The 461373-nt window shown below is 48.8% G+C and carries 470 protein-coding genes, 34 tRNA genes, 3 rRNA genes, 13 pseudogenes, 5 riboswitches and 2 other annotated features (2 of these 527 cut by a window edge); of the genes and pseudogenes, 461 read left to right on the top strand and 59 right to left on the bottom strand.

The features are described from left to right. The 48 genes from yqfD to rrf all read left to right on the top strand — a co-directional run. Window positions 1-655, top strand: partial view of a sporulation protein YqfD gene (gene yqfD, locus skT53_RS06190; RefSeq protein WP_200760244.1) — the 3' portion only. The gene continues 518 nt to the left of window position 1, outside the view; 655 of the gene's 1173 nt are visible here — the last part of the coding sequence; its start codon lies off the left edge, out of view; it ends in the stop codon at window positions 653-655. Between the two features lie 46 nt (window positions 656-701). Then, window positions 702-1673, top strand: coding sequence for a PhoH family protein (locus skT53_RS06185; RefSeq protein ID WP_200760243.1), 972 nt, complete (start codon window positions 702-704; stop codon window positions 1671-1673). 38 nt (window positions 1674-1711) lie between these two features. Continuing rightward, window positions 1712-3802, top strand: coding sequence for an HD family phosphohydrolase (locus skT53_RS06180; RefSeq protein WP_200760242.1), 2091 nt, complete (start codon window positions 1712-1714; stop codon window positions 3800-3802). A 60-nt stretch (window positions 3803-3862) separates the two neighbouring features. Then, window positions 3863-4369 carry an rRNA maturation RNase YbeY gene (ybeY, locus tag skT53_RS06175; RefSeq protein ID WP_226375357.1) on the top strand — a complete coding sequence of 169 codons (507 nt, stop codon included), beginning with the start codon at window positions 3863-3865 and terminating at the stop codon, window positions 4367-4369. Beyond that, a complete protein-coding gene (locus skT53_RS06170) occupies window positions 4366-4890 on the top strand; it encodes a diacylglycerol kinase (protein WP_200760241.1) in 525 nt (174 codons plus the stop codon). Before ybeY ends, skT53_RS06170 begins: the two co-directional genes overlap by 4 nt. Beyond that, window positions 4877-5317 carry a cytidine deaminase gene (locus skT53_RS06165; RefSeq protein WP_200760240.1) on the top strand — a complete coding sequence of 147 codons (441 nt, stop codon included), beginning with the start codon at window positions 4877-4879 and terminating at the stop codon, window positions 5315-5317. The genes skT53_RS06170 and skT53_RS06165 overlap by 14 nt, the downstream gene beginning before the upstream one ends. Continuing rightward, a complete protein-coding gene (era, locus tag skT53_RS06160; protein WP_200760239.1) occupies window positions 5298-6203 on the top strand; it encodes a GTPase Era in 906 nt (301 codons plus the stop codon). Before skT53_RS06165 ends, era begins: the two co-directional genes overlap by 20 nt. Before the next feature lie 98 nt (window positions 6204-6301). Then, window positions 6302-6448: a YqzL family protein gene (locus tag skT53_RS06155; RefSeq protein ID WP_200760238.1), complete on the top strand. Its 147-nt coding sequence runs from the start codon at window positions 6302-6304 to the stop codon at window positions 6446-6448. A 72-nt stretch (window positions 6449-6520) separates the two neighbouring features. Then, on the top strand, window positions 6521-7270 hold the full coding sequence (gene recO, locus skT53_RS06150) for a DNA repair protein RecO (protein ID WP_200760237.1): 750 nt from the start codon (window positions 6521-6523) through the stop codon (window positions 7268-7270). Between the two features lie 250 nt (window positions 7271-7520). Next, window positions 7521-8429: a 1,4-dihydroxy-2-naphthoate polyprenyltransferase gene (locus skT53_RS06145; protein WP_200760236.1), complete on the top strand. Its 909-nt coding sequence runs from the start codon at window positions 7521-7523 to the stop codon at window positions 8427-8429. Window positions 8430-8742: 313 nt separating this feature from the next. Further along, window positions 8743-10113: a glycine--tRNA ligase gene (locus skT53_RS06140; RefSeq protein WP_200760894.1), complete on the top strand. Its 1371-nt coding sequence runs from the start codon at window positions 8743-8745 to the stop codon at window positions 10111-10113. Window positions 10114-10340: 227 nt separating this feature from the next. After that, window positions 10341-11678 carry an MFS transporter gene (locus skT53_RS06135; RefSeq protein WP_200760235.1) on the top strand — a complete coding sequence of 446 codons (1338 nt, stop codon included), beginning with the start codon at window positions 10341-10343 and terminating at the stop codon, window positions 11676-11678. A 200-nt stretch (window positions 11679-11878) separates the two neighbouring features. Next, entirely contained in the window at window positions 11879-12517 is a 639-nt protein-coding gene (locus skT53_RS06130) for a transcriptional regulator CcpN (protein ID WP_200760893.1), read from the top strand. A 12-nt stretch (window positions 12518-12529) separates the two neighbouring features. After that, window positions 12530-13354, top strand: coding sequence for a pyruvate, water dikinase regulatory protein (locus skT53_RS06125; protein WP_200760234.1), 825 nt, complete (start codon window positions 12530-12532; stop codon window positions 13352-13354). Then, entirely contained in the window at window positions 13351-15999 is a 2649-nt protein-coding gene (gene ppdK, locus skT53_RS06120) for a pyruvate, phosphate dikinase (protein WP_200760233.1), read from the top strand. The genes skT53_RS06125 and ppdK overlap by 4 nt, the downstream gene beginning before the upstream one ends. 452 nt (window positions 16000-16451) lie before the next feature. Beyond that, a complete protein-coding gene (gene dnaG / locus skT53_RS06115) occupies window positions 16452-18290 on the top strand; it encodes a DNA primase (RefSeq protein ID WP_200760232.1) in 1839 nt (612 codons plus the stop codon). Between the two features lie 2 nt (window positions 18291-18292). Then, the gene (gene rpoD, locus skT53_RS06110) at window positions 18293-19447 is read left to right on the top strand and encodes an RNA polymerase sigma factor RpoD (protein WP_200760231.1); all 1155 of its coding nucleotides are present in this window, start codon (window positions 18293-18295) and stop codon (window positions 19445-19447) included. Window positions 19448-19749: 302 nt separating this feature from the next. After that, on the top strand, window positions 19750-20892 hold the full coding sequence (locus skT53_RS06105) for an acyl-CoA dehydrogenase family protein (RefSeq protein ID WP_200760230.1): 1143 nt from the start codon (window positions 19750-19752) through the stop codon (window positions 20890-20892). A gap of 73 nt (window positions 20893-20965) precedes the next feature. Beyond that, window positions 20966-22438: an SLC13 family permease gene (locus tag skT53_RS06100; RefSeq protein WP_200760229.1), complete on the top strand. Its 1473-nt coding sequence runs from the start codon at window positions 20966-20968 to the stop codon at window positions 22436-22438. 112 nt (window positions 22439-22550) lie between these two features. After that, complete coding sequence (locus skT53_RS06095; protein WP_200760228.1) at window positions 22551-24215, top strand: AMP-binding protein; 1665 nt, start codon at window positions 22551-22553, stop codon at window positions 24213-24215. Between the two features lie 25 nt (window positions 24216-24240). Continuing rightward, a complete protein-coding gene (locus skT53_RS06090) occupies window positions 24241-24933 on the top strand; it encodes a tRNA (adenine(22)-N(1))-methyltransferase (protein ID WP_200760227.1) in 693 nt (230 codons plus the stop codon). Next, window positions 24924-26042: a Nif3-like dinuclear metal center hexameric protein gene (locus skT53_RS06085; protein WP_200760226.1), complete on the top strand. Its 1119-nt coding sequence runs from the start codon at window positions 24924-24926 to the stop codon at window positions 26040-26042. The genes skT53_RS06090 and skT53_RS06085 overlap by 10 nt, the downstream gene beginning before the upstream one ends. Before the next feature lie 76 nt (window positions 26043-26118). Beyond that, window positions 26119-26367 carry a hypothetical protein gene (locus skT53_RS06080; RefSeq protein ID WP_200760225.1) on the top strand — a complete coding sequence of 83 codons (249 nt, stop codon included), beginning with the start codon at window positions 26119-26121 and terminating at the stop codon, window positions 26365-26367. A gap of 100 nt (window positions 26368-26467) precedes the next feature. Then, on the top strand, window positions 26468-27016 hold the full coding sequence (locus skT53_RS06075; RefSeq protein ID WP_200760224.1) for a C40 family peptidase: 549 nt from the start codon (window positions 26468-26470) through the stop codon (window positions 27014-27016). A 315-nt stretch (window positions 27017-27331) separates the two neighbouring features. Next, window positions 27332-27407: transfer RNA gene (locus tag skT53_RS06070), tRNA-Lys, on the top strand. Between the two features lie 4 nt (window positions 27408-27411). Beyond that, a tRNA-Gly gene (locus skT53_RS06065) sits at window positions 27412-27486 on the top strand. A gap of 5 nt (window positions 27487-27491) precedes the next feature. Next, a tRNA-Leu gene (locus skT53_RS06060) sits at window positions 27492-27576 on the top strand. Window positions 27577-27581: 5 nt separating this feature from the next. Next, window positions 27582-27658: transfer RNA gene (locus skT53_RS06055), tRNA-Arg, on the top strand. A gap of 47 nt (window positions 27659-27705) precedes the next feature. Then, window positions 27706-27781, top strand: a tRNA-Ala gene (locus skT53_RS06050). Window positions 27782-27789: 8 nt separating this feature from the next. Then, window positions 27790-27864: transfer RNA gene (locus skT53_RS06045), tRNA-Asn, on the top strand. 3 nt (window positions 27865-27867) lie between these two features. Continuing rightward, window positions 27868-27943 (top strand) — tRNA-Thr (locus tag skT53_RS06040). A 38-nt stretch (window positions 27944-27981) separates the two neighbouring features. Beyond that, window positions 27982-28058: transfer RNA gene (locus skT53_RS06035), tRNA-Glu, on the top strand. A 7-nt stretch (window positions 28059-28065) separates the two neighbouring features. Then, window positions 28066-28141: transfer RNA gene (locus skT53_RS06030), tRNA-Val, on the top strand. 73 nt (window positions 28142-28214) lie between these two features. Beyond that, window positions 28215-28290: transfer RNA gene (locus skT53_RS06025), tRNA-Met, on the top strand. Between the two features lie 5 nt (window positions 28291-28295). Further along, a tRNA-Asp gene (locus skT53_RS06020) sits at window positions 28296-28372 on the top strand. A 22-nt stretch (window positions 28373-28394) separates the two neighbouring features. Continuing rightward, window positions 28395-28470, top strand: a tRNA-Phe gene (locus tag skT53_RS06015). Window positions 28471-28476: 6 nt separating this feature from the next. Further along, window positions 28477-28552, top strand: a tRNA-Thr gene (locus skT53_RS06010). Window positions 28553-28554: 2 nt separating this feature from the next. Next, window positions 28555-28639, top strand: a tRNA-Tyr gene (locus skT53_RS06005). Window positions 28640-28650: 11 nt separating this feature from the next. After that, window positions 28651-28727: transfer RNA gene (locus skT53_RS06000), tRNA-Met, on the top strand. 6 nt (window positions 28728-28733) lie between these two features. Then, window positions 28734-28808, top strand: a tRNA-Gln gene (locus skT53_RS05995). Between the two features lie 3 nt (window positions 28809-28811). Next, a tRNA-Leu gene (locus skT53_RS05990) sits at window positions 28812-28898 on the top strand. A 9-nt stretch (window positions 28899-28907) separates the two neighbouring features. Further along, window positions 28908-28994: transfer RNA gene (locus tag skT53_RS05985), tRNA-Leu, on the top strand. A gap of 7 nt (window positions 28995-29001) precedes the next feature. Next, window positions 29002-29078: transfer RNA gene (locus skT53_RS05980), tRNA-Pro, on the top strand. Between the two features lie 6 nt (window positions 29079-29084). Next, window positions 29085-29175 (top strand) — tRNA-Ser (locus tag skT53_RS05975). Between the two features lie 31 nt (window positions 29176-29206). Continuing rightward, window positions 29207-29280, top strand: a tRNA-Gly gene (locus tag skT53_RS05970). A 658-nt stretch (window positions 29281-29938) separates the two neighbouring features. Next, a 16S ribosomal RNA gene (locus skT53_RS05965) occupies window positions 29939-31487 on the top strand. A gap of 346 nt (window positions 31488-31833) precedes the next feature. After that, window positions 31834-34767 (top strand): 23S ribosomal RNA (locus skT53_RS05960). Between the two features lie 130 nt (window positions 34768-34897). Next, window positions 34898-35012 (top strand): 5S ribosomal RNA (rrf, locus tag skT53_RS05955). The 16S, 23S and 5S rRNA genes sit together here, the layout of an rRNA operon. A gap of 266 nt (window positions 35013-35278) precedes the next feature. Here rrf and skT53_RS05950 read toward each other — a convergent pair. Beyond that, window positions 35279-36304, bottom strand: a complete 1026-nt coding sequence (locus skT53_RS05950) for an SAM-dependent methyltransferase (RefSeq protein ID WP_200760223.1) — start codon at window positions 36302-36304, stop codon at window positions 35279-35281. 221 nt (window positions 36305-36525) lie between these two features. Between skT53_RS05950 and skT53_RS05945 the strand changes: the two genes are divergently transcribed. From skT53_RS05945 to skT53_RS05895, 11 genes are all read left to right on the top strand, one after another. Further along, window positions 36526-36601, top strand: a tRNA-Lys gene (locus skT53_RS05945). Between the two features lie 4 nt (window positions 36602-36605). After that, window positions 36606-36680 (top strand) — tRNA-Gly (locus skT53_RS05940). A gap of 5 nt (window positions 36681-36685) precedes the next feature. Next, a tRNA-Leu gene (locus skT53_RS05935) sits at window positions 36686-36770 on the top strand. A gap of 5 nt (window positions 36771-36775) precedes the next feature. Then, a tRNA-Arg gene (locus skT53_RS05930) sits at window positions 36776-36852 on the top strand. Window positions 36853-36899: 47 nt separating this feature from the next. After that, a tRNA-Ala gene (locus skT53_RS05925) sits at window positions 36900-36975 on the top strand. Window positions 36976-36983: 8 nt separating this feature from the next. Beyond that, window positions 36984-37058, top strand: a tRNA-Asn gene (locus skT53_RS05920). A gap of 3 nt (window positions 37059-37061) precedes the next feature. After that, window positions 37062-37137: transfer RNA gene (locus skT53_RS05915), tRNA-Thr, on the top strand. A 38-nt stretch (window positions 37138-37175) separates the two neighbouring features. Then, window positions 37176-37252, top strand: a tRNA-Glu gene (locus tag skT53_RS05910). 7 nt (window positions 37253-37259) lie between these two features. Further along, window positions 37260-37335 (top strand) — tRNA-Val (locus skT53_RS05905). Between the two features lie 73 nt (window positions 37336-37408). Further along, window positions 37409-37484, top strand: a tRNA-Met gene (locus skT53_RS05900). Between the two features lie 5 nt (window positions 37485-37489). Next, window positions 37490-37566 (top strand) — tRNA-Asp (locus skT53_RS05895). 327 nt (window positions 37567-37893) lie between these two features. Here the strand turns inward: skT53_RS05895 and skT53_RS05890 are convergent. Beyond that, entirely contained in the window at window positions 37894-38256 is a 363-nt protein-coding gene (locus tag skT53_RS05890; RefSeq protein ID WP_264176016.1) for an HD-GYP domain-containing protein, read from the bottom strand. 607 nt (window positions 38257-38863) lie between these two features. On the opposite strand from skT53_RS05890, the gene skT53_RS05885 reads away from it, so the two are divergent. From skT53_RS05885 to skT53_RS18445, 10 genes and pseudogenes are all read left to right on the top strand, one after another. After that, window positions 38864-39445 (top strand): anthranilate synthase component II, encoded by a 582-nt coding sequence (locus skT53_RS05885; RefSeq protein ID WP_200760221.1) that lies wholly within the window; start codon window positions 38864-38866, stop codon window positions 39443-39445. Then, window positions 39442-40890, top strand: coding sequence for an anthranilate synthase component I family protein (locus skT53_RS05880; RefSeq protein ID WP_200760220.1), 1449 nt, complete (start codon window positions 39442-39444; stop codon window positions 40888-40890). Before skT53_RS05885 ends, skT53_RS05880 begins: the two co-directional genes overlap by 4 nt. Before the next feature lie 52 nt (window positions 40891-40942). Then, window positions 40943-41407, top strand: a complete 465-nt coding sequence (locus skT53_RS05875) for a L,D-transpeptidase (RefSeq protein WP_226375355.1) — start codon at window positions 40943-40945, stop codon at window positions 41405-41407. Window positions 41408-41520: 113 nt separating this feature from the next. After that, window positions 41521-42930, top strand: coding sequence for an LCP family protein (locus skT53_RS05870; protein ID WP_226375354.1), 1410 nt, complete (start codon window positions 41521-41523; stop codon window positions 42928-42930). 350 nt (window positions 42931-43280) lie between these two features. Continuing rightward, window positions 43281-44636 carry a MurT ligase domain-containing protein gene (locus skT53_RS05865; protein WP_200760219.1) on the top strand — a complete coding sequence of 452 codons (1356 nt, stop codon included), beginning with the start codon at window positions 43281-43283 and terminating at the stop codon, window positions 44634-44636. After that, window positions 44617-45366 carry a type 1 glutamine amidotransferase gene (locus skT53_RS05860; RefSeq protein WP_200760218.1) on the top strand — a complete coding sequence of 250 codons (750 nt, stop codon included), beginning with the start codon at window positions 44617-44619 and terminating at the stop codon, window positions 45364-45366. Before skT53_RS05865 ends, skT53_RS05860 begins: the two co-directional genes overlap by 20 nt. Before the next feature lie 144 nt (window positions 45367-45510). After that, a tRNA-Met gene (locus tag skT53_RS05855) sits at window positions 45511-45587 on the top strand. A 22-nt stretch (window positions 45588-45609) separates the two neighbouring features. Next, window positions 45610-45703 (top strand) — tRNA-Ser (locus skT53_RS05850). A gap of 132 nt (window positions 45704-45835) precedes the next feature. Then, window positions 45836-46061: pseudogene (locus skT53_RS19305) on the top strand (IS5/IS1182 family transposase); the annotation flags it as partial. Between the two features lie 33 nt (window positions 46062-46094). Further along, a pseudogene (locus tag skT53_RS18445) lies at window positions 46095-46424 on the top strand (transposase); the annotation flags it as partial. 133 nt (window positions 46425-46557) lie between these two features. On the opposite strand, the gene skT53_RS05840 reads toward skT53_RS18445, so the two are convergent. After that, window positions 46558-47748, bottom strand: coding sequence for an aminotransferase-like domain-containing protein (locus skT53_RS05840; RefSeq protein WP_200760217.1), 1191 nt, complete (start codon window positions 47746-47748; stop codon window positions 46558-46560). 105 nt (window positions 47749-47853) lie between these two features. Between skT53_RS05840 and corA the strand changes: the two genes are divergently transcribed. The 3 genes from corA to skT53_RS05825 all read left to right on the top strand — a co-directional run bounded on the left by corA (window position 47854) and on the right by skT53_RS05825 (window position 51139). Further along, the gene (corA, locus tag skT53_RS05835; RefSeq protein ID WP_200760216.1) at window positions 47854-48801 is read left to right on the top strand and encodes a magnesium/cobalt transporter CorA; all 948 of its coding nucleotides are present in this window, start codon (window positions 47854-47856) and stop codon (window positions 48799-48801) included. 179 nt (window positions 48802-48980) lie between these two features. Next, window positions 48981-50258, top strand: a complete 1278-nt coding sequence (locus tag skT53_RS05830) for a BaiN/RdsA family NAD(P)/FAD-dependent oxidoreductase (RefSeq protein WP_226375353.1) — start codon at window positions 48981-48983, stop codon at window positions 50256-50258. After that, complete coding sequence (locus tag skT53_RS05825; RefSeq protein ID WP_200760214.1) at window positions 50255-51139, top strand: DMT family transporter; 885 nt, start codon at window positions 50255-50257, stop codon at window positions 51137-51139. Before skT53_RS05830 ends, skT53_RS05825 begins: the two co-directional genes overlap by 4 nt. A gap of 34 nt (window positions 51140-51173) precedes the next feature. On the opposite strand, the gene skT53_RS05820 is transcribed toward skT53_RS05825, so the two are convergent. Then, window positions 51174-51467, bottom strand: a complete 294-nt coding sequence (locus tag skT53_RS05820) for a DUF1292 domain-containing protein (protein ID WP_226375352.1) — start codon at window positions 51465-51467, stop codon at window positions 51174-51176. 116 nt (window positions 51468-51583) lie between these two features. Further along, window positions 51584-51976: a YlbF/YmcA family competence regulator gene (locus tag skT53_RS05815; protein ID WP_200760212.1), complete on the bottom strand. Its 393-nt coding sequence runs from the start codon at window positions 51974-51976 to the stop codon at window positions 51584-51586. A 353-nt stretch (window positions 51977-52329) separates the two neighbouring features. On the opposite strand from skT53_RS05815, the gene skT53_RS05810 reads away from it, so the two are divergent. Beyond that, window positions 52330-52773, top strand: coding sequence for a hypothetical protein (locus skT53_RS05810; protein ID WP_200760211.1), 444 nt, complete (start codon window positions 52330-52332; stop codon window positions 52771-52773). Window positions 52774-52876: 103 nt separating this feature from the next. Beyond that, the gene (locus tag skT53_RS05805; protein WP_200760210.1) at window positions 52877-53350 is read left to right on the top strand and encodes a cysteine hydrolase family protein; all 474 of its coding nucleotides are present in this window, start codon (window positions 52877-52879) and stop codon (window positions 53348-53350) included. Between the two features lie 311 nt (window positions 53351-53661). Here skT53_RS05805 and skT53_RS05800 read toward each other — a convergent pair whose 3' ends face one another. Further along, entirely contained in the window at window positions 53662-53943 is a 282-nt protein-coding gene (locus skT53_RS05800; protein WP_200760209.1) for a YgaP family membrane protein, read from the bottom strand. Between the two features lie 90 nt (window positions 53944-54033). Between skT53_RS05800 and clpP the strand changes: the two genes are divergently transcribed. The 19 genes and pseudogenes from clpP to fdhD all read left to right on the top strand — a co-directional run bounded on the left by clpP (window position 54034) and on the right by fdhD (window position 69331). Beyond that, entirely contained in the window at window positions 54034-54615 is a 582-nt protein-coding gene (clpP, locus tag skT53_RS05795; protein WP_200760208.1) for an ATP-dependent Clp endopeptidase proteolytic subunit ClpP, read from the top strand. A gap of 7 nt (window positions 54616-54622) precedes the next feature. After that, window positions 54623-55696, top strand: coding sequence for a class I SAM-dependent methyltransferase (locus skT53_RS05790; protein ID WP_200760207.1), 1074 nt, complete (start codon window positions 54623-54625; stop codon window positions 55694-55696). A 233-nt stretch (window positions 55697-55929) separates the two neighbouring features. Continuing rightward, a complete protein-coding gene (locus tag skT53_RS05785; protein WP_200760206.1) occupies window positions 55930-56958 on the top strand; it encodes an ArsJ-associated glyceraldehyde-3-phosphate dehydrogenase in 1029 nt (342 codons plus the stop codon). 134 nt (window positions 56959-57092) lie between these two features. Next, window positions 57093-57233 carry a hypothetical protein gene (locus tag skT53_RS05780; protein WP_200760205.1) on the top strand — a complete coding sequence of 47 codons (141 nt, stop codon included), beginning with the start codon at window positions 57093-57095 and terminating at the stop codon, window positions 57231-57233. A 195-nt stretch (window positions 57234-57428) separates the two neighbouring features. Continuing rightward, window positions 57429-57620 carry an aspartyl-phosphate phosphatase Spo0E family protein gene (locus skT53_RS05775; RefSeq protein ID WP_200760204.1) on the top strand — a complete coding sequence of 64 codons (192 nt, stop codon included), beginning with the start codon at window positions 57429-57431 and terminating at the stop codon, window positions 57618-57620. Continuing rightward, window positions 57608-57961 (top strand): hypothetical protein, encoded by a 354-nt coding sequence (locus skT53_RS05770; protein WP_200760203.1) that lies wholly within the window; start codon window positions 57608-57610, stop codon window positions 57959-57961. Before skT53_RS05775 ends, skT53_RS05770 begins: the two co-directional genes overlap by 13 nt. Window positions 57962-58022: 61 nt before the next feature. Then, window positions 58023-58256 carry a hypothetical protein gene (locus skT53_RS05765; protein ID WP_200760202.1) on the top strand — a complete coding sequence of 78 codons (234 nt, stop codon included), beginning with the start codon at window positions 58023-58025 and terminating at the stop codon, window positions 58254-58256. Window positions 58257-58375: 119 nt separating this feature from the next. After that, window positions 58376-59140, top strand: coding sequence for an HAD family hydrolase (locus tag skT53_RS05760; protein ID WP_200760201.1), 765 nt, complete (start codon window positions 58376-58378; stop codon window positions 59138-59140). Window positions 59141-59154: 14 nt separating this feature from the next. Next, a complete protein-coding gene (locus tag skT53_RS05755; RefSeq protein WP_200760200.1) occupies window positions 59155-59598 on the top strand; it encodes a YaiI/YqxD family protein in 444 nt (147 codons plus the stop codon). Between the two features lie 80 nt (window positions 59599-59678). Continuing rightward, window positions 59679-61505 carry a translational GTPase TypA gene (typA, locus tag skT53_RS05750; RefSeq protein ID WP_200760199.1) on the top strand — a complete coding sequence of 609 codons (1827 nt, stop codon included), beginning with the start codon at window positions 59679-59681 and terminating at the stop codon, window positions 61503-61505. A gap of 147 nt (window positions 61506-61652) precedes the next feature. Then, window positions 61653-62177 (top strand): annotated as a pseudogene (locus skT53_RS05745) (GMC oxidoreductase); the annotation flags it as partial. A gap of 423 nt (window positions 62178-62600) precedes the next feature. After that, window positions 62601-63056, top strand: a complete 456-nt coding sequence (locus skT53_RS05740; RefSeq protein WP_200760198.1) for a pyridoxamine 5'-phosphate oxidase family protein — start codon at window positions 62601-62603, stop codon at window positions 63054-63056. Between the two features lie 59 nt (window positions 63057-63115). Further along, window positions 63116-63577, top strand: coding sequence for a hypothetical protein (locus skT53_RS05735; RefSeq protein WP_226375350.1), 462 nt, complete (start codon window positions 63116-63118; stop codon window positions 63575-63577). 124 nt (window positions 63578-63701) lie between these two features. Then, a complete protein-coding gene (locus skT53_RS05730; protein ID WP_200760196.1) occupies window positions 63702-64565 on the top strand; it encodes a formate/nitrite transporter family protein in 864 nt (287 codons plus the stop codon). A gap of 26 nt (window positions 64566-64591) precedes the next feature. Next, window positions 64592-67567: a formate dehydrogenase subunit alpha gene (gene fdhF, locus skT53_RS05725; protein WP_264176015.1), complete on the top strand. Its 2976-nt coding sequence runs from the start codon at window positions 64592-64594 to the stop codon at window positions 67565-67567. Continuing rightward, complete coding sequence (locus skT53_RS05720) at window positions 67542-68039, top strand: helical membrane plugin domain-containing protein (protein WP_200760195.1); 498 nt, start codon at window positions 67542-67544, stop codon at window positions 68037-68039. The genes fdhF and skT53_RS05720 overlap by 26 nt, the downstream gene beginning before the upstream one ends. 85 nt (window positions 68040-68124) lie before the next feature. After that, window positions 68125-68340 (top strand): heavy-metal-associated domain-containing protein, encoded by a 216-nt coding sequence (locus skT53_RS05715; RefSeq protein WP_200760194.1) that lies wholly within the window; start codon window positions 68125-68127, stop codon window positions 68338-68340. A 33-nt stretch (window positions 68341-68373) separates the two neighbouring features. Then, window positions 68374-68517, top strand: a complete 144-nt coding sequence (locus skT53_RS05710; RefSeq protein WP_200760193.1) for a hypothetical protein — start codon at window positions 68374-68376, stop codon at window positions 68515-68517. Window positions 68518-68521: 4 nt separating this feature from the next. Then, a complete protein-coding gene (gene fdhD, locus skT53_RS05705; RefSeq protein WP_200760192.1) occupies window positions 68522-69331 on the top strand; it encodes a formate dehydrogenase accessory sulfurtransferase FdhD in 810 nt (269 codons plus the stop codon). 599 nt (window positions 69332-69930) lie between these two features. Here the strand turns inward: fdhD and ymfI are convergent. Next, the gene (ymfI, locus tag skT53_RS05700) at window positions 69931-70689 is read right to left on the bottom strand and encodes an elongation factor P 5-aminopentanone reductase (RefSeq protein ID WP_200760191.1); all 759 of its coding nucleotides are present in this window, start codon (window positions 70687-70689) and stop codon (window positions 69931-69933) included. 176 nt (window positions 70690-70865) lie between these two features. On the opposite strand from ymfI, the gene skT53_RS05695 reads away from it, so the two are divergent. The 18 genes from skT53_RS05695 to skT53_RS05610 all read left to right on the top strand — a co-directional run bounded on the left by skT53_RS05695 (window position 70866) and on the right by skT53_RS05610 (window position 88654). Then, on the top strand, window positions 70866-71651 hold the full coding sequence (locus skT53_RS05695) for an amino acid ABC transporter ATP-binding protein (RefSeq protein WP_404828956.1): 786 nt from the start codon (window positions 70866-70868) through the stop codon (window positions 71649-71651). A gap of 32 nt (window positions 71652-71683) precedes the next feature. Further along, entirely contained in the window at window positions 71684-72529 is an 846-nt protein-coding gene (locus skT53_RS05690) for a glutamate ABC transporter substrate-binding protein (RefSeq protein ID WP_200760189.1), read from the top strand. 72 nt (window positions 72530-72601) lie between these two features. Continuing rightward, window positions 72602-73255 (top strand): amino acid ABC transporter permease, encoded by a 654-nt coding sequence (locus tag skT53_RS05685; protein WP_200760188.1) that lies wholly within the window; start codon window positions 72602-72604, stop codon window positions 73253-73255. A 14-nt stretch (window positions 73256-73269) separates the two neighbouring features. Further along, window positions 73270-73923 (top strand): amino acid ABC transporter permease, encoded by a 654-nt coding sequence (locus skT53_RS05680; RefSeq protein ID WP_200760187.1) that lies wholly within the window; start codon window positions 73270-73272, stop codon window positions 73921-73923. A gap of 74 nt (window positions 73924-73997) precedes the next feature. Further along, window positions 73998-75350, top strand: a complete 1353-nt coding sequence (locus skT53_RS05675) for an ATP-binding protein (RefSeq protein WP_226375348.1) — start codon at window positions 73998-74000, stop codon at window positions 75348-75350. Then, on the top strand, window positions 75325-76236 hold the full coding sequence (locus skT53_RS05670; protein WP_200760186.1) for a response regulator: 912 nt from the start codon (window positions 75325-75327) through the stop codon (window positions 76234-76236). Before skT53_RS05675 ends, skT53_RS05670 begins: the two co-directional genes overlap by 26 nt. A gap of 106 nt (window positions 76237-76342) precedes the next feature. Beyond that, complete coding sequence (locus tag skT53_RS05665) at window positions 76343-78277, top strand: sigma 54-interacting transcriptional regulator (protein WP_200760185.1); 1935 nt, start codon at window positions 76343-76345, stop codon at window positions 78275-78277. Between the two features lie 175 nt (window positions 78278-78452). Then, window positions 78453-79724, top strand: a complete 1272-nt coding sequence (locus skT53_RS05660; protein WP_200760184.1) for a 3-isopropylmalate dehydratase large subunit — start codon at window positions 78453-78455, stop codon at window positions 79722-79724. Next, on the top strand, window positions 79721-80230 hold the full coding sequence (locus skT53_RS05655) for a LeuD/DmdB family oxidoreductase small subunit (protein ID WP_200760183.1): 510 nt from the start codon (window positions 79721-79723) through the stop codon (window positions 80228-80230). Before skT53_RS05660 ends, skT53_RS05655 begins: the two co-directional genes overlap by 4 nt. Then, window positions 80227-81090 carry an isocitrate lyase/PEP mutase family protein gene (locus skT53_RS05650; RefSeq protein ID WP_200760182.1) on the top strand — a complete coding sequence of 288 codons (864 nt, stop codon included), beginning with the start codon at window positions 80227-80229 and terminating at the stop codon, window positions 81088-81090. The genes skT53_RS05655 and skT53_RS05650 overlap by 4 nt, the downstream gene beginning before the upstream one ends. 16 nt (window positions 81091-81106) lie before the next feature. Beyond that, a complete protein-coding gene (locus skT53_RS05645) occupies window positions 81107-82162 on the top strand; it encodes an ABC transporter substrate-binding protein (RefSeq protein ID WP_200760181.1) in 1056 nt (351 codons plus the stop codon). Between the two features lie 85 nt (window positions 82163-82247). Beyond that, window positions 82248-83015 (top strand): ABC transporter ATP-binding protein, encoded by a 768-nt coding sequence (locus skT53_RS05640; RefSeq protein WP_200760180.1) that lies wholly within the window; start codon window positions 82248-82250, stop codon window positions 83013-83015. 30 nt (window positions 83016-83045) lie between these two features. Further along, entirely contained in the window at window positions 83046-83816 is a 771-nt protein-coding gene (locus skT53_RS05635) for an ABC transporter permease (RefSeq protein ID WP_200760179.1), read from the top strand. A gap of 16 nt (window positions 83817-83832) precedes the next feature. Beyond that, complete coding sequence (locus tag skT53_RS05630) at window positions 83833-84621, top strand: ABC transporter permease (protein ID WP_200760178.1); 789 nt, start codon at window positions 83833-83835, stop codon at window positions 84619-84621. Between the two features lie 131 nt (window positions 84622-84752). Then, the gene (locus skT53_RS05625; RefSeq protein ID WP_200760177.1) at window positions 84753-86096 is read left to right on the top strand and encodes an acetyl-CoA carboxylase biotin carboxylase subunit; all 1344 of its coding nucleotides are present in this window, start codon (window positions 84753-84755) and stop codon (window positions 86094-86096) included. Window positions 86097-86170: 74 nt separating this feature from the next. Next, the gene (locus skT53_RS05620; RefSeq protein ID WP_200760176.1) at window positions 86171-86383 is read left to right on the top strand and encodes an acetyl-CoA carboxylase biotin carboxyl carrier protein subunit; all 213 of its coding nucleotides are present in this window, start codon (window positions 86171-86173) and stop codon (window positions 86381-86383) included. Window positions 86384-86407: 24 nt separating this feature from the next. Then, complete coding sequence (locus tag skT53_RS05615; RefSeq protein ID WP_200760175.1) at window positions 86408-87082, top strand: enoyl-CoA hydratase-related protein; 675 nt, start codon at window positions 86408-86410, stop codon at window positions 87080-87082. 42 nt (window positions 87083-87124) lie between these two features. Further along, complete coding sequence (locus skT53_RS05610) at window positions 87125-88654, top strand: acyl-CoA carboxylase subunit beta (RefSeq protein WP_200760174.1); 1530 nt, start codon at window positions 87125-87127, stop codon at window positions 88652-88654. An 11-nt stretch (window positions 88655-88665) separates the two neighbouring features. Here the strand turns inward: skT53_RS05610 and skT53_RS05605 are convergent, their stop codons facing one another. Then, complete coding sequence (locus skT53_RS05605; RefSeq protein ID WP_200760173.1) at window positions 88666-89655, bottom strand: BtrH N-terminal domain-containing protein; 990 nt, start codon at window positions 89653-89655, stop codon at window positions 88666-88668. 276 nt (window positions 89656-89931) lie between these two features. On the opposite strand from skT53_RS05605, the gene skT53_RS18985 reads away from it, so the two are divergent. From skT53_RS18985 to skT53_RS19125, 17 genes and pseudogenes are all read left to right on the top strand, one after another. Next, complete coding sequence (locus skT53_RS18985; protein WP_318978597.1) at window positions 89932-90345, top strand: AMP-binding protein; 414 nt, start codon at window positions 89932-89934, stop codon at window positions 90343-90345. Between the two features lie 4 nt (window positions 90346-90349). Next, window positions 90350-90643: an AMP-binding enzyme gene (locus tag skT53_RS18980; protein WP_318978596.1), complete on the top strand. Its 294-nt coding sequence runs from the start codon at window positions 90350-90352 to the stop codon at window positions 90641-90643. A 40-nt stretch (window positions 90644-90683) separates the two neighbouring features. Beyond that, complete coding sequence (locus tag skT53_RS05595; RefSeq protein ID WP_200760172.1) at window positions 90684-92192, top strand: OB-fold domain-containing protein; 1509 nt, start codon at window positions 90684-90686, stop codon at window positions 92190-92192. Beyond that, complete coding sequence (locus tag skT53_RS05590) at window positions 92189-93373, top strand: acetyl-CoA acetyltransferase (protein WP_200760171.1); 1185 nt, start codon at window positions 92189-92191, stop codon at window positions 93371-93373. Before skT53_RS05595 ends, skT53_RS05590 begins: the two co-directional genes overlap by 4 nt. 95 nt (window positions 93374-93468) lie before the next feature. After that, entirely contained in the window at window positions 93469-94614 is a 1146-nt protein-coding gene (locus tag skT53_RS05585) for an acyl-CoA dehydrogenase family protein (protein WP_200760170.1), read from the top strand. Window positions 94615-94631: 17 nt separating this feature from the next. Continuing rightward, window positions 94632-96194, top strand: a complete 1563-nt coding sequence (locus tag skT53_RS05580; RefSeq protein WP_200760169.1) for a fatty acid--CoA ligase — start codon at window positions 94632-94634, stop codon at window positions 96192-96194. A gap of 59 nt (window positions 96195-96253) precedes the next feature. Next, a complete protein-coding gene (locus skT53_RS05575) occupies window positions 96254-97399 on the top strand; it encodes an acyl-CoA dehydrogenase family protein (RefSeq protein ID WP_200760168.1) in 1146 nt (381 codons plus the stop codon). Window positions 97400-97411: 12 nt separating this feature from the next. Further along, window positions 97412-97867, top strand: a complete 456-nt coding sequence (locus tag skT53_RS05570) for a MaoC family dehydratase N-terminal domain-containing protein (RefSeq protein WP_200760167.1) — start codon at window positions 97412-97414, stop codon at window positions 97865-97867. Between the two features lie 18 nt (window positions 97868-97885). Next, entirely contained in the window at window positions 97886-98293 is a 408-nt protein-coding gene (locus tag skT53_RS05565; RefSeq protein WP_200760166.1) for a MaoC/PaaZ C-terminal domain-containing protein, read from the top strand. Window positions 98294-98355: 62 nt separating this feature from the next. Next, window positions 98356-99165 (top strand): SDR family NAD(P)-dependent oxidoreductase, encoded by an 810-nt coding sequence (locus skT53_RS05560; RefSeq protein WP_200760165.1) that lies wholly within the window; start codon window positions 98356-98358, stop codon window positions 99163-99165. Between the two features lie 84 nt (window positions 99166-99249). Then, window positions 99250-100407, top strand: a complete 1158-nt coding sequence (locus skT53_RS05555) for a CaiB/BaiF CoA transferase family protein (protein WP_200760164.1) — start codon at window positions 99250-99252, stop codon at window positions 100405-100407. 231 nt (window positions 100408-100638) lie between these two features. Further along, the gene (locus skT53_RS05550; protein WP_200760163.1) at window positions 100639-102255 is read left to right on the top strand and encodes a long-chain fatty acid--CoA ligase; all 1617 of its coding nucleotides are present in this window, start codon (window positions 100639-100641) and stop codon (window positions 102253-102255) included. 59 nt (window positions 102256-102314) lie between these two features. Continuing rightward, window positions 102315-102842 carry a gamma carbonic anhydrase family protein gene (locus skT53_RS05545; RefSeq protein WP_200760162.1) on the top strand — a complete coding sequence of 176 codons (528 nt, stop codon included), beginning with the start codon at window positions 102315-102317 and terminating at the stop codon, window positions 102840-102842. 80 nt (window positions 102843-102922) lie between these two features. Continuing rightward, window positions 102923-103111, top strand: a pseudogene (locus skT53_RS19130) (hypothetical protein); the annotation flags it as partial. A gap of 160 nt (window positions 103112-103271) precedes the next feature. Next, entirely contained in the window at window positions 103272-103670 is a 399-nt protein-coding gene (locus skT53_RS05535) for an NIPSNAP family protein (RefSeq protein ID WP_200760160.1), read from the top strand. Between the two features lie 88 nt (window positions 103671-103758). Next, window positions 103759-104745 (top strand): MBL fold metallo-hydrolase, encoded by a 987-nt coding sequence (locus skT53_RS05530; RefSeq protein WP_226375347.1) that lies wholly within the window; start codon window positions 103759-103761, stop codon window positions 104743-104745. A gap of 516 nt (window positions 104746-105261) precedes the next feature. Continuing rightward, window positions 105262-105405 (top strand): annotated as a pseudogene (locus skT53_RS19125) (hypothetical protein); the annotation flags it as partial. A 42-nt stretch (window positions 105406-105447) separates the two neighbouring features. On the opposite strand, the gene skT53_RS05525 reads toward skT53_RS19125, so the two are convergent. Then, window positions 105448-107595, bottom strand: a complete 2148-nt coding sequence (locus tag skT53_RS05525) for a sigma 54-interacting transcriptional regulator (RefSeq protein WP_200760159.1) — start codon at window positions 107593-107595, stop codon at window positions 105448-105450. A gap of 116 nt (window positions 107596-107711) precedes the next feature. Here skT53_RS05525 and skT53_RS05520 point away from each other — a divergent pair, with 116 nt between their 5' ends. The 13 genes from skT53_RS05520 to skT53_RS05460 all read left to right on the top strand — a co-directional run bounded on the left by skT53_RS05520 (window position 107712) and on the right by skT53_RS05460 (window position 117609). Next, on the top strand, window positions 107712-108350 hold the full coding sequence (locus skT53_RS05520) for an enoyl-CoA hydratase/isomerase family protein (protein WP_200760158.1): 639 nt from the start codon (window positions 107712-107714) through the stop codon (window positions 108348-108350). Between the two features lie 46 nt (window positions 108351-108396). Then, window positions 108397-109764 carry an acyclic terpene utilization AtuA family protein gene (locus skT53_RS05515; RefSeq protein ID WP_200760157.1) on the top strand — a complete coding sequence of 456 codons (1368 nt, stop codon included), beginning with the start codon at window positions 108397-108399 and terminating at the stop codon, window positions 109762-109764. Beyond that, on the top strand, window positions 109765-110097 hold the full coding sequence (locus skT53_RS05510; protein ID WP_200760156.1) for an AtuA-related protein: 333 nt from the start codon (window positions 109765-109767) through the stop codon (window positions 110095-110097). It begins immediately after the preceding gene. Between the two features lie 21 nt (window positions 110098-110118). Next, window positions 110119-111267, top strand: a complete 1149-nt coding sequence (locus tag skT53_RS05505) for an acyl-CoA dehydrogenase family protein (protein ID WP_200760155.1) — start codon at window positions 110119-110121, stop codon at window positions 111265-111267. 13 nt (window positions 111268-111280) lie between these two features. Further along, a complete protein-coding gene (locus tag skT53_RS05500; RefSeq protein WP_200760154.1) occupies window positions 111281-112429 on the top strand; it encodes an acyl-CoA dehydrogenase family protein in 1149 nt (382 codons plus the stop codon). A gap of 68 nt (window positions 112430-112497) precedes the next feature. After that, window positions 112498-112665 (top strand): hypothetical protein, encoded by a 168-nt coding sequence (locus tag skT53_RS05495; protein WP_200760153.1) that lies wholly within the window; start codon window positions 112498-112500, stop codon window positions 112663-112665. Further along, the gene (locus skT53_RS05490) at window positions 112641-113018 is read left to right on the top strand and encodes a class I adenylate-forming enzyme family protein (protein WP_200760152.1); all 378 of its coding nucleotides are present in this window, start codon (window positions 112641-112643) and stop codon (window positions 113016-113018) included. Before skT53_RS05495 ends, skT53_RS05490 begins: the two co-directional genes overlap by 25 nt. 50 nt (window positions 113019-113068) lie before the next feature. Then, window positions 113069-113509, top strand: a complete 441-nt coding sequence (locus skT53_RS05485; RefSeq protein WP_200760151.1) for a MaoC/PaaZ C-terminal domain-containing protein — start codon at window positions 113069-113071, stop codon at window positions 113507-113509. A 33-nt stretch (window positions 113510-113542) separates the two neighbouring features. Next, entirely contained in the window at window positions 113543-113929 is a 387-nt protein-coding gene (locus skT53_RS05480) for a hypothetical protein (RefSeq protein ID WP_200760150.1), read from the top strand. Window positions 113930-113932: 3 nt separating this feature from the next. Continuing rightward, complete coding sequence (locus tag skT53_RS05475; protein WP_200760149.1) at window positions 113933-115399, top strand: sodium:solute symporter family transporter; 1467 nt, start codon at window positions 113933-113935, stop codon at window positions 115397-115399. Window positions 115400-115449: 50 nt separating this feature from the next. Next, a complete protein-coding gene (locus skT53_RS05470) occupies window positions 115450-117024 on the top strand; it encodes a class I adenylate-forming enzyme family protein (protein ID WP_200760148.1) in 1575 nt (524 codons plus the stop codon). A 19-nt stretch (window positions 117025-117043) separates the two neighbouring features. Next, a complete protein-coding gene (locus skT53_RS05465; protein ID WP_200760147.1) occupies window positions 117044-117256 on the top strand; it encodes an acetyl-CoA carboxylase biotin carboxyl carrier protein subunit in 213 nt (70 codons plus the stop codon). 35 nt (window positions 117257-117291) lie between these two features. After that, on the top strand, window positions 117292-117609 hold the full coding sequence (locus tag skT53_RS05460; protein ID WP_200760146.1) for an SgcJ/EcaC family oxidoreductase: 318 nt from the start codon (window positions 117292-117294) through the stop codon (window positions 117607-117609). Window positions 117610-117701: 92 nt separating this feature from the next. Here skT53_RS05460 and skT53_RS05455 read toward each other — a convergent pair whose 3' ends face one another. From skT53_RS05455 to cobK, 4 genes are all read right to left on the bottom strand, one after another. Then, the gene (locus tag skT53_RS05455; protein WP_200760145.1) at window positions 117702-117926 is read right to left on the bottom strand and encodes a hypothetical protein; all 225 of its coding nucleotides are present in this window, start codon (window positions 117924-117926) and stop codon (window positions 117702-117704) included. A gap of 131 nt (window positions 117927-118057) precedes the next feature. Next, window positions 118058-118273 carry a hypothetical protein gene (locus skT53_RS05450; protein WP_200760144.1) on the bottom strand — a complete coding sequence of 72 codons (216 nt, stop codon included), beginning with the start codon at window positions 118271-118273 and terminating at the stop codon, window positions 118058-118060. Continuing rightward, window positions 118270-118866, bottom strand: coding sequence for a cob(I)yrinic acid a,c-diamide adenosyltransferase (locus skT53_RS05445; RefSeq protein ID WP_200760143.1), 597 nt, complete (start codon window positions 118864-118866; stop codon window positions 118270-118272). The genes skT53_RS05450 and skT53_RS05445 overlap by 4 nt, the downstream gene beginning before the upstream one ends. Beyond that, entirely contained in the window at window positions 118863-119684 is an 822-nt protein-coding gene (gene cobK, locus skT53_RS05440) for a precorrin-6A reductase (protein WP_200760142.1), read from the bottom strand. The genes skT53_RS05445 and cobK overlap by 4 nt, the downstream gene beginning before the upstream one ends. A gap of 149 nt (window positions 119685-119833) precedes the next feature. Further along, window positions 119834-120019: riboswitch (cobalamin riboswitch) on the top strand. 164 nt (window positions 120020-120183) lie between these two features. Between cobK and skT53_RS05435 the strand changes: the two genes are divergently transcribed. The 13 genes from skT53_RS05435 (at window position 120184) to skT53_RS05375 (ending at window position 134329) form a co-directional block, all read left to right on the top strand. Further along, a complete protein-coding gene (locus skT53_RS05435; protein ID WP_200760141.1) occupies window positions 120184-120822 on the top strand; it encodes a precorrin-8X methylmutase in 639 nt (212 codons plus the stop codon). Window positions 120823-120827: 5 nt separating this feature from the next. Then, the gene (locus skT53_RS05430; RefSeq protein ID WP_200760140.1) at window positions 120828-122114 is read left to right on the top strand and encodes a cobalt-precorrin-5B (C(1))-methyltransferase; all 1287 of its coding nucleotides are present in this window, start codon (window positions 120828-120830) and stop codon (window positions 122112-122114) included. Then, on the top strand, window positions 122080-123423 hold the full coding sequence (gene cbiE, locus skT53_RS05425; protein ID WP_200760139.1) for a precorrin-6y C5,15-methyltransferase (decarboxylating) subunit CbiE: 1344 nt from the start codon (window positions 122080-122082) through the stop codon (window positions 123421-123423). Before skT53_RS05430 ends, cbiE begins: the two co-directional genes overlap by 35 nt. Further along, window positions 123420-124127 (top strand): precorrin-2 C(20)-methyltransferase, encoded by a 708-nt coding sequence (gene cobI / locus skT53_RS05420; RefSeq protein ID WP_200760138.1) that lies wholly within the window; start codon window positions 123420-123422, stop codon window positions 124125-124127. The genes cbiE and cobI overlap by 4 nt, the downstream gene beginning before the upstream one ends. Window positions 124128-124132: 5 nt before the next feature. Next, on the top strand, window positions 124133-124951 hold the full coding sequence (cobM, locus tag skT53_RS05415) for a precorrin-4 C(11)-methyltransferase (RefSeq protein ID WP_200760137.1): 819 nt from the start codon (window positions 124133-124135) through the stop codon (window positions 124949-124951). Further along, window positions 124951-126075 carry a cobalt-precorrin 5A hydrolase gene (locus tag skT53_RS05410; RefSeq protein WP_200760136.1) on the top strand — a complete coding sequence of 375 codons (1125 nt, stop codon included), beginning with the start codon at window positions 124951-124953 and terminating at the stop codon, window positions 126073-126075. Before cobM ends, skT53_RS05410 begins: the two co-directional genes overlap by 1 nt. Continuing rightward, entirely contained in the window at window positions 126072-127559 is a 1488-nt protein-coding gene (locus skT53_RS05405) for a cobyrinic acid a,c-diamide synthase CobB (protein WP_200760135.1), read from the top strand. The genes skT53_RS05410 and skT53_RS05405 overlap by 4 nt, the downstream gene beginning before the upstream one ends. A gap of 34 nt (window positions 127560-127593) precedes the next feature. Further along, window positions 127594-128523 carry a sirohydrochlorin chelatase gene (locus tag skT53_RS05400; RefSeq protein ID WP_264176002.1) on the top strand — a complete coding sequence of 310 codons (930 nt, stop codon included), beginning with the start codon at window positions 127594-127596 and terminating at the stop codon, window positions 128521-128523. Between the two features lie 53 nt (window positions 128524-128576). Continuing rightward, window positions 128577-130211, top strand: coding sequence for a precorrin-3B C(17)-methyltransferase (gene cobJ, locus skT53_RS05395; protein ID WP_404828955.1), 1635 nt, complete (start codon window positions 128577-128579; stop codon window positions 130209-130211). Between the two features lie 72 nt (window positions 130212-130283). Continuing rightward, a complete protein-coding gene (cobA, locus tag skT53_RS05390; protein ID WP_200760132.1) occupies window positions 130284-131051 on the top strand; it encodes a uroporphyrinogen-III C-methyltransferase in 768 nt (255 codons plus the stop codon). A 112-nt stretch (window positions 131052-131163) separates the two neighbouring features. After that, window positions 131164-131943: a prepilin peptidase gene (locus skT53_RS05385; RefSeq protein ID WP_200760131.1), complete on the top strand. Its 780-nt coding sequence runs from the start codon at window positions 131164-131166 to the stop codon at window positions 131941-131943. A 221-nt stretch (window positions 131944-132164) separates the two neighbouring features. Beyond that, entirely contained in the window at window positions 132165-132818 is a 654-nt protein-coding gene (locus skT53_RS05380; protein ID WP_200760130.1) for a YjbE family putative metal transport protein, read from the top strand. A gap of 290 nt (window positions 132819-133108) precedes the next feature. Continuing rightward, window positions 133109-134329 (top strand): IS110 family RNA-guided transposase, encoded by a 1221-nt coding sequence (locus skT53_RS05375; protein ID WP_200760129.1) that lies wholly within the window; start codon window positions 133109-133111, stop codon window positions 134327-134329. Window positions 134330-134534: 205 nt separating this feature from the next. On the opposite strand, the gene skT53_RS18425 is transcribed toward skT53_RS05375, so the two are convergent. The 3 genes from skT53_RS18425 to skT53_RS18820 all read right to left on the bottom strand — a co-directional run bounded on the left by skT53_RS18425 (window position 134535) and on the right by skT53_RS18820 (window position 135406). Further along, a complete protein-coding gene (locus tag skT53_RS18425; RefSeq protein ID WP_226375346.1) occupies window positions 134535-134720 on the bottom strand; it encodes a YbaK/EbsC family protein in 186 nt (61 codons plus the stop codon). 97 nt (window positions 134721-134817) lie between these two features. Beyond that, entirely contained in the window at window positions 134818-135216 is a 399-nt protein-coding gene (locus skT53_RS18825) for a nucleotidyl transferase family protein (RefSeq protein WP_264176001.1), read from the bottom strand. Window positions 135217-135220: 4 nt separating this feature from the next. Further along, entirely contained in the window at window positions 135221-135406 is a 186-nt protein-coding gene (locus skT53_RS18820) for a hypothetical protein (RefSeq protein ID WP_264176000.1), read from the bottom strand. 87 nt (window positions 135407-135493) lie between these two features. Next, window positions 135494-135776: a binding site (T-box leader), on the bottom strand. A 289-nt stretch (window positions 135777-136065) separates the two neighbouring features. On the opposite strand from skT53_RS18820, the gene skT53_RS05365 reads away from it, so the two are divergent. From skT53_RS05365 to skT53_RS05190, 37 genes and pseudogenes are all read left to right on the top strand, one after another. Beyond that, complete coding sequence (locus tag skT53_RS05365; protein ID WP_200760128.1) at window positions 136066-136233, top strand: type II toxin-antitoxin system antitoxin; 168 nt, start codon at window positions 136066-136068, stop codon at window positions 136231-136233. Beyond that, entirely contained in the window at window positions 136226-137173 is a 948-nt protein-coding gene (locus tag skT53_RS05360) for a ketopantoate reductase family protein (protein ID WP_200760127.1), read from the top strand. Before skT53_RS05365 ends, skT53_RS05360 begins: the two co-directional genes overlap by 8 nt. A gap of 258 nt (window positions 137174-137431) precedes the next feature. After that, window positions 137432-137704 (top strand): annotated as a pseudogene (locus skT53_RS19120) (hypothetical protein); the annotation flags it as partial. Next, entirely contained in the window at window positions 137610-137909 is a 300-nt protein-coding gene (locus skT53_RS19115) for an RNA polymerase sigma factor (RefSeq protein ID WP_226375419.1), read from the top strand. The pseudogene skT53_RS19120 and the gene skT53_RS19115, both read left to right, overlap by 95 nt. After that, on the top strand, window positions 137860-138030 hold the full coding sequence (locus skT53_RS05350) for an anti-sigma factor family protein (RefSeq protein WP_200760125.1): 171 nt from the start codon (window positions 137860-137862) through the stop codon (window positions 138028-138030). Before skT53_RS19115 ends, skT53_RS05350 begins: the two co-directional genes overlap by 50 nt. 37 nt (window positions 138031-138067) lie before the next feature. Next, the gene (locus skT53_RS05345; RefSeq protein ID WP_200760124.1) at window positions 138068-138532 is read left to right on the top strand and encodes a hypothetical protein; all 465 of its coding nucleotides are present in this window, start codon (window positions 138068-138070) and stop codon (window positions 138530-138532) included. A 341-nt stretch (window positions 138533-138873) separates the two neighbouring features. Continuing rightward, complete coding sequence (mraZ, locus tag skT53_RS05340) at window positions 138874-139305, top strand: division/cell wall cluster transcriptional repressor MraZ (RefSeq protein WP_200760123.1); 432 nt, start codon at window positions 138874-138876, stop codon at window positions 139303-139305. 17 nt (window positions 139306-139322) lie between these two features. After that, entirely contained in the window at window positions 139323-140267 is a 945-nt protein-coding gene (gene rsmH, locus skT53_RS05335; protein ID WP_200760122.1) for a 16S rRNA (cytosine(1402)-N(4))-methyltransferase RsmH, read from the top strand. Window positions 140268-140293: 26 nt separating this feature from the next. Beyond that, window positions 140294-140653: a hypothetical protein gene (locus tag skT53_RS05330; RefSeq protein WP_200760121.1), complete on the top strand. Its 360-nt coding sequence runs from the start codon at window positions 140294-140296 to the stop codon at window positions 140651-140653. 13 nt (window positions 140654-140666) lie between these two features. Beyond that, on the top strand, window positions 140667-142850 hold the full coding sequence (locus tag skT53_RS05325; protein WP_200760120.1) for a PASTA domain-containing penicillin-binding protein: 2184 nt from the start codon (window positions 140667-140669) through the stop codon (window positions 142848-142850). 129 nt (window positions 142851-142979) lie between these two features. After that, window positions 142980-144920 carry a stage V sporulation protein D gene (locus tag skT53_RS05320; RefSeq protein ID WP_200760119.1) on the top strand — a complete coding sequence of 647 codons (1941 nt, stop codon included), beginning with the start codon at window positions 142980-142982 and terminating at the stop codon, window positions 144918-144920. Between the two features lie 110 nt (window positions 144921-145030). Then, entirely contained in the window at window positions 145031-146512 is a 1482-nt protein-coding gene (locus skT53_RS05315; RefSeq protein WP_200760118.1) for a UDP-N-acetylmuramoyl-L-alanyl-D-glutamate--2,6-diaminopimelate ligase, read from the top strand. After that, window positions 146509-147897 (top strand): UDP-N-acetylmuramoyl-tripeptide--D-alanyl-D-alanine ligase, encoded by a 1389-nt coding sequence (locus skT53_RS05310; protein WP_200760117.1) that lies wholly within the window; start codon window positions 146509-146511, stop codon window positions 147895-147897. The genes skT53_RS05315 and skT53_RS05310 overlap by 4 nt, the downstream gene beginning before the upstream one ends. A gap of 12 nt (window positions 147898-147909) precedes the next feature. After that, the gene (gene mraY / locus skT53_RS05305) at window positions 147910-148872 is read left to right on the top strand and encodes a phospho-N-acetylmuramoyl-pentapeptide-transferase (protein WP_200760116.1); all 963 of its coding nucleotides are present in this window, start codon (window positions 147910-147912) and stop codon (window positions 148870-148872) included. 54 nt (window positions 148873-148926) lie between these two features. After that, window positions 148927-150282, top strand: a complete 1356-nt coding sequence (gene murD / locus skT53_RS05300) for a UDP-N-acetylmuramoyl-L-alanine--D-glutamate ligase (protein WP_200760115.1) — start codon at window positions 148927-148929, stop codon at window positions 150280-150282. Window positions 150283-150318: 36 nt separating this feature from the next. After that, a complete protein-coding gene (spoVE, locus tag skT53_RS05295; RefSeq protein WP_200760114.1) occupies window positions 150319-151413 on the top strand; it encodes a stage V sporulation protein E in 1095 nt (364 codons plus the stop codon). Between the two features lie 40 nt (window positions 151414-151453). Continuing rightward, window positions 151454-152569 carry an undecaprenyldiphospho-muramoylpentapeptide beta-N-acetylglucosaminyltransferase gene (gene murG, locus skT53_RS05290; protein ID WP_200760113.1) on the top strand — a complete coding sequence of 372 codons (1116 nt, stop codon included), beginning with the start codon at window positions 151454-151456 and terminating at the stop codon, window positions 152567-152569. Window positions 152570-152772: 203 nt separating this feature from the next. Beyond that, window positions 152773-153684 (top strand): UDP-N-acetylmuramate dehydrogenase, encoded by a 912-nt coding sequence (gene murB, locus skT53_RS05285; protein WP_200760112.1) that lies wholly within the window; start codon window positions 152773-152775, stop codon window positions 153682-153684. A gap of 28 nt (window positions 153685-153712) precedes the next feature. After that, entirely contained in the window at window positions 153713-154969 is a 1257-nt protein-coding gene (gene murA / locus skT53_RS05280; protein WP_200760111.1) for a UDP-N-acetylglucosamine 1-carboxyvinyltransferase, read from the top strand. A gap of 62 nt (window positions 154970-155031) precedes the next feature. Further along, window positions 155032-155784, top strand: coding sequence for a cell division protein FtsQ/DivIB (locus skT53_RS05275; protein ID WP_200760110.1), 753 nt, complete (start codon window positions 155032-155034; stop codon window positions 155782-155784). Between the two features lie 7 nt (window positions 155785-155791). After that, window positions 155792-156487, top strand: coding sequence for a DUF881 domain-containing protein (locus tag skT53_RS05270; RefSeq protein WP_200760109.1), 696 nt, complete (start codon window positions 155792-155794; stop codon window positions 156485-156487). 57 nt (window positions 156488-156544) lie between these two features. After that, entirely contained in the window at window positions 156545-157339 is a 795-nt protein-coding gene (locus skT53_RS05265; protein WP_200760108.1) for a DUF881 domain-containing protein, read from the top strand. Continuing rightward, on the top strand, window positions 157336-157695 hold the full coding sequence (locus tag skT53_RS05260; protein WP_404828938.1) for a small basic family protein: 360 nt from the start codon (window positions 157336-157338) through the stop codon (window positions 157693-157695). The genes skT53_RS05265 and skT53_RS05260 overlap by 4 nt, the downstream gene beginning before the upstream one ends. Window positions 157696-157925: 230 nt before the next feature. After that, on the top strand, window positions 157926-159149 hold the full coding sequence (gene ftsA, locus skT53_RS05255; protein ID WP_200760107.1) for a cell division protein FtsA: 1224 nt from the start codon (window positions 157926-157928) through the stop codon (window positions 159147-159149). Between the two features lie 65 nt (window positions 159150-159214). Further along, window positions 159215-160288 (top strand): cell division protein FtsZ, encoded by a 1074-nt coding sequence (gene ftsZ, locus skT53_RS05250; protein WP_200760106.1) that lies wholly within the window; start codon window positions 159215-159217, stop codon window positions 160286-160288. 229 nt (window positions 160289-160517) lie between these two features. Continuing rightward, window positions 160518-161450 (top strand): sigma-E processing peptidase SpoIIGA, encoded by a 933-nt coding sequence (spoIIGA, locus tag skT53_RS05245; protein WP_200760105.1) that lies wholly within the window; start codon window positions 160518-160520, stop codon window positions 161448-161450. A gap of 51 nt (window positions 161451-161501) precedes the next feature. After that, on the top strand, window positions 161502-162230 hold the full coding sequence (gene sigE / locus skT53_RS05240) for an RNA polymerase sporulation sigma factor SigE (protein ID WP_200760104.1): 729 nt from the start codon (window positions 161502-161504) through the stop codon (window positions 162228-162230). Window positions 162231-162312: 82 nt separating this feature from the next. Then, window positions 162313-163092 (top strand): RNA polymerase sporulation sigma factor SigG, encoded by a 780-nt coding sequence (gene sigG / locus skT53_RS05235; RefSeq protein ID WP_200760103.1) that lies wholly within the window; start codon window positions 162313-162315, stop codon window positions 163090-163092. Between the two features lie 99 nt (window positions 163093-163191). Further along, on the top strand, window positions 163192-163551 hold the full coding sequence (locus tag skT53_RS05230; RefSeq protein WP_200760102.1) for a YlmC/YmxH family sporulation protein: 360 nt from the start codon (window positions 163192-163194) through the stop codon (window positions 163549-163551). Window positions 163552-163687: 136 nt separating this feature from the next. Next, window positions 163688-164509 carry a peptidoglycan editing factor PgeF gene (gene pgeF / locus skT53_RS05225; RefSeq protein ID WP_200760101.1) on the top strand — a complete coding sequence of 274 codons (822 nt, stop codon included), beginning with the start codon at window positions 163688-163690 and terminating at the stop codon, window positions 164507-164509. 73 nt (window positions 164510-164582) lie between these two features. Beyond that, window positions 164583-165254 (top strand): YggS family pyridoxal phosphate-dependent enzyme, encoded by a 672-nt coding sequence (locus skT53_RS05220; protein ID WP_200760100.1) that lies wholly within the window; start codon window positions 164583-164585, stop codon window positions 165252-165254. Window positions 165255-165273: 19 nt separating this feature from the next. Next, window positions 165274-165717, top strand: a complete 444-nt coding sequence (locus skT53_RS05215; RefSeq protein WP_200760099.1) for a cell division protein SepF — start codon at window positions 165274-165276, stop codon at window positions 165715-165717. 4 nt (window positions 165718-165721) lie between these two features. Beyond that, window positions 165722-165985 carry a YggT family protein gene (locus skT53_RS05210; RefSeq protein ID WP_200760098.1) on the top strand — a complete coding sequence of 88 codons (264 nt, stop codon included), beginning with the start codon at window positions 165722-165724 and terminating at the stop codon, window positions 165983-165985. 18 nt (window positions 165986-166003) lie between these two features. After that, window positions 166004-166780: a YlmH family RNA-binding protein gene (locus tag skT53_RS05205; RefSeq protein ID WP_200760097.1), complete on the top strand. Its 777-nt coding sequence runs from the start codon at window positions 166004-166006 to the stop codon at window positions 166778-166780. Between the two features lie 93 nt (window positions 166781-166873). Continuing rightward, a complete protein-coding gene (locus skT53_RS05200; protein ID WP_200760096.1) occupies window positions 166874-167347 on the top strand; it encodes a DivIVA domain-containing protein in 474 nt (157 codons plus the stop codon). A 55-nt stretch (window positions 167348-167402) separates the two neighbouring features. Next, window positions 167403-167678: a binding site (T-box leader), on the top strand. 57 nt (window positions 167679-167735) lie between these two features. After that, window positions 167736-170507 (top strand): isoleucine--tRNA ligase, encoded by a 2772-nt coding sequence (gene ileS / locus skT53_RS05195; protein WP_200760885.1) that lies wholly within the window; start codon window positions 167736-167738, stop codon window positions 170505-170507. A gap of 204 nt (window positions 170508-170711) precedes the next feature. Then, entirely contained in the window at window positions 170712-170987 is a 276-nt protein-coding gene (locus skT53_RS05190; RefSeq protein WP_200760884.1) for a TSUP family transporter, read from the top strand. A 98-nt stretch (window positions 170988-171085) separates the two neighbouring features. Here skT53_RS05190 and skT53_RS05185 read toward each other — a convergent pair whose 3' ends face one another. Continuing rightward, entirely contained in the window at window positions 171086-171262 is a 177-nt protein-coding gene (locus tag skT53_RS05185; protein ID WP_200760095.1) for a hypothetical protein, read from the bottom strand. A 162-nt stretch (window positions 171263-171424) separates the two neighbouring features. Between skT53_RS05185 and skT53_RS05180 the strand changes: the two genes are divergently transcribed. The 4 genes from skT53_RS05180 to skT53_RS05165 all read left to right on the top strand — a co-directional run bounded on the left by skT53_RS05180 (window position 171425) and on the right by skT53_RS05165 (window position 173709). Continuing rightward, the gene (locus skT53_RS05180) at window positions 171425-171733 is read left to right on the top strand and encodes a DUF5665 domain-containing protein (RefSeq protein WP_200760094.1); all 309 of its coding nucleotides are present in this window, start codon (window positions 171425-171427) and stop codon (window positions 171731-171733) included. A 71-nt stretch (window positions 171734-171804) separates the two neighbouring features. Then, window positions 171805-172590 carry a TraR/DksA C4-type zinc finger protein gene (locus tag skT53_RS05175; RefSeq protein WP_200760093.1) on the top strand — a complete coding sequence of 262 codons (786 nt, stop codon included), beginning with the start codon at window positions 171805-171807 and terminating at the stop codon, window positions 172588-172590. Between the two features lie 160 nt (window positions 172591-172750). Next, window positions 172751-173053 (top strand): autorepressor SdpR family transcription factor, encoded by a 303-nt coding sequence (locus skT53_RS05170; protein WP_200760092.1) that lies wholly within the window; start codon window positions 172751-172753, stop codon window positions 173051-173053. Further along, window positions 173050-173709: an SdpI family protein gene (locus tag skT53_RS05165; protein ID WP_200760091.1), complete on the top strand. Its 660-nt coding sequence runs from the start codon at window positions 173050-173052 to the stop codon at window positions 173707-173709. The genes skT53_RS05170 and skT53_RS05165 overlap by 4 nt, the downstream gene beginning before the upstream one ends. Before the next feature lie 100 nt (window positions 173710-173809). Here skT53_RS05165 and skT53_RS05160 read toward each other — a convergent pair whose 3' ends face one another. Next, window positions 173810-175510, bottom strand: a complete 1701-nt coding sequence (locus tag skT53_RS05160; RefSeq protein ID WP_200760090.1) for a phospho-sugar mutase — start codon at window positions 175508-175510, stop codon at window positions 173810-173812. A gap of 224 nt (window positions 175511-175734) precedes the next feature. On the opposite strand from skT53_RS05160, the gene lspA reads away from it, so the two are divergent. The 12 genes from lspA to pyrE all read left to right on the top strand — a co-directional run bounded on the left by lspA (window position 175735) and on the right by pyrE (window position 189160). Then, a complete protein-coding gene (gene lspA, locus skT53_RS05155) occupies window positions 175735-176187 on the top strand; it encodes a signal peptidase II (protein WP_200760089.1) in 453 nt (150 codons plus the stop codon). Continuing rightward, on the top strand, window positions 176184-177140 hold the full coding sequence (locus skT53_RS05150; RefSeq protein ID WP_200760088.1) for an RluA family pseudouridine synthase: 957 nt from the start codon (window positions 176184-176186) through the stop codon (window positions 177138-177140). Before lspA ends, skT53_RS05150 begins: the two co-directional genes overlap by 4 nt. Before the next feature lie 239 nt (window positions 177141-177379). Further along, the gene (gene pyrR, locus skT53_RS05145; protein WP_200760087.1) at window positions 177380-177928 is read left to right on the top strand and encodes a bifunctional pyr operon transcriptional regulator/uracil phosphoribosyltransferase PyrR; all 549 of its coding nucleotides are present in this window, start codon (window positions 177380-177382) and stop codon (window positions 177926-177928) included. 22 nt (window positions 177929-177950) lie between these two features. Next, entirely contained in the window at window positions 177951-179174 is a 1224-nt protein-coding gene (gene uraA / locus skT53_RS05140) for a uracil permease (protein ID WP_200760086.1), read from the top strand. Window positions 179175-179323: 149 nt separating this feature from the next. Beyond that, a complete protein-coding gene (gene pyrB / locus skT53_RS05135) occupies window positions 179324-180289 on the top strand; it encodes an aspartate carbamoyltransferase (protein WP_200760085.1) in 966 nt (321 codons plus the stop codon). Between the two features lie 23 nt (window positions 180290-180312). Next, window positions 180313-181611, top strand: coding sequence for a dihydroorotase (locus skT53_RS05130; protein WP_200760084.1), 1299 nt, complete (start codon window positions 180313-180315; stop codon window positions 181609-181611). A gap of 97 nt (window positions 181612-181708) precedes the next feature. Further along, window positions 181709-182791, top strand: coding sequence for a carbamoyl phosphate synthase small subunit (locus skT53_RS05125; protein WP_200760083.1), 1083 nt, complete (start codon window positions 181709-181711; stop codon window positions 182789-182791). Window position 182792: 1 nt separating this feature from the next. Next, on the top strand, window positions 182793-186074 hold the full coding sequence (carB, locus tag skT53_RS05120) for a carbamoyl-phosphate synthase large subunit (protein WP_200760082.1): 3282 nt from the start codon (window positions 182793-182795) through the stop codon (window positions 186072-186074). Continuing rightward, window positions 186055-186849, top strand: coding sequence for a dihydroorotate dehydrogenase electron transfer subunit (locus skT53_RS05115; RefSeq protein WP_200760081.1), 795 nt, complete (start codon window positions 186055-186057; stop codon window positions 186847-186849). Before carB ends, skT53_RS05115 begins: the two co-directional genes overlap by 20 nt. Further along, a complete protein-coding gene (locus skT53_RS05110) occupies window positions 186842-187786 on the top strand; it encodes a dihydroorotate dehydrogenase (RefSeq protein WP_200760080.1) in 945 nt (314 codons plus the stop codon). Before skT53_RS05115 ends, skT53_RS05110 begins: the two co-directional genes overlap by 8 nt. A 28-nt stretch (window positions 187787-187814) precedes the next feature. After that, window positions 187815-188531, top strand: a complete 717-nt coding sequence (gene pyrF, locus skT53_RS05105) for an orotidine-5'-phosphate decarboxylase (RefSeq protein WP_200760883.1) — start codon at window positions 187815-187817, stop codon at window positions 188529-188531. After that, window positions 188528-189160: an orotate phosphoribosyltransferase gene (gene pyrE, locus skT53_RS05100; RefSeq protein ID WP_318978595.1), complete on the top strand. Its 633-nt coding sequence runs from the start codon at window positions 188528-188530 to the stop codon at window positions 189158-189160. Before pyrF ends, pyrE begins: the two co-directional genes overlap by 4 nt. A gap of 61 nt (window positions 189161-189221) precedes the next feature. On the opposite strand, the gene skT53_RS05095 is transcribed toward pyrE, so the two are convergent. After that, window positions 189222-190982 carry a sigma-54-dependent Fis family transcriptional regulator gene (locus tag skT53_RS05095; protein ID WP_318978594.1) on the bottom strand — a complete coding sequence of 587 codons (1761 nt, stop codon included), beginning with the start codon at window positions 190980-190982 and terminating at the stop codon, window positions 189222-189224. A 238-nt stretch (window positions 190983-191220) separates the two neighbouring features. Here skT53_RS05095 and fdhA point away from each other — a divergent pair, with 238 nt between their 5' ends. Both fdhA and skT53_RS05085 read left to right on the top strand, forming a co-directional pair. Continuing rightward, the gene (fdhA, locus tag skT53_RS05090; RefSeq protein WP_200760079.1) at window positions 191221-192435 is read left to right on the top strand and encodes a formaldehyde dehydrogenase, glutathione-independent; all 1215 of its coding nucleotides are present in this window, start codon (window positions 191221-191223) and stop codon (window positions 192433-192435) included. Window positions 192436-192451: 16 nt separating this feature from the next. Further along, a complete protein-coding gene (locus tag skT53_RS05085; RefSeq protein WP_200760078.1) occupies window positions 192452-193219 on the top strand; it encodes an MIP/aquaporin family protein in 768 nt (255 codons plus the stop codon). Between the two features lie 88 nt (window positions 193220-193307). Here the strand turns inward: skT53_RS05085 and skT53_RS05080 are convergent, their stop codons facing one another. The 4 genes from skT53_RS05080 to skT53_RS18815 all read right to left on the bottom strand — a co-directional run bounded on the left by skT53_RS05080 (window position 193308) and on the right by skT53_RS18815 (window position 194915). Then, window positions 193308-193520: a hypothetical protein gene (locus tag skT53_RS05080; RefSeq protein WP_200760077.1), complete on the bottom strand. Its 213-nt coding sequence runs from the start codon at window positions 193518-193520 to the stop codon at window positions 193308-193310. After that, the gene (locus skT53_RS05075) at window positions 193490-193723 is read right to left on the bottom strand and encodes a hypothetical protein (RefSeq protein ID WP_200760076.1); all 234 of its coding nucleotides are present in this window, start codon (window positions 193721-193723) and stop codon (window positions 193490-193492) included. The genes skT53_RS05080 and skT53_RS05075 overlap by 31 nt, the downstream gene beginning before the upstream one ends. Then, the gene (locus skT53_RS05070) at window positions 193704-194660 is read right to left on the bottom strand and encodes an FAD:protein FMN transferase (RefSeq protein ID WP_200760075.1); all 957 of its coding nucleotides are present in this window, start codon (window positions 194658-194660) and stop codon (window positions 193704-193706) included. The genes skT53_RS05075 and skT53_RS05070 overlap by 20 nt, the downstream gene beginning before the upstream one ends. Before the next feature lie 129 nt (window positions 194661-194789). Next, window positions 194790-194915 carry a hypothetical protein gene (locus skT53_RS18815; protein WP_264175999.1) on the bottom strand — a complete coding sequence of 42 codons (126 nt, stop codon included), beginning with the start codon at window positions 194913-194915 and terminating at the stop codon, window positions 194790-194792. A 329-nt stretch (window positions 194916-195244) separates the two neighbouring features. Here skT53_RS18815 and rplU point away from each other — a divergent pair, with 329 nt between their 5' ends. The 15 genes from rplU (at window position 195245) to skT53_RS04995 (ending at window position 211965) form a co-directional block, all read left to right on the top strand. Further along, entirely contained in the window at window positions 195245-195556 is a 312-nt protein-coding gene (gene rplU, locus skT53_RS05065) for a 50S ribosomal protein L21 (RefSeq protein WP_200760074.1), read from the top strand. Beyond that, on the top strand, window positions 195556-195882 hold the full coding sequence (locus skT53_RS05060) for a ribosomal-processing cysteine protease Prp (RefSeq protein WP_200760073.1): 327 nt from the start codon (window positions 195556-195558) through the stop codon (window positions 195880-195882). Before rplU ends, skT53_RS05060 begins: the two co-directional genes overlap by 1 nt. A gap of 38 nt (window positions 195883-195920) precedes the next feature. Then, window positions 195921-196223, top strand: a complete 303-nt coding sequence (gene rpmA / locus skT53_RS05055) for a 50S ribosomal protein L27 (protein ID WP_200760072.1) — start codon at window positions 195921-195923, stop codon at window positions 196221-196223. A 309-nt stretch (window positions 196224-196532) separates the two neighbouring features. After that, window positions 196533-197801 carry an amino acid ABC transporter substrate-binding protein gene (locus tag skT53_RS05050; protein ID WP_200760071.1) on the top strand — a complete coding sequence of 423 codons (1269 nt, stop codon included), beginning with the start codon at window positions 196533-196535 and terminating at the stop codon, window positions 197799-197801. A 115-nt stretch (window positions 197802-197916) separates the two neighbouring features. Continuing rightward, the gene (locus tag skT53_RS05045) at window positions 197917-198804 is read left to right on the top strand and encodes a branched-chain amino acid ABC transporter permease (protein ID WP_200760070.1); all 888 of its coding nucleotides are present in this window, start codon (window positions 197917-197919) and stop codon (window positions 198802-198804) included. Further along, window positions 198801-199766 (top strand): branched-chain amino acid ABC transporter permease, encoded by a 966-nt coding sequence (locus skT53_RS05040; RefSeq protein WP_200760069.1) that lies wholly within the window; start codon window positions 198801-198803, stop codon window positions 199764-199766. Before skT53_RS05045 ends, skT53_RS05040 begins: the two co-directional genes overlap by 4 nt. 42 nt (window positions 199767-199808) lie before the next feature. Further along, on the top strand, window positions 199809-200543 hold the full coding sequence (locus skT53_RS05035) for an ABC transporter ATP-binding protein (protein ID WP_200760068.1): 735 nt from the start codon (window positions 199809-199811) through the stop codon (window positions 200541-200543). 12 nt (window positions 200544-200555) lie between these two features. Beyond that, window positions 200556-201266, top strand: a complete 711-nt coding sequence (locus skT53_RS05030) for an ABC transporter ATP-binding protein (RefSeq protein ID WP_200760067.1) — start codon at window positions 200556-200558, stop codon at window positions 201264-201266. A gap of 82 nt (window positions 201267-201348) precedes the next feature. Beyond that, complete coding sequence (locus skT53_RS05025) at window positions 201349-202725, top strand: TIGR00366 family protein (protein WP_200760066.1); 1377 nt, start codon at window positions 201349-201351, stop codon at window positions 202723-202725. A gap of 663 nt (window positions 202726-203388) precedes the next feature. Further along, window positions 203389-204105 (top strand): flagellar brake protein, encoded by a 717-nt coding sequence (locus tag skT53_RS05020; RefSeq protein WP_200760065.1) that lies wholly within the window; start codon window positions 203389-203391, stop codon window positions 204103-204105. After that, window positions 204102-204926 (top strand): HD-GYP domain-containing protein, encoded by an 825-nt coding sequence (locus skT53_RS05015; protein WP_200760064.1) that lies wholly within the window; start codon window positions 204102-204104, stop codon window positions 204924-204926. The genes skT53_RS05020 and skT53_RS05015 overlap by 4 nt, the downstream gene beginning before the upstream one ends. A gap of 323 nt (window positions 204927-205249) precedes the next feature. Beyond that, complete coding sequence (locus tag skT53_RS05010) at window positions 205250-207379, top strand: ATP-binding protein (RefSeq protein ID WP_200760063.1); 2130 nt, start codon at window positions 205250-205252, stop codon at window positions 207377-207379. Then, complete coding sequence (locus tag skT53_RS05005; protein ID WP_200760062.1) at window positions 207358-208059, top strand: response regulator transcription factor; 702 nt, start codon at window positions 207358-207360, stop codon at window positions 208057-208059. Before skT53_RS05010 ends, skT53_RS05005 begins: the two co-directional genes overlap by 22 nt. Before the next feature lie 77 nt (window positions 208060-208136). After that, entirely contained in the window at window positions 208137-209279 is a 1143-nt protein-coding gene (locus skT53_RS05000) for a sensor domain-containing diguanylate cyclase (protein WP_200760061.1), read from the top strand. 430 nt (window positions 209280-209709) lie between these two features. Further along, entirely contained in the window at window positions 209710-211965 is a 2256-nt protein-coding gene (locus skT53_RS04995; protein ID WP_200760060.1) for a glycosyltransferase family 2 protein, read from the top strand. 604 nt (window positions 211966-212569) lie between these two features. Here the strand turns inward: skT53_RS04995 and skT53_RS04990 are convergent. The 3 genes from skT53_RS04990 to skT53_RS04980 form a co-directional block, all read right to left on the bottom strand. Then, on the bottom strand, window positions 212570-213787 hold the full coding sequence (locus tag skT53_RS04990) for a CaiB/BaiF CoA transferase family protein (RefSeq protein ID WP_200760059.1): 1218 nt from the start codon (window positions 213785-213787) through the stop codon (window positions 212570-212572). Next, the gene (locus skT53_RS04985; protein WP_200760058.1) at window positions 213765-214595 is read right to left on the bottom strand and encodes an enoyl-CoA hydratase/isomerase family protein; all 831 of its coding nucleotides are present in this window, start codon (window positions 214593-214595) and stop codon (window positions 213765-213767) included. Before skT53_RS04985 ends, skT53_RS04990 begins: the two co-directional genes overlap by 23 nt. Window positions 214596-214722: 127 nt before the next feature. Next, the gene (locus tag skT53_RS04980) at window positions 214723-215385 is read right to left on the bottom strand and encodes a GntR family transcriptional regulator (protein WP_200760057.1); all 663 of its coding nucleotides are present in this window, start codon (window positions 215383-215385) and stop codon (window positions 214723-214725) included. Window positions 215386-215473: 88 nt separating this feature from the next. Between skT53_RS04980 and skT53_RS04975 the strand changes: the two genes are divergently transcribed. Genes skT53_RS04975 through skT53_RS04960 form a run of 4 tightly spaced genes read left to right on the top strand, consistent with a single transcriptional unit; the run spans window position 215474 to window position 218767 of the window. After that, window positions 215474-216271 carry a hypothetical protein gene (locus tag skT53_RS04975; RefSeq protein ID WP_200760056.1) on the top strand — a complete coding sequence of 266 codons (798 nt, stop codon included), beginning with the start codon at window positions 215474-215476 and terminating at the stop codon, window positions 216269-216271. A gap of 40 nt (window positions 216272-216311) precedes the next feature. Next, a complete protein-coding gene (locus skT53_RS04970) occupies window positions 216312-217064 on the top strand; it encodes a Spo0B domain-containing protein (RefSeq protein WP_200760055.1) in 753 nt (250 codons plus the stop codon). 6 nt (window positions 217065-217070) lie between these two features. Continuing rightward, complete coding sequence (gene obgE, locus skT53_RS04965) at window positions 217071-218357, top strand: GTPase ObgE (RefSeq protein WP_200760054.1); 1287 nt, start codon at window positions 217071-217073, stop codon at window positions 218355-218357. 17 nt (window positions 218358-218374) lie between these two features. Beyond that, entirely contained in the window at window positions 218375-218767 is a 393-nt protein-coding gene (locus skT53_RS04960; protein ID WP_200760053.1) for a M67 family metallopeptidase, read from the top strand. Here the strand turns inward: skT53_RS04960 and skT53_RS04955 are convergent. Beyond that, window positions 218757-219563, bottom strand: a complete 807-nt coding sequence (locus tag skT53_RS04955) for a sulfite exporter TauE/SafE family protein (protein ID WP_226375344.1) — start codon at window positions 219561-219563, stop codon at window positions 218757-218759. The two genes, skT53_RS04960 and skT53_RS04955, sit on opposite strands and share 11 nt — an antisense overlap. 216 nt (window positions 219564-219779) lie before the next feature. Here skT53_RS04955 and skT53_RS04950 point away from each other — a divergent pair, with 216 nt between their 5' ends. The 7 genes from skT53_RS04950 to skT53_RS04920 all read left to right on the top strand — a co-directional run bounded on the left by skT53_RS04950 (window position 219780) and on the right by skT53_RS04920 (window position 223976). After that, complete coding sequence (locus skT53_RS04950) at window positions 219780-220916, top strand: GspE/PulE family protein (protein ID WP_200760052.1); 1137 nt, start codon at window positions 219780-219782, stop codon at window positions 220914-220916. Further along, entirely contained in the window at window positions 220805-221851 is a 1047-nt protein-coding gene (locus tag skT53_RS04945; RefSeq protein WP_226375343.1) for a type II secretion system F family protein, read from the top strand. Before skT53_RS04950 ends, skT53_RS04945 begins: the two co-directional genes overlap by 112 nt. Window positions 221852-221925: 74 nt before the next feature. Beyond that, window positions 221926-222267, top strand: a complete 342-nt coding sequence (locus skT53_RS04940) for a competence type IV pilus major pilin ComGC (protein WP_200760050.1) — start codon at window positions 221926-221928, stop codon at window positions 222265-222267. Then, window positions 222194-222706: a GspH/FimT family pseudopilin gene (locus skT53_RS04935; RefSeq protein WP_200760049.1), complete on the top strand. Its 513-nt coding sequence runs from the start codon at window positions 222194-222196 to the stop codon at window positions 222704-222706. Before skT53_RS04940 ends, skT53_RS04935 begins: the two co-directional genes overlap by 74 nt. After that, complete coding sequence (locus skT53_RS04930; protein ID WP_200760048.1) at window positions 222703-223098, top strand: type IV pilus modification PilV family protein; 396 nt, start codon at window positions 222703-222705, stop codon at window positions 223096-223098. Before skT53_RS04935 ends, skT53_RS04930 begins: the two co-directional genes overlap by 4 nt. Beyond that, a complete protein-coding gene (locus skT53_RS04925) occupies window positions 223055-223534 on the top strand; it encodes a PulJ/GspJ family protein (RefSeq protein WP_200760047.1) in 480 nt (159 codons plus the stop codon). The genes skT53_RS04930 and skT53_RS04925 overlap by 44 nt, the downstream gene beginning before the upstream one ends. Before the next feature lies 1 nt (window position 223535). After that, a complete protein-coding gene (locus tag skT53_RS04920; RefSeq protein WP_200760046.1) occupies window positions 223536-223976 on the top strand; it encodes a pilus assembly PilX N-terminal domain-containing protein in 441 nt (146 codons plus the stop codon). A 115-nt stretch (window positions 223977-224091) separates the two neighbouring features. On the opposite strand, the gene skT53_RS04915 is transcribed toward skT53_RS04920, so the two are convergent. Further along, complete coding sequence (locus skT53_RS04915; protein ID WP_200760879.1) at window positions 224092-224685, bottom strand: cytochrome d ubiquinol oxidase subunit II; 594 nt, start codon at window positions 224683-224685, stop codon at window positions 224092-224094. Between the two features lie 296 nt (window positions 224686-224981). On the opposite strand from skT53_RS04915, the gene skT53_RS04910 reads away from it, so the two are divergent. The 7 genes from skT53_RS04910 to skT53_RS04880 all read left to right on the top strand — a co-directional run bounded on the left by skT53_RS04910 (window position 224982) and on the right by skT53_RS04880 (window position 229920). Next, window positions 224982-225917 (top strand): transposase, encoded by a 936-nt coding sequence (locus tag skT53_RS04910; protein WP_200760045.1) that lies wholly within the window; start codon window positions 224982-224984, stop codon window positions 225915-225917. A 131-nt stretch (window positions 225918-226048) separates the two neighbouring features. Next, window positions 226049-226492 (top strand): Fur family transcriptional regulator, encoded by a 444-nt coding sequence (locus tag skT53_RS04905; RefSeq protein WP_200760044.1) that lies wholly within the window; start codon window positions 226049-226051, stop codon window positions 226490-226492. Window positions 226493-226610: 118 nt separating this feature from the next. Then, complete coding sequence (locus skT53_RS04900) at window positions 226611-227567, top strand: metal ABC transporter substrate-binding protein (RefSeq protein WP_226375342.1); 957 nt, start codon at window positions 226611-226613, stop codon at window positions 227565-227567. A gap of 1 nt (window position 227568) precedes the next feature. Next, complete coding sequence (locus tag skT53_RS04895) at window positions 227569-228324, top strand: metal ABC transporter ATP-binding protein (RefSeq protein ID WP_200760043.1); 756 nt, start codon at window positions 227569-227571, stop codon at window positions 228322-228324. Between the two features lie 37 nt (window positions 228325-228361). Continuing rightward, window positions 228362-229150 carry a metal ABC transporter permease gene (locus skT53_RS04890; RefSeq protein ID WP_404828954.1) on the top strand — a complete coding sequence of 263 codons (789 nt, stop codon included), beginning with the start codon at window positions 228362-228364 and terminating at the stop codon, window positions 229148-229150. Between the two features lie 72 nt (window positions 229151-229222). After that, window positions 229223-229384 carry a hypothetical protein gene (locus skT53_RS04885; RefSeq protein ID WP_200760041.1) on the top strand — a complete coding sequence of 54 codons (162 nt, stop codon included), beginning with the start codon at window positions 229223-229225 and terminating at the stop codon, window positions 229382-229384. Next, a complete protein-coding gene (locus skT53_RS04880; RefSeq protein WP_200760040.1) occupies window positions 229384-229920 on the top strand; it encodes a permease in 537 nt (178 codons plus the stop codon). Before skT53_RS04885 ends, skT53_RS04880 begins: the two co-directional genes overlap by 1 nt. Before the next feature lie 17 nt (window positions 229921-229937). Here skT53_RS04880 and skT53_RS04875 read toward each other — a convergent pair whose 3' ends face one another. Continuing rightward, entirely contained in the window at window positions 229938-230378 is a 441-nt protein-coding gene (locus tag skT53_RS04875) for an alkaline phosphatase family protein (RefSeq protein ID WP_404828953.1), read from the bottom strand. Between the two features lie 77 nt (window positions 230379-230455). On the opposite strand from skT53_RS04875, the gene skT53_RS04870 reads away from it, so the two are divergent. The 18 genes and pseudogenes from skT53_RS04870 to tnpA all read left to right on the top strand — a co-directional run bounded on the left by skT53_RS04870 (window position 230456) and on the right by tnpA (window position 243193). Next, the gene (locus skT53_RS04870; RefSeq protein WP_200760039.1) at window positions 230456-231127 is read left to right on the top strand and encodes an MFS transporter; all 672 of its coding nucleotides are present in this window, start codon (window positions 230456-230458) and stop codon (window positions 231125-231127) included. Window positions 231128-231281: 154 nt separating this feature from the next. Further along, window positions 231282-232028 (top strand): type I methionyl aminopeptidase, encoded by a 747-nt coding sequence (map, locus tag skT53_RS04865; RefSeq protein ID WP_200760038.1) that lies wholly within the window; start codon window positions 231282-231284, stop codon window positions 232026-232028. Window positions 232029-232262: 234 nt separating this feature from the next. Continuing rightward, window positions 232263-233018 carry a YheC/YheD family protein gene (locus tag skT53_RS04860; RefSeq protein WP_200760037.1) on the top strand — a complete coding sequence of 252 codons (756 nt, stop codon included), beginning with the start codon at window positions 232263-232265 and terminating at the stop codon, window positions 233016-233018. Window positions 233019-233245: 227 nt separating this feature from the next. Beyond that, the gene (locus skT53_RS18810; protein ID WP_200760036.1) at window positions 233246-233566 is read left to right on the top strand and encodes a PAS domain S-box protein; all 321 of its coding nucleotides are present in this window, start codon (window positions 233246-233248) and stop codon (window positions 233564-233566) included. Next, a pseudogene (locus skT53_RS19110) lies at window positions 233548-233598 on the top strand (hypothetical protein); the annotation flags it as partial. The gene skT53_RS18810 and the pseudogene skT53_RS19110, both read left to right, overlap by 19 nt. Window positions 233599-233661: 63 nt before the next feature. Beyond that, a complete protein-coding gene (locus skT53_RS18805) occupies window positions 233662-233937 on the top strand; it encodes a GGDEF domain-containing protein (RefSeq protein WP_264175998.1) in 276 nt (91 codons plus the stop codon). Window positions 233938-233960: 23 nt separating this feature from the next. Further along, entirely contained in the window at window positions 233961-234044 is an 84-nt protein-coding gene (locus skT53_RS19105; protein WP_404828952.1) for a hypothetical protein, read from the top strand. A gap of 181 nt (window positions 234045-234225) precedes the next feature. Next, the gene (locus skT53_RS04840; RefSeq protein WP_200760033.1) at window positions 234226-236091 is read left to right on the top strand and encodes an S-layer homology domain-containing protein; all 1866 of its coding nucleotides are present in this window, start codon (window positions 234226-234228) and stop codon (window positions 236089-236091) included. A 424-nt stretch (window positions 236092-236515) separates the two neighbouring features. Further along, the gene (locus skT53_RS04835) at window positions 236516-237157 is read left to right on the top strand and encodes a GntR family transcriptional regulator (protein ID WP_200760032.1); all 642 of its coding nucleotides are present in this window, start codon (window positions 236516-236518) and stop codon (window positions 237155-237157) included. 18 nt (window positions 237158-237175) lie between these two features. Continuing rightward, on the top strand, window positions 237176-238066 hold the full coding sequence (locus skT53_RS04830; protein ID WP_200760031.1) for an NAD(P)-dependent oxidoreductase: 891 nt from the start codon (window positions 237176-237178) through the stop codon (window positions 238064-238066). A 15-nt stretch (window positions 238067-238081) separates the two neighbouring features. Continuing rightward, complete coding sequence (locus tag skT53_RS04825) at window positions 238082-239458, top strand: MFS transporter (RefSeq protein WP_200760030.1); 1377 nt, start codon at window positions 238082-238084, stop codon at window positions 239456-239458. Between the two features lie 24 nt (window positions 239459-239482). Continuing rightward, window positions 239483-240235 (top strand): N-acyl homoserine lactonase family protein, encoded by a 753-nt coding sequence (locus skT53_RS04820; RefSeq protein ID WP_200760029.1) that lies wholly within the window; start codon window positions 239483-239485, stop codon window positions 240233-240235. Then, on the top strand, window positions 240228-240614 hold the full coding sequence (locus skT53_RS04815) for a hypothetical protein (protein WP_200760028.1): 387 nt from the start codon (window positions 240228-240230) through the stop codon (window positions 240612-240614). Before skT53_RS04820 ends, skT53_RS04815 begins: the two co-directional genes overlap by 8 nt. Before the next feature lie 16 nt (window positions 240615-240630). Then, entirely contained in the window at window positions 240631-241461 is an 831-nt protein-coding gene (locus skT53_RS04810) for an alpha/beta fold hydrolase (RefSeq protein WP_200760027.1), read from the top strand. A gap of 37 nt (window positions 241462-241498) precedes the next feature. Further along, entirely contained in the window at window positions 241499-241690 is a 192-nt protein-coding gene (locus skT53_RS04805; protein WP_264176013.1) for a putative quinol monooxygenase, read from the top strand. Between the two features lie 12 nt (window positions 241691-241702). Then, a pseudogene (locus skT53_RS04800) lies at window positions 241703-241968 on the top strand (aldehyde dehydrogenase family protein); the annotation flags it as partial. 141 nt (window positions 241969-242109) lie between these two features. Beyond that, window positions 242110-242502 carry a 4-carboxymuconolactone decarboxylase gene (gene pcaC, locus skT53_RS04795; RefSeq protein WP_200760025.1) on the top strand — a complete coding sequence of 131 codons (393 nt, stop codon included), beginning with the start codon at window positions 242110-242112 and terminating at the stop codon, window positions 242500-242502. Window positions 242503-242723: 221 nt separating this feature from the next. Beyond that, a pseudogene (tnpA, locus tag skT53_RS04790) lies at window positions 242724-243193 on the top strand (IS200/IS605 family transposase). Window positions 243194-243581: 388 nt separating this feature from the next. Here the strand turns inward: tnpA and skT53_RS04785 are convergent. Next, the gene (locus skT53_RS04785) at window positions 243582-244016 is read right to left on the bottom strand and encodes a LysR substrate-binding domain-containing protein (protein ID WP_226375417.1); all 435 of its coding nucleotides are present in this window, start codon (window positions 244014-244016) and stop codon (window positions 243582-243584) included. Between the two features lie 319 nt (window positions 244017-244335). Here skT53_RS04785 and skT53_RS04780 point away from each other — a divergent pair, with 319 nt between their 5' ends. The 14 genes from skT53_RS04780 to skT53_RS04715 all read left to right on the top strand — a co-directional run bounded on the left by skT53_RS04780 (window position 244336) and on the right by skT53_RS04715 (window position 261815). Beyond that, entirely contained in the window at window positions 244336-244845 is a 510-nt protein-coding gene (locus tag skT53_RS04780) for a shikimate kinase (protein WP_226375339.1), read from the top strand. Window positions 244846-244910: 65 nt separating this feature from the next. Continuing rightward, a complete protein-coding gene (gene asnB / locus skT53_RS04775; RefSeq protein ID WP_200760023.1) occupies window positions 244911-246839 on the top strand; it encodes an asparagine synthase (glutamine-hydrolyzing) in 1929 nt (642 codons plus the stop codon). Window positions 246840-248024: 1185 nt separating this feature from the next. Then, the gene (locus skT53_RS04770) at window positions 248025-249818 is read left to right on the top strand and encodes a purine-cytosine permease family protein (protein WP_200760876.1); all 1794 of its coding nucleotides are present in this window, start codon (window positions 248025-248027) and stop codon (window positions 249816-249818) included. Between the two features lie 39 nt (window positions 249819-249857). After that, window positions 249858-250937, top strand: a complete 1080-nt coding sequence (locus skT53_RS04765) for an aliphatic amidase (protein WP_200760022.1) — start codon at window positions 249858-249860, stop codon at window positions 250935-250937. A 39-nt stretch (window positions 250938-250976) separates the two neighbouring features. Continuing rightward, the gene (gene fmdA, locus skT53_RS04760) at window positions 250977-252155 is read left to right on the top strand and encodes a formamidase (protein WP_200760021.1); all 1179 of its coding nucleotides are present in this window, start codon (window positions 250977-250979) and stop codon (window positions 252153-252155) included. Between the two features lie 39 nt (window positions 252156-252194). Beyond that, window positions 252195-252476 carry an FmdB family zinc ribbon protein gene (locus skT53_RS04755; RefSeq protein ID WP_200760020.1) on the top strand — a complete coding sequence of 94 codons (282 nt, stop codon included), beginning with the start codon at window positions 252195-252197 and terminating at the stop codon, window positions 252474-252476. Between the two features lie 520 nt (window positions 252477-252996). After that, complete coding sequence (locus skT53_RS04750) at window positions 252997-254463, top strand: 4-hydroxyphenylacetate 3-hydroxylase family protein (RefSeq protein ID WP_200760019.1); 1467 nt, start codon at window positions 252997-252999, stop codon at window positions 254461-254463. Further along, a complete protein-coding gene (locus tag skT53_RS04745; protein WP_200760018.1) occupies window positions 254450-255220 on the top strand; it encodes an SDR family NAD(P)-dependent oxidoreductase in 771 nt (256 codons plus the stop codon). The genes skT53_RS04750 and skT53_RS04745 overlap by 14 nt, the downstream gene beginning before the upstream one ends. Continuing rightward, on the top strand, window positions 255198-255944 hold the full coding sequence (locus tag skT53_RS04740) for a TetR/AcrR family transcriptional regulator (protein ID WP_226375416.1): 747 nt from the start codon (window positions 255198-255200) through the stop codon (window positions 255942-255944). The genes skT53_RS04745 and skT53_RS04740 overlap by 23 nt, the downstream gene beginning before the upstream one ends. Before the next feature lie 75 nt (window positions 255945-256019). Beyond that, window positions 256020-257558 (top strand): class I adenylate-forming enzyme family protein, encoded by a 1539-nt coding sequence (locus tag skT53_RS04735; protein ID WP_200760016.1) that lies wholly within the window; start codon window positions 256020-256022, stop codon window positions 257556-257558. A gap of 13 nt (window positions 257559-257571) precedes the next feature. After that, the gene (locus skT53_RS04730) at window positions 257572-258906 is read left to right on the top strand and encodes an MFS transporter (protein WP_200760015.1); all 1335 of its coding nucleotides are present in this window, start codon (window positions 257572-257574) and stop codon (window positions 258904-258906) included. An 83-nt stretch (window positions 258907-258989) separates the two neighbouring features. After that, window positions 258990-259868, top strand: a complete 879-nt coding sequence (locus skT53_RS04725; protein WP_200760014.1) for an isocitrate lyase/PEP mutase family protein — start codon at window positions 258990-258992, stop codon at window positions 259866-259868. A 46-nt stretch (window positions 259869-259914) separates the two neighbouring features. Further along, window positions 259915-261060 carry a M20 family metallopeptidase gene (locus skT53_RS04720; protein WP_200760013.1) on the top strand — a complete coding sequence of 382 codons (1146 nt, stop codon included), beginning with the start codon at window positions 259915-259917 and terminating at the stop codon, window positions 261058-261060. 92 nt (window positions 261061-261152) lie between these two features. After that, complete coding sequence (locus tag skT53_RS04715) at window positions 261153-261815, top strand: LytTR family DNA-binding domain-containing protein (protein WP_200760012.1); 663 nt, start codon at window positions 261153-261155, stop codon at window positions 261813-261815. Window positions 261816-262235: 420 nt separating this feature from the next. Here skT53_RS04715 and skT53_RS04710 read toward each other — a convergent pair whose 3' ends face one another. Further along, window positions 262236-263138, bottom strand: coding sequence for a class I SAM-dependent methyltransferase (locus skT53_RS04710; protein WP_200760011.1), 903 nt, complete (start codon window positions 263136-263138; stop codon window positions 262236-262238). A 107-nt stretch (window positions 263139-263245) separates the two neighbouring features. Here skT53_RS04710 and skT53_RS04705 point away from each other — a divergent pair, with 107 nt between their 5' ends. Further along, complete coding sequence (locus skT53_RS04705; protein WP_404828937.1) at window positions 263246-264718, top strand: transposase; 1473 nt, start codon at window positions 263246-263248, stop codon at window positions 264716-264718. A gap of 356 nt (window positions 264719-265074) precedes the next feature. Further along, on the top strand, window positions 265075-266583 hold the full coding sequence (locus skT53_RS04700; protein WP_200760010.1) for a succinyl-CoA:acetate CoA-transferase ScpC: 1509 nt from the start codon (window positions 265075-265077) through the stop codon (window positions 266581-266583). Between the two features lie 60 nt (window positions 266584-266643). Here the strand turns inward: skT53_RS04700 and skT53_RS04695 are convergent, their stop codons facing one another. Beyond that, entirely contained in the window at window positions 266644-267357 is a 714-nt protein-coding gene (locus tag skT53_RS04695; protein ID WP_200760009.1) for a 4Fe-4S binding protein, read from the bottom strand. Window positions 267358-267708: 351 nt separating this feature from the next. Between skT53_RS04695 and skT53_RS04690 the strand changes: the two genes are divergently transcribed. The 5 genes from skT53_RS04690 to skT53_RS04670 all read left to right on the top strand — a co-directional run bounded on the left by skT53_RS04690 (window position 267709) and on the right by skT53_RS04670 (window position 271710). Beyond that, the gene (locus tag skT53_RS04690) at window positions 267709-268152 is read left to right on the top strand and encodes an ACT domain-containing protein (RefSeq protein ID WP_226375336.1); all 444 of its coding nucleotides are present in this window, start codon (window positions 267709-267711) and stop codon (window positions 268150-268152) included. Window positions 268153-268176: 24 nt separating this feature from the next. Next, window positions 268177-269226 carry a threonine synthase gene (thrC, locus tag skT53_RS04685; protein ID WP_200760007.1) on the top strand — a complete coding sequence of 350 codons (1050 nt, stop codon included), beginning with the start codon at window positions 268177-268179 and terminating at the stop codon, window positions 269224-269226. Between the two features lie 11 nt (window positions 269227-269237). Then, complete coding sequence (gene thrB / locus skT53_RS04680) at window positions 269238-270161, top strand: homoserine kinase (RefSeq protein ID WP_200760006.1); 924 nt, start codon at window positions 269238-269240, stop codon at window positions 270159-270161. Between the two features lie 58 nt (window positions 270162-270219). Further along, window positions 270220-270690 (top strand): hypothetical protein, encoded by a 471-nt coding sequence (locus tag skT53_RS04675; protein ID WP_200760005.1) that lies wholly within the window; start codon window positions 270220-270222, stop codon window positions 270688-270690. 174 nt (window positions 270691-270864) lie between these two features. Then, complete coding sequence (locus skT53_RS04670) at window positions 270865-271710, top strand: hypothetical protein (RefSeq protein WP_200760004.1); 846 nt, start codon at window positions 270865-270867, stop codon at window positions 271708-271710. On the opposite strand, the gene skT53_RS04665 is transcribed toward skT53_RS04670, so the two are convergent. Beyond that, the gene (locus skT53_RS04665) at window positions 271665-272507 is read right to left on the bottom strand and encodes a YqhG family protein (protein ID WP_200760003.1); all 843 of its coding nucleotides are present in this window, start codon (window positions 272505-272507) and stop codon (window positions 271665-271667) included. The genes skT53_RS04670 and skT53_RS04665 overlap by 46 nt on opposite strands. Before the next feature lie 8 nt (window positions 272508-272515). After that, complete coding sequence (locus skT53_RS04660) at window positions 272516-274243, bottom strand: DEAD/DEAH box helicase (RefSeq protein ID WP_200760002.1); 1728 nt, start codon at window positions 274241-274243, stop codon at window positions 272516-272518. Between the two features lie 70 nt (window positions 274244-274313). Further along, a riboswitch (glycine riboswitch) is annotated at window positions 274314-274423 on the top strand. Between the two features lie 390 nt (window positions 274424-274813). Here skT53_RS04660 and gcvT point away from each other — a divergent pair. Genes gcvT through gcvPB form a run of 3 tightly spaced genes read left to right on the top strand, consistent with a single transcriptional unit; the run spans window position 274814 to window position 278732 of the window. Then, window positions 274814-275911 carry a glycine cleavage system aminomethyltransferase GcvT gene (gcvT, locus tag skT53_RS04655; RefSeq protein WP_200760001.1) on the top strand — a complete coding sequence of 366 codons (1098 nt, stop codon included), beginning with the start codon at window positions 274814-274816 and terminating at the stop codon, window positions 275909-275911. A gap of 17 nt (window positions 275912-275928) precedes the next feature. Next, on the top strand, window positions 275929-277278 hold the full coding sequence (gene gcvPA / locus skT53_RS04650) for an aminomethyl-transferring glycine dehydrogenase subunit GcvPA (protein ID WP_200760000.1): 1350 nt from the start codon (window positions 275929-275931) through the stop codon (window positions 277276-277278). After that, window positions 277275-278732, top strand: a complete 1458-nt coding sequence (gcvPB, locus tag skT53_RS04645) for an aminomethyl-transferring glycine dehydrogenase subunit GcvPB (RefSeq protein WP_200759999.1) — start codon at window positions 277275-277277, stop codon at window positions 278730-278732. Before gcvPA ends, gcvPB begins: the two co-directional genes overlap by 4 nt. A 256-nt stretch (window positions 278733-278988) precedes the next feature. On the opposite strand, the gene skT53_RS04640 is transcribed toward gcvPB, so the two are convergent. The 3 genes from skT53_RS04640 to skT53_RS04630 all read right to left on the bottom strand — a co-directional run bounded on the left by skT53_RS04640 (window position 278989) and on the right by skT53_RS04630 (window position 281098). Further along, window positions 278989-279252 (bottom strand): MFS transporter, encoded by a 264-nt coding sequence (locus tag skT53_RS04640; protein ID WP_200759998.1) that lies wholly within the window; start codon window positions 279250-279252, stop codon window positions 278989-278991. A 579-nt stretch (window positions 279253-279831) separates the two neighbouring features. After that, window positions 279832-280368, bottom strand: a complete 537-nt coding sequence (locus tag skT53_RS04635) for a YhcN/YlaJ family sporulation lipoprotein (RefSeq protein WP_200759997.1) — start codon at window positions 280366-280368, stop codon at window positions 279832-279834. A gap of 133 nt (window positions 280369-280501) precedes the next feature. Beyond that, window positions 280502-281098, bottom strand: coding sequence for a histidine phosphatase family protein (locus skT53_RS04630; RefSeq protein ID WP_200759996.1), 597 nt, complete (start codon window positions 281096-281098; stop codon window positions 280502-280504). A gap of 121 nt (window positions 281099-281219) precedes the next feature. On the opposite strand from skT53_RS04630, the gene aroQ reads away from it, so the two are divergent. The 39 genes and pseudogenes from aroQ (at window position 281220) to skT53_RS04435 (ending at window position 314109) form a co-directional block, all read left to right on the top strand. Continuing rightward, window positions 281220-281672: a type II 3-dehydroquinate dehydratase gene (gene aroQ / locus skT53_RS04625; protein WP_200759995.1), complete on the top strand. Its 453-nt coding sequence runs from the start codon at window positions 281220-281222 to the stop codon at window positions 281670-281672. Window positions 281673-281702: 30 nt separating this feature from the next. Next, window positions 281703-282773: a M24 family metallopeptidase gene (locus skT53_RS04620; protein WP_200759994.1), complete on the top strand. Its 1071-nt coding sequence runs from the start codon at window positions 281703-281705 to the stop codon at window positions 282771-282773. Window positions 282774-282809: 36 nt separating this feature from the next. Then, the gene (gene efp / locus skT53_RS04615; protein WP_200759993.1) at window positions 282810-283367 is read left to right on the top strand and encodes an elongation factor P; all 558 of its coding nucleotides are present in this window, start codon (window positions 282810-282812) and stop codon (window positions 283365-283367) included. Window positions 283368-283658: 291 nt separating this feature from the next. Continuing rightward, window positions 283659-283931: a YqhV family protein gene (locus skT53_RS04610; RefSeq protein WP_200759992.1), complete on the top strand. Its 273-nt coding sequence runs from the start codon at window positions 283659-283661 to the stop codon at window positions 283929-283931. A 98-nt stretch (window positions 283932-284029) separates the two neighbouring features. Continuing rightward, window positions 284030-284473, top strand: a complete 444-nt coding sequence (locus tag skT53_RS04605) for a CD1247 N-terminal domain-containing protein (protein WP_200759991.1) — start codon at window positions 284030-284032, stop codon at window positions 284471-284473. Window positions 284474-284720: 247 nt separating this feature from the next. After that, window positions 284721-285737 (top strand): stage III sporulation protein AA, encoded by a 1017-nt coding sequence (gene spoIIIAA, locus skT53_RS04600; RefSeq protein WP_226375335.1) that lies wholly within the window; start codon window positions 284721-284723, stop codon window positions 285735-285737. Beyond that, on the top strand, window positions 285734-286252 hold the full coding sequence (gene spoIIIAB, locus skT53_RS04595; protein ID WP_200759990.1) for a stage III sporulation protein SpoIIIAB: 519 nt from the start codon (window positions 285734-285736) through the stop codon (window positions 286250-286252). The genes spoIIIAA and spoIIIAB overlap by 4 nt, the downstream gene beginning before the upstream one ends. Window positions 286253-286269: 17 nt before the next feature. Beyond that, the gene (gene spoIIIAC, locus skT53_RS04590) at window positions 286270-286476 is read left to right on the top strand and encodes a stage III sporulation protein AC (RefSeq protein ID WP_404828936.1); all 207 of its coding nucleotides are present in this window, start codon (window positions 286270-286272) and stop codon (window positions 286474-286476) included. Between the two features lie 24 nt (window positions 286477-286500). Continuing rightward, complete coding sequence (spoIIIAD, locus tag skT53_RS04585; RefSeq protein ID WP_200759989.1) at window positions 286501-286902, top strand: stage III sporulation protein AD; 402 nt, start codon at window positions 286501-286503, stop codon at window positions 286900-286902. Continuing rightward, window positions 286899-288158, top strand: a complete 1260-nt coding sequence (spoIIIAE, locus tag skT53_RS04580) for a stage III sporulation protein AE (RefSeq protein WP_226375334.1) — start codon at window positions 286899-286901, stop codon at window positions 288156-288158. The genes spoIIIAD and spoIIIAE overlap by 4 nt, the downstream gene beginning before the upstream one ends. A gap of 5 nt (window positions 288159-288163) precedes the next feature. Beyond that, window positions 288164-288802 (top strand): stage III sporulation protein AF, encoded by a 639-nt coding sequence (gene spoIIIAF, locus skT53_RS04575; RefSeq protein WP_200759988.1) that lies wholly within the window; start codon window positions 288164-288166, stop codon window positions 288800-288802. Beyond that, on the top strand, window positions 288799-289371 hold the full coding sequence (gene spoIIIAG, locus skT53_RS04570) for a stage III sporulation protein AG (protein ID WP_200759987.1): 573 nt from the start codon (window positions 288799-288801) through the stop codon (window positions 289369-289371). Before spoIIIAF ends, spoIIIAG begins: the two co-directional genes overlap by 4 nt. Before the next feature lie 21 nt (window positions 289372-289392). After that, window positions 289393-290055: a SpoIIIAH-like family protein gene (locus tag skT53_RS04565; RefSeq protein ID WP_200759986.1), complete on the top strand. Its 663-nt coding sequence runs from the start codon at window positions 289393-289395 to the stop codon at window positions 290053-290055. Window positions 290056-290475: 420 nt separating this feature from the next. After that, on the top strand, window positions 290476-290973 hold the full coding sequence (gene accB / locus skT53_RS04560) for an acetyl-CoA carboxylase biotin carboxyl carrier protein (RefSeq protein ID WP_200759985.1): 498 nt from the start codon (window positions 290476-290478) through the stop codon (window positions 290971-290973). A 17-nt stretch (window positions 290974-290990) separates the two neighbouring features. Beyond that, window positions 290991-292331, top strand: a complete 1341-nt coding sequence (gene accC, locus skT53_RS04555; RefSeq protein WP_200759984.1) for an acetyl-CoA carboxylase biotin carboxylase subunit — start codon at window positions 290991-290993, stop codon at window positions 292329-292331. Window positions 292332-292406: 75 nt separating this feature from the next. Further along, complete coding sequence (locus skT53_RS04550) at window positions 292407-292820, top strand: Asp23/Gls24 family envelope stress response protein (RefSeq protein WP_200759983.1); 414 nt, start codon at window positions 292407-292409, stop codon at window positions 292818-292820. A 65-nt stretch (window positions 292821-292885) separates the two neighbouring features. Then, window positions 292886-293437, top strand: a complete 552-nt coding sequence (gene amaP / locus skT53_RS04545) for an alkaline shock response membrane anchor protein AmaP (protein ID WP_200759982.1) — start codon at window positions 292886-292888, stop codon at window positions 293435-293437. Next, the gene (locus skT53_RS04540) at window positions 293437-293667 is read left to right on the top strand and encodes a DUF2273 domain-containing protein (RefSeq protein ID WP_200759981.1); all 231 of its coding nucleotides are present in this window, start codon (window positions 293437-293439) and stop codon (window positions 293665-293667) included. The genes amaP and skT53_RS04540 overlap by 1 nt, the downstream gene beginning before the upstream one ends. A gap of 97 nt (window positions 293668-293764) precedes the next feature. Then, window positions 293765-294187: a transcription antitermination factor NusB gene (gene nusB, locus skT53_RS04535; protein ID WP_200759980.1), complete on the top strand. Its 423-nt coding sequence runs from the start codon at window positions 293765-293767 to the stop codon at window positions 294185-294187. Next, a complete protein-coding gene (locus skT53_RS04530; protein ID WP_200760871.1) occupies window positions 294175-295188 on the top strand; it encodes a Kae1-like domain-containing protein in 1014 nt (337 codons plus the stop codon). Before nusB ends, skT53_RS04530 begins: the two co-directional genes overlap by 13 nt. Window positions 295189-295270: 82 nt before the next feature. Next, the gene (locus skT53_RS04525; protein WP_200759979.1) at window positions 295271-296305 is read left to right on the top strand and encodes an NAD(P)/FAD-dependent oxidoreductase; all 1035 of its coding nucleotides are present in this window, start codon (window positions 295271-295273) and stop codon (window positions 296303-296305) included. A 76-nt stretch (window positions 296306-296381) separates the two neighbouring features. Continuing rightward, on the top strand, window positions 296382-297233 hold the full coding sequence (gene folD, locus skT53_RS04520) for a bifunctional methylenetetrahydrofolate dehydrogenase/methenyltetrahydrofolate cyclohydrolase FolD (RefSeq protein ID WP_200759978.1): 852 nt from the start codon (window positions 296382-296384) through the stop codon (window positions 297231-297233). A 24-nt stretch (window positions 297234-297257) separates the two neighbouring features. Then, window positions 297258-298649, top strand: a complete 1392-nt coding sequence (gene xseA, locus skT53_RS04515; RefSeq protein WP_318978592.1) for an exodeoxyribonuclease VII large subunit — start codon at window positions 297258-297260, stop codon at window positions 298647-298649. Next, entirely contained in the window at window positions 298646-298861 is a 216-nt protein-coding gene (gene xseB / locus skT53_RS04510) for an exodeoxyribonuclease VII small subunit (RefSeq protein ID WP_404828935.1), read from the top strand. The genes xseA and xseB overlap by 4 nt, the downstream gene beginning before the upstream one ends. Window positions 298862-298863: 2 nt before the next feature. Then, window positions 298864-299784: a polyprenyl synthetase family protein gene (locus tag skT53_RS04505; RefSeq protein ID WP_200759977.1), complete on the top strand. Its 921-nt coding sequence runs from the start codon at window positions 298864-298866 to the stop codon at window positions 299782-299784. A 59-nt stretch (window positions 299785-299843) separates the two neighbouring features. Further along, complete coding sequence (locus skT53_RS04500; protein ID WP_200759976.1) at window positions 299844-300545, top strand: DUF421 domain-containing protein; 702 nt, start codon at window positions 299844-299846, stop codon at window positions 300543-300545. A 792-nt stretch (window positions 300546-301337) separates the two neighbouring features. Further along, window positions 301338-301964 carry a CNNM metal transporter family protein gene (locus skT53_RS04495; protein WP_200759975.1) on the top strand — a complete coding sequence of 209 codons (627 nt, stop codon included), beginning with the start codon at window positions 301338-301340 and terminating at the stop codon, window positions 301962-301964. After that, entirely contained in the window at window positions 301933-303822 is a 1890-nt protein-coding gene (dxs, locus tag skT53_RS04490; RefSeq protein ID WP_200759974.1) for a 1-deoxy-D-xylulose-5-phosphate synthase, read from the top strand. The genes skT53_RS04495 and dxs overlap by 32 nt, the downstream gene beginning before the upstream one ends. Window positions 303823-303961: 139 nt before the next feature. Next, complete coding sequence (locus skT53_RS04485) at window positions 303962-304804, top strand: TlyA family RNA methyltransferase (protein WP_200759973.1); 843 nt, start codon at window positions 303962-303964, stop codon at window positions 304802-304804. A gap of 107 nt (window positions 304805-304911) precedes the next feature. Then, window positions 304912-305766 carry an NAD(+)/NADH kinase gene (locus skT53_RS04480; protein WP_200759972.1) on the top strand — a complete coding sequence of 285 codons (855 nt, stop codon included), beginning with the start codon at window positions 304912-304914 and terminating at the stop codon, window positions 305764-305766. A gap of 37 nt (window positions 305767-305803) precedes the next feature. Then, entirely contained in the window at window positions 305804-306250 is a 447-nt protein-coding gene (gene ahrC, locus skT53_RS04475) for a transcriptional regulator AhrC/ArgR (protein WP_200759971.1), read from the top strand. A 77-nt stretch (window positions 306251-306327) separates the two neighbouring features. After that, entirely contained in the window at window positions 306328-308061 is a 1734-nt protein-coding gene (recN, locus tag skT53_RS04470; RefSeq protein WP_200759970.1) for a DNA repair protein RecN, read from the top strand. 164 nt (window positions 308062-308225) lie between these two features. After that, complete coding sequence (gene spoIVB / locus skT53_RS04465) at window positions 308226-309569, top strand: SpoIVB peptidase (RefSeq protein ID WP_200759969.1); 1344 nt, start codon at window positions 308226-308228, stop codon at window positions 309567-309569. 284 nt (window positions 309570-309853) lie between these two features. Continuing rightward, entirely contained in the window at window positions 309854-310621 is a 768-nt protein-coding gene (spo0A, locus tag skT53_RS04460) for a sporulation transcription factor Spo0A (protein ID WP_200759968.1), read from the top strand. A gap of 405 nt (window positions 310622-311026) precedes the next feature. Beyond that, window positions 311027-311429: pseudogene (locus skT53_RS19100) on the top strand (CorA family divalent cation transporter). Window positions 311430-311534: 105 nt separating this feature from the next. After that, window positions 311535-311744 (top strand): hypothetical protein, encoded by a 210-nt coding sequence (locus skT53_RS04450; RefSeq protein WP_200759966.1) that lies wholly within the window; start codon window positions 311535-311537, stop codon window positions 311742-311744. Between the two features lie 78 nt (window positions 311745-311822). Continuing rightward, window positions 311823-312161 (top strand): annotated as a pseudogene (rhuM, locus tag skT53_RS04445) (RhuM family protein); the annotation flags it as partial. Window positions 312162-312633: 472 nt separating this feature from the next. Then, the gene (locus tag skT53_RS04440) at window positions 312634-312798 is read left to right on the top strand and encodes a hypothetical protein (protein ID WP_200759965.1); all 165 of its coding nucleotides are present in this window, start codon (window positions 312634-312636) and stop codon (window positions 312796-312798) included. A gap of 768 nt (window positions 312799-313566) precedes the next feature. Continuing rightward, window positions 313567-314109, top strand: coding sequence for a hypothetical protein (locus tag skT53_RS04435; protein ID WP_200759964.1), 543 nt, complete (start codon window positions 313567-313569; stop codon window positions 314107-314109). A 237-nt stretch (window positions 314110-314346) separates the two neighbouring features. Here skT53_RS04435 and skT53_RS04430 read toward each other — a convergent pair. Continuing rightward, window positions 314347-315837: pseudogene (locus skT53_RS04430) on the bottom strand (IS5 family transposase). A 370-nt stretch (window positions 315838-316207) separates the two neighbouring features. On the opposite strand from skT53_RS04430, the gene skT53_RS04425 reads away from it, so the two are divergent. From skT53_RS04425 to skT53_RS04405, 5 genes are all read left to right on the top strand, one after another. After that, a complete protein-coding gene (locus skT53_RS04425; protein WP_200759963.1) occupies window positions 316208-317164 on the top strand; it encodes a thermonuclease family protein in 957 nt (318 codons plus the stop codon). A 136-nt stretch (window positions 317165-317300) separates the two neighbouring features. Beyond that, a complete protein-coding gene (locus skT53_RS04420; protein WP_226375333.1) occupies window positions 317301-317582 on the top strand; it encodes a YkvA family protein in 282 nt (93 codons plus the stop codon). A 66-nt stretch (window positions 317583-317648) separates the two neighbouring features. Then, window positions 317649-319130 carry an FTR1 family iron permease gene (locus tag skT53_RS04415; protein ID WP_226375332.1) on the top strand — a complete coding sequence of 494 codons (1482 nt, stop codon included), beginning with the start codon at window positions 317649-317651 and terminating at the stop codon, window positions 319128-319130. Window positions 319131-319172: 42 nt separating this feature from the next. After that, complete coding sequence (locus tag skT53_RS04410) at window positions 319173-319583, top strand: hypothetical protein (protein WP_200759962.1); 411 nt, start codon at window positions 319173-319175, stop codon at window positions 319581-319583. Between the two features lie 103 nt (window positions 319584-319686). Beyond that, window positions 319687-320793: a pyridoxal-phosphate-dependent aminotransferase family protein gene (locus skT53_RS04405; RefSeq protein ID WP_200759961.1), complete on the top strand. Its 1107-nt coding sequence runs from the start codon at window positions 319687-319689 to the stop codon at window positions 320791-320793. Window positions 320794-320795: 2 nt separating this feature from the next. Here the strand turns inward: skT53_RS04405 and skT53_RS04400 are convergent, their stop codons facing one another. Both skT53_RS04400 and skT53_RS04395 read right to left on the bottom strand, forming a co-directional pair. After that, window positions 320796-321515: a polysaccharide deacetylase family protein gene (locus skT53_RS04400; protein WP_200759960.1), complete on the bottom strand. Its 720-nt coding sequence runs from the start codon at window positions 321513-321515 to the stop codon at window positions 320796-320798. Between the two features lie 190 nt (window positions 321516-321705). Continuing rightward, window positions 321706-322299 (bottom strand): undecaprenyl phosphate transporter UptA, encoded by a 594-nt coding sequence (locus skT53_RS04395; protein WP_200759959.1) that lies wholly within the window; start codon window positions 322297-322299, stop codon window positions 321706-321708. 184 nt (window positions 322300-322483) lie between these two features. On the opposite strand from skT53_RS04395, the gene skT53_RS04390 reads away from it, so the two are divergent. Both skT53_RS04390 and skT53_RS04385 read left to right on the top strand, forming a co-directional pair. After that, window positions 322484-323392: a hypothetical protein gene (locus skT53_RS04390; protein WP_200759958.1), complete on the top strand. Its 909-nt coding sequence runs from the start codon at window positions 322484-322486 to the stop codon at window positions 323390-323392. Between the two features lie 68 nt (window positions 323393-323460). Next, window positions 323461-324144 carry a sporulation protein gene (locus tag skT53_RS04385; RefSeq protein ID WP_200759957.1) on the top strand — a complete coding sequence of 228 codons (684 nt, stop codon included), beginning with the start codon at window positions 323461-323463 and terminating at the stop codon, window positions 324142-324144. 51 nt (window positions 324145-324195) lie between these two features. On the opposite strand, the gene skT53_RS04380 is transcribed toward skT53_RS04385, so the two are convergent. Beyond that, window positions 324196-324582 (bottom strand): c-type cytochrome, encoded by a 387-nt coding sequence (locus tag skT53_RS04380; RefSeq protein ID WP_200759956.1) that lies wholly within the window; start codon window positions 324580-324582, stop codon window positions 324196-324198. A 136-nt stretch (window positions 324583-324718) separates the two neighbouring features. Here skT53_RS04380 and skT53_RS04375 point away from each other — a divergent pair, with 136 nt between their 5' ends. The 8 genes from skT53_RS04375 (at window position 324719) to skT53_RS04340 (ending at window position 329810) form a co-directional block, all read left to right on the top strand. Beyond that, complete coding sequence (locus skT53_RS04375) at window positions 324719-325006, top strand: hypothetical protein (protein ID WP_200759955.1); 288 nt, start codon at window positions 324719-324721, stop codon at window positions 325004-325006. Between the two features lie 23 nt (window positions 325007-325029). Further along, the gene (locus skT53_RS04370; RefSeq protein WP_200759954.1) at window positions 325030-325812 is read left to right on the top strand and encodes an SDR family oxidoreductase; all 783 of its coding nucleotides are present in this window, start codon (window positions 325030-325032) and stop codon (window positions 325810-325812) included. A gap of 101 nt (window positions 325813-325913) precedes the next feature. Next, window positions 325914-326852, top strand: coding sequence for an AAA family ATPase (locus skT53_RS04365; protein WP_200759953.1), 939 nt, complete (start codon window positions 325914-325916; stop codon window positions 326850-326852). Between the two features lie 58 nt (window positions 326853-326910). After that, on the top strand, window positions 326911-327909 hold the full coding sequence (locus skT53_RS04360) for a hypothetical protein (RefSeq protein ID WP_200759952.1): 999 nt from the start codon (window positions 326911-326913) through the stop codon (window positions 327907-327909). A gap of 67 nt (window positions 327910-327976) precedes the next feature. Further along, window positions 327977-328450, top strand: a complete 474-nt coding sequence (gene greA, locus skT53_RS04355; RefSeq protein ID WP_200759951.1) for a transcription elongation factor GreA — start codon at window positions 327977-327979, stop codon at window positions 328448-328450. Between the two features lie 54 nt (window positions 328451-328504). Continuing rightward, complete coding sequence (locus tag skT53_RS04350; protein WP_200759950.1) at window positions 328505-328972, top strand: cupredoxin domain-containing protein; 468 nt, start codon at window positions 328505-328507, stop codon at window positions 328970-328972. A gap of 53 nt (window positions 328973-329025) precedes the next feature. Then, window positions 329026-329202, top strand: coding sequence for a hypothetical protein (locus skT53_RS04345; RefSeq protein ID WP_200759949.1), 177 nt, complete (start codon window positions 329026-329028; stop codon window positions 329200-329202). Between the two features lie 41 nt (window positions 329203-329243). After that, window positions 329244-329810 (top strand): class I SAM-dependent methyltransferase, encoded by a 567-nt coding sequence (locus skT53_RS04340; RefSeq protein WP_200759948.1) that lies wholly within the window; start codon window positions 329244-329246, stop codon window positions 329808-329810. Between the two features lie 143 nt (window positions 329811-329953). Here skT53_RS04340 and skT53_RS04335 read toward each other — a convergent pair whose 3' ends face one another. Continuing rightward, entirely contained in the window at window positions 329954-331024 is a 1071-nt protein-coding gene (locus skT53_RS04335; RefSeq protein WP_200759947.1) for a ribonuclease H-like domain-containing protein, read from the bottom strand. A gap of 93 nt (window positions 331025-331117) precedes the next feature. Beyond that, window positions 331118-331312 carry a hypothetical protein gene (locus skT53_RS04330; protein WP_200759946.1) on the bottom strand — a complete coding sequence of 65 codons (195 nt, stop codon included), beginning with the start codon at window positions 331310-331312 and terminating at the stop codon, window positions 331118-331120. A gap of 106 nt (window positions 331313-331418) precedes the next feature. Next, a riboswitch (ZMP/ZTP riboswitch) is annotated at window positions 331419-331500 on the top strand. Between the two features lie 66 nt (window positions 331501-331566). Here skT53_RS04330 and serA point away from each other — a divergent pair. The 8 genes from serA to skT53_RS04290 all read left to right on the top strand — a co-directional run bounded on the left by serA (window position 331567) and on the right by skT53_RS04290 (window position 340829). Then, window positions 331567-333153, top strand: a complete 1587-nt coding sequence (serA, locus tag skT53_RS04325) for a phosphoglycerate dehydrogenase (RefSeq protein WP_200759945.1) — start codon at window positions 331567-331569, stop codon at window positions 333151-333153. Between the two features lie 349 nt (window positions 333154-333502). Next, window positions 333503-334708 (top strand): MFS transporter, encoded by a 1206-nt coding sequence (locus skT53_RS04320; RefSeq protein ID WP_200759944.1) that lies wholly within the window; start codon window positions 333503-333505, stop codon window positions 334706-334708. Next, window positions 334705-335541 carry a TatD family hydrolase gene (locus skT53_RS04315; protein WP_200759943.1) on the top strand — a complete coding sequence of 279 codons (837 nt, stop codon included), beginning with the start codon at window positions 334705-334707 and terminating at the stop codon, window positions 335539-335541. Before skT53_RS04320 ends, skT53_RS04315 begins: the two co-directional genes overlap by 4 nt. 4 nt (window positions 335542-335545) lie before the next feature. Further along, window positions 335546-336499: a DMT family transporter gene (locus tag skT53_RS04310; protein WP_200759942.1), complete on the top strand. Its 954-nt coding sequence runs from the start codon at window positions 335546-335548 to the stop codon at window positions 336497-336499. 257 nt (window positions 336500-336756) lie between these two features. After that, a complete protein-coding gene (locus tag skT53_RS04305) occupies window positions 336757-338295 on the top strand; it encodes a spore germination protein (protein WP_200760866.1) in 1539 nt (512 codons plus the stop codon). Between the two features lie 6 nt (window positions 338296-338301). Next, a complete protein-coding gene (locus tag skT53_RS04300; protein ID WP_200759941.1) occupies window positions 338302-339504 on the top strand; it encodes a Ger(x)C family spore germination protein in 1203 nt (400 codons plus the stop codon). Next, complete coding sequence (locus skT53_RS04295; RefSeq protein ID WP_200759940.1) at window positions 339501-339719, top strand: hypothetical protein; 219 nt, start codon at window positions 339501-339503, stop codon at window positions 339717-339719. Before skT53_RS04300 ends, skT53_RS04295 begins: the two co-directional genes overlap by 4 nt. Window positions 339720-339734: 15 nt before the next feature. Continuing rightward, a complete protein-coding gene (locus skT53_RS04290; protein WP_200759939.1) occupies window positions 339735-340829 on the top strand; it encodes a GerAB/ArcD/ProY family transporter in 1095 nt (364 codons plus the stop codon). A 10-nt stretch (window positions 340830-340839) separates the two neighbouring features. Here skT53_RS04290 and skT53_RS04285 read toward each other — a convergent pair whose 3' ends face one another. From skT53_RS04285 to moaD, 3 genes are all read right to left on the bottom strand, one after another. Further along, window positions 340840-342444: a methyl-accepting chemotaxis protein gene (locus tag skT53_RS04285; protein WP_200759938.1), complete on the bottom strand. Its 1605-nt coding sequence runs from the start codon at window positions 342442-342444 to the stop codon at window positions 340840-340842. Window positions 342445-342599: 155 nt separating this feature from the next. Continuing rightward, window positions 342600-343625: a ThiF family adenylyltransferase gene (locus skT53_RS04280; protein ID WP_200759936.1), complete on the bottom strand. Its 1026-nt coding sequence runs from the start codon at window positions 343623-343625 to the stop codon at window positions 342600-342602. 28 nt (window positions 343626-343653) lie between these two features. After that, window positions 343654-344358, bottom strand: a complete 705-nt coding sequence (gene moaD / locus skT53_RS18405) for a molybdopterin converting factor subunit 1 (RefSeq protein WP_200759934.1) — start codon at window positions 344356-344358, stop codon at window positions 343654-343656. A 106-nt stretch (window positions 344359-344464) separates the two neighbouring features. Continuing rightward, window positions 344465-344596, top strand: a riboswitch (molybdenum cofactor riboswitch). On the opposite strand from moaD, the gene moaA reads away from it, so the two are divergent. The 7 genes from moaA to skT53_RS04240 all read left to right on the top strand — a co-directional run bounded on the left by moaA (window position 344590) and on the right by skT53_RS04240 (window position 350869). Continuing rightward, window positions 344590-345627 carry a GTP 3',8-cyclase MoaA gene (moaA, locus tag skT53_RS04270; protein WP_226375331.1) on the top strand — a complete coding sequence of 346 codons (1038 nt, stop codon included), beginning with the start codon at window positions 344590-344592 and terminating at the stop codon, window positions 345625-345627. Its footprint overlaps the riboswitch before it by 7 nt. Window positions 345628-345677: 50 nt before the next feature. After that, window positions 345678-346172, top strand: a complete 495-nt coding sequence (moaC, locus tag skT53_RS04265) for a cyclic pyranopterin monophosphate synthase MoaC (protein WP_200759933.1) — start codon at window positions 345678-345680, stop codon at window positions 346170-346172. Then, entirely contained in the window at window positions 346169-346696 is a 528-nt protein-coding gene (locus tag skT53_RS04260) for a hypothetical protein (protein WP_200759931.1), read from the top strand. The genes moaC and skT53_RS04260 overlap by 4 nt, the downstream gene beginning before the upstream one ends. A 395-nt stretch (window positions 346697-347091) precedes the next feature. After that, entirely contained in the window at window positions 347092-348264 is a 1173-nt protein-coding gene (gene steA, locus skT53_RS04255; RefSeq protein ID WP_226375330.1) for a putative cytokinetic ring protein SteA, read from the top strand. A gap of 13 nt (window positions 348265-348277) precedes the next feature. Next, window positions 348278-349147 carry a copper transporter gene (locus tag skT53_RS04250; protein ID WP_200759928.1) on the top strand — a complete coding sequence of 290 codons (870 nt, stop codon included), beginning with the start codon at window positions 348278-348280 and terminating at the stop codon, window positions 349145-349147. A gap of 62 nt (window positions 349148-349209) precedes the next feature. Next, window positions 349210-349929 carry a glycosyltransferase family 2 protein gene (locus tag skT53_RS04245; RefSeq protein ID WP_226375329.1) on the top strand — a complete coding sequence of 240 codons (720 nt, stop codon included), beginning with the start codon at window positions 349210-349212 and terminating at the stop codon, window positions 349927-349929. Beyond that, entirely contained in the window at window positions 349919-350869 is a 951-nt protein-coding gene (locus skT53_RS04240) for an MraY family glycosyltransferase (protein WP_200759924.1), read from the top strand. The genes skT53_RS04245 and skT53_RS04240 overlap by 11 nt, the downstream gene beginning before the upstream one ends. Before the next feature lie 16 nt (window positions 350870-350885). Here the strand turns inward: skT53_RS04240 and skT53_RS04235 are convergent, their stop codons facing one another. Beyond that, the gene (locus skT53_RS04235) at window positions 350886-351167 is read right to left on the bottom strand and encodes a DUF2627 family protein (RefSeq protein ID WP_200759923.1); all 282 of its coding nucleotides are present in this window, start codon (window positions 351165-351167) and stop codon (window positions 350886-350888) included. Window positions 351168-351335: 168 nt separating this feature from the next. On the opposite strand from skT53_RS04235, the gene lipA reads away from it, so the two are divergent. The 14 genes from lipA to skT53_RS04165 all read left to right on the top strand — a co-directional run bounded on the left by lipA (window position 351336) and on the right by skT53_RS04165 (window position 367619). Beyond that, on the top strand, window positions 351336-352244 hold the full coding sequence (gene lipA / locus skT53_RS04230) for a lipoyl synthase (protein WP_200759922.1): 909 nt from the start codon (window positions 351336-351338) through the stop codon (window positions 352242-352244). Window positions 352245-352486: 242 nt separating this feature from the next. After that, a complete protein-coding gene (gene lipB, locus skT53_RS04225; protein WP_226375328.1) occupies window positions 352487-353164 on the top strand; it encodes a lipoyl(octanoyl) transferase LipB in 678 nt (225 codons plus the stop codon). Window positions 353165-354329: 1165 nt separating this feature from the next. Beyond that, window positions 354330-354923, top strand: a complete 594-nt coding sequence (locus skT53_RS04220) for an RNA polymerase sigma factor (protein WP_200759921.1) — start codon at window positions 354330-354332, stop codon at window positions 354921-354923. Beyond that, window positions 354920-356062, top strand: coding sequence for a TolB family protein (locus skT53_RS04215; RefSeq protein WP_200759920.1), 1143 nt, complete (start codon window positions 354920-354922; stop codon window positions 356060-356062). The genes skT53_RS04220 and skT53_RS04215 overlap by 4 nt, the downstream gene beginning before the upstream one ends. A gap of 9 nt (window positions 356063-356071) precedes the next feature. Continuing rightward, complete coding sequence (locus tag skT53_RS04210) at window positions 356072-358474, top strand: DUF4350 domain-containing protein (RefSeq protein WP_200759919.1); 2403 nt, start codon at window positions 356072-356074, stop codon at window positions 358472-358474. Then, entirely contained in the window at window positions 358471-359412 is a 942-nt protein-coding gene (locus skT53_RS04205; protein WP_200759918.1) for an ABC transporter ATP-binding protein, read from the top strand. The genes skT53_RS04210 and skT53_RS04205 overlap by 4 nt, the downstream gene beginning before the upstream one ends. Then, a complete protein-coding gene (locus skT53_RS04200) occupies window positions 359409-360290 on the top strand; it encodes an ABC transporter permease (protein WP_200759917.1) in 882 nt (293 codons plus the stop codon). Before skT53_RS04205 ends, skT53_RS04200 begins: the two co-directional genes overlap by 4 nt. Window positions 360291-360324: 34 nt before the next feature. Continuing rightward, window positions 360325-360900, top strand: coding sequence for an Abi family protein (locus skT53_RS04195; RefSeq protein WP_200760863.1), 576 nt, complete (start codon window positions 360325-360327; stop codon window positions 360898-360900). A 936-nt stretch (window positions 360901-361836) separates the two neighbouring features. Further along, on the top strand, window positions 361837-363495 hold the full coding sequence (locus skT53_RS04190) for an acyl-CoA mutase large subunit family protein (protein ID WP_200759916.1): 1659 nt from the start codon (window positions 361837-361839) through the stop codon (window positions 363493-363495). A gap of 65 nt (window positions 363496-363560) precedes the next feature. Continuing rightward, window positions 363561-363968: a cobalamin B12-binding domain-containing protein gene (locus skT53_RS04185; RefSeq protein ID WP_200759915.1), complete on the top strand. Its 408-nt coding sequence runs from the start codon at window positions 363561-363563 to the stop codon at window positions 363966-363968. After that, the gene (mce, locus tag skT53_RS04180) at window positions 363965-364375 is read left to right on the top strand and encodes a methylmalonyl-CoA epimerase (RefSeq protein WP_200759914.1); all 411 of its coding nucleotides are present in this window, start codon (window positions 363965-363967) and stop codon (window positions 364373-364375) included. The genes skT53_RS04185 and mce overlap by 4 nt, the downstream gene beginning before the upstream one ends. Window positions 364376-364419: 44 nt before the next feature. Continuing rightward, the gene (locus tag skT53_RS04175) at window positions 364420-365940 is read left to right on the top strand and encodes an acyl-CoA carboxylase subunit beta (protein ID WP_200760862.1); all 1521 of its coding nucleotides are present in this window, start codon (window positions 364420-364422) and stop codon (window positions 365938-365940) included. A 294-nt stretch (window positions 365941-366234) separates the two neighbouring features. After that, entirely contained in the window at window positions 366235-366543 is a 309-nt protein-coding gene (locus skT53_RS04170; protein WP_200759913.1) for a hypothetical protein, read from the top strand. Then, complete coding sequence (locus skT53_RS04165) at window positions 366507-367619, top strand: M20/M25/M40 family metallo-hydrolase (RefSeq protein WP_200760861.1); 1113 nt, start codon at window positions 366507-366509, stop codon at window positions 367617-367619. Before skT53_RS04170 ends, skT53_RS04165 begins: the two co-directional genes overlap by 37 nt. 184 nt (window positions 367620-367803) lie before the next feature. Here skT53_RS04165 and skT53_RS04160 read toward each other — a convergent pair whose 3' ends face one another. Next, on the bottom strand, window positions 367804-368283 hold the full coding sequence (locus skT53_RS04160) for a hypothetical protein (protein ID WP_200759912.1): 480 nt from the start codon (window positions 368281-368283) through the stop codon (window positions 367804-367806). 86 nt (window positions 368284-368369) lie between these two features. Further along, entirely contained in the window at window positions 368370-368690 is a 321-nt protein-coding gene (locus tag skT53_RS04155; RefSeq protein WP_200759911.1) for a hypothetical protein, read from the bottom strand. A 70-nt stretch (window positions 368691-368760) separates the two neighbouring features. On the opposite strand from skT53_RS04155, the gene skT53_RS04150 reads away from it, so the two are divergent. The 6 genes from skT53_RS04150 to serC all read left to right on the top strand — a co-directional run bounded on the left by skT53_RS04150 (window position 368761) and on the right by serC (window position 374888). Next, the gene (locus skT53_RS04150) at window positions 368761-369252 is read left to right on the top strand and encodes a hypothetical protein (protein WP_200759910.1); all 492 of its coding nucleotides are present in this window, start codon (window positions 368761-368763) and stop codon (window positions 369250-369252) included. A gap of 115 nt (window positions 369253-369367) precedes the next feature. Continuing rightward, entirely contained in the window at window positions 369368-370552 is a 1185-nt protein-coding gene (locus skT53_RS04145) for a M20/M25/M40 family metallo-hydrolase (protein ID WP_200759909.1), read from the top strand. Further along, on the top strand, window positions 370549-371805 hold the full coding sequence (locus tag skT53_RS04140) for a DUF3866 family protein (RefSeq protein ID WP_200759908.1): 1257 nt from the start codon (window positions 370549-370551) through the stop codon (window positions 371803-371805). Before skT53_RS04145 ends, skT53_RS04140 begins: the two co-directional genes overlap by 4 nt. Window positions 371806-371952: 147 nt before the next feature. Further along, window positions 371953-372513 (top strand): NUDIX domain-containing protein, encoded by a 561-nt coding sequence (locus skT53_RS04135; protein WP_200759907.1) that lies wholly within the window; start codon window positions 371953-371955, stop codon window positions 372511-372513. Further along, complete coding sequence (locus tag skT53_RS04130; RefSeq protein ID WP_200759906.1) at window positions 372510-373688, top strand: endonuclease Q family protein; 1179 nt, start codon at window positions 372510-372512, stop codon at window positions 373686-373688. The genes skT53_RS04135 and skT53_RS04130 overlap by 4 nt, the downstream gene beginning before the upstream one ends. Window positions 373689-373790: 102 nt before the next feature. Further along, the gene (serC, locus tag skT53_RS04125) at window positions 373791-374888 is read left to right on the top strand and encodes a 3-phosphoserine/phosphohydroxythreonine transaminase (RefSeq protein ID WP_200759905.1); all 1098 of its coding nucleotides are present in this window, start codon (window positions 373791-373793) and stop codon (window positions 374886-374888) included. Window positions 374889-375161: 273 nt separating this feature from the next. On the opposite strand, the gene skT53_RS04120 is transcribed toward serC, so the two are convergent. Continuing rightward, the gene (locus skT53_RS04120) at window positions 375162-376052 is read right to left on the bottom strand and encodes an IS1595 family transposase (RefSeq protein WP_200759904.1); all 891 of its coding nucleotides are present in this window, start codon (window positions 376050-376052) and stop codon (window positions 375162-375164) included. Window positions 376053-376539: 487 nt separating this feature from the next. On the opposite strand from skT53_RS04120, the gene skT53_RS04115 reads away from it, so the two are divergent. The 5 genes from skT53_RS04115 (at window position 376540) to ald (ending at window position 380049) form a co-directional block, all read left to right on the top strand. Next, window positions 376540-377097: a copper amine oxidase N-terminal domain-containing protein gene (locus skT53_RS04115; RefSeq protein WP_200759903.1), complete on the top strand. Its 558-nt coding sequence runs from the start codon at window positions 376540-376542 to the stop codon at window positions 377095-377097. Window positions 377098-377205: 108 nt separating this feature from the next. After that, window positions 377206-377835 (top strand): stage II sporulation protein M, encoded by a 630-nt coding sequence (gene spoIIM / locus skT53_RS04110; protein WP_200759902.1) that lies wholly within the window; start codon window positions 377206-377208, stop codon window positions 377833-377835. Between the two features lie 138 nt (window positions 377836-377973). Next, window positions 377974-378315 (top strand): RNHCP domain-containing protein, encoded by a 342-nt coding sequence (locus tag skT53_RS04105; protein ID WP_200759901.1) that lies wholly within the window; start codon window positions 377974-377976, stop codon window positions 378313-378315. Window positions 378316-378401: 86 nt separating this feature from the next. Next, window positions 378402-378842: a ferric iron uptake transcriptional regulator gene (gene fur / locus skT53_RS04100; protein WP_200759900.1), complete on the top strand. Its 441-nt coding sequence runs from the start codon at window positions 378402-378404 to the stop codon at window positions 378840-378842. 88 nt (window positions 378843-378930) lie between these two features. After that, complete coding sequence (gene ald, locus skT53_RS04095; protein WP_200759899.1) at window positions 378931-380049, top strand: alanine dehydrogenase; 1119 nt, start codon at window positions 378931-378933, stop codon at window positions 380047-380049. Window positions 380050-380419: 370 nt separating this feature from the next. Here the strand turns inward: ald and skT53_RS04090 are convergent, their stop codons facing one another. After that, on the bottom strand, window positions 380420-380566 hold the full coding sequence (locus skT53_RS04090) for a hypothetical protein (RefSeq protein ID WP_200759898.1): 147 nt from the start codon (window positions 380564-380566) through the stop codon (window positions 380420-380422). 69 nt (window positions 380567-380635) lie between these two features. Here skT53_RS04090 and skT53_RS04085 point away from each other — a divergent pair, with 69 nt between their 5' ends. From skT53_RS04085 to skT53_RS04050, 8 genes are all read left to right on the top strand, one after another. Beyond that, a complete protein-coding gene (locus skT53_RS04085) occupies window positions 380636-380887 on the top strand; it encodes a DUF4227 family protein (RefSeq protein WP_200759897.1) in 252 nt (83 codons plus the stop codon). Window positions 380888-380963: 76 nt separating this feature from the next. Continuing rightward, window positions 380964-381851 carry a site-specific tyrosine recombinase XerD gene (xerD, locus tag skT53_RS04080; protein WP_200759896.1) on the top strand — a complete coding sequence of 296 codons (888 nt, stop codon included), beginning with the start codon at window positions 380964-380966 and terminating at the stop codon, window positions 381849-381851. A 78-nt stretch (window positions 381852-381929) separates the two neighbouring features. Then, window positions 381930-382079: a hypothetical protein gene (locus skT53_RS04075; protein ID WP_200759895.1), complete on the top strand. Its 150-nt coding sequence runs from the start codon at window positions 381930-381932 to the stop codon at window positions 382077-382079. Window positions 382080-382185: 106 nt separating this feature from the next. Beyond that, window positions 382186-383367: a phosphopentomutase gene (locus tag skT53_RS04070; protein ID WP_200759894.1), complete on the top strand. Its 1182-nt coding sequence runs from the start codon at window positions 382186-382188 to the stop codon at window positions 383365-383367. Next, window positions 383342-384160, top strand: a complete 819-nt coding sequence (locus tag skT53_RS04065; protein WP_200759893.1) for a purine-nucleoside phosphorylase — start codon at window positions 383342-383344, stop codon at window positions 384158-384160. The genes skT53_RS04070 and skT53_RS04065 overlap by 26 nt, the downstream gene beginning before the upstream one ends. Window positions 384161-384180: 20 nt before the next feature. Then, window positions 384181-385509: a pyrimidine-nucleoside phosphorylase gene (locus skT53_RS04060; protein ID WP_200759892.1), complete on the top strand. Its 1329-nt coding sequence runs from the start codon at window positions 384181-384183 to the stop codon at window positions 385507-385509. A gap of 14 nt (window positions 385510-385523) precedes the next feature. Beyond that, a complete protein-coding gene (locus skT53_RS04055; protein ID WP_200759891.1) occupies window positions 385524-386138 on the top strand; it encodes a flavin reductase family protein in 615 nt (204 codons plus the stop codon). Between the two features lie 73 nt (window positions 386139-386211). Further along, complete coding sequence (locus skT53_RS04050; protein ID WP_200759890.1) at window positions 386212-387408, top strand: D-alanyl-D-alanine carboxypeptidase family protein; 1197 nt, start codon at window positions 386212-386214, stop codon at window positions 387406-387408. A 176-nt stretch (window positions 387409-387584) separates the two neighbouring features. Here skT53_RS04050 and skT53_RS04045 read toward each other — a convergent pair whose 3' ends face one another. After that, window positions 387585-388874, bottom strand: coding sequence for a tetratricopeptide repeat protein (locus skT53_RS04045; protein ID WP_200759889.1), 1290 nt, complete (start codon window positions 388872-388874; stop codon window positions 387585-387587). A 121-nt stretch (window positions 388875-388995) separates the two neighbouring features. Between skT53_RS04045 and skT53_RS04040 the strand changes: the two genes are divergently transcribed. From skT53_RS04040 to lysA, 10 genes and pseudogenes are all read left to right on the top strand, one after another. Then, on the top strand, window positions 388996-390339 hold the full coding sequence (locus skT53_RS04040; protein ID WP_200759888.1) for an FAD-dependent oxidoreductase: 1344 nt from the start codon (window positions 388996-388998) through the stop codon (window positions 390337-390339). A gap of 113 nt (window positions 390340-390452) precedes the next feature. Next, window positions 390453-390803: an anti-sigma F factor antagonist gene (gene spoIIAA, locus skT53_RS04035; protein WP_200759887.1), complete on the top strand. Its 351-nt coding sequence runs from the start codon at window positions 390453-390455 to the stop codon at window positions 390801-390803. After that, window positions 390804-391244 carry an anti-sigma F factor gene (spoIIAB, locus tag skT53_RS04030; RefSeq protein WP_200759886.1) on the top strand — a complete coding sequence of 147 codons (441 nt, stop codon included), beginning with the start codon at window positions 390804-390806 and terminating at the stop codon, window positions 391242-391244. Between the two features lie 11 nt (window positions 391245-391255). Continuing rightward, window positions 391256-392005 carry an RNA polymerase sporulation sigma factor SigF gene (gene sigF / locus skT53_RS04025; RefSeq protein WP_200759885.1) on the top strand — a complete coding sequence of 250 codons (750 nt, stop codon included), beginning with the start codon at window positions 391256-391258 and terminating at the stop codon, window positions 392003-392005. A 136-nt stretch (window positions 392006-392141) separates the two neighbouring features. Then, window positions 392142-392600 (top strand): stage V sporulation protein AC, encoded by a 459-nt coding sequence (gene spoVAC / locus skT53_RS04020; RefSeq protein WP_200759884.1) that lies wholly within the window; start codon window positions 392142-392144, stop codon window positions 392598-392600. A gap of 32 nt (window positions 392601-392632) precedes the next feature. Further along, window positions 392633-393416: pseudogene (locus tag skT53_RS04015) on the top strand (stage V sporulation protein AD); the annotation flags it as partial. 4 nt (window positions 393417-393420) lie between these two features. Then, window positions 393421-393771, top strand: a complete 351-nt coding sequence (spoVAE, locus tag skT53_RS04010; RefSeq protein ID WP_200759883.1) for a stage V sporulation protein AE — start codon at window positions 393421-393423, stop codon at window positions 393769-393771. A gap of 16 nt (window positions 393772-393787) precedes the next feature. Continuing rightward, on the top strand, window positions 393788-394426 hold the full coding sequence (locus skT53_RS04005) for a stage V sporulation protein SpoVABEA (RefSeq protein WP_200759882.1): 639 nt from the start codon (window positions 393788-393790) through the stop codon (window positions 394424-394426). After that, window positions 394386-395888, top strand: a complete 1503-nt coding sequence (locus skT53_RS04000) for a spore germination protein (RefSeq protein ID WP_200759881.1) — start codon at window positions 394386-394388, stop codon at window positions 395886-395888. Before skT53_RS04005 ends, skT53_RS04000 begins: the two co-directional genes overlap by 41 nt. A gap of 148 nt (window positions 395889-396036) precedes the next feature. Continuing rightward, window positions 396037-397374, top strand: a complete 1338-nt coding sequence (gene lysA / locus skT53_RS03995; RefSeq protein WP_200759880.1) for a diaminopimelate decarboxylase — start codon at window positions 396037-396039, stop codon at window positions 397372-397374. A 317-nt stretch (window positions 397375-397691) separates the two neighbouring features. Here the strand turns inward: lysA and skT53_RS03990 are convergent, their stop codons facing one another. After that, on the bottom strand, window positions 397692-398945 hold the full coding sequence (locus skT53_RS03990; protein ID WP_200759879.1) for a D-alanyl-D-alanine carboxypeptidase family protein: 1254 nt from the start codon (window positions 398943-398945) through the stop codon (window positions 397692-397694). A 144-nt stretch (window positions 398946-399089) separates the two neighbouring features. Further along, window positions 399090-399262, top strand: a riboswitch (FMN riboswitch). A gap of 159 nt (window positions 399263-399421) precedes the next feature. Here skT53_RS03990 and ribD point away from each other — a divergent pair. The 25 genes from ribD (at window position 399422) to skT53_RS03865 (ending at window position 421866) form a co-directional block, all read left to right on the top strand. Continuing rightward, window positions 399422-400495, top strand: a complete 1074-nt coding sequence (ribD, locus tag skT53_RS03985; protein WP_404828951.1) for a bifunctional diaminohydroxyphosphoribosylaminopyrimidine deaminase/5-amino-6-(5-phosphoribosylamino)uracil reductase RibD — start codon at window positions 399422-399424, stop codon at window positions 400493-400495. Window positions 400496-400502: 7 nt separating this feature from the next. Further along, window positions 400503-401162, top strand: a complete 660-nt coding sequence (locus skT53_RS03980) for a riboflavin synthase (RefSeq protein WP_200759877.1) — start codon at window positions 400503-400505, stop codon at window positions 401160-401162. A gap of 11 nt (window positions 401163-401173) precedes the next feature. Beyond that, the gene (locus skT53_RS03975; RefSeq protein ID WP_200759876.1) at window positions 401174-402367 is read left to right on the top strand and encodes a bifunctional 3,4-dihydroxy-2-butanone-4-phosphate synthase/GTP cyclohydrolase II; all 1194 of its coding nucleotides are present in this window, start codon (window positions 401174-401176) and stop codon (window positions 402365-402367) included. Between the two features lie 36 nt (window positions 402368-402403). Continuing rightward, window positions 402404-402871 carry a 6,7-dimethyl-8-ribityllumazine synthase gene (gene ribH / locus skT53_RS03970; RefSeq protein WP_200759875.1) on the top strand — a complete coding sequence of 156 codons (468 nt, stop codon included), beginning with the start codon at window positions 402404-402406 and terminating at the stop codon, window positions 402869-402871. Between the two features lie 35 nt (window positions 402872-402906). Further along, window positions 402907-403722 carry a spermidine synthase gene (locus skT53_RS03965; protein ID WP_200759874.1) on the top strand — a complete coding sequence of 272 codons (816 nt, stop codon included), beginning with the start codon at window positions 402907-402909 and terminating at the stop codon, window positions 403720-403722. Between the two features lie 78 nt (window positions 403723-403800). After that, on the top strand, window positions 403801-404406 hold the full coding sequence (locus skT53_RS03960; protein WP_200759873.1) for a site-2 protease family protein: 606 nt from the start codon (window positions 403801-403803) through the stop codon (window positions 404404-404406). Continuing rightward, window positions 404403-405149: a segregation and condensation protein A gene (locus tag skT53_RS03955; protein WP_200759872.1), complete on the top strand. Its 747-nt coding sequence runs from the start codon at window positions 404403-404405 to the stop codon at window positions 405147-405149. The genes skT53_RS03960 and skT53_RS03955 overlap by 4 nt, the downstream gene beginning before the upstream one ends. 35 nt (window positions 405150-405184) lie before the next feature. Then, window positions 405185-405799: an SMC-Scp complex subunit ScpB gene (gene scpB, locus skT53_RS03950; RefSeq protein ID WP_200759871.1), complete on the top strand. Its 615-nt coding sequence runs from the start codon at window positions 405185-405187 to the stop codon at window positions 405797-405799. A 535-nt stretch (window positions 405800-406334) separates the two neighbouring features. Continuing rightward, window positions 406335-406583 carry a hypothetical protein gene (locus skT53_RS03945; protein WP_200759870.1) on the top strand — a complete coding sequence of 83 codons (249 nt, stop codon included), beginning with the start codon at window positions 406335-406337 and terminating at the stop codon, window positions 406581-406583. 310 nt (window positions 406584-406893) lie between these two features. Further along, a complete protein-coding gene (locus tag skT53_RS03940; RefSeq protein ID WP_200759869.1) occupies window positions 406894-407658 on the top strand; it encodes a DUF2953 domain-containing protein in 765 nt (254 codons plus the stop codon). Continuing rightward, window positions 407631-408077 carry a GerW family sporulation protein gene (gene ytfJ / locus skT53_RS03935; RefSeq protein ID WP_200759868.1) on the top strand — a complete coding sequence of 149 codons (447 nt, stop codon included), beginning with the start codon at window positions 407631-407633 and terminating at the stop codon, window positions 408075-408077. The genes skT53_RS03940 and ytfJ overlap by 28 nt, the downstream gene beginning before the upstream one ends. Window positions 408078-408372: 295 nt before the next feature. Beyond that, window positions 408373-408618: a hypothetical protein gene (locus skT53_RS03930; RefSeq protein WP_200759867.1), complete on the top strand. Its 246-nt coding sequence runs from the start codon at window positions 408373-408375 to the stop codon at window positions 408616-408618. Continuing rightward, window positions 408618-409115 carry an ABC transporter permease gene (locus skT53_RS03925; RefSeq protein WP_200759866.1) on the top strand — a complete coding sequence of 166 codons (498 nt, stop codon included), beginning with the start codon at window positions 408618-408620 and terminating at the stop codon, window positions 409113-409115. Before skT53_RS03930 ends, skT53_RS03925 begins: the two co-directional genes overlap by 1 nt. Window positions 409116-409337: 222 nt before the next feature. After that, window positions 409338-410345, top strand: coding sequence for an ABC transporter substrate-binding protein (locus skT53_RS03920; protein ID WP_200759865.1), 1008 nt, complete (start codon window positions 409338-409340; stop codon window positions 410343-410345). Window positions 410346-410389: 44 nt separating this feature from the next. Further along, window positions 410390-411433: a carbon-nitrogen hydrolase family protein gene (locus skT53_RS03915; RefSeq protein WP_200759864.1), complete on the top strand. Its 1044-nt coding sequence runs from the start codon at window positions 410390-410392 to the stop codon at window positions 411431-411433. After that, window positions 411433-412812: an amidase gene (locus skT53_RS03910; protein ID WP_226375327.1), complete on the top strand. Its 1380-nt coding sequence runs from the start codon at window positions 411433-411435 to the stop codon at window positions 412810-412812. The genes skT53_RS03915 and skT53_RS03910 overlap by 1 nt, the downstream gene beginning before the upstream one ends. 184 nt (window positions 412813-412996) lie before the next feature. Then, window positions 412997-414154, top strand: coding sequence for a D-alanyl-D-alanine carboxypeptidase family protein (locus tag skT53_RS03905; protein ID WP_200759863.1), 1158 nt, complete (start codon window positions 412997-412999; stop codon window positions 414152-414154). Between the two features lie 12 nt (window positions 414155-414166). Continuing rightward, on the top strand, window positions 414167-414763 hold the full coding sequence (locus tag skT53_RS03900) for a nucleoside recognition domain-containing protein (protein ID WP_200759862.1): 597 nt from the start codon (window positions 414167-414169) through the stop codon (window positions 414761-414763). Beyond that, window positions 414760-415296: a spore maturation protein gene (locus skT53_RS03895; RefSeq protein WP_318978591.1), complete on the top strand. Its 537-nt coding sequence runs from the start codon at window positions 414760-414762 to the stop codon at window positions 415294-415296. Before skT53_RS03900 ends, skT53_RS03895 begins: the two co-directional genes overlap by 4 nt. A 36-nt stretch (window positions 415297-415332) precedes the next feature. After that, entirely contained in the window at window positions 415333-416049 is a 717-nt protein-coding gene (locus skT53_RS03890; RefSeq protein ID WP_200759860.1) for a pseudouridine synthase, read from the top strand. Between the two features lie 171 nt (window positions 416050-416220). Next, the gene (gene resA / locus skT53_RS03885) at window positions 416221-416760 is read left to right on the top strand and encodes a thiol-disulfide oxidoreductase ResA (protein WP_200759859.1); all 540 of its coding nucleotides are present in this window, start codon (window positions 416221-416223) and stop codon (window positions 416758-416760) included. Window positions 416761-416773: 13 nt separating this feature from the next. Further along, window positions 416774-418174 carry a cytochrome c biogenesis protein ResB gene (gene resB, locus skT53_RS03880; RefSeq protein WP_200759858.1) on the top strand — a complete coding sequence of 467 codons (1401 nt, stop codon included), beginning with the start codon at window positions 416774-416776 and terminating at the stop codon, window positions 418172-418174. Next, a complete protein-coding gene (gene ccsB / locus skT53_RS03875; RefSeq protein WP_200759857.1) occupies window positions 418174-419358 on the top strand; it encodes a c-type cytochrome biogenesis protein CcsB in 1185 nt (394 codons plus the stop codon). The genes resB and ccsB overlap by 1 nt, the downstream gene beginning before the upstream one ends. 25 nt (window positions 419359-419383) lie before the next feature. Continuing rightward, entirely contained in the window at window positions 419384-420097 is a 714-nt protein-coding gene (locus tag skT53_RS03870; protein ID WP_200759856.1) for a response regulator transcription factor, read from the top strand. Then, entirely contained in the window at window positions 420094-421866 is a 1773-nt protein-coding gene (locus skT53_RS03865) for an ATP-binding protein (RefSeq protein ID WP_200759855.1), read from the top strand. The genes skT53_RS03870 and skT53_RS03865 overlap by 4 nt, the downstream gene beginning before the upstream one ends. Before the next feature lie 55 nt (window positions 421867-421921). Here skT53_RS03865 and skT53_RS03860 read toward each other — a convergent pair whose 3' ends face one another. Next, the gene (locus skT53_RS03860) at window positions 421922-422509 is read right to left on the bottom strand and encodes a YhcN/YlaJ family sporulation lipoprotein (RefSeq protein ID WP_200759854.1); all 588 of its coding nucleotides are present in this window, start codon (window positions 422507-422509) and stop codon (window positions 421922-421924) included. A gap of 422 nt (window positions 422510-422931) precedes the next feature. Between skT53_RS03860 and skT53_RS03855 the strand changes: the two genes are divergently transcribed. The 9 genes from skT53_RS03855 to skT53_RS03815 all read left to right on the top strand — a co-directional run bounded on the left by skT53_RS03855 (window position 422932) and on the right by skT53_RS03815 (window position 429568). Continuing rightward, a complete protein-coding gene (locus skT53_RS03855; protein ID WP_200759853.1) occupies window positions 422932-423363 on the top strand; it encodes a CoA-binding protein in 432 nt (143 codons plus the stop codon). 25 nt (window positions 423364-423388) lie between these two features. Next, complete coding sequence (locus skT53_RS03850) at window positions 423389-423850, top strand: hypothetical protein (protein ID WP_200759852.1); 462 nt, start codon at window positions 423389-423391, stop codon at window positions 423848-423850. A gap of 231 nt (window positions 423851-424081) precedes the next feature. Beyond that, window positions 424082-424723 (top strand): thiamine phosphate synthase, encoded by a 642-nt coding sequence (thiE, locus tag skT53_RS03845; RefSeq protein WP_200759851.1) that lies wholly within the window; start codon window positions 424082-424084, stop codon window positions 424721-424723. After that, window positions 424714-424914, top strand: a complete 201-nt coding sequence (gene thiS / locus skT53_RS03840) for a sulfur carrier protein ThiS (RefSeq protein WP_200759850.1) — start codon at window positions 424714-424716, stop codon at window positions 424912-424914. The genes thiE and thiS overlap by 10 nt, the downstream gene beginning before the upstream one ends. A gap of 14 nt (window positions 424915-424928) precedes the next feature. Continuing rightward, on the top strand, window positions 424929-425720 hold the full coding sequence (locus tag skT53_RS03835; RefSeq protein WP_200759849.1) for a thiazole synthase: 792 nt from the start codon (window positions 424929-424931) through the stop codon (window positions 425718-425720). A gap of 13 nt (window positions 425721-425733) precedes the next feature. Next, window positions 425734-426366, top strand: coding sequence for an MBL fold metallo-hydrolase (locus skT53_RS03830; RefSeq protein WP_200759848.1), 633 nt, complete (start codon window positions 425734-425736; stop codon window positions 426364-426366). A 157-nt stretch (window positions 426367-426523) separates the two neighbouring features. Continuing rightward, on the top strand, window positions 426524-428578 hold the full coding sequence (locus skT53_RS03825) for a carbon starvation CstA family protein (protein ID WP_200759847.1): 2055 nt from the start codon (window positions 426524-426526) through the stop codon (window positions 428576-428578). Window positions 428579-428596: 18 nt separating this feature from the next. After that, a complete protein-coding gene (locus skT53_RS03820) occupies window positions 428597-428779 on the top strand; it encodes a YbdD/YjiX family protein (protein WP_200760859.1) in 183 nt (60 codons plus the stop codon). A gap of 117 nt (window positions 428780-428896) precedes the next feature. Beyond that, complete coding sequence (locus skT53_RS03815; RefSeq protein WP_200759846.1) at window positions 428897-429568, top strand: SIR2 family NAD-dependent protein deacylase; 672 nt, start codon at window positions 428897-428899, stop codon at window positions 429566-429568. A gap of 57 nt (window positions 429569-429625) precedes the next feature. On the opposite strand, the gene skT53_RS03810 is transcribed toward skT53_RS03815, so the two are convergent. After that, window positions 429626-429790 carry a hypothetical protein gene (locus tag skT53_RS03810; protein ID WP_200759845.1) on the bottom strand — a complete coding sequence of 55 codons (165 nt, stop codon included), beginning with the start codon at window positions 429788-429790 and terminating at the stop codon, window positions 429626-429628. Between the two features lie 109 nt (window positions 429791-429899). Between skT53_RS03810 and skT53_RS03805 the strand changes: the two genes are divergently transcribed. Both skT53_RS03805 and skT53_RS03800 read left to right on the top strand, forming a co-directional pair. Then, window positions 429900-430748, top strand: a complete 849-nt coding sequence (locus skT53_RS03805; RefSeq protein ID WP_200759844.1) for a DUF92 domain-containing protein — start codon at window positions 429900-429902, stop codon at window positions 430746-430748. Between the two features lie 191 nt (window positions 430749-430939). Beyond that, window positions 430940-431299, top strand: a complete 360-nt coding sequence (locus skT53_RS03800; RefSeq protein ID WP_200759843.1) for a hypothetical protein — start codon at window positions 430940-430942, stop codon at window positions 431297-431299. Here the strand turns inward: skT53_RS03800 and skT53_RS03795 are convergent. After that, complete coding sequence (locus tag skT53_RS03795; RefSeq protein ID WP_200759842.1) at window positions 431276-432238, bottom strand: DNA-3-methyladenine glycosylase family protein; 963 nt, start codon at window positions 432236-432238, stop codon at window positions 431276-431278. The two genes, skT53_RS03800 and skT53_RS03795, sit on opposite strands and share 24 nt — an antisense overlap. 83 nt (window positions 432239-432321) lie before the next feature. Here skT53_RS03795 and skT53_RS03790 point away from each other — a divergent pair, with 83 nt between their 5' ends. After that, window positions 432322-433119, top strand: coding sequence for a DUF2797 domain-containing protein (locus skT53_RS03790; protein WP_200759841.1), 798 nt, complete (start codon window positions 432322-432324; stop codon window positions 433117-433119). Between the two features lie 3 nt (window positions 433120-433122). Here skT53_RS03790 and skT53_RS03785 read toward each other — a convergent pair whose 3' ends face one another. Next, window positions 433123-433365, bottom strand: a complete 243-nt coding sequence (locus skT53_RS03785) for a YuzB family protein (RefSeq protein WP_200759840.1) — start codon at window positions 433363-433365, stop codon at window positions 433123-433125. 253 nt (window positions 433366-433618) lie between these two features. Between skT53_RS03785 and skT53_RS03780 the strand changes: the two genes are divergently transcribed. From skT53_RS03780 to skT53_RS03760, 5 genes are all read left to right on the top strand, one after another. Beyond that, window positions 433619-434140 carry a hypothetical protein gene (locus tag skT53_RS03780; protein ID WP_200759839.1) on the top strand — a complete coding sequence of 174 codons (522 nt, stop codon included), beginning with the start codon at window positions 433619-433621 and terminating at the stop codon, window positions 434138-434140. 73 nt (window positions 434141-434213) lie between these two features. Next, entirely contained in the window at window positions 434214-434588 is a 375-nt protein-coding gene (locus tag skT53_RS03775) for a sirohydrochlorin chelatase (RefSeq protein ID WP_200759838.1), read from the top strand. Window positions 434589-434666: 78 nt separating this feature from the next. After that, window positions 434667-434831 carry a hypothetical protein gene (locus skT53_RS03770; protein ID WP_200759837.1) on the top strand — a complete coding sequence of 55 codons (165 nt, stop codon included), beginning with the start codon at window positions 434667-434669 and terminating at the stop codon, window positions 434829-434831. Between the two features lie 272 nt (window positions 434832-435103). After that, window positions 435104-435367, top strand: coding sequence for a DUF1450 domain-containing protein (locus skT53_RS03765; protein WP_200759836.1), 264 nt, complete (start codon window positions 435104-435106; stop codon window positions 435365-435367). 167 nt (window positions 435368-435534) lie between these two features. Beyond that, the gene (locus skT53_RS03760) at window positions 435535-436815 is read left to right on the top strand and encodes a protoporphyrinogen/coproporphyrinogen oxidase (RefSeq protein ID WP_200759835.1); all 1281 of its coding nucleotides are present in this window, start codon (window positions 435535-435537) and stop codon (window positions 436813-436815) included. On the opposite strand, the gene skT53_RS03755 is transcribed toward skT53_RS03760, so the two are convergent. After that, the gene (locus tag skT53_RS03755) at window positions 436797-437519 is read right to left on the bottom strand and encodes a nickel/cobalt transporter (RefSeq protein ID WP_200759834.1); all 723 of its coding nucleotides are present in this window, start codon (window positions 437517-437519) and stop codon (window positions 436797-436799) included. The genes skT53_RS03760 and skT53_RS03755 overlap by 19 nt on opposite strands. A gap of 148 nt (window positions 437520-437667) precedes the next feature. On the opposite strand from skT53_RS03755, the gene skT53_RS03750 reads away from it, so the two are divergent. From skT53_RS03750 to skT53_RS03640, 23 genes are all read left to right on the top strand, one after another. After that, entirely contained in the window at window positions 437668-438390 is a 723-nt protein-coding gene (locus skT53_RS03750) for a S1C family serine protease (RefSeq protein WP_226375325.1), read from the top strand. A gap of 153 nt (window positions 438391-438543) precedes the next feature. Further along, complete coding sequence (locus skT53_RS03745) at window positions 438544-439677, top strand: type 1 periplasmic-binding domain-containing protein (RefSeq protein WP_200759833.1); 1134 nt, start codon at window positions 438544-438546, stop codon at window positions 439675-439677. Window positions 439678-439704: 27 nt separating this feature from the next. After that, entirely contained in the window at window positions 439705-440475 is a 771-nt protein-coding gene (locus tag skT53_RS03740; protein ID WP_200759832.1) for a DUF3388 domain-containing protein, read from the top strand. Window positions 440476-440536: 61 nt separating this feature from the next. Continuing rightward, window positions 440537-441412, top strand: a complete 876-nt coding sequence (locus skT53_RS03735; RefSeq protein WP_200759831.1) for a helix-turn-helix domain-containing protein — start codon at window positions 440537-440539, stop codon at window positions 441410-441412. 44 nt (window positions 441413-441456) lie between these two features. Beyond that, a complete protein-coding gene (locus tag skT53_RS03730) occupies window positions 441457-441951 on the top strand; it encodes a YajQ family cyclic di-GMP-binding protein (protein WP_200759830.1) in 495 nt (164 codons plus the stop codon). A gap of 153 nt (window positions 441952-442104) precedes the next feature. After that, a complete protein-coding gene (gene rimO, locus skT53_RS03725; RefSeq protein ID WP_200759829.1) occupies window positions 442105-443436 on the top strand; it encodes a 30S ribosomal protein S12 methylthiotransferase RimO in 1332 nt (443 codons plus the stop codon). A 1-nt stretch (window position 443437) separates the two neighbouring features. Next, window positions 443438-444019: a CDP-diacylglycerol--glycerol-3-phosphate 3-phosphatidyltransferase gene (gene pgsA, locus skT53_RS03720; protein WP_200759828.1), complete on the top strand. Its 582-nt coding sequence runs from the start codon at window positions 443438-443440 to the stop codon at window positions 444017-444019. 18 nt (window positions 444020-444037) lie between these two features. Continuing rightward, window positions 444038-445273: a competence/damage-inducible protein A gene (locus skT53_RS03715; protein ID WP_200759827.1), complete on the top strand. Its 1236-nt coding sequence runs from the start codon at window positions 444038-444040 to the stop codon at window positions 445271-445273. Window positions 445274-445285: 12 nt separating this feature from the next. Beyond that, a complete protein-coding gene (locus tag skT53_RS03710; protein WP_200759826.1) occupies window positions 445286-446869 on the top strand; it encodes a DEAD/DEAH box helicase in 1584 nt (527 codons plus the stop codon). A 205-nt stretch (window positions 446870-447074) separates the two neighbouring features. Continuing rightward, a complete protein-coding gene (recA, locus tag skT53_RS03705; RefSeq protein ID WP_200759825.1) occupies window positions 447075-448121 on the top strand; it encodes a recombinase RecA in 1047 nt (348 codons plus the stop codon). Further along, window positions 448118-448762: a regulatory protein RecX gene (locus tag skT53_RS03700; protein WP_200759824.1), complete on the top strand. Its 645-nt coding sequence runs from the start codon at window positions 448118-448120 to the stop codon at window positions 448760-448762. Before recA ends, skT53_RS03700 begins: the two co-directional genes overlap by 4 nt. 194 nt (window positions 448763-448956) lie before the next feature. Next, on the top strand, window positions 448957-450495 hold the full coding sequence (gene rny, locus skT53_RS03695) for a ribonuclease Y (protein ID WP_200759823.1): 1539 nt from the start codon (window positions 448957-448959) through the stop codon (window positions 450493-450495). 172 nt (window positions 450496-450667) lie between these two features. Further along, a complete protein-coding gene (locus skT53_RS03690) occupies window positions 450668-451171 on the top strand; it encodes a hypothetical protein (RefSeq protein WP_200759822.1) in 504 nt (167 codons plus the stop codon). A gap of 61 nt (window positions 451172-451232) precedes the next feature. Further along, a complete protein-coding gene (locus skT53_RS03685; protein ID WP_200759821.1) occupies window positions 451233-452003 on the top strand; it encodes a TIGR00282 family metallophosphoesterase in 771 nt (256 codons plus the stop codon). A gap of 130 nt (window positions 452004-452133) precedes the next feature. Beyond that, window positions 452134-452394 (top strand): stage V sporulation protein SpoVS, encoded by a 261-nt coding sequence (gene spoVS / locus skT53_RS03680; RefSeq protein ID WP_018133374.1) that lies wholly within the window; start codon window positions 452134-452136, stop codon window positions 452392-452394. A gap of 96 nt (window positions 452395-452490) precedes the next feature. After that, a complete protein-coding gene (locus skT53_RS03675) occupies window positions 452491-453435 on the top strand; it encodes a dipeptidase (RefSeq protein ID WP_200759820.1) in 945 nt (314 codons plus the stop codon). A 176-nt stretch (window positions 453436-453611) separates the two neighbouring features. Further along, window positions 453612-453830 carry a hypothetical protein gene (locus skT53_RS03670; protein ID WP_200759819.1) on the top strand — a complete coding sequence of 73 codons (219 nt, stop codon included), beginning with the start codon at window positions 453612-453614 and terminating at the stop codon, window positions 453828-453830. Between the two features lie 159 nt (window positions 453831-453989). Continuing rightward, window positions 453990-454727, top strand: coding sequence for an MBL fold metallo-hydrolase (locus tag skT53_RS03665; protein WP_200759818.1), 738 nt, complete (start codon window positions 453990-453992; stop codon window positions 454725-454727). A gap of 585 nt (window positions 454728-455312) precedes the next feature. Further along, window positions 455313-455852 (top strand): outer spore coat protein CotE, encoded by a 540-nt coding sequence (gene cotE, locus skT53_RS03660; protein WP_200759817.1) that lies wholly within the window; start codon window positions 455313-455315, stop codon window positions 455850-455852. A 123-nt stretch (window positions 455853-455975) separates the two neighbouring features. Beyond that, window positions 455976-457322, top strand: coding sequence for a YheC/YheD family protein (locus skT53_RS03655; protein WP_200759816.1), 1347 nt, complete (start codon window positions 455976-455978; stop codon window positions 457320-457322). Window positions 457323-457477: 155 nt separating this feature from the next. Then, window positions 457478-458737: a YheC/YheD family endospore coat-associated protein gene (locus tag skT53_RS03650; RefSeq protein ID WP_200759815.1), complete on the top strand. Its 1260-nt coding sequence runs from the start codon at window positions 457478-457480 to the stop codon at window positions 458735-458737. Between the two features lie 22 nt (window positions 458738-458759). Next, window positions 458760-460178, top strand: a complete 1419-nt coding sequence (locus skT53_RS03645) for a putative amidoligase domain-containing protein (RefSeq protein WP_200759814.1) — start codon at window positions 458760-458762, stop codon at window positions 460176-460178. 41 nt (window positions 460179-460219) lie between these two features. Then, the gene (locus skT53_RS03640; RefSeq protein ID WP_200759813.1) at window positions 460220-461275 is read left to right on the top strand and encodes a YheC/YheD family endospore coat-associated protein; all 1056 of its coding nucleotides are present in this window, start codon (window positions 460220-460222) and stop codon (window positions 461273-461275) included. Here skT53_RS03640 and skT53_RS03635 read toward each other — a convergent pair. Continuing rightward, window positions 461190-461373, bottom strand: the final stretch of a protein-coding gene (locus tag skT53_RS03635; RefSeq protein ID WP_200759812.1) for a C40 family peptidase. 905 nt of this gene lie beyond the right edge of the window; the window shows 184 of its 1089 coding nt (coding positions 906-1089); its start codon lies beyond the right edge, outside the window; it ends in the stop codon at window positions 461190-461192. The two genes, skT53_RS03640 and skT53_RS03635, sit on opposite strands and share 86 nt — an antisense overlap.

Raw genomic sequence — 461373 nt, 5'->3', positions numbered from 1 at the left:
CCGAATTCGAGTGGTGGAGAAAATCCCAGCCGTCAAACCGCTCCCCAGCAACCCGCAGAATATTATTGCCATGAAAAAAGGCATTATTGAGCGGGTGTTGGTGCAAAAAGGAATCCCGACTGTTCAAAAAGGCCAACTGGTCAATCCAGGCGATCTCGTAATTTCTGGCAGTTTGGGTGACGGCAAAACGTCTGTCCACGCGCAGGGTGTGGTGGAAGCCCGCATCTGGTACACAACCCAGCTTACGATCCCCCTCAACCAGGTCCGAAAAAGATACACAGGTGAACAATACGCCAAAGAATATCTCGTATTCGGATCTTTGCCCGTTCAGGTTTGGGGATACCGAACCAATACATTCAGCACGTTCGAAGAACAGGCGGACGATCAGGAACTGCGAATCGGCTCCTATAAGCTGCCTGTTACTTGGCGCCATGTGAATGTGAAAGAGACAGCGGAGGACAGGATTACGCTTACAGCGGATGAAGCGAAAAAAGAGGCGCTTACCCGTTCTTCAGCCGATGTTGCGGCAAAAATTGGTGAAACAGGACGAATCGTTTCCCAAAAAGTTTTACATGAGAGAATCGAGCGTGGTAATCTATATATAAAAGTTTTAACTGAAGCAATTGAGGATATTGGAAAATCGCAGCCATTCTAACCGCATAATACAATTTAAGTATTGAAAAAACGAAGGAGCGAAACGTTTGGATACGGTTATCCGGAAAATTTCCCTGCAATCGAACCAGGAAGCAATTCAGATCTTTGGCCCGAACGACGTAAATCTGAAGCAATTGGAGAACCATTTTGCCTCCAAAATCGTAGCGAGGGGCAGTGAGATTTCCATCACCGGAACGGAAGAAGAGGTGGCGACGCTTGTCCATCTGTTTGATGTTCTGGCACAGCTTGTCAGAAAAGGAACGACGATTGGCGAAAGAGAAATTGTTTATGCAGTCGAAATGGCGAAACAGGGAGCTGCCGAAGAACTGATCGAACTGTTCACGGAGGATATTGCGGCTACAGCAAAAGGTAAACCGATTCGCGTCAAGACACTTGGACAGCGTTTCTACATCCAAGCGATCCGCAAACATGATATCGTTTTTGGAGTGGGCCCGGCTGGTACGGGAAAAACCTACCTGGCTGTTGTCATGGCGGTGAACGCATTGAAAAAAGGTCAGGTGCACAAAATCGTATTGACTCGACCAGCGGTTGAAGCAGGGGAAAATCTTGGCTTTCTGCCGGGCGATTTACAGGAAAAAGTGGATCCCTATCTGCGTCCTCTTTACGATGCATTGTACGATGTGCTGGGGACTGAAAACGTCCAGAAATCAATGGAACGCGGCATCATTGAGGTGGCGCCGTTGGCGTACATGCGGGGACGTACGCTGGAAGATTCGTTTGTGATTTTAGATGAAGCGCAGAATACAACACCGGAACAGATGAAAATGTTTCTGACCCGTCTCGGCTTTAATTCCAAAATGGTGATTACGGGAGATATCACACAAATTGATTTGCCCCGCGGCAAACTTTCCGGGCTGAATGAATCAATCCGAATTTTGCGTGATATCAAAGAGATCTCCTTTGTATTTCTGTCTGAACAGGATGTCGTACGACATCATTTGGTTCAGAAGATCATCGCCGCTTATGCGCAGGATAGTGAGAAAAACCAGGGCAGTTAAAGCGTTAAGTGGGAAAAGGAAATAAGGAGTCGAACTACATGGCATTGAAACTGGAGAAGAATATCCGGCAGATTACGTTGGCACCTGAGCTTAACAGCAGCAAGTCGGTACGTGCCCTAATTTACGCGATGCTTTTCCTGATTCTGTTTTTCTTATTTTACGCAAACGTTACGCCTACCCGTTACAACTACAAGGTAGGGGACATTGCCGTCGAAGATATCAAAGCGCCGACTGATGCGATTAATACAAAGGAAACGCAACGGCGCAAAGATGAAGCGGTCAAGCAAGTGCCTAAAATATATAAAATGGATACATCTGTTGAGGAAAAGGCTTTGTCGCAAGCAAGCGATCTCTTTCAGATGGCAGAGAAACTGATTGCGGACAACAGTCTTACCCGTGAGCAGAAAAGAGCGCAACTGCAGAAAATTCCAATTCCCGTCCGGGAAGAAATTTTGGATAAATTGATCACCATTACACCAAATCAATTATCGATTATTCGCAACACTACCAATCGCTTTTTGAGTTCATTCTTAGGCAAGGAGTTCTCGGAAGACTCGTTGGCCACCGCCAGAACCGGATTGGACAGTCAGTTGGTAAGTATTGATTTGGATACCGACTCGCGGGTAATCGTGCGGGATGTTGTGCTTGCGCTGTTGACTCCGAATATGGTGTATGATGAGAAAAGTACCAAAGAACTGCAGGAACAAGCCAAGCAAAAAGTACCTGATGTTCATATTCAAAAAGGCGAATTGGTTGTTCATAAAGGTGAAATGATCACGCCTGACAAATTAGCCGTTCTGTCCGACCTAAAACTCCTGGAACAGCAGCCTAACTATCGGATTTATATAGGTCTTGCTTCGTTGTTGTTGTTTTCTTTATTTATGCTAGAAGTATATTTGAGAGTTACAAACTCAAAACTTGCGACCAACAACAGTCTTCTTTTGCTGCTTGTTCTGGTCATTCTGTTGACCGCACTTGTCATGTTTATAGTCTCGCTGGTGGCGCCTTTAAACACACAATCAATGGGCTATTTGGCTCCGCTTGCCATGGGCACCATGCTGTTGACCATTTTGTTTGATACGTCGCTGGGGATTGTCGGGTCGATTATCTTTACCATGTTTACCGCCGTGTTGTTTGACTTCCGGTTTGAATATTTGTTTGTAGGTTTGGTTTCCTCAATGACGGGGGTTTTCGCGGTAACGCGCGTGAAACACCGGCTGGTGATTATGCGGGCGGCGTTTGTAATCGCCGCCGTAAATCTGTTGGCGATTTCCACTGTACAAGCGTTATCGTCAGCAAACTTTAGCTGGCATGCGCTTATACAGGCATTGCTGTTCGGTTTGCTTAACGGTTTGTTGTCAGCTATTTTGACGATCGGAGTGCTTCCCTTTTTGGAAAGTCTGTTTGGCATTTTAACGCCAATCAGCCTGCTTGAACTGTCAAATCCAAACCATCCGCTGCTTAAGAAACTGTTGATGGAAGCGCCCGGAACCTACCACCACAGTTTGATCGTCGGCAATTTGGCGGAAACGGCTGCTGAAATGGTCGGCGGAGACCCGTTATTATGCCGAGTCGGCGGGTACTTTCATGATGTGGGAAAATCGAAAAGGCCGATGTTTTTCATTGAAAATCAAAACGGACGGGAGAATCCTCACGACAAAGTGGCTCCCAGTCTGTCCCACCTGATTATTACGTCACATGTTCGGGACGGCGTAGAAATGCAGGAACAGTATCGTCTGCCAAAACCGATTCGCGACATCTGTGAACAGCATCACGGTACCACAGTTTTGTGGTATTTTTACAACAAAGCGCTTGAACTGGATAAAAACAGTTCTTTAAACGTTGACGATTTTCGTTATTCGGGACCAAAACCGCAAACAAAAGAAGCGGCCGTGATCATGCTGTGTGATTCGGTCGAAGCGGCGGTTCGGTCGATGAGCAAACCAACGCCGAATCGGATTGAAGCCGTCATTCGCAAAATCATAAAGGACCGCTTGAACGACGGACAGCTCGATGAATGCAGTTTGACTTTAAAAGATTTGGACAAGATTGCGGAAGCGCTGATGATTACATTAAACGGCATCTATCACGCGCGGATCGAATATCCGGAGCCGCCGAAACCGGCATGAAATCAGTCAGGAATGGGCCATAACAGTTTAAACGTTTGATGTTGAAGGGGGGCAAATAAATTGGCTTCAGAGCCAAGCACAAGAGTGACGGTAGAAGTGATCAATGAAGTGAATGCGAATTTTCCGTTTGATGCAGAAGCGCTTCTTGCTAACGCGGTTATCGCAGCCGCCGAGTATGAATCGATTGTTTCAGGCGAAGTGGTGGTGTCTTTGGTCGATGATGAAAGGATCCGGGAACTCAACCGGGTTTATCGGCAAAAAGACACATCGACGGATGTATTATCCTTTGCGATTCAAGAATCCCTGGACACAGAGCCGGATATTTTCTTTCCGGAGGAAGAAGCGGTCGATGCCCCGCTTGGCGACATTGTGATTTCGGTGGACACGGCCGCCAGACAGGCGGAAGAATATCAGCATAGTCTGCAGCGTGAATTGGCGTTTTTAGCGGTGCACGGGTTTCTGCATCTGATCGGTTACGATCATATGACAGCAGAGCAGGAGAAAGAGATGTTTGGCAGACAAGAAGCGATTTTAACGGGCATCGGGTTGAAAAGGGTGGTTGAATGAACTGGCTGTCCGGCTTTCTCAAAAGTCTCTCCTACGCGCAAGAAGGAATTGTTTATACGCTGGCGACGCAAAGGAATATGCAGATTCATTTTGCGATCGCCTTTCTGGTAATGATCTTCTGCCTGGTGTTAAACGTATCCAGGTTGGAGATCATTCTCGTGTTTTTTGCCATTGTCCTGGTGATAGGGGCAGAATTGGTCAATACGGCAATTGAATCTGTCGTTGATCAGGTATCCGGGGAGTACCACCCGCTTGCCAAAATCGCAAAAGATACGGCGGCCGCTGCCGTATTGTTGACCGCGCTGCATGCGATTATTATTGGCCTGTTGGTGTTCCATGACAAAATTTGGCCGCTGCGGATTCGCTCTATGTCCGCTTTCGGGATCGAGTGGTATCTTGTGGCGCTGGGGCCGGTTGTGCTGCTATATTTTATCTTACAAACGATCATCCGGCGAAAAAGAGGATCCGCGCCCAACCGGGCAATCGAGAAAAGAGGGGTGGCGCCTGATGCGCGAAAATGAACCGATTGAAAGCTCCGAAACGGCCAACAGGGTATTGGAGGCAGCCAAACAAGCCCGCAACCTTGCGTATGTCCCTTATTCCAATTTCGCCGTAGGAGCTGCGCTTTTAACGGATGACGGCGAGCTTGTAAGCGGCTGCAACATTGAAAACGCTTCCTACGGGTTAACCAACTGTGCGGAAAGGACCGCTGTTTTTAAATGGGCATCAGAACAAAAAAGGCCGATTCGGATGGTGGCGGTTGTTGCCGACGTGCCGCGCCCGGTTTCTCCCTGTGGGGCCTGTCGACAAGTATTGGCCGAATTTTGCCAACCTGAGACTCCTGTAATTCTAGCCAATCTCAATGGGCAAATTAAACAGACAACGGTAGGGGAACTGCTGCCTTTCTCATTTTCGAAGGAGGATCTGCATGGCGAACAGTCATTTTAAATCGGGATTTGTCGCCCTTGTCGGACGTCCAAACGTTGGCAAATCCACATTGTTAAATGCAATTCTCGGGCAGAAAGTGGCCATCATGTCAGACAAGCCGCAAACCACACGGAATCGAATTCAAGGGGTCTACACCGTGCCGGAAGGGCAGGCCGTATTTCTTGATACGCCAGGTATACATAAACCGCATCACAAATTGGGTGACTATATGGTTCGGACCGCCACCAACACATTAAAAGAAGTGGATCTCATCTGCATGTTGGTAGATGCGTCAGAAAAACCGGGACCAGGAGATCAATTTGTCGTCGAACAGATCCAAAAAGTGAACACTCCCGCATTTTTGATCATAAATAAAATTGATACGATTTCGCAGGAAAAGTTACTGGAATCTATAGATGCATACAAAAATATGGGCGCTTTCCAGGAAATCATCCCGATATCCGCGTTGAAAAGAGAGAATCTGGACCGTTTCCGGAAATTGATTTTTGACTATCTGGAGGAAGGTCCCAAGTATTATCCGGATGATCAGATTACAGATCACCCGGAGCGGTTTGTTGTGGCAGAACTGATTCGGGAAAAGGTGCTTCATTTGACAAGGGAAGAAATCCCGCATTCGGTGGCGGTGGAAGTGGAACAGATGCAGTATCGGGAAGATAAGGATTTGCTTTCCATTAACGCTGTGATTTACACGGAGCGTTCATCGCAAAAAGCGATCCTGATCGGTAAGAGCGGTTCGATGCTGAAAGAAATCGGCAAACGGGCGCGTATTGATATTGAAAATTTATTGGGTTCCAAAACCTATTTGGAATTATGGATAAAAGTGAAGGAAGATTGGCGAAATCGTGATACCATGTTAAGAAATTTCGGGTTTACCGATCAGGAGTAGGATTTTTAGGATGGTAACTTTTCCATGGTATAGAGGGCGTTCAATCGACAGAATCTAACCTTACAACGGACACTCTGGTCCTAGAAAGGATGAGCAGCATGCGAGATTTTTCATGGCGCTACTTTTGTGCGACCGGTGAGATCGACGCTTATCTCTTGTACAAGGAGCATGAGGCTGTCACGGCGGGATACCAGGAAATCTCAGCCGCGCAAAGTGAGGAAGAAGAAGTGATGGAAGAACAGTAACAGGATTTTTAAAGGTAAATCCCGAATACAACTTCCGAGATGCCATCTTTTGAGAAAAGGGGAACCATTCCTTTGAACAAAACGGAAGCGATTGTACTTCGGGCGATCGATTACGGGGAAACCAACAAAATTGTTACGCTGCTGACAAATAAATACGGCAAACTGGCAGTTCTTGCCAAAGGGGCCAACAAACCACAGTCTCGCCTGGTCTCTGTCACACAGCCTTTTGTTCGCGGCCACTGGCTTCTGTTTGGCGGGAACTCCGGTATGCCGTCCGTTTCGCAGGCGGAACTCCTCGAATCGTTCCGAACTATTCGCGAAGATTTATCACTCTCTACGTTTGCGTCTTGTATGGCGGAATTAACCGATCGGGTATTGGAAGATCGACAGCCATACGGCGCTGTATTTTCACTTTTGTTACATATGCTGCGCTATCTGGAAGAGGGCAAAGATCCGGAAGTGCTGCTGCGTATTTTTGAAGTGAAAATGTTTTATGCGGCAGGCATTCAGCCAAACCTCACGGTATGTGCTCATTGTGGCCGCCGGATTGAGGAGGCGGTCCGGTTTTCCATTCGGCTGTCGGGACCGCTTTGTTACAACTGCCACGATTCCGACCCGCAGGCGATGGAACTGAAACCGGTTGTGTACAAACTGATTCGTCTGTTTCAGTCTGTTGATATTACGCGCTTGGGTTCGCTGCAAGTCGGCAGCGAGGCGAAGCAGCAGCTGCGCAAACTGAATCGGCATTATCTGGAAGAGCAGGGCGGTGTTTTCTTAAAAACCTACCATTTCCTCGACCAAATTGAAAAACTTGGATTGTAATAGGGTTTCTTGGCTCAGACGAAAGATGTCTGGGTTTTTTGTTTATTATCAGCAGTTGACAAGCGTCTATCTGTTTTCCTAACATTGTAGGGTAGGATAACATTGTAGGGTAGGATAACATTGTAGGGTAGGATAACATTGTAGGGTAGGATAACATGGGAGGATAGGATACCATTAACGGGATAGAGTCGGTAAGCTATTATACACGTTCATCCATACGATAGAAGAGTCGGGATAGGAGAGAGAAAAAATGGTTTCAGCTACAACCCACCCGCAGCAAACAGGATGGCGGGTTTGGTGGCACCTGTTTCGCCCGCATACATTAACCGCCGCTGTAATTCCGGTATTGGTCGGCACGGCGTATGCTTGGAAGATCGGGTCTGTGAATGTGTTGCTTTTTTTGGCAATGTTTGTGGCCTCTCTTTTGATTCAAGCGGCAACGAACACATTTAACGAATACTTCGATTTTAAGCGCGGTTTGGATAAACCTGAAAAAGTGGGCATTGGCGGCGCGATTGTGCGGCATGGCATACCGGAAAATACGGTTCTGCGTGCGGCCTATCTGCTGTTTGCTCTGGCTCTCTTGCTCGGGGTTTATATCTGCTGGCAAAGCAGTTGGTGGGTGGCGCTGGCTGGAGTTGTCAGCATGCTGGTGGCCTATTTTTACACGGGAGGTCCCTATCCGCTTGCCTACACGCCGTTTGGAGAACTGGCGTCAGGTGTGTTTATGGGGCCTGTGATCGTTGGTATTGCATTCTTTATCCAGACCGGCCAACTCACGCCAGACATCGTATGGATATCGATTCCTGTTATGATACTGGTAGCCGCTATTTTGACCGGCAACAATATTCGCGACATTGAAGAAGACATTGCGGGCGGTCGGAGAACGTTGGCGATTTTGCTTGGCAAAACAGGGGCTGTCAAGTTTCTCGCCGGTATGTTTACTATCGCCTATTTGTGGACTGTCGGAATGATCTGGTTTGGACTCGGTAACAGCTGGTTGCTATTGACGTTGTTGAGTGTTCCGAAAGCGATGCAAGCGATTCAATTGTTTCAGCGGGGTGTCACACAACCCCAAATGATGCCCGCCATGAAGGCCACATCAGTGCTTCACACGCAGTTTGGCATCCTGTTTGCCATCGGGATTTTGTTGAGTTAGACATCAGCAACTTGTAGAACGTCTGGAAAATGTGTATAGTTATAACAGTCGAATATACAGGCTGTGAAAGACAGGAGTAGTGGACGATTGCCAATACAGCGAGCCGGGGACAGTGCAAGCCCGGTTTGGACGGTTCATGAACGGCGGTCTGGAGTCTGTTTTTGAATGAAGGTGGGCGTTTATAACGCCAATCGGGGTGGAACCGCGGGAACTGACTCTCGTCCCTGGCATCAGATGATGCGGGCCGGGAGTTTTTTATTTTTCAAAAAAGGAGTCGTCTTTCATGAGTCAAACCAATCAATCACGAGTGACAATGGATCAGATTACAGCATTGGCCAAGCACCGCGGATTTGTGTTTCCCGGTTCGGAAATATACGGGGGACTGGCAAATACGTGGGATTATGGACCGCTTGGAGTCGAGCTGAAGAACAACGTAAAAAAAGCGTGGTGGAAAAAATTTGTACAAGAGTCTCCTTATAATGTGGGACTTGACGCCGCCATTCTGATGAATCCGCAGACCTGGGTAGCATCTGGACACGTCGGCAATTTTAATGACCCGATGATTGACTGCAAAAATTGTAAAGCGCGTCACCGCGCCGATAAATTAATCGAAGGGGCGCTCGCCGACAAAGGAATTGAAATGGTGGTGGACGGTCTTTCGTTTGATCAGATGGCGGAACTGATCCGTGAGCATAACATCGCCTGCCCGGACTGCGGGTCAAAGGAGTTTACCGAAATACGGCAGTTCAACCTGATGTTCAAGACATTTCAGGGTGTGACCGAGTCGTCTGCCAACCAGATCTATCTGCGGCCCGAGACGGCACAGGGGATTTTTGTCAATTTCAAAAATGTGCAGCGTACCATGCGGAAAAAGCTGCCGTTTGGCATCGCGCAAATTGGCAAAAGCTTTCGGAATGAAATCACACCGGGCAATTTCACGTTCCGTACACGCGAATTTGAACAGATGGAACTCGAGTTTTTCTGTAAGCCGGGCGAAGATCTGAAATGGTTCGAATATTGGCGTGAATACTGTTACAAGTGGCTGCTGGGGCTAGGTATGGATGAGCGCAACATCCGTCTGCGCGACCATTCGGAAGATGAGTTGTCTCACTACAGCAATGCAACCACCGACATCGAATACCGCTTCCCGTTCGGTTGGGGCGAATTGTGGGGAGTTGCGGACCGGACCGATTTTGATTTGAAAAGCCATATGCAGCATTCAGGGGAAGACTTTCAATACCTGGATCCGGAGACGAACGAACGGTATATTCCTTACTGCATTGAGCCGTCATTGGGAGCGGACCGCGTAACGCTGGCATTCCTGATCGACGCCTATGACGAAGAAGTAGTAGGGGAAGGGGATACACGGACGGTTCTCCGTTTTCACCCGGCGCTGGCGCCGATTAAAGCCGCCATTCTGCCGTTGTCGAAGAAACTGTCAGATGATGCAGTAAAAATTTACGAAGTGCTGTCGAGCGATTTTGCCTGCGATTTCGATGAGACCGGCTCGATCGGCAAACGATACCGCCGTCAGGACGAAATCGGCACGCCGTACTGCATCACGTATGATTTCGATTCGCAAACGGACGGACAAGTAACGGTCCGCGAGCGGGATTCGATGGAACAGGTGCGGATGCCGATTGGCGAATTGAAGGAGTACTTGCTGGAGAAAATCCGGTTTTGACACACATACGAAACCCGTTGCCTCGCGTTATAGAGCCAACGGGTTTTACACTTGCAGAGAAATGTTAAAATCGAATGTGAAAATATTCGAAAAAGGCTCGTCTGCTATATTCCTCTTTGGAAAAGTCAGATGTATAATAATCTTACTATTCAGTATTATTTGACATATCTGTTTTTCTTGCATCCAAACCGTATGTTTCTATCTTTTATTTCTGGAGGTGTGTGATTATGCCAAACCCTATCGAGTTGGTCATCCAGAACGAAAAGGAGTATCGCAGTCAGGTAAGAAAAGCAGCAATTGCAAGTACGGTGGGCACCGCCATTGAATGGTACGACTTTTTTCTTTACGGAACGATGGCAGCACTTATTTTTCCAAAACTTTTCTTCCCTAAATCGGATCCTTATGTGGGTGTTTTAGAAGCGTTTACCACCTTCTTCCTCGGATTTGCCGCCCGCCCTATTGGAGCGGCTATATTTGGACATTTCGGAGACCGCATCGGGCGCAAAGCCACATTGATTATTACATTACTGTTAATGGGAATCAGCAGTACAGTGATCGGGTTGATGCCGACTCATGACAGTATCGGTGTTTGGGCCCCCGTTCTTTTGACCGTTTTGCGCGTTTGTCAAGGATTGGGTGTCGGCGGTGAATGGGGCGGTTCAGTGTTGATGTCGATGGAATGGGGCTCGCAGAAACGGCGGGGATTGATGGCGAGTTGGCCACAAATGGGCGTTCCGTTGGGGCTGTTGCTTTCTTCCCTGATGGTTACCATTTTTATTCACTTGAGCGGCAGCCAGTTTAATGTTTGGGGATGGCGGATTCCCTTCATCCTGAGTATTGTGCTGGTCATTATCGGTCTGTTTATTCGTCTGAGCGTATTGGAAACCCCGTTTTTTGCAAACGCTTTAAAAGAAAAGCGTATAGCCCGTCAGCCGGTTTTGGAAGTTTTCAAACAGAATCCGAAAGAAATCATTTTGTCCGCTTTTGTCCGTCTGTCGGAGCAAGCGCCGTTTTACATTTTCATTACGTTTGTGATCAGCTATGGCACGGGGACTTTGCATATGGACCGTGGTTTTTTGGTGAATGCCACTACGGTGGGGGCACTCCTGTCTCTGTTCAGCGTTCCGCTTTTTGGACACCTGTCTGACCGGATTGGACGCAAAAAAATGTATATCTGGGGTTCGGTATTGACGCTGCTGTTCGCGTTTCCTTATTTCGGCATGTTAAACTCCGGGTCCCCGATTCTGGTGTTCTTGGCGATCGTGATTTCGCTCATCCCGCATGACATGCAGTATGGACCGCAGGCCGCTTTAATCGCGGAGAATTTCCCAACCCACCTGCGGTACAGCGGCGCTTCTATCGGATATCAACTGGCGTCAATCATTGCAGGCGGGCCGGCGCCTTTAATTGCTGCCTACCTGCTGCACACTTTCGGATCATCGACAGCAATCAGCTGGTACATGATCGCGACGTCCGTCATTTCGTTGATCGCGGTCAGCATGCTAAAAGACCGTACCCGAACAGATATTGTCAAAGAGTTTAACGAGAATCATTTTGGCATATAAAGCGATTTCACTTGAATTTTAAAGGCGCGCACTCCGGCGTGTCGATTGTTTTCAATCGGCACGCCGTTTTTCGGGCTATGATTTTTTTTATTTTAGGGCTGGCGAAAACTCATTTGATGATTTAGTATATCTTATATAAGGTTACATAGGTGATTAGCATGACACATTACAAGAATTGATGAACAAGGTGGTGTTCGGCCATCGAACTCACAACCAGACAGCAGCAGATTTTGGAAATCGTTCGGAAGGAAGGGCCCATTACCGGAGAACAGATTGCCGACCGATTGCATTTAACAAGGGCTACCTTGCGGCCGGATATGGCCATTTTGACAATGGCCGGATTTTTGGAAGCGCGCCCTCGCGTCGGCTATTTTTACGCCGGTAAAAAGAACGACGAGATTTTCGGCGAACAGCTTCGCAAAATGCATGTAAAGGATTATAAAGCGGTTCCTGCCGTAATTGCCGAGACGGCTACTGTCTATGATGCGATTGTCACCATGTTTGTGGAAGACTGCGGCACACTGTCAGTGGTCAAAGAGCATGGCATTTTGTCCGGGGTGATTTCGCGCAAAGATTTGTTAAAGGTGGCGATTGGAAAGCAGGAGCTGGACACCGTTCCAGTGTCTCTTGTAATGACCCGGATGCCGAATATTGTAACAGTAACGGGAGAAGAAACGGTCTATGAGGCGGCTCGCAAATTGGTGGAAAATGCGATTGATTCGCTGCCTGTCGTAAAGGTAATCGATGCGCTCACCAAGAAATTTGAGGTGGTCGGCCGATTTACCAAAACAACCGTAACAAAAATCCTTGTCGAACTGGGAAGCAACCGGGATATTTAGGAGGGCAATAAATTGAGTGAACAGTTACCGATCGTTTATGTGGTTTCCGACTCAGTTGGTGAAACGGCCGAATTTGTGGTCAGGGCGGCAGCCAGCCAGTTTGATGGCGGCAAGGTAGAGGTGAGGCGGATTTCCTACGTTGATGACCCGGAACCGATTCGAGAAGTGATTCAGGCTGCTAAGGAAGCCAACGGATTTATCGCGTTTACACTCGTGCAGCCGCATCTCCGGGAGTTCATTATTCAGGAAGCGGGCAACCGGAACGTGTATCTGGTAGACATTATGGGCCCGATGCTGGAAGCGTTCCAAAACGTTCTGCAAATGGAGCCGAAGCGGCGCCCGGGTCTTTTGCATCAACTGGATGACCAATATTTCCGGCGGGTGGAAGCGATCGAGTTTGCCGTAAAATACGATGACGGAAAAGATCCGCGTGGTCTGCTGAGGGCCGATCTTGTGCTGTTGGGAGTATCCCGTACGTCGAAAACGCCGCTCTCCATGTATCTCGCTCACAAGCGGCTGAAATGTGCCAACGTTCCGCTGGTGCCGGAAGTGGAGCCGCCGGAAGAATTGTTCCAGATTTCACCCAAAAAAATTATTGGATTGACCATCTCCCCGACGGAGTTGAATTTGATCCGGCAGGAGCGGCTAAAATCGCTGGGTCTCAAAGCGCAGGCCAACTACGCCAACCTGGACCGGATTTTGCAAGAGTTGGAATACGCCGAAAAGTTGATGCGAAGAATCGGTTGTCCGGTGATCAACGTGTCAAACAAAGCGGTGGAAGAAACAGCGAGCATTGTACTTGATATTTTAAAAAGAGGGGGCACACGCCAGTCATGACGAAAAAATTTGTCTATTTATTTGAGGAAGGCAGCGCCGATATGAAGGAAATTCTGGGCGGTAAGGGGGCCAATCTGGCTGAAATGACAAGAGCCGGACTGCCGGTGCCGCCAGGATTCACGATCTCGACGGAAGCATGTACCGCGTTTTATGAAGCGGGTCAGACCGTATCTGCTGATATTCAGCAGCAAATTGACGCTGCGCTTGCAGAGTTGGAACAAAAAGTCGGCAAAAAACTGGGCGATCCGTCCAATCCTCTGCTTGTGTCTGTAAGATCCGGGTCCGTATTCTCGATGCCCGGTATGATGGATACGATTCTCAATCTGGGACTGAACGACGAGACGGTCAAAGGCTTGGCCGAATTGAGCGCCAATCCGCGTTTCGCATATGACTGCTACCGCCGCTTTATTCAGATGTTCAGCGATGTGGTGATGGGGGTCGATCATTATCATTTTGAACATATATTGGATTCGGTAAAAGAAGCGAGAGGAGTCAAGCATGATCCGGAACTGACGGCCGAAGACTGGCAGCAGGTGATTGCCCAGTATAAAGAGTTGGTGCGCAAAGAAACAAAACAGGATTTCCCGCAGGACCCGATCGAACAATTGAAACGTTCGATTTATGCGGTGTTTCTGTCCTGGAACAACCAACGGGCAATTGTTTACCGCCGCATTAACAAAATTCCCGATCATTTGGGGACGGCCGTCAATGTGCAAATGATGGCGTTCGGCAATCTGGGTGAAGATTCCGGTACAGGCGTGGCTTTTACGCGCAATCCTTCGACCGGCGAGAAGCAACTGTACGGAGAATTCCTGATCAACGCACAGGGCGAGGATGTTGTCGCCGGTATCCGTACGCCGCAGCCAATCTCTGCCCTGCAGACTGTTATGCCTGAAATTTTTGATCAGTTTAAAGACATCTCCACCCGTCTGGAAACGCATTATAAAGATATGCAGGACATCGAATTTACCGTTGAACGCGGCAAATTGTACATGCTGCAAACCCGAAACGGAAAACGTACCGCCCAAGCGGCTGTTAAAATAGCTGTTGATCTAGTGCGCGAAAATCTCATCTCGAAAGAAGAAGCGATACTCCGTGTGGACCCGGACAGCCTTGACCAGTTGCTGCACCGCCGCATTGATCCAAACGCCAAAATAGAACTGATTGCAAAAGGTCTGCCGGCCTCGCCGGGAGCGGCAACCGGGCAAGTGGTATTTGACGCCGATACGGCAGATAAGCTGGCGGGCGAAGGTAAGAAAGTGATTCTGGTTCGACCGGAAACTACACCGGAAGATATTCACGGTATGGTGGCGTCACAAGGGATTGTCACATCGAGAGGCGGCATGACGTCACACGCGGCGGTGGTCGCGCGCGGTATGGGCAAATCCTGTATTTGCGGCTGCGAATCTCTGCGGATCGACCTGCGGGCCAAACAGTTTTCGACTGGCGATTACCTGGTGAAAGAGGGAGACTGGATTTCCATTGACGGCGGAACGGGACGTGTCATGTTGGGGCAAGTGCCGCTGATTGATCCGGAACTGTCTGATGAATTTAAACAATTGCTGGAATGGGCGGACGACATCCGTAAAATCGATGTTCGCGCCAATGCGGACAATCCGGAAGATGCGGCAAAAGCCCGTGAGTTCGGCGCGCAGGGAATTGGTCTTTGCCGTACGGAACACATGTTTATGGCAGTGGATCGGGTGCCTATCGTGCAGGAAATGATTCTGGCGGAAACGGATGAAGAACGTCAACAGGCGCTGGATAAACTTTTGCCAATGCAGCAAGGCGATTTTGAGGGGATTTTGAAAGCGATGGAAGGGCTGCCGGTGACCATCCGGCTGCTTGACCCGCCGCTGCATGAGTTCCTGCCAAATTTGGAAGATCTGTTGGTCGAGATTACGAAACTGCGTATGCAGCCAGACTCTGATCCTGAGTTGCTGCCTGAAAAAGAAAATCTGCTGCGTAAAGTCCGTGCCCTGCACGAATTCAATCCGATGTTGGGCCATCGCGGCTGCCGGTTGGGCATGACATTTCCCGAGATCTATGCGATGCAGGTGATCGCCATATTCCGGGCGACTGCCAAATTGCAGCAACAGGGGGTTGATGTTCGGCCGGAATTGATGATTCCGCTCGTCGGCCATGTCAATGAATTGCGGATCATGCGTGAGTTGGTGGTGGAAAAAGCCGATCAGGTGATGGCGGAAACCGGTCTCCGATTTGATTACACGATTGGCACCATGATTGAGATTCCGCGGGCTGCCTTGACGGCAGATGAAATTGCGCAAGAAGCGGATTTCTTCTCTTTTGGTACGAACGACCTGACGCAAACCACATTCGGTTTCTCTCGCGACGATGCGGAGGGCAAGTTCCTGCATCAATATGTTAACCATAAAGTGCTGCCTGATAATCCGTTTGCTGTACTGGATCAAAACGGGGTTGGCAAACTGATTTCGATGGCGGAAAAACTGGGACGGGCTGTCAAACCGGAGCTGAAGCTCGGCATTTGCGGGGAACATGGCGGCGAGAAAAGTTCCATCGAGTTTTGCTATAAAACGGGATTAAATTATGTATCCTGCTCACCGTTCCGCGTCCCCATCGCGCGTTTGGCGGCTGCTCAAGCGACGATTAAACATGCAAAATAAATGTTTGTGCATAACAACTTAGATTCACCCCCGATATAAAGGGGGGCAGGCCCTGTCAGTGGAAAAAGCTGATGGGGCCTGATTTTTCCTGGATTATGAACTTTGTGTGTCAGGTTTTAATTTATTATAAAACAAGAAGGATTTTTTATAAAATAAAGCGTAAATTATAGTAAGGAAATTTGAGTCGGCGTATTCGGAATATTTAGGAACAATTGGGTCTATACTAGGATAGCTTAGTATTGGCTTGAGGAGTCCGCACGGGTGTCGATTGATGTAAAGAAATCGTAAAAAGCCAGAAGGAAAATGTCGATGCCTGTAGAATATTAACTTCACCGGATCAAATTTTACAAAAGGCTGATCATCACAACACAGAAGGAGATACCTTCGGATTGGCGAATATCAGAATGTAATCCGTGGCTACCCAACTGTAGTAATAGGAAAGGTGATGGCGGATGGGGCGGATTCCGGACGACGTCATTGAACGAATACGTCATCATTTTGATATCGTGGATGTAGTGTCCGAATATGTGGAGCTTAAACGATCGGGGCGTTCTTTTGTTGGACTTTGTCCGTTTCATTCAGAAAAAACCCCGTCGTTTTCTGTGTCTCAGCCCAAACAATTGTACCACTGTTTCGGGTGCGGAGCGGGTGGCAATGTCATTTCGTTTATTATGCACATCGAAAATCTGTCTTTTTTGGAATCGGTGGAACACTTGGCAAAACGTGCAGGAATTGCGCTGCCGAAGCAAGACGATGCGGAGGATGATTCCCCGGCGGCAAGGCGTCGCAAAGAACTGTTCCAATGCCATGACCTTGCTTCTAAGTATTATCATCATATTCTGGTGAATACGGAAGCGGGCGTACCGGCTCTGAAATATCTGCGTGAGCGTGGTTTGACGCTAACGACGATCGAGGAGTTTCAGCTAGGTTATGCGCCTAACCGTTGGGATGTTTTGACCAACTTTTTGAAACGGCGCGGTTTCCAAGAGAAGTTTCTTGAACAGGCTGGGCTGCTTTCGGAAAACGGCAAACAACCCGGTAGATATTATGACCGATTCAGAGGACGCGTGATGTTTCCCATTCATGACGGGCAGGGGCGAGTCATCGGATTTGGGGGTCGGATTTTAGGGAAGGGTGAACCTAAATACCTGAATTCCCCAGAGACGGAACTGTTCCAAAAAGGAAGGCAACTGTTCAATTTGAACCGTGCTCGGCAACACATCCGGCAGAGCGGAAAAGCGATACTGTTGGAAGGTTACATGGATGTGATAACGGCTCATCAATTTGGCATTACAAACGCGGTGGCCGCGCTTGGGACTGCTTTAACACAGGATCAAGCGAAAATTTTGAAACGAAACGCTGATGAAATTTTGATGATGTATGATGGCGATCCGGCAGGGCAAAAAGCTGCATTTCGCAATTCGGAAGTCATTTTGGAAGTGGACGGCAATCCGCGTGTAGCCGTGCTTCCCGATGGGTTGGATCCCGATTTGTTCCTTCATCAATATGGTGCGGATGCGTTTAGGCGCATTGCAGAAGAAGGGTCAATGTCAATCACAGCCTTCAAGCTGCAAGTGTTGCGCAACAGCAGCCAATTGTCATCCCATGAAGGGCTTGTTCACTTTCTGTCGCAGGCGGTGCAACTTATCGGCGAAGTAAAAAGCCCGATTGAGCGAGAGACGTATTTGCGGGATTTGGCAGGCGAGTTTAACGTGTCTCTCGAAAGTTTGGAAAAGGAGATGAAAATGGTCTCGTCTTTTCCAAAATCGGTGGATAAACCTGCCAGTCAGTGGAATACTAATATACAAAATGGCGATCGCATTTCTAAAAAAACGCATAGCCTGCTTCCCGCCTACATTCAGGCGGAACGAAAACTTCTTACCCATATGTTAATCGATCCGGGGGTAGCAAGACAAGTCAAAGAAACGATTGTTGACGAATTTTCCGTTGAAGAACACGCCGCATTGGCTGTTTTCCTCTATTCGTACTACGAGGATCACCCGAATGCAAACCCTGCCCAGTTCATCTCGACACTCAGCGATCAAAATCTGATCCGTTTGGCGTCAGAACTTGCGGTCGAAGCGGACTCGATCGATGAGCGGCCCGGTTTGATTGAAGACTACATCGTTCGAATACAGAATTACGATCTTGAAAAAAGGTTGCAGTTGATTCCAAAAGAGATGGAAGAGGCCGCGAAGAACGGGGATTTCGAGATGCTTCGGACTTTGATGCAGGAACAAATTGAGTTGCGAAAAAAATTAGATAGACACTCCGTGGGGAAGGAGGGGTAGGGATGGTGAAGAAATCAGTGAAAAGCACAGAAACTGCAACAGAAATTACGATTGACCAAGTAAAGGAACAACTGCTGGAAGCAGGAAAAAAACGCGGATATTTGACATACAAAGAGATTATGGACAAACTCTCTGCGTTTGAACAGGACTCTGATCAGATTGACGAATTTTTTGAACTGCTGACCGAACGTGGGGTGGAAGTCAGCAACGAATCGGACGATGAGGAAGAGGATGAGGAACTCCTTCTGGAAGAGGATTCGTCAGAAGATGCGGTGGTTGCCGGTGAAGAAGAGTTTGATTTGGGGGATTTGACTGTCCCGCCGGGAATCAAAATCAACGATCCGGTCCGGATGTATTTGAAAGAGATTGGCCGGGTTCCCCTGTTGTCGGCAGACGCCGAAATCGAATTGGCCAAGCGGATTGAAGATGGCGACGAAGAGGCAAAACGCCGATTGGCAGAAGCAAACCTTCGGCTGGTTGTGAGCATCGCGAAACGGTACGTCGGTCGCGGCATGCTGTTTCTTGATCTGATTCAGGAAGGAAATATGGGACTCATTAAAGCTGTCGAAAAATTTGACTACCGTAAGGGTTACAAGTTCAGCACCTATGCAACATGGTGGATTCGACAAGCGATCACTCGCGCGATTGCGGACCAGGCTCGGACCATACGTATTCCTGTCCACATGGTCGAGACGATTAACAAACTGATTCGTATTTCCCGGCAACTGCTGCAAGAGTTGGGACGCGAACCAACCCCGGAAGAAATTGCTGTCGAGATGGAAATGAGCCCCGAAAAAGTTCGTGAAATCATGAAGATCGCGCAAGAACCGGTTTCTCTGGAAACGCCGATTGGGGAAGAAGATGATTCCCATTTGGGCGATTTCATTGAGGACCATGATGCATTGGCGCCAGCCGATGCGGCTGCTTACGAGCTTTTGAAAGAGCAGCTTGAGGACGTTTTGGATACCCTTACGGAACGGGAAGAAAACGTGCTTCGACTTCGTTTTGGACTTGACGACGGACGTACACGCACCTTGGAAGAAGTGGGCAAAGTGTTCGGTGTGACGCGTGAACGGATTCGTCAAATTGAAGCAAAAGCGTTGCGTAAGCTGCGTCATCCAAGCCGAAGTAAACGTCTGAAAGATTTCCTTGAATAAGAGCAGTCCCGACTATTCAAATAAGTGGTTTGGAAGCATCCGTGAGAAACGGGTGCTTTTTTTTTTACTGCTTGTATGAAACCGCTTACTTTTCTTTTTAGACGCGCTCTCTTGTGTAGTTATTTTACCGCGATCGATCTCCCCTTGCAAATAGCTTTTTCTGATTTCGCGAATTTTTTCGTAATTTTCGAAAGTATGTCTCGACAGCTTCCCGCCACTGTTCATATACTAATGAGTAAGAAAGTCGTTTTTTGTTTTTTTACAAACTGAGCGAGCGTTCGGTCGGTCGGGAGGGGATTGTAATGGATTTTGATCTGACAAAAGAACAAAAAATGTTGCGTGACATGGTGAAGGATTTTACGGATCGGGAGATCGCCCCAAAAGCGGCCGAAGTTGACCGTACAGCGCGGTTCCCATTAGAAACGTTTCAGAAAATGGGGGAACTGGGATTCCTGGGCATCCCTTTTTCGGAAGAGTACGGGGGAATCGGCGGAGATACGGTTTCCTATGCGTTGGCTGTTGAGGAAGTGGGGCGAGCTTGCGGAAGCACGGGATTGAGTTATGCCGCCGCCGTATCGCTTGGGGCCGCTCCCATTTATTATTTTGGCACAGAGGAGCAGAAGAAACGGTTTCTTGTTCCGTTGGCGACAGGCCAGGCGTTGGGTGCTTTTGGTCTAACGGAACCTAGTGCCGGGTCGGATGCGGGAAGCACCCAAACAAAAGCAACTCTGGTTGGCGGCGAATACGTAATCAACGGATCGAAATGTTTCATCACCAACGCCAGTTTTGCAAAAACGGTGATTGTCACAGCGGTGACAGGCAAAGCGGCAAACGGGAAGAACATCATATCGGCGATTATCGTTCCCACCGATACGCCAGGGTTTCAGGTGAGCAAAGAGTATGAAAAATTGGGTCTGCGCGGTTCCAATACAGCGGAACTGATTCTGGAGGATGTACGTGTTCCGGCGGAAAATCTGCTGGGAGATGCGCAGGCTGGGTTTAAGCAGTTTCTCTATACGTTGGACGGTGGGCGAATTTCGATTGGTGCGTTGTCGGTGGGAATTGCGCAGGCAGCTTTTGAAGCAGCGCTGCAGTACGCCAAGGAACGGACACAGTTCGGACACAGCATATCCAAGTTCCAGGCGATTCAATTCAAATTGGCCGATATGGCCATGCATATTGAATTAGCACGTAATATGGTGCTGAAAGCGGCATGGTTAAAAGACAACCAGCGTCCTTTCGGCAAAGAGGCGGCGATGGCCAAACTCTATGCGTCTGAAATTTGCATGCGTGCATGCGATCAATCGATTCAAATTCACGGCGGATATGGGTATATGAAAGATTTCCCGGTGGAACGGTATTTGCGGGATGCGAAGTTAATGGAGATTGGCGAGGGAACGTCAGAAGTTCAAAGATTGGTGATTGCAAGACACCTGGGATGTTGACAGAATTGCTGGACAAAAGAGGGTGAAATAAACTATTCTGAAAACAACAATCTACTTATACAAGGTGCTACTTATGTCTACTGCCAGTCGTATCGAATCTGATTTGGAACAGAGCGTGCTTTCTCCCAAAGCCCGTTTTTGGCTTCTAACCAAGAAGCCGTTTTTTTTGACATTGTCAGGCATTGTATTTCTGGCCGTATTCCTTGGGTTATCAGGAAGCGTGCCGTACGTCCCGCGAGCGGTGCTTTCCATTACGTTGGCAGCGATTGTTTTGTGGGTGTTTGAACCCATCCCTTTCTCAATGACTGCGGTCATTGTTTTATTTGCGCTGCCGGTATCTGGGGCTGCTTCGACCGATTTGGTGCTGTCAGGGTTTTCCTCGCCTGCCGTCTTTTTGATTGTGGCTGGCATGATGATCGCCAGTGCAGTACAGCAGACCGATCTGGGAAAACGATTGACTTATCTGCTGTTATACTGGTTTGGCGAGATCAAGGGTGGAGTCTTGGCAGGTATTTTGTTGATTCCTCAAATTATGGCCATTTTTATCCCGGCAACGGCTGTACGAACTGCCATACTGCTGCCGATTGTGTACTCTGTGGCGGAAATTCTGGGAATCAAAATCGGTGATGTGCGCAGCAAACAACTGATGATGGCTGTTGCCGTTGGATGCACAATCAGCGGAACCGCCATTTTGCCGGCTGCGGTCGGAAATGTGGTAACGGTCGATTTAGCCAATTATTATTTAAAACAGCACATTACCTACCTGGATTGGTTGTTGCTCGCGCTGCCCCTCTGGCTGCTTCTGATCCCTGTGGCTTGGTGGATTCTGTATCGTTGTTTTCCGGTGAAAGAGGAAGCGCAGAAAAATTTAAAGGAAAAAGTGCGCGGACAGATTGCCGAACTGGGGCCGTTAACAGGAAAGGAAAAACGTCTGCTGTTGATTCTGACAGGTGTCTTTGTCTTATGGATACTCGAAGGGGTGCACGGTTGGCCGCCGGTTATCCCTGCGTTTATCGGGGTGGTACTGATTGCCTGGCCGGGTGTTCGGGTGGCAAAATGGGATTCCTTGTTGAACATTAATTTCAGCACACTGCTTTTGCTTGGTGTGACGCTTTCCCTGGGGAGAGTCCTCTCTACAAGTGGTGCGATCGGTTATCTGTCGAAATGGCTGGAACATGATTGGACGCGCTTTCTTTTCTCCAATCCCTATCTCGCTGTCTTGATGGTAATTGTACTTACGCAGCTGATTCATAAGGTCACTTCCAATGTTTCGACATCCGTGATTGCCACGGTTCCGGTGGTAATAGCTCTGGCCTCTCAGGGAGCGCATGTGTCAATTCTTCTGTTGGTGTTCGTTTCCGGGCTAACCAGCCTGTTTGGCTTTCTGTTGGTTGTAGAGACGATTCCCAGTGTAATGGTGCATGGAACGGGATGGGTTACACAAAAAGATTTCTTGCGCTGCGGCATTTGGTTAACCTTAACGACAACAGCGCTTACTTTTCTGATGGCGTTGACCTGGTGGAAGTGGTTGGGGTATATGCAATAAATCAAGGCGAATACGACGGCTGTATGAAATTTTGTTCTTTTGATAGGAATATATGAAGAGTCCCCCGAATCATATGAAAACAAATAAAGTTTAAAAATGAGGGGAGTCTGTTATGGCAGACAGATTACAGGTGACTGTGGGGAAACTGCTGGAGCAAGTCGCTTCTCGGCAACCGGAGCGAGAAGCGTTGGTTTACCCAGACCGGGGACTGCGTTATACATATCGGGAATTTGACCAGATATGCCGTCAGGCAGCAAAAGGGTTTATGCAGTTGGGTGTTCAGAAGGGTGAGCATGTGGCGATTTGGGCCAGCAACCATCCTGAATGGGTAACCACTCAGTTCGCAACCGGCAAAATGGGAGCGGTTCTGGTCACTGTCAACACCAGTTATCGATCGGCCGAACTGCAATACCTGCTTGAACAATCCGACTCTACAACGTTGATTCTGATCGATTTTTTCCGGGGAGCTTCTTACCTGGATATGCTGTATGAGATTGTTCCCGAGCTGAAAACGTCGCAACCGGGACAACTGAAGTCCGGGCGGCTTCCGTTTTTGAAAAATGTGATTGTGCTCGGAGATACCCGTTATCCGGGAATGTTCCTTTGGTCAGACATCGTAAAAATGGGCGATCAGGTCAGCGATCAGGAGCTCGATGAAAGAATGGCATCGCTGGCGCCTGACGATGTGATTAACATGCAATATACTTCGGGTACGACTGGGTTTCCGAAGGGTGTTATGCTGACACACAGCAATATTGTGAATAATGCGGTCAATATTGCCAAAAGCATGAAATTGACGAGTGAAGATCGAATGTGTATTCCTGTGCCGTTTTTTCATTGTTTCGGTTGCGTGCTGGGGACGCTCAGCTGTGTCACAGCAGGCGGGACGATGGTTCCGGTGCAGGAGTTCGATGTGAAGGCGGTGCTGTCTGCCGTCGAGTCTGAAAAATGCACAGCCCTGCACGGTGTTCCGACTATGTTTATTGCGGAACTCAGCCATCCCGATTTTGACAAATATGACCTTTCTTCGCTGCGGACGGGAATCATGGCTGGGTCGCCGTGTCCTATTGAGGTCATGAAAGCGGTCGTTGAAAGGATGGGAGCCAAAGAAATTACAATTGCCTATGGACAAACCGAATCCTCGCCGGTGATCACACAAACGCGCACGGATGATTCGATTGAGCTGCGGGTATCGACCGTTGGCAAGGCCCTGCCGGATGTGGAAGTCAAAATCGTAGATCCGAACACCAATCTGGAAGTGCCGCCCGGTGTGCAGGGGGAACTCTGTACACGAGGCTACCATGTCATGAAAGGGTATTATAAGAATGAAGAGGCCACTCGAAAAGTGATTGATGAAGATGGCTGGCTCCATACCGGCGATTTGGCCACGATGGATGAAAACGGTTACTGTAAAATCACGGGACGACTGAAAGATATGATTATTCGCGGCGGAGAAAATGTGTACCCGCGTGAAATTGAAGAGTTTTTATATACGCATCCGAAAGTATTGGATGTACAGGTTGTTGGTGTTCCTGATAAGAAGTATGGGGAAGAAGTAATGGCCTGGATTCAATTAAAAGAGGGAGAAATGGCGACAGCGGAAGAAATCAGGGAATACTGCGCGGGAAAAATCGCGCGTTTCAAAATCCCCCGCTATATTGAGTTTTGCAAGGAGTTCCCGTTGACAGCATCAGGTAAAATCCAGAAATTCAAGCTGCGTGAACAGGCGATTAAACTGCTTCACCTGGAAGATGCCGATTCGATTGAAACGGCCTGATGGTATAATGGTGAGGGTGATGATAGTGAAACTTTCGGGACGATTGCAAAAAGTGGCCGATTGGGTGCCGGACGGCTCTGTTATGGCAGATATTGGAAGCGACCACGCGTATCTGCCTGTTTTTTTGGTTGAGGCAAATCGGGTCATCCGGGCGGTGGCGGGCGAATTGAACCAGGGACCGTTTGAGTCGGCAAAACGCACTGTCCAGGAATATGGTTTCGCAGAACGAATTGAGGTTCGCAAAGGAAACGGTCTGCAGGTTCTACATAAAAATGAGGTAAATCTGATCACCGTATGCGGCATGGGCGGCGGCACCATCGTCGAGATTTTAAGCGCGGGAGAAGAAAAATTAGCGGGTGTGCAGCGGTTAGTTTTGCAGCCGATGGCAGACAGTGATCGGCTGCGGCACTGGCTGCACCAGCACGGGTGGAAAATTGCAGCGGAAGAACTTGTGGCAGATGATGGGATTTTGTATGAAATCGTGGTGGCCGAACCGGGCGCAGAACAGTATGATGACCCGTTGTGGTACGAAATCGGCAGTTTGCAGCTTTTGCAGAACGATCCGTTATTCGGACAAAAACTGCAGAACGAATTGGACAAAATAGACCGCGCCTTGGAAAATCTGCAGTATGGAAAAGGTGAGACTGCCATTCAGAAGAAAGAAGCGTTTTTGGAAAGAAGAAAGCGAATCGAGGAGGTGATGCGGCAGTGCAAGTAACGGTGGCCGATATCATTCGAATTTTGGAAACATGGGTGTCGCCTGGATTGGCTATGCAGGGAGACCGGATCGGTTTGCAAGTGGGAAGAAGCCAAGCGCCTGTCAGCCGGATTTTGACAACGCTTGATGTGACGGAGGAAGTGGTGGATGAAGCGATTGCTGTGGGCGCGCAAATGATTGTTTCGCACCATGCCCTTATCTATTCTCCGATTAAGAAACTGCTGACCGATTCTTATCAGGGCCGACTGATTGCGAAGTTGTTGACGTATGACATCTCTGTCTATGCGGCCCATACCAATCTGGATATTGCGGAAGGCGGCGTAAACGATGTGCTGGCCCGCCTGTTTGAGTTGCAGGATGTGCAGATTTTGGATCGTCTGCAAAACCAGCGGCTGAAAAAGCTGGTGGTATTTGTGCCGCAAACTCACCATGAGGCCGTGTTGCAAGCCGTTTGTGAAGCCGGGGCCGGATACATCGGAAACTACAGCCATTGTACGTTTAACACACCGGGTATGGGGACTTTTCTGCCGGGTGAATCAACGAACCCTTATACCGGGGAACCAGGACGCCTGGAAAGAGTGGAAGAAGTGCGGTTGGAAACGGTGCTGCCGGAAGATCGGCAGGAATCGGTGATCCGTGCCATGCTGGCAGCCCACCCTTATGAGGAAGTAGCGTATGATCTGTATCCGTTGGAGATTATGGGGAAGCCTTCCGGAATCGGTCGTGTCGGGTTGTTGCCTGTGGATTGTACACTGGAAGAGTTTGCTGTCCTCGTTAAGCAGCGGTTGGATATTGCAGGACTGCGGATTGTCGGGGATCGGAAGCGAACGGTGCGGAAGGTGGCTGTGCTGGGGGGATCTGGAGCAGGATGGATTGACGCGGCATTGGCGCATGGGGCAGATGTGTTGGTAACGGCAGACCTCAAATATCATGAGGCGCAGGATGCGCTTTTTCGAGGGCTGGCTTTACTTGATCCGGGACACAACGGAATGGAGAAGTGGATCGCGCCTGTAGTGGCCGATTTTTTGAACGAGAAGGCAATGGATCTCGGTTTGCCAATTAAAGCGCTTGCATCAAACGTTCGTACGGAACCGTTTGATTTTTTGTAGTCTGCCGTCAGCTCGTTTTTGCTTGGACAGTCTATTTTGCCGGACACCTCCATATATTGTATGGGGGTGTTTCATTGTGATTGAATGGGTCATCGTTGCTGTCTGTGCACTCATCGCTATTTTAAGTGGAACGTACCTGTATCATGTGGCATATTCCATGTTGACAATCTCCAAATGTCCGGATTGCGGGAGGATTATGCAGAAGGTGCTTTATACCTCGGGCGAAGACGGGGGGAGTACCAAAATCGTTTATGAATGCCAATTTTGTCAGTCAAAACGAATTCGTCCGATCTATAAAGGCAGAAAGTATACGATGCATCCGTAGTGGTATCAGGAGCAAAAACTCCCTCTTATACGTATCGACGCAGCAGGGAATTCTGTAATCAAGCAGCAAAAATCGAATATGTCGCATGGGGGGGCGTACGGTGAAACGACCTTGGAAGCTACTTACCTTGTTATTGCTCCTGTTCGTTGTTGTCGGAATTACCCCTGTTGACGCCGAAACGGCTGCAACCGATGAAAGAAAGCAAATCCTCGTTACGGCGGTTCCTAAGGAAGAAATTCTGGTTAAGGATAAACGTGTTTTTCAAGAGAATTTTGTGCGAATTGCAAATCAGCATATCACCGACAAATCAACTTTTTCCTCTATACAGTTTGAACATCCTCACACGTATTATTGCGCCGGGTTCGTTCAAGAAATTTACCGGGAAAACGGCATATGGATACCTGCTCACTCGGTTCAGCAACAGACCGTGTTTGGTCGTCGAATCAACGATATAGGAAAAATTCAGCCGGGTGATCTGGTGTTTTTAGGGCAGTCAGGCAATCGCGGACCCACACACGTTGCGATTGCGTTATCGCCGCAAGTTTTGATTCATGCCAGCGGCAACCATCAAACTGTGTCTATGGTGCGTATGGGTGCGGATGTTCGGCAGCATATTTTATTTGTTACCCGTTTGGTTTCATCCATATGATTCGCAAAATTTCATTTTTCATTCAGTTTTTACCGTCTTGCCCAGTGGGCAAGATTTTTTTTTGTTTCATGGCGGCGAAAAAAAGAGCGTGCGGGAAATTGCGAGCATTGTTTGCAGTTTAAGAAAGGTTTTGTTGGGTTTTGTTGAACTATTATGATTGAATTCGGGAATTGAAGATGATAAGATAACACTTGTCGCCAGCGAGATTGGCTGACCAAAATGATAAAAGAGGAATGCAACGCGGAAAACCAAAAAATACATCTTGAGTTTGCTTTAGTTTTTTGGTATGATAGCACTTGTCGGTTTGTAAATTTTGAGCCATTAGCTCAGTCGGTAGAGCACCTGACTTTTAATCAGGGTGTCGATGGTTCGAGTCCATCATGGCTCACCAAAATGCGGAAGTAGCTCAGCGGTAGAGCATCGCCTTGCCAAGGCGAGGGCCGCGGGTTCGATCCCCGTCTTCCGCTCCATATATGCGACCGTGGCGGAATGGCAGACGCGCACGTTTGAGGGGCGTGTGGGGTAATCCCGTGGTGGTTCAAGTCCACTCGGTCGCACCATAACTGTGCCCTTAGCTCAGCTGGATAGAGCGTTTGACTACGAATCAAAAGGTCGGGAGTTCGAATCTCTCAGGGCACGCCATATAAAAAGCAAATTGAGGTTTAGATTTGTGAAGTAAAGGGAAGTTTGGGGATATAGCTCAGTTGGTAGAGCACCTGCCTTGCAAGCAGGGGGTCAGCGGTTCGAATCCGCTTATCTCCACCAGATGAGATTCCTCGATAGCTCAGTGGTAGAGCATCCGGCTGTTAACCGGAGGGTCGTAGGTTCGAGCCCTACTCGAGGAGCCAAATGCTTCCATAGCTCAGTCGGTAGAGCGCATCCATGGTAAGGATGAGGTCACCAGTTCGATTCTGGTTGGAAGCTCCAGAATTGTCTCATCAAAGGGAAGAGAAGTCAGTGAGGATGGCGCGTTGGAGAAGTGGCTTAACTCACCGCCCTTTCAAGGCGGCATTCACGGGTTCGAATCCCGTACGCGTCACCAGGAGAATGGAGGCTTAGCTCAGCTGGGAGAGCATCTGCCTTACAAGCAGAGGGTCGGCGGTTCGATCCCGTCAGCCTCCACCATAAAGGATTAAGGAAGGCCGGCTAAAAGTTGTGACATCCATGTCACAACGTCGGCACTCCGACATCCTGTTGTCGCGGGGTGGAGCAGTTGGTAGCTCGTCGGGCTCATAACCCGAAGGTCGCAGGTTCAAGTCCTGTCCCCGCAACCAAATAAGGAGCTGTGGTGTAGTGGCCTAACATGCCCGCCTGTCACGCGGGAGACCGCGGGTTCGAATCCCGTCAGCTCCGCCATTTTTTGTCAAACAACAGGCATGGCTCGGTAGCTCAGTTGGTAGAGCAGAGGACTGAAAATCCTCGTGTCGGCGGTTCGATTCCGTCCCGAGCCACCATTTAATGCCACCTTAGCACAGTCGGTAGTGCGCATCACTCGTAATGATGAGGTCGCCGGTTCGATTCCGGCAGGTGGCTCCATCGGAGGGATACCGAAGCGGTCAAACGGGGCGGACTGTAAATCCGTTGGCTACGCCTTCGAAGGTTCGAATCCTTCTCCCTCCACCATGTTTGTTTCTGGCTCGGTAGCTCAGTTGGTGAGAGCGACGGATTCATAACCCGTAGGTCGGGGGTTCGATTCCCTCTCGAGCCACCAGAAAATTGGGGAGTAGCCAAGTGGTAAGGCAACGGACTTTGACTCCGTCATGCGTAGGTTCGATCCCTACCTCCCCAGCCACGTGCGGTCGTGGCGGAATTGGCAGACGCGCAAGATTCAGGTTCTTGTGGGCGTAAGCTCGTGGAGGTTCAAGTCCTCTCGACCGCACCAGTTTTATATGCCGGCGTGGCGGAATTGGCAGACGCGACGGACTCAAAATCCGTTTCCCGCAAGGGAGTGGGGGTTCAAGTCCCTTCGCCGGCACCATATGTTTCGGAATGTAGCGCAGTTTGGTAGCGCGCACGCTTCGGGAGCGTGAGGTCCAGGGTTCGAATCCCTGCATTCCGACCAGGTATTGGAGAGGTGTCCGAGGGGTCGAAGGAGCACGATTGGAAATCGTGTAGGCGTTAACAGCGTCTCGTGGGTTCGAATCCCACTCTCTCCGCCATATATTATTTTCAACAATGTAACTTATTGTTGCGGGTGTAGTTCAATGGTAGAACTCCAGCCTTCCAAGCTGGTAGCGTGGGTTCGATTCCCATCACCCGCTCCATAGATAAAACGGGAGACCTTATACGGATCTCTCGTTTTTTTCTTTTTCAGAATTTCTTCAGGATCTTCTGAGCTGTCGAGTAGGCTTAATTTTGTAGTGACCACAGTACAAAACAGATTTGATCGTTTTATATCGCATTGTGAATGATGTTTTTACAAAAAATAAAGATATGTGAAGAATAGAAGAGATTATTATATTTCATCCTTGAATTGTTTCTTATTTTGTTTAGGTTTGTTTTGCAAACCTGTTTGAGAGAAAATCAAGTACGTGATATTATAATCCATGTCGCCGCGAGAGAGCGGCACGAAAAAAGATAAAAACTTCCACTTGTTTTGGGCGTTTGAATCTGTTAAGATCATGTTTGTCGCTGCTTTTGGGAAGCACAACGAGTCGTTCTTTGTACCCGAGGGGCACAAGCACCCAAAGGTCACAAGCACCGCTAAGCCACCAAAGGTGGCAGTCGTTCTTTGAAAACTGAATCGTGTAGGGAGCCAGATTGATTCTTAAGGGAATCCCGATTCCTATGGAACGGGATCCATTCACAGAGGTGGCTCCGCTAAGAGCGCCAACGTCCTGTTGGCAACGCGGAGTATATCTAATGAAATCCCGATTCCTGTGGAACGGGATCCATTCACAGTAAGTGCTGAAGCACTAACTGTTCATTGAGAGTTTGATCCTGGCTCAGGACGAACGCTGGCGGCGTGCCTAATACATGCAAGTCGCGCGGGCGGAAAGAGAGCTTGCTCTCTGGAAGCCAGCGGCGGACGGGTGAGTAACACGTGGGTAACCTGCCTGACAGACTGGGATAACGCCTGGAAACGGGTGCTAATACCGGATAATCAGCCTTTAGGCATCTAAGGGTTGTAAAAGGTGCTACGGCATCACTGACAGATGGGCCCGCGGCGCATTAGCTAGTTGGTGGGGTAACGGCTCACCAAGGCGACGATGCGTAGCCGACCTGAGAGGGTGAACGGCCACACTGGGACTGAGACACGGCCCAGACTCCTACGGGAGGCAGCAGTAGGGAATCTTCCACAATGGGCGCAAGCCTGATGGAGCAACGCCGCGTGAGTGAAGAAGGCCTTCGGGTTGTAAAACTCTGTCTTTGGGGACGAATGGCTGAGAGAGGGAATGCTCATGGCGTGACGGTACCCAAGGAGGAAGCCACGGCTAACTACGTGCCAGCAGCCGCGGTAATACGTAGGTGGCAAGCGTTGTCCGGAATTACTGGGCGTAAAGCGCGCGCAGGCGGCCATTTAAGTCTGGGGTGAAAGCCCGGGGCTCAACCCCGGGATGGCCCTGGATACTGGATGGCTTGAGGATCGGAGAGGCAAGGGGAATTCCACGTGTAGCGGTGAAATGCGTAGAGATGTGGAGGAACACCAGTGGCGAAGGCGCCTTGCTGGCCGATAACTGACGCTGAGGCGCGAAAGCGTGGGGAGCAAACAGGATTAGATACCCTGGTAGTCCACGCCGTAAACGATGAGTGCTAGGTGTTGGTGGGGTCCACCCATCAGTGCCGAAGTCAACACAGTAAGCACTCCGCCTGGGGAGTACGGTCGCAAGACTGAAACTCAAAGGAATTGACGGGGGCCCGCACAAGCAGTGGAGCATGTGGTTTAATTCGAAGCAACGCGAAGAACCTTACCAGGGCTTGACATCCCGCTGACCGGTTTAGAGATAGACCTTCCCTTCGGGGCAGCGGAGACAGGTGGTGCATGGTTGTCGTCAGCTCGTGTCGTGAGATGTTGGGTTAAGTCCCGCAACGAGCGCAACCCTTGATCTGTGTTGCCAGCATTGAGTTGGGCACTCACAGGTGACTGCCGGTGACAAACCGGAGGAAGGCGGGGATGACGTCAAATCATCATGCCCCTTATGTCCTGGGCTACACACGTGCTACAATGGGCGGAACAACGGGAAGCGAAGGAGTGATCTGGAGCGAAACCCTGAAAACCGTTCGTAGTTCGGATTGCAGGCTGCAACTCGCCTGCATGAAGCCGGAATTGCTAGTAATCGCGGATCAGCATGCCGCGGTGAATACGTTCCCGGGCCTTGTACACACCGCCCGTCACACCACGAGAGTTGGTAACACCCGAAGTCGGTGAGGGAACCTGAAAGGGAGCCAGCCGCCGAAGGTGGGATCGATGATTGGGGTGAAGTCGTAACAAGGTAGCCGTATCGGAAGGTGCGGCTGGATCACCTCCTTTCTAAGGAGCTCGAAAGAGCACAAGCACGAACACACAGGTTTCCCTACACGATTTGGTTTTGAAGGAACGACAGCCTTCGAGAGAAGGAAGAGTTTCTTCAGGTGGAAAGATTTGAGGGTTGCGGTCGCACATGCCACCGTGATATCAACATCTTCCGTTGAATTTTGTTCTTTGAAAACTGGATAGCGAATATGAGAAACGAAAAATTGCGAGGTAACTCATCTACCCACCAAAGTGAAGTGAAGCGTTGGAGCAACACCGAATACTTTGGCGGGGACCCAAAGAGATTGGGGAGCGAGTATACAATTCACAATTAGCTGGGATACCGAGTAAAACCGATGTAGATGATTAAGCTACAAAGGGCACACGGAGGATGCCTAGGCGCCAGGTGCCGAAGAAGGACGGAGCGAACGCCGAAACGCCTCGGGGAGCCGTACGCAGGCTGAGATCCGGGGATATCCGAATGGGGGAACCCACTGGACGTAATGGTCCAGTACCCGCTGCTGAATCCATAGGCAGCGAGGAGGCAGACCAGGGGAACTGAAACATCTAAGTACCCTGAGGAAAAGAAAACAACAGTGATTCCGTCAGTAGCGGCGAGCGAACGCGGAGAAGCCCAAACCAACCTGCTTGCAGGTTGGGGTTGCGGGGCGTCTCATGAGGAGTTACAAAATGGATGTGTAGGAGAAGCGGTTTGGAAAAGCCCACCGCAGAGGGTGAGAGTCCCGTATCTGAAACAGATCCATCTCCGAGACGGACCCCAAGTACCGCGGGACACGAGGAATCCCGTGGGAATCCGGGAGGACCACCTCCTAAGGCTAAATACAACCTGGCGACCGATAGTGAACCAGTACCGTGAGGGAAAGGTGAAAAGCACCCCGGGAGGGGAGTGAAAAAGAACCTGAAACCGTGTGCCTACAATCAGTCGGAGGACGTTAAAGTCTGACGGCGTGCCTTTTGTAGAATGAACCGGCGAGTTGCGATTGCAGGCGAGGTTAAGCAGAGAATGCGGAGCCGCAGCGAAAGCGCGTCTGAAGAGGGCGAAAGTTTGGAGTCGCAGACCCGAAACCGAGTGATCTACCCCTGGACAGGATGAAGGTGAGGTAACACTTACTGGAGGTCCGAACCCACGCACGTTGAAAAGTGCGGGGATGAGCTGGGGGTAGGGGTGAAATTCCAATCGAACTCGGAGATAGCTGGTTCTCCCCGAAATAGCTTTAGGGCTAGCGTCGAAGTAAGAGTCATGGAGGTAGAGCACTGATTGGGCTAGGGGCCTTCGCGGGTTACCGAACTCAGTCAAACTCCGAATGCCGTTGACTTATTTTCGGCAGTCAGACTACGAGTGCTAAGATCCGTGGTCAAGAGGGAAACAGCCCAGACCATCAGCTAAGGTCCCGAAGTACCGGTTAAGTGGGAAACGATGTGGCGGTGCACAGACAACCAGGATGTTGGCTTAGAAGCAGCCACCATTTAAAGAGTGCGTAATAGCTCACTGGTCGAGTGACGCTGCGCGGAAAATGTAACGGGGCTCAAACCGGACACCGAAGCTATGGATGACAATGTCGTGGTAGGGGAGCGTTCTATGCTCGTGGAAGTCAGACCGGAAGGACTGGTGGAGGGCATAGAAGTGAGAATGCCGGTATAAGTAGCGAAAAGACAAGTGAGAATCTTGTCCACCGAAAGCCTAAGGGTTCCTGGGGAAGGCTCGTCCGCCCAGGGTTAGTCGGGACCTAAGCTGAGGCCGAAAGGCGTAGGCGACGGACAACTGGTGGAAATTCCAGTACCACCGCGCTCGCGTTTGAGCGAAGGGGTGACGCAGGAGGATAGGGAGAGCGGCCTGCTGGAGATGGCCGTGTAAGCAGTGAGGAGGAGGAGTAGGCAAATCCGCTCCTCGTGAGACTGAGCTGTGATGCCGAGGGAAACGGAAGTACCGAAGTCCCTGATTTCACACTGCCAAGAAAAGCCTCTAGTGAGTGAGCCGGTGCCCGTACCGCAAACCGACACAGGTAGGCGAGGAGAGAATCCTCAGGTGCGCGGGAGAACTCTCGTTAAGGAACTCGGCAAAATGGCCCCGTAACTTCGGGAGAAGGGGCGCTCCGGTAGGGTGTCAAAGCCTGAGGGAGCCGCAGTGAAAAGGCCCAAGCGACTGTTTAGCAAAAACACAGGTCTCTGCTAAGCCGAAAGGCGACGTATAGGGGCTGACGCCTGCCCGGTGCTGGAAGGTTAAGGGGAAGGGTTAATGCCGAAAGGTGTGAAGCTTTGAACCGAAGCCCCAGTAAACGGCGGCCGTAACTATAACGGTCCTAAGGTAGCGAAATTCCTTGTCAGGTAAGTTCTGACCCGCACGAATGGCGTAACGACTTGGGCGCTGTCTCAACGAGAGACCCGGTGAAATTGTAATACCTGTGAAGATGCAGGTTACCCGCGGCAAGACGGAAAGACCCCGTGGAGCTTGACTGTAGCTTGATATGGGAGATGGGTACATCATGTACAGGATAGGTGGGAGACATCGAAGCTTGGGCGCCAGCCTAGGTGGAGTCGACGTTGGGATACCACCCTTGAGGTATTGATCTTCTAACTCGTCACCTTGAAGCAGGTGAGAGGACAGTGTCAGGTGGGCAGTTTGACTGGGGCGGTCGCCTCCTAAAGAGTAACGGAGGCGCCCAAGGGTTCCCTCAGCGCGGATGGAAATCGCGCTTTGAGTGCAAAGGCAAAAGGGAGCTTGACTGCGAGAGGGACAACTCGAGCAGGGACGAAAGTCGGGCTTAGTGATCCGGCGGTGCCGAGTGGAAGGGCCGTCGCTCAACGGATAAAAGCTACCCCGGGGATAACAGGCTTATCTCCCCCAAGAGTCCACATCGACGGGGAGGTTTGGCACCTCGATGTCGGCTCATCGCATCCTGGGGCTGAAGTAGGTCCCAAGGGTTGGGCTGTTCGCCCATTAAAGCGGTACGCGAGCTGGGTTCAGAACGTCGTGAGACAGTTCGGTCCCTATCTGCCGCGGGCGCAGGAAGTTTGAGAGGAGTTGTCCTTAGTACGAGAGGACCGGGATGAACCGACCGCTGGTGTCTCAGTTGTGGTGCCAACTGCAACGCTGAGTAGCCAAGTCGGGACGGGATAAGCGCTGAAAGCATCTAAGCGCGAAGCCCCCCTCAAGATCAGACTTCCCACATGGAGAACATGGTAAGATCCCCTGAAGAAGACAGGGTAGATAGGCTGGGTGTGGAAGTGCCGTGAGGCATGGAGCTGACCAGTACTAATCGATCGAGGGCTTAATCCATCATGGATTCCCATGCGCCACTCATATTCGCATCTAGTTTTCAGGGAGCAACCCTGAATAAAGAAAGAGGAAGTTCGACCAGGAACTGTGACATCCTGTCACAACGTCGAGCGACTTGCATCCCTGCGAGTCTAGTGACAATAGCGGAGAGGACCCACCCGTACCCATCCCGAACACGGAAGTTAAGCTCTCCAGCGCCGATGGTACTTGGGCATAAGCCCTGGGAGAGTAGGTCGTTGCTAGGCGAAAAAACACCTAAATCTATTGATTTAGGTGTTTTTTCTTGCAACTTAGATTCCATAAATAGCGCAAGAAAATGCACCGTGTCTTTATCCTAAAAGACCCCGTTGAACAGGTCACGCCAGCATACAATGATTCGGGTATCCCACGATAGAGAAGCGAGTTTTGGCTTGGGGAGGAATTTGGCTGAGAGATGAAAGATTGCGTAAACTCATCCCGTTGAAAAAAATGAGATAGATAAAGGAAACGGGGCTTGTACTCGTTTCCTTTTTTATGTTTTCCTTGATTTTAGATAGGCCGTTACTTCATCCCGATTGTGAAAAAGCTGCTTTACCTGCAGCGTTTCGTACGCTGGCTGTAGAAGTTTAAGCACTTCCTGAATGGTTTTTCGTATTTTTTTCTGCAGCAACTTGATGGTCAGAATGACGATGCCGTTTTTTTGCAGTGAGGGTTCCAGCTTAACAAGAATTTTTGCCGTGTTTTGGGGAGACCAACTCATGTCACACGTCAATATATCAAATGAGTTGGCTGGAAAATCGGTATCTGACGCATTTTCACGGACAAAGGTCAAGTGGGGATGGTCCATCAAACTGCTGTCCAACAGACTTGTATCAACCGCTGTTACATGTAATCCTTGATCAAGTAGAAAACTGGTCCAACCTCCTGGTGAAGCCCCAAGATCCAGAGCGTTTTTAAAAGTGTGGATGGGAATGCCAAACGTTAAGCAGGCCTCTTCCAATTTGAAACGGGAACGGGACAGTTGGTTTTCCTGTCTTTGAAAACGAATGGCACCGCCGGGCCAGTCGGACAAATTTTCCTGTGCCTGTGAGATGCCAAAATATGCAATGTGTTCTCCCATAAGAATGGAAATTACAAAATCCGGTTGCTGAATGGAAGGAGAATACCCATTTTCCGTTAAAATAGGATCGAGCGCTTCCTTCATCCCATACTTAGTATACCCGTAATTAACACCAGGATGACGGCGAACTTGCACGGCAACTTTGGATGTTGGGGGAATTCGGTTCATTTGATCCTTTACTGCTTGGATGAGTTTTAAAAAGTCATCTTTGCTCCGATCAATGTCAATCTGCAGGTCGACGGGTTGAATATGCCGAGTAAAAATCGGCTTACTGCGCTGAATCGTTTCACTGAACAATGAAAAAGGGAGGTTACTCTTGATTAGAAAAACTCCAGGTTGCAGCCCGTTTCGTCCGGTCAGCGTGGAATCGATTTTTTTTAATTCATCAAATGCGTATACTTCATAACCGGGGGAACTGGTTGCAATGATTTCCTGCATCGTGAAACAACACCTTTCTTTGTGTATGGATAGTAAGAGCAGGGCATGGACGATTCGCAGAGGAATTCAAATGTATTAAATGTTGATACAGCTTTTTGTTTAGTTTTGATTGTATTTTATCATTGAGCAATCGAGCCAAACGTGATATTATAAGACCTGTTCTGATCATAACGGATTGACATTAGATTCACAACTGTGTTACTTTTAAAAAGTCGTCCTCTGAGCCATTAGCTCAGTCGGTAGAGCACCTGACTTTTAATCAGGGTGTCGATGGTTCGAGTCCATCATGGCTCACCAAAATGCGGAAGTAGCTCAGCGGTAGAGCATCGCCTTGCCAAGGCGAGGGCCGCGGGTTCGATCCCCGTCTTCCGCTCCATATATGCGACCGTGGCGGAATGGCAGACGCGCACGTTTGAGGGGCGTGTGGGGTAATCCCGTGGTGGTTCAAGTCCACTCGGTCGCACCATAACTGTGCCCTTAGCTCAGCTGGATAGAGCGTTTGACTACGAATCAAAAGGTCGGGAGTTCGAATCTCTCAGGGCACGCCATATGAAAAGCAAATTGAGGTTTAGATTTGTGAAGTAAAGGGAAGTTTGGGGATATAGCTCAGTTGGTAGAGCACCTGCCTTGCAAGCAGGGGGTCAGCGGTTCGAATCCGCTTATCTCCACCAGATGAGATTCCTCGATAGCTCAGTGGTAGAGCATCCGGCTGTTAACCGGAGGGTCGTAGGTTCGAGCCCTACTCGAGGAGCCAAGTGCTTCCATAGCTCAGTCGGTAGAGCGCATCCATGGTAAGGATGAGGTCACCAGTTCGATTCTGGTTGGAAGCTCCAGAATTGTCTCATCAAAGGGAAGAGAAGTCAGTGAGGATGGCGCGTTGGAGAAGTGGCTTAACTCACCGCCCTTTCAAGGCGGCATTCACGGGTTCGAATCCCGTACGCGTCACCAGGAGAATGGAGGCTTAGCTCAGCTGGGAGAGCATCTGCCTTACAAGCAGAGGGTCGGCGGTTCGATCCCGTCAGCCTCCACCATAAAGGATTAAGGAAGGCCGGCTAAAAGCTGTGACATCCATGTCACAACGTCGGCACTCCGACATCCTGTTGTCGCGGGGTGGAGCAGTTGGTAGCTCGTCGGGCTCATAACCCGAAGGTCGCAGGTTCAAGTCCTGTCCCCGCAACCAAATAAGGAGCTGTGGTGTAGTGGCCTAACATGCCCGCCTGTCACGCGGGAGACCGCGGGTTCGAATCCCGTCAGCTCCGCCATTACTAAAGAAGCATATCATCGCTGATGGGTGCGTCGGCACCAAACGTCACGTCCTGCGACGGTGCCGACACTAGGCCTTCCATGGCCGTCGGCCCACGATGAGTATGCTTCTTTCTTTGACATCACGGGTTCGTTGGAGCGACGCTCGCACTTGTTTCACACTAACTCTACAATCACTAGATCCTGCTCTTCGCGTAAATTGATGAAGCGGTTACTGACTTGAATTGTAGGGCAATTCGGGGATGCAGGAGAAACCCAGGCTACTGTCCCGGTTGTTCCATCCGATAACTTGACTTCGGTGCCAATTAAAAGACCGGTCATGTTCTTCAGAAGATTTCACTAATGGAGGTATCCAGGGAACCGAATTGCTGTTGAGAAATAATTTCCATTGCTTCAAAAGGGGTTAGATTGTCTCGATAAATCCGATCCGAAACGTCAGCTGTTTTTTGGACCAGCTCATATCCATAGACCGTGTGTTTCCTCATTACGGCCATTTCTTCTGCGGTTAAACGTTCCGGTTTGTTCAAAATGTCTGTTGGCACTTTCGCCTTGCCAATATCATGCAAAAATCCGCTGATAACAAGATCGGTTGTTTCCGCCATCGAAAGTTTCATCCATTTACCGATTAGTCCGGAAATCATTCCGACATGAATCGAATGTTCATATGTATATCGATCTTTCGAACGCAGCTTGGACAGATGTACAGGATGGAGGGGGCATTATATAAATAGCTGACAAGTGGAAAAGCCAGGGACTCCACATTCTGCATCGGGAGGTTGTCTTGTTCAGACACCTGCTCGAATATCGATTTTATCGCGGTTGTCGCATGTTCAAATATTATATTGTATTCTGTACCGGGAGATTGCTCGGGGCGGGAAACGGATACGGCCACGATCGAATTGTTTTCTAAATGGAGAATGTCCGTATCGGTCAACACACACCCTTTTTTTAGCAAAAATATGCCACGATCATTGAATACATCGGAAAGCAGTACATCTCCAGGTTGCAAATCCGACAGGTGAAGCTACATGATAAAATCTCTCCTTTAGTTAAGGCTCATTTACATTACAACTAAAATACATAGAGAAGAAAATCAAAGATGGGTTCGGATTGACAAAACGGTCTGATTTCAGTACTGTAAATAGAGAGCCGAGTGTATTCTTTAGCCCAGTTGAGAACATAAGAGTGGAGCAGAGCCGAGAGAAAGCATGATCTTGTTGATCCAAGACCGGTTTCTTTTGAGGCTGGTCTTTTCTGTTTGTTTTAATTCAGCAGAGATGAGAGGAGTCGAGAAACATGATCGCGATGATTGACAACTATGATTCATTTACGTACAACCTGGTACAGTATGTCAGGGAGTTAGGGCAGGAAGTGAAAACATTCCGCAATGATACGGTGACGTTACAGCAACTTGCTGAACTGCCAATCACTCATTTGATTGTATCCCCAGGACCTTGCACTCCGAATGAAGCAGGAATTTCTATGGAAGCGATCCAATTTTTTGCAGGGAAAGTGCCAGTTTTGGGCGTCTGTTTAGGGCATCAATCGATCGGTCAGGTATTTGGGGGAAAGATTGTAAAAGCAAAACAAATGATGCATGGGAAAACATCGCTCATTCACCATAATGGAGAAGGCGTTTTTGCTGGATTGCCAAATCCGTTTCGGGCCACTCGCTATCATTCGCTGGTGATCCAGCCGGAAAGTATGCCGAATTGTTTGGAAGTGACGGCAAGATCGGAAGACGGCGAGATCATGGGTATCAGGCATCGCGAATACGCGGTGACGGGCGTGCAATTTCACCCGGAGAGTATCCTTACGGAAAGCGGCAAACAACTGATTGCAAACTTTTTGGAACAACGTGAGAGGGTCATCGCATGAAAACGATAAACAGCCAAATCCGTGTTTGTTCATATGAGAAAATTTATCCCCGAACAACAGAAGCATTTGACGTATTCCAGAAGCTGCATGCCAAATACGGTTCCACCTGCGCGTTTCTGCTTGATTCTGTCACCGACCTGAAAAGTCGCTACTGTGCCTCAATGATCGGCCTGTTTCCAGTGATTACCTGTAAATTAAAAGGCCATCACCTTGTGTTGGAAGGGAATTCCGCATTAACGCCCAAAATCACCGAAAATTTGCAGGCAAACGGATATATGCTGCCAGAGTTTGAAGGTCCGTTGCCGCCAGTTTTGGATACGATCCGGAACAGTTTTGAACTGATGAACAGCAATCAGCTAAAGCCGTATTCGTTTGGCTTTATCGGATATTTTGCCTATGACGCGATCCGCTATTTCGAGCAAATTCCTCACACCACGCACGATGACAGGGAACTGCCTGATATCCTGCTGCAGATCCATCAAGTGATTTTACATTTTGAGTCAGGTCAGATTCGTGTGATTATAAACGAAATTGAGGGAGTCGATACGCCGGATTTTGCGGAGATCGAATCGTTTTTGTCAGCAGAAAAACCGCCTGCTTTACAACCGTTTGATCCTGCAAAGCTGGTTGTGGAAGAGGATGTCAATCAACTGGATTATATAGAACGGGTGCGAAAGGCAAAAGAGTACATCCGCGAAGGGGACATCTTCCAGGTCGTCCTGTCCAAACGGGACCGGGTCGTGGGAGAGATTAATCCGCTGTTGGTCTACCAACGATTAAAAGAAGTCAACCCTTCTCCTTATATGTTTTATGTGGATTACAGCGATTTTCGGGTATTTGGCGCGAGTCCGGAATTGCAGATTCTGCTCGAAAACGGCATCGCCCAAATGAGACCGATTGCCGGTACGACAAAGGGAAAAGGAAAAACGGACAGCGAGAACCAAGTGTTGATTGATAATTTATTAAATGATGAGAAAGAGAAGGCGGAGCACTTGATGTTAGTCGATCTCTGCCGGAACGACCTGGGGCGGGTTTGTGAAGCCGGTTCGGTACAGGTTAAAAAGTTTATGTCGGTGGAAGAGTATTCCCATGTATTTCATATCGTTTCTACGGTAGAGGGAAAAGTGGAGCCGGATGTATCTCCGTTTGACGTATTTCTGTCCACCTTTCCGGCGGGTACGCTTTCGGGAGCCCCGAAAGTGCGGGCAATGGAAATCATCGATGAGCTGGAGACTCTCACACGAGGTATATACGGCGGCGTGATTGGGTTTATCGATTTTTTGGGAAATATGAATACGGCGATTGTAATTCGCACGATCATCCATAAGGACGGCGTCTCCTATATGCAGGCCGGTGCTGGTATTGTAGCTGATTCCATACCGGAAAACGAGTGGAACGAATGCAACCATAAGCTAGGCGCTTTACGGACGACCGTTTTTTCCTGATTGTATGCCACTCTATTCATTGTGGGAAGCTAAGCTCGCGAGGTGATTCTTCGTGAAGCGGACAGCTTCCCTTTTTTCTCCTATATTAATCGGGTGTTTGGTGCTAGGGGCAACGACAGGCGTATGGCCGTGGAATTCGCAGATTGTAATCGATAAATCGCAACACCGTTTGACATATTACACGTTTTCCATTCCGGTTCGAACTTTTTCAATAGCCACGGGGAAAACGGGAAGCGAGACACCGGAAGGCATGTTTCCTGTTGTTATGCTTGTCAAACAACCGTGGTATCTGAAAAAAAACATACCTGGAGGGGATCCGAAAAATCCGCTTGGTTCCAGATGGATTGGCCTGCAAGTGGGAGATACGGACGGATCCAAATACGGGATACACGGCACGAATGACCCGACATCGATCGGAAAAGACCGTTCTGAAGGATGCATCCGAATGAAAAATGAGGATGTAAACTGGTTGTATCAACATGTTCAACTTGGTACGTGGGTCATCATTCGTTCATAAAATGTTGAAACTCACGATCATGAAAGTCAACTCACAACCATCCAATATGTTATAATCTAAACTAGAGTAAAATAGACTTAATATGGACTTTTCGATATAAGGATGGTTTACGAATGGAAAAGAGAAAACAAACAAGGACGAAAAAGCGGTCGCGCACAATGCGCGGACTGTTGTATACAGTGCTTTTCTTTATGGTGATGGTGTTGGCAGGAGCCGGTTATTACGCGTACTCGTTCTACAGTTTCGCACGGGATATTTCAACGCCAAGCGACAAATTGGCGGCGACTGACAGTTGGACGGGAACCGAACGGGTAAACATACTTTTGCTTGGTGTGGATGCGCGTGCAGGAGATCTGCACCCCCGTTCCGATACGATGATGCTTGTGAGTATAGATCCGCAAACCAAAAAAGCTTCCTTGTTTTCGATTATGCGGGATACCTATTTTGATATACCGGGCTACGGGCGTCGTAAAATTAACGAAGCCAATGCGTTGGGCGGTCCTGACTTGGCTGTCAAAACAGTTTCGAATTATTTGCAGTTGCCGGTCCATTATTACGTGCAGACCGATTTTAATGGATTTGCGGACATTGTAGATGAATTAGGCGGAGTCGACCTTTATGTGGATGAAGACATGTATTGGTACGATGATGGGATTCATGACATCAATCTGAAAAAAGGGCAACAGCATTTGGACGGCAAAAAAGCGTTAATGTATGTCCGGTTCCGGCACGACGCACAATCGGATTATGGAAGAACGGAACGGCAACGTACACTTTTGAAAGCAGTCGCATCGAAAATGGAAAGCACGAATTCATTGGTAAAATTGCCGGAAATCCTAGATTCGATTAAGGGCGACATCAAAACGAACATGATGTTAAGCGACATGCTAAAACTTGGCAGCTTGGCTTACAGCATCAATGCATCCCAGATTGATTCGATCCAGTTGCCGCCGCTGCATGATTCTACGAATACAAAATTGGCGCTGTTCGAAACGACTCGTGGCGGTGCAGATGTAATTATCCCTGATGTTTATGAAACGCGGTTATTGGTGCATAAAACGTTAAATGACGGCAAACTTGTTGTGCGCAACCCGGCCGATCAGGAGCCGATGGTCGATGAAGCCGCGCCTGTACAGACGGCCACTCCGGCCAGTGACGCCAATAACCAGGATGGAAAGTTGAAAAACACGAAACCGATTGCGGAAGGAAACAAAACAGACCCATCAAAGAACGGCTCTTCGACTGGAACAGGAACCACGAAGCAGCCCTCTACTGGTAACGGATCCACAGATAAAGCACCAGGAACTTCTCCGAATACAGGGGGTAAAACCCCACCCGGCAGCACAGGGGGAACGACGGGCAACGATGGAAGAACCACACCGAACGGGTCTACGCCAGGCAGCGGTACTACGCCAAGTGGAGAGCGCAGAACGCCAGAACCACCGACAGTGTCTCCATCTTCCAATCTGACTGAGAAAGAGCCTGTCTTAACAAGTCCGAATGTGGTGAAACCTACTTCGTAAGAAACAAATGCACATTTTCCAGGAGTCTCTCGTGAGACTCTTTTTTACACTATAGGAAAGTATAACTTTGAAGCGTGCGATATAGAGGAAGGCCGACTAAAAGCGCGACATCCGTGTCGGTCGACGAAAACGCAACGTCCATGTTGCATCGTCGACACTAGACCGTCCATGGTCGTCGCAACGTCGGCATCAGCGCATCCATGCGTTAGACAACTTGGCTTCGCCTGCGCTTAAGCTTGGCGAAGCCAAGTTTTCTTTATTGCGGGAAGCACGCGGACAGGCTATCATAACTTATAGGAATTTTGCGAGATGAGTTCGATTGTGTTTTCTATAAGGAGGCCCTTGTTTAGATGTGGAAAGTTCGGACGGCCATATTGGCAGCAAAGATTACAAAATGGGGATTATCTATCATGGGCCGCAAAGGAACGACACTTCCAGGAGCCATTGCGCTCCGTATTTGTCCCAATTTGCTTGATTTTTACGGGAATCAACTGTCTGGTCGCATTGCGTTTGTAACCGGAACGAATGGAAAGACAACGACCAGCAATCTGTTGACCGCTTTTTTACGGGCAGACGGACGTGATGTGATTTCCAATTCATTAGGGGCCAACCTGATACAGGGAATTGTGGCTGCTTTAATCGAGGGCGTTTCATTGCAAAAAAAACAGTCTGTCGTGTTAGAGGTGGATGAGGCAACGATCGGGAAAGTGGTGGGGCCTTTAAAGCCGACCGTGATTGTGGTAACGAACTTTTTTCGTGATCAGATGGATCGGTATGGGGAAGTGGATACGGTCGTAAATATGGTTGGACAAGCGCTGCAGCTTGCGGCAGGAGACACCACAGTTGTTTTAAACGCGGATGATCCGTTGGTAGCTTCCATCGCACCGGCAGGAAAGAACGTCCGCTATTTTGGCATTCAGTCCATCACCATGCAAATGGATGATCAAGGGGAAGTGCGCGACGGCAAATTTTGCAGAAAATGTGGTTCCTCGCTTCAGTACAGGTACTATCATTATGGACAACTGGGCGTTTACGAGTGTCCAGGTTGCGACTTTCGCCGACCGATTCCCGATCAGGCGGCCGAGCACGTGCAGCTCTGTGATGACCGGATTGAATTCCAGTTGGATGGGGAACGCGGTGTTTTAAATTCGCCGGCGTTTTACAATGTATATAACGCGCTGGCTGCGATAACGGCGGCGAAACTGCTGGGTGTAAAGCCAAACGTGATTCGCCAGGAAATGCAAAATCTGAACACCGGTCTCGGCCGGATGGAAAAAATCGTGGTCAACGGCCATCAGCAGGTGATGTTGGCACTCGTGAAAAATCCGACCGGCTGCAACCAGGTCCTGAAAGTGGTCAGCCAATTCAGTAAACCGCTGGATTTGATTTTGATATTGAATGACCGATATGCAGACGGTACAGATGTGTCGTGGATTTGGGACACTCATCTGGAGCGGCTTTCCGAGCAGAAAAAACTGAGGCGGATTGTAACAGCGGGAACACGCGCCTACGATATGGCAGTACGCTGCAAATATGCCGGACTGGAAGCCCTCACCACGGTCCAGGAAGGCGACTTGGAAGCGGTTGATCGGGCATTGGAGCAGTTGCCGGAAGATCATACGTTGTTCATTATGTCCACCTACACGTCGCTCTACGCGGTGCGGGATCATCTTCTGAGAAAGGGACGTGAGTCGGTTGAAGCTTAAAATCGGTTATTTGTATCCCGACTTGTTAGAGGTTTACAGCGACCGTGGGAATGTCACAGTCCTGCAAAAACGGTCTGAATGGAGAGGAATCGAGTGTCAGGTTGACCGTATAACGATTGGTGATCAGAGGGATCTATCCGACTATGATTTGCTTTTTTCGGGCGGCGGAGAGGACAGGGAGCAGCTGTTGGTGGCGGAAGATCTTCTGCGGAAAAGAGAGTCTCTTTTTCAGGCGGTGGCGTCTGGCACAGTGGTTTTTACAATTTGCGGGAGTTATCAGTTGCTTGGACATTATTTTGAGACGATTGGCGGGAAAAAGATTGAAGGGGTCGGGTTATTGGATCTGTACACGATAGGCGGATCGAAACGTTTGGTTGGCAATTCGGTCTGTGAAACGGAACTGGTCGGCAAAGTGCACACTCTTGTAGGATACGAGAACCATTCAGGCAGAACGTATTTGGGCGATTCTACGCCTGCCTTGGCATCCGTGGTGGCGGGGCAGGGCAATAATGGCGGGGACGGCAAGGAAGGGGCAGCGAAAGGCAGCGTTTTCGGAACCTATCTGCACGGGCCGATTTTATCGAAAAATCCGTTCTTTGCGGATCATCTGTTGCAATTGGCGTTGGCACGCCGCACGGATAAGCCCGTTCTACCGCTTCTGGATGACACTTGGGAGATGGCCGCACACACACATATTGTCCAACAATATAGCGGAGTGAGCCGCAGATAAACTAAGGTTTTGACAAGCCAGAAAGGATTTTGTTTCAAAATTGGCCGGTTTTCAGATTGCGAATCGGTACCGAGCATGATAGACTAACACTTGTCGCTGCTAACGATATGTGTTAGGCGAACAGACAGAGTAGAAGTAAGGCCAGGCTCGGTAGCTCAGTTGGTGAGAGCGACGGATTCATAACCCGTAGGTCGGGGGTTCGATTCCCTCTCGAGCCACCAGATTTTCTTGCTTGTTCATTACGGAGTGATGGCCGAGTAGGTCGAAGGCGCTCGCCTGCTAAGCGAGTATACGGGGATAACCCGTATCGAGGGTTCGAATCCCTCTCACTCCGCCAGTAAAAAAGAGGGTGTCCCGAAAGCCTGGCTTAGGGACACCCTCTTTTTTGGAAAAAATAACAAGAAAACCGTTCTCTTTGGTATAATTTAGTCACCACAACCAACTAACCAAAGAAAGGAACGGTTTTCTTATGTATGTTCAGTATAACATGGATCATCCAATGGATCGTGAAATCCTCATTCCCAACCAACATCTTAGCCGCATTGTCCATACCGCTGTGGAAAAGATGGACCCCAATATCCTGAACCAACTCTTTCCCGGTGGGGGCCGCCTTCTTTTCATCCTAAAATGATGTTACTAAAATGATGTTAAAAGTTATTCTTTACGCCTATGCCAACCGAATCTACTTTTCTCGCTAAATTGCTAAACAACTGGGCGAAAATATTTATTTCATGTCTATCGAGGCCGTTGACAAGGAACAGACGGAGGCATGGAAGGAACAGGTCGGTCGTGTGGAAAACATGACCTATGACGAGGAGCTAGATGAGTGGATTTGTGCCAACCAAAAACGACTCACGTTCCAATATGAAAAATACAAGCAAAGAAAGATAGACGTGGAACCTGTCTTTGACCAAATCAAATACAATCGCGGGTTTGACCGTTTTTCCCTAAGAGGCCTATCCAAAAACACCACGGATTGGGGTCTTATTTGCATTGCCCATAATCTGAAAAAATGGGAAGGACATACCCAAAAGAAACTCAAAAAGTGTAAAGAATAGAGTCAAAAACCTTCATAACATCTACTTAACCCCATTTTTATCCAACGAATTAAGAGAAAAGAAAAAGGCTGCTCCCAAGAAATCCGTTTTTACCGACCTTTTGGGACAGCCTCTTTTTTGTACGGTTTAATTCTCAAGCCCGAAATTTTTCCACGGCCCGCGCCAAGCGGTTCACGCCGGTGCTCAACTGCTCTTCGTTCGAGTGTGTGTAATTCATCCGAAGTTTATTTTTCTTGGGAGAGTTAACGAAGAATTCGGTGCCGGGTACAAAAGCAACGCCTTCCTGTACCGCCAATCGCAGCAGTTCCTCCGTGTTCCAGTTGGCCGGAAACTCCACCCACAGAAACATACCGCCCTCCGGTTGGTTCCAGCGGATGTCATCCCATTGCTGTTCGGCCAACAATTGGGTCATCAATCGCATTCTTTTAAAATAATGCTTCCTGATTTGTTCGATATGTAAATTCAAATCGAAATCCAGCAGCAATTGATAGAGCGCTTGCTGATCAAGCGAACTGGAATGCAAGTCGGCAGCTTGCTTGGCGTAGGTCATTGCTTTAATCACTTCAGGCGCCCCCACCACCCAGCCGGTACGCAGTGCGGGTACAACGGTTTTGGAAAATGTGCTGGTATAAACGACGGTTCCTCTATTGGAGGGATCTTCCAAAGAGTAAATAGACGGATATTTTTTTTCCGGGTGAAATTGAATGTCACCGTACGGATCGTCTTCCAGTATCAAAATATTGCGGCTGCGACAAGCGTCTAACAACTGCTGGCGCCGTTCGACACTCCAAACCTTTCCTTCCGGGTTTGAGAAAGTAGGCGTCACATAGACCATCTTGACAGGATATTGATCCAATTTCGCGAGTAAATCTTGAGGAACCATACCCTCTGCATCGCTTTCCACGGCGACCACTTGAACGTTTTGGTAACGGAATACCTGCAGGGCGGCCAGATAGGTCGGATCTTCGACCAGAAGTACATCTCCCGGCTCCATGTATACACGAGTAAGCAGATCGATTGCCTGTTGGGAACCGGTTGTCAGGAGCATGTCCTCCGGTTTGGCGACGATCCCTTTTGTTTTCATGCGTTCGCATATTTTCTCGCGCAGCGGTGTGTATCCTTCCGTTATGCTGTACTGCAGTGCTTGCGGTCCTTGCCGAAACACTTTTTCAAACGCATTTTGCAAGGCGGATACAGGGAACAGTTCTTCTGCAGGGAGTCCGCCGGCAAATGAGATAACCGATTTGCCTTGTGTCAATTTTAGAATTTCCCGCACAGCGGAAGGTTGCACATGCTTCGCTGTTGCGGTAAGCTGATACTCCATGGGAAACACTCCTTAGAGACTCATATTTCGCAATTGTATTACGAAAATTTTAATATGTAAACATGATATACTATTGCCGTCAGCAAATTCAATGGAGTGGACAGCATGATTCATACCCTATGCGTGTTGAACGATGGAAACGTCTTGTATAACGTGCCGCTGGAGCAAATGGACACTTATTCACCCAAGTGGTTTTGGGTGGAATTTTCACAGCCTACGGAGCAGGAAATTCTGTATTTGTCCAGCTATTTTTCGTTTCACCATCTGGCGATCGAAGACTGCCTGCATTTGCTGCAACGACCAAAGCTGGATGACTATGGGGAGTATCGTTTTCTGGTACTGCATGCTTTCTCCCAGCCCCAAACGCGCCCGGAAGAAGTAAACTTGTTTGTGTCAGACCGGTATATCGTGTCTTTTCACATGCAGGTGAACGAGGATCTTACGCATATTAAGGAATACTATCAGACAAATCCATCACTGGTCGAGAAAGGGATGGAATATTTGTTGTATTCCATCATAGACCGCTTGGTGGACCAGTATTTTCCCCTGCTCCATCAAATTGACGACGAGCTGGATCGATTGGAATCCGCTTATTTTTTGCGGCCGACCGAGAAGATGATCAATCGGGTATTTGAAATACGGAAAGAGCTGCTCGCCTTGCGAAGAACATTCGACCCCTGTCGCGATGTGATCAACCAAATCCTGCATCCGGAAGAGGAGAAGTGGAAGCCGCAGCACCGCCTTTTTTTCCGGGATATTTACGACCATCTTACGAAGTTGTTGGAGATGACTGATACATACAGGCAAATCGGGAATGATTTGATTGAAAGCTATGCGATGCTCAATTCACAGCGGATCAATCGGGTGATGATGACGCTGACCGTGATCACCACCATTTTTATGCCGTTGTCTTTCCTCGCAGCTCTTTATGGGATGAATTTTGTCAATATGCCGGAATTGCACTGGCGATACGGGTATTATGCGGTACTGATACTGATGGGGATTACGGCAACAGGAATGGTGGTCTGGTTTAAACGAAAAGGGTGGTTTTAAAAACTGCGGCGGACCCGTGAACGTACCAAACATGAACAATGCATCTTGTACATTCGAATAGGGCGTGTGCCCTGCGGTTTCTGTTGTATTCCGGCAAAGATCAAGGACACATCCATATAATGTACAAAAGACTATTGAAGTACGTTAATGTGTCCGCCGTAGAAAAAAAGAGGTGTGTTATGTACGATGTGATCGTAATTGGAGGGGGGCCAGCCGGCTTAATGGCCTCCATATCCGCCGCTTCGCAAGGAGCGAACGTATTGCTGCTTGACAAAGGGGACAAGCTGGGCCGCAAATTGGCGATTTCCGGCGGCGGACGTTGCAATGTTACAAATAATAAGGAACTGGATGAGCTGATCGAAAACATCCCCGGTAATGGGCGGTTTTTGTACAGTTCATTTGCTGTTTTTAACAACCGGGACATCATTCGTTTTTTCGAGGGGCTGGGCATTCGTTTAAAAGAGGAAGACCGAGGACGTATGTTTCCCGTATCCAACAAGGCAAAAGATGTTGTGGATGCTCTGGTTTGCAAGGTGAGAGAGACGGGTGTCGAAATTCGTGTTTTGTCTCCTGTCGATTCGCTCCGTTTTGAAAACGGACAAGTAACGGGGGTGCGGCTGCGATCAGGTGAATTGATTGATGCCCGCAACGTGATTGTGGCGGTCGGAGGCAAGGCGGTCCCCCATACCGGTTCAACGGGAGATGGTTATGAATGGGCGAGGCAGGCGGGGCACACCATTACGGAGCTGTATCCGACAGAAGTGCCTATCACCTTACAGGACGAATTTATCAAAAAGCGGCTTTTGCAGGGATTGTCTTTACGAAATATTCATTTAGCTGTTTATAATGAAAAAGGGAAGAAGAAGAGCGAACAGGAAGGAGACATGATTTTTACCCATTTTGGCATCTCAGGTCCGGCTGCGCTGCGCTGCAGCCAGTTTGTGGTGAAAGAGCTGCAGAAGACGGATCGGCCGGTTGTGTTCATGTCGATAGACCTGTTTCCCGGTCAACGTGCGGAGCAGATTTTGAATTCGATATATGCCATGGCAAAACATGAGCCGAGAAAAGCGATCAAAAATGTGCTGAAAGGATACGTGCCTGAACGGCTGGTCCCCATTTTACTGGATATGGCCGAGCTGCAGGCGGATGTGACTTTCGCCCATCTGCCGAAATCGCCTCTGGAAAAATTGGCTCAGCTGCTGAAACGGTTTCCTCTGCAGGCAACCGGCACTTTGCCGATTGAAGAAGCGTTTGTCACTGGCGGCGGTGTGTCTTTAAAGGAAATTGACCCGAAGACCATGCAGTCAAAACGGATGGCGGGGCTGTTTTTCTGCGGCGAAATTTTAGATGTGCACGGCTATACCGGGGGGTATAATATTACGGCCGCTTTCAGCACGGGGTACACGGCGGGGAAAAGTGCGGCCGAACGTGTAAGTAAGGAGAGGGAACCGGTTTGAATGCGAGAGATTTTGCTATGTTGTTATCGTTGGCAGCTTTGTGGGGAGCCTCCTTCCTCTTTATGAGAATTGCAACCCCTGCGGTTGGACCTTTTGTTACTTCAGATCTGCGTGTGTTATTGGCAGGGGCGGTTTTATGGATCTATGCCGCACTCATTAAAAATCAACCGAAACTAGGGCAGTATTGGAAAGAATATTTCATTCTGGGCCTTATAAATGCAGCGATTCCTTTTGCATTCATTTCAGCAGCTGAAATGAACTTAAATGCTTCTTTGGCCGCGATTCTGAATGCAACGACGCCTCTGTTTACGGCACTTGTTGCATGGGGATGGACAAAAGAACCGTTAAACTGGAAAAAGGTTATGGGTTTGCTAATCGGGGTGGCGGGCGTATCTATACTTACCGGATGGAGTCCTGTGCCGATAGGGAATAAAATCGTTTATTCGGTTGGGTTTTCTTTGCTGGCAGCCTTGTCCTACGGGTTTGGCGGCATCTATGCTTCTCGCAAATTTAAAGGTGTAAAACCGCTTGATCTGGCAATTGGACAACAATTGGGCGCAGGCGTGATTCTTCTGCCATTCTCCATTGCAACGATCCCGAACAAAGTACCGCCAGCCGAAGTCCTCTATTCGATCGCAGGGCTATCCATCCTATGTACTTCCATCGCCTATCTATTCTATTTTCGCTTAATCAATAATGTGGGAGCGGTTAAAACATTGAGTGTGACGTTTTTGGTTCCGATCTTTGGGGTGATCTGGGGGAGTATTTTTCTGCATGAATCGATTTATCTGAACACGCTTGTTGGAATGATTGTGATTTTCTTAAGTATCACGCTTGTTACCAATCTATTGCCTCTGAAAACAAAGAACAATTCTGCGTAGAACAAAAACCGCGTCTATCGACGCGGTTCCTTCATTATTCACCGGCAGCGAGCTGTTCGTATGCGGCCACAACCCGTTCCCATTCGGCATCATCTTCAATGTCGATCAGGTATTCTTCGCCTTCTTCATCTGTTTCCACGCGCAGAATAACGGCTTCGCCTTCTTCCTGATCATGCGGAACTAAAATCGCGTAGCTGTTTCCTTCCAGTTCCATTACGTCAGCTACAATAAACTCATGATCAACGCCCTCATCATCTGTCAAAACGATGACAGCCTGTTCATGGTCATGGTCGCAATCGGGACCGTGAACATGGTTCTTATCAGCCACTGGGCAATCCCTCATCTCTTTTCAAATTAATTCTCGGTTCATCATAACATGGCAAATCTTGCTGCGTCAAACAGACGTGAGCTCAAGGACCGACGGCCCTTATTTTGTCAGTTGCTTCAGCCGCCGCCGCTTTTTCTGTCCGGGCCAGGAACCGGAACTCCATTCACTCTGCTTGAAATACAGTTGGACAATAAGGTGGTGACCGATTGCAACAGTTCGTCGACGCTCACACAGGATTCTTTAAACGCAACCACTTCTGGATATTGGTCCAATTCGTCCATTACATCTTGGACAGACTGTTCCAACTGTTTTAAATGGGGCCCTTCGCCATAGGAAGACAGTTTCTCCAATTCTTCCTGCATGCTTCGCAGTTTGTTCAGCAGCGATTTGATTTCCGGATTGGATTCCATCTGTTCTTTCTTTTCTTTATAGGAAGAGACTTCGGGGGATTCGGCAATCAGACTCCCCAGTTCAAACGCGCGTCCCCAAATTTCGTTCGGGTCAACCATTCTCCTTACCTCCTGCGTCTGCTTATCGTAACCATAATACGTGAAGGAACCACGGACATTCTTAAAGAGTATACCAAATCTTCCATGTTGTTACCAGTCAAAGAAAGTTCACTTGACTTGTGAATCGAATTGTTTTTATTCTATATGGGAATAGATAGAGTGGAAGGAGGCGTCAAACATGTGGGGTCTCTTAGCGTTTACAGCCGCACTTTTTTGGTTGTTGGCCATGTGTTCGAACATTACGGCGGAGAAATTTAACAAAGCGATCAAAAAGCAGCACGAGCAGTGGGAGAAGTAATGGAACTGCAGGGAGACTCCCTGCTCTTTTTCTGAAGGGTCGGGGGTGAGCCGTCGTGCAGCCGCTGTTCAAATTTCCAAAAGCGGGCCATTATGCTTTTTTTTATGAAACAGCTCATTTGATGTTGATCAGTTGGGAGCGGGACGACAAAAAGGAGTTGTACCGAATCTCCGGCCAGCAGGGGGAAACCATTTCGCTTGATTTCCCGGGGGAGCTTTACACGGATCGTGTGATGGATATGATCAGCCGTATTTTTTTTATCAACGTGCAGGAAGCTTCGGAAGAGAAAAGATATACGTTGGGCGCCTACTTCACGCGACATTCACACGCATATGCCGTTTATTATGAACGGGATGCGGCGGCTGGCGAATTGATCTTTTTTCGGGTCATCGATGAGGGAACCGGTTACGGATTGGACGTGGTCGAGGATCCGGCAGAGTATCAAGCGGTTGCTGCAGAAATTGAAGAGCGTTACGGCGGGTTTCTACAATTTCATTAAAATCAATTCTTACATAACTTGAATCTGCCTATTGTTGAAACAGATCGAATTCTTGTGTTACCATGGTGTAGAAATTTTGCCGAACGGAAGGTGAGGTCATCACATGAAAAAAGCACTGATTTTGACCGATGTTCAAGAAGATTTTCTTGGAGAATTAGGAAACATCGACTATATTGTCCGCCTCTGCCAGCAGTATATCGATCAAAATGCCGACAGTTATGATTTGATCATTACAACCACATGGAAACATGAAGACAATGAAGGACAAGACACCTTGTTGCTGAAACATCCGAAAGCAAAGCGTGTCGAGAAAAGAACTTACACAGCTTTTAATGAGGAAACGAAAGCACTGCTGGAACAGCATCAAATTGAGCTTGTCCATCTTGGCGGCATGGATGCCGAGCTGGCTGTCCTGGCGACCATGTTCAGCCTGCTTGATAACGGATACAAAGTACAAATTCTGGAGCCGCTGTTGGTTTCCTATCATGCGCGCAACTGGGAAGCCACGATGGTGATCAAAAACGCGATTGGCGAAGAAAATCTGCTGCATGTTGGCGGCGACCGAGTTTGGATGTAAGTCCCAATCATTACACTTATTGACGGGTGTGATGACCTGCCTGCCCGGCCAAAATAAAGTTACCATTTTGGCGCAGGGGGGATTCCAGTGTCTTGGGTGTATTGGGCAGGGCTATATGACAGTAAATTTGAGGCCTACTGCGCTGTGATGTGGGTAGAGGGCGACAAACGCATTTATGGGACGCATCCACCGCGTGAAGTGGAATTATACCGGACACGTAGGGGAAAATATGGCGTTCGGTTCCGATCCGAAAAGATGAAAGTGCACTGAAAGATAAGAGCCACCGCCGGGTGGCTCTGCTTGTGCATAAACTACTGGGCATAATCGGGAATCGGCTTTGTCTGATCAAACTCATCATGTGCTGTATACGTGAGATGTTTCGGCTGTTTCTCCGCTGTGGAGACACCCATCAGATGCATCAGCGGACAGATTCGGGTGACGCCTTCCGCTACTTTCATCGCACTTGCCATTACCATCATCGCAGCGAACGTGTCATTTTTTTCGATTAATCGCCGAATACCGAACGCCAGACCGGTGAAACCGGCTGTAAGACGCAGATAGGCATCCCAGTTGCCCACATTTTGTTTGATCATGTGATGACCTCCCTTCATTTTTGCGCAAGCGGTTTTAGTATGAACAAAAAAAACAGTGTATAATGATAATAGTAAAGGAGGAATACATAGATGAATCTGGTGCCGATGGTAGTCGAACAAACAAGCCGCGGAGAACGCGCATACGACATTTATTCCCGCCTGTTAAAAGACCGGATTATTTTTCTGGGCAGTGAAATTGATGATATGGTGGCCAACTCGGTCATCGCACAGTTGCTGTTTCTGACTGCAGAAGACTCGGAAAAAGACATCAGTCTGTACATCAACAGCCCGGGCGGCTCGATTACAGCCGGCATGGCGATCTTTGATACCATGCAGTTTATCAAGCCGGATGTATCGACGATTTGTGTGGGAATGGCGGCTTCCATGGGAGCATTTCTGTTGACTGCCGGCGCGAAAGGCAAACGATTGGCTTTGCCAAACGCAGAAGTAATGATTCATCAACCGCTTGGCGGAGCACGCGGTCAGGCAACTGACATTAAAATCGCGGCAGAGCGGATTTTGCGGATGCGGGATCAATTAAACCGGATCATTGCGGAGCGTTCGGGACAACCACTGGAAAAAGTCGAACGGGACACCGACCGTGATTATTTCATGAGTGCCGAGGAAGCCAAAGAGTACGGGCTGATCGACAAAGTAATCGAACGTATCTAGACGGAATATGAGACTGATTCCATTACTGCGCGAAAAGGGAGCCATCCCTTTTCGCGATTTTATGCAAGCGGCACTTTATGATCCGGATGACGGGTATTACTCTCGCAAACATGAGATATTCGGAAAAACGGGTGATTTTTATACATCTCCCGGCGTGCATTCGGTGTTCGGGCAAACGGTCGCCCGCGATCTCTTTAAAAAATGGCATCTGCTCGATTGTCCGTCACCTTTTATTCTTGTAGAATTTGGCGCAGGACAAGGCGTCCTGGCCAAAGACATACTCACCGCATGGAAACAAATCGCACCCGAGATACCGATTCATTACCGGATTGTGGAAACATCAGCCGGGCTTCGGGAAATTCAACGCGCCCTGCTGGATCCGGTAATCCGTGCAACAAATGCGGTTGTAGAATGGTTTTCTGATCTTTCGGAAGCAGGTTCTTTTATAGGAATGGTTCTCTCGAATGAATTGCTGGATGCGTTTCCTGTGCACGTTGTCGAGAAAACGGAAACGGGATGGCAAGAGATCTATGTGACTGAACGGGACGGAATGCTGGCAGAATGTACAGGCCCTTTGTCGGACAACCGGATCGCATTTTATATAGATCGATTCTTACCGCCGCTGCCTGTCGGGCGGCGAGCTGAAGTCAATCTGGCAGCACTTGATTGGCTGCAGGAAATCAGTATTTTTTTGAAGAAAGGATTTATTATTACGATTGATTACGGTGAGGAATCGGATCATCTTTATGAGGGCAGAAATAGCGGTACCATTCGGGCGTTCTACAGACACCAACCGGTTTCTGAGCTTTATGTACGAATCGGTCAGCAGGATATCACCAGTGATGTAAACTTTACCGCGATTCGAAAATACGGGGAAGATATCGGATTGGGCACCTTTTTATATGGGACTCAGGCCAATTATTTAGTACAAGCCGGTATTTTGGAGACCATTGCGCCCCCTCAATCAGACGACCCGTTTCAAGATGAGACGTTCAAGCGCAATCTGGCGATCAAACATCTGATTTTGCCGGGGGGTATGGGGGATCGATTCAAAGTACTGATTCAACAGAAATCCGGGTGATCCTATGTTAAAAAAATTGGCAATCGGTTTATTTGTTTGCGGCGGCTTGTTTTTGCTGTTGGGAATTGTTTGGTTTATGAAGAGATAATCAGGGAGCAGGGTATACTAACACACATATTTCTCGATTGTGACATACTTTTAAGTAAAAAAGTGACATTCTATTATGGTGAAATTGGCAGTTTAAGTGTACAATGAGACTGTAACTTGCTTGATTACTGGGAGGTTTCTCGACAATGGCAACTAAATTGGGGATTAATGGAATGGGCAGGATCGGCCGAATGGTCTTTCGGATCGCCATGAACGATCCGGAGGTTCAGATCGTCGCTGTAAATGCGACAACCGACCCGGCTGCTTTGGCCCACCTGTTAAAATACGATTCTGTGCAGGGGCGTTGGGACGTGGATATTGAGACGGAAGACAACGCTTTAATTGTCAATGGACAACGTATATATGTAATGTCCGATCGTGACCCGAACAATTTAAAATGGGGCGAATATGGAGCCGACATAGTAATTGAATCGACCGGAAAGTTTCGTTCGCGTGAAACCGCTGGCGTTCACTTGAAAAACGGAGCGAGAAAAGTAATTATTACGGCTCCCGGCAAAGATGAAGACGCAACAATTGTGATGGGTGTCAATGAGAATCTGTACGATCCGAACCAGCATCATGTAATCTCCAACGCTTCCTGTACGACAAACTGTCTGGCGCCTGTTGTAAAGGTGCTGCAGGATCAGTTCGGAATTGAGCATGGTTTGATGACGACTGTGCACTCCTACACAAACGACCAGCGGAATCTGGACAATCCTCATAAAGATTTACGACGTGCACGGGCTTGCGCCACGTCGATTATTCCTACTTCAACGGGTGCTGCCAAAGCGGTTGCATTGGTACTGCCCGAACTGAAAGGAAAGCTGAACGGGCTGTCTTTGCGGGTGCCAACTCCAAACGTTTCGGTTACGGATCTGGTAGCCACATTAAAGAAAGACGTGACGGCAGAAGAAGTGAACGATGCGTTAAAGAAAGCGGCGCAAGGTTCGCTGAAAGGAATACTGGAATATACGGAAGAACCGCTTGTATCGATCGATTTTGTCGGTCATCCTGCTTCCTCCATTGTAGACGGTTTATCCACAATGGTGGTAGCAGACCGGACGGTGAAAGTGTTGGCCTGGTATGACAATGAATGGGGATACTCCTGCCGCGTTGTCGATCTTGCCCGTTTGGTCGCCAGCAAGTTGCCCCAAAAACAGACAGTTTTAAGCTAAGTATTCTGCAACTTTATACAGTATATCACGAAAACGGATGTCCCGTTGCCGGCGGACATCCGTTTTTCCGTTTGAATAGAAGCGGGGGTTGCGGTAACACTAGTCCTGACAATATTGGGAAAGGGTGGCTAGAAATGATGAAGGTGATTCGGTACTATAAGGCGGCAGCGGTTGTGATGAGCGTACTGTCTTTCCTGTTGGCCTTGCGGGGTCCGCGATTACGCAGACAACGGACGATCAAACTGCTGCGGAAACTACTCAAGAGACTTGCATAAACAAAAGCACCGCAGGCTCGATTGCTGGCACATTATGTTGTCGATCGGATAATCACCGATAATAAAATTTTGACATTTCGAATAGTATGATAGGATAGCTTGTCGAAAGTTCTGGTTTTTTAGAAACTGTGCAACGACAATGTTTGTCGAGTATAATCGTTAAGTATCTACTCTAGCGACAAAGGATGACAAGAGTTGAAAAACCAGTCTGTACTCAAACAGATCGACCAGTTGCGCACGGAGCTGCAGATACTCACCAAGCAAAAAGGGAGTTTTCTTGATCCTTCCGTATTGGAAATGAGCCAGCGACTGGATCGGTTGATCTTATTAATTTACAAACAGAATGGACAAGCCTATAGGGAGACAGGTGTAGTATGGATGCGATAAACGGTTTGCAGGACCTCGCCCTTTTTTTAGAAGAATTTTTCTCCGATTCAGTTGTCAGGGGAAAACTGGAATGGCAGCTTCAGACAGATGGGGATTCCATCATTTTGGCCCAGGTGGAAGGTCCATTTGATTTTTGTGATGTATTGACAGGGAAAAATGAAACGGAGATCGCCCTTGAGTTCATGCTTCATCCGCAACAACCCGGCCATGAAGTTTCTTCCATCGCTATACCTGTAGATCCGGATGATGTGGAAGTCAATATTTTGGATCAGGCAATTGAAATTGAAAGCATGGATTATTATCTGTTGCTGCATATTACGAATCATTTACCAAACGATTGACTCGGATGATGATACACCTGCCGGGAAACAATATTGTTAAACAGCGATAGGGGGTGTTGGCGTGAACGAGAACACCGAGCAGAAAGAAGCAAAGGAACAGGAACGTTTACGAGGCTCATTTACCCCGATTGAAGAGGAGTATCACGCCGCCTATCCGGATGTGAAAGCGCCGTGGACGAGCGCTTTTTTAAGTGGACTATTCGGACGAAACAATGCCGGGTTCATCATGGCTGCGTTGATCGGTGCGGCTATCGCAGTGGCATTCTGGGCCGCTTATACCATCTTTTTTCACTAACCTACGGGGGCGAGAAGCCGCTGCTACGGCAGCGGTTATTTTTTCACAAAAAAGGGATTTGGGGAGCGCTTGTCGAATCGTCGAATACCGGAAACCATGCAAGCGGGGTGAGTCAAGTGTTGTCCCAGCATATACTGTTTGATCTTGATGATACGCTAATCCATTGCAACAAACATTTTACGTTGACGCGGGAACTGTTTTTGGATCTGATGATGAGTCTGTTTCAGGATTTTCCGGTCGAGCGAAGTTTGATCGATAAAACACAGGAAAAAATCGATATGGCAGGCGTTGAAAAATGGGGATTGGGCAAAAACCGTTTCCCTGATTCGCTTGTCCAAACGTACCGGTTAATGTGTCAGAAATACGGGAAAATCCCCGAACAGAAGGAAGAAGCAAGAATTCTGGAACTGGGGCATTCGGTCTATGATTTTGATATTGAGCTGTACCCGTATGCAATGAACACGCTGGAAAAATTGATAAAGCAGGGGCACGATCTGTATCTGTACACCGGCGGTGATTTTCAGATTCAAACGCAAAAAGTGCTGGAAGCTGGGTTGGACGTTATTTTCCCGGAACAGAAACGGTTTATTTACGAACACAAAAACACAAAAGTGTTGCGTCATATCCTCACGCGCTACAATTTTCATCCGCAGAAAACGTGGATGGTGGGCAATTCCGCAAGAAGTGACATTCGTCCCGCCTTGGAAACGGGCATTCATGCGATTCATATTCCGGACGAGTTTGGTTGGAAATACGACCGTGTGGAGTTAGATGTCCCTGCCAAAGGTGAATTTCATGTGCTTCGCTCCATTGCCGACGTACCAGACGTGATCGCAGAAATTGCAGGGCGGGGAGCCAATCAAAGACGTGAACAGATGGGGTAAAAAAGGATAAGAAGGTGTACATCATTACGATTTGGGTTGATGCGGACGGATGTCCGCGCCGGGTTGTGGAGACAGCCAAACGGTTGGCGGCAGAAAATCAGGTCAGGTGCTGGACCGTATCCAATTTTCATCATCAGATTGAAGGGGAATTCCATATCACGGTCGACGATACGTCACAATCGGCCGATCTTTATATCCTGAACCGGTGTCAGCTAGGCGATCTGGTCATTACGCAAGACATTGGATTGGCGGCGCTCGTGTTAGGCAAAAAATGCCGGGCACTGGGAATTTATGGACAGGAATATCGGGAAGATACGATCGATCTGATTTTGGAGATGAGGGAAGGAGCGGCCAAACACAGACGTGCGGGGGGCCGTACGAAAGGGCCAAAGAGGCGGACGGAAGCAGATGATGCCGCATTTGAAACGGCTTTGGATCATATTTTGAAAAATGGGTGAGGGGGTTGCAAATCATGCGATCGCCTTTTTGTCATGTTTGTGGTATGATGATAGTTGTGTGAAAAATGGGAGGCGCTGATATGACGCATCAAGAAAAACTTCGTAATATCGCGATAATTGCCCATGTCGACCACGGTAAAACGACGCTGGTTGATAAACTGCTGCAGCAGTCGGGGATTTTTCGCGAAAACGAGCATATAGAAGAACGAGTCATGGATTCAAATGATTTGGAGCGGGAGCGCGGGATTACCATTTTGGCGAAAAATACAGCGATCCGCTATAACGATTATACGATTAATATTGTGGATACTCCCGGTCATGCCGATTTCGGCGGTGAAGTGGAACGGATCATGAAGATGGTGGATGGTGTTCTGCTGGTCGTGGATGCGTTTGAAGGTTGTATGCCGCAAACGAAGTTTGTTTTGCGCAAAGCGTTGGAACAAAATCTGGTGCCGATTGTGGTGCTGAACAAGATTGACCGGCCGAATGCACGTCCGCAGGAAGTGGTCGATGAAGTGTTGGACCTTTTCATCGAATTGAATGCGACGGAAGAACAGCTTGATTTTCCGGTCATTTATGCGTCCGCTTTGCAGGGATATGCAACAACCAGTCCCGACCAAACAAAAAGCGACATGAAAGATCTGTACGAAGCGATTATCCAGCATATTCCATCGCCTTGGGCGGATCCGGAAGAGCCGCTGCAGTTCCAGGTCACGCTGCTCGATTATAATGAGTATTTGGGGAGAATCGGAGTCGGTCGCATTCAGCGCGGCAGAATCCGGGTAAATGAGCAGGTGGCCGTTATGAAACGGGACGGAACGGTTCAAAAATCGCGCGTCAGCAAACTGTTTGGTTTTATCGGTCTGAATCGGATTGAAGTGGAAAGCGCGCAGGCAGGGGATATTATTGCAGTCGCCGGACTTGGCGATATTAACGTCGGGGAAACGGTTACCGATCCGGAACGGCAGGAAGCATTGCCGTTGCTTCATATTGATGAGCCTACACTGCAGATGACGTTTTCTGTTAATGATTCCCCGTTTGTCGGACGGGAAGGAAAACATGTCACTTCCCGAAAACTGAAGGAGCGGCTGCTGGAAGAGTTGGAAACAGACGTCTCGCTGCGGGTGGATGAAACAGATTCGCCCGATGCGTTTATCGTCTCCGGACGGGGAGAGCTTCATCTGTCGATTCTGATTGAAACCATGCGGCGGGAAGGGTATGAACTGCAGGTCTCGAAACCGGAGGTCATCATCCGAGAGGAAAACGGGATACGGCTGGAACCGTTCGAACATCTGGTGATCGATGTGCCGGAAGAATACATGGGAGCAGTTATGGAACGTCTGGGAGCCCGCAAAGCGGAAATGACCAATATGGTTAACCATGGAACCGGCAACGTACGTCTTGAGTTCCTGATTCCGGCACGCGGGTTGATCGGATTCCGCACCGAATTTTTGACAGAAACACGTGGGTATGGAATTATGAACCACAGTTTTGATTCGTATCAGGAATACCGAGGTGAACTGGAAGGACGTCGTCAAGGTGTTCTGGTTGCCAGTGAATCGGGTACAGCCACTGCATACAGCATTGAGGGATTGGAAGATCGTGGCGTTATGTTTATCACGCCCGGTACGGAAGTATATGAGGGAATGATTGTAGGGGAACACAACCGGGATAACGATCTGACCGTCAATGTGACAAAAGCGAAGGCGATGACCAACGTGCGATCCGCTACAAAAGACGAGACTACCAAGCTAAAAGCGCCGCGCATTTTATCACTGGAACAGTCGCTCGAATATCTGAACGATGATGAACTTTGTGAAATTACGCCCAAATCAGTCCGTCTCCGCAAAAAATATTTGAAGAAAAACGAGCGCGACCGTCACGAAAAACAAAAATCTTATTCTTGATGACCTGACAGGGGGTCATCTTTTTTTGTTTGGGAGCTTGATTTCGCTGTTTTCTCTACGAATCGAATCTCCAAACTTGGCTGTGAGAAACTCGGAATACGTAGCGTTGTGGCGCCGCTTGCCATTAACTCTGCTCCTTTTGACGGAGCCCATGGATCCCGTCCCGTTGCAATGGCAAAAGGAATTGCCAAAAGCGCAACTCTATGGGGAGAATCACTGCGTAAAACGATGCTCGATTATAATTTTTACGGTAGGATCACGTTGGTAGGCGAAGTGCTACCCAACCCGGATAATCGGGTCACGCTCTCAAAGGAAAAAGATGAATACGGCATGCCTTTGGCGGCGGTTTCTTTTTCCTGCGGAGAAAATGACAAAAAATTGATTGCGCATGCGGTTGGGAAAATGCAGGAGATTATTCGTGCAGCAGGCGGAAAACCGGAATTTGTAACAGATGATACCGCCCATTTAATGGGAGGATGTCGAATGGGAAAAGATCCTTCCAGCTCGGTGGCAAACTCGTTTGGGCAAACACACGATATCCTAAACCTGTTTATTTGTAGTGCCAGCCCGTTTGTTACTTCCGGGGGCGGCAACCCGACGGAAACAGTAATGGCACTTGCTGCAAGGACAGCGGATTATCCTGCAGATCAGATGAAACAAAGGCAATGTTAGATGTACATGTTGCTGAATAAGCATTTGGTAGAATTCGTATAAGAAAATGGATAGAGAACAGACGCTTCGGGCCTCTCTATCCATTTTTTTACTCAATCAGATCGAGTTCTGTTTTTCTAGGGCAATTGCTCATCCATGGATACAAGCGGGATCGTATCTTGTATCCCCTCTCTTGCAGCAGGCAGCCAGCTTTCCTCTTCCATTTGGGCTGCCAGAACGGGATCCTCTTCCTCGATCCGTTCATTTGGGTCTAAGGTATGATGGGGTCACGTTGTGATTCCTCCTTTTGGAAGGATGTTTTTGTCGTTAGCATGTCCTGAAGTGGAAGTGTGGATACCCGATGGGATTTGCCGTTGTCCCACCGATTTATGCTATAATTTAGAAAAAATTTCTATGAATAAATTAAAGAAAGGATGAACACGAATGGCTGAAACAGTCCAAACTGAGTTACCACAAGTACTGGTTGATTTCCTGCAAGGGGAAAAACTGGTTCTTTTGCATACGATTGATCACGAAACGGGAGCTCCCAATGTAGCGGCTATTTCCTGGCTGCTGGCGCTCGACCCGAAATCCGTCCGGTTTGCCATCGATCCACGTTCCCGCGTGGTAGCGAATATCAATAAAAATCCGCGCGTATCCATTGCGATCATCGGACCTGATTCCTGTTATTCGATCAGCGGCGTTGCATCTGCCGGGACGGAAAACCTGGAAGGCGTCGCTTTGAAAATGATCGCCGTTGATGTATCGGTTGATGAAGTGCGCGATATCATGTTTTACGGAGCCAAAATGTCGGTGGAACCGAAGTACGAAAAAACGTATGACCCGAAATTGGCAGAAAAATACGATCAGGAAGTTTATAGCGCGTTAAAAAAGAGATAATGGAAAGTAAGACTCTTTGATAGTCGGCCCGTGGTTTGGCCGATAGGAGGGATTACTTGTTGGAAAAACCATTTCTCTTCCCGTTGACGATGAAAAATGGCAAAGTGTTTGACTCAACCGGCAAGGACATCACGGAAGCCTACCAACAGTTCAAGCAGGTCGAGGCTGCAGAAAAGTTGACCCATGCGTTGGAAATTCTGGGCCGTGTAAAATTGGAAGGCCAGGAAACACGCCGCTTGCTGTTTGTCGATACGGTTTACAAGTATGCTGCGGTCGTGGAAACGTTCATCGGGGACGACCTTTCGGAACGCTTAAATCTTGCGTATGCCGGAAAGGTGAAACTTGATGACGAGAATGAATGGAGCCTCACCAAATTGAATCGAATGCTGCTGCCCATCAATAGCTTGCCTGACCTCTATAAGTATGTGTCAAATGGGTACCTAACCATTCAGATGGCCGAACAGGCGTGGGATCATCGAAACTGTTCGTTTTACATGATCAAGTTGGATCATACTTGGTAACGGGCGGCAGACAACAGACAGGCAGACCAGCTTTTTCACGAGATGTGAAAAAGCTGGTCATTTTTTTTGGCTTATGGGCGAATACTATCCAGGACCGAACATCAGAAGACAGGAGGAATCTTACATGGCCTTTCATTCGCCTCAGAGGATCGCCGAACTGTCGGTGGATGCGGGACTGCGTAAAGCATCGCTGCCGCTTTTAACCATGTTGATTTTAGGTTTTTTGGCAGGTGCATTTATTGCGCTCGGTTTTTTATTGGATATTCGGGTAACGGCAAGTTTGCCAAGGGAGTGGGGGACATTTGGATCCTTTTTGGGAGCGGCCGTTTTTCCGGTTGGTCTTATGTTTGTTGTAATTGGTGGCGGTGAACTGCTAACCGGCAATATGATGTCTGTCCCGATGGCGTGGATGTCTCGTAAAATCACGTTTGGAAAATTACTGAACAATTGGTTTTGGGTGTTAATCAGCAATTTTATAGGAGCCGTTTTTGTCGCCTACGTGTTTGGCCATGTAGTCGGTATGACAGAGACAGGCGCCTTTTTAACCAAAACGGTTGCGATCGCCTCAGGCAAACTGAGTGACACGTTTTGGCAGGCGTTTTTCTCCGCAGTGGGCTGTAACTGGCTGGTTTGTTTGGGGGTTTGGCTCGCGTACGGCTCGGATGACGTCGGCGGCAAAATACTTGGCATCTGGTTTCCGATTATGGCGTTTGTGGCAATCGGGTTCCAGCACGTGGTGGCTAACATGTTTGTCATCCCTGCCGCCATCTTTGCCGGGCATTTAACGTGGGCCGATTATTTGAGCAATTTTGTTCCCGTGTTGTTAGGCAATATTGTGGGCGGTGCGATATTCGTCGGTTGGATGTATTGGATGAGTTACATCCGCGGCACCGGGCAGGGCGGTACCACACCCGGTCCGAAAGAGGTACACGGGTTGGAAACGGATACGAAACAGAAATCTTTCGGGTTGCGAGGTGCCAAACATTGAACGAAACCATCACACAACAGTCCGGATTGACAACACACGAAACGATTGAGATCGACGGAAAACCGTTTGCAATGACAGACGGCCAGACGATTTTGCAGGTGGCTCAGGCACAGGATTATTTTGTCCCCAGTATTTGCTATCATCCGAATCTGCGACCGCTTCAGACATGCGACACCTGTTTAGTGGAAGTCGATGGGCAGTTGGCACGGGCATGCGTTACGGAAGCCAAGCCGGGCATGGTCGTAAACACGCAATCGGAGCAGGCAAAAGAAGCCCAATTGGAAGCCATGTCGCGTATTTTAAAAAATCATGAACTGTACTGCACGGTTTGCGATAATAACAACGGCAATTGCACCGTGCATAACACGGCCGAATTTTTGCAGGTTGAACATCAGAAATACGAGTTTACTCCCAAGCCCTATCCGCCTGACAACTCACATCCTTTTTATCGGTACGAACCGGATCAGTGCATACTTTGCGGCAGATGCGTGGAGGCCTGTCAGGATTTGCAGGTGAACGAAACGCTGTCGATCGACTGGAGCCGTGAAGTACCGCGTGTGATTTGGGATCATGACGTGCCGATTGACCATTCATCCTGCGTTTCCTGCGGTCATTGTGTGACTGTGTGTCCTTGCAATGCATTGATGGAAAAATCGATGCTTGGTGAAGCCGGCTACCTCACAGGAATTGAAAACAATATTTTAGGACCGATGATCGACATTACGAAAGAAGTGGAGCCGGGCTACCGGGAAATTTTTATGATTTCAGAAGTCGAGGCGGCCATGCGTCAATCCCGCATCAAACGGACGAAAACGGTATGCACCTATTGCGGTGTGGGATGCAGTTTTGAGATCTGGACAAAAGGGCGGCACATTTTAAAGGTGGAACCGCATGCTGAGGCGCCGGTGAACGGAATTTCCACTTGTGTGAAAGGCAAGTTTGGCTGGGATTTTGTAAACAGCGAAGAGCGCTTGACCAAACCGTTAATCCGTAAAGGGGACAAGTTTGTGGAAGCCACCTGGGACGAAGCCCTGTCCCTCGTTGCCAGAAAACTGACGGAAATGAAAGAACAACACGGCCCCGATTCGATTGGCTACATCTCTTCTTCCAAGTGCAGTAACGAGGAAAACTATCTGATGCAAAAATTGGCCCGTGCCGTAACAGGTACCAACAATGTGGACAATTGCTCCCGCTACTGTCAGTCACCGGCTACATCAGGCCTGATGCGGACTGTTGGTTATGGCGGTGATTCCGGTACAGTTCATGATATTGCGGCGGCCGATCTGGTACTCATTGTGGGGGCCAATGCGGCTGAATCTCATCCGGTGTTGGCAACACGCATCAAACGGGCGCACAAATTGTACGGCCAGAAGCTGGTTGTGGCGGATTTACGGAAGAACGAAATGGCGGAACGGGCTGATCTGTTTTTGCATCCGGAGCAGGGGACCGATCTGATCTGGCTGTCGGCGGTTACCAAGTACATCATCGATCAGGGGTGGGAAGACAAGCAGTTTCTGTGTGATCGTGTAAACGGATTTGACGAATATGCCGAATCGTTATCCAAATTTACACTTGACTATGCGGCAGAAAAGACGGGCATTTCGAAAGACGATTTGATCAAGCTGGCGGAGATGATTCATGTGGCAAACAGTGTGTGTATCCTATGGGCGATGGGAGTTACCCAGCATTTGGGCGGCACGGATACGAGTACGGCCATCTCCAATCTGCTTTTGGTGACAGGAAATTACGGAAGAACCGGTACGGGCGCTTATCCGCTGCGCGGTCACAACAATGTGCAGGGCGCCTGCGATTTTGGCTCAATGCCTGCCTGGATGCCGGGATATGAAGCGGTTCAGGATGAAAAGGTGCGCGCCAAATATGAGCGGGCATGGGGTGTCAAACTGCCGAAAGAACCGGGGTTGAATAACCATCAGATGGTAGAGGCCATCCAGGATGGAAAGCTAAAGGCGCTGTATTTGATGGGGGAAGACATGGCCATTGTGGACTCGAACTCGAATCATGTGCAGGCCGCGTTTGAACAATTGGAGTTTTTTGTCGTTCAGGACATTTTTTTCTCAAAGACGGCCCAATATGCGGACGTGGTGCTGCCGGCATCGCCAAGTCTTGAGAAAGACGGCACATTCACCAATACGGAAAGGCGCATCCAGCGTTTTCACAAAGTGTTTGAACCGCTCGGCGATTCAAAGCCGGACTGGCTGATTCTCCAGGAAGTGGCAAACCGGATGGGAGCTGACTGGAACTACTGTGATCCGGGTGAAATCATGGCAGAAGTGGCTCGTCTGGCGCCGATTTTTGCAGGTGTCAGTTATGAGCGTCTGGAAGGCTGGAACAGTCAGTTGTGGCCAGTAGCGCCGGACGGATCATCCACTCCGTTGTTGTATGTCGACCGGTTCGGGTTCCCTGATGGCAAGGCGAAACTGGTAAAAGTGGACTGGACGCCTCCTTACGACGCCGGGAAAGAATTCGATCTGCACTTGAACAACGGGCGGCTGCTGGAACATTTTCACGAAGGAAACTTGACCTACCGGGTGGACGGAATTACGCACAAAGTGCCGAATCCCTGGCTGGAAGTGTCACCGGAACTGGCTGCAGAACGAGGATTGCAGAGCGGCTCTTTGGTACGGTTGACCTCCCCGTACGGTGAGGTGGAAGTGCGAACCCTTGTTACGGATCGCGTTCAGGGCAACGAACTTTATTTAACGATGAACTCGTTTGAGGACAAGAAAATGGTCAATCGGTTAACCAGCAGTTATCACGACAAAACGACACACACACCGAACTACAAAGAAATGGGCGTTAAAATGGAAATTTTGGAATCGGAAGGAGAATCTCCGCTCCCCCGTGAGAACCACCGATTCGGCAAGCGGGTGCCGCAGATCGGGGTACGAGTTGAGGAAAAATGGAAGCGATCCGATTTTGTACCGATACCGGATTTGATCGAGGGAGGTGCCGAACATGGCGCGAGCGATTACGCACATTGAGAAACAACTGCCCAATCCGGAACAGGAACAGGTGCAGGCCATCGGCCAAATTTTGGAAGCGGTGGCGGAAAGCCGCGACACGTTGCTGATGACACTCGATATTTTAAAGGAACTGCATGCGTCAGGAGTGCTTAACATTTTGCAGGGAATTCTGAAAAATCGGCAGCAAATCGGCGCTATCGCGTTTACCCAATTGAATCAGCCTGGAATTCATCACGGGCTGAAAAATTTGATCGGTCTCGCTCAATTTCTCGGTAAACTGGATCCGGCCCAACTGCAAACGATGCTGAACGGGGTGGCGCGCGGACTGGAACAATCAGGGACGCATGCGGCAGAGACCAAACCGATCGGTTTATGGAACATGGGTAAAATGTTGCGAGATCCTGACGTGAACGCTTCGATCAACATGATGTTGCAGTTTTTACGAGGTATGGGGGAAGGAATCAACGGCAACCGTTCCTCGGTCCATTAATCGGATGTAGTATCAGGCAGAGTCCGAACCGGACAGATGAACGATAACGGAAATGGCAGAACAAATGAAGAACGGGGTGTGGCGGATGGAAACCAGGAAAGTGGCTGTCGAGGGGATGATAGACCAGTCAGATGCGAACAAAGTCAGCCGGGCGCTGCACGAGGTATGGGGCGTTCGCCATGTGGAAGTGAATCTCGCAAGAGGGGAGGCCGTTTTTTCGTATGATGAGCACTCGGCTTCCTTCATAGACTTTCAACAGGCATTAGCGGACAGCGGCTACCGGATGAATGAGATTCAATAGTCGGAAATATACCACAGGATAGGAGGACGTGAAATGGCGCGCGTTTGTGAGGTGTGTGGCGCAGTTGAAGATGTGACGGAAATGGAGTTGGAAGCGGGGAGCCGATATGATATTTTGCATGTCTGTGAAAACTGTATGAAAGACCGCAATCTTGACCATTTTGCCGGGGAGTCATGAACGGATGCGTCCAGACGTTACGGTGACAAGGCCTATCATCCGGTATGAAAACGGACAGTTTTTGCAGGATCGGGATGAGATTGCGAACGAATACGCCCTGACGGTCATGGTCAACTATCAGGAGTTTGCAACGATTGTCTGCACGCCGGACGATTTGCAGGATATGGTGATTGGCTTTCTGGCGGCGGAAGGAGTGATTCGCTCCATAGATCAGATCACTTCTATCTGCATCGAAGAGAAAAACGGATTCGCCTATGTACAAACCGCCACGCCAAGGATGATCGATCCAACATCCTATTCCAAGCGGATCATCGGTTCCTGCTGCGGCAAAAGCAGACAATCGTTTTATTTTCAAAACGATGCCCGAACGGCCAAAAAAGTCAGAAGTCAGGCGGCCATTTCAGCGGAAGATTGCATTCGGCTGATCGGGCTTTTGCAGAGTCAGTCTGCTATTTTCAGAAGGACAGGTGGTGTTCACAATGCGGCCTTATGCGGACCCGACGGGATTCTCATCAGCCGCACCGACATAGGACGGCATAACGCCATCGATAAAATCTATGGGCATATCCTGCAAAATCGGATTCCGTTAGATGACACGATGCTTGCTTTCAGCGGACGCATTTCGTCTGAGGTGCTCCTCAAAATCGCCAAAATCGGGGTCGCCATCCTGCTTTCGAAGGCGGCCCCTACTGAGACCGCTCTCGATCTGGCAGAAGAATTGAACATTACGACGGTCGGGTTTATCCGCGGTGGCCGATTCAATATTTACACACATCCGGAGCGAATCACTTGTTCCGAAGCAGTCCTCCTTTAAAAGCACTGCACTGGGAGACAAGGTTACCGTCTGACGGATACGTTTTTCTTCGACAATAACAGGAACAGTACGACACTGATTGCGCCGATTAAACAGGAAAAGAGAAGGACCGTATTGTACAAACCTACTCGTTCTGCTGCGAAACCGACAGCCAGCACCGGTATCCCGACCCCTATATAAATCACCACATATAAACGGCAAAAATAAATGCGAGCATACCGGAAGAAAACCCTCACATCTGTTTGTACACCCATTCCTATGTAAATTTGTTTTCCCTATGTGGCAGACTCATTGTAAATCGGATAAATTTCAACTATCATCGAAATATGGATGCACAATCGAAATAGGGAATGAACTGGAGTCAAACGGAAGGTGAATGAATTGGCGAGGCATTCAAGCGTATTCAAAATAGCATCTGTCATCAGCGATCCGTCATGCGCGAACCTGTTATGATCATCTGGCGGGTGCGTTAGTCAGCGCCATGGTGGTACGGTTGTTGGAACTTAATTGGATTCAACGTGTGCCTGACACACGCGCCATAAAAGTTACAGCAGTTGGGAAAACCGGATTTCAAGAAACGTTTACTGATTGTACAGAAGCTATGTCAAAAATCCGCCGTTTGGCGAAATGACCTGCCCGGTGATGAAACCGGAAGACGGCAGCGTCAAAAAAGCGACAACCGATGCGATGTCTTGCGGTGTACCAAGCCGCCCGGCAGGAGTTTCCTCTACCAGCGTTTGTTTGTCGCTTTGCGGCAGACCTGCCAGCATGTCCGTTTCAATCACGCCTGGCGCGACGGCGTTGACGGTGATACCGGACGGTCCCATTTCCTTTGCCAATGCTTTTGTAAAGGCAATCAGTCCGCCTTTCGCGGCGGAGTAGGCGGTCTCGCCGGAACCGCCTGTCATTCCCCAGATCGAAGAAATGTTGACAATCCGTCCGTACCGTTTGCGGATCATCTCGGGCATCACCGCTTTCGTACAGAGAAAAGCGGCTTTCAGATTGACCTCCATAACCTGATCCCATTCCGCTTCGCTCGTATCGATCAGCAGACTGTGACTGGCGATTCCCGCATTGTTGATTAAAATATCCGGTTTGCCGAGATATAAAGATGTAGTTTCCAAAAGACGCGCTACATCAGCCCCGTCGGTCACATTGGCTTGTACAGGAATGGCTTCCACTCCATACAATTGGCAAGCATGCGCGACGGCTTCCGCCTGTTCCTTTGAATGCTGATAGTTAATAGCTACAGAAGCTCCCAGCCGGGCCAACGTTTCCGCAATAGCCCGTCCAATGCCGCGTGAAGCACCGGTAACGATGGCGACTTGTTCCCTGAGTGGATGAGCATGGTTATTCAATCGGAATCCTCTTTTCCAAATACAGATATAGGAACATTTTACATTAAAAACGGACAGATGTTAGCACCGTCACAATCGGTGTCACTTATTTTTTTATGGCAATAGAAATGTTCAAGTTGAAAAAATTTTTTCTGTAGGTTCCTGTAGATTTTCGTAGGTTTGTCAGTAAGATTCAAATATTAGACATAAATCAGCCAAACTTTTGGCACTTGCAGGCAATAGGGGGTATCCTCTTGATTGAATTCCATCAGGTTAACAAATATTATGGTTCATTTCATGTGTTGAAAGATGTCAATCTGTTTATCAAGGAAGGCGAAGTAGTGGTCATTATCGGTCCTTCCGGTTCCGGAAAAAGCACGCTGTTGCGCTGCATCAACCGTTTGGAAACCATTTCATCCGGTGAACTGGTTGTGGCCGGAACGAAAGTCAATGACCCAAAAACCGATATTAACAAACTGAGGCAGGAAATTGGCATGGTCTTCCAGCATTTTAATCTGTACCCGCACAAAACGGTGCTGCAAAACATTACCTTGGCGCCGATCAAGGTACGGGGCGTATCCGCTGAAGAAGCTCGTCAAACGGCCATGTCATACTTGGAAAAAGTGGGAATCCCGGAAAAAGCGGACGTGTATCCGTCCAGTCTGTCAGGCGGTCAGCAGCAACGGGTGGCAATTGCCCGGGGGCTTGCCATGAAACCGAAGATTATGCTGTTTGATGAACCTACATCTGCCCTCGACCCGGAAATGATCGGGGAAGTGCTGGATGTTATGAAAACGCTTGCCAAAGAAGGCATGACGATGGTGGTTGTCACACACGAAATGGGATTTGCGCGGGAAGTGGCGGACCGCATCGTGTTTGTCGATCAGGGGCAAATCAAGGAAGATACCACGCCCGAACAGTTTTTCACCAACCCGTCTGATGACAGGGCCCGGCTATTCCTCAGCCGAATCCTGAATCACTAAATAACAAACAAAGAAACAAGGGGGCAAGTCAAATGAAAAAATGGCAAAAAGTACTCAGCATCGGTGTCGCAACCGCGTTCCTGGGTGCTGTCACGGTTGGCTGCGGCGGCGGCCAAAACCAGTCGAACCAGTCGGCGCCTTCCGGCAGCGGTCAAAACGCGGCAAAAGGCACCCTGCAAGCGATTAAGGATCGCGGCAAATTGGTCGCAGGGGTGAAATACGACACCAACCTGTTCGGACTGAAAGATCCGCAGGATAACCAGGTGAAAGGGTTTGACATTGATATTGCGCGGGAAGTTGCGAAAGACATTCTGGGTGACCCGAACAAAATCGAACTGAAAGAGGTTACCTCCAAAACGCGCATTCCGATGTTGAAAAACGGCGATATCGATATGATTGTGGCTACCATGACGATCACCGAAGACCGTAAAAAAGAAGTCGATTTCTCCGATGTGTACTTCAAAGCGGGACAATCTTTGCTGGTCAAAAAAGACTCTCCGATCAAAGGCATTCAGGATCTTGACGGCAAAACGGTGATCGCTGTAAAAGGTTCCACATCAACCAACAACATTCGGGCAAAAGCGCCGAAAGCCAATGTAACCGAATATGAAAACTATGCGGAAGCATTCACCGCGCTGAAATCCGGAAAAGGCGATGCGCTGACCACTGACAACGCGATCCTGCTCGGCATGCAGCAGCAAGACCCGAACTTCAAACTGGTGGGCGGCCTGTTTACCGATGAACCGTACGGAATTGCGGTGCGCAAGGGCGATAAGGAAATGGTCGATGAAGTCAACAAAGTGTTGAAGAAGCTGCATGACAGTGGCGACTATGACAAAATTTACGAAAAATGGTTCAAAGAAAAGCCGCAGCAATAATGTTTTTCGGGGGGATGGGCTGGAGTCTGCCCGTCCCTTCCGCTTTAACAGCACCGGAAAGGATGAGAAAAGTTGCCTGATTTCTCCATTCTTGTCAATCACATAGGAGAGTTTCTGAGCGGATTTTTCACGACGCTGGAAGTCAGTCTGTTGGCGCTGGCAGGCAGTTTCCTGGTTGGAGTGGTGCTTGCCGTCATGCGCATCGCCCCGTTCAAGCCGTTGAATGGGATATCTTATGTGATTGTAGAGTTTGTTCGTAACATTCCCTTTTTGCTTCAAGTGTTTTTCTTTTATTTCGGTCTTTCCGCCATTGGAATTCAACTCAGTGCGTTCGTAAGTGGAACATTAGGATTGACCGTGTATACGGGGGCCTTCATTGCGGAAGCGATCCGGGCCGGCATTCAGTCGGTGTCGCGCGGCCAGATGGAAGCCGGCAGAGCATCGGGCTTGAGTTACTCACAGACCATGCGCCATATCATTTTGCCGCAAGCGATCAAATTGGTGATTCCGCCGATTGGCAACCAATTTCTCAACCTTGTCAAAAACTCGTCCGTTCTCGCCGTGATTTCCGGAATGGATCTGATGTATCAAGGTGACCTGATTTCTGCAAAAACTTACGTAGTGTTTGACGTGTATATTTTTGTAGCATTATTTTACCTGGTGATTACGATACCTGTCAGCTTGTTCGTCAATTCGCTTGAGAAGCGATTGGCGAAAAGTTACTAGAAAGGGGGAGCAACGTGGATTTCGCAGGAGCTTACCAGTTTGACAATCTGCGCTTCCTGTTCAGCGGTTTTTTGGTGACGCTGGAAGTAGCCTTCCTTTCCATTGTTTTCTCGTTTTTGATTGGTACGCTGATCGGTGTTCTGCGGTATATGCGAATTCCAGTCGTATCCAAACTGATGATGATCGTTGTCGAAACGATTCGCAATCTTCCTTTGCTGCTGATTATTTTCTTTGTGTATTTTGCCCTGCCGGAAGTCAAGATTAAATTGGCGGTGACACCAGCGGCCATTCTGGCTTTGACTATTTTTGAATCGGCGTTGATTGCGGAGATTGTCCGCAGCGGGCTAAACTCGATTGAACGGGGACAGATTGAGGCGGCCAGATCGTCTGGTTTGACTGCTTTGCAAACGCTTTGGCACATTATCCTGCCGCAAGCGTTGAAACGGATGATTCCGCCCTTAGTGAGCCAGTTTATCTCACTCATTAAAGACACATCTCTGGCCGTCATTATCGCTTTGCCGGAACTGATGCACAACGGACAAATTATTTACAACAGCAATATCACGTATGTAATTCCAATTTTGCTCCTGGTGGCGCTCACCTACTTTGTGCTGAATTATCTGCTGTCGCTGCTTGCGTTGCGTTTGGAAAAGCGGTTGGCAACCTGACATAATCTTTTGCCGGAAACCCTCCTTCTCATGTACGATAGAAGGAGGGTTTTTGTTTTGGGAGGAGGACGAGCATGACCAAAAAACAGATCGGGATCATCCTGTTGATTAGTCTGGCCACGATCTTTCTCGGCGAATTAAAAATGAATCCGCTTGCTGGCGGATCGTTCCGTTTTTCACTCGGGACAGCCGCTTTTTTCTTCGGTATCATCTGGTTTACCTCTGTTTCTCCGATCATTGTGGGTCTAATCGTCGGCGCGTTTGTCGGCCTGTTTCGTATGGTTTTGACAGGACTGCTGGCGGGCGGTACTTGGCAGGAACTGGTGCAGATGCATTTGCCGGCAGTCGTTTTCTATATTGTGTTTGCCTGCATCCTGCAGCTGCTGAATGTGCGGAAGCGGTTGGATGCTCCTGTTCTGGCAGGATTAATCGGTATTTTTGCCGAATTACTGGGTAACTACAGTGAACTGCTGGTTCGTGTTTTGTTCGGTGAACCATACCGATTCGGGTTTCATACGTTGCTTGTTTTAACATTGTTTGCTGTGCCTCGTTCGTTTTTTGTCGTGGGTCTTTACAATATGCTGATGATCCGGCAGTTGCGAGCGATTGGGGAGGAGCAGCAGAACCGGATGGACGAGCTGCTTCTAATTAATACCAATCTTTATGAAGAAGGAATTTGGCTGCAGAAATCAATGTCTCATATTGAAGACATTACACGCGAGGGATATGAATTGTACCGTCGTTTGATGCAAAGAGAGGCACCCTCGCGTGACGATTCGACTTTACGCGGTGATACAACTTCAAAAGAAGACGGCCGGTTATCCCAGATGGCGTTGGCGGTCGCCCAGAAAGTGCACGAGGTGAAAAAAGATTGTCAACGGATTCTGGCGGGACTCTCCAAAATTATCCAGCAGGAAACGCTGGCGCCCCGCATGCCGTTGCAAACGGTTGTGAATCTGGTGGTCGGCGCCAATCAGCAATATGCGGAAATGCTGGGAAAAAAGATTCATTTTACGGTATATACAGATTTGGACCTGGCCACCAGCAGGATCTATGGGCTGATATCCATTCTGAACAACCTGGTGGCAAATGCGGTGGAGGCTATCGAAGAAACAGGCAATATTTGGCTGCAGACGGGACTTAGGGACGGCAGCGTGGAATTTATTGTGGAGGATGACGGCCCCGGCATTCAGGAAGCCGACCGGGCGTTGATTTTCGCGCCCGGTTTCACTACCAAATACGATACTCAGGGACAATCTTCGACCGGAATCGGGCTTAGTTACGTCAAGCATATGGTCGATTCGTTCGGCGGGTCCATCGATTTGGAGTGCCAGCCAAAAACCGTTTTTCGCGTTCGGATTCCGACATCCCATTTATTGACAAGAGAGAAGGAGATCGTTCATGAAGCTGCGAGTATACATGATTGAAGATGATGCTGCGACTCGCCGTATGTTGGAACGTATTCTGCAGGAAAGCGATTTGGCTGTGGTGATTGGCCAAGCGGCGGATGGCGAACATGTGCAGCTGGAAAACGTGGAGGGAGCCGACCTGATCCTGATCGACTTATTGATGCCGGGCAGAGACGGCATTGAAACGATCCGGGAACTGAAAAAACAGGGGTTTCGCGGACGCTTCGTGATGATTTCGCAAGTGGAAAACAAACAAATGGTGGCGTCCGCCTATCAGGCAGGGGTCGATACGTTTATCTATAAGCCGATCAACCGTTCGGAAGTACTTGCGGTCATACGCCGGGTCAGAGAACATATGGCGCTTGAACAATCGCTTGCCACTATCCGGAAAATGTTGACCCGACTGGATGAGACACCCGAACAGTCTCTGACAGTCAATGAACCGGTTGAACAGGCAATCGGGCCTGTTTTTTCCCAATTGGGTATTGCGGGTGAAGCGGGGGCGAGGGATTTGCTGCTTTTGCTGGTTTATTTGGACGAAACAGCCAGGCAGGGCGATCCGTTTCCCGTCAATCTGTCCATGAAAGAGCTTTATCAGGCAGTTGTACTGCGTACAGAAGGCGATTTGAACGAGGAACGTTTGCAAAAAGAAATTCGGGCTATGGAACAAAGGATACGCCGTGCCATACTGCATGCGTTGGGGCATTTGGCATCGCTTGGTCTGGCTGATTACGGCAATCCGATTTTTGAACATTATGCACCGCGTTTGTTCGACTTTCAGGAAGTTCGGCAACGTATGCTGGAAATCGAGGCGGGCGAAAAAAACAGCAGCTGCCGCATCCAAATCCGCAAGTTTTTGTTTGGGTTGTATGAAGAATTACAGGCGGCAAGGCGAGGGAAATAGCGAGTGTAGCAAAAATTCAAAAATAGGGGTATGATGAGTAGTGGGTTATAAATTCTGAAATTTCAGCATAAATTTTGCGCTATTTGGTCAAATGGGAGGGGACGTGATGAATGTAAAATTGGCGATTATTAGCCATCCGTTGACTGGGCCGATTTTTCGGGAGTTGGTTGAAGAAAAAAAGTTGAATGATTCGGTTTTGTACTTTGAAGCCACGTTTGGTAATTTGTGCCCGATTCTGGCGACCATTCGGGAAGAAAAAAATATCGATGTAATTGTAACTGCTTGGGGCCATGCCGCTTTTCTCGGGGATCTAAACATTCCTGTGGTTTTGATTAAGGTGACGAGCTTTGATTTGTTAAACGCAATGTCAGAAGCGAAGCGGATCGATCGTCAGGTTGTGGTCATGCGTTACGGAACTCCGTTTGAGAATTTAAGCTGCTATTCGGAACTTGTCGATATGAAAATTGTGTCCGATTGCTATATGGATAGACAAGATGCCCGGGAAAAAATTGATCGGTACTTTCGATTCGGGTACCGAACTTTTATCGGTACCAGCTTGATGTGTGATCTTGTCAGTGAAATGGGAGGTAAGGCCATTTACATATACTCAAAAGATTCAATCTCTCAGGCGTTGGATAACGCCTTGCAATTGGCGCACAGCCGAAGGGAGGAAATTGAAAAGCGCGAGCAATTTAGACTGATTGTCGAACATTCGGGAATGGGGATTATTACCACAGACAAGCAAGGGGTTTGTGTACTGGTCAACTCGAAAGCGGAAGAAATGCTCAATATGAAGCGGTCTGAATTGACCGGCAGAAAAATGAAATCGTTTTGGCCAATTTCAAAACTGGCCGAATCTCTTGCGCATGGTGAACCGTATACTCAACAAATCGAAACGATTCACCGTAAGCAGTATTTGGTCGATTATATTCCAACCATTGTGAATAAAAACCCGTCAGGCTGTATGATTGTGTTCCAAGATTTTGCCACTGTCCAAAAAGCGGAGCGTACAATCAGGCAAAATCTCTACGACAGTGGTCATTTTGCACGATATCAGTTTTGCGACATTATTGGTCAATCGCAAGAAATGCGAAAAACGATTCATCTGGCCAAACTATATGCGCAAAACGATTCCACGGTGTTAATCACAGGGGAATCAGGGACAGGAAAGGAATTGTTTGCGCAAAGTATTCATAATGCCAGCGGGAGGAAAGGGAAACCGTTTGTTGCCATAAATTGCGCCGTGTTTACAGAGCATTTACTGGAAAGCGAACTGTTCGGATATGAAGATGGCGCCTTTACAGGCGCAAAAAAAGGAGGAAAACCAGGCCTGTTTGAAATGGCACACGAAGGAACATTATATCTTGATGAAATAGGGGAACTCTCCTTAGAACTGCAGTCAAGATTGCTTCGTGTATTACAAGAAAAACAGGTCCGGCGGGTCGGCGGTCACAATTTAATGCCGGTCGATGTTCGGATTCTAGCTGCGACAAATCGTGATTTAAATACAATGGTTTTGCAGGGCAAATTCAGACAGGACCTGTATTACCGGCTGAATGTTTTACATCTTAAAGTTCCACCGTTGCGTGAACGCCCTGATGATCTTCCGCATTTGATTAAAAGTCTGTGTGCAAAATACGGCGTTGCGGATCAGGCGGATGAGATTGTGTCCGAACTTTTACCCAGAGTCCAACAATACGGTTGGCCTGGGAACGTGAGGGAACTGGAAAATACGGTTCAACGTTTGGTTGTGGTCAAACAGGGAGAATCGTTCTCCGAAGAGCAGTCCTTGTCAGATATCATCTTCTACGATCTGTCTATAGGTCAATTGACTTTCACTTCATCATCAGACAATTCCCAACAAGGTGTGTCCCTCGTCAAAAGCGATAAAACCGAATATCCAAACCTTACAGAATTCAAAAAACAGAACGAACGGGAAATGATTCATCAGGTCTTGGCCAAATGTAACGGAAATAAAACGGAAGCTGCCCGTTATCTCGGTATCAGCCGTGCAACTCTTTGGCGGAAATTGAACTTTTGAAACATAACGTTTAGGCTTTTAAACGAATGTTTCACTTTTGAAACTGACCCTATTTTTATAATGTGTGTCAGAGCGCGAGGAACCGAGCCCGGAGTCGCTTGGCACAGTTCTTGCTTCTCTTAGGTTTCAGTTCGTTTGCAGAAACGAAACTTTAAGAGAAGTGAGGAGTCCAGGTATGGGCATGACCATGATTGAAAAAATTTTGGCCCGGCATGCTGGGGTGGATCGGGTTAAGCCGGGGGATATCGTTGTATGCGAAGTGGATAAAGTGATCCAGTTGGATTTGGCTTTCGCAGTTCAAGGAATGAACATGATGCCGTTTCGGATTGCAGACCCGGATCGTATTGCTGTGGTATTGGATCACACCGTTCCGTCCCCTAGTGTCCTTGACGCAATGGGACACAAAAGAGCCAGGGAGTTTGTTGAAAAATTTGGCATCAAGAAGTTTTTCGACGTGGGCAATCACGGGATTTGCCACCAGGTGATACTGGAAAACGGCCTCGCATTGCCGGGACAGATTTTGGCATGCACCGACTCTCATACCTGTGCGTCAGGAGCGTTTAACTGTGCGGCAAGAGGAGTTGGCCTCGCGGAGATTTTACAAATCATATGCACCGGGAAAACCTGGTACAAAGTGGCGCCCACCATTAAATTTGTTGTGGAGGGCAAGAAGCCTGACAATGTGTTTGGCAAAGACATTTTTCTGCATATCGCAGGTACGTTCGGCAGTGCGGAAGGGTATAGTGTGGAATTTGCCGGTGAAGGGATCAGCAGCCTGACGATTGACGACCGAGCGACATTGGCTACCATGTGTGCCGAAATTAGCGCTGAATTTGCTACATTTCCGGCAGATGACCTGATCATCAATCATTTGAAAACGGTTACCGATGAACCGTTTGAACCGGCTGATAGCGATCCGGATGCAGAATATGCGGCCGTTCACACGATCAATCTTTCAGAACTGAAACCGTATGTGGCATTACCCGATTTTGTGCCAAATAATACGGTCACTGTCGACACGCTTGCCGATAAAGTGAAAATCCAACAGGCGTTTGTAGGCTCCTGTGCGAATGGAAAATTGGAGGATTTGCGGATTGCCGCCAGCATTGTAAAAGGTAAGAAAGTCGCACCAGGCGTCCGGTTAATTGTCACACCCGCTTCGCAAAAAATATACAAAGAGGCAGTTCGATTAGGGTATGTGGAAACTCTTCTGGAGGCGGGAGCTGTAGTGACAAATTCCACCTGCGGCGCTTGTTACGGTGGGCATATGGGGGTATTGGCGCCAGAAGAAACATGTATTACTTCAAGTACACGTAACTTTAAAGGAAGGATGGGAAGTCCGGAAGCGAAAATCTACATCGGCTCATCGGCGACAGTGGCGGCATCTGCGATTGAGGGATATATCACCGATCCCCGTCCGCATCTGGAAGGAGTGGTATCCGCATGAATGAAATCAAGAAGGTTGTTGAGGGCAGAACATGGGTTTTTTCCGAACCCAACATCAATACGGATTTGATTATGCCGCAGACAGCATTTAATAAGACCGTGGAAGAGCAGGTCAAACTGATTTTTTCGGCAAATCGTCCTGGATGGGTGGATCTGGTTGAACCGGGTGATATTTTAGTCGGCGGAAAAAATTTTGGAACCGGTTCCAGTCGTCCAGGCGCTATGCTGTTAAAAAAATTGGGAATCGGCGGACTGATAGCCGATTCGATTAACGGATTGTTCTACCGGAACTGTGTCAATTACGCATTGCCTGTCATGGAGTGTCCCGGCATTTCAGGACTGGTGACCGAGGGAGACAGACTCCGTATCCATTTTCATGAGGGAACGGTTACGAACCTAGACACGCAAAAACTGATTACCGGCCAGAAAGTTCCCCAGTTTCTTTTAGGGATTATTGAGGCGGGCGGCATTATCGAACAACTGAAAAGAGAGGGGTATTTAGCATGAACGGGGCGAAAAAATTGCGTGAATTGTTAAATAAAGAGGGAATGCTGTTGGCGCCGGGTGCTTTTGACTGTATAACCGCCCGACTGATTGAACAGGCCGGTTTTGAGGCCATATATATGACCGGGGCGGGTACCTCGGCAAGCCGTTTGGGTTTTCCCGATTATGGACTTGCAACGATGACAGAAATGGTAGAAAATGCGGGACGAATTGCAGCCGCCGTACAAATTCCTCTGGTGGCAGACGCGGACACCGGTTATGGAAATGAACTGAACGTGATTCGTACAGTACATGAGTATGAAAGCAGAAATGTGGCCGGGATTCATATTGAAGACCAGGAGTTCCCCAAGAAATGTGGTCATCTTGACAATAAAGAAGTAATTCCTATGCCGGAGTTTATTTCCAAAATCCGGGCGGCAGCACATGAGCGCCGCAACCCAGATTTCCTAATTATTGCCCGGACGGACGCCCGTGCAGTGATCGGTTTTGAGGAAGCTGTGCAGCGTGCAAATGCGGCTCTGGAAGCAGGTGCGGACATGGCGTTTGTGGAAGCACCGCAAACTATAGAGGAAATAAAAGAAATCCCCAAACGGGTGAACGGTCCCTGCCTGCTTAACGTGGTACAGGGCGGGAAAACCCCTCAGATCAATCTGAAAGAGGCGGAGCAGTTCGGATATAAGCTGGCGATTCTTCCAGGAGTTTTGCTTGCTGCCACCGTATTAGCCTGCGACGATGCTTTGGAACAGATCAAGACTACGCATGCACACCCGACATTTAGCAAAAATATTACGATCCGCGAGAAGTTCAGACGGTTCGGTTCTGATGAATGGGATGAACTGCGCAGCCGGTATAAAGAAAATTGAGAGGGGTAGTTTGTCAATGATCCGGATTTCTTGGAATAGAAAATTGAGTATGTTGGCATCTTTCATGCTGGTTTCTGCTTTGGTTTTCGGTTGCGGTCAAAGCGAATCAAAGCCAGCTTCGTCTGAAAAATCGGGTGACAAAATTGACAAAATTGAGATTACCGTTACCCATTATCCAACCGGGTTGTACAGTTTGCCTTATGAAGTTGCTGTTGATAAAGGTTTTTTCAAAGAAGAGAAAATTGAAATTGGTGGTATCGTGCCGGGCAGCGGCGGCGGAACAACGGTTCGGAATGTGCTCTCCGGCAAATTGCCATTTGGGGATGTAGCGACTTCAGCTGCCGCCCAGTCGTTTTTATCCGGCGCACCCATTGTGATTGTGGCTGGTTCTGTGCAAACGTTTAGTGATTCATTTTATGTGACTCGAAAGGATGCCCCTTTTCAGAAAGCGGAGGATTTAGTGGGACACAAATGGGCTTTTACCAGTCCTGGGTCAGCGACAGAAGCCGTATCCCGGTTGATCTTTGAGAAAGCGAACATCGATCCGAAATCGCTTGAATTTGTCTCTTCAGGCGGAATAAATGAGGGATTGACACTGCTCGAAAAGGGCGGGGTTGATGCGACCGTAATCGGGGAGCCATTGTATTCAACGAAAAAGAATGATTACAAAACCCTTTTCCGCTTATCCGACTATGTACCGAAATTCGAGCAGTCGGTGATTGTGACGAGTCCCCAACTAATTCAACAAAACCCGAGTCTGGTCAAACGGTTTTTGACCGCTATACAAAAAGCGGATCAATGGATCTATCAAAATCCGGAAGAAGCAGGAAAGATTTTTGCGAAATACGGGAAAATCGATGAAACAGCTTCAATTGAAGCTGTGAAGGGGTTGGTAAAACTCAACCACTGGACTACTAAAGTGGACGTTGATGGTATGAACAACGTTCTGAAAGGGATGCAGTATACGGGAACGCTCAAAACCGGAACGAAAATTGATTGGAAAGAATTGATGAACCAGACATTTCTGCCGCAGGATCAGCAAATTGACACATCTAAATTAATAGGCAACTGATCTAAGCTTTCTGCCAGGAGCCCATCGTGCCGGATGGAATGGTGGGCTGTTTTTTCCACTTTCGAACAGGAGAGGATGGTGTTGGATGATCCTCGATGTCCAAAACCTGACAAAGGTATATACAAGCGGCGACAAGGAAGTAATTGCTTTGCAAGACATCAATTTGCAAGTTGAGAAAGGAGAATTTATCTCAATTGTAGGGCCGAGCGGATGTGGGAAAACGACTCTGTTGGAAATATTCAGTGGGCTTCGTTCCGCCACTGCGGGCAGTGTCAAGGTGAAAGGGAGGGAGGTGAAAGGACCGCTGCAAGAGATCGGTATCGTATTCCAAGAAGAATCTACTTTTTCATGGCGAACCGTTTTGGAGAATGTGGAGTTTGGGCTGCAGATGCAGGGGGTCAAAAAAGCGGAACGCAGGGAAAAATCGCATGAAATGATTAAACTGGTGGGATTGGAGGGGTTTGAAAAATCCTATCCGCATCAACTGTCGGGAGGCATGCGGCAACGTGTGGCGATTGCCAGAACACTGGTAACAGAACCAGAGATCGTAGTAATGGATGAACCGTTCGGAGCGCTTGACGAACAGACGCGGCTCCTGTTGGGCGGGGAACTTTTGAATATTATGGATAAAACGAACGCCACTGTTGTACTTGTCACTCACAGCATACAGGAGGCAGCCTTATTGTCAGATCGAATTGTAGTGCTCACCGCACGGCCTGGTCAGATCAAAACCGTGATCCCAAGCACATTGCCAAAACCCCGTGATGCATCCGCCTTGACGACTGATGAGTTTGCTTTCATTACGCAAAAAATATGGTCCAATCTAGAGGAGAAGTCTTTGCTTTCCAAGTGATTTGAAACAGGTAAAGTTGGGGGGAACCGAATGCGGAATGAAAGGCTGACAAGAATTACGGTTCGGATATTGATCGTCTTGCTTCCGTTGCTTTTATTTGAAGTGTTGGTTCGCATGCGGATTTTGGATCCGTTTACGTTTATTCCGTTCACTGAAATGATCCGCACCATGGGAAAACTGTTGATGACCCAACAGTTTGTTTCCGACAGTATCATCCCTACCGCTGGTGAGGCAATGGCAAGTTTTATTTCCGCCGCGGTTATCGGTATCCTTTTCGGGATTGTGTTGTGGAGATCTGATTCTCTCTATCACACGGTACAGCCTTACTTGATGCTTTTTTATGCCGTACCGGTTTTTGCTATTTACCCGGTGTTCATCAGCCTGTTTGGCACGGGGCCGTTACCGGTCATAATCGTTGGATTTTTATTTGCGGTGGTGACTGTTATCACCAACACGGCTATCGGTTTTCGGGAAACAAAAAATGTTTTTATAAAAGTCGGAAAGTCTTTAAATCTGAACTTCCGCCAGATGTTATTTCATGTTTACATCCCGGCGGCTTGGCCCTACATTTTTACAGGATTGAAACTGGCCCTTGCCTATTCCATTATTGGAGTAGTCGCCACTGAATTTATTCTTTCTACAAGGGGATTGGGCCACAGCATTGCGTTTGCCTACAACAATTTTGATCTAAAGGGAATGTACGGAGGTATTTTACTTGTGATTGCAATCATCCTAGTTGTTAACACGATTTTAGGTTATTTCGAATCAGCACTCTATAATCGAAATATGAAAGGACATTGAGGGAAGGAGATTGGATGTGTCAAACACTTGGCATTCTGTCGGCCGTTATACACTCCCTGTCGGGTTGTTTATTTTGTGGGAAGCCCTGTATTTGCTCGTGAAAGAACCGGCAATGGCTTCTCCTTGGCAAAGTATTGTTGCGCTAGTTAACAATGCCGGGGAATGGCTCACCGATATCGGCATCACTTTGACTGCGCTGCTTGTTTCTTTTGCGATTTGTGCTGTTATGGGAACGATTTTCGGGTTTTTTGTTGGATTGAGTTCTTTTTGGACGCAGACGATTCACCCCATCCTGCTGGCGCTCTATTCAATTCCCAAAGTTACCTTATACCCGGTGTTTCTGTTAGTGTTTGGCCTGACGGTGGAAGGACGAATCGCATTTTCTGTTTTCCACGGAATATTCCCGATTTGTATCATCTGTATGGAAGCAACTCGGATGATTCCCAAAACGTATTTAAAATTGGCTACAGCTTACCAAATGTCTTTTGTCCAGAAGGTTAGATACATTATCATTCCGGCGATACTTCCGCAGTTGGTTGTCGGGTTGCGGATGGGGTTCAGTCTCTGTTTTCTGGGACTGATATTGTCTGAAATGTTTGCTTCCTATAAGGGGTTAGGGTATCGCCTCACGCACTACATGGCACTGAATCAAACGTCAGCCATTCTGGCGTTGTTCTTGATCGTCATTTTTTTGGCTTTCTTCTTCACTTTTATATTTCTGTTATGGCAGGAAAGAATGGAACGAAAGATTGGCAAAACGGAACGAATGATAGAAGCAGATTCACGTGGGCAGGATCGATCGTGATACCTGCCTGTTAAAAAAAAAAAAAAAAAAGCGAACGAGCGCTCGCTCATGAGAGGATTTTTTCTGTATATTGTAGAAATAGGAGAATAAAGTGTACGAGGATGGCATTCAGCGTGGATAGGGGGATACGGATGTTCGACAAAATTTTGATTGCCAATCGCGGAGAAATTGCGGTTCGCGTCATACGCACCTGCAAACGGATGAATGTAAAGACAGTGGCCGTTTACTCGGAAGCAGATGCGGAAGCGCCGCACGTCAAGTTAGCGGATGAGGCTTATTTGATTGGAGGGTCTCGTGTCAACGATAGTTATCTGAACATTGATAAAATTATTGAAATCGCAAAACAGACGGGGGCGGAAGCGGTCCATCCGGGGTATGGGCTGTTATCGGAAAACTCCGCATTTGCCCGCCGCTGTGAAGAAGCGGGGATTGTGTTTATTGGCCCGAGCCCTGACGTAATTGCCCGCATGGGAAGCAAAATTGAATCCCGCAAAGCGATGGAAGAGGTCGGTGTACCAGTGGTTCCCGGCATCACCCATCCACTCGCTGATGAGGAAGAAGCGGCGCAAGTCGCAAGCAAAATGGGCTATCCGGTGATGCTGAAAGCGTCTGCCGGAGGTGGCGGCATCGGCATGCAGATCGTCCGCAGCGAGGAGGAACTTCGCAAGGCGTTTGCGGGGAACCAAAAACGGGCGACCGACTTTTTCGGGGACGGGGCCATGTATATTGAAAAATATATCGAGAATCCCCGCCATATCGAAATACAGATTCTTGCTGACAAAGCGGGAAACACCGTGTACTTGTGGGAGCGGGAATGTTCGATTCAGCGCCGCCACCAAAAGGTGGTGGAAGAGGCGCCCTCGCCTTTTTTGGATGAAACAACCCGCATCGCAATGGGGGAGGCGGCCGTCCGGGCAGCCAAGTCGCTTGGTTACTCCAATGCCGGCACGATTGAGTTTTTGGTCGATACGGACAGAAATTTTTATTTCCTGGAGATGAACACGCGCTTGCAGGTAGAACATCCGGTGACAGAAGAGATTACCGGCCTGGATCTGGTGGAATGGCAGCTGCAAATTGCGGCAGGGCAATTGCTCACTTTTGGACAATCTGACGTAAAACGGCAGGGACATGCGATTGAAGTGCGGATTTATGCGGAAGATCCGAAAACATTTTTCCCGTCGCCTGGTACCATCACAAAGTTTTCAGTTCCGGAAGGCAAGGGAATTCGCCATGAGCTTGCGGTGAACGAACGCTCGGTCGTAACCCCTTTTTACGATCCGATGATTGCAAAACTGATTGTAACGGGCGATACGAGAGAGGAAGCGATTGACCGGTTGCAGTCAGCGCTTGCCGATTATCACGTGGAAGGGATTAAAACAAATATCCCGATGCTGCAGCAGGTGGCCGCACATCCGGCATTTCGGAGCGGGGATACGACAACCGATTTTGTAACGGTTCATCTGCAGAGGAAGTGAAGGATGTGCCGCAACGCCAAGCGGCAGCAGTCACAAACAAATGTTTTTATTTAAATAGGTGTGGAGGGATTCTCATGAATCAGGTATTGGCAAGTATGGCAGGAAACGTCTGGAAAGTGTTGGTGCAGGCAGGTGACCAGATAGAAGCGGGACAGGAAGTTGTCATTCTTGAATCAATGAAAATGGAAATCCCGATTGAGGCGGAGACAGCCGGCACGGTGAAAGCGGTAAAGGTGCAGGAAGGGGATTTTGTGAACGAGGGGGATCTGCTGGTTGAATTCGAGTAGCCGGAGGAGCGGGAGGGGATGCAGATGCAGACAAAATCGGTGTTATTGGAAAAACGGGACAGCGGCATCGCGGTTCTGACACTCAACCGGCCGCAGGCGGCCAATGCTCTTTCGCTGCAGCTCCTTTATGAACTGCACGAGGCGATTTTTGACATCAAATTTGACCGTTCTGTTCGTTGTGTAATTGTAACAGGGGCGGGCGATCGATCATTTTGTGCCGGAGCGGATTTGAAAGAGCGGGCGGCGATGGATCCTACACAGGTTCGCAAAACGCTCTCTTTAATCAGAAACAACATCAACGAACTGGAACTGCTGCCGCAGCCGGTTATTGCGGCGGTGAACGGCGTTGCGTTTGGCGGCGGCACCGAACTCGCCCTGGCGTGTGATATTCGAATCGCGTCCGAACAGGCAAAATTCGGCCTTACCGAAACATCGTTGGCAATCGGTCTTGTTGAATATGTAATGCCCGGTGGAGAACTGATTGCCAAGTCGCTGCAGATTGCAGAACAAATTGCCCGCAATGCGCCCATTGCGGTGGCGCAGGCAAAGTTTGCAGTTGACAGGGGATATGATGTCGACTTGCACAGCGGGTTGGCCATTGAGGGAAGCGCCTATGAACTTACGATTCCTACGAAAGATCGGTTGGAAGGGTTGCAGGCGTTTCGGGAAAAGCGCCCCCCTGTCTATCGAGGAGAGTAAACACGTGACACTTGGCGAGGGCGGAGAAGGAGGGAGAGTCTTTTGTCATTGGAAAAAGAATTAAAGGAACGGATCGAGCGGATCAAGCAAGGCGGAGCTCCCAAATATCACCGGAAGAATGAAGAGGACGGCAAACTGTTTGTCCGGCAGCGGTTAGAGTTGCTGTTTGATCCCGGCTTCCAACTGGAGGATGCTCTGTTTGCCAACTGTCTGGCGGACGACCTGCCGGCAGACGGGGTGGTGACAGCGATCGGCAAAATTAACGGACAGACGGTTTGCGTGATGGCCAATGATTCGACGGTGAAAGCCGGTTCTTGGGGAGCGCGCACGGTGGAGAAAATCGTCCGGATTCAGGAAACGGCTGACAAAATGCGGGTGCCCTTGCTCTATTTGGTCGATTCGGCAGGTGCGAGAATCACCGACCAGATTGAAATGTTCCCAGGCCGACGGGGAGCCGGGCGAATTTTTTACAATCAGGTGAAGCTGTCGGGCAAAATTCCCCAGATCTGTCTACTGTTTGGACCGTCAGCTGCGGGGGGAGCGTATATCCCGGCGTTTTGCGACATTGTCGTCATGGTCGATGGAAACGCCTCCATGTATCTGGGATCGCCACGCATGGCAGAAATGGTAATCGGCGAACAGGTCAGTCTGGAGGAAATGGGCGGTGCCCGCATGCACTGCTCTGTATCCGGCTGCGGCGATGTTCTGGCGGCCAACGAGCAGGAAGCGATCGCGTTTGCGCGCCGGTATTTGTCTTATTTTCCGGCCAATTTTGCAGAGCGGCCGCCCTGTGTGGAAGCAAAACCGGTAAAACCGTTTGAAAAATCGCTGGAAGAGATCATCCCGGTAAATCAGAATGCGCTGTTCAACATGTACGATCTGATTGAACGGATTGTGGATGACGGATCGTTTCTGGAAATCAAGAAGCTGTTTGCAGCGGAACTGATTACCGGACTGGCGCGCATGGAAGGGCGGCCGATTGGGATTATCGCCAATCAGCCGCGCGTCAAAGGCGGTGTGCTGTTTCACGATTCGGCCGATAAGGCGGCCCGGTTCATTACGTTGTGCGATGCGTTTCACATTCCGCTTTTGTTTCTGGCGGATGTGCCCGGTTTCATGATTGGCACCAAAGTGGAGCGGGCCGGTATTATCCGGCATGGCGCAAAAATGATCTCTGCCATGTCGGAAGCGACCGTACCCAAAATCTCTGTGATTGTTCGGAAAGCTTATGGTGCCGGGCTTTATGCGATGGCAGGACCCGCCTTCGAACCGGACTGCTGCCTGGCGCTGCCGACCGCCCAGATTGCAGTGATGGGACCAGAAGCGGCGGTGAATGCGGTATATGCCAACAAAATCGCAGAACTGCCAGATTCAGAGCGGGCCGCGTTTATCGAAGAGAAACGGGAGGAATACCGAAAAGACATCGATCTTTACCGATTGGCGTCTGAAATGGTGATCGATGGCATTATACCGGCGAATTCCCTGCGCGACGAGCTATCCGCCCGGTTTGCCGCTTATGCCTCCAAGCACTTGACGTTCTCGGACCGAAAACATCCGGTGTATCCGGTTTAGTTTTTGGGAAGTCAGGCACGGAAAGCAAGCTCTATGTTTTCAAAAAACAGTTGTTCACTATCCGCGATTTCGCGGGCAATCGAAACGGCCGGTGTAAAATCGGGCTGGTCAGATTCACTGATTTCTTTCAGAACCATTGCCAAATCGGTCCACTTCAGAGAGAGTTGATTCATTTTAACGGATGGCTGCAGTTGACGGAACGATTCGTTTTTCAACAGTTGTTCCGCTTCCTGCAAAAAGGTGGCGTACATCTTACGAAAAGCGCCGCCGCCCGTGCCGCGTTTTTCGATCACCTGATAGCCGAATCGGGCGACCCATTTCCAATCGGGCAGTTGATCCCATTTTTCCATGCGGGAGGCAAACGATCGCAGGGCGGGCAAACCGCTCGTTTGGTCAGGCGGCTGCAGCATCCGTTTCGCATTCATTACAATTGCCTTTTGCATGGAGACAACCAAATCAAAAGCAGGGATCTGTTCGATAGCCATCCAATGATTTGCCAGCGGCACCGAACCTTCCTTGGAGTCCATCGCATGGGCCAGGTTGTCATAAGAAGTTTCCTGCAAACCGTCACGTTCCGTGTCTGCGACGAAAAAGACGCGCCGTTCGTCATCGTACCCGGCGATTACAATGCCGTGCAGCGAAAAATGGGTCTTCGTGTTGTAGTATTCCAGGTAATGCAGATCGGTCAGAGCGAGTACCGGAATGTTTTTGTCCAAATTTTGCTTGATGGCGGCTGCCGGAAACTCATCGCCAGACTGCCAGTGGATGTCCATGCCGATATTTTGAAACAACACCGGTTCCATTGTGTGTGTACGTCCGTTAAAGAAACGGGAAGGAGATGCGGTGTCCGATTCGATATAAAGAAAGTCCAATCCGCAGGCGAGCCCAAAACAGATCGGTTCCGACAAGGAAAATCCGTTGTATCGCATTACGTCGGCAAGCGCCGTAGAACCGCAATGGACTCCCGCCTGATGTATGAAATCGTTAACGATGTGGCGCATCATAAACTCCCCCCATATGTTGGTTTGTAAACATTACTTAGAAATGATAAGCAAAATTCCTTGTGGTCTGTAAAAATCCTTGCTGTTTGAAAAAAACAACTGTACAAAAAATCGGACACTTGTTGTTGAGTGTCCGGATAATCGAACATTTGGTGTAAGAAACGGGACGAATTTGAACATTGTTCCCTGCGGACCGCGTACAAAATCAACAATGAAACCATTGGCACAAAATTTGCAATCTCAGGGAACACAATGGAACACACATGGGGTGAAAACATGGACATCGGCAGTTGTTTGGCGAGAAATGCAAGACGGCACCCGGATAAATGGGCGCTGACCTGTGAAGGGCGCGATTACACGTACGGAGAGTTTAACCGGTTGGTGAACCGATTGTCGCACGGGTTGATAGCGCTCGGGCTGCAAAAAGGTCAAAAAGTGTCCCTGATGATGAAAAACTCGGATTATTTTGCAATCGCTTTCTTTGCGGCCGCCAAAGCGGGGGCGGTGCTGGTTCCGGTCAATTTTCGGCTAACCGCCACAGAAGTCAATTACATTCTCGATCATTCCGATTCCGTGATGGTGGTCTGTGATGCGGAATTTGCAAATTTGATTGAAGAGGCGCGATCAACGGTACCCGCCGACGCCCATGTGATCGTTGTCGGTCAACCGGCAATCGAGGGCCAGCGGTGAAAATGTGTATTCGGTGGAAGTCGAGCAGGTGTTGTACGGGTATCCGTCCGTGCTGGAAGCAGCGGTAATCGGTGTGCCGCACGAAGTTTGGGGTGAAATGGTGGCGGCCGTCATTGTGCCAAAACCGGGCCAGACGATCGATCTGGAGGAATTGCAAGCGTTTTGCCGTCAGTCTCTGGCAGGCTACAAAATCCCTCGCAAACTTTTCCTTGTCGATCAAATTCCCCGCAACGCATCGGGGAAAGTGTTGAAATACAAACTGCGCGAGGAATTGATAGAACAGCCGCAGGTGAAGTAGGAGCAAGCTCTTAGACGAATCACGAAAAGGAGAGGTACACATGGTGGGATTGGTTTCCTATGGCGCCTATATACCCTATAACCGTCTGGAACGAAAAAAAATCGGCCAGGCGTTCGGCGATCGCCCCGGCAAAGGGGAGAAAGCGGTAGCCAACTTTGACGAAGACAGTGTATCGCTGGCTGTCAGCGCCGCGCTTGACAGCCTGCAGGGATTTGAAACCGATTCGGTGGACGCGCTGTATTTTGCCACCACGTCAGCGCCTTATCTGGAAAAACAGTCTTCCGCGACGATTGCGTCTGCGCTTGATCTGCAGCCGGAAGTCCGTGCATCCGATTTTGGCGGATCCTTGCGCGCCGCTTCTTCGGCGATGATTGCCGCTTTTGATACGGTAAAAGCAGGGGCAACCCGCGTACTGGTGGCAGCGGCAGATTGCCGGTTAGGCGCTCCGCAGGGCCAAAATGAGCAGTTGTTCGGGGACGGGGGAGCCGCATTTTTGATCGGGCAAGGCCCGGAAGTGATAGCGGAAGTCAAGTCGATCAGCAGCCGCACACAGGAACAAATCGGAAACTGGCGCAGTCAGGACGATCGGTTCGAAAAAAGCTGGGAAGACCGCTTCGTGCAAAAAGTGTATGCCGAAACTGTCGCACAGACGGTGCAAACGATTCTGGTGGCAAGCGGGCTGCAGCCAGCCGATTTTGCCAAACTGGTGATCACTGGCCCGAATCCGCGCGCTGCTTTGGCAGTGGCGAACGGACTCGGTTTTCAGCCGCAGCAGATTCAGGATGAGTTGGTAGATTGGGTGGGAATGGCCGGTACCGCTCATGCGCCGATGATGTTGGCTGCCGCAATGGAACAGGCGCAACCGGGTGAACGAATCCTGTTTGTGAATTTCGGCGAAGGATGCGATGCCATTCTGTTTGAAGTGACCGACGCGATCCGCAACCTGTCTCCCCGACGCGCGATCAGCGGTCATCTGGAGCCGAAAGACAACCATCTGGAATATAACAACTATCTGAAATGGAAAGGAATTCTGCAGACCGAACCGGCCAGACGACCGGAAACACCGCGTCCATCGGTACCGGCCATGCAGCGCAATTATCGTCAGAATCTGGGGTTTTACGGATCGAAATGTTTGGCCTGCGGGACGCCGCAGTTTCCGAAACAGCGGGTGTGTGTGCAGTGTCAGGCGGTCGACCAGATGGTCGAATACCGTTTTTACGGCAAATCGGCAAAGGTGGCTACGTTTACAATCGATCACCTGGCGGCCACTCCGGCGCCACCGAGCGTTGTTGCGGTAGTTGATTTTGACGGCGGCGGCCGGGTGATTTGCGAAGTGACAGATGTAGATCCTGCCGAAATGAAAATCGGCATGGAATTGGATATGACGTTCCGTCGTTTGTATGCGGCCGGCAGTATTCACAATTACTTCTGGAAGGCGAAACCAAAGCGCGCGGTTGCAGGCGGGCAAGGTGCCAACCAGGCAGCGCAAAATCCGCAATCTGCAGATGAGTCGAACAAAACGAAAGCAACAGAGGGGGTACGGTCATGAGACGCAAAGGAATCAAGGATCAGGTAGCTGTCATCGGCATGGGCTGCACCCGGTTTGCTGAACATTGGGACAAAAGCGTCGAAGATTTGCTGGTAGAGGCCGCATATGAAGCGTTTGCCGATGCGGGCGTCGAACCAACCGACATCGAAGCATGCTGGTTGGGCACATTCACATCCGGGCTTGCCGGATTGACATTGTCAGGTCCCTTGAAAACACAATACTTGCCGGTAACCCGGGTGGAAAACATGTGTGCGACCGGTTCCGAAGCGTTTCGCAACGCGTGCTATGCGGTGGCGGCGGGTGCTTACGATATGGTGTTGGCCATCGGCGTCGAAAAGCTAAAAGATTCCGGCTACAGCGGATTGGCGGTCACGGGCCCCGATTCGGACGGGACAGCACCTGACATTACGGCGCCTGCTGCCTTCTCGTTTTTGGCACCGGCCTATTTTAACAAGTACGGTTTGGATTCGGAGCAGGGCAAAGAGGTGTTGGCCCGTATCGCCTGGAAAAACCACCGGAATGGTTCACTCAATCCGAAAGCGCAGTTCCGCAGCGAGGTGCCGATCGAATCGATCCTGAAATCGCCGACGGTCGCTGCTCCGCTTGGGATTATGGACTGTTCGGGCGTGGCGGATGGTGCAGCGGCAGCGATTATCGTCCGCGCGGAGGATGCTCACAAATTCCGGAAAGACCCGATGTATGTGAAAGCGTTGACGATTGCCGCCGGGCCTGGGGACGGCAGACTGCGGCAGGATTTTGATTTTACTTCGATCCGGGAAAATGTGTGGGCCGCCAAAGATGCTTATCAACAGGCCGGTATTACGGAGCCGCGCAAACAGATCAGCATGGCGGAAGTACACGACTGCTTTACCCCGACCGAACTGGTGATTTATGAAGATCTTGGTTTCAGCGAACGGGGGCAGGCCTGGAGAGATGTGTTAAACGGTGTTTTTGATCTGGAGGGCGAACTGCCTGTCAACCCGGACGGCGGATTAAAATCGTTCGGTCATCCGATAGGTGCCAGCGGGCTTCGGATGCTGTATGAAATGTGGCTGCAATTTCAAGGCAAAGCCGGCAAACGGCAGCTCGACAATCCGAAAATCGGCCTGACGCACAATCTCGGCGGATTTCCCTGGCAGTGCGTATCGTTCATTTCGATCGTCGGCAAGGAAATCGGGTAGCAGAGCAAGGGAGAGGGGAGTCACTCAGACAGGGGAGTCAGTGAAACAGGGAAGTAGTTGTTTCGCAAGGCAAATGCGAAAGGGGGCAGGGTTGGATGAACCGTACGATTTTTAAGGAAGAACACCAACTGTTTCGCAAAACGCTCCGTCAGTTTCTGGACAAAGAAGTGGCGCCGTATTATGACCAGTGGGAGGAAGATCGGCTGATTCCCCGTTCTCTTTGGATCAAAATGGGCCAACAGGGATACCTCTGCCCGACACTTGATGAAGCGTATGGCGGTGCATCCGCAGATTGGCTGTATTCGGTGGTCATCTCGGAGGAAATGTCACGAATCGGCGGCGGCTTGGGAGGATTCGGTCTGCACAATGATATTGTCGTTCCCTACATCGAAGCATACGGAACGGATCAACAGAAACAGCGCTGGCTGCCGAAATGTACAACAGGCGAAATCATCACCGCGATTGCCATGACAGAGCCGGGAACCGGTTCTGATCTGGCCCGCATCAGTACCACCGCCATCCGGGACGGCGACCATTATGTACTGAACGGCCAGAAAACGTTCATTACAAACGGGATTCAGTCCGATCTGGTGATTGTCGCCTGCAAAACAGATCCGAAAGCAGTTCCGGCCTATAAAGGGGTCAGCTTGTTAGTGGTGGAACGCGGCATGCCCGGTTTTACGAGGGGCCGCAAATTGAACAAAATCGGGCTGCACAGCCAGGATACGGCAGAACTGATTTTTGAAGAAGTGCGGGTGCCGACCGACAATCTGATCGGCCGTGAAGGGCAAGGATTCCTATACCTGATGCAAAAACTGCAGCAGGAGCGGCTGGTGGTGGCCATTGGCGCGATGATTGGCGTGGAGGAAATGTTAAACATGACGGTCGATTATGTCAAAACGCGGGAAGCGTTCGGACAGCCGATCCGCAAGTTCCAAAACACACAGTTTAAAATCGTCGAAATGGCTACAGAAATCGAGATTGGGCGCGTGTTTGTCGATCAACTGATTGAAGAACATATGGCAGGCAAAGACATCGTCACCAAAGTGTCAATGGCCAAATGGTGGACCACAGAGCTTGCCAAGCGAGTCGCTTCCCAGTGTTTGCAACTGCATGGCGGTTACGGGTACATGGAAGAGTACAAAATCGCCAGAAGATTTCGCGACACGCCGGTCAGCGCCATTTTTGCCGGCAGCAACGAAATCATGAAAACGATCATCGCCAAAAATATGGGGTTGTAACCGTAGGGGGAAAAAGTATGATCTTGACCACGGGCTTTTGGAATACGGTACGCAACAAACCGAATAAAATCGGCATACTTGACGGTGATGTGCAGTTCACATACGGCGAATTCGGGCATCGTGTGACGCGATTGGCGGGCGCCCTGCAGGAAATGGGAATTCAAAAAGGCGACCGGGTCGGCATGCTGCTCTTGAACAGCTTTCATTATCTTGAGATTCTGTACGCCAGTTTGGTTTGCGGAGCGATCGTGGTTCCGTTAAATGTGCGGTTGGCGCCGCCGGAAGTATCGTTTATGATCAACGATTCGGGCGCCAAAGTATTGTTCTTTCATCGTGAATTTGTACCCGTTATTCAGGCGGTGCGGCAAGAGATGCAAACGGTTAACCACTATGTACTGGCGGCACCGCAAATGACAGAAGGGGTGGATGCCTTATCCTATGAAGATCTGATCGATCGGCTGTCAGTCTGGCAGTCTGTCGAGATCGACGAGCAGGACGTGGCCGGGATTTATTATACAGGCGGCACCACCGGAGCGCCGAAAGGCGTGATGCTGACACACAAAAATCTGACTGTCAACGCATTCCAGGTCGGGATGAACTCCGAATACAATAAAGATACCGTCTATCTGCATGCAGCACCGATGTTCCATCTGGCGGACGGCGGCAGCACATTTGCTTTGACGATGCTTGGCGGCACCCATTCTCATGTTCGCATGTACGACACGCAGAAGGTGCTGGAAACTATTGAGCGAGACAAAGTCACACATACGTTATTGGTACCGACGATGATCAACATGCTGGTCAACGATCCCGATTTGGATCAATACGATTTGTCCTCGCTGAAACGGCTCGCGTACGGGGCGTCGCCGATTCCGCCGGAAGTGTTGCGCAAAGCGATGCAGGTTCTAAACTGCGAATTCGGTCAGGGATACGGTATGACAGAAGCGTCTCCGTTGCTTACCTCCCTGTCTGCGGAACATCACGTGCTGGATGGTGATGAACGGGATGCAAGACGCTTGTCGTCCTGCGGATTGCCCGTTTTTCAGGTGCGGATCAAGGTGGTCGATCCTGACGGAAATCCTGTTCCACCCGGCACAGTTGGCGAAATTGTTGCCAGAGCTCCCAACATCATGAAAGGATACTGGAACAGGCCGGAGGAAACGGCTGCCGTATTGAAGGATGGTTGGTATTATACGGGTGACATGGCAACGATAGATGAAGACGGTTTTCTTTACATTGTCGACCGCAAAAAAGACATGATCATTACCGGCGGGGAGAACGTCTACTCGGTGGAAGTAGAGAACGTCATTTACACCCACCCGGCTGTTTTAGAAGCGGCTGTCATTGGAATTCCGGACGCAAAATGGGGCGAAGCGATTAAAGCGGTCGTCGTCCTGAAACCGGGTCAATCGGCGAGTGAGGCAGAATTGATGGCGCACTGCCGGTTGTCGCTGGCCAATTACAAGGTTCCGAAATCGGTGGATTTTGTTGATGCATTGCCGAAGTCAGGGGCCGGCAAAATTCTCAAGCGGACACTCCGCGACCAATACTGGAGCACGAACGGACGACAGGTGAATTGACGCCTCTCTGACAGATTGCCGAAAATCCATAAACATCATGTGAAGACTGGAGGAGAACTATGAGTCATTTATATTTGAAAGAAGAACATCGTATGTTTAGAAACACGCTGCGCAAGTTTTTGGAGAAGGAAGCGGTTCCCTATTTTGACCAATGGGAGGAAGAGCGGATGATTCCCCGTTCCTTCTGGAAAAAGATGGGGGATCAAGGCTACCTCTGTCCCGATGTCGATGAAAAATACGGCGGTTCCGGAGCGGACTGGGGCTATTCGGTGGTTATTAACGAGGAATTGGAGAGGGTCGGCTCCGGTATGGTGGGAATCGGCCTGCACAACGATATTGTGGTTCCGTATCTCACTTCATACGGAACGGAAGAACAGAAACAGCGCTGGCTGCCCGGCTGCACCCGCGGCGACATCATCACCGCCATTGCAATGACTGAACCGGGTACAGGTTCCGATCTGGCAAACGTCCGCACGACGGCGGCTCGAGACGGCGATCATTATGTGTTAAACGGCCAGAAAACATTTATTACAAACGGCATTCAATCCGATCTGGTGCTTGTCGTGGTTAAAACAGATCCGAATGCGGTTCCCAAACACAAAGGAATTAGTTTGATCTGGGTGGAACGCGATACACCCGGTTTCTCCCGAGGACGCAAACTGAACAAAATCGGGCTGCACAGCCAGGACACGGCAGAATTGATTTTTGAAGATTGCCGTGTGCCTGTTTCGAACCTGTTGGGACAAGAAGGCCAAGGTTTTAAATATCTGATGGATAAGCTGCAGCAGGAACGGCTGATTGTGGCGATCGCGGCGCAGGTGGCGGCGGAAGAAATGATTAAAATGACGGTCGAGTATGTGAAAACGCGGGAAGCGTTTGGTCAACCGATCAGCAAATTCCAGAACACACAGTTCAAAATTGTGGAAATGGCGACCGAAGCAGAAGTCGGTCGCGCCTTCCTCGATCAGTTAATCGCGGATCATATGGCAGGAAAAGAAATCGTGACACGTGTCTCGATGGCAAAATGGTGGATTACTGATATGGCCAAACGGGTGGCCAGCCAATGCGTACAGCTGCACGGCGGCTATGGATATATGGAAGAATATCCGATTGCACGCCGTTTCCGGGACATCCCCGTTTCGGCGATTTATGCCGGAACGAATGAAATCATGAAAACGATCATAGCCAAAAACATGGGGCTGTAAGGAGGAACATGCATGAGCAGAGACTTCAGCGGCATCATCGGCAAACAGTTTGAACCGTTTACGTTTGCCATCGAACGCGGTAAAATCCGCGAGTTCGCCATGGCGATCGGCGACGGGAATCCGATTTATTATGACCGTTTGCGCGCGGAACAGGAGGGATTTGCCGATTCGCCGATCCCGCCCACCTATGCGACGGTGATTGAAATGTGGGGCGGTACCGACTTTTTTGAGATGACCAAGGCGCTTGATATCAATCCGCTGAAGGTGCTGCACGGAGAGCAGGAATATGAATACCTTGGCGATATCTATCCGGGCGATCAGATTACGGGCCGGACAACGGTCAAAAATGCGGTTTCCAAAGCGAGCGGCAGCGGCGGCATGAACCTGTTCACGCTGGAAACGGAATACACCAACCAGGCGGGAGAGAAAGTGTTGGTCGCCCGTTCGGTGATTATCGAAAGACATTAGCCAAAGGGGGCATAAGCGATGCAACAATCGCAAGTAACAGTCGGGCAGGAATTTCCTGTTGTTGAGTCGCCGGAAATCACACACATCCAACTTGTCAAATATGCGGGTGCATCGGGCGATTTCAACCCGATTCACACGGTGGTTCCGATCGCGGAAAAAGCGGGTCTGGGCGGCGTTATTGCACACGGCATGCTGATTATGGGATTGGCCGGCCGGGCGATTACCACCTGGATTCCGCGCAAAAATCTGCGCCGATTCGGTGTTCGTTTCACCGCCATGACAAGACCGGGTGAACAGATTATCGTCACAGGGAAAGTGTTGGAGCAGATCACGGCGGGTTCGGAAAACCGTCTTCGTTGTTCAGTCGAGGCGAAAAATCAGGCGGGTGAAACCAAACTGAAAGGTGAGTTTGAAGTGGCCCTGTAGTATCAGGGCGATGGAAAGCAGGAGAAGCAGCCAATTATTATCGTTAAAGGGGAGGGAAGCAAATGAAAATGTTGGAAGGTAAAGTAGCCATTATTACCGGCTCCGGGCGAGGTGTCGGTCGGGCAACTGCAGAATTGTTTGCCGAACACGGCGCCAAAGTCGTCGTAAATGATCTCGATGCGGGTCCGGCAGAGGAAACGATCGCTGCCATCCGTGCAAAAGGAAGTGAAGGCGTCAGCGTTGTAGGGGATGTAACAGCGGCTGATTTTCCAAAACGGGCGATTGCGGCCGCGATCGACTCGTTCGGCCGACTGGATATATTGGTCAACAATGCGGGTTATACGTGGGACGCTCTGATTCACAAAATGACAGATGAACAGTTCCAGAAAATGCTCGATGTACATCTGATTACACCGTTCCGCATGATCCGGGAAGCATCTCCTTATATGCGGGACGCCGCAAAAACGGAAATCGAGCAAGGCATCACCAACTACCGGAAAATCGTCAATGTAACGTCTGTTGCCGCATTTGGCAACGTGGGGCAGGCCAACTATTCTTCCGCAAAATCGGGCTTGATCGGTCTGACCAAAACGGTTGCCAAAGAGTGGGGACCGTTTAACATCAATACGAATGCGGTGGCATACGGTTTAGTAGATACCCGTTTGACGCAGGAAAAAGAAAAAGGCGAGACCGTTCAAGGCGTGGCGGTCGGGATTCCCAGCAAAGTTCGTAAAATGTTTGAACAAGCCATTCCGCAGCGCCGTGCAGGCACGCCGGAAGAAGCAGCGTCGGTCATTTTGTTTCTGGCGTCCCCGCTTTCGAACTACACGAACGGCCAAGTGGTGCATATGAACGGAGGATCCTACACGTAAGAGCAAGTAAGCTGCGGCAGCCCGTTGGAACCGGGTTGCCGCAGGATTGATACATAAGTGTTTTGAATGAAGGGAGTGACGCCGATGCTAAAGGGGATCGTTGTGGCCGATTTTTCGCGGTACTTGCCAGGACCTTATGCCACTGAGCGGCTTGCGGAAATGGGGGCGCAAATCATTAAGGTGGAACCTCCCAAAAGCGGCGATCCGGCTCGATTGGTAGGTCAGCAGTCGGGGACGGGTCCTGTTTTTCTCGCCAATAACCGCAGCAAGAAAAGTATTACGATCAATCTGAAACACCCGAGCGGTCAGGAATTGGCGTTTCGTTTGGCAAGCCGGGCAGATGTCGTGATCGAAGGATTCCGGCCCGGTGTGGCAGATGTGATGGGAATCGGTTATGAAAAAGTGCGGCAGGCGAAACCGGACATTGTCTACTGTTCGCTCACCGGTTACGGACAGACTGGACCGCTTAAAGATCTTGGCGGTCATGATATCAACTATATGTCGTACAGCGGCGTGCTGTCCCAATTAAGGGATCAGGCAGGGCGTCCTATCCAGCCGGGCATCCAGTTCGCCGATCTGATTGGCGGCATAACCGCATCGGAAGCGATTTGCGCGGCGCTTGTCAAACGGCAGTTGACAGGAGAAGGATCCTTTCTCGACATTTCCATGACAGATGCGATGATCGGACTGATGGCCAACCATGTAATGATTCAGCACCTGACCGGGATAGAGACAGGCGTTCCGCAGTTAGGCGGCAGTATCGTTTCCTACTGCATCTATGAAACAAAAGAAGGACGGTTTATCAGTCTGGGTGCGCTGGAAGTAAAGTTTTGGGAGAACTTTTGCCGCGCCGTCGGGCGTGAAGAGTGGATCGCAGCTCATTTTAGCGCGGCAGCGGACACGAATCCGATTTTTGTGCAGGTGAAAGAAACGTTTCGCAGTAAAACGTTCGCTGAGTGGAGCCGTTTTGCGGAAGAAGTGGATTGCTGTATGGCGCCCATTCTGACAACAAGTGAGATGATGAAACATCGGCAGGCGGCAGAAAAAGGACTTGTCGAACGTCAACAATCGGCTGATGGGATCTCTTTGGCGGTTACCCATACATCGGCAGGCGGCTACCAGCCTGATTTGCGCACTGAACCTGCCGCTTTTCTGGGGCGGGATACAGAGGAAGTGCTTGCCACCGTGCTGAAGCTTTCAGCGGAGGAAATCGGGGAGTTAAGGAATCAGGGGGTCGTATGAGTCTTACAAAAATTGTGTGGGTTTCATGGAAAAGAAGGGAAATTTCCTCTCTGCACAGAATATTTTAACAGCTTGGAAAGTATAAAAATGTGATATTCCATCACCATTTTTATACTTTCGGCTGTTGAAAAAGACTTCCTCTATTCGACGCCGCTTCTTCTTGAATATGCTTCGATAGAAGCGTTATTTATCAGAAAATTTATTATATTCAACCAAGGAGGGGGAACTCCCATGATGAACACGCAGTTGACACTTCGCTTGTTGATCGAACGCGCGGAAAAATACTTTCCGAAAAAAGAAGTGGTCACCCGCAAGGCTTCCGGTATTTTTCGATACATGTACGCCGATTTTGGCAAACGCGCCCGGCGTCTTGCCAGTGCGTTGCAAACGCTTGGGGTGCAGCGCGGTGATCGGGTAGCTACATTTGCCTGGAACCAGCACCGTCATCTGGAAGCGTATTTTGCCATTCCGTGCATTGGATCGGTTTTGCACACGATTAATATTCGCTTGTCGTCCGAACATATCGCCTACATCATCAATCATGCGGAAGATAAGGTGTTGATGATTGATGAAGATCTGATTCCCTTGATCGAGAAAGTAAAAGATCAGATTCCGACGGTAAAGGCGTTTGTCATCATGACAGACAACCCGGAGCTGCCGGAAACCGCGCTGCATCCGGTCTATTCGTATGAACAGCTGCTGGAGGCGGGCGATCCGGGTTTCCAATTCCGCAGCGATATCGATGAGAATGAAGCGGCTGGCATGTGCTACACATCGGCAACTACCGGCAATCCAAAAGGAGTTGTCTATTCTCACCGGGGCATTTATCTGCACACGATGTGCATGGGGTTGGCAGACACAATCGCCTACTCGGAAAACGATACAGTGATGCCTGTTGTCCCGATGTTCCATGCTAACGCATGGGGAATACCGTTTGCAGCTGTCATGTTCGGTTCCAAGCTGGTTCTGCCGGGAGCAGGCCCCACACCGCAAATTCTGCTTGAACTTATCCAGTCAGAAAAAATAACGGCGGCAGCCGGCGTGCCCACGATCTGGACAGGTGTCCTGCAGGTGCTGGAAAAGCAGCCGTATGATGTATCCAGCCTGCGCGCCGTATTGTGCGGCGGTTCAGCAGCGCCGCGCGGCCTAATCAAAGCGTACGAGGAAAAATTCGGCATCCCCTTCATCCACGCATATGGAATGACAGAGACGGCGCCTGTTGCTTCCGTCTCCCGCCTGCGCAGCAATCATCAACACCTGCCGGTCGACCGGTTGCTCGATATCAGGTCTCTGCAGGGCATGTTGGTACCGGGTTTGGAAATGCGGGTGGTCGGTCAAAACGGCGACGTCAACTGGAATGGCCAGGAAATGGGCGAAGTCTGGCTGCGCGGTCCTTGGGTGGCCGACGAATATTATAACGATGAGCGCAGCAAAGAAACGTTTATTGACGGATGGTACCATTCGGGCGATGTGGCAACAATCGATGAAGAAGGATATCTGAAGTTGGTTGACCGCACAAAAGACCTGGTGAAAAGCGGCGGCGAATGGATCTCGTCGGTTGATCTGGAAAATGCCCTGATGGCTCATCCGAAAGTGTTTGAAGCGACCGTGATTGCCGTGCCGCACCCGAAATGGGATGAACGGCCGGTTGCATTTGTTGCGCTAAAACCGGATTTTAAGGATCAAGTGGAAAAACAGGAACTGCTCGACTATTTGGCGGGTCAGTTTGCCAAGTGGTGGGTGCCGGATGATATCGTTTTCCTTGACGAAATCCCCAAAACTTCGGTTGGCAAATTTCTCAAACGTTCATTGCGGGAGCAGTATAAAGATCATCTAATACGTATGTAGCGCAGTCAATTGCTCCTGACCCTTTTTTCGCAACTGATGATTGCCAGGGAGGATTTTCGATGATCTATGAATTTAACGGAAAACGGCCGAAGATTGCAAGCAATGTGTTTCTCGCACCGACAGCCGTTTTGATTGGCGACGTGACGGTGGAAGAAGGAGCCAGTATTTGGTTTGGTGCCGTGCTCAGAGGAGATTTTGGCCCGATCGTGGTGGGAGCCCGTTCCAGCATTCAGGATAACTGTGTCATTCACATCGGAGATACTCCCTGTTATGTAGGGGAAGACGTTACGGTCGGCCACGGCGCCATTTTGCACGGATGCAAAATCGGGCGCAGTTCGGTGATCGGCATGAATTCGGTTGTGCTGGACGGGGCGACCGTCGGGGAGGAAACGGTGATCGCGGCTGGCAGTGTAGTGCCAAACAATGCCGACATTCCCAGCCGTGTTCTGGCAGCCGGTACACCCGCACAAGTGAAAAAAACGCTGGAGGGGAAATCCCTCTGGTGGGTGCAGGAAAGCTCGAAAGCGTATGTCGAATTGAAAGACCGGTATCTGAAACAGGGGATCGGCGATGTAACCGGAATTTGAAACAGGGTATCTGTCTATGACTCTGCCTACCTGTTTCCGAAATTTGCGATTCTGGATCCGCTTCTTACATCAAGCTGCCTCCGGCAATTACAGCGGCGACAGGTATGGACGTGCTGACGCATGCGATCGAATCTTATGTTTCCAAAGCAGCGAATCCGGTCAGTGAGGCTTTCGCTCTGCAAGCAATGAAACTGATTGGGAAGCATTGGGAAAAGATACGTCCGGGCTATCCGTACCGGAAGCGGCGGAAAAGGCAATTGAAGCCGTGATGGATCGGAGTTTCATTAGACGTATTGCCAAAGCTTGTGGAGGATGCCATGCGAAGCGGCAATGTCTTGGTCAATCCGCGACTGACAACGGCCAGTGATATACAAGGTATCATTCAGCGGTCTTATCATGGGTAATCGCGTAAATAACAAGGAGGAAGAAATGATTTACGAAATGAGAACGTACTCGGTCAAAATCGGTAAAATGCAGGAGTACCTGCAGCTTTTTGAGAAGATTGGGCTTCCCATCATTGCAAAATACGCAAAATTGATTGGCTACTGGTATACGGAAATTGGCGAGTTAAATCAAATCATCCATATATGGGAATATGAGAGTCTCGATATTCGGTCTGAAAGAAGGAAAGCGCTGTATAACGATCCCGAATGGTTGGAAAACTTCATTTCAAAGGCGTTGCCATTACTCGAAAAGCAGGAATCCAAGATTCTCTATCCGACCACCTTTTCACCTATTCAATCAGCTGCCATCGGAAACCGGATGAGGGGAAAACCTCATCCGGTTTTGCTGTACGGTTGTCATTTGGCTGAAAAGCCGATAATATAGGAATAAGAAAACAATTCGTTGAACTTCATTTTTTTTACGCCATAAAATGAATGGTTATTCATTTATATAAGTGAAAGGAGGATGCCGTATGGGTAAAGCGCAGTTGATGACGAAGATCGAAAATGTCCATAAATTGGTCATTCCGACTCCTTTTCCTGTTGGTCCTGTGAATGTGTATGTGGTGGAAGGGGATGCGGTGACGCTGGTCGACGCCGGTCCGAAAACGGAGGATGCTTGGCAGGCATTTGAAAGTCAGTTGAAACAGGCCGGATTTTCCCTGGCGGATATTGACCAGGTGGTGTTGACGCATCATCATGTGGATCATTGCGGTCTGTTGGACCGGATTTTGGAACAAAAGGATTTGCCGATTTATGGCCACCCGTTGGCGGTTCCGTGGGTAGCGCAGGAGGAAGAATTTTTCCGGAAACATCGGGAGTACTTTGAAGAATTGTATCGTCGAATGGACGTGGAAGAGCATTTGATCGTTCGATTGGAACACCAGCAGAAGATGATCAATCGTGTTTCTTGCCGTGTTCGGTTGACCGATACATTCCGGGAAGGGGAACTGATCCCAGGTCTGGAGGAATGGCATGTTTACGAGACGCCCGGTCACGCCCAGTCTCATATTGGGCTGTTTCGGGAAAGCGACGGTGTGCTGATCGGCGGCGATCATATTATCAAACATGTTTCATCGAACGCGATTGTTGAACCTCCAGCGAGTCCCGGTGAAGAAAGACCGAAAACGCTTCTGCAGTATCGGGAATCTTTGTTGAAGTGCAAAGCGCTGCCGATCACAACCGTGTTTTCCGGTCATGGGGAAGAGGTATTTGATGTGGCGGATCTTGTCGATATACGGTTGCAACAGCAAGATGAACGTGCGGCTAAAATCAGAAGCTGGCTGCTGGAAGAACCGCTCACTCCGTTTGCGATCTGTAAGCGCCTGTTCCCGCGGGCCTATGAGAAAGAGCTGGGATTGACGATGTCAGAGGTGATCGGCCACCTTGACCTGCTGCTGGAACGCGGTCAAGCGGTGGCGGAGGAGCAAGATGGAGTCATATGGTATCTGGCGCGGTAATAATAAACAGCATCCTTAGGTGTCAGCACAGCCCGGTGTGGCGGGTATCGGAAATCCATATAATGCTGGATAAAACGAAATGGTTCCTCGTACCGCAGGAGCCATTTCGTTTCGTTTTTGCTGAAACCAATTCACTTTTTACTGGCTGGCACCATTATCTTGTTGGGGTAAATATCCATAATTGGGATTGCTGAATCGAGTGATATCTTACGGAATTACGGGAGAGGATCTGCTATGGTTTGGTCGAAATTCTATATAGTTAGGAAATCCAAATAATCTTCTGTATAGTATTTCCATCATTCCAACATATTTATTGGTTATTTTATTTTTGGAAAAATATCACTCTTTAAAATTGCGCTGTAAAATTATTAACGCAATGATTATATGTACTCTTATTAAACTGGTGACGCTTATGATCTATCTCTCATTGACCGATAAAATCGAACTTTTATTTAATAATGTTCTTGTAAAAGAACAGGAGCGGAAAATTCGCCATACCATCAGTGTTGCCGGTTTGTGTACAACCCCTTTCTCGCTCGCCGGAAGGAAGGTATTCTGGAATTTAAGGCAAACCGGACAGGAAATACGGTTGTATTGTTAATTCGCGATACGGGCATTGGTATGACCCCAGAGCAAATCAATCGGCTGGGAACCCCTTATTATTCGACGAAAGAAAAAGGAACTGGACTTGGGACGAGGTTATCATTCCGCCTGAAACAGGCTTTTTTCTGTAATGTGATACATACGCATTTTCTGGTAGAGGGTGGAGCGGCTGATGCCGAGATGCTTGGCCGCATGTGTGCGATTGCCGCCGCATTCCTGCAACACGCGTAAAATCAGGTCTTTTTCTGCGGCTGCTATAATGTCGCGCTTGTTGGCTGCGTTTGCAGGCAACGCACGGAAGCGGTCAAGAGGCAGAAAAGAAGCAGGAGGGTTTCCCGTATTGACAGACAGCAAGTTTTGCGGCAGGTGATGCGCTTCAATCCAGTTTGAACTTTCCAGATTCATCGCACGTTCCAGTACGTTTTCCAGCTCCCGTACGTTGCCGGGCCAGCGATAATTCCGCATAAGTTCTAATGCGGCCGGACGCACGCCGATCACTTCTTTATCCAGTATGCGGTTCAGCTTGCGGACCAGGTGGTCGCATAAGACCGGAAGATCTTCCAACCGCTCGCAAAGCGGCGGAACGGTCAAGTGAATGACATTGATTCGGTAGTAAAGATCTTCGCGGAATTTCCCCTGCTCAATCAGTTCTTCCAGCCGTTTGTTGGTAGCTGCTACAATCCGAACGTTGACATGCCGGGTGTGAACATCGCCTACTCGCTCAAAGGACCGTTCCTGCAGGACTCGCAACAGTTTTGCCTGCAGTGAGAGCGGCATATCACCGATCTCATCGAGGAACAGGGTACCGCCGTCTGCCAGTTCGAATTTTCCCGGCTTGCCCCCTTTCTTCGCTCCGGTAAAAGCCCCGTCCGCATATCCGAAAAACTCCGATTCCAGCAGTTCAGAAGGGATCGCGGCACAGTTCACTTTGACAAACTTGCCGGGACGGCCGGAAATTTCGTGAACCGCTTGTGCGAACAGTTCTTTGCCTGTGCCGCTTTCCCCTGTAATCAATATCGTGGAAAAACTTTGTGCCGCCAGGTAGGTCTGTTTTTTGAGAGATTCCATCACCGGGTTGCGTGTGATGATGTAATCAAGCGCGGTTCCCTGAGTGGAGGCCCGGATATATTCGGAGCGGTAATACGTCAATTCGTTTTCCAAATCTTCCAGCCGCAAAAACAGGTCTTTCAAATGATCAAGTTGGCGGAACATCACTTTCGCAATGGCCCCGACACGCTTGCCGTCACGTATGATCGGGGTGCGTGTGATCAAGCACTTCCGTCCTTTGATTTCCTGAATATCACTCGTCCGTTCCTGGTCGGTCCGCAGCGTTTCAGAAAGCCCCAGTTCCGGCAATTTGTCCTCCGCGACACGGTCCAGCAGGTCATGCCGTTTGATCTGATACAGTTCCAGCAACGCGTCGTTCACCATCGTAATCCGTCCCTCTTCACCGATAATGGCAATCCCGTCATAAGCAATTTCCAATGCGCTTTCCAGCGTTCGTTCCAGTTTTTTGGTTGTTTCCAGCTCTTTGGCCACCTTTTCGTATGCGGTAAGGTCTTTTAACACCGCAATCGCTCCAATCACCTGCTGGCGAAAGGTGACAGGGGCATAGGTAGCGAGCGCAATGGCGGTCGGCAGGAAAATTTTTTTGGCGTCGAGCGGAAACCGGTTCTGCAGGGCAGATGTAATGTCTTCGCCGATTTGCGGGAGCAGCGTTTCGACAGGTCCGCCTAACACATGTTCCGGTCTCTGCTGAAAAAGCCGCTCGGCTGCCGAATTATACGTGATAATCTTGTGCTGGTTGTCGATGGCCACGACAGCATCTTCCAGGTGTTCGATGAGCGCTGTGACCTGATTGTTCAACCGTTCAGACTCCATCAGAAAAGCTTGAATCAGGTCCGCTTTGGCCATAATGCCGACTACCTTTTGCCGTTGGTCGAGGACCACCGCATGCGCAACCTGCGAGGTAATCAGAATATCGCGGGCTTGCTGCATGGGGATATGTTGAGGAACAGTCACGACGTCCCGGATCATGGCCGGGCCTATCGGTTCTTCAAGGGAACACCCGTTTACCAGCATCCGGTACAGATTGTATTTGGTCACAATTCCGTCCAAAAGGTCGTCTGCATGCAGTACACAACCGATATCGAGCCGATACTGTAAAAATTTAGCAAACGCGGAACGAACCGAATCTTCCGGTTGCAATCTTACAAAATTACGGGTCATGAAGTCTGATACGAGCATCCCGATCCCCTCCGGCAAATGTATACTTTTCCGAACAGTTGTCTGAATGTTATTACAATTGTACCGCAAAATGAGCGGGATTTGAATGGGGAAATCGAGGTTTTCTATAAGGGGGAATGGGAGTTTTCTATAAGGGAGCGGGCAGCGCTTTTTCAGCGGGCGGCGACCTGGCCGCCTTTTCACAAAGCGCTTTAATGTCAGCTCCGCAGCATCATCAGGAGGGAAAAGCGAACACGGAGCTGTTCCGGTTGGGGGCCACTGTCAAAAAGCCGCTGATTGCGGCAGTCAACGGCCACGCGTTGGGAGGCGGCTGCGGTTTGGTCGCTATGTGCCACATTGCGATCGCGTCGGAAACAGCCAAGTTTGGTACGACGGAGATTAAAGTGGGGCTGATGCCGTTTGTGATTTTGCCCTGGATTCGGCGGGCGGTAGGGCATCGGAAAGCGCTTGAAATGATGCTGACAGGCGATATTTTAAGCGCTCAGGAAGCGAAGGAAATGGGATTGGTTCATCGCGTTGTCCCAGCTGACAGACTGGCGGAGGAAGCGGCGTCGCTGGCCTGTACAATCGCCGAGTACAGTCCGCTTGCCATCCGCCTCGGATTGGATGCGTTCTATACGACGGAAGATATGGATTTGTTAAAAAGCATGGATTATTTGAACACGCTGCGGGTGGTCAGTTTCTTAAGTGAAGACCTGCAAGAAGGAGCCAGTGCCTTCATCGAGAAGCGCACGCCGCAATTTAAAGGGAGATAGGCAGGCAGCTTGAGCAGGAGTTTTACGCGAGGGGAGGAGGAGTTTCATGCGAAGCATACGGATTGGAGCGGCGGAAGGGTTTTACGGCGATTCGATTTTCCCTGCTGTTGAAACTGCCCAACGGGGCAACGTGCAGTATCTGTGCTTTGACTGTTTGGCGGAGTTGACGATGGCGATTTTGCAAAAAGATCGCCAGAAAGATCCGACGAAAGGGTATACGCGGGATATTACGGCGGCGATGCACGCTCTGCTGCCGTACGTGAAGGAGAAAGGGATCAGGATCCTCACCAACGCAGGCGGTATCAATCCGGTGGGAGCGCAGCAGGAAGTGATCCGCGTCGCTCGCCAATTGGGAATCAAAGGGCTAAAAGTGGCGGTTGTCACGGGGGATGATCTGTTGGATCGGCTTCCGGAACTGCGGCAGCAGGGTATAACGCTTGATCATATGGAAACCGGCCAAAAAATTGACAAGGTGCTGGATCGCATCCAGTTTGCCAATGCGTACCTCGGGGTGCAGCCGATCGTAGAGGCGTTGCGGCAAGGCGCCGATATTGTAGTGACGGGGCGGACCACCGACTCGGCGCAATTTTTGGCACCGTTGGTGCATGAGTTTGGCTGGCGGGAAGATGATTGGGATCGTATGGCGCATGGCATCCTGATGGGGCACTTGATGGAATGTTCCGGTCAGGCGACAGGCGGCAACTTCAGCGGCAATTGGCAGGCGGTTGCCGATCTGGACCGGATCGGCTTTCCGGTGGCGGAAGTGCGTGAAAACGGCGAGTTTTTGATCACCAAAACGGATGGCACGGGTGGACTTGTCTCCGTGGATACGGTTAAAGAGCAAATGTTGTATGAAATTCACGATCCGTCCGCCTACGTGACGCCTGATGTGGTGCTCGACATGACCGATGTGCGGCTGGAAGACACGGGACCTGATCAGGTTCGCGTCACCGGTGCGCGCGGCAAACGCCGGCCTGATCATTTGAAGGTGGTCATGGGTTATCTGGATGGATTTGTCGGGCAGGCAATCGCCGGTTATTCCTGGCCGGACGCATTGGCCAAAGCGGAGGCAGCCGACCGAATCGTTCGCAAGCAGATCGATCGGATGGGATTGAAGTATGATGAAATCCGTACCGATTATATGGGATACAACTCATTGCACGGGCCGACGGTGAATCTGCCGAAGGAAGAGTTAAACGAAGTGTATCTGCGGGTGGCTGTCCGAACACGGACGAAAGAAGAGGCGGCCAAATTAGGCCGTTTGTTTCCGCCGTTGGCACTGAATGGACCGCCGACGATGAGCGGTTTTACCGGCATGATGCAGCCGAGGGAGCTGTTGGGGATGTGGTCGTGCCTGATTCCCCGTGATTTGATAGAAAGTCGTGTACAGGTATCGATTTCGGAGGTGGATTGAATGGCGAACATGCAGCTCCGTTATTTGGCGCAGGCCCGCTCGGGCGACAAAGGCAACACGGTAAATGTGGCTTTATTTGCCCCGAACGACGATCTGTACCATCTATTTGTAGAGCAAGTGACTTGCGAACGGGTGAAAGCCCATTTTGCCGGATTGGTAGAGGGGGAGGTTACCCGTTACCTGCTGCCAAATGTGCGGGCGATCAATTTTATCTGCCGGGAAGCATTGAATGGCGGCGGTTCTGCGTCGATTCGGATGGATAATCTGGGTAAATGTTTCAGCTCGAATCTGCTTCGGATGGAAGTAAAAGTGCCGGATAACAGTTGGTGGTGAAAGAAACGGAGGGAAGAACAGTTGACGAAAAGTCCTTTTTTTAAGAAGGAGCATGATGAGGTCCGGAAAGCGATCCGCCAGTTTGTCGCCAAAGAGGTGACCCCTTTCATCAATGAGTGGGAAGAAAAAGGCGAGTTTCCGCTTGAAGTGATCAGGCAAATGGGGGAACTGGGATTTCTGGGGCTGCGTTATCCGGTGGAAGTGGGCGGACAGGGCGGCGATTATTTTATGTCGATTGTGCTTGCCGAGGAATTGGCGCGATGTGGGGCGGGCGGATTCCCGATGGCCGTATCGGTACAGGTGGAGATGGCGACGCCGCCGATTTTGCAGTTTGGCAATAAAGACCAGCATGAACGATTTCTGCGACCGGCACTGGAAGGCAAAAAACTGGCGGCGATTGGCATTACGGAACCGAATCACGGTTCGGACGTCGCCGCGATTGAAACGAAAGGCGTTCGCGACGGGGACGAATGGGTAATTAACGGCAGCAAGATGTTTATTACAAACGGGCCGCGGGCCGATTTTGTCGTATTGGTGACGCGTACTTCACCCGGTGAGGGATATAAGGGAATCAGTCTGTTTCTGGTTGAGACTGACCGGCCTGGTTTTTCGGTCAGCCGCAAACTGGATAAGGTGGGGATGCGCTCTTCAGATACAGCGGAGTTGATTCTGGAAAACGTGCGGGTACCGCATGCGAATCTGTTGGGGGAAGAAGGCAAAGGATTCTATCAGATTATGTGGGAACTGCAGGGGGAACGGTTGATTGCGGCAGCCGGTTCGGTGGCCATGGCGCAGCACGCTTACGAGCTGGCGCTTGCGTATGCGAAACGCCGTCAGGCATTCGGCAGAAGTATCGGACAGAATCAGGTGATCGGTCACCTTTTGGTTCAGATGGCGACACGGATTGAAGCCGCAAGGCAGTTGACATATGCGACCGCCTACCGGTTTTCGCGGGGAGAAGTGCCGTCAAAAGAAATTTCGATCGCGAAGCTGGAAGCAGCAAGAACCGCTTGCTGGGTGGCAGACCGGGCGCTGCAGATTTTTGGCGGCAACGGGTATATGCAGGAAAACCCGATTGAACGAATCTGGCGTGATGTGCGTTTGTACCGGATCGGGGCAGGGACGGATGAAGTCATGAAAGAAATTATAGCCAAACAGATGGAACTGTAGAGGGGGTGCTTGCATGGCGCATTGGATTTTTAACAGGGAACATGAGATGTTACGGGATGCGGTCCGCAGTTGGGTCAAAAAAGAAATTATTCCTTATGTGGACGATTGGGAAAGGATGGAGGAGTTTCCTGCGCATCTTTTCAAAAGGGCGGGCGAGTTGGGCTATTTGGGCATCAAGTTTCCGGAAGAATATGGGGGCAGTGGCGACGATCTGATCATGGAGACGGTGTTTTTGGAAGAGTTGGCCAAATGCGGTTCCAATGGTGTGGCAGCCGGAATCGGCGGACATATCGGAATCGGTCTGCCGCCCATCTGGCGGTTTGGCAATGAGGAACAGAAGCGGAAATATCTGACACCAGGGATTCGCGGTGAGCAAATAACGGCGTTTGCGATTACGGAAGCATACGCCGGCTCGGATGTGGCAGGAATCCGGACGACGGCTCGCAAAGAAGGGGATTGTTACGTTTTAAATGGCAGCAAAATGTTTGTTACAAACGGCGTACGGGCTGATGTCGCAGTCGTAGCCGCCAAAACGGACCCGGCTGCCGGTCATCGGGGGATCAGCCTGTTTCTTGTGGAAACCAACACGCCCGGATTTTCCGTTGGCCGGAAACTGAAAAGGTTGGGGTGGCGGGCGTCTGATACGGCGGAATTGATTTTTGATGAAGTGAAAGTGCCGACAGCCAACTTGTTGGGGGAAGAAAACAAGGGATTTTATTACATTATGCAAAATTTTCAGTGGGAACGGATTACACTCGCCATCATGTCTGTCGGTACAGCAGAATCTGCATTGGAAGCAGCCATCCAATATGCGGGCGAACGAACCCAGTTTGGCGGACCGATTCGGCGGTTTCAGGTGATCCAACATATGTTGGTGGATATGGCAGTTGAGATTGAACGGGCGCGCCATCTGACCTATCACGCCTTGTATTTGTACGCAAACGGCGAGGATGCGGTGACGGAGACGACGATGGCGAAGGCGCTTGCAGCAGAGATGGCCAGGGAAGTAACCGATATGGCCATCCAGATTCATGGGGGCAATGGGTATATGATGGAATATCCCGTTCAGCGGTACTGGCGGGATGCCCGATTGCAGCCAATTGGCGGCGGAACGACCGAAATTATGAATGAAATTCTGGTAAAGCGAATGGGCCTGGTCTGAACCAGGTTTCGATTGCATAAAAATTATCGGACTATTTCGATTTCTGTTGGCGGAGGGAGGAGTCAAGGGTGGAAGCCACATGGGAACGCATCAGCCGGATCGTCATCGGAGACATCGTTCGCCGTCCCGCGCATCGCTATCCGCAAAAGATGGCGGCGGTTGACGGAGAAAAACGAGAAAATTCGGATGGCACCATACCGGCGATCTTGGCATGTTTGACGCAGACGGACAGTTGATTTTTGTCGACCGCAAAAAGGACATGATCAAGAGCGGCGGCGAGAACGTACCGTCTGTCAAGGTGGAAGGCGTGATTTTAAACGATTCCAGAATTGCCAACTGTGCGGTTGTAGGACTTCCGCACCCGCTCTGGAGCGAAGCGGTCACCGCGTTTGTGACTCCGAAACCGGGCGAAACCGTTACGGCGGAAGAGGTGATTGCGCACTGCAGAAAATCGCTCGGCAATTATGAGGTGCCGAAAGCGGTTGTCATTTTGGAACAGTTTCCGTCCACCGCTACCGGCAAAATCCAGAAAAACGTGCTGCGCCAGATGTATGCGGAATATTTTGCGGATCACTCGGTGCATGGGTAACATTTCCAACAGACGTTGTGGGGGATGAAATCTTATAAGGGGGTAATTCGATGTTTACAAAATATCTGGATCAGTTTGTGATAGGAGAAACTTGGGTGTCAAGGGGAAGAACGATCACCGAGTCGGACCTGGTAATGTTTGCCGCCTTCAGTGGAGACTGGTTTCCGCTGCATACGGACAAAGAGTATGCAGCAAACACAGCGTTCAAACAACGAATTGCACATGGCATGCTGGTTCTGTCGGCCGCATCTGGCCTGTTTCAGTTTGATCCGGATGTCGTGGTGGCATTTTATGGTATGGAAAATGTGCGGTTTGTTAACCCGACATTTATCGGCGACACCATTCATATAGAAACAAAAGTGATCGATATCACGGAAAAAGAAGGCGGTCGTGGCGTAATAACCATTTTGCAGGAAATTAAAAAACAAAATGGGGATATAGCGGCGGTTGCCACGATGAAGCTGATGATCAACAGGAGTCCGCAGAAGTAACGGAAGTGATCCGGACGACCGGGGGGATTGAAAATGTTTTCAGCCGACAAATGGATCTATGCGTTTACGGGCCTTGTCATACTAATTTTGATTGGAATGCTGACAGGGGCGTGGCGAATCATTTTGTATCCGTATCTGTTCATTATCGGAATTGGCGTCCTGTTGGGTCTTTGGCAACAACTGAAAAGAAAACCGCAATTGATATGGGTTCCAGTAAGCATTACAGTTCTGTACCTGATTTTATATGTATGGTTGGACGTCTTGTCGCTTCATTCCCCGACAGGAGGCAGTACACTCGTCTTCGGAATGGTACCGACTACCGCCTTGTTCTTTCTTGGCATCTGGCCGATTGCGATTCTTGTAAGCTTGCTTTATGGGCTGACGTTTTCATCTCACTCTGATTCCATGCAGGGGGAATAGAGAATGCAGACGACCATTGTGATCATTGCGGTTCTTTATTTGTTGGTTTGCGTTTTGATCGGCATATGGGCGACTCGACGGACCAAATCGAGCAGTGATTTTTACATTGCGGGCCGCAACCTTGGCATGTTTGTTATGGCAATTGCCGCTTTTTCCTCTATTCAGAGCGGGTTTGGCATGGTCGGCGGCACCGGTCTCACGTTGAGCGGCGGATTGGGGTTTGCTGCCGGGATTATGGTGGCCGCTCCGCTCGGGTTTGCATTGGCATGGTTTCTGGTTGGCAAACGGATTTGGAAGTTGGGGGCATTGGGCGAAGTGTACACGCTTGGTGACATTATGGAAAAGAGATACAGCAGCAAAGCGGCGCGCGGGTGGATGGGGGTTGCCGTGGTGCTGGGCGTGATTGGATATTTGGGCACTCAGGTGCAGGCGATGGGAGTGATTATGAACACAATCTTTGGGGTATCGCCAAACGTCGGAGCGGTCATCGGGTTGGCGATTTTAGCGTTTTACTGTATCGGAGGCGGTATGGTAGCGGGAGTTTATACCGACCTGTTTCAGGGAGTCTTGATGGCCATCGTATCAATCATTGCGTTCTTTCTGGCGATTGATGCGGGAGGCGGAATTCCCCATATGACGGAAACCCTGTATTCCTCTAAACCGCTGCTCGCTTCGCCTTATGGCTCGTATCCGATACTGAGCATCGTGTGCTGGTTTTTCCTGTTCAGTTTGGGAGCGGCCGGACAGCCGCATTTTATCACCAAGTTTTTGATGATCAAAGACACGAAACACCTGAAATGGGGAGCGTTCACAGCGGGGTTGGCTTACGTAATGACCACGTTTTTGGTGATTGGGATTGGATTGTGTGCATTGGTGTTAAAGATCCAAGGTAAGTTTCCGGCCGTCAAGTCGCCTGATGATACTTTGACCGCATTTTTGACCGAATTTACGCCGCCCGTGATCGCGGGCCTCGTGATTGCCGGTCTGCTGGCAGCCATCATGTCGACCGGTTCCAGTTTTGTTACGTTGGGTGCCGCCAGCCTGATTCGAGATATTCCAAAAGCATTCCATCAGGAAGTAAAACGGGAACTGTTCTGGAGCCGTGTGGCGGTTGCCGCGCTGTTGGTCGTTTCGACCCTGTTTGCCCTTTATATGGATACACTGGTCGCGTTGTTGGGCGTGTTTGGCTGGGGAACGTTCGCATCCGCCATTTTCCCGCCAGTCGTACTGGGGCTTGTTTGGGAAAAAGCGACCAAACAGGGAGCGGTAGCCAGCATTGCGGTCAGCCTGTTGGCGAATTTTGTGCTGGAAGTGGGTGCCAAATATGGATTTAAACCGCTGCCTCCAGGAATCATCAACGGCGCGTTTGCGTTTACTTTGGCGATTCTCGTTTTTGTGGCGGTGTCGCTGTTGACACAGTCATCCGTGAAAAAATTGGATCGTCAGCTGCTTGAGGTTATCGAAGGGTAGAAGACAGACGGGAAACAGGTGCCAACTGACAAGGCGGGGAGGAAGCGAGAATGAATGTAGGGTTTTTGACAAGGCAGATTTTGGGGAATTTGAAAACGGTCGAACCATCAAAGATCGCTTTGAAATTGGAAAGCGATGAGGCCTGGACCTATGAAGAGTTGCACCGCAGGTCGAACGCCTATGGGAACGCGCTGTGCGAAATGGGGATTGCAAAAGGAGACCGAGTGGGCATTCTGCTGTACAACTGTCTTGAATATTGGGCTTTATACTTTGCTTGTGCCAAAATTGGGGCGATCGCAGTGAGACTGAACTTTCGGCTGGCAAGTGAGGAGTTTCAATATGCGCTAAGCGATTCGGGCACGAAAGTGTTATGTTTTCACTCGTCGTTGGCGGAAAAGCTTGATCCAATCCGGGCGATGGTGCCAGTCGAGCGTTATGTCAGTCTCCCTTTTGAAAACAAACCGGTACCGCAGTGGGCAGAACCGTGGGACGTTATGGAGGAAGGCGATTTGTCCGAGATTACGGATGTTCCCGTCGAGCTTGCCGATCCGGTGATGCTGATGTATACATCGGGAACCACCGGAAGGCCAAAAGGAGCGCTTTGGACACATGCCAACACTCTTTGGTTTTGCGCCATTCAAATTATGAAGTGGAATTTGTCGGTGGAGACCATCTGCTTGACTGCCGGGCCGCTTTATCATGTCGGCGGCATGGAAGATTTGGCGCTGCCTACGCTTTTGGCAGGGGGGACGGTGATTATCACCCGCAGCGGCGGTTTCTCGATTGAACGGGTTGTGGAAGTCGTAGAGAAAGAACAGGTCACCGATGTTCTGCTGTTTCCCTTTATGATCTATGAGATGCTCAACGCTCCTCGGTTGGCCGATTTCAAACTGTCATGTCTGAAACGAATCGTGTCAGGCGGGGATCCGGTCATTCCGTGGGCGATCGAACGGATTCACGAACGGTTCCCGCACGTCGGTTTGGTGCAGATCTACGGGCTTACGGAAGGGTCGCCGATCGCCGCGAGCCTAGACCCGCAAGACGCCAAACGAAAAGGACATACAGTTGGAAAACCGATGCCGTTAACCGAAATTAAGGTGGTAGATGAGCAAAATCGGCCCGTTCCCACAGGGGAAGCAGGTGAAATTTGCATTAAAAATCCGGTTGTGTCGCTCGGGTACTGGCAGAAACCGGGGGCGACCGCCGCCACTTTTGTAGATGGATGGTGTCATACGGGAGATCTTGGGAAAATTGACGAGGACGGGTATTTGATGATTGCCGGACGAAAGAAAGATATGATCCGCAGCGGGGGTGAAAACATCTACCCGATTGAAATCGAAGATGTGCTGATCCGTCATCCGGCTGTCAAAGATGTGGCGGTTATTGCGATTCCAGACCCGAAATATGTGGAGACTGTCTGTGCTGTGATTGTTCCCAAACAGCGCTCCGATATTAAGGAAGAACTGATTGTTCAATTCTGCACGGACCATTTGGCCGGTTACAAAAAACCGCGCCGGGTTGTATTTGTCGATGAAATCCCACGTACGCCATCTGGCAAAATTCAGAAATACGTTTTGCGTGAAAGGCTTAAATCGTTAGGCACTCATATCGGGCAACAGACTTAGAACAGAAAGGGGTATACAAATGAGTCAAGTGGTGGCAAGCATGGCAGGTAACGTATGGAAAGTTCTTGTTTCGCAGGGAGACATCGTGAAAGAAGGGCAAGAGGTTGTCATTCTTGAATCGATGAAAATGGAGATTCCGATTGCGGCAGAAACGGATGGTACGATAAAGGAAATCAAAATTCAGGAGGGTGATTTTGTGAATGAAGGAGCTGTTTTGATCGAACTGGAGTAGACCTAGATGCGTGGAACAACCGCAGTGCCCGTAGCATGGCTGAGCTGTTCACAGAAGACGGCGAGAGCATTGGTTTTGATGGGTGCATCACCCCCACCGCACGGTTCGTCAGCAAAGTGAAAAGTGTGCGTTTTCTGGGTTCTGCTGTAGCCATTTTACGTGCTATAGCAGGTATGGTGCCGCCAGGACAATCGGACCTCAATCCGAATGTCAATACACATCACACTCTAGTTGTCATAAATAAGGAAGGAAATTACCGTATCCAACTTTTTCAGAATACCCCAGCTCAGTTTCATGGAAGACCTGAATTAGTGGAACAAATGACGGAAGAGTTAAGACAGCTGCTTAAGTGAAATGAAATGCAAGTGCCACCCCAAGGGGCAAGCAGGGTGGCACTCTGTTTGGAAAGACGGTTTGGGCAAAACCGGGATGGGAGAATTCGCAATTACGAGTTGGCTTTCACGGTCAGATACACGGGACTTCCGGTGGTGTTGCGGATTCTCAGCTTGTTTTGTTCCCAACGGCAATCCACATAACTGTTCGGATCAAACGTTTCCTGTTGATTTTGCTCCAGCGTGACACTCAGGTTGTACGCGTCAGCTGTCCCCAATTCATCGAAAAACTCCACTTCCTCGTACGGTTGCAACAGTCTGGTTTCATTCACTTTCATGGTGGCCTTCTCCTCGTGTAGTGTTAGGGTCTGTCGGACCTTTTGCCATTAGTATTTCTTGGAAAAAGCGGTTTTATTCCGAAAATAGGATGAGGTTCAAAGAAGAGACGAGATTCAGGGAAAAGAAGAGTTCAAAGAAGCAACAAGGAAATTTGGAAACGAAAGCGAAATATTTGAAAATCATCGGGCGGTTTCATCCTGGAAACTGAATTGTCCAAGCAACCTTGTATCTGGAGTGGCACCTCTTCCTCGATGGGGTCCGGCAAAAAAGAACGTATGTCGCGACGTTCATAAATCGCTCTGTAAACAGCGGCTTTTTCTTCGGGTGTAAATGCGTGTTGATTCATGATTCAGCCTCCTCATTCTTCCCCATTGCATGACGGAACACGTTGCGGGAGCGGACGTATTCCCGGTCAGGCCGGTTGCAGCGGGCATTGGCCGCTCGTGCCATGGCAAAGAACAGGTCGGACAGCCGATTCAGGTAGCGTAAACATTCAGGGTTGATCGGTTCTGCATGGGCAAGGGCGACCACCCGGCGTTCCGCCCGCCGCGTTACGGTCCGGCATAGATGCAGCTTACTGGAAATCCGGGAGCCTCCGGGAATGATGAATTTCTTGACCGGAACCGCCTGTGACATGTACAGATCAATCAGCGGCTCAAGACGATCCACCATTTCCGGGCTTACTTTGTAAGGACGCACTTCGCCGACTGTAGCCAGATCGCTGCCTGTATCAAACAGTTCTTGCTGAACGGCATCCAATACTTCAATCATATCGGAGAAATCAAAAGCCGATTCTTCCAATGCGGACAGTGCATCGCCAACAAACGAGTTGGCCTCATCGACCGTGCCGTATGCTTCCACCCGCAGATCGTCCTTGTTTCGTCTGTCGCCAACCAGAGCAGTCTTGCCCTTGTCGCCTGTTCGTGTGTAAATGCTCATTCGGATCGACCTCCTGATGTGGTGAAGTCTGACGGAGCACACCTTTCCGGAGAAATTTGTGTTTCCTGTAAAGCAGACAACAGTGCACCGGCCGATTGGTAAATTTGTCCGTATTCGATGCCGGGACGGCAGATCACAATGATGCGAATTCCTTCATCGAGCGCCGCCTTTACTTTTTCCTGCACAGACCCCTCCGCGCCCGATTCTTTTGTGATCAGGGTTGACACCTTGTAATGCCGATAGAATGCGAGGTTCAATTCTTCCGAAAAGGGGCCCTGCATGGCGACAATATTTTTTTGCGGGATGCCGAGGTCCGCGCATTTGCGCATATTTTCTTCATTCGGAAGCATGCGGGCGATCATCCGGATTCCGTCCACGCCGTTTAGCACGCGGGCAAAAATGTCCAGCGTTTTCGATCCGGTCGTCAAGAAAATGGTCCCTTTCTGCTCAAGCGCAACCTCTGCCGCCTCCTGATAATCCCGTACATACGTGATCAGCGGATGATCGGATAAAATCGTACCGGGCCGTTCGTAGCGAAAATACGGAATCTTCAATTGCTCGGCTGCCTGCATCGCGTTTTGCGAAGCAATTTCCGCAAATGGATGACTGGCATCGACAATGGCGGCAATGTGTTGTTCTTTCAAAAGCTGCACCATCTCATCCGCCGTTTTGCGGCCGACTGTTACTGTCAAACCTGCTTTCCGCAAAGAATCGGCAGCCGATTCGGTGACAACGGAGGTCAACAGTGGGTAACCCGCCGCTTGCAACTGCAGGGCCAATTCACGTGCATCGCTGGTTCCCGCCAAACAGAAAATCATTTCGATCACTCCTATTCTGATCAAAAAAAGAAGGGCGGCAATTCCCCTTCTAGCCTTGAATCTGCGCGTTTGCGAAATAATTCTGGCAATGTTTCCTAAAAACATGTATTCTAATAAAGAATATAAAATTCCTGCTTGTCATAAAAATTACATATCGTTGTCGTATGGGTGCCCCGTTAAGGGGGTAACAGGGAATCGGGTGAAAGACCCGAGCGGTCCCGCCACTGTAATCGGCCAGTTTCTGTTCAAAATGCCACTCGAAATTCGGGGAAGGTGAGCAGAAGCGCAGGAGAAGAGCCGAGAGCCAGGAGACCTACCCAGGCGAACACCATGGTTCCTTCGAGGAAAAGGTACGGTGTGGATTTGTTGATCTTGCGGCCCGCAATGCTTGTTCGACTGATGAACCCCCAGCCTTTGGCTGGGGTTTTTGCTAGGCGGGATTGTTAGGCAGCCAGTTTCGAGTCAGATAGGATGATAGAAAAACAAAGGAGGATGTGTAATGTCTTTCGTGCCTGTAACCACACAACCGCAGGAAATCGAAGCGAAAAGTTTTGAGATTATTAAAGAGGAATTGGGAGAACACCCGTTTACAGATGAACAGTTTCCGGTTGTGCAAAGGGTGATTCATGCCTCTGCCGATTTTGAACTGGGCCGTTCAGTGGTCTTCTCGCCCGATGCGGTACAGGCGGGAATTCAGGCGATCCGCGCAGGACGCGCCGTGATTGCTGACGTGCAGATGATCGAGTCGGGCATTTCCAAGCCCCGTTTGAACAAGTACGGCTGTTCTGTGCACTGTTTTATTTCCGACCCGGACGTTATGGAGGAAGCGAAAAAATTGAACACGACGCGGGCGATCGTCGCTACCAGGAAAGCAGCCCAGCTTTGTGAAGGCGGCATATTTGCGATCGGCAACGCGCCGACCGCACTGCTCGAATTGATCCGGTTGGTCGAGAGCGGAGAAGCGAAACCGGGTTTGATCATCGGAGTTCCGGTCGGATTCGTGTCAGCGGCTGAGTCGAAAGAACTGCTTGCGAAGCTTAAGGGAGTTCCGTTTATTACAAATGTCGGGCGAAAAGGCGGTTCGCCGGTTGCCGTATCGATTGTCAATGCCCTTTCTCTGTTAGCGGATAAGGAGTGACCCGTATGGCAAGCGATGCTGACCAGAATACAAGCAGCAACGTTAACCGGGGGAAGCAGCCGTCCGAATCTGGCCGTGCGGACACGGAAGGGCAGGCTGATAGCGAGAAACCGCTTCGACACGGGTATACAACGGGGTCCTGTGCGACAGCAGCCGCAAAAGCGGCGACGCATGCCCTGTTGACGGGACTGCAGGTATCTGCTGTCACCATTCGGATTCCGGCTGGCGAAGATGTTACGTTTGACATTCACAATCTGGAATTTACGCGCGACATGGCATCCTGCTCGGTGATTAAAGACGGCGGCGACGATCCGGATGCGACGCATGGGGCGCATATTTTTGCGACTGTTACCCTGAACGACAAGGCGGGAATTGAATTGGACGGCGGAACGGGTGTGGGGCGCATCACGAAACCGGGGCTTGATCTGCCGGTAGGGTATGCGGCGATCAATCCGGTGCCGCGTAAAATGATTACCACCACCGTAGCGGAAGAGGTGGACCGGTTTCTTAAGGAGAAGGGGATCACAGCAGGGGACTTCCTGACAGAAGGGTTTCCCGCCGGAGTATTCGCTGAGCTCGGTAGCGCGGTATCTGTCCGTGGACTGCGAGTGGTCATTTCCGTTCCGGAAGGTGAAGAGATTGCCAAAAAAACATTGAACGCCCGCCTGGGAATTATCGGCGGCATTTCGATTCTTGGCACCACCGGAATTGTTAAACCGTTTTCATCGGCCGCCTATATTGCAAGCGTTGTACAGGCGATTGATGTGGCGGTCGCGAACGGATGCGACCATCTGGTGCTGACAACCGGTGGCCGCAGTGAAAAAATCGCCCAGCAAGAGCTCCCTGATCTGCCGGAGGAAGCATTCATCCAGATCGGCGATTTTGCGGGCATCGCCCTCAAACATTGTGCCAAACAATCGGTGAAACAGGTGACGATGTCGGGCATGATGGGCAAATTTTCAAAATTGGCGGCCGGCCAGATGAATCTGCATTCCAAAGGATCACAGGTCGATTTTGAATTTCTGGCGGAAGTGGCCGGGCGCGTTGGGGTTCAGGCTGAGCTGCGGCAGGAAATTTTACAGGCCAACACGGCCAAACAGGTTGGCGATATGCTGGAAGCGGCCGGGTATGACAAGTTTTTTGCCCTGCTATGTTTGATGATCAGTGAAGAATGCAAGAAGCACGCGGGGAGCGTATTTGAAGTGGATACGATTTTGGCGGAATTCGACGGCCGCATTATCGGAAGGGGGTCTACAGATGCATCCAGTCCGAATTATCGGGATTGGCGATGACGGCGCGAACAGTCTTTTGGCGGCTGGGCGGCAGCATGTGGAAGATGCGGACCTGTTGGTCGGCGGCGAGCGGCACCTTTCCTTTTTCGCTGAATCGCGGGCGGACAAATTTGCCCTGCAGGACGGATTGGTAAAAGCGGTGCAGGTGATTGACGAGGCGCAGCGGGAAGGCAAACGTGTGGTGGTGCTGGCGTCAGGCGATCCGAATTTTCATGGGATTGCAGGATTTATCGGCAAAAAACTGGGCAAACAGCGAATTGAAATCCATCCGGGGCTGTCATCCGTACAATTGGCGTTTGCGCGGTTGAAAGAAAGCTGGCATGATGCGTTTTTGGCTTCTGTACACGGGAAAACGAGAGAACATATTGTGCAGTGGGTGAGAGAGCATCCGAAAGTGGCGCTGCTGACCGATCCGGATAACAGTCCGGCCGCGATTGCAGGCGATTTGCTGGCGGCAGGATTTGACCATGTCACGATGTTTGTCGGAGAAAATCTCGGCAGTGAAAACGAGCGGACCGGCAGGTATACGCTTCAGGAGGCGGTATCAGAATCGTTTTCCGATTTGAACGTGGTGATTCTGCTGCGGGGTGAGGATAGCGGGGGAACAGAGGCGATTCCGGCGAATTCCGATGCGGTGTCCGCGTTCCGGCGGACGGCTGCATCCGTTGCGGCTGCCTCTGATACGGCTGCAGTGGTCCCGTTTTTCCCGATGGGGATTCCGGAACATCAGTTTCACCAGCGCAAACCAAAGCGAGGATTGATTACCAAAACGGAAGTGCGGGCTGTGACATTGGCCAAGATGCAGATTCGGCCGCATGACGTGATTTGGGACATCGGGGCGGCAACCGGCTCGGTCGGCATTGAGGCGTCGATGCTGGCGCCGTTCGGGCATGCCTATCTGATTGAAAAAAACGAGGACGATCAGGACATTATCCGAGCCAATGTCGAAAAGTTTGGGCGGACGAACGTGTCGTTCCAAACGGGAAAAGCGCCAGATGGCCTGGAGGAATGGCCGGACGCGGATGCGATTTTTATCGGCGGCACGTCGGGACAGATGCAGCCGCTTTTGGAACTGTGCGTACGCAAGCTGAAACCTGGCGGACGCATTGTGCTAAACGCCGCCACCATTGAAAGTCTGTACGGAGCGGTGGACGGTTTTAAACGTCTTGACATGCATGTGGAAGTGACCATGATGCAGATTGCACGGAGCAAGCCGATTCTCAATCTGACACGGTTTGAATCGTACGATCCGGTCTATATCGTAAAGGCGGTCAGAATGGAAGATCGAGAGGAGATCGACGAAGAATGAATATCGGAAAACTGTATGCGCTGGGTGTTGGACCGGGCGATAAAGAACTGGTTACGTTAAAAGCATATCGGATTTTGTCAAACATTGACGTGGTGGCATATCCCCGCAAATTGAACGGCGACAGCTACGCCCTATCGATTGTGGAAGATTACCTGCCGGAAGGAGTCGACCGCCTGGGCCTGCATTTCCCGATGACGCGCGACCAAGAACTTTTGAAGGCCAAATGGGAAGCGATTGTGCAGGATGTGTGGGAAAAGCTTTCCGATGGGCGCAACGTAGCGTTTGTTACGGAAGGCGACCCGTATCTGTACAGTACGGCGATCCACCTGACACGGCTTTTGAAAGAGCGTCATCCGGAAGTCGAAATTGAGATTGTTTCCGGCATTTCATCGATTAACGGAGCGGCATCGAGGCTGGATATTCCGTTGGCGGACGGCGATCAACAATTGGGCATCATTCCTGCTACCTACGATATGGACGCGATGCGAAAAGCGCTGATCGAACATGATACGGTCGTTTTTATCAAGGTGGCGAAAGTGTTGACCGAAGTGATCGGACTGCTGAAAGAACTGGATCTGGTTGATAAAGCGACCGTTGTGACGAAGGCAGGGTCGCCGGACGAAGTGATTTACCGCGATATGCTGGCGTTGGAAGGACAGGAGCTGGAATATTTGACCCTGATGATTGTCAAAAAAGGGGCGTGAGCCGTATGGCAGGCAAGGTGTACATTATCGGGGCAGGCCCCGGCGATCCCGAACTGATCACGGTAAAAGGCAAACGGCTGATCGGGGAAGCCGATTTGATTTTATACACCGATTCATTGGTCAGCGACGAAGTGGTGGCAGACGTAAAACCGGGGGCTGTGGTTGAGAAAAGCGCCGGCTTGGCACTGGAAGAAATTGTCCAGCGGATGGTGGAAGTGACGAAGGCAGGCGGTACGGTGGCCAGGGTGCATACAGGCGATCCAGCCGTGTACGGAGCGATTATGGAGCAGATTGTTCATTTGAATGAGGCGGGTGTCGAGTGGGAAATCGTGCCGGGCGTATCCTCTGTTTTTGCGGCTGCGGCCGTATTGGGGGCCGAATTGACGATTCCCGAATTGACACAAACGCTGATTTTGACAAGGGCAGAAGGGCGCACGCCTGTTCCGGACGGGGAAAAATTGGCCGATTTGGCTAAGCATGGCGCGACGATTGCGCTGTTTCTATCAGCCACTTTAATGGAAAAAGTAGTTTCTGAACTGCGGGCGGCCGGTTGGAGCGATGATACACCAGTCGCGGTAGTACAGCGGGCGACTTGGCCGGATCAGGTTGTGGTTCGTTCCACGGTGGGGGAAGTGGCTGCCGACATGAAACGGCACGGCATCCGTTCACACGCGATGGTGCTGGCGGGCAAAGCGCTGGATGAGAAACTGCAATGGTCGCATGAACACAAATCGAAACTGTACGATAAGACGTTTGCACACCGCTATCGTCGCGCGGTCAAACAGGATGGGACGGCTGTCGCAAACAGCGGAGGTGACCGCTAATGCGGGTGGCCGAGCAGCCGAAATCGTTTGCCATTGTAGGGATTACCAAACACGGGGCAGAACTGGCGCGCCGCTTGGCTGCATCAATGCCGGACGCTGACTTGTATCTGTCCGAAAAGTTTTTGCAGCCGGGTGAGGAACAGACGGTATACTCTTTTCCGACCAATGTGCGGCTGCTTTTGGAGCAGATGTTTCACCGTTACGAAGGATGGATTTTGTTGATCTCACTTGGTGCGGTGGTGCGGATGATCGCTCCCGTCCTGAAAGATAAAAAAGTCGACCCGGCTGTAGTCGTCGTAGACGACAAAGCGCAGTTTGCCATCTCGGTGTTATCCGGCCATTTGGGCGGTGCGAATGCTCTGACGGAGCGGGTGGCGGCAGCGCTCGGCGCAGCGCCGGTTGTCACAACCGCATCGGACGTATCCAATACGATCGCTGTCGATTTACTGGGCCGTGAATTTGGCTGGCGAATCGACGATGACCGGCAGGTCACGCCTGCCTCCGCCGCCGTGGTCAACGAAGAACCGGTGGCGGTGATTCAAGAGACGGGGGAACCGGATTGGTGGAAGCGAAAAGGCGCGATCCCGAAACAGATCCGGGTAGCGGGCAGCCTGCAGGAAGCCCGTGACAGCCGACCGGAAGGATACCATGCGGTTTTGTGGATTACAGACCGGCTTCTGACAGAAGCAGAATTATCGATTGCTGCGTATCGCGTTGTCTACCGTCCCCAATCGATTGTACTCGGGATCGGTTGCAATCGCGGCACCTCTATGGAAGAAATTGAAAGCGCGGTACTCGAAACGTTGGAGCAGCAGGGGTTGTCGTTTAAAAGCGTGAAATGCGTCGCCACCATTTCACTGAAGAAAGACGAGGCCGGTCTGCTTGCCGTCTGTGAAAAATACGGCTGGCCCTTGCAGGCATACGAACCGGATCAATTGAATCAGGTCGATTTTCCAAATCCGTCCGAGACGGTTTACAAATATACGGGCGCTTACGGAGTCAGCGAACCGGCTGCCATGCTGGCCGCAAACACGGATCAACTGCTGGTCGAAAAAGTGAAAAGCGGGAACCTGACTCTCTCGATTGCACGGGTTAACTTTTCGAAAGCGGAGGTACCGGTATGAGCCGCACGGGGGATAGTCGAATACCTGGAGCGAGCGGTGCCGCAGCGGGGGGCGAGTGGATTGCTGCACCGGGCAGCGGGCGGCCTACCGCCGCACAAAACAGCCGGGTTCCCCGCCTGGTGGTGGCGGGCACCGGCTCGGGCGCTGGCAAAACGACAGTGACGGTAGGCTTAATGGCCGCTTTTCGAAAAAAAGGGGTTGTCGTACAAGGGTTTAAAGTGGGGCCCGATTATATTGATCCTTCCTATCATACCGCTGTGACGGGCAGGCAGTCCCGCAATCTGGATACCTGGATGCTGACGCACGACGTAATGCGGGAATGTTTTCTGCGCGCGGCAGAATCGGCCGATTTGGCGGTTATTGAGGGCGTCATGGGATTTTATGACGGGAAAAATCCGCTCAATGACCAGGGAAGTACGGCGGAAGTCGGCAAACTGTTGGATGCCCCCGTCGTTTTGGTGCTTAACGCCCAGTCGATGGCCCGCTCGGCGGCTGCCATTGTGCTTGGCTTTCAAAAAATGGACCCTGCCTGCCGAATTGTCGGCGTCATTGCAAACAAAGTCGGGTCAAAGGGACATTTTGAGATTGTAAAAGCGGCGATTGAGCAGGAGTGCGGCATACCCTGTCTCGGGTATCTGGAGCGGGACGATGCGATCACGCTGCCGGAACGGCACCTCGGCTTGATTCCGGCCGTCGAGCGTGGAGAATTAAACGGTCTGTTTGATCGCTTGGCGGACAAAGTATCGTCCACGATCGATCTGGAACAGCTGGCGAGATTGGCAGCAGACGTTTCCGAACTGGAGCCGCCTTCCGTTTCGTTGTTTCCTGCCGAGAAACAGGAACCACGGGTGCGAATCGCGGTGGCGCGGGACAGCGCGTTTAATTTTTACTATCCGGAAAATCTGGAACTGCTCGAATCGTTTGGCGCCGAATTGGTCTACTTCTCTCCTTTGACGGATGAACATTTGCCGAATCGGATAGACGGACTTTATATCGGCGGCGGTTTTCCGGAAGAATTTGCGGCGAAATTGTCCGGCAAGACCTGTCTGTTTGAGGAGATTCGGCAGGCGCATGCTGACAACATGCCGATTTACGCGGAATGCGGCGGGTTAATGTTTTTGTGCCGAAAGTTGACGGATCGAGCGGGCCATTCGTTCCCGATGGTCGGTTTGCTGCCAGCCAGCGTCCAAATGCAGGCAAGGCTGGCGGAGCTCGGTTATCGCGAGGCGGCTGCCGCACAAGATCACCTGCTTTTGCAAGCAGGGGAACATGCAAAAGGGCATGAGTTTCACTACTCCCTGTTGACACCGGAAGTCGATCCTTACCCTTGGGCGTGGCGTCTGTCGGGACGCAAAGGCGAAACGCCGGAAGGATATGCGGCCGGGAATTTGTTGGCGAGCTATACACATTTGCATTTTGCGTCCAATCTGAATGTGGTTCAATCGTTCATCAAACGTTGTGAGGCTTATCGGAAAAACTATTGAAAATACTATTAATGAAAGAATTGAGGGGATGTCCATGCAGGAAGCGGTTCTGTTAATCGGGCACGGGAGCCGGGATCCGGAAGGAAACAGTCAGTTTGAACAGTTTGTCGAAAAGGTCCGGGAGCGCAACAGACAGACGAGAATCGAACTTTGCTTTCTCGAATTGGCGGACCCCTCCATTGGAGAAACAATTGATCGTTTGGCAGCCGAAGGGGTAACACACATTACCACCGTGCCTGTGATCCTTTTGGCGGCCGGCCATGTAAAGGTGGAAATCCCACATATTTTAGATCAGGCAAGGCTGCGTCATCCTCATCTGACAATTCAGTACGGACGTCATTTGGGGCTGCATGAGGAAGTTCTGACCATTCTGGAAGAACGACTGCAGGAGGCGGAGGTTTCACTGCAGACTTACAGTGAAGGCGATCTGCAGGAGGATGCCAAAGGTGCATCCTATGACCGCAGCAATGCGACAATTTTGCTTGTCGGCCGGGGGTCGAGTGATCAGGACGCGAACGGGGATTTATATAAACTGGCTCGGATTTTGTGGGAACGGACGGGAGTGGCTAATGTGGAAGTTTGTTTTATTGGCGTTACCTGGCCCGATTTTCCAACGGGTATAAAACGTGCAGTTCGAACGGGAACGTCCCATGTAATTGTACTCCCCTACTTCCTGTTTACAGGCATTCTGATGAAGCGGATGGAAGAAATGCTGGCCGAACTGGCAACTGAAGTTTCTCATGTGCAGTTCACGCTTGCTCAGTATTTCGGATACCACCCCAAACTGATCGACATTATCCACGATCGGGTACAGGAAGTAGCCACAGGCGAAGCACAAATGAATTGCGACCTGTGCAAATATCGGCTGGAAGCGGTACATCACCATCACGATCATGGAACTCATGATCCGCATCGTGACCACCACGAAGCAACGCATCACGTGCATCCGACGGGAAGGAGGTAATCGAAGTGGGGAAAATTTTCGTCGTTGGATTTGGTCCCGGCTCCTATGAGCAAATGACAGAGCGGGCCCGTTATGCCCTCGAACAAAGCGAAATGGTGATCGGCTACAAAACGTATGTCGATATTGTCAGCGGTCTGCTCAACAAGAAACAGATTGTTCGAACGGGCATGACAGAAGAGGTTTCAAGAGCGCAAGAAGCGGTCAAACAGGCAAAATCGGGCCGTATCGTCAGCGTCATCTCGTCTGGTGAATCGGGCATCTACGGCATGGCGGGGCTCGTATACGAAGTGTTAATAGAACAGGGATGGAAGCCGGGTGACAATCCACAGGTCGAAATTGTGCCGGGCGTACCTGCTCTCGCATCCTGCGCCTCGTTGTTGGGCGCTCCGCTGATGCACGATTTTGTCTCGATTTCCCTGTCCGATCTCTTGACTCCCTGGGAGGTCATCGCAAAACGGGTGGAAGCGGCCGGAATGGGGGATTTTGTGGTCGTTTTGTACAATCCGAAAAGCGGCCGCCGGACACGCCAAATCGTGGAGACACAGCGAATATTGCTGAAGTACCGTTCGCCGAAAACGCCGGTCGGACTGGTGAAAAGCGCCTACCGGGAAGCGCAAAATGTTGTGGTCACAACGTTGGAAGATATGTTGAATCATGAGATCGGCATGTTGACAACGGTCATTATAGGCAATTCATCGACGATCAATTACCATGATCTGATTGTCACGCCGCGCGGTTATCAGCGCAAGTATACATTGTCCCGTGAGGGAGGACGGCTGGAAGGGCAACCGCGTGGTCTTTTGCCAAGCCCGTGGTCGCTCGACGCTAACGATTCCCCTGCCGTATCTGTTGAAAAGGCTGACCTTGCCGGTTCGTCTGGTTCCTCTGTTGGCGTGGCCGATGCTTCCCGCCCATCTGGTTCTTCTTTTGGCGTGGCCGATGCTTCCCGCCCCTCGGTCTCTTCTGTTGCAACGGCGGAACGGCAACCGGAAACTGCTTACGCAACTCAAAATCCGACAATGCCGCTCCACCCGGACTATCTGCCGGTTTTGGAAATTGCGGTTTCACCGGGCGTCGCCAATAAGAACTTTACCCCCGCGCAGTTGATTGGCATGGCGGAGCTGGTTGGCGAAGAAGGGAGTATTACCTACACGACCCTCCACGAAATGGTGCTCAAAATTCCGGCTGCCAATCCGGACGAAATCAGCAAAAAACTGACCGACATGGGCTTGTTGATTTCACCTACCGGTTTGACTGCCAAAGTGGTGGCATGCGATTTTTGCGAAGGGGAGAAAACAGAAGCGATCCCTTTTGCGGAAGAACTGCACCGCTTGTTTCAAGGGATTGAAACGCCAAACGAATTGAAAATCGGCGTGAACGGTTGTGCGATGGCCTGCTACGGAGCAGTGATGGAAGATATTGGCGTGGTGTACAGACGTGGATTTTTCGAAATTTATCTTGGCGGCAAAAGAGGCGGCTGCGCCCCTCACCCTGGCCAGAAAGTGGCGGAAAAAGTTCCGCCTGAAGAAGTGGTTGGCATTGTGCAGCAAATTGTCGCGGAATACCTGGAAAATGCGCATCCGAAAGAGCGATTCCATAAATATATGAAGCGTCAGGGAGAAGTGTCCGGCTTCCGCTGGGACGGTTCGGTGCCAGTTCTCAATGTCGAACCGAACTGCGGGGATTGAACAGAGGAGAGTCGCGCTGCTGATGAGCAATTCAGCTGTCTGAAGCCGTAATATAAAAGGGGGGGAAGCGATATGCAAAAAGGAAAAGTCTATTTGACCGGTGCGGGGCCCGGTGATCCAAAACTCATCACGTTAAAAGGGCTGGAAAGTATTCAACAGGCCGATGTGTTGATTTATGACCGGCTTGTTTCCCGTGAACTGTTGAAGTACGCGCCAGAGCATGCCGAATTCGTGTTTGCCGGTAAATTCCCCAACCATCACACGTTACGGCAGGAGGAAATCAACAAGCTGCTGGTCGAAAAAGCGCTTGCGGGAAAAACGGTCACCCGGCTGAAAGGCGGAGATCCATTCGTGTTTGGCCGCGGCGGAGAAGAAGCGGCCGCTCTGGCAGAACATGGCATTGAATTTGAGGTAATTCCCGGAGTTACATCTGCTGTCGCCGTACCGGCCTATGCGGGGATTCCGCTTACCCACCGGGGAATCGCTTCCTCATTCTGCGTCTTAACGGGTTGCGAAAATCCTGAGAAGGAAAACTCAGCGATCGATTGGGCGCGATACGCGAACGATCAGGAGACGCTGGTGATCTTGATGGGAATTGGCAATCTATCTTTGATTGCCGAGAATCTTATCGCAAATGGCCGGTCATCCGCTACGCCCGTCGCTCTCATCCATTGGGGCACCTGCCAAAAACAAACCACGCTGGTGGGCACATTGGCAAATATTGCGGAGGAAGCCGCCCGCTCACATTTTCAGAATCCGGCGGTGATTGTAATCGGCGATGTGGTGCGGTTGCGGGAGCGGATCGCCTGGTTTGAAAAGCAATTGGTAATGGAAGTATAGACAGGCTTGGCGAAAGCCAAGTTTCTTTTATTTTTCTTTATTTCAGTCGGACAAAGAATCGGCTATACTGGAAACAACCCGGAAGAATGGTAGATTGTAAAGGACGAAAAACATGATTCTTTCCCCGCTTGATTTATTCTGTTTCACGCTTGCCGGCCTGCTGGTCGGTTCTTTTCTAAACGTGGTGGCCTGTCGGCTTCCCAAACGTCAATCACTTGTAACTCCTCGCTCTCATTGTCCTCATTGCCAAACGACTCTTCGCCCGTTCGATTTGATTCCCGTTTTCAGCTGGCTGCTTTTGCGCGGCAGATGCCGAACCTGCAGGGCGTCGATCAATTGGAAATACCCGGCGGTTGAACTGCTGACCGCTACTGTTTGGGCTGCCGTCGCGTGGCGGTACGGCATCTCTTGGGAAACAGGTTTTGGTCTTGCTTTTGCCAGTCTGTTAATCCCGCTGGCGCTGATTGACCAAAAGTCAATGATACTGCCAAATGAGTTGTCCTATACGCTGATTTTGCTAGCGGTCCTGTTCCGATCGCTGACAGACACAGAATCTTTTTCTTATTATGCAGCGGGAGGCCTTACGGGAGCAGGCGTGCTGTTCGCTTTACACAGAATCAGTCCTTATCTGTTTGGGATGCAGGGGATGGGGCTTGGCGACGTAAAACTGATGGCAGGAATCGGTATGGCGGTGGGTCTGCAGGAAACGTTTTTGTCGCTTTTCATCAGTTCATTTACGGGAGTCGTGCTCGGCGGTTTACGGATGGCAAGGGGAAAGCTGACGAAACGATCCTACTTTCCGTTTGGTCCCTGTTTGGCATTGGGCGGGATCCTTTCGTATCTGGCAGGGGATATTTTTTGGCGGCACTATCTGTCATTTTTCAGTCGATAGGAAATTATATATTTATCCTATCGGCATAAGCGCATCCATGCGTTAGACAATTTGGTTTCCGCCTGCGCCTTTGGGCTTGGAAAAACGCAAGTTTTGTTTATAGGATTGCTCGGCATACTCGTCCCCTTCTCCCGCATAGGTTAAAAAAGGCTTCTGCGCGGAACATTTTCAAGAAGAAGCGGCGTCTATTAGAGGAAACCATTTGACCGGGGGCGAGCGTGATGGACAAATTTTGGTTGGAGGTCGGTGAACTGGTCGTCGTTAATTTTGTATTGTCGGGGGACAATGCGCTGTTGATCGCCATGGCTACCGCCAATCTGCCGCCCTATCAAAGGCGGCTTGCGATGACGGTCGGTATCATAGGGGCTATGGTGCTTCGCATATTGCTAACTGCGGTCGCGGCTGAATTGATGTCCGTTCCGCTTGTCAAAACTGTTGGCGCACTGTTATTGATTCTGATTGCCGCCACGTTGACCGGAGGCGAAGAATCAGATAAACAAACGGCGTCTGGCACTACGTTTTGGTCGGGCGTAAGCATGGTTCTTTTGGCGGATGTCACAATGAGCCTTGACAACGTGGCTGCGTTAGCCGGTATGACCGATGGGAATTTTACGCTGCTTTTGACAGGGCTGGCGATTAGTATGGTGTTAATGCTTGTGGCAAGCGCGGGTATCAGCACCATATTGGAACAATTCCCGCAATTTATTTGGCTTGGCGCCGGTCTGTTGGCCTTAACGGCCGGTCAGATTTTGGCAAAAGACACCGCTTTGCTAAAATGGACCGGCGGCAGTTCCTACCCGATACTGATCGGCATCGGCCTGCTGATCTGTGCAATCGCTTGGCAAAAATGGAGAAAAGGGCAACCCGATATGTAGAAGCAAAGAAACAAAAACAGCTTAAAACATGAATAAAGTTTTAGACCTCCATGCCGCTAACGCGGCACCATCAGATGATGAAAATGGTACACATGCGATATCATTTACTTACGGCTGGCGAAGGGAGGTCGGCAGTCAATGGTGCTTCGAGCCCGAGTTTTAGACAGACCCCAACGACCAGGTGCACCACAGATTGTTGCTCCATTTTGGAAGCACGCAGGATAGAATAACCATTTGGTGGTTGTTGCACCAGCCCTTCAATCTTGCACGCCGTAAGGAGAATTCTACGAATGGACGTCGTTTATAGCCATGTGTGCGGACTTGACGTTCATAAAAAGAACATTGTGGCCTGCACCATCACACCCGAAGGGAAAGAAATCCAAACGTTTGGTACCATGACCGATGATTTAATCTTGCTCGTTGATTGGATCAAGGTCAAAGGGTGCACTCACGTCGCTATGGAAAGCACAGGACCGTTCTGGAAACCGATCTACAATTTGTTGGAGCTTGAGGATATTGAGGCGCTTGTTGTGAACGCTCAACACATCAAGAATGTTCCTGGTCGCAAGACCGACGTCAAAGATGCGGAATGGATTGCCGGATTACTCCGGCACGGCCTCCTAAAAGGCAGCTATATCCCAAACCGAGAGCAACGCGAACTCAGAGAATTGATCCGGTATCGCCGTAGCCTCATTGAAGAACGTGCTCGAGAGGTCAGCCGCATTCAAAAAGTATTGGAAGGTGCCAACATCAAGCTTGCCTCGGTTGCCAGCAACGTGCTTGGGAAGTCCGGACGCGCCATGATCGAAGCGATGATTGCCGGTGAAACGGATCCGGATACTTTGTCTGAACTGGCAAAGCGGAAGTTGAAAAGTAAGAAAGAGGATTTGAAACGAGCTTTGAACGGCTTAATGGGACCGCATCAGAAACTCATGCTGGGTGCCCAGCTCCGGCACATCGATTATTTGGACGAAGAGATTGGCAGGTTAGATGAAGAAATCAAGGAGCGCATGCTCCCTTTTGAGGAAGACCTGGCACTGCTGGACACGATCCCCGGCGTGGCGATACGGACAGCAGAGACAATATTGGCTGAAATTGGTACGAACATGGATCAGTATCCCTCTGCTGCTCACTTATGCTCTTGGGCAGGGCTGTGTCCGGGTCAGAACGAAAGCGCCGGCAAACGAATTTCAGGAAAAACGCGCAAAGGGAATAAGAAGCTTCGAAGTACGCTCGTCGAAGCCGCAAAGGCTGCGGCTAGAACGAAAGGAACATACTTATCCAGCCAATATCACCGAATTGCGACACGCCGGGGAGCTAATCGAGCGACGGTTGCTGTAGCTCACAGTATATTGTCTATGGCCTACTATATCCTTAAGCGGAAACAACCCTACATCGAACTTGGTCCGACCTATTATGAGGAACAAAAACGCGACGTGATCATTAAGCACTCTATAAAGAAACTCGAGTCATTAGGCATATCGGTTACGATTAATACAGCTGTCTCCTGATTGTTACTGTTTATTTCAAACAATAGGTTGTCATCTGCTCTGGCCATTTTTTGTCGGCTCAAGGGTCACTTTCTTATTGCCTTTTTAAGGTCTTACAATGAGCGATATTTTCAGGATAGACTGTTTTTCCGTTATCGAACGATTGATTCCTTAATCCAAAAAAGCAACTACTTGGTTTAATTGTTCCAAAAAGCTTGGATTAATTTTAAGTGTAGCGCAGTTGTGAAATTTCTTTAAAATTTACACGCCCACGTTCTCCGGAAACGATCATTGAAAAATAACCTTTGTCCGTTTTAAGAACCAATATGGGTGCTGTTTGGCCTATTTCAATTCCGAAATATTCGGCACCTTCCTGTGCTGTACGAATGGGGTTCTCATGAGATGATTTCAAATGGAATCTTTTTTTCCTGTAAACTGGCTTTTAACTGATCTACGATTGGATATCCCCTTTTTGGAGTTTTGTTTAAAACAAATTTCACAAGATGAATTTACCTATTAAAGTAATTGAGCCCCATGGCCTCCCGCACCTCGACCATAGTTTCGCGTGCCAACACACGAGCGCGGACAGTTCCGCTCATCAGGATGTCATCCACTTTTTTCGGTCTGACCTCATAGTAGGATCGGCGTTCCTGCATCAGCTCGAGGAGCTGTTGGATGGCTGCAGTGACAAGTTGCTTGCATCCGGCGCATCCGATTGTTCCCTTCTCGCAACCTTCGCGGATTTCCTCCGATCCTTCCGAACGAAACGTACGGTGGTAGGCGTAAATCGGGCAGATATTCGGATGCCCGGGATCATTCTTGTGAATACGAGCAGGGTCGGTAACCGCCAGACGTATTTTGAATGCAATGTCTTCGGGTGAGGAATCCAGTTCAATCGCGTTGCCCAAGCTCTTACTCATCGATTAAAGGTTGCGGTTCAACTAGTATAGGCTTATACAACTCGTTGTAACGCCGTACTATTTTGCGGGTAAGCTCCAAATGAGGAAGTTGATCGTCACCTGCAGGGACGATGCTTGCTTTACAAAAGGTAATATCAGCTGCCTGACTGACCGGATAACCGAGAAACCCATAATTCATCTCATCTAGTTTCTCCCAATCAAGTCGCCACCGCCAGCCATCCTCCATGGCCATCACCGCCTTTGTCAAATAAAAAAACTTCGCCTGAATAAGGACGAAGTTCTCGTGGTACCATCTTAATTGATCATGATCCTCGCATTGTAAAGCGAGGTTCAGATCCACTCCTGCCGGTACAGAGCTTTGACATCAACGGCTCGATACCGTTCCCTTGATAACGGCGGGAACCCCGGCTTTTCCTACTGCACCCAGGTGGTTCGGTAAAGCAACTCGAAAGGCTATTCAACCATCCGCCAGACACCGATTCGCAGCAACCATCGGCTCTCTGCAATCCGTACACGCATGTTTACTTACCCTTTTTCCTCGTTGTTATGATTTTCCTATATTGTACAATACACTGCATTTACCGGTCAATGCATGCGATTCCGCGATCCTTGCCCCTCGTTCAATCAATTCCGCGAAAAGCATTATAGTCAATCTGATATAAAGTGATATCATATTTATATCAAACGGAATGAGGTGTGACAGAATTGAAGGAGCGCGAGTCGTATGTGGTGAACGGTTTTATAGGTGTTTTGGTCTTGCGCGTCCATAACTTTAACTGCAAAATGTTAAAAGTAAACGATAACAGCGGAACCATTTACTAGGCGGGTCGTGCGGTTATGGTAGGCAAGAAACAATTTCCGCTGCGTCTCGATCCGAAACTGTACGAAGCTCTTGAAAAATGGGCCTCTGACGAACTGCGAAGCGTAAATTCCCACATCGAATTTCTGCTGCGGGAAGCGCTCAAACGGTCGGGCCGATTTAAAGGTGAAAAAACGGATGAATGAGAAACCAGACCTGAAAATTGCCGTGATAGGGGCCGGCGCCATCGGCAAACTGGTGGCCGCCCGTTTGGCGGCAGCCGGATTTTCCATACAGATGCTGGTCCGCCGACGGGAACAGGCGAATCTTTTAAATGAAAAAGGGGTCACGCTTCAACAAATGAACGGGCGGCGGATGACAGTCCCGGTTCAAGCGACAACCGAGGCAACTGATTTGGCTGCCGATCTGGTGATTCTGACAGTCAAAAGTTTCGATACGGCAGTTGGGGCCAGCCAGATTGCCGATATGGCGGGAATTCCCTATGTGCTTTCTCTGCAAAATGGATTGGGCAATGGGGAAGCGCTTGCTTCCGTTTTGGGTGCGGAACGTGTGCTGCTGGGGATTACCACCTATGGCGCGACTTCTCTTTCTGACGGGGAGGTGGCGGCCAGAGGGGAAGGCGAATTGGTGATTGGGGAGTATCAATCAAATTCGGCCATCAAGCAAACGATTTCCGATTTAACGCAAGCAGATTCCATTTTTTCACAAGCAGGTTGGAACGTCAGGCGGGCAGCCGACATGCGGAAGGAAATTTGGCTAAAAGCGCTCATCAATATAGGAATCAATCCGTTAACCGCCATCCACCGTACGGTAAACGGTGAGATTGCAGCACGTCCCGATTTGCGAAAAATGGCCCTCGCGGCCGTATGGGAAGCGGGCAGGATCGCGGTCGCCAATGGGATTCTTGCGATGGAAGACGTACAGGCGGCTGCCGACCGAATGTTGCAGGTCTGCCAGCAAACGGCTGCGAACCGCTCCTCTATGCTGCAGGACATTGAAAACGGCAGACCCACAGAAATCGATTCCTTGAATGGTCAAATTGTTCAAATGGGCAAGGAACTCCAGATCGAAACCCCTGTCAATCTTGTATTGACCCATTATATAAAAGAATTACAGAACCGGTGATCGCCAACGGGCGAGCCGGTTTTTTTTACTGCGGACGAATCTATTGAACCGGTTTGAAAATACTTTTTCTTTTTTGAAGGGGTACGAGAACGTCTAAAGGGATGAGACAGCGAGAGGAGGTGATCACTCCTGGAACCAAGGGATGAAGAAATACTGGCACGAGTGGTAAATGGGGATGCTGATGCTTATCGCATATTGGTGGAACGTCACCAATCATTGATATTCACGCTGTGCCTGAAGATGTGAGGCGATCGGGAAGAAGCGTTGGATGCGGCACAAGAGGCGTTTTTACAAGCGTATCAGTCATTGGGAAGATATCAGAGGGACGCGCAATTCCACTCCTGGCTTTACAAATTGCATGGAATAAATGTCTGGACATTCGGCGCAAAAAAAACGAGACGGCTATCGATTGCATCCATATCCCCTCTTCAGGAGGATCTCGACCCGATCAGAAGAACCGACGCCGGAAGAACACTTTGTTTTATCGGAAGAGAAACGGGAACTTCAGTCGCTGGTCGACTTCTTGCCTGATAAATATCGTGACGTGGTAGTGTTATACCATTACAAAAGATTAAGTTACCGGGAAATTTCAGAGATTTTGGGGATTGAAGTAAAATCTGTCGAAACCCGCATGAGCCGGGCGAAGAAAATGCTTAGAGACTTGATTCGAAAGGAGGACCCTGTGCATGACGAACTGGCACATCGAAGAGCGGTTGAGCGCGTATCTGGCAAATGAAGTAGAACCGGAAGAGAAGGATTTTATCGAATCTCATCTCGAAACATGTGCGAACTGTCGACAGGAATTGGAGTTTCTGCAAGAACTGCAGCTATCATCCAAATGTTTCTGCTATCGGTGAATGCCGTTTGTGCGGTTCGGACGTATGCAGCGAATGCATGACAATTGTTAAAGGCAATGTGATCTGTCCTGAGTGTCTGGGGCAGGTTAGCGCTAAAGCCGGGAATCGGGAAAAGGAGCGTGAGTCCCATCCGGCTGACAAAAAGACCGAATCAGCAGGAAGCCGCGCTGCTGTTCAAACGCCCGTCCACAGTTCCGTACACCAGCAGTCAAAAAGCAAGTTTCTCACGTTTGTGCTGTCATTTCTGCCCGGCTTGGGACATCTTTATTTGGGATTGACCCGGCAAGGAATCGAGCTGATGACCCTCTTTTTTGCATCAACCTGGATGGTTGCGATTCTGGGCCCATTCCCCTTCGGGTTTTTCATTCCGATTCTGTTTTTCTACGGAATCTTTGATGCTCTGCAAAAAAGAGATCGTTTAGCCCGGGGAGAAGATGTCGATATGGAGGCCACCTTTTTTCGGAATATCAATTGTCGTATCGGGCATCTATCACACGGTTAAATCCGTTGCCACTTCCTCCCACCGTCATCGACCGATCTGCTTCAAAAGAGTGCCCGGACGAGGTGAATGGCACTTGGCGCATGTTTGGATTCCCCACTTGGCCTCCACTTTCCCTCCACTATTATTCATTTGGCAAAATTAGGACTTATTGCCTATTGATCCTGTGGATAACCTGTTGACAAATAGGTCTAAACTCCTGAATTTTATCTTAACAGCAAGGTTTTTGAAAAATTTTTTTCTGTGGATAGCAGGAGTTTTTTCCTATGAAACGAAATCTATAAACAGTAAGTGGTGGGAAGTGGGGGAAAGTGGTAGACCCTCCCCTGAGGTGGTGATGTCGGGTGTTCATGGGCGAATATCAGCATAGCGTGGACGAGAAAGGGCGCTTGATCATCCCGGCAAAATTCAGGGAGGATCTAGGGGCTGGTTTTGTTGTTACCCGCGGCCTCGATCACTGCTTATTCGTATACCCCCGCAAAGAGTGGGAGACGCTAGAGGCGAAATTGAAAACCCTTCCATTAACAAGTTCAGATGCCCGCGCCTTTGTCCGTTTCTTCTTTTCCGGGGCAAGTGAATGCGACTTGGACAAGCAGGGGCGCATCTTGATCCCCGGCACACTTCGCGACTATGCAAAATTGGTTCGCGACTGCGTGGTTATCGGAGTTTCCAGCCGAGTCGAAATCTGGGCAAAAGAAACTTGGGAAGCATACAGCACAGATGCTGCTGATTCTTTTGCAGCAATCGCGGAAAAGCTGACCGACCTTAACTTCTAGGTCGCCGCGAACGGGGGATGGTCATGTCGGCGTTTCATCATATTTCTGTATTTGCGGAAGAAGCAGTCGAAGCACTGGATTTAAAACCAAATGGAATCTACGTCGATTGTACGCTCGGCGGCGCTGGACACAGCAAGCGGATCTTAGAGCGAACTTTGCCAAACGGGAAACTGCTGGCGATCGATCAGGACCTGCATGCGATCGAAAATGCGCGCCGTGTGCTGGCCGATTTTTCGGGCCGGTTTGAGTTGATCCACGCCAATTTTAAACGATTGAAGGAAGTTGTGGAACCGTTTGCTCCCGATGGAGTAGATGGAATCCTGTTTGATCTCGGAGTCAGTTCTCCCCAATTGGATGAAGCGGAGCGGGGATTCAGCTATATGCAGGACGCGCCGCTCGACATGCGGATGGATACGACGCAGCCGTTTACCGCTTACGATCTGGTAAACACCTGGAGCGAACAGGAGATGGCGGACGTCATTTATCGATATGGAGAAGAGCGGTGGGGCAAGCGGATTGCCGAATTTATCGCAAAAGCCCGTACAAACGGCCCGATTCAAACTACAGGTCAACTGGTCGATATTATAAAAGCAGCCATCCCTGCAGGGGCGCGGCGGGAAGGACCGCATCCGGCAAAACGTACGTTTCAGGCGTTTCGCATCGCGGTAAATGATGAATTGGGCGTATTTGAAACCGCTGTCCGGGATGCGGTTGATTGTTTAAAAAAAGGCGGCCGGGTGGCGGTCATCACCTTCCACTCGCTGGAAGACAGAATCGCCAAAAACGTTTTCCAGGAAGCAGCAAAAGGGTGCATTTGTCCGCCCGAACTGCCGGTGTGCGTTTGCCAAAACAAACCGAAGGTGAAAGTGATTACAAGAAAACCGATTTTGCCTTCAAGAACCGAATTGGAACAAAACCCGCGAGCGCGATCTGCTAAACTTCGCATCGCAGAACGGATATAAGTGATAACGGAGAGGGGAATTTTTGGATGCTTGCAGCTAGACCATTACACACCAAAGAAGCGCAGTGGGGGAATCAGCCAAGGGTCAATCGTGTGGAGGCTCCGAACGTTGAAGTTAAGAAACGGAGCAAAGAGCGATTAAAGTGGATCGCCACCATTCTGTTTTGCACGTCCGTTTTATGTGCGATGATTTGGCAGTTTTCGAAAATAGCAGAAGCGAACATTAACGTGGAACGAATGAAAATTCAACTGGAAGACCAGAACGAGAAGAACGCGAAACTGCAGGATCAAGTCTCACAGCTGTCTTCGCCTACCCGCATTATTTCGAAAGCGCGGGCGATGGGAATGGTTCCTACAAATACGGGTATTGTCGCAAACGCGAAGTAAGGAGTGATCGGAGATGATCGATCACCAGGCGAGTTCGCGTTCCAAATGGGTCCGACTGTTCATTTTGCTCGGATTGGTTTTGTTGATTGGGCGGCTGGCATATATTCAGATTTTCAAGAGCGCTGCTTGGGCGCAAGCGGCCGAGAGCATATGGAAAGAAAAAGATGTGGTGCCCGCTGTTCGCGGCACCATTTATGACCGAAACGGAAAAAAACTGGCTTACACGACTGTCGCCTATGATGTGCAAGCCGATCTCAGCATTATGGAGGCGGCAAGGAAAGAGGCGGCAGGTGGCAAAACGAAAGACGGCAAACCGGTCGATCCGGAACAGGGCGATCCTGCCGCTTACGCCAGGAAATTGGCCCCCCTCCTGCAAATGACCGAACAGCAGATTTACGAAAAGTTAAAACCGAAACCTAACGTCATTGGCATTCCGCTCAAGCAGGAAGTCGATTCCGAGACAGCCGACAAGATTGACAAGTTGAAACTTAAAGGGATTTTCATGACAAAGACGACCATGCGCCACTATCCGAACGGTGCGTTCGCCTCTCACTTGTTGGGGTTTGTGACACAGGACGGGAAGGGAGGCGCGGGGGTTGAACTGCAGTACAATGACGTACTGAAAGGTACGGATGGAGTCCGCAAGTATTTACGGGATCGAAACGGAAACCCGTTGCCCTATGAACAGGAACTCCTGACTCCCGCCGTCGACGGCAAAGACGTATATCTGACGATCGATCAGACGATTCAGCATTATGTGGAAGACGCTTTAGACCGTTTGGTCAATCAGTATAAACCGCTAAACGCTTCGATTGTGGCGGCAGACCCGAACACGGGGGAAATTCTGGGAATCGCAAACCGTCCGTCGTTCGATCCAAATAAATTTGCGGAAGCGGATCAACGGGTTCTTGACAATAATCGGGCGGTCGACGCCGCGTTTGAACCTGGTTCGACGTTCAAAATCGTAACGTTGACCGCCGCATTGAACGAACATGTGGTCAATTTAAATGACACGTTTCAATCCGGTAAAATTCAGGTGAAAGGTGCCACCCATCCGATTAGTGACTGGAACGGAGGCGTCGGTTGGGGAAGAATCACATTCCGGGAAGGAATGGACCATTCCAGTAACGTGGCCATGGTAACCTTGGCACAGCGATTAGGATGGGACAGACTCTATAAATATATTGATTTGTATGGTTTCAATCAAAAAACGGGAATCGATTTGCCGGGAGAAGGAAGTCCTATTTTATTTACAGATAAGGACAAGAATGATTTGAACCTGGCGGTAACGTCATTCGGCCAAGGGATTTCCGTAACGCCCATGCAGCAGGTAGCAGCCGTGACAGCAGTAGCAAACGGCGGCAGTGTGATGCGTCCGTTTGTAATGAAAGAAATCCGTGATCCAAAGACCGGGGCGACCATTCAGGAACAGAAACCGCATGTGATCAGCCATGTGGCGACTCCGGAAGTGATGGCGGAAATGCGCAGCGTCATGGAAGAAGTGGTCAGCAGCGACACCTCGAAAGCGGGCTATATTGAGGGGTACCGGATTGCCGGGAAGACAGGAACGGCCCAAATCGCGAAACCAACAGGCGGTTATGAAACGGATCGTTTCAATTGTTCGTTCATCGGATTTGCCCCGGTGGACAATCCGAAATTGTTGGTCTATGTGACGGTCGATTCTCCGAACAACGATTTGCAGTTTGGCAATGTGGTGGCTACGCCGTTTGCCCGCGATGTGTTTGCCAATGTATTGCCCTATCTGGGGGTACAACCGGAAGGCAAATCGAAACAGCCGGATGACAGTGCAGCGGCAAAACAGGTGGTTATGACAACCGTTCCCGATTGGCAAGGAATGACGGGAAATCAGGCCTTGCAGTCGGCCGGATCGGGCAAAATCCGTCTGCAGGTGATTGGCAGCGGCGAGAAAGTAACCGCTCAGTGGCCGAAAGCGGGCAGCAAGGTGCCGCAGGGAACATCAGCCATCGTAATGACAAGCGGTGCGCAGGACGCGCAGGGAAATGTGCAAGTTCCCGATTTGACCGGGAGGACATTACGGGAATCGGCAGAAATTTTGTCGATGCTGAATTTGAATTTGGAAACCAGCGGTTCCGGTTTTGTAATCAGTCAGGCGAATCCGCCCGGGACAAAAGTGCCAGCGGGCACTGTCATTAAAGTGCAGCTTGGTGTTAAATAGAGAATCGAATGGGGTCAGTCGGAATGTATCCGGCTGGCCTTTTCTTTTTCTCTGTCACTTCTGATTCTAGTCCAAGGCTGACAAGCGTATAGATGGGTATTGAATACACCTTGGGGAGGGGGACGGGCGATGCGGGCGGGTATCGGAACACTTCGCAAAAGACTGGTGATTGTACTGTTTGCGCTTGCTGCCGTTTTTTTAGCGCTGATCGGCCGTTTGGCTTATATTCAATTGATACAGGCTCCGTGGCTGACAGAAAAGGCGGAAGATCTCTGGCGACGAAACATTCCGGTAGAACCGAAACGAGGAGTCATTACCGACCGCACCGGGGAGGTGCTCGCTTATAACGGCAGCTCACCGACGGTTGTCGCAATTCCTTCGCAGATTAAAGACAAACAGGCTGCCGCCGAAAGTCTGGCTAAAACATTAGGGGTAAAATCGCAGGACATTCTTTCCAAAATCAGCAAACGTACGCTGCTTGTCTACGTGATGCCCGGCGGTCGCAAGATTGACGAAGAAAAAGCGAAGGCGGTTCGCAACTTAAAGCTGCCAGGTATTTATATTACGGAAGAAGGAAAACGGAACTATCCATTGGAAACATTGGCGGCGCATATACTAGGTTTCTCAGGTATCGACAACCAGGGATTAACCGGGTTGGAGGCCTGGTATGACAGCCGTTTGCGCGGCAAGGCGGGAAGCATCTCGTTTTTTGCAAATGCAAAGGGCGAGCGTATGCCAAACGAGAACGATACGTACACACCTCCTGTCAACGGACAGAATCTGAAATTGACCATTGATAAGGAAATTTCCACTTTTGTGCAGCGGGAAGTTCAGAATGTGGTCGCCAATTACAATCCGGATGGTGTCATGGTGATCGTTGCCGACCCGAAAACGGGCGAGATATTGGCAATGGAAAATTACCCGACATTCAATCCAAGCAAGTATAAAGAATATCCGCAGGAAGTATTCAACCGGAATTTGACTATCTGGAAGACGTTCGAGCCTGGTTCGACGTTCAAGATCGTGACGCTGGCGGCTGCGTTGGAAGAGAAGAAGGTAAATCTGAACGAGAAGTTTTTTGATCCGGGTTATTACGAAGTGGCAGGTCGGCGGATCCGTTGTTGGAAAGCGGGCGGCCACGGGTCGGAAACGATTCTGGAAGTGGTCGAAAACTCCTGCAACCCCGGTTTTATGATGATGGGACAGCGGCTTGGCAAAGAAAAGCTGTTTGAGTATATTCGTAAATTCGGGTTTGGGCAGAAAACGGGGATTGATATGCCAGGTGAAGGAAACGGGATTTTGTTCAAACTAAATCGGGTAGGTCCGCTAGAATTGGCGACAACTTCCTTCGGACAGGGCGTTTCCGTTACACCGATCCAACAGGTAATGGCTGTTTCCGCCATTGCGAACGGCGGGCTTCTGATGCAGCCGCACGTCGCGAAAGAATGGACCGATCCGGAAACCGGCAATGTGGTCGAAACGATTCAACCAAAAGTGCAAAGACGGGTGGTGTCGGAAGAAACGGCCAAAACGGTCCGCGAAACGCTGGAAAGCGTGGTGGCCCAAGGAACCGGTAAGAACGCATTCCGGGAAGGGTATCGGATTGGCGGGAAAACCGGTACGGCGCAGGTGGCATCGCCGGGCGGCGGATACAAATCGGGCCACTATATTGTTTCGTTTGTTGGAATGGCACCGGTGGACGATCCGCGCCTGGTCGCCTACATCGCTGTTGACAATCCGAAAGCGGGCGTCGTCTTCGGTGGAACGATCGCCGCTCCCGTGATCGGAAATATTTTAGCCGATTCGCTTCATTATCTGGGTGTTCCGGCAAGGAAAAACGGAATTCCTCGCGAATACAAATATGGAGATATAGTTCCGGTGGAAGTGCCGCAGGTGGCGGGACTGAGTTTGGAAGAGGGACAGCGAGCGATGATTCAAAATGCGGCCAATCTGCGGGTGGAGACGGTTGGCAGCGGCAAGTATATTGTGGCGCAGGCGCCGACAGCCGGTACGAAAGTGCCGCCCGGTTCAACGCTGCGAATCTATCTGAGCGACCAGCCTGTTCCTTGACAGTCCAGGTGTTCTCCCTTACATTTTCACTAGACAAACAAATGATTGCATTGACGAAGGATCGGATGCATCCGGTCCTTTGACCGTGATGTAAAAGGGGGTTGCCAGGAATGCAATTGCGGACATTGCTGGCCCCGATCCTGTTAAAACGGGTGATGGGGCCAGATGCGGTAGACATCGTGAAGATTACGGCCGACTCCCGACAAGTGACGACCGGGTCCCTTTTTATCGCATTGAAAGGGCATACGGTGGATGGTCATGATTTTGTTCGCAAGGCGGTTGAGCAGGGGGCAGTTGCCGTAGTTACGGAAACAGAATTTGCCAATTTGCCAGTTACGCAGGTGGTTGTAAAAAATACGCGGGATGTAATCCCGATCCTTTCTTCCGTGTTTTATCGGCATCCGTCCAAATCGATGAAAGTGATTGGAGTGACCGGTACAAATGGAAAAACGACCGTCACTCATCTGATCGATAAAATCCTGATGGATCAGGGTCATTTGACCGGCCTGATTGGAACGATCAAAAAACGGATCGGCAGAGAGGAGTTCGATGTGCAGAACACAACGCCGGAAGCGTTAGATTTGCAGGAAACATTTCACCGGATGCGGGAAATCGGCACCGTTTACACGGTGATGGAAGTTTCTTCACATGCCCTTGAGCTGAAGCGAGTGGCGGGCACCGAATTCCGAACGGCCGTTTTCACCAATCTTACGCAGGACCATCTCGATTTTCACGGTTCTATGGAGGAGTACCGCAATGCGAAAGGCAAATTTTTCGCGCGGTTAGGCAATACATACGGCGATACGCCGGATGAAAGCCGATTTGCGGTAATCAACGCGGATGATCCGTCCGCCCCGTTTTTTCTTCAGCAGACGACTGCTCAAACCATCACATACGGAATTGATCAGCCAGCCGATGTGCGCGCTACGCAGTTGCGGATCGAAGCGGGGGGCGCTTCCTTTCGTTTAGAAAGTTTTGCTGGCTCTGTTGATATTCGACTGCAAATGACCGGTAAATTTTCAGTTTATAATGCGTTGGCGGCTGCTGCTGCCGCTCTCTGCGAAGGAGTTCCGCTTGCCGCAATCCGTCTGTCGCTGGAATCGGTCAGCGGTGTCGACGGCAGGTTTGAGAGGGTGGATGTCGGCCAGAATTTTACGGTTCTGGTCGATTATGCGCATACGCCCGATTCACTTGAAAACGTGTTAAAGACGATCCGGGAATTCGCGAAAGGCAGCGTGTATACGGTTGTCGGCTGCGGTGGCGACCGGGACCGGACGAAGCGGCCTTTAATGGCCCGTATTGCGGTTGAGTACAGCGATGTTGCCGTTTTGACTTCGGATAACCCGCGCACGGAAGATCCGGAGCTGATTCTGGATGATATGGAAGCGGGCCTCGCGAGTGTCACGTCCCGGCGGTATGTCCGTCTGACCGATCGAACGGACGCGATCCGTTGGGCGATTGCGAGAGCGAAGGCACATGACATTGTGCTGATTGCCGGCAAAGGACATGAAACGTATCAAATTATCGGCAGTACAAAATACCATTATGATGATCGGGAAGTTGCCGCAAAAGCAATCAGGGGTGAATTATGATTGAAGTTACGGTTGAACAGTTGGTAAGCATGGCGGAAGGGAATTTGTTGCAAGGAAGCCCTTCCGTGCAGATTAACGGTGTGGCGACAGACTCGCGGGCCGAATTGGCCGGGCGGTTGTTTGTTCCTTTAATCGGCGAACGATTTGACGCTCATGAGTTTCTTGCCGATGTGGTGTCCAAAGGGGCGGCGGCTGCCCTCTGGCAAAAAGATCGCCCATTGCCGGAAGGGCTGGATCCCGATTTTGCGGTTATCGGTGTGGACGATACGATTGTGGCCCTGCAAAAAACGGCGGCTGCCTACCGGCGCTCCCTGTCTCTCACAGTAGTGGGCGTGACGGGAAGCAACGGCAAAACATCGACAAAAGACATTCTGGCATCCGTTTTATCGCAGCAGTTTCAGGTGCAGAAAACGCAAGGAAACCTGAACAATCATATCGGCCTCCCTTTGATGGTGCTTTCCCTGCGACCGGAAACGGATGTTGCGATCCTTGAAATGGGAATGAGCGGGCCGGGTGAAATCGCTTTGCTGGCCCGCATTGCGGCACCTCAAATCGGGATCATCACATATATCGGCGAAGCGCATATTGAATTTTTCGGGGACCGAAGCGGGATTGCGGCTGCCAAATTTGAACTGGTGGAGGCGCTGCCGCCCGACGGTCTGGCTGTGCTGTTTGGAGACGAGCCGTTGCTTCGCGGACTGGCGGCGAAAAGTCCCTGTCCGATCCGTTGGTTTGGCTTTCAAGAGGGGAATGATGTGCAGGTCACCCATCTGCAGGCGTTGGGACTGAAAGGTTCCCGTTTTCAAGTAAATGGCGATGCGGAGTCCTATCATCTCCCAGTTCCCGGTGCTCACCAGGTCGGCAATGCGTTAGCGGCTGTTGCGGTGGCGAAGTATTTGGGCATGCTGCCTGAATCAATCGAAAGAGGGCTGCAAAATGCGGCTTTGTCGTCCATGCGGTTAGAGGTGAAACCACTTCCCGGCGGCGGATTTGTCGTAAATGATGCGTACAATGCGAGTCCCACGTCGATGCGGGCCGCCCTGAGAATGATTGCCGATACACCGGAAGGGGACTTTAAAGCGGCTGTGTTGGGAGATATGTTGGAGTTGGGCGAACACGCGGTCGATATGCATTATCAGCTTGGGCAAACGGCAGCTGAACAAAAAATTGATTTGCTGGTGGCCATTGGGCAGCATGCAGGGCATATAGCGGCTGGAGCCAAGCAGGGGGGGCTTGCAGCGAATCAAATTTTTGTCGCCGAAACAAAACAGGACGCGGTTGCGTATGTAAAACGGGTAATCAGTCAAAAACAGAATCCCGTTGTGTTGGTAAAAGCCTCGCGGGGAATGAAGCTGGAAGAAGTCGTAACAGGGTTGTTGGCGTAAGGAGGACCAAAAATGGGAATGCAAACATTGTTTTTGACGGCGGGGATTTCGTTTTTGATCGCTGTGGTGATTGGGCCTCTGCTGATTCCGCTGTTGCGAAGATTAAAGTTTGGACAATCGATTCGATCGGAAGGACCGCAATCCCATCAAAAGAAATCGGGAACACCCACGATGGGCGGGTTGATTTTTCTGATCGCGCTGACGATTACGGCCCTTCAGTTTTCGAAGGGAAGCAGCGAATTATGGCTGATGCTGCTGGCCACTCTCGGTTTTGGATTGGTCGGATTTGTCGATGATTATATTAAAGTAGTGATGAAACGCAATCTGGGTCTCCGCGCGCGTCAGAAGTTGATAGGGCAGTTTTTGCTTTCGGTCATTTTTTATCTGGTCCTATACATGCATGGATTCGATTTCTCCATTTCGATACCGTTTACCGATTTGAAGTGGAATTTGGGTATTTTTTATGCGCTGTTTTTATTCCTGGTCATGGTGGGCGCTTCCAACGCAGTGAATTTGACAGACGGATTGGATGGATTGGCAGCCGGCACATCGACGATTGCGTATGCGACATATGCGTTGATTGCGATTCTTTGGACCAGCCAGTATGATACAGCCATCTTCTCCAGTGCGATGGTCGGGGGGTTGCTTGGATTTCTGGTATTTAATGCACACCCGGCAAAAGTATTCATGGGGGATACCGGGTCATTGGCTTTGGGCGGCGGTCTGGCGGCGGCAGCGATTTTAACAAAAACGGAGTTTTTGCTTGTGGTGATCGGATTCGTTTTTGTGGCGGAAACCCTTTCTGTGCTGATTCAGGTTTTTTCGTTTCAGACGTTTGGCAAGCGAGTGTTTAAAATGAGCCCGCTGCATCACCATTTTGAACTGTCCGGGTGGTCCGAGTGGCGGGTGGTGCTGACTTTTTGGGCGGCAGGTCTGGCTAGTTCGGCCGTTGCGTTGTCCACATTTGTGAAATAACGCCAGAAAAACCTGGTTCTTTATTTCGGCGGGAGAGATTTAGGAGGTTCTCAAATGGTTTACCACGGAAAAAATGTGCTTGTACTAGGCCTCGCCCGCAGCGGCGCGGCCGTTGCTCGCTTATTGCAGAAACAGGGTGCCCATGTGACTGTCAATGATCAAAAAGAAAGGGAAGCGTTCGGTGATGTGCCGGATCAACTTGAAAAGCTGAGCATCCAGCTGGTGTTTGGCGGTCACCCGGCAGGAATCGTTTCCGAACGGCTGGATCTGCTTGTCAAGAACCCGGGAATTCCCTATTCCGCCGCACCCGTTCAAAAAGCGATGGAACTTGGCATTCCGGTTGTGACAGAGATTGAAATTGCTTACCAGTTTGCGAAAGCCCCGATTATCGGGATTACCGGTTCCAACGGCAAAACGACGACAACCAGTCTGACAGGCGAAATTCTTCAGGCAGCCGGCCTGCGCCCGGTTGTGGCAGGCAATATTGGAACCGCACTATCTGAAATTGTGGAAACGGTCGAGGCAGATCAATGGCTGGTCGCTGAACTGTCTTCGTTTCAGTTGCAGGGCACCATCCAGTTCAGACCGTGGATTGGGGCTTTGTTGAACATTTACAATGCGCATCTCGATTACCATGGCACGATGGAATCCTATATCGCGGCGAAAAGCCGTCTGTTTCGCAATCAGACAAGTGATGACGTGGCCGTTTTGAATGCGGATCAGCCAGCGGTTATGCGGTTGGCCGATTCGATTAACGGACGGATTTTTCCGTTCAGCCTCTCCAAGAGTCTGGAAGAGGGCGTTTTTGTCAAAGATGAGACTATTATCGTTCGTTCAAACGGTCAGGATGTCCACGTATGCAGGCTGGATGAAATTCCGTTAAAGGGTGTTCATAATCTTGAAAATGTGCTGGCAGCCACGGCGATCACTTTTTCTGCCGGTGCGTCGCCTGCGTCGATCCGGGAAGGGATTCGGCGCTTTAAAGGAGTCGAACACCGCCTTGAATTTGTAGCAGATGTGAAGGGAGTCAGCTACTACAACGATTCGAAAGCAACCAACGCGGAAGCGGCTACCCGCGCGATCACCTCTTTTCAAAATCCGGTTGTGCTGATTGCCGGGGGGCTTGATCGCGGAACCGATTTTGCCGAATTGACGCCGATTTTTCAGAAGCATCTAAAAGCGATTGTCACACTGGGGCAGTCGGCTGACAAGCTGTCTGCCGTAGCGGAGAAAGCGGGCGTCACAGAACGGCGGCAGGCCGGGTCGATTGAAGAAGCGGTAAAAATGGCGGCAAGTCTGGCTCAACCTGGCGATTCGGTGCTTCTCTCGCCTGCATGCGCAAGTTGGGATATGTACAGTTCGTTCGAAGAAAGGGGACGTATTTTTAAAAAAGCTGTGCATACAATGTAGCGATTGGACGAGACCGAGTATCGAGGGGGATCTCAGTTGGAGCACGATCGCAGGAATCCGGATTTGCTTATTATTGTCACAGTCCTTTTGCTGTTGGGGGTTGGCGTTGTCATCGTCTACAGCGCGAGTGCGATTCTTTCGCAGCAGCGGTATGAGGACAGCTTTTATTTCGCAAAGCGGCAATTGCTTTGGGCGGTGGCTGGCGTTTGCATGATGTTTTTCATGATGAACTTCGACTACCTGAAACTAAAACGGTGGGCGAAGCCGATTATGTTGATCTGTTTTCTTTTGCTGGTTGTAGTTTTGACGCCGCTTGGGGTGCAACGAAATGGTTCACAGGCGTGGCTCGGGATCGGCTCTTTCGGAATTCAGCCGTCAGAGGCAGCCAAACTGGGTTTGATTATATTCTTCGCCTGGTACCTGGAAAAGCATCAGAACCGGATTCATGAATTCAAAAGAGGGCTGTTGCCGCCGCTGGCGCTTCTGGTATTGGCGATCGGATTGATTATGCTGGAGCCAGACCTTGGGCAGAGCACCGTCTTGGCGGGCACGATTCTGATTCTGATATTTTCAGCCGGCGCGCGTCTCCAGCATTTATTCGGACTGGCCTCGCTGGCGATTCCCGCGTTTGCCGCGTTGGTGCTGGTGGCGCCTTACCGGTTGCAGCGAATTTTCGCTTTTTTGGATCCCTGGAAATACGAACTGGATGCCGGGTATCAGATTATCCAATCGCTTTATGCCTTGGGGCCGGGTGGTCTGATGGGGCTCGGGCTGGGACGGTCACGCCAGAAATTTCTGTATCTGCCGGAACCGCAAACCGATTTTATATTCTGCATTCTGGCGGAGGAGTTGGGATTTATTGGCGGGGCAACCGTCTTGCTCCTGTTCCTGCTGCTGCTCTGGCGGGGCGTGCGTGTGGCGATCACCGCCAAGGATACGTTTGGAAGCCTTTTGGCAATTGGCATCACAGCAATGATTGCGGTGCAGGTGATTATTAACATCGGTGTAGTCACCGGATCGATGCCGGTTACTGGCATCACGCTGCCGTTTATCAGTTATGGGGGGTCTTCCCTTCTTTTGATGCTGACAGGAATCGGAATTTTATTGAACATCTCCCGCTACTCAAGATAAAATATAAACGGACGACAGAAGCGGGGAGGTTGCAGGTCGCGTGAAAATTGTCGTGACAGGAGGCGGCACCGGAGGACATATTTATCCGGCGCTGGCGATAGCCAAGTTTTTTGCGGAAAAGGAACAAGCGGACATCCTCTACATAGGCACCGAGCGGGGATTGGAATGTGATATTGTCCCCCGCTCGGGTTTTGCTTTTCGAACCATAGTAGTCAGCGGGCTGAAACGCAAACTTTCGTTTGATACGGTAAAAACGTTTGCCCGGTTAACAAAGGGGTTGCTGCAATCACGAAAAATATTAAAAGAATTTCAGCCCGACATTGTGATCGGATGCGGCGGATATGTGGTGGCTCCCGTTGTCAGCATGGCCAAAATGCTGCGGATACCGACTTATATTCATGAGATGGATGTAATGCCGGGACTCACCAACCGTTCGCTGTCCCGGATTGCGGATCGGATCGGCGTTTCGTTTGAAGGCGCCGTTCCCTATTTTCGTCATTGCCAGGGTAAAGTTGTCGTGAGCGGAAACCCGCGTGCGACAGAGGTGGCTCAAGTTACGAAAGAGGAAACAATGGCGGCCAAGCAGGAATTGGGACTTCATCCAACGAAAAAAACGGTCGTAATCGTTTCCGGTTCACGCGGCGCAAAACCGATCAATGATGCGGTGATCGATATGATTGACCGAGTTGCCGCCCAAACCGATTTTCAACTGGTTTATATAACCGGGCAAATTCATTTCGACGAAATTTCCAAGCGGCTCGCGGAAAAAGGCGTAGGTCCTGAAAAGGGGATCGTCGTCCAGCCATTTGTATACAATATGCCGCCGTTGTTGGCCGGGGCTGATATTCTGGTATCGCGTGCCGGTGCTACCACAATTGCGGAGGCGACGGCGCTTGGCATCCCCGGCATCTATATTCCCTCTCCTTATGTGACCAACAATCATCAGGAACATAACGCCAAATGGCTGGCGGATGCGGGGGCGGGAATCATGATTCAGGAACGGAATTTGTCTTCCGAATCCCTGTTTGATGCTATCATTTCCTTGATTCAATCTCCTGATAAACTGCAATCAATGAAAGAGAAAAGCCGTTCGCTCGGCGTTCCAAACGCATTGGAGAACATTCACCAAACGATCCTGCAGCTGGCCGGACGTTGAAGCACAGGGATGTGCTAACGCAGGCGTTGCGCGTATCGCCGACCGACAGGATGTCGCGTCTGTAGCCTGCGAAACCTTACAACTTCGAAGGCCTGCTTCACTTTTGGGGGATTAGGTCTGGGCGGTTGTCACAAATTATATTGCCACGCATAGTATAGGGTACGTAGTCGCTGAAACTACGACGGGATTGACGGAGGTACGACATGAACAGCAAAGAGCTGCAAACGATTTTTCACCGGCTAGATGTAGGATCTGTGTCCTATGATGAACCAATGTCCAAACATACAACATGGAAAATTGGCGGTCCTGCTGATATGTTGGTGATTCCTTCCGAGATTTCGCATCTTCAGTTGTTGGCAAGCACATGTGCAGAGCACCAAATTCCTTGGATGGTGGTTGGCAGGGGTTCGAATCTGTTGGTAAAAGACGGTGGAATTCGCGGTGTTGTCATAAAGCTGTCAGACAACTTTGCAAACGTGTCGGTTGCCGGTAATCAACTTACCGCCCAAGCGGGACGGTCTTTTGTTTCAGCGGCGAATACTGCGATTCGTAACGGCTTACAAGGGCTCGAGTTTGCAACCGGAATTCCGGGCACTGTCGGCGGGGCCGTGATGATGAATGCCGGAGCGCATGGAGGGGAAACGAGAGATGTTCTCATCAGCGCCGATATTGTCGAAGAAGACGGCTCGATCCGAACTCTGCAAAATCGTGATCTGCAGTTTGCGTATCGGTACAGCATACTGAAAGATTGCCCACGGATCGTCGTGCAGGCTACGTTTCAGTTACAACCGGGAAATACGGAAGAAATGCAGAAAAAGGTCCGCGGTTGGACGAAACGCAGGCAAACGACGCAGCCGCTGCAACTGCCGAATTGTGGATCTGTGTTTCGGAATCCGGAAAATACGCACGCCGGATTTTTAATTGAACAGTCAGGTTTAAAAGGAACTGTGATCGGCGGAGCGCAAATATCGGAACTGCACGGAAACTTCATTGTCAATGTGAACCATGCAAAAGCGGCCGATGTGTTGGCGCTTATCGAACTGGTACAAACGACAGTCCACAATCGGCACGGTATTACGCTCATCCCTGAAGTACGAATCGTAGGAGAGGATTGACAACAGGAACACAGCAGGGGGTGGCGAAGTGGGGAAATTTGCCGTTGAGGGAGGGATCCCGCTCACTGGTTCCGTTCGCGTGCATGGTGCCAAAAACGCCGCTCTGCCGATTTTGGCAGCCAGTGTAATGGCAAAAGGCGAAAGCATCATTTATGATGTTCCGGATCTTGAGGACGTCCGTGTGATGCAAGCAATCCTGACCAGTTTGGGAGCCCGCGTCAAACGGGAAGGTTCCACAATTACAGTGGATTCGACCGGAATCTGTTCCACTGAAGTGCCGGATGATCTGATGCGGCAAATGAGATCTTCCATTTTTTTGATGGGGCCGCTTTTGGCCAGATACGGGTCGGTTCGTGTTTCGAAACCGGGTGGATGTACAATCGGATCACGGCCAATTGATTTGCATGTAAAGGGATTGCAGATGTTAGGGGCTGTCATGAAAGAAAGTCACGGGTTCCTCTACTGCGAAGCGAATGGATTAAAAGGGACTTCGTTCTATCTCGATATCCCGAGCGTGGGCGCGACAGAAAACATTTTAATGGCCGCTGTATTGGCTAAAGGGAACACGATTATTGGCAACGCGGCGAGAGAGCCGGAGATTATTGATCTGGCTGATTTTCTGAACAAGATGGGGGCAAAAATCAGAGGGGCAGGGGAAGCCACCATTTTTGTCGAGGGTGTATCGGAACTAAAGCCGGTCGAGCATACCATCATTCCGGATCGTGTTGTAACGGGAACGCTCATGATTGGGGCAGCCATGACCGGCGGTCGAATTCACCTGGAAAATGTAAATCCCTCTCATCTTGGAGTCGTAGCGACCAAACTGATGGAAACCGGTGTTGAAATTGAGTTTGATCATGATATAATGACTGTAACTTCAAACGGTCGATTAAAATCGGTCGATCGGATTCAAACTTCTTACTACCCGGGATTTCCGACAGATCTGCAAGCGCCCTTTATGGCGTTGTTGACAATTGCGGAAGGCACTTCCATCATTTCGGAGACTGTGTTTGAAGAACGCTACAAACATGTCAGCGAACTGCGAAGAATGGGGGCCCGTATCAAGGTGGACCTGCGAACCGCCTTTATCGAAGGGGTTCCGGAACTGACCCCGGCTCAAGTGGAAGCAACCGATTTGCGAGCGGGAGCCGCACTCGTATTGGCTGGTTTAGCTGCCAAAGGCATCACCACAATCGATCAAATTTACTTGATTGATCGCGGATATGAACGATTTGAGGAAATGTTGGGGGCTCTGGGTGCCCGTATTCACCGGATGCAGGACTGAATTTATGATCGGAAGCGGCATATCCCTTGGTTATGCCGCTCTATTTATGGAGGCATTTGACCGTGGCGGAAGAGAAACGTAAGCCCCGTAGAAAAGCATTGATTCTTTTGGTGATCTTCTTTTTGGGAATTGCCGTTTCTGTTTTTTTTAAGTCGCCATTATCGAAAGTGCGGTCCGTGCAGGTGACAGGCAACAGTCAGGTATCGGCCGATGAAATTTTAAAGGCCAGTGCCGTCCAAATCGGCATGAACTGGTGGCAGGTCAAAGCGGACCAGATAGATAAACAGGTGGAAAGCCAGATTCCATTGATACAGAAAGCGGATGTTGCAGTAAAGTTTCCCGGCAATGTGGTGATCGCGGTGGCGGAAAAATCGGTTGCGGCCGTGTTGATTCACCAAGGCGTCTATTACCGGCTGCTTACGGACGGCACAGTGTATGACAAAATGAAAAGTTTGACCGGGACAAGCTTGCCTCTTCTCGTATCGGACCGCTCCTTCCCGGTGGAAATCGGAAAGCAGATTCCAGACGCGGACGTTCAGAAATTTTGCCAACAAGTAGTCAATATTAACCGGACTTTATTGGATCAATTCTCCTATTTTCAGATTCAGAACGGAAACTTGTGGTCTGCTTGGACGGTTGACGATTTTGAAATTCGTTACCCACCCGGCGATCTGTCAACTACTTTATCAATCTACGACAAATTTTGGAAACAACAGTTGGCAAAAGACAACAAACCGCCCGGAATCATTTATATTTACGGGGCTGACGAAGCTTGGTACGAAAAGCGGGCAAGCGCTCCGGCCAAGAAGGAGTGAGTGTTGCGTGAAAACGGATAAGACTCGACTTGCCTTGACCTGGTTAACCATTTCTGCCACGTTGGGATTTATGATCGCGTTGCAGTACAAAAGCACGCAACAAATTAACGACGTAGCCGGCTGGAACTCATCGAACAAGGATGTCCAGCAAGCAACTGACAAACTGACTGCCATTCAGAAAGAAAACAAAGCTTTGGAACAGCAGTTGAATGATTTAAACAAACAGATTGTGTCCTACGAACAAGAGGCTTCCAAATATGATACATCCGATATTAAAAATCAGCTCAGCAATGCGCGGATTTTGGCAGGCACCACGCCAGTGGAAGGACCAGGCATCGTTTTGACGGTGGATGACAATCGGTCTGCCAAATCGTCCAATCCGGTTACACATGATACGGATGTAATGCGGCTCGTCAATGAACTGTTTCTTTCAGGCGCCGAAGTGGTCAGTATTAATGGGGAACGTGTCGGTGTTGCTTCCGGCATCATGTGTGTGGGGCCTACAGTCAGAGTGAACGACCGTCTGCTGACAGCTCCCTACAAAATTGAGGCAATCGGAGATCCTGCCACCTTAATCAAGGGCCTCACATTTCCGGGAGGCATGTTGGACGTTTTGTCAAGCAAGGACCGCGGTCTGCAAATTCAAGGTCCGAAAGAGATGCAGAAGATCAAGATTAGCGGAAATGCCGGAATTCAAAAATAATTTCGGCTGTAAACGTTAGCATAATCAGAGAAACTTTGCCGAGAGAGGGGTGGGAGGATGCAGGGACAACCGAGCCAAAGACTGAAATGGAGTTTGTTTAGTGTCAGCGCATTGTTGGGGCTTATGCTGACGGCACAAATCACCTCAAGCAAAACGGAACCGAAATTTAATGCGGACGTGATTCAGATCAAAAGTGCATTATCCCATGAAATCCAGCAACGATCACAATTGAAGTCGAAGATCTATGAGATGCAGGACAAATTGAATCAATATAAAAGTTTTCCGGAAAATCAACAAGCCGTTCTGGAGCAGATGAAAAAAGAGTTGACCAAGGCCGAGGCGGCCGCCGGATTGAAACCGGTGGAAGGAGACGGCATTCGCATTGAAATTAAAGAAAGTCCCACTTTTTCAATGTGGGAACCAAATGCCCGCCTGCCGCATCCGGCAAAGTATCACATATGGGATTATGAGTTGGACTATCTGATCAACATTCTGCGGGCAAATGGAGCGACCGCCATTTCTTTTAACGGACAGCGGATTGTTTCCTATAGCGGGATTCGTGAAGTAGGAATCAGCCTGGATGAAAAAACGCAAACCGTTTATCCGGGCGTTATGCAGGTGAACTTTTATCCGGTCAGCTATCCGTATGTGATTGATGCGATTGGCGATGTGGAAAAAATGAAGGCGGCCGTCATGACCTATATAGGTGAGGATTATTTTATTCCGAAAGGGAAAGAGTTCGTACTGTCGGATGCGGTCGGTGACAACAAGCTGAAATTGCCGGCGTTTACAGGTACTCTGCATTTTAAATACGCTACGGAAGAAAAAGCGGAAGGAGCAGCCCAACCATGATCTTGATTTCCATATTTGGATTGGCTCTTGGAATTGTACTCGGGCTCGTCTTTAACATAAATATTCCGACGCAGTACAGCAGTTACATGTCGATTGCCATTTTGGCCGCGCTTGATACGGTATTCGGCGGAATACGGGCCGGTCTTGAAAATCATTTCGACAGCCGCGTCTTTATCAGCGGATTCTTTTTCAACACGTTGCTGGCTGCACTTTTGGCGTATATCGGCACACAGTTGGGAGTCGATCTTTATTTGGCTGCTGTCTTTGCGTTTGGCGTTCGCTTGTTTCAGAATATCGCCGTGATTCGCCGGGTGTTGATGAGCAGGGGAAAGAAGCCGTCAATTGAAGAAAGATAATTCCGTCACCATTTTTATACTTTCGGCTGTCGAAAAAGGCTTCCTCTATTAGACGCTGCTTCTTCTTGAATATGCTTCGGTAGAAGCATTTTTTAAGAAAGTTTCTTAGAAAAAAAGGGATTTCGTGCGCTGTGTTGAATCTTATTTAGAGGCGGATGTTTTTTACAACTAAGGTTCGCCAGAGGCTTGGCGAAGCCAGGTTTTCTTTATGCTTAGGGAGGTGCCACTGATTGACTAAGGGCGAGATCATCGTCAGTTTGGATATTGGAACATCCAAAATACGTGCTATCATCGGGGAATACAACGGATCGACCCTAAGCGTAATCGGAGTCGGATCGGCTGAAGGCGAAGGAATTCGAAAAGGTTCTATCGTTGATATAGATAAGACCGTTCAATCCATTCGGGAAGCGATTGAACATGCGGAGCACATGGTAGGCATTCAAATCGATTCGGCGTTTATCGGGATCACCGGCAACCATATTGTTATGCAGCCGAGTCATGGGGTGGTTGCCGTTTCCTCTCCTGATCGGGAAATTGGCGATGAAGATATGGATCGGGTTCTGCAGGCCGCAAAGGTAATTGCCGTACCTCCCGATCGTGAAATCATCGGCATTGTTCCGAAACAGTTTATCGTTGACGGATTGGATGAAATTACAGATCCGCGCGGTATGGTCGGTGTCCGTTTGGAAGTGGAAGGCTCGATTGTAACCGGTTCCCGGACGGTCATTTCCAATTTGTTGCGTTGCGTAGAAAGGGCAGGCATCAAAATTTCCGGGCTGGTGCTTTTGCCTCTCGCAGCCAGTACGATTGCTTTATCGAATGACGAGAAAAAATTGGGCGTAGTGGCTGTCGATATCGGAGCGGGGCAGACAACCGTGTCCGTTTTTGAGAACGGGTCACTGTCTGCAATTTCAGTATTGCCGATCGGCGGCGATCATGTTACGAATGACATTGCGATAGGCTTGCGTACACAAACGGAAATGGCAGAAACAGTCAAGCTCCGTTACGGGTGTGCAATGGTTGCCGCTGCCTCACAAGAAGTCACCTTTAAAGTGTCCCGTATAGGAAGCAACACGGATAAAGAATTCAGCCAGTTTGATCTGGCGAATATTATTGAACCCCGCTTGCAGGAAATTTTCCTAATGGTTCGGCAGGAAGTCGAACGGATGGGATTTGTGAAAGAAATACCGAGCGGATACGTGCTTTATGGTGGCGTGTCCTGCATGCCTTCCGTAGACAAACTGGCAGAATATGAGTTGGATGCACCTGTACGAATTGCGATACCTGACCAGTTGGGGGTTCGCGATGCTTCCTTCATCAATGGTGTCGGAATTCTGCAATATGCGATACGCAATTATATGAAACGTGTGCATACGCATACCGCCGCTCCCTCTGTCCGTAAAACGGGCGGGTTTCTGGACCGGATCAAAAACTGGTTCAGCGAGTTTGTGTAAAAAACAATCGGAGCATCAGTTTGGGCTTGTGAACACTTGGCTGATAAGATTGAGGAGGATAAAGTATGTTGGAATTTGATATGGAGATTGACGCTCTTGCCCAAATCAAAGTCATCGGATGCGGTGGCGGCGGTTGTAATGCGGTCAACCGAATGATTGAGTCCGGCATCAAGGGCGTTGAGTTCATCACGGTAAATACGGATGCGCAGGCCCTCCATTTGTCGAAGGCTCATCACCGTTTGCAAATTGGCGAAAAGCTGACACGCGGTTTGGGAGCGGGAGCGAATCCGGACATCGGCAAAAAAGCGGCAGAGGAAAGCCGGGAACAAATCATGAACGCATTGCGGGGAGCGGACATGGTATTCGTTACAGCCGGCATGGGAGGCGGTACCGGAACGGGCGCTGCACCGGTTGTTGCGGAAATTGCAAAAGAATTGGGCGCCCTGACGGTCGGTGTAGTGACAAAGCCGTTTACATTTGAAGGACGCCGTCGTATGCTTCAGGCCGAGCAGGGGATTGCCAACCTGAAAGAAAAAGTGGATACTCTGATCGTGATTCCGAATGACCGTCTGCTTGAGATCGTCGATAAAAACACACCCATGCTGGAAGCGTTCCGTGAGGCGGATAACGTTCTGCGTCAGGGTGTATCCGGTATTTCTGATCTGATTGCAGTTCCCGGCTTAATCAACGTAGACTTTGCCGATGTGAAAACGATCATGACGGAGCGCGGTTCGGCGTTGATGGGGATTGGAATCGCAAACGGTGAAAACAGGGCGACGGAAGCAGCAAAGAAAGCGATTTGCTCTCCCCTTTTGGAAACTTCAATCGATGGCGCACGCGGTGTTTTGATGCATATTTCAGGCGGATCAAATCTTTCCCTGTTCGAGGTGAATGAGGCGGCAGACATTGTGTCTTCCGCAGCCGATCCGGAAGTGAACATGATCTTCGGTGCTGTAATCAATGAAAATCTGGATGATGAAGTCGTCGTTACAGTGATTGCTACCGGATTTGAACATAAGGAACGTCCCATGGCCGCAAGACCTGTAAACAAACTGGAAGTACGTCCTTTCCAAGGTGCAGGATCTTCCCAGGATAATCTCGATGTTCCCGCGTTCTTGCGACGCAATTCCGATAAATAACCGTATATTATACTCTCCAACACAATACTCTCAACATAGAACGTGAATGTGTGAAGGGAATCGCAAACGGGCAGTTCCAGCGATCTTCATAATTCACGTTTTTTCAATTGCCGCCCCCCACGGCTTTCTTCCGTTCGAAACTTTTCCCTATTCTACTGTCAAGTTGCGACAAAATTTGTAATAGACATTAATTATACTGGGTTTATCGAAAGATGCGGGAGTGAACCGCATGAAAGTTCTCTATGCAGATGAAGTCTGGTTGCTTAATTTTATAATGGATGCGGCCATCTTGCGGATTGCCGTTTGGATGGCAAAAAGCAGGGTTAGTTGGCGGCGGATCTTGGCCGGTGCCTTGTTAGGGGCTTGCTATGCATTACTGCTCTTTGTGCCGGGAGCTACGGAAGAGACGGTCAGTTGGTTTGCCAAACTGTTATTTTCCTGTGTGATAGTGGTCATCACGTTTGCTCCCAAACAGCCGCTTGATTTTATCCGGTGTTTTGGACTTTTTTATCTGGCCTCGTTTGTGGTGGGTGGAACCGCTTATGCAGTGAATGCGTTTTTTGCGCAGAGCGCTGTATTGGGGGGGATGGTGGTCGTTTCAGAGGGAGCCGTATGGTCACTGAACATCCGGTATTTTTTGATACTGCTGTCGCTGCCTCTGGCCTACATAGTCGGCAAGTCCGCTTGGTTCCGCATCCGACGTTTCCAGCAAAGGCAAGCAAATTTGTGGAAAGTAATCATTCACTTGGATGACAAACAGGTAGAACTGATCGGATTGCTCGATACGGGGAACGGATTGACAGATCCTGTATCCGGGTCGCCTGTCGCAGTTGTCGAATGGCAGGCGATCGAAGAGTTCCTCCCCGATTCCCTGCTTGCGGCCTATCGTGAGAAACGGGATATTACTCTCAATCTGGGCCAACAAGCAATCGAAGAGGAATGGCAAGCTCGTCTGCGGATCATCCCCTATCGCGGAGTGGGCGGAAAAGTAGGGATGTTGCTCGCGTTTCGTCCGGCTCGCCTGCTTGTCTCACAAGGGGCGATTCAGGAAGAGGCAAAGAATATATTGGTTGCAGTCAACCCTCTGCCGTTATCAAATGATCACGCATATCAAGCGATTTTGCCGCCCGCTTGTGTGTCGACAACCGTATTGGCATCCTAAACAGTCAGTTGACTAGAATTTTTTCGGATAGGGGAAGGGGATTCGTACTGCATGATCACCATGCATAAGCTTCGATTGCAACTTCGTTTGTTCTATCTGCGTATTTTGTTTAAACTGGGCACGCAACCGGAGGAAATCTACTATGTAGGGGGCAGTGAAGCGCTGCCGCCGCCGCTTTCGCGGGAGGAAGAAGAATTTTTATTAGACAAATTACCCTCCGGTGATGAAGCCGTTCGCGCTGTCTTGATCGAACGAAATCTGCGATTGGTTGTCTATATTGCCCGTAAATTCGAAAACACCGGCATCAACATTGAAGATCTGGTATCGATCGGTACAATCGGTTTGATCAAAGCGGTCAACACGTTTGACCCGCAGAAAAAAATCAAATTGGCCACTTATGCATCACGTTGCATCGAAAATGAAATCCTGATGTTTTTGCGGCGAAACAATAAGATTCGTTCGGAAGTGTCGTTTGATGAACCTCTAAATGTGGATTGGGACGGCAATGAATTGTTGTTGTCTGACGTTTTGGGGACGGAAAACGATACAATTTACCGCAATATAGAGGAACAGGTGGACCGTAAACTGCTTTACAAAGCACTCAATAAACTGTCCGCCCGGGAGCGTCGCATAATGGAACTTCGCTTCGGGTTGCTGGACGGCAAAGAAATGACGCAAAAAGATGTGGCCGATCTGCTGGGCATTTCGCAATCCTATATTTCACGCCTTGAAAAGCGCATTATCAAACGGTTGCAAAAAGAATTCAACAAGATGATTTGATTTCCAGCGCTGCATAATAATTCCCTCTCAGGAAATACTGTTGACGAATCCCGTGGCGGACCTTCAACGGGGAGGGAATCGTATGAAACGTAACAAAGTGGAAATTTGCGGCGTAAACACAGCTGAGCTTCCTGTTCTGAACAACACCGAAATGCGCAAATTGTTTGCCGAGCTGCAGCAAGGGGAATTGTCCGCCCGAGAAAAACTTGTCAATGGAAATCTTCGTTTGGTTCTTTCTGTCATTCAGCGTTTCAACAACCGGGGCGAATATGTGGATGATCTGTTTCAAGTGGGATGCATCGGTTTGATGAAAGCGATCGACAATTTTGATCTGGGGCAGAATGTGAAATTTTCAACCTATGCAGTTCCCATGATCATCGGAGAAATACGCCGCTATCTAAGGGACAACAACCCGATCCGGGTCAGTCGGAGTTTGCGTGACATTGCGTACAAAGCGCTGCAGGTCCGTGATATGTTGACCAACAAAAATTTGCGGGAACCGTCGATCAACGAAATATCAGAAGCGATGGAAGTGCCCAAGGAAGATGTCGTGTTTGCGCTTGACGCGATACAGGATCCGGTCTCTCTGTTTGAACCGATCTACCACGACGGCGGCGATCCGATTTATGTGATGGACCAGATCAGTGACGAAAAAAATCAGGATTCGCAATGGGTGGAAGAGATTGCAATTCTGGAAGCGTTGCAGAAATTAAATGAACGGGAGAAGCGGATTTTATCGATGCGTTTTTTTGAAGGGAAGACGCAAATGGAAGTGGCAGATGAGATTGGCATCTCGCAAGCGCAAGTATCCCGGCTTGAAAAATCGGCCATCAGCCATATGCAAAAATATATTCGCTCCTGAATTACGGCTCGGATTCGCTTTCAAAGTCGCTGCGGCGACTTTTTATTTTTGTCTTGCATATAGTGTAAAAAGACGAATTTTATCCAGTGAGGGGTTGCTATGATCAAAGTATCCGAACTGCAATCGAAAGATGTGGTAGACATCGGAGACGGCAAGCGTTTGGGAACGGTCGGCGATCTCGATATCGATTTGGAGAACGGGGTTGTAACGGCGATTGTGGTTCCTTCAGGGGGCCGATTTTTCGGATTGTTCGGCGGTGGGCAGGACTATGTGATTCCCTGGGACCAAATTATAAAAATCGGTGCCGATGTGGTATTGGTGGAATTGAATCCGGTTCGCACGCATGTGCCGCCAAAATCAGGATCGGCTAAAAGCACCGGATCTGCCAAGAGCGCCACAGGATCTGTCAAAAACACCGGCAGTACGGCGCCCAGTTATGAAGAGTCGGAAGGATATTGAGATGCCGATCGAGAAATGGGTGAAAAAATACGTGACGGCGTAGTTTTCAACAGCCTGGAAAGTAAATTTTTTGGTACAATAAGTTGACCAAAATTTATTGCTTTCCTGCGACAGGGACAAGCAGGTGAAAACGGGAATGACAGCTGGAAAAGGGGAGACCGAAATGAAACCGATTCCATTGATTGAGGCGCCATCGATTAATCAAACCGGGATTGCAAGAGGATGTTTTACGACTCGTTTGGGCGGAGTTTCAACAGGAGTCTGGGATTCATTAAACCTGGGATTGCATGTAGGCGACGAACGGGAGAATGTGGTCGCGAACCGGACGCTTGTCGCAGAGCAATTGGATGTGCCGCTGGAAATGTGGGTGTGCGGCGAACAGGTGCATGGCAACCGTGTAACAGTGGTAGAACAGGACGACAAGGGAAAAGGGGCTTATTTTTATGAGCAGTCCTTGCCGGGAACCGACGCGTTGGTCAGTCATCAACCGGGGCTGATGCTTGCCACGTTTGCTGCCGATTGTGTGCCGATGCTGCTTTTGGACCCTGTCAACACAGTGATTGCCGCCGTTCATGCGGGGTGGAAAGGCACCGTTAAGCAGGTGGCCGGGGAAGCGGTGAAAACGATGGGGGAGCGCTTCGGGTCAAGGCCGCAGGATATTCTGGCAGCGATTGGTCCCAGCATTGACCGTTGCTGTTATGAAGTAGACCAGCAGGTGTTTCTTCCATTCATTGAGGAATTTTCCGGTGGGGAACGGTTTTTTACCGCGAACGAGAGACATCGGTGGCAATTGTCGTTGCCGGAAGCAAACCGGCAGATTTTAATAGACAGTGGATTGCTGCCGGAGCATATTGAACGAGTGGGAGGCTGTACCGCCTGCGATACGGAAACGTATTTTTCGCACCGGGCGGAAAATGGAAAAACGGGCCGCTTGGCAGGTTTGATTGTTCTTCGCTAAATTGTGCAGGAAGCAGGAAATTGAGCGAAGAAGAAGAATATTTATCCATTAGAACGATTGTGGTGATATGCAGATGGATTATCAACAACGGATCTCTTTTGTGCGGGAACGTATCCGTACCGCCTGTGAGCGGGTGAAACGGTCTCCCGATGAAGTAACTTTAATCGCTGTCACAAAATATGTAGACGTGGAAGCAACCCGCGAACTAATTGAAGCGGGACTGACCGATTTGGGCGAAAATCGGCTGCAACAGGCGCTGCCCAAGTTGACCTTATTGGCAGACGCAGCCCGTTGGCATTTTATTGGCAGTTTGCAAACAAACAAAGTCAAGGACGTACTGCCTTATTTCTCTGTGATTCATTCGCTCGACCGTCTGTCTTTGGCGAAGGAGATCCAGAAACAGGCGGAGAAACTGGACATTCAGGCATCCTGTCTGGTACAGGTCAACATTTCCGGCGAATCAACAAAAAGCGGCCTCTCTCCAAACGAGGTTCGCGATTTTCTGGAAGAGACCATCCGGTTGCCGCGAATTCATGTATGCGGCTTGATGACGATGGCACCGGCCGTCCATGATCCGCAGGAGACGAGGCCATTTTTCAGAGGGTTGCGGGAACTGCGAGATACGCTGAAGGCGGATTTTCCCGGTTTAGAGCATCTTTCGATGGGGATGTCCGGTGATTTTGAAGTGGCGGTCGAAGAAGGGGCTACCCTGGTACGTGTCGGGAGCCTATTAGTAAAACCGTAAACGGCTGGAGGATTCAGGAATGTGGACGAAACTGATGCAATTTTTTGGTTTGGCAGATGAAGCACCTGCTGAGAAAACACAAGGTACAGACTATCAGGAACAACCGTCCGATGTCGTTCCGTTGCAGCGGAGAGCGGCGGTAGTAAATTTACATACGCAAAAACAGGTACGGTTGGTGTTGTGCGAACCGGAATCTTTTGAGGAATCTCAACAGATAGCGGATCATTTGCGCGGCCACCGTCCAGTTGTGTTAAACTTGCATAGAGCGCAGTTTGACCATGCCATCCGCATTATGGATTTTATTTCCGGCACAACCTATGCTTTGGGCGGCAAGATGGAAAAGATTGGACACCAGATTTTTATCTGTGTGCCAGATACCATCGAAGTGCATGGAGCGATTACCGATCTGCTGAAACAGCAGCAGGAAATGGGCGCCATTGTGTCGAGAAGCCAAACGAGGTGAATTCATGTATCAGTTAACGCATATTATCAGTTATTTGTTTGAAATATACTCCTTTCTTGTGATTGCCAGGGTTTTAATGTCCTGGGTGCCCGATATGGAGCGGACCGGTTTTGGTCAATGGCTGGTTCGTTTGACGGAGCCGTACCTGGCAATTTTCCGGCGTTTTATTCCTCCATTTGGCATGATCGACATTTCGCCGATTGTAGCCCTCTTGGCGCTGCAATTGATTGAGCGCGGATTGATGACAGTGCTGGGAAGTTTTTTCTAATAGGAGGAGAGGTCATAGATGGATCATCTGTTGATGCATTATCGACCGGAAGAAAAACCGTTTGTACAGCGCATGCACGAGCTGGCAACTCGGGTTGCCGATCGGCATGCTCCTCATTTAACCGGATTTCTGGACCCAAGACAGGTTCAAATTATAACCAACATCGCCCGCACAGTGGGCGATCTTATTGTTTATACAGACGGTGGATGGCCAGGGGCAGAGCGGCAAAGAGCCTTATTAGCCCCTGAGTATTGGCGGCCGGAAGCGGGCGAAATGGAACTGGGATGGCTGCGAATTGAGATTCCGGGCGAATATGTGTCGTTAAAACATGGCGATTATTTGGGGGCCATCGTAGGGCTCGGTTTAAAACGGGAAAAAATCGGAGATCTGTCGGTGCACCCGGATGGCTGTGATATGGTGGCGGAAAAAGAGATGGCCGATTTTTTGCGGATTCATTTGAACAAAGTCGGACGCGCGTCCGTGCTGGTACGGGAAATCAAGGCAGGCGATTTCCGGCCGCCGCAGATTCAATTTTCGGAGCGGGAATTTACGGTAATGTCGTTGCGGGTCGACGCGGTGGCGGCGGAAGGATTTCAGATGTCACGCAATAAAATTGTGGATCCCATTCGCAGCGGGAAACTTCAGTTAAATTGGCAGACGATTCAGGACCCGGGCCTGCAGGTGGCGGAAGGTGATGTGATTTCGCTGCGCGGATCGGGGCGAATCCGGATTTTTTCAATCGGCGGCCAAACCAAAAAAGGGCGGACCGTTGTAAGGATCGGGAAATATCTCTGAAAATCGGCAGGAATCAGGGGGATTTTGTCGAAATAAAGGGATAAGAGCTGTGATTTGGCAGTTTTCTCGATATCTTTTGGAGGTGCCTATTTTATGCCCTTGTCGCCGATGGATATTCACAATAAGGAGTTCAGCCGTTCGTTTCGCGGGTATAACGAAGATGAAGTGAACGAGTTCCTTGATCATGTGATAAAAGATTATGAAGCGGTGCTTCGCGATAAAAAAAACCTGGAAGAAAAAGTGGCCCAATTGAAGGAGTCGCTTGCCCGCTTTGAAAACATTGAGGAAAGTCTGAGCAAATCGATTCTGGTTGCCCAGGAAGCGGCGGAAGAAGTGAAGGCGAACGCCCGTAAAGAAGCGCAGCTGATTGTCAAAGAATCGGAGAAAAACGCAGACCGCATCGTGAATGAAGCGTTGATGCGATCACGCGAAATTCAGATGGAAATTGAAAATATGCAGCGACAGGCGGCCGTTTACCGCTCCCGCTTCCGGTCTTTGCTGCAGGCACAGATCGAATTGTTGGAGTCAAAGCAGTGGGATCTGTTGGAAGAAGAACAAACATCCTAACGATCCCTGTTTGACGAGTTCCGTTCTTTTGCATATAATAAATTTCAAATTTATAGTATGAGCGATGAGCGGGACAAGTACGGATGGAATGCTTTTACAGCGAACCGGGAGGGTGGAAGCCGGCTAAAGCGGAAAATCCGGAATATCACCCGTGAGCAGCTTACCGAAAATCGGAACCATGGTGGGTCAAGCAACAAAGAAATTCGCCGCCAATATTACAACGTTTAGTAGGATAAGCCGGTTTATGACACCGTTACCCGTCATTCCAAGAGATCAGGTTTTGCCTGATAATCAGGGTGGTACCGCGGGAGTTCAACTTCTCGTCCCTTTGGGGCGGGGAGTTTTTTATTTTTCAGGGCGATACAATCAAGGAGGAAATCGTATGTCGATCGATTACAGCAAAACGCTGAATTTGCCGGTGACCGATTTTCCGATGCGGGGCAATTTGCCGCAGCGCGAACCGGAAATTCAAAAACAGTGGGAACAAATGGATCTGTACAAAAAGGTACAGGCGAGCCGTCAGGGGAAACCGAAATTTATTTTGCATGATGGTCCTCCTTACGCAAACGGCGATATTCATCTGGGACACGCCGTCAACAAAATTTTGAAAGATATGATCGTAAAGTCAAAAACGATGGAAGGCTACGACGCTCCCTACGTACCGGGCTGGGATACGCACGGACTGCCGATTGAACAGGCGATCATCAAGAATAAAAAGATCAATCGGCATGAAATTCCGGTCACAGAGTTCCGGGATATGTGCCGTGAGTATGCGCTCGGTTTCATTGACCGGCAAAGAAGCCAGTTTAAACGGCTTGGCGTGCGGGGAGACTGGGAGAATCCGTACATTACGCTGCTTCCCCAGTATGAGGCGGCGCAGATTCGCGTATTTGGCGAGATGGCTGCCAAAGGCTTGATTTACAAAGGGATGAAGCCTGTTTATTGGTGCGCCAGCTGCGAGACCGCTTTGGCGGAAGCGGAGATCGAATATACAGATAAAAAATCGCCTTCCATCTATGTGAAATTTAAAGTGGTAGACGGGAAAGGGAAACTGCCGGAGGGGTCTTCCATCGTCATTTGGACGACGACGCCCTGGACACTGCCAGCCAATGTGGCGATCGCGCTGCATCCGGAAATTGAGTATGTGTTGGTGGAAACAAACGGTGAACAACTGCTGCTTGCCAAAGAATTGATGAGTGAAGTGCTGCAGGCGGCAGGCTATGAGGAGCCTGGCAAAGTGGCAGCAACGTTCAAAGGGGCTGAACTGGAACGGGTTGTTGCGAAACATCCGTTTTTTGACCGGGAATCGTTAGTCGTGCTTGGCGATCATGTGACGCTTGACGCCGGAACGGGCGCCGTTCATACAGCGCCTGGACACGGGATGGAGGACTATCTGGTTGGATTGCAGTATGACCTGCCCATTCTGGTGCCGGTTGATGACCAGGGCAAGTTTACCGGTCAGGCGGGGCCGTTTGCAGGCCAATTTTATGCAAAAGCGAATGGACCGATCCTGGAGACGCTGCAGCAAAACGGGGCGCTCCTGCATCATACGGAAATGGATCATTCCTATCCGCATTGCTGGCGCTGCAAAAATCCGGTGATTTACCGGGCAACAGAGCAATGGTTTGGATCCATCGACAAGATCCGCGACGAACTGTTGAAGCAAATTGAACAGGTGAAGTGGAATCCCTCCTGGGGAGAAGTCCGCCTGCACAACATGGTCGCGGAACGGCAGGATTGGTGCATTTCCCGGCAGCGGGTGTGGGGCGTGCCGATTCCGATTTTTTATTGCACCGATTGCGGCGGTGAATTGATTACGCCCGAAACAATTGATCATGTGGCGAATCTGTTTGCGGAACACGGGTCGCAGGTGTGGTTTGAGCGCGAAGCGGAAGGACTGCTGCCGGAAGGAACGGCATGTTCATGCGGCAATCGCAGATTCCGCAAAGAGACGGATATTATGGACGTATGGTTTGACTCCGGATCGTCGCATATTGCCGTTTGCGACCACAGGGAAGAACTGCAGTGGCCGGCAAATTTGTATTTGGAAGGTTCGGATCAGTACCGCGGCTGGTTTAACTCCTCTCTGACGACGGCCGTGGCGGTGAAAAATCAGGCCCCCTACAGGGAAGTGCTGTCACACGGATTCGTATTGGACGGTGAAGGCCGCAAAATGTCAAAAAGCCTGGGCAACGTGGTGGATCCGTTGAAAGTGATGGAACAGCTTGGCGCGGACATTCTCCGCCTGTGGGTGGCTTCGGTTGATTACCGCGCGGATGTGCGGGTATCCGATGCGATTTTGAAACAGGTGGCGGAAGTCTACCGCAAAATCCGCAATACGTTCCGTTATTTGCTTGGCAACGTATATGACTACGATCCAAATCAGCATGCGGTGCCGTTCGATAAAATGCTGGAAATCGATCGCTGGGCGATGCACAAAGTGGAACAATTGAAACAAAAAACGATCAAGGCGTACCGCAATTATGAGTTTCATGTGGTGTTTCACGATATCAACAATTTCTGTACGGTCGATATGTCCGCGTTTTATTTTGATGTGTTGAAAGACCGTGTGTACACAAGCGCTCCCGATTCGACAGAACGCCGGTCCGCACAGACGGCCATGCACCATATTTTAACTGAATTGGTGAAACTGTCCGCTCCGATTGTCACACATACGGCGGACGAAGTATGGAACTATGTGCCGGGTGCGGCAGAAGAAAGCGTACAATTGACCGAGTGGGGAGAAGTACGATCCGATTATTTGGATGAGCAGCTTGATGCCAAATGGGATGAGATTTTGAAGCTGCGCGATGAGGTGTTGAAAGCGCTCGAAACGGCTCGTCAGGAAAAAGTGATCGGCAAATCTTTGATGGCCGCAGTGGATCTCTATCCGCGAACGGAAGCCGCCCTGCAAATTTTGCAAAATACGCCTCGTTTGCAGGAGGTATTGGGCGTTTCCGAAGTGAAGCTGTACGCGGCAGGCGATGCGGTTCCCGCCGATGCTGCGTCGTACGACGACTTGTCGATCCGGGTGCGGGTGGCAGAAGGGGAAACGTGCGAACGCTGTCGAATGGTAACGCCGGAAGTTGGCAAACGGGAAGACCATCCGTTATTGTGCCCGACCTGTGCGGACACGGTAAAATTTTTTCCGGTTGCGTAATAGGAGAACAGATAACCCTCTCGTGGAAAGCGGATCTGCGCCTGAATGCGGAGGCTTAGAAAAACACCTTGCTTACCTGTTGCTTGTTATCATACGGGCGACAGGTAATTTATTTTACTTATTTTCGGTGGTGGGGGAATCCAGATTTCGAATTTTCCGAAGTTTAACTGTGTTAAAATAGAATAACGAAAACCATTGAAAGTAGTGAGCATTATTGTGGCCTGGATACTACTGATCCTTACTGTATTTGTGGCGTCTTTGTTACAAACAAGCACAGGATTCGGTTTTTCTATTGTGGGTACACCTTTTTTACTTATGATTTATTCAGCTCATACAGCTATCCAAATTAATATGATACTTTCACTTTTTATTTCCATTTTTATGATCTTTAAAATTGGAAAAGAGGTAGATAAGCCTCTGTTATTTCGACTCATCAAAGGTAGTTTAATCGGTATTGACATATTGATAACAAGTTTCTGAATAGTTCTTGATTAATCAGTATCTATCGTGTTCTCTGGTTAACTATGGTCGTCAATCATAAAGATTCAGGAGGCGTTTGATAAATTTTCGCACCTTATTCAAATGCGGGTAACTACCAATAGCGCGATGCCAACCAAGATGCTTGCAAAAAAGTAAGGGCTGTAAGCGGATAGCGTATCGAACTGGAAAAGGATTTTTGTCAAGAAATTGGCTATGATAGCGATGGCGCCAATCCAAATTAAGATGGTGCCGAGCGAACGCACGGTATGTTTCATAAGATCAATCATTCCCTCACATCAATAAGTTTCTTTATTTCCCATCATACCGTAAATTGGCCGAGAGAAAATGGTGAAAGTTAGGCAGTTTTTCGAACATTTTCAAACAAGTGACCGCATATGAGGTAAGGCGGAGGACACACTAGAACTGGAGGCGCGAGTATGAACGAGGAGAAGGAAAATCAGGAATTATCCAGATTGAACACATATATCGAACGGCTTACCGTACAGTTGGAGCGGGCAAATTATGCCGAATATGTGCAATTGCTCAATCGTCCTCGCCGGTTATTAATGTTGAATTTTTTTAGCGGGATTGCGAGAGGCGTTGGCACAGGGTTTGGATTTACCGTAGTTTTAGGGATTATCCTGTTAATTATGCAGAAGATGGTGAATCTCCCAGTAATCGGGAAGTTTTTGGCTGATATTGTCCGGATTGTCCAAGCACAATTACATACACCGACAATCCCTTGACCGCGTTATGAAACGGTGTCAGTCACAAACGTTTCGGAACAGGCAGCCGGAAGTTCAAAGGAGGGTTTTCTGTGGCGCTGAACAGTGAACAGTTACGCGAACTGCGCAGGAGCTTGGAGCAGGAAATGAACGATATCCGTGACCGGTTGGATGCAAATGAACGTTATGGCATACCGGATTCCATGCCTGATCATTCGGGCGAGCTTTCGATGTATGACAACCATCCGGCTGATATTGGGGACGAACTGTTTGAACGGGGGAAGGATTTGGCGCTGCGTGATGCCGATTCCCTTCGCTTGGTGGAAATTGATGAGGCGCTGGAAAGGATGGAAGATGGCACGTATGGGATTTGCACCCATTGCGGACAAGAAATTCCTTATGAACGGCTGGAAGCACAACCGGCGGCTGAATTCTGCATAACTTGTCAAGAGAAGGCGGAAGAGCATCAGATTGAAAGCAACCGACCGGTCGAGGAGAATTTTGAATATCCGGGTTACGGACGCGTGTTTAACGATGACAACAGACATGCACAAGCGGCTTACGACGGAGAAGATGCGTGGCAGGATGTAGCGCGCTACGGAACGTCGAATTCGGCGTCCGATTTTGAAGACGGTCTGGATCCTGAACTGCTCTATATGGACAGCGAAGAACGCCGGGGTTACGTGGAAGATTTGGAGGGGTATCTGACGGCCGATTTGCACGGCAACCCGACCGGCTTTACCCGGAACGAAGCGTACCGGAGAAATGCGCGCGATTATGTGGACCGGCTGAACTGGATGGGGTTGGAGCCGGATGACATGTTAAACGAGAGCGCCGAAAACAACGGGGACCATTTTAACGACGACCGCAGGGAATAGCTGGGGATCACCAATTGAATATAGAAGCAAGGAAACAATGGGTTGGGATGAGAAAGTCCCCAGCCTATTTGTTTTTACACCATAATCTGATTGACAGACACAAAAAATTAACGATATATTTTATTTAGACATTTATCTAAATATCTAAGAAGGGATGCCTATGAACGATACGTTTAAAGCGCTGTCCGACCCGACCAGACGCCAAATTATCCGGTTGCTGCGGGAACGGGATCTGACGGCTGGCGAGATTGCCGATCATTTTAACATGACGAAACCAAGCATTTCCCACCATTTGAATTCTTTGAAACAAGCGAATCTGGTGTTGGATGAACGAAAGGGCCAACATATTGTCTACTCATTAAACACGACTGTGATCCAGGAGATGATCGGCTGGTTTCTGGAAGTGGTGGACAGCAAGGAGCAAGAGAAAAAGGGAAACGACAAGGGAGGAAACGAAGAATGAGCAAATTAAAGGGAATTGGGAACAATAGCGATTTGCTGAATCTGCTTGTGGGCATCATACCGATTGTGATCGCAATGATTTTCTATGATCAGTTGCCGCAGCGAATGGCCACTCATTTTAACGCTGCCGGACATCCCAATGGATATATGGATAAAAACTGGTTTTTGCTGACGACCGCAGTCTTGCTTCTGGGCTTGCCGTTTCTGATGAAGGGGTTTCGTTTTGCCGACCCCATGCGGTCGAATTATACAAAATTTGAAAAAGGTTTTGAGGGCATCCGTCTCGTCGTTACCCTGATATTAAGCGTAGTCATGTCGATCGTGGTATTTGTCAATTTGGGATATTCGGTTAACATGCAGATGACCGTGATGATAGCCGTTGGTTTACTGTTTTTGGTGATCGGCAATTATCTCGGCCAAATGCGTTTCACCTATTTCACAGGCATCCGGACGCCTTGGACGATGGCCAACGAAACGGTTTGGCGCCGGACACACCGAATGGCAGGCCCGCTTTGGATGTTGGCCGGTCTTGTGTTCGTCGTCTGCGGGTTTTTGTCGCCGCAATTCGCTGTGCCGGTGTTCCTGGTTACAGTTGCCAGCGTAACGGTTGTTCCCATCGTCTATTCGTATCTGATCTATCGCCGCCTAGCAAAATAACAGACAAACCAAAGACCGCCTTGTCGAATCCGGATCGAGGCGGTCTTGCGATCTGTAAGCACCTTTTGATGTGTCATCACCCTTTGATATGTAAGCACTTTTATTGTTGATTCACCAAATGGGTCACAAAATCTTTCATCATCTGCAGTTTCTGCTCGCTTTCTGCGAGGGTTTTGCCAACCGCGCTGAAATAAAATTTGATTTTCGGTTCCGTGCCGGAAGGCCGAATGGCGATCCATCCGCCGTCAGCCAACACATATTTTAATACATTGGATTTGGGCAGATCTTCAATTCCCGTCAGATAGTCTTTTGTTTCTTTGACCGGAATGTCCGCCACAGAGGTCAATCGGGTCTGCCGCAGATCGTCCATCATTCGATTGATGGTGTCCACTCCCTGCTTTCCCTTGAATGTGAAGGAAAGCAAATCCTCCCGATAGTAACCGTACGTTTCGTAAATCTGCTGCAGCGCCTCGTAGACAGACAGCCCTTTATTCTTATAAAAAGCGGCCATTTCACAAAACAGCATAGCAGCCTGCACGGCATCCTTGTCCCGCACAAAATCCCCGATCAAGTACCCGTAACTTTCCTCATATCCGAACAAAAATTGGTATTGGCGCGTCTGTTCGTACTCTTCGATTTTTTCGCCGATAAATTTAAATCCAGTGAGCGTGTCGACTGTCTGGATTTGAAAGGATTCGGCAATGGCGCGGCCCAATTCCGATGTTACAATGGTCTTCAACATGACCCCGTTTCCAGGCAGATTGCCTGCTTGTTGACGCTGCGACAAAATATAATGTAACAGCAGGGCGCCTGTCTGGTTCCCGTTCAACACCACATAATCCCCGGCCGGGTCTTTACAGACAAACCCTACACGGTCCGCATCCGGATCGGTTCCCAATACAACATCCGCCTGCACTTGATGAGCCAGTTGAATAGCCAGTTCAAACGCCTGGCGTTCCTCCGGGTTGGGCGAGGATACAGTCGAAAAATTCGGGTCCGGTTGCTCCTGTTCGGCTACGATCTGGATTTGCGAAAAGCCCATTTTTGATAGAACTCGTCTCACCGGTTTATTGCCTGTACCGTGCAGCGGCGTATACACAATCCGAAAATCATCCTTCGCCTGTAAAACAGCATCGGGATGCAGGGAAAGAGACAGCAAGCGGTCCGTATACGCTTTGTCAATCTGTTCTCCGATCATCCGAATCAGGTTGCGTTCGATTCCTTCTTGTTTGGATAAGACAGGAATCTGCAGTTCATCTTCAATCCGCTCAATTTCCTGCAAAATACGGTCTGCCGTCTGAGGTGGAATTTGTCCGCCATCAGCGCCGTATACTTTGTATCCGTTGTATTCCGGCGGATTGTGGCTGGCCGTGATCACGATTCCGGCGGCTGCCTGAAGGTGCCGTACGGCAAATGACAGCATCGGTGTCGGGCGCAGTTCGTCAAACAGATGGGCAACAATCCCGTGATATGCCAAAACACCGGCTGCTTCCGCTGCAAAATCGGCAGAGAAGTGGCGGGAATCATAGGCGATTACGACCCCTTTTTGCGATGCGTCCGGCACATATGTAAGAAGATAGCGGGCCAATCCTTCTGTCGCCCGTCTTACGGTATAGATATTGATTCGATTGATTCCGGCTCCAATTATACCGCGCATACCGCCGGTGCCAAATTCCAGATGGCGGTAAAACCGGTCCTCTATATCGGCTTCATTTGTAAGATGTTCCAGTTCTTTCTTCAGAGCGGGTTCCAGGTTCCCGCTTTCCAGCCAATGAAGATATCGATCTTTATACCCGTTCAACTTGTACACTCCTGTCCCTGATGGTGCTGATTACTATATATTACATCAAATGGGCTGGCTTGCAAAAGCTGAGAGTCTGGATTCGCCAAGTTGTCGCCTCTCCCTTTGTATGCTACAATTGGCACCCAGAGGGCACAAGTCGCGTCAGGTATCAGATACCAGATCGCGCTATGCTCGCTTACTAACATTTGGCTGTGTGAAGGATCGGGCAGAAGGTGAAAACTATGCTGTATGTATGGGCAATATTGGTTGTGATTTTGGACCAGATTACAAAGTATTTGGTAAAAACCCGCATGGTGTTCGGGGAATCGATACCGGTTTTGGGAGACTTCCTGCTGATTACGTCACACCGCAATCAGGGTGCTGCTTGGGGGGTTTTTGCCGGACAGCGCTGGTTGTTCGTGTTGATAGCGATCGCTGTGATTATCGGCGTTGTTTACTATTCCCGCAGGGTGAAGAGCCCCCTGATACGGGCCGCGCTTCCGCTCTTGCTGGGCGGAGCCGTAGGAAATCTGATTGACCGCATCTTGTACGGGGAAGTGGTTGATTTCCTGGATGTGCGGGTCATCAACTATCCGATTTTTAATCTGGCAGATTCGGCGATTGTGATTGCCATCTGTTTGATTTTATTGGATACTTGGCGGGAATATCGACAGGAGCGGGTGAAGGGCGAATGACCGACCACCTGATGGATCGGGAAACGGATGAGCAAGAAGCAGAGGATACGGAATTGTATGATGTCGCAGATGCAGATGCCGGGGAGCGGATTGATCGTTATCTGGCCGAGCGGGCGGCTGATTTGTCGCGTTCGCAGATTCAGAACCTGATTGAAAACGGCAGCGTAAGGGTCCACAACAAGCAGGTAAAATCGAATTATAAATTGCGGCCGGGTGACCGAATTGAAGTCACCCTTCCGGAGCCGGAAGCTACGGAAGTGGAACCGGAAAACATTCCGCTCGATATTGTGTTTGAAGATTCGGACGTGATCGTGGTCAATAAGCCTCGCGGCATGGTTGTACATCCTGCAGCCGGTCATATGCGGGGCACACTGGTCAACGCACTGCTTTATCATTGCAAGGATTTGTCCGGAATTAACGGGGTGTTGCGTCCGGGCATTGTGCACCGGATTGACAAGGATACATCAGGACTTATCATGGCGGCAAAAAATGACCGGGCGCATCAAAGTTTGGCTGCGCAGTTGAAAGCCCATTCTGTGACTCGCAAGTATATCGCGATCGTGCATGGAGTTGTCAGTCATGACGTCGGTACGATCGATGCGCCGATCGGACGTCACCCCGTTCATCGTCTGAAAATGGCCGTTGTGAGAAATGGCGGACGGCACGCGGTCACCCATTTTGCCGTAATGGAACGGTTTAAGGAGTACACGCTGCTCGAATGCAAACTGGAAACGGGCCGTACGCACCAGATTCGGGTGCACATGGAATTTATCAATCATCCGCTGGCAGGCGATCCGGTTTATGGACCGAAACGAACCCTTGATATCGATGGACAAGCCCTGCACGCCAAAATACTCGGATTTAACCATCCGCAAAGCGGGGAATACATGGAGTTTGATAGCGAGATTCCGGATGACATGGCACGTTTGATTGAACAGTTGCGCCATCTGTAACGGTTGAAAAAAACGCTTGACTCTGTTTGGCCAATTTGGTATTATTTTTTGGAAATAATGTTCCTTTAAGCTGATCCTGTGAGGTCGGTAAGGAGAGCGGCATATGACACTCGACGGGTGTGGGTAGACAAGCGGAAAGTTTGCCTGCCGTGTCAACCATTTTCGAGTACTAATGAGCTTCTTACCTGACTCGGGTAAGAAGCTTTTTTTATGCACATTTCACACTCGGGGGTGCAAACATGGAGACGGTTTTCAAGACGCAGCTTCTCGACGAGCAGGCAATTAACCGTGCGTTAACCCGCATTGCGCATGAGATTGTCGAAAAAAACAAAGGAATCGACAACCTGGTACTGATCGGCATCCGGACAAGAGGGATTTATATCGCGAAACGGTTGGAGGAAAGAATCGGCCAGATTGAAGGTATTCAGTTGCCGGTGGGCTCGATCGATATCACGCTGTATCGCGATGATTTACAGGAGAAAGCGGAACAGCCGCAAATTTCCGGACATGAGATACCCGTTTCGATCAAAGGCAAAAAAGTAGTGCTGGTCGACGATGTCCTCTATACGGGCCGGACGGTTCGGGCTGCGCTTGACGCGCTGATTGACCTGGGACGCCCGAGTCTGATTCAACTGGCTGTTCTGGTCGATCGCGGCCACCGCGAGCTGCCGATTCGCCCTGATTATGTCGGCAAAAACGTCCCGACCTCACTAACGGAAGTCGTAGCGGTTCACGTCAAGGAAATTGACGGTGAAGATAAAGTCGTTTTGTTAGAGATAAAATCGTAATCGCCACTAGGGGGACTCAAGCATGCAACAACAACGAGTGATTGACGTACAGGAAAAACTGCCGCTTGCACAGATGCTTCCTCTCTCGCTGCAGCATCTGTTTGCAATGTTTGGCGCTACCGTGCTGGTGCCGATTCTGACCGGACTGAATCCAGCAATCGCACTGCTCACGAGCGGAATTGGCACACTATTGTTCATTTTTATCACAAAAGGGCAAATTCCCAGTTATCTCGGTTCATCTTTCGCATTCATCGCTCCGATCATTGCTGTATCGAAAGCGCAGGGAACAGGCGCCGCCATGTTCGGTGCCTTCCTGTCGGGGATTGTCTATATCGTCATCGCAGCCATCATTGCAAAATTCGGTGTGCGCTGGCTGAATCGCCTGCTGCCGCCGGTGGTGGTCGGTTCAATCATCATCGTAATCGGTTTGGGATTGGCCAACGTGGCCGTGGCAAATGCCAGCAAGAACCTGTTGATCGCCTTCGTCACACTCGTGATTGCGATCATCGCGTCCGCCTTTTTCCGTGGTTTCCTGGGAGTGATTCCGGTGTTGATCGGGGTGGTTGGCGGATATGTGTTCGCGGCTTTGGTAGGGGCAGTTGACTTTACGAAAGTGGCGCAAGCTCCATTTTTCCAGGTGCCTGTCTTTACGACGCCAAAAGTCTCCGCAATGGCTGCCTGGGCGATTGCGCCGGTGGCGTTAGTGACGATTGCGGAACATATTGGGCATCTGCTGGTGACAGAAAAAATCGTAGGCCGCAACCTGATGGAAAAACCGGGCTTGCATCGCTCGCTGCTGGGGGATGGGGTGGCCACCTCTGTAGCCGGGTTGATTGGCGGACCGCCGACCACCACGTATGGCGAGAACATCGGCGTGTTGGCCATCACTCGCGTCTACTCCGTTTGGGTAATTGGCGGTGCCGCTATACTGGCTATCGCATTCGCCTTCCTGGGCAAGCTGAATGCCCTGATTTCCTTGATCCCGGAAGCGGTGATGGGGGGTATCACGATTCTCTTGTTTGGGATTATCGCTTCTGCCGGTTTACGGATGCTGGTCGAATCGGGCATTGATTACAGTCAAAAACGCAACCTGATCATTTCCAGCGTAATCCTTGTAGTGGGAGTGGGCGGTATGGTCATCCATGTCGGACAGTTTTCACTCGAGAGTATGACGCTCGCTACGTTGGCAGGAATTATCCTGAATCTGGTGCTGCCTCAATTTAAAGAAGTAAACGAAAACCTTTAAGCCAGTCCCGTGAGGCAGGCAAGGTTCCGGTTTTGGTGAATCGGCCGTATTGGCGCAAGATTTCACGCCGTCGGGTTCCTTGCTGGCAGGGAACCCATTTTTTTTACGGATTCTGTGGAAAGCTAGAAGGATGACAGGAGGGACTTATTATGGAGCGGCATATATTGGGAGCCAAACAGTTTGACCGCAGTCAGCTGGAAGAACTGTTTGCGGCGGCACAAGGCATGGAAATGGTGACGCGGAGCGGCGGCAGCCATCTGTTAAACGGAAAGGTGATGGCCTCACTTTTTTTTGAACCCAGCACGCGTACCCGGTTCTCGTTTGAATCCGCCATGACACGGTTAGGCGGCCATGTGATCTCGACGGAAAACGCTTCGCAATTTTCCTCCGCGATCAAAGGCGAAACACTGGAAGATTCGATTCGGGTAATTTCCTCCTACGCGGATGTGATTGTCATACGTCACAATGAAATAGGGGCAGCGTCCCGTGCTGCAAAAGTCAGCCGAGTGCCGATTTTGAACGCGGGTGACGGGGCGGGGGAACATCCCACACAAGCGCTGCTTGATCTGTACACCATTCAAAAGGAATTGGGCGGTATTGACGGTATTTCAATCGCCATGGTAGGCGATTTGACCTACGGCCGAACAGTCCATTCGCTCGCGTATGTGCTGGCGAATTTTAAGGATATCACGATTTACTTTACCGCTCCGGAGAACACGCCGATTCCGCAGCAGGTGAAAGACTATCTGACCGCGAAAGAGGTGCGTTTTTACGAAAACGGCAATCTGCCCGAGGTTGCGGCAAAAGTGGATGTTCTCTACCAAACCCGCGTTCAGAAAGAACGGTTTCCCACACAAGCCGAATATGAAAAAGCGGCCGGGCGCTATATTGTAAACGGTCAGCTGCTTGATCGAATGAAGCAATCCGCGATTGTCATGCACCCGCTGCCGCGAGCAGGCGAAATCGTACCGGAAGTGGATGATGACCCGCGCGCCGCTTATTTCCGGCAGGCAGAAAATGGGGTCTATGTTCGGATGGCGCTGCTGGCGCAGGCGGTGGGAGTTCGTCCGCCGCAGGCAGGCAAGCGTCCCGACCCGAACCTTTTGATTGTCTGATCTTCGAAACAGGGGTGGGAAAAATGGGAATCATATTGAAAAACGGAAAACTGCTTGATCTTGACACGGGGTTGCTGCTTTCCCGTGAAATTGAAATCGAAGAGGGCCTGGTTCGTAAAATCAAAGACCATATTGAAATCCCGGAAACCCATAATCTGCAGGTGATCGATCTGCGGGGCGGAGTGATTGTTCCCGGTTTTATCGATATGCATGTGCATTTGCGCGATCCGGGATTGGAATATAAAGAAACGATTGAAACGGGCACGAAGGCGGCAGCCAGAGGTGGCTTCACGACTGTCGCCTGCATGCCGAACACAAAACCGGTTTTGGATACGCCGGAACAGATGCGATATATTTACGAAACAGCGGAGAAAACCGGTTTTGCGCGAGTTTTGCCTTATGCGGCAATTACCCGCAGCGAACGGGGAGAAGAGCTGACCGATATGGAAGCGTTGAAAAAAGCGGGCGCGGTTGGTTTTACGGATGACGGAGTCGGCGTGCAGTCGGGCGGCATGATGCGAAGCGCCATGGAACGGGCCAAATCGTTGGAACTGCCGATTGTCATACATGCGGAAGATGAAACGCTGTCCGGCAAAGGGTGCATGAATGAGGGGGAAGTATCCAAACGGCTGGGACTGCCCGGCATCCCGGGGGTGGCCGAATCGGTTCACGTGGCTCGCGATGTGCTGTTGGCCGAACTGACAGGCGCGCATCTGCATGTGTGCCATATATCGGATGCGAGTGCGGTCGATCTGGTACGATGGGCCAAAAAACGGGGCATTCACGTGACGGCGGAAGTTACGCCGCATCACCTTCTGCTGACCGATGAATCGATCGACGGAACGGATGCCAATTGGAAGGTAAACCCGCCGCTGCGCACGGAAAAAGACCGGCTCGCTTGTCTGGAAGGGCTGTTGGACGGAACGATCGATATGGTGGCCACCGACCATGCCCCACATTCGGAAGAGGAGAAGCAGCGCGCGTTTCAGGTGGCACCCTTCGGGTTTGTCGGTTTGGAAACGGCGTTTCCTTTACTGTATAGCGAACTGGTATTGAAATCGAAATTGATTTCCTTGCCGGATCTGGTGAAAAAAATGGCCACTGCGCCAGCCGATGTTTTCGGGTTATCCGGCGGCCGTCTGCGGTCAGGCGGCGTCGCCGACCTGACGGTGCTCGATTTGCAGCAGGAACGGACAATCGATGCAGGCGAATTTTTGTCAAAAGGTCGCAATACCCCGTTTGTCGGCCGGAAAGTGAAGGGTTGGCCGGTCTTGACTGTCTGCGGAGGGCGGATCACCTATCAGAATTTGCCAACCGCCTGACGGCTCGCACAACAAGTACACAATACAAAGGCATACGGGATGCCCTTCGGGAGTAAGGTTCGGGGGTTTTGTGCCATAACGGAAAGGGAGATGGAACATGCGGGCGAGACTGGTTCTGGAAGACGGAACGATATATGAAGGAACAGGCTTTGGAGCACCCGGCGAATCGTTTGGGGAAGTCGTTTTTAACACCGGCATGACCGGTTATCAGGAGGTATTGACCGATCCGTCCTATTACGGACAGATCGTTACCATGACATATCCGCTGATCGGCAACTACGGAATCAATGTGGACGATGTCGAATCGACCAAGCCGCATGTGTTCGGATTTGTCGTACGGGAAGCGGCCGATTTTCCAAGCAATTGGCGGAGTATCGGAAAAATCAACGACTATTTGGCCAACAACGGGATCACCGGCATATCGGGCATCGATACCCGGTCGTTGGTGAAAAAAATCCGCCAACACGGGACGATGCGGGCGGTGATTACGACTCTTGACACACCGCTTGAAAATATAAAGGAGATGCTGAAGGGCACACTGCCGCCTGATCAGGTGCAGCGGGTGACCACCTCCTCCGTATACCGTTGTCCGGGCGAAGGCCCTCGCGTAGTGGCAATGGATTTCGGGATGAAACAAGGGGTGCTCCGTTCTCTTGTGACGAGAGGGTGTGATGTAACGGTCGTTCCGTCAGACACGACTGCGGAAGAGATTCTGGCTTGGAAACCGCATGGCGTGATGCTGTCAAACGGACCCGGAAACCCGGAAGACTATCCGCATATGGTCAATACCGTACAGGATTTGCTTGGAAGAGTGCCTGTTTTCGGCATTTGCCTCGGCCATCAGCTGTTGGCGCTGGCATGCGGGGCGAAAACGGAGAAACTGAAATTCGGACACCGAGGGGCGAATCACCCGGTGAAAGATCTGCTGAACGGACGTGTGTATATCACTTCACAAAATCACGGGTACACCGTCAAACCGGAGACGCTGGCGGGCACCCAACTGGAACTGACTCATATCAATCAGAACGACGGTACAGTTGAAGGGATTCGCCATACAAAGCATCCGGCTTTTTCGGTACAGTACCATCCGGAAGCGCGGCCCGGCCCGGACGATTCCGATTATCTGTTTGACCGTTTTCTCGATATGATGATGGCATTTAACGGACAGGGGAGGAACTGATATGCCAAAACGGACAGATTTGAAAAAAATATTGGTGATCGGTTCCGGTCCGATTGTAATCGGGCAGGCGGCCGAGTTTGACTATGCGGGAACACAGGCCTGCCAAGCGTTAAAGGAAGAAGGCATCGAAGTGGTGCTGGTAAATTCGAATCCGGCTACCATCATGACCGATCCGGATATTGCCGATCGTGTCTATATCGAGCCGTTGACCGTCGAATTTGTATCGCAAATTATCCGGCAGGAACGGCCGGACGGCATATTGGCAACGCTTGGCGGACAAACGGGATTGAACCTGGCGGTGCAGCTGTCGGAAAGCGGCATTTTGGAACAGGAAGGTGTCGAACTGCTTGGCACCAAACTTTCTTCGATCGAACAGGCGGAAGACCGTGAGAAATTCCGCAACCTGATGAAAGAACTGAACGAACCGATTCCGGAGAGCGCGATTGTCACCAATTGGGAGGAGGCCGAATCGTTTGCGAACGAAATCGGGTTCCCGATCATCATCCGACCGGCCTATACGCTGGGCGGAACCGGGGGAGGCATCGCATCCGATTGGCAGGAATACAAGGACATTGTGACGCTCGGATTGACTTTGTCTCCCATCACGCAGGTGCTTGTCGAAAAATCGATAGCTGGCTACAAAGAGATCGAGTACGAAGTGCTGCGCGACAGCCACGATAATGCAATTATCGTCTGCAACATGGAAAATATCGATCCGGTCGGCATTCATACGGGTGACTCGATTGTGGTGGCGCCGAGCCAGACGCTGTCCGATCATGAATATCAAATGCTTCGTTCCGCCTCGTTAAAAATCGTCCGTGCGTTACAGATCGAAGGCGGCTGCAATGTACAATTGGCGCTTGACCCGGACTCATTCAACTATTATGTGATCGAAGTGAACCCGCGCGTCAGTCGCAGTTCTGCGTTGGCATCGAAAGCAACCGGGTATCCGATTGCAAAAGTAGCGGCTAAAGTGGCGATCGGCTACACGCTCGACGAAATTATCAATCCGGTGACCGGGCAGACATATGCCTCTTTTGAACCGGCGCTCGACTATGTCGTGACAAAAATCCCCCGTTGGCCGTTTGATAAATTCGTTTCTGCCAAACGGGTGCTCGGCACACAGATGAAGGCGACCGGCGAAGTGATGGCGATTGAACGGTCGTTTGAAGCGTCTCTCCTCAAAGCGATCCGATCGCTTGAGATCGGACTGGATTCACTCGATTTGCCGGAAGCGTCCGAATTGGACCAGGCGGAACTGGAAAAACGACTGGTACAGGCAGATGACGAGCGTCTGTTTTTACTGGCCGAATCGTTCAAACGGGGTTATACGATTGAACAACTGCATGAACTGACGCGCATCGACCTGTTTTTCCTGAACAAGATTGAGGGGATCGTGCGGTTTTGTGAGCAGTTGTCAGCAGAAGGAACCAATTTATCGGAAAACACGCTGCATGTGGCAAAACGAATCGGTCTCACCGATAAGACAATCGCCCGTTATACCGGACTTACGGAAGATGCGGTGGTCTCCATGCGTGATTCGATGGGCCTACGTCCCGTCTACAAAATGGTGGACACCTGCGCGGCCGAATTTGAAGCGGCCACTCCTTATTATTACTCCGCTTACGAGCAGGAAGACGAAGTGGCTGACAGCAACCGGAAAAAGGTGCTGGTGCTCGGCTCCGGACCGATCCGCATTGGACAGGGAATCGAATTCGACTACTGCTCTGTGCATGCTGTATGGGCATTGAAAGCGGCCGGGTATGAATCGGTCATCATCAACAACAACCCGGAGACCGTATCGACCGATTTTAACACGTCTGACCGGCTGTATTTTGAACCGCTGTTTGTCGAAGACGTCATGCATGTGATCGAGCGGGAAAAACCGGAAGGCGTGATCGTCCAGTTCGGCGGCCAGACAGCAATCAATCTGGCAGCGCCGCTTGCCAAACGGGGTGTTCGGATTATCGGTACTGCTTTAGAAGACATCGACCGGGCGGAAGACCGGGAAAAATTCGACCAACTGCTGACCGAACTGGATATTCCGCGACCGGCCGGGAAAACGGTGTTCACCGTGGAAGCGGCTGTGTTAGCGGGGCGTGCGCTTGGCTATCCGTGTGTGGTCCGCCCCTCTTATGTACTGGGCGGTCGGGCAATGGAAATCGTCTACAATGAAGAAGAGTTGCTTTATTACATGAAACATGCGGTAAAGGTGAACGAGGAACACCCGGTGCTGATTGACCGGTATCTGATCGGCAAAGAGGTCGAAGTGGACGCCATTTCAGACGGGGAAACGGTAATGATACCAGGCATTATGGAACATATTGAGCGGGCCGGCGTTCATTCCGGCGATTCGATCGCTGTGTATCCGACGCAGTCTGTTTCAAAATCTGTGAAAGACACGATTCTCGACTACACCACCCGGATTGCCCGCGCTTTGCATGTGAAAGGGCTGCTCAATATTCAGTATGTGGTGCAGGGGGAAGCGGTCTATGTGTTGGAAGTGAATCCGCGTTCTTCCCGGACCGTGCCATTCCTTTCCAAAATCACCGGGGTGCCGATGGTCGATGTGGCAACCCGTATCATTCTGGGGGAAAAATTGACCGACATGGGCTACCAAAACGGTCTTTGGCCGGAAGCGAAAGAGGTTTCTGTCAAGGTTCCTGTCTTCTCGTTTGCGAAGCTGCGCCGCGTCGATGTGACGCTCGGTCCGGAAATGAAATCGACAGGTGAAGTCATGGGATCGGAACGATCGTTTGATAAAGCGCTGTATAAAGGGCTCCTGGCGGGAGGAATCCGTATTCCGGAGTCAGGCACAATTATTGCCACGATTGCGGACAAAGATAAACAGGAAGCGCTCGAAATTCTAAGCGGCTACGCGGTATTGGGATTCCACATCGCAGCGACGGGCGGCACCGCCAAATTCCTGAGAGAACAGGGAATTCGCGTCGAAGAGGTAAAAAAACTGTCGGAAGGGTCTCCCAACTTGCTTGATTTGATTCGCTCCGGTCGCGCCAATATGGTGATTAATACGCTGACGAGGGGCAAAGAGCCGCAGCGGGACGGGTTCCGGATTCGCCGGGAAGCGGTCGAAAACGGCATTCCCTGCTTAACTTCGCTGGATACGGCAAAAGCGATGCTGGAAGTGCTGCAGACGATCAAATTCTCCACGCGTCCGCTGGGCCGGATGCATACGGAAGGCATCACGTCCGATCAGATGAAGACGACCCATGCATCAGCCGTGACGAAGGAGGCGACCCCGCATGCCGGATCACGCAGCTAAGGGCCGCTACTCGGTAGTGCAGCACTTTGCCGTGGCGGAAAACATGATGCGGTTGACGATCGAGTCGGAAGGGGAACTGCCGCCTTATCTGCCCGGCCAATTTTTGCACATTCGCGTCACAGACGGCAGCGACCATCTGCTGCGCCGCCCGATCTCCCTTTGTACGGCCAGCCGGATACACAAACAGTTTACCGTTGTCTACCGGATTTCCGGCAAAGGCACCAAACTTCTGGCGGACAAACGGGTCGGGGATACGCTCGACGTATTGGGGCCGCTTGGCAAAGGATTTCCGCTGCATAAAGGAGACCGAAACGTTCTTTTGCTGGGAGGCGGCATAGGCGTTCCGCCGATGGTTGAACTGGCCAAGCAGTTGACCATTCAGGGCGTGAAAGTGACGACGATTGTCGGATTCCAGACGGCAAGTCAGGCCATCCTGATCGATGATCTTTCCCAATATGGGGAAGTATTGGTGGCAACGAACGACGGATCACTCGGTCAGAAAGGGTTTGTCACCCAATACCTGACAGAAGAGCGTCTTGCCGAAACAGACCGTTTTTATGCGTGCGGCCCGTCTCCGATGCTGGCCGCTGTGCAGAAGGCCACAGGGGAAAAAGCGGTCGGGTACCTGTCCTTGGAAGAACGGATGGGCTGCGGCATCGGGCTGTGTGCCGCTTGTGTGCACAAAGCGGTAATGCCGGATGGCAGCGTGGGCTACCGCAAGGTATGTAAAGAGGGTCCCGTATTTGCCGCCGAGGAGGTAGTATTTGATGTCTAAAGAAGTCGATCTGTCCGTTCAAATCGGCGATCTGCAGCTGAAAAATCCGGTCATGCCGGCATCCGGCTGTTTTGCGTTCGGCAAGGAAATGGCCGAATGGTATGATCTTTCAAGGCTTGGAGCCATCATGGTGAAAGCAACTACGCTCGAACCGCGCTTGGGCAATCCGACTCCCCGTGTAGCGGAGACGTCGGGCGGCATGTTAAACGCCATCGGACTGCAAAATCCGGGCGTTGAAAAAGTGATTTCAGAAGAATTGCCGCATCTTCGCCAATATGAAGATTTAAAAATTATCGTGAATGTGGCAGGCACCGCGATTGATGATTATGTGGAAACGGCCAGACGCTTAAGTGAAAGTGGACTGGCTGACGCGCTTGAATTAAACATCTCCTGTCCGAACGTGAAATGCGGCGGCATTCAATTCGGCGTTGACCCGACACTGGCGGCCGATCTGGTGCGTGCGGTGAAACAGGTGACGAGCGTACCGCTGATCGTCAAACTGTCGCCCAACGTCACCGACATTGTGGAGATGGCAAGGGCGGTGGAAGCAGCAGGGGCGGATGCGCTGTCCATGATCAACACGCTGGTCGGCATGCATATCGATCTGGAAAAACGGAAGCCGCTGATTGCCATCGGCACGGGCGGTTTGTCGGGACCGGCTGTCAAACCGGTCGCGATTCGCATGATCTATCAAGCCGCACAGGCGGTACGCATTCCGATCATCGGCATGGGCGGTATTATGAGCGGTGAAGACGCGATTGAATATTTCATGGCAGGCGCTTCTGCCGTTGCGGTGGGAACGGCCAATTTTGTAAATCCATTTGCATGCCCGGAGATTCTTGATGAGATCGTGGCTTGGTGTCAAGGGCATGGCGTCGAGCGGGTTCGCGAACTGACGGGCGCGGCTTGGAAAGAGGGGGAGATGCCCGGTGCCTGATAGCCGCACAGCACATTTGCCTGCGCAAATGGCAGATCGTCTTTATGTAGCGCTCGACTTTGACAATGGGGAAGATGCGTTGCGAATGGTCGACCGATTGGGGGAAACGGTACGCTGCTATAAAGTCGGAATGGAACTGTATTTCAAAACGGGTCCGCAAATTTTGCATCAGCTGCAGGAGGCGGGCAAACAAATTTTTCTCGACCTTAAAATTCATGACATTCCGAATACGGCGGCAGGGGCAGCCCGTTCCTGCACATCGTTTGGCGTATCGATCATCAACGTGCACGCGGCGGGCGGTATCGAGATGATGAAGCAGGCCAAACAGGCGGCCATCGAAACAGCGGCTGCGTTATCGATCGATCGACCGCTGGTGATTGCCGTAACGCAGTTGACGAGTACAGACCGGCAGATGATGAACGAACAGATCGGCATTCAGGGTTCTGTCGAAGACACAGTCGTCCGTTATGCAAAGTTGGCGCAGGAGGCAGGGCTGGACGGGGTCGTGGCATCCGGCCAGGAACTGGCTGCCATCCGACAGGCGTGCGGGGACGGGTTTGTCACCGTAATTCCGGGCATTCGTCCGGCCTGGGCGGCAAGCAACGATCAAAAACGCATTCTGACGCCAGCCGATGCAATCAAAGCAGGCGCCCACAGGTTGGTCGTGGGCCGTCCCATCACGCATGCCGACGACCCGCAAGACGCCGCCAAACGGATACTGGAAGAAATGGAGGTCTCTTTATGAACACGATTGCACACACGATTGCTCATATGCTTTTGCAAATCGGCGCTGTTACACTGCGTCCGCAGCAGCCATTTACATGGACGTCAGGCATAAAATCGCCCATTTATTGCGACAACCGGTTGACAATGGCGTTTCCCCAAGTGCGCGATCTGATTGCGGCTGAATTTTCCAATCGGATCAACTGCGAATGGGGACTGGTTGACGTGATAGCCGGTACCGCAACCGCCGGTATTCCGCACGCCGCATTTGTGGCGCAGAAAATGTGTTTGCCAATGGCCTATATCCGTTCGAGCGCGAAAGGACACGGCAAGGAAAACATGATCGAAGGGTTGATCCGTCCGGGTCAACGGGTTGTCGTCATCGAAGATTTGATATCAACTGGCGGATCGTCAGTCAAAGCGGCTCAGGCGGTCCGCGACGCAGGGGCGGAAGTTGTAGGTGTGGCCGCTATTTTTACATACGGATTTGAAAAAGCGACCCAGACTTTCGCGGATGCCGGTATTCCGCTGCGAACCCTCACTTCATATGATACTCTGCTTGAGATCGCTGTCGAAAAAGGATATATCCGACAAGAGGAACTGAATCTGCTGGCCGCCTGGCGAACAAATCCGGAAAATTGGCCTGCATGATGGTGGTGTGAAGGAGGGTGCTGGTGCCTCCTGCCACAGCTTTTTTCTTTTTAACTTTTTATTATAATTGACTAATGTTGTATTCCTTAATTTTGTTGTATAAAGTATTGCGTCCAATTTGCAACAGTTTAGCTGCTTTGCTTATGTTCCATCCAGTGACTTGCAGTGATTTTTTGATGGCGTTTATTTCCGCCTCTATTAATGACGGAATGGATTCCGCGTTATCATCTTCTGGGCGAACGGAAATATTTTCAAGTTGTATATGTTCTGGACTGATTTCCCCACCTTCGGCTAGAAAAGAAGCCTGAATGAGTACACTGTTAAGTTCACGCACGTTTCCGGGCCAGTTATGGGTTAGTAGTTTTTTTTCAGTTTCCTTTGATAGGACTCTGGTCGGATAATTCATTTTGTCTAACAAATATTCAGCCAATGGAATTATGTCACTTCGTTCACGCAGCGGCGGGAGCGTGATTTGTATACCTTTCAACCGGTAGTAAAGGTCCGCACGAAACCGCCCTGCTTTTACCTCTTCTGACAAATCCTTGTTTGTGGCTGCAATGATTCGTATGTCAACGGACTCGCTTTTAACCCCGCCAACCCGGGTAATTCTTTTCTCTTGTAACACACGGAGTAATGCAGCTTGTGCGCGGAGGGACATATCACTAATCTCGTCAAGGAAAATGGTCCCAAGATGAGCCGCTTCAAATTTCCCTTGCCCTCCTTCACGGTTAGCGCCCGTAAATGCCCCCCGTTCATAACCAAACAATTCGCTTTCCACAAGGCTTTCCGGTATCGCACTGCAGTTTACAGCAATGAAAGGATATTCCGTACGCAAGCTGGCGGAATGGATTGATTGAGCTAACAGCTCCTTTCCGGTTCCACTCTCTCCGTAAAGAAGGATGGGAAAATCGGTGCATGAAGCTTTTTGAGCGAGTTCTTTTACCCGCAAGATGCTTGGGCACGATCCGGCAATGTCGTCAAAGTTATACAGGCGATTTTCTTTCTTTTCTTCATTTTTATAGATGGCCACAGAACACCAGATTTTACGTGTATTATCGGATATTGTTTCCACGATAAATCCCTTTTTCCCTTTAAACTCTTTTCCAATACAATCCATACCCAAAATCCGGTGTGCGGCTTGATTGGCACGAATGATACGATGATCCTTGTCAAGGGATAGGAGGGGAAGCGGGTGATAATTCACTGTATGTTCAAGTTCTTTTAAGGTGAGAAAGTGTTCTCGTTTCGCCTGCTCGAATAAGAGTCGATTTTGCAAGGAATCTGCTATCATACAGGCGAGTGAGAGGGTATAGGGGTTAAACTGTTCTTTTCTGCCGCTAATATTGATAGCCCCTATTAATTCTCCGGTTGAATTATAAATTGGACTCGCAGCGCAGGTAAGAAAGTGATTGGTAATATAAAAATGCTGTTTACCGTGAATCCGGATTGGTTTTCCTTCTATCAGTGCAACTCCCATAGCGTTTGTTCCTTTATATTGCTCCTGCCAACTCGTACCCACCTGTAACTGAATCTTTCGAGCCTGCTCTTCGAAGAACTGATCACCGGCAGTGTGGATAATAATACCATTCTGATCTACAAGTACGGCAACATGTTCCGTGTGTTTCATGAATGGAAACAGTTTTTCAAAGATCGAGGTGGTGTGCTGTATCAGCCCCTCATTTTCCTTCATTATCTCCTGTAATTGTTTTTCCGTGATCATTTGGTCATGAACAGCATCGGTAGGTTTCAGACCAAGTTGGCGACAGCGGTCCCAGGATTGATGAATCATTTCCGTTTCCTCAAATTCGTTTAGAGATGACAATGTAGAGCACCTCCATCAGATTCTATAAAATTCATCGTAAACCAAGTATATCATCTTTATTGTTGAATTATAAAAATTTTCAAATATGTTCTGAAAAAGTACAACAAATTGATCAATAATCGAACACCTAATAAGATCACTAGCAAAAAAACCGTTCCGCTAAAGGGGAATGTTCATTGGCATAAGTTTTGCTTAATGAATGATGTTGTTAGAATTATTTTTAAGGGAGGAATTTGTGATGGCAGGTAACAGAGCACTGGTCTACGTTGGCCCTGGCAAAGTCGAGGTGAGGGACATTGACTTTCCGGATTTGGTTTTGAGAGATGGTCCAGGTGTAAATCCGCTAAACGTTGGCCGTAAATGTGAACATGGTGTCATCCTTAAAGTTGTTACGACGAATATCTGCGGAAGTGACCAGCATATGGTTCGGGGGAGAACAACGGCACCATCAGGACTTGTCCTCGGGCACGAGATAACCGGGGAAGTGATCGAGGTGGGCCGTGATGTAGAATTTATAAAGAAGGGCGACCTCGTATCGGTTCCGTTCAACATCGCCTGCGGTCGTTGCCGCATGTGCAGAGAACGCAAAACCCATATCTGCTTAAATGTCAATCCGGATCGCCCCGGCTCCGCCTATGGATACGTAGACATGGGCGGTTGGGTCGGCGGTCAATCCGAGTATGTCATGGTTCCTTACGCGGATTTCCAACTTCTCAAGTTTCCCGACAAGGATCGGGCGATGGAGAAGATCCGCGATTTGACGATGCTTTCGGATATTTTCCCAACAGGTTACCACGGCGCCCGTAGCGCTGGCGTCACCACAGGTTCAACAGTCTATGTCGCAGGTGCCGGTCCGGTGGGACTTGCTGCCGCTCACTCGGCTCAGATCTTAGGTGCAGCGGTTGTCATCGTTGGTGATCTGAACTCGGAGAGGCTCGCACAGGCGAGAAGCTTCGGATGTGAGACGATTGACCTAAGCCAACACGATAACCTGGGAGAGCAAATCGAACAAATCCTCGGCGTACCAGAGGTCGACTGCGCGATTGATTGCGTGGGCTTCGAAGCGCACGGGCACGGACCCGATCATCAGGAGGCTCCTGCGACGGTGCTCAATTCTATTATGGAGGTCACACAGGCTGGTGGAAGGCTTGGTATCCCGGGATTGTATGTGACAGGGGACCCCGGGGCCATCGATGAGGACGCAAAGGTTGGCTCGCTCAAGATCCGCATCGGTCTCGGCTGGGCAAAAGCCCATACCTTCGTCACAGGTCAAACTCCGGTCATGCAATATAATCGGGAATTGATGATGTCCATCCTTAACGGAAAGGCACAGATCGCTAAAGCGGTTAACGCCACAGTCATTTCATTGGATGATGCTCCAGGAGGTTACGGTGACTTTGACAAAGGGGCAGCCAAGAAGTTCGTAATTGACCCTCACGGCTTGGTCAATTAAAAAAGGCGGTTGCATCATGGATTATCCACCTTCTTTATGGAAGCGAAGCATTGCTGAGTTTATAGGTACCGCTCTTTTAGTTCTGATCGGTCCCGGAACCGCAGCGTTTAAAGCTGTGATCTCTGCTCAAACGAATTACCCTACTACCTTGGCGGATATTGGGGTCATCAGTCTAGCCTTCGCGATTATCGTTGCGGCTATGATTTATACCTTTGGTCACATATCCGGTTGTCACATCAATCCGGCAGTGACGATTGGTTTAGCCGCAGTAAAACAATTTTCGTGGAGTGAAGTACCCGCCTATCTGGTGGCCCAACTGGCGGGAGGAGTATTGGGGGCATTTGGAATTATGGTGGTACTGGGCCTTGACGGGGTAACTATCGGTAACCTTGGTGCCACTGTTCTCGCTCCAACCACCGGTTATATTCAAGGCATCGCCATTGAGGCTGTGGAAACCTTCATTCTTATGATCGTGATTATGGGAACGGCAGTGGATCCTAGGGCCCCAAAAGGGTTTGCAGGACTCACGATCGGCTTAACGGTTGGGGGGATTATTATGATGACGGCAGGACCAACCGGTTCCTCATTCAACCCTGCTCGCACCTTTGGGCCTTATGTGGTGAACAGTTTGTTTGGAGGCAGCATTCATTGGCAGGAGTTCCCGGTCTATGTTGTCGGTCCCCTGATGGGGGCTATTGCAGCCGCTTTTACCTACCATGTGCTTACTCGTTCTAACCTTGCATCCACTCCTTCGAAAATGGAAAAAGGCAAGGCGCTGAATTAAAATTTCAGTGCCTTACCATTTTTTGCTTGAGATCATGAATCGCTATAAAAACCCTTTCCTTGAATATACTAATCGAGCGGTCGGCTTTTCAGCGAATCTCGGCTTCCTGTACGACTTTCGCGTGACAGCCCTTTCGGCTCGCGAATCGGACAATCAATAAAACGGAAGTCAAACAGACAGAACTGACATACATGGATTGGAAATACAACAATTTGCTGTCTGTTCCCATCATAAGGCCATGAATCGTGGCCAGCAGATAGGCAGCAGGTGTCAGCATATGCAGCTTCTTCCATCGCGCCATAAAATCAAACCATGAAAGAGCCCCAGATAAAATCCCCAATACCCCAACGTTTCGTGCAGAGGAAACAGCCAAGCCGCCGTCGGTTTCCCACCCCGTATGATTTGCGCATAAAGACCTGTCACAACGGAAAGAGAAAGCAGCAGATAGGAAACGGTGCCTGCGGAATGGGTCAGATTCCACGCGTTAAGCCAATCCGTATTCATTCCCCCAGACCTGTCCGTTTTCGTCCACGACAATCGCTTGTTGGCCACGTTTTTCAATCCAGGAAAAAGCGGTCTCACGGTCAAGCAATACCATCACTTTGGCCCACACATCCGCTTGGCAGGCAGTAGGGGCTGTGACGGTAGCGGCAGCCGTTTGGGTTTCCATCGGCAGACCGGTTCGCGGATCAATCAGATGGTGCATCCGTTTTCTGCCCTGATTCCAGCTTCGTTTGATTCTGGATGAAGTGGCGACAGCCCCCGAATAAAGCGACAAAACGGTCAAGTCGGAATCGGTGTCGAAAGGATTTTCCACGCCAACCAGCCAAGGACCGCGTCGTTTTCCAAAAATGCGCAGATCACCGCCTGCGTTGACAAAGCCACATCCCCATTTTTCCAAAAAAGAGGCTGCATGATCGACTGTCCAGCCTTTTGCAATTCCGCCTAAATCGATTTTGATGCCTTTCTGTATACGAACCGTCAGATTGTTCGCATCCAGCTCAAAAGGACAATCCCTAGCTGCGGTTTTGCAAGTAGTGTTGGCGGAAGTTTCGGAATGAATGTTGGCAGAATTTATGTTGTCTGTACCGCCTTGTGCGAGAATCAGTTCAAAGGACCGGTCATATCGGGTCAACTCCAATTGATGAAGCAGACCTGGATGATAGAGCCCGTCCGTTTCCTGAAAAGCGTTGGCAGCAGCTTGTAAAACGGCAAACAACAACGATGAAACGGCCATCGTTTGACCGGCATGCCGGTTTAATCGTGATAGCTCACTCTCCGGCCGAAACCGGCTGCAGATGGCTTCCATCTGGTGAAAAAACATGCGTGTCCGACGCAATGCAAACTCGATTTCTTGTTGTGAGCGAATCGGATTTTCGGTTTCCAGCAGCACTTCAATATGAGTATTCATCGCCTGAAAAGAGAGTCTTTGTTCGCTCATGATGCTTGCGTCCTTGTGTGCGAGTGGCCTTTTTTCTGAATCGAATTGGATCACGACGTAGTGTCCGATGAAGAATTTGGCTGATTCGAGTCCGAATTTATTGTACGATTGTCAGTATAAGAACCTCCATCAGAGGGGGGATTGTTCGACATTCGCTGCTTGTGGATTGGGTGCGGACAGATTGCCTGCTATGACTGCCGCCAGAGCGACGCTTCCCAACCGGACAAACCAGGTGATGAACGGTTTCTTTTTCATTAAAAGGGGTGCCTCCTTATTGTGTTTCATGATTGTGCCTGCTCGTGTCCAGTATGGTGCCGGAGGATTAAATTCTGCTTAAGAAGTTGCCCTGGTTAAAGAGTCGATCTGGCAGCCAGACAGAAGGCCATCCCAACAACACCGCTTTTATTGACACGAAACCGGCGGTTGTGCTACTATAGATCGGTGAGTGATAGGCGTGCATCGCTGCGCTCACTGTAACCGCATGGTACGGGTTTCTAAATCCTGCGCTGTTTCAAGGCTGAAAGCTTGGGATACAGGCAGGTGCCTTGTTACGAGCGAGTCTGAGTGATAAGGAGGTGCGTAAGATGTACGCAATCGTTGAAACAGGCGGCAAACAGTACAAAGTGCAAGAGGGCGACGTTCTCTTCATTGAAAAACTGGCTGCAGAAGAAGGCGCAACGGTCAACTTTGACAAGGTTCTGCTGGTCGGCAAAGAAGACGGCGTCGTAGTTGGAACTCCGACAGTGGCAGGTGCAACTGTATCGGCTACCGTTGTAACGCACGGCAAAGCGAAGAAAATTATCGTGTTCAAGTACAAAGCCAAAAAGAACTCGCGTAAAAAGCAAGGCCATCGTCAACCGTATACCAAAGTGCAGATCGAAAAGATCAACGCCTAATGATACAGGTCAACATCCATCGGGATTGGCAGGGACACATTGACTCTTTTCGCGCGGCAGGACATTCGTTGTTTGCTGAGAACGGCAATGATATTGTATGCGCGGCCGTATCCATATTGGTGCAAAACTGTGTAAACAGCATCGAGACTCTCTTGCATGTCACGATTCCTGCTGTCAGTAAGGACGGTTTGGTGGAATGCAAGATTCCGCCATTAGACGATTCGCTTGCAAAGCAAGTTCAATTGTTGCTGGAAAGTATGGCGTACGGCTTGCGTACTCTTGCGGAATCATATCCCAAGCACGTAAGCGTTGTGGATAACGATTGAAAAGCAATTGCAAATAAGCAGAAAGGGAGGTGCATACCATGTTGAAACTGAATTTGCAGCAGTTTGCATCCAAAAAAGGGGTAGGTAGCTCCAAGAACGGTCGTGACTCGATCGCAAAACGGCTTGGCGTGAAGCGTCAGGACGGACAGGTGGTTACAGCGGGAAGCATTTTGGTTCGCCAGCGCGGCACCAAAATTTATCCGGGTGTGAACGTCGGCATTGGCGGGGACGATACACTGTTTGCGAAAGTGGAAGGTCGCGTTGCATTCGAACGGATGGGCCGCGACAAGAAAAAAGTTTCCGTATACCCCGTGCAAGCGGCGGAAGCGGTACAGCCATAACAGATTTCAAAGCGATAACCCAGCCATCTGGCTGGGTTTTTTTACAGCTTAGAAAGCATTCCTTTCATAGAATGGGCACGGCTTCTCCTTGAAACGGCAGAAGCCTTTTTTATTTGCCAAAGAGGTGTGTATTCGTTGGTAGATTCGATAAATTCCGACTTTATAGTTTTGAATGAACCGTGAATGTAGTTGAAATATTTACTACAATTCTATTGACGACTTTCTATTTTACATAGCATAATAGAAGTGTCGACAATCGACATATGCTATGGGTTGGTGATGTACACATGAGACTAAAGGGGGTAAAACATGAAAAACTGGAAAAAAATCGTTTCCGTTGCAGCGACTGCTGCACTGCTTGGTGCATCTCTAACTGGATGCGGCGGTAAAGCGACTTCCGGTCCCAGCGGACAAGCACCAGACAAAATAAAAATCGGTGCGGTTCTGCCCTTGACAGGAAAGGAAAGTAAGGTTGGAGGTTATTTCAAAGCGGCTTATGAATTGGCAGTCAAACAAGTGAACGATCAGGGCGGCATTATGTTGAAAGATTACAACAAAAAAGTGCCGGTAGAACTGACCGTACAGGATGACCAGACGGATCAGACCAAGTCGGTGTCGCTGTTTGAACGTCTTGCGACGGTCGATAAAGTGGACGCGATGTTGGGCGGTTATCCGACTCCGGGCGTAATGGCGCAAACCGTCGTGCCTGAAAAGTATCATATCCCCTATGTGAATGGCGGCGGAGCTTCTTCTTCTATTTACAAACGGGGAATGAAATACGTGTTCGGAACGTTGGCGCCTGTGGAAGAATTGGCTACCACCTCGATGGATGTACTGAAAGAACAAATGGATGCGGGGAAATTGACAAAACCTGCTAGACTGGTCGTACTTTGGGAGAATACCGACCACGGAAAAGAATATTTGGACGGCATCAAACAGTGGGTAGATAAAAACCCAGGGTACGCACAAATTGTAATGACAGAAGGTTTCGAACTTTATGGAAGCGATTACAGCTCTCTTCTCACCAAAGTGAAAAATGCGAACGGCACCATTTTCCTGGTGGACGCTCACTTGCCGGACTACATTCTCATGCATCGTCAATATACCGAAATGGGCCTGAAGCATGAAATGGTCAGCTATGGTGCAAGAGGACCTGATAAAGACGCAAGAGACGCGCTTGGCAAAGCGACCGATTATGTGTTTGCCGGCGTTTGGTGGGATAAGAACCTGCCCTATCCGCAAGTGCAACAGTTTGTGAAAGATTTTGAATCGTTCACCGAGTCTCAAGGAAAGAAAATGACTGCGGAATGGTATGCGGCCATTTCCTATGAAGCGGCTCGGGCTCTGTTAAAAGCGATCGAAAATGCAGGATCTGTGGATAAACAAAAAGTTCGGGACGCTCTGGCGAACCTGACGATGGATAAATCGATTATGCCGGGGCAGGTACTGAAGTTCGGTCCGGAAGGGCAAGCACATTACCCGTATGTGGTGACACAGAACAAAGAAGGCGGTAAAACCGACATTGTTTACCCGAAAGACTCTAAGACGGGTGATATAGTCGCACCGATTCCCCGCTAATGTGACAGATAACCAACCGCAATTCGTAATTGCAGACACATTATGAAATGGCGGGGGAGAGCGAAATCCTCCCCTGCCATTGTTTTTAACAAACTGAAACCTGCGGGGTGTTTCCATGAATACTTTTTTTGATCTGCTGGTGAGTTCCATCCTGCTGGCCGGTCTGTACATGACAATGTCTTTCGGTCTGACTATGATCTACGGCGTTATGAAAATCATCAATCTGGCACATGCCGGTGTTATCATGCTGGGCGCCTATCTGACCTATACGTTGTATCATACGCTCGGGATCGATCCGATCTTGTCGCTCGTTATCAATTTACCTCTCTTTTTCCTGTTTGGGATGTTCATCCACCGTGTTTTTGTCAGTCGGGTGCCATTGGCCGATGTTCCGACATTGCCGTCACTTTTGTTGCTATTTGGAATCTGGCTGATCTTGCAAAATATTGCGTATCTGATTTGGAGCGGGAATGACCGATCCATCATGACGGCGTACACCACCTCGACGTTTCAGATTTTAGGTGCCCATGTCTCGCTGATCCGCGTAATCGTATTTGTCATCAGCATATTGGCTTTGATCTTTCTGCAACTGTTTCTCAGCAGAACGTATATGGGCAAGGCTATTCGGGCGATTACCCAAAATCGGAACTCAGCTCGTTTGGCAGGTATTGATGTGGAACGCATCTCCATGGTGGCGTTCGGAATCGGAATTGCGTTTGCCGCACTGGCCGGTACGCTGATGTCGACCATGTATTCCTTTAACCCTGATTTTGGCCGTACCTTCCTGTTGAAAGCATTTGTCATTATCGTGCTGGGAGGACTGGAAAGTTTTTATGGTGTGGCAATCGGCGCACTGCTTCTGGCGTTATTTGAGTCTTACAGCGCGTTGTTTATTCAAGCCAGCCTGCAGCCAGCCATTTCGTTCACTCTGCTTGTTGTGATCCTGATCTTTTTGCCGGGCGGGATTACCGGACTGCTGCAGCGAAGGAGGAAAGCGGCATGAAGAAGTTGATCTTGCCAGTCGTACTTCTGGTTATCTTGGCTTTGCTGCCGGTATTTCAAGTCAATGAGTACATCCTGCATTTGGGAATCATGACGTTTTTGTATATTGTGCTGAGTTCCTCATGGAATATTTTGGGCGGATTAGCAGGTCAAGTTTCCTTCGGATTTTCCGTGTTTTGGGGAATGGGCGCCTATACGCTTGCGTTGGCATTGAAAGCGGGATATTCCCTGTTTATCAGCATTTTGTTGGCGATCATCCTGGCCGCAGTGTTTTCCGTTATCATCGGGTTCCCTACGTTGCGGCTGCGGGGTCCGTATTTTGCGATCGCCACGATCGGGGTTGGCGAAGCGGTACGGGTCTTCATGCTTGTGTTTGCGCCGGGTGGCGCTTCCGGAGTTACCGTGTTTGATCCGACCGCTTTCGGTAAAGAGTCCCACTACTATTCCGCATTTGTGCTGCTTGTCATCATATTGGCTGTGGTTCGCTGGATTATGAATTCAAAATTCGGACTTGGGTTGAAAGCGATCAAGGAAAATGAAGACGCAGCCATTGCGCTCGGCGTCAACACCATTTGGCTGAAAGTGTCTGCCCATCTGATTGCGGCCGTCTTTATCGCTATTGCCGGCGCTTTGTATGCCCGTTATCAAATGTTTATCGAACCAAACGGTGTGTTCAGCTTTCAGCAGGGGATTTCCATCCTGATGATGCCAGTCATCGGCGGTTTGGGAACATTTTGGGGCCCAATTATTGGAGCGATCGTGTTTATCGTCATTCAGGACCAGTTGATGGCTTCCTATCCAGAGTTAAATATGTTGATGTACGGTGTGTTGCTCGTCTTGATCATCCTGTTTGAAGGCGGCGGGGTGGTCGGTTTTGGCAAACGAATCGTCCGACTGCTGCGCAAAAAGCCAAACTCGTCAGCCGCTTCGAACAGTGTAGCAGCAAATCCGTCAAATCACTAAAACAGACAGCGCAATTATGGAGTTGGGGAAGGAGGCCCGTCCATGTCCATTTTGAAAGTGGAAGGATTGTCGAAATATTTCGGAGGCTTGGCGGCAGTTAAGGATGTCGGTTTTGAAATGCAGGAAGGGATGATCATGGGATTGATCGGTCCAAACGGTGCAGGCAAAACCACTCTTTTTACAATGATTGCCGGATCGCAAAAACCATCTGCTGGCACCATTACCTACCGAGACAGGCAGATTCAGGGAATTTCCGCAGACAGAGCAGTCAAACTGGGGGTTTGCCGTACCAATCAGGTGGTCAAACCGTTCCGGGAACTGTCAGTTGTGGAAAACGTCATGGTGGGTGCGTTTTATGGCCGAAATAAACTGTTTGGCAAAAAAGCGGCTGAAAAGGAAGCGCGGCGTATTTTGGAGTTTATCGGAATGGAGAATTTGGCCGACTTGCCTGCCGGGCAACTGAGTATCGGAAATCTCAAACGATTGGAAATTGCACGTGCGTTGGCGACCAAGCCAGATCTGCTCTTGCTTGATGAAATCTGCGGCGGCTTGACTCCTTCCGAAACGGCCAAGACGATGGAATTGATGAAACAGATTCGCAGTGAGCAAGGAATTTCCATTCTTTATATCGAACATGACATGAAAGCGGTTATGAGCGTGTGTGACCGTATTCTCGTTTTAAATTACGGCCAAAAGATTGCGGAAGGCACCCCGCAGGAAATCGTAACCAACCAGCAAGTGATCGATGCGTATCTCGGTCAGAGCGAAACGGCGTAAGGGAGGATTGCCATGTTATTGCAAGTCGAACATCTCGATGTATTCTATGGAGACGTACAGGCAATCTGGGATATGTCATTCCATGTCAATCAAGGGGAAATTGTCACCCTTGTGGGAGCGAACGGAGCGGGGAAAACCACCCTCCTCAAAACGCTGTCCGGGCTGTTGCAGCCGCGCGGCGGCACAATCACGTTCGATGGTGTCGTAACTTCCAGCAAGAAACCGCATGATATTGTGGCGGAAGGAATCGTTCATATCCCGGAAGGACGGCAATTATGGTCGAATATGTCGGTGATTGAAAACCTGGAGTTGGGTGCTTATGGCAAAGAAGCCCGTAAACATTCCAAAGAGACATTGGATTGGGTCATGCAGCTGTTTCCAAGACTGCAGGAAAGACGCCACCAGAAAGCAGGTACGATGAGCGGCGGGGAACAGCAGATGTGCGCAATTGGAAGGGGCCTCATGTCCCGCCCGAAGCTACTCATGTTGGATGAACCCTCGTTGGGTCTGGCACCGAAATTAGTGGGAGAAGTATTCGAAATCATTCAGCAGATCGCCAAACAGGGAGTCACCATCCTGCTTGTCGAACAGAATATCCACCACGCGCTGCAGATTTCAGATCGAGGTTATGTGCTGGAGACGGGCCGCATAATATTAGATGGAACAGGAAAAGAACTGTTAGCGAACGAACATGTAAAAGAGGCATATTTAGGCATTGCATAAAGAGCGTGGACACCGCCAGATGGTTGGCGAGGTCCTCCTTTGCAAAAAAATGTCAGAATAATCAAAATCATGAGGTGGTTGTATGTTCCAACGGTTAACCCATTTTTTTGTCCGGTATGTTCAGAGATATATGCCGGACCCTTACCTGTTTGCGATCATCTTGACCTTACTGGTGGTAGTCCTCATCTATCTGCTTGTGCCGCAGGCAACCACGTCGGGCATTATTAACGCGTGGTATCAAGGCGTTTGGGGAACACAAAACATCTTTACATTCGCTTTGCAAATGACATTAATTCTTGTCTGCGGTACCACATTGGCACAGGCTCCGCTTATCAAAAAAGGATTGCAAAAGTTGGCGGCTATCCCGCAGAACCAGGTGCAGGCGGCGATCCTTTGCTTTTTTGTCGGTGCCATCGGTTCATTGATCAACTGGGGATTGGGTCTTGTCATCGGCACCATTGTGGCAAAAGAAATCGCCAAACGGCTTGAAAAGATGGATTTCGGATATGTAGTGGCGGCTGCCTACATGGGATTTGTCGTCTGGACGTCCGGAATTTCCAGTTCCATTGTACTGGCATCGGCCGATCCTACCAGCTCACTCAACATCATTTATAAAATCACGAAACAAACGGTCAGCGCGTCAGATACTTTATTAACTTTGTACAACATTGTTCCCGTTGTTGTTACGCTACTCGTAATTCCGTTCATGCTTAAACATATGGCTCCAACGGACATTAAAACGGTCAACCGTGATTTGCTGATGGCGGAAGAAACGGCTGCCACTGCAGAAGCGGCGATAAAGCAACAGCAGGAAAAAACGTTTGCCAGCGTATTGGAGAACGCCTGGATTCTTAACTTGATTATTGTGGTGGTCGGATTTTACGAGTTTTTCACGTTCCTTGGCGGAGCGGTTACCATTAATACGATGATTCTCCTGTTTACTCTGCTAGGCATGCTGTTCCATTGGACTCCTATTCGGTTTGTACGGGCATTTACCGAATCGGCAAAATCGGCCGGTTCCTTACTGCTGCAATATCCTTTATACGGCGGCATTATGGCGCTATTGGCATATGTCCCGGCGAAAGGAATCGATCCGCTGCAGACAGTATTGGCGCAAAGCCTTGTCAAGGCGGCTACTGTCCATACTCTTCCGTTCTTAAATTATATCGGATCTTGCATCATTACAATGTTTGTGCCTTCTGGCGGCGGCCATTGGGGGGTACAGGGACCTGTTTCGGTACAGGCTGCCGTTTCGATGGGGCAGACGTCACCGTATTACCTTGGAAAAATGGCCATGTCAGTCGGCTTCGGTGAAGGGGTATTCAATATGATCCAACCGTTCTGGGCCTTGCCGGTAATTGCGCTGGCGAAACTTTCGATTCGCGATATTATGGGATACTGCGTAATGGCGTTGCTGGTGAGTTTCATCATCTTTGGCGCTGCATTGTTAATTTTCTGATCGGGTGACATTGCCTTTCAGAATGGTATGAGTGGATGGCGGATAAAAGAAGGCTTATCGCATGGGGGAGTTCCATTGTGATATGCCTTTTGCTTTTGTGGGAAATATCAATCTAAAGGAAAGGATTTACCGGAATAACGGCACTGTTAAGCAGTCCTTATCTTGACTAAACGGGCGGGCTAGTTCAAGATCAATTGCGGTAAACCGTATCATCGTTAAGGGTAAAATATTAAGGGCCTCCATAAGCTCCTTCACTTGAATACGGGTATATTTGACATCCGTTTTCTTGAATCTTGCAAGTCTGAAGCAAGTGATACAAGGATTGTCGTCAATTGGTTTTGTTTCCGCCGCGGAGAGGACTAATTCGATCTCTTTTATAGAATAAAATTTTGAACCTATTTGATCAAACCGCCTAATCACGAGAGAAGTATAATTCATTACACTATAAAGGCTGGAATACATCGTATCTTAAAGATCAGTTTGACATTGAAATATGCAGTAGACATCAAATTTTCATCAAATTTTGAACTAGTCTTAAAGTACAAGTTTTAAAATGAAATTCGACAAATATCTCGATGTTTAGACATGTCTGGGAATTAACTTGATTCACGGCGCGGACTGCATAATCGAAATCTGACGAGGAAACGAAAGGGGAAGAAGTCAATGATCGATCTGGATGAATTGACAATGAATAAGGAAAAAAGGATGGCACTGCCTGATATTGGGCAATATCTGTATCTTCACGTTCCTGAAGGACCTTATAAGGGCAAGTATGATTCACGTTTTTTAAATATGAATACAGACAGTCTTGACTTCGAGCTCCCCGTCAGCTTGCAAACACGAACTCCAAGATATTTTAGCCCGGATACCAGTATGATTGTATCCTATACAGATTTTGAGGAGCGGATACCCTATTGTTTTGAAACGAAGGTCCTATCGATTCAACCCGGTCTGATGCATGTGAAAAAACCGAAAATAATTCACAGAATCCAACGGCGTGACTATGTACGTGTACCAGTTACTTTTCCTGTTGAAATACTTACGGCCGGTACCAGTACTCAAAACCAATTCTTGGGAACGGGAACAGCCCAAAATATATCCGGAGAGGGAATCGCTGTTCTCGTAAATGAGAATATCGTCATGGATGCTGGCAAAAGCGTCATTCTTCAATTTCAGATACAAGTTGAAGAACAAGCATTTCAGTTTGCTATACATGCCCAGCTTGTTCAGGTTCGTTCAAATCCGTTGCAGGCAAATACAAAATTATGTGCATTTAAATTCATGAACGTATCTGTAAACGATCAGCGCACTATTGTCAAATTTGTATATCGGCGTCAAATTGAGCTTCGGGATTTAGGTGGAGGGAAGGTGAAAGATTGATAAACGAAGCAACCGAACAAATCAAGGAGATTTTTCTCTCCCTCCACAGCTCGGAACATGTTCCTATAGATCAAATAACGTCAGATATCATCCCTGCAATCAAGCAAGCAACAGAAAATACTGGTGTATTTAAGCTTCTTGCAGAATTGCAATCCAAAGATGACTATACATATCGTCACAATATCGCTGTGGGTGTAATCGCAACGCTGATCGGAAAGTGGTTGAATCTTGACGAACCCGATCTGTCTCATTTAACCCTAGCCGCAACTTTACATGATATAGGAAAGGTAAAGATTCCTCTTGAGATTTTTAACAAACCCGGACGGTTAACCGATATTGAATACAGGTTAATCAAGAAACACGCTCAATATGGTTACAACATTCTTAAAAATAGTAAAGGAATCCCACATAGAGTGGCTCTTGTTGCGTTGCAGCACCACGAACGTGAAGATGGAGGCGGGTATCCGGCTGGATTAACGGGAGAGCATATCGACACGTTTAGCAAAATCGTTGCTGTTGCTGATGTTTTTCATGCAATGACATCAAAACGCACTTATCACGAAGCAAGACCCTTTTATCAGGTAATTTCGGAGATGAGGGAAGGGGGATTTGGACAGCTCGATGGGACAATAACACTCACTTTCATACAGAAAATAATGGAACAAATGGTAGGAGAGTATGTAACACTAACGAATGGAAGACAGGCGAAGGTGATCCTGATTAACCAATATGACCCGGCAAATCCATTGGTTCAAGTAGGAAACCAGTTTATTGACTTATCAAAAGATACTGCTGTTCATATAGGAAGCCCCTTCACTTAGGTGAATCACAACTTTTTTAAATGAGGGTTTTGTCACAAGGGGGCGGAATTCATCCATTATTGACTTGATATAAACAAAGGAACGAGAAAACGTATGGATGGTCGTCAACGTTTATTTTAGAAACAAGTATTCCTTGTTTAAGCACCGACAATTCCGATATCCAGCTATCCAGATATTCTCATACCCGATTTGGGATATCAATTTAATACTAATTTCTGTGTATTAGCGGGCAAATGGACGTATCGATTACATTGCTTTTCATTTAAATCAATGTTTTTAGTCTGTTTCCTAGCGTATACAATATTGTGTATGAGGGTCATCCTATGAGGATCATATCTGGATTGTTCATCTTGATTTGTTTATTTCTCGGCAACGTACAAAGTACAATCGCAATGGGAGAGCCGAAAGCCCCCTATGCTGTCATGGGCAAACTGGATTTATCTCATTGGGATTTTGATCAACAGGGGATCGTGAGACTTAATGGGGAATGGGAATTCTATTGGAACCAGTTATTAGAACCGGATGACTTGCGATCACCGATGGCCCTTTTTTCAAAGCAGTATGCTGATGTACCGAATGAATGGAAAGTTTATTCCACGGGTTATCGGCCGCTGTCCAATCTAGGATATGCAACCTATCGGCTAACCATAGAAATCGGAACACAAGATCTGGGGAAAACTAAGGCGCTATATATCCATAATGTTGCCACCGCATACAAGCTGTGGATCAATGGGGAGCTTATCACGTCGGTAGGAATTGTAGGGAAAAATAGAGAGGAAATGGTGCCAAAGAATTATTCCGAGACTATCTATTTTACCCCGAACACCAATCGAATCGAACTCGTGATGCAAGTTTCCAATTTTGTTCAGAGAAAAGGCGGTTTATGGGATTTCATTGAGTTCGGCAATGAAAACCAAATTACTCGGCAAAGAATCAAAAACATAGCCTCGGAATTGTTTGTAGCAGGCATTTTATTGATCATGAGCATCTATCTTTATTTACTGTCAGTATGGAACAAGGACAAATCGACTTTTTATTTCGGTACGTTTTGTTTGGCTATTGCTGTAAGAACGCTCGTTACAGGTAATACCTACGCCGTTTCGTTATTTCAGGGCTTGAGTTGGGAGATTGCAGTAAAGTTAGAGTATTGCACACCAATTCTTGGGGCGTTGTTCGCGATTTTGTTTTTCCAATCCCAATATCCTTTAGAGTTTCATACAAAGGTCCGAAATCTCTCGCTATACATAGGGGCTTTGATCTGCATGTCGGTTCTTGTGACACCCGCAAGGATCTATACCAATTTCTTGACAACATTCGAAATGTTTGTTGCAGCCAACTTCCTTTATATCATTAACGTTATGGTATGGGCCGTCATTCGCAAAAGAGAAGGTTCACTACTGAGTTGCATAGGCGGATTTATTCTCTTTTTAGCCGTTTTAAACGATATTTTGTATTACGCGCATGTTCTGGCAACAGGACTTTTAGTTTCTTGGGGGTTGTTATGTTATTTGTTGGTACAGTCGTTTCATTTGACGGTAAAGTTCTTAAACGCATTCAAAAACGCAGAGAAACTGTCATATCAATTACAACAAATGAATGAGTTGTTGGAGGAAAAAGTTCAAAAAAGAACTATGGCTCTGGAACAATTGAATGCAGAATTGCAAAAAACAAACCGGCGGCTCATCAAATCAGAGGAATCACGCCGTCAAATGTTATCCAATATTTCGCATGAATTAGGAACTCCTCTCACTTCCATTAAAGGGTATATCAAGGCGATGATAGACGGGATCATACAGGCGGGCGACCGAAAGTATTTGAATCTGATCTATGCAAAAGTCAACTTTCTGGAGCGAATATTTGAGGATTTTCTGGAATTAACAAAGTTGGAAACACGAGAAATTAAGTTTAATCTTCGAGAGATTCGAATCATGAAATTCGTGCAGCACCTTTTCTATAAATATGAATGGGATGTGAAAGAAAAAGGTCTTCATTTTGAATTAAGTATCCCTGATTCCCTGAAGAATTGCAATGCAACAGTTTACATAGACCCGGATCGCATCGAACAGGTATTTGTGAATTTGCTTTTTAACGCCAAAAAATTTACTCCTCCCGGTGGAATGATTCGCATCCAAGTCACGTTTGAACATCGAACGCCGTCCGGCAGTTTTGTCGTTGTTAAAATAGCCGATACGGGAAAAGGAATTCCGGAAGAAGAGCAACCCTACATCTTTGAACGGTTATATAAAGCCGCCGCACACCGAAATGCACAGTATAAAGGTGCTGGGCTAGGGCTCGCCATCTCAAAGGAAATTATTGAATATCATCAAGGTGAAATTGGGGTTGACAGTCAATTAGGACAGGGAAGCACCTTTTACTTCATACTTCCTGTAAGTTCTGTCTCCGAACATGATAACAGTAAGGAGGTACTTAATTGGAAGAAGGAAAAATCTTAATCGTAGACGATGAAAAAGAAATCGGGGAACTGATTCAACTATATTTGGAAAAAAATGGTTACCAGATTTTTTATGCCGATAACGGACATCAAGCTCTTGAAGTGGTTAAACAAGAACGCCCCGATCTGATCATCTTGGATCTATCATTGCCGGACACGAATGGTGTGGAAATATGCCGGGAAATTAGAAAAGGTTCAGATGTCCCGATTATTATATTAAGCGTCAAGAGAGGTTCGGACGATATTATTTTGGGGTTAGATACAGGTGCGGACGATTATATTACAAAACCATTTGATCCGAGAATTGTTGTAGCACGAGTAAAAGCCAATCTTCGCCGTGCGTTAAAACGCCATAATCTTCACAGTAAGGATCATATAGCGAGATACGGCGACTTGGAATTTGATTTACAAAGCTACGATGTAAAGTTTCAGAGTCATTCGGTTCCACTGTCCATCAAAGAGCGTCAATTGCTATTTTTTCTTATTGAACATCCGAATCAGGTGTTTAGTGTAGAACAACTTTACGAAAATATATGGGGATGGGACAGCGATAGTAATCTACGAACTGTCATGGTTCATATCAGTAATCTGCGTAGAAAGATTGAATCAGATCCTGCGAATCCCAAATATATTCAAACAGTCAGGGGGTTCGGCTACAAATTTTTAGTTGAGGATCATTAAACTCTATCGTAGACATCCATTGATTGATTTACTTGGTAAGTTGGTTTGGAAGAATCCCAAGGATAGTGAGTAGGAGTATGGCAAAATTACTTTCGAAGCGGATGGGGGTGACTAAAATAATTAGACAACTCAAACAGAAAGCAAACAGAGATATTGCCGTAATTGCTGTGATATGTTTATCGGTTTTTTTATTCGGTATGAGTTTTGAGCTCATCCAAGCGTGGTTATATTTTTTTATAATTCTATCAATAGGCTTATTTGCCTTTTGTTTACGCAGATGGAAGGACATTGAGATGGTAAAGAAACAACTTTTGGGTTCTGAGGAGGCGTTGCAAGAGACTGAAATTAAATTTCGTGAACTCTTTCACCATGCGAATGATCTCATTTTCTTGTATGAACTGACAGTGGATCGTAAACCCCGATTCCTTGAGGTAAACGACGTAACATGCCAAAAATTGGGTTATACCAGAGAAGAACTGTTATCCATGTCCCCCAGGGACATTACAGATCCGGAATGCCTCGTTGAGATGCCAACAATCAAAAAAGAGTTGATCGAAAAAGATCATGTAACATTCGAGTGGCGCTATGTCGCCCAAAATGGGCACAAACTGCCTGTGGAAAGCAGCGCTCGCGTCTTAACCTTAAACGGGGAAAAAGTGGTCTTCACTATTGCCCGCGACATCACAGAGCGTAAGCGCATCGAAGAAATTGTGAACCATTTGGCCTATCATGATCCTTTGACCGATCTTCCCAACCGGCGACTGTTTGAAGATCGGGCTGCCCTGGCGTTATCTCATGCCAAACGCCATCACCATATGATGGCCGTGCTTTTTCTCGATCTGGATAGCTTCAAGATAATCAATGACTCCCTAGGGCATGACCTGGGAGATCTGTTATTAAAAGCCGTTACTGAGCGCTTAAAAGGCTGTGTCCGTAAGAAGGATACCATAGCGCGGATCGGGGGAGATGAATTCACCTTGTTGTTGCCTGAAATTGCGGAAGTGCAAGACGCAATTAAAGTGGCCCAAAAAATTCTTGAAATACTCGAACAACCCTTCATGATCAAAGGACACACATTTCAAATCACCACGAGCATTGGAATTGCTCTGTATCCGGATAATGGTGCAGATATTGACACCTTACTGAAACGTGCGGACATCTCTATGTACCGGGCGAAAGAGCAGGGAAAAAATAATTATCGGCTTTACAGTTTTCCCTGAAATCATGGATTGAGGGACTTTTCTCATTCTACAGGAACAAGCTGCCCAAATGATTGAAGTCACCCTTTGCAGAGATCCGTAAGATCCTTTGATTCGTTTCGATATCAGTCAGAGATGAGGTATTAGCGGTGAATTATCGGCTTATTGTCATATTCTGTTGAATGTAATAAGATTTGATCGAGTGGGTGGTGGGTTTATGTTCCTAGTCAATGCAACGGAAATGATTGTGCAGGATCTTTTGGAACTATTTCTGAGTAACCATGCTTTAAAGTGCAGCTGTCCTCATTGTAAACAAACCGGAGAAACATATATCAAAACCCTCTATATGAATACCCAGCTGCAGTTGGACGTTATAAAGGAAATTGCGAAATCTGCAACGATTGTTGAAAAAATCCAAATCATAATCAAAGGAAAAATTTGAGAAAATAGTATGATGATTCGTGTACTTCTGCTTCTTTCCTCGTTAATTGCCATGTGGGTGTATATAGGATGGCGAATCCTTTATACTCTCCCGAACGGTTATGCCATTATCTTTGCAATGTTGCTTCTTCTAGTTGAAGTAATTGAAGCGATACAAAGCACTATTTTTTACTTAATCATCTTCGACCCGACCGATAGACAACCACCCTCCCTTCCCGACCAGTTGTGGACAGTGGATGTATTGATAGCCACTTATAATGAGCCGGTGGAAATCCTTAAAAAAACCGCAGCAGCCTGCAAAAACTTGGATTATCCAAGTGAGTTTCTTCATATTTGGATCTGCGACGATGGACGACGCGAAGAGGTACGATTACTTGCTGAAGAGTTAGAAATTGGATATCTCACTCGCCCATCCAACGAACACGCGAAAGCGGGTAATCTAAATCATGCTCTTACACACATCAAAGGGGAACTTTTGGTCACTCTTGATGCCGACATGATTCCAAAACCGGAGTTTTTGAAACGTACCGCAGGATTCTTTAAGTTTCACCGTGTTGCCTTTGTTCAAACCCCCCAGTCTTTTTATAACGAAGACATCTTCCAGTTTAACTTGTTCCAAAACAGGAGCATTCCAAACGAGCAGGATTTGTTCATGAGAGTGATTCAGGCGGGGCGAGACCGATTTAATGCTGTCATTTATGCAGGAAGCAATGCAGTTTTTCGCCGTAGTGCGATTGATTCAATCGGTGGATTTGCAACTGGCACCATCACCGAGGATTTCGCTACCGGTATGCTTTTACAAGCCAAAGGTTACAGGACTGTGTTTCTCAATGAAGTGTTGGCTGAGGGATTGGCAACCGAGTCCTTGCCTGACCTTTTAAAACAGAGAATTCGTTGGGGACGCGGAACCATCCAGACGGTTCGGAAATGGAATCCCCTGTGTATCGAAGGATTATCTTTGATGCAACGAATCTTATACATGACTTCGTTTGTGTATTGGTACTCTGGGATCGGGAAGATGATTTTCATCTCGGCGCCTTTGCTATTTTTAATATTTGGCATTCCAGTTTTGAACACAACTCTGAGTGGATTGTTAGGGTTTTGGTTGCCTCACTTTATTTTATCAGGTATCGTGTTTCGAGTTTGCACCAACAAAGTGAGGGATCGGTTTTGGAGCCATGTCTACGACACAGCTATGGCACCGGCAATTTCTTGGGCTATCCTGGTAGAGACCTTTACACGAAAACCTATACCATTCCGTGTGACTCCAAAAGGTGTTACAGCCGGTCAAACTAAATTTCACAAAGAGCTTGTTATTCCGCATCTTGTCTTTTTAGCAATTTCCGTACTTGGAATCATAATCGGATTATTTATTCTACTACAGGGAACGGATCAACAAGTAAAAGAATCTGTGTTGATTAATCTGTTTTGGTCCGTCTATAACCTCATCGGACTGGTGGTGTCCATTATGTTGGGATGGGAACGTCCGCGAATGAGAAATACAGAACGATTTGAACGATCCTACAAAATAGTTGTGGAAACAGAAGGAGTTGAGATCTCCGGAACCACGATCAATATAAGCGAGGACGGCTGCCGTATATTGTTGAATCATCCAATTCCTTTGTCGAAGAGTCTGAAACTGATTATGTATGGCCAAGAAACTCATGAATTTCAGGGGACAATTGTCCATTTTGATTTGCACCCCGAAGGGTTTCAAGCGGGAATCCAATTTGAACCACTGAACTTAAGAGATTATCAACGGTGGATAAGAGAGCTTTACGGCACCCAACCCGAAAAGACAAGTTTCCAACTCCAACGAGGCAGCAACTCTATTTCTGTATTTTTAGAGTACTTTAAGCACTTTCAATTTCTATACAGACCAAAAAATCGAAAGTCCCAAAGGATCAAAACAAATATTGACTGCCAAGTGCAATTACTGCCCGCCGTTACTTTATTGGCAGTCGAAGAAGCGGCGGCGGCAAATTTCGATTCTTTCAACAGGGACCTGCGTATGACGGCTATGCGGCCTGGAGAGATTCACGATGTCAGTCTACAGGGGTGTCAGTTGCGTGTAGGAAATGTGCGGACATGCAAACCCGGGGACGGAGTGGCGGTGGCTTTACCTCATATTTATCAAATATTGATCGGTCGAGTGGTATATGCTCAGCCATCCGGTAAAGAATTTTTAATTGGAGTAAACTGGATAGATGAGATAACAGGTCGGCGAGTTATGGAAGTTCTGATGAGCAATAATTTACGAAGATAGCAGGTACCTTCACTCAGTGTACAAGAAGAGGACGGCTTCTTTTAAACCGTCCTGGAATCCTACAGCGAAGCTGGTACTCCTTTGACGTAGGAAAAATCAGCTTTTTGCTGGTATATACCAGCGTATTTTTTACCGTTAAAATATTGGAGGATCCCCTATTTACATATCAAATTGACAAAAGAATTATTCCGAGAGCATAATACCCAGGTGGGTATAAAGCGAGAAGGTAGTGGCGGCAAGCAATCTGGAATTGTGTATCCGTAACGAGGTTGAGAAAGGGAATGATCCCGATAAAGTGATTAAAGAACCGGTTGATTTACTGGTGAATAGTCGATAGACAGGGAGGAATTTAGTTGAAGATCAGGAACAACGAAATGATAAGAAAACGTAGTGGATATGGAGGCTGTTTGTAAGTACTGCGATTGGCAATTTCGATGATACGATTTGGCCGGGTACAGAAGTAAGAGGGTTATTTTTTGGCATTTATGTTCTCGGCTCTAACTATACCCTTATCGTGAGTCCCAAATGGTCACTGAATAGCAGACCATTTGAGACTCGCAATTACGACATATAAAGGGGATCGTTGACACGGCTTAGCAACCGTTTAGGCTGTTTGGTTGTCGCTTGACTCTAAAGGTTCCCCAGCGGTCACGCCACTTTTGTACAGTTCCGCAATATCGCTGTCGCTAAATCCCAATTCGCGCAGGATCTCCCGCGAATGTTGACCGAGCAGCGGCGGTGGGGAAACGATTTCGCCAGGTGTGTCCGACATTTTGACCGGGATGCCGACCTGTTTGATCTCACCGATTTTGGGGTGCTGCATCGTCACGAGCATATCGCGTGCCAATACGTGAGGATCCTCGTACAAGTCGGACAACTGGTAAACGGGACCAGCCGGAACGCCCGCGTTGCTTAACAAATCCACCCAATGTTTGAACGGTTTCGTGCGGAATATAGTTTCCAAAAACGGAACCAGTTCGTCGCGATTCTCTACCCGTTTCGGATTTGTCGCATAACGCGGATCGTCTACAATATCCAGTTCCATCACTTTGCAGAATGTTCTCCATAAGGAGTCATTGCCGACCGCAATGTTGAAGTACCCGTCTGCCGCAGGAAACACCTGATAAGGACAGATGTTCGGATGGGCGCCGCCAAGCGGTTGCGGGTTTTTCCCGCTGGCAAAGTAGTTGCCTGCCAAGTAGGTCTGCCAAGAGATCATCGTTTCCAGCAACGAAGAGTCCACCCACTGTCCTTTTCCAGTTTTGTTGCGAGCTTGCAACGCCAGCAAAATTCCAATCACAGCCCACATGCCGGTTCCCACGTCAGCCAACGAGAAACCGCCTTTTACAGGTGGACGCCCCGGTTCTCCCGTGACAGACATCAAACCGCCCATGCCTTGTGCGATCACATCATAACCGGGCAGCATGGCGTAAGGGCCTGTTTGTCCGAACCCGGAGATGGAGGCAAGAATGATCCGTTCGTTCCGCTGTTTTAGCACCTCATAACCGACGCCCAATTTGTCAATCGTCCCGGGGCGGAAGTTTTCCACGACTACATCGGCCGATTTGACAAGATCAAGAAAAATACCTCTGCCTTCGGCAGTTTTAAGATTTAACACGATGCTTCGTTTGTTCCGGTTAATGCTGAGAAAATAGGCGCTCTCACTGCCGACAAACGGGGGGCCCCAAGCGCGTGTGTCGTCGCCTTGCGGCGGTTCGATTTTGATGACTTCCGCTCCCATATCGGCTAGCACCATCGTACAAAAAGGTCCGCTCAAAATCCGGGAAAGATCAAGTACTTTAATGCCTTGTAACGGTTTCATTTTTATACCTCCACGCGGATCGTTCAAATTTGGGCGATCGTTTTTCTACATATGCTTTCACGCCTTCCGGGAAGTCGTGTTCATCGACAAAATAAGGGAAGCCTCGATCGTTCCAGGCCGGCTCCGTCATTTGTACGCAGTAGGAAACAGACTGTTTAATGGCGCGAAGCGACGCGGGAGACTGGTGCTGGATTGTATTGGCCAGTTGCAGGGTGGCGGCACTTAATTCGGCTGACGAGGTATAATAGTTTAACAGACCGAGTCGATAGGCCTCCTCTCCGGCGTATACACGACCCGTATAGACGAGATCTTTGGCTCGGCTGGGCCCCAGCAGATCGACCAGACGCTTGGCAAACTTCGGACTCAATGTAATGCCGAGCCGCCCCACCGGAATCCCCATTTTTGTTTTCTCGCAACCGATTCGTATGTCGCAGGCGAGTGCAAGCTCAAATCCGGCTCCCATCGCAACGCCTGTAATCATGCCGATTGTCGGAATCGGAATTCGTTCTACGGCGGAGATTGCTTTCTCCATCATTTCGAATGCTTCATCGACTTCCGGCAGCGACATGCGGCTAAATTCCGCAATGTCAGACCCGGAAGTAAACGAATCCCCTTGTCCCCGAATAATCAACAATTCGGAACGGCGGGAGTGGTGTACATGGGACACCATTTCATACAATTGCTGCCAAAAATCTCGCGATAAAGCGTTTCGTTTTTGTTCGCGATTGATGGTAATAATGGCCATTTTGCGGCTTTGCTGCAACCGTATCGACCCTTCATCCGGTTTCCGGTATACGAGTACATGCATATCTGTCACCCCTTTGTCGATTGTCGACATAAATAAAAATGCATCAGTTAGGACTAAGACCTATATAAATAGACAAGCTAGTGTCGATTGTCGACAATTTAATCATATAAAAATTCGATCTTGTCTGTCAATTGTTTTCTTTAAATCGGCTTACATATTTTGAAACGCGGGACAAACTGTCCAAATCGTGTTGTTTCAACGCCTCCAGCGCTTTGTCACGCTGCCCGTCGAAGAGAAGAGAGACAATTTGCTGGTGTTCCTGATGCGATTGCACCAAAGTCTGTTCATTGCCGACAGACAATTTTAACAGAAACTGCAAAGGAATTTCCAAATGATCATACAGACTGGCTAGAATTTTGTTGTCCGCCAAGTCGAAGAGAGTCCGGTGAAACTGCATGTTTAAATTTGCATATTCGTGAAAATCTTTGTTTTTGACGGCATTTCCCATCTGGTCTAATATGGTATTGAAAGCTTGTTTTCCGTAATCTGACAATGGCAAAGAAATTTCAGACAGCGCGAATTCTTCTAAATGGCAGCGAACTTGGTATAATTGGGTGAGTTCTTTACTCGTGTAACTTTTGACAACGGCCCCTTTGCGAGGCATCCGTTCCACGAGTCCCTGCAAGGTTAAAATGTAGAGCGCTTCCCGAATCGGGGCTCGACTTGTTCCGAATTCTTCCGCAAGCGACGCTTCTTTCAATCGGGAGCCGAGTTGCAATTCTCCTTCCAATATCCGTTGCGCAATTCGTTCCGCAATTTGTTCTGGCAATGATTGTCCGAAATGTTCCAAACGATGCCACCTCATTTCCTAGGTTCATTATAACAAGTTTGTATTTCCACACAAATGTTTTTTGGTTAGTTTTTGGAGGGATCCAGGTTTGAAAATATATGGATTGTACGGCAAGAGTGGCACGGGAAAGAGCCATCGGGCGAGCGAAGTGGTCGCCCGATACCAGATTGACGCTGTGATCGACGATGGGATTTTGATCGTGAATAAAATGAGAGTGGCGGGTAAATCGGCCAAAAACGAACGCTCGATGTACGCAGCTACGAAGCGGGCGATTTTTTTCTCGGACAGCCATCGGCAGGAAGTGTACGACGCGATCCGGCAGTTGCATATTGAACGGCTGCTGATCATCGGAACCTCGCAAAAGATGATCCGCCGCATTGCCGCCCGGCTTGAGTTGTCCGGCGAGATTGAGTGGATTCCGATCGAGTCTTTTCAGTCAGAGGAGGAACTGGCGCTTGCCAAACAACAGCGTTCCCAGGGATATCATGTAATTCCGATCCGACCGGTTGAAGTGGAAAAAACATATACGGGCGGATGGTTTCGCAAACTGGTGATTCTGATGGGGAGGCGCAAAGAAGAGGTCACGCTGGTGAAACCGATGTATTTGAGCGGGAAAGTAACGATCCACCCGCAGTATATTCGGGAGTTAACGGAGATCGAGGCGGGGCCGGAGATTCAGATTCATTCGGTCAAGGTGGATAACCAGAAAGTAGATGTTTCACTATCTCTGCTGCAGGGGTATACGGTAGAAGACTTGCGGGTATGGAAAAAACGCCTGCAGGATTCTCTTGTATACAGCCTTGAGATGCCTTATGTGGTAAATGTGGAATGGCGTTCTATACTGGACAAACGCGGGGGGACGCAGGCAAGACAGAGAGGATATTGAGCGATAGAATCGATTTTGCTCGCGGATTGGAGAGTAAAGTGTGAAACAGGATGCACCGCCCAATTTACAGATTTGGCGATGGCTAACGCGATTGGCGTTGCTGCAGTTGGCGGCGGCAGCCGGATTGCTGGTGTATGGGATCGCTGTCCCCAACCAGGGGTCGGCCGCATTTGCCGGATTTGGCTTGTTGCTGTTGTCTGCATTAGGCACGGGCGGCTTTCTGCCGCGATTTTTGCATAGCGATTTGCGGCAAATGGAGGCGGACCGAATGCAGGCAGCGCTTTACATGCTGGCAGAAAGTCGGCATAATATGATGAATCATGTCCAGCTGGTAAAGGGGTACCTCCAGCTCGGAAAATACGAGAAATTGCTGGACCCGGTTGAGAAGATGATTGGGGAGGCGCAGCGGCAGTCTGCCTTATCCAACCTGCCGGGGACAGAACTCGGTTATCGGCTGGTGCAGCGTGATTTACAGGGCAATATGCTGAAGTTTGTTGTAGAATTGGAAAATACCGCTGCGTTTTCAGGGGGGGAGGAGCGGAAACTGGCTGATGCCATTCTGCAATTGGCTGACATGGGAGAAGATTTGTGTCAGGAGTTGGGGATTTGTGTGGAATGGGTGGTACGCGCCGCCAAACAAAGGGGAAAGCTTGCAATAACTCTTGATGTTTTAGGAGAAGATGTAACTGATACATATATGGAAGGTCTGACCGAAGAACTGATAGACAGTGGTTGGGTTGTACAAACGGGGAATGAACAGAATGCATACAGATTGTTATTGGAAGTCAGGTGAAGATACGTGTTTGTGGATACAGCGCAGGTATATGTTAAAGGAGGCGACGGCGGCAACGGGATCGTTTCGTTTCGCCGTGAAAAATACGTTCCGGAAGGCGGTCCGGCTGGCGGTGACGGCGGTAAAGGAGGAGACGTTGTACTGGTGGTCGACGAGGGTCTCCGCACGCTGCTCGATTTTAGGTACCAACGCCATTTTAAAGCACCCCGGGGCGAATATGGAAAGACGAAAAATCAGCATGGCGCCAACGCGGAGGATTTGCTGGTAAAAGTACCGCCGGGAACGACCGTGTCAGATGCGGATACGGGTGAATTTCTCGGGGATTTGACGCGGCATGGACAGCGCCTCGTAGTGGCGCGGGGCGGCCGGGGCGGCCGGGGCAACACCCGTTTTGCGACAGCTGCCAACAAAGCGCCGGAAATCGCCGAGAAGGGGGAACCGGGGCAAGAGCGGTGGATTCGCTTGGAGCTGAAAGTGATAGCGGATGTCGGTCTGGTTGGATTTCCGAGCGTCGGTAAATCGACTCTTTTATCCGTTGTTTCCGCAGCCAAACCGAAAATCGGAGCCTATCATTTTACGACGATTTCACCGAATTTGGGCGTGGTGGAGAGCGGCGACGGCCGCAGTTTTGTATTGGCTGATTTGCCGGGATTGATTGAGGGAGCCCATGAGGGACATGGATTGGGAGACCAATTTTTGCGTCATGTGGAACGGACGAAAGTGATCGTTCATGTGGTCGATATGGCGGCTGCGGAAGGGCGTGACCCGTGGGAAGATTATTTGAAGATTAACGAAGAATTGAAACTTTACAACGAAAAATTGGCGGAGCGGCCGATGATTGTCGTTGCCAACAAGATGGATTTGCCCGGTGCGGAGGAACAGCTTGCTGAATTCCGCAAGAAATTGGGCGCGGATACCCCCGTTTATCCAATCTCCGGCGTCACAAAAGAAGGTGTCCAACAGCTCCTTTATGCGATTGCAGATTTGCTCGACAGTCTGCCGGAACGGGATGAAACGCTGATAGACGAACCGGTTGTCGAGGAACGGAAGGTTTACCGGTTGGAAGAAGAGCCGGATGAGTTTACGATCTCGCGGGATAATGAAGTGTTTGTCGTCCATTCGGCAAAAATCGAGAAACTGATCAAGATGACCAACTTCGATCAGTATGATGCGGTGAAACGATTCCAGCGGATTTTGAAACAGATGGGTGTGGACGATGCGCTTCGGAAGCGGGGGGCCGAAGACGGCTCAACAATCCGAATCGGCGAGTTGGAATTCGATTTTGTCGAATAAGAATCGTGACGTGGAACATGCGGATCGGAAGACAGGTTTGGGATGAATTGGTCGCACATTTAAAGAGAGAACTGCCTGGAGAAGGAGTGGGCGCACTGCTGGGGCGCGGACAAGCGGTGCGTTACCATCCGCTCCAAAATATCGCCATGGATCAGACCCATTTTGCCGTATCGCCGACTGAATGGGTTTCTTTGCTGCATGAACTGGAGACAACACAAGAGCGATTGGTGGCAATTGTCCACTCGCATCCTTCCGCACCTCCTGTTCCTTCCCAGGAGGATCGGGAACAGTTCCTGTATCCGGAGTCAAATTTGCTGATCGTTTCCCTGCAGCAACCGGACAAGCCGGTAGCCGCGCTTTATAGGAAAATAGGGAATCGGTTGGAACGGCAGGAGTTTTTCACGATTTAAGAATCAAGCGAAAGGCGATCACAATCAACAGGCAGGCCAAAATCCGCATGATGGTTTTTCCCTTCAACTTCGCCGCTGTCCGGGCTCCCAACTGTCCGCCGATAAACGCGCCGGGCGCCAGAAACAACACCTTCAACCACATGACGTTTTGCAGCGCTGCATGCGACGCTGTACCGATAACAGCAGACAACATGATCGCAAACATGGACGTTGCTGTCGCAATATGAGGCGGAAATCCCAGCAGCAGAACCATGATGGGAACCAGAAACGCTCCCCCGCCGATGCCCAAAAGAGAAGAGATGAATCCGATAAAGAAACTGGCAATCAGGGCAAATCCCCGATGGTAGGAATAGGTGTATGTAATGCCATTCACATCTGTCAGGGAGCGGGTGATGGTTGGCGACAGAAACTTTTTGACGGGTTGGTCGGGTTTCCACAGCAAAAATCCGGCGACACACAGAAGAATAATGCCGTATATCACATAAAACGCCTTGCTGGAAAACGATTCGGCAACGAAGGCGCCGATCACCGAGCCAGGAATCATGGCCATTGCAAACCCGAAGCCGCTTTTGAAATCGATTTTTCGTTGTCGGGAGTATGTGTAGGAACTCGAAATCGAATTAAAGAAGAGGACGGCCATCGAAGTTCCGATGATCAATTGCGGCGGGAAATTGTAAAGAAACACGAGTGTGGGAATGATGATGAACGCGCCACCTAACCCTACGAGTGATCCGCTAAATCCCGCCATAATTCCGATGAGCAACAGTTCCAAATGGTCCATCCAAGCAATATCCACGATGATGCCTCTTTTCAACATGAATTGATTTGCAAAAAAGTCGTCTGCGTTAAAAAGTTCCCACTCAATATAGCATATCAGGTTTGTTTTTTCGACACGTCGTTTGCCAGACGGTTGGTTTCTATGTCGAAAAATTTTTAAAAAATATAGAAGGAAAATATGGTTGTAATAGCTAAATAATTAATTGGAAAATGAATGGGATAGGAGGTGGAAAAAATGGAGAATCCGGTTATCGATTGGGTTCAGCATGTGATTGACAAGGCGATTCGAATAGGGGCCAGCGACATCCATATCGAACCTTCGGGGACAGGCTATGAGACGCGCTTTCGCGGTGAGGGAGATTTGTTTCCGGCGGATGTGCCCCTGTGTGAGGCCGGTTTTGTACAGCGGATCAAAGTGCTTGCCGAAATGGATATTGCCGAGCGAAGGATGCCGCAGGACGGGAGTTTTCAACAGGAAACGTCACAGGGAATGATCGACGTCCGGGTGTCGTCGTTGCCGACCGTATCCGGTGAGAAGCTTGCCTTGCGGCTCTTGCGTCGGCAACCGCTTTTCGACAGCATTCAGCAGCTTTGCCTGAAACCCGATCTGCTGCAAGAACTGCAGGGGGTTCTGGCGCAAATGCATGGCATGCTGATTGTCACAGGACCAACAGGTTGCGGAAAATCCACTACTTTATTTGCGATTTTGCGATCGCTGCAGACGGACCGGTTGAATATTGTAACGCTGGAAGACCCTGTTGAAAGCCGTATCGCAGGAATCAATCAGGTGCAAATCAATGAAAAAGCAGGACTTACGTTCGCAAAAGGGTTGCGTTCCATCCTGCGTCAGGACCCGGATGTGATCATGGTGGGGGAAATCCGTGACGGGGAAACAGCCGAAATCGCAGTTCGTGCGGCATTGACCGGCCATTTGGTGCTTTCCACGCTGCATACTTACAATTGTGAAGGTGCGCTGCTCAGGTTGCTTGATTTGGGCGTGGAACCGTATCTGGTTGCGGCGGCGGTCAAAGCGGTGATCAGCCAACGGTTAGTGAAACGGGTTGCTGGTGGCCGCCGGGCGATTTTTTCGATGTTGACCGTGACAGACGATGTGCAGGCATGGCTGCAAACGGGAGCGATTACAGAAAGACGGCCGTCGCAGGTTGCCGTAAATGATTTGCAGCAGGCGCTCCATAAACTCATTTTGGAAGGAGAGGTGGCAGCAGAGGAATATGAACGGATATTTGGAGTGGATGTGCGATGTTTAGAAAAGCAGGAGTCTGGCGAAAAGGGAGGAAAATCTCCCGATTTTGTGCACGAATGGCCGGATTCTTACAAAGCGGACTCTCCCTCCATACGAGCTTCACGTTGATGTGGGAGCAGTCCAGCGCACGGGAAGCGCGCAGTTTAGAATCTATTGTTGCGGGGATCGAGTCCGGACAGATGCTCTCCAATTTATTGCAGGCCGAACAGTTCCCGCCTCTTGTTACGGCGATGGTGCGGGTTGGAGAAGAAACGGGCGATTTGGCGCAATCCTTCAGAAGGCTGGCCGAACATTTTCAACGGCGGTCCGAATGGACGCAAAAACTGGTGAGTTCCCTCGTGTACCCCCTGATTGTAACGATCCTCATGCTGTTTGCCGCTGTATTTGTCCTGTATCAGGTACTTCCACGATTTCAAGCGATGTATGACAACCTCGGTTTTCAACTTCCTTCAGAGACTCAATTCTTGTTTGCGGCTGCCGCACAAATTCGAACTTTCCTGCCGATTGTCCTTTTGTTGATAAGTGTGATGGTTTGTCTTTCGTTTCTGGTGCGTAAGGCGAAATTTGCGCGCAAGGTCCAGTTTTTCCAGTTTGCGTTTGTCTTTCCTGGCGCGGCCCGCTTTTACAGACTTTGGACGTCCAGCCGATTTGCGGACACAATTGCCGTTCTCTCGGAGTGTGGGGTTCCGCTTTTGCAGGCACTGGAAACAAATGAAAAAATCGCTCTGTTTTCTCTGGAACGGCAAACGGTGCAATCGATCCGGCAACGGTTGCTGCGGGGTGAAACGTTTAGCGGCGCTTTACAGGCGCAGAAGTGGATGGACCCCCTGCTTGTTCGTGCAGTCAGATCGGCAGAAGCAAGCGGTGATTTGAGTGGAGTTTGCCGATTTGTGGCGAGAGAGATTGAAGCGGATCTGAATCGGTTGCTGCAGCTTGTGGTTCAACTGGCAGAGCCAGTGATAATTGTGGTTTTGGGGGTTTTTATCGGTTTCGTTGTATTGGCAGTAGTAGTTCCCATGATGGAGATGGTGCAGGCGATTTGAACCCAAAGGGCACAAGTTTCGCCATGGCGGCAGAGACGCCAGGTCTCACTATGAACCCAAAGGGGGTGGATAGCATGAATCAGGCAGGAGAAAAGGGATTTACACTGGTCGAACTGGTCATTTCTCTGTTCGTAATTTCGGTGATTGTCGCCATCTCGTTGCCGCATTTAAAAGCGGTTGGAGAAAAAGCGCAGGCAACCGCTTGTGAAGGAAATCGAAAATTGATCCGTTCGCAAATGGACAATTATTATTTTACGGAGCGGGGTTGGCCAAACGGACTGGAAGATCTGGTGAGCAAGAAATATTTGCAAACGCTTCCGGTCTGCCCGCAAGGAGGCACGTATGCGATGTCTGTGGCAAATGAAGAAGCGGTTGTTACCTGTTCGAAGCATCCGGACAGCACGACTGCAAAATGATTGGGGGTTTAGCCTGCCCGAATTGCTGATCGTCCTGTTTTGTTTGTCCATTGTGTTTACCGTAGCGGTTCCCGTTTACCAGTCAGTGGTCGCCGATCGACAACTGCGGAGCGCTGCCAACCAACTGGTAGCCGATCTGGCTGAATGCCGTTCGGTCGCCAACCTGACCGGCACCCCTTGTTCCATTGGATTTGTGCATGATAACCGGTATCTTGTGTCAGGACCGGAGAGGCAGAGAGAGGTGATGCTGCCGACAGGGGTGAGATTTTCGGAACGGAAACTGCCTTTCAATCGGCAGGTCATTCAATTTAACGAAAACGGCCATCCGGCTGGAGGAGGATCGGTTACCTTGCAAAATCGGCTGGGAAAACAGAGGGTGATCACGATTTATCTGCACTCCGGGCAGATCAAGCTGGAGGAAGCGAGGGGAAGCAAATGAATCGGGTCGTGGAAGAGGAAAAGTGCGGGGGAGCGAAGCGGTCGCTGCAAGCAGGGTTTTCTCTGGTCGAATCGGTAGTTTCCCTGTTTTTACTGTCGATTGTGTTTATCAGTCTGGTTCCGATTTGGGCTACGTTGCAAAGTGAGCAGCGGATTGCGGTAAAGACAAGGTCGGCTGCCCAACTGGCTTTTGACCAAATGGAACAAGCGTACGCGGGACACATTTTGACAGATGAGCAAACTGTCAGGAAAGGGGCGGAACCGTATGACATCCGGATAACACGCTCACCTGACAGCGGCGGCGATCATTTGCGGGTAAACGTCAGTTTTCGGGAAAGGGGGAAGCTTTATGACGTTTCTTGCGAATCAATCGTCCCGGTCCGGCAATTCTGATCAGCGCGGCATGACGCTCGTCGAGATCCTCATAGGGATGTTCGTGTTGTCTGTAGTTTTGCTTGTTATAACGGGCTGGATGGGAGTTTGGCAGAAAACGGCATCAGCAATCGGCAGTGGAGTGCAAACGAGGTTGCAGGCCGAGACGGCGGTCAGATTGATCGAAGAGGACTTTCGCAGGGCAGAACGGGTGATCGAATCGGGAGACGAATTGGTGTTTGTTGACTTGCGGCAGGATCAGATCCGGTATCGGCTCTCCAACAATGGAAATTTACTGAGATCGGTCAATAACAAAGGCTCCTCCGTGATTGCGGCAGGGGTAAACAAGTGGCGAACGGAACAGATTGGGTCTTTGGCGGTTAAAATTGCAATTGGTCTGCAGGGGTCTGACAGAGAGTCTGAACAAGAGGCCATAATAGCTGCAAGAAGGTGGTAAATTGAACGAGAAAGGCAGTGCGCTTTTTCTGACGGTGATGTTGTTGATGATTGGCATGATGACGGCCGTCGGACTGTTTGGATTGTCGGCTGCGGATTATCGAACTGCTCGGGCGGACATCACCGCACAGCAGACCCGGTATATCGCGGAGGCAGGGATTTTTCGGGCGCTTGCGAAGATAGAGGAAGAACCGATGTGGCAAGATGGATTTCAGTCCGTTTCATTCGGTGAAGGGGTGTATGATGTAACGGTCATCACCATACCGCAGGTAAATCAAACAGTCGAAAGCAGACAACCCACATCTGATAAGAACAAACAGGGAACGCAAGTATCTCGCATCGTCCGTATCCGTTCGGAAGGTCGGATTCCTCCCCGTGCCAGGAAGTCGATCGAGATTCTGTATGACACCCGACAGAAGAAGATTGTGGACTGGAGCGAGTGAGTCAAGAATATTTGCGGGCTATCCCGTTAGGCTTCTTTTTGGGATGTGAACCCAGTCAATACTCTATATGCCCGTCGGGACGCAAACGGTGTCGAAACACCCAGTATGTCCAGGCCTAGTAGAGCAGAACAAATGGTAAGACAGTGATGGTGATAATGGTCATAACGCGCAACGAGTAGGCTCCCGATGCGGCATTATAGATGGTCAGACTCCAATCGGGATTCAGAGAGCTGATCATGACACGCGGAAACATATGGAGAAAAACGGTGACCGACGAAAATACAATCGTCAGTGAGGTCATGAAAAACGCCCATCCATCCCGTTTGGTGTGAATAAAAAAGGGAACGGATAATAATGTCATGGCTGCCAGTACAGGCATTGCGCCCGGATCGATGCTGACTTTGCTGAACAGGTTCGTATTATAATAGCTTAAGACGGCAAACAGGAACATGACCAAACGGATTGCCAGATGGGAGGAAACCGCCTGATTTAACCATATGAATACGCCTCGGATCAGAATCAGCCCAAATAATAACCAGAGCCAGGGCTTGATCTGATTCAATCGGGCATGTTTCAAAAAAACATAATTTACAACTTGTGCCAGATTATAAGATTGTATGATCAATAACACCCCGTTGACAAATCCTACTCCCACGGTGACCGCCAGCATCATTCGAACCGTCTTCATCTGCCGTACAAGCCGTCTCATGTGGGTATGAACGCCCCGCAATTTGTCGAGTTCCCTCCTCTTGCCGCTTAACAAATAAAATGCGGATCATCTATTTGTTTCGTTGGTACATTTTTCCCATGAATCGGATGAACATACCCATTGATTTACAATCTTTTATTGTTCTGCCAATTGTCGCCGCCTCGCGTAGGTTGGGACCGTTTTGTTTGCATTGAGCTTGTTGAATAAATCCTTGTCTTGAAATGAACAACAAAAATCCGCCATTTGTTGGTAAGATGTAAGTGCGACCAAACATCACCAAGAAAGGCGGATCTAGTTTGATTCTAGCACTGAACATCACCAAAGAAAATCCTTTGTTACAGTTATTTTCCCGAATTGATCATTTGCTCGAACAATTTCAGGAGGAAGTCAGCCCCCGAAGGGGTCGTCCCAAGCTTTATTCGGATGTACAAATCCTAAAATGTTTTGTTTATCAAGCGTTTCAGCGAATTCATGGTTTCCGAGAACTTGAATGGCGTTTGCAACATGATCCAATTGCCCAGGCTCTAATTGGATTGACATCTGTGCCTGACTACTCCACGCTGTGTATTCGGGCACAAGAACTGGAAGACACCCTATATGAAGACATTTATCAAGTTGCTCTGATTGTCTTGCAACCAAAAACCCGTATCTGTTTTTGGGACAGTACCTCTTTGCGTGCTTCCCGCTTTGATTCAGAAGCTCGTAAAGGGAAGGGAACCCGATTAGGTTGGTACATTGGCTACAAACTCCATGCCATTATTTCGGAAGACAGGATTCCGTTGGCATGGGATCTAACCACTGCCAATGTCTACGACAATCAACTCCCGCACCTACTTAAAAAAGTTGTGCAACTCGATATCTTCATGATTTTGGCCGATGGAGCATACGACGACAAACGTTTGTTCCAGGCTGCCAATGAAACGGGTGTTCATCTGGCGACAGAGGTGAACCCCCGAAGAGCGAAGTCACTGGAGAATATCAAAGATCCATATCGACAACAAAATATCCGATATGTGAAGACTGGGCTTGGCAAACGGATGTTGCGCAAGAGATCGGCAGCAGAAAGGTTCTTTTCGACCCTAAAGGTACAATATCACCTCGAAAACCCACGACTATTTGGACAAAAGCGGTATCGACGGCATGTCATGTGGGTGCTTTTTGCTTACCTTTGTGATCGGCTGGTAGACAAGTCTACCGGAACAACCAGTGCGAAAGCTCCTTGGAACCGATAATAAACTCGAATCAGGAAAAATATCGAATGAAACGTGCCAATTAATTATTCAACAAGCTCTGCATTGACAAACGACGAAAACTTCATGTTAAATAGGAATGAATCTGATTTGCGAAACATCAGGAGGTGCCTATGGACAGAAGCGAAGAGATTCTGCAGCAATTGAAGCAAGCCGGGTACAAGTTCACTGGAAAGCGGAAGGAAATCATCGACATATTCGTGGAAAATCGCGACAAGTATTTGGCTGCCAAGGATTTGTACGAGCGTGTGAAGCAAAAACATCCCAACGTCAGCTATGACACGATTTACCGCACGTTGTCGCTGCTTTTGGATAAAGAAATCATAGAAAAAATGGAGTTTAACGACGAAGCAAGCAAATTTCGCTTATCTTGCGATCATGACGACCCGCGTCATCACCATCACCACCATTTGGTTTGTTTGGGCTGCGGGTCGACTTCAATTGTGGCGGAATGCCCGATGGAATTTTTGCAAGAAAAACTCGACAACTTTACGGTTACCAACCACCGGTTCGAAATACAGGGCTATTGCTCTTCGTGTGCGGGCACCCCGCAGTAGAAATTCTTCCAATTTCTAAATCGTAATTTTCCGATTTGTATTGACGGACCTCCTTGTGGGAATATATACTTGCCTATGTGGTAAATAAGAACGATTACGATTTGGGGAGAGGGTTAAATTGAACAAGATATCAAAAGGTTTGTTTTCTTCGCTTGCTGTCGGGTCCTTGTTCATGTTGACGGTCGGTTGCTCCACTCCGGCTCAAAAAAACGACTCTGCGCCGCAGGAAAACAAGAAGATTCAGGTGGTTACCAGTTTTTATCCGTTGGCTGATTTTACAAAAAATGTTGGCAAGGACAATATTGAAGTTCACAATTTGATACAACCAGGTGTCGAACCGCACGATTGGGAACCCACTCCGAAGGACATGAAGACAATCTCGCAAGCGGACGTTTTCATATATAACGGAGCCGGTTTCGAACCTTGGATCGAAAAGGTGTTAAACAGCGTCGACAAATCCAAACTGGTCGTGGTAGACGCGAGCAAGGGCATCGAACTGCTCAAGGCTGAAGAAACGGCGCCTGAGCATGGAGACGAACACCAGCAAACGTTATACGATTCGCACATCTGGCTCGATCCGGTAAACGCCGAAAAGGAAGTTCAACAGATCACCGAAGCACTTGTTCAAAAAGATCCCCAGAACAAAGACAAATACGAAGCGAACGCGAAAGAATACACCAGTAAGCTCGAAGCGCTCAACCAGGAGTTTCAAACCGAACTTGGGAAAGTAAAGAATAAAGAGATTATCACCACGCACGCGGCGTTCGGCTATCTCGCAAAGCGTTACGGTCTGCAGCAGATTCCACTGATGGGTCTGGCGCCGGATGCAGAACCAAGCCCGAAGGAGATGGCAAATGTTGTGAAAGAAGCTCGTGCGCATGACGTGAAATACATTTTCTTCGAAACGCTTGTTTCTCCGAAAGTGGCGGATACGGTCGCAAAAGAAATCGGTGCGAAGACGCTCGTCCTGAATCCGATCGAGGGCTTGTCTGAAGACGAATTGAAGCAAGGCGAGGACTACATTTCGAAGATGAGAGAGAATTTGAAGAATCTCACGATAGCATTGGGGAATTGACATGGAATCGAAACCTGTAATTCAATTAAACAGCGTTTCCTACCGATACGGGGAAAGGGATGCTGTACAGAATATAAATCTGACTGTGCGAGAAGGAGAGTTTTTGGGAATCATCGGTCCAAACGGCGGGGGCAAGTCCACTACGTTGAAGCTGATGCTTGGTCTGTTGCGCCCGACGCAAGGGGTTGTCTCGTTGTTCGAGCAACCTCTCGCCCAGTTTAAAGATTGGAACAAAATTGGCTACATTTCGCAGAAAGCCTCGTCCTTCAACGCCCGGTTTCCCGCTACCGTGCGAGAGGTGGTCGAAACGGGACTGGTGGGACAGAAAGGGATTTGGTGGCGAAAAAGAGCGGAAAACCGACAGAAAGCACTGGAAGCGCTCGAACTGGTAGGCATGACGGAATTCAAGGATCGAAGAATCGGAGACTTGTCGGGCGGGCAGCAACAGAGGGTGTTTATCGCTCGTGCGATTGTCAAAAGTCCGCAGCTGCTGATTCTGGACGAACCGGTCGAGGGCGTCGATACCGAAGCGCAAGCCCAGTTTTACGATCTGCTTGATAGATTGAATAAAAAACACGGGTTCACGATGGTGATGGTCTCGCACGACATCGGCACCATCAGCAAAAAGGTGGAAAAGCTTGCATGCATCAACACTACGCTGCATTATCATGGAGAACCGGAGGAATTTATGCAGGTTAGCGACCTGTCGAACGTATACGGCCACGACGTGTCGCTCGTTCACCATCATCACGGTTGAGGAGGAAGTCTTGTTGGAGATTTTTCAGTACGATTTTATGATTCGTGCCGTTCTGGCGGGAATTCTAATCGCCGTTATGTGTCCGTTAATCGGTTCCTTTCTGATCGTGAGGAGATTGTCTCTGGTGGCGGACACACTGGCGCATGTTTCATTGGCGGGTGTGGCTGCCGGGATGTTGATGGGTGTGTACCCGATTTTGACGGCGATGGGTTTCGCATTTATCGGTTCCCTCTTTATCGAACAGCTTCGCAAGGCGTACAAAACGTTTGGCGAGTTGTCAATCGCGATTGTTCTTTCCGCCGGTCTCGCGATCGCAGTTGTCTTGATCGGTTTAGGAAAGGGGTTCAACCTGGACGTTTTCAGCTACCTGTTTGGCAGCATCGTAGCCGTAAGCAAGCAGGATTTGTGGTTTGTTTTTGGAGTGGCGACAGCTACTCTGATTTTCGTAGGGGTATTTTACAAAAAACTGTTCGCCATGTCTTTTGACGAAGAACATGCCCAACTCAGCGGCGTCAGTGTTTACTTGTTGAATCTATTGTTTATGATGATGACCGCTTTAATCGTTTCCGTCTCCATCCGAATCGTAGGCGTCTTGCTCGTATCGTCCCTGATTGTCATACCAGTAGCTGCCTCCATGCAATTGGCAAAAAGTTTTCGAGCTTTGATCCTTACATCTGTAGGCATCGCACTGATTGGGGTACTGGGTGGTTTAACCTCTTCGTTTTATTTGAATCTGGCGCCGGGCGGAACGATCGTGCTGGTGATGTTGCTTTTCCTAATCGGGGCGATCAGTTTAAGAAAAACGGTTTTAAAGGAAGGGTATTAATAAAAACGGTTGCGATTTTTATACATTGATTGGAAGCTATGGGTAAGACGTTGCGTATCGGGAGGACCGAAAATGGACGAACTTCGTATTCACACGGGGCGATTTCTGCAAGGATTGATCCTGCTTGGCTTTACAGTTTTTTTGATGAAGCTGTTCGGGACAGGTGAAACCATAAACTCGTTTCGTCCAACCTGTCGGTATTGCTGGCAATCACTCTCGTCCTTTTGTTCGTAATGACTTTCTATACTTTTATTGCGAGTTATACCAAAGAAACGAATTGTGATCATCACGACCACGACCATGATTGTTACGAACTTCCTATGTTGGAAATCGCGGCGACAGGCGCCAAAACGCCTGGACGAACCGTGTTGCAAGTGTCGGGCGCGGTGATCGAACATGCGGTGATCGAGTTTTTCGAAGTGGGCGGGTTTGTCATAATTAGTGCGGCGGTTGCCAGTCTCTTACAAACGTTTGTGCCGGTATCGGTCATTTCTCCGATTGGACAGCATCCGGTTTGGTCGGTTTTGGCAATGATGGGGCTTGCGTCGTTGCTCTCACTTTGCTCGGAAGCGGATGCGTTTGTCGCCCGTTCTCTTGCGGGATTGACGACGCCTGGCGGCGTGTTGGGGTTCTTGGTGGTCGGGCAAATGATCGATACGCGTAATGTATTCCTGCTTCCGCGAGTATTTCCGCCCTTAGCAGTGAAAATTGCCTTTTGCTTGGCGATTGTCCTCCCACTTTGTGTAGGTGTTTGGCTGAATTACAGATAATGCGTGGCTTCCTCATGTTATTTCCAAACTTCACTGATCGGTGAAAAATTATCGGCCTGTTTGATGGTTCCGTCGTGCATATCGTGGTCAAGATTTGGTATGACGAAAGAAACGGTTGGCAAATGGCTGAAGTCCTTTGGAAAGTTTGTGAAAGGCATGTTCACGTCAGTCGGTACGTTTGTAAAATTAACCCATGGATTGTGTTTTCGAGCGTATGTGGGATGCCTTGTGTTTGGACTGCTGCAACCCGTAAAGCCAACCGTCGGCAAATCCTCTGAATAGCCGCCAAAAGTTAATTTCGCCTGGATCAATTCGGCAGCGAGGTTTGGCGCACTGAACGGGTGTGGGCATGAATCATCAGTGACGCCCTGATTCGAGCCGGAAAATAAATCCAGGTAATTCGGCTGACTCGGATGTTCAATTGCGTGATAATCTACAAAATTTGCACTTTGTTGCAGTAACGAATTGATGTAAGGGGTATCGGGATTTCCGACGACTCAGCGTGAGAATGATTTTCTTCCACGACGATCACAATATGATCCACATGGAATCGAGAATTTATCAGTATTTTTGGTTAAGTAACTTTTTAATTTTCACCACATTTTATGCGTTAATCGCCATACTCCCTGCATTTGTGATCGACGTGTTAAAAGGTGGAAAAGAACAAATTGGACCGGTCATGACGTCGTTTATCCTGGCTTATCGGTCCGCTTTTAGGGCTTACGTTGCCGCTCATACCACGTTTCCTGTGATGTTCAGCGCGTTCTCTATTTTTTCTTTGTTGGCTTTTCTTTTTGGATGTATAACACGAGTTCCCGTTTCTGCTCCAAAGAAAAAAACAAACCAACGTTTACAGTGGAAAAATTTCGTGGAACCTAACGCCATTCCCATATCGATTGTTGGCATGGTTTTGTCTTTTGCCTATAGTGGTCTTCTTACCTTTGTTCCCGTATATGCGAAGGCAATTGGTTTGGATTCGTTCGCAAGCTATTTCTTTATCATTTACGCACTGATTATGATCATTTCAAGGCCATTTACCGGAAAACTATTTGACCGACGTGGCGAACACTACGTGGTGTATCCGAGTATCTTTTTGTATTTTATTGGACTTATTTGCTTAAGCCAGTCGCACTCGGCCGTTTTGTTTCTGGTGTCTGGCGCCATTTATGAGACAGGGATTGCGATTGAAGCACGGTCCTTGGGATGATCGTATCATCTATCAGTTATTCCGTTATGTACCTGATTTCTTCCGGGTTCGTGGCGTTTGCTGCGATCCTGTATTACGGATTGCACCATCGAAGCAGAAACAAGGTGACTGTTCAGGGCCGAAATCAAATTATAGATCTTCGAAGGGGATAGAAATGATTACTTTAAAAACAAGGGAACAGATTAAAAAAATGAAAAAAGCAGGAGAACTTCTGGCTGCTTGTCATAAAGAAATTTTCAATCTGATTCGCCCCGGCATAACTACACTGGAGATTGATCAGTTTGTTGAAAATTACCTCAAAAAGCACGGAGCATATCCTGAACAGAAAGGGTATCATGGTTATCCATTTGCTACATGCGCTTCTGTGAATGATGTAATTTGTCATGGCTTCCCAAGCAAACAGCCCTTGAAAGATGGTGACATTGTGACGATTGATATGGTTGTGAATCTTGATGGGTGGCTGGCTGACTCCGCTTGGTCTTACGCGGTTGGGAATATATCGAAAGAGGCAAAACGTCTTCTGGAAGTAACGAAAGAAGCTCTTTATAAAGGAATTGCACGAGCGGTTGTCGGAAACAGAATCGGGGATATTTCCCATGAGATTCAAACATTCGCAGAGTCACAGGGCTTTTCGGTGGTTCGGGATTTTGTCGGTCACGCTATTGGACAGGTCATGCATGAAGAGCCGCAAGTTCCCCATTTTGGATTGCCTAATCGAGGCCCCAGATTGAAAGAAGGTATGGTTATCACGATTGAACCAATGATCAATATCGGATCCTATCATAGTAAGGTGGATGCGGACGGTTGGACAGCAAGAACTGTTGATGGGAGTTTGTCTGCACAATATGAACATACCATCGCCATCACGCAGGACGGTCCTTTCATACTGACAGAGCAATAATTTTTAAGAGAAGTACAGCTTCGTGTTCAGCAAAAGCCTTTTCTATCACGGTTAACCGAGAGTCGGTTAACCGTCTTTTTTTGTCCCGACTGATACAGCCTGGTTTTCTTTACGCCTGTAAAAAGCGGATTTTGAGTCAGTTACTATTGGTTAGAAGAAGGCTAATATATCTTACGAACCTCTCTCCACCACCATATACTGCTTTAACTAAACCATCATATAGGGGATAGTAGTATGCCACTGCGAAGAGTAAAAGGAAAATTACTAAAAGGAAATGCAATGGGAAAGCATCCGGTTCTCCGACGTCACCTCCCCGAAACCTATCGGTTGAAAACCCACGTTTTTAAGCGAATGATTAAGCGTTACCCCACCGTTTTTATAAAACCGGACAAAGGAAGCCAGGGCAAAGGGATCGTAAGGCTGCAGCACTGCAGCAACCGGGAAATTAAAATTTCCTGGAATCTGCAACATATGAAAGTAAAGGAGCGTTCCGCTTGGCAGGAATTGAAAAAGAGACTTCGGCCGAAAACAACTTATTTGATCCAACAAGGGCTCCCACTCGCCAAATATAAACATCGACGTATCGACGTCCGAGTCTATATGCAGAAACCGAAATCAAAATGGCTCATCTCGGGTAAAGTGGTCCGAGTAGGAGCGCCGGGCAGATTCGTAACCAATTACCACCAAGGCGGACAACCGAAAACAATCGAGAGTGTGATGAACTCCATTGCTAAAAATCAACGTGAAGAAGTGAAACGCGCTATTCGTTATTTAGAGGAAATCAGTCTTATTGCAGCGGAGGTGCTGGATCAGAATTTTCCGGGAATCCGTCAATTGGGAATGGATATAGCGGTGGATAGGAACGGGCGTATTTGGATTATCGAAGCCAATACAAATCCGGGTTTCCTGCTGTTTAAAAAACTGAAGGACAAAACCATGTATCACCGGATCGTGGGAAGACGCCGATACATCTTTTCCAAGTATCGGTAAGGAGCAAGAATGAGTCAAGTCACAAAAATATTGGAATCATGATGATCCGCATGAATAGCGGATTTTTTATACTCTAAAAACGCGATAAATTAGGAAATTGGACAAATATCGGGTATTTTCACGATTATTTTCAGGGAATTCCCTTATGTTCGAAACTTTTTCCAACTATGTATTCTGAACTCGTAATAAGAACAATTTGCATCATCAGATAGATAAGGAGAGTTCGTATGGAAGTTCGGTCAGACAACATCCCCATTAATCTCAGCGCGGAGGAACTGCAACTTGCCAGCCAAGTGTACGAAACTACGCTGCAAGGAATTATCATTCTCGACGCGGCGGGTAACATTCAACATGTGAACCCTGCGTTTACCGCAATTACAGGCTATAGAGCAGAAGAAGTGGTGGGTCAAAAACCTGGTTTTCTGAACTGTGGACGACAGGGCACCCGATTTTATGCCAATCTGTGGGCTGCGATTCGCGATACCGAAAGTGGCAGGGGGAAATTTGGCATCGCCGCAAGAACGGCGAGATTTATCCGAAATGGCTGACTATCAGCGCCGTCGTCGACGAAACAGGAAAAATTACGCACTATGCCGCCACCTTCACAGATGTTACCGACCGAAAACGTTATGAGGAGCGGATCGTGTATCAGGCCCACCATGATGCCCTGACCGGTCTGCCCAACCGGGCTTTGTTTCAGAATCTGTCATTTCAACTGGATAACGCAAAAGAGCGAAAACAAATGCTGGTGGTTCTGCTCGTAGATTTGGATCGTTTCATGAGCATAAACGAAAGTTTGGGCCATTCTGTCGGCGATCAGCTGTTACAGGGGGTTGCCGAACGACTTAAAAGCCGTGTAAACAAAGAGGATATTGTTGCCCGTGTGGGTGGGGTGGTGACGAGTTTGCCCTGCTTTTGACGCAAGTTACTGATGAAAAAGAGGTGGTCAGGAGGGTCCGGCACATTACTGAAGCGTTTCAACAGCCTCTCGTTGTTGGCAGTCACGAATTTTTATTTCCAATTTGATGAATCGAGGGGACACGATCTTTGAAAATTGGATTGATCTCTGGATGGAACAAATGGCTCTGAAAGGTGAGTTTGACAAGCTGAAAAAGAAATGGATTGAGTAAGACTGGTTAATAAAAGGATTTTCCATTCTCTTAGAGAATCTATCTAATTATCAAGCTATCTAAGAGAGGTATCCAGTATGAATTTAAAAAGACCCCTGCGCGTATTCTCACTAAGTGCTGTACTGGCCGTATCGGGCATCCAAGCGTCATTTGTTGGAGCCGTACACGCTGCAGATTCGCAAACGATGGGGAGTTTACCGGCAGGAACACAAGGAGTCATTACGGAAGAGGTGAATTTCCGAACCGGTCCTGGGACCGATTTTCCGGTGATTGACAAACTGCAAGCCGGAACCGTTGTCAAACTGCTTAGCCGAAATGATCAAAATTGGTATCAGGTGCAAGTCGGAAATACCACCGGATGGGTGTCCGGTGATTATATCATACCGAAAACAACAGACAACCCCAACGTGTTTCGAATCAATCAATATCCAACTGGACCTAATTTTTATGAAGTTCGGGATGGCATTTTGTATCATGTTCTGGGGACTCCTTTAGTCCGTACGGCTTCCTTTTATGTAGGGCCGGCACCTGCCAATTTTCAAACCAATACTATTTATGTTCGGGATGTGAACTACCAATTCTATCGCCGGGCGGCTGACGGAGATCAGTTGGTGGGAACCTACACCCCTCCCTATGTTGCATTAGATCTTCGGTTTCCTGCAAAAGTTCAGGCGGCTGACATTGATAATTTTATTCAGACCAATCGGCCCACCAGTCCTTTGATTGGGAAGGGACAACTGTTCATTAACGCTCAAAGTAAATATGGCGTCAATGCGCTATATTTGGCTGCTCACGCGATTTTGGAAAGCGATTATGGGGAATCGCCCATTGCAAAAGACAAGAATAACCTGTTTGGCTACCGTGCGTATGATTCCGATCCATACGGAAGTGCGGCCACCTTTACATCTGTTGAGCATAACATAGATTATCTCGCGTATTTCATAGCAACAAGCTATCTAAATCCGTCCGGAAGATGGTATGGTGGTTCCTCCACGTTAATGGGGATGAACAAGTACTATGCCACCGATCCCTATTGGTCGGAAAAAATAAGTGGTATTATGGCGCGAATCCATACGTATAACCAGGCTGAATACATGGGTGTCTCCGTCATGGCTGTGAGGGCAGCGAAACCGGCTGAGCCGATCGTAGTTCCGGTTTCAACAGAGCTTACACAAACTTTTCCGGCAGGAACCAAAGCAGTGACAAAGGATGAAGTGAATTTCCGTGAACTGCCCTCTACGTCGGCTAATATCCTGGGAAAATTGGTGCTGGGAACTGAACTTACGGCAATTGGCAAAGGAACAGGCAACTGGTACAAGGTACAAAACGGCACCCAGACAGGGTGGGTGTACGGTGACTATATTACGATAAATACCGCCGCTACTCCGGCTACTCCGGCTACTCCGGCTACTCCGGCTACTCCGGTTATCAGTTTCTCCGACGTACCGGCGGGATATTGGGCAAAACCGTCGATTGATACGCTGGTAAGCAAGCATATCATTAGCGGATATCCGGACGGAACGTTTAAACCGACTCAGCAGATCACGAGGGAACAAAGTGCAAGTTTGCTGGTGAGGGCGCTTGGATTGGGTACAAACAATCGTCCGGCTCCGAATGTTTCCGATTTGGATCCGAAAAGCATCTACTACCCGGCGATTGCTGCAGTCATGGACGAAGGGATTTTTGCCGGATATGGCGGCAAGTTTAATCCCGGTTCCACTTTAACTCGTGCAGAAATGGCATCCATCCTGGTCAGGGCATTTAAGCTTCAAGGAACGCCTGTTAACAACTTCAAAGATATTCAGAACCATTGGGGAGCAAAAGCGATAGGGATTTTGGCGGCAAACGGAATAACAAGCGGGTACCCCGACGGCACATTCAAGCCGGATCAGCCGGTTACCCGGGAAGAGTTTGCGGCCTTCCTGGCGAAAACTTTGAAATAATGGGCAATAAAAAAGGCCGAAACAATCGTTATCAGGACCTGAATTGTAAAAAGTTATAAAATAACGGACGACCCATATCAGTCATGTAGAATATGGGTCGTCTTTCTATTTATTATTAAACTGACTATCCTCGAGTCCTATTATGAAGGGCCACACGGAATTATATCGTTTTAGGGTAGGCACATCCCGGGTGCTATTTCAAATTTTTAATTTAAAGATTTTATATTGACAGTATATTTAAAATAGTATAGTATGAAAATCGAAATACAACATTGTCGACTATTTAGTATGTAATTATGTAGGCTGGAAATTTGAAAAGTTACGCAAGAGGGGTGGTAAAATCACTACTATATTGTTTTACACTTCATTGTCGACATTATTGTTATGATATAATGGCGACAATATGAAGTGGGAGTTGAAACTCGTGAAGAAAACAACTGTAGCTATGCAAATAGCGGAAGAAATTGCAACCCGAATTGGGAAAGGAATATTACATCCTGGACAACATTTGGTTGAAGCAACGTTGGCTGAAGAATTTAATACGAGTCGTGCTCCGGTTCGAGAAGCTTTGTTGATGCTAGAGAGTGATGGCCTGGTACAGAGAATCCCGCATCATGGTGTGGTCGTGCGTCATTTTACGCGAACGGAGATTTACGAATTATATGATGTGATATATCGACTTGAAGAAATTGCCATGGAGAAGGCCATTGCCAAAATTACAACAGATGATATCACACGTTTAGAAGAAGTGCTGCGAAGACAAGAACAGGCCGTAAGTGCACAAGATGTTCAAGCTTATTACGATCTCAACGAAGAGTTTCACGCATTACTCTTTACGATTGGCGGGAATCGGATTTTGAGTGACATGTATCGCTCACTTCGCCGCTCGGCTCGACCATTTCGCATGTTGTCCATGGCCCAAGGAGACAACCTTCGTTCTTCCTTAAGCGAACATCAAAAACAAGTGGAAGCTTTGCGTTCTAAGAATGTACAGGAGGGTAAACTGGCCATCCGGGAACAAGAGCTTCGATCTCTTCGTTCGCTCGATTTACTTTTTCCGGTTTAAACTGATTGGAGGTTTAAAATGGTTAACATTGGTTTTATTGGTATTGGACAAATGGGCACATGGATGTCAACCCATTTGTTAGAAGCTGGTTATGAAGTTACGGTTTATGATACCAATCAGGAAGCATCGAATGCTTTAAAAGCAAAAGGGGCTCTCGTGGCGGCATCTGTTGCGGAGCTTGGGAGAAAAAATGAAGTTGTGATTACGATGTTGCCCAACTCGAAAATCGTAGAATCGGTGGTTGCCGGGCCGGGCGGTTTACTTGGAGCGATGAATGCAGGAACGATGATTATCGATATGAGCAGTTCCTACGTATTATCTACGGAACAGCTAGCCAAGCAGGCACAAGCTGCTGGCGTGACTTTTATTGACGCACCTGTATCAGGCGGAGTAAAAGGGGCCAAAGCGGGAACGCTTACCATCATGGTAGGTGCGGAAGAAGATGCATACATGAAAGCGCTTCCGATTTTGCAGCGAATGGGAAAGGCCATTAAACTTGTTGGGAAAACAGGAGCAGGTCATGCTCTGAAAGCCATCAACAACTATCTTTCCGCTGCTTCCATGTACGCTACAACGGAAGCCATGCTATTGGCCAAGAAACTAGGCATTAATTTAGAAGTGGCATTAGAAACGATAAACCAGAGCTCCGGTCAAAGCTTTTCGACCCATTACAAGTTTCCAACCTTTGTTCTGCCAAGAACATTCAACTCCGGGTTCTCTCTCGATTTGCTGCTGAAGGATGTAAAGATGGTAACGGCGATCGCAAAAGATACAAAGGTTCCGATTCTTCTCGCCAGCATCGTAGAGCAAATTTATGAGGCGGCAAGCATAACAGGAGGAAAAAATCAGGATCACACGGAGATTATCAAGTTTTTGGAGAAGTTGTCCGATTTTAGTATAGAAGATTAAGGGAGGAATTCGTGCATGAGCCTCAACTATGAGTACGGGACAAAACTGGAAGCCCAGTCCCAAACGGGGGCTGCAGCTCAATCGGTTGACAGCATTATTGAAAGATTGCCAATAACCAGTACACATATTTTCGTCGTGATCGCGGCTGCTTTAGGTTTTATGTTTGATTCGTTGGATACTTATATTGTTTCTTATGCCATGCCATCCATTATCAAGGAATGGAATATTGATCCGGTTACGAACGGCTTACTTTCTTCCGCAGGGATTTGGGGAATGTTTCTTGGCGCCATTCTGTGGGGGCCGATCACAGATAAGTTTGGAAGAAAGGTCGGTTTCATCGGAACGATTCTTGGTTTTAGTCTTTTGACAGGGCTCACTGCCTTGACGACGAACGTGTTTCAGTTTGGCTTGCTTCGCTTCATAACGGGGATATTTCTTGGCGGGATGATCCCTGTAGATACCGCTTTGACATCAGAGTATATTTCCACGAAGTATAGAGGACGATTTACCTCCATGCTGACCGTTTTGTGGCCGGTGGGGATGCTAGCAGCAGCTCTCGTTTCGCTTAATTTTGTTACCGTGTACGGATGGCGCGTGCTTTTTATCGTTGGTGTGATTCCGGCCCTGTTAAGTTTCTTGGTTCGTTGGAAGGTTCCAGAATCCCCTCGTTGGCTTGCGTCACAGGGAAGAGGAAAAGAGGCCGTACAAGTATTAAAGCAGCTCGGTGCATCAGACAAAGATGTCAGCACGGTACCCACGGTTACGAATCAGGATGAAAAAACGAGCGTATTGGTCCTTCTCCAACCCCAATATTTAAAGAGGTTCATATTAACCGCCGGGTACTATTTCTTTAGTTATTTCGGTTATTATGGGTTCCTTCTATGGTTGCCGTCCATATTATCCACTGTTTATCATTTAAGTTTAGTGAAAACGTTTACATTTACCTTATTTGTAGCCATTTCGGCCATCTTGGGACGGGCTACTGCATTTTGGACCATTGAACGATTTGGCAGAAAACAATTATTCTATGTTGGTTTTGGTCTTGGCGGTGTAGCGGCCCTATTATTTGGTATCATCCAAGACCCAACGTATCTGGTATTCGGTGCATGTATTCTATCGTTCCTTTATGAGCAAGGGGTTGCGGGAACAGTAGTTTATACCGCCGAATTGTATCCGTCCAACGTCCGTGCAACCGCCACATGCTGGTCAACCGGAGCAGGGAGAATCAGTTCGGCCGTAAGCCCGATTGTATTCGGATACTTCATGAATATCCATTTTTATTACGGAATCTATTTGACGATGGCGATTTTCTTCTGGATTGCCGTGGCATTGGTTTATTTCCTCGGTGTGGAGACGAAAGGAAAAAGCTTAGAGAAAATCGGAGCCGCTTAATTTTAATGGATTGAAGGTGGAAATATGGAATATAAAATCTATCCGCTACATTTAGGGACATTTAAAGCAATGGAGATGTCAAACTTGCTTTATCAGATCAATCCCGGTGTAAAGGTTCCCCAGCCGATCCTTGGATGGCTCATTCTGGGGGGAGAGGAACCGATCGTGGTGGATACAGGTGGATCGGGTGAGGAATGGGCCAGAATATACCATCATGGACTGGAACGTCCGGAGGAATTATCCATGGGGGCGCAGCTAGAAAAACATGGAGTGCATCCTGATGATGTAAAGATTGTGGTCAATACACATCTTCACTGGGATCATTGTTTTCAGAATGATGTATTTAAGAATGCCACTTTCTTGGTACAAAAGAAGGAGTTGCAGGCTGCAGTGGCTCCTCTGCCTACCCAACGGGGCTACTATGAAACGGGTATAAAAGGGGTCATCCCTGCGTGGATGAAAACGTTTGACCGGATGCGCGTGCTGGATGGCGATACGCACCTGACAGACGGTATCGAACTGCTGCATTTACCGGGGCATACTCCAGGGATGCAGGGTGTATTGGTACAAACGGCAAAAGGGCCTTATTTAATCCCGAGTGATACCATTGGCGTTTATGAAAATTGGACGGGCAATGATGTCATGGAACACATTCCCCAAGGGATCCATTGGAGTCTGGAAGATTATTTTGCCACCTTTAAAAAGATGGAGAATACCAACGCAACAGTCCTGCCTTCGCATGATTTCCGGGTATTGGAGTGTGAATATTATGGCTAATCAAATATTGTTCTCATCGGAATGGATGGAGCGTTTCCGCGAAGTTATCAATGAGGACAGAGAGCTATCCTGGATTGCTAAATTCATGACCTGCGATTTTGTTTGGCAGATTGGCGCGAGCTCTTATCTATTCCATGTTGTTGAGGGCAAGGTGCGGTCGATTGTTCCCCCTACCTGGAATGACAGCTGGGATTTTGCGCTTGAGGGCACGGAGGAAGCGTGGGGCAAATTTGCCAGGCCGGTTCCTCCACCTATGTACTATGACCTTCTCGGCATGATCACGCGATTGCCGGAGTGCCGCCTGACAGGAAATCGTTTGAAAGCGATGCAGAATATTCGGGCGTTAACGAGATTAATGTCGTTAGTGCGAGAGGTCTAAGGGAGGGAAGCATGCGATGAAAGATCCGGTTACAGGAAGATATGTGGAGATCGAGGTTCAAGGAAAAAACTGCCGGGTATATTACGAAAGCGCAGGTCAGGGTGTTCCGCTGGTCTGTCTGCATACGGCCGGAGCTGATTCCCGACAATATCAGGAACTCCTGCGCAATGAGGAACTGATTTCCCGTTTTCAGGTGATTGCTTTTGACCTTCCGTATCACGGGCGTTCCATGCCGCCGAAGGAGTGGTGGCTCGAGCCGTACCGCCTGACCACCGATCTGTATGTAGAGACGATCATGGCTTTCTTAAAAGCGGCTGAGATCGAACAGCCACTGGTAATGGGGTGTTCCATGGGGGGCAATATCACATTGGAGTTGGCTTACCGTTACCCGGAACAGTTTCGGGGTGTGATCGCCCTAGAAGCTGCTGCCGCTACGGGTGGACGTTTGAATGATTATCTTTTCCACCCTCAAATCAACGGTGGGGAAATGTGCGCCACAAACGTCTATGGTCTCATGGCACCGCAAAGTCCGGAACACCTGCGCCGGGATGTATGGTGGATCTACAGCCAAGGAGCGCCGGGTGTGTACTATGGAGATATTTCCTTTTATAGTGAGGATTGGAATGCCACTGACCGGGTGGACAAAATAGACACAGGGAAATGTCCAGTGTTTATGTTCACTGGGGAATATGATTACTCATGTTCGCCGGAAATGTCCTTAAAAACAGCGAAGCAAATCCCAGGTGCGGAGTTTCAGGTGATGAAAGAGATGGGTCACTTTCCCATGAGTGAGAATCCGAGCCTGTTGATGGATTACCTGCGGCCAGTTTTGCAGCGGTTCTACTAGATTTTAAAAGGATGCGTGTTGGTGTGTATATCGCGTTCTGCAGATGAAGGATGACCCGTCTCAGTTTTTATTGGTAGAGGTCTATCAAACGAAAGAAGATCAGGCGAAACACCGGCTAGCCGACCACTTTCAAAAGTGGCGTGTAGCTGTACAGGATCTCATTGCCGAGCCTTACACAAATTTGACCTACGACAATATTTTTCTTGACGAATCGGTTTTGAAAAAGTAAGAGGTTTTTACGATGAAAAAGAGATTGTTTATCCATGGAGAGTGGGTCGAGGCGAAGGAATATACCTCTCTTCTATCGCCGATTACAACGGCAAAGGGAGAAGTATTACGCACTATTGAAACATACAAATTTGCAGCCGAAGAGGCTAAGCGAATTTATGGGGAAACGATTCCCCTTGATGCCGCGAACGGGGGTGAAAGAAGAATCGCCTACACGACGCGAGAACCGCTGGGTGTCATTGGTGAAATTACTCCTTTTACTTCCCTATGAACCTGTTGATTTCTCCCAATGATGTGAAACGGACCTTACAATGGATTGAGGAAGCCAAACTTGCAGGGGCAACCGTAGCAACGGGCGGAGAAAATGCAGCTTGTCGTTTTTAACCGAAATTAAAACAAATACAAAAGGAGTTGTAAACCATGGATCAGAAGAGATTTAATGAAGGACTAGAAGTTCGCAGAGCGGTTTTAGGTGCTGAGTATGTGGACAAATCCATCAATAACGCAACGGATTTTAACCGTCCTATGCAGGAGTTAGTAACCGAATACTGTTGGGGAGAGATCTGGACCCGACCGGGTCTTTCCAGAAAAACCCGCAGCTTTATCAATCTTGCTATGCTAACCGCATTAAATCGCCCGCATGAGATTAAGCTGCACGTTCGTGGAGCGATTAACAATGGCTTAACGAAAGAAGAAATCCAGGAAGTCTTTCTGCAAACCGCCATCTATTGTGGTGTGCCGGCGGCAATTGACAGCTTTAGAGTGGCCCAGGAAGTCTTCAATGAAATCGAAAAAGAAAATGCAAGCAAGTAATCATTAACTAATATTCAACCCGAATTGCAACCACATTTGATTCTAGTATGTGTATCCTGTAGTAGCAAACACTTGCTACTACAGGATTTTTTGTATAAGAAAACCCCCAGTTCGACTGGGGGTTCAGGAAAGCTTATAGCTATAAGTAGTCATCCCTTGAACCCAATGATAAGATGGGAGCCGGTCTGCCAACCGCTACCATCAATCAAGGAGGACAAGGGATGGACAAAAGCAGTCTAGCACACACCAAATGGAACTGCAAATATCACATCGTGTTTGCGCCAAAGTACCGAAGACAAGTCATATACGGGAAATTAAAAAGAGAGATCGGAAAGATTATACGGGAGCTATGCGAACGAAAAGGAGTGGAGATCGTCGAAGCAGAAGCCTGCCCAGATCATATTCACATGCTGGTGAGTATCCCGCCCAAGCTAAGTGTACCGGAGTTTATGGGCTATTTAAAGGGAAAAAGCTCGCTGATGATTTTTGATAAGTTTGCGAATATGAAGTACCGGTATGGTAACCGTCAATTCTGGTCAGAGGGTACTATGTGGATACGGTGGGGCGAAATAAGAAAGTGATTGAAGAATACATCCGTAACCAGCTAGTGGAGGACAAGAATTATGAACAACTAACGATGAAAGAACTGATCGACCCGTTTACGGGTGAGTCGGTGAAAAAGGGCGTGTAAAGAGGCCCTTTTTCAGGGGCTAGCCTGTGGTAACACGCGGTTGGCAGACTTTCAGTGCGCCTTTGAGGCGCTTGCTTGTAACATGCCCTTATAGGGCTGACGGAAGCCACCGACTAAGCCGGTGGTTATGACTATTTTTTCAGCTTAGGATGGAGGTATCTAATCTCACACATTCACTGTAATAAGTATTGACTTTTCATGTCACGTTCAAACAAGGAGGTCTCCTGTGGATGTTGTTAATGAACAGAGTTCTCCAATAACGTCAATATGCTCGTAACGTGAATATCCGCGGTAAGGTAGACTTCACGCACCCGTGGTATCCGTTTCAGCTGAACTCGACAATTCGTCAGGCGTGAGCGACCGCGCGGGTATCCTGATTCTCTTCATCCTATTCGGACAGTTGCGCAAGTAGGGCCGAAAGGGGGCGCGGCAGATGAGCGGCATGTCTCCAAACGGCATGGGTAGTCACAAGCCCCTTGTTGTCATCCACAGGATGCGCAGCCAACTGATGGCTCCATTTCGACTGTTCTATAATCGCTTTTGGCATCATGGAAATCTCCAAGCCGCCCGCAACAAGCTGCAAAATCGTGTCGATGCTTGCACACTCCATCGTCTTCAGCAACGTGAATCCCCGACCCGTTGCCCATCTCTCCAATACTCGCCGGTACGTGCATCCTTCCCGGAAGGTGATGGCGACCGGGTTTTCTTGCAGGGCGTCGTCTGGCGATCGGCCCGTCGCCGTGATGATTTGCAGTTCCTCCACCACCAATGTTTTAGATGCCAAATTCGGGTGTAGGGCAGGTCGTCGGCCCGATCGTCGCAGGGGTTATCACTGCTGCCACACACAGCTACAACCTGTCCATGCTGCTTTCTGGTCTGATTCTTCTTGCCGCCGTCGTACTTCTCTGGTTGGCAGGAAGTAAGACACGCGAACGGGAGAACAGGATTGATTTTGAGGTTTGAACCCTGATTTGATGACCAACCATATGGTGGGGGTTTTTTATTTTAAAAACGGGTACATGATAGGTTTATTTATAGACAAAGCAGGAATTTGCAAGGTATCTGCGAAGATAGAGAAAGGACAGACACGGCGGGACGGTGCATCGTTTCGCAGGGAGCAGGGGTACCAAGGGGGATGTAAGTTGAATATTTATCTGATTGGGTTTATGGGGACGGGCAAGTCGACGCTTGGCAGAGTATTGTCGCAGCGGATTGGCTGGCCGTGGATCGATACGGACCAGGAAATCGTCAAACGGCAAAATCGCACCATTCCGGAGATTTTTGCGTCGGAGGGGGAAGCGTATTTTCGTGACCGGGAGACGGAATTGTTAAAGGAATTGGCTCTCCGCAAACGTATTCTGGTGACGACCGGTGGAGGCATGGTACTCCGTTCGGAAAACCGCGAGTTAATGAGAAAATCGGGTATTGTGATTTCATTGACGGCAGATCGAAACGTCATTCGGGATCGAGTGGCGCGTCAGGGAAACCGCCCGCTGCTGGCAGGCGATGAACTGGAGCAGCGCATTGACCGGCTTTTGAAGGAACGGGCCGAATTGTACAACGAGGCAGATATCCAAATTGACACGACGTCCGGCGATATTGACGCAGCAGTTCGGGAATTGCTCGCAAATCCTGCATTTCCTTTGCGTTGACGGGGTCTCTTAAACCCGCTACACTTAAAAAATAGCTTGTACTTCAGAAAGTGAGGCAATTCTACATGTGCGGAATTTGTGGCATGGTGACGAAAAACGGGAGTCCTGCCGAGCAAACTGTTTTGGAACGAATGACCGATCAGATTGTCCACCGTGGACCGGACGATACGGGTGTTCATTTTGATGGTCCTGTCGGCTTGGGATTCCGTCGCCTTTCCATTATTGATCTGGAAGGAGGTCACCAACCACTCTCGAACGAGGATGGAACGGTTTGGATCACATTTAACGGAGAAATATATAATTACAAGGAAATCCGCCGTTGGCTGATCGATCGCGGTCATCAGTTCCGGACCGAATCGGACACGGAAGCGATTGTCCACCTGTATGAAGAAAAGGGGCCGGACTGCGTAAAAGATTTGCGCGGCATGTTCGGTTTTGCGATCTGGGATTCACGTCACAACCGGGTGATGGTAGCGCGCGACCATTTTGGCATTAAGCCGTTGTACTATACGGAAACGGATGACATCATCGCATTTGGATCGGAAATCAAATGTCTGCTGCAGGTGCCAGGCGTCAAACGGGAAGTGAGCCTGGAGTCGTTCTGGAACTATTTGACATTTCAGTATGCGCCTGATCCGATGACGATGTTTGCGGATATTTGGAAATTGCCGGCGGCTCACTATATGATTATCCAAGACGGGAAAATCGATATACAGCGCTACTGGCAGGTTGAATTTACGGAAGGCGATCAACCGCTGTCCTACTATATTGAAGGCACACGGGAAGTTTTGCGCAATTCAGTCAAAGCGCATATGAATTCGGATGTGCCGCGCGGCGCATTTTTGTCCAGCGGCGTAGATTCCAGTACCATTGTGGCCCTTCTGAAAGAGTTGGAACAGGTAAAAACGTTCACGGTCGGTTTTGAAGGAGCGGGCGGACAAAGCGAAGTCGAATACGCCAGGGAAACGGCCCGCATTCTTGGGACGGAACACCGCGACACCATCATTAGCGCGAAAGAATATTTGGACGTACTGCCTAAGCTGATGTATTACCAGGACGAACCGGTCGCCGATCCGGCAGCGATTGCCCTTTATTTTGTGGCGGAATTGGCCTCCCGCTATATCACGGTGGTGCTGTCAGGCGAGGGAGCCGATGAGGTATTCGGCGGGTATACGATTTACCGGGAGCCGCTGTCGCTTAAATTGTTTGACCGGATTCCGCCGTCGATGCGGCGTTCGCTGGGTCTTATGGCCGAGTATTTGCCGGAGGGCATGAAAGGCCGCTCATTCCTGATGCGCGGCTCGAAGACGGTGCAGGAACGGTTTGTCGGCAATGCGTTTATTTTTGATGAGCGAATGAAGGAACAGTTCGTGACATACAAACCGGAACAGATTGGCGGCCGCAGACCGTTTGACATCACGGGCGTTTATTACGACAGGGCCCGCAACTATGACGATGTGACAAAAATGCAATATGTCGATTTTCATACATGGTTGACCGGCGATATTCTGATGAAGGCGGACAAGATGACGATGGCCAACTCGCTTGAACTGCGGGTGCCGTTTTTGGATAAGGAAGTTTTTGAATTCGCATCCAAAATCCCCATGCAATACCGGATGATGAACGGAACTACCAAATATGTGCTGCGGGAAGCGGTGAAAGACATCCTGCCGCGTGAAGTGGCAGAGCGACCGAAGCTGGGATTTCCGGTTCCGACGCGTAAATGGCTGAAAGACGAATTTTATCGTTGGGCGCGGGAACTGATCGATGCAAGCGCGGTCGACCACTTGATTAATAAATCGTTTGTCATGCAGTTGTTGGAGGATCACAGGAACAACGTTCGTGACAACTCCCGCAAAGTCTGGACGATTCTGATCTTCATGCTGTGGCATCAGGTCTATGTGGAGCAGTCGGTCAAGATTGGAAGCAGCGTCAGCCCAAATGTACAGCTGCGCAGAACATATGGCAAGCAGTTGGCTGGGGCCAGGGAATAAGGGAAAGCGGTTGGGAGTTGAAAGGACGTTTGAGATAAGCGTACGTTGATCGAGAGTTTTATCACGTAGGGCATTTGAGTGTAAGAAGGGATGCGCCGCCGATTGGCGGTGTTTTTTCTTGTGGGACTAGACCCACGTCAGATTGCTGGTTGCTGTCAGAAATAATCGCTCCGCTTACGGAATATCAAACGGTCTATGCAGGATACGTGTACTTTGAGAAAGTTGTCTGCAACCAACGAATAAAATTAAATGATAAAGTTAAAGGATTCAGTGAAAATGTACTCTAAGCTACTTAAGTTTGTTGAGTCAAAGATCATAGCTATGAATGAAAAAGCTAAGACGGCATTATAAGACATACAGTCCCTCAGAGCTAAAATTATTAGCTATAACTTATGAATCTAGTGACATCATTAACGATCAATTTCCAAAAGTAATTAATTTTTCTTTCGGGAGTCTTTATATGCCGTTTATTTTAATGATATTTACCACTATTTTCTCAATTATTCCCGCTGTTATTGGTCAAGTTAGTGACTTAACAGGCAAAACTCGAAACGCTATCGACTTTATAATAGATTTGCTACAGGGATTGGCCAATAATTTTACAAGTTTTTTCACATTTCTGATCTATGTAATTACTGGTTACGTAGTGTTGGTGTCGATACTAATTTATAGAAAGTATGTATTGCGCAAACGACTCCTCATTATTAAAGAAATTTTGCTCGAACTTGAGAATGAAGCACTCCGTAAGAATAATTAAAATTACAGCTAAAACATAGGCCATTTTGCCCGTTGGCATAGCACTCCTTCCATAGTGCATTGTGGCACCGGGGACGTGAAGTCACAGCATCAAAATTCATTATGAAAATAACATTGCCGGGATTTATTTACATAGCCTTTGAAAAAGTTGTTTCCGTTTTGTCAGGAATCTTGACAAAAGAAATAGCGAATGTTTCGCAGTGCCTGTAGGATGAATGTAGGAAGAATACAGGGACACGATGAAGTGTCAATGGCAAAGAAGCCTCGCCTAATGCGTCTGGCTTCTTTCTGTTTTTCCGAAGAGGAGAAGAAAGGAGGGGGAAACCTGCGGACAGGAGAGGTGGACAATAGGTCTGTTGCCGGGCACTTACCAAAGAATGGATGAGAAGGTGCATGTCTGCACACAGAAAGGGGGAGAAACCAATGAGTATGGGAAGTAACGAAGTGATTTTGGAACATGGAAAAACGGGAGGGCGAACACACAGCGAACCGAAACGCACATTTAACAAATGGGTGAACAATCCGGTTTTGGAAGATTATTCGCTGCGATATGCGCCACGTTCTTTCCGTAAATGGAGCGAGTATGCGGTCTTCAGCTCTGCGATAGGCGGCATTGCCTATCTGGCAGATTTCGCCATAGGCGGTTCGATTGCCGTTTCATACGGTTTCGCCAACTCTTTTTGGGCAATTCTTGTTTCCGCCGTCATTATCTTCTTGACCGGTTTGCCGATTGCGTATTATTCGGCTAAGTACAACATCGATATGGATCTGTTGACGCGCGGAGCAGGGTTTGGATATTTGGGATCTACCTTGACTTCCTTGATTTACGCGTCATTTACGTTTATTTATTTTGCTCTTGAAGGTGCCGTCATGGCGCAGGCATTCGAACTGTACTTTGGATTGCCGTTGGCAATTGGATATCTTGTTTCGTCGATCATTATCATTCCCATGGTGATCTTTGGAATGACATTCCTGGCCCGTTTACAGGTCTGGACACAGCCAATCTGGCTTACCTTGATGGTGCTTCCGTTTGTGGTGATACTGGTGAAAGATCCGGGCGCTTTTTCCAACTGGACCCATTTTGCCGGAAATTCACCGTCAGGTGCATCGTTCAATCCGATGATGTTCGGTTTGGCGGCTGGTGTGGTCCTGTCTTTAATCGCGCAAATCGGGGAACAGGTTGACTATCTGCGGTTTATGCCGGAAAAGACGGCGAAAAACAAATCCAAATGGTGGTGGGCCGTTGTGCTGGCGGGTCCCGGTTGGGTGATCCTCGGTGCATTCAAACAATGGGGCGGCGCTTTTATGGCAGCCTATGTGGCGCCTGCGGTCGGGCTGCAGGCGGCAAATGAACCGATCCATATGTACCAGATGGGATTTCAGACATTTATTCCGGGTGCATTTGCTGCACTTACGATTGCCACGTTTTTTGTGATCCTGTCGCAGATCAAAATCAATGTCACAAACGCCTACTCCGGTTCGCTTTCGTGGTCCAACTTCTTTTCCCGGCTGTTGCATTTCCATCCCGGTCGGGTTGTCTGGCTGTTTCTCAATGTAGGGATCTCGATCACGTTGATGGAGTTCGGACTGTTCGGATTTTTGAACAATGTGCTTGGATTTTATTCCAACGTTGCCCTTGCATGGATCGGAGCGGTTGTTGCCGATTTGGTCATCAACAAAGCGATTCTCAAAATCAGCCCCTCCTACATCGAATTCAAACGGGCACATCTGCATAATTTCAATCCGGTCGGATTCGGTTCGATGATGATCGCATCGATCGTCTCCATCCTGGCGTTCTTTAACGTGTTCGGCCCCGTTCTGCAGGCGTTCTCGCCTTTCTTGTCGCTGCTGCTGGCGTTCGTGTTGTCACCGATACTAGCGCTTGCAACGAAAGGAAAGTATTACATTGCACGTGAGAATCCTTATATTCGTAAAGGTGAAGACGGCAAAATGGTGATTTCACTTTCGGGAGGATCGGAAGCTAAGGCTGTCCATGCAGCGCTTGCGGCAACCGTTGATGCAGGGACTGTAATTGGCAGAAAAACCGGGCAGTCTGGATTCCCGAAGGAAACTCTCGATATGGTGCCGGAAATTCTTTGCACTTGCTGCCATTTCAAATATGAGCCGGAGGATATCACGTATTGTCCGTTCCATCAGGGAACCGTCTGCTCTCTCTGTTGCAGCCTGGAAAAAGACTGCCATGATATGTGCAAGAAACAATAAGAGAATCATTCTATCAATCTGGGAAAGGGGATTTGCCATATGCCAGTAGGAACGATTCATTCCAGCAAAGATACAGTGGGGGTTGCCGTTGTGAACTACCCGGTGCCCGTGTTGGAGACGAAACAACAGGTATTGGAAAACGCTTATCAAATTGCTTCTTACGTGGACGGGGTGAAAACGGGGTATCCCGGTTTGGATTTGATTATTTTCCCGGAATATAGCCTGCAGGGATTTCACCCTGTTAAATGGCGGGATTTGACCACAACCGTGCCAGGGCCGGAAACCGAGGTGCTGTCAGAAGCGTGTAAACGCAATCAGGTATGGGGGGTTTTCTCCATCACCGGCGAGGAAAATCCGGCTGGCGGCAATCCGTTCAACTCACTGGTTCTAATCAACGACTGCGGTGAAATTGTGATGAACTATCACAAAATCAACCCGTGGGTGCCAAAAGAACCGTGGTACCCCGGCGATAAGACAATGGTAGTCGAAGGACCGAAAGGGTTAAAAATTGGTGCCACCATCTGTTATGACGGCAACTATCCGGAGATTGTCCGCGATACGGTCATGAAAGGCGCCGAATTGGTCGTCCGCATCCAGGGGTACATGTATCCTTCAAAGGAACAGCAGCGTATGATTGCACAAGTTCGCGCCTGGGAAAATCTGACCTATTTTGCCGTTGCCAACTTGGCGGGACGGGACATGGTCTATTCCTATTTCGGACATTCAAGCATTGTCAATTTTGACGGGACGATGTTGGCAGAGTGCGGCAGTACGCCGGGAGAGGTACAATTTGCCCTCTTGTCTTTATCCGCGATTCGTGACGCACGGGCGAACTGGACGGCGGAAAATCACCTGTTCAATTTAACCCACCGCGGTTATACGGCAGCAGGACCGCTAGGGATCGCAGCTTGCCCCTACGATTTCTACCGTGAATGGGTGGCAGATGAAAAACAGGCGCGGTTTGCCTGTGAATCTCTTACCCGAACAACCGCGCTGCCGGAACAGGAGGGGGACGGTCAGGATCTGGAGGGTGCCGTGTCGGTCAGAGAGGCGAAAGCGGAAGCATCTGCAACTGATTCCGTGATTGCGCCGGGTTTGGAATTGGAAGAGGCCAAGTAATTGTAAAAATATTTGTTTCAGGGGAAGGGGAATCAGGATATGCCCGAAGTATTGTTTCGAGTTGATTTGACAAAACCGATGGACGAACAGGATGTTCCCGGACACAACCGTTGGCATCCGGATATTCCGGCGGTTGTCTCCGTCAATCCGGGAGCTGTGTTCCGCATCGAATGCAAGGATTGGACGGACGGACAAATTCAAAACAACGATGATCCTTCTGACATCCGCGATGTAAATCTGAAACGGGTTCATGTATTGAGCGGGCCGATTTGGGTAAACGGTGCAGAACCGGGCGATATTCTGGTGGTCGACATTTTGGACATGGGAGCGATGCCAAAATCAGAGTGGGGATTCACCGGAATCTTCGCGAAAGAAAACGGCGGCGGGTTTCTTATGGAACAGTATCCGGAAGCAGCCAAGACGATCTGGGATTTTCAAGGCATTTACGCAATGTCCCGCCATATTCCGGGTGTCAAGTTTGCCGGGATCATGCACCCCGGTCTGATTGGGGTAGCTCCCTCACATGAACTGCTGGACCGATGGAACCGACGGGAAGCGGAACTTGTCGCGACCGATCCTTACCGGATTCCGGGTCTGGCCAACCTGCCGGATCCCGATAGTGCGGTGCTCGGATTGTTGAAAGGCGCCGAATTTGACCGGGTGGCGAAAGAAGCGGCGCGGACGGTGCCGCCTCGGGAGAATGGGGGGAACTGCGATATAAAGAATCTTTCGAAGGGGTCCCGCATTTATTTCCCGGTATTTGTAGAGGGAGCCAAATTGTCGATGGGGGATATCCATTTTTCACAGGGGGATGGTGAAATTACGTTTTGCGGTGCGATCGAAATGGCGGGTTGGATCGACCTGCACGTCGATGTGATCAAAGGAGGAATGGCAAAATACGGATTGACAAATAACCCGATTTTCAAGCCGGGTCCGGTCGAGCCCCGATATTCCGAATATCTTGTGTTTGAAGGGATTTCGGTTGACGAGATGACAGGAACGCAACATTACCTGGACGCTCATATTGCCTATCGGAGGGCCTGTTTAAATGCGATCGATTATTTGCAAACAATCGGATACACTGGACAGCAGGCCTATATGATTCTGGGAGCGGCTCCCGTCGAAGGACGAATTAGCGGAATTGTCGATGTGCCAAACGCCTGCTGTACGCTCGCCATCCCGACGGCGATATTTGACAAAGACATTTTGCCCAAATGATGAATGACTGTTTCGAAATCCGGGATAAGAGGTGAGGAGATGCCGATTTATCGATTCGAATGTCCAGATTGTGGCGCTTTTGAGGAACGATTATCTGTCAACGAGCTTCCATCAACCCTTGCATGCCCCATCTGCAAACAGATGGCAAAACGGATCTACACCGCACCGTTTGTCTGGTCCATGGGAGCCGCCATTCGCAAACGGGTGACGGAAAGCACACAGCCGAAGCGGATGAGCCGGGAAGAACTGACCCATTCGGCACACACGCATCATGGTCATGCGCCGAAGGTGGGCCAAAGGCCATGGCAAGTGGGACATTGACTGCATTGACAGCCATTCGGCTGTCTTTTTTTACGGGCTTTATGGGGGGACAGGATATTGATGAAACAAGAAGCGATTCCATTTTTTTGCCACAACGGAGTTGTCCGGTTTTTCGTATTCTTTGATGCGTCTGTGTCAAACCGAATTGATACAGCATGTGCCTTACGGTTTTGAAGACCGATATTCTAAGTTGTCTAACCTTAGAACGAGGATTTTTTTGTATTTTCACGGGAATAAGAAAAATCTCCCTTTCTCATCCAAAAAATGCGGTGCAATGGATGGGCTAAGATTTATTTCGAAAAGAAGAGCATGTCGCGAAAATTGAGGCGGTCGTTAGTGCGAGAAAAGACGAAAGTTTATCAATCATTGTACAGGCGGATGTGGAAGGCAAATTCAATTTATCTGAATGTTTGAATTATATTGACATTTCACAAACGATAAAACATAATAAACTTGAACAGACAGACTGGTCGGTCTATTAGAACAAACTTATTTACAACCGTTTTTAAGGAGGAGAACTATGGGACTCAGGAAACCTGAAGAATTTTTAACAAGTCTACAGGATGGTCGAGAAGTTTATTATCGTGGGAAATTGGTAGAGGATGTTATTTCGCATCCGGTTTTGAAAGTCGGGGTACAAACGGCGCTAGTGGATTATCAAATTACGGAAAAAGAAGAATACAGTGACTTTGCGGTTGCGGTTGAAAATGGAGAAAAGATCAACCGGTTTTTATATGCCCCCAGAACCAAAGACGATTTATTAAAACGGAAACAACTTATCGAAACAGGAAGTCGACTTTGCTTCGGATTTCCCCCTTTTGCCAAAGAAGGAGGAAGCGATGCTCTGAACGCGGTAAGGGTCGCATCTAAATATGTAGATGAGAAGTATGGAACTGAATATAACCAACGAGTAGAAGCGTTTGCTCGTCATCTCCAACGGGGCGATCTGAGCTTGGCTATCGGAATGACGGATGTGAAAGGAGATCGGAGTTTAAGGCCTTCCCGGCAGGCTGATAAGGATTTATACCTGAGAATTGTGGGAAAACGGAGTGACGGAATCGTTGTGCGGGGTGCCAAAGCCCATATGACAGCGGTCCAATATGCAAACGAAATTATTATTCTGCCAACCCGCGCCATGACAGAAGCTGATAAAGAATATGCCGTTTCATTTGCGATTCCGGTGAATACAAAGGGTTTAAAAATAATATCCCGTGCAGGAGCCTATGAAGATCGCCCCTTAAGAGAGGTACCGGTAAGCGGCATGTTTGATATCATGGATGCTTTGGTTGTTTTCGATAATGTTTTTATTCCGAATGAGCGGGTGTTTTTGGGTGGGGAATGGGAATTTGCGGGTTTTTATACACAAATGTTTGCCAACTTCCATCGTATGACAGCCTCCGCATACAAATATCCATACATCGAGTTGTTAATTGGAGCAGCCAAATTAATGGCCGATTATAACGGAACTTCAAAAATGTCTCACGTAAGAGAAAAAATTTCGGAGATGATTCTGTATGGAGAAACATTAAACGCCTTAACCCGATCTGCGTGTGAAAACCCGGTTGAAGACAAACTAACGGGTATTGTATATCCGAATCCTATGATTAGTAACTCAGCAAAGTATCATTTCGCCAACAACTACCATCGAATTGTCAAATACTTGCAAGATATATCAGGGGGAATTATTGTAACTGTTCCTAGTGAAGATGACTTTGAAAACAATGAACTTCGTCCCTATATTCTCAAATATCTTGCAGGAAATGCTAATGAATCCTCTGAACATCGGTATCGAATGATTCGTTTGGTTCATGATTTGGTTGCTTCCGATATGGGGGGATTTTGGGAGGTCACCACTCTTCATGCCGAAGGATCGCTAATGGCCCAAAAAATTGCGGTCTTCACTGAAGCAGATTTTTCCCGATATGAAACTTTGGCAAAGAGCGCAGCTGGGATTTTGAAGCGAGGTGATGGGGATGGAAATATATAAACAATTTTTTGACTTGACTGATCAGATTGTGCTGATTACGGGAGCCAGCAAAGGACTGGGGAAAGGAATGGCCGAAGCATTCGCAGCAGCGGGAGCGAAAGTCTTTCTGATAAGCCGAAATGAAAAACAGCTTCAAGAGAATGTTTCCGCCATTCTCTCGAGAGGGAGTAGAGCTTCTTTTTTCGCTGGCGATGTAAACAATATTGATTTTGTGCATCAGGTGGTCAATGAGATTAGAGAAAAAGAAACCAGAATCGATGTATTAATAAATAATGCGGGAGTCGTTTTTCCTAAAAAGGCGTTTGACATTTCGGTGGAAGACTGGGACTCAACAATTGAAACCAATCTGAAATCGGTTTTCTTTTTCAGCCAGACTGCTGCACAGGTAATGAAGGAAAGATCAGCAGGCAGAATTATTAATATCTCCTCGATCATGGGGGCTGTCGGAGACATTTCACTTTCCACGTATTGCGCTAGCAAAGGGGGGGTAATGCAACTCACTAAAGCTCTGGCTTTGGAATGGGCTAAATACAATATTCAAGTGAATGCGATCGGTCCCGGATATGTCGAAACAGATATGAATCATGATGCGTTTAAAGATGAACATTTTCGAAATTACATCCTAAATAAGACCCCTTTAAGGAGACTTGGGACAATCGATGAAATTGCCGGAGCGGCATTATTCCTAGCGTCTCCGGTTGCAGCGTATATTACAGGCCAAACTATATTTGTCGATGGCGGTTGGACAGCTCAGTAGTAAGGAATATCACGCAAAATTTAAAATGTTAGAATGGTTGTGTAATCGATCTCAGGTAAAATTAGGGAATAAAAATGGCGGAGGAACAGGACAAGAAATGGCGGAGCTTGAAACAAGGGAACGTATCTTACAGATTGCGATCAACTTATTTGAGAAAAAAGGGTACCATAAAGTTTCTGTTGATGAAATTATCGAAGTGAGTTGCAGTTCAAAGGGGGCGTTCTATCACAACTATAAATCGAAAGAAGAACTTCTTTTTACAATCCATGATCGTTATATTCAGTACACGTTAGAAAGAGGTTATGAATGTTATAACGCATGGAATACATCGATAGAACGTCTTGCTGCAATCATTAAAGATTTATTGATTGGTATCGATAAGTATAAAGCTTCGGTGACAATATTTTTCCAGGAGTACAGATATCTGACAGGTGAGTTTTTCGAAATTGTAGAACAGAAACGTGATGAATATGTAGAGTTAATGCTTAAAATTTTGAACGAAGGTCTGGCAACAGGGGAAATCCGGATGGAGTTGCCGTCAAAAATTTTGGCAATGGCGATTTTTGGCATGGTCGATTGGACTTACATCTGGTATCGCAAGAATGGAGAGTATTCGATTGAGGAGATCGCAGATATTTTTGTCGATCTGATTTTAAATTCTGTTTTAAATCATGACTTACGAAACCATCCGTTGTATGAAAAATTCATGCTGAAAAACAAATAAAGCAACATATTGTGAAATCAAACTGATTAGTTCGTTGGAGGTCGTTTCAATCACCGGAAACGGGGAGGGCTTTTTGTGAACCTGGCATTTTCAGTTGAATTTCAAGCCGTAAAAAGGGGAAAACAAACTGCGGTTATTTTTGATGATGTAAATTATGACTATGATTACATGAATAACTTGTCAAATCAATTTGCACTAACTTTGAGAGACCTGGGAGTGGGAAAAGGAGATCGTGTTTCAATTTGGTTGCCAAATGGATTAAGTTTTATAGGCGCATTTTTCGGAATATTGAAACTTGGCGCTTTAGCTGTGCCCATGAACGTTTTGCTTAAGGAGGCAGAGATTTCACACGTACTTGCAGATGCGGAAGTTAAAGTACTAATTACACACTCCACTCATTTTCCAATCTTAAATCATGTTATTGAAAACCTGCCTAATCTTGAAACAGTAATTTTTACCGATGATCATAAGGAGTCTGTTATAGAAAGTGAAAAGTTTAAGTTTTTCAGTTTTATCAAAAGGGAGTCGGATTCTCCTTTTCTGGCGATTGATTTATCACCGGATGATGCCGCGACTATTTTGTATACTTCCGGAACCACAGGGCTCCCTAAAGGTGTTGTGCTGACTCATTATAATTTACAATCCAATGCCGAATTTTACGCAGATCACATTCAATTAACAGATAAACATTTCGGTTGTATTGTTACTCCTTTATCCCACTTATTGGTATTGATGGCAGGTCTGATACTGATATTTTTGAAAGGGGGCAGGTTTTTGTTATTTGAAAAATTCGAAAAAGAATATGTTGCAAGAAAAATTAAAGAACTCGGAATCAATTTCTTTATCGGAGTGCCAGCCATGTATTACATGTTTTTATCGTTACCGGAAAAAGAAGAGTTTGATTTATCCAGTTTGGAAATATGCATTACGAGCGGAGCACAGATGCCATTGGAAGTAAGAAAACGGTTTGAAGAGAGATTCCGCACATTCACGATTCAAGCCTATGGACAAACGGAAGCTTCTCCGGTTATTTCTGTTGATCGCTTAGACATGCAAAGGAAGTTTGAAAGCGTTGGTTATCCTATGTCCCACCTTGAAGTCAAAATTGTGGATCCAACAGGGAATGAAGTTCCAAGAGGGAGTACAGGGGAAATTATTGCAAAGGGACACTGTGTTATGAAGGAATATTGGAGAAATCCCGAGGCAACCCGATCGACTGTAAAAGACGGTTGGCTTCATACCGGGGATATAGGTTATATGGATGAGGATGGTTATCTCCATCTCAAAGATAGGATCAAAGAAGTAATTATCGTTGGCGGTTATAATGTCTATCCCGCTGAGGTGGAAAATGTGATTTATCAACATCCCGCCGTGTTGGAAGCCGCTGTTATTGGAGTTACCGATCAGCGATTAGGGGAAATACCCAAAGCTTTCATTGTCAAAAAGAGGGGAGTGGATGTATCTAAGGAAGAAATTATTCAGTTCTGTTCTTCAAAATTAGCACGATATAAGGTAATGAGAGAAGTTGAATTTATCGATGAAATTCCAAAAACCGTTACAGGAAAGTTGTTGAAGCGAAAGTTAAAAGAACAATACACCAGTTCTCAATACTAAGGGGGTTCACAAAGTGAAAAAAGTTGCTGGGACAGTTTGGGGATATCGCCATATAGTTTTGCTGATCGTTTGGTTGCTTTACATTATCAATTATTTTGACAGGTTATCTGTTTTAACTTTTCTTCCGTTCATTCAAAAGGATCTTCAACTTACCCCGGTACAGGTGGGGCAACTGGCATCCGTGTTTTTCTTTGCATATGCCATTGCTCAAGTGACGGCTGGGTTTCTCGCTGACAAATACGGATCCAAAAAAATCATGGGCTTCGCAATCACCGTATTTACAGCCGTTACCGCTTTGACAGGTGTAGTCAAGAGCTTTGGGCAATTCATTGTACTTCGAATCGGATTGGGACTTGGGGAAGGACATCATTTCCCGCCTGCTTCCCGGTCGATTAATAACTGGTTCCCAACTGAAGAAAGAGGACGTGCCATGTCGTTCTTTACAACTTCATGGGCTGTCGCACCTGCAATTGTTCCCGTTCTTATAACTACTCTGTCTGTATATTTCTTCGAAGGTCAGTGGAGACCTGTGTTTTATGTTCTGGCACTTCCAGGGCTGTTGGGTATCTGGGCCCTGTGGTACTTTGTAACAGATTCGCCCAAAGAAATGCTCGACAAAGGTCGATTGAAAAAAGAGGAGTATGAGCACATCGTTGCAAACACCCCTGACGACGTAAAAACTCCAGTAGAAAAAAAGAAAAAAAACTATGGGATTTTTCTGAAAGATGGTTACTTTTACGTATATTTGGTGGTATTGTTTTGCCAGTTGGCAGTATATTGGGGGAGTACTACCTGGTTAAGCACTTTTCTGGTCAAACAGCATGGCATGGATCTTAAAGCGATGGGATTTTTCGCCTCGGCTCCATATGTTGTTGCCTTCTTTGCGATGATTCTTGGTGGGTGGTTAATGGATAAAGTGTTTAATCGAATGAAACCGATCGCCCTAATTGCATATTTAGGGTGTATCCCGGTCTTATGGTTGCTTGGCACTGTTGAAAAAGGCAATACAGGGCTTCTGTTGACTCTGTTAATGCTGTCAGGATTCTTTATTAACCTGAATTTCGGTTCTATCTATGCATATTTACAGAAAAGGTACCCAAAAGAAATAATTGGAAGTGCGATCGGAGTGGCTAATGGAGTTGGCCAGTTAGGTTCATTCGTTTCTCCTCTTATTGCCGGATATCTGGTGAAAGTGGGGCCTGACGGGACACAGGATTTCAGAATGGTATTTGTATTTTTCGCTCTCGCTTCAGCCTTAGCGGCATTATGTTCGTTTATCCTGAAAGAACAACAAATTACAACATCGCATCATCCAGCAATCAGGGAAAACGAAACTTCCAATCTTTAATCGGGTAAAGACGGACTAGTCCGCATATTAGGCTTGTCGGTCTTTCACAAGTTATAAGCCAGTCGAGTAAGGAGGCTGAAAAAGTGGACAGGCGAAAGGTTTTGAGAAATCTTTTACAGCAAGAGAGGATCATTGTGGCACCAGGCTGTCATGATGCATTAGGAGCAAAAATCATAGAAAAAGTCGGGTTTGATGTAGCTTATATGACCGGTAATGGTGTTTCAGCAAGTTTGATTGGGAAACCGGATATCGGTTTAGTAACCATGCCGGAAATGGTCAGTAGAGCCCGGGGGATTGTATCGGCTGTTAATTTGCCCGTTATTTGTGATGCGGACACGGGATATGGAAACATCAACAACGTAATTAGAACGGTAGAAGAATATGAAGCCGCAGGGGTATCGGCTATTCATATTGAAGATCAGATTACCCCTAAAAAATGCGGCGCTATGGATGGGCTAAAATATATATCAAAGGATGAGCATGTAGCCAAAATTAGAGCAGCCGTTACTGCTAGACAAGACAAAAATTTTTTAATAATTGCACGTACTGACTCCCGCGTATCAATGGGATTGGAAGAGGCGATCAGCCGAGGGAAAGCGTGTGCGGATGCAGGGGCCGATATCATCTATATTGAGATGCTGGAAACAGTTGATGAACTAAAAGAAGTCGCTCGAAAAATTGATGCTCCACTAATGTATGACATGTTGGAAAATACCCGAGTCCCCTATATGAACGTCAAGGAATTGCAGAACATAGGGTATAAACTTGTTATATTCCCGCTATCCTCTACATTTCTGTATGCCGAAACAACCATGCGGTTGATGTCATCTTTGAAGGAAACCGGTACTACTGCCGAATTCCTCGATAAGATGATGACGATTCATGACTATGAAGAACTGCTTGGTCTGCAGCAAATAAAGCAAAGAGAGAAAACATTGATTAATGAGCAGATGACTGGGTGAAGTTAAGAACTTTAAAAAAATAGGTGAATAAATGGGAGGAATAGAGATGCAGGAAGCCGTTCAATTTCTTAAAGAGATGATTCGTTTAAAAAGCGTCAACCCGCCAGGGGATGAAGAACCTGTTGCACGTCTGATCGAAGCAATGTTAAAAAAGAGTGGAATTGAGTCGGAGGTAAGAATTCTTGGAACCAACCGTGCCAATCTGGTAGCGCGAATCAAAGGAACGGGAGCTAAAAAAAGTCTGGTTTACAGCGGACATATGGATACAGTTCCGCCAGGGGACATTTCATGGAAATTCGATCCTTATGGGGCGGTGGAACATGAAGGACATGTCTACGGACGGGGAGCGTCTGACATGAAAGGCGGATTGGCCGCCATGGTTGTGGCGATGACAGAGATCGCCAGGTCGGGAGTGACTCTGCAGGGAGATTTGGTACTGGCTGCAACAGCCGGAGAAGAAGTGGACTGCTGCGGGGCCCGTGCAATGGTTGAGGAGGGGCTTCTGCAGGAGGTTGGTGCCATGGTTATCGGTGAACCCAGCAACGGAGAGATTTTTACCGCCCATAAAGGAGCTCTCTGGCTGGAGATTACAGCTTACGGCAAGACGGCCCACGGTTCAATGCCTGAACAGGGTGTGAATGCGATCGAGCATATGAACCGTTTCATTAATGCATTGAGAGACCGATTTAAATTCCGGTATGACAGGGACCATTTACTCGGAGAGCCGACTTTAAACCTGAGTGTGATTTCCGGTGGGGTCAAGACAAATGTGGTGCCCGATGTGTGCCGACTTCAAATTGATATTCGGACGGTTCCGGGGCAGGATCATCTTCAGATTGTGGCAGACGTGGAAAGATTATTCAAAGAGATCGAAGCGGATACGTCGGCAAAATTTGAATTGGCTGTTCTTAACGACAAACCGTCTGTCCGGACACCTGTCACTCATGAACTGATAGGTCTTTCTCTTGCAACGGCGAAAGAACTGTTCCAAAAAGATTTCCAACCGGCCGGCGTACGATATTTTACAGACGCTTCTGTTTTTGTGCCGGGAGCTGGCGGCGACCTGCCCGTAATTGTTTACGGACCCGGGGATGAAAAGATGGCGCATCAACCGGATGAATTTGTGGAGACAGCCAAGTATCTGGATGCGATCCAGTTTTATAAAGCATTGGCTCTTCGTTTCCTCGTCTGAAGAATAAGCAGGATGGGGCAAGTTCAAAAATATGTTACAATCGGTCCAAGAGCGTTAAACCAGTTCAAGAAGAAACCAGGGAGGCAATACAGGTGGACCTAACATCAATCCAAACTATTGTAGAGGCGATCCGTGATCCGATTCCGCAAGAAGCTTCCATTGCGATAGCCGATCAGTCCCGGTTTATTTTTTATCAACCAAGCAAAAGTATTGACTTACGAATAAAACCTGGGGATGAAATTCAGGAAGGGACGTTGACACGGCTCGCATTAAGAAAACGAGTTCGTCTGTCAAAGTTTGTGGATTCAAGCCCGTTCGGCATAGATTATTATGCAACAAGCACCCCGATTACAAATGGAGATATGACAATCGGATGCTTTACCTTAATTTATCCGTCATATCCTGAATCGTATCTGCCGCGTTATCAGTTCCTGATTGGGAAAGCAGATGGCCGCTGGGTTCCTGTCCCGTTTTCAGATATTTATTTAATCACTTCGGAAACCGGTAAGACGTTTCTTTATACCACAGGCGGCAAATACTTGAATAAATACAGTCTTGTGGAGTTGGAGCGGATGCTGCCTCCCGAACAGTTTATCCGCTGCCACCGCTCTTTCCTTGTAAATGTAAACGAGATTGCGGAAATTCATCCGGATTTTCATTCCACGTTCGTGCTGGTATTGAAAAAAAATAGAAACCTGCGAGTCTCGGTCAGTCAGAAATATGCCAGTCGTTTCCGTCATTTGATGGGTTTTTAAAAAATACATTCCTCTGTCACTAAACCTGCTTGGGCAGTTTGCACCGAGCAGGTGTTTTTACGCGTAACAACCAGGAGTTTTATTTATAAGGCTATGTTAAATCTCAATGTTAATTTTATGTCAAAAGTAAACCGACTTGCTGATAAGGCAGTCAATTGAACTATTGTATCCGTTAGCACAATAAGCAAACTTATATAAATATTTCTAAAATGTTATTTAGAAAGAACAATGCCACCATTTTAAATGGGGAAAGAATGATATCTCCATTAGAGCTTTAATGTTGATACCATTCTTTCAATGAGAAAACCCACACCATGATCTCAAAAAAATTGTTGTATGCATTTTGGTAAAAATGCGTATAAAAAAAGCCGAACACTCAACCTGGCGTTAATAATCATCTAATATGGAAGAACATATTTTTTACTCGACTACTGCCCACGCAAAGCGCACATGTTTACTCGCATAATAACCGTCCGTTCGACTCTGAAAATAGCGTTCTTGGATAGCGGATGGGCTTAAGTTCTCATGAAGACGAAACCCTAAACTTTCCAGTTCAAAAGCTAGTGTTGACGGGTCAAAGGTCGTTTTAATCGGCTCACCTATCTTTCGTAAATCCTCCCGCATCTCTTTCATATGTGGAGTAGCTTCTTGTGGTACAAAGTAATCGAAAATAATCGCACTGCCCTCGGGGGCAATATCGGCAATGGAACGCAGCGTTGCGAACACTTCGTTTCGGGTTAAGTACATTGTGACGCCTAACCAACTAAAAAAGCTTTTAGTCTGCAAGTCATAAGAAGTTCCCTTGAGTGCATCAGCCAAACTCTCCTTTGTGAAATCCACAGGTACAAAGTGAAGATTTGATGGGATTTCCCATTCTAATTCAGCCAGTCGATTAAGTTTGAAGGCTTGTGTGGCCGGGTGGTCAACCTCAAATACTTGAACCTGACTTAAGAGATCCGGACGACGGAAAGCAAAGGTATCCATCCCCGCCCCGAGTATCACATACTGCTTCACCCCTTGTTTTACAGCCTGCTCAAGGTTGTCTTCCGTATATCTTGAACGGCTAAGGACATTAGGTAATCCCATGGTTTGCAATAAAGACGGCAAGGTATTTGTCGCCTGGGCGGAGCATGCCAAGTTGCTTTCAGGAACATGAATCTGGAGAGCTCTAGAAAATCCTTGTTCAATGAGTGCACGTCTTTCCTCTGGTATCAAACGATAGGCTCGAAAGTCATCAAAAATTTTTGGGGTATCATTCATGGCATGGTAGGCACGTAAGTACGCGGTCATTATTGCAGTAAGACTGACTTGGTTTTCTTTCATTCTAATATCCTCCTTTAGAAGTCCGGTGAAAAAGCCCGCCTTAGCAGGCTTTTACCACGGGTTTGCCGAATTGATACTGTAACAAACCATCGAAAGAGTGATTGAACATGAAAGCTCGTAAGTCATCGGCCATCCAGCCTCAGATGTTCCAATTTATAGACATGGATGAACTGGTGCCCAAAAAGCATATCCTGCGCCAACTGAACGAAGCGCTTGATTTTTCCGTTGTCCATGACTGGGTGGCGCCGCTGTACACGGAACGTACCGGCCGCCCGGCGGCTGACCCGGAGCGGATGGTTCGATTGATGCTGCTTTCCTACCTGTTCAACCACTCCGAACGGGAATTGTATCAATTGCTATCTATGCATGCGGGCTATTTGTGGTTTTGCGGGCTGGATTTCGAATCCGTTCAGCGACCGAGTCCGAACCGCCCCTCCCTTCCGGATCGAACGACCTTGGTTAAGACCCGCAAATTGTGGCGAAAGCATGGGATTTTCGAGCAAATGATGATCCATGTTGTCGATCAGTGCATTGCGGCTGGCTTGGTAAAACCGGACGTCCACGCAGGGGTGGACGGATCGCAGGTACGAGCCAACGCATCCGTTCACAGCCTGCAGGAAATCACATTGGCCCCGGTGCATTCCATTGAGGAGTACTTGTCAGAATTAGCTCGTCAGGATCAAGACGAAATGCCTGTGGACCCGAAAAAGGAGGATTCCGATCCCCCTCCGTCGTCCTCCGTAAGGTCCGCTTCAGAGACGACACGCTTACAAGAAGAGGCTGTCCATGAAGACTTTCACGGTAAGAAGTTTTCCAATGCGACACACCGAAGCGTAACCGATCCGGACGCCCGGTTATACAAGAAGAGCAAAGGGCAGGAAGCCTATTTGCGCTATTTGGTCCATAACGTCGTCGATGTGACTTCCGGCGTCATTTTGTCAACGCAGGCAAGTCTTGCGGCGGGCACGGCGGAACGGGAGATCAGCCTTCGACAACTGGCAGCCCTTCGTTTTCAACATCCGACGATTTGGATTCGCACCGTATCCGCCGACAAAGCATATGGAACCCCGGAATATCTTGGCGCATTATTTGCACAAGGGATGATTCCGCTTGTTTCGCTTCGGAATCTGGAACTGGAACCGATCCCAACCTGGAAGAGACAAACCCATGATCCAGAAAAACAGGGAAAAAGAGAGGTCAAAGTACAAGAAGTTCTGATCAAAAACAAAGCCAAACGAATCCAACTGGAAGGCAAGTATCGACAGATCCAAAAAAGGCGTACTCGTTGCGAACATGCCTTTGCAGAAGCAAAAACGGTGCACGGGCTGGATCGTGCACGGAGTAGGGGTCTGGAGAATATGCAAGAGCAGACACTGCTGACCGCCATCGTCCAAAATCTGAAAAGGTTATGTCGGTTTAAGAAAAAACGACCTCAAACCGGTATTTTGGCATGCCAAAATCCGGAATCCGTGATCAGGGAAGAAACTCTAACCTCTGCCATTTTCAGGTTATGTTCAGCTATTTTTTCGTGCATAAGGCCATTCCACACCGTAAACCGGCATTTTTCACCGGACTTTTAGAGCCTATCTCCTTAAGAACTGAGATAACATCTAAAAAGAAGTATATCAAACATACACTTTGTGTAACGGGATTACAAAAATTCAAGGAGTTCCAGCTTGCTACTGTTGTCTAAAGCGTCAGCTACCTTTTTCAGATCCTCGAGATTTATGGGTAAATCATCTCCGAACGCAATGTTACCTCAATAACGGAACGAATGTTCGTAGATATCAAATATCAAATGTAATTTAACATAGCCATTTATAAAATTTCTGCCTTATCGCCAAAAATGCTGCTTTGTCATGAATTTGCGGCAGAATCCGTTTAAAGCATGATATTTTAAAAAAAACAGAAAAATAGTATTGTTGGGGGACTTTGAATGGATGTGACAAACCGCTTGTTCAATCGGGATTTGATGAACCGCATTGTAAGCGCAGAAGAAGCTGCTTCGTGGATTAAGGATGGGATGACGGTGGCGATGAGCGGGTTTACGCAAGCCGGTGACGCGAAAGTCGTTCCGTATGCTTTAGTAGAACGTGTAAAAAGAGAAAAAAAGCCATTTAAAATTAATGTATATACGGGTGCGTCGATCAATTCCGAAATCGACGGCATTCTGGCGGAAGCCAGTATCGTCAATCTCCGTCTGCCATACCAGTCAGAGAAAAGAATGAGAGACAGCATTAACGAAGGGGAAATACGGTACATCGATCAACATCTTTCCCATACAGCCGAAATGATACGGCAAAACGCACTTCCCCAAATTGATATCGCGATTGTGGAAGCGGTTGCAATTACGGAAGAGGGATATATCGTTCCTACAACATCGGTTGGGAATTCTCATATTTTTGTAGAGAAAGCGAAAGCGATTATTGTTGAACTCAATGAGGCGCAACCCACACAATTGATGGGAATTCATGATTTGTATAACCCGGAGGAACAAGGACGCCGCCGCCCCATTCTACTCACGGCAGTCGATCAGCGGATCGGAGCAAGCGCTTTCATGATTGATCCGGACAAGATTAAAGGAATTGTTCTTACAAATCAGCGTGACGTTACTTCAAAGATCATACAACCTGATGAAGATACTGCGATCATGGCGGATCATCTTGTTCATTTTTTTTGTGAGGAAGTAAAGGCCGGGCGACTTGCGAAAAATCTTGCACCGCTGCAGTCAGGAGTCGGTTCTGTGGCAAATGCAGTATTCCATGGTTTCCTGAAGTCCGAATTTACCGACTTGGAAGTTTATTCTGAAGTGCTGCAGGATGCCGTATTTGATTTAATCGATGCAGGAAAAATCAGATTTGCATCAGGATGTTCGATCACACTTTCCCCGGCAAAAGCGGACAAGGTATTAGGTAATTTTGAAAAATATCGCGATAAACTCCTGCTGCGGCCTCAGGAGATATCCAATCACCCGGAAATCGTACGCCGCCTTGGTTTAATTGCGATGAATACCGCCATCGAAGTCGATATTTACGGGAATGTCAATTCTACGCACATGTTTGGTTCCAGAATCATGAATGGTATTGGCGGTTCAGGCGATTTTGCCAGGAATGCAAGATTGACAATCTTTGTTACCAAATCAACAGCTAAAAACGGAAACGTTTCTTGTATCGTTCCGTTTATCTCGCACGTTGACCATACGGAACACGATGTAGACGTGATCGTAACGGAACAGGGTTTAGCAGATCTGCGCGGTCTTTCTCCGCGTGAGAGGGCCTCTGTGATTATAAACAACTGCGCGCATCCCCAGTATCGTCCGCAGTTACTTGAATATTACCAGGAAGCGGTAAAACGAGGGGGACAGACGCCGCATGTGTTGGAAAAGGCTCTTTCATGGCACGTCCGATATCAAAGAGAAGGAACGATGCTTGGAAAAAGCCTGTAGACAAAGTTCCTTGCACGGAGCACGTCTGCAGGCTGAGACTTTAAATTTATATGCGCGCAATTAGGATTTTTCCATTATCGCTTTTAACATGTATCTCAAACGGCGAATCAGTGACTTTTTTCCGGTGATCACTAACGGAACTCTCTTTACATTTTCCGCTTCTACCAACACTTTTTCCGGCAACAAGATTTTCTGTCCCGGGGAAGTGCCGGTGACGGATAAACTGTAATGGTGGCTTGCGTTTTCCAAATTTTCAATTTCAACGTTTCCCACAAATAAATAAGTCTCCGGATTTTGAATTTTGGTTGTTTGGTTGATCCGAACATGATACCCGGGATGGGACACTACCAGATAAACGAGGAACACACCATTTATAAAAAGCAGCAGCAGGGGCAGCCATGTTCCCGGGCCGCTCCGCTTTTTTTCTTTGGCAGGAGCATCTTTGAACACCATTTGCAAGAATCCGTATGGACAGGCGTTGGAACAGAATCGAAAACGCAATATCCCAACCAATAAGAACAGTACGGCGGTTAACAGCAGGAATAGCCCCAAAACCCCATTTATCTTCAACGCCCACACCGTATGCAGAAGCGTTCTCGGATCGATAAAGTAGGAAATAAGCGAAAAGGAAACTAGCGGCGCAAGAATGGCTGCCAGCAGCCAATCAACACCTTTGTATTTCTGACCCAGCCGGGTCAAAAAACCCGATAGAGTATGGTGTGGACACATATAGGCGCAGAAGAATCGATAAGAAAGTTTGGCGCTTAGTATCACGAAAAATACAAGAAACTAAATGGCCACCAGCAGGACGAGACCGTCATCATAGGCAAACTTTCTGCGAAATACATAAAAATGCAGGGACGGTAGATCAATCTGAAAAATTTTTAAAACAGGGACAAGAAAAAAGGCAACAAAGATGATATGACCATCGGAATGAATTTGCGGAAATTCGGGCATCAGCCAGGCGATGTCTGTTTTTTTGGTGCAAGAAAAAGATTGAGCCTTTTTATGTCGAATGTTATACTGTCTACTATAAAAAGACTGGATTCCTTCTGCAGTGAACATAGTCTGACAACCGCTCTCGGGTATGTGCCACCAGCAGTCTCAACGGAAAGGGAGAGTCAATTGAAGCCGAGCAGACGATTTTATCTGGTTGCCGAAGAAATCATGCCGGACGCGATGGTCAAGACGGTGGAAGTGAAAAATATGCTTTCCCGCGGCGATTTCGAAACCGTGCATGATGCAGTCAACTCTGTCGGTCTATCCCGGTCCGCTTTTTACAAATACCGAGACCTGGTGTTTTTGTATGAGGACGAACGGAGGGAGCGTCTGATCACGTTGTCGATGATTCTCGAACACCGTTCCGGTATCCTGTCAAATGTATTGAACACGGTTGCTCAGTATGGTGGAAACGTGATCACGATCACGCAAGGCATACCGTTAAGCCAGGCAGCTCACTTGACGACGACGCTTGATATCAGTCAGTTAAACATATCGACCGATGAACTGACAAAGAATTTACAGGATTTACAAGGTGTAAAAACGGTTGAAATTGTAGGATACAGCTAATTAGACATAAGGAGAGAACGCAGGATGTGGAGAGGGATTATCGAAGAATACCGCGAGTTTATGCCCGTTTCGGACAAAACGCCCATCGTGACATTGTTTGAAGGGAACACCCCGTTGTACCAAGCGCCCAAAATTTCGGCTGCGGTAGGAGCCGAAGTATGGCTCAAGTTCGAAGGTTTGAACCCAACCGGTTCCTTTAAGGATCGCGGTATGACAATGGCCGTCTCGAAAGCGAAAGAAGACGGAGCGGAAGTGGTTATTTGCGCGTCAACAGGCAATACGTCTGCGGCGGCTGCTGCCTATGCCGCAAGGGCAGGCATGAAAGCGGTGGTTGTAATTCCGCATGGTAAAGTCGCGCTTGGAAAATTGGCCCAGACGATTATGTACGGTGCGGAGATTATCGAGATCCACGGGAACTTTGACAGAGGGCTGGAGATCGTGCGGGAGATTTCTGACACGCATCCGATCACGTTGGTGAACTCGGTGAACCCGTTCCGGATTGACGGTCAGAAAACGGCCGCTTTTGAAGTGTGTGATACGTTGGGCGAAGCGCCCAATTACCTGGCGATTCCGGTTGGCAACGCGGGAAATATCACGGCTTACTGGAAAGGGTTTAACGAATACCGGCAAGCCCGCCATTCGGGCAAATTGCCGAAAATGATCGGTTTCGAAGCGGCCGGTTCTGCCGCCATTGTAAAAGGGCAACCGATCCCAGAGCCGGAAACGATTGCCACAGCGATTCGGATCGGAAACCCGGCCAGCTGGCAGCAGGCAGTTGCAGCGGCGAACGATTCGAAGGGGAAAATCGATATGGTGGAAGACCAGGAGATTTTGGAAGCCTACCGCCTGATTGCGTCAGAAGGCGTATTTTGTGAACCGGCATCGGCCGCTTCGGTGGCAGGTGTGTTGAAATTGTCGAAGCAGGGCACATTTTCGGAGACGGACAAAATCGTATGCGTGCTCACAGGAAATGGATTAAAAGACCCGGATAACGCGATCAAGCACGGTGTCTCGATTGAGCCCAAAGTGGTAGATGCAAAAGCAGAGGCGGTCGTTAAGGCCATCTTCGGATAGGGGGAATCGGAATGGGGGTAAGCGTTCGCATTCCAGCGACCACTGCCAATCTGGGGCCCGGCTTTGACACGTTTGGCATGGCACTTTCCCTTTATAATACGCTTGAAGCAGACTGGTCCGGCAACGGCCAACTACGGATCGAAGTGACCGGCGATGGCGCTCACTTGGTGCCGGTCAACGAAACGAATACCGTCTATAAGGCAATGCAGCAAGTGTTTATGGAAGCGGGCGAAAATGAGCTTCTGACAGAGCGAGGGCTGCACATTCGGATTCATAATAATGTGCCTGTCACGCGAGGAATGGGAAGCTCCGCTACCGCGATTGTAGGCGGCCTGTGGGCGGCAAACGAAATGCTGAATTACCCGTTGTCCGAACAGAAATTGGTGGAACTGGCGGTTCGTTTGGAAGGGCACCCGGATAATGTGACCCCGGCTATTTTTGGCGGAGTGGTTGTTTCCGGCGTCGTGAACGAAAAAGTGTATGTGAAACGTTTCTCCGCACCAATCGGTATGCGTTGTGTGGTGGCGGTTCCCGATTTTCAGTTGGCCACGCGGACAAGCCGCAAGGCGTTGCCGCCTGCGCTCCCTTATGCGGACGCGGTGCACAACGTGAATCGAGCCAGTTTGATGGTGGCCGCTCTGTCCGACGGGAATCTCCAGATGTTTTGCGAACTGATGGAAGACCGGCTGCATGAGCCGTATCGGATGCCGCTGGTTCCGGGCATGCAGAAAGCGATTCAATTCGCCAGGGAGGCAGGCGCGTTAGCGGCCGTTCTATCCGGTTCCGGACCTTCCTTGATCGCATTCTGCCAGGAAGGAGCGGAGCAAATCGGAGAGGCTTTGCAAAAGGGGTTCCGTTCAGAAGGAATCACATCTGCGATTTTGCATCTTACGCCTGCTGCCAAAGGCGTTGCGGGTGTAACTCCAATTTCCTAATAAATCCACCTCCTTTGTGTCATTCTAAATCTATTGAATGACATAAGGGGGTTTTTTCATGAATTGGAAAAAAACAGTCAGTATTTGTCTGACGGCAGTAACGGTCGCTTGCGTATCCCCGGCTGGTGCGGGGGCGGCAGGAACAAATTCGGGAAGTTCCGTGTCGGAAAATCGACAGGAGCTGTCAAAAGACTGGCAAGAGCTGCGGAATTTGCAGAAACAGATCAAAATAATGAAACAGACTCTTAAACAAGAGCATCATGAGCTGGTGTTGCTGAGCAAGCAAAAGAACTTGAAACTGGATACGGGGAAGTACCAATCCTTTTTAGAAGAGATCAACAAGTATCGGGAAGCAGACAAAAAACTGTTTGATGAACTCCGCAAGGCGGAGCGGGAACACGATCAGGCCAAACAGCAAAAGGTATTGTCCGCATTGACCGCCCATAAAAAACAGAAACTGAAACTGTTGGAACAAGCGGAGAAATGGCTGTCCGGCGAAATTGAACGAGTCAAGAAACTGCCTGCCTGAATAAATGGGTCTGAGAAAGCTTTTGCAGAAATCGTCAAAACCCTTGCGTTGCACGCAGGGGTTTTTGTCGGTTTGTCTCTTATATTGTGATGGAATGACGAAACGGTGTTGACACGTTCCGTCAACAATTGCAGAATCCCTCTTTTATAATGACAGAGCATGGAGGGGATCGAGATGAATCGACTTGTGGCAGGTATCATGGCGTTGTGCGTATCATCGGTTTTGCTTGGCGGTGCAAGTGGACAAGCCTCTGCCTCGCCGAATGCAAATGTGGTATCGTCTGCTGAAACAAATACAGGTCCGGATATCGCATTGCAAAATTGGGTCAATTGGATTGCGGCGGCAAACTCTGATTTTGCAACATGGAAAGGGGCGTCTGTCACCTGTGTGCTGTCTGAAGAAGACACTGCGGGAGGAGTGTCGGTTTGGCATGTCGAAAACGAGGGCCGCGATTTGGGATATTTGGTGACGGCTGATCAAAACCGGATTTTGCTGGAGTACAGTTCACAAACACCCCCGCCGATCATGCAAAATCGGGCAGGCGGCGTTTACCGGTACGCAGGTCCGGGCATGCACCTGTACCAAGCGACGGGACAACCCAAATGGGTGAATTTGTCCAATGGGGAAACACTTCCTGACGGAACTCCAGTTGCTTACAGGCTTCCGGCGGGTCTTAAGACGGCAGAAGACTCTGTAAAGACAAAACCGCAGCAGGCTGCAAACGTCAAACAGGAAACGTTTCAGACCGATTTGAATCCAGACCGGGGTGTGGCGGTCATGATTTCGCATGGCACAGGCAACTCGCAGCCGTTTTCCACGCAACAATTGGCAGATCCGCAAGGCGGTTATCTGGTATATACGGCGCTTCCAAAAGATTACTATTCGGTTTGGGCGGTCCAGGCGCGTTATTCATTGGACAGCGGCCTATCGTTTTTGCAAGTGCAGGATGTATTTGCGGCGACGAAAGCACCGATTTATGTACCGGACGAACTGTCTGTCAGTTGGGTCGCATCCAAATAGAGAAGGGCGAAATGAATCGGCTGTACTTCAATACGTGGTTGTGACCGCCATTTCAGTTCTGCGATGCGAAGCTCTTTCTCGGCTGCCAGATTCACCTGCTTCTGCTCGTTTTCCAACAGCAGAGACTGGTAGTAGGTTTCCAGTTGGTCGATTTCAGACTGCAGACGTTCTTTTGCCTGTTCGGCCCATGAATGGTCGTCATTTTGCAGTTGTTCCAAAACAGTGTCTTTTATCTGTTGCCAGCCGGTTTGCAGGGAAGCGGCGAGCAGCGATCGATTGACAGAATCCGACTCTGATTCCGGATAGGAGTTGACGAACGGCAGATCGCGAACCTGTTCGTACAGTTCGGGATATATTTTGCCGCTTTTTAAATTAATCCCGTAGGAACGGATTTCATCCCGTCTCCGGTCGGCCATCCAGGAGATTTTTAAAGTGGTCAGCAAAAACGGCACACGCAGAAGGGAGGGTGTATCGGTTTGCGTAAGCCGGACAAACTGTCCTCTCCGTCTTGCCGATTCAAATATTTTCTCCAGACGAAAACAGCCAAGCGCAATCAGCTCAGTTCGTTGCACGTCTTCAATCTCGACGTCAGGGTCAAACACCAGATTGAGCACCGTATTGGGGACCGGCTCACCGATTGTCTCTACCCACATCCAGTAATAAGGCCGGTCTGTCAACTCTTTATCGATCTCACGCGGCAGTTCCACTTGTAAAAAATTCGGTTCATCCCGTAAAATGGGCGAATTTGTCGCCGCAAAGAATTTTCGGCAGTACTCCTGGATTTGCGTGTTGTTCATTTGTCACCTCAAACATAATCAAGAAATGTGTCTTTCAGGATTTCCTGTTTTGCCTGTTCGACATGCTGTCCCAACTGGTCGAACCGGGCGGCCAATTCCTGCTCGCTGTTGGAACTGACAAACCACTCCATAATGTCGTTTTCCAAATTTTTGCCCATACGGCCGATGATCATATCCAATTCGCCAATGACCATTTCGAACATGCGGATTTTTTCCTGCAGCAAACTGACGATATGTTCTTCAATCGTGCCTCGCGTTGCCATGTTGTATACGCAAACGTCCCGTTCCTGTCCGAGGCGGTGAACGCGTCCGATCCGTTGTTCGATCCGCATCGGATTCCAGGGCAAATCAAAGTTAATCACCTGATTGCAAAATTGCAGGTTGATTCCTTCACCGCCCGCTTCCGTCGCGACCATGACTTGCGCTCTCTTTTCAAAAAGTTCGGTCATCCAGTCTTTTTTGCCTCGTTTGAAACCGCCCCGAAACGGAATCGCTTTTACGCCGTTTTGTTCCAGCATATACAGCAGATAATCCTGACTGGCCCGATACTCGGTAAAGACGATCATTTTATCGTTTGCCTGCGCGACCAGTTCGAGCACCAATTTTCCCTTCGTGTATTCACCAAGCGGGATCGCTTGACACATCTGATTCAACTGCATAATTCTCGACTTCAACGATTCGGATGTTTTCGGATCTTTATACATTCTTTCCAGCGTGGGAAAAGCCGCATAAGGAGACGAACAGATTTCCCGTTGCAATGTAATTAGCGGCAGGACGTTCCCTTTCTCCGCCCGCCGTTTGACATATTCCTCCTTTACAAAAGAGGAGACCGCATCGTACAATTCCCGTTCCTGCGGAGAGAGATCAAGCGGAATCGATTTCACATTCCGCTTCGTAAAAAAAACGCCTCCCTCGCTTCGCTTGTTACGGATCATGACTTCCGAAAGCGCGCTTTTCAGTTCGGCGGCATTTTTGGGTTTCCGTTTTTCCTCAATAAACGTGGACGCAAATTGTTGGGTGCTTCCCAGTTGGCCTGGTTTTAACAGAGTGATGAGGTTGTATAGTTCTTTCAGGTCGTTCTGGATGGGAGTGGCAGTCAAAAGCAGCAAATATTTTTTGCGCAGTTGGTTGATCAGTTCCCAGTTTTTTGTTTTCTTGTTTTTTAATTTATGCGCCTCGTCTACGATCACCAGATCCCAATCCTGCTCCAAAACGGTGCTGCGATGGGGTTCCCGTTTTGTCGTGTCAATTGAGGATACCAAAATATCGTAAGTGGTCCAGGACCATTCGTTTCGTTGGGCGAAAGCGGAGATGTTAAATTTCTCATTCAGTTCGCGGGTCCATTGCAGCACCAAAGAAGCGGGAACGAGAATCAGCGCTTTTTTGACCAATCCGCGCATTACGTATTCTTTCAGGATGAGACCGGCCTCGATTGTTTTTCCGAGCCCCACTTCGTCCGCCAGAATGGCTCGCCCCTGCAGTTCGTTGAGCACCCGTTTGGCAGTGGTAATCTGGTGCGGATACGGAATCACCGCCGGGATATGCTGCAGACAGAGCAGTTCGTCAAAAGAAGGAACGACTTTTGTTTCTTCCGCTTTCCGAATCAATTGGAATAAAGTCCAGTTGTCCCAATTGTCAGTTTCGAGGCGCTCTAGAAACTGCGGAAACAGTGAATCTTCTATAATACAGTCCGGTGCCCCATGCACAAGGGGGTTCGGCAAAGAATCCAGTTTCATGGGTTCACCTCATGTGGTATAATCAGGTTGCTGGTTTAGAATGTGTTAATTTTACAATTTTATACTGCGGATGATTGATACGGGAGAGAACGCGTTATGGCGTCGCCGTAGGAGCAAGTGAAAGGGGTGTCCTGCATTCCGTTCACGAATCTCTCAGGCAAAGGTCACCGTATTCGGGACGCACCTCTGGAGAGAGCTTTCATACATAAGCCACCCAAGGGGCAACACCCACGATTCATAGTTTTATGGATTTGTCATAAAGCATGCTTCGAGAAGACAAATTAGAAACAAGGAGTTCGAGGCGCGGCGGAAATGAGAAGCGGAGCATAGTGGAAACCTATGTGAGGTCGACCATCCCAGTCACGTCCTGTGACATGGTCGACACTCGGACATCGTGTCCAGCGCATCGGAATGACGTCGCAACAAAGAAATCCGCAGTTTCTAATTTGTATTCGTGGTTGGGGACTCTCAGGTAAAAAGACAGAGACAGACACACAGGGATTTTTTCCCATTTGTGTGTCTTTTTCTTTTGGCGCGGGACAAACTACAAAATGGAAAGGGAGGGTACGGATGACAGAATTGAAACGGACACCGTTGTTTGCCCTGTATGAACGGTATGGCGGAAAAACAATCGATTTTGGCGGATGGGAATTGCCTGTGCAGTTTTCCGGCATTCTGGCGGAGCATGACGCGGTTCGCACGCGCGCAGGTCTCTTTGACGTGTCGCATATGGGTGAAATTGAAATGCTGGGGCCTGACGCTTTATCGAATATCCAAAACCTGATCACAAACGATGCGTCCAAAGTCGAAATCGGCCAGGCGCTCTATTCGCCGATGTGCTACCCGAACGGCGGTTGTGTGGATGACCTGCTGGTCTATCGATTGGCGGAAAACCGCTACTGGCTGGTGGTCAATGCGGCCAACACCAACAAAGATTACAACTGGATCAAACAGCATGTCAAAGGGGATGTACAGGTTCAAAACCTGTCGTCACAGATTGCTCAATTGGCTCTGCAGGGGCCTTTGGCGGAAAAAGTGCTCCGCAAACTGACCGACTTTGACCTGTCGCAGATCCGTTATTACTGGTTCGCGCAGAATGTCGATGTGGGCGGCATTTCAGCGCTGGTCTCACGCACCGGATATACGGGAGAAGACGGATTTGAGCTGTATGTGGACGCCGACAAAGCGAGCGAACTGTGGGATAAAATTCTCTCCGCAGGAGAGCCGGATGGAGTTGTTCCAGCAGGGCTTGGCGCTCGCGACACGCTGCGGTTTGAAGCGAAGCTGCCGCTGTACGGACAGGAAATCAGTGAGTGGATTTCGCCGCTGGAAGCGGGATTGGGTATGTTCGTCAAATTCGAAAAAGGCGATTTTATCGGACGGGAGGCCCTGTTAAAACAGAAAGAAGCAGGCCCTTCCCGCAAATTGGTCGGATTTGAAATGATCGAACGAGGAATTCCGCGCACCCATTATGAAGTGCAGGTTAACGGCCGACGGGTTGGGGAAGTTACGACCGGCACCATGGGCCCTACCGTTAAGAAAAACATTGGATTGGCGATTCTGGAAGCGGATTTTGCCAAAATCGGCCAGGAAATCGATGTAATCATTCGCAATAAACCGGTTCGCGGCGTGATCGTCAAAACCCCCTTTTACAAACGGGAGAAGTAGAGTCAGGAGGAGAACCATTGAAAAGCTTCGGATATATCCCAAACACCGCATCAGATCGCGATAAAATGATGCGATCGCTTGGCATTTCAAGCATGGAAGAACTGTTTACCGACATACCGGAATCGGTTCGCCTGAAAAAAGATCTTCAACTTCCGCCCGCTTGGTCGGAAATGGAGCTGACCCGCAATTTTTCAAAAATGGCAGCTCGCAATGTAAATTTGGAAGAGTATATCAGTTTCCTGGGCGCAGGCGCGTACCAGCATTACATTCCGGCTGTCGTGGATGCATTGATCAGCCGGTCCGAATTTTACACGGCGTATACCCCCTATCAGCCTGAAATTTCGCAGGGTGTTTTGCAGGCCATCTTCGAATATCAAACGATGTTCTGTGAACTGACCGGCATGGATGTGGCGAATGCCTCCATGTACGACGGGGCCAGCGCTTTGGCAGAAGCGGGCATTATGGCCTGTGCGGCGACTCGCCGTTCGAAATTGCTGGTTTCTCGCGCCGTTCACCCGGAATATCGGCAGGTGCTCCGAACCTACGCGTACGGTCAACAGATTGAAGTGGAAGAAATCAAAATCGCAAACGGGCTGACCGATTTGGCTGATTTGGAAGCCAAACTGACAGACAATGTGGCAGGCGTTCTGGTGCAGTATCCTAACTTTTTCGGTTCGATTGAGGACATTCGGACGATCAGCGAATTGGCACATCGGCAGAAAGCGTTGTTTGTAACGGCTGTCAATCCGATTGCACTGGGTGTATTGGAAGCACCTGGCCGGTTTGGCGCTGACATTGTGGTGGCGGAAGGTCAGCCGCTTGGCAATCCGGTGGCGTTTGGCGGTCCGTACTTAGGCATGTTGGCGACCACGAAAGAGTTGGTTCGTCGGATTCCGGGCCGAGTGGTCGGACAAACGAAAGATCTCGATGGACGCCGGGCGTTCGTTCTGACATTGCAGGCGCGCGAACAGCATATCCGGCGGGAAAAGGCGAGTTCCAACATCTGTTCCAACCAGGCTTTAAACGCTTTGGCAGCCACAATTTATCTCAGTTATTTAGGCAAAAAGGGGCTCCAGCAGGTGGCCGAACTGAATCTGCAAAAAGCGCACTATGCCCAGTCGAAACTGGTGGGTGTAAAAGGAATCGAGCCGATTTTTAACGTGCCGTTCTTTAATGAATTTGCTGTCAAACTGCCAGGCAATCCGGATGAGACCAACCGCAAACTGCTGGAAGCGGGGATTGTAGGAGGCTATTCACTGGAACGTTCCTATCCGGAATATGAAAACGGAATGTTGTTGGCCGTAACCGAACTTCGTACAAAAGAGGAAATTGATCTGTTGGCCGAGCGATTGGAGGCGATTCTATGAGACAGGAAAACAATCAACCGTTGATTTTTGAACTTTCACGGCCGGACCGCATGGCCTGCGATTTGCCTCTTTGTGATGTGCCGGAACAGAAACTGGAGGCGATGATCCCGGACGGGTATCTGCGTCAACAGGCGGCAGAACTGCCGGAGGTCAGCGAGGTCGATTTGATCCGCCATTTCACCGCTTTGTCGCGCCGCAACTATGGCGTCGATAACGGATTTTACCCGCTCGGTTCCTGTACGATGAAATACAATCCGAAACGGAACGAACGAATGGCCCGCTTGAGCGGGTTTGCCTCGATTCATCCTTACCAGCCGAGCGAGACGGTACAGGGCGCACTGGAACTGTTATACAACCTGCAAACGGAACTGCAGGAGATTACGGGTATGGACCGCGTGTCACTGCAGCCGGCAGCCGGTGCGCAAGGGGAGTGGACCGGTCTGATGCTGATTCGTGCCTACCATGAATCGCGCGGCGAAAAGCGGAATAAAGTGATTGTTCCTGATACGGCGCATGGCACGAACCCGGCATCTGCCACAGTAGCGGGTTACGATACGATTACGATCAAATCGAACGAGCGGGGCGGTGTCGATCTCGATTCGCTGCGCCAGGCGGTCGGTTCCGATACAGCGGCCCTGATGTTGACGAACCCCTCCACGCTGGGGCTGTTTGAGGAAGATATCGTAGAAATTGCCCGGATTGTGCATGAGGCAGGCGGCCTGCTCTATTATGACGGGGCGAATGCGAATGCAATCCTTGGTTACGCACGTCCTGGCGACATGGGATTTGACGTGGTGCACCTGAATTTGCACAAAACGTTTTCGACTCCGCACGGAGGCGGCGGACCGGGGGCGGGACCGGTGGGTGTGAAGAAAGAACTGATCCCATTTTTGCCGGTTCCTGTAATTGAATATCAGGATGGGCAGTATGTACTTGATTACAACCGTCCGCAATCGATCGGAAAAGTGAAAGGGTTTTACGGGAATTTTGGCGTATTGGTACGCGCTTACGCGTATATTCGTACGATGGGGCCGGACGGACTGAAACGGGTAACGGAAGATGCCGTTCTTAACGCCAATTATATGATGCGCCGACTGCAGCCGTATTTTGATTTGCCGTATGATCGGATCTGCAAGCATGAATTCGTTTTGTCGGGCAAACGGCAAAAAGCGCAAGGCATCAAGACGCTCGATATAGCGAAGCGAATTCTCGATTTTGGATTCCATCCGCCGACGATCTACTTCCCGTTAAACGTAGAGGAAGCGATGATGATTGAACCGACCGAGACGGAAAACATCGACACACTGGACCAGTTTATTGAAACGCTGATCCGGATTGCAAAAGAAGCAGAACAAACGCCTGACGTCATTAAACATGCGCCGCATACGACGCTGGTTAACCGGTTGGATGAAACAACTGCTGCCAGAAACCCGGTTTTGCGTTACCAGAAATAAAGAAAACCGGGCTTTCACCAAGCCTCCGGCGCAGGTGGAAGTCCGGTTTCTTTGAATTAATTTCCTATTTCGCCGAATCTGAATAAAAAATCCGGATGCCACAACACAAAGTACACCTGCAAAAATAAAAATAAACGTATATGAGCCCGTCAAGGTGTGTAAAGTTCCACCGCCAAATGCTGCTGCAGCAGCCCCTAACTGATGGGATGCCTAAATCCAGCCAAGCACAATTCCGCTTTGTTTCCCGAAAATATTGTTACACTAATGGCAAGAAAACAAGCTGCCCCGTTGCGGTGCTTGACGTGAGAATTCCCATGACCAACCCTTTCCGTTCTTTAAACCAGCGATTGGTTATAACAACTCCAAGTACGGCAGACGTAAATCCTGTACCGATTCCAATTATCAGTCCCCACAATAGAGAAAACGCCCAGGTAGTCTTCATCCATCCGGAAAGCCCGGCCCCCATTGCCAACAACGTGAGTGCGTATACCATGACACGTTTAATTCCGTACTCCTCCATAATGGCTGCCGCAAAAGGTCAGCAGAGTCCATATAAAGCCAGATTGATAGCTAACGGAAAAGTGGTGCTCATCCGATCCCACCCAAACGCCTTTTCCAAGGGCAGGATAAGCACGCCCGGTGCGGAACGAACACCGGCCGACACTAAGAGTGTTAAAAATACTACAGCGATTGCTATCCACCCGTAATGCAAACGACCGGAATAAAATTTTTTTGTCCAGCGTCAATACCTCCTTGTCGATACAAGTATAAATTATGATGATTGTGGCATTTTTCTCAAGTTTATTCTACGATAAAGCATATGAACCATTTGTAAAATTAAAAGACTGCCAACATGAAAGTTAAACAGCCAAAAGCCGATACTTCTTTACAAAGAAATATCGGCTTTTGATTTTTAGGTTCTTTAACCTCATTTGGAAGAAGAGGCGTTCTGTTTTATACCTGCGGGTTAGGGGACTGCGGATGTGGGGTTTCATCACCGATTTCCGGCATGTCTGTCCGGGTGATTTCATCCGGTTGATCCACCTGCGGAATCCGAGAGACTGATTTGACCATGGGTACCTCCTGCAAATATAATAGACTACCGCTGCTGCGGCATCATGCGGCGGATAACTTCCGTGAAACGGGTATACAGTCCTTGAATCGGCTGCCCGTTTCGAATATCGTTGCTGAATCCTTGGAACTGCTGCATGACCGCTGGATCAGCAGAGACATATACCTGCTGAACGCTCGGGTCTACGCGCCGAACCTCATTTGCTACCGAGTTTTTGATTTGATCGGTCAATTGACCCTGCACCGTATTTGGAATGTCAACGGCCACGTAAGCGGTCTGGTCGGTTACAAATACACTTGCTCTTTGTATGTTGTGCCTGCCAACCAGCGCATTCGCGATATTTTGCGCCTCACGAAACTTTCCGTCTGGCGCATTCTGTGCTGTGGTATTGCCTCGCGCCGGATTTTGTACATTACCGGCATTTGGATTGTTCGCGTTGTAATCCGTAATCGGTGCCGGGGCGGGTGTACGGGTTTGCGTGCGGGGACCCGACTTGCCTGCCGCACAAGCGGACAATGTAACTAACAGAACAGCTGTGAGCGGAATCAGCAACATCTTTTTCATGCGTCTCACTCCTTGATGTAGAATCCGCTCTTACTATTGCCAATAAAGGAAAAAAGCATACTTTTATAATAAGAAAAAAGCCCCTGCGGATGAGGGACTTTGTGGATGCACGTTGTACGCTTCGGCCAAAAATTTACTCCACCGGAGTTTCCGTCAAATGGGAACAATCGTTGACGCAATCCACATACCACTCTTGGTTGTCGAAGCGGACTCTGGTGATAGCGGTATTGCCGATTTTCCCCGCTTTCTGGCCGGTAATCGCATGCAGAAACGCATTGATCGTGCCCCCGTGCGTAAAAATCAGGATTCGTTGACCTGGATGACGGCGGGCAATCGTTTCAATCGTATCTTTTACGCGCTGACTCAACGATTCAAAAGACTCCAAGCCTGCGATTTCGTGATTCGTTTCCCCAGAGAATACACCTGGATACATCTGTTCAATATCGGATCGGATCATCCCTTCCAAAATCCCATAACTGCGTTCCCGAAGTCCCTTCTCCACATAATGGGGAATTTGCAGATGTTCGTTTGCCTCTTCGGCCGTATGCTTGGCACGCGACAAATCACTCGAATAAATCACATCCCACGATTCTTTCGCCAGTTGAGCGGCAGCAATCCGGGCCTGCCGGATGCCAACTTCAGACAAAGGAGTATCCTGTGAACCTTGCATGCGAGCTTCCCGGTTCCAGGCGGTTTCCCCATGTCTTACCAAGCATATCTCTGTCATCATTACGATTCACCTCACCCTTACATACCTTACATTATAACAAATCTAGGCAACAATGGTTCTTACTACTCTTTCCGATCAATTTGTGCTACAATGACAAAGTGATTTTTCAGGAGGGATGTTCGTGGCTCAAATTCTTGTCATTCACGGTCCGAATCTGAACTTGCTGGGGCGGCGCGAGCCGCAGATATACGGTACCGCCACATTGGAAGACATTAACCGGCAGTTGGCGGAGGCGGCACGTCCATTTCCGGTTGAACTTGATTTTTTTCAGTCGAATCACGAAGGGGAAATCATAGATCGGATTCATGCGGCGTTTGGCAAGGCAGCAGGAATTTTGATCAATCCGGGTGCATATACGCATTATAGTATTGCGATTCGCGATGCGATCAGCAGCGTTTCGATTCCGACTGTGGAAGTGCACCTGTCGAACATCCATGCACGGGAGGAGTTTCGCCATCATTCGGTGATTGCGCCTGTTGCTGTCGGGCAAATCAGCGGTTTCGGCGAATACGGATATACGTTGGGATTGTTCGCTTTGGTGGACTTTATACAGCGGAAGGGGACGCTCGCCTGAGCACACTCTTGCATAAAAGGTGGGATCACCATGAGGGATCGGTTGACTAGATTACGGGAAGGAATGGCTTCCCAATCGATTGACGGGATTCTGATTCTCAAACCGGAGAACCGGAGATACATAAGCGGATTTACCGGAACGGCTGCTTATCTGTTGATTTCTGACAAAGAAGCGGTGCTGATAACCGATTTTCGTTACATGGAACAGGCGCAGAAGCAGGCTCCCGATTTTCGGGTGGTTAAACACGGTGCGATGGCAGTAGATACCATTCGGGAAGAGTCGAACCGATTGGGTATCAAGCGGTTGGGGTTTGAAGAAGACCATATGACATACGCCATGTATGCCTCATACAAAGACTCACTGGCTCCTGTCGAGTTGGTTCCGACGAAAGGGTTGACCGATAAGCCGCGCATGAGGAAAGATCAGGTGGAAATTGGGATATTGAAACAGGCGGCAGAAATTGCCGATGCCGCTTTTTCCCATATTTTAGGTTATTTGCGACCGGGAATCAGCGAACGGGACGTGGCGATCGAGCTGGAGTTTTTTATGCGGCGGCAGGGGGCGGCAGGTCCTTCGTTTGATACGATTGTCGCATCCGGAGTCCGGTCCAGTTTGCCGCATGGTGTCGCATCTGACAAGAAACTGGAACAGGGCGATTTTGTTACATTGGATTTTGGCGCCCTGTACAAGGGGTATTGTTCAGACATTACCCGTACCGTGGTGATTGGGGAGCCGTCCGACAAACAGCGAGAAATTTATGAAATTGTACTCGCTGCCCAGCTTCATGCACTGCAAAATATTAAGCCCGGCATGACGGGGAAAGAAGCGGATGCGCTGGCCCGAAGCCTTATTGCATCAAAAGGATATGGCGAGCAGTTTGGTCACAGCCTTGGGCACGGTATCGGTTTAAATATACATGAAGAACCACGTTTGTCGACCGCTTCCGATGTGGAACTGTTGCCCGGTATGGTGGTGACTGTGGAACCAGGAATTTATATCCCCGGATTTGGCGGCGTTCGAATTGAAGACGATGTTGTCATCACAGAAACGGGAATTGAGATTCTGACCAGTTCCACCAAGGACTTGTTGGCTCTTTCATAATCTATTATCTTTCATGGAACACAAGGAGGAAACAACATGATTTCAAGTAACGATTTTCGACCAGGCGTAACGATTGAATATGATGGCGCCATTTGGCGTGTCATCGAATTTATGCATGTGAAGCCTGGTAAAGGCGCAGCTTTCGTCCGTACGAAACTGAAAAACGTTCGAACCGGCGCCGTTAAGGAAATGACGTTTAACGCGGGGGAAAAGGTTCCGCGTGCCCGTATTGAAAACCGTGAAATGCAATATTTGTACAATGATGGCGACTCCTATACGTTTATGGATACCGAAACGTTCGAACAGATACAAATTCCAGCCAGTCAATTGGAGTATGAAATTCAGTTTTTGAAAGAAAACATGAACTGTTTTGTGATGATTTACGAGGGTGCGCCCATCGGCGTGGATTTGCCGAACACGGTAGAACTTGAAGTGGTGGAAACAGATCCGGGTATCCGTGGTAATACAGCAACGGGCGGTTCGAAACCTGCGAAGCTGGAAACCGGATATGTAGTACAGGTTCCGTTCTTCATTGAGGTTGGGGACAAGCTGATCATTGACACCCGCTCCGGTGATTACGTATCACGCGCATAAATAGCAACTCTCTGGACTGCGTTCCTGCTTCGACGGGGATGCAGTTTTTTCTGCTGTTTGCGGCGTTGGTAAGAAACATCTACGTTCTCTCAACCTGCATGTACGGTCCTGCACTGCGAAAGCTAGCCTTGTCTCCCCAGCGCCGTGCTTTTGGAAAGAAGGACAATGCCTGTAGCCGTTTAACACAAACCGTTCGGACGTATCGAACTGCGCTGTAACGTTCTAGCTTGTCTGTAACCCGAATAGAATGGCAAAAGGATACGAACGCCAGTCAAGAATGGGGGAATGGACATGTTTGACGTACAGGACAAACTGGTTTGGGGAATGGCTGGATTGCGAATGTTGTCCGGTGCTATCGAAGTTATGGCCGCCCTGTTGATGCTGTACTACGGCACAATTGAACGGGCAGTCACGGTGAACGCGTTTCTGTCGTTAGTGGGACCGACCGTACTGATTTTGGTTACGACGATTGGTTTGATTGGTCTTGCAGACAAACTCGATTTTTCCAAAATGTTGATTGTGATGATTGGCGTCGGATTTATTCTGTACGGCGTCCGTTTCTGATCCAAAGGACCGATTTTTTGGTAAAATCCACACGTTATGATTGAATCTACCCTGCCGGTGCATACTAGTTATGACGAACGGTTAAAGGGGGATTTTCTGTGCAGGATCTAAAAGAACGTATGGCTTACATAATGGGATTAACGGCCGGTTTAAACGTCGATCAAAATTCAGCAGAAGGCCGGATTTTGATTGAAGTGTTGGATCTGTTGGATGATGTGATTCGATCGCTGGACACGATCCATGTGCAGCAGAATGACCTGGAAGAGTATGTGGCCGCCATCGATGAAGATTTGACCGATCTGGAAAATGATTTTTACGATGAATACAACGAAGAGGAAGACGATGTCCAATTGTATTCGGTGTACGGTTCTACGGAAGCGGAAGACGACGATGTGGAATACCTGGAGATCGAATGTCCGAATTGCAAACAGATGGTATTCGTCGATTCCGATTTGTTTGAAGCCGACGATGTGGCGGAAGTGCTTTGCCCCGAATGCAACGAAACGATTCTGGTTAACGAAGATGTGTCGATGTCCACCTAAAAAATCGGTTTTGTCTGATCAGCCCTCCCTCAAGATGGCGTACACCTGCGTCAAGAGGGAGGGTTTTTGCTTGGCTTTCGCCTGCCGCAGTCTTGGCGAAAGCCAATTTTTTTTACGTCAGGCGTCTGAATCTACGAAAATAGTTTTTATGTTAGCGGAATCTCGTATTTTTTCGAACAAGCTGGTATAAACGTACAGGCCCTCCCATATGTATGGAATATCCGAAGGTGGACGAGGGGGGGATGGGGTGATCCCAACAAATTTGCCAAACGAAATGGAACCGGTTATACAGGAACAGATTTTGCCTGTATTGGCGCCAACCATTCGAAACCTGATCAGTAAAGTGCCGTCCCGGTATCTCAAACTTCTGGAAGAAATTCGCATTCGGCAGGAGAAACCGCTGCAAATGTATACGCACGCAAATGATTTTTTTGTAGATTCGGAAGGGTTGCCCGTACAGGAGTCATCTAAAGCCTACCGTGTGACAGAAGAGGATGTGGCACAGACCATCCAACTGTTAACCCGCTCTTCTCTCTATGCGCTGGAAGAAGAATTAAGACGCGGTTATCTCACGATCGCAGGCGGGCACCGGGTCGGTTTAACCGGTAAAACGGTGCTGTCACCAGACGGATTTGTGCAAACCCTAAAACAATTCAGCGGCCTGAATATACGAATTGCAAGACAGATTCCGGGAGCGGCCGATTCGATCAAACCGTACATCGTGAACCCGCTTACCCAACGATTGTGCAGCAGCCTTATTATATCACCGCCGCAATGCGGAAAAACCACGTTGCTGCGCGATCTCGCCAGACAAATCAGCGACGGCATCCTGCATCCAAAACTGCGGGGGCTAAAAGTCGGCATCGTCGACGAAAGATCCGAATTGGCCGGTTCCGTAAACGGGGTGGCACAGCATGCGATAGGTTGTCGGACCGACGTGTTGGACGGCTGCCCGAAAGCGGAAGGGATGCTGATGATGATCCGGTCCATGTCACCCGATGTGCTGATCACGGATGAAGTGGGCCGGGAGGAAGATCGCGACGCCATTCGCGAAGCGGTCCATGCAGGTGTGACAGTCATTGCATCCGCGCATGGCGTCTCGTTGCAGGAAGTTTGTCAGCGTCCTGCGCTGCAGGCGTTATTTGATACCCGATCGTTTGAGCGATATATCGTTTTATCGCGAAGAGCGGGTCCGATTACGCTGGAAACGGTCCATGACAACCAGGGAAATTGTTTGTACGAGAGAAAGGGTCGACTTGCATGATCAAATTAATCGGGTCTACGCTGGTGATTCTGGCTGCCACCGGTTTTGGTCTGTGGCGAGCAGGGTTCTATCACGAACGGGCGAAGGAACTGCAGCAACTGATTACAGCGTTGCAGATGCTGGAAACGGAAATTTTTTATGGGGCCACCCCTCTGCCGGAGGCGTTTTGCCGGATCGGTGAACGGATCGCAGGCAAAATCGGTCTGTTGCTGACAGAATCCGGGCAGGGACTGATCCACGGGGACGGCCGTTCGGCAGGCCGGATTTTTCAGGAAAACCTCCTGTCATTTGCGTCGAAGCTGCATCTTAAGCCGCAAGACTTTGAAATACTCACCGCATTAGGACATACACTAGGCAATTCGGACCGGACGGACCAGATCAAACATATTCAGCTGGCCTGCACACGCTTGGAGGCGGAAGCGTCAATCGCCAAAGACGAACGGGACCGGTTCGGCAAAATGTGGCGGTATCTGGGTGCGTTAACAGGTTTGGCCGTCGTTATCATCATGTATTGATCCAGGGGGATGGAAAAATGATTTCTGTTGCTGTCAGTACAATTTTGCAGATTGCCGGAATCGGATTTTTGACGGCGGTCTTGCATACAGTTCTGAAGCTGGCCGGTAAAGAAGAGTTTGCCAATTGGACGACCCTTACCGGAGTGGCCGTGGCGCTGTTGTTGGTGCTGTCCAAACTGGATGATCTGCTGACGCAAATCACAAGCGTTTTCCGGTTTCAATAAACTCTGCCAGAGGAAGGATAGACCATGGATATACTGCAACTCGTCGGCCTGGGTTTGATTGCCGCCTTTCTGGTACTGACTGTCAAATTGCAATCCCCCATCGCAGCGCTTTTGATTTCTTTGTTGACTGGCGTCTTTCTGTTTGCGTTTCTGGCGCCGCCGATCCGTTTAATCTTCCAGGAAATTGAACGGTTAGCGCTGCAGGCGAATGTGGATCTGAAATTGCTTGGCACCATCCTGAAAATTATAGCGATCGCGTATATCGCGGAGTTTGGCGCCCAACTGGTGCGTGATACAGGAGAGTCGGGGATTGCATCCAAAATCGAATTTGCCGGCAAGATCTTGATTTTGGTTTTGGCGATTCCGGTTGTTCGTGTGGTGATCGATACGATTATGCAGGTGATGGTCCGGGGGGGAGCCGGATGAGAAGCCGAACGTTTTGCATCGTGTGTATGTTGCTTTTCTTTTGGATCGGCTGGCTTCCCGCATCAGTTGCGACCGCTTCCGGACAGCCGCCGCGCATGTCGGCAGGACAGCTGGCTGCGCCAAGTTCTGACATCTCAAGCCCTGCCGCCGCAAGTCCAGCTGCTCCGTCCCCAGCCGGCCCGGAACCTGCGGCAGACACAACGACTGATACGGGAGATATGGACCGATTTTGGCGGGATTTGGTGGACCAATACAGCAGCTTCCTGCCGAGCACCTCTTCGCCAAACGTCATTACTCTGATGAAAGACGAAGGATTTTCCTTGCAGGGCATACTGCGTGGACTGGTCAAGTTTCTGTTTTACGAAATTGCGCAAAATTCCGTTTTGCTGGGGAGCATTCTGGTACTGGCCGTTCTCTCCGCCCTGCTGGAGAATTTGCAAAATGCGTTTGAACGAAACAATGTCTCGCAAATCGGGTTTGCTGTCATATCGATTGCATTGATTGTCTTGTCGGTCAATTCCTTTATGCAGGCGATCGGATATGCAAAACAGGCGATCGAAACGATGAGCAGCTTTATGATGGGCAGCATTCCGCTTTTGTTGGCATTAATGGCGTCTTCCGGAGCAGTAACGTCGACGACGCTTCTCTATCCAACCATTGTGTTTGTCGTAAATGCATTTGCCGGTATCGTCACGTATGTGGTGTTTCCGCTGATTTTCTTTTCCGCCGTGATGCTGATGATTTCCGAGTTTTCCAGCAGATACAAGCTGTCGCAACTGGGCGGATTTTTGCGGACGGTGGGCAATTGGGTGTTGGGCGCTGCGTTTGTCGTATTTTTGGGCGTAATGGCTGTCAAAGGGTCAATGGGAGGCATCGCTGATGGAATTGCGCTGCGTACGGCCAAATTTGCCACTTCTACCTTGATACCGGTCGTCGGCAAAATGTTCTCCGACTCGATTGATACAGTGGTGGGCGCGTCTATGCTTGTAAAAAACTCGATTGGAGTAGCCGGACTTATCATTTTGGCGTTAATCTGTACATTCCCGGCGTTGAAAATTATCAGCCTGGCGATTGTTTATTCCCTTTCAGGCGCAGTCATGCAGCCGTTGGGCAATTCCCCGGTGACATCCTGTTTATCGACAATCGGAAAGACGCTGTTCATCGTTTTTTCCGCAATGGGGACGGTTGGATTCATGTTTTTTCTCTCCATCACCATGATTTTGATGGCTGGCAATATTCAATTGATGGTGAGGTGATACAGGTGACGTTCGTTTCCAACTGGCTAATGCAAATCGTGCTGGTTCTTCTGTTTGCGGTAGTGGTAGACCTGGTGCTTCCCTCCTCAAGCATGCGGCACTATGTGAAATTGGTGATGGGACTGGTGATTATGGTGACGATGCTAAAACCCGTATCGGTGTTGTTTGACAACCGGTTTGATATCTCCCGGATTAATTGGCCGCAGTCTGTCACCACGTTCACCAGTCTCGACACGATTCAGAAAAAAGCGTCTGATTTCCAGCAGGAACAAATAAAAGAAGCGGAACAAAGCTGGAATCAAAAGCTTACCAAACTGATAAAGGAACAGGTGGAGCAGACGTATCCCGTTAAAGTCTTGCAGGTCGATGCAAAAATAAAACAAGCAGACCTCACTTCCTTGCAAAACTACGAAATTGAACGATTGCGGCTGCAATTGAGGGAAAAACAAACGGCCAGCCCCAACAGCAGTATTCAGCCTGTCAAGCCGGTCGAAATCGAAATCCAGCCGAAAACAAACACCCCTGCCGCCCCTGCCACTTCTGACGGGCAAACCCAGATCGCGAACCAAATCAAACAGAGTCTGGCAAATCGGCTGCAAACCCCGGATTCAATCATTCAGGTCGAGTGGGAGGTGACAAGATGAAGATGGATACCGGTATTTTTTCAAGGGTTCCCAAATGGATGTACCTGCTTGCCATAGCGGGAGTTGTGCTGATTGTATCGGGAAGTTTTCTAACTCCAACGAACAGCCAGCCGAAGCTGCCGGAACCGCCTGCCCAAGCAAAGACGGAAATCAATACGGATAGTTTGTCGATGGCCGAATATGAGCGGCTTTACGAAAAAAGACTGGCGGAAATACTCAATCAGATACAAGGAGTAACCGATGCCACAGTGATGGTCAATCTGGATTCAACAGAGGAGGTGGTGTTAGCAAGCAACAAGCAAAATCAGCGTACCAACACGACAGAACTCGACAAACAGGGCGGCAATCGTACAATCACCACATTTAACGAAAATGAACAGTTGGTCATGACAAACGGTTCGAATGATCATCCGGTTGTCCTTCGTACGATTAAACCTCATGTCAGAGGGGTGCTTGTGGTTGCAAAAGGAGCGGAACAGCCTAGGGTTCAAATGATGATTATGGAATCGATTGAACGAGTGCTGGAAGTTCCTCCACATAGAATTTCCATCCAACCTAAAAAAATGTAAAAAATGGAGGAGGCAAAAACAATGGCAAAGCGTCAAACAGTATGGCTATCGGCAATGATGATTCTCTCCCTGATGGTAATTGGGTACTACACGGTGGATGGCACCTTGGCTCCCGTGCCCACAAGTCTGTCAAGCGATGGCAAATTGATGCAGCCGCAAGCGCAAGGCAGCGGGGCACAAAATAGCAAACCGCAAGATCAAACACAAGGGACGCAAAACAATAAGGCGACAGATGCTAAGCAACCGGACAATGCAAAGGCGCCAGATGCAAAAGCATCAGATGGAAAAACGCAACAGCAGGGGCAATCAGGTGATTCACATCAGACGATGACTGGCGGGGATTGGTTCGCGCAGCGGTTCATTGATCGTGAAACCGCCTATTCACAAAAAGTGGAGCAGCTGCAGCAGGTTATTGCCGACAGCAAAACATCTACAGACGCCAAAATCAAAGCAGAGCAGGATTTGAAATCACTGACAGAGTTTGCCCAAAAGGCGGAGCAGGCGGAAAATCGCGTGATGGAACAAGGGTTTCCGGAAGCGTTGATTACGAAAGATAACGATCGCATCACCGTAACGGTCCAGACCAACGACCTGACAAAAGAACAGGTCGCTAAGATCTACGGCATTGTCAGCAAGGAACTGAATGTACCGGCCAGCCAGATCGTTGTGTCTTACAAACCATAACGAACAGATGTAAAACAGCGGGCGCTTTTACTTAAAAGCGCCGCTGTTGTTTCTGTGGCGGTCTGCTGACGGACATACAGGCACCGCGTCTCGCGGACAGATGCGAAAGGCTGCTTTCCTGTCGGAAAGTCGAAACCGACTTTTCGACGGAGTATCACATACGCCGTGTCTCGCTTGTCTCAAAACGAAGTCGGTTTCTCCTTCCTGCCATCGGAAGGTCGCATGCATGGCTCTCTTACCGTGTAGATCGAAATCGGGCCGTTTCGGGACAAGCGATTCGCGGCGTATGTGGATAGCACTGTAGTTTTTTCGGCAGGCTTCTCTTGCTAGTAAGCAGTGGACAAAATATGGTATACTTTCCATTAGTGCCAAAGGGTATTTCGCGCGTTAAAGCTACATAGCGTAAAGGGAGGCCTGACGATGTTTAAATTGAACGAGATCCGTGAACTGGTGAGACTAATCGACGAAACATCGGTTACGGAGTTAAACGTGGAGGCAAATGGAACCAAATTAATCATTAGAAAAGAATATGGGCAGGCGGCACCTGTAATAATTCCTGCACCTGCGGTACAAACGGCGGCTACTGCTCCGGCTGCGCCTGCACCAGTTGCAAGCGCTCCCGTTTCGACACCGGATGTTCCGGCTGCAAAGGCGGAAACGGCGGCGGAGGATCCGACGCTCCACAAAATCGTTTCCCCGATGGTGGGGACGTTTTACAAGGCTCCGTCACCCGATTCGGAACCGTATGTGCAAGTGGGTTCCAAAGTGACCGAGAAGAGCGTAGTCTGCATAGTGGAAGCGATGAAGCTAATGAACGAAATCGAAGCGGATGTGCGCGGCGAAATCGTTTCCGTACTGGTGGAGAACGGGCAGCTGGTGGAATACGGACAACCATTGTTCCTTGTCAAACTTGACTGACTCGGGAGGCGTTCACATTGTTTAAAAAAATCCTGATCGCGAACCGGGGGGAAATCGCCGTTCGCGTCATTCGTGCCTGCAAAGAGATGGGGATTCAGACCGTTGCCATCTATTCGGAGCCAGACCGTGAAGCACTGCATGTGAAAATGGCGGATGAAGCTTACTGCGTAGGCCCTACCGCCAGCAAACAGAGCTATTTGAATATACCAAACATCATGGCGGTTGCCACATCGGTTGGAGTGGATGCCATCCATCCAGGATACGGTTTTTTGGCCGAAAATGCCAGTTTTGCTGAGATTTGTGAAGCGTGCGGCATTACCTTTATCGGCCCCAGTGTAGAAGCCATCGAAAAAATGGGCGACAAATCAGTCGCAAAGGATACGATGAAACGGGCCCATGTCCCCTGTGTTCCAGGTACGGACGGACTGATTGAAGATATTGAAGAAGCGCTGCAGGTAGCGGAACAGATTGGTTACCCGGTCATCATCAAAGCAACGGCTGGCGGCGGCGGAAAAGGAATGCGGATCGCCAACAATCGTGAGGAACTGGAAAAATCGATTCAGATGGCGCAAATTGAAGCGGAAACCGCTTTTGGCAACGCGGGCGTGTATCTGGAAAAATTTGTGGAAGAACCACGGCATGTGGAAATCCAGTTAATGGCCGACAAACACGGCAACGCCGTATATGTGGGTGAACGCGATTGTTCCATTCAGCGTCGCCATCAAAAACTGATCGAAGAAGCGCCGTCACCCGCGCTGTCACCTGCTCTTCGCAAAAAAATGGGCGAATCGGCAGTGGCGGCTGCACTTGCCGTCAATTATTCCGGTGCCGGAACAGTTGAATTTCTGCTGGATAAGCATGGGAACTACTACTTTATGGAGATGAACACCCGCATTCAGGTCGAACATCCGGTAACCGAACTGATTACAGGGATCGACCTGATTAAGGAGCAAATCCGGGTGGCGTTTGGCGAGAAACTATCCTTTACACAGAAAGATGTCGAACTGAACGGGTGGGCCATTGAGTGCCGGATCAATGCGGAAGATCCGGACAAGAATTTTATGCCGAGTCCGGGCACGATCCACACTTACATGCCGCCCGGCGGATTTGGTGTGCGGATAGATTCGGCTGCGTTCTCCGGTTATACGGTTACGCCGTTTTATGATTCCATGATTGCAAAGCTGATCGTTTGGGCGCCGACACGCCGGGAAGCAATTTCCCGTATGGAAAGGGCATTGCAGGAGTTTCGAATCGAAGGAATCAAAACGACCATTCCGTTTCATCTGAAGGTCCTGCGTCATCCGAAATTTGTGGAAGGCGACGTGAACACCAAGTTTTTAGAGATGTATCCGCTCTAATTGCCTTAAATTGTCATATTTCTCGCCCTCTGATATACTTATGTTAGTAATGCGGACAAACAAGGGGGTTTTTCAATGTCAATCGATAATCTCGAATTTGACGTAACCGAGATGGGGCAAATCCGAATTGCTCCGGAAGTGATAGAGATAATTGCCGGTCTGGCAGCGACAGAAGTACGTGGAATCGCCGGAATGAGCGGTGGAGTCGCTGGCGGGATCGCGGAACTGCTTGGCCGGAAGAATCTGGGCAAAGGAGTCAAAGTGGAAGTCGGAGAAAAACAATGTGCAGTTGACCTGTCAGTTGTAACGGAGTTTGGCACCCGCATCCAAGATGTGGCGGCAGAAGTTCAGTCAAACGTGAAACGGGCGATTGAAAATATGACTGGTCTCGAAGTGGTGGAAGTTAACGTTCATATTTTGGGTGTAACCTTCAAGAACGACGAAAAAGAAGAAGAGGTAGCGGTTTCCCCATCACCTCGCCTTCGCTAAACCTTGTCCCCCTTGAAGCGACCGTTTCATGGGGGATTTTAACAAACCGGAGGAGGGACAAGCTTTTGAACGCATTCGACCGACTATTGCTTTTCTTATACAGCCTGGCAACGGCCATTTTATCCGTGATGCTTGGCGCTCATATTTTTGGATTCGGTTGGTTGAACGGACTGTTGGATTTTTATCCATATGAACTGTTGGTCGGCATAGTTCTTTTGCTTGCCGTGTCTTTGCGGTTTCTGTTTCTGCGCAGTGGAAAAACTAGGGAACAACAGGCAATTTCGCATAAAACAGAATTAGGGGACGTCCGTATTTCATTTCAAACGATTGAAAGTTTGACCGAACGGGCTGTCAGGCTGGTTAAAGGGATTAACGACTTGAAAACAAAGGTGCGTCTCAGCGAGTCAGGTATTCGAATTGCCATTCGCGTCACAGTGGATCCGGATTTGGAAATTCCGCAGTTGACTTCGACTGTCCAGCAAAAAGTAAAAGATTATGTGGAATCCACTACCGGTGTTACCGTTGAAAACGTAGTGGTGTACGTGAGTGATGTTGTAAAATCGCAGGCCGGTAAGAAGATGCCTGTTCGACCGAGGGTAGAATCGAGGGTAGAATAATGAAGTGGTGGAATTCGGTAGTCACATTTTTGCAAACGGCGAATTTGCGAATTGTCGGTATGCTGATCGGCGCACTTTTAGGGCTGTTGTTTCTCCTCGTGGGTTTTTGGAAAACGCTGATTTTTGCCGCTTTCATTGCGGCCGGTTATGGCGTTGGCCGCTGGATCGACACACAGGAAGACTGGCGAGACGTAATTGAACGGATCACACCGAATAAACCGCGTGATTAGGGCAACTCGAATGCCCTATTTCTTTTGTTATTAGGCAACACTACTTTATACAACAAAAGAAATCGCCGGTATGTTTTTAAGATAAGGAGGTTGCGTAATGAGCCGCAGACTGGTGCGGGAAACTGCGCTGCAAAGTTTGTTTCAAATGGATGTCGGACAAATTCCGGTTTCAGAAGCGATTCACAACGTATTGGAAGAAGCCAGCCCTGCCGTGGATCAAACTTATCTAAGAAAAATTGTAACAGGTACATACGACCATCTGTCGGTCATTGACCCGCTGATTAAAAAGTATTCGGTGGGTTGGGAACTGGAACGCATGCCATCGGTCGACCTTGCGGTGCTGCGAATGGCGGTCTATGAATTGTTGTTCGAACCGGATGTGCCGCCAAAAGTAGTGGTCAACGAAGCGGTGGAACTGGCCAAGTCTTTTTCTACGGCCGAATCCGGCAAATTTGTGAACGGTATTCTCGGGAAAGTCCTGAACGATCTGGATCAGTTAAGGAGTTCCTGTATTCCATGATTCTCGGAATCGATACCAGCAATTACACGACTTCACTTTGTTTGGTAAACGCAAACGGCGCAATTGTAAGAGAGGAGCGGCAACTGTTGCAGGTAGATAGGGGAGCTCGGGGACTGCAGCAGTCGGAGGCGTTGTTTCAGCACGTCAAAAATCTGCCCCTGCTCATGGAGAAAATCGGCAATTTGCGAGAGCTTCAGGCCGTTTGTGTTTCTACTCGACCGCGACCGGCAGAAGGGTCGTATATGCCTGTTTTTTTAGCAGGGGAAGGTCTGGCAAAAAGCATCTCCGCTGCGCTGCAAATCCCCTTCTACGAAACGAGCCATCAGGAAGGGCATATAGCGGCCGGTGAAGCAACCGTTTTCGATGGTGCGGCCGGTGAAGCAACCGATTCGAGCGGTTCGGCTCCGCTTGCCGACAGTCCGGAATTTTTGGCGATTCATCTGTCGGGTGGCACCAGCGATTTGTTGCGGGTAAAACGCCACCCGGTCGGATATCAAATTGAGCCGATGGGAAGTTCTGTCGATCTGCATGCGGGCCAGTTCGTTGATCGGATAGGCGTGGCCTTGGGGCTGCCGTTCCCTGCGGGTCCTCATTTGGAAAAATTAGCCTCCTTCGCGCACGAAAACTCTTCCGTCCGTCTCCCGTCTCCTGTTATCGAACGATTTAATTGGTCGTTCGCCGGTCCGGAAACGGCAGCCGACCGGTTGATTGCGGCGGGGGCTGACAAAGCGGCGGTTGCCCGTGCGGTGGAAGCGTGCATCGCAAAAGGATTGGAGAAGGTAATTCGGAATGCGATGGAAGAAACAAACCTGCAAAACGTTTTGATCGTCGGAGGCGTAGCGGCAAATCTATATATTCGCAAGCGGCTGCAGCGCCGTTTGGAACACCCGGCTGTCAAAGCCCGGCTGTTTTTTGCAGAACCTCGTTATTCTACAGATAATGCGTTTGGCGTGGCGCGAATTGGATTGTCGATTCGACAAACTTTGTTGTCGAATAGGTAGAATTTAAATGAACTTATAGTATAATATTACCATAGAGTGAACCAGAGTTTTATAGGGTGAAACGCCTAAGGAGGCCAATTCTATGGGAGAGAACCAAGAACTCAAGCAAACAGAAACACGGAATACAGATGATCGGGTGTATGATATCACGATCATCGGCGGCGGCCCGGTCGGACTGTTCTCCGCCTTTTACGCGGGAATTCGCGACATGAGCACCAAGATTATCGACAGTTTGCCGCAATTGGGCGGCCAATTGGCAGAGCTGTATCCTGATAAGTATATTTACGACGTGGCAGGGTTTCCGAAAATTTACGCGAAAGATTTAATCGCTAATTTGAAGGAGCAGATGGCACCTTATCATCCAACTGTTTGTTTGAATGAACGGGTACTCAAACTGGAAAAGCAGCCTGACGGCATTTTTCGGTTAACCAGTGATACAACGGTACACCTCGCAAAAACTGTCCTGATTGCGGGCGGGATTGGCGCTTTTACGCCCCGCCGGTTACCTGCTGAAAACGCGGCTCAATTTGAAGGAAAAGGAATTCGTTATTTTATTGACGATGTGAGCAAATTCAAGGGAATGAACTGTTTGGTTGTCGGGGGCGGCGACTCGGCAGCCGATTTTGCGTTAATGTTAGAAGAGGTGGCGCAAAAAGTAACCCTGATCCACCGGCGCGATCAATTCCGCGCGCATGAGGACAGTGTTCGCAGACTGTTCGCATCGTCAGTTGAAGTAAAAGTATTTACAGAATTAAAATCGGTTTCCGGTGAGGGCAAACTGCAAAAAGCTGTGCTGGTCAACAGTAAGGACAAAACGGAAGAGGAAATTCCGGTCGACACCATTATCGGCGCATTGGGCTTCTCTGCATCGCTTGGGCCCATATTGGAGTGGGGACTTGAAATACAGGACAATGCAATCGTGGTAAACACCAAGGGAGAAACAAACATTCCAGGCGTCTACGCTGTCGGTGACATCGTGACATACCCCGGAAAAATCAAGTTGATTGCAACCGGTTTCGGGGAAGGCCCTACTGCGGTCAACAACGCCAAGATTTATCTCGATCCGCAGTCGAAACTGCATCCGGGCCATAGTTCTTCCGGCTTCGGAAAACACTAACAATTGCAGCAAAGATCGAATATCGGAGTCTGCGTCTGGGTGGCGTAGACTTTCCGTATTTCCAGGAGGGATTCCAATGACGGCAACCATCATTAGTGGCAAAGAAGTGGCAAGTCAGATTCGCAGCGAGTTGAAACAGGAAGTGGATCAACTGATACAACAGGGAGTTCAACCTGGATTGGCAGTGATTTTGGTGGGGGATGATCCGGCTTCCCACAGTTATGTAAAAGGGAAAGAAAAGGCATCCATCGAATTAAATTTTTATTCGGAGGTACATCGACTGTCAGCCGATGTGAGCGAACAGGAAGTGCTCTCGCTGATTGACCGGTTCAATCGCGATCCGAAAATTCACGGGATTCTGGTGCAGCTCCCGTTGCCTGCCCACATTTCCGAAAAAGCGGTGATTCAAGCGATTGATCCACAAAAAGACGTGGATGGATTCCATCCGGTCAACGTTGGCAACCTGTATACCGGATTGCCCGCTTTTCTCCCCTGTACACCGCACGGCGTGATCCAGATGCTGAAACGTTCAGGTGTGCAAATTGCCGGTAAAAACGCGGTTGTGATCGGACGTTCCAATATTGTTGGAAAGCCGATGGCGCAGCTGCTTTTGGCAGAAAATGCGACCGTTACGATTTGCCACTCCCGCACAAAGGATCTGACCTCGTTTACCAAACAGGCGGATATTTTGGTGGCTGCTGTCGGAAGAGCAGGTACGGTAACGGCTGATATGGTAAAACCGGGTGCTGCGGTGGTCGATGTCGGAGTCAATCGGGTGGATGGCAAACTGGTAGGGGATTGTTTATTTGACGAAGTCAGTCAGGTGGCAGGTTTGATTACGCCAGTTCCGGGCGGCGTGGGTCCGATGACGATTACCATGTTGATGTATAACACCGTTGAATCAGCGAAACGCAGTCTTGTGAGATAACCGGTGATTGCGGGGGAAGACGAGTTGAACGCGTGGGAAACAAGAATACAGTCTCGGCTGCAGGATGAGCAAATTTTATCTGTGTCCGAATTAACCGCGGCCATTAAAATGTTGCTGGAACAGGACCCGGAGTTGTCAGACGTTTGGGTGCGTGGGGAGATCTCAAATTACACGCACCACAGCAGCGGGCACATGTATTTTACATTAAAAGATGCGGGCAGCCGCGTCAAATCGGTGATGTTTGCCTCCAAAAACCGCAACCTCCAATTCCTTCCGAAAGAAGGAATGAAAGTGATTGTCCGGGGCTATTTGTCCGTTTATGAACGCGACGGGCAGTACCAGCTATATGTGGAAGATATGCAGCCGGATGGAATGGGTTCCCTGTTTTTGGCGTTTCAACAACTGAAAGAACGGTTGGAAAAAGAAGGATTGTTTGATTATACTCACAAAAAGCAACTGCCCGAGTTCCCGAAACGGATCGGAGTGGTCACCTCTCCCACGGGGGCGGCAGTCCGGGACATTATCACCACGATTCGAAGACGGTATCCGTTGGCCGATATTCTGCTGCTGCCCGTTCTTGTGCAGGGAGCGGAGGCAGCCCCGATGATTGCCAATGCCATTCATACATTGAATGAATCGGCGGAATGGCAGATTGATGTAATGATTGTCGGGCGAGGCGGCGGATCGCTGGAAGAGTTATGGGCATTCAATGAAGAAGTGGTGGCGAGGGCGATTTTTGCCTCTCGTATCCCGGTGATTTCTGCCGTTGGGCATGAAACGGATTTTACAATCGCTGACTTTGTGGCCGACGTTCGGGCTGCGACGCCGACCGCTGCCGCTGAATTGGCCGTCCCGCACCTGACGGAACTGATTCGCCATATGGACAACCTGCGGGAACGCTTGGCGGTTGCGATGGAAAACAGGATACAGGGCTATCGGAAGCAATTGGAGCGGTTCGAAAGGTCTGCCGTTTTTCGCAGACCGCTCGATCGGGTGCAGCAGTTGCGGCAGCAGGTTGACCACCTGGAAAATGAACTGGAACTGCGGCTTGTCAAATGGGTGTCTGTAAGAAACAAGCGGCTCAACGATTTGAGTGGTCGCCTGATGCAGAAATCGCCTGTGGAACGGGTGATCCGGACGGAAGAAAGGTATGGTTATCTGCTGTCAAAGCTGCAAACCGCGATAAAAAACCGATTGAATGCGGAAAATAACCGTCTCGACCGTATGCTGGACAAGTTAGACGCATACAGCCCTTTGCACATTTTAAAAAGAGGCTACACATTGACATATGAAAGCGAACGGCATGAATTGGTGCGCTCCGTCAGACAGATACAGCCGGGGGACAGAGTGACAGTGAAGTTTTCCGACGGCGCGCTTGACTGCCAAGTCTGGGGAATTGAGGAGGAATCGAATTGACATTTGAAGAAGCGTTGGCCGGTTTGGAAAAAATCGTGCGTGACCTTGAGAACGGGGAAATTCCGTTGGAACAGGCAATTGCCAGCTTTCAGGAGGGCATGAAACTGGCCAAAGTATGCCGGGACAAACTGGATCAGGCGGAGCAAAAAATTGAAATGCTCGTCGAAGATTCTGCCGGGTTGCAGAAAAAGCCTTTCATTCCGGAGGAATAACGATGTCGTTTGTAATTGAGGATTATTTGAAAGAAGCCGCCTGCGAAGTGGAACAGGCAATGGATAAGCTTTTGCCGAGCGGCAAGGAGCGGATGTTTTCGAGGCACGCCGGTTTAGAATCGACCGGTTTGCTGATTGAATCGATGCGGTACAGCCTGTTCGCGGGAGGAAAGCGAATTCGACCGATCTTGGCGCTTGCGACGGTGGAAACATTAGGGGGCAATCGACAGGCAGCCCTGCCGGTTGCCTGTTCCCTGGAATTGATACATACGTATTCGTTAATCCATGACGATCTGCCCGCCATGGATGATGACGACTTCCGGCGGGGCAAGCCCACCAACCACAAAGTTTATGGGGAAGCAGTCGCCGTTTTGGCTGGCGATGCGTTGCTGACTTTGGCGTTTCAGGTTTTGTCACAAGTGGAGATGCCGCAACGGGAAAAAGAGTTGCTGCAATTGATACGCATTTTGTCGGACGCAAGTGGTTATGCGGGCATGATCGGAGGACAGATGGCCGACATACAGGCGGAAGGAAAGCAGCCGGATCCGCAGACGCTGGAGTTTATTCACAGGCATAAAACAGGCGATTTGCTGAGGGCGGCCGTTCAGATGGGGGCCGTTTTTGCAGGGGCAAACGAACAGGAGATCCTCCATTTAACCTTGTATGCGATGAATTTGGGACTTGCTTTCCAGATTCAGGACGATTTGCTGGATGTGGAGGGAAATGCGGATCAACTGGGAAAATCAACAGGTGCGGATGAGGCTCATGGCAAGCTGACCTATCCAAGCCTGTTCGGATTGGAAGAGTCTCATAAAAAACTGAACGAAACTACGCAACAAGCGCTGTCCGCCCTGAACCATCTGCCGCACGACACGACCGTACTGCGGGAGATTGCAAATTATTTGCTCACCAGGGTGAATTGACTACAATGGGGCGCAGACGCAAATACTACCCTTACTGAACCAGTAGGGGTGGTTTGATCGTGAAATATGCTGTTTGGTTTCTCGAAACATTGGCTGTTTTTATTTCCGTTTATTGCTTTATGAGAATTATGGGTAAGCGTGCCGTCGCACAGATGAATACGTTTGACCTGATTGTCGTATTTTTATTGGGATCGATGTTTGCGTCAAACATGTCGGACGGAAGAAACACTTGGGAAGTGATCCTGACGGGCGGTTTTCTGGTCGCGATCTACCTTGTCGCTTCCTTTCTGATGCTGAACAACAAATTTCGTCAACTTGTCCATATAAAACCGACTGTTCTCGTGAACCGCGGAAATATAAACGAACCGGGACTGCGGCAAGTGCGCATGACAGTGCCTGAACTGCTGGGCCATTTACGGTTGAAAGGATACTTGTCGCTGGCCGATGTGGAGTTTGCCATTATGGAGGATGTGGGAGACATATCTGTCATTCCGAAACCGGATCAAACGCCTGTTACACCTAAAGATCTGAATATAGAGGCCACTCCCCAGTCGCTTCCCGTTCCGCTAATTCTGGACGGGCATTGGGTGGATGTCAATCTCATCTATCTGAATAAAAGCAGGCAATGGGTGCTTGCACAGTTGGAAAAACAAAATATCAAACCGCAGGATTTGCGGAAACTTACACTTGTCCAATGGGAATCGGACGGAACTTTAACGGTGGATTGGAACGATGGTACAAATCCGATCAAAAAACAATAAAAACTTGATTTTGGTTAAATGGCGGTTTATTCTGTATCGCCGCTTTCCTTCCGCCTTTCCCTGTGTCAACCGCACGTCATTTGGTTGCCGCCCGCGTTCTATGGTATAATGAGAACAAATCGAGCGGGTGGTGCAGTATTCTAGTCAACCCCCCTCTCCTGAAGGCGGGCCTAAAAATCCGTCAAAGGGCACATCGATGAAGTTCCTTGTGCTGGCTTGAGGCGCCCAGCCTTGGGTTGGTACTGGGAGTTAAGGTTGTAGGGCGATCTGCAATGGCATGCGGGCGATGACCCTACTTCCGCGGAGGCCTATGATTGTGGTCAACCACCAGCGTGTGAATGATTACAACATAGGGTATGAACCTGCATGGCGAGTGAAAATGGAATCTTGGATGACACGACACTTGTGTGCAGCGTAGCCTGCCTTGCGTGGCATGGAGGGATTGCAGGATTCAGACATCCCGTTTTATGGCCAAAAACAGAATGTCGGTGAGGCATGAAATCCATGTTGCAAAAGAGGCTAGGGAGATGTGTGGGCGTTGTTGAGGAAATCTCCTAGACTGTCGTATCGCACGTGACTTTTCGAGGATTGTAGTGTGGACTAAGTGGTAATCGAGTCCGATCTTTGGTGACACGATCGAAACAAACGTAAAGGGAAACCGCCTCCACGGCGACGTGAAGGTGTTTGTTTGGGAAAACCTACTCGACCTAAGCCACAGTGTTTACTCGGAAAGTTGCCACCCTTACATACAGCTTTGACATTCGGTTTGTGAAACGGAGTGCTACTCTATACATGAGCGGTGCGTGGCGTGACACGCTTCGGTGGACGGCGTTAATCACTGTCGTCACCTTTTTTCTATCCGGATTTTTCAACACTTCCACCATCATTCTGGATCAGGCGGAATGGTGGGTGGGGGTTAGTCTTGTTATACTAATTATTTTCATTGGCGTATTTTTTGATATAATGGGACTGGCCGCGGCAGCCGCGAGTGAAACGCCGTTTCATGCACTGGCGGCAGAACGGGTGAATGGCGCAAAACAGGCGATTCAAATCGTACGCAATGCCGAAAAATTTTCCAATTTTTGCAACGATGTGGTGGGCGATATTGCGGGCGTGTTGAGCGGTGCGGCAACAGCAGCCGTAGTCGTGCGGATTCTCGCTAGCGGGGCGGTCCATGTATCGCCAGGGGTTTTCACGGTGTTAGCCACCGCTCTTGTAGCGGCCTTAACGGTAGGCAGCAAGGCAATCGGAAAATCTATCGCGATACGTTATGCGAACCCGATTATCTTACAGGTAGGAAAGTTTTTTTACTGGCTGAACCAGAATCTTCATATTTCGCTTTTCAATGGAAATAATAAGAAAAAATCGCGAAAGCGAGGCGGTAAGCGTGCGGTTGGAAAACGTCAACAGCCCCGCTGATTTGAAGCAGTTGAACGTGGGACAACTTGAGGAACTGGCGGAAGAGATCAGGCGTTTTCTGATCGAAAGTTTATCCGTTACGGGGGGTCATTTCGGCGCCAATTTGGGGGTTGTCGAGTTGACCCTTGCTTTGCATAAAGTGTTTGATTCTCCCATTGACAAATTGATATGGGATGTGGGTCATCAGGCATATGTGCATAAGATTTTGACCGGACGCAAGGATCAGTTTCCCACCCTGCGCAAGTATAAAGGGTTGTCCGGTTTTCCTAAACGATCCGAAAGTGAACATGACATGTTCGATGTCGGACATTCTTCCACATCCATTTCGGCGGCAACTGGATATGCGTTGGCGCGGGATCTGAAGAAAGAAGATCACCACGTGGTGGCGATTATCGGAGACGGGGCCATGACAGGCGGTATGGCGTTTGAAGCGATGAACCACGTCGGCCATATGGGAACCGACCTGATTGTCGTCTTGAATGACAATGAGATGTCGATCGATCCCAATGTCGGCGCTGTGTCCAATTACTTGGCCAAAATCCGTAACGACTCCCATTACAAAAATGCAAAAGCGGAGATTGTAAGCCTGCTGCAGAAGTTGCCTTCGCTTGGCACCAAAGTGGCAAAGGGATTGGAACGGATTAAAGATTCGTTGAAATACCTGATGGTTCCCGGCATGCTGTTTGAGGAACTCGGTTTTACGTATATGGGGCCGATTGACGGCCACAACCTGCCGCTTTTGTTGCAAGGGCTGGAACAGGCCAAACAAACGAAAGGTCCCGTTCTTGTTCATGTTGTAACAAAAAAAGGAAAAGGGTATGCGGCGGCGGAAGGCTCCTATGACAAATGGCACGGTGTTTCCCCGTTCAACATTGAGACAGGGGAATTGCCGAAAGCAGTTTCGTCTGCACCTTCTTACAGTTCCGTGTTTGGCAAAACAATGATCCGGTTGGCGGAGCAAAACGATAAAGTGATTGCGATTACTCCCGCTATGCCGAGCGGTTCTGGTCTTTTGGAGTATGCGGAAAAGTTTCCGGACCGCTTTTTTGATGTGGGGATCGCCGAACAGCACGCGGCCACGATGTCAGCTGGACTGGCCTGTGCGGGCATGCGTCCGGTTCTCTCCATCTATTCCACATTCCTGCAGCGGGCGTATGATCAAACGATTCATGATATCTGTATTCAAAATCTGCCTGTCACGATCGCGGTAGACCGTGCCGGTTTGGTTGGCGCGGACGGCGAAACGCATCAGGGGGCGTTCGATATATCGTTTTTGAGAGCGATTCCGAATCTCTCGATCATGATGCCGAAAGATGAAAACGAGATGCAGCATATGTTGTATACGGCCTTGCAACAACCGGGTCCGGTCGCTGTCCGTTATCCGCGCGGCGAAGGGAAAGGTGTCCAGATGGACGAACAGTTTCATGAGATCCCGTTTGGAAAAGCGGAAATCCTGCGGGAAGGTTCCTCGCAAGTGGCGCTGCTTGCTTTGGGACCTATGGTGGAACTGGCTGAGAAAGCGGCTGATGCGCTTGAAAAGGAAGGCGTCTTTCCAATGGTTGTCAACATGCGGTTTGTCAAACCGCTTGACAGTGAACTGTTGATGGATCTGGCGATTCGCGGCTACCGCTTCATCACCGTGGAAGAAGCGGCTGTAGCGGGCGGCATGGGATCGGCAGTTATGGAATTTTTTGCGGTCAACATGATTTCCGGCGTTGAGGTATTCCCAATCGGGCTGCCCGATCGGTTTATTGAGCACGGCAATGTCAAACAGTTATTGGAGTCGGTTGGGGTGACAACGGAGCGAATCGTCGAACACGTGAAACGTCTGATGCCCAAGAAACGGCAAAGAGCGTAATGTTAAGCATAGATTTGGTTGATGCGGGTAAGCTTGTGACCGGCTGGCAGGTTGCGGGCTTACCCTGTTTTGAGTCGATGGGAGTTTATTTATTTAGCCTGGCGAAGCCGAGTTTTAAATTTTTTGTGAGGAGTTATTTATGAGCGGCAAAGAGAGATTGGATCTCCTGTTAGTCAATCGGGGCCTGTTCCCCACCAGGGAAAAGGCCAAGTCAGCAGTCATGGCCGGACTTGTGATTGTGAATGGAGAACGGATTGACAAAGCGGGCACCAAGGTTCCGATGGAAGCGGAGGTTCAAATCAAGGGCAATTTACATCCGTATGTATCTCGTGGCGGGCTGAAACTGGAAAAAGCCTTGAAGGCGTTTCATTTTTCGCTGCAGGACAAAGTGGTTATCGATATCGGGGCATCTACTGGCGGATTCACCGATTGCGCCTTGCAAAACGGTGCCAAACTGGTGTATGCAGTCGATGTCGGGTACGGTCAGTTGGCTTGGAAATTGCGCCAGGACCCGCGGGTGATTGTGATGGAACGGACCAATTTTCGGCACCTGCAGCCGGAACAGTTAAAGGATGAGAAGCCTGAAGTGGCTGTGATGGATGTGTCGTTTATTTCCACACGGCTTCTATTCCCTGTCATCAGGCAAATCCTGAAGCCGGACGGTTCTTTGTTGACGTTAATCAAACCGCAGTTCGAAGCAGGACGCGACAAGGTCGGCAAAAACGGGATTGTCAGAGAGGCGGGCATACACCGCGAAGTTCTGCAACAGACGCTGGCGGCGGCGATGCAGGAAGGTTTTGCCGTACAATCGATAACCTACTCACCGATTACCGGCGGTGACGGAAATATTGAGTTTTTGGCGCATCTGACTTTGCAGGACATAAAAGAACTGGCCGGTGAACCGTTAGAGAAAACAATTGAACAAACGGTTGAGGAAGCGCACCGCTCACTGCTTCAATTGACTCAGACAGAGCCAGAGTAGGGGTCATATAAACTTCTCACAAAAACAGGAAAAGGAGTTCAACCGGCATGTCGCGAATAGTATTTCTGTGGCGGATGCGGTATTGGTTGAATGGAGGACGCTAGCGGATGAAAAAAATCGGAATCGCAGTCAATCAAACAAAGCATTCTGCCATTGATGTCACAAGGAAATTGGTACAGTTTCTGGAGGCCAAATCGGTCACCGTGTTTGTTGACCGAGCAGCCGCTGAAAAAATTGATCGACCGGACATCGCGCTTGATATTCTTGAATTTCAAGACAAGGTGGATCTCGTGTTTGTGCTTGGCGGGGACGGGACTTTGCTGGGCGTGGCCAGACAGTTGGCAAATACTTCGCTGCCGATTCTGGGAATTAATTTGGGGCATCTTGGGTTCTTATCGGAAGCCGAACCGGAAGATTTGCCTGCTGCGGTAGAACGAGTGCTTAGAGGCGATTACCATTTGGAAAAACGGATGATGCTGGAAGCATCGATCATCCGCAACGGACAGATTTTACATAAAGATATTGCATTAAACGATGTGGGAATCGCCAAAGGCTCTTTTGGGCGGATGATTACGTTATCGGTCTACGTTGATGATATGTATGTAGATAAATATTCAGGGGATGGCCTGATTATCTCGACCCCGACCGGATCGACCGCGTACTCTTTATCCTGCGGGGGGCCGATCGTCAGCCCGCACACGAATGTGATTCTGGTGACGCCGATTTGTCCCCATACTTTAAATTCAAGGCCTTTTATTATACAAAAAGACCAGGAAATCAAAGTGGAGGTGTCGGCTCCTCACAACGATATGGGAGTCACGATTGACGGCCAGGTCGGCTATAAGGTGGAAGCGAATGACCTGATTGTGGTGCGCAAGTCTCTCCATTCCACTACTTTGGTAAAGTGGAAAGAGCGGGGATTTTTTGACGTATTGCGGCAAAAGCTGCACGGTTCCGACTAACCGCATGGAATTCATACGTACGCGGGAGGAATGAGCGATGAAAGGGAAACGATTGTTGAAAATCCGGGAATTAATTCAAAAACAGGAGATCGAAACGCAGGACGAATTGGTGGATGGATTGAAACAACTGGGATTCCAAGTCACGCAGGCGACTGTATCAAGGGACATCAAAGAGCTACAGCTCATTAAAGTTCCAACTCCGGATGGACGCTACAAATATTCATTGCCGCCGGAAACATCCTACAATCCCGGAGTCAAGCTAAAAAGAATATTGGCAGACAGTTTCGTTTCAATCGACCATGCCGAAAACCTGATTGTACTGAAAACGCTGCCAGGCAATGCGAATGCGATTGCTGCCGTGATTGATACGCTGGATTGGGACGGTGTTCTGGGCACAATCAGCGGTGATGATACCATATTGATCATCTGTCGGGTTAAAGAGGAAACTCCCGAAATTGTCAACCAGTTCCTCAGTTATTTGTAGTGAAAAAGAATGGTTGCGAACAAGCGTTCGTTATGGTATGGTAAAACTAAGAAACTGGACTGAAGAATGGTGATCGTATGCTTCAGGAATTGTACATCCGCAATGTGGCGTTAATTGAGGAAATTCGTCTTCATTTTGGACAGGGCCTGAACGTGCTGACGGGGGAAACAGGCACCGGAAAGTCGATCCTGATCGATGCGTTAGGATTGATTCTGGGTGGACGGGCTTCTTCCGATCTGATTCGGCAGGGGTGCGACAAAGCGCTTGTCGAGGCGTTATTCGTTGTTGAAAACGCGCAACCATTCCGCCAACTGTTGCAAGAACTGGGAATTGAGTGGGAAGATCAGTCTCTCGTAATCGTAAGAGAAATCGCCTCTTCCGGAAAAACGGTTTGCCGTGTCAATGGTCGCATTGTCACTGTACAAACGCTGCGCCAGATCGGAGCGCTGCTCGTTGATTTGGCGGGTCAGCACGAACAACAAACCTTGCTCCGGGCAGAAGAACACCTTGCCATACTGGATGCATTCGGAGGACAACCCATTCAGCGGCTGAAACAAAACACGGCAGTTGCATATGCCAAATACCGTTCCGCCAAGAAAGAACTCGAACAGGCGGCGGTAGGGGAACAGGAACGTGTACAGCGTTTGGACATGCTCCGGTTTCAATTGGAAGAAATTCAATCACTCCGTTTGCAGCCAGAAGATGAGGAACAACTGGAACAGGAAAGAAACAGGTTGTCACATGCAGAAAAACTCTCCACTATTGTATCCCATACATACGATGCTCTATTTACAGGTGAAAACAGACAGCAGCCGATACTCGACTCGCTTCATAAATTAAGTCATGATTTGGAACAGACGATCCGTTACGACAAAACGCTTCAATCTTCTTTGGAATTGATTAAATCAGCTGCCTACCAACTGGAAGAAGCAGCGCATGAACTTCGGACATACCGGGATTCCGTCGAATTTAATCCGGTTAAACTGCAGGCGCTGGAGGAACGCTTGGCAGCCTTACAGCGTTTGCGTCGAAAATACGCTCCTACCGTGAATGAAATTCTTCATTATGCCGACCAGGTGGAACAAGAATTAAACCGTTTGGAAAACCATGAGGAAAATATCGAGCGGTTACAGAAAAATCTGGTGAAATACGAACAGGAATTGGTAGCTGAAGTCACAAAACTGTCAGAACGGCGAAAATCGATTGCAGACAAACTATGCAAACAAATTGTAAACGAACTTTCCTCTTTAATGATGCCGCGCACCGCGTTTTCAATCGGTTTTTCCACAATGGCCGATTCGGATGGAATCAACATTGACGGACAGCTCGTTCATGTAAATGAATCGGGTATTGACCGTATCGAATTTCTGTTTTCTTCCAACCCGGGCGAACCGTTACGACCGCTCTCAAAAATTGCATCAGGTGGGGAACTCTCCAGAACACTGCTTGCGGTTAAAACCATTTTGGCCGGAGACGGCGTAGAAACCCTCATATTTGATGAGATTGATACGGGAATTTCCGGTCGGGCTGCACAAGCCGTAGCAGAAAAAATGGCGGTAGTTGCAGCGGTTAACCAGGTGATCTGTGTCACCCACCTGCCGCAGGTCGCATGCATGGCAGATTGCCATTTTATGATTCATAAAATACAGCAATCGGGGCGTTCTCAAACCATGGTGAAACAGCTGACCGATACGGAGCGGGTAGAAGAATTGGCTCGTATGCTGTCTGGCGCAGAGTTAACTGAAACGAGCCGCAAACATGCAGAAGAAATGATGGAACAAGCGCGTTCCTTAAAAAATAAAGCGTCTTAAATAGTCAAACATACCGGGTGTGAACCGGACAGCAGGTAGAGCTGTCTGGATCCTCCCGGTTTTTTCTTTTTTGCAAAAACTCATTTGACGGCATAAAACCGCCGTGGAAAGGCAATTTTATATATACACATTAGGAAACATATCGGCGGAGGAGCGTGACGAATGTGTCTAGAGAATGGACGAAAAAATGGGTCGGATTACTTTTCGCTGCTTGTATCGTCGCGCTTTTTTGTTGGACACCGATACGGGAGTGGGTAAATACCCCTTCTCAAATCCGTGTTTTGGAGGGGAACAGCACGTGGCTGAAACTTGGACTGCCCGTCCATGCTGTCGTCACAACAAGTAATGCTCATGTGGCTGCCATTCACCGTTCTGATTCGCCTTCCAGCTTGGCACTTAATCTGAAACAACCAATCGAAATTGACTCCCTTGCACAGGGGGATGCAGATGTACAGGTCAAGTTATTCGGCTTTTTGCCTGTAAAATCCGTTCATGTCAGCGTGATTCCTGACATAAAAGTGATTCCCGGCGGTCAATCGATCGGTGTCAAAATCAGGTCATCCGGAATTATGGTTGTCGGGTACAACCTTATAAAAAGTGTAGAAAAAACTCTCTCTCCCGCAGAGACAGCCAATATTAAAGTCGGGGATGTAATAACCAAAATCGATGGGAAAACGGTACAAAGCGTCGAACAAGCGGCTATGTTAATCAACAGAGCCGGCAAGGAGAAACGGGACTTGGAATTAACCCTAATGCGTTCCAAATCGGCAACCAAAACACATGTCACACCTGTATGGGATAACGAGACCCAAACGTATCGAATCGGATTATATATCCGCGATTCGGCAGCGGGTGTCGGTACGCTGACATTCTTTGCACCAAAGCAGAAAGTGTTTGGCGCTTTAGGGCATGTAATCTCCGATTTGGACACCGGTCAACCGATTGAAGTGAAAGATGGGCAGGTGGTACACTCCAGCGTTACATCCATCGACAAGGGGGAAAGCGGTCAACCGGGGGAAAAACGGGGTACGATGATCGATGAGAGTAACGTACTAGGAACGATCAAGAGAAATTCTGAATTCGGGGTGTACGGGACAATGTCGCAGATCCCGGATTACGGTAAGGTCAACGAACCGATTCCAATTGCGTTGGCAGAACAGGTAAAGGAAGGACCCGCCAAAATTTTGACTGTCGTAAACGGCCAGGAGGTCGAAGAGTACGATATTGAAATCGTGAACGTGTTGCGGCAGAAATTTCCTGCCACCAAAAGTATGGTCATTAAAGTGACAGATCCCAAACTGATTGAAAAAACGGGCGGTATCATTCAAGGAATGAGCGGCAGCCCGATTTTGCAAGATGGAAAGCTGGTGGGGGCCGTCACACATGTTTTCGTCAATGATCCGACGCAGGGATATGGAGTCTTTATCGAATGGATGTTAAATGAAGCAGGAATCCAAACAAAGGCGAGCGCAGCTGTTCCCGATCATCGGTTAAATAAAGCTTCTTGAAACGTAAACACCCGTACATCGGCATTGAAACCGAAGACGGGTGTTTTTGTAGGTATTTAGAACTGTGTTTATAATAGGACTTTATACCTGTTTTACGACTATTTTTCGACATTTCAAATGACATAAATTTTAGCAATAGTTAATAAATTTCTAGAGACTTGGATTTGTCGAAAAAATTTATCTGGTGCAACCGTGATTATTGGATTTCGGATTTGGAAGGATAAGCCATCAGTTTGTCGAATTTAATTTACTATCCTAACCGTGGTCAAAGGGGGACCCAAAAAGTGAGTCAAATCAAAGTGTTAATTGCAGATGACAATCGGGAGTTTGCCGGTCTGCTTCGTGATTTTATCGGAGAACAACGCGATATGCAAATTGTGGGAATTGCTTTTAATGGCAACGAAGTGTTGGATATGATTGAATCTCACAATCCAGATGTCGTGATTCTTGATATCATTATGCCGGTACTGGATGGAATCGGAGTGTTGGAAAAGATTCAAATGTTGGATTTAAAACAACAACCAAAGGTTATTATGCTGACCGCTTTTGGTCAGGAGACCATCACCAAACGAGCGGTCGAGTTGGGAGCTTCTTATTACATTCTGAAACCGTTTGACATGGATATTCTGATTAACCGCATCCGTCAGGTCGTTCGTGTTCCGAGCGGAAGCAAACAATTGCCGGTGATGACCCGCGGCAAAAACGTGGACGCTTCCATTACCAACATCATCCATGAAATCGGTGTTCCAGCGCATATCAAAGGGTATCAATATTTGCGGGAAGCGATCAACATGGTGTACAAAGATGTCGAAATTCTTGGATCTATTACAAAAGTTCTTTATCCCAAAATTGCCGATAAATACAACACCACGCCGAGCCGCGTCGAGCGGGCGATCCGCCACGCAATTGAAGTCGCGTGGGGACGCGGCAGCCTCGACGCGATTCGCTCCGTATTCGGTTACACGGTCAGCGTCGGCAAAGCAAAACCTACGAATAGCGAATTTATCGCGATGGTAGCCGATAAATTGCGGATTGAGGCTAAGATTAGCTAAGGCGCGTTGTATTGGGCTTTATAGCTGTCAATAGTTAATTTATGAAAGCCAAACTTTTCCCATCTCACCCAATAAATCTTTTGGATTTATTGGGTTTTGGTTTGTGGCGAGAAAGGGGAAAGTGAAAACATGAAGATCACAGAATTGGAGTTTTATCTGGATGATTTTCTGTCCTATTATTAGGAGGAACTCCCTTTCATTACGGAATTAAGAGAGGAGTTTCTCCGTTTTCCTGATAAAATGAAAAATTCGGGAACGATCATTTGTTATCTACTGGATACTTGTGTAGATAAATACTTGGATCTGGCGAACTGGGTAGAAGAGAAAGTCACGGACATGGAGAATGAGATAAACGAGGGCCCGTTTGCGAAATTAGCCCATCAAATATTCCACATGTAACGGAAATTGCATTCTTTACGAAAACTGTTTATAGAAGAAAGAAACGTATTGGGAACCTTAATGCATTCGGATTTTCCTTATACAAAACAGGAAATCAATGTGTATTTAATGGACGTGTTTGATCATATAAGCCGTGTCGTGGACACCGTTGACACATTTCGGGAATCGATGACAGGTCTGCTTGAACTTCAAATGTCATTAAAAGGAGACCGAATGAACGCAATTGAAAACATTAACGATTGTAAGCACCTTTTTTCTACCGTTGACGTTTATAGTGGGATTGTATGGGATGAATGTGAAAGGAGTGCCAGAATATGAGTGGAGCTTTGGCTATGCTTATGTTTGGGGATTAATGATAATCGTTACAATTGCAATGGCTGTGTTCTTTAAGAGGAAAAAATGGTGGTAAAAGAGAAAGCTTTGCCCATCTCTTGGAATAGTCATAAAAACAGGAGGAAAAGAACAAGCTACAGGTTGTGGTTATAATCTAATCTCTACTAGGAGGGAATCGAAAATGGCGCAACAAATTGACACTAACAAACTGAAACAGGCGGAAGCATCCTCAACACTTGCCAAAAATCTTATTACACAAGCGATTGAGCAATCCGCTGCAAATCCGGCGTTATGTCAAGAAGCCTTAAAACAAGCATCGAGTGAGATAGCCCAGGTTCAAACGATGATAAGTCAAGTAGAATCGGCTCTTCAAACACAATCGGCAGAGTAAAACGGACCCAAAGGGAAGTTCAATTTGGAACTTCCCTTTGTCTTTCAGATTCTTGCTTAACATTATACATCCAAAAACTATCTTACAGAGGATGAACTGGCTGTACTAAACCGTATCGTCAATGCTTATATCGAATTTGCCGAGCTTCAGGCAATGCGCAGAAAACCAATGTACATGGCCGACTGGGTAAGTAAATTAGACGAGTTCCTTAAGATGAGCGACAGTGAGATTCTTACGCACGCAGGCAAAATCAGCCACCAACAAGCCACTCAAAAGGCAATAGAAGAGTATGAGAAGTATAGGGAACGGACCAAAAATGAGCTTTCCGAAGTAGAAAAGCACTTTTTAGAAAGCATTGACAAGACCGCAAAGAAGCTGAAAGGGAAGAAGGACAGCACCGGAGGTGATGGGGTGTGAGTTTTAGCGTTAGTGAGTGGAGAGAGGTAAGGCTTGGGGATGAGATAACGGTTGTTCGTCCAGGGAACGGACAAAATTGGTAAACCCAGATTGACTCCCTGATAATACTTGGACTCTTGCATAATTTGAGCGATCGCTTGCTGCTGGTCGATTGATTTGCCAACAAGGCGGACAGCACATTGTCTCGATCATTCAGATAAACAGTCATTTCTGTCTGCAATTGAAATTTTTTTCTTTTTCCAGAACCTGCTCCCAACCGTCCGGTTTAACCCATCCGGTATCAATTTGCGTTAACAAATTTCCGTATTTGTCCAGACTGTACCAACCGAGTGCAAGATCACTGACGACGTATTCCCTTTCTCAACCATCGGATAATTTCTTCCGATAAATGTTTGTCCAACTACTTGTATTCTGGTCTCCGTGAGCGCAGAAACCGATCACTTTCATGGGTTTAGGAGGAGATATGAGAAATATGCTGTTTGTATTGCCATCCCATGTTACCTTGCAGCCCAACGATTCTGTAAAAAAGCGCATCGCCTTTGGCACAGTCGAGTTGTCGAAAGGCAGCTTCCAGCTTTATTTTCTCAAGGAAATCAAAGACAACCTTGCCACCGGCGTAAGAAGTGGCGTTCTTTAGGGTGAATTCAGTTTTGATTTGGGAGGTATTTGTGGTAGACTTCACCTAAAAGATGCTCCTTTCTTTGGGTGATGTTGGTCTCGCAAACACCATTTTACCAAAGATCGTGGCACTTTTTTAGTAATTTAGCATCTTGTTAATGGGGTATTGCTTGGCATGCCATTGCCCAATGTCTGGTTCATAACGCGCGAAGAATTTCTTAGGGGCGGACCGTTCCAAGGTGCCAAAGACGGAGCACAGATTTTGTTCGATTTGCTCTGTTGCCAACACAAAGGAAACGACTTGTCCGTATTAGCGGCATCGTGCGGTAAAGAAGAGTCAGGCAGGTAGATTGCCTGGCCTGATTTTTTCTCGCCGACACGAGGGCACGTGCGCGGCGACAAAGGCAACCGTTATTATCTATCCTCATCGAAGCTTTAGAAGATGTCATGGTGTGGCGACCTGATGATATCTTTCTGTCTAAGCTCCTCTCCATTTGTGGTATAATGGGAATCATATGTTGTTGGCGAAATGGAAAGGACTCAGCCGAATTCTCGCCTATCCGCCGGACGTCAAGGAACCGCCAAACCAATCCTGACAGGCAAATTGAAAGGACAATGGGCAAGGCTGGGGCTGTATCAAGTCATTCTCGTGTTTGAGGTTAACGAAGACAAAGCAATCGTTTGGATAAATGGCATTAAACATAAACGAGAGAATGTGTATTGGAAAAGAAAGAGGACTTAGTCCGGCATAAAGATCATACTGGGATTTTAAAGGAACTTGATGTTCATGGGAAAATTAAACCTTTTTAGGATCACCCCACTTTTTTTAGTTTCTGGAATACTATTGTTCGGATGCAGTACAAAGGAGAAGCCGTCGACCGTCCCGGAAAACAATACGCCTCCGTCACAATCGAACTCGTCTACTACACCGCAACCAAATCAGCCGGAAAATGAAAAGAAGGATAATGCTACTTCTGATATCAGCATTGATTTTATCAAACAAAATTTAAACATTGGAGATTCGGAAGAAAAAGTAAAAACACGTTTTGGTGATCAATTCACTAAAGTTGTAAACGTACACGATGGAAATCCGATTTGGCGTTACGATTTTATTGCTGATAAAACTTATACGTTTAAACATGAATACGTGGATTCGGAAGGTATTAAAAACGGTCGAATGAAAATGCAATTATTTGTTGAATGGCCATATCCAGGGAACGTCGAGACTCAGATTGTTACACGTTACAGTATTTTCTTTAAAGGTCAAGATGGTAAGGTACATCAGTATAGTAAGGATGCAAAGTCGGAAAGAGAAGTGCCGATTGAATAAATTTGGTATAGGTTTCGATACAAAAATAGTATCAAGTTTCTGCTACTCCACAAAACACCGGTTTGGCCTATCCCACAGATACAGATCCCTTGGTAATACATCCCCCTCTCGATCAACGCATCATGAATTGTTACACAGATTGGGAGAAAAAAGAGGCCGTTATATTTGATAATGAAACCGTAATGTTGGAAGTGTCTGAAAAAAACAGTTCCTACATTAGGGTCTGCCGAACGATTCTCAAACGGTGCAGATTGACATGAAATCGGGTGATTTCAATACAAACAGCCGTCTGATCAACAAGGAAAAAAGAACCCGCAGCCTGCGCTCGAGGTTCATGACCAACAGTTGCAGGGCGATCACGGCTTCACTCGTCTCTGCCAGACGAGCTCGAATCAGGCCAAGCCCGTACTTGCGCTTGCCCTCACCAAATTTGCATTCAATGGAGTTTCGGTCGCTTGCATCTTGTTTTGCGATTTGCCGCTATTCTGCCGCCGCTTTCCCTTGCGTCGGTCGACCCAGGGCAGGACCGCTCAAGCGAATGCCATGCGCTTTGCAAAACGTCCGGTTCTCCCGTGTGCGATAGATTTGATCGGCAAGCACCACTTTCGGGTAGCAGCCGAAGCGCTTCTTGTATGCTTCGAGCGATTCGATCAGCGTTACGCCTTCGTTGAAGTTGTCCCACGATTGGCGTTCCAGAAACGCATAGCCGTTGACCATGCTCACCGCAACTTTTGCGCCAAACTCGACGCGCGCTTTCGCCTTGCCCCGCACCATTGGACGAACGTGCGGCTGACTGATGCTCACAATCCGCCCCTCGATCTGATGCGATCTGCGCTCGAACATAGTGCGTTGTTGCCGATACAGTTCCTGGATGACAAGCAAGTCGCAATACTGTTTCCGGCCCAGAAGCGTCAACGGCTGCCGCGAGGATAGTTCGACAATGATCTGAAGATTTCGCGCAACAAACCGCAGTTGCTTGCCGATCGCTCGACGAATCACCTTGCCGCTTGCACGACGTTGTTTGGCAACAGCCAGAAACGCTTTTCGGGCCTTCTCCCGGTACGTTCTCGGTTTGCGGGTGTGGCCGACCGATGGGGCATGCAGCGTATCGATGATGTCTTCCGATTTCTCGCGCGCTTCGTTCAGCAGATTCAAGTCTGTCGGGTATGCCAGATCCGCCGGAGCACACGTAGCATCCAGCAACAACACGCCTTGGTTTGGAGTCCCTTCGGATACTGACAGGTGTTTGGACGTGCGGTTGTCCCTGCTCTTCGTGCCGGATTTGGGGTCATTGTCCTCGTCTTGTGCCGCCTTGGCCGCTTCGATGGCGAGCATCTCGTTCACTTCCTGAAGCACTTCCTTGCCCAGTCGCTTGCGAAAATGAGTCATGAGGGACGGATGGAACGGCGGTTGATCCTGAAACGCCTCAAGACCGATGAAGTATTGCAGGTACGGGTTCTCGACGATCTGTTCAACGGTTTCCCTATCGGACAGTTGAAGACGCTCCTGGATGATGAGCGCACCGAGCGCGACACGAATCGAGACGGCCTTTTGACCGCGAAACGAGTTGCGGAATGATTTGGCGTACTTTTTTTCTGCATACGCCCAAGGCACTAACTGAGTCAGTTTGACCCAACGATTTTCTTTCTTCAAATTCCCGCCTAACGGCAAGCAAAAGTCGTCCGGAAGAAGGAGTTGGTTTTCAAGATGAGAGACATTTTGATACATGTATATCCACTCCCATGTGCAAGGAATTTGAGGTTTATTCGTTGATTTCCTTGCTCATGATTTCAACAAAAACAAGGCAAATCCCTTGTGGATATTGGATTTAAGATTCATTATTTTTGCTCACCTCAAAAGGGTTTTTGAGGGACAACGTGGAATTCTCTAATTCAAAAGGAATTCTTGCCCCTTGGAACGGATTGTTGTGTGGACAACAACAATTTCCATTTTGAGGCATTGAATTCCTTTTTGTTTTGCTTCACAAACCTAGACTTTTTTTCAGGGGGAACTCTAGTTAATGATTATACAGTAGGGGATGTTAATTTTCTGTTGAATTATAATGGCAGAAAAGTTATAGCAGCATGGGGAGGACTTTATGAAAGCCGGACTTCAAAATCAGCTAAGAAGACTATTCCTTGCGTTTTCTGCAGGATTGCTTCTGGCAGGATGCAGCAGTAACACGGAACAACCTGTACAAACAGCCAATCATCTTTCCGCCTCGTCTCAACCGAATGCCAATCTGCCTTCTGTAAAAATAAATGGGCGTTGGGAGACAGTAAAGCATGTTGTGGATGGAGATACAGTTGAATCAGAGAGCGGAGAAAAAATCCGCCTCATTGGTGTAAATACACCTGAAACTGTAAAACCGAATTCATCTGTGCAACCCTACGGGAAAGCAGCCAGTGATTTTACGAAATCCCAACTTCAAGGAAAAAAGGTATTTATTGAACAGGATGTTCAACCAAAAGACAAATACGGACGTACACTGGCTTACCTGTATTTACAAGAGCCTAAAACGGAACAGGAAATCGAACAATACATGTTTAATGCGATCCTTCTTAAAGAGGGATACGCACAATTAATGACGATTCCACCCAATGTAAAATACGCGGATTTATTTGTGAAACTCCAAAGACAAGCGCGAGAGAGTAATAAAGGTCTTTGGTCACTGGGAATTTACAAAGATTCGGTAACATCCACAAATGACGTATTTACCAACGATGCAACAACAAATTCTGCTCAATCAAGTCAACCGTCTACGCCATCAACAGCGTCTACAGATGAAGTAAAAATTGTTTCCCTGACATCACCTGTATCTCCTGGTGATAATACGACGTTAGTGGCGCAAGTACCGCCAAATACGCAAGCAAACATCACTGTGTATTATAAGAGTGGTACGAGTAAAGCGGAGGGATTGGAGCCCAAAATGTCAGATTCGAACGGGCATGTATCCTGGACTTGGAAAGTGGGAACAAGAACAACTCCCGGAAGTTGGAGAGTAGTGGTTTCAGCAGGAGGTCAAAGCGCCACCGCCTATCTTCAGGTGCAATGATTTTTCAAACAATGGCTGGAAAGTGGCAATAGAAAACAATGAACTGATCAGTGCGTTGTTTGGCAACGCAGATAAAATGTTTAAATAAGGGCTATATCCGTGTCTGCGGGTCATATCAGGAATCCGGAGGTACAACATGCCAGACAAGCCGAATAAATATCAGAAAAACGAGGAATTTGTTAAGCAGAATTTTTGGCCCCAATTAAAAAAGACCGCCGCCAAAATCCCTTTTGTGGAAGATGCAGTAGCCATGTATTTTTGTGCGGTCGATCCGCGCACCCCTCTTTGGGCGAAAATGACCGCTTTTGGAGCGCTGGCTTATTTTATTTCACCGATTGTAAAAATCAAGGGATTCGGATTTTTTCTTGTTGACAGAATCAGAAAGGCAAGATATTATAAATTCGTCGATATTAATTGATAATGATTATCAGTATCGAACCCGGTGGGTGGATTGCAATAACTTACATAAAGTGGGGGATTCCATTTGAAACATACGGTGCGCTTTCTGTTGGCAGTGATGTTCTTATCTATCTTCATGGCACCGTTTTCCGCAAGAGCTGCCAGTCAGGGAACAGAGAACATGAAAAAAGTGGAGCCATTTGTGGCAGAAGCGCTTAAAGCAGCCGAACAAGGCAATTTGTCAGAAGCACAGCAATCCTATAAAAAATTTGGCGACCAATGGCTGCAAATTGAATCCACTGTAAAGGACGATTCCAGAAAGGCATACAGCGATATCGAGTCAAACATGGGGCAGGTCCAATACGCTTTTATGCAAAACAAGCAGGAAGAAGTGGTCAAAGCGCTGCAAGGTCTGCAAACTGTTGAGGAAGATTACATCAGCGGAAAGTATCCGAAGGAACAAGCAAGCCAACTGCAAGCCCAAATTACGCTGTCCGATTTTGTTGGCATGTTGCAGCAAGCTAGGGGAAAGGTTCAAAACCATAACCAGCAGGCTGCTCTTTCTGATATCACGAAAGTCCGTGAAGCTTGGCTCAGTGTGGAAGGGAATATTCTGGTTCAGTCAGCCGCCGTTTACAACGACTCGGAACGCGACCTGGTCGCCATAAATGCGCTGATTTCCGCAGGCAATTATGAAGAGGCCGACAAACTGATTGGTCAAATGGTTGGATACTTGACGCCGCTTACCGAGAAGACCGGATATACCATGTGGGATGCGGCAATGATCCCGATTCGGGAAGGACTTGAGGCGCTTCTGGTGGTTGCGGCATTGTTGACCTTTGTGAAAAAGTCAAATAGCGGCAAGGGAAGAGGCTGGATTTGGAGTGGGATCGCAACAGGTTTGGCGGTAAGTGCGGTCTTGGCGTTTATTGTAAAATTCGTATTCTCATCCGGCGCTTTTGGTCAAAACAACTTCCTGATCGCAGGCTGGACGGGTGTCATTGCCGCCGCGATGCTGCTTTATATGAGTTACTGGCTGCACAGCAAATCAAACATTGCCGAATGGAACCAATACATGAAGACCAAAAGCCAGAAAGCTTTGGAAACGGGACGCTTACTTTCACTCGGAGTCCTGTCTTTCCTGGCTGTCTTTCGGGAAGGAACGGAAACTGTACTTTTCATTATCGGGATGGTGAATCAGATTGGCACCCAACAATTGATACTGGGAATTTTGATTGGTTTTGGCATCTTGGCGGTGATTGCCTATTTGATGCTGTATGTGGGCATCAAGCTGCCGATGCGTCCATTTTTCCTCGTGTCCAGTTTGATCGTCTTCTATCTGAGTTTGAAATTTACGGGGCTTGGCATTCACAGTTTACAGCTCGCGGGGGCGCTCCCTTCGACAATTTCTTCAAGCCTGCCAAGCATAGCTTTTCTCGGGTTTTATCCGTCTTGGCAAAGCGCCATACCGCAAATCCTATTGCTGCTGTTCGCACTGCTGATCTTGCTCTGGAAAAAGATCAATACCCGCTTAACTCCGACAGAAGAAACAAGTCAAGCAAAATAAATATTAATTCTTCAAAAAACAATTTTAGGAGGAAATAAAAACATGAAAATCGTAAACATGATGGCAGCCGCAGCTTTGATTGGAACATTTGCCCTGGCGGGATGCAGTTCTTCCGCGCCGTCCACTTCATCTTCGACAAAAAATGAGACAGCAGCACCTACCGTAAAGGAAGGAGTCACGAAACTTCTGGCTGCAGCCAATGATTTGAAAACGCAAATCACGGCGGGCGATGAAGCGAAAGTAAAGGAGTTAGGCCCCAAATTGGAAGATATCTGGAAGACTTTTGAAGACGACGTAAAACCCAAATACCCGGATCTCTATGAGAAAGTAGAAGAATCGCTAAATCCGACAATTGCAGGCAGTAAAGCAAGTCCGTTGGATAAACAGGCACTATCGAAATTGAATGATCAGTTGATACAGGCATTGAACGAACTGGCCGATAAGGTGAAGTAAAGAATGAGAGACAGTGAGTCGTCATATTGCAAGAGACGGCTTGCAGTCTCTCTATTTTAGATTTACACTGAAACCATGAAAATGCGAGAGGGGTTCCATACATATGAAAGAATTGCAATCGAAAGGGAGAATCCTGCTGGGACCAGGCCCCAGCATGGTTCATCCGGATGTTCTGAAAGCGATGGCAACACCGCTTGTCGGACATTTGGATCCCTATTTTTTTGAAGTTATGAACGGGACAAGGGATATGCTCCGATCCGTATTTGGCACAGAGAACGAAGTTACGATTCCTATGTCAGGCACCGGCAGTGCCGGAATGGAAACGGTGTTTGTGAATCTCGTGGAACCGGGGGACAAAGTCGTTATCTGCATCAACGGTGTATTCGGCGAGCGGATGAAAGATGTGGCGGAGAGGTGCGGTGCCTCCGTAGAAGAAGTAACCGCCCCTTGGGGGGAACCGATCGATCCGCAGCAAGTCCAGAAAGTGCTTCAGCAATCGAAAAACGTCAAACTGGTTGCGATCGTGCAGGCGGAAACGTCGACAGGTGTCCGTCAGCCGCTGGAGGAGATCAGCCGCATTGTGCATGAGCACGAGGCGTTGTTTGTTGTTGATTCGGTTACGGCATTGGGCGGTATTCCGGTGGAAGTCGATAAATTGCAAATCGACGCTTGTTACTCCGGCACACAAAAATGTTTAAGCGCTCCGCCCGGATTGTCTCCTGTCACACTCAGTCCGGCTGCGGTCGATATATTGCGAAACAGAAAAAGCAAAGTGCAAAGCTGGTATCTTGATTTGGGAATGATTTCGAATTATTGGGGAGAGGACCGGTTCTATCACCATACTGCCCCCATTTCAATGGTATTTGCGCTCTATGAAGCACTCCGTATCCTGTTGGCAGAAGGATTGGAAAACGTTTATGCCCGGCATGCAGAAAATGGCAAGCTGTTGCAGGACGAACTGCAGAAAGCCGGTTTTGAACTGTTGGCGAAAGAAGGGTACCGGCTGCCGCAAGTTACATCGTTCCGGCTGCCGCAGGGAGTGGACGATGCTGCACTCCGCAAGCAGCTTTTGCAACAATACAACATTGAAGTAGCCGGTGGTTTGGGAGCTTTAAAAGGACAAATTTGGCGCGTAGGTCTGATGGGGTATTCGTCAAATCTTGCCAATGTCCGTTTATTTATGACTGCGCTGCAGGATCTGTTAAGCTGACGCTACATTTGACTGCGTGTATGAAGGTACACCGGCAGGGGGACAATTTGGTAGCCCTCCCGCTTCAGATCATCCAGGATCAAAGGCAATGACTGGATGGTCAGGGTACGGTCCAGCCCCCCGTCGTGTGCCAATAAAACTCCTCCGTGGTTTTGATCGATCAATTTCATTACCCGTTTTTCTACTTCCTTCGGAGTCGTTGTGGTATGATTTTCCACGCATACATTCCACAAAATAATCTGTTTGTTCATTTCGCTGGCTGTTTCCTCAATGTTAGAACTGAGATTTCCTCTTGGCGGTCGAAAATAGACGGGAACTGGTGCTCCAGGACCAAGTATTTGCTGCAGGACATGATCCGTTTCGGAGAGTTGACTGTCCACCTGATCTTTTGTGAGATTTTCCAGGTGGGGATGCGTGTACGAATGGTTCGCGACAATATGGCCGTCTTTCGCAATTTCCTGAACAAGCTCAGGGTGTTCCGACGCGTTTTGCCCTATGATAAAAAATGTAGCCGACAGATTGCGCGCTTTTAATATTTGCAAAACGGCTGGTGTGAATCGCGGATCCGGTCCGTCATCAAACGTGAGTGCCACCATTTTGTCAGGCACACGTGCCATCATGGTCTGAGGTTCACGGAGCCGCATGATCCAGGCGAACACAACACTTGCAAATATAATCAGTAAAATAAGGACAGTTTTCCAGTAAGGTCGCCGATCCACCATATCTGTTTTCACCCCCAGTTTCAGTTTATCCTGTGCATGCTTTTGTTCCTGCTGGTTTTACTCTACGGCGGTGCAGCGTCAACCTGCAACAATCAAGTTTTTCCACATGAAAAAGGCTTCTGGCGAGGCATATTCAGGAAAAAAGCCGACGGGATGTCCGCCGACTGAATGGTTTCGTTGTTTATTTGTTTTACCGTTTCGGTCTTTTCATAAAACTGTAGAGGATAAATACGGCCAAAACAAGGATGGCAGCCACGATGACGGGACGCACATAAGGTTGTGCGATCTCATTGATTTGCTGCCAGTTGCTCCCTAATTGGTGACCCAAGAAAAGGAAAAACAAAGACCAGGGAATCACGGCCAGCGTAGTATACAACGTAAATTTCCATGCTGGCATTTTTACAATCCCCGCCGGTATGGAAATCGCATGCCGAACGACTGGAATAAACCGTGCGGTGAAAATCACGCCAGGTCCATATCGGTTAAACCATTGTTCGGAGAGATCGATCTGTTTTTTTCGGATCAATATATATTTCCCGTATTTCTCCAAAAATGGGCGTCCCCCATAGTAACCAGCCCAGTAGAGGAATAGTTGGGCGATTACCCCGCCGATCGTGCCCGCAATTAAGGCCCCCAGAAATGTAATCTTTCCAAGCGAAATCAGGTATCCGCCATATGCCAATACAATTTCACTGGGAATGACTTCGATCATGAGACCTAACGCAATGCCGAGATAGCCTAGATCCGTTAATGTCATTAAAACAGTATAAGCGAAATCCTTCATGAGATCATGATTCTCCTGTCCTCGAATTCTGTCCTTTATAGCGTATCAGTCTGAATGACTTGTTTCAATCATTTTTATGCAAGCGCACGTCTGATTTTGCCAACGGTTTCCTGGGGTGGAAACGGTTCTCTCGCTTTTTGACCTTTGCGATGCAAATACTAACAAGGGAAAGGAGGGATTTTCTGTGTCACTTTTCATGACGGTTCGGATTGCTTGCAGTGTCCTGATTTTGTGTGCCCTGTTACCCTATATTCAAATGGAAAGGACCTTTGCGGAAGTTCGTGTCACGGAGTTGCCTCCCTCCCGTCCTTTCATGGGAGGCGAGTTAAAACAGCCCCCTCCACAGGAAGAAAAAATCGCTTTGGCTGACTGGCCGTCCATCGAGTTTGGTGAAACCGAACGGGCGATTCGCCCTTCCCGCAGAGCCCTCTTTCATCCACCGAAAATCCCGGGCGACAGCAGCGGGCAGCGGCCCGCTTTCGATCATCCATTGGCGGCGGCAAACGGTTATTTTGATTGTATCCATGATCTAAAGAATCGTAATCCATTACCGACCGTTTATTCCTTTTACGCAAACCATTCTAAGCTGCATTGGCCATATCAGGAGTTTACACGTTCATTTGATAAGCTTCTTTACGTCAATTTGCTGCAGTTGGCATATGCCCCGAACCGATCAACAGAAGAAGAAAATCCAACCTTTTTCTTTGAAATTGAGACCGTACAAAAATCGGATTCGTTTAGCCGTCTGGAGTCTGACTGTTCGTTTGCTTACTACTACGGTTATGTAACAGTAACGGAAGAGCGGCCGAAAGACTGGAAGATTGAGCGCGTCGAATTTTATCCGGAGGATTTTCTTAGGTCTCATCCGGAATCTATCGGAAGGAACAGCATCAAAAAAGGGCAGGTAAAGTGGATAACACCGACCGAAATTACGATTTCCGATGAGCAAATCGAAGTCAAACAAAAAGATCGGACGGGAATCCTGCACCGTTACCTATTCTGTCGACTGACGAATGGTTCCTTGCAGATGATTGGGCGGTTTCGTATGACCACAGATGGCCGCTGGGAAGTTTATGCATTTGATGCAGGATGATGAAAGTGTAAAGTTCGTGTATACTATAGCTAATGGCATGGGGCAAACATTGAAATGGAGGAATCGGGGTGCTGAACAACTCTATGGCTGAGCCTCTGTATGACCAACCGGAAGTCATACTGAAGCTCGACCGCAATCAGATTCCGGCTGGAGAACTTTTAACAGGCAGTTTTTTTATCTGGCCGGATCTAGTAGGGCGCACTGACACTGCCATTACCATTGAATTTGTGATGAAGGCGCAAGTGAAAGATGAGGTTGTAGAACAGAAAATTGAGGAGTTGCAGAGCGAACTGCCAATTGTTTCCGATGACGGGAGCGTACAGTACCATTTTTCGTATCGGCTTCCCAATTGGCTGACCGTTTCCACGCATGCGGTTCGTTACTATTTAAAGCCGCATTTTGAATTAAAAACTCCATGGCTTGATTTTGACGGTCATCTGAACGGGATGGAAGCGATTATTGTCAAACCGAACCGAGTGCAGGCCCATCTAATCGATCTTTTATCGCAACTGGGGTTTCAGGAAAAATTGGATTCTCGCTTTTGGGATGGAAACTACCAGGAATTTGATTTTGTGGCAGGCAAGTCTGCACAAACGGATGTTAAAGAACTGACGATCTGGTTTCAACCTTTGGAACAAACAACGCGTGTTCATTTGTACCGGACCAAACATGATCCTGTCAGTTTCGACCTCCAGTCGCATCAGGAACAGGACGCGGTCGATCTGTTGAGGAAATACTTGCATCTGGAATAAATGAAAAAGCCCACCCCGTTTTCAAATGACTGGGATGGGTTTTGTTCGTTTTTATTTGAGAGATTTCAAATACTTGGCAACCGCTTCTTCTTTACCTGCTGCAAGCCCCTTGGGCATTTGTCCTTTTCCGTCTGTCAGAACCTTGACGATATCTGCTTCGCTCATGTTTTTCGTTACCTCATGCAGATTCGGACCGAATCCGCCTTTCAGATCCGCACCGTGACAGCTGGCGCAAGTCGTACTGACAAATTTCTTTGTGGCTGCGTCCACTGCACCGCCTGCAGCTGCCGGTTTGGCTGCGCTTTCTTCCTTGGGAGCTGCCGCCGTTTCGGCTGCTTTATTGGGATGCAAATCATAAATGATAACTCCGACTCCAAACACAATCCCTAACAAAGCTGGTACTGCAGCAACCAAAAAACCTCTAAATGTCTGTTTCATGACTGGATGTACCCTCCCTTTCTCCTCTCATTATCCTATCACAAATTGAAAGATTGGGAAACGGAAAACCGAAACCGGGTGTTTATTAAAATTTGACGTTTTTGTTACAATGGATATCGAGGGAGGGAATGACCCGATGACGGAGAAACAGTTGGTTGAACAAATACAGCTTATTTTGGAAGAACGGATGGGTGCTGATCAACCTCTTTCCGAACCGGCCGCCGATCTCTTGGCGAAAACCGTATTTTCGCTTCCGCCAATTGAAAAACGGGAGGCGAAACGGTCGTCGCATCAAACGGTTCGCATTTATCGGGAAAAATATGAGTGGGTACCGCTTACGATCGTGTTTGAAACAAATGAGCGCGGGCAAGTTGATATGTTGCGTGTTCATTCCCGCCATTTCACACGAGAGTATTGCAAATAAGAACAAAAAGGAGAAGATGAGGTATGAGATTGCATGGCAAAACAGCTGTCGTTACAGCAGCCAGCAAAGGGTTAGGAAAGGGAATTGCGTTAAAATTTGCACAGGAAGGCGCTCGACTGGTAATTGCCAGCCGCAATGAGGCGAATATTCAGGCAACCGCAGAGGAAATCCGCAATCAGACAAAAGCGGAAGTCATCGCGTTGGCAGTTGACGTTGCCCGAAAAGAAGATATCGATCAGTTGGTACATACTGTCCAAGCCAATTTTGGTGCGCTTGATATACTGGTTAATAATGCGGGGGGACCGCCTGCAGGATCTTTTCTTGATTTTGATGATGAAGCATGGCAGAATGCTTTCAACTTGAATTTAATGAGTGTGGTGCGCGTCACGCGCGGCCTGTTGCCATTGATGATGAAACAAAAGTCGGGACGCATCATCAACATCACGTCAGGTGGGGTAAAACAGCCGATTCCGAATCTGATTTTGTCCAATGCGATTCGGGCAGCTGTCAACGGTGTTAGCAAAACGCTGGCGACAGAACTGGCGCCGTACGGCATTTTAGTGAACAATCTGGCGCCTGGACGAATTGATACTGACCGCGTGCGGGAACTGGATCAGATTACAGCCAGCAAAACGGGTGCTTCTATCGAACAGGTAAAAGGCACCTGGACCCAACAAATTCCGCTTGGCCGTTATGGAGAGGTGGAAGAGTTTGCAAACGTGGCTCTTTTCCTGGCTTCTGACGAATCCAGCTATATTACGGGCCAAATTTATGTGGTTGACGGCGGACTGTTAAAAGCGTATTAATGTACTGCTCCCGTCCGCTTCCTCATAGGATAAGAAATAATCGACCGTGCCAATTGTGCACGTATGGCCGCTTATTCTGTCTGTAATGAGGGGGAGGCAGCATGAGCCAAAACACTTTGACCTTCACGTACGCCAAGCAGGCCCAGAAAACCATTTTGCCAGATCGGCTGTTGCTTCCGGAAATGTCTCGTCAGGAAGGGCTGGAATCGGCCAGTTTTCCACAAACTTGGATGGGTGTGCCGTCACAAAATTATCAGGATGCTCTGCGTGAGCTCGATAAACTGGTCGGTCTCGGACCAGTCAAGGCTATGATCCACGAACTGGCGCATTATACGGCTGTTCAACAGTTTCGAAAGTCGCAGGGATTCAAAACGCCGTCGATGACGCTGCACATGGCCTTTTTGGGGAATCCGGGCACAGGCAAAACGACGGTGGCGAGACTCTTGGCCAAACTTTTTCATCAAATCGGGATTCTTAAGGAAGAGAAGTTTCGGGAAGTGAGCCGTGTGAATCTGGTTGGCAATTATGTCGGACATACGGCAAAAGATACCCTGTCCGTTTTGCAGGAAGCAAAAGGCGGCATTCTGTTCATTGACGAGGCGTATTCATTGGTTCGCGACAATCCGAACGATTTCGGCTTGGAGGCAGTGGAAACACTGCTCAAATATATGGAAGACCACCGTGATCAGATTATCGTTATTTTTGCCGGTTATCAAGAACCCATGTTAAAATTTCTGAACAGCAATCCGGGGTTGATTTCGCGCATCCCATACCAATTGCAATTTCCCGATTATACGATGGAGGAGTTATTGGCGATTACAACTGCTATCGCAGCAGAATACGATTATGAAGTGTCTGCCGGTTACCAGAAAGCGATTATGAACCAATGTTTTCGGGAGAAGCAAAAGTACAATTTTTCCAATGCCCGATTTATCCGGAACTGTGTGGAAAAAAGTATCCGTAAACAAAACAGCCGATTGGCGAGAACACCCAGTTTTCGGGCGGACGAACTGAATCGGCTTGTAGAGGAAGACTTGTAAACCGTGTCATAAATTTCCCTCTTTCTTTTCATCCTAGGATGGAAAGGAGGAGACATTTATGATCGGCAGGATTCTGTTGGTTGGCTTTCTGACAGCTTGTTTGTGGCCGATGCAAGTAACGACGGCGGCGGAAACCGGGCATTCCCAGTTTATGATTCAGAATATCCCGGTGCAACTTCCGTACATGCCGCTTTCTATGGGGGATGATACATCAGTTGATGTATATTCGCTAAAAACGGCGTTGTCCGTTACGGTGGAAACCCGAAAAACGGAATATGTGATCCGCTACCAAAAACATCAACTGGAAGTTGAACCTGGCAGGGCAGGAGCCTTGCTGGACGGAAAATGGCTGCTACTGAAACACCCGCCTGTCAAAACGGAAAGGGGACTCCTGCTGCCGCAGCGCCAGTTGTTTGATTTGCTGACGGTTCCCTATCATGAGGCAAATGGTCATTATGTGATTGATGCGGAGTCAAAATCGATAGCCGATTTGCAGAAGACGGTTGAAAAAACAGAATCAGTCAACCGTTTACGGGTGAAAATCGGGTTTATCGGAGTCATTCAACCTGACCGTTGGCTGGTTGCGGCGACAATTATAACAGGTGGCCAACCGGTTGGCTTTGGAAATCTTTACGAAGCTGCCAGAGAAACAAAAGCGGACGGCACACGTACATGGAAGCTGACAAAATTGCGTACTATATCGGATACTGCCAATAGGGTCTATATGGAGTGGATGAAGAACGGAAGCATATTTGAGAATCTTGCTTCCGATAAACGTCCGGAATTTCTTGTTGTTGAAACGTGCGGCTGTACGGGACAATACCAATACGGTACGATGTTCAGCCTGACTGAAATGGGTTTTGTGCCGGTTTGGCATTCGCAATCCGCCTATGCGGGTGTACAACAGACAAAGAACGGTTGGGATCTGATTACATATCGGCGGGATGCAGTTCCGAACCGGACGATTGCTGCCATGCCGTATTGGGAAATTCATGAAACCTGGGACGGTCAATCTTTCGTAGTCAATAAACAGGAGTACCGTGACCCTTTAAAATGATGCTCTTTGCGTTGGAACAATTTGTTGGTACAATAGGGAGCACAGAAACCGAGGGGGTAAATGTGGAGTGAGTGACAATAAATTTTATGTCACGCAAGAAGGCTTGCGAAAACTGGAAGAAGAGCTGGAATACCTGAAAACAGAAAAGCGGGCGGAAGTGAAAGAACGTCTGAAAATTGCCCGTTCCTACGGAGACCTGAGTGAAAACAGCGAATATGAAGCGGCCAAAGATGAACAAGGCATGGTAGAGTCGCGCATCGCATTACTTGAAAATCGGCTTCGCAATGCGGTTCTAATCCGTGATGAAGATAAGGTAACAGGTGTTGTGACGATTGGTTCTACCGTTACGATTCGGGAAGTGCCAAACGGTGATGAGGAAGTCTATACGATTGTCGGACCGGCCGAATCAGATCCGTTGGAAGGCCGTATTTCCAATGAGTCTCCCATTGGGAAAAGTTTGCTGGGGAAACAACAAGGTGACAAAGTGGTGGTGCCTGCCCCAAACGGCGATATGACATTTGAAATTCTTAAAGTAGAATAATCGGACAAATCCCCCATACATATGGAATGATAAACCGTATGAGGGGGATTTTTTATGGCGGAACGAAAGACAAACAGATTGTGGTTCGCTCTGTTACTGTTGACTCTGCTTTTGGCAGCAGCGCTCTGGGAACTTAGCCAGACGGTTCGTACAAGCGGAGAAAATGTGGCGCAACCGGGCAACGTGGCCATTCGTTCTGTAAAAGTGTCGATTGTTACAAATGAGATAAAATGGACCAGTCCGGATGGAAAACAGGAGATCGAATCGTATCGCTGGGACCCGGGTATGATTGTAGTCCATCAGGGAGAGACTGTCGTTTTTGAGTTTTATGGAGTCAAAGGAGCGAGCCATCCGTTTGTGGTTGACGGGTACAATGTAAAGGGCGAGGTAAAACGGGGCGAGCTGAAAACGGTATCGTTTGTTGCCGACAAGCCAGGGACCTTTCAGATACGCTGTCTGGCGCATCCGGATGTGCAGCATCATGGTCCAATGGTTGCCAATCTGGTCGTATTGCCAAACTAGTGACGCTGCGCTTTCAATGTGCTATACTCAACCCGAGGGGGCCAGGTTGCGGTATGAAACAATATTGGGGAGAACGCCTGCAACAGATGCGTTCTTTCGTTGAAAGTTGCGAACAACGGTTTGGCATGACCAGCGAGGAATTTGTTCACTACTATCAAGAACTGGAGAGTCACGGTACGGAAGAGGAGTACCGGTGGTGGGTGTATCTCGCTTTTTTAGGCAGACGCTGAAAGCAGTTTCTATATATCGTAAAACGGCTGGGGCGGTATTTATGGATTACATTAAACAAACCAAACAACGATATGACGAATTGGCCCGCTCACACGAGTGGCGGCATACCGAATTGACACCAAGTCTGGTAGTTCGGTTTACAGCCATGCTTACAGGGGAGAGAATTCTTGACCTGGGAAGCGGCGCTGGTCGTGATACGTTGACGTTGAAGCGATATGGCGTACATGTGCAAGGGATGGACATTTCGGAAGAAATGTTAGCGGTTGCACAACAAAACGTGGGAGATGTCGAGTTTCAAAAAGGGGATTTCCGCAATTTGCCTTATCCGGATCAAAGTTTTGACGGGATTTGGGCGAATATGTCGCTGCTTCATTTGTCGCGTCACGATCTGCCCGTTGCATTGTCGCAAATTAAACGGGTCTTAAACGATACAGGTGTCCTGTATGCGTCGTTTCTGACCGGTGGCGATGACGGATTTATTGACGGGTTGTATTATGCGTTTTATTCGCCAAATGAACTGCACGAGATATTCGACAAAAGCGGCTTTGCCATTTTTGACGAACTGGTAAGCGGCGACTCGGTTCATCTGTTTTTGCGAAAAAAATAAACTGCGGGCTGTCGAAAAAGGCTTCCTCTTTTAAACGCCGCTTCTTCTGAATATGCTTCGGTAGAAGCCTTTTTTATGGCGGTCTCTTGCGGAGACAGGGTTACGTCTGCACGGCAACCCTGTCTCCTCTGCGGCTAGCTGCACTACGCCTCGTTGTCCCATTGCCGTTTCGGCTTTTGGGCCAAGGTATCCCGGTAAAACTGTTCCAACTCGGCGAACGTTCGGATTGGAGGAGAATTGACCGGCTTTTTTTGAACGGTGCAGGCAGTTTCATCGAGCAGGATATCACCGTAAGGACGCCGCAACAGATGTTCCCCGTATTTTTCTGCCAATTGGCGAATTTCGTGTTCCATCGCCTGTTTTTCTTCCCACATTTTTTCCAATCGCTCCATATGAATCAAGTAGCGGTCCAACAGTCCGGTTTCTTCCTGCGAATAGGCGGACGGTTCTGTCACAACCGTTCCCTGATAGATAAACGGAGCAAGCATCAATAGATACAGCACATCTTCCCGGTTGTGCTGAAGGATTTCATCCCGGATTTCGGGATTTTTTGTTTCGAGCCATTCCTGATAGCGGGCAGGCACATAACGCCCCGGCAGTTGATCCGGGCGAACAATGCCGTAAAAACGTTCCACTACCTGCAGCGCAGCGGAGGGGATAACGCCAGCGATTTTCATTTTGTCGGCGATTTTGTACAGATCAAGACTTGTTAACGGGTTGATTTGGAACGGAATATTCCAATACTGAAAGCGGTCATTCAGGAACGGAATATCAAAGCGGTCGCCGTTCCAGGTTACGATCACTTCCATTTCCCCCAGTTTTTCAGCCAGTTCAGTTAGAATCTGTTTCTCGGCAGGCGGTTCGTTCACAAAGTATTCAAGCGGATCTTCTTTCGAAAGCCCGAGGCAGGCGCTGACCAAATGAGCGTTCGGATCGTCACGCAAGCCGGTCGTTTCAATATCAAATGTACAACCCAAGCCGCTCTGCAGAGTACGGGTCAAATTCCGCTGCGGCGGTATGTCGATCAGGAACCCCTGCGCATCCGACTCCTGAAACAGACGGTCGAGATAGTCGTCCGCCACATGCCAGCATAAATTTTTGCCGTCAAAATAGCATTTCGGATATTGTTTGATTGTCTGCAGGACACGCAGGAAGGGATCCCCTTTATCTGTAAAAACGGCCACTCCGTTCCACCATTTTCGGACAATTTTCAAAAACGGTCACCTGTTTCCTTTTTGTTTAATGATAACATGGAGTTGTCCAATTTTACATCCGGCTATCCCGAATGGCAGAGGCGAAAGGGAGTGCTAGACAGCCAGGTAGCTCCGCAATTCTTCATACAGGGCATATGCGATATCGGACTGCATGAACCAATCATGTTTGACAGGTTTGTCCGTTCGGTACTGGTAAACCGCTGTACCGTAAAATTCCGGCCGGATGGCAACAAACCCGCTTTTTGTGGGAAACCAGTCGGCAAATACGATCGTTTCAAATTCAAACAATTGGCACACTCCTCATGGCAGGAAATCTTGCAGGAAATCGTCTCACAAGTTATGATTGACATTAAGTAAGTATCCTACTACAATTTATTTCATCGTTAAACAAAATAACAGGTTGCATGACTGGCGGAACCGTGGGATACCACAAGGGAGTGCAACTGAAGATACAGCCGACCGCCTGGGCTCCTTTGCTGATACGAGGGGTTCAGACGGTCTTTTTCCGAATATCACAGGGGACAAACATGGAGGGGTTCATGATGATTCGAGTATTGGTCAGTGATCCGATTTCGGAGCAAGGGTTAGGCAAACTTCTGGAAGCGGAAGACATTGTAGTGGAAAAGAAAACCGGTTTGTCAGAAGACGAATTGTGCGCCATCATTGCGGAATATGATGCGCTGCTGGTTCGTTCACAGACGAAGGTGACGGCCAAAATCATGGAACACGGCACTCGCCTGCGGGTTATCGGTCGGGCAGGTGTAGGTGTAGATAACATTGACGTTCCGGCTGCCACACAGCGAGGGATCGTCGTCCTCAACGCGCCGGACGGAAACACGATTTCCACTGCGGAACATACATTTGCCATGATGATTTCGATGGCACGTAAAATTCCGCAGGCGTACGCCTCGATTTTGCGGGGAGAATGGGATCGCAAAACGTTTGTCGGCGTGGAGTTGAACAACAAAGTCCTGGGGATTCTGGGCCTGGGCCGGATCGGTACGGAAGTGGCAAAGCGGGCGCAGGCGTTTGGCATGAAGGTGCTGGCGTACGATCCGTTTTTGACGCCGCAGCGGGCAAACGCTCTGGATGTTCAGCAATGCACCGTTGATGAAATCGTGGTGGCTGCCGATTTTATCACGGTCCATACCCCGTTGATTAAAGAAACGAAATATCTGATTTCGGAACGGGAATTTGGAATGATGAAAGACGGCGTGCGGATTTTAAACTGTGCGCGCGGCGGTATTATCAAGGAGGAAGCGTTAATTGAAGCGTTAAAATCGGGTAAAGTGGCAGGCGCAGCTTTGGACGTGTATGAAGAAGAGCCGCTCGCCAAAGAGCATCCGCTCAAACAGTTTCCAAATGTCGTGTTGACGCCCCACCTTGGTGCGTCAACCGAGGAAGCGCAGATCAACGTAGCGATCGATGTGGCGGAAGAAGTGCTGAAAGTATTGCGCGATGAACCGTTCCGAAACGCAGTAAACTTGCCGTCGTTACCGGCTGATAAAATGAAGCAGGTGGAACCGTACCTGGCGCTTGGTGAGAATATCGGCAAAATGGCTGCCCAACTCGTAGACGATCCGGTTACTAAAATCGAAATCAGCTACAGCGGTGATATCAGCAATCTGGAAACGGCTCCCATTACACGGACGCTGTTGAAGGGATTCTTGTCCTATCACCACGGGGAGGAAGTAAATTTCGTCAATGCGCCGTTGGTGGCTGAACAGGCAGGTATCCAAACGATTGAAACGAAAACTTCGAAACATAGCGTATTTACGAATCTGATCGGTCTTGAAGTTACGACTGCTACCCAGACCAAACGGATTGCAGGTACACTGAATAACGGTTTTGGACCGCGCATCGTCCGGTTGGACGGGTATGCGATTGACGCCGCTCCGGAAGGACGGATGATTGTTACTTCTCATCTTGACCAGCCGGGCATGATTGGACGGATCGGGATGATCCTGGCCGATGCGAACATCAATATTGCAACCATGCAGGTGGGCCGAAAAGAAGTGGGAGGCAAAGCGGTGATGGTGCTCGGAATCGACAATCCGGCTGGCCCGGAAGTCGTCCGGCAACTTGCTGAAATTCCCAACATTTTGGAAGTTCACCATGTTGAACTGTAAATCAAAATCGCTGTAAAATAGAAAATGAGAGAGGCCGTTCTTTGCCGAACGGCTCTTTTACTTTTAGACCGACACGGATGTCGGTCGTTCGACGTTGTGACAGGATGTCACGGTTTTAGTCGAACTTCCGAGTTCTGCGGTCGTTCGACGTTGTGACAGGATGTCACGGTTTTAGTCGAACTTCCGAGTTCTGCGGTCGTTCGACGTTGTGACAGGATGTCACGGTTTTAGTCGAACTTCCGAGTTCTGCGGTCGTTCGACGTTGTGACAGGATGTCACGGTTTTAGTCGAACTTCCGAGTTCTGCGGTCGTTCGACTGTCAGTAGATCCAAATACCGGGGTGTCAAAATTGGAGAGTTGGAAACGCAATTTGTACATGATGTGTTTTGTGCAGTTTGGAGCAGGCATCAGCCTTAGTTTCATGTTTTCCTTCATCCCGCTTTACCTGCCGCATCTGGGGATTACCGAAACGCACCAGGTGGCCAAATGGTCGGGCGTATTGATTGCGGCGGCCCCTTTTTTTGCTGCTTTGATGGGACCCGTTTGGGGGAATCTGGGCGACAAGCATGGTCGCAAACTGATGGTGCAGCGCGTATTGCTGACCAATATTTTCGTAGTGCTGTCAATGGGGCTTGTCACAAACGTCTATCAGCTCTTGCTGTTACGGATTTTGCAAGGGATGCTGGGCGGGTTTCAATCTGCCGCGATCGCGATGGTCACATCGCTTGCTCCAAAAGAAAAGACGGGATATGCGCTCGGTGTTTACCAAACGGCGCAGATTGTCGGCACCTCGTCGGGACCGTTTATCGGCGGACTGTTGGCAGATATTTTTAACTACCGGGTACCGTTTTTTGTAATGGCGTTTGTGACGCTGGCCTCCTTGTTGGTGATGATGACACAGGTAAAAGAGCCTCCCCGGAACATGAATGAACAGCAAAAAAAGATGTCGTTTCTCCAAAGCTTGTCCGCCATTGCCCATATTCCCGGCTTATGGCCGATGGCATTTATTAATTTTTTAATCCAGTTTGGGCTGATGATCGTGACTCCGATCATACCGTTATACATCAAAGCGTTATCCGACTCGAACGATTATGTGGCGACCGCTACCGGTCTGATTCTGGCGCTGTCCGGCGTTACCGCCGCCATTTCATCCATGACGGCAGGCAGATTAGGGGATCGTCTCGGGCACCATACCATCCTGATCTTACTGTCGATTGGGACGGCTGTCATGTTTGGTCTGACCGCGTTGACCACCACGATTCTGGCGTTTGGTCTGACACGTGTGCTGGCCGGTTTTTTTATCGGCGGTTTGATGCCTACCAGCAATGCGCGAATATCAAAATTTGTAACGGATGAACAGCGCGGCATGGCATTCGGCTTTACTACCAGCATGACACTCATGGGTACGGTGGTGGGGCCGATGGCGGGAGGATGGCTGTCAGGGTTGATTGGCATCCCAGCCACCTTTTATGCAACAATGGGGATGTTTCTGGTGTCTGCCCTCTGGGTTTGGTTCAACCATCAGCGGCCACAGGAAAGGAATGCTGCCGCTTGATTGATACACATTACCATCTGGATCAATTGGATGAAGCGATATTGGAAGAAATGTTGGCAAGCGCAAAAGCGGGCGGAGTGACGGCGGTAGTGGCGCCCGCTACAGGCGTCTCCTCTGCGAAACGGCTGCTTTCGATTGCCAAACGATATCCTCAATTTGTCAAAATCGGATTTGGCATGCATCCGGAGCATGTGGCCGAAAGGTGCTTGCAGGCGGCAACGGGATCGCCAGATGCCGCAATAATCCAGGAAATTGAACAGGAATGGCAAGCTTTAAAGCGGTTGGTCCATACCCATCGTCAGGAAATCTGCGCCATCGGCGAGATCGGGTTGCCTTATTATGCATTGCCAGCAGACGGTAGGGCGCCGCAAGACATACCGTCTGTCTGTTTCGAACTGTTCGAATCCCAACTTTTGTTGGCCAAACAGACGGGGCTGCCGGTGATTTTGCATGCAGTACACCAGATGGCGCTTCCCTGTTTGTGGAAGCTCTGTGAACATCAAATTGAAAAAGCGGTTTTTCATTGGTTAAAAGCGCCGCCTGAAACGGTTGCGCAGATTGTGGAAGCCGGATATTTTATATCTTTTACTCCTGAAACGGTCTACCGCGAGCGCAACCAGCGGATTGTCATGCAGGTTCCGCTTGCGCATATGCTGCTGGAAACGGATGGACCTTGGCCATACGACGGACCGTATCAGGGAAACCTGACACACCCGTTATGGATTCGGGAAGTTGCTGCTGTGGTGGCTCGGTTGCATGGCGTATCTACGGATGAAGTGATTTCCATTACGTCCGCAAACGCGGCTCGATTTTTCCAAATAGGAGAGGAATGATCAGATGGGGCTGATCTACTATATGTTATTGATGTCCACCAGTGTGCTGTGGGCGGGAAATTTTGTAGCAGGCAAGTTTTTGGTAGGTCATGCCTCCTCGCTGACGTTGACCGATATGCGATGGGTTTTCGGCGTTTTGCTGCTGGTTCCGATTGTCTGGGGGCGGGAAAAAAAACTGCTGCCTCCCAAACAGGCGTGGTTGCCTTTAGTTTGTATGGGGCTGACAGGGGTTGCACTGTTTAATCTGTTTCTGTTTCTTGCGCTGGAGCGAACATCGGCTGTCAACGTAGGGCTTTTGTCCGCGTTGAATCCGGTTGCAATCGCGATCGCTTCTTTTTTTCTATTACGTGAAAAATTGTCCGGCAGCCAACTGGCAGGTATGGCGGTCTCGCTATTTGGCGTGCTCGTTGTGATTTCGCATGGTGAACCGGAACGCTTGCTGCAACTCCGTTTTAATACGGGAGATCTGTTTATGCTGGCAGCGGTTGGATTATGGGGGCTGTACTCGGCAGCCGGACGAAAAGCGATGCGCTATGTCACTCCTTATATGTCCACCCTTTGGATGGGGATTTTTGGTGTTCTGGCGTTGCTTCCGTTTGATCTGGCCAACTTCCATCTGGAAAATCTCAACACTTCCTTCTGGCTTGCTACTCTCTACGTATCTGTTGGTGGCACTGTGTTGGCCATGGTGTTTTGGAATATTGGCGTACAGCAGGTTGGGGGTACAAAATCCGGTATGTTCCTTAACTTTAATCCGGTATTTACCGTCATATTGTCGTACCTGTTTTTGCGGGAAAGCGTTACGACAGTATTTTTGATCGGCACCGTTTTGGTGATTGCCGGTGTCTATTTGTTCACCGCAGTGAAACGGTCAGCATCGCAAACGGCAGACGGAAACGTGATTCCGGCTGTGCAAGCAGTCGAACAAAACGCGGAACAGAAGAACGTATCCCGTTGATGAGCAGTTGTTGTGAATCAAAGGTGTGAATCAATTGGCGAACATTTCATGACAGAGGGGAAAAAAGGCTCGTACGTTGTGTATATACCCACAATGTAGGAGCCTTTTCAAGTTGTTAGATATCCATCATGTAAGAATCTTTTCAAATGGAATATCTTTTGTCAATCCGGGACATAATTTCCATGATTATGAAAAGGGTGACTTTCATGGAAAAACGGTTACGGTTTTGGCGGAAAAAGTCTAAACAGCAAGAGACGATGGCTCCCTTAAAAGAGGCGATTGAGCCTTCGGAGACGATGGACAACAATTTATCGAAAGAACTGAAAACGAACCAACAGGTTTTGAAAGATACTTTCCGCAATTGTTCTGACATTATTTTTCGCGAGTTGACCCTTGATGACGGTGTGGACGCACTTTTGATTTTTGTGGACGGGATGGTAAAGTCCGCAGAAATACATGAAAACGCACTTCAACCGCTTTTGTTCAAATTGGCAAAAACAGGTGTTTCGGACATAACGCCAGACATTGTAGAAGATAGTGTACTCTCTTTGTCCCAAGTCTCTCACGTAAATTTGTATTCAGAAGTAGTGGAAAATGTTTTAACAGGGAATGCGACTCTATTGATCAATGGCTATTCAGAGGCGCTGGTACTAAATGTAAGAGGCGGTACTCGGCGTTCTGTAGAAGAACCCGAGACCGAAAAAGTGATACGAGGCCCCCGCGAAGGGTTCACTGAAAATCTGCGGACCAATACCGGACTGATTCGGTTCAAAGTGAAGTCTCCTCGTTTAAAGACGGTGGCCATGACAATCGGTGAACACACCCGAACGAACGTGGTTCTTGCTTACATGGAAGGCATTGCGGACTCAAAAGTAATTGACGAAGTCAAAAACCGGTTAGAGTCCATCCATATCGATGGAGTTTTAGAAAGTGCATACATAGAAGAATTGATTGAAGATCAACCGTATTCTCCATTTCCTCAACTGCAAAATACGGAACGTCCTGACACGGTAGCCGCACAATTATTGGAAGGGCGTTTTGCCATTTTTGTGGATGGTACTCCTTTTGTGTTATTGGGTCCGATCACGTTTTGGCAGATGCTTCAGGCTAGCGATGATTATTATGAACGCTACATGATGGTGAGCTTGATACGCCTGTTTAGATATCTGTTTCTGAATCTCGCACTCTTTTTACCCGCTTTGTACATTGCAGTCACCACCTTCCATCAAGATATGCTACCAACCAGTCTTCTCCTCAGCGTCGCCGCTGCCCGGGAAACGATTCCGTTTCCCGCCATTGTGGAAGCATTGATTATGGAAGTTTCATTTGAAGCACTAAGAGAAGCCGGGATCCGTCTGCCCAAGGGCGTGGGCCAAACGGTGAGCATACTGGGCGCAATTGTGATCGGACAAGCGGCGGTACAAGCGGGCATTGTATCAGCCCCGATGGTCATTGTAGTGGCCATGACCGGCATTGCATCCTTCACCATTCCCCGTTACAACCAGGCGATTGCGATTCGGCTGCTTCGCTTTCCGCTGATGTTTTTAGCGGCAACATTTGGACTTTTGGGTATCGTGCTTGGCTTTGTCTGGATCGCGGTTCATCTTTGCAACTTGCGGTCATTCGGTGTTCCTTATCTGTCCGGTGTTGCACCTTTGAAGACGGATGAACTAAAGGATATTTTTGTTCGAGCACCGTGGTGGAAAATGGAACTCCGTCCCACATCTTTCTCTCATCGTGACCGGAAACGGATGGGAAAACAGATGAAACCCTCTCCACCACGATCAGCGAGGTGACGTCAGGTGCAAAAAAAAGCCTTGTTGCTTTGTATGGTACTTCTTGGCTCCGTTTTACTTACGGGGTGTTGGGATCGTAAGGAAATCAATGATGTGGCCTTCCTGGTTGGGACTGCGATTGACAAAGAGCCGCCAGACAAATTTCGCATTTCGGTTCAGATTCCACTCCCAGGCCAAATGGGAGGTGTTGTCGGCGGCGGCGGAGGAGGAGGAGGGGGAACCAGCGGCGACAAACGCTGGTATGTGGACTCCGTTTTGGGCATGAATAGTCGCGATGCAGTTGCGAAACTGCAGAGAGCAGCTTCCCGTCAGTTGTATTTTGGTCATCAACGAGTCGTCGTCGTCGGGCAAGATATGGCCAAAAACGGCGTGGAATCCATCCTGGATGCATTCGCACGGGTCCCCCAAAAACGTCTGACCGCTTTTATGGTGGTGGCAAGAGGCGCCGCGCGAGATGTCTTGAATGCGAAAACTCCCATGGAGCAGTTTCCATCCGAAATGATTCGGGAACTGGCACAAAGTTCGATGAAGAAGCCTCGAACCTTAAAGCATGTCATCGAGACGATGGTGTTGGATGGAATCGATCTGGCTCTTCCTGTGGTGGATGTCTACAAGACACGACCTGGCCCGGAAGGAGAACCCCGGACCAATATCAAAATCGTTGGATTGGCAGTGTTTAATAAACGAAATCAGTTAGCGGGTATTTTGACCGATGAAGACGCTTCCGCCGTCCTTTTGGCAATGGATCAAGCGAAAACTCCGACCCTAACGATTGAAGCACCGAAGAGGCACGGAGAAATTTCAGTCGAGTTTCCCGAAACGAAGTCACAGGTAACTCCGATCTTTTCGAAAAACGGAATCATCATGCGAATACAGATTGTAGCCCGTGGCACGATCACCGAAAATGAGTCGTTATACGATACTTCCCGAGATGCAAATTTATCGATTTTGGAAGAAGAAGTCGCCAAAAAACTAAAACAAAATATTGAAAAAACCGTCAAGGATCTGCAAACCGTCTATCATTCCGATCCGATTGGATTTGGGGATATGATTTATCGCAGAAATCCTGATGAATGGCAGCGACTACGCATTGACTGGGAGAAACAGTATGCACAAATGAAAGTTCGGGTTGAACCAATGGTACACATTTTGCACACGGGAATGGCCACGAAACCGATTGGCCGTCGACAGGGAGAGATGCAGGAATGATTATGCTGGTGCTGCAAGTTGTAGGCGTAACAGGCGTTATTTTACTCGTTGAATGGCCACAATTAAGACAAGCTTCCAAAACAACCCGTTGGATCACGTTCGTTTTACTTGGAATTAGTGGCTTTCTATGGGTGTATGTATTTCGTGTTATTCATTTCCTTCGCCCGGCGGATGTGCTGGAGAGAATGCTTAAGCCTTTTAATCCTTTCAATTAAAGGAGGTAACCTAAGTTGGAGCAAATTTCCGAACGCCAGCTCATGATGGTCGGTGTCAGTTATGTTCTCGTTGTAACATCGTTGAGTTTGCCTGCCCAAATTATTGGGGTTGCCAGGCAAGACGCATGGTTAGCGTATTTTCCCGCCATGATAGTTGCTATAGTTTCCCTATGGCTTCTGTCGATCGTGTTGAAGCGTTTTCCGAAGCAGGATTTGTTCGAGGCGATGATTGGACGCTTTCGGGTATGGGGGCGAGTAGTGGCTTTTCTATACGTCCTGTTTTTCTTTTTCGTCCTGTTGCGCGACATTCGGATATTTGTCGATTTTATCAATACGGTCCTACTGCCGCAAACACCAGTGATTATCATATCGGTTCTGATTTTTTTTACGGTAGCAATAATCGCACGTGGGGGAATCGAAATTGTGGCACGAATGACTGAATTGTTTTTGCCGATTTTGATTGCAGTGATTCTGATCATTCCGATTGTAACTGTAAAAGATTTTGAATACCATTACCTATTGCCGCTGTTCGAAAATGGACTGCTTCCGACGTTAAAGGGGAGCTGGCTAGCGGTTTCGTACTTAGGCAAAATCATGGTTCTCCCTCTAATATTTTCAAACCCAACATTTCGTTTTCGGCAAGGATTCTACGGTTTAGTGCTCGGGGTGCTTCTGCTGGAAATACTGATTGTACTGGACATACTGGCGTTGGGGAATAATCTGTCCGCCCATAGCGTGTACCCCAATTATGAAATGGTTCGCCAAATCCGGCTGACCGACTTTTTGGATCGGTTTGATATCTTGATAATCGGCATTTATATGCCTGCGATGCTTACGAAAATCAGCGTTAGTCTTTACGTCGTGTGTCACGGTTTGAAACGTATACTGCCGGACGTTTCTGTCAAATTGTTAACGACACCGATTGCAGCGTTCGCCATGGTTTGTTCGTTTTGGTTTTTTAAAAATACGATTCAATTGATGGATTTCAATATATCCTGGACTGCACTGGCGTTGGTATTTGAGTTATTCATTCCGATCCTGCTTTTCTTCGTTCTGAAACCGAAGAAAAACAAACAGCCATCATTACGAAAAAAAGCCAATGCAGCCTGAGTTGTTTTCTTTACAATTCGAATCGCTCTGCGATATGGTGGATTTGATCGGATACGTCACGCAGGCGTTGCGTTTGTTCTTGCACTGCCGCTGCTGCCTGGTGCTGTGTTTCACCCGCCGCAGCCACTTCCTGTGCGGAAGAAGCGAAATTGGAGGAGATGTGGCTTACTTGTTCGACTTTTTCTTCCACGCGGTCGATCTCGCGAAGAATTTCCTGCATGATGGATGCGGTGCGCTCGGTCTGGCCGACGGCAACGGACGATTTTTCATTCAGTAGCTGCATCAGGGAACGAAGTTCTTCCAGAATAGACAAGCCTTGCTGGACTTCCTGCTGTTCAGATTTGACGATCTCTGAAGTTTCGTGAGATTTTCGAATAATGGTCCCGGCCATCTCCATCACGTTGGAAGCCACTTCGTCAGAACGGACGGCCAATTTGCGCACTTCATCGGCGACAACGGCGAAGCCTCTGCCTTCCTGACCGGCCCGGGCCGCTTCGATGGCTGCATTTAACGCCAACAGATTCGTTTGTTCCGCAATTTCCCGAATGTCCAAAATCATCCGCTCGATTCCGGTTGCTTGCGTTTCCAGTTCCTGCATGGCAGTTTGGGCTGTCAAGCTGGCTTTTTCGATCTGGTGCATCTGCTTGAACAGTTCCGATGTTTTCTCTGATCCGCGCAGGGCCGATGACTCCGCCTGCTTTGACGACTCGCTTGTCAACTTCAGTTCGCTGCCTGTCTGCCGGATTTTTTGGTTCATTTCTTTCAAAATAGCGACTGTTTCTTCCACCAAACGGGTTTGATCGAACGAGCCGCTGCTGATTTCCTGTAAACTGGCGGACAACTGTTGAGAGGCGGAAACCAGTTGATTGACCATGTCCTGCTGCGCCTGGCTGATCGACTGTGTGGAAAGCGAAGCATCTTGCAGGACTTTAATGATCGAATGCATCCCTATTGCCAGTTTGTTGATTTCAAATGACAATTGACCCAATTCATCACGTCGTTTCGTTTCGGCGCGAACGGTCAGTTTTCCGGCGGAGACCGCTTTCGTTACGGATATCCAGTTTTTCTGGTTTTTCATGAACGTTTTGAATGTAAACAGGCTCATCAGGACGGTCAGAAGAACGATAAGCAGGGTGATCCACAATTCCGCATGAAGCGATTTGCCAAACCAAATGCCAAATACTCCTGCCAGGGCAGGCAAACTAAATGTGCCGAACAGTTTCCAGTAATAGGAGAGGGGAGGGATGACGGTTCCCAAACGGAGACTATAACAGGGCTTGCCCTCAACCATAACCGGATGGGCAGTATCCAATAAAATCTCCCCTGTATTGCGATGATATACCCATGTAAGCGGTTTCGTTGTTTGCGCTGCTTTTAGTTCGGGCGGGGTGTTAAACCACATCCCTTCCCGCAGGCGATTCGTATGTATGACGCCAAGTCCGTCAGGGGTGACAAGGACAAAATATTCATCGTTATCCAACAGTTTGTCATAAATGGCACGGAGCTGAGGCGTCGCCTCCGCCAATGAAAATGTACGCAACAAACGTTCCGTTTCGGCAACCGCTTGTTGGACTTTTTGCAGCGATCTTTTTGCACGTTTGCTATTTGTGTTCATAAAAGGTCACCCTCCCGATGCATAGACACATTAGCCTAATCTATTTTATAGTTCTGCATGCAATGTGTAATATCCTGTATGTTTTTGTATATTTTTTAACTTATCTGACGATGGCGGTAAAGATAAAGAAAACTCCGCTGTATGCGGAGCCGGTGTTACATTCCAATATATTTTGCGTAAAGCGTTTTGGCCAAAGCAGGATCGTCAGTACCTTGCACCAGCACACGCCCGTCGGGGAAAATCACCATCCGCTGTTCGCCCGGTTCGAAACGCAGCAGGAATTTGTTGCGCTCCACTTTTCCCAAAGGCGTCAGCCTGTTCTCCAGTAAGTCAAGATTAAGAGCGAGCCGTTCAGCAGGAACGATCTGAATGGTGTCGCGTCCACACAAACTGGTTGTTTCCGTGCCGGAACGGGGCTCCAGATATTCGAACTGTTTTTTGCCGCAGCAGGGACAATCCGCTCTGCGCGCGTTTGCCACATTGATTTCGGTCAGGTAGTGATCCCAGATCGACAGATTTAACATGGAAGGCCGCAGCGATTCTGTATCTCCCACCAGGATTTTCATCGCTTCCACCGCCTGGAAGGAGGCCACAATATGGATCAACGGGCCAATCACTCCCGCTGTGTCGCAGGTTTGCGTAGTGCCAGGGGCGGGCGCCGATTCAAACAGACAGCGCAGACAGGGCGTTTCTTCCGGGAGTATCGTCACCGTCATGCCGTGTGCGCTGACACCGCCGCCATATACCCAGGGAATATGATGTTTGACACACACATCGTTAATTAAAAAGCGAACTTGAAAATTATCGGTGCCATCCAGTACAAGATCAACGTCAGCCAGCAGCTGTTCCGCGTTTTGCCAGTTTAAATCGGCAATCACAGGCTCAACTGTAACCCCTGAGTTGATCAGGCGAAGTTTGTCGGCTGCCGCTGCGGCTTTTGGCAGTCCCAATTTGGCGTCCTGTTCATCATACAGCATCTGTCGTTGCAGATTGCTCGCTTCGACGAAATCACGGTCAATGATTCTTACGTAACCGACACCGGCCCGCACCATATGGTTGGCGAGCACGGTTCCCAACGCCCCCATACCGACAATGGCCACTTTGCTGTCAAGCAGTTTTTGTTGGCCGGGCTCACCGATGGGAGCAAACAAAATTTGTCTTGAGTAGCGTATACGATCCATTTTCTCCGTCCCCCTCAGAATTTCCGAATCAGGACTCGAGCGGATTTGCCAGTGGATTCCACGGGCCCTGTTGATGGCCCTTCCATTCGGAACCGTCCTCCCATACTTCCTTTTTCCAGATCGGAACGATTTGTTTCAAACGTTCAATAGCGTAGCGGCCGGCTTCAAACGAAGCGGCCCGGTGCGGCGTTGCTACCGCGATGATGACAGATGCTTCCTCAATGTCCAGTTTGCCGATCCGGTGACTGATGGCCACTTGCGTTCCGGGCCATTTTTGTTCGATCTCGGTCGCGATTTCGGCCATTTTGCGAATCGCCATTTCCGGATAGGCTTCGTACTCCAGATGGATGGTTCGTTGGCCCTGTGTAAATTCACGGACGGTGCCGACAAATGTAAGAATCGCTCCCGCGTATGGATTGGACACTTTTTTAATGATGCTGTCTGCCGACAGCGGTTCGGTTGTGATTTCAATTCTGGGATTTTCGCCAGACCCGCCGGAAACAGGAGGAATTACTGCCAATTCATCACCCGCTTTGATGATGACAGAGGGATCGGCGTACTCCTGATTCACCGAAAAAAAACTTTTGCCAAACAGGTCGGCTGCCTGTGGGAATTCCTCTTGCAGTTTCGAAATCAGATCTTTCACAGCAGACCCTTCCGGCAGATCCACCGTGTGTTCGCGCTGTCCGGCAGCTTCCGCCACACCGGCAAAAAAACGGATTTTGCACAACATTTAGTTTCACCCCGAAAAAATAACTTAAAATAGGCAGGAGGAATCAAAGGCGTTATGGTATAATACTTATTACAATAAAGTTTTTGGTTCCGTTTGGCAACACGTTTTGGAACCGCATCTCCGAATCTGCCGTCCTGCCACAGAAGCTTCTGTTTTTGTAACGGATTGCAGATCGATAGGGATACAGGGGAAACGCTGTGTCCTCCCACCTTTGGAAAGGAGATTAAAACAATGGAAATGTTAGAAATGGTGCCAGAAGCGAGCCGGCCTCAAACACTTACGGACAAGTTTGGCAGAAAGCATGATTATTTGCGGATTTCATTGACAGATCGGTGCAATTTGCGCTGTGTCTACTGTATGCCGGCAGAAGGCATGCAGTTTATGGAAAACGACAAACATCTCACGTTTGATGAAATCGAATCGGTCGTTCGTGTGGCGGCAAAATTGGGCGTGCGCCGCCTGCGGTTGACTGGCGGAGAACCGCTCGTCCGGCCGCGTGTGGAAGAGTTGGTGGCACGTTTATCGGCAATCCCTGGCATAGAGGATATTGCGCTGACCACAAATGGCATTTTTCTTGCACCAAAAGCGCGCGCGCTGAAAGAGGCCGGGGTGACGCGAGTCAACATTTCACTTGACTCGATGAAGCAGGAACGGTTTGCCTCGATTACGCGCGGCGGTAATGTAAACAAAGTATTGGCCGGACTGGAAGCCGCTTTTGAAGTCGGTTTTCATCCGATTAAACTGAACGTCGTTTTAATGAAAGGGTTTAACGATGACGAAGTGGATGATTTTCTCCGCCTGTCGATCGAACGGAACGTTCATATTCGCTTTATCGAATATATGCCGATCGGCCATGATGACGATGGGTGGCGCAACCTGTACCTGTCGCTTGACTATGTGAAAGAACGCTGCAAGGCGCTTGGATTGCCTCCGACCCCTGCACAAGCGGTGTTTGGCAACGGACCGGCCGAGTATTTCCGGTTACCAAACGCGAAAGGCACGGTGGGACTGATTCATCCGGTGAGCGACCACTTTTGCGAAAATTGCAACCGGCTTCGTTTAACGGCGGATGGGAACATCAAACCCTGCTTGTTTTGGCAGGACGAATTTAATGTACGCCGCTATATAGGCAACGATCAGGCGTTGGAAGATCTGTTCTTCCGTGCCCTTGACATCAAGCCGGAAAGCCATGAAATGGCAAAGGTTCTGTTTGGCGAAGACCTCAGCCATGAACCGACCGTTCGCCGCATGTCGCAGATTGGCGGCTAACAGAGACAGGGTGGCCGTCTGGCACACATTAAACGAATGGGTGGCTGTGAATGAACGACGAATTGACTCACTTTAATGAACAGGGCCGGGCCCACATGGTGGACGTAACGGATAAGCGGCCGACCGAGCGGACGGCTGTCGCATACGGAAGAATTGTGATGCAGCCGGAAACGTTATCGCGTATCCAGGCGGGCACGATGGCAAAAGGAGACGTTTTGGGGGTCGCACAGGTGGCAGGTATAATGGGCGCCAAGCGGACGTCTGATTTAATTCCGATGTGCCATCCCCTGCCGCTGACAAAGGTCGACATTCGGTTTGAAGCGGTGCCAGAACAAAATGCTATTGATATTTACGGTACCGCGAAAGTGACCGGTGTCACAGGGGTCGAAATGGAAGCGTTGACAGCCGTGTCTGTGGCCGCTCTGACGATTTATGACATGTGTAAAGCGATTGACAAGGGGATGGAAATCCAGACGGTTTGCCTGTTGGAGAAATTGGGCGGCAAAAGCGGGCATTACAAGCGTGACGGAGGGAATCAACTATGAAACTGCGGCTAGGAGTAGCCGTTTTTCTTTTATTTACGGCATTTATTTTATCATCCTGTGCACCGCAGCAAAGCACGGGACAGTTTCCCGACAGAATTTCCAATCTGGAACGGGTGTCGACGGTGTTTAGTGCGAACGTTACTGGATTGTCCGGATCGGACAAACAGTATGAGATTCGTTTGTTCACAGATTCCGGCTCAATGGATCGTTTTTGGCAGGGGGTTCTGGATCCGTTCACACAAACACTGGGGGTATCCACCAAACCCACTGACCTTGATTTTAACACGTATGACTACCTGGTAGTGGTCAGTAAGCCGAAAAGTAAGGCGATCAAATTTCAGATCCAATCGGCGTCACAGGATCCGGACGGCAATCTGCACATTGCGCTGACCGAAACGAGACCAGATATTCATACGGCAGATGCAGTGCGTGAGATTCAAATGTACCGAATACTGAAAACTTTTCATGTGAAAGATGTTGAACTGGCCAAGATTGATACGGTAAACCCAAATGCCACACATTGAGCGGAAATCTGCAAAACAGCGGGGCTTCTAAAGACCCCGCTTTGTTTTGCATGTTGCGTTCCGCCGACAGATGCAAATGCGGAAACGAGTGTCGGAAGGAGAACCCTAGTCCGTTACACCGCCACCTTCGTTAAGCATTCGGTCTGTCCCCTCAAATGTCTTCCAGGAAATCTTCCGAATGGCTTTGTTCTGGCTGCCAATCGCCTGCTGTTTCCGAACCGAGCGGTAAGTTGTTCGGGTTCATGCAGATTCCCCTTTCCGACTTGATTTTCCACCAAAGCTGCAAGTGAGCCTGGCTCAAAAAGTATTCTGTATCGTTTTGTATGAAAAATATTCTGGAAATCCATACTAATTGGGAGAAATCGCCAGAATCCAACAGGAAGGAAATGGAGCGCGTGACGATTCTTCCGAAATGGGCCCCAAAGCAACACATTCGGATTACGGGCCCGGTGCGCAGCGATCTGAAAACGAAACGTTTGATTCCCCGTTTGCAACCGGGGGATATTGCCGTTTTGGCGCATGAAGATATTGACGAAATGGCGGCAAGAGGTTTAATTCAGGCAAAGGTTTCTGCGGTGGTGAACACTCGCTGTTCGATCACTGCTCGGTACCCAAATCGCGGCCCGCTGCTGCTGTTGCAAGCGGGTATCCCGCTGCTGGATATGACCGACCTGGGGGATGATGAACGGCCTGATCTTCTCGACTTTGTACAAGACGGGGATCCGATGACGATTCTGGACCGTTCGCTTTATGTATGTGACCGCTATGTGGGGCAGGCGGAGATTCTGACGAAACGGGAGATCGTCCTCCGAACGGCGATTGCAAAACAGAATGCGGCGAAAGAACTGGAAAATTTTTTGGAAAATACGCTGCAGCATGCCAATAAGGAAAAATCATTTTTCCTGGGGTCATTGCCGACTCTTAAACTGCGAACTGCAATCGAAGGCAAGCATGTACTGGTTGTGGTGCGGGGGAGTACCTACCAAGCGGATTTGCGCACGATTTCGCATTATATAAAAGAACAGAAACCGGTGCTGATCGGTGTGGACGGGGGCGCGGACGCATTGCTGCAAGCCGGTTTCCAACCTGATTTGATCATCGGTGATATGGATTCGATTTCAGATCATGCGTTGAAAAGCGGAGGCGAACTGATTGTCCATGCCTATCTCGACGGACGGGCGCCTGGATGGGCGCGCATTCAGAAATTGGGACTCCATGCGCACAAGTACCCGGCCCCCGGAACGAGCGAGGATATTGCCATGCTGATCGCACATGAAGCGGGAGCCGAGTTGATCGTAGCAGTCGGCACGCACACCCATATGATTGATTTTCTGGAAAAAGGGAGACGAGGAATGGCGAGCACACTGTTGACCCGATTGCGGGTGGGCCCGAAGCTGGTCGATGCAAAAGGGGTGAGCCAACTGTACCAACAGCGGATGTCCTGGACTGCTTTGGTGTGTGTCGTGTTGGCCAGCATGCTGCCAGTGGCCGTTTTGGCAGCTGTCAATCCGATCATACGAAATATCCTTCGAATTATTTACTGGCAGATGAGATTGGCGTTTTCATGAGGGGGGTGCTGCCGTGATTGGCTTTCGCTACCACGTGGTGACGGTGATCTCCGTTTTTATGGCTCTCGGAATTGGAATTTTGCTCGGCGGGGCTGCGCAAGATCTGTTCCCCGCCCAGCAGGCGGTCTTATTTCAACGATTGGAAGAAAAATATTATGCCTCCCAGGCAGAGAACGTGAAATGGAGCCGCAAGACCAGAGATCTGATGAAGCGAAACGAACAGTTGGAAGATGTGCTGAAACAGTTGTCACCCTCTTACATTAGAGGAAAGTTAGCCGGGAAAAAGATTATCATGGTGCAGTTGGAAAAAGGGAATTTTGAAAAAGTTGGCGATTGGCTGGAGATGGCCGGCGCCGAGGTGCAAGCGGTCGTCAAAGTAAAAGGACCGAACGAACTGCTTACTCATGCAACTCTCCCCGTATTGGCGCGAGGCCTCGGCACACCGGATGAAACGAACGGTGGAACGCTATTGGCCCATTCGGCACAAGTGCTGGCCAACAGTATGACAGGGTTGTCATCAGGCGATTGGCCGATTTTTTTGCAGAAGCAAGGGTGGATTGATATGCAGGGGAGATTGGATGAGAAACCGGATGCCGTCTTGATTCTCTGCAGTGAATCGGAGCAGGAATCGACGAGATCGGATTTGTTTGACATTCCGTTTATTAAAGAACTGCAGAAACAAAAGATCCGGATCGTTGGAGCGGAGCGTTCAGACAGCGAATTGTCTGTCATTTCGATATACCGCAGATTGGGTGTTCCGACGGTTGACAATCTGGATCAGATGAGCGGGATGATTTCGATCATTGAACTGTTGAGAGGACAGCAAGGCAGTTACGGTGTCAAGCAAACTGCCGACCAACTCGTTCCCGACTTGCGTATCTAAAGCGCGAGCTCCAATCTAAAAAGCGAGCTTTTGATTCTACAGGTCAGACGGAGGTGGATCGAATGAAAACTGGAGTGGTTGTACCCGCCTATAATGAAGCAGAATCTATTGCAGAGACGATTCGGTATATCCGAATGTTGCCGGAAGTGGATGAAATTTTGGTTGTGGATGACGGCTCGTCTGACAAGACGGCGTCGGAGGCGATTCGGGCAGGAGCCCGGGTCGTTTGGCATCAGCAGAATTTTGGCAAGGGGCAAGCGTTGAAAACGGCATTTCAATCGATACAAAGCGAAATGGTCGTACTGCTTGATGCGGATATAAAAGAAGGGGCGCTGGAGCTCCGCAAACTGATCGATCCGGTGCTGCGCGGGGACGCCGATATGACGATTGCGGCGTTCCCGCCAGCGGTGGGCAAGCAGGGGTTCGGGATTGTCAAAGGGGTGGCAAAATGGGGGATTTATCGGACAACCGGATTTTCGGCGCATGCGCCTTTGTCCGGTCAACGGGCGTTTCGTAAAGAGCTGATTCAACATTTAAACCTCGCAGACGGATACGGGGTGGAAGTGGCGATGACGATTGACGCACTGCGGGCGGGCTATCGGCTGCTTGAGGTTCCGGTCCATATGAAAAATCGGGAATACGGCCGAACGTGGAAAGGATTTTGCCACCGTGGCAGACAGTTTGTTCATATTTTGCGAGCGCTTTTGGAACGCGGGAACGATCCGTATTGGGAAGTTCCGGAGGACTCTTCGACCCGTATGAAGGAAAGCGATGGCATATAATATGGCGGGCTGGATCGGTTGTTTGACAGCGGCTGCCGGATTCACTCTGGGAGCCGGTTTTACGCGTATGCTGCTGCCCCCTTTTTGCCGCATGCTGGAAAAGTCGGGGTGTGTACGGCCCAACTATCGGGGAGAGCGAATTTCCACCGGGTCGGGAGCCGTTTTGATTCTGGCATTTCTGTTAACCGTTTGCTTGCTTGTACTATTCGAAAAATGGAGCGGTTTTCCGGCCCTGGCCGATTCGGAGGACAGCGAGCCGATGCTGGTGCTGGCGTTTGGCATGGGGTTTCTGGGAATCCTGGACGACACGGTGGGGTCGCGGGAAGCAAGCGGATTGAAAGGACATGTAATGAAATGGATCCGGCACGGCGAACTGACAACAGGGCTATTGAAAGCAGTCGGCGGTACGGTACTGTCTTTTCTGATCGTGATGGATGGAGTGGATGAATCGTTTCGATGGTCCATAGGCAATCTGCTTTCGATTGTTGTGGATGGATGTGTGATTGCGTTACTGGCAAATTGGATCAACCTGCTTGACGTTCGACCTGGCCGAGCGTTGAAGGGGGCGATGGGCAAGCTGATTTTGCTGCTGTTTGCCGTGCCGAGTGAATTGACCGTTTTTCTGCTGGCCATTTTCGGTACAATGGTCGCCTATTTACCGGCCGACATACGAGCCCGGACGATGATGGGGGATGCAGGATCCAATTTTTTGGGAGCGATGATCGGATATCTGGTGGTTCGTTCTTTCGATTTGCCAGGCACTGTCACCGTGCTGACCGCATTGCTGGCTGTCCATCTGTATACGGAAAAACATTCTTTGACCCGTGTGATTGAACGGACCGGCTGGCTCAATTGGCTGGATCGGCTGGGACGGAAAGATGTTCGGATGGAACGGGACGACCTGGGTCTGGAAGAGACCTTGCAGGAGCAGGCGCGTTGACGGAACGCGCTTTTCGTTATTTCGATTCCTGCTGCTGCCGCTGTCTTTTCTCCTGCTCTTTTTTGATTTTCCAGACTGGCTTGCGGACGCGGCCCTGTTTTTTATCGCGATAAAAGAGGAATCCGCCCAAAAAAGAGAGGCCACCGACCATCAGGAAGGAACCGATCAAAACGCGCCACCAGATGATGGCAGAAGGATCGGCGATTTTATCCATGACCGCAACCCGGATCAAATTGAGACCGTACCCCGCCAATAAGAATATTCCAATTAATATCAGCCATGAAATCAATCGAAGCATCAGATACCTTCCTTTCCAACGCCTTCACTATACCGCAACTTGCTCCGTTTGTAAAAATGAAATTGGCGCCTGGTCCAAAATGTAAGGCGGCTAACTCGACATATTCTGCGAATAGGATTATGATGGAAGCACGATAGGTTTCTGATTGTCAGTCGGAGGTGATTCGTTATGGAAGAACTGAACATTTTGCCTAATGAAGAAGAGCGGGAAAAACCTTTGCGGCGACCCGAATGGTTAAAGATTCGTTTAAATACAAACCAAAACTTTACCGAGTTGAAACAGTTGATGCGCGGCAATCGGCTGCATACCGTATGTGAAGAAGCGCGCTGCCCGAATATTTTCGAATGTTGGGCGAACCGGACAGCGACCTTTATGATTCTTGGTTCCGTCTGTACGCGGGCATGCCGATTTTGCGCGGTGACAAGCGGCTTGCCGACCGAACTGGATTGGGAAGAACCGAGCCGTGTGGCCGAATCGGTCGAAGTAATGGGATTGCAGCATGTGGTAGTTACTTCTGTGGCGCGCGATGATTTGCTTGACGGGGGAGCGGCTATTTTTGCCGCAACCATCCGGGCAATCCGGGAAAAACGGCCGTTGTGCTCGGTGGAAGTGCTGATCCCCGATTTCCAAGCCAATTGGGACGCTCTGAAGGTGGTAATGGATGCCCGTCCCGATATTTTGAACCATAACGTGGAAACGGTCAGACGTCTGTCAGACAAAGTTCGTTCGAAAGCCAAATATGAACGTTCGTTGGAAATGCTTCGCCGCGCGAAGGAATTGCAGCCGGACATCCCCACCAAGTCGAGCATCATGCTGGGAGTTGGTGAAACGTTTGAGGAAGTCCTGCAGACGATGGACGACTTGCGGGCGGTCGACTGCGATATTATGACAATTGGCCAATATTTGCAACCGACCAAGAAACATCTGAACGTCGTTCGCTTTTGGACGCCCGAGGAGTTTGCATTGTTAAAAGAAGAAGGTATGAAACGCGGTTTTAAACATGTCGAATCGGGACCGCTGGTGCGCAGTTCGTATCATGCACATGAACAGGTGCAGCATGCGGAAGCGAACTCCTGATTGTTGCTCATGCACACGAGTCCCTCGTATCTGCGGGGGGTTCTTTTTTCTGCGCCATTTCCGGAAGCGGCCCCGCTCGTCCGCTTAGCGTCAGAGCCAGTAAACGCCTCCGCGTTCACTTAAACGGCGTGCTCCGTAGAGCTGTTGGCTAAGCAGACAGGGTAGCCTTGTCTTCCCATCCTTCGGAACGGGATTACAGTGATCTTTAAAAAGCTTTTTTACGCGAAAAGGGGGCGTTTAGGTTGACGTTGCAAAATTGTAAAGTGATCGATCTTGGCACTATCGAGTACGGTGCTGCTTTTCAGTTGCAGAAAGAGGCAGTCCAGGAAGTAATGGACGATTCGGGCAAGGCCCGTGTTTACCTGTTGGAGCACCCCCCTGTGTATACCATTGGACGGTCCGGCACAGAGCAAAATGTGCTGATCGGTACGCAGCAAATGGAGGAACTGGGCATTTCCCTGTTTGAAGTAGACCGCGGCGGAGATGTTACGTATCATGGGCCGGGACAGTTGGTCGGATATCCGATCCTGCCGTTGGATCGCTTTGGAAATGATGTTCGCCGGTACATTCGCATGCTGGAGGAAGTGGTGATTCGGATGCTGTCTACGTACGGCATCGAGTCCGGGCGAATTGCTGGAATGTCAGGCGTCTGGGTGGGGAATGAAAAAATTAGCGCCGTTGGTGTAAAAGCGACCCCGGCAAAAGACGGCAACCGGTTTATCAGTTCGCACGGGTTTTCCCTCAACGTGAATCCAAATATGGATCATTTCAGTTACATCATTCCCTGCGGGATTACAGACAAAGGGGTTACGTCGATGGAGAGACTGCTTCATACTGAGGTGTCAATCGATCAGGTAAAACAGCGATGGGTGAAGTCGTTCGAAGAAGTATTTGAAGCAACGTGCAAGTTTGCCGATTGATCTATGAGGGTTAACGATTTTTCCCGCGTTTTAAAAAATAGATTTGTTTCTCGTTTTCGTTTGTTTTTTGCAACAGAAATTGCTTGAGAGTGTCAGATCGTGGACGGCCAGTTTGATTTCAGCGACATCTTCTTTGAGGACAGCGACATCCCTTTGCAACCGGCGAACGTCAGTGGTTAGCCCGTCCAACTTTGCATTAGTAATCTTCTGGTTTTCCAGAACTGCATGTAAAACAACCGCCCATTGAGAGCGGTTAATCCATCGAACCAATATCTAATCGAATGGAATAAATTTTTTCCTGAGACAATCAAAACTCTGTTGTTCGATTCAACTTTTTATCAATATAGCCAATGATATCAAACCCTTGTTCAACTCTCTTGTAAAAATTGTTTCCGTAAGTATGAATGATTTTTTCTTTGAAATCCCCAACTTGAATTCCCTTTGAAGTTGAAAGAGACTGCTTTCATAAACAATAATTCGAATTTTCTTATCGCTGTTTAAGTTTGTCGCGATTTTCGTTTCGTCTTTCCATGTATAGTAATCAAAAAGGGAGTTGTTTCTATCTGCTGTTGGGGCAGGTTTCAGGTCACCAATGCTCTGATTCAGTGACAAATTTCCAGTTCTCTCCTGATCAGGCTGTGTAGTCTTCACGGTCCAAAAATGAGCATTACGAGGACCAAAATTTACATATAGTGTGTATGCAAAGTATGCTCCTATTTTGCAAGGAGCAACACCGCTCATTCGAATTTTTTACAACGAGAAAGATGCTCTACGAAGTTTCAGGTTTGTTTCGCTGACTGTAAGCAAACACGAAGAAACTAACATATTTTTCTTATTCGGCGTTGCGTTCTCACGTTCCTGGCTATCCAAGTAACGGAACCAAGTCAAATAATGTTGCAAATATTTTGTTGCTACGCCGTTGAATCGGTCACTCCTTTCATCTGAAGCTTCTGCAAGTCGTTTCAAGTCCTTTAAATCCATAGGTAAAACACTCCGTATCATAATTTATATCTATTAAATTACAGAACGCATGTTCCTGAACGTTAATTATCAACATTATAATTTAACATAGCCATTTTTTTAAAGACATCGTGTGACCTTTTTCGATGAAAAACGTATTACAAGGTGAAAGCGGGCACAAATCGTGCTACGAGGAGGTGACGGAGTGTTTTCTGGAGTTACAAAACGCGGCTGGGGGATTCGAAAAGCGGAACAAGCGGATACGACTGACAGATCCCGGCAGGAAGCGACGGAACTTTTTGCTTCTTTATATGATGAATATTTTAATAAAGTAAACCGCTATCTTCGTTATAGAATTGGAAACTACTGGGATGCGGATGATGTCACCGCAACGGTATTCAGCAAATCGTTTGAAGCCTGCCGACAGAAGGGGATTCCGGAACATTTCGGACCTTGGATTTTTCGAGTCGCTCACAATGCATATGTGGATTATCTGAGGACAAACGGAAGGTCTGTCAAGGCCGACCAGGAGATGCATGACCAACTATCGGATGGGGTTTGGGAAACAGAAGAAAAAGTGATCGCGAAAGAAAACGTGCAGATGTTGGACCAAATGCTGCGGCAGTTGCCCGATGAATACCGAGATGCGGTGTTAATGAAATATATTGCAGACTTAAAAATTTGTGAAATTGCGGTCGTATTGGAAAAATCGGAAGGAGCCGTCAAAACGCTCCTTTACAGAGCGATGCAAAAACTGCGTCAAAGTTATGCAAGAAACGGAAAGGAGGGAACGGAATGAACAATGAACAACGGGAGCAGGAAGACCACCTGCCTGACCAATTGATGCACGATTTGTCTGTGTTGCGTGAATCGATTCAAACGAATGAACTGCTGCGGGCGAAATTACGGAAAGATTTATTAAAAAATATTTCGGCTTCCTCCGATGAAAAACGCCTTGCCTTTTCACTCAAAAAACCGCTGCCTTTACAGCCGACAGTATGGGCTATATGCGGCGGCGTCTTGTTGACGCTGCTTCTAGTTTTCTACTACGGTCTGCGAGACCCAGCGACACAACTGCCAAAACAGGTCAAAATCACCCAATCACATCTATTGTTTACTGTACCATCTGACAGTCTGACAGGATCTGTTTCATGGGCCGCAAATAACCGCTTTCTCGCTTATGAGAACGGGAATACCATTTGGATTCATTCTGTAAATAGCGGATTTAACCAGGAACTGCTGTCCGCAGGCAGCGGAATCAGTTATCACGACCCTGATTTTTCGCCTGACGGAACGACCCTTGCAGTCAGTATAAAAGAGGCGAAACAGGCAAAAATCGGCCTTGTTTCATTCGGCACACGAGCTGTCCAGACGATCACTTCACCGCCTGACGGGTATGCAGATATTCAACCGTCTTTTTCTCCCGACGGAAAATATCTGGCGTTTATCCGAACCAAGATTGGCGACAATCCACTGGCTTCCCATGCGGATGGTGATTTGTGGATCGTGAAAACGGATGGATCGGATTTTCATAAAGTCACTTCCGACGCACTCGAACCGGTCTGGTCATCGGATGGCAAAACATTGGCGTTTTCCCGTCAACTCAAAGGGAATTCGAACAAAAACCGGGAGATCCGTATCATTTCGCAGGATGGTGCGGGAGAGAAGCGAGTAACCGATGGAAGATCGCCTGCATGGTCAGCCAACGGATCGGTATTGGCATACGTGGATTCCAACCTGCCGACGGAAACCGTTTGGGTGACGGATCGTAAGGGAGAAAACAAGGTTAAAGTGTCAACAGGACAGGATATGCGCCCAATCTGGACGGACATGGGAACGAGTCTGGCGATCGTGCAGCCGAATTCGTCGACCGGCAGCCTAATGTTTCAACAGTTTCAATTCGGTGGTGGAATAATACTTTCTGAAACGAAAGAGTGATGAGTCGAAATGAAGATGATCTACATGATAGTTCGCCTGTCGCTCCTGCTGCTCGTGGTCGGGCTTTGGCCGACACAGTCGTGGGCAGCCAATAATGAGGATTCCCTCATTTTATCAGTGGAGACAGGAATTAACGGGCTTTATAAAGGAGAATCCCTGATACCGGTTAAAGTGACCCTCACGAGCCGATATGACAATTTTTCGGGAACGGTGCAGGTTTCTCACCGGTATGTGGATGCGGCCAATTATGAAAAACCGATTACCGTTGCTGCCGGGAAATCCGCCAATGTGACTTTCCAGCTGTCGGCCGCCATTTTGAACCAAGATGGAAGAGTAATTGTAAAGAGCAACGGCACACCTGTTACAGAACAGCCATTTAAATCAAATCCCTTTAACGGTGTATTGGTGGGAACCGTCGGAGAGAAAGGCTTGTTCTCCTTTCTTGATCGGCAAGATGCGGCAAATCAGATTGGAATTGCGGTGACATCCCTGCAGGCGGAAGATGTTGCCTCTCCCGACTCACTGCGCAATCTCGATTTGTTAGTGCTGAATGATCCGAACTTCACGCTGTCGGAGGAGCAGGCAAAAGCGGTGTCCAACTGGGTGGAACTGGGAGGCACCTTGATCGTCGGATCGGTCTCTAACTCCTTAAAAGACTTGCCCTCTTTCGTTCGTTTGCTCCCTATGCAAATGGACGGCCAGATCACGGCGAACTTGCAATCGTTAAGCCGCTATACAGACGGGAGTCCGATCGACGGCAGTGTGACGGTCGGCAAAGCGGTTACGGTAAATGGCAATAAACTGATTGAAGATAACGGAATCCCCATTATCGCTGACAAAAAGGTAGGAAGCGGCCGGGTGATCCAAACGGCTTTCGATTTGCAGGCCGGCCCATTGGCCAATTGGTCAGGAAATCAAGAGTTGTGGGGTCGAATTTTGTCCCTGCAGGGATTTGATATGCAGTACAGGGAACATAACTTCAACAATATCTGGAACTTGTTGAATGTCAGCCAGTATTTTCCGCAGTTGCAGCTGTTTTCTGTAAAAACGATCAGCATTGCCATGTTGTTCTATATGGTGCTGATCGGTCCCGGTCTTTATCTTTTCCTTCGGCGAAAAGACAAACGGGAATGGGGATGGGGTGCGCTGCCTGCCATCTCTTTGACATTGACAGCCGTCATTCTGGTGTACGGGTTTGCTTCTCATAAATCAAAGGTCTATACGCAAGCTGTCGGTGTGATAAACATTACCGATTCAAATTACGCCAAAGTGGAATCTGTGCAATCTTTTGTCGTGCCAAACGGCGGCGTGTATCGGGTCGAGGCGGTAACTGGATCGTATCTGCAGCCGCAAGTACAGTTGAACCGTCTTGCCGATTTCCGGGTAACGGAAGATCATTTGCATCCGGCGGTTGAATTTCAGGACGTGGAGTATATGACCACTCGTTCGGTCGCGGTCACCGCACCCCTGAGAGACGCCGGTTCGATTGAAGGCAGGCTGGCTCTGAAGGGTGACAGACTGGTCGGCATGATCTCCAACAAAAGCCGGTTTAACCTGAAGGATGTTCGGCTTGTAGTGGGTATGAAAACGGCTGTTCTGCCCGACTTGCCAATCGGTAAAACGCAGGAAGTGAATATCAGTTTGCAGCCGCAATCGTTTACCGAACAATCGTTCCGTCCGGAACCCGTTAATCCGGCTCGTGCGGTTCCCGCGATGCAGGGCGTAGCGATTTCATATCCGGATAAGTTCGGGGGAAATCCTGCAGGAATTCAAAAGCTGAGTGAAGGATTAGTACCTGTTGACGCAGGGCTGAACCTGTTAAAAAATCAACGGTACTCGCAGATTGCCCAGTATGCTGCAATGCGCGAACCTTTCGCGCCGGGAACGTTGAAATTGGCGGGGTGGACGGAAGAGTCGGCGAACGTCGCATCCGTTCCCAACCAGGCCAATGAACCGGGTGCGTTGTTTCTGGTTCTGCAGGATCTGCCAGTAGATTTTCTGCCGAATGAAAAAGTATCGATTCCTTCTGAACTGCTGCCATCTCGCATCGTGACGCATACAGGCATTCGGGATTGGGGATTTCCCTACAGATCGCCTGTTTTGGGGAGAGGCGACGCGGTTAGCGAAGTGGTGTTTCCTGCCGCCAACTCGTTCCGGATTGACCGCGTACAGCTACAGTACTCGCCATTTACGAAGGAAACGCCGAAATCACTGCAATACCAATTGCGAAATTGGCAAACTGGCCGCTGGGACGACTTGAAAACTGACGGTACGACCACATTTAGCGCTGCAGAAATAGCCCCCTATTTAAAAAACGGCAATCTGCTGCAAGTTCGTATCAACAATCAGACGACAACCGATCTCCCTGTTGTGGAACCGGTCATTACCGTGGAAGGGGAGGCGAAATCATGATACGGATCGAGGATTTGACCAAAAAATACGGGAAGTACACTGCTGTATCCCATCTCAACCTGCAAATTCCGAGCGGATCCGTATTCGGATTTGTGGGACCAAACGGGGCTGGGAAGACGACCACCATGTTGATTCTTGCCACGCTGCTGGAGCCGACCGAGGGAAAGGTGTACGTAGGGGATTTTGAGGTGACGGAAAATCCGGCTGCTGTGCGCAGGTTGATTGGCTACATGCCCGACTTTTTTGGAGTGTATGACAATCTGAAAGTAACTGAATATCTCGACTTTTACGCGGGAGCTTATCAAATTCCGCGTGAAAAAAGACCGAGCTTGATCGGAAGTTTACTTGAATTGGTGAATCTGAGCGATAAGGCAGATTCCTATGTGGATCACCTGTCGCGCGGGATGAAACAGCGCCTGGGGCTGGCAAGGAGTCTGGTGCATGATCCGCAGCTGCTGATCCTTGATGAACCGGCATCCGGGCTCGATCCGCGAGCTCGCATCGAAATGAAGGAGATTTTAAAAGAGCTTCGCCGAATGGGAAAAACCATTCTGATCAGTTCTCATATCCTTCCCGAATTGGCGGAGATGTGCACCGACATCGGCGTGATCGAGGCTGGAAAGCTGGTGGCGGTGGGGAGTGTCGACCAGATTGCGGCTAAGGTATATGGAAACCGTCTTTTAAAAATCCGCCTGCTGCCATCTGTCAGTGAATCGGATTTAAAACGGGTGACCGATTTCCTGCAGCCCAAATACCGCATTTTGCAAAACCGTTCCGTACCGAACGAAATACAGATCGCGTTTGACGGAACGGAGGCGGAACAGGCGGAATTTTTGAAAATGCTGATTGACCAGAGGATTCCGGTCGTCAGTCTGTCGGAAGACAGCGGAAACCTGGAAGATATTTTCCTGGCGATTACAAAAGGAGTGGGATCATGAATCCGGTATTATTAAAAGAGTTTCGGCAGCGGTGGCGAACCTTCAAGACGCCTTTGATCATTTTTCTTTATTTGCTTGTTGTGGGCGTGATTGCTTGGTTTGTTATGTTTCAGGAAGTTTCCAGACAAGGCTATTTACCGATCGGGTCGAGCTCCGATTTGTTTCTCGCGCTGTCTTTATTGCAAATGGGGTTGATTGCATTCGTGGCGCCTGGCCTGACGGCTGGGTCTGTAAGCGGGGAAAGGGAGCGCCAAACGTTAAGCGTCCTGTTGACGACCCAGCTTTCGCCTGCATCGATTGTCGTTCATAAATTGCTTTCTTCGATCGTATTTATCGTCTTGCTGATTGTAGCCACACTGCCGGTTTACGCCGTCGTGCTGCTGTATGGCGGAGTATCGCCGTTGCAATTGTTGGGAACGTTTGGCATGATGATTTTGCTTATCCTGTTTTGCGGATCGTTTGGTGTGCTGTGCTCCGTCTGGTCGAAACGAACAAGTGTCAGCACGGTAATCACGTACGGCTGTTTGTTTGTGTTCCTGGCAGGCGCTCCGCTCCTGTCCACTTTGACAGAAGATTGGTTTTTGCACGGCATGCGGTATCCGAATCATCCATTTGTGCAAAACAATCCGTTTGTTCATTCACTGCCCGTTATTTTTGAGGGAATAAGCCCGCCGATGATGCTGATCCATATGTTTCATCCACGCCAATTCCCGACTACAGGCGTGGAAGGATTGGCCATCAACTATTGGATTCAGAATCCCTGGCCCATTTTCCTAATCACTTTGCCCGTATTGATCATTTTGTTCGTACTTCTCAGCATTTATCTGCTGCATCCGGTACGCCCGAAGATCGCATGGAGAAAACGTTCCGCCGTTTGATGAAACATGACCGCCCGGGCGCTGTTTTCACGCAATTCTCGGGGGTCTCATTATTGAAGATGAAGATTTCGCAATCCGAACGTTAAAGAGAATCAATTACTACCGCCTCAACGCATATGGGTTAAGTCTCAAGCAAAATGACCCATACCATCCGGGCATAACATTTAATCAAATATACGCATTGTATGAATTTGACCATCGCTTTCGCTACTTAATTATGGAAATGACCGAACAGGTAGAAATCGCTTTTCGTACTCATATTGCTTACCATATTGCTCATTCATACGGTGCTTTGGGTCATTTGGAATCAGTTCATTTTGAAAATCCAGTATACCACGAGGCTTTTCTTGTTGAGTTAAATAAGGAAGTTAGACGATCCCACGAAATATTCATTAAGCACCATTTCGAAAAATACGAAGGAAAAATACCTATCTGGGTAGCCGTTGAAGTATTGTCATTTGGTGCACTATCAAAACTTTTTTCCAATCTGAAAAACGAAGATAAAAATGATATTGCTAAAAACAATTATCGAGTACCTGCAATTTATCTTGAAAGTTGGCTAAAATGTCTGTCCTATGTGCGTAATATATGTGCACATCTAAAAAACTAAGAATTCAACAAAATAAAATTTTTGCGCACTTATATATACTTAAGGAACTGATTCCTGATCCAGGTAGATGGAGAAACTTTATTACCCGGCTAGAGGCATTATTTTCAGAGTATACGGGTGTATTAGAATTGGATCGAATCGGTTTTCCAGAAGATTGGGAAGCAATTTTAGAAAACACTAAAATACGGGTATACAGGTTAAAGCCTTCTTTCAAGAAAGGGGGGCTTTTTTTGTTGTATAGGTATATCGAAACTCCTGACATGGTGGAAATGTTTTCATATTCGGGACCACGATCAACTAAACAACGGGCAGATTCAATGAGAAATATATTCGAACAGACGATTCCTGAACCTAGGATTGCTTATGATCGTATAAATTTTGTGATCTGAACTGAATTTTCGAGTAAGGTGCAGTAAATATTAATGTTTTGTAAAGTGATAATAGTATGGAGTTATTGGTTGGCTAGAGGGATGAAAATGGCAAGACGGGTTTTTGAGCATACATTAACGAACGGGACATTTGAAGACTCAATCAAGTAAGAAACAGTTGGGTCACCCAGGATAGAGAAGTAGCTGGCTACTGGGTTGCTTCATTGTGGGAAGAGGCAAAGAAAAAGGCAATGCAACGATCAAAAAAATGATTGATGAGGGTTTCAAATGCGTGTCGGTCCGAACTCGAACGACATGTTCAAATGTCTTCTATAACCTTGAAGCCCTCAGAATCTTGCTGCCTGCTCACTTTGTGCGTCTAAAACAACTGCAATCGAACAGGTTGTTCCACTAGGGTTAGTGAACACCGCCACATCTCGTTTGTCATTATTAAGCATTTCAGTCATGTATATTATGCATTGTCCTTTTTCTTTGCATGATCATGTAACCTTTTGGGCGGTGTGCTATAATAATCTAAATATAAGATCTAAGGCTTGGAGGGGACTTTGTGTCGGATTTTAACGAAAAATTGGACGCATGGCAGCGAAAAGTAGAGAAAGCGGTTGCAAAATTTCCGGAACGAAAGCGGCGCTTCACCACGTCCAGCGATCTGGAAGTAGACCGGCTATACATACCCAAAGAGAATGGCGAGCAGCAAACATATTTGGAAAAGCTGGGTTTTCCCGGCGAATACCCGTTCACACGCGGTATTCAACCGACCATGTATCGCGGACGATACTGGACGATGCGGCAGTATGCCGGATTTGGATCAGCGGAAGAGACGAATGAACGGTTCCGTTATCTGCTCAAACAGGGCCAAACCGGTCTGTCCACCGCGTTTGATTTGCCTACCCAGATCGGTTATGATGCTGACCACCCGATGGCACGCGGTGAAGTGGGCAAAGTAGGCGTTTCGATTTCTTCGCTGGTCGATATGGAGACGCTGCTCAAAGGAATCCCGCTCGACAAGGTCAGTACTTCGATGACAATCAACGCACCTGCATCCGTTTTGCTGGCGATGTATATTGCGGTTGGCGAGAAGCAGGGCGTCTCTTCCGACAAGCTCACCGGTACCATTCAAAATGATATTCTGAAAGAGTATGTGGCGCGCGGCACATACATCTATCCACCGGCACCGTCCATGCGATTAATCACCAACATATTTGAGTATTGTGCAGACAAGGTGCCAAACTGGAACACCATATCCATTTCCGGTTATCATATTCGGGAAGCGGGTTCCACTGCCGTACAGGAAGTGGCGTTCACGATTTCGAATGCGATTGCTTATGTACAGGCAGCTGTTGATGCCGGTTTGCCGGTTGACAAATTTGCTCCCCGCTTGTCATTTTTCTTTAATGCGCATAATAATTTCATGGAAGAAATTGCAAAATTCAGAGCAGCGAGACGCATCTGGGCAAAGATTATGAGGCATCGTTTCAAGGCGGAGGATCCGAAATCCTGGCAACTTCGTTTCCACACCCAGACGGGTGGTTCTACATTGACCGCCCAACAGCCTGACAATAATATCGTACGGGTCACAATCCAGGCATTGGCAGCTGTTTTGGGAGGTACGCAGAGCCTGCATACCAACTCACGGGATGAAGCGCTGGCTTTGCCGACGGAAGACTCTGCGCGGATTGCACTGCGCACGCAACAGATTATCGCGTACGAAAGCGGTGTGGCTGACACGATCGACCCGCTTGGCGGCTCCTACTATATTGAATCATTGACGGATGAAATTGAAAAAGAGGTTATGCGGTACATCGAAAAAATCGACGAGATGGGCGGCGCTGTAACAGCTATCGAGCAAGGCTACATGCAGCGGGAAATCCAGCAGGCATCCTATCGGACGCAAATGGCAATAGAGTCGGGTGAAGATGTTGTAGTCGGCATGAACAAATTTACGATTGAAAATGAGCCGCAGCCGGAATTGCTGCGCGTGAATCCGGCGCTTGGCAAAATTCAGGCGGAGCGTTTGGCCAAGCTTCGTTCCGAGCGAAACAATGAGGAAGTTCAAACGAAACTGCAGGCGTTAAAAACGGCGGCGGAAGGGCAGGACAATCTGATGCCGTATATATTGGACGCAGTTCGCGTCTATGCTACAACAGGCGAAATCTGTGATGTAATGCGCTCTGTATTTGGCGAATATCGACCCTCCCTGTTTTAGATTTAGGGTACCGTGGGAGCAGAACGAGTTACACGATTGCCAATCGGGGAAAAGGAGAGAACAAGATGGAGCAGAAAATTCGCGTTTTGGTCGCAAAACCGGGATTGGACGGACATGATCGGGGGGCTTTGGTAATTGCGCAGGGATTGCGGGATGAAGGGATGGAAGTGATTTATACAGGACTTCGGCAGACGCCGGAACAGATCGTGGCGGCAGCCATTCAGGAAGACGTCAGTGTGATCGGCCTGTCTTCCTTGTCGGGCGCTCATCTGGAACTGTTCCCGGAAGTGGTGCGGTTGTTGAAGGAGCAGGGGATCGACGATGTACTGGTGATTGGCGGCGGTGTGATTCCTGACGAAGACATACCGCTCTTGAAGCAGGCAGGGATTGATGAGATTTTCACGCCGGGAACGCCGATTAAGAAGACAGCCGATTTTATCCGGAGTCATCTCAAGAAAGGGGCGGTTTCATGATTCCCCCTTTAAAAATCGATCATCTCGGCATTGCCGTTGCAAGTATTGAAAAGACGCTGCCGCTTTATGAAGGGCCGATCGGTCTGAAAGTGATCCATGAAGAAGTGATTGCCGATCAGAAAGTGCGGGCCGTTTTTCTGCAGGTAGGGGAAAGTACGGTGGAACTGCTGGAACCGACCTCACCGGACAGTCCCATTGCGGTTTTTCTTGAGAAAAAAGGGCCTGGCATCCACCATGTGGCCTATGCGGTTGAGGATATCGCAGCGAAATTGGCGGAAGCGAAAGCGGCCGGAATCCGGTTGATCGACGAGCAGCCGCGTCCCGGCGGACATGGCAAAATGATTGCCTTCCTGCATCCAAAAGATACGTTTGGCGTGTTGACCGAATATTGTCAGCGAATCGAATAAGGATCATCATTGGAGGTATCCAAGTGGAGAGCAAAATCAGAGACATGGAAGAACGCCGCCGCAAGGTAGAATTAGGGGGCGGCGACAAACGAATCGGGCAGCAGCATGATAAGGGAAAGTTGACCGCCCGGGAGCGGATCGACATTCTGCTTGATGAAGGAACATTTCGTGAGTTAAACCCGTTTATTGAGCATCGCGGCTCTCACTTTGGCATGGCGGATGTGGAGGCTCCCGGCGAGGGGGTCGTGACCGGTTGGGGGAAAATCAACGGTCGGATCGTGTATGTTTTCGCACAGGATTTTACGGTGTTTGGCGGCGCGCTTGGGGAAATGCATGCCAAAAAAATTGCGGCCGTCATGGATTTGGCCGCTAAAAACGGCTGTCCGATCATCGGCTTGAACGATTCGGGCGGAGCCCGCATTCAGGAAGGGGTTTCGTCGCTCGATGGGTATGGGCATATTTTTTATCGGAACTCTATCTATTCCGGCTTGATTCCGCAAATTTCCGTGATTATGGGCCCCTGTGCGGGCGGTGCGGTGTACTCACCGGCGATCACAGACTTTATTTTTATGGTGGAAAAAACATCGCAGATGTTTATTACAGGACCGAAAGTGATTGAAACGGTGACCGGCGAGAAAATTTCCGCGGAAGACCTGGGTGGCGCGAAAGCGCAGTCGAGCATATCGGGTGTCGCCCATTTTACCGGTCCGACGGAGGAGGATGTATTAAACGAAGTACGCCGTCTTCTTGCGTTTCTGCCAGAAAACAATATGGAAGAACCGCCGCGCGTACAAGCCCCGGATGATGACGGTTGGCTGGAGGAACTGCTCGATGTGGTGCCGGTTGATGGCACGAAAGTGTACGATGTGCGCGATGTAATTCATTTGTTGGCAGACAATGGAGATTTTATGGAAGTACAGGCCACGTTTGCGAAAAATGCGGTGGTGGGGTTTGCTCGAATTGACGGTCAACCGGTGGGCATTGTCGCCAACCAGCCGAAGTTTCTGGCGGGCGGCCTGGATATCGATTCGTCTGACAAAATTGCCCGTTTTATCCGTTTCTGCGACTCGTTCAATCTGCCGCTGATCACGTTTGAAGACGTGACCGGCTTTATCCCTGGCGTAATGCAGGAACACCGCGGCATTATCCGACATGGCGCGAAAATCCTGTACGCGTATTCGGAAGCGACCGTACCGAAAATAACGATCATCTTGCGGAAGGCGTATGGCGGCGCTTACGTCGCGATGAACTCGAAAGCAATCGGGGCCGATCTGGTATACGCATGGCCGACCGGTGAAGTGGCGGTAATGGGGCCGGAAGGGGCAGCCAACATTATTTTTGCCAGAGAGATTGCGGAGAGCCAAGATCCGGCGGCGACAAGAGCAGCCAAGATCGCCGAATACAAAGAAAAATTTGCCAATCCTTATGTGGCGGCCGCGTCCGGTATGGTGGACGACGTGATCGATCCGCGTGAAACGCGCCGCAAGCTGAAAGAAGCGCTCGAATTGCTGCGCAACAAACGGGAAACCAGACCGCCGAAAAAACACGGCAATATCCCGTTGTAGGACGCACGCCGGTACACATCTCCCGAACGGATGCAAGGTGAAGCGTACGTGCACGTACTCTGAGTTCGTTTACACTGCGCGTCCACTTCGGGCGTTAGTAAGAAACATTCGCGTTTTCGCAACTGAATGACGGTCCCCACTGCGTGAAAGTTAGCCGAAGGAGACAGGGTTGCCGTCTGCACGACACATGCATAAGCGGCTCTCTTACCGTGTGACCGAAACCGGATTCGGAACGGCGTATGACCAAGATGTTTTGTGCGAGCAAGCTGCCGAATTGCGCTAAGGAGGATTGTTATGGCATCGCAGGAAGAAAACAGACAGATAGAAGCCACTCAGGATGAATCGGCGAAACAGGAACGGGTTGTGGAACAAGTGGCGATAGATTCGGATTCATTGCCGGACGATTGGTTTTGGCGTCCGTTAAAACGGCATACAACAAAGTTTTTGACGCACAATGAAAAGGGTAACGCCTGGCGGGAAGCGGGGAGGCGTTTGCCGCCCGCCGATCGATTCGTTTTTCGGCAGGAAAGCAGAGGTGACTCTCAAAAGGAGCGTGGCAGATGGAAATGGTCAATAGGGAACGATTGCTGCAGGAATTTATAGAATTGGTGCAGATTGCCAGTCATTCACGCAACGAACGGCAGATGGCCGACACGCTGATCGCCAAATTGAAGCCATACGGGGTGGAGATACAGGAAGATGATACGGCGGCCAAAGTGAATGGCAACACGGGCAATCTGATTTGCCGACTGGCGGGCGATTCCAGCAAACCGACTCTTCTGTTTACCTGCCATATGGACACTGTGCAGCCGGGTGAAGGGATTCAGCCGCAGGTTGCAGACGGCCGGATCACGTCTGATGGCACCACCATATTGGGAGCGGACGATAAAGCAGGGGTAGCGGGATTGCTCGAAATGGTTCGCGTGTTGCAGGAACAGAAACTGCCGCACGGCAATCTGATTTTGCTGTTTACAGTGTGTGAAGAGGTTGGACTGCTTGGTTCCCGCAATCTAAGCCCTGATTGGATGAAAGACGCAGATTATGGTTTCGCGTTTGACAGTAACGGTTCGATTGGGGAAATTGTTACGCAGGGACCTTCACAAGCCAAATTGGAGGTAGTGATTCACGGTAAAACAGCACACGCCGGCGTCAATCCGGAGGCGGGAATATCGGCTATCAAGCTGGCCAGTCAGGCTATTTCACGAATGAAACTGGGGCGGATTGATGCGGAAACAACCGCCAATATCGGCACAATTAACGGAGGAACCGCTACAAACATTGTGCCGGAACGGGTGGACATTGTGGCGGAAGCGCGCAGTCTGAACGCTGATAAGTTGAATGAACAGACCGCCCAGATGAAAGCCGCTTTTGAACAGGCTGCACAGGAAGCAGGTGGTCGCGCGGAAGTCACCATTACCAACATGTATCCCGCTTTCCGGTTTACCGAGCAAGACCCGGTTGTACAAATCGCTGCCAAAGCGGCAGAACAAATCGGCGTAACAGCCAAAACGCTCGCATCAGGCGGCGGCAGCGATGCAAACGTGTTGAACGGATTGGGTGTACCTACTGTCAATCTGGCGATCGGCTATGAAAATATACATACGGTGAACGAATCGATCCGAATTGACGATCTGGAAAAAGCGGCCCAGTTGATGGTGGCCGTCACCCAATCGGTATAAAAAAGGCTTCTACCGAAGCATCATCAAGAAGAAGCAGCGTCTATTTGAGGAACCCTTTTTCGACAGCCGAAAGTATAAAAATGATGATGTTATATCACATTTTTATACTTTCTAAGCTGTTAAGGATTCCGACACAGCCCGACTTGGAACTTACCCAAGTCGGGTTGTTTCACAACGGCAGGTTTTAGCGTAATAACCGAGAGGTCTTTCTCCGCCACAAGAAAAACAGAATCAACAACAGGACATCTGCCGCCATAAAAATCCAGTTCCGGTAATCGACGATTCCGAAAATCGTTTGGTTGCCAATCGGCCAAAGGTATTTTGGAATATAGGTTTGGTGTGTAAAAAGGTCGAGCCCGATGTGAAAAAACGCTCCGTAGACCAGCCATTCAAGGCCGGACAGGCGGAAACTTTTGGCGATCAAGAGAATCACCGTCCAAATCACAATTGAATGCCAGATGCTATCCAGCATATACATGACAGGTTCCGAAAACAACTGAGGCAGCCAGGGGGCAAACGGATCGAAGCGATGTTGTATCCCTAACACCAAAGCCATGCCCATCATTGCCGAATCAGGTAAAATGGAACCAACCACCGCATACCATCGTTTCGGATGCGGGGCAGTCAACAAATAGGTCCACGCCGCGTGGCTGATTGTATCCATCCTAAATTCCTCCCGCCTAATTCTGTAGTTCTTAAGCCTGTATCTTTCATTTTTTAAAGTGTATATAATAAAAGTAAGGAAATGCTTCACCAACTATTCGGATGTCCGTAATGGAAGGCAGGTGAGGGCAGTTCTTCCTGAAAAGCGTTTTGGTTGTGATAGATCGTAAGTCCCATGCTTTGAATTTCTTGTATGCCCCGGTCTAAAAGTTCGGGAACCAGTTCTTCACTGCACGCATGCAAGAAACGTTCTTTCGATTGCTCATCTGACAAATAGGCGGATCCTTCAACTTTTGCAAGACTTCGGTCATAATAAACGAACAGGTTGCCGATCTGTCCCTGTTCGAGGAAAATTCCGAATTCCTCGAATTGATCATTGCCGGACAATGGTTTCACAAACAAATTCATTTTGAAAGCCTCCTTTCTCACTAGACTCAGTATGACCCGAACCACTCATTCCGATGAAAAGTAGGGATGCATGATGAACATCCTCGCATTGGATCCCGGACATTTAACCGGGTTGATGTACATTTGCTGGGAAGGGAGCGATCAGTCGGTTCGTGTTTTGGAACGAGGTTTTTTTCGGGAAAAGGAACTCCGTTTCGTACTTGGCAAACTGTTTCGTGAAAATCCGCCAGACCGGATTTTGGTGGAACGGACCCAGGCCCATCCGGTAGAAGGCCGAACCATTCGCTGGCTCGAACAGAGAAAATGGCTGCCCTATACGGTGCAGCCGCACTTGGTGCATGCGTTGCTGTTTGGCAGGCTGCTTGGCAACCGGGATGAGGAAGGGCAGCGCATTCGCACACAGATTGCAGAACAATACGGCATTAAAGGCGTGCTGTCGATGCACGAATTGGATGCGTTGCTGTTGGTTCATTTTTACCTGCACGAAGCGGAAAAACGCGGTGCGGATCCGGAAGACCCGATGTGGTTTTATGACGTAATCCGGAAGCAACTGACCATTTGAACACTTCGCGATTGATTGTTTGGAGCTGAATTTGCCGCTAGACTGCGCGCATGATTCAGCTTTTTCTGTTTTGTGCATACTTATGGCAAGTATGTTCGATGGGGGGCCTCTCAACATGGCAGAAGTGAATGAAAAACGGCTGGTCGACCGTTTTTTGAAAATGGTGAGTATCGATTCGCCTTCCTCGCAGGAGCGGGAAATGGCCGATTTTTTGAAAAACGAATTGCAGACACTCGGGTTTGAGGTGGAGGAAGATGATGCAGGCCGCGATTTGCTGCAGATGACAGGCGACATGCAGGGGGCGAAAACAATCCGTTTCACGGGCAATCTGATCGCTCGCAAAAAAGGATCGCTGTCAGACGTTCCTCCCGTGATGTTTGCTGCCCATATGGACACGGTGGTTTCCAATAAAGGTGTGCAGGCGACTGTTCAGGACGGGGTGATCCGGACGGATGGCCGGACTATTTTGGGAGCGGATGACAAGGCGGGTATTGCCGCCCTGCTGGAAGCCGCCCAGTTGATGGAGGAACAAAAATTGCCGCACGGACCGCTTGAATTTGTATTTACGATTGCAGAGGAATCAGGCTTAAATGGCGCCCGTTTGCTGGATAAGCAGAAACTGTCTGCGAAATTCGGATTTGTGATGGATTCGGGTGGACCGCCGCATGTGGTGATTGGCGCTTCGCCTGGCGAAGTGGATTTTTCTGTCAAACTCTACGGCAAAGCGGCGCACGCCGGGGTCAATCCGGAGGATGGCATCAATGTGCTGTCGGCGGCAGGACTGGCGCTGTCGAACTTGACGCTGGGTCGAATTGACGAGGAAACAACCTGCAATATCGGAATCATTAAAGGTGGCGAGCGGACCAACATTGTCTGCGATTATGTGGAGCTGTGGGGAGAAGTCAGGAGCCGCAACAAAGACAAATTGACTTGGCAGTTGGCCAAAATTCAGACGGCGTTTGCCACCGCCTGTGAGAAATTCGGCGCCCGTTTTGAAATGGAAGAACAGCCGATTTACGATGGTTTTCAGTTGACAGAAGGGGACGAAGTGGTGCAGATTGCCTTCGAAGGGGCGAAAAAAGCGGGTATGACGCCGCAGTTGGCAGCCCGTGGCGGCGGCAGTGACACGAATATTTTTAACGCGGCAGGTATTCCATCTGTCAATCTGGGCGTTGGGGCCGCGAATGACCATACGAACGAAGAAACGGTGACCGTACAGGATTTGCGGCTAGCGACTCAATTGGTGTTGGGAATTGTGCAAACCGTTGCCGAACGGACTGGAGCGGGTGTAGCCCGATGATGCGGATCGAACAGGGGACAGTTCTGCAGATTGTGGCCGATCGCCCCGGCGTCAGGGAACTGATTGTCGAACTGAACGGCAGACCGGAAAGGGCGGTGCTGTACACCGATCTGATAGAACCGGTTCACGTCGGGCAGACGGTAGTGTTGAATACGACTGCTGTCCGGTTAGGACTTGGCAGCGGCGGCGTTCATTTTGTGGTGGCGGCGACATGTGCGGAGGGTACGAACGATCCCGGGATAGAGGAACGCCCTGGCCATATCATGAAAATGCGCTATACGCCCTGGCAGTTCCCGGTGCTTAGTTGCGAAGAACCGGATCATCCGGGGCATGAGCAATTGTGGGACAAGGATTCGATTGCGGGAATGCCGGTCATTGCGGCGGAACTGCACTCCATGCTGTCGCCGATTGCGGGGGCGGTTCATTTCAGACTGCGGCAAGCAGCGGAAACGGCTTCGCATTTCTCTTCTTCTGTCAAAGAGACAACTGCGGGCCAGGGGCCGCTGCTTTCCCCGCGTATCGTGTACCTGATGACAGATGGCGGTGCGCTGCCCATCTCATTTTCAAAAACGGTGGCCGAATTAAAAGAGAAAGGGCTGATTTGCGGAACGGTAACCGTTGGCCATTCATTTGGCGGCGACCTGGAGGCGGTGAACCTGTATTCGGGGCTGCTGGCGGCCAAATATTTGCTGCAGGCAGATTTGACGATTGTGGCCATGGGTCCGGGAATCGTCGGGACTGGCACGCAGTTTGGGCATACGGGGATCGAGCAGGGGCAGATTTTGAATGCCGTCGCGAGCCTGGGGGGAACCGCGATTGCCTGCCCACGTCTTTCATTTGCCGATTCGCGTGAGCGACACCAGGGCGTCAGCCACCATACGATCACAGCGCTTGAAAAAGTAGCGTTGGCGCGCATGATTGTCCCGTTTCCGATTTTGCAACCGCCGCAGCAGGCCGTGATTCTGGAGCAATTAAGAGGGTCTGCCATTCCGGACAGACACGACATCCGGTTTCTGGACGGAACCATCGTTAAACAGGCGGCCGACCGATACGGATTGAAGTTACAAACAATGGGCCGCAGCCTCTCGTTAGAGGAGCCCTTTTTTATGGCGGCAGGCGCCGCAGGCCGTTTTGCAGCCGAATGGCTTCTGGCATCGGCAGGTGCCGGTATTGGTCAGCAAATACTCCTGCAACGTGATGCGGCTATCGGCAAACTGGCGCAAAACCGCCCGGATTTGCCATACTTTGCCTGACATGCGTAAGCTGGAATCGGTTAGATACGTGTTCATCGCGAACGCTCCTTGTTATAAAATAGAGAAATCAGATTCCTTATAAAACAGAGGAATGTGATTCTACTTTATGCAGGGATGGGACAAGTATTCCAAAGGGAGGGATTTCGCATGCAGAACGATCATCTGCAAGAACCCACGCTGAAGTCGGAAACGATCTATGCGGGCAAGGTGGTGAAACTGCAGGTGGACACCGTGCAGCTGCCGAACGGTCATCAGGCGATTCGGGAAATCGTGCGTCATCCGGGAGCGGTTGCCATTCTGGCTATTACGGATAACGGGAAGGTGCTCCTGGTACGTCAGTTTCGCAAATCGTGTGGGCGTTCACTGGTCGAGATTCCAGCCGGGAAATTGGAAAAAGGAGAGCAGCCGTTCGACAGCGCCAAACGGGAACTGATGGAAGAAACGGGTTACACGGCGAGTGAATGGAAGCATCTTCATTCGATGTTTACGTCACCCGGTTTCGCGGATGAAGTGATTCATCTGTTTCTTGCGAGAGGGTTGCGGAAAGGAAAACAGTCTCTTGATCAAGACGAATTCCTCGATTTGATGGAAGTCGATTTGGCGGAAGCGGAACGTCTGCTGGCAGCCAATGAAGTGGCCGATGCGAAAACAATCACGGCGCTCTATTGGTGGATGAAAGAACGGGCACAGGCAGGTCCCCGCGCATGAACCGCTATTTTCTTGATTTACATATTCATATCGGCAGAACCCTGGGCGACCAGGCGGTAAAGATTACCGCGTCACGCGACCTGCGTTTTTTTAACATTGTAAGAGAAGCGGCTGACCGAAAAGGGATCGATATCGTTGGGATTATTGATGCGGTTTCGCCGCCGGTGCTTTCAGAAATCCGCGATTTGATCACGGCCGGGGAACTGGTGCCGCTGCCGGGCGGCGGGCTTTCTTATCAGAATAAAACAACGGTGCTGTTGGGAGCGGAAGTGGAAACGACAGGACCGCACGGCGGCGCCGCTCATTTTGGCATATGGATGGCAGATGTTCCTGCCATGCAGGAATTTTCCGATTGGCTGGCAATGCTGATCACCAATCCGGTGCTGTCTTCACAACGCGCCCGCTGCAGCGCTTTGCAATTGCAGGAAAAAGTGTCCGAACTGAATGGGTTGTTTATTGTCAATCATGCGTTTACACCGCATAAAAGCGTGTACGGCAATTGTGTGAACCGACTGAGCGAAATGCTTGATGTATCGAAAATCACCGCACTGGAACTGGGGCTTTCGGCCGATTCGCAGTTAGCTGACCTGTTTTCGGAACATGACAATCTGACTTATGTGTCCAACTCGGACGCCCACTCGCTTGCCAAAATCGGTCGGGAGTACAACCGCATCGAGACAGCAGGATGCAGTTTTACCGATGTGAAGCAGGCGCTTCTGCGACAGGACGGACACCGCGTGATTGCCAACTACGGCCTGGCGCCGAAACTGGGCAAGTACCACCGTACTTATTGTCTGCACTGTGAAGAAGTGGTGCAGGCGGAACCCCCTGTTTTTATATGTCCGATGTGCGGCGGGAAACGGGTGGTGCAAGGGGTGATCGACCGGGTTACGGCAATTGCGGACCGTACGGTTTCAAAATCGCCTGTCCATCGGCCGCCCTATCATTATCAGGTTCCGCTCGAATTTATTCCCGGCATTGGCAAGAAAATGATGGACCGGCTGCTGGCCGTTTTTGGAACCGAAATGAACATTTTGCATCAAGCGACGGAACAACAACTGCGGGAAACAGCGGGGGAACGAATTGCCCGAGACATTGTGCTGGCCCGTACAGGGCAATTGGAACTGTCGGCAGGCGGCGGCGGCAAATACGGCAAGGCGCTGGAATCCGAATAATGCTGGCGGAACCAAATTTGTGCTAGAAGCTAAAATCCAGTTGTGCTAATATAGACCTAAGATTTTTCCGATATTTTACGGATGTTAAAGGGGATATTCACTATGACGAAGCAAGTGTACCGCGCTTACAATTTTAATGCCGGCCCGTCCGCCCTGCCATTGAGTGTTTTGCAGAAGGCGCAGGAGGAACTGGTCGATTTTAAAGGTTCCGGTATGTCTGTGATGGAATTGAGCCATCGCAGCGCGCTGTATGAGGACGTACATAATCAGGCAATCGCCCTCTTGAAAGAACTGTACGGAATGCCGGAAGAGTATGAGGTACTGTTCCTGCAGGGAGGCGCCAGCCTGCAATTTGCGATGGTGCCGTTGAATTTTCTGGCGGAAGGCCAGTCGGCCGGTTATGTGATGACCGGTTCCTGGTCGGAGAAAGCGTATGAAGAAGCAAACAAACTGGGACAGGTCTATCAGGCGGCCAGCACGAAAGAGGAATCGTACCGCCGCATTCCGGCTCCTTCCGAATTGCAGATTCAGCCCGGTTCGGCGTACCTGCATGTAACGTCAAACAACACCATTTTCGGTACGCAATGGTCCGATTTTCCGGAAACGGGAGATGTGCCTCTGGTGGCCGATATGTCGAGCGATATTCTTTCGAAACCGGTCGATGTGAAAAAATTTGCTATGATCTATGCGGGCGCCCAGAAAAACTTGGGTCCGTCCGGCGTTACGGTTGTGATCGTCCGGCCTGATTTTCTGGAGCGGGCAACCCAAAATGTGCCGACCATGCTTCGCTACGACATCCATGTGAAAAACAACTCGCTTTACAACACGCCTCCCACTTTCAGCATTTATATGCTGGGACTTGTGCTGCAATGGGCGAAAGAACAGGGCGGTATCACGGCGATTGCACGCCGCAACCAGGAAAAAGCCGGTCTGATCTACGACGCCATCGATCAAAGCGGCGGATTTTACAAGGGACATGCTGAAAAAGACAGCCGTTCGCTGATGAATATTACGTTCCGTTTGCAGAGCGAAGAATTGGAGAAAAAGTTCCTCGCAGAAGCGAAGTCTGCCGGTTTTGTCGGTTTGAACGGGCACCGTTCGGTCGGCGGCTGCCGTGCGTCTGCATATAATGCGGTACCGGTCGAAGCATGCCAGGCGTTGCGTGATTTTATGCTCGAATTCCAGAAAAATAACGGATAATCCCAGGGTTCTCTTAACAACGGAAGGCGTCTCGCAAATCTGCGAGACGCCTTTTTTACGCTTAGGCGACAGAAAAGCCGTCCGCACAACACATGCATGTAAGCCGTTTGACGGCAACCCTGTCTCCTTCGCTGCTAGTTTAATGTAGTGCGGACTGTATGTGAAGTTTACAGGACAGGAAAGCCCTTTTTGACAGTATACCTTATAAGAAGTGAATTTGATGTATTTTACTATCAAGAAAACGAGAACATACGTTCTGACTATGCACTTGCCTCAGGACATCGGATGAGGATCTGCTAAAACACATGCATTCAAAAGGCGGTCGAAGATTTCGTTCGGATTAAATCGACGGTTAAACCGAAAACAGAACTCATCGAAATACGACTGAATGTATGCCGGCCCCAGTCCGTGATACGTCCCCTGAATGTAGGCTTTCACATTGCCAATGATATTGTGAAGCATCTTGAGAAAATCTTCTTTGTCTTCTTTGTAATAAGCTTTTGACTCATGGATATAGCCGATTTCCGCCAGCGGTTTGTAGGAACTGTGGCCGTCTGAAACAATCGTAGTCCCCGGCTCTATGCAGGATTGAGCAACGCGGCTGATCTCTTCGATGGTGACCTGATCGATCACCTCAATACGCAGATAGGCCGGATGGTTGTTTCCGTCTTTCGAGAGAGCAATGACGGCTTTCGTTTTGCTTGTTCCGCGGCCGTCTTTTCCTTTGCGCGGGGCACCGAAGTAGGCATCGTCCATTTCGACGACGCCGGAAAGCAGGTAACCCGAGTCCCTGTCCTTCATCGCAGCGCGGATCTTTCGCAGCATATGAAGTGCCGTACGGTAATTCAAATCGAGCACGCCGGCCAGCGATAAAGCGGATCTTCCCCGCTTGTCATGCGCCACCAGATAGATGGCCCAAAACCAGACTGTCAAAGGCAGTTTAGTCTTATGCATAAGTGTTCCGGCAGTGATGGATGCCTGGTAATGGCATTTGCTGCACTCGTAGAGTTTGCGTGTTTTGATGTAGTAATAGCTGCTGTGCTCACATTTGGGACAGGAAAATCCATCTTTCCAGCGTTTATGCATCATGTAGGAGGCGCAGTCTTCCTCCGTGCCGAACAGCTTTTGAAATTGAATTAAGGAAATCGCTTCTGCTTTAGCCATCTCTCAATCACTCCGAACATTCGTTTGGTAATTTTAGTATACCACACATATGTTCGTGTTTGAAGGGCAGACTGAGCAGAGTGCATAGTCAGAACATACGTTCTGTTGAATATGATATAATTAAAAAGTCAGAGTGTGGCGCGCTCCGAGAAAGGAGGAGCGATGGATACGCAAACCTATTACCTGGTATCTAGTATTTTTCTGGGGCTATCCATAGTAATCGCGTTAATTAACCTCACCACTAAAGGCAAGTAACGTTTATTGCTTTAAATAAACGAGCGAGCCGTGGTGAGGTCCAGTCACCACGGCTCCAAGAAATATTCACTAGAGACTACGGAGTGCGTTTGCCACACTCTGATTTGCCCCTATTATAGCATATGAAAGATTAATACTCAAATATGCAAGGAAAAGGTTTTATTGGGGGGATTCTCAATCTCCCTCTTTTCCATATATAACCTGTTATAATAATAAAAAGGAGTTGATTTTTATGAAAAACCTCAAAACAGCAGGAGTGGTTGGGGCTATGGGATTGTTCCTGATTCTCAATCCGGGGGTATTTGCGTGGGGGAACAAGGTAGACAGCTCGCACCCAGCGACAGGAACAACGGTAGATGGAGGGTACTTGTTTGACGAAGGAAAACCACCTGAACAAGCAAGTCCCGATCATATTTCAGTAGTGCTTGATAACAATGATGTATACTTCCCAGATGCCAAACCTTACATCGACAGCGATTCCGGACGGACGTTGGTTCCAATTCGATTTGTCGCTCAACAGATGAAAGCACAAGTAAATTGGGACGACGGTACGCAACAAGCCACCATCAATCTCAATGGAAAACAGATTGTCTTGACGGTGAATAGCCAACAGGCAACGGTCAACGGACAGGGAGTTGGACTTGATGCTGCACCTACTTTAAAAGACGGACGAACCTATGTGCCGCTTCGGTTCATTTCGGAAGTCTTGATTGACAAAACTAAATTAGGTGGAAAAAATCCGATTGATTGGGACCCGCAATACCGTGTCATTCGGATTCACACGAAATAGGAATTCTCTCTTTTTCATGGCGCATGGAAATACGCAGTTTCTTCTGGTGCTATCTTCTGCTTGTCCAGCATATAGTCGTAACGATAGCAGGACAAGGAGGGGGCCCCTATGGTTCGCAGCTTGAAAATTGCCGCCGAACGGTATATACAAGAGAATTCCAAATTAATCATCTACACGATCGTCCTTTTCATTGTCGGCGTAATCTTCGGTTCCATTGTCGTCAGCGCGCTGGCGGACGGTCAGAAGACGGATCTGTTCAATTACCTGAAAGGATTTTTCGGTTTGGTGAACGACAACCAACTGCCGGATTCCGCTTATGTGACCTGGCACAAAATTATCACCAACCTGAAAATGCTGGGACTGATCTGGGTTTTGGGGCTTTCCATCATCGGATTGCCGCTGATCGTCGTTTTGATGTTTTTAAAGGGTTTTACGATCGGCTTTACGGTTGGATTTCTGGTTGACAAATTTGCCGGAAAAGGTCTTCTGTTCGCCATTATGGCCGTATTGCCGCAAAATCTGATCTTGGTTCCCGCCTTGGTATTGGCCGGAGTGGCTGGCATTGCGTTCTCGCTGATGCTGGTCAGATCCCGATTTGCGCCGGAAATGTCATTGTACCAGAAATTTTTGAAATACACGATTCTGTTTTTGATTCTCGTTGGCTGTATGATTGTCGCGTCTTTCGTGGAAGGTTACGTGAGCCCTATTCTAATGAAGGTTGTGACCCCTCATTTGTAATCTTTCAAAATGAGTTTGGGGCCGTCTGCGATGTTTTTGGCAAATGAGCCGACTCGCGCTATACTAAGTAACGAAAGTATCCATGCTTGTGGCCAAGCCATGGAGCATACGGGAATCAATAGGCGGGAAGGGATTTGCATGAACGAATCATCGAAATTCACAGTCCGCAACGAATCGTTTGTTTGTATACACTGCGGAACATCCGTCCGTCCGTTGACCGGCGGAGGATGTCGGAATCATTGTCCGGAATGTTTTTACTCCCTGCATCTGGACATTCATCCAGGTGATCGGGCATCCGATTGCAAAGGAATTCTCGAGCCGATCACAGTGGAATCGCACAGCAAAAAGGGATATATGATCGTCCATCGCTGCAAGCGGTGCGGTCTTCAGACAAAAAACAAAATGGCGCTGGAAGATCCTGTCCAGCCCGACAATTTTGCGCATCTGTTGGAACTGATGCAAAGAAATCCCGGTATTTGACACCTGATCGGGCTTTTTCATATAATAGAAACAGAAAGTTAGCCGTGTGCAACTTGCTTGCGACAGAATTCAGGAGGGTTAGTCGAATGCATGAAAGACTCGATCAAATCAAGGAACAGTTGCATTCGAAGTCGTTTAAACTAACTCCTCAACGGGAAGCTACTCTGCTGGTTCTCTTGGAAAATGAAGAAGCGCATTTAAGCGCCGAAGAAATTTTTATGCTGGTCAAACAGAAAGCGCCCGATATTGGGTTAGCCACGGTGTATCGGACGCTTGATCTGTTAAGCGAACTAAAAATCATTGAGAAGCTTAATTTTGGTGACGGAATGGCGCGATACGAATTCCGTTCGGAAGATCATCCCCATCACCACCACCATTTAATCTGCCTGAAATGCAATCGGTTGTTTGAAATCGAGGATCTGCTTGACACGTTGGAAGAAAAGGTCGAGCGCGAACATAAATTTAAGATCGTCGACCATCGTGTCAGTTTTCTCGGATATTGCGAAAACTGCCGCGAGGATCTGTAATACGAAGTCCCGTTCATCCGAATAGGGACTTTTTTCGCTATAATTGGGTCAAAATAACGGATAGCACCATGGAAAGGAGCGGTTCGTTTTGATCATCGGTGTCCCGAAAGAGATTAAAAACAATGAAAATCGGGTGGCGCTTACGCCGGGCGGAGTAGAAACGTTGCAAAACGCCGGTCATCAGGTTTTGGTGGAAAGCTCAGCCGGACTCGGAAGCGGTTTTACAGATGAGGAATATCAACAAAAAGGAGCCCGGATTTTGCAGACGGCGGATGAAGTTTGGGGTCAGGCGGACATGATCCTGAAAGTGAAAGAGCCGATTGCCTCTGAATACGGTTATTTTCGTAAGGGACTCATTTTGTTTGCCTATCTGCACCTGGCGCCGGAACCGGAACTGACAAAAGCGTTGATGGAAAAAGAAGTTGTGGCCATCGCCTATGAAACGATCCAACTGCCGGACCGTTCCTTGCCGCTCCTGATGCCGATGAGTGAAGTGGCGGGGCGAATGTCGGTGCAGATTGGGGCGCAGTTTCTGGAAAGCCAAAACGGCGGCAAAGGGATTTTGCTGGGAGGCGTACCGGGTGTAGCGCCAGCAGAGGTTGTCATCATCGGCGGTGGAATGGTCGGCACGCAGGCGGCGAAAATGGCATTGGGAACGGGCGCACGGGTTACCATTCTGGATGTCAACCCGGATCGAATGAGATATTTGGATGACATATTTGGCGGGCGTGTAACGACTGTCATGTCGAATTCGCACAACATCGAGGAAGCGGTGCGGAAAGCGGATCTGCTGATCGGGGCGGTGTTGATTCCCGGTGCGAAAGCTCCCAAACTGGTCAAGGAATATATGGTCAAGGCCATGTCGAAGGGATCAGTGATCGTCGATGTAGCGATTGACCAAGGCGGTTCCATTGAAACAATTGACAGAGTCACCACTCATTCGAACCCCACCTATGAAAAATTCGGCGTGGTGCATTACGCGGTGGCCAACATGCCGGGAGCGGTACCGCGTACCTCGACCCTGGCTCTAACGAATGCAACACTGCCATACGTGCTGCAGATCGCAAATAAAGGGCACAAAACCGCCATTTCCGAAAATCAGGCGCTTGCGCTGGGAGTCAATGTGATCAACGGGAAAGTGACGTATCAGGCGGTCGCCGACGCATTGGGGCATCCGTATGTTCCTTTGCAGCAGGCAATGGCGTAATTATGCGATTCGGATGATGGCGGTACCTGCACGTTTGCTTAGGCAGGGATGGCAAACACATCTGAATCCGGGCATGCGGTACCTACACGTCTACTTTGCGACAGGGCCGGGCAAACCGTTCCGTGTTCGCATTGATCGCATGTAAGGTGCTGCATCCCGCAAAAGCTAGCAGCGAAGAAGCCAGGGTTGCCGTTAAAGGACTCACATGCATGGCTCTCTTACCGTGTAGATTGATAGCGGGCCGTTTCGGAACAAATGGTTCACTGCGTATGTGATACACCGTTCCGGGCCCGATTTCGGTTACACGGAAAGGGAGCCGTTTATGCATGTTGTCGTACTGACGGTAACCCTGTTTCCACTGCTTTTCCGTTTACTTTTCCGCCTGAAAGGCCATGACAAGGATTGAACTGCCGGCTTTCTGGGTCAATTCCCGCTCCAGATTTTGCAATTCCTTAACTTCTTCTTCCGTCAGTTTGGCCGGAGGATATTTATCCAAGTATGTGTTTACATCAGCCATTTGTCACACCCCCTTCTGTCTATCATTTTTCGGAGAGTGCGAACATATGCATCTGACAGGAGGTGCCTTATGATTGTCTCACTTCGACAGATTGCCAGATGGGTTCAAATGGCAGTTCTCGTTTGCCTTTTCTCATTCGTATTGTTTAAAGCGATGGCATTGTTTCACGCATGGATTCAACCGGTAGACAAATACCGGGAACCGCGCGGAAATTCTTTGAAAGTCAATTCTGTACCGATTTCCTCAGAATCGGATTCGGATTGGGATTGGGCCAATTACATTTTGTCCAGAATGAAGATGTTCTACTTTACGGGAGAATAATGGCAGGAACGACAAGCAGGAAATAGCCCCTTTTCGTAGAAATATGTATTGCTGAAGAAAAAGGGGAGTTTAACCGATGGACAAGCTGATCGAACGATTCATTCATTACCTTGCGGTCGAACGGGGCCTCTCACAAAATACACTGGAATCCTATCAAAGAGATTTGATCGGATACACGGAATTTTTACGACAAAATGGAATCGAGGATATCGATCAAACGCGGCGGGCGAGTATTATTGGGTATCTGGCGGGACTGCAAAAAATGGGCCGCGCGACCACCACGATTTCCCGCAACCTGGCAAGCATCCGTTCGTTTTACGGATTTTTGCTGCGTGACGGACTGATTGAAGGCGATCCAACGGCAAATCTCGAATCACCTAAGGTTGAGAAGAAGCTGCCGCAAGTCCTGTCTGTACAGGATGTCGAACGGCTGCTCGAATCGCCTGATCTGCGAACACATGCAGGCATACGTGACAAAGCGATGTTGGAACTGCTTTACGCATCCGGAATTCGAGTGTCAGAATTGGTCTCGCTCAATATCGAAGATGTAAATATCAACATGGGATTTCTGAAATGTTTCGGGAAAGGGTCGAAGGAACGAATTATCCCGTTAGGGGCTGTCGCTTTAAAGATTCTCGACCAATATATGAACCGTTCCCGGCAAAGTTTAGTGCGGGATGCATCGGAACGTTCCCTGTTTTTGAACCACCACGGACAACGATTGACGCGGCAAGGGTTCTGGAAAATTATCAAGAAATACGCGAAAGCGGCCAATATCAAAAAAGAGATTACACCGCACACATTTCGTCATTCGTTTGCGACGCATCTGTTGGAAAATGGGGCTGATTTGCGTTCCGTTCAAGAAATGCTCGGCCATGCAGACATTTCCACTACGCAAATTTATACGCATATTACCAAGTCTCGCTTAAAGGAAGTATACGCGAAAACGCATCCCAGGGCCTAATTTTTTTCTTCCATCTTTCATGTTTCCGGTTGTCCGCTCGTATATTGAAGTACGGGTAAGGAGACTGGGGGGGAAATCATGTCTGTACTGGCTTTACTGGCCGGATTGGTATTTGTGGTCACGCTTTTGCTGCTGATTACCACGATAAAATACATCGGGAACGACCAGAGCATTTCGAAAGCGCAAGAAGATGCCCGAAACGAAAACTACTCTGGCCCCCTGTTATGAATGATTCGCTTTTTCTCATCTCTTCGGTGTATGCTGCGGAGATGTTTTTTTTTGGAAAGAATGGTATCGTAAATTCGTGAGAATGTTGGATGGGGAGGTTTCTTCGATGAATAGATACGGGCGTGTCATATTGCTCGTGCTGGACAGCTGCGGTATCGGGGAAGCGAACGATGCGGCGGAATACGGGGATGTTGGCACCAATACGATAGCCAACATTGCAAGAGCGGTGGGCGGCCTGCATGTTCCGAATCTGGCCAGGTTGGGGCTTGGCCGAATCCACCCGATTGCGGGTGTAACAACCGACGCAAAGTCTGGGGCATACGGAAAGATGGCCGAGCAGTCAGCGGGCAAAGACACCACAAACGGACATTGGGAGATGATGGGGGTCAAGCTGGAACAGCCGCTCCCGACATATCCGGAAGGATTTCCAAAAGAAATCATGGATGAGTTTGAACAACGGATCGGACGTCAGACATTGGGTAACAAACCGGCATCCGGAACCGAAATCCTAAAGGAGTTAGGCGATCGGCATATGCAGACCGGCTATCCGATCGTCTATACATCGGCTGACAGTGTGTTTCAGATTGCGGCGCACGAAGAAATTGTGCCGCTTGAAGAACTGTACTGCTGGTGCGAAATCGCCCGCGCCATGCTTGTGGGCCCGCATGGTGTCGGCCGCGTGATCGCCAGGCCGTTTGTCGGTGAAAACGGACAGTTTGTGCGAACGGCAAATCGCCGCGACTACTCTCTTTTGTTTGGCCGAACGGTGCTAAACGAACTGCAGGAGGCGGGGCTTGACGTTGTCGGCATTGGCAAAATCGAAGACATCTATGGAGGATCTGGCATTACGCGGGGGATACATACGAATGACAATATGGATGGGGTCGATCAGACGCTGACTGCGATGAGGGACGTGGAGAAAGGTCTGATCTTTACCAACCTGGTCGATTTTGATGCAAAATATGGCCACCGCAACGACCCGTATGGATTTGCCAAAGCGATTGAGCAGTTTGATGCCCGAATGCCGGAACTGATCGGTTCCTTGCGGGCGAACGATTTGTTGATCATCACCGCCGACCACGGGTGTGACCCGACGACAGCCGGGACTGACCATACACGCGAATTCGTGCCGCTGCTGGCTTTTGCAACCGGAATGAAAACGACGGTGAGTCTCGGTGTCCGTGAAACATTTGCCGACTTGGGCGCTACGATTGCGGACAATTTTGGAGTGCCAAATCCGGGAATGGGAAGGAGTTTTTTATATGAACTTACTGAATCAGATCGATGAATCGGCCTCTGTTATCCGAAAACAAATTTCAGGAACGCCAAAAATTGGCCTGGTGCTAGGGTCCGGCCTTGGCATATTAGCGGAAGAAGTAGAGAACGCGGTTACAATTCCGTATGATACAATCCCCCATTTTCCCGTTTCCACGGTGGAAGGGCATGCCGGCCAGTTTGTATTCGGCCGTTTTGCCGGACAAATGGTGGCGATGATGCAGGGCCGCTTTCACTTTTACGAAGGGTATTCAGTCGGACAGGTGACGTTTCCCATCCGTGTCATGAAACGTTTAGGCATCGACACGGCGGTGATTACCAATGCGTCAGGCGGCATTAATAAGGACTTTGCAGCCGGTGATTTGATGCTGATCCGCGACCATATTAATTTAACCGGACAAAACCCGCTGATCGGGCCAAACCATCCGGAACTGGGAGTCCGTTTTCCCGATATGTCGAACGCGTACGACCGGGACCTGCGGGAGCTCGCCCACCGTCTCGCCAATCAACTGTCGATTCCGCTCCAGGAAGGCGTTTACGCGGGGCTGACCGGTCCCAGTTATGAAACACCGGCCGAAATTCGTATGCTGCGGCAGTTGGGAGCCGATGCGGTTGGCATGTCGACCGTGCCGGAAGTGATTGTCGCCAAGCATATGGGAATGCGCGTATTGGGCATTTCCTGTATTTCCAACTTGGCGGCTGGAATCCTGGATCAGCCGTTAAGCCATCAGGAAGTGATGGAAACGGCGGAGCGGGTCAAAGAATCGTTCAGCCGTTTGGTTCGGGAAATTGTCAGGGAACTGTAGGATTTTGAGGTGGGCCCATCATGAGAATGTATGATTTGATCCGGAAAAAACGGGATGGCGGGGAATTATCGAAACCAGAAATCGAATTTATCGTAAACGGTTATACGAACGGTTCCCTGCCCGATTATCAGATGTCCGCTTTTACGATGGCGGTCTTTTTTCGGGGTATGACCGCAAGGGAAACAGCCGATTTGACGCGGGCGATGGCCAATTCGGGCGATACAGTCGACTTATCTGCGATCAAAGGGATCAAAGTAGATAAACATTCCACGGGCGGCGTCGGTGACACTACTACGTTGGTGCTGGCTCCGCTGGTGGCGTCGATCGGTGTGCCGGTTGCCAAAATGTCAGGGCACGGATTGGGTCACACAGGCGGCACAATTGACAAATTGCAATCGATTCCCGGTTTTTCTGTCGAATTAAGTGAACGGCAGTTTGTGCAAAACGTCAACCAGATTGGTCTTGCTCTGACCGGACAGACGGGGGATGTGGCGCCTGCCGACAAAAAGCTGTATGCGCTGCGAGATGTGACGGCGACTGTCGACTCGATTCCCCTGATTGCCAGTTCCGTAATGAGCAAAAAGCTGGCGGCCGGAGCGGACGCGATCGTGTTGGATGTGAAAACGGGCGAGGGAGCTTTTATGAAGACGCTCGACGAGTCGTTTGTTCTGGCGAAAGCGATGGTTGAGATTGGCACGGAACTGGGCCGCCAAACAATCGCGGTTGTTTCAGACATGAATCAACCGCTTGGATTGGCGGTTGGCAACGCCCTGGAAGTGAAAGAGGCAATCGATACGCTGCAGGGGCACGGTCCTGCCGATTTAACCGAATTATGTCTTGAACTGGGAGCTCATATGACGGTGCTGGCAAGGAAAGCGTCAGATCCGGAAACAGCTAAACAACGGCTGCGCGATCAGATTTGTTCGGGGGCGGCTGTTGCCAAGCTGAAACAGTTTATTGCGGCGCAGGGGGGAGACGCATCTGTGGTCGATCGGCCAGAGATGCTTCCACAGGCGGCCAAAACGGTCGTCTTCAAATCAGAAACAGACGGCTTTATCTCCTATATCAATGCCGAAACGATCGGCACCTGCGCGATGCTGCTAGGTGCCGGACGAGAACAGAAAGATTCGGCGATCGATCTGGCGGTAGGCATCGTGCTTCAGAAAAAAATAGGCGATCAGGTGGCAACAGGAGACCCGTTAGCCGTTTTGCATTTGAATGACGACGCCCGTTTGCCAGGAGTAATCTCCCTGCTCAGGGAGTCATTTGAAATCAGCCCGGTACCCGTGCCAAAGCCGCCGCTTATATACGGGGTTGTCACACGCGAGGGTATCGAAAGATTCTATTGATTGGGGGAGAGAAGATGCAAAAGGATGCAAAGGATTTGTCGGCGATTGAAATCTATAAACTGTTGATCGGTCTGGTAACGCCTCGCCCGATTGCGTTTGTCACCACATTGTCGGAAAACGGAATTGTAAATGCGGCGCCTTTCAGTTTTTATAATGTGGTTTGCAGTGATCCGCCGATGCTCGCGGTCTCGGTGGCCCGCAAAGATGACGGAAGCAGCAAGGACACGTCTCGCAATATCCGGCGGACAGGTGAATTTGTCGTTCATACGGCAGAAGAATCACTCATTGAAAAAATCAACCATACGTCCTGTCCGTACCCCTCTTCTATTTCGGAAGTGGAGCGGGCCGGATTGACGACGGTTCCCGGAAAGCTTGTAAAAGTTCCCCGTGTGGCAGAGTGCCGCGTCGCGATGGAGTGCAAACTGGTACAGATTGTCGAACTTGGGAATGGACCGGACAGCGACTTGATTATAGGCGAGGTCGTACATTTTGCAGTCGATGACGAAGTTGTCAACAACGGGCGGGTGGATGTTGAAAAATTAGCGCCTGTCGCCCGATTGGCAGGCTCCAACTATAGCAAACTGGGGTCAGTTTTTGCGATGGAACGGCCAAAATACACACCCGAATAAAAACGCCAGATATTGTAATGAAAACCTTCCCCTGGTGGTACACTACCCGTATCATTGAAGGAGGGACACAGTCATGTGGCGTAACGTTTCCAAAAAGTTGATCCTGACAGTCCTGTCTGTCGGGATTTTTACAGGCAGCTGTCTGCTTCCATCCCATTTTGCATACGCTGCGGAAGTAAAATCGGACAACAAACAGGTGCAGATTGCCAAGCAGGCGGTCTCGGCAGTTGTCATGGATGCGGCAACCGGCCAACTGCTGTTTGAGAAAAACGGACATGAGAAACTTCCGCCAGCCAGCGTTACGAAAATCATGACCATGCTGCTTGTGATGGAAGCGGTGGAATCGGGAAAGGTGAAATTGACCGATAAAATCCGAACCAGCGAATATGCGGCATCCATGGGGGGATCGCAGATTTATCTGGAACCGGGCGAAGAAATGACGCTGGAACAGATGATGAAAGGTATTGCGCTCGGTTCGGCCAACGACGCATCGGTGGCGGTTGCTGAACATTTGGCAGGCTCGGAAGAGGAGTTTGTGCGCTTGATGAACGAGCGGGCACAGGAGTTGGGGATGAAGAATACGCATTTTTCCAACTGTAACGGCCTGCCGGTCCAAAACCATTATACGTCTGCATACGATATTGCCATCATGTCAAGGGAACTGGTCAAGCATGAGACGGTTCTGAAATGGACCTCCCTGTTTCAGGATTACCTCCGGCAGGATTCGGAAAAACCGTTCTGGCTCGTTAACACCAATAAACTGGTGCGCTTTTATGATGGGGTGGACGGTTTAAAAACGGGCTTCACATCCGAATCCAGATATTGTTTAAGCGCAACTGCCAAACGGAACGGATTTCGTGTGATCGCGGTGGTAATGGGGGAACCGACTTCACCCACCCGCAACGCGGAAGTATCGGGAATGCTCGACTGGGCATTTGCCAACTATTACAGCGAAACGCTTTATAAACGAGGCCAGGTTGTGCAGAAAGGCGCTATTGAAAAAGGAACACCGGAAGAAATTCCGCTGGTTGCAGCGGATACCGTCGGCATTCTGATGAAGAAGGGGGAAAAGAAAGACGCGTTCACCCAAACGGTCGAACTGCTGTCCGTCAAAGCGCCGCTCGAAAAAGGGGTGGTCGTGGGACATATTGTCGTCTATAAAAACGGCCAGGAAGTGGGACGCACCAACATCCTTGCAGGGGAAAAGGTGGAGAAAGCCAGTCTTGGCGAAATGTTCAACCGCACCATCCGGCATTGGCTGAAGCCGTAGTAGCTTGAAACCCTAGAAGCTAGAACGAACCCTAAAAGCTTGAAACCGCAGAAGAACGAAATGCACGAAACCATCGGAACCGCTGTCCGATGGTTTTTATTTGATTTGCATGAAACGAAGCGGCCTCTGTCCGGCAGAAAACCGAACCAAGGCCGCCTGGCAAGGATAGCTGTTTCTCACGGCACCAACACTTTCTCACGCAAATTGTATTCCACCGTCTTTTGCATGCGTAAAAATGTTTCTGCAGCAGATATCAGATTACCCTGTTTTTTGTAAATGTCAGACAGGAGAGAGAATGCCTCTGCCAATTCGGTCAGTTCGTTTCGCTGTTCGCACAACGAAATCAATTCTTCACAGCAGGTGATAGCTTCTGAATAATGGCCGTTTTCCAGAGCAATTTTCGTCAATGTCGATTGTGCTTCGATAACAGTGAGTTCATCAGGATCGGCTAGTGCAATCGCTTTCAGGCAGTGAGTTTTGGATTCATCGAAACGACCCAAACGGAACAGGATTTTGGCAGTTAGGGTATGGATGGATGAGATTCGTTCCAACCACGCCTCATCCCCTTCTTCCAAACAGGCTTGCAGCATGTGCAGCGCTTCTGCCGGGTTTCCGTTTTCATCCAGTATTTCGGTTAATTGAATTTTCATTTCGGCTGTTCTGTCAGACAAGCCCAGCGCATCGTAAGCGGTAATCGCTTTCTGGGCAAATTCGACCGCTTTTGGGTAATTATGCAATCCTCTTTGCGTTTGGCACATCAATGCGTAAAAATCAGCCCGCTTCTGAACGTGGTTTGTTCCCTGCAAAAGCTTTTCCGCTTTCAGCAAGGTGTTGTATGCATCCGCAAAATTATACAACTGATTTTGCACCTTACCGTGTAAAAGCAAAGCTTCTAATAGGAGAGCTGTTTCTCTCGGAATGTGTTTGGTGCAAAGGGTTACTGCCTTAGACCAATAAAAATCGGCCAACATCCAGTTATTTCTTTCAAATTCGATCAATCCCAGAGAGCAATACAATTTTACGGCAGACACAAAATCATTCTGTCCACATGCATCGTGGATCAGCTTTTCGTTAAGCTTGATTGCCTCATCAATGCTTCCAATCTTGACAAGACAGGTGGCCAAATCCGATTGAACGGCAAACAATGGCGGCCCGGACGGTGTAGTTTGCACAAGTTCCTGCAACAATTCAGCAGCCGCCTGATAGTTTTTGGCCTCCATCAAAATTCGGGCATACTTCAAACGGTTGCTTTTTTCTTCCTTCGTTTGGATGTCCTCTCGGAAAAAATGCAGCGGGACACCTAACCGTTCAGCTAATCTGGCTAATAACTTGTTGGAAGGATTCGCCTTATCCGCTTCAATTTGGCTGATCATACTGGCCGTCACTAGATTTCGACCAAGTTCGCTTTGTGTCATGTTGCGAGCGAGCCGCAACTCTCTGATTTTTCCTCCTAATGTTTGATTCATGCAAATTTCCCCCTGTTTCCCAAACCCCATTCATAATTTTACTATTTTTGGTGATGCAGGGAAATAGTTAGTTTTTTAATCTTTGTGGCAATGATAGAAACAGAAGGGGGAGATATGACTTATGAAATCATTTGTTGTGGTGGGAGGCGATGCAGCAGGGATGAGCGCTGCGATGCAGATTGTCAGACATATGTCAGAAACGTGTCAAACGATTGTGCTGGAGATGGGGGAGACGCTTTCCTATGCCCAGTGCGGACTTCCCTATTACATTGGCGGCGATGTCGCCGATTCGCACAAATTGATTGCCCGAACGAGGGAAACGTTTCAGAACAAATATGGCATCGATGTGCGAATGGAATGTCAAGCCACGCGTGTTCACCCACACAATCGGTCAGTCGAGTATACAAATTTGCGTTCGGGAGAGACAAGACAGATTTCATATGACAAACTGCTGATTGCCACCGGCGCCAGACCGATCGTTCCAAACTGGGAGGGAACCAGCCTGCAGGGGGTCTTTCTGCTGAAAACGATCCCTGATGCCGAACGGATTCGCCGTTATTTGACGGAACAGGCCCATGTGCAAAGGTGTGTGATTATTGGCGGCGGATATATCGGTTTGGAAATGGCGGAAGCGGTTACAAATCTTGGAAAACAGGTTATCGTGCTGGATCGGAACGATCAGATTGCCACCGCTTGGGATCGGGAGATTTCCGAACAGGCCTGTCTTCATATGGAACAAAAAGGTGTTCGGGTAAAGCTCGGGCAAACCGTAAAGGGGATTGCAGGAAAGCAAGGGGTAGTCCAGTCGGTAGAGACAGAAACCGAATCGTTACCGGCCGATCTGGTTTTGATTGCCATCGGCGTTGTGCCAAACAGTGAACTGGCGAAAGAGGCGGGCATTGGGCTGGGATTTCGCGACGCGATTCAGGTCAACCGGCAGATGGAGACCAATTTTCCAAATATATATGCGGCCGGGGATGCAGCGGTCCATTATCATCGTGTAAAACAAAAAGACGATTATATCCCGCTCGGTACTACCGCAAACAAGCAGGGGCGGATTGCCGGCAAAAATATGGCGGGGCAAACGGCCTCTTTCGCGGGGATAGTCGGTTCAGCTGTTGTTAAAATATTTGATTTGGCCATGGCTCGAACCGGTTTAAACGAAAAAGAAGCGAGCGATTTGGGAGTTGAATTTGAATCGGTGCAGATCGAGACAAAAGATCATGCAGGATATTATCCGAACGCCGAACCGCTTACGATCAAGCTTTTGGCGGAAAAATCCAGCGGAAAACTGTTGGGTGGACAGGCAATTGGGAAAGCGGGTGCGGACAAGCGAATCGATCTGTTGGCTGTTGCTTTGTACCACGATATGACAATCGATCAACTGCTCGAATTGGATTTGTCCTATGCCCCCCCTTTTAACTCTGTATGGGATCCGGTGCAGCAGGCAGCCCGCCGTTTTTGACGCTGTCCTTTGACGCAATCGATCGAATAACATCTAGTTTTGTCGAGGGGCAGGAAAAAATTTGCCGTGACTCGAATACCCTCTGTAGACCAACACCTCAGGGGGAAAAGAACATGAGCTTACATATCGAGATAGAAAAAATGGGCACTACCCTGGCAGTCCGTTTGGCAGGCGAGTTGGATCATCATACGGCGGAAATGGTGAGAACCCGGGTAGATTCGGAATTTGAGCACGGAACCAGCAAAAATCTGATTCTGTCGCTAGAGCGTTTGGATTTTATGGACAGTTCCGGGTTAGGGGTGATTTTGGGCCGATACAAGCAGGTGTCCCAACTGGGAGGCAAGATGGCCATCTGTTCGGTTCAAGGTTCCATTCGCAAGCTGTTCGAACTGTCCGGAATCCACAAGATATTGCCCCTTTACGAGACTGAGAGCGGCGCATTATCGGAAATGGGGGAAGCATAAATGGCACGAAATCACATCAAGATTGAATTTGCAAGCCTTTCCGTCAATGAGTCGTTTGCCCGGGTGGCAGTGGCTGCTTTCATATCGCAGTTAAATCCGGATATGGAAGAACTTACCGAGATCAAAACGGTTGTCTCGGAAGCGGTAACAAATTCGATTATTCATGGGTACGAGGGTCAAGAGGGGATTGTCACCGTGACATGTTATTTGGAGGGTCAAAGAGTCGAATTGATCATTGAGGACCACGGACGGGGAATTGAGGATGTGGAAGAGGCTCGTCAGCCGCTTTACACGTCCAAACCGGAATTGGAGCGCTCCGGTATGGGGTTTACCATCATGGAAAATTTCATGGATGAAATGGAAGTCACATCGGCTCCCGGCAAAGGCACCCGCGTCCGTCTGGTTAAAACTATCAAGAGTGCGCAAGTACTCGAACATTAAGGGGTTTGCCTATGGAACAATATCGAAGTCCTTCAACAGGCAAACTGGCTGATGAACAAGTCAAGGATTTAATTGCCAGGAGTCAATCGGGCGAACAGTCAGCCCGTGAACAATTGGTCGTTGCCAACCAACGTTTGGTCTGGTCGGTGGTGCAACGCTTCCTGAACAGGGGATACGAACCGGACGATCTGTTTCAGATCGGCTGTATCGGGCTGATGAAAGCGATTGATAAATTTGATTTGAATTATGACGTCCGTTTCTCCACCTATGCGGTGCCTATGATTATCGGCGAAATCCAGCGTTTTTTGCGCGATGATTCAACAATTAAAATCTCCCGTTCCCTCAAGGAGACAGCCAGACAAATCCGCCGGGTGAGGGACGAATTTTCCAAAAAAACAGGCCGTCAGCCGCATGTAAACGAAGTGGCGGAAATCATGGGAATGGAACCGGCGGAAATCGTTTTCGCACAAGAGGCGCTGCGGCAGCCGGCTTCCATTCATGAAACGGTCTATGAAAATGACGGAGATCCGATTTATTTGGCAGATCAAATTGCTGACGATACGCAGGAACGCTGGTTTGACAGACTGTCGCTGCACGATGCGCTCACCAAGCTGCCGGAGCGTGAACGATTGATCGTTTTTTTGCGGTTTTTCCGCGACAAAACACAGGCGGAAGTAGCCGAGGTATTAGGCATCTCGCAAGTGCAGGTATCCCGGCTGGAAAAACGGATTTTGCAAACGATTAAGGATCAGCTGGGGTAAGGTCCGAACGTGCTTAGAACATCTCGTTTCACTTTTACAGTGAGGCGGGATGTTTTTTGTTTTCATGGATAGCAGTCAGCAATCCGTGGGATTCTATAGAATCGAAAGAAATTCCAGGCAAGGGGGTGTAGTTCTCATGATTACAAGCGGGTCGCAAAGCAAACAGACGTATAAAGATTTTGCCAGAGCAAGAACGCCGCAGAAGCCCGTTCTGCGAAATACGATACGGGCTTTTTTGGTCGGCGGACTGATCTGTCTGATCGGTCAATTTATACAGATGTTTTACATGAAGGTGTTCGATTTCCCGGAGCGATCCGCCAGCAATCCGACGGTTGCCACTCTCATTTTTATATCTGTGCTGTTAACAGGGTTTGGCGTCTATGACCGAATCGGTCAGTGGGCAGGAGCCGGCTCGGCTGTGCCTGTCACCGGTTTTGCCAATTCAATGGCATCTTGTGCTCTTGAGAGCAAGAGCGAAGGACTTGTCCTCGGGGTGTCCGGAAATATGTTCAAACTGGCGGGACCGGTCATCGTATACGGAACGGTAGCAGCTTTTTTTATCGCTTTGATCCGTTATTTCGTTAACAAGATCTAAGGAGGTGGCGTATGGGCAAAGTAGGTAAACAAGGACAAAACAGTTGGGCGAAGGCGGAAGAAAAGCTGTTGGAACAATCTATCCAACTGGCGATTGAAAAAGCGGGGCCTACATCCGACCAGGTGGATTTGATTTTGAGCGGGGACCTTGTCAATCAGATTACAACTTCCAGTTTTTCTGCGAGAACCGCCGCTCGTCCCTATTTGGGCATATTGGGGGCTTGCTCGACTTCCATGGAAGGACTCGCTTTGGCGGCGCAGCTTGTTGACAGCGGTTATGCAAACTATGCGATTGCTGCTACATCGAGCCATAATTCAACAGCGGAGCGGCAATTTCGCTATCCGACCGAATATGGCGGACAAAAGCCGCCGACCGCCCACTGCACAGTAACCGGAGCGGGCGCGGCGCTGGTCGGGAAAAGCGAGAAAGGGCATCTGATCACACACGCGACAATCGGCAAAGTGATCGATTGGGGAATCAAAAGCCCTTGGGAGATGGGGGCTGCGATGGCGCCAGCAGCGGTCGATACGATCACGGCCCATTTTCAGGATACAGGCCGTACGCCAGCCGATTATGATCTGATTGTTACGGGCGATTTGGCGCGAATCGGTGCGCCAATCGCGCGCGAAATGCTGGAAAACAACGGATATTCAATCGAAGACAGATATGAGGATTGCGGAGTTTTGATCTACCATCCGGATCAACCGGAAGTATTTTCTGGCGGAAGCGGCTGCGCCTGTTGTGCAACGGTTACCTAAGGGGGAAAGTATTCCATGTATTGCCCATGCGGTCGCAATTGAAGCAGGAGGTGCATAAAACCATGACCTTTTTTTGGGCGTTTGTAATTGGCGGCTTGATCTGTGTGGTGGGACAATTGTTGATGGATTTGACCACTTTGACGCCTGCCCACGTGATGGTGATTCTGGTTGTAGCAGGTGCGATACTGGACGGATTCGGCTTATATGAACCGCTTATCAAATTTGCCGGAGCGGGTGCATCGGTTCCCATCACCAGTTTTGGCAACTCGTTGGTGCACGGTGCGATGGCGGAAGCGCAAAAAGAAGGATTGGTCGGCATCATTACCGGAATTTTTGAAGTGACCAGCGCAGGTATTTCGGCAGCCATCATTTTCAGTTTTTTGGCGGCGCTGGTCTTTCGTGCGAGAGGATAGGAGCGGGGGGATTGTGATGGATTCGGAACCGGAATCCCATTCCAATAAACCGGCCGCCAAACGCAAGGTGATCGTGATTACGGATGGCGACCAAATTGCTCGCAAATCGGTCGAGACCGCAGCTCGACAAGTAGGAGCCCGTGTGATTTCCCGTTCGGCGGGAAATCCTTCCCCTCTCTATGCCAAGCAGCTGGTAAAACTGGTGCTGAAGGCGAAGCATGACCCGGTGATTGTAATGTTTGACGATAATGGGGATGAGTGGGAAGGAGTCGGCGAGAAAACGCTGCTCGATTTTATTCGCCATCCCGCTATTGAAGTGATTGGCGCGATTGCGGTTGCAGCCAACACCACTATCGGATTGGGAACAAAAGTGGATTTTTCACTCGACCGTGATGGCAATATGGTCTATGACGGTGTGAATAAAGACGGCTACCCGTTAGGGCTGAAGCGCCCTGTCATCGTGGGCGATACGGTCGACGTGCTGAGGAAACTGAATGTGCCGATTGTGGTAGGAATGGGCGATATCGGAAAGATGCAGGGAAATGACGCCTATTATAAAGGAGCGCCCATTACAACTGCTGCCATCATGGAAATATTGAAACGGAGTGGTTTCGATGCCTCATATTCAAACGAATACGGACATCCCGCCGAGTGATCAGAAGCTCGCTTTGGAGAAAAAGTTAGAGGAGAACCTTCAATTTTTTAGTAAAGCGTTGAGCATTGGCAAAAGTTACGATGTGGTTCTCCGTAAAATGGAGTTTGCCGGCAAAGATTTCGGTATTCTGTATATTAACGGTTTTGTAAAAGACCACATTTTGTCCGATATCCTTCGGTACCTGTCAACGCTTGAACGGGAGCAGTTGGTGTCCGATGTCCTGCAAAACCTACTATCGACTTACATGGCGCATATTCAAGTGAGCGCAGTGAAAACGACAGCGGAAGTGGTTTCGGCCGTTCTTACAGGTCAAACCGCTTTTTTGATCGATACAATTGACCAGGCACTGATCGTGGATGCCAGGCAATACCCTAATCGTACACCGGAAGAACCGGATTTGGAAAAGGTGGTACGTGGCGCCCGTGACGGTTTTGTCGAAACTCTGGTGATAAATACGGTCATGACAAGAAGAAGGATTCGCGATCCGCGGCTGATTTTTGAAAATATGAAAATTGGTGTCCGCTCCAAAACGGATATTGCGGTCGCCTACATACAGGATGTCGCTGATCCCAATTTGGTGAAAGAGATCAAGCAGCGGCTTGAAAAAATTGAAGTGGATGGAATCCCGATGGCGGAAAAATCGGTGGAAGAATTCCTCGTGCAAAAAGGTTGGAATCCGTATCCGGTTGTCCGTTATACGGAACGGCCAGACGTAGCAGCGATCCATTTATTGGAGGGGCACGTTTTGATTTACGTGGACACGTCTCCGTCTGTAATGATAACACCCGCCACGTTTTTCCACCATCTGCAGCATGCGGAGGAATACAGGAACAATCCGGCGGTGGGTGGCTACATTCGAATGGTGCGCCTGTTTGCCGTTTTGGCTTCTGTCTTTTTAGTTCCTCTCTGGCTTTTGTTTGCTGTCTTTCACCGCGATTGGCTGCCGCATGGATTGACGTTTATTGGTCCGGAAAAATCGGCTAAAGTCCCGATTGCACTGCAGTTTATTCTTGCCGATCTTGGGTTAGACATGATGCGGATGGCAGCCATTCATACTCCCACACCGCTGGCTACCGCAATGGGCTTGATTGCGGCCGTTCTGATCGGACAAATTGCGGTCGGGGTGGGGCTCTTTAATAATGAAACGATTCTATACCTGGCGATTGCCGTGCTGGGTATGTATGCCACCCCCAGTTACGAAGTCGGGATGGCGAACCGACTGATTCGGTTAGGTCTGATTGTTGCCGTTTGGGCATTCAAACTGCCTGGATTGATCATCGGCGTGGGGTTGTGGATGCTGCTTCTGTTTACTACCCAATCGGTCGGACGTCCCTATATGTGGCCATTGTTTCCTTTAGAAATTGGCGCCTTTCTGGATCTGTTCATTCGCTCGCCGATCCAGCGGATCAACAAACGTCCCGCTATCGTTCGCCCGCAGGACCCTGATCGGCAGCCGAATTAAATGGTGAATGGGGGTTCCCGCAACTAGGCTTACGCCGCGCCGAAGGGCATGGCGTAAGCCTAGTTGTCTTTATGATTTTCAAAAAGCATGCTATAATGTCAGTCATACTGTTGACTGATTTTTTCTAGTCGGGAGAGGAGCTTGCCACATGTATCTGCATGGAACAAGCCGCATCAATGAAAAAGGACATCTTGAAATTGGCGGCTGTGACACGACCGAATTGGCCGAAAAATACGGGACACCGTTGTATGTATATGATGAACAATTGATTCGCGAAACGTGCCGTGCATATAAGGATGCTTTTGAGAAAAGCAGCTTGCGTTATCAAATCAGCTACGCATCGAAAGCGTTCTGTACGATGGCGATGTGCAAACTGGTGGCAGAAGAAGGACTGTCGCTTGACGTTGTATCGGCAGGCGAATTGCACACCGCGCTGAAATCTGGTTTTCCGGCGGAGCGCATTCATTTTCACGGGAACAACAAAACACCGGATGAGATCGAATATGCGTTGCAGGCAGGAATTGGAGAATTTGTTGTCGACAATTTTTATGAATTGGAATTGTTAGGCGCCATGGCCGTGGAAGCCGGAAAAACAGCCGTCATATTGCTGCGGGTGGCACCGGGTGTTGAAGTTCATACGCATGAGTACATTTCAACTGGGCAACAGGATTCGAAGTTCGGTTTTGATATTGCGAACGGGCAGGCGAAACAGGCGATTCAAACGGCGGTCAACACAAAAGGGGTCCGTCTGGTCGGTTTGCATTCCCACATCGGCTCACAGATTTTTGAAACGGAAGGGTTTGCAACGGCGATTGCCCGTTTGGCCGATTTGTATGAATGGGCACAACAGGAAGCAGGCGCTCGCTTTACAAAATTAAATGTAGGCGGCGGATTTGGCATTCGTTATAAGGAAGGTGACGAACCGCTCGCTCCATTTGAATATGTACAGGCCATCACAGAAGCGATTAAAGCGGAATTTGCGCTGCGCGGACTCGACTTTCCGGAAGTCATGATCGAGCCGGGACGTTCCATCGTGGGGCCGTCCGGGACCACATTGTATACGATCGGTTCCAGCAAGACAATTCCGGGAATCCGCAAGTATGTGGCGGTGAACGGCGGTATGACTGACAACCCGCGTCCCGCTCTTTACCAATCCGAATATGAGGCGATTTTGGCAAACCGGGCAAACGAAAAGCCGACGGAGAAAGTCTCGATTGCAGGAAAATGTTGTGAAAGCGGCGATATGCTGATTTGGGACATCGAACTGCCGGAGGCGAAACCAAACGATGTTCTCGCCGTATTCTGCACAGGCGCGTACAATTATTCGATGGCCAGCAATTACAACCGACTCACGAGGCCTGCCGTTGTGTTTGTCAAAGATGGCAGGGCGGATCTGGTGGTACAACGGGAAACGCTCGATGATTTGCTGCGAAACGATTTACTGCCGGAGCGAATGCATGCGGTCAAGACAGACGCCCGATTTTGACGATTTTGGCAGGGGATAGGCAATTCCCCTGTCATTTTTTTATGGCGTGCGTAGACTGAAAGTAGTTGTCAAAAAAGAAAGCGGGGGGATTAGATGGGCGTATTGTTTTCGGTTATGTCCTCGTTGTTTCGTTGGGGTGGCATGATTCGCGGATTTTGGGGATTCATTGTCCCGTTGTGGGGGTTCTTTAGAGGGAGATTTGGAAGCGGGGCTGCGATTCCGGCCCGATAAGAACCATCCCAACAAAATACGGTGACCCGTAACGCACTAAAAATTGGTAACAAAAAAAGTCCCTGATCGCAGGGACTTTTACATGATCAAAAATAGTTTTGGTTACGATAGTCTTGCAACTGGTTGAGATTCAGTTCTCTTGTGGAACGGAAACGAGTCCGTCTGTAGATAAAGCCGATAAACAAGAACGGTGCTGGCAGCAGAGCGTACCACCAGCGACTGACATGTAACATGGCGATTCGCTGCGTAAAGGTTGGTGAAGGGATGGATTGATCCGCGAGGAGCGGAACAGATCCAATCGGTTTTCCGTCTGCCGTAAATTCCATGCTGCCCACTACGCTGCCTGCCTGCAGCGGCGGTTTGGCTGGAGGATTCAACTTGATTTGCGACTGTATGTTGGGATTGGAACCGGCCGGGTATGTGTAATAGAGATCGGCGCCCGTTTTCACACTTGTCTTTAAATCATCCGTATAATGGATAGCATTGGTACTGACAATTTTGTCTTTGGCAGCTATCTGCCTGGTATTAAAATTGGCGAATCCATAATCAAGCAAAGCCGTTGCATCAAGGCGAATCGCTTGCTTCGTCTGGGCAAACATTAGTGTGCCAATAAGTTCCCGGTCTCCCCGTTTAGCAGAAAATACCATGGTTTGCATCGCCTGATCGGTAAATCCGGTTTTGACCCCGGTAGCACCCTCATAGTTATATAGCATGGGGTTAATGTTGTTGAGTACCGATTCCCATTCTTTTCCGTGCCACGGGCGCGTTTCCGTAGCGACTATTTCGCGGAATTTCGGGTTTTGCATCGCATAGCGGGCGATCAGCGTCATATCATGTGCGGTGGTATAATGCTGCGGATCATGCAAACCGTTCGGAGTGACGAAATGGGTGTTGGTAGCACCGAGTTCTTTCGCTTTTTGATTCATCATATCGGCAAACTTTTCCACCGATCCGGCTACATGTTCAGCGATCGCAATGGCTGCGTCGTTGCCTGAATTGAGCAGCAAGCCGTACAGCATATTTTCCATCGATTGCGTTTCGCCTTCCACTAAATAAATTCGGTTTCCTTCCTGTTCGGTGGCCCGTTTTGATGTTACCACTTGCTCATCGAGTTTCGAATTTTCGAGAGCGAGAATGGCTGTCATAATCTTTGTTATAGATGCCGGATACAGCCTCTCGTTTTCATTTTTGGAATAGAGGACTTGACCCGATTTGAGGTCGATCAGAAAACCGCTTTCTGATTGAATCGAAGGTGCCGGTTCAGCGGCAAAAGCAAACAGCGGCAGCATGGTAACAATCAGCAACAGAGCAAGCACCCAGATAATCAGTTTACGCATCATTGTTAAAAACACTCCAAGATTTAATTATTAAACAACATTTGCCGTACATATTTTGGGACATGCTTATTTTATTATGGTTTATTGGAATTTGCAATGAAACTTTACAGAACCTGTCTCTATCGGTATACTGTAGTACAACTTCATATATTCCTTCGGGGCAGGGTGAGACGCATGTCAATTCCCGACCGGTGGTAATGCGCGCAGTCTTTATTGATCGATAGGTGCGTCAGTCCACGAGCCGTTCACGCTAAGCGGGAAGGCAGGAGTTTGGTGAGATTCCAACACCGACGGTACAGTCCGGATGAAAGAAGGAGACGGAGAGGCATGAATCCATTCACGCCTCTACTCGGTTTATGTCCGAATGGACGACCCGATTTGCAACAAAGTGCCCTGAAGTGCTGTCTTCAGGGCTTTATTTTTTGAATCAGGCTGAGATTTGTTCTGCGGGAGGTGAGCGCTTGACCGATCGTGAGTATATGCAGCTTGCCATTCAACTGGCGTCTGCAACAGGTGGGCGGACATGGCCGAATCCGATGGTGGGGGCTGTGGTGGTGAACCAGAATCGGATTGTTGGAATGGGCGCTCATCTAAAAGCGGGCGAGCCGCATGCGGAAGTGCATGCGCTGCGGATGGCGGGCGAACTGGCAAAAGGAAGCACAATTTACGTCACGCTTGAACCATGCAGCCATCATGGGAAAACGCCGCCCTGTGCCGATCTGGTCATTGAATCGGGCGTCAGCCGGGCAGTCGTTGCGATGCTCGACCCCAACCCACTTGTGGCGGGAAGGGGAGTCGAGCGGATTCGGCAGGCGGGCATCCAGGTGGAAATTGGCATATTGGAAGCGGAATCGCGTATGCTCAACGAAGTATGGCTCTGTTCGATTACCCGGAGGCGGCCGTTCGTCTGGCTGAAAGCGGCCATGACTTTGGATGGCAAGATCGCCTCCCATAGCGGGGATAGCAGATGGATAACAAACGAGGAATCCCGTCTATTTGTCCATCGCATGCGAAACCAGGCAGACGCGATACTGGTGGGGAGAAACACGGTGTGTGCCGATGATCCCCAGCTCACGACCCGACTGCCGGAAGGCGGCCGCAATCCGATTCGTGTTGTGTTGGACCGCCGTTTGCAGATCCGGGAAAACGCAAACGTGTTCAACGGCGAAGCGCCAACGATTGTGGTCTGCGGTCCGGAAGCCGATCCGGCAAAAAAGGAAAGACTGCATAGTAAACAGATTGATATTGTGCAGGTTGATGTACAAAACGGTCAACTTGATCTTATGCAGACGCTTGACGCCCTGCATAAACGTCAGATCTCGCTGCTTTTGGTGGAGGGCGGCAGCCAGGTGCACGGGTCATTTTTAGAGAGTCGGCTGTTTGACAAAATGACGATGTTTATCGCTCCTAAACTGATAGGAGGGAGCGGACCTTCGCCGGTTGCCGGAACCGGATTCAGCAAAATGGCAGAAGCGGTCGAACTCAATCGGATTGACATTCAAATGTTTGGAAGTGATTTGGCGATAACAGGATATCCTGTTTGGAAGGGGTGAAAACAAGTTGTTCACCGGGATTATTGAAGAAGTGGGGCGAGTGGCTCGAATCCGTTCATCCGGTCACGCCATACAGTTAGCCATTCAAGCCGCGAAAGTGGTGGAAGACGTTCAGTTAGGCGACTCGATATCGGTCAACGGTGTCTGTTTGACAGTTACAAAGTTCACCGCTGACGGTTTTGAAGCGGATGTAGTTCCCGAAACGATGCGCCGTACGTCTTTAAGAACCCTCCAAGTGGGCAGCCCGGTAAATTTGGAACGGGCGATGCAAATGGGAGGTCGCTTCGGGGGACATATCGTGTCTGGCCACATTGACGGGGTGGGGACGATCGTATCGATTGGCCGGGAAGACAATGCGCGTCTGCTTCAGATTGAAGCGCCGCCGGAAATCATAAAATATATCGTGCCAAAAGGATCGATTACGATTGACGGAATCTCCTTGACCGTAATGGATCGCCAGCCGGATTGTTTTCGTGTATCGATCATTCCGCATACGGGTGAAATGACCAATTTGTCTGCCAAAAAAATTGGCGATCCGGTCAACCTGGAATGTGACATCATTGGCAAATATGTGGAACGGTTTCTGGAAGCGCGGTTCGCTCCGGCAGCCAAATCAGGCCCAACGATAACAGTCGATTTTTTAAGGGAAAACGGTTTTACCGACTAGGGGGGGGTTCCATGTTTCATACAATCGAAGAAGCGTTAGAGGATTTGAAACAGGGGAAAGTGATTATTGTTGTGGATGATGAGGACCGTGAGAATGAAGGGGATTTTGTCGCATTGGCCGAAAAAGCGACACCAGACGTGATTAATTTTATGATCACATACGGACGTGGTCTGGTCTGCGTTCCTATCACAGAGGAACGAGCCCAAAAATTGGATTTGCAACCGATGGTCAACCGCAACACGGACCAGCACGGGACCGCCTTTACCGTTTCAGTGGACGGAAAGGAAACGACGACAGGAATTTCCGCCTTCGAGCGGGCGGTAACAGTAGCCGCTTTGATAGACTCGAACAGCGGAGCGGATGATTTTAAACGTCCGGGTCATATTTTTCCTTTAATCGCAAGGGAAGGTGGCGTATTGCGGCGCGCCGGGCATACGGAGGCGGCAATCGATTTGGCGAAATTATGCGGTTCCTACCCGGCAGGCGTCATCTGTGAAGTGTTGAAACAGGACGGCACGATGGCCCGGGTGCCCGATTTGCTGGAAATTGCCCGGCAGCATCAGTTGAAAATGATCACGATCGAAGAATTGATCCGCTATCGAAAATCGCGCGAAGTGCTGGTCGCGAGAGCGGCGAGCGCCAAACTTCCGACCGATTTTGGCGATTTCCAAGCAGTCGTTTATACGAATTCGGTGGATGACAAGGAACATGTAGCGTTGATAAAAGGCGAGATAGATCCCTCTCAACCGGTCATGGTTCGCGTTCATTCCGAATGCATGACAGGCGATGTATTCGGTTCCCACCGTTGCGATTGCGGTCCACAACTGCATGCGGCGCTGCGCCAGATTGAGGAAAACGGGTCCGGAGTTTTGCTGTATATGCGGCAGGAGGGTCGCGGCATCGGACTTATCAACAAAATCCGCGCATATGAGCTGCAGGAGAAGGGATACGATACGGTAGAAGCGAATGAAAAATTAGGTTTTGCAGCCGATTTGCGAGATTACGGCATCGGCGCGCAAATCCTGCGTGATTTGGGGGTTCGCGAACTCCGTTTGTTGACTAACAACCCACGCAAAATTCGCGGTCTGGAAGGACACGGATTGAAAATCGCCGAACGGATTCCGCTTCAAATGGAATCGAATCCGTACAACATCAAATATCTCAATTCCAAGAAAAGCAAACTGGGTCACATGCTGAACCTTTGATTGCAAGGGAGTTGTAAAACAGGAGGCAGGAATACAATGGCACAAGTGTTCGAAGGAAATTTGATTGGCACAGGACTTAAGATCGGAATTGTGGTGGGGCGTTTCAACGAATTTATCTCGTCGAAATTGCTGTCCGGCGCGCTCGATGCGTTAAAACGGCACGGGGTGGATGAAGACGCTGTGTCTGTCGCCTGGGTTCCCGGCGCATTTGAGATTCCGCTGATTGCGCAAAAAATGGCCGCAAGCAACAAATACGACGCGGTAATTACATTGGGGGCCGTGATTCGCGGATCCACCCCTCATTTTGATTATGTTTGCGCGGAAGTCTCCAAAGGCGTGGCGTCTGTTTCTTTGAAAACAGGAGTTCCGACCATTTTTGGCGTTTTAACGACCGATACGATTGAACAGGCAATCGAACGGGCGGGAACAAAAGCGGGCAACAAAGGCTGGGAAGCAGCTGCTACCGCGATTGAAATGGCTAACCTGACCAAGAGAATCGGCTGAACGACAGATGAGTGTTTGGATGGAGGGGGCCTGTTATGAATGTTGACTTCTCCTTGTTCCGAAAAACGAGACTGATTTGGAAAAAAAGATCTCCGATTCAAACCGTGTATGTCTACCAAAAAGGATCGGTCCGCTATATGCGATTTGCCAGTGAAAGTTGGCAAGGGGCGCTGGACATGAAGAACAAAGAAAAACTATTGTTCCCATACCAGCGCTTTTTTCTTGCCTATCGGGCCTGGATGCCCAACGTCCGTTCCTTTTTGTCGTTAGGTGTGGGTACGGGAACGGCGATTCGGTCCATCCGGCGACTCCATCCGGATGCCCGAATTGTCGGTGTCGATTTGGATGAAGCCGTATTGGAGGCGGCCGTCAAATATTTTGAATGTCCGTGCGATCAGCAAACCGAACTGCACGCGATGCATGGACGGGCATTTTTGGAATCGACGGCAGAGCGGTTTGATCTTGTTTTTCTGGATACATACGACTCTTTCTCGATTCCCAAATCGATGCGGACTGTCCAATCTTTTCAGTCGATTTATCAGGTGTTACAGGAAAATGGGCTGTTGGTTGTGAATGTAATAGGTACATTAAAGGGACCGATGGACAGTCCGTTTAAAACAACTTTAAAAACCGTCCAGGAAGTGTTTCCTGACGTATGGGTGTTGCCTGTTTCCCGATGGTCGCGATTCGAACAGAACATTCTGCTGATCGCACGCAAGCGAAAACCGGGCGATTTTCTGTCCGATGTTCCGGTCCATGAGGATTCTCTGTCTCCCGAGGTGGCAAAACTGGTTCACCAAATTTATTCGGAGTCAATCCCGACAGAGGATATACAAGCGGAGTACGATTAGCAGCCGTTATCTGTTGGCGTTTTAACGCCTGTGTTATAATGGTGACGATCTTTGTGTGGTTGGAAAGGAGCTGTTCGTTTGTTCAATTTTGATTGGCAGCGGATTCTGTTCATGAGCATTGCGTTTTTGATAGGAGCAGCGGTTCATGAAGCAGCCCACGCCTGGAGCGCGTATCGTTTGGGGGATCCAACTCCAGCCAAAGACGGCCGTTTAACGTTGAATCCGTTTGTCCATATTGATGCGTTCGGTTTTCTTATATTGATTTTAACCGGATTTGGTTGGGCAAAACCGGTAATCACCAATCCTTCCATGTTTCGCGGCAACCGCCGTTTCGGAATGCTGCAGGTCGCAATTGCGGGTCCGATTGCCAATTTGCTTTTGGCGGCGCTGTTCGCTTTGATTGCGCAGGCAGGGATCCCTTATTTTAATTTTGAATCGCCCATTGTATTTTATGTAGTCTATATCAATGTGCTGTTGTTTGTATTTAACCTGATTCCCTTGTATCCGCTTGACGGGGAGAAAGTGTTGCGGTCGATTGTGCCGATTCGGCAGTTGGGCTTTTTTTACAAAATGGAAACATACGGCCCGTACATCATTTTGTTGCTTGCGTTTACCGGCCTGATTCGTTTCATTTATCCTCTGATTTACGGCGTAATGAGAGTACTGGGAGTTCCGATCGTATGAACGCAGAATATCTTGTCCGTTTGGAATCGTTTGAAGGGCCGCTGGATTTGCTTTTGCATTTGGTGGAAAAAAATGAAATGGATATCTACAATATCCCGATTGCCGAAATTACCGACCAGTATATGCAATATATTCATGCGATGCAGGAACTGCGGCTGGACTTCGCGTCTGAATTTCTGGTAATGGCGGCGACCCTTTTGGCAATCAAAAGTTCCATGCTGCTGCCAAAACCGGAGCCGTTGGAATTGGACGATGTATACGACCTGCTGGAAGAAACAGCAGATCCACGCCAACTGCTGATGGAACGGCTGATTGAGTACAAGCGGTTCAAACATTTGGCTGCCGAACTGCAAACCATGGCGACTCACCGTAGCAGCGTGTTCACAAGGAGTCCGGTTGATCTGTCCGGGTATATCCCGCACGAAGAACCAAATCCCCTGCAGGGCGTTTCCTTGTATGACCTGCTTGACGCTTTTCGGATGGCTCTGACAAACGCTGTTGCAGAAGATCCGGTCGCTCATATCCGGCGTGACGAAATTTCCGTTAAAGATCGGATTGAGGAAATTTTGACCCTGCTCCGTTTCAATCAAGGCCAAACTTCTTTTTCCACGCTTCTGTCCCAATACGGGCGGCGTTCCGAGATTGTGGTTACGTTCATGGCCGTGTTGGAATTGATGAAAACCAGACAAGTTCGTTGTATGCAGGATGGGTTGTTTGCGGAAATTGTCATCCAACTTGTATGATGAGCGGATGGTGACGTGGAGTGGTGAACCTGTTTATGGATTACAAAGAGGTAAAATCGATTATTGAAGGACTGCTGTTCGTTTCGGGCAGCGAGGGAATGGAAGCGAAACAGATCGCAGAGATCATCGAAATTGATGTGGAGGAAGCGGTTGACATCTGTCACGACCTGGCGGCCGATTTTCGGCGAGAGGGAAGAGGGCTGCAAATTGTCGAAGTGGCGGGCACATTTCAGATGACCACCTTGCCGGAACATGCCCCCTATTTTGAAAAATTGGCTTATCAGCCCCAACAGGCTTCCCTTTCGCAAGCGGCACTTGAAACACTTGCAATTATCGCCTATAAACAACCGATTACCCGTTCTGAAATTGAAGAGATTCGCGGCGTCAAAAGCGAACGGGGCATCAACAATCTGATGGCCAAGAAGCTGATTCAGGAGGTCGGGCGTACAGAAGGGCCGGGAAGGCCGATTCTGTATGGCACCACAAAAGAATTTCTCGATTATTTTGGACTTGGCTCTTTGAAAGAACTGCCGCCGCCTCCTTCCTTTCTGCCGCAGGACGTTTTGGAAGAAGAGCGGCTGTTATTCGACCAACGGTCAATTTTTACGGACACAGCGGGAGAATCGTCCTCCCATGAACCGGAAGAATAAGAGGCGTGTGATATGTTAGGCAATGAAGTAAAGACATCCATGTGAGGAGACTTTACTTCTTTTATTTTTTGTGACCGTATAACACCTTTTCATAATTAGTTAACAGTTTTCTAAGAATTTTTTCCAGCGCGGTCATAGAATGTTTATATTTCTCCTCTATTATAAAGCCATGCGGCCGGGTAAGCCGTAAAAACGGAGTGAGGAGATGAAAGGTATGAAACAAAGCAAGAATCTCAGGATGGGGATGTGGATTCCAGTTGTAATGTAAGGCACGTTGATCACCTCGACTTCTTTAGGTGCAGCAGCATCGGCCTTTGCTGCTGAAAATACGGATTCCACTGCCGTTGTTTAACCTAGCAACCAACAAAGTGCCGCTGCAACTTCTGTACAAAGCGACGCTGCGAAAGAGGATCAACCGGCGGCCAATGGACCAGTTACCATTCTCGCCAATGATGGGAACGGAGCTCCAGCGGCGGTAACTACTCAACCGTCCGGCAGCCAACAACCCGCAAATGAACAATCTACGGATCCATCTGTGACTAAAGATTCTTCCGCAACTGCAGGGACCAAAAACAATTTTTCTGACACCGAAGAGGAAACTAAACATCAACTTAAAAAGGAACAACATCAAGTAAATAGCTACAATTGGGTTGTCGATACTTACAAGAAACTTACTGGTGAATATTTAAACTTAATAGATGACTATCAGCTCTATATCAAAAATTTAACGTCTACAGGGACAAATACTTCTAAAACGCCGGAGATTCAGTGGCAACAAATGTAACAACCGACACGACAGGTTCTGCTCAAACTGCGAGCGCTACTGTTAATCCACAGGCGATGCAGTAACCGGCCCTGGGTAAAGTGTTGAAGTAACCCCTGGCTTTCTCCAAGTGGACTACATACACTTGTAGGCTGAACGCACATGAATGACGAACATCGGAAAGCCGTATGAGGGAAAACCTCACGTACGGTTTGATGAGGAGGGGCTGGATACCCAGCCCTTTACTCTAGCATTTTTGTTTTCGTACGTATGTACAGGCGGTTCACGGGGTAAAGTAACAGGGAATTATTGGGTGCGTGAGGTGAGGGGTATGAACTGGCTGTGGACAGTTTTGATCGGATTGGCAGCTGCTCTATTGCTGCTTTTTTTGTTGCTTTTGCTGATTCCTCTGCAAGTTCATATTCAGTATTCGAGAAACGGGCGGGATGATCAATTGACCGTTCAATTTCAGGCGCTGTTTGGGTTGTTTACATACAAGATAGAGTCCTCTGCGGTTGATTTAATCGTATCGTTAAAAGAAAAATCAAAAATAAAGGCAAACGGGAATACCGACGCACGGGTAGCAGGCCAATCAACCGAAACCGCTGAATCTGCCGAAGCAATCGAATCGTCACAACCGACCCGATTAGCGGAAACGGTTTCGCAAGACGGCAAACACGCAGTCGATCTGCCGTTTGAAAGATTGCAAAAGTCCTTTCAAATCTATCGAGAACTGACTGAACATCTACACACGTTTCACCAAAAGCTTCGGCAACTTACGAAAGTGTTTCGGGTCGTCGAGATGAATTGGAAAACTGATTTGGGAACGGGAGACGCTGCTCTGACAGGTATGGCCACCGGGGTTGTCTGGGGACTGAAAGGGACTTTGCTCGGCATTATCTCCGGCCTCTTTTCGTTTCGTTCACAACCTCATTTGTCGGTGTATCCCCATTTTAACAAAGAATTGCTGCGCACAGAGGTGGATTGCATAATCCGCTTTTGGCTCGGGCAGGCTATTGTCGCAGGCATCCAAATGGGGATTTATATGCTGAGGGAGGGAAAAAAATCATGGCGGATCATCCGATCCAAGGTTTGATGCAAACAGCAATGGAAAACATCAAACAAATGATAGATGTCAATACCATTATTGGCGACGCTGTGGAAACACCGGACGGCAGCGTGATATTGCCCATTTCAAAAGTGGGATTCGGTTTTGCAGCAGGCGGCAGCGAATTCGAAATGGACAGCCAGGACAGCGGACTCCCCTTCGGGGGTGGAGCAGGCGGCGGCGTTTCGATTACGCCGGTCGGGTTTTTGGTAGTCGCACAAGGTCAGGTCAAATTGCTTTCTTCCGAAGCTCCCAACCAATTGTATGAACGGATCATTGATATGGCGCCGCAAGTGTTTGATAGAATCCAATCGATGATCGGGAATAAACCGAATCAAATGCAGCAGCAGCAAAACATGAATCAGATGCCGATGCATACACAGCAGCCGATGCCCAATATGCAGTAAGCCTTGTAATCGCCGCTGTACGACATACTCCGGGTGAACTGCAGCGCTTCTTCGGAATATAGCGGTATTTGTGTGACGTGCAGGATCTCCCCGGCAGGGGTTCCGTGCACGTCTTTTTTTAACAGCTTAGAAAGTATAAAAATGTGATATTCCATCACCATTTTTATACTTTCGGCTGTCGAAAAAGGCTTCCTCTATTAAACGCCACTTTTTTCTTGAATATGCTTCGGTAGAAGCCTTTTTTATTGTCACGTCGTTAGATTATCAGACACGTCTCGTGCTGGAGGAAGAGATTTTGGCTATTTTAAAAGAACAGAGTAAAACGGTCGTATTAGTTACGCATGATATTGGAGAAGCAATTGCAATGTCGGATCGGGTCGTCGTTATGAGCAAACGGCCTGCTACAGTAAAAAGAATCTATGAAGTGGGTCTGGCCTCTCAACACGGGTCGGGTCTGAAAGCCCGTTCAGACATCCGCTACAATGAATTTTTTGACAGCATTTGGACGGACCTTGACATTCAAATCGGGAGGGGTGCCTGATGGGAAAAGCACAAGAAAAGCTACTGGACTTTAACGCCCAGAAGGGGAAGGCCAAAAACGGTTTCCTCTTTTTTAGAAACACAAAATCACTTGATCATATCCAAACCTATTTTTGGAGAATCTTGGTGGTTGTTGGACTTATGGGGACCTGGGAAATGAGCGCCCGGTTTAAACTGATCAACTCGTTTCTCATGGGTTCACCATCCGGAATTTGGGACTCCACCGTTCGAATGCTGCAAAGCGGTCAATTATTCACTGACACCCAAGCGACCGTATTTGCTACTTTAATCGGATTTGTCTTAGGAAGTTTACTCGGATCGTTGGTAGGGCTGTTACTGTGGTATTCAGGTCTTGTGGCACGCATTCTGGATCCGTTCGTGGTCGCGCTCAATGGTGTTCCCAAAATCGCACTGGCCCCGATGATCATTATCTGGTTCGGATCGGGTATCTACTCCAAAATCGTTCTGGCCACGGACTTGGACACATGGTATTCGTAGCCGGAAATCTGTTTAACTTGAACTCTGTTTGGGTTGGGGTTCTGACACTTATGGCAGTAGCCCTTTGCTTATATGCGATTGTCGGTTGGCTTGAATCACGCTTATTACCGTGGAATTCAAAGAACGAACTGGCTAAGACAAAAATCGGAGCCTAGCAGACTACCGTTAAACCATCTCCAAAAATATTACTACACTACTAAAAAGAATCGAGGGAGCCAGATCATGTCTAACATTACGAATCGAAAACGCGGAATTTTGTTCAGTGTCCTTTTGAGCATCCCATTTTTGCTTACGGCATGCGGAGGTACATCGTCAAACACGGCGAAACCGGAGTCGGTCAGCAAAACGAAGAACGTAATGGTGACCGAAGCTTTCCACTCCCTGCTATATCTCCCGTTATATGTAGGCAACAAGCAAGGTTTCTTTGATCAGAACGGCATTCATATTACATCCATCCGAGCGGCAGGCAGCGGTCCTACCGCACTGGCTTCCGTATTATCCGGAGAGGCGCAATTCTCTGTACACGGTCCTGAACATGTCGCGTTCGCACGTGACAAAGGCGGTGATGCACGGGCCGTGAGCGCGGTTGCAAACAGTGCACCGGTTTGGATCCTTGCAAAAGAGGGTGTAAAAATCGATTCTGCCAGAGATTTTCGGGGGAAAAAAATAGTGGTCGGTCTCGCTCCCGGGACGTCGAATACCCTTCTTAAACTTCTTTTGTCAAAGAATAATATTGATTTGAAAGACGTAACTATTACAGAAGTTCAGAACGGATCAGAACTCGGACCTGTCCTCGCCGGACAAGCCGATATTGCGGTCGCCTATGAACCGCAAGTGGATCAAGGGGTCGCCCAGGGATTAAAGATTGTGTATCAGTTTACAAATGATTACCCTGATTATGCATTCTCAACGGTAAACACATCGCAAGCTTTGATAGAAAAAGATCCTGACCTTGTGAAAAAATTTGTTCTCTCGGTGCAAGAGTCACTTGACTATATGCATAAGGATCCCGACAAGGCAAAGGAAATTGCGCGCAAGGAGTTCCCTGACCTGAGCCCTGATGTAGTCAATCAGGCCGTACAACGAATGATTGACAGCAATGTATATCCCAAGACCTCACTCGTAAATGAGGCGGCGTTTAAGAATGCCATGGATGTGCAAACGTTTGTAGGAAACCTCAAGAAGGATGTTTCCTATACAGATATCGTAAACCCAAGTTTTGCAAAGTGACATATGATGATGCAATCTCAAAATTGTGTTCGGGAGGGAGTGCGATGGGCTTTACAGTGTTAGGTTTGCAATGCGGCCCTTATGAAATGTTAGGTTCTTATGTGTATAGAATGGAAGCACTCGGTCGTCATCTTGATCGTGAACTCCAAAATGGATCAGCTGATCTCGTGGTATTTCCCGAACTGATGACGGTCCCCTATAAATGCGGAACGTATGATGATTCGTTTTTTGACATGGCGGAGCCCCTGGATGGACCGACATTGGAATGGCTCTCAAAGAAAGCAAGAAATTATCAGACTGCAATTGTCGGGACTCTCTTTGAACGCGAAACGATCGGGTCGGAGAATCGTTATTTTAACACGGCAGTGATTGTCTCTCCGGAGGGAGATTTGGTCGGAAAGTATAGAAAGACGCATATTCCAAAGGTTTGCCTTCCGACACTTCATGTAGATGAAACCTATTACTTTTCGGCTGGAGAAGAACTTCCCGTTTTCGTGGTTCAGGAAAGGAAAATTGGAATCCTCATTTGCTATGATCGGTCTTTTCCGGAAGCTGCCCGTACACTTGCAGTTCAAGGAGCCGAGTTAATTGTGATCCCGACGGCAGCCGGCGGGATAGACCGCGCGGGTATGTGGATTGCCGAATGTGCCGCCCGTGCCAGAGAAAATGGTGTTTTCGTTATGGGGGTAAACCGGGGAGGAGACGAACGTTATATTGCCAATGATAGTACAGAGAAAATCACTCACTACTTTGGAATGACCGCTGCCTTTGATCCGCGAGGAGAAGCGCTCGGTCCCGCTCTTGACAATCGTTCCTGGACATCGTTACGTGTCGATTTGGACTTCAGTCAAATTGAAACGAATCGATCAGGTTTAAATTTTCTGCGAGACTATCGTCCGGAACTTTATCGGCGTTACGATGCAAATTGCAACACGAATGCCTTTTCGGATACGTTTCCGGCCGATATTCCAAAGGATCGGATTAACGGTTTGCCGGTTTATGATCTTCGCAAGCAATTGAATACACTTCGCAATTTTTCCCTGCATAGGGAAACGGAACCACTCTTTACACCAAGAGGTGAACAATAGTGATTAGCGGACAACCGTTGCATGATCTTTCCATATTTGAAGCATCCCAACTTATCAGAGACAGACAAATTTCTCCGATCGAACTGACGAAATCATTACTGAAACGCATAGATGAAGTGGAGGATCAGGTTCACGCCTGGGTAACTGTGATGTATGAAGAAGCTCTGCGTTCCGCTCAAGCAGCTGAAGAAGACATCTCGCGCGGTATGGTTAGGGGACCCCTTCATGGAATTCCTTACGGTGCCAAGGATATTTATTATACGGCTGGAATTCGCACCACCGGGGGATCAAAAGTAGAGCCTGATTTTATTCCATCCTCAGATGCAACGGTGATCACGAAACTCCATACAGCAGGAGCGGTTCTTCTCGGTAAGACCACTACAACTGAATATGCCTTTCTCGGAGGAGCGCCTCATACCCGAAATCCATGGAATCTCAACCATACTCCTGGTGGATCAAGTGCCGGCTCTGCGGCTGCTGTGGCTGCATCTATGGCTCTGTTCACGCTTGGCACGCAGACAGCGGGTTCCCTCTCTCGTCCCGCTGCTTATAACGGGCTCACAACACTTAAGCCTACTTATGGGCGAATTAGCCGTGTGGGCATTATGGCTCTCAGTTGGAGCCTTGATCATGCAGGCGCGATTACAAGGACTGTTAAGGATACCGCGATTGTTCTAAGCACAATGGCAGGCAAGGACCCGGCTGATCCAACCACCCTATCCGCACCTGTACCAGATTATACCCTCGCGCTGGGTCAGGACATCAAGGGTATGGTATTGGGGGTGCCAGAGACCTTTTTCTTTGACGGCATAGACCCTGAACTTATGAAAGCAATGAGAGCCGCTTTGCAAGTCTTTCAGGATCTTGGCGCTTGCATCATCCCCGTTAAATTGCCTTTCTCTTTTGAGGATGCGAATGTGGCACACTGGATTGTCATGCGAACGGAGGCAGCCGCTTATCATCAGGATTTCTACAAAAAATACGCGGACAGGTATGGCCCAAGTATCCGTGAAGCTCTTGAATTGGGGCAATTAACGCCTGCTGTCGATTATCTTCGCGCCCAACGAATCCGTAATATCTATCGGGAGGAGTTGCTTGATTTACTCCAGCAGGTGGACGCTTTGATCACACCGACTGCCCCGGGCCCTGCTCCCGAGGGAATTGCGGCTACCGGCACACCCGTTTTTAATGTTCCATTTACATGCGCCGGAGTCCCAACGTTAAGCATTCCGATAGGGTTCACTTACGATTTGGGGCTTCCGCTTGGTTTACAACTCGTTTCTCGTCCGTTGTCGGAAGAACTATTGATTACATTGGGGGACGCCTATCAAACTGTGACCAATTGGCACCAGATGCGTCCGCAAATAAAAGATGGATGACCCCCAACTTCATAAAATGAAATCGGAACGTCAGTTGATTAATAACCGGTTTAGACAGTCTTCTTCACTGTGCTAAACCTTTTTTGCTTTGATTTGGCGAAAGCCAAGTTTTCTTTATTGTTTGTCCTAGAGAAAGACGGGCCTGCATATACCTTAGATGAATGAGGACAGCAGGAGGGTTGTCATGAAATCGCGTCTGTTTACCATTATTTCGGTCGTACTGATGTTGGTTCTGTCGGTTCCGGCAAATTCATTTGCGGCTCCCGAATGGGATCCGAATAAATTTGTCAATGAAGTGCCCGTTTCAGCCGAAACTGCTGCCGTGATTGATGTGCAGACAGGCCGCATATTATACGGCAAAGACATGAACAAAAAAATGCGGATTGCAAGCCTCACCAAAATCATCACAGCCATCGTCGCCATCGAATCCGGCAAGCTGGAGGACACCGTCACCGTTTCCCCGAATGCGTACGGTGTAGAAGGTTCATCCATTTATTTGGCGCTTGGTGAAAAACAGAAACTGAAAGATTTGGTGTATGCCATCATGCTTCGTTCCGGCAATGACGCAGCGACTGCCGTAGCCGAGTATGTGGGCGGCGGGTCGGTCAAAAAGTTTACCGATATGATGAACCGAAAGGTAAAGGAGCTGGGATTAACGGGAACGCATTTTGCCAATCCGCACGGGCTGGATGATGATGCCCATTATTCAACGGCACACGATATGGCCGTATTGACCGCTTATGCATTGCGCAACCCGGTGTTTGCTGAAATTGTCAAGACGAAAGTAAAACGGATTCCTTGGGAAGGCAAAGAATGGGATCGGGTCATGCGAAACAAAAACAAAATGCTGTTCCGCTATCAGGGAGCTGACGGGGTAAAAACCGGTTACACCAAAAAAGCGGGGCGCTGCTTGGCAACCAGCGCCAGCAGAGATGGTCGGCAACTGGCTGTGATCGTACTAAATGACGGAAACGATTGGGATGATTCTGCCAAACTGCTTGATTACGGATTTTCTACCTACGATTTTAAATCCCTGAAAGCGAATCAAACGATCAGTACGCTGCCTGTCAAGTATGGAAAATTAGCACAAGCGGAGGTTGTCACACAGGCCGATTTTCGTTATCCCTTGCGTCCGGAGGAACGGCAGGCAGTCAAACAGGAAATCGATTTGCCAAAACAGTTGAAAGCGCCCATCCAAAAAGGCCAGAAAGTGGGAACTATCAATTTTTATCTGAACGGGCAAAAAATCGGATCGGTCGCTCTCGTCGCGAATCTATCGGTCGATGAAATCAGTTTTATGGAGAAAATCAAACTGTTGTTTGCTGGACTTTTCACGTCATGAGAGGTGACGGAAATGATTAATGTGATATGGATCAGCCTTCTCCTTATCGGAATTGCAGTGGGAGCGGCGACCGGCAACATGGAAGGAATTACGCGCGGAATCCTGCGGGGTGCGGAAAACGGCGTGTCTGTCAGTCTTGGCTTAATCAGCATCCTGGTGTTCTGGTTAGGTATTATGAAAATCGCCGAAGATGCGGGACTGGTTCAAATGCTGTCAAAATTGTTGCGTCCGTTAGCGCGTTTTTTGTACCCTTCCGTGCCGCCCGATCATCCGGCAATGGGATCCATACTGGCGAACATGAGCGCAAATATACTGGGTCTCGGCAATGCGGCTACGCCATTAGGATTAAAGGCGATGCAGCAGTTGCAGGAACTGAATCCCGAACCGCACCGAGCCAGCGACGCGATGTGTACGTTACTGGCGATCAATACGGCGAGCCTTACCATCATACCGGCAACAGTGATCGCCATTCGGATGCAGTATGATGCGAAGAGTCCGACCGATATTGTAGGTGCTACAATAGTGGCTACTTTCCTCGGTACGTTGACGGCTATCGTACTGGATCGCTTTTTTCGCGCACGTGAACGGAGAAAAAGGGGGATTCCATGATGGAATGGACCAATCTCCTTTCCGAATGGGCGCTGCCCGTTGTCATTTCTTCCATTCTGGTAATCGGCCATTTTCGCAAAGTGCCGGTCTATGAAACTTTTATTCTGGGAGCGAAAGAAGGATTTCCGACAACTGTAAGAATTATCCCCCATCTGGTGGCCATGATGGTGGCCGTTTCCGTTTTTCGCGAGTCAGGGGCGCTGGATTTATTGTTAAAAGGGTTGCGGCCGGTATTTGATACGTTGCATATTCCGTCCGAGATTGTACCGATGGCGCTGCTGCGGCCGATTTCGGGAACGGGATCGCTGTCCATCATGACTGATATATTCCAAACCTATGGACCCGATTCCGTGTTGGGAAAAATCGCCTCTGTCATGCAGGGGTCAAGTGATACGACTTTGTATGTGCTGACCGTATACTTTGGATCGGTTGGCATTCGAAACTCCCGCTACGCTGTTAAAGTGGGGCTGTTGTCTGATTTGGCGGCAGCTGCTTTCTCCGTTCTGGTTGTCTATTGGATGTTTGGCGTATAATGAACAATAAGAATTGGAAAAAGACGGGTGAAAAGCGTGGAACGTCTGCAAAAGGTACTGGCGCAATCAGGAGTTGCGTCCAGACGAAAATGTGAAGAACTGATCGTGGCCGGCAAAGTGACCGTGAATGGTCAAGTGGTGACCGAACTGGGAACGAAAGTGGATTCGACACGAGACACAATTGCTGTTGAAGGAAAGCCGATTGGCAAACAGCAGAGCGTATATATCCTGTTCAACAAGCCGACTGGAGTTGTAACAACCGTGTCCGACCCGGAAGGAAGAAAAACGGTGATCGATCTGGTGCAGGTAAAAGAGCGGATATTTCCGGTTGGTCGTCTGGATATGAACACAAGCGGCCTGCTGCTTTTGACAAATGATGGACAATTGGCCAACGGATTGATCCATCCGTGCCATGAAGTGGATAAAACATACCGTGTGGTCGTTCACGGCAGTATAACAGATGACTCATTGAAACGGCTGGAAAACGGAGTCTTGTTGGAAGACGGTATGACAGCTCCTGCGAAAGTCAAACTGCTTGCCCGTTCTTCCAAACAGTCTGCGTTTGAAATCACAATTCATGAAGGACGCAATCGGCAGGTCCGCCGCATGTGCGAAGCGGTCGGTCATCCGGTATTGAAATTGAAACGCGTCAAATTTGCTTTCCTGACAATCGGAAAGGTAAAAACGGGTGAATGGCGGCGGCTGACAGCAGAGGAAGTGGATCGGCTCTACCGGATTGCCGGCACAAAATAACATTCGTTTGTAATTTGGGAACAAACTGGAAATAATAACGGGAAGACGGCATTGTCCGTCTTCTTCTTTTTCACAAAATGTTCAACAGTTTCTCATAACGCTGTCTTGTCGATACGTTATAATTGTTATATGTGTGGCTATAGCAATAAACGAATTTGAGGTGGAATACCGGTGGCAGTTCAGCGCAGAACGGGCAGGGTCATCACGGTTGTAATTCTTCTGCTGGCCTGTGTAGCAATTCTTGTGGCTCTGATTAACTTTACAAACTCAGACAAAAAGACCGTATCCGTCGGTCAGGCTGCGCCCAATTTTACACTTGCCGACTTAAATGACAAACCGCTGGCGCTTCAGGATTTAAAGGGAAAAGTGGTGCTGCTTAACTTTTGGGGATCCTGGTGCGAACCGTGTCGGGTCGAAATGCCGTCCATACAGTCGATTTATGAGCGGTATAAAGATAAAGGAGTTGTCGTGGTCGGCGTCAATATTGGCGAAAACAAAGTGACGGCAAAAGGCTTCACGGACCGGTTAGGTGTCACGTTCCCCATTATATTAGACCAGGATCGTTCCGTTACGTTGGATCAGTATCATGTCGGGCCGATTCCAACCACTTATTTTATTGACAAAAAGGGAATCGTTCAGGACAAGTTCGAAGGGCCGATGACCGAACAGTTTATGACTCAACAGATTGAGACTTTGCTCGCAAAACCATAAGGGATGATACAAAATGAATTCATTGGCTGCCAACAAGCGCCGCTCCGTATTTGAGTTAATCTGGGATTTTTTTGCCTCTGTCAAGGTGGCGATCGTCATCATTGTGCTGATTGCCATTTCGGCCATGATCGGTACGATTTTTCCGCAGGAAAACTTTATTCCGTCTTCGAGCCCCGAAACGTATTATCCGGCAACCTACGGTACGCTCGGCAAGATTTACTATCAGTTGGGTTTTTCTCATATGTACACCTCTTGGTGGTTTGTCGCTCTTTTGCTGCTGCTCGGCGTTTCGCTCGTTATCTGTTCGCTGGAACGTGTAATCCCTCTTTATAAATCATTGCATCGCCAGGAAATTAAACCGGCCTTGTCTGTGGTTCAACGAAAACGCGTCTACACATCTTTTGAAAAAGCGGATGATGCGTTGGCCGACCGCATGGCAGCCGAACTGCGCAAAAGAAGATATAAGATTCGCCGAGAGGGTTCCGCTTTTTTAGCTGAAAAAATGCGTATTTCCCGGTTCGGGGCTTACGTTATTCACATCGGATTGATCATCATTATTCTCGGAGCGCTGTCCCGTTTGATTCCGGGATGGTACGTGTCGCAAAACATCTGGGTCGAAGAAGGCCAAACGGTGAAAGTTCCGGGTTCCGATTTTTATGTTCGAAACGACCAGTTCACCGTTGAGTTTTATCCTGACCAACGTCCGAAACATTATGAAACAAAAGCGACAATCATTGAAAACGGCAAGGAAGTATTAAAACAAAGCATCATTGTTAACGAACCGTTGAAGTATAAAGGCATCATGCTGTTTCAGGCAAACTTCCTGCCGCCGACGCTTCGTTTGTTGAACCTTGATTTGAAGGACAAGCAGACAGGCAGCAAACTTGGGACGTTTACGGTCGACTTGTCGAAACTTCAAACCGAATACAAAGTGGGCGACTATACGGTCAAAATGATCAATTATTTTCCGGATTTTGATATCCAGAACGATCAGCCGGTGACCAAGTCGACCGACCCCAACAATCCGGTATTTTTGATGCAGGTGGAAGGGCCCGGTGTCACCCAACCGGTTCAGCAGTTTCTGTTTGTGTTCCAACAGTTTAATATGCAGCAGGGTTCAAAATTCGATCTGACTCCTTCCGGTGGCAAAATGGTTCAAACAACCGGCTTGCGCGTGCAAAAGGACAATGGTATTCCGATTGTCTATGGCGGTTCTGCTATTGTGTTGTTGGGACTCGTATTGGTATTCTATTTTCAGCACCGTCGGGTGTGGGGGCAAATCCATGACGGCGTGCTGCATGTCGGGGCGCAGACGAACAAAAACTGGTACGCGATGAGAAAAGAGATGGAACGCGTCCTGAAGGCTATGGGCCGAACCGAATCGGTCGAACTTCGGCAGGGGGGGAAAGAGTAATGCTTACATTGTCAGCCTGGTTATATTGGATCGCATTTTTCGGTTACCTGCTGGCCTCCATTTTGTATATTATTGGTGTGACAGGAAAGAAAATTAAAATTAAAAACGGGGAAGCGATTGCCAACTTTTGGACGCGGTGGGGATATATCGCGGCCATTTTGTCTGTGTTGGTTCAGTTTGGCGGGTTCATTACACGTTGGATTGGCAGCGGCCATTCCCCGACGTCCAACATGTACGAATATATGAGTTTCTGGGCTTGGTGCATCATGCTGGCATTTGTGGTGATCAGCGCCTTTTACAAATTCCCCATCCTGGGAGCGTTTGCAGCGCCTACTGCTCTGATTGTGCTGGCATACGCAAACGTTTTCCCTGACACAACGCAAGCGTTGATTCCTGCCTTAAAAAGTTACTGGTTGTATATACACGTTACGACAGCCGCTCTGGGCGAAGGAATCTTAACGATTGCCTTTGCAGCGGCGCTTATGCATCTGCTTGTCATAACAGACTTGTCCACAAAGAGCCGCAAGGTGTCCTCGCTTGAATTTTTTCTGTTTTTGATTGTCTCTTTGGTCGGTTTTGTTGCCGTTTCGTTTATCTTTAAAAACTATCAAATTGTTGAACCGATTAATGGCTATACGTACAAACTGCCCCCATTAGTCGGGCCGACTGGAATTGCTGTTGGTTCACTCGGCAGTCTCGGCGGTCTGCCGCTGCCGATTTTAAATGTTCCGAGCTGGCTCTCAGGGGCGATTTCCTCTGTAAAAGTCAATACGTTTTTCTGGACGTTGATAGCGGGCGTTGTGCTGTACCTGATTTTGCGTCTGCTCAACCGAAAACCGTTAGTATTTACAACCGCCAAATGGGTTGGCGGATTGAATCCCGACTCGCTCGACGAACTTTCTTACCGTGCCGTAGCCATTGGCTACCCCGTATATACATTAGGTGCGCTGGTATTTGCGATGATCTGGGCGCAGGAAGCGTGGGGATCTTATTGGCAATGGGATCCAAAAGAAACGTGGGCTCTGATTGCGTGGTTATACTACACCACCTACCTTCATTTACGGCTAAATAGGGGCTGGGAAGGGGAACGCGCTTCCTGGATGGCGGTCTGGGGCTTTATTGTCATCATGTTTGTGCTAGTGGGAGTCAATTTCTTGATTGTTGGTTTGCACTCATACGCATGAGGCCTTTCACCGAGGAGGGATTGGAATGGAGAAATCGGTTCGTATTCTGGTGGTTGATGATGAGGAAAGAATCCGCAAACTGGTTCGCATGTACATGGAACGGAACGCGTTTGAGGTTGAAGAAGCAGAAGATGGCAAAGAGGCTTTGGAGAAAGCGCTGGCCGATCCGTATGATCTGATTGTACTGGACCTGATGCTGCCGGGAATGGATGGCCGCAAGGTTTGTGAGGAAATCCGCAAAACGAGCGAAGTGCCAATCATCATGTTAACCGCTTCAGGCGATGAGTCGAGCCGCATTCACGGGTTTGAACTGGGGGCGGACGATTACGTGGTCAAACCGTTTTCCCCGCGTGAATTGGTGATGCGCGTCAAGGCGCTTTTGAAAAGAGCGCAGACAAACAGGAACGATGTGATGACAAATGAATTGGGACAAGTCCTGTCGATAGAAGGGCTGAGCATCAACCTTGATTCGCATAAAGTGTTGGTGGGGGACGTCGAAGTCGCCCTGACTCCGAAAGAATATGAATTGCTTTGTTATCTGGTACAGCGTCCTGATAAGGTATTCTCGCGCGAAGAACTTCTGCGGGATGTCTGGAATTACCAGTTTTTCGGTGACCAGCGGACGGTGGATACGCATGTTAAGAGATTGCGTGAAAAACTTGGGCACTATTCGGAAAAGGTGGCCAATATGATTGTCACTGTATGGGGCGTTGGTTACAAATTCGAGGTGCGCGAGTGATTCGAAACAGTCTTGTCGTCAAATTATGGTTGACGATTATTGTTATGGTGGCTGTTGTTCTGAGTTTGCTGACCGTTTTTCTGGAACAGGTGTTTGATACGTACTTCTACTCTTCGCAGGAACAGGCGCTGCGTGATCGTGCGGCCTATATCAGCAATATCTTGGTTACGCAGACTGATAAGGAACTTGCCTTGACCATTGCTGAGGAAGTGACAAAAGTATCCAACAGCCATATGTTTGTTGTGGGGTCATTGGCGAAAGGAGGCGACGATCATGTGCTGGATACCGTGCCAGCCGACATGCGTCCCGAACTGTCCAGCGGCAAGCAAATTATCCGTAGGGGATTGTCACCCGGCTTTGGCAATTTTAGGGCGGATAGCACCAGCGCTTGGGTGATTCATCCCATTTCCGAAAACGGCAAACTGCATGCATTATTGTTGATTTACCAGCCCGTTACCGAAATCGAACATGCGATCAATCGAATTCGGAATCTGATCCTGTTTGCAGCCGGTATTGGAGTGGTACTGGCTACCGGGCTGTCTTTCGTCGTTTCTAAAAACCTGTCACGGCCGGTCATTCAGATGACGCAAGTGGCGGAGCAGATGGCGTTAGGCAATTTTGAAGGAAAAGTGAATGTGGTGACAGGCGATGAGGTTGGCCGATTGGGCCATACGATTAACTTCTTGGCTGACAGTCTGCAACAGACCATTCATAATCTTTCCAAAGAAAAAGAACAGATGTCAGGCATTCTGTTATCGATGCACGACGGGGTGGTTGCGGCCGATCGGCAAGGAAAAATCACATTGGCCAATGGACCTGCCAAAAACTGGATGAGTGCCGTCCGATTGGAAGAAACGGATGTTCCTGATCATGATCTTTTGCCAAGCGAATTAAACGACTTGAAAAATTGGGTACTCGAAGATCCAAAAACCAAAACAGCCGAGTTTATTTGGCAAGGACGCACAATTGCAGTTACCATGACACCGCTGCATGAACCTGGAAACGGTGTGGTCCGGGGCGTTGTGGCTGTATTGCGCGACATGACGGAAGAGCGCAGATTGGACCGTATTCGAAAAGATTTTGTGGCGAGTGTTTCACACGAATTGCGGACACCACTGGCTATGATTCAGGGGTACGGAGAGGCGCTGCTCGATGAATTTGGCGAGGATCCAGAGCAACGCATGGAACTGACGCAGATTATTCTTGATGAAGCAAACCGCATGAAACGGTTAGTGAACGATTTGCTTGATCTTGCTCAACTGGAAGCCGGCCAATTTGAATTGCATACCACAGAATTGAATCTTTCAAATCTCATAAATTGGGTGGGACGCAAGTTCCATACGTTGGCACATGATCAGGGAATCGGGTTTTCCGTGGATTATGATGAAAACGCAAACTATCAGGTTGAAGGGGATTCAGACCGATTGGAGCAAGTATTCACCAATCTTGTGGATAATGCAATGCGTCATACCCCTGCCAATGGATCGGTTTCGCTGCGGCTCTTTACCAACGGAAATTTTGTGTATGTAGAGGTTTCCGATACGGGTGAAGGGATTCCAGAGGAAGATTTGCCTTTTATTTTTGAACGTTTCTATAAAGTTGATAAAGCCCGCACCCGTTCAAAAGGCGGCACCGGACTGGGCCTTTCGATCGCACGTAATATCGTTTTAAAACATCATGGAAACATCAAGGTAACAAGCACTGTTGGCAAAGGAACAACATTCACCGTTATGCTTCCAATGCGGGTGAATGAAGAAAACTCCTTTTAATAAGCGGAACCCCGTGAATTCGACTCACACGGGGTTCTTCTTGTTTACACGATCTTTATGTCTCCGGAATCAATCGGCTTAAAATGTCGGCAATTTCATCTGTAAAAGAAGAGATCGGGCGTCCGTGACGGATACCGGCAGTCATTTGGCGAATACGGGCAACTGTGTCCACATCGGCTGACACAATGGCTCGATAACCCGGACCTGTCCTTTCGGCCGCCTCTTTGACCGAATATTTAACCGTATCAATCTTTGAACCGCTAATATTTGACTTCAGATCTACCCCGACTAAAGCAACACGTCCCGTTAAAAGCACATATGCGTGTTGAACACCAGGGATGCCGGTTAATACTTGTGCCATATGATCCGCTTCCGCTTTCGGATTTGGATTCGGATGTCTTTCTGCCTGCTCTGGAGCTCTTAAAGTTGGGTCCTGACTGTTTGGAATTTGGCCTGCATCTTTGGGGGACGGATGATTCTCGGCTGGTGTCGATTTGATCTGCCAAGGTTTGTTGACTCCCTCAGTTGTGGGACCCGTTTGAGGGTGTTGGGCAGCCTGGCGGCAACCAGTCACCGTGAGGAAGATACAAAGCGTCAGAATGGGCCAAACCAGAAAGAGCCAAATTTTATTGTTAGGATGCATGTCCGATCACCTCTTTTCGTAGTATTTCCAAGTAGAATAAATTATTCGTGATTCAAATTACGGCAATTTTGTGCAATTATAGGGTAGTATAGACTGAGAGGTGACAGGAAACATGCCCTGGGTGTATTACGGTAAATTATTCGACAGCAAATTTCAAGCGGGTTGTTTGGCTGCCCGAATACGTGATGATTGGTGGTTGAATCAATATCGATCCCCCCGTTTTGTCGGTATTTACCAGACAAAATCGGGACGGTACGGTGTGAAATACCTATGGTAGCGGGGATTTTTCCGCGTGAAACATTTCTGGAAATGGTCGAATGGTGTAGTTTCCCCAAATGGAATGATGTATCGTGAATATGAGCTGCGGATAGGCCCGTTGAAAAACGGTATACTAAATATATTCTGTCAGGGGAGGGCTTCACATGTATCAAAACCCAGACGACCGGGTAATGCGTGACCTTTTACGGGAAGCGAAAACAATTGCTGTGTTTGGAATTTCTGACAATCCGTCGCGGCCAAGTTATGAAGTAGCAGAATACATACAATCACAGGGGTACGAAGTGGTTCCGATCAACCCCCGGCTTGACTCTGTATTGGGCCGAAAAGCGTATCCCAATTTATTGGAGCTGGAAGGTCCTGTGGATATTGTCGATGTGTTTAGACGCAGCGAGGAGATTCCCCAAGTGGTCGACCAAGTGCTTCAAATGAAACAAAAGCCAAAAGCGGTATGGATTCAGTTGGGAATTGTTAATGACGAACAATGTGAACGTCTTCAACAAGCAGGTATAACTGCGATTCAGGATGCCTGCCTGAAAGTGGAACATTTCCGTCTGTTAGGCCAAAAGGAAGCCTAAACGGGATCGGAAAGCGGAGGCGTTTATGACTGACAAACATCATTCACCTGCTTTTTCCTTAACGCCGTTGCCGAAAAGTTATGATCATCGAGCTTCCATGAAATGGATAACGATTGAATCATTGAGGGTTGTCCTCGAACGCCTGAATGCCCATACGGAACAAAAGGCCGTATTTTTAACCTCCATCGGATTGATCGAAGGAGAATTGGTGGACATCGCAGCCTCCTTTGCCGAATCTTTTGATGAAGAAACGGACACACGTCAGTCGGTTCCACAAGTCACCTCTATGGTGGCGAACGTCAGGGTGGAACTTTTGCGGGTGGTAGAAAAGGATGAGAAAGAACTCCGCTTGACAGACTCCGCTCCGCTGATTGGATTAAGAAACGCAACGATCCATTTGCCGGATCGTGCCGTCCACCTGCCGGAGGTCACATTGTTTGCCGACCAGGTTGTCGGATTTGCTGTCGAACCGCAACAAGTTCATTAAAAGGCGGTTGTCATATACCGTCTTTATTTGGTAAACTGAAAATACGATTCCACTGGGGGTGCCTGCGCGGCTGAGAGAGGAACTTCCTCAACCCTTGGAACCTGTCGAGCATGCGATGCATGCGGTCTGGGTAATTCCAGCGTAGGGAAGTGGCGACTCAATCAGGTGTTTACAATGCCGACTTCCAAGGGAGGTCGGTTTCTTTTATTTGGAAGGAAAGTGTGACGTCTCATGGACAGCCGATTGTATCTGATTACGGGAACCGATTTTCTAAAAAACAGATCTTTGCTCGACACGGTGGCGGCGGCAATTGAGGGTGGTGCCGACTGTGTCCAACTGCGGGAAAAAAACGCCTCATCCCGGCAGCTTCTGCAGATGGCAATCGATTTGCGGAAGCTGACGGCGAAGTATAACGTTCCTCTGATTGTGAACGACCGGGTTGATATCGCCTTGGCGGCAGATGCAGACGGCGTCCACCTGGGGCAAGACGATCTGCCGATTGATATAGCCAGAAAGATGCTGGGGCCAAATAAAATCATCGGGATTTCCACACACAATGTGGAAGAAGCGATAGAGGCCGAACGGGCGGGAGCCTCCTACATTGGAGTAGGGCCGTTTAAACCGACCAGTACCAAAACGGACACCCAGCCGGTGGTAGGACTTGCTGGCATACGCCAAATTCGCCAGGCAGTCTCATTGCCGATTGTGGCGATTGGGGGCATACAACAACCTGATGTATCGGACATCATTCAGTCGGGTGCGAATGGGGTGGCGGTCATAAGTGCCATCATGGCGGCCGATGATGTTTTGGCGGCGGCATCCGGCATTCGGGCGGCGGTAGATCGCGTGAGAGGAGGAGCAGCTTGGAACTGATCATAAACGGACAAACCAGACAGGTACCTGAACCCCAAACGCTGGCAGATGTAATCCATCATTTTGGTTTGATCGAAAAAATGGTTGTGGTGGAACACAATGGTAACATCGTGTCGCGAGACCAATATCGAAACGTAACAGTGGCTGCAGGGGATAAAATAGAAATCGTCCATTTTGTTGGTGGCGGTTGATGGAGGTAGGACAAATGAATGGAGTGGCAAATCAAACAGACGCATTACGAATTGGGAACCACGTGTTTTCATCGCGGCTGTTTCTTGGAACCGGCAAATTTTCGGATCTGGACGTACAGCAAAGAGCGGTTGACTTTTCCGGTACAGAGGTTTTGACTTTCGCTGTCAGAAGGCTCAATTTGGATAATCCGGATGCGCCGAATTTCTTGGAACGGCTCGATCTGAAAAAATATACATTACTGCCGAATACAGCGGGTGCGACTACGGCCGAAGAGGCGGTGCGAATCGCCAGACTTGCGAAAGCTAGCGGTTTGTGCGATATGATTAAAGTGGAAGTGATCGGCAATCCGAAAACGTTGCTGCCCGACCCAATCGAAACGTTAAAAGCTACAGAGATTTTGGTGAATGAAGGATTTACCGTATTGACTTACACATCAGACGACCCAATTTTGGCTCAACATTTGCAGAAAGCGGGTGCGCACGCCGTGATGCCGGGTGCTTCCCCGATTGGTTCCGGATTGGGGATTCTGAATCCTCACTACCTGAAATTTATTATTGAAGAAGCGCAAGTTCCGGTTATCGTTGACGCTGGGGTAGGTTCGCCATCCGATGTGTCGCTGGCTATGGAACTGGGCGCTGATGGAGTTTTGCTCAATACGGCGGTAGCGGGAGCCAAAGATCCGGTATTGATGGCGGAAGCGATGAAATTGGCAGTCGAAGCGGGAAGAAAAGGATATTTGGCTGGAAGAATTTCCAAAAAGCGGTATGCCAGCGCCTCTTCTCCTGTTGAAGGAATGATCGAGTAGGGGGCATCCATTCATGCATATTCAAGGATTTGCATTGGGAGCGTTTCAGACGAACTGCTATGTCCTGACAGACGAAGATCATAAGACAGCGATCATTATTGATCCAGGTTATGGGCCTGACATTGTTTTGGATGCGGTGGATGGTTACAAAGTGGAGCATATTTTGCTAACGCATGCCCATTTGGACCATATTGGGGGCTTGCAGCAGCTAAAGCAGGCAACGGGAGCTCCCATTTCGATTCATATTAATGAAAAAGACTGGCTAACCGATCCGATGCTGAACGGATCCGGCCGTTGGCCACAGATTTCAGGCCCGATTACTGGACCTGCAGCAGATCGGTTTGTGGCGGAAGGAGACAAAATCCAGTTCGCTGACACGGAAATTTCCGTTTTATTTGTTCCGGGTCATTCTCCTGGATCTGTTGCGTATGTAGCAGGGGATCAGGTATTTGCGGGGGATACCCTTTTCTTCGGCAGCATCGGTCGAACAGACCTGCCTGGCGGGGATCATGACACATTAATCGATAGCATACGTCGGAAGTTATACGTGCTTCCCAATCAAACAATCGTCTATCCGGGACATGGGCCGGAGACGACGATCGAGCGAGAACGGCAATCGAATCCGTTTGTCCGGGACAACATGTGAATGAGGTCGAAAAAGAGTGAAGGAGACATCCTTTCACTCTTTTTTAAATCCTTTTAATGATTTCTCAGTTTGATTTTTTAAGCATTGTGAATATAATAAGTCTAAGCCGGGCAATTATCTAATTTGACAAAAAATTTCTAAAAAAAGGGGGATATTTGTGAAGAGAGGGTTTGTCTCAATCTTGATCTGGACAGCTATTTCCGTGCTGGGTGCTGTCGCTTTCGCTACTCTGGCCCTTTCCAGAGGCGAAACGATTTCTGCCGCTTGGCTGGTGATTGCTGCTGTCTGTTCGTATGCAGTGGCATACCGTTTTTATAGTAAGTTCATCGCTAACAAAATCTTTGAAGTAAATGACAATCGTGCTACCCCGGCTGAAATTAACAATGACGGCAAAGACTATGTCCCGACCCAAAAATGGGTGTTGTTCGGACACCATTTTGCGGCGATTTCAGGAGCAGGCCCGTTGGTAGGGCCTACATTGGCTGCACAGATGGGGTATCTGCCGAGTGCTCTCTGGATTATCATCGGTGTGGTACTGGCAGGGGCGGTGCAGGACTTTGTTGTGCTGCTCGGTTCTATGCGTCGAAACGGTAAAACGCTCGGTCAGATGGCGAAGGATGAGGTCGGCCCGTTCGGGGGTCTGATTGCATCTGTCGGTATCCTTGCGATTATGATTATTCTGATTGCCGTTTTAGGATTAGTGGTTGTGAAGGCGCTTGCAGATTCGCCTTGGGGAGTATTTACGATTGCAATGACGATCCCGATTGCAATCTTTATGGGTGTTTATATGCGCTACTTACGGCCCGGTCGAGTTTTAGAAGCTTCCCTTATCGGTATCGTACTTTTACTGCTGTCCCTTTGGGGCGGTCGTTATGTGGCAGCAGACCCGACGTTGGCAAAAATGTTTACATTTACGGCTGCGCAGCTATCCGTCATGATGGCGATTTACGGGTTCATCGCATCCATCCTGCCGGTATGGTTGCTGTTGGCACCGCGTGACTACCTCAGTTCCTTTATGAAAATCGGAACGATCATCCTGTTGGCAATCGGGATTATCGTAATCATGCCCGATTTGAAAATGCCGGCGATCAGCCGATTTATTGATGGTACAGGTCCTGTATTTGCAGGGAACTTGTTCCCGTTCCTGTTCATTACGATTGCCTGTGGTTCCATCTCTGGCTTCCACTCTCTGGTTTCTTCCGGAACCACACCGAAAATGTTGACAAAAGAATCACATGCCCGTGCGATTGGATATGGCGGTATGTTGATGGAGTCCGGCGTTGCCATCATGGCGTTGGTAGCCGCATGTATGTTAGAGCCAGGCGTATACTTTGCCATTAACTCGGCACCCACAGTAATTGGAACAGATGCTGCGACAGCAGCTGCAAAAATTTCGTCCTGGGGCTTCCAGGTCAGCGCGGATCAGATCACTGCCGCAGCGAAAGAAGTGGGTGAAAAAACAATCATGTCCAGAACAGGCGGCGCACCGTCGCTGGCTATCGGCATGGCGGAAATTTTCAACTCATTCCTGGCAGGCGCCAAAGCGTTCTGGTACCATTTCGCGATTCTGTTTGAAGCTCTCTTCATCCTGACGACGATTGATGCGGGAACCCGGATTGGCCGTTTCATGCTGCAGGATTTGATCGGTAACGTTTACAAACCGTTCGCTCGTACAGATGTATTTTCCTATAACGTAATCGCATCCGCTCTGATTACGCTCGCATGGGCATACTTCCTCTATCAAGGCGCGGTTGATCCGTTTGGCGGAATCAATTCCTTGTGGGCGCTGTTTGGTATCTCGAACCAGATGCTGGCGGCGATTGCATTGGCGGTGTCCACCACCATTATCATTAAGATGGGTAAGGCAAAATACTCTTTCGTTACCATTGTACCGTTTATCTGGTTGTGCGTAACTACGCTTGGAGCTGCGGTTCAAAAACTGGTTGACACGAGACCGGCCATTGGATTTTATGCGCATGCGAACGCAGTGGCAAACGGAACTTTAAAAGCTCCTGCGGATAAGATCGGGGCTATCGTATTCAACGATAAACTGGACGCGTTCGTTACAATCATCTTCATTGTGGTTGTAGTGCTGTTAATTCTGAATGCGTTCTGGACCTGGTACCGATTCCTGGTCCGGAAAGAAAAACTGGAGCTGCAAGAAACCCCATTTGTTCAATCGAAGTTACCGGGTACCCATATTGGAGGTTGATCGGCCGTGAAACAGGTAATGGGATGGATCAGTCAGGCTCGTTCCAATATCAAAACCATTTTCGGGATGCCCGATTATGAGAAGTATTTGGAGCGGCATATGTCCATACATCCAGATACGCCTCCCATGTCTGAAAAAGAGTATTATCTTTATGCTCTCAAGAACCGCTATGACAGCGGAACGGTCAATCGTTGTTGCTAAGAGGGAAATATATATGCGCCGTAACGGTTTTTACCGTTGCGGCGTTTCCGTTATCACTGTCAAATTCACGTATGCCTCGTGTCATCCCGCACACAATAACAGCTAGAGGTGAACGGGATGCAGAGCCAGCTTGCACAAGATGCGTTTCCGATTCAAGAATGGAGAAATTTGATGCAAAACGCGAGTCATCCAGTCGCAATCACAGGTGCAGGTATTTCGGTGGCCAGCGGTTTGCCGACAGTCAGGGAAACGTGGAAGGGGACCAAGTTAAAAGATTTTTTTACATGGGACATGTTCTCTCGTAAAACAAGGCAATTTTATCAATTTTATCGCCATATTTATCAGGATTGGCGAGACGCAAAACCGAATCAGGCGCATCTTGCCTTGGCCCGTCAACAAGTGCCAATTATTACGCAAAATATTGACGGACTGCATCAAAAAGCGGGCAGTTCACATGTTTTGGAATTGCATGGGAATTTGTTTGAGTTAAAATGTATCGGTTGCCAAACGCTGTTTCCGGCTGATTACGGATATCGCGATGAAATTCCGCGCTGCCCATCCTGTCAGGAGATTTTAAAACCGAATATTGTACTTGTCGGGGAACAGGTATATCATTATGGGACGGCGGTCGATTGGGTGGGAAAAGCCGATGTATTGCTGATTGTGGGGACAAAATTGGAGATGGCTCCCTGTAAGGAATTGCCTCAGATAGCGGTTCGAAATCAAGTTCCATTAATTCGGCTCAATCGTCAGGCGGAATTGATTTTGCCGCAAATTATGAAGGAATGAAAAAACCTTTGAACCGAGCGGGTTCAAAGGTTTATGTAAAAAACAGATATGGAGGCTTTACCAACGTGATTCCGGGCCGGAAGTAATAAATGCAATGGCTAGGAATGCGCCGGCAATTCCTACATAAATGCTGGCAACAGCCGCCGGGTTAGCGGAAAGGAACATGGCAAAGAGGGCGAATGCCAAACACATGATTGCAATTCCAAGATAGTATCGAAACAACCCGATCACTCTCCTACATACATTTCTATACTACATACTATCATTATTTTTCCATACAATGCAATAAAATATTACATTTCGGTCAACGAATCGAGGGACTTTTCATAAAATGATTGATTTTGTTATTGGATGTATCGGTAGTATTGCCATTTCCGGCATTGCTTATGGGAAACGTTCATTGTCGTTTTCGGGGGCGATTGCAGCCGTTTTTGTAGGAACGATTCTTTACGGGGTGGGCAGCGTCGCTTGGTTTGGGACGTTGATCGCTTTCTTTGTCTCCTCCTCCTTGTTGTCCAAATATAAACAGAATGTGAAACGACAGGCGGAACAGAAGTATGAAAAGACAGGCAGACGAGATGCTGGACAGGTATGGGCCAATGGCGGAACAGCCGTATTTTTGGCGCTGGCAAATGCGTTTTGGCCAACTCCGTTGTGGTGGATCGTGTTTGTGGGCGTTATGGCGGCCGTAAACGCGGATACATGGGCGACTGAAATCGGTGGACTCAGTCCAAAACCGCCCCGTTCGATTTTGACTGGGCGTAGAGTAGAAGCTGGAACATCCGGTGCGGTGAGCGGTTTGGGAGTTATAGCCTCTGCTGCAGGAGGGTTGTTCATTGGGGGCATTGCGGGTTTATTGAATGAATTTCTGCCAGAACCGCAAGCGTACGTTCTCCCCACAGACCCAGCACTCCGTGTTATGTTTCTGACCATGTTGGGAATTGCTGCGGGACTGACAGGTTCTCTTACAGATTCCCTGATAGGTGCCCGTTGGCAGTCGATGTATCGATGTTCTGTATGTGGGATGGATGTGGAACGGAAGTTTCACTGCGATTCCCCTGCACAACCGATTCAGGGATACCATTGGATGACAAATGACAGTGTGAACCTGATCAGTTCTTGGGCAGGTGGGGGAATCGGTTTGATTTTCTATGCAGGGTATGTTTTAAATGGTTTGTAAGGATGTGCCAACACCTCCATATATTCCCTAATGGCTTTATAGTGAACTTCGGTTATAATTTGATTTGTCATGGGACCCTATGGCCCCCTAATCTGGTTGGTTTACCAAAGGGGGCCTTTTCATTTTGCGATTCCATTCCAACTGCAACTGTGATAATGTGGTATTGAAATAAGGCACAAGGAGCCCCGACAATGAATTATGCTTTGATTCTTGAAAACAGCCGAAAAGCAAAATCTGCCCGGCAAGTTTACGAATATTTGCGAAACAACAACAAACATGATCTTTTGCCGCCACTCCACATTGAACCCTACAACATTCGGGACGGTGTCAAAGTTGCCCAACAGGACAAACACCGTGTCCTTAATCTTCGCCTGCATGACGAGCATCTGAGTCCTTATTTTAAAACAGACATGAATCTGTTTATTCTGCTCATGCTGAATGATCAGGTAGATATGCAGGTGTACAGAGAAGATCACGGGTGGATGTTTGTGTTTGAGAATCTGCAAAGTCTGCCAAAACCGTTCGGTTCACAAGGGTTCGACATGCGCTGACGAACGGTCCGCTTTGGGATTGCTCTTTTTCTCGGCCTTTGCCATGCCAAGTGCTGCCCAAAGGTAGTAAGTGGCGTAGCTTTCCCATCCAGACCAGGCCAAAGCCATTTTACGAATGTCTGTTTCAGTTGGCTGGTTTGGGAGTTGGTAGAACAGCTGTACCGCGTTTCGCAGACCAATGTCCAGCGCAGGCAAAACGTCCGGTCGTCCAATTCCGAACAACAGCACACATTCTGCTGTCCAACGTCCAATGCCCCGCAGTTTGGCCATTTCCTCTATTGCTTCATCGTTTGACAATCGCGCGATTACATCGCTGCGAAAAGTTCCAGATACCACCAGTCTGGCAAAATCGATTACATATTCCGCTTTTCGCTGTGAGTATTTCAGCTTGCGCAAGTCCTCGTAGGAGAGAGAAGCAATCCGCTCGAGCTGAGGGAATGCATAAAACGTTTGTCCTTTCCAAATAAAAGGTTCGCTGCATAATTCCACTAGCGCATGTTTTAAATTCGCGGCAAATGTCAAATTGACTTGCTGGCCGATAATGGACAATATCATCGCTTCTTCAATACCCGGCTCCAGCAACATGTGGATTCCCCTGTGTTTTTCAGTTAAACGGTGAAGCACCGGATCGTTTTCGGCTGCAGTTTTGTAAAAGCTCCAGAGCGGTCGGTTAAGGGAAAAGATGTGCGTGCAAAGGGCAAAAACTTTTTCCGCCTGCCCCTGATTTTCTGTGTTCCAAGCGGTGATTGTAATTTCCGGCTGCTCGACGGTTCCGGTTGAGCGCAGTTCGGCCAATATCGGCCTGCCGTCGATCAAAAACAGGCGCAAGACCGAATTGTCTGTAATCCGATACAGGACACGGTTTGAAGATTGCGCAAGTCGGTCAAACAGATGCCGAAAGTCAAATGGAGCGGGCGGGCGTACGGTAATTTTCAGCATAAATCGGCTCCTTTCCAAATCTCCTGGCAGATTGAATATGATATGATAGAAACTGTATTTGAACTGACAGGAGAGGTTTGCTTATGTCTTTTACAGGTTTTCTTAACGATTTGGAGCATGAAGCGGCTGAAACCGTTGAATATTATCTGGTGGTTGGCGAACAGCGGGTTGCATTAAACCGTTTCCTCGGACAGTCGATTGAAATCCGTTATTTGGGTGAAAAAGCCTGCTGTGTTTGCGGTCGAAAAGCGAATAAACTGTTCAACAACGGGTACTGCTATCCCTGTTTCACAACGTTGGCCGAATGTGATTTATGTATTGTCAAACCCCATCAATGTCACCATCATCTCGGCACTTGCCGGGACAATCAGTTTGCAGAAGAACATTGCATGACCCCGCATTATGTGTACCTGGCGTTAAGCTCTGGCGTCAAGGTCGGAATTACCCGCAAAAGCAGAGGCAAGGCACGATGGATCGACCAGGGGGCAGTGGAAGCGATTCCGATTGCGGAAGTCCCCACGCGCAAATTGGCTGGTGAACTGGAAGTGCTTATCTCTGAACAGATTCCGGATAAAACGAACTGGCGCAAAATGCTGTCAGGCCAAATTGAAGCGGTCGATTTACTGGAAATACGCCGACAGGTGCTTGCCAGTCTGCCAGCCGGGTACGAATCCTATCTGTTAGAGGAACAGGCGGTTTATCAATTCGCCTATCCGATGCTTGAGACGCTTGACAAAATCACATCGTTTTCGTTTGACAAACAGGATTCGGTTGCCGGGCGGTTGATCGGCATCAAAGGGCAATATTTGATTTTTGAAGATGGGGTTTTAAACGTCAAAAAGCATGCCGGCTATAAAGTGAATCTCGTTCTGCCGGAATAAACCTTATTGCCAAGCATTCAATTCCTGTTCAATTTTTTCTCGGATGGCGGCTGACAGGGAGTCGAGATCATGACTTGACACAATCTCCCCGTTAATCATCACATATGCATGCGCGGCGCAAAATTCGCATTCGCTTAAGCAAGAACTGCGTATGACGGATGTTCCGGGGTACTCGCTCTCCCATTTTTCCAAATCGAGAGAAGCAGCCGGATTACTCTCGCAAACCTCAAGAATTACAATGCCCATCGTTTGTCTCCTTGCAGATAGATTGGTGACAAGTGATCATGTACCCTATAGTTTAGCAAGAACCGATCTGGAAAACCATTTTTGGCTGATAGGAATTTTAAATTTTGTACTTTCGACGGGGCCCCATCCTCATTGATGGGCGTAACATTGGAGGGAAATCACAAATGAAGCAGCGTATAAGTCCTGCTCCAAAACTTCCATTCCCGCAGCAGAATCACCTCCAGCAAATAAAGGAAAAATAGAAGTGAAGCCCGTGAACCTTTTGGAAGGAGAAGCTGTGAAATTCAAACCTTTCATGGGATTACATTCTGGAGGAGTCCATTTACGTTATCAGGGTAAAAAAAGTAAAATTCAAGCGGAAATGGAGGTGTGGGAAAACGGAGTGAAAACAAAAACAGCAGGGATGTTAAGTCAATCTATTCTGGAGCGGGGAACTGATACCGGGAAATATGCTGGTGACTTTATTTTCTCAGTGAAGGAAGAAAAAAATGAAAAGGACACTAACGGAAAATATCAAATTACCTATGGATTTGTCGATAAGAACGGTTATTCCTCAAGTGAAACGATGCTCGATAAATTGCAAAATTATACCATGCAAAGTACGTTACAGTTAAATGGGGCCAAAACTGTCGCAGATTCGAACAGTACGATTGTTTTTGGATTTCAGGCAACCGACGAAAACGGTCTTACTACATATGGAAGTATGGAGGAAACAATCCAAAAAGCAAAGTGGGCTTGGTCTTTCGGGTGTCGTTTGTTGATTAAAGGGGCTTAGTTACCCTGACATAAAATCAACATGGAGATTTAACATAGCCAAATCGAAAAGAAATGAGGGAACAGGTGAGTATATGAAAACAGGTATTGTACTGGTGGCGCACGGCAGCCGGGAAGAAGCGGCCAACCGGGAGCTTCAGCAAGTCGCGGACTGGTTGGCTCAGGCAAATCCATCGTTTATGGTGCAGCCTGCCTATCTGGAACTGGCGGAACCGGATATTCCGACTGCGATTGACCGGTGTGCGGAACGTGGAGCAGAGCGGCTGGTAATCGTTCCTTTTTTCTTGCTTGCCGGTTCCCATGTGAAGGAAGATATCCCTCGCATTGCGTCAGAAGCGCAGGACAGATACCCCGCCATTCCGATTAAAGTGGCTGCACCGTTAGGGTATCATTCTGCTTTGGCGGATATTGTAGCTGACCGGATTGATGATCTGCTGGCGGCAGAATAACGAATTTTCCTTGGCTCATGGCCAGGGATTTTTTTGTTTATACTACATAAAGTGCAGAATGGAAAAAGGAGGATCTGTATGGAATGCTGGCTCTATGAATCAAAACTATACGACAGCCGTTCGGTTGCAAAATATGTAGCGATGTGCGTGCGTGATGATCAGCTTTTGTCGGGTGCCCGCGAACCGATTGTTCATGTTTTCAAAACCAGAAGAGGCAAATACGGCGTTAAATATCAGGTGTAGGAGGCGTTTTCCTATGCATTATGTATGCCCGATTTGCAACGGGATTCGTCCTTTGCAAATGAAATGCCCCCGATGTCAAATGGATCTGGAAAACAATGGACCGCTGACTGATTTTGTGGGGCCTTATTCGCCTTATGAGCTGTCTCCCCGTATGGAAAAGGGGACAGACCAATGCCTGCATCTCCTGTCTTGCCCAATGTGCGGAAATGAATCTTATGCATTTATCCAAAATGATGTAATATAGAAGAAAATGTGTTTTCGCACAAAAGGAGATGTCGGAATTGTCTTCTCTGTCGCTGAAATTTTGTAAAAAGAATTTGGAGCTTCATTCGCAATCTGTCTACGATGCGTTAAAAGAACGTTATCCCGATGAAAAAATCGAAGTGGTGGACTGCGTGGGAACTCAATTTTGCAGCACCTGTTCGGATGTCCCGTTTGTATTGCGGAATAACGCGGTGGTGGGAGGACGTACGGCGCGCGACCTCTACTACAAGTTGGAGCGGGGCATGGGATTCCTGAATAAACAGGCGGAATAACAACATATCGACAAACCGGGACTGCTTGAAAGTAGTCTCTTTTCACAAATTTATATTTTTAACTCTCAAGAAAGCCTCTCGAATGGGACAAAATGCTTCCAGAGAAGGTGTGCGGTCTGCCCGGGAGAAAGTGTGGTTCCATAGGAGCTTTTTGCGAGGTGGCTGTCATGTATGACGTGATCGTAATAGGCGCCGGGTTGGCGGGGTTGTCGGCCGCTCATTTTCTGAAGCAAAAAGGGGCGGATTTGCTTGTGTTGGAAAAAGAGCCTGAATTGGGGGGACGTGTGCGCACTCGGACGTATCCGGACCGCGCAAATCTGGCATACGAACAGGGGGCACAGTTTTTCTCCCGGCACTTTTCCACAGTTTTCATGCTTGCCAAACAACTTCGCGTTCCGGTAAAGAGATTGCCGTTTTGCTTGCAGATGCAAGTTGCCGGAGAGTGGCGGCAGGCCTGCTATGATCGCTGGAGTGTATTTTTTCAAATCCCGGGTGTCCCATGGCGGGTGAGGCATCAGTTGTTCCAGCTGGTACGCAGCGCCAGCCGGGGCGGTGGTTTTCCCGCAGGCAACAAACCGGTTTCGGATATGGTTCTGCATCAATTTGCTGCCCGGTTCGATCCAACTGTCTATGAGTATGTAATCGCCCCTTTTTGGCAGACGATGTTTTTTAGCGATCCCACCCACCAGTCTTCCAGACATTTTCTTCTCCATTTCGGATCTCCCGCCAGCCAGCGTATCTATAGGCCGGAGGGAGGGATGACCCGTTTCATCGACTCGTTGGCGGAGGGACTTTCCATCTGGCGGGAGACAGAGGTAAAGCGGCTTGAATCGCTTGGCGCGTCCGTCCTTGTAGAAGCAAAAAACAGGCATGGATTTCAACAGTTGAGTGCCCGGTATGTTTTATTGACAGTGCCGGCTCCTCAGGTACCGTCGATGCTTGCGGGTAACCCGTTTGCCTCCGAAATCATGCAGTTGATTCGTTCCGTGCGGTATTCATCAACTGCGATTGTCTCTCTGCATGCAGACCGGGAAGTGGATTCGTCCGTTTTTGGATTCAGCATTCCGCCCAAGTATAATTCGATACTGAGCGGCGGTGTAATCGAGCATCGTCTGATTTGGAACGTTATGCTGACAGATCGTGCGTATCGGCAGATGCGAGAGATGACCGATGAACAAATGGTCCAACAGGTCCGGAACGAAATGGATCGCCTGTTTCCTGACCGGAAAAAACGGTTTCAGCTGATCGATCTTTACCGTTGGCCCACCGCGATTCCCTGCTTTGCGCCTGGTGATGTGGAGCGAATGGAACACCTCTCCCGCCATCTAAAGGATTCCCGTTCGCGTATTCAATTAGCGGGCGACTATTTGCAGCTCGGATGCACAGAAGGTGCGGTACGTTCAGGCATTCAGGCCGCAAAATCGGTTTTTCAGATGATCGAAAGATGAAGCAGCGATTGAAACGTTACATAGAAACCGAGACAAACAACCAAGCAGGAGGAAAGCGTACTGAGCAAACGAACCGCTTGTCGATTCGCCAACCATTTGACGGTTTGGCCTGCAGTTACGACCAGCATGCCAACAGTACTCATCGCCAGTGCGCTGCCAAGCGAAAAAGCCATCACCAGCATCATTCCTGCCGGAATTTGATGCGCCGATACGGCGGCAAGCAGAATCGCAATGGCGCTTGGACAGGGAATCAATCCGCCAAGAAATCCGACCAGAAACAACCGGTTGGGGTTCGCAACGGCCGAATCGTCCAGATGGCGGCTCATCCCGTGAGGGTGATGATGGTGTTCGCATTGTTCATCGTGAATGTGTCCGATCGTTCCAACGACGACGATTCGCGGGCGAATCTGTTGATAGAGCATCCGGCTGCCCAACGTGACGATCAACACGCCTGAGATCAGTTCAATCCAATGTGAAAGTTGTTCTGGAACGAACATCTTCACAGTGGAAGAGGCCGCGAATGCAAGCAGCAGAATCGACAACGTGTGAGCGATTGCCGAAATGGATCCCAATAGAATTGCATCCTTCACTTTTGCGCGCGATGAAATCAGATAGGCAGTTAATACCCCTTTTCCGTGACCTGGTTCCAGCGAATGCAATGCCCCCAACCCAACAGCGGCCGGGATTGTATAGAACCACTCCATGCAGGTTCCTCCCCCATACATTTTCTTAAACCATATGCGATGACTTGGTCTAAAAATAACTGAATAGGCCATCTAACTGAATAGGCTCACCCCGTCCCGAACATCCGAATAAAATACTACACATCCCAGACGACTGAGGTGAGGGAGTGTGGCAAAACGGAAGCAGACAGAGTCGAAGCGGACAGCAAAAAAACTGGTGACAGAGCGTTTGTCATTTGATTTCTTTACGGACGTTGCGGAACGGTGCAGAAGGGCCGTTGTGCTGATTGAGGTGAGACGGCCACGGCAGCGGCGAATGCCTTTTTTTGGCCCGTTTGAAATTTTTCCGGAACCGAACAATGAGGTGACCAACGTTGGAACCGGGTTTGTTTGTGACAAACGCGGGTACATTCTGACCAACCAACACGTGGTGCAGGGATCGCCTGAAGTGCAGATCAGTTTTTACGGCCAGAAAAAGCCAACTGTCGCACGTGTGGTGAAATCGGACACCGAGTTGGATTTGGCCTTGTTAAAAACGTCTTTGCCAGCTAACACGCCTGTACTTCGATTTGCTCGGCCCGATCAGGTACGGCTTGGCGAGTGGGTGATGGCGATTGGCAATCCGCTTGGCCTGGAACACTCTGTGACGGTGGGCGTGGTATCGGCGATCAATCGCCCATTAACGATCGGCGATCGGAAATATGACAAGTTGATTCAGACGGATGCCGCCATCAACCGCGGCAACAGTGGAGGACCGCTGTTAAATGTAAACGGAGAAGTGATTGGCATCAACACGGCTGTTTCACAAAGTTCACAAGGAATTGGCTTCGCAATCGGAGCCGATTCGGTACGCAAAGTGCTTCAAAAATGGCTGCCGCCCGACAGGGAGTGATAGCTGTCGGGCGGTTTCTTTTCAGAGATGCCGCTTTTTCCTGAAGCGAATTTGGTAGAAACCTTTTTAAATTTGGCTGTTTTCGACGATTATGGCATAATGATAGAAGAATTGTACAAGCATAAAAATCATGCAAGCCGGGAGTGTACGTGATTGAAATCTGTTTCGTTGTTTGTAAATGCTGCATTGTTGGTTGTTGCCACTGCTCTTTCGGCAGGATGTCATTCGCCTGATCTTTCAACGATAAAACCAAGTAATCCAAAAGTGGCCGTTGGCATTGTGGCGGCAAAAGAATTAACCAACTCACCCAATGCGCTGACTTATTTTCAACAAGCGACGCACGACTCGTTTGTTGTATTTGACATACGTCCTTCGGACAATGCGGAGCAAGCCAAAGCGGCGTTAACTTCCTTGGCGAATAATCCCAATATCGATTCGATCATTACGGAGGCGCAATACGGAAACTTTGTTCATGAATTGGCGAAAAAACATGAGAAAACCAAATTCAGTCTGATTGGAATCGGATCCTCTCCAGACCTGCCCGCGATTCGATTGGCCAGCCTGAACCGTGAATATCAATCGTTTACGGCGGGAGTCCTGCTTGCGAATGCGGGCGAGAAGAATTCGGTAGGAGTCGTGGTGGCAGACCGACGCTCACCTGATTCACCCGAAATCAGAGGGATTCTGGAAGGGCTTCATTACGGCGGGAGTGCTGCGGTACCAGTGGTCATGACCTTGGAAGAAGTGATGCGGCCGGACGGTCTGCCCCGTTTGAAATCGATTGCGTCCCGTTTTCTGGTTTTATTGGACCCGGTTTCGCAAGAGCAATTGGCCAAGCTGCATGACAGCGGGAAATGGATGCTTTCCATGCACAATTTGCCAAACATGTACCCGAGCGTAGCCGCTGTCCCGAAACCATTTTTTGCGGAAGGTATGAAGGAAGAGGTACAGGCATTGTTGAATAATTCTTGGCAGGGGGGACAGACGGTCGCAGTTGCCGGTCCCGGATTTTTTAACATTTTGCGTCCTGCTTCTTTTTCTGCGAAAGCGGTTGAACTGGAAAAAGCGGTCGAAGAAGGGGTGCAAACGGGCAGCGTTCAACCGCAAGCCTATACAAAACCTCCGCAGTCGCAATCTGCCAGCCAGCAACGACTGCCGGACCGTTCACCATCACCATCTGCGGAAGCAGCCAATCCGCCTCGTGGCACATCGGCGCAGGATGGGAGCAGTAAGGCGCAGTCCCAGCAGACGCCAAACGGCAATTCGCAACAGGATCCAACTCAATGACGCCGCTCGGTCGGCAGGGAGGACGTTATGGAAGAATGGTATTTGGAATATCATATATCAAAAAATCGGCCGGGCTTATTAGGGGATATTGCATCGCTGCTCGGTATGCTGTCCATCAACATCGTAACCATTAACGGTGTGGAAGACCAAAACCGGGGTTTTTTGATTCGCACAAACGATCGGCAGAAAATTGCGATACTGCGCTCCATGTTGCGCTCGATTGACAATATTAAAGTGACCGCTTTGCGGCAGCCCACCCTGCTCGACCGTCTGGCGTTGCGACACGGCCGCTTTATTCGGCGTGAAGCGGAAAATGATAAAACATACAAGTTTAACCGCGACGATCTGGGCATTCTGGTCGATTTTCTGGGAGAATTGCTAAAGCACCAAGGAAATCAGGTGATTGGGGTACGCGGCATGCCTCGTGTGGGAAAAACGGAATCGATCGTGGCCGCCGCCGTATATGCAAACAAACGCTGGTCGGTGGTTTCATCGACGTTGATGCGTCAAACGGTGCGAAATTCGCTGGCGCCAGATGAACTGTCTGCCGAAAATATGGTTTTTATCCTGGATGGGATTGTATCCACTTTACGTTCAAACGAACAACATCATTCGTTCGTTCGGGAAATCATGAGCATGGATGCGCCAAAAGTAATTGAACACCCCGATATTTTTGTGCGTGAGTCGGAGTACGGCTGGGACGTTTTTGACCGTATTATCGAACTTCGTAATTCCGATGATGAGGAAATTACATACGATACGATTCAAACCGGATTTTCTTCTTTCGATATAAGTTAATCAAGGAGAGGAATCAGGTTTCCGATATTCGAGGGTGGATCAAACGGAGGAGGCTGTGTGCATGGAAGAACTCGGACGAATTTTACGGACAGCACGAGAAAATGGCAACCTGACGCTTGATGAAATACAAGATCGAACCAAAATCAGCAAACGTTATTTAATGGCAATCGAAGCGGGAGACCTGTCCGTACTGCCAGGTCTTGTGTATGCACGGGGATTTATCAAAAATTACGCCGAGCAAGTAGGCGTGGATGGAGACGCTCTGCTCGACAAATACGGATTAACGGACAAATCTGCCGTCAGCGAGCGCCGGGAATCGCCCGCTCTAGAGACGGTGAAGCAACCTGAAGTCAAGGAAATGACGCCTATCCGATCAGAACGAAGGGCGGACGGTCCGAAAAATCCGAAACCGGTTGCTTCCCCGCCCGTACAAAAAGAGAACCGGATGGGTCCCCAGTTTCTGATCGGCTTTTTGGTGATTGCGCTGATCGGTGTCGGATATTGGCTTCTCAATAACTACATGGCTCGCCAGGATGCCGCCCCCGCACCAGCCGCACCGATGGAGCAGCCAACCAATCAGACACCTGCACCTGCGCCTGCACCACAGCCAGCCGTTCCGCCCGTGAAACCACAGCCAACCGGCCCACTGAAGCCGGAAACAAAAGATGACAACCGGTCTGTGTATAAAGTGGATGGAGATGGTATCAAGCTGGAAATTCAAATTGTAAACAATCCATGCTGGTTGAACATTCAGGTCGACGGGGAATCGAAATTGACGCGCACGGTCGTACCCGGTACCTCTATTTCGTTTGACGGAAAAAAAGAAATATTCATTAAGGCCGGATTTCCTCCTGCCATGCAGGTGAAAGTGAACGGTCAACCGGTCGAAGTGGAGCAGGTGGAAGATCCTTATGGACTGCTGTTTCAAAAGAAATAAAATCTTGCATTACGTAGTTCATACTTTTGTTGGAGGTGGCTGCAGTGGCAAAGGACGCATCGTTTGATATCGTGTCGACGGTCGATCTGCAAGAGGTCAAAAACGCGGTTACACAGGCTGTGAAAGAGATGGAAAACCGGTTCGATTTTAAAGGCAGCAAAAGCTCCATTGAGCTAAAAGGGGACGACCTGATTTTGATCGGTGATGATGAATACAAATTGGGAGCGGTAAAGGATATCCTGGAAAGCAAGCTGATCAAGCGGCAAATTTCTCCCAAATCGTTTTCCTACGGAAAAATGGAACCGGCATCAGGCGGAACCGTGCGTCAGGTTGTCAAAGTATTGCAGGGAATCGATCAGGAAAACGCCAAAAAAATTGTCAAGTTGATCAAGGATTCCAAAATCAAAGTGCAGGCGGCCATCCAGGGCGATCAAATCCGGGTGACAGGCAAAAGCCGTGACGATTTGCAATTTGTTATTCAACTCCTGAATAAAGAAGATTTGCCGATTGATTTGCAGTTTACAAATTACCGATCCTAAACGGGCAGCAACACCTGCCCGTTTCCGAAGTCTTTGACTTCCCCATGCCTTTCATTTATACTTGGATAATGCAAAACCTGTGTCAATTGCAACGAGAGGGTGGTCTGGATTGCGGATGCAACCGGGCCTTTGATATTTAGGATGGGGGAAACTATGAATCAGAAACTAGCAGTTGTTACATTAGGCTGTGAAAAAAACTTGGTAGACTCTGAAGTGATGATGGGCCTCGTAGCCAAAAACGGATACGATGTGGTGCAAAATCCGGAAGAAGCGGATATCATCATTGTCAATACATGCGGATTTATTGATGCGGCAAAAGCAGAATCGGTTGAAACTATTCTTTCGATGGCGCAATATAAAGAAGAGGGGTCCTGCAAGACTTTGCTGGTCTCCGGTTGTATGGTGCAGCGTTATCAGGATGAACTGATTACGGAAATTCCGGAGATTGACGGCCTTGTCGGTACGGGTGAATATCATCGAATCAATGAACTGATTGATGAGGTGAAGCAGGCAGATTCGGTTCCGCAGTATGTGGGGAATCCGGTTTACCTGTATGATGAACTGACACCCCGTTTAGTGACCGGGGGGGCATCCGCCTACTTGAAAATCGCGGAAGGATGCGACCACTCCTGTACGTTTTGTGCGATTCCTTCCATGCGCGGAAAATTCCGTTCACGACCAATCGAATCGATTGTAGCGGAAGCAGAGTCGTTGGTAAAGCAGGGCGTAAAAGAGGTTATGCTGATTGCGCAGGACTCTACCCAATACGGATTGGATCTTTATGGAAAACGGAATTTGCACAAGTTGTTGGAAGCGTTAAATGAAGTGGATGGTTTGGAGTGGATCCGGCTTCATTATGCATACCCCGGCTTTTTCACGGATGAAGTGATCGATGCATTTGCCCGTTTGCCAAAGGTGGCTAAATATATTGATATGCCATTGCAGCATTCGGAAGATCATATTTTGAAGGCGATGCGTCGACCGGGTCATCAGGCGCAAATACGTCGTCTGATTGACAAAATTCGTAGCCGGGTGCCGGATGTAGCGATTCGGACCTCCTTTATTGTCGGATTTCCGGGTGAAACAGAAGCGGATTTTGATAATCTGTGTCGGTTTGTTCGTGAGATTGGATTCGACCATATTGGCGTATTTGCTTATTCGCCGGAGGAAGGCACTCCGTCTGCTGAAATGGAGAATCAGGTTTCGGAAGAAACAAAGGAACGGCGGGCCAGCCTTTTGATGGAAATCGGGCGTCAAGTCGCTGCCGAGCGAAATGCAGCGAGGGTAGGCAAACAATTGAAAGTGCTGATTGAGCGGCAGGACGATCAAAATCCGGATGTTTATATCGGCCGCACACAGTATGATGCGAAAGAAATTGACGGATTGGTGTTTGTTACAGGCGGCGGTCGATTAGAAGCGGGCAGCATGGTAGACGTCCGCATTACGCATTCGTATGATTTTGATCTGTCAGGGGAGTGTGTGTGAGGTGAATTTGGCTAACCGTATTACGATAGCCAGAATTTTTCTGATTCCGGTTATCCTGTTTTTTTTGCTGATCCGTTTTGAATTCGGAAACTTTACAATCGGCGGATACACGATTACGGTTAGTGAAATTATTGCGGCGCTTGTTTTTATCATTGCGGCCGCCACCGATGGGTTGGACGGTTACATTGCACGGAAACGGAAACTGGTAACGAATTTCGGCAAATTCCTTGATCCATTGGCTGACAAACTGTTGGTTACGGCTGCGTTGGTGGCGCTTGTTGAAATGCAGCGAATTGGTGCCATCGTGGCGATTGTCATCATTTTTCGCGAGTTTGTGATTTCCGGGTTGCGCACGATTGCCGCTTCGGAAGGTATTATTTTGGCGGCGAGCAAACTGGGGAAAATCAAAACCGCATTTCAAATTATTGCTATTTCGGCGCTTATTTTACACAATTTCCCGTTTGCCTATATTGGATTCCCGTTTGACCAACTGATGCTTTATGCGGCTGTTATAGTCACCATCTGGTCAGGGGCGGATTACTTATGGAAAAACAAACACGTTATTCTCAGTGGCCGAATTTAACAAGGGGAGGCATTTGTCATGCGGGCAGAGATTATCGGTGTAGGGACGGAACTCCTGCTTGGACAGATTGCAAACACAAACGCTCAGTTTATATCGGATAAGCTGGCTCTCGAAGGGGTCAACGTGTATTTTCACCAAGCGGTCGGTGACAATCGGGAACGGATCGGTGAAGTGTTGAAAATCGCCCACGCCCGTTCCGATGTGATTGTGCTGACGGGCGGACTTGGTCCGACAGACGACGATTTGACGCGTGAGTCGCTGGCTGAGTTTCTGGGTATTTCCTTACAGCTGGACAACGAAGCGCTAAAAAACCTGGAATCTTTCTTTGCCAGTTTTGGACGGGTAATGACAGAAAATAACAAGAAGCAGGTCATGTTGCTGGAAGGCGGGCGGTTTCTGGAAAATAAGAGGGGAACCGCACCGGGACAGTATATAGAGTACGACAACCGTCATTATTTTCTGCTGCCCGGACCCCCTACCGAATTGCGGCCCATGGTGAATGAACAGATGATTCCGTTGATCCGTACAATTGTCGGCCGCCAGATGACAATCCGTTCCCGTGTACTGCGCTTGTTCGGAATCGGTGAATCGGCGATGGAAACGGAAGTCGCAGATATTCTGAACAGCCAGACGAACCCTACCGTAGCGCCGCTGGCCTCGGAAGGTGAAGTGACATTACGGATTACAGCGAGAGCTGACTCTGAGGAGGCTGCTTACGCCCTGATTGCTCCTGTGGAGAAACAATTGCGGCAGCGTTTGGACAAATATATATATGGAATTGACGATGAGATATTGCCGGTTGCGGTTGGGAAACGGTTAAAACAAACCGGTCAAACATTGGCTGCAGCAGAAAGCTGTACGGGCGGCCTGCTGGCTGCCATGATTACCGACGTGCCCGGAAGTTCAGACTATTTTAAACAAAGTTGGGTTACGTATCACAATTCGGCAAAAACGGAACAATTGGGCGTGCCGTCTCATGTTTTAGAGACAGATGGAGCGGTGTCGGAAGCTTGCGCTCGCGCTATGGCGGAAGGAGCGAGAAATCGATCCGGCTGTGACTGGGCCATTTCTGTCACGGGGATTGCCGGTCCAGGCGGTGCTACGGAGACAAAACCTGTTGGATTGGTTTACATAGCAGTGGCCGGTCCCGATGGAACTACGGCGAAAGAGTTCCGGCTGCGCGGCGACCGTCAACAAATTCGCTTGAGGGCCGTCAAAAACGCTCTGTATTCGCTGGTTAAACGTATGAAGTAGAAAGGTGATAGAATGACTACATTTGCAGAACTTGGTCTTACAAAAAAAGTGCATCAGGCAATTGATGAAATGGGGTTTGAAGAACCGTCTCCCATTCAGGCGCAATGCATTCCAGTTGTTTTAAGCGGACGCGATGTAATCGGTCAGGCACAGACTGGAACAGGCAAAACGGCTGCTTTTGGCATTCCTTTGGTAGAGGCGGCTTCGAACGTACGGCACGTGCAATCGCTGATCCTGACCCCAACCCGCGAACTGGCCATTCAGGTGGCCGGAGAATTGCGCAAAATCGCCCGCTACAAAAGAGTGAAAACCCTGCCGATCTATGGCGGACAGTCAATCGGTCATCAAATTAAAGCGCTGCAGCAAGGTGTCAATATTGTGATTGGCACCCCGGGCCGGATTTTGGACCATATCCGACGAGGAACGCTGAAACTTGACAAACTGCAGACCGTTGTATTGGACGAGTCGGATGAAATGCTTGATATGGGGTTCATTGACGATATTGAAGACATTCTGAAGGTGACTCCGACGGAACGGCAGACGCTGCTGTTTTCAGCTACGATGCCGGACGAAGTGAAGAAGCTTTCCAAACGGTACATGAAAGATCCGGTCAGTGTTACGGTAAACCGCGGCGACGTGACGGTACCTCTGATTGAACAGGTCTACTATAAAGTATTGGAACGCACCAAGCAAGACAGTTTATGCCGGATTATCGACAGCGAGGAAATTTCGCTCGGCATTATTTTTTGCCGTACCAAACGGGGTGTCGACGAACTTACGGAAGCCTTGATCTCGCGCGGGTATTTGGCAGACGGATTGCATGGCGACTTATCGCAAGCGCAACGTGACCGCGTTATGAAAAAATTCCGTAACGGCGAGATTGAAATGCTCATCGCTACCGATGTGGCAGCTCGTGGCATTGATGTAGGGAACGTATCGCACGTTGTCAACTACGACATTCCGCAGGATCCTGAGTCGTATGTACATCGGATTGGACGTACAGGTCGGGCCGGCAAACGCGGGCTTGCCATCACATTGGTTACGCCAAGGGAATTCAAACTGTTCAAGTCGATTGAAAAAGAAACAAAAGCAAAAATAATCGCACGCGAAGTGCCTTCCCTGGCTGATGTGGCAGAACGGCAGGCAGAGATTTGGCGGGAGCGGTTGCGGGCATCTTTGCAGGAAGGCGGGCTTGCCCATTACCGGGCGGTTCTTGCTGGACTGGTCGATGAGTTTGACCCGGTCGATTTGGCGGCGGCGGCCTTAAAACTGATTGCCGGTGATGCGCATAACGAGGAAAAAGCAGAGTATGATTTTGGCGATACGGGCGCTTCCCCGGGCATGGTTCGATTCTTTATCAACATTGGACGAACTGCCAAAATAGGCCCGGCCGATCTGATCAAATTCGTGTCGGAAGAAGCAGGCATACCGGGTAATGCGATTGGCAAGATCGACATCTTCGAGAAATTCACATTCTTTGAAGTGGAACAGGAATCGGCGCCATTTGTCTTTGAATCGTTGCGGCAAACCCGAATGAACGGTTCCCGCGTCAACTTGGAACCTGCCAGACCTCGCGAAAAAATGGTGCGTCGATAAATAAACAACAACTGCGGGATGAGAGATTGACATCCCGTTTGTTTTTTCTTATTATGCAAATATAGCAATAAAATATTACTAATTTGTTAAGAACAAATGTTTGCATTTTTGTTTTTCTTATAGTACGATAGGGAAAGGAGAAGGAATTAAGGCTCAATAAATCGAATAAGTAATAGATTTTTTTGTCGAAAAAGGAGAGGTTTTCGTGAGCGATCGAAAAGCGGCGCTTGATATGGCATTGCGTCAAATTGAAAAACAATTTGGCAAAGGCTCCATCATGAAATTAGGTGAAGCCACCAATGTTTTGGTGGAGACTATTTCTTCCGGGTCGTTGGCAATCGATATCGCATTAGGGGTCGGCGGATTTCCGCGTGGAAGAATTGTAGAAGTGTACGGACCTGAATCATCCGGTAAAACAACAGTTGCTTTGCACGCGATTGCGGAAGTGCAAAAACGGGGTGGCCAGGCGGCTTTTATCGATGCGGAGCACGCGTTGGACCCCATATATGCGCAAAAACTAGGCGTTAATATCGATGAATTGCTGATTTCCCAACCGGACACAGGGGAACAGGCATTGGAAATCGCGGAAGCGCTGGTGCGTTCTGGTGCGGTTGAAATTATTGTAATCGATTCGGTAGCTGCCTTGGTTCCGAAAGCGGAAATTGAAGGGGATATGGGAGATTCTCATGTCGGATTACAGGCCCGATTAATGTCGCAAGCGCTTCGCAAACTTTCCGGGGCCATTTCAAAATCCAAGACGATCGCTATTTTTATTAACCAAATCCGGGAAAAGGTGGGCGTCATGTTCGGCAATCCGGAAACCACTACCGGCGGACGCGCTCTAAAATTCTATTCGTCCGTCCGGCTTGAAGTGCGCCGCGCGGAAGCGCTCAAACAGGGAAATGATCTGGTTGGCAATCGAACCAAAATTAAAGTGGTTAAAAACAAAGTGGCTCCTCCTTTCAAATCGGTCGAAGTAGACATCATGTTCGGGGAGGGAATCTCTCGCGAAGGCACCATTATTGATATGGGAGCGGAGCTGGATATCCTCGCGAAAAGCGGTGCCTGGTATTCATTTGAAGACGAGCGGTTGGGGCAAGGCAGGGAAAATGTGAAACAGTTTCTAAAAGATCATCCTGAAATCGCAAATCGGATCGAACAAAAGATTCGTGAAGCATATCAGGTTGGGGCATCGGTCGCTTTGCCAAATGGCAGGTTAGAGGAAGACGAAGAGGAGTTTCTGGATGAATGAGTCTCCTTGGAAAGATTACCTCCATTCAACCACAACGGGCTCATCCTGATCGGGTGAACCTATTTGTTAATGAAGAGTTTGTTCTTTCCATCCAACTGGAATTGGCCTACCAATTGCGATTGCGTGTAGGTATGGATGTTACCGCAGAAGATGTGGACCTTTGGAAGCAGCAAGAAGAGCAGTCAAACGCATACGAATTGGCGGTTCGGTATTTGTCGGCCAGAGCGAGAAGCAGGCAGCAGGTAACCGATTATTTGGCCAGAAAATCAATCGCAGCCGAGACAATCGAATATGTGCTCGGTCGGCTGGAATCGTTTGGCTATTTGAGTGATAACAAGTTTGCAACGGAGTTTGTTCGCAGTCGGATTCTTAACAAACCTCGCGGCAAACGAATGATTCGCTGGGAACTGCAGCAAAGAGGCGTTGCAAAGGATGTAATCGAACAGGCAATGGATGAATATGTTGATGAAGCGGAGGCAGCCGCCCGTTTGATTGCCAAAAAATCATCCTTCCATAAACAAAACGATCCCCAAATAGACAGGCAAACCGCTTTTAAAATCGCACAATATCTGGCACGTAAAGGATTTAAGCGCTCCACAATCGAAGCAGTGTTGCGCGATTGGCGGCAAACGCATGCGTAATTTGCAATCTTGTTCAGAAATCCCTTTTCTTGACAATCATAAATCATAAGGATAGAATTAAAAATGCGTACGATTAGCTTAAAAGGGGTCTTTCTGGTAACATATGACCAACCGATCAAAATCCTTGTTCTTGGCGCGGACAAGGCTGCGTCTTTGCTCAGGTTTTCAATATATCTGAGCTAGGAGGCTTTTAAATGACTGGAATAGCCATTTTAATTTCCGTCATTGCTCTGATTGTCGGAATCGGCGTCGGTTATTTTTGGCGCAGAGCAATTGCGGAAGGAAAGACGGCTTCTGCTGAATTACGTGCTTCCCAAATTATTGATGAAGCGGTAAAAGAATCGGAAGCAAAGAAAAAGGAAGCAATATTAGAAGCGAAAGAAGAAGTGCACACATTGCGTTCCGAAGCGGAGAAAGAAATCCGCGAACGACGTAATGAAATTCAGCGATTGGAACGGCGCTTGCTTCAAAAAGAAGAAACGCTGGATCGAAAAACAGAAGCGATTGAAAAACGTGCGGAATCGTTGGCATCAAAAGAACGGGCTGTTGATGAACAACGTGCTAAAGTGGAAGAACTGCACAAACAACAAGTAGTTGAGTTAGAAAGAATTTCCGGTTTGACGCAAGAAGAGGCCAAAGCAATTTTGTTGGCTAACGTGGAAACCGAATGTCGTCATGAAGCGGCTGTACTGATGAAAGAAATTGAACAGCAGGCTAAAGATGAAGCGGAAAAGAAAGCAAAAGAAATTATCGCTACAGCCATTCAGCGCTGTGCGGCGGATCATGTGGCAGAAACCACTGTTTCGGTGGTCAGTCTTCCAAATGATGAAATGAAAGGGCGAATTATTGGACGGGAAGGACGCAATATTCGTGCCTTAGAAACGCTTACCGGAATTGATTTGATTATTGACGATACGCCGGAAGCCGTTATTCTATCCGGATTTGATCCGGTTCGTCGGGAAATTGCAAGAGTAGCCCTGGAAAAACTGGTAGCGGATGGACGTATTCATCCCGCTCGAATTGAAGAAATGGTAGAGAAGGCTCGCCGTGAAATTGATGACCGAATTCGGGAAGAGGGCGAGCAAGCTACGTTTGAGACGGGAATCAGTGGAATACATCCCGATCTTGTAAAGATTTTAGGACGATTGAAGTATAGAACAAGTTATGGGCAAAATGTATTAAAACACTCGATTGAAGTGGCGCATCTGTCTGGATTAATGGCTGCAGAACTCGGACTTGATGTGAATCTGGCGCGTCGCGGCGGTCTCTTGCATGATGTGGGCAAAGCAATTACACATGAAGTGGAAGGGTCGCACGTCGAGATTGGAGTCGATCTGGCCAAGAAGTATAAAGAGCACCCGATCGTCATTAATGCAATCGGTGCACATCATGGGGATATTGAGTTTTCTTCTCCCGTATCTGTTATTGTGGCGGCAGCAGATGCCATATCGGCCGCAAGACCTGGTGCGCGCCGTGAAACGCTCGATATTTATTTAAAAAGGTTGGAGAAATTGGAAGAAATCGCCGAATCGTTTGATGGCGTTGAAAAGTCCTATGCAATTCAAGCAGGGCGTGAAATTCGAATCATTGTTAAACCAGAGCAAATTGACGACGCAGAATCGGTACGCGTTGCCAGAGATATTTCCAAGAAAATTGAACAAGAGTTGGAATATCCCGGGCAAATTAAAGTCACGGTCATTCGTGAGACCAGAGCCGTCGAATACGCGAAATAAAGCAGCCAACAGGCTGCTTTATTTGTGCCTACCTCACATCATGATTCCTATTTTGCCGCTTATTCCCTAAAGGATTTTTTGTGTTTGAATCGAATCAATAGTTGAATCGAATCAATGCTGTGTGGAATCGATAAACATCGTTCATCTCAAACCAAAGGTTGTGAATCGCTGCATGCCGCTTCTCAAGAAAAACGAATCACCTGCAATCCGTTTTTTAATTTCGATGCTTATCTGTTATCCGGAGGTTTCTTCCGTTCGTTATAATCCACTCGATAAGTCATTTGTCTTTTCCTTCTTTCGGGTGTCTGCCATTGATGATCAGAAAAAGTCTGCCTGTCTGCAGGATATAAAAGCTTATTTCGCAGCCTGCCGTGAACTGGATCCCTCATTTCCGCCAATCGGAGAAATTGAATTTAACGTACAGGACGGGATTACGGTATTAAGTTACCGACAATCGAGCGAGAATTTCTCACGGTCTGAAATCCACCTCCTGGTGTCGGTTATTCAATCTTATTTTGCAAATGATGTGAAGGAAGATTTTATGTTGCTTGAACAAGAATTGAAAGATCAAGAAGCGACGATTGACATGTTGCTGGGACATCGGCATACTTGGTTTGAACAGGAGCAGATTATTGCCTATCGTGATGGGGCGAAGGTTTTTATTTATAATCGGTAATCGCATAAAAATTTCCACGGAATGTACACTAGACTATATTTCGTATCGAATGAGGTGGATTGTGAGAATTTTGTTTATAGGTGATATTGTGGGGCAGCCGGGACGAACGGCGGTAACGCAATATCTGCCGCAAGTATTGGAAGAATACAACCCCGATCTGACGATTGCGAATGCGGAGAATGCAGCTAACGGGCGCGGACTTACTCCCAAACTGGCGGAAATGTTGTTTGATGCCAATGTGGATATTCTTACAATGGGCAACCATGTGTGGGACAACAAAGACATTTTCGGTTATATCGAAGACGAGAAACGGATTGTGCGCCCCGCCAATTTTCCAAAAGGAGCCCCCGGTCAAGGATTTACATTGGTGCGTGCGGGAAATGTGCAGATCGCTGTTGTGAATTTGCTAGGACGCGTGTTTATGGGAGATTACGATTCTCCGTTTGTGGCAATCGATCAAATTTTGGAGGAAATCGGCGACGCATCACGTCATATTTTTGTTGATTTTCACGCGGAGGCCACATCCGAAAAATTGGCGTTTGCCCATTATGTAGATGGGCGTGTTTCTGCCGTCATTGGCACACACACGCATGTGCAGACAGCTGACGAACAAATCCTGTTGCATGGTACCGCTTATTTGACTGATGTCGGGATGTGCGGTCCGGTTAACAGTATCATCGGGATGAAGACGGAACAGGTAATTCAGCGCTTTCTAACGCAAATGCCTATCCGCTTTGAAGTGGAGAACGGGCCTGCTATGCTGAACGCGGTCTGCATCGATTTGTCGGACACCGGAAAAGCGGTATCCATTGAAAGAATCCATTTAAAATAAGGTAAAAGCTTGTTTAAGAAACAGCGAAATTTTTAGAAAATTTGCCCTCCTGAGAAGGAATTTTCTGTTAAGGACGCGAATATAGTAAATGTGTGTCGCAGAAAATTTCACACTTGTGGAGGTTTGTATTATGGAAGTATTAAAGGTCTCAGCAAAGTCCAATCCTAACTCTGTGGCCGGCGCACTGGCAGGTGTACTCCGTGAACGAGGTGCTGCTGAACTGCAAGCAATTGGGGCAGGCGCGCTCAATCAGGCAATTAAAGCGGTTGCAATCGCTCGAGGGTTTGTAGCGCCGAGCGGGGTAGACTTGATCTGTATTCCTGCCTTTACTGACATTCAAATTGATGGGGAAGAGCGTACTGCGATCAAACTGATTGTGGAACCACGGTAATGCCAGTCTACAAAACGATGTACACATGAGCGGCCTGTTTACTTCCAGTAAACAGGACTTTCTTATTTTTAGGAACTTACGTTACAGGGGGAGCCAATGGAAAATAGACGATTTATCATGGATGCGCATGCGGATATTTTGTATCGGATGGAAACCGAGCATCTGTCTTTTTTTGACCCTGATTCGCCGCTTCAACTTAGCTATTCAAAAATAAAAAAAGCGGGCATCGACTTGCAAGTATTTGCGTTGTTCGTCGATCCGCCCGTTACCCCGGAGCAGCATTTGATGAAATTGATTGCGTATATCGAAACCTTTCGTTCCGAGATTTGCAAGGATGGACGGATGAACCCGGTTATCACGTATCAGGAAATTGAACAAAACTTTTTGTCCCATAGAAAATCAGCGCTTCTGTCGATTGAAGGAGGCGATTTTCTAAACGGCGATCTGCGCCACTTGCGCATTCTTTATTTGCTAGGCGTGCGTGCGATGGGGCTTACATGGAACAACAAAAATGCAATCGCCAGCGGAGTGGGAGAGCCGACCGATGAAGGATTGACGCCATTTGGAAGGCAGGTAGTAGAAGAGATGAATCGGCTTGGGATGGTGGTGGACGTTTCCCATCTGGCGCCAAAAGGGATCGAAGACGTTTTGCAGGTAAGCAAATTGCCGATCATTGCCTCTCATTCCAATGCAAAATCAGTTTATCCGCATCGGCGAAATTTGACTGACGAACAGATTGCGTCGATTGCCAAACAGGGTGGTGTGATTGGGGCTACATTTGTCCCCGATTTTATTGCGGCAAAAGCGGCGACTATCGACGATTTGCTGCGCCACATTGACCGGCTGTTGACGGTAGGGGGGGAAGATCACGTCGGACTGGGATCCGATTTTGATGGAATTGAAGAGACGATGGTCGATCTTCGTTCAGGTGCCGATTATCCGAAGTTGATCGAGGCGCTGGACAAACAATATGGCTCGACCGTGACAGATAAAATATGCGGCCAGAACTTTTTGCGGGTATTGAAACAGGTCTTAAAGTAGGCCGCCAGGTCGCTAAGGAGGACGAACGGGATTCAGGAAGCGGTTGCCGCCGAGGGCTCTGGTTTCACGGGGCTCTGCCCGAACACCATGGTTTAATTACCCAATTTTCGGCATATACTTGGGTATAGGCTAACGAGAGAGGTGACTTCTCCTTGGCAACCCAAGAGGAACCGAACATGGAGGAGAAGATCGACGACCTGGAAAAAAAAATTTCACAATTACGTACAGGACGTCGTATTCTCATGCATTTACTGGAACACTCTCTGCATGAAAAAATCCGCCAAATCATCCGTCTAGAAAGAGAAAATCAGTATTTGCGCAAACAAAATCGAAGATACGCAGCCGAGCTTTTGCAGCTTAGGGCAAAAATAAAAAAGGACATGGATTCCAGGTAACCGATCTCAACCCTTCCAAATGGAAGGGTTTTTAAATGTCAAATGCAGAATACTAGATAGGAAAGAGGAAAAGCTCATTTTTCCAAGGAAATGAATTTTTTCGCCTAAATTCGATCTTTTTTAGCGTTTTGCATCATTTTATGTCGAAAGGGTGTTTTTATGAAGATTACCGTTTTGGGTGAGCATGCTCCTTATCCTGCCGCAGGCGGCGCGACTATCGGGTATTTGGTTGATACGGGGGAAGGCCGCGTACTGCTGGACTGCGGCAGCGGCGTATTGTCTGAACTTTTGAAAACAACCGGTTGGTCGCAGTTGAATGCGGTCATCCTCTCCCATTATCATGCGGATCATGTGGCAGATCTTGGGGTATTGCAATATGGGATTATGGTCGCCCGCAAAACGGGGCAGCGAGAGCAGCCGCTGACGATCTATGCGAACCGGGAACCAAAAGAGAAGTTCCAAGAAGTGTCCTACGGCAACCATGTGACGGCGATTCCGCTTGACGCGCAAAGTGATATTTCATTGTGTGGAGCGGAGTTTCGGTTTGCGGATACGGTTCATGCGGTTCCTTGTCTGGCCGTTTCCATAACGAAGGGCGGTAAAAAAGTTGTGTTCAGCAGTGATACCGGCCCCTGTTCGGCTGTTGCAAATTTGGCCCGAGCGGCCAACCTATTCATCTGTGAAGCGTCCTGGTTAGAAAAAGATCGCGGATCTGCCGAAGTCGGTCACCTGACAGCCCGTCAGGCAGGGGAAATCGCCAAACAGGCGGGCGTTCAAAAATTGTGTTTGACCCATCTGTATCCGGGATATGAGGTGAACGAATTGTTAAAAGAAGCGGCTGAAACGTTTCAAGGTGAGCTTTTCGCGGCTAAACAGGGAATGGTGATCCATGTGTAAAGGCACTTTTTCAAAAAAATGATGACCCGCAGTTGCCTGCGGGTCGCCGCAAAAAGTTAAGTGTCACGACCGTCTTTTTCATGCATTTGCCGCTTTAACGATTTGTGGGTGAAATCCCACCTCGTATACTGTCCTTTTTGCGACTTTTTTTCCCGTGGGTGAGGGACCCCCGGGGGTTTGTACAGCTCGGTGGCAAATTCTTCCCTGGCAAAATTGAATTTGTTTCGGAAGATGTCCTTGTGGTTTGGCACTCACAATCCCACCTTTCGAGCGTACTGGTAAATAGTATTTCCTCTACGATTCTCTTTAATCTCCACGTACAAAATACTCCCAATTTTTGGGCTCCTCAACAAGTACCCAATTTTTGCGCCCAGCATAGGATATACGGACAGATGACCCAGGGCATCTGATTGTGTGCAGGAACGTCGGTCGAAGTTCCGATTCAACATACGGGCGGATGCACCTAATGCATTTGTCACGCATAGCATGCAGTAGATTTTAGAACGTACTGGTCTATGGTTTATGCGGGCGGATGCTGATAACCGATGGCCTGCACGTTACTTACCTTAACGAGGAGGTAGCTGAATGGCACACTTTGACAAGGACGTGCGTTGCCGGGAGATCTATACGCAAGCTGTCTGTGGAAAAGGAAGTAAATATTCGCAGACGACTTATACCATTCGTCCTGCCAACCGGCCATCCACCATCGGCGGATGTTGGGTGATGAACCATTCATGCAATGCAGAATTGGTGGGGGACTTTGTGGAAGTCCACGGGCGATTTGATGTAAACGTATGGTACTCATATGGCGGCAACACAGAGACAGCGGTAGCTAAAGACTCTGTTTCCTACGTACAACAAATTCCGATTCGGGAATTGGATCCATACTGCAGCAGAGAAGGAATGGAAGTAAAAGTAAGAGTGCTGCAACAACCGAATTGTTTGGATGCTACGGTGGTGGACGGCGGAAACGAAATTTTGGTTCGAGTAGAGAAAGAATTGGCTGTCGAATTGATGGGAAGAACAAAAATTTATGTGCTTGTATGCGATCCACCGAAGGAAAAAGAAGATGATCATCTCTTGGAGGATGACGATATCTTCGAAGAAGAAGATTTCGAAGATTAAGAGCGACGCTCCCAAGCGTCGCTTATTTTTTCACCGGGCTTTGAGCTCCTTTTTCTCACTGTCAGAAAGATAATTTCCATCGGTTGACAGTATAAGGGCAATGGACCGAGGGAGGGGACTACATTGATAGGAAACGGTACAATTCGAATGATTCCCACCAATCAGCCGGTGGTTCGGGTGCCGGCTGCATGGCTTACAAAATTAAACTGGCGGGAAGGTGACCGGGTTCTGGTACGGGCAGGTCAAAACGTGATAACTTGCAGGGTGAAAAAGACTTCTCACAGCACTTTGTCATTATCCAAAAAAGTGATCGAAACTTTGAGAATCCCGTCTGTGTCAGTTTCGTGGAAAGCAACTAAAAAAACGATCCATATTGGTCCTTTTACGGCCGTATATACCAACTATTCCGGTGATCCCAAAAATCCTTTCCCTAATCTTAATGACTTGTTAAGCGATATGACGGAAATTGCCAACCAACTCGCCATACCGTTTTATGTAATCCCTGTCGGTGGATTCAACCCCGAGACCAAAACGACAATAGCTTGGGTTTATGACAGCGTAGATGGAGAATGGCTGATCGAGGAGTATCCGTGGCCCGATTTTTGTATCAAAAAATATGTATTTCTGCCCGCACAACTGCGTGCGGTGGAAAAAAGAGAAAGTCAGTGGATCCGCATGACTCGTTGCAAAATGCTGTATTCGTCGCTCGGTTCGAAGTGGGATGTTCATCAGGTATTGAATCACGATCCTGTAATACGTTTCTGTTTGCCGAAGACACGACTCGTTCAATCGGCAAACGATGTTAAGGATATGTTAAGGACCTATTCTCGCGTGTATGTAAAACCGATAAAAGGCACGCGAGGAAAAAAAGTGTATCGGTTCTCCCGCGAAAAAAATAGACAGCGGGTAAAGGTCGAATTTGACAAAGAAAATCAAACACACAGCAAATGGTTACTGCTGCAGCGGAAATCCACGTGGTTCGGGAACAAGTTTTTGAAAAATCAACAGTTTCTTGTGCAGCAAGGCATCCATTTAATTACTGACAGGCGAGGGAATCCGGCAGATTTTCGCTGGTTGTTGCAAAAGGACGGATATGGGGAGTGGCAGATTACAGCGCGTGTGGCGCGTGTCGGCAAAAAAGGGGGGGTTGTCACCAATGTTTCCTCCGGTGCTGATGTGATAAATGCCTCTGACTTCCTGGAGGATACCGAGTTTTCTACAACAACGGTGTGGCGGCTGATGGAGCAAATCGATTCACTTGCATATCGTGTCGTCCAAATCATTGAATTGAATTTGGGGGAAACCGGAGAATTGGGTCTTGACTTCGGTGTGGATGACAGTGGAAAGGTTTGGTTGATTGAAGTGAATTCAAATCCCGGACGCAAAATGCTGCGTGTATTGGACACGGAAGTACGGGCGTTGTCACTTCGCCGTCCTCTTGAATATGCTAAATACACAGTCGGCTTTTAAGAGCTAAATTGGAATGATCCGAATCGTTGAAAGGAGGATGTGAACTGATCACGAGAACCGTAACCGTCACATCTGGCCCCTTTCCCTTTCGTAGCTGCTTGTTTCTCTCCAGGAAAATCTGCCGTGAACTGCAGATTCAACCAGGATTGAATCAAATGAGATGCGGTGGAGTCAGCCGCGTTGTGAACGTTTTGCATCCGATGCAGGACAATCAATCGATATGTTCCCTTTCAAAGGACTTGCTGGAATCGTTCGCACTCTATGACGGAATCAGATTGCATTTGTACAAAAAAGAAGGCATGTTGTGTTTAGGTCCTGTTTTTGGCATTTTTGCCAATGTTCGGACAAATAACGGAGAGGTGGTCGGTCAACAAGAGATTGTTTTTCAACGCTTGCTTACGATGGCTCGTGAAGAGAATTTGTACGCTTATATATTCGGCCCACAGGAAATCGATTCGGGGAAGCTTCGTGGATACGTGCTGCGCAGACAGAACGGAATTGATCAATGGGAGCTGCGTGACGTACCGTTTCCAGATGTGGTCTACGACCAGATTATAACTCGTAAATTTGAAAAACAATCTGCCGTCAAAAATTGTAAGAAATTGCTGATTCAAAAATTAGGGATCGCCTATTTTAATCCGGGGTATTTCGACAAAGCGCAAGTGCAGCGATGGTTGACCGCGAACGAAGAGACTCGAAAATCGGTCCCTGACACGATTATTCATCGGAATTTGCAGCAAACGGCAGATTTTGTGCAACGGTATAAACAAGTATATATCAAACCGGTTCATGGATCGCTTGGGATCGGCATTATTAAGCTAATCCAATTATCCGATGGCCGGTTTTACTATCAAATAAAAACCAAAAAGAATGAAGATGTGAGCGGTTTTGGTCCTTCGGCATTAAAAGTGTTGTTAAAATTGCAATCACGTTTGAAGAAAAAAACTTATATTGTGCAAGAGGAACTTTCGTTGAAAACATTAGAGGGTCGTCCATTTGATATCCGGGTTGTGATTCAAAAAGATCAGTCAGGTACATGGAGACCAACCAAATCATTTTGCCGAATTGCGCAAGCGGGTGACATCACTTCCAACCTAAGTACGGGCGGAGATGCGATGCCCTTGTCTAAAATGCTTAACAAACTCTATGACAATAAAGAAGAATACAATCGGATCAGGCGCAAAATTAATTACCTGGCAGCCACTGTTCCGAACGTGATTGAGAAAGAGTCTGGATTACAACTGGGAGAAATAGGACTGGACATCGGGATTGATACACAGGGTAACGTTTGGATTATCGAAGTGAATTCAAAACCATGGAAAAAACCGATAACCGAAAAAGGATCGATGGACCTTGTGTTGCGATCATTTCGACGTCCTCTTCTTTACGGCAAATACCTAGCTGGGATTTCTTAGACATCGGAGAAAGGAGACGCATATGGGGTACCTGCTTCTGCACAATGGTCAACAGGCTGCTTCAAGATTGCTGAGGCGTATTCCAAGCTTGGCCGGGGTAGAGGGTAACTATCCATTGAATCCTGAGGACCGTGTGATTCGATGGGGAAGTACGTATGGAAACGATATGGATGCAGACGTTGTACTGAATCCGAGATCTGCCATTTTTGCCACTCGCTCAAAACAGGAAATGATCTCCATACTCCAGCAGTACGGTGTACGTTGTCTAGAACCGGGTAAAGAAAAATCCATTTCGTTTACCCGGTATTATCGGGTTCCTGTTTTCAATATGCGGGCACTGGCTCTTTTTCGAGCGGAAGGGAAAACCGTTTGGCTGGATCGACGGATCAGCCAAATCAATGAGAAGTTTAAAGAAGTATCGATGGAAACCGACAGGTATGCGACCCGGGTAACGCGGATGGCGATTCGGGCCATTCATACTCTGGGACTGGATTTTGGTATCGTTAGTGTAGGGGTCTCGGAGAAAGGTCTGACCTATGTAATAGACCTTTCTCCGACACCGGTTTTGCGTGATCGACTGCTTACATTATATAGCAGAGCGATTCAGAGATGGATGGAAGAAGAAGAGTCGGATCCCGTTTCTTCCTTTACGATGGGGGCGGACTTGGAATTCATGCTAAAAAATCGGGAAGGCAAGATGGTTCTCGCTTCTAAGTTTCTGCCTCGTCAAGGGAGTGTAGGCTGTGATGCGCTTAGCATCCGGCGCGACGGTACACGTTTTCCGTTGGCCGAAATTCGGCCTGAACCGGACTCTTCACCGCTGCATCTTGTCAAAAATATTGAGGAGACGTTGTTGGAAGCCCGACAGCTTTTGCCGCGTCGTCTTCTTTGGTTAGCCGGTTCGATGCCATTTCGGAATTACGGAATTGGGGGACATATTCATTTTTCCAATTTGCCTTTATCGAGTCGGCTTGTAAAAGCACTTGACAACTATTTAGCATTGCCGATTGCAATGATTGAAAATCCGCAAACTTCTGCGAAAAGGAGACCCAAATACGGTTTTTTGGGAGATATTCGTTTAAAATCATACGGCGGTTGGGAATATAGGACCCTAAGCAGCTGGTTGGTATCACCAACAGTTACCACAGCCGTTCTTTGTCTTGCTCATTTGGCAGCTACACATTACAAGGAATTAAATCGCAGGCCCTTGCTGAGCTTCGCTTTGCAGGATGCGTTTTATAGAGGGAATCAACAAACGTTGCGTCCCTATTTTGACGAAATTTGGCGAGATATCCAGTCAACCAGCACATATGAAATGTACAAAGACCAATTGGAAATCATACCTACACTTGTGCATAGCGAAAAGATTTGGGATGAATCAACCGACATCCGGGCCACTTGGGGAATTGAACAGATCAGTGCAGTCCGTAAAGGGAGGTAGTTCGCGGCTGTATAGTGTGCAAGAAAGGGTGAATCTGCTTCATGGTGTTAGGGATTTTGACCGCCAGGTTTACAGACCGGATCAATCTTCAGGAAATTATTAAAATAGGAGATCAAATGGGGGTCTCCATTCTTGTAATGCCCGTATTTGACATTGATATGGATCAGCGTAATTGTCTGGGGTATATATGGAGGAAAGGTTGGGAAAAAATTGTTTGTCCGATTCCCAAGGTGATCTATAACCGAATTCTGATCAGAAAGGTGGAGCAGCGGCCGGATGTGCAAGAACTGTTTCACGAATTGAGAAGAAACGGAGTTGCCGTTTTTAATCCTGGTTACTTTGATAAAGCAGAATTGTACCGGATTGTCGGCCAAGAGCCAACCACACTTTATCTGCTGCCTGAAACATGCGAATTGGAATCTCCTCTTTCCATTCATAAAATGTTAAATGAATATGGACAAATTTATGTGAAACCGGTGCAGAGTTATGCGGGCAAAGGAATTTTGCGGATAGAAAGAAAAAAAAACAGTTTGCTTGTTACTACACAATCGTATGGAAAAAACAGAGTTCGCACCATGAAACTGCGAACTTTGTTTGAAACGTTAAGCAACCATCCTCGTTATAAAAAATTTATTTTACAGCAAGGCATACAATTGGCTAAGATAGAGGATCGTCCCTACGATCTTCGTGTCCTTGTACAAAGAAATTCAAGAGGACAGTGGGATATTACCGGTCTTGGTGCGCGGGTTGCTCCTCGTAATGGGATCGTCACACACGTGCCGAACGGAGGCAGCATTTATAACGTCCGGGAGGCGTTAGCAAGTACATTTGCAAGAAAAGCAGATCGAATTATCGATGATGTGCAAGACAGTTCTTTAAAATTGGCATCTGCTATCGAATCAGGAACTGACGGTTTACTGGGAGAAATGTCAATGGATATCGGGGTTGATGAGAGCGGAAAACCGTGGTTTTTTGAAGCGAATGCGAAGCCAGGCCGGTTTGATGAACCGTTCATCCGTAAACAGTCCATTCGCTGTTTATTGGAATTTTGCATGTTTTTGTCATCCAGTCATTCTTTAGTGGAACTTCATAAATAAACCCCACCCGCGTTGGCGGGTGGGGACTGTTATTTTCCGATGGAAACAAAGTTTCTAGACGTTGTAATATACCCTTAATGTCCGGCAGCATCCTGTAC

Origin of the sequence: Effusibacillus dendaii (genome assembly GCF_015097055.1) — a bacterium.
Taxonomy (GTDB): Bacteria; Bacillota; Bacilli; order Tumebacillales; family Effusibacillaceae; genus Effusibacillus; species Effusibacillus dendaii.
Note: the sequence above shows the minus strand (reverse complement) of the source record. Positions and strands in the feature narration are given on the sequence as shown.

What these genes read in the sequence shown, in the direction of transcription:
- skT53_RS06180 (WP_200760242.1), top strand. Translation starts at nt 1,712, where the DNA reads ATGGCATTGAAACTGGAGAAGAATATCCGGCAGATTACGTTGGCACCT.
- skT53_RS06170 (WP_200760241.1), top strand. Translation starts at nt 4,366, where the DNA reads ATGAACTGGCTGTCCGGCTTTCTCAAAAGTCTCTCCTACGCGCAAGAA.
- skT53_RS06165 (WP_200760240.1), top strand. Translation starts at nt 4,877, where the DNA reads ATGCGCGAAAATGAACCGATTGAAAGCTCCGAAACGGCCAACAGGGTA.
- era (WP_200760239.1), top strand. Translation starts at nt 5,298, where the DNA reads ATGGCGAACAGTCATTTTAAATCGGGATTTGTCGCCCTTGTCGGACGT.
- skT53_RS06155 (WP_200760238.1), top strand. Translation starts at nt 6,302, where the DNA reads ATGCGAGATTTTTCATGGCGCTACTTTTGTGCGACCGGTGAGATCGAC.
- skT53_RS06145 (WP_200760236.1), top strand. Translation starts at nt 7,521, where the DNA reads ATGGTTTCAGCTACAACCCACCCGCAGCAAACAGGATGGCGGGTTTGG.
- skT53_RS06140 (WP_200760894.1), top strand. Translation starts at nt 8,743, where the DNA reads ATGGATCAGATTACAGCATTGGCCAAGCACCGCGGATTTGTGTTTCCC.
- skT53_RS06135 (WP_200760235.1), top strand. Translation starts at nt 10,341, where the DNA reads ATGCCAAACCCTATCGAGTTGGTCATCCAGAACGAAAAGGAGTATCGC.
- ppdK (WP_200760233.1), top strand. Translation starts at nt 13,351, where the DNA reads ATGACGAAAAAATTTGTCTATTTATTTGAGGAAGGCAGCGCCGATATG.
- dnaG (WP_200760232.1), top strand. Translation starts at nt 16,452, where the DNA reads ATGGGGCGGATTCCGGACGACGTCATTGAACGAATACGTCATCATTTT.
- rpoD (WP_200760231.1), top strand. Translation starts at nt 18,293, where the DNA reads ATGGTGAAGAAATCAGTGAAAAGCACAGAAACTGCAACAGAAATTACG.
- skT53_RS06105 (WP_200760230.1), top strand. Translation starts at nt 19,750, where the DNA reads ATGGATTTTGATCTGACAAAAGAACAAAAAATGTTGCGTGACATGGTG.
- skT53_RS06100 (WP_200760229.1), top strand. Translation starts at nt 20,966, where the DNA reads ATGTCTACTGCCAGTCGTATCGAATCTGATTTGGAACAGAGCGTGCTT.
- skT53_RS06095 (WP_200760228.1), top strand. Translation starts at nt 22,551, where the DNA reads ATGGCAGACAGATTACAGGTGACTGTGGGGAAACTGCTGGAGCAAGTC.
- skT53_RS05950 (WP_200760223.1), bottom strand. Translation starts at nt 36,304, where the DNA reads ATGCAGGAAATCATTGCAACCAGTTCCCCCGGTTATGAAGTATACGCA.
- skT53_RS05885 (WP_200760221.1), top strand. Translation starts at nt 38,864, where the DNA reads ATGATCGCGATGATTGACAACTATGATTCATTTACGTACAACCTGGTA.
- skT53_RS05880 (WP_200760220.1), top strand. Translation starts at nt 39,442, where the DNA reads ATGAAAACGATAAACAGCCAAATCCGTGTTTGTTCATATGAGAAAATT.
- skT53_RS05870 (WP_226375354.1), top strand. Translation starts at nt 41,521, where the DNA reads ATGGAAAAGAGAAAACAAACAAGGACGAAAAAGCGGTCGCGCACAATG.
- skT53_RS05865 (WP_200760219.1), top strand. Translation starts at nt 43,281, where the DNA reads ATGTGGAAAGTTCGGACGGCCATATTGGCAGCAAAGATTACAAAATGG.
- skT53_RS05840 (WP_200760217.1), bottom strand. Translation starts at nt 47,748, where the DNA reads ATGGAGTATCAGCTTACCGCAACAGCGAAGCATGTGCAACCTTCCGCT.
- corA (WP_200760216.1), top strand. Translation starts at nt 47,854, where the DNA reads ATGATTCATACCCTATGCGTGTTGAACGATGGAAACGTCTTGTATAAC.
- skT53_RS05830 (WP_226375353.1), top strand. Translation starts at nt 48,981, where the DNA reads ATGTACGATGTGATCGTAATTGGAGGGGGGCCAGCCGGCTTAATGGCC.
- skT53_RS05815 (WP_200760212.1), bottom strand. Translation starts at nt 51,976, where the DNA reads ATGGTTGACCCGAACGAAATTTGGGGACGCGCGTTTGAACTGGGGAGT.
- skT53_RS05805 (WP_200760210.1), top strand. Translation starts at nt 52,877, where the DNA reads ATGAAAAAAGCACTGATTTTGACCGATGTTCAAGAAGATTTTCTTGGA.
- skT53_RS05800 (WP_200760209.1), bottom strand. Translation starts at nt 53,943, where the DNA reads ATGATCAAACAAAATGTGGGCAACTGGGATGCCTATCTGCGTCTTACA.
- clpP (WP_200760208.1), top strand. Translation starts at nt 54,034, where the DNA reads ATGAATCTGGTGCCGATGGTAGTCGAACAAACAAGCCGCGGAGAACGC.
- skT53_RS05790 (WP_200760207.1), top strand. Translation starts at nt 54,623, where the DNA reads ATGAGACTGATTCCATTACTGCGCGAAAAGGGAGCCATCCCTTTTCGC.
- skT53_RS05785 (WP_200760206.1), top strand. Translation starts at nt 55,930, where the DNA reads ATGGCAACTAAATTGGGGATTAATGGAATGGGCAGGATCGGCCGAATG.
- skT53_RS05780 (WP_200760205.1), top strand. Translation starts at nt 57,093, where the DNA reads ATGATGAAGGTGATTCGGTACTATAAGGCGGCAGCGGTTGTGATGAGC.
- skT53_RS05770 (WP_200760203.1), top strand. Translation starts at nt 57,608, where the DNA reads ATGGATGCGATAAACGGTTTGCAGGACCTCGCCCTTTTTTTAGAAGAA.
- typA (WP_200760199.1), top strand. Translation starts at nt 59,679, where the DNA reads ATGACGCATCAAGAAAAACTTCGTAATATCGCGATAATTGCCCATGTC.
- skT53_RS05740 (WP_200760198.1), top strand. Translation starts at nt 62,601, where the DNA reads ATGGCTGAAACAGTCCAAACTGAGTTACCACAAGTACTGGTTGATTTC.
- skT53_RS05730 (WP_200760196.1), top strand. Translation starts at nt 63,702, where the DNA reads ATGGCCTTTCATTCGCCTCAGAGGATCGCCGAACTGTCGGTGGATGCG.
- skT53_RS05720 (WP_200760195.1), top strand. Translation starts at nt 67,542, where the DNA reads ATGGCGCGAGCGATTACGCACATTGAGAAACAACTGCCCAATCCGGAA.
- skT53_RS05715 (WP_200760194.1), top strand. Translation starts at nt 68,125, where the DNA reads ATGGAAACCAGGAAAGTGGCTGTCGAGGGGATGATAGACCAGTCAGAT.
- skT53_RS05710 (WP_200760193.1), top strand. Translation starts at nt 68,374, where the DNA reads ATGGCGCGCGTTTGTGAGGTGTGTGGCGCAGTTGAAGATGTGACGGAA.
- fdhD (WP_200760192.1), top strand. Translation starts at nt 68,522, where the DNA reads ATGCGTCCAGACGTTACGGTGACAAGGCCTATCATCCGGTATGAAAAC.
- skT53_RS05690 (WP_200760189.1), top strand. Translation starts at nt 71,684, where the DNA reads ATGAAAAAATGGCAAAAAGTACTCAGCATCGGTGTCGCAACCGCGTTC.
- skT53_RS05675 (WP_226375348.1), top strand. Translation starts at nt 73,998, where the DNA reads ATGACCAAAAAACAGATCGGGATCATCCTGTTGATTAGTCTGGCCACG.
- skT53_RS05670 (WP_200760186.1), top strand. Translation starts at nt 75,325, where the DNA reads ATGAAGCTGCGAGTATACATGATTGAAGATGATGCTGCGACTCGCCGT.
- skT53_RS05665 (WP_200760185.1), top strand. Translation starts at nt 76,343, where the DNA reads ATGAATGTAAAATTGGCGATTATTAGCCATCCGTTGACTGGGCCGATT.
- skT53_RS05660 (WP_200760184.1), top strand. Translation starts at nt 78,453, where the DNA reads ATGGGCATGACCATGATTGAAAAAATTTTGGCCCGGCATGCTGGGGTG.
- skT53_RS05655 (WP_200760183.1), top strand. Translation starts at nt 79,721, where the DNA reads ATGAATGAAATCAAGAAGGTTGTTGAGGGCAGAACATGGGTTTTTTCC.
- skT53_RS05650 (WP_200760182.1), top strand. Translation starts at nt 80,227, where the DNA reads ATGAACGGGGCGAAAAAATTGCGTGAATTGTTAAATAAAGAGGGAATG.
- skT53_RS05645 (WP_200760181.1), top strand. Translation starts at nt 81,107, where the DNA reads ATGATCCGGATTTCTTGGAATAGAAAATTGAGTATGTTGGCATCTTTC.
- skT53_RS05640 (WP_200760180.1), top strand. Translation starts at nt 82,248, where the DNA reads ATGATCCTCGATGTCCAAAACCTGACAAAGGTATATACAAGCGGCGAC.
- skT53_RS05635 (WP_200760179.1), top strand. Translation starts at nt 83,046, where the DNA reads ATGCGGAATGAAAGGCTGACAAGAATTACGGTTCGGATATTGATCGTC.
- skT53_RS05625 (WP_200760177.1), top strand. Translation starts at nt 84,753, where the DNA reads ATGTTCGACAAAATTTTGATTGCCAATCGCGGAGAAATTGCGGTTCGC.
- skT53_RS05620 (WP_200760176.1), top strand. Translation starts at nt 86,171, where the DNA reads ATGAATCAGGTATTGGCAAGTATGGCAGGAAACGTCTGGAAAGTGTTG.
- skT53_RS05615 (WP_200760175.1), top strand. Translation starts at nt 86,408, where the DNA reads ATGCAGACAAAATCGGTGTTATTGGAAAAACGGGACAGCGGCATCGCG.
- skT53_RS05605 (WP_200760173.1), bottom strand. Translation starts at nt 89,655, where the DNA reads ATGCGCCACATCGTTAACGATTTCATACATCAGGCGGGAGTCCATTGC.
- skT53_RS18985 (WP_318978597.1), top strand. Translation starts at nt 89,932, where the DNA reads ATGGACATCGGCAGTTGTTTGGCGAGAAATGCAAGACGGCACCCGGAT.
- skT53_RS05595 (WP_200760172.1), top strand. Translation starts at nt 90,684, where the DNA reads ATGGTGGGATTGGTTTCCTATGGCGCCTATATACCCTATAACCGTCTG.
- skT53_RS05590 (WP_200760171.1), top strand. Translation starts at nt 92,189, where the DNA reads ATGAGACGCAAAGGAATCAAGGATCAGGTAGCTGTCATCGGCATGGGC.
- skT53_RS05585 (WP_200760170.1), top strand. Translation starts at nt 93,469, where the DNA reads ATGAACCGTACGATTTTTAAGGAAGAACACCAACTGTTTCGCAAAACG.
- skT53_RS05580 (WP_200760169.1), top strand. Translation starts at nt 94,632, where the DNA reads ATGATCTTGACCACGGGCTTTTGGAATACGGTACGCAACAAACCGAAT.
- skT53_RS05575 (WP_200760168.1), top strand. Translation starts at nt 96,254, where the DNA reads ATGAGTCATTTATATTTGAAAGAAGAACATCGTATGTTTAGAAACACG.
- skT53_RS05570 (WP_200760167.1), top strand. Translation starts at nt 97,412, where the DNA reads ATGAGCAGAGACTTCAGCGGCATCATCGGCAAACAGTTTGAACCGTTT.
- skT53_RS05565 (WP_200760166.1), top strand. Translation starts at nt 97,886, where the DNA reads ATGCAACAATCGCAAGTAACAGTCGGGCAGGAATTTCCTGTTGTTGAG.
- skT53_RS05560 (WP_200760165.1), top strand. Translation starts at nt 98,356, where the DNA reads ATGAAAATGTTGGAAGGTAAAGTAGCCATTATTACCGGCTCCGGGCGA.
- skT53_RS05555 (WP_200760164.1), top strand. Translation starts at nt 99,250, where the DNA reads ATGCTAAAGGGGATCGTTGTGGCCGATTTTTCGCGGTACTTGCCAGGA.
- skT53_RS05550 (WP_200760163.1), top strand. Translation starts at nt 100,639, where the DNA reads ATGATGAACACGCAGTTGACACTTCGCTTGTTGATCGAACGCGCGGAA.
- skT53_RS05545 (WP_200760162.1), top strand. Translation starts at nt 102,315, where the DNA reads ATGATCTATGAATTTAACGGAAAACGGCCGAAGATTGCAAGCAATGTG.
- skT53_RS05535 (WP_200760160.1), top strand. Translation starts at nt 103,272, where the DNA reads ATGATTTACGAAATGAGAACGTACTCGGTCAAAATCGGTAAAATGCAG.
- skT53_RS05530 (WP_226375347.1), top strand. Translation starts at nt 103,759, where the DNA reads ATGGGTAAAGCGCAGTTGATGACGAAGATCGAAAATGTCCATAAATTG.
- skT53_RS05525 (WP_200760159.1), bottom strand. Translation starts at nt 107,595, where the DNA reads ATGCTCGTATCAGACTTCATGACCCGTAATTTTGTAAGATTGCAACCG.
- skT53_RS05520 (WP_200760158.1), top strand. Translation starts at nt 107,712, where the DNA reads ATGGGAGTTTTCTATAAGGGAGCGGGCAGCGCTTTTTCAGCGGGCGGC.
- skT53_RS05515 (WP_200760157.1), top strand. Translation starts at nt 108,397, where the DNA reads ATGCGAAGCATACGGATTGGAGCGGCGGAAGGGTTTTACGGCGATTCG.
- skT53_RS05510 (WP_200760156.1), top strand. Translation starts at nt 109,765, where the DNA reads ATGGCGAACATGCAGCTCCGTTATTTGGCGCAGGCCCGCTCGGGCGAC.
- skT53_RS05500 (WP_200760154.1), top strand. Translation starts at nt 111,281, where the DNA reads ATGGCGCATTGGATTTTTAACAGGGAACATGAGATGTTACGGGATGCG.
- skT53_RS05490 (WP_200760152.1), top strand. Translation starts at nt 112,641, where the DNA reads ATGTTTGACGCAGACGGACAGTTGATTTTTGTCGACCGCAAAAAGGAC.
- skT53_RS05485 (WP_200760151.1), top strand. Translation starts at nt 113,069, where the DNA reads ATGTTTACAAAATATCTGGATCAGTTTGTGATAGGAGAAACTTGGGTG.
- skT53_RS05480 (WP_200760150.1), top strand. Translation starts at nt 113,543, where the DNA reads ATGTTTTCAGCCGACAAATGGATCTATGCGTTTACGGGCCTTGTCATA.
- skT53_RS05475 (WP_200760149.1), top strand. Translation starts at nt 113,933, where the DNA reads ATGCAGACGACCATTGTGATCATTGCGGTTCTTTATTTGTTGGTTTGC.
- skT53_RS05470 (WP_200760148.1), top strand. Translation starts at nt 115,450, where the DNA reads ATGAATGTAGGGTTTTTGACAAGGCAGATTTTGGGGAATTTGAAAACG.
- skT53_RS05465 (WP_200760147.1), top strand. Translation starts at nt 117,044, where the DNA reads ATGAGTCAAGTGGTGGCAAGCATGGCAGGTAACGTATGGAAAGTTCTT.
- skT53_RS05460 (WP_200760146.1), top strand. Translation starts at nt 117,292, where the DNA reads ATGGCTGAGCTGTTCACAGAAGACGGCGAGAGCATTGGTTTTGATGGG.
- skT53_RS05455 (WP_200760145.1), bottom strand. Translation starts at nt 117,926, where the DNA reads ATGAAAGTGAATGAAACCAGACTGTTGCAACCGTACGAGGAAGTGGAG.
- skT53_RS05450 (WP_200760144.1), bottom strand. Translation starts at nt 118,273, where the DNA reads ATGAATCAACACGCATTTACACCCGAAGAAAAAGCCGCTGTTTACAGA.
- skT53_RS05445 (WP_200760143.1), bottom strand. Translation starts at nt 118,866, where the DNA reads ATGAGCATTTACACACGAACAGGCGACAAGGGCAAGACTGCTCTGGTT.
- cobK (WP_200760142.1), bottom strand. Translation starts at nt 119,684, where the DNA reads ATGATTTTCTGTTTGGCGGGAACCAGCGATGCACGTGAATTGGCCCTG.
- skT53_RS05435 (WP_200760141.1), top strand. Translation starts at nt 120,184, where the DNA reads ATGTCTTTCGTGCCTGTAACCACACAACCGCAGGAAATCGAAGCGAAA.
- skT53_RS05430 (WP_200760140.1), top strand. Translation starts at nt 120,828, where the DNA reads ATGGCAAGCGATGCTGACCAGAATACAAGCAGCAACGTTAACCGGGGG.
- cbiE (WP_200760139.1), top strand. Translation starts at nt 122,080, where the DNA reads ATGCATCCAGTCCGAATTATCGGGATTGGCGATGACGGCGCGAACAGT.
- cobI (WP_200760138.1), top strand. Translation starts at nt 123,420, where the DNA reads ATGAATATCGGAAAACTGTATGCGCTGGGTGTTGGACCGGGCGATAAA.
- cobM (WP_200760137.1), top strand. Translation starts at nt 124,133, where the DNA reads ATGGCAGGCAAGGTGTACATTATCGGGGCAGGCCCCGGCGATCCCGAA.
- skT53_RS05410 (WP_200760136.1), top strand. Translation starts at nt 124,951, where the DNA reads ATGCGGGTGGCCGAGCAGCCGAAATCGTTTGCCATTGTAGGGATTACC.
- skT53_RS05405 (WP_200760135.1), top strand. Translation starts at nt 126,072, where the DNA reads ATGAGCCGCACGGGGGATAGTCGAATACCTGGAGCGAGCGGTGCCGCA.
- skT53_RS05400 (WP_264176002.1), top strand. Translation starts at nt 127,594, where the DNA reads ATGCAGGAAGCGGTTCTGTTAATCGGGCACGGGAGCCGGGATCCGGAA.
- cobJ (WP_404828955.1), top strand. Translation starts at nt 128,577, where the DNA reads ATGACAGAGCGGGCCCGTTATGCCCTCGAACAAAGCGAAATGGTGATC.
- cobA (WP_200760132.1), top strand. Translation starts at nt 130,284, where the DNA reads ATGCAAAAAGGAAAAGTCTATTTGACCGGTGCGGGGCCCGGTGATCCA.
- skT53_RS05385 (WP_200760131.1), top strand. Translation starts at nt 131,164, where the DNA reads ATGATTCTTTCCCCGCTTGATTTATTCTGTTTCACGCTTGCCGGCCTG.
- skT53_RS05380 (WP_200760130.1), top strand. Translation starts at nt 132,165, where the DNA reads ATGGACAAATTTTGGTTGGAGGTCGGTGAACTGGTCGTCGTTAATTTT.
- skT53_RS05375 (WP_200760129.1), top strand. Translation starts at nt 133,109, where the DNA reads ATGGACGTCGTTTATAGCCATGTGTGCGGACTTGACGTTCATAAAAAG.
- skT53_RS18820 (WP_264176000.1), bottom strand. Translation starts at nt 135,406, where the DNA reads ATGAATTATGGGTTTCTCGGTTATCCGGTCAGTCAGGCAGCTGATATT.
- skT53_RS05365 (WP_200760128.1), top strand. Translation starts at nt 136,066, where the DNA reads ATGGTAGGCAAGAAACAATTTCCGCTGCGTCTCGATCCGAAACTGTAC.
- skT53_RS05360 (WP_200760127.1), top strand. Translation starts at nt 136,226, where the DNA reads ATGAATGAGAAACCAGACCTGAAAATTGCCGTGATAGGGGCCGGCGCC.
- skT53_RS05350 (WP_200760125.1), top strand. Translation starts at nt 137,860, where the DNA reads ATGACGAACTGGCACATCGAAGAGCGGTTGAGCGCGTATCTGGCAAAT.
- skT53_RS05345 (WP_200760124.1), top strand. Translation starts at nt 138,068, where the DNA reads ATGACAATTGTTAAAGGCAATGTGATCTGTCCTGAGTGTCTGGGGCAG.
- rsmH (WP_200760122.1), top strand. Translation starts at nt 139,323, where the DNA reads ATGGTCATGTCGGCGTTTCATCATATTTCTGTATTTGCGGAAGAAGCA.
- skT53_RS05330 (WP_200760121.1), top strand. Translation starts at nt 140,294, where the DNA reads ATGCTTGCAGCTAGACCATTACACACCAAAGAAGCGCAGTGGGGGAAT.
- skT53_RS05325 (WP_200760120.1), top strand. Translation starts at nt 140,667, where the DNA reads ATGATCGATCACCAGGCGAGTTCGCGTTCCAAATGGGTCCGACTGTTC.
- skT53_RS05320 (WP_200760119.1), top strand. Translation starts at nt 142,980, where the DNA reads ATGCGGGCGGGTATCGGAACACTTCGCAAAAGACTGGTGATTGTACTG.
- skT53_RS05315 (WP_200760118.1), top strand. Translation starts at nt 145,031, where the DNA reads ATGCAATTGCGGACATTGCTGGCCCCGATCCTGTTAAAACGGGTGATG.
- skT53_RS05310 (WP_200760117.1), top strand. Translation starts at nt 146,509, where the DNA reads ATGATTGAAGTTACGGTTGAACAGTTGGTAAGCATGGCGGAAGGGAAT.
- mraY (WP_200760116.1), top strand. Translation starts at nt 147,910, where the DNA reads ATGGGAATGCAAACATTGTTTTTGACGGCGGGGATTTCGTTTTTGATC.
- murD (WP_200760115.1), top strand. Translation starts at nt 148,927, where the DNA reads ATGGTTTACCACGGAAAAAATGTGCTTGTACTAGGCCTCGCCCGCAGC.
- murB (WP_200760112.1), top strand. Translation starts at nt 152,773, where the DNA reads ATGAACAGCAAAGAGCTGCAAACGATTTTTCACCGGCTAGATGTAGGA.
- skT53_RS05265 (WP_200760108.1), top strand. Translation starts at nt 156,545, where the DNA reads ATGCAGGGACAACCGAGCCAAAGACTGAAATGGAGTTTGTTTAGTGTC.
- skT53_RS05260 (WP_404828938.1), top strand. Translation starts at nt 157,336, where the DNA reads ATGATCTTGATTTCCATATTTGGATTGGCTCTTGGAATTGTACTCGGG.
- ftsZ (WP_200760106.1), top strand. Translation starts at nt 159,215, where the DNA reads ATGTTGGAATTTGATATGGAGATTGACGCTCTTGCCCAAATCAAAGTC.
- spoIIGA (WP_200760105.1), top strand. Translation starts at nt 160,518, where the DNA reads ATGAAAGTTCTCTATGCAGATGAAGTCTGGTTGCTTAATTTTATAATG.
- sigE (WP_200760104.1), top strand. Translation starts at nt 161,502, where the DNA reads ATGATCACCATGCATAAGCTTCGATTGCAACTTCGTTTGTTCTATCTG.
- sigG (WP_200760103.1), top strand. Translation starts at nt 162,313, where the DNA reads ATGAAACGTAACAAAGTGGAAATTTGCGGCGTAAACACAGCTGAGCTT.
- skT53_RS05230 (WP_200760102.1), top strand. Translation starts at nt 163,192, where the DNA reads ATGATCAAAGTATCCGAACTGCAATCGAAAGATGTGGTAGACATCGGA.
- pgeF (WP_200760101.1), top strand. Translation starts at nt 163,688, where the DNA reads ATGACAGCTGGAAAAGGGGAGACCGAAATGAAACCGATTCCATTGATT.
- skT53_RS05220 (WP_200760100.1), top strand. Translation starts at nt 164,583, where the DNA reads ATGGATTATCAACAACGGATCTCTTTTGTGCGGGAACGTATCCGTACC.
- skT53_RS05215 (WP_200760099.1), top strand. Translation starts at nt 165,274, where the DNA reads ATGTGGACGAAACTGATGCAATTTTTTGGTTTGGCAGATGAAGCACCT.
- skT53_RS05210 (WP_200760098.1), top strand. Translation starts at nt 165,722, where the DNA reads ATGTATCAGTTAACGCATATTATCAGTTATTTGTTTGAAATATACTCC.
- skT53_RS05205 (WP_200760097.1), top strand. Translation starts at nt 166,004, where the DNA reads ATGGATCATCTGTTGATGCATTATCGACCGGAAGAAAAACCGTTTGTA.
- skT53_RS05200 (WP_200760096.1), top strand. Translation starts at nt 166,874, where the DNA reads ATGCCCTTGTCGCCGATGGATATTCACAATAAGGAGTTCAGCCGTTCG.
- skT53_RS05185 (WP_200760095.1), bottom strand. Translation starts at nt 171,262, where the DNA reads ATGAAACATACCGTGCGTTCGCTCGGCACCATCTTAATTTGGATTGGC.
- skT53_RS05180 (WP_200760094.1), top strand. Translation starts at nt 171,425, where the DNA reads ATGAACGAGGAGAAGGAAAATCAGGAATTATCCAGATTGAACACATAT.
- skT53_RS05170 (WP_200760092.1), top strand. Translation starts at nt 172,751, where the DNA reads ATGAACGATACGTTTAAAGCGCTGTCCGACCCGACCAGACGCCAAATT.
- skT53_RS05165 (WP_200760091.1), top strand. Translation starts at nt 173,050, where the DNA reads ATGAGCAAATTAAAGGGAATTGGGAACAATAGCGATTTGCTGAATCTG.
- lspA (WP_200760089.1), top strand. Translation starts at nt 175,735, where the DNA reads ATGCTGTATGTATGGGCAATATTGGTTGTGATTTTGGACCAGATTACA.
- skT53_RS05150 (WP_200760088.1), top strand. Translation starts at nt 176,184, where the DNA reads ATGACCGACCACCTGATGGATCGGGAAACGGATGAGCAAGAAGCAGAG.
- pyrR (WP_200760087.1), top strand. Translation starts at nt 177,380, where the DNA reads ATGGAGACGGTTTTCAAGACGCAGCTTCTCGACGAGCAGGCAATTAAC.
- uraA (WP_200760086.1), top strand. Translation starts at nt 177,951, where the DNA reads ATGCAACAACAACGAGTGATTGACGTACAGGAAAAACTGCCGCTTGCA.
- pyrB (WP_200760085.1), top strand. Translation starts at nt 179,324, where the DNA reads ATGGAGCGGCATATATTGGGAGCCAAACAGTTTGACCGCAGTCAGCTG.
- skT53_RS05130 (WP_200760084.1), top strand. Translation starts at nt 180,313, where the DNA reads ATGGGAATCATATTGAAAAACGGAAAACTGCTTGATCTTGACACGGGG.
- skT53_RS05125 (WP_200760083.1), top strand. Translation starts at nt 181,709, where the DNA reads ATGCGGGCGAGACTGGTTCTGGAAGACGGAACGATATATGAAGGAACA.
- carB (WP_200760082.1), top strand. Translation starts at nt 182,793, where the DNA reads ATGCCAAAACGGACAGATTTGAAAAAAATATTGGTGATCGGTTCCGGT.
- skT53_RS05115 (WP_200760081.1), top strand. Translation starts at nt 186,055, where the DNA reads ATGCCGGATCACGCAGCTAAGGGCCGCTACTCGGTAGTGCAGCACTTT.
- skT53_RS05110 (WP_200760080.1), top strand. Translation starts at nt 186,842, where the DNA reads ATGTCTAAAGAAGTCGATCTGTCCGTTCAAATCGGCGATCTGCAGCTG.
- pyrF (WP_200760883.1), top strand. Translation starts at nt 187,815, where the DNA reads ATGGCAGATCGTCTTTATGTAGCGCTCGACTTTGACAATGGGGAAGAT.
- pyrE (WP_318978595.1), top strand. Translation starts at nt 188,528, where the DNA reads ATGAACACGATTGCACACACGATTGCTCATATGCTTTTGCAAATCGGC.
- fdhA (WP_200760079.1), top strand. Translation starts at nt 191,221, where the DNA reads ATGGCAGGTAACAGAGCACTGGTCTACGTTGGCCCTGGCAAAGTCGAG.
- skT53_RS05085 (WP_200760078.1), top strand. Translation starts at nt 192,452, where the DNA reads ATGGATTATCCACCTTCTTTATGGAAGCGAAGCATTGCTGAGTTTATA.
- skT53_RS05080 (WP_200760077.1), bottom strand. Translation starts at nt 193,520, where the DNA reads ATGGCGCGATGGAAGAAGCTGCATATGCTGACACCTGCTGCCTATCTG.
- skT53_RS05075 (WP_200760076.1), bottom strand. Translation starts at nt 193,723, where the DNA reads ATGAATACGGATTGGCTTAACGCGTGGAATCTGACCCATTCCGCAGGC.
- skT53_RS05070 (WP_200760075.1), bottom strand. Translation starts at nt 194,660, where the DNA reads ATGAGCGAACAAAGACTCTCTTTTCAGGCGATGAATACTCATATTGAA.
- skT53_RS18815 (WP_264175999.1), bottom strand. Translation starts at nt 194,915, where the DNA reads ATGAAAAAGAAACCGTTCATCACCTGGTTTGTCCGGTTGGGAAGCGTC.
- rplU (WP_200760074.1), top strand. Translation starts at nt 195,245, where the DNA reads ATGTACGCAATCGTTGAAACAGGCGGCAAACAGTACAAAGTGCAAGAG.
- skT53_RS05060 (WP_200760073.1), top strand. Translation starts at nt 195,556, where the DNA reads ATGATACAGGTCAACATCCATCGGGATTGGCAGGGACACATTGACTCT.
- rpmA (WP_200760072.1), top strand. Translation starts at nt 195,921, where the DNA reads ATGTTGAAACTGAATTTGCAGCAGTTTGCATCCAAAAAAGGGGTAGGT.
- skT53_RS05050 (WP_200760071.1), top strand. Translation starts at nt 196,533, where the DNA reads ATGAAAAACTGGAAAAAAATCGTTTCCGTTGCAGCGACTGCTGCACTG.
- skT53_RS05045 (WP_200760070.1), top strand. Translation starts at nt 197,917, where the DNA reads ATGAATACTTTTTTTGATCTGCTGGTGAGTTCCATCCTGCTGGCCGGT.
- skT53_RS05040 (WP_200760069.1), top strand. Translation starts at nt 198,801, where the DNA reads ATGAAGAAGTTGATCTTGCCAGTCGTACTTCTGGTTATCTTGGCTTTG.
- skT53_RS05035 (WP_200760068.1), top strand. Translation starts at nt 199,809, where the DNA reads ATGTCCATTTTGAAAGTGGAAGGATTGTCGAAATATTTCGGAGGCTTG.
- skT53_RS05030 (WP_200760067.1), top strand. Translation starts at nt 200,556, where the DNA reads ATGTTATTGCAAGTCGAACATCTCGATGTATTCTATGGAGACGTACAG.
- skT53_RS05025 (WP_200760066.1), top strand. Translation starts at nt 201,349, where the DNA reads ATGTTCCAACGGTTAACCCATTTTTTTGTCCGGTATGTTCAGAGATAT.
- skT53_RS05020 (WP_200760065.1), top strand. Translation starts at nt 203,389, where the DNA reads ATGATCGATCTGGATGAATTGACAATGAATAAGGAAAAAAGGATGGCA.
- skT53_RS05010 (WP_200760063.1), top strand. Translation starts at nt 205,250, where the DNA reads ATGAGGATCATATCTGGATTGTTCATCTTGATTTGTTTATTTCTCGGC.
- skT53_RS05000 (WP_200760061.1), top strand. Translation starts at nt 208,137, where the DNA reads ATGGCAAAATTACTTTCGAAGCGGATGGGGGTGACTAAAATAATTAGA.
- skT53_RS04995 (WP_200760060.1), top strand. Translation starts at nt 209,710, where the DNA reads ATGATGATTCGTGTACTTCTGCTTCTTTCCTCGTTAATTGCCATGTGG.
- skT53_RS04990 (WP_200760059.1), bottom strand. Translation starts at nt 213,787, where the DNA reads ATGAAACCGTTACAAGGCATTAAAGTACTTGATCTTTCCCGGATTTTG.
- skT53_RS04985 (WP_200760058.1), bottom strand. Translation starts at nt 214,595, where the DNA reads ATGCATGTACTCGTATACCGGAAACCGGATGAAGGGTCGATACGGTTG.
- skT53_RS04960 (WP_200760053.1), top strand. Translation starts at nt 218,375, where the DNA reads ATGCGGATCGGAAGACAGGTTTGGGATGAATTGGTCGCACATTTAAAG.
- skT53_RS04950 (WP_200760052.1), top strand. Translation starts at nt 219,780, where the DNA reads ATGGAGAATCCGGTTATCGATTGGGTTCAGCATGTGATTGACAAGGCG.
- skT53_RS04945 (WP_226375343.1), top strand. Translation starts at nt 220,805, where the DNA reads ATGTTTAGAAAAGCAGGAGTCTGGCGAAAAGGGAGGAAAATCTCCCGA.
- skT53_RS04940 (WP_200760050.1), top strand. Translation starts at nt 221,926, where the DNA reads ATGAATCAGGCAGGAGAAAAGGGATTTACACTGGTCGAACTGGTCATT.
- skT53_RS04935 (WP_200760049.1), top strand. Translation starts at nt 222,194, where the DNA reads ATGCGATGTCTGTGGCAAATGAAGAAGCGGTTGTTACCTGTTCGAAGC.
- skT53_RS04930 (WP_200760048.1), top strand. Translation starts at nt 222,703, where the DNA reads ATGAATCGGGTCGTGGAAGAGGAAAAGTGCGGGGGAGCGAAGCGGTCG.
- skT53_RS04925 (WP_200760047.1), top strand. Translation starts at nt 223,055, where the DNA reads ATGACGTTTCTTGCGAATCAATCGTCCCGGTCCGGCAATTCTGATCAG.
- skT53_RS04915 (WP_200760879.1), bottom strand. Translation starts at nt 224,685, where the DNA reads ATGAGACGGCTTGTACGGCAGATGAAGACGGTTCGAATGATGCTGGCG.
- skT53_RS04905 (WP_200760044.1), top strand. Translation starts at nt 226,049, where the DNA reads ATGGACAGAAGCGAAGAGATTCTGCAGCAATTGAAGCAAGCCGGGTAC.
- skT53_RS04895 (WP_200760043.1), top strand. Translation starts at nt 227,569, where the DNA reads ATGGAATCGAAACCTGTAATTCAATTAAACAGCGTTTCCTACCGATAC.
- skT53_RS04890 (WP_404828954.1), top strand. Translation starts at nt 228,362, where the DNA reads ATGATTCGTGCCGTTCTGGCGGGAATTCTAATCGCCGTTATGTGTCCG.
- skT53_RS04885 (WP_200760041.1), top strand. Translation starts at nt 229,223, where the DNA reads ATGGACGAACTTCGTATTCACACGGGGCGATTTCTGCAAGGATTGATC.
- skT53_RS04880 (WP_200760040.1), top strand. Translation starts at nt 229,384, where the DNA reads ATGACTTTCTATACTTTTATTGCGAGTTATACCAAAGAAACGAATTGT.
- skT53_RS04870 (WP_200760039.1), top strand. Translation starts at nt 230,456, where the DNA reads ATGATCCACATGGAATCGAGAATTTATCAGTATTTTTGGTTAAGTAAC.
- map (WP_200760038.1), top strand. Translation starts at nt 231,282, where the DNA reads ATGATTACTTTAAAAACAAGGGAACAGATTAAAAAAATGAAAAAAGCA.
- skT53_RS04860 (WP_200760037.1), top strand. Translation starts at nt 232,263, where the DNA reads ATGCCACTGCGAAGAGTAAAAGGAAAATTACTAAAAGGAAATGCAATG.
- skT53_RS18810 (WP_200760036.1), top strand. Translation starts at nt 233,246, where the DNA reads ATGGAAGTTCGGTCAGACAACATCCCCATTAATCTCAGCGCGGAGGAA.
- skT53_RS04840 (WP_200760033.1), top strand. Translation starts at nt 234,226, where the DNA reads ATGAATTTAAAAAGACCCCTGCGCGTATTCTCACTAAGTGCTGTACTG.
- skT53_RS04830 (WP_200760031.1), top strand. Translation starts at nt 237,176, where the DNA reads ATGGTTAACATTGGTTTTATTGGTATTGGACAAATGGGCACATGGATG.
- skT53_RS04825 (WP_200760030.1), top strand. Translation starts at nt 238,082, where the DNA reads ATGAGCCTCAACTATGAGTACGGGACAAAACTGGAAGCCCAGTCCCAA.
- skT53_RS04820 (WP_200760029.1), top strand. Translation starts at nt 239,483, where the DNA reads ATGGAATATAAAATCTATCCGCTACATTTAGGGACATTTAAAGCAATG.
- skT53_RS04815 (WP_200760028.1), top strand. Translation starts at nt 240,228, where the DNA reads ATGGCTAATCAAATATTGTTCTCATCGGAATGGATGGAGCGTTTCCGC.
- skT53_RS04810 (WP_200760027.1), top strand. Translation starts at nt 240,631, where the DNA reads ATGAAAGATCCGGTTACAGGAAGATATGTGGAGATCGAGGTTCAAGGA.
- pcaC (WP_200760025.1), top strand. Translation starts at nt 242,110, where the DNA reads ATGGATCAGAAGAGATTTAATGAAGGACTAGAAGTTCGCAGAGCGGTT.
- asnB (WP_200760023.1), top strand. Translation starts at nt 244,911, where the DNA reads ATGTGCGGAATTTGTGGCATGGTGACGAAAAACGGGAGTCCTGCCGAG.
- skT53_RS04770 (WP_200760876.1), top strand. Translation starts at nt 248,025, where the DNA reads ATGGGAAGTAACGAAGTGATTTTGGAACATGGAAAAACGGGAGGGCGA.
- skT53_RS04765 (WP_200760022.1), top strand. Translation starts at nt 249,858, where the DNA reads ATGCCAGTAGGAACGATTCATTCCAGCAAAGATACAGTGGGGGTTGCC.
- fmdA (WP_200760021.1), top strand. Translation starts at nt 250,977, where the DNA reads ATGCCCGAAGTATTGTTTCGAGTTGATTTGACAAAACCGATGGACGAA.
- skT53_RS04755 (WP_200760020.1), top strand. Translation starts at nt 252,195, where the DNA reads ATGCCGATTTATCGATTCGAATGTCCAGATTGTGGCGCTTTTGAGGAA.
- skT53_RS04750 (WP_200760019.1), top strand. Translation starts at nt 252,997, where the DNA reads ATGGGACTCAGGAAACCTGAAGAATTTTTAACAAGTCTACAGGATGGT.
- skT53_RS04745 (WP_200760018.1), top strand. Translation starts at nt 254,450, where the DNA reads ATGGAAATATATAAACAATTTTTTGACTTGACTGATCAGATTGTGCTG.
- skT53_RS04740 (WP_226375416.1), top strand. Translation starts at nt 255,198, where the DNA reads ATGGCGGTTGGACAGCTCAGTAGTAAGGAATATCACGCAAAATTTAAA.
- skT53_RS04720 (WP_200760013.1), top strand. Translation starts at nt 259,915, where the DNA reads ATGCAGGAAGCCGTTCAATTTCTTAAAGAGATGATTCGTTTAAAAAGC.
- skT53_RS04710 (WP_200760011.1), bottom strand. Translation starts at nt 263,138, where the DNA reads ATGAAAGAAAACCAAGTCAGTCTTACTGCAATAATGACCGCGTACTTA.
- skT53_RS04705 (WP_404828937.1), top strand. Translation starts at nt 263,246, where the DNA reads ATGAAAGCTCGTAAGTCATCGGCCATCCAGCCTCAGATGTTCCAATTT.
- skT53_RS04700 (WP_200760010.1), top strand. Translation starts at nt 265,075, where the DNA reads ATGGATGTGACAAACCGCTTGTTCAATCGGGATTTGATGAACCGCATT.
- thrC (WP_200760007.1), top strand. Translation starts at nt 268,177, where the DNA reads ATGTGGAGAGGGATTATCGAAGAATACCGCGAGTTTATGCCCGTTTCG.
- thrB (WP_200760006.1), top strand. Translation starts at nt 269,238, where the DNA reads ATGGGGGTAAGCGTTCGCATTCCAGCGACCACTGCCAATCTGGGGCCC.
- skT53_RS04675 (WP_200760005.1), top strand. Translation starts at nt 270,220, where the DNA reads ATGAATTGGAAAAAAACAGTCAGTATTTGTCTGACGGCAGTAACGGTC.
- skT53_RS04670 (WP_200760004.1), top strand. Translation starts at nt 270,865, where the DNA reads ATGAATCGACTTGTGGCAGGTATCATGGCGTTGTGCGTATCATCGGTT.
- skT53_RS04665 (WP_200760003.1), bottom strand. Translation starts at nt 272,507, where the DNA reads ATGAACAACACGCAAATCCAGGAGTACTGCCGAAAATTCTTTGCGGCG.
- skT53_RS04660 (WP_200760002.1), bottom strand. Translation starts at nt 274,243, where the DNA reads ATGAAACTGGATTCTTTGCCGAACCCCCTTGTGCATGGGGCACCGGAC.
- gcvT (WP_200760001.1), top strand. Translation starts at nt 274,814, where the DNA reads ATGACAGAATTGAAACGGACACCGTTGTTTGCCCTGTATGAACGGTAT.
- gcvPB (WP_200759999.1), top strand. Translation starts at nt 277,275, where the DNA reads ATGAGACAGGAAAACAATCAACCGTTGATTTTTGAACTTTCACGGCCG.
- skT53_RS04640 (WP_200759998.1), bottom strand. Translation starts at nt 279,252, where the DNA reads ATGGAGGAGTACGGAATTAAACGTGTCATGGTATACGCACTCACGTTG.
- skT53_RS04635 (WP_200759997.1), bottom strand. Translation starts at nt 280,368, where the DNA reads ATGAAAAAGATGTTGCTGATTCCGCTCACAGCTGTTCTGTTAGTTACA.
- skT53_RS04630 (WP_200759996.1), bottom strand. Translation starts at nt 281,098, where the DNA reads ATGATGACAGAGATATGCTTGGTAAGACATGGGGAAACCGCCTGGAAC.
- skT53_RS04620 (WP_200759994.1), top strand. Translation starts at nt 281,703, where the DNA reads ATGAGGGATCGGTTGACTAGATTACGGGAAGGAATGGCTTCCCAATCG.
- efp (WP_200759993.1), top strand. Translation starts at nt 282,810, where the DNA reads ATGATTTCAAGTAACGATTTTCGACCAGGCGTAACGATTGAATATGAT.
- skT53_RS04610 (WP_200759992.1), top strand. Translation starts at nt 283,659, where the DNA reads ATGTTTGACGTACAGGACAAACTGGTTTGGGGAATGGCTGGATTGCGA.
- spoIIIAB (WP_200759990.1), top strand. Translation starts at nt 285,734, where the DNA reads ATGATCAAATTAATCGGGTCTACGCTGGTGATTCTGGCTGCCACCGGT.
- spoIIIAC (WP_404828936.1), top strand. Translation starts at nt 286,270, where the DNA reads ATGATTTCTGTTGCTGTCAGTACAATTTTGCAGATTGCCGGAATCGGA.
- spoIIIAD (WP_200759989.1), top strand. Translation starts at nt 286,501, where the DNA reads ATGGATATACTGCAACTCGTCGGCCTGGGTTTGATTGCCGCCTTTCTG.
- spoIIIAE (WP_226375334.1), top strand. Translation starts at nt 286,899, where the DNA reads ATGAGAAGCCGAACGTTTTGCATCGTGTGTATGTTGCTTTTCTTTTGG.
- spoIIIAG (WP_200759987.1), top strand. Translation starts at nt 288,799, where the DNA reads ATGAAGATGGATACCGGTATTTTTTCAAGGGTTCCCAAATGGATGTAC.
- skT53_RS04565 (WP_200759986.1), top strand. Translation starts at nt 289,393, where the DNA reads ATGGCAAAGCGTCAAACAGTATGGCTATCGGCAATGATGATTCTCTCC.
- accB (WP_200759985.1), top strand. Translation starts at nt 290,476, where the DNA reads ATGTTTAAATTGAACGAGATCCGTGAACTGGTGAGACTAATCGACGAA.
- skT53_RS04550 (WP_200759983.1), top strand. Translation starts at nt 292,407, where the DNA reads ATGTCAATCGATAATCTCGAATTTGACGTAACCGAGATGGGGCAAATC.
- skT53_RS04540 (WP_200759981.1), top strand. Translation starts at nt 293,437, where the DNA reads ATGAAGTGGTGGAATTCGGTAGTCACATTTTTGCAAACGGCGAATTTG.
- nusB (WP_200759980.1), top strand. Translation starts at nt 293,765, where the DNA reads ATGAGCCGCAGACTGGTGCGGGAAACTGCGCTGCAAAGTTTGTTTCAA.
- skT53_RS04525 (WP_200759979.1), top strand. Translation starts at nt 295,271, where the DNA reads ATGGGAGAGAACCAAGAACTCAAGCAAACAGAAACACGGAATACAGAT.
- folD (WP_200759978.1), top strand. Translation starts at nt 296,382, where the DNA reads ATGACGGCAACCATCATTAGTGGCAAAGAAGTGGCAAGTCAGATTCGC.
- skT53_RS04505 (WP_200759977.1), top strand. Translation starts at nt 298,864, where the DNA reads ATGTCGTTTGTAATTGAGGATTATTTGAAAGAAGCCGCCTGCGAAGTG.
- skT53_RS04495 (WP_200759975.1), top strand. Translation starts at nt 301,338, where the DNA reads ATGAGCGGTGCGTGGCGTGACACGCTTCGGTGGACGGCGTTAATCACT.
- skT53_RS04485 (WP_200759973.1), top strand. Translation starts at nt 303,962, where the DNA reads ATGAGCGGCAAAGAGAGATTGGATCTCCTGTTAGTCAATCGGGGCCTG.
- skT53_RS04480 (WP_200759972.1), top strand. Translation starts at nt 304,912, where the DNA reads ATGAAAAAAATCGGAATCGCAGTCAATCAAACAAAGCATTCTGCCATT.
- ahrC (WP_200759971.1), top strand. Translation starts at nt 305,804, where the DNA reads ATGAAAGGGAAACGATTGTTGAAAATCCGGGAATTAATTCAAAAACAG.
- recN (WP_200759970.1), top strand. Translation starts at nt 306,328, where the DNA reads ATGCTTCAGGAATTGTACATCCGCAATGTGGCGTTAATTGAGGAAATT.
- skT53_RS04450 (WP_200759966.1), top strand. Translation starts at nt 311,535, where the DNA reads ATGGCGCAACAAATTGACACTAACAAACTGAAACAGGCGGAAGCATCC.
- skT53_RS04440 (WP_200759965.1), top strand. Translation starts at nt 312,634, where the DNA reads ATGCTGTTTGTATTGCCATCCCATGTTACCTTGCAGCCCAACGATTCT.
- skT53_RS04435 (WP_200759964.1), top strand. Translation starts at nt 313,567, where the DNA reads ATGGGAAAATTAAACCTTTTTAGGATCACCCCACTTTTTTTAGTTTCT.
- skT53_RS04425 (WP_200759963.1), top strand. Translation starts at nt 316,208, where the DNA reads ATGAAAGCCGGACTTCAAAATCAGCTAAGAAGACTATTCCTTGCGTTT.
- skT53_RS04420 (WP_226375333.1), top strand. Translation starts at nt 317,301, where the DNA reads ATGCCAGACAAGCCGAATAAATATCAGAAAAACGAGGAATTTGTTAAG.
- skT53_RS04410 (WP_200759962.1), top strand. Translation starts at nt 319,173, where the DNA reads ATGAAAATCGTAAACATGATGGCAGCCGCAGCTTTGATTGGAACATTT.
- skT53_RS04405 (WP_200759961.1), top strand. Translation starts at nt 319,687, where the DNA reads ATGAAAGAATTGCAATCGAAAGGGAGAATCCTGCTGGGACCAGGCCCC.
- skT53_RS04400 (WP_200759960.1), bottom strand. Translation starts at nt 321,515, where the DNA reads ATGGTGGATCGGCGACCTTACTGGAAAACTGTCCTTATTTTACTGATT.
- skT53_RS04395 (WP_200759959.1), bottom strand. Translation starts at nt 322,299, where the DNA reads ATGAAGGATTTCGCTTATACTGTTTTAATGACATTAACGGATCTAGGC.
- skT53_RS04380 (WP_200759956.1), bottom strand. Translation starts at nt 324,582, where the DNA reads ATGAAACAGACATTTAGAGGTTTTTTGGTTGCTGCAGTACCAGCTTTG.
- skT53_RS04375 (WP_200759955.1), top strand. Translation starts at nt 324,719, where the DNA reads ATGACGGAGAAACAGTTGGTTGAACAAATACAGCTTATTTTGGAAGAA.
- skT53_RS04370 (WP_200759954.1), top strand. Translation starts at nt 325,030, where the DNA reads ATGAGATTGCATGGCAAAACAGCTGTCGTTACAGCAGCCAGCAAAGGG.
- skT53_RS04365 (WP_200759953.1), top strand. Translation starts at nt 325,914, where the DNA reads ATGAGCCAAAACACTTTGACCTTCACGTACGCCAAGCAGGCCCAGAAA.
- skT53_RS04360 (WP_200759952.1), top strand. Translation starts at nt 326,911, where the DNA reads ATGATCGGCAGGATTCTGTTGGTTGGCTTTCTGACAGCTTGTTTGTGG.
- skT53_RS04350 (WP_200759950.1), top strand. Translation starts at nt 328,505, where the DNA reads ATGGCGGAACGAAAGACAAACAGATTGTGGTTCGCTCTGTTACTGTTG.
- skT53_RS04345 (WP_200759949.1), top strand. Translation starts at nt 329,026, where the DNA reads ATGAAACAATATTGGGGAGAACGCCTGCAACAGATGCGTTCTTTCGTT.
- skT53_RS04340 (WP_200759948.1), top strand. Translation starts at nt 329,244, where the DNA reads ATGGATTACATTAAACAAACCAAACAACGATATGACGAATTGGCCCGC.
- serA (WP_200759945.1), top strand. Translation starts at nt 331,567, where the DNA reads ATGATTCGAGTATTGGTCAGTGATCCGATTTCGGAGCAAGGGTTAGGC.
- skT53_RS04310 (WP_200759942.1), top strand. Translation starts at nt 335,546, where the DNA reads ATGGGGCTGATCTACTATATGTTATTGATGTCCACCAGTGTGCTGTGG.
- skT53_RS04305 (WP_200760866.1), top strand. Translation starts at nt 336,757, where the DNA reads ATGGCTCCCTTAAAAGAGGCGATTGAGCCTTCGGAGACGATGGACAAC.
- skT53_RS04295 (WP_200759940.1), top strand. Translation starts at nt 339,501, where the DNA reads ATGATTATGCTGGTGCTGCAAGTTGTAGGCGTAACAGGCGTTATTTTA.
- skT53_RS04285 (WP_200759938.1), bottom strand. Translation starts at nt 342,444, where the DNA reads ATGAACACAAATAGCAAACGTGCAAAAAGATCGCTGCAAAAAGTCCAA.
- skT53_RS04280 (WP_200759936.1), bottom strand. Translation starts at nt 343,625, where the DNA reads ATGGATCGTATACGCTACTCAAGACAAATTTTGTTTGCTCCCATCGGT.
- moaD (WP_200759934.1), bottom strand. Translation starts at nt 344,358, where the DNA reads ATGTTGTGCAAAATCCGTTTTTTTGCCGGTGTGGCGGAAGCTGCCGGA.
- moaA (WP_226375331.1), top strand. Translation starts at nt 344,590, where the DNA reads ATGGAAATGTTAGAAATGGTGCCAGAAGCGAGCCGGCCTCAAACACTT.
- moaC (WP_200759933.1), top strand. Translation starts at nt 345,678, where the DNA reads ATGAACGACGAATTGACTCACTTTAATGAACAGGGCCGGGCCCACATG.
- skT53_RS04260 (WP_200759931.1), top strand. Translation starts at nt 346,169, where the DNA reads ATGAAACTGCGGCTAGGAGTAGCCGTTTTTCTTTTATTTACGGCATTT.
- skT53_RS04245 (WP_226375329.1), top strand. Translation starts at nt 349,210, where the DNA reads ATGAAAACTGGAGTGGTTGTACCCGCCTATAATGAAGCAGAATCTATT.
- skT53_RS04240 (WP_200759924.1), top strand. Translation starts at nt 349,919, where the DNA reads ATGGCATATAATATGGCGGGCTGGATCGGTTGTTTGACAGCGGCTGCC.
- skT53_RS04235 (WP_200759923.1), bottom strand. Translation starts at nt 351,167, where the DNA reads ATGCTTCGATTGATTTCATGGCTGATATTAATTGGAATATTCTTATTG.
- lipA (WP_200759922.1), top strand. Translation starts at nt 351,336, where the DNA reads ATGGAAGAACTGAACATTTTGCCTAATGAAGAAGAGCGGGAAAAACCT.
- skT53_RS04215 (WP_200759920.1), top strand. Translation starts at nt 354,920, where the DNA reads ATGAACAATGAACAACGGGAGCAGGAAGACCACCTGCCTGACCAATTG.
- skT53_RS04210 (WP_200759919.1), top strand. Translation starts at nt 356,072, where the DNA reads ATGAAGATGATCTACATGATAGTTCGCCTGTCGCTCCTGCTGCTCGTG.
- skT53_RS04205 (WP_200759918.1), top strand. Translation starts at nt 358,471, where the DNA reads ATGATACGGATCGAGGATTTGACCAAAAAATACGGGAAGTACACTGCT.
- skT53_RS04200 (WP_200759917.1), top strand. Translation starts at nt 359,409, where the DNA reads ATGAATCCGGTATTATTAAAAGAGTTTCGGCAGCGGTGGCGAACCTTC.
- skT53_RS04185 (WP_200759915.1), top strand. Translation starts at nt 363,561, where the DNA reads ATGGAGCAGAAAATTCGCGTTTTGGTCGCAAAACCGGGATTGGACGGA.
- mce (WP_200759914.1), top strand. Translation starts at nt 363,965, where the DNA reads ATGATTCCCCCTTTAAAAATCGATCATCTCGGCATTGCCGTTGCAAGT.
- skT53_RS04175 (WP_200760862.1), top strand. Translation starts at nt 364,420, where the DNA reads ATGGAAGAACGCCGCCGCAAGGTAGAATTAGGGGGCGGCGACAAACGA.
- skT53_RS04170 (WP_200759913.1), top strand. Translation starts at nt 366,235, where the DNA reads ATGGCATCGCAGGAAGAAAACAGACAGATAGAAGCCACTCAGGATGAA.
- skT53_RS04165 (WP_200760861.1), top strand. Translation starts at nt 366,507, where the DNA reads ATGGTCAATAGGGAACGATTGCTGCAGGAATTTATAGAATTGGTGCAG.
- skT53_RS04160 (WP_200759912.1), bottom strand. Translation starts at nt 368,283, where the DNA reads ATGGATACAATCAGCCACGCGGCGTGGACCTATTTGTTGACTGCCCCG.
- skT53_RS04155 (WP_200759911.1), bottom strand. Translation starts at nt 368,690, where the DNA reads ATGAATTTGTTTGTGAAACCATTGTCCGGCAATGATCAATTCGAGGAA.
- skT53_RS04150 (WP_200759910.1), top strand. Translation starts at nt 368,761, where the DNA reads ATGATGAACATCCTCGCATTGGATCCCGGACATTTAACCGGGTTGATG.
- skT53_RS04145 (WP_200759909.1), top strand. Translation starts at nt 369,368, where the DNA reads ATGGCAGAAGTGAATGAAAAACGGCTGGTCGACCGTTTTTTGAAAATG.
- skT53_RS04140 (WP_200759908.1), top strand. Translation starts at nt 370,549, where the DNA reads ATGATGCGGATCGAACAGGGGACAGTTCTGCAGATTGTGGCCGATCGC.
- skT53_RS04135 (WP_200759907.1), top strand. Translation starts at nt 371,953, where the DNA reads ATGCAGAACGATCATCTGCAAGAACCCACGCTGAAGTCGGAAACGATC.
- skT53_RS04130 (WP_200759906.1), top strand. Translation starts at nt 372,510, where the DNA reads ATGAACCGCTATTTTCTTGATTTACATATTCATATCGGCAGAACCCTG.
- serC (WP_200759905.1), top strand. Translation starts at nt 373,791, where the DNA reads ATGACGAAGCAAGTGTACCGCGCTTACAATTTTAATGCCGGCCCGTCC.
- skT53_RS04120 (WP_200759904.1), bottom strand. Translation starts at nt 376,052, where the DNA reads ATGGCTAAAGCAGAAGCGATTTCCTTAATTCAATTTCAAAAGCTGTTC.
- skT53_RS04115 (WP_200759903.1), top strand. Translation starts at nt 376,540, where the DNA reads ATGAAAAACCTCAAAACAGCAGGAGTGGTTGGGGCTATGGGATTGTTC.
- spoIIM (WP_200759902.1), top strand. Translation starts at nt 377,206, where the DNA reads ATGGTTCGCAGCTTGAAAATTGCCGCCGAACGGTATATACAAGAGAAT.
- skT53_RS04105 (WP_200759901.1), top strand. Translation starts at nt 377,974, where the DNA reads ATGAACGAATCATCGAAATTCACAGTCCGCAACGAATCGTTTGTTTGT.
- fur (WP_200759900.1), top strand. Translation starts at nt 378,402, where the DNA reads ATGCATGAAAGACTCGATCAAATCAAGGAACAGTTGCATTCGAAGTCG.
- skT53_RS04090 (WP_200759898.1), bottom strand. Translation starts at nt 380,566, where the DNA reads ATGGCTGATGTAAACACATACTTGGATAAATATCCTCCGGCCAAACTG.
- skT53_RS04085 (WP_200759897.1), top strand. Translation starts at nt 380,636, where the DNA reads ATGATTGTCTCACTTCGACAGATTGCCAGATGGGTTCAAATGGCAGTT.
- xerD (WP_200759896.1), top strand. Translation starts at nt 380,964, where the DNA reads ATGGACAAGCTGATCGAACGATTCATTCATTACCTTGCGGTCGAACGG.
- skT53_RS04075 (WP_200759895.1), top strand. Translation starts at nt 381,930, where the DNA reads ATGTCTGTACTGGCTTTACTGGCCGGATTGGTATTTGTGGTCACGCTT.
- skT53_RS04070 (WP_200759894.1), top strand. Translation starts at nt 382,186, where the DNA reads ATGAATAGATACGGGCGTGTCATATTGCTCGTGCTGGACAGCTGCGGT.
- skT53_RS04065 (WP_200759893.1), top strand. Translation starts at nt 383,342, where the DNA reads ATGAACTTACTGAATCAGATCGATGAATCGGCCTCTGTTATCCGAAAA.
- skT53_RS04060 (WP_200759892.1), top strand. Translation starts at nt 384,181, where the DNA reads ATGAGAATGTATGATTTGATCCGGAAAAAACGGGATGGCGGGGAATTA.
- skT53_RS04055 (WP_200759891.1), top strand. Translation starts at nt 385,524, where the DNA reads ATGCAAAAGGATGCAAAGGATTTGTCGGCGATTGAAATCTATAAACTG.
- skT53_RS04050 (WP_200759890.1), top strand. Translation starts at nt 386,212, where the DNA reads ATGTGGCGTAACGTTTCCAAAAAGTTGATCCTGACAGTCCTGTCTGTC.
- skT53_RS04045 (WP_200759889.1), bottom strand. Translation starts at nt 388,874, where the DNA reads ATGAATCAAACATTAGGAGGAAAAATCAGAGAGTTGCGGCTCGCTCGC.
- skT53_RS04040 (WP_200759888.1), top strand. Translation starts at nt 388,996, where the DNA reads ATGAAATCATTTGTTGTGGTGGGAGGCGATGCAGCAGGGATGAGCGCT.
- spoIIAA (WP_200759887.1), top strand. Translation starts at nt 390,453, where the DNA reads ATGAGCTTACATATCGAGATAGAAAAAATGGGCACTACCCTGGCAGTC.
- spoIIAB (WP_200759886.1), top strand. Translation starts at nt 390,804, where the DNA reads ATGGCACGAAATCACATCAAGATTGAATTTGCAAGCCTTTCCGTCAAT.
- sigF (WP_200759885.1), top strand. Translation starts at nt 391,256, where the DNA reads ATGGAACAATATCGAAGTCCTTCAACAGGCAAACTGGCTGATGAACAA.
- spoVAC (WP_200759884.1), top strand. Translation starts at nt 392,142, where the DNA reads ATGATTACAAGCGGGTCGCAAAGCAAACAGACGTATAAAGATTTTGCC.
- spoVAE (WP_200759883.1), top strand. Translation starts at nt 393,421, where the DNA reads ATGACCTTTTTTTGGGCGTTTGTAATTGGCGGCTTGATCTGTGTGGTG.
- skT53_RS04005 (WP_200759882.1), top strand. Translation starts at nt 393,788, where the DNA reads ATGGATTCGGAACCGGAATCCCATTCCAATAAACCGGCCGCCAAACGC.
- skT53_RS04000 (WP_200759881.1), top strand. Translation starts at nt 394,386, where the DNA reads ATGCCTCATATTCAAACGAATACGGACATCCCGCCGAGTGATCAGAAG.
- lysA (WP_200759880.1), top strand. Translation starts at nt 396,037, where the DNA reads ATGTATCTGCATGGAACAAGCCGCATCAATGAAAAAGGACATCTTGAA.
- skT53_RS03990 (WP_200759879.1), bottom strand. Translation starts at nt 398,945, where the DNA reads ATGATGCGTAAACTGATTATCTGGGTGCTTGCTCTGTTGCTGATTGTT.
- ribD (WP_404828951.1), top strand. Translation starts at nt 399,422, where the DNA reads ATGCAGCTTGCCATTCAACTGGCGTCTGCAACAGGTGGGCGGACATGG.
- skT53_RS03975 (WP_200759876.1), top strand. Translation starts at nt 401,174, where the DNA reads ATGTTTCATACAATCGAAGAAGCGTTAGAGGATTTGAAACAGGGGAAA.
- ribH (WP_200759875.1), top strand. Translation starts at nt 402,404, where the DNA reads ATGGCACAAGTGTTCGAAGGAAATTTGATTGGCACAGGACTTAAGATC.
- skT53_RS03965 (WP_200759874.1), top strand. Translation starts at nt 402,907, where the DNA reads ATGAATGTTGACTTCTCCTTGTTCCGAAAAACGAGACTGATTTGGAAA.
- skT53_RS03955 (WP_200759872.1), top strand. Translation starts at nt 404,403, where the DNA reads ATGAACGCAGAATATCTTGTCCGTTTGGAATCGTTTGAAGGGCCGCTG.
- scpB (WP_200759871.1), top strand. Translation starts at nt 405,185, where the DNA reads ATGGATTACAAAGAGGTAAAATCGATTATTGAAGGACTGCTGTTCGTT.
- skT53_RS03940 (WP_200759869.1), top strand. Translation starts at nt 406,894, where the DNA reads ATGAACTGGCTGTGGACAGTTTTGATCGGATTGGCAGCTGCTCTATTG.
- ytfJ (WP_200759868.1), top strand. Translation starts at nt 407,631, where the DNA reads ATGGCGGATCATCCGATCCAAGGTTTGATGCAAACAGCAATGGAAAAC.
- skT53_RS03925 (WP_200759866.1), top strand. Translation starts at nt 408,618, where the DNA reads ATGGGAAAAGCACAAGAAAAGCTACTGGACTTTAACGCCCAGAAGGGG.
- skT53_RS03920 (WP_200759865.1), top strand. Translation starts at nt 409,338, where the DNA reads ATGTCTAACATTACGAATCGAAAACGCGGAATTTTGTTCAGTGTCCTT.
- skT53_RS03915 (WP_200759864.1), top strand. Translation starts at nt 410,390, where the DNA reads ATGGGCTTTACAGTGTTAGGTTTGCAATGCGGCCCTTATGAAATGTTA.
- skT53_RS03905 (WP_200759863.1), top strand. Translation starts at nt 412,997, where the DNA reads ATGAAATCGCGTCTGTTTACCATTATTTCGGTCGTACTGATGTTGGTT.
- skT53_RS03900 (WP_200759862.1), top strand. Translation starts at nt 414,167, where the DNA reads ATGATTAATGTGATATGGATCAGCCTTCTCCTTATCGGAATTGCAGTG.
- skT53_RS03895 (WP_318978591.1), top strand. Translation starts at nt 414,760, where the DNA reads ATGATGGAATGGACCAATCTCCTTTCCGAATGGGCGCTGCCCGTTGTC.
- resB (WP_200759858.1), top strand. Translation starts at nt 416,774, where the DNA reads ATGAATTCATTGGCTGCCAACAAGCGCCGCTCCGTATTTGAGTTAATC.
- ccsB (WP_200759857.1), top strand. Translation starts at nt 418,174, where the DNA reads ATGCTTACATTGTCAGCCTGGTTATATTGGATCGCATTTTTCGGTTAC.
- skT53_RS03870 (WP_200759856.1), top strand. Translation starts at nt 419,384, where the DNA reads ATGGAGAAATCGGTTCGTATTCTGGTGGTTGATGATGAGGAAAGAATC.
- skT53_RS03860 (WP_200759854.1), bottom strand. Translation starts at nt 422,509, where the DNA reads ATGCATCCTAACAATAAAATTTGGCTCTTTCTGGTTTGGCCCATTCTG.
- skT53_RS03855 (WP_200759853.1), top strand. Translation starts at nt 422,932, where the DNA reads ATGTATCAAAACCCAGACGACCGGGTAATGCGTGACCTTTTACGGGAA.
- skT53_RS03850 (WP_200759852.1), top strand. Translation starts at nt 423,389, where the DNA reads ATGACTGACAAACATCATTCACCTGCTTTTTCCTTAACGCCGTTGCCG.
- thiE (WP_200759851.1), top strand. Translation starts at nt 424,082, where the DNA reads ATGGACAGCCGATTGTATCTGATTACGGGAACCGATTTTCTAAAAAAC.
- skT53_RS03835 (WP_200759849.1), top strand. Translation starts at nt 424,929, where the DNA reads ATGAATGGAGTGGCAAATCAAACAGACGCATTACGAATTGGGAACCAC.
- skT53_RS03830 (WP_200759848.1), top strand. Translation starts at nt 425,734, where the DNA reads ATGCATATTCAAGGATTTGCATTGGGAGCGTTTCAGACGAACTGCTAT.
- skT53_RS03820 (WP_200760859.1), top strand. Translation starts at nt 428,597, where the DNA reads ATGGGATGGATCAGTCAGGCTCGTTCCAATATCAAAACCATTTTCGGG.
- skT53_RS03815 (WP_200759846.1), top strand. Translation starts at nt 428,897, where the DNA reads ATGCAGAGCCAGCTTGCACAAGATGCGTTTCCGATTCAAGAATGGAGA.
- skT53_RS03805 (WP_200759844.1), top strand. Translation starts at nt 429,900, where the DNA reads ATGATTGATTTTGTTATTGGATGTATCGGTAGTATTGCCATTTCCGGC.
- skT53_RS03800 (WP_200759843.1), top strand. Translation starts at nt 430,940, where the DNA reads ATGAATTATGCTTTGATTCTTGAAAACAGCCGAAAAGCAAAATCTGCC.
- skT53_RS03795 (WP_200759842.1), bottom strand. Translation starts at nt 432,238, where the DNA reads ATGCTGAAAATTACCGTACGCCCGCCCGCTCCATTTGACTTTCGGCAT.
- skT53_RS03790 (WP_200759841.1), top strand. Translation starts at nt 432,322, where the DNA reads ATGTCTTTTACAGGTTTTCTTAACGATTTGGAGCATGAAGCGGCTGAA.
- skT53_RS03785 (WP_200759840.1), bottom strand. Translation starts at nt 433,365, where the DNA reads ATGGGCATTGTAATTCTTGAGGTTTGCGAGAGTAATCCGGCTGCTTCT.
- skT53_RS03775 (WP_200759838.1), top strand. Translation starts at nt 434,214, where the DNA reads ATGAAAACAGGTATTGTACTGGTGGCGCACGGCAGCCGGGAAGAAGCG.
- skT53_RS03770 (WP_200759837.1), top strand. Translation starts at nt 434,667, where the DNA reads ATGGAATGCTGGCTCTATGAATCAAAACTATACGACAGCCGTTCGGTT.
- skT53_RS03765 (WP_200759836.1), top strand. Translation starts at nt 435,104, where the DNA reads ATGTCGGAATTGTCTTCTCTGTCGCTGAAATTTTGTAAAAAGAATTTG.
- skT53_RS03760 (WP_200759835.1), top strand. Translation starts at nt 435,535, where the DNA reads ATGTATGACGTGATCGTAATAGGCGCCGGGTTGGCGGGGTTGTCGGCC.
- skT53_RS03755 (WP_200759834.1), bottom strand. Translation starts at nt 437,519, where the DNA reads ATGGAGTGGTTCTATACAATCCCGGCCGCTGTTGGGTTGGGGGCATTG.
- skT53_RS03740 (WP_200759832.1), top strand. Translation starts at nt 439,705, where the DNA reads ATGGAAGAATGGTATTTGGAATATCATATATCAAAAAATCGGCCGGGC.
- skT53_RS03735 (WP_200759831.1), top strand. Translation starts at nt 440,537, where the DNA reads ATGGAAGAACTCGGACGAATTTTACGGACAGCACGAGAAAATGGCAAC.
- rimO (WP_200759829.1), top strand. Translation starts at nt 442,105, where the DNA reads ATGAATCAGAAACTAGCAGTTGTTACATTAGGCTGTGAAAAAAACTTG.
- skT53_RS03715 (WP_200759827.1), top strand. Translation starts at nt 444,038, where the DNA reads ATGCGGGCAGAGATTATCGGTGTAGGGACGGAACTCCTGCTTGGACAG.
- skT53_RS03710 (WP_200759826.1), top strand. Translation starts at nt 445,286, where the DNA reads ATGACTACATTTGCAGAACTTGGTCTTACAAAAAAAGTGCATCAGGCA.
- skT53_RS03700 (WP_200759824.1), top strand. Translation starts at nt 448,118, where the DNA reads ATGAGTCTCCTTGGAAAGATTACCTCCATTCAACCACAACGGGCTCAT.
- rny (WP_200759823.1), top strand. Translation starts at nt 448,957, where the DNA reads ATGACTGGAATAGCCATTTTAATTTCCGTCATTGCTCTGATTGTCGGA.
- skT53_RS03690 (WP_200759822.1), top strand. Translation starts at nt 450,668, where the DNA reads ATGCCGCTTCTCAAGAAAAACGAATCACCTGCAATCCGTTTTTTAATT.
- spoVS (WP_018133374.1), top strand. Translation starts at nt 452,134, where the DNA reads ATGGAAGTATTAAAGGTCTCAGCAAAGTCCAATCCTAACTCTGTGGCC.
- skT53_RS03675 (WP_200759820.1), top strand. Translation starts at nt 452,491, where the DNA reads ATGGAAAATAGACGATTTATCATGGATGCGCATGCGGATATTTTGTAT.
- skT53_RS03670 (WP_200759819.1), top strand. Translation starts at nt 453,612, where the DNA reads ATGGAGGAGAAGATCGACGACCTGGAAAAAAAAATTTCACAATTACGT.
- skT53_RS03665 (WP_200759818.1), top strand. Translation starts at nt 453,990, where the DNA reads ATGAAGATTACCGTTTTGGGTGAGCATGCTCCTTATCCTGCCGCAGGC.
- cotE (WP_200759817.1), top strand. Translation starts at nt 455,313, where the DNA reads ATGGCACACTTTGACAAGGACGTGCGTTGCCGGGAGATCTATACGCAA.
- skT53_RS03650 (WP_200759815.1), top strand. Translation starts at nt 457,478, where the DNA reads ATGAGATGCGGTGGAGTCAGCCGCGTTGTGAACGTTTTGCATCCGATG.
- skT53_RS03645 (WP_200759814.1), top strand. Translation starts at nt 458,760, where the DNA reads ATGGGGTACCTGCTTCTGCACAATGGTCAACAGGCTGCTTCAAGATTG.
- skT53_RS03640 (WP_200759813.1), top strand. Translation starts at nt 460,220, where the DNA reads ATGGTGTTAGGGATTTTGACCGCCAGGTTTACAGACCGGATCAATCTT.